This window comes from Labrenzia sp. VG12 (assembly GCF_002237595.1).
Lineage (GTDB): Bacteria > Pseudomonadota > Alphaproteobacteria > Rhizobiales > Stappiaceae > Roseibium.
This window is the reverse complement of the sequence record NZ_CP022529.1, coordinates 3,720,001-4,171,613: the sequence shown is the minus strand read 5'-3', so window position 1 is coordinate 4,171,613 and position 451,613 is coordinate 3,720,001. Positions and strand designations below refer to the sequence as shown.

The 451,613-nt window shown below is 60.5% G+C and carries 439 protein-coding genes, 4 tRNA genes, 3 pseudogenes and 1 riboswitch (2 of these 447 only partly in view); of the genes and pseudogenes, 214 read left to right on the top strand and 232 right to left on the bottom strand.

The genetic code is table 11. The annotated features are described in order from the left end of the window. The 13 genes from acs to CHH27_RS19330 all read right to left on the bottom strand — a co-directional run. Positions 1-897, bottom strand: partial view of an acetate--CoA ligase gene (gene acs / locus CHH27_RS19390; protein ID WP_094073048.1) — the start only. Its footprint begins 1,041 nt before the window's first position; 897 of the gene's 1,938 nt are visible here — the first part of the coding sequence; the start codon lies at positions 895-897; the stop codon falls past the left edge of the window. A 176-nt stretch (positions 898-1,073) separates the two neighbouring features. Continuing rightward, positions 1,074-1,472: a DUF1761 domain-containing protein gene (locus tag CHH27_RS19385; protein WP_094073047.1), complete on the bottom strand. Its 399-nt coding sequence runs from the start codon at positions 1,470-1,472 to the stop codon at positions 1,074-1,076. A gap of 73 nt (positions 1,473-1,545) precedes the next feature. Then, positions 1,546-2,250, bottom strand: a complete 705-nt coding sequence (locus CHH27_RS19380) for a hypothetical protein (protein WP_094073046.1) — start codon at positions 2,248-2,250, stop codon at positions 1,546-1,548. Between the two features lie 19 nt (positions 2,251-2,269). Beyond that, positions 2,270-2,887, bottom strand: coding sequence for an urease accessory protein UreG (ureG, locus tag CHH27_RS19375; protein ID WP_094073045.1), 618 nt, complete (start codon positions 2,885-2,887; stop codon positions 2,270-2,272). Beyond that, positions 2,884-3,627, bottom strand: a complete 744-nt coding sequence (locus CHH27_RS19370; protein ID WP_247646132.1) for an urease accessory protein UreF — start codon at positions 3,625-3,627, stop codon at positions 2,884-2,886. The genes ureG and CHH27_RS19370 overlap by 4 nt, the downstream gene beginning before the upstream one ends. Next, the gene (locus CHH27_RS19365) at positions 3,590-4,084 is read right to left on the bottom strand and encodes an urease accessory protein UreE (protein WP_094073043.1); all 495 of its coding nucleotides are present in this window, start codon (positions 4,082-4,084) and stop codon (positions 3,590-3,592) included. Before CHH27_RS19365 ends, CHH27_RS19370 begins: the two co-directional genes overlap by 38 nt. Then, positions 4,081-4,686 (bottom strand): glutathione S-transferase family protein, encoded by a 606-nt coding sequence (locus CHH27_RS19360; protein WP_094073042.1) that lies wholly within the window; start codon positions 4,684-4,686, stop codon positions 4,081-4,083. The genes CHH27_RS19365 and CHH27_RS19360 overlap by 4 nt, the downstream gene beginning before the upstream one ends. Before the next feature lie 33 nt (positions 4,687-4,719). After that, positions 4,720-6,432 carry an urease subunit alpha gene (ureC, locus tag CHH27_RS19355; RefSeq protein ID WP_094073041.1) on the bottom strand — a complete coding sequence of 571 codons (1,713 nt, stop codon included), beginning with the start codon at positions 6,430-6,432 and terminating at the stop codon, positions 4,720-4,722. A gap of 34 nt (positions 6,433-6,466) precedes the next feature. After that, a complete protein-coding gene (locus CHH27_RS28125) occupies positions 6,467-6,895 on the bottom strand; it encodes a lysozyme inhibitor LprI family protein (protein WP_208988291.1) in 429 nt (142 codons plus the stop codon). Continuing rightward, positions 6,892-7,299, bottom strand: coding sequence for a lysozyme inhibitor LprI family protein (locus tag CHH27_RS19345; protein WP_094073040.1), 408 nt, complete (start codon positions 7,297-7,299; stop codon positions 6,892-6,894). The genes CHH27_RS28125 and CHH27_RS19345 overlap by 4 nt, the downstream gene beginning before the upstream one ends. A 15-nt stretch (positions 7,300-7,314) precedes the next feature. Next, on the bottom strand, positions 7,315-7,620 hold the full coding sequence (locus tag CHH27_RS19340; protein ID WP_094074872.1) for an urease subunit beta: 306 nt from the start codon (positions 7,618-7,620) through the stop codon (positions 7,315-7,317). Positions 7,621-7,639: 19 nt separating this feature from the next. Further along, positions 7,640-7,942 carry an urease subunit gamma gene (locus tag CHH27_RS19335; protein ID WP_094073039.1) on the bottom strand — a complete coding sequence of 101 codons (303 nt, stop codon included), beginning with the start codon at positions 7,940-7,942 and terminating at the stop codon, positions 7,640-7,642. A gap of 19 nt (positions 7,943-7,961) precedes the next feature. After that, positions 7,962-8,816: an urease accessory protein UreD gene (locus CHH27_RS19330; RefSeq protein WP_094073038.1), complete on the bottom strand. Its 855-nt coding sequence runs from the start codon at positions 8,814-8,816 to the stop codon at positions 7,962-7,964. A 435-nt stretch (positions 8,817-9,251) separates the two neighbouring features. Here CHH27_RS19330 and CHH27_RS19325 point away from each other — a divergent pair, with 435 nt between their 5' ends. The 3 genes from CHH27_RS19325 (at position 9,252) to CHH27_RS19315 (ending at position 12,573) form a co-directional block, all read left to right on the top strand. Beyond that, the gene (locus tag CHH27_RS19325; protein WP_208988290.1) at positions 9,252-10,589 is read left to right on the top strand and encodes a D-alanyl-D-alanine carboxypeptidase family protein; all 1,338 of its coding nucleotides are present in this window, start codon (positions 9,252-9,254) and stop codon (positions 10,587-10,589) included. Between the two features lie 253 nt (positions 10,590-10,842). Further along, the gene (locus CHH27_RS19320) at positions 10,843-11,226 is read left to right on the top strand and encodes a hypothetical protein (protein WP_094073037.1); all 384 of its coding nucleotides are present in this window, start codon (positions 10,843-10,845) and stop codon (positions 11,224-11,226) included. A gap of 132 nt (positions 11,227-11,358) precedes the next feature. Then, the gene (locus tag CHH27_RS19315) at positions 11,359-12,573 is read left to right on the top strand and encodes a GTP-binding protein (protein WP_094073036.1); all 1,215 of its coding nucleotides are present in this window, start codon (positions 11,359-11,361) and stop codon (positions 12,571-12,573) included. Positions 12,574-12,657: 84 nt separating this feature from the next. On the opposite strand, the gene tesB is transcribed toward CHH27_RS19315, so the two are convergent. After that, positions 12,658-13,524: an acyl-CoA thioesterase II gene (gene tesB, locus CHH27_RS19310; protein WP_094074870.1), complete on the bottom strand. Its 867-nt coding sequence runs from the start codon at positions 13,522-13,524 to the stop codon at positions 12,658-12,660. A 128-nt stretch (positions 13,525-13,652) separates the two neighbouring features. On the opposite strand from tesB, the gene CHH27_RS19305 reads away from it, so the two are divergent. From CHH27_RS19305 to CHH27_RS19285, 5 genes are read left to right on the top strand one after another with little or no spacing between them, the layout of a single operon-like run. Continuing rightward, positions 13,653-14,891: a ubiquinone biosynthesis hydroxylase gene (locus tag CHH27_RS19305; RefSeq protein ID WP_094073035.1), complete on the top strand. Its 1,239-nt coding sequence runs from the start codon at positions 13,653-13,655 to the stop codon at positions 14,889-14,891. 43 nt (positions 14,892-14,934) lie between these two features. Beyond that, positions 14,935-15,807: an SDR family oxidoreductase gene (locus tag CHH27_RS19300; RefSeq protein WP_247646131.1), complete on the top strand. Its 873-nt coding sequence runs from the start codon at positions 14,935-14,937 to the stop codon at positions 15,805-15,807. Between the two features lie 54 nt (positions 15,808-15,861). Continuing rightward, on the top strand, positions 15,862-16,059 hold the full coding sequence (locus tag CHH27_RS19295) for a twin transmembrane helix small protein (RefSeq protein WP_094073034.1): 198 nt from the start codon (positions 15,862-15,864) through the stop codon (positions 16,057-16,059). A 37-nt stretch (positions 16,060-16,096) separates the two neighbouring features. Beyond that, positions 16,097-16,672: a cob(I)yrinic acid a,c-diamide adenosyltransferase gene (locus tag CHH27_RS19290; RefSeq protein ID WP_094073033.1), complete on the top strand. Its 576-nt coding sequence runs from the start codon at positions 16,097-16,099 to the stop codon at positions 16,670-16,672. A 48-nt stretch (positions 16,673-16,720) separates the two neighbouring features. Beyond that, positions 16,721-17,413 (top strand): rhomboid family intramembrane serine protease, encoded by a 693-nt coding sequence (locus CHH27_RS19285; protein WP_094073032.1) that lies wholly within the window; start codon positions 16,721-16,723, stop codon positions 17,411-17,413. 11 nt (positions 17,414-17,424) lie between these two features. On the opposite strand, the gene CHH27_RS28660 is transcribed toward CHH27_RS19285, so the two are convergent. Both CHH27_RS28660 and CHH27_RS28655 read right to left on the bottom strand, forming a co-directional pair. Next, positions 17,425-17,778 carry an RT0821/Lpp0805 family surface protein gene (locus CHH27_RS28660; protein ID WP_157738996.1) on the bottom strand — a complete coding sequence of 118 codons (354 nt, stop codon included), beginning with the start codon at positions 17,776-17,778 and terminating at the stop codon, positions 17,425-17,427. Between the two features lie 60 nt (positions 17,779-17,838). Then, a complete protein-coding gene (locus CHH27_RS28655; protein ID WP_094073030.1) occupies positions 17,839-18,420 on the bottom strand; it encodes a hypothetical protein in 582 nt (193 codons plus the stop codon). Between the two features lie 254 nt (positions 18,421-18,674). Between CHH27_RS28655 and CHH27_RS19270 the strand changes: the two genes are divergently transcribed. The 9 genes and pseudogenes from CHH27_RS19270 (at position 18,675) to CHH27_RS19230 (ending at position 25,531) form a co-directional block, all read left to right on the top strand. Beyond that, positions 18,675-19,190, top strand: a complete 516-nt coding sequence (locus CHH27_RS19270; RefSeq protein WP_094073029.1) for an RNA polymerase sigma factor — start codon at positions 18,675-18,677, stop codon at positions 19,188-19,190. Further along, positions 19,187-19,885, top strand: coding sequence for a hypothetical protein (locus tag CHH27_RS19265; RefSeq protein ID WP_094073028.1), 699 nt, complete (start codon positions 19,187-19,189; stop codon positions 19,883-19,885). The genes CHH27_RS19270 and CHH27_RS19265 overlap by 4 nt, the downstream gene beginning before the upstream one ends. Positions 19,886-20,193: 308 nt before the next feature. Continuing rightward, positions 20,194-20,943 (top strand): electron transfer flavoprotein subunit beta/FixA family protein, encoded by a 750-nt coding sequence (locus tag CHH27_RS19260; RefSeq protein WP_094073027.1) that lies wholly within the window; start codon positions 20,194-20,196, stop codon positions 20,941-20,943. Positions 20,944-20,965: 22 nt separating this feature from the next. Further along, a pseudogene (locus tag CHH27_RS19255) lies at positions 20,966-21,897 on the top strand (electron transfer flavoprotein subunit alpha/FixB family protein). Positions 21,898-22,034: 137 nt separating this feature from the next. Beyond that, positions 22,035-22,916: a 3-hydroxybutyryl-CoA dehydrogenase gene (locus CHH27_RS19250; protein ID WP_094074868.1), complete on the top strand. Its 882-nt coding sequence runs from the start codon at positions 22,035-22,037 to the stop codon at positions 22,914-22,916. Between the two features lie 11 nt (positions 22,917-22,927). After that, positions 22,928-24,439, top strand: a complete 1,512-nt coding sequence (locus CHH27_RS19245) for a class I adenylate-forming enzyme family protein (protein WP_094073026.1) — start codon at positions 22,928-22,930, stop codon at positions 24,437-24,439. A gap of 66 nt (positions 24,440-24,505) precedes the next feature. Then, positions 24,506-24,709 (top strand): putative motility protein, encoded by a 204-nt coding sequence (locus CHH27_RS19240; protein ID WP_094073025.1) that lies wholly within the window; start codon positions 24,506-24,508, stop codon positions 24,707-24,709. A gap of 314 nt (positions 24,710-25,023) precedes the next feature. Beyond that, positions 25,024-25,284: a hypothetical protein gene (locus CHH27_RS19235; RefSeq protein ID WP_094073024.1), complete on the top strand. Its 261-nt coding sequence runs from the start codon at positions 25,024-25,026 to the stop codon at positions 25,282-25,284. 34 nt (positions 25,285-25,318) lie between these two features. Next, positions 25,319-25,531, top strand: coding sequence for a hypothetical protein (locus CHH27_RS19230; protein WP_094073023.1), 213 nt, complete (start codon positions 25,319-25,321; stop codon positions 25,529-25,531). An 18-nt stretch (positions 25,532-25,549) separates the two neighbouring features. Here the strand turns inward: CHH27_RS19230 and CHH27_RS19225 are convergent, their stop codons facing one another. Then, entirely contained in the window at positions 25,550-26,212 is a 663-nt protein-coding gene (locus CHH27_RS19225; RefSeq protein ID WP_094073022.1) for a TlpA disulfide reductase family protein, read from the bottom strand. 41 nt (positions 26,213-26,253) lie between these two features. Between CHH27_RS19225 and argH the strand changes: the two genes are divergently transcribed. From argH to CHH27_RS19205, 4 genes are all read left to right on the top strand, one after another. Further along, entirely contained in the window at positions 26,254-27,639 is a 1,386-nt protein-coding gene (gene argH / locus CHH27_RS19220; protein ID WP_094073021.1) for an argininosuccinate lyase, read from the top strand. 113 nt (positions 27,640-27,752) lie between these two features. Further along, positions 27,753-27,965, top strand: a complete 213-nt coding sequence (locus tag CHH27_RS19215; protein WP_094073020.1) for a lipoprotein — start codon at positions 27,753-27,755, stop codon at positions 27,963-27,965. 112 nt (positions 27,966-28,077) lie between these two features. After that, positions 28,078-29,352 (top strand): diaminopimelate decarboxylase, encoded by a 1,275-nt coding sequence (gene lysA / locus CHH27_RS19210; RefSeq protein ID WP_094073019.1) that lies wholly within the window; start codon positions 28,078-28,080, stop codon positions 29,350-29,352. A gap of 138 nt (positions 29,353-29,490) precedes the next feature. Then, positions 29,491-32,067 carry a TIGR02302 family protein gene (locus CHH27_RS19205; protein ID WP_094073018.1) on the top strand — a complete coding sequence of 859 codons (2,577 nt, stop codon included), beginning with the start codon at positions 29,491-29,493 and terminating at the stop codon, positions 32,065-32,067. Positions 32,068-32,358: 291 nt separating this feature from the next. Here the strand turns inward: CHH27_RS19205 and CHH27_RS19200 are convergent, their stop codons facing one another. Genes CHH27_RS19200 through CHH27_RS19190 form a run of 3 tightly spaced genes read right to left on the bottom strand, consistent with a single transcriptional unit; the run spans position 32,359 to position 34,258 of the window. After that, the gene (locus CHH27_RS19200; RefSeq protein WP_094073017.1) at positions 32,359-32,754 is read right to left on the bottom strand and encodes a response regulator; all 396 of its coding nucleotides are present in this window, start codon (positions 32,752-32,754) and stop codon (positions 32,359-32,361) included. Between the two features lie 2 nt (positions 32,755-32,756). Further along, a complete protein-coding gene (hpt, locus tag CHH27_RS19195) occupies positions 32,757-33,320 on the bottom strand; it encodes a hypoxanthine phosphoribosyltransferase (RefSeq protein WP_094073016.1) in 564 nt (187 codons plus the stop codon). A 2-nt stretch (positions 33,321-33,322) separates the two neighbouring features. Continuing rightward, complete coding sequence (locus CHH27_RS19190; protein ID WP_094073015.1) at positions 33,323-34,258, bottom strand: zinc-ribbon domain-containing protein; 936 nt, start codon at positions 34,256-34,258, stop codon at positions 33,323-33,325. A gap of 230 nt (positions 34,259-34,488) precedes the next feature. Here CHH27_RS19190 and ftsE point away from each other — a divergent pair, with 230 nt between their 5' ends. The 5 genes from ftsE (at position 34,489) to CHH27_RS19165 (ending at position 38,384) form a co-directional block, all read left to right on the top strand. Further along, positions 34,489-35,148 carry a cell division ATP-binding protein FtsE gene (gene ftsE, locus CHH27_RS19185; protein WP_094073014.1) on the top strand — a complete coding sequence of 220 codons (660 nt, stop codon included), beginning with the start codon at positions 34,489-34,491 and terminating at the stop codon, positions 35,146-35,148. Between the two features lie 8 nt (positions 35,149-35,156). Next, positions 35,157-36,206, top strand: a complete 1,050-nt coding sequence (locus CHH27_RS19180; protein ID WP_094073013.1) for an ABC transporter permease — start codon at positions 35,157-35,159, stop codon at positions 36,204-36,206. A gap of 52 nt (positions 36,207-36,258) precedes the next feature. Next, positions 36,259-36,948: a YdcF family protein gene (locus CHH27_RS19175; RefSeq protein WP_094073012.1), complete on the top strand. Its 690-nt coding sequence runs from the start codon at positions 36,259-36,261 to the stop codon at positions 36,946-36,948. 55 nt (positions 36,949-37,003) lie between these two features. Further along, positions 37,004-37,780 carry a 1-acyl-sn-glycerol-3-phosphate acyltransferase gene (locus CHH27_RS19170; RefSeq protein WP_094073011.1) on the top strand — a complete coding sequence of 259 codons (777 nt, stop codon included), beginning with the start codon at positions 37,004-37,006 and terminating at the stop codon, positions 37,778-37,780. 232 nt (positions 37,781-38,012) lie between these two features. Then, the gene (locus tag CHH27_RS19165) at positions 38,013-38,384 is read left to right on the top strand and encodes a hypothetical protein (RefSeq protein WP_094073010.1); all 372 of its coding nucleotides are present in this window, start codon (positions 38,013-38,015) and stop codon (positions 38,382-38,384) included. Between the two features lie 84 nt (positions 38,385-38,468). Here the strand turns inward: CHH27_RS19165 and CHH27_RS19160 are convergent, their stop codons facing one another. Then, on the bottom strand, positions 38,469-38,999 hold the full coding sequence (locus tag CHH27_RS19160) for a gamma-glutamylcyclotransferase (protein ID WP_094073009.1): 531 nt from the start codon (positions 38,997-38,999) through the stop codon (positions 38,469-38,471). Positions 39,000-39,128: 129 nt separating this feature from the next. On the opposite strand from CHH27_RS19160, the gene CHH27_RS19155 reads away from it, so the two are divergent. Next, positions 39,129-40,178, top strand: a complete 1,050-nt coding sequence (locus tag CHH27_RS19155; protein ID WP_157738995.1) for a DUF2125 domain-containing protein — start codon at positions 39,129-39,131, stop codon at positions 40,176-40,178. 22 nt (positions 40,179-40,200) lie between these two features. Here CHH27_RS19155 and CHH27_RS19150 read toward each other — a convergent pair whose 3' ends face one another. After that, positions 40,201-40,662, bottom strand: coding sequence for a GNAT family N-acetyltransferase (locus tag CHH27_RS19150; protein ID WP_094073007.1), 462 nt, complete (start codon positions 40,660-40,662; stop codon positions 40,201-40,203). 184 nt (positions 40,663-40,846) lie between these two features. Between CHH27_RS19150 and CHH27_RS19145 the strand changes: the two genes are divergently transcribed. The 3 genes from CHH27_RS19145 to CHH27_RS19135 all read left to right on the top strand — a co-directional run bounded on the left by CHH27_RS19145 (position 40,847) and on the right by CHH27_RS19135 (position 43,887). Continuing rightward, the gene (locus tag CHH27_RS19145; protein WP_094073006.1) at positions 40,847-41,761 is read left to right on the top strand and encodes a DMT family transporter; all 915 of its coding nucleotides are present in this window, start codon (positions 40,847-40,849) and stop codon (positions 41,759-41,761) included. Positions 41,762-42,183: 422 nt separating this feature from the next. After that, positions 42,184-43,068 carry a CoA ester lyase gene (locus CHH27_RS19140; RefSeq protein ID WP_094073005.1) on the top strand — a complete coding sequence of 295 codons (885 nt, stop codon included), beginning with the start codon at positions 42,184-42,186 and terminating at the stop codon, positions 43,066-43,068. 135 nt (positions 43,069-43,203) lie between these two features. After that, positions 43,204-43,887, top strand: a complete 684-nt coding sequence (locus CHH27_RS19135; protein ID WP_094073004.1) for a glutathione S-transferase family protein — start codon at positions 43,204-43,206, stop codon at positions 43,885-43,887. A gap of 31 nt (positions 43,888-43,918) precedes the next feature. On the opposite strand, the gene CHH27_RS19130 is transcribed toward CHH27_RS19135, so the two are convergent. Further along, positions 43,919-44,560: an isochorismatase family protein gene (locus CHH27_RS19130; protein WP_094073003.1), complete on the bottom strand. Its 642-nt coding sequence runs from the start codon at positions 44,558-44,560 to the stop codon at positions 43,919-43,921. A 174-nt stretch (positions 44,561-44,734) separates the two neighbouring features. Between CHH27_RS19130 and CHH27_RS19125 the strand changes: the two genes are divergently transcribed. The 8 genes from CHH27_RS19125 to CHH27_RS19090 all read left to right on the top strand — a co-directional run bounded on the left by CHH27_RS19125 (position 44,735) and on the right by CHH27_RS19090 (position 51,835). After that, a complete protein-coding gene (locus CHH27_RS19125; RefSeq protein ID WP_094073002.1) occupies positions 44,735-45,637 on the top strand; it encodes a LysR substrate-binding domain-containing protein in 903 nt (300 codons plus the stop codon). Positions 45,638-45,760: 123 nt separating this feature from the next. Beyond that, positions 45,761-45,967 carry a DUF1737 domain-containing protein gene (locus CHH27_RS19120; RefSeq protein ID WP_094073001.1) on the top strand — a complete coding sequence of 69 codons (207 nt, stop codon included), beginning with the start codon at positions 45,761-45,763 and terminating at the stop codon, positions 45,965-45,967. Between the two features lie 561 nt (positions 45,968-46,528). After that, a complete protein-coding gene (locus tag CHH27_RS19115; protein WP_157738994.1) occupies positions 46,529-48,187 on the top strand; it encodes an ABC transporter substrate-binding protein in 1,659 nt (552 codons plus the stop codon). A 19-nt stretch (positions 48,188-48,206) separates the two neighbouring features. Further along, the gene (locus CHH27_RS19110; protein ID WP_157738993.1) at positions 48,207-49,043 is read left to right on the top strand and encodes a VWA domain-containing protein; all 837 of its coding nucleotides are present in this window, start codon (positions 48,207-48,209) and stop codon (positions 49,041-49,043) included. Continuing rightward, positions 49,024-49,497, top strand: a complete 474-nt coding sequence (locus tag CHH27_RS19105) for an OmpA family protein (RefSeq protein WP_157738992.1) — start codon at positions 49,024-49,026, stop codon at positions 49,495-49,497. The genes CHH27_RS19110 and CHH27_RS19105 overlap by 20 nt, the downstream gene beginning before the upstream one ends. Before the next feature lie 3 nt (positions 49,498-49,500). Further along, positions 49,501-50,136 (top strand): hypothetical protein, encoded by a 636-nt coding sequence (locus CHH27_RS19100; protein ID WP_094072997.1) that lies wholly within the window; start codon positions 49,501-49,503, stop codon positions 50,134-50,136. Further along, positions 50,133-50,744, top strand: coding sequence for a 5-bromo-4-chloroindolyl phosphate hydrolysis family protein (locus CHH27_RS19095; RefSeq protein ID WP_094072996.1), 612 nt, complete (start codon positions 50,133-50,135; stop codon positions 50,742-50,744). Before CHH27_RS19100 ends, CHH27_RS19095 begins: the two co-directional genes overlap by 4 nt. A gap of 2 nt (positions 50,745-50,746) precedes the next feature. Then, positions 50,747-51,835 (top strand): toxic anion resistance protein, encoded by a 1,089-nt coding sequence (locus CHH27_RS19090; RefSeq protein WP_094072995.1) that lies wholly within the window; start codon positions 50,747-50,749, stop codon positions 51,833-51,835. An 83-nt stretch (positions 51,836-51,918) separates the two neighbouring features. Here the strand turns inward: CHH27_RS19090 and bktB are convergent, their stop codons facing one another. The 6 genes from bktB to CHH27_RS19060 form a co-directional block, all read right to left on the bottom strand. Beyond that, on the bottom strand, positions 51,919-53,100 hold the full coding sequence (gene bktB, locus CHH27_RS19085; protein WP_094072994.1) for a beta-ketothiolase BktB: 1,182 nt from the start codon (positions 53,098-53,100) through the stop codon (positions 51,919-51,921). A 129-nt stretch (positions 53,101-53,229) separates the two neighbouring features. Continuing rightward, the gene (locus tag CHH27_RS19080; protein ID WP_094072993.1) at positions 53,230-54,219 is read right to left on the bottom strand and encodes an NADPH:quinone reductase; all 990 of its coding nucleotides are present in this window, start codon (positions 54,217-54,219) and stop codon (positions 53,230-53,232) included. Positions 54,220-54,304: 85 nt separating this feature from the next. Then, positions 54,305-55,282, bottom strand: a complete 978-nt coding sequence (locus CHH27_RS19075; RefSeq protein WP_157738991.1) for an ATP-dependent carboxylate-amine ligase — start codon at positions 55,280-55,282, stop codon at positions 54,305-54,307. A gap of 17 nt (positions 55,283-55,299) precedes the next feature. Next, positions 55,300-55,947 carry an outer membrane lipoprotein carrier protein LolA gene (locus CHH27_RS19070; RefSeq protein ID WP_094072991.1) on the bottom strand — a complete coding sequence of 216 codons (648 nt, stop codon included), beginning with the start codon at positions 55,945-55,947 and terminating at the stop codon, positions 55,300-55,302. A 93-nt stretch (positions 55,948-56,040) separates the two neighbouring features. After that, complete coding sequence (locus CHH27_RS19065) at positions 56,041-58,800, bottom strand: DNA translocase FtsK (RefSeq protein WP_094072990.1); 2,760 nt, start codon at positions 58,798-58,800, stop codon at positions 56,041-56,043. Then, positions 58,797-60,020, bottom strand: coding sequence for an aminotransferase class I/II-fold pyridoxal phosphate-dependent enzyme (locus CHH27_RS19060; RefSeq protein WP_094072989.1), 1,224 nt, complete (start codon positions 60,018-60,020; stop codon positions 58,797-58,799). Before CHH27_RS19060 ends, CHH27_RS19065 begins: the two co-directional genes overlap by 4 nt. A gap of 158 nt (positions 60,021-60,178) precedes the next feature. On the opposite strand from CHH27_RS19060, the gene CHH27_RS19055 reads away from it, so the two are divergent. Both CHH27_RS19055 and CHH27_RS19050 read left to right on the top strand, forming a co-directional pair. Beyond that, the gene (locus tag CHH27_RS19055; RefSeq protein WP_094072988.1) at positions 60,179-60,784 is read left to right on the top strand and encodes a DUF922 domain-containing protein; all 606 of its coding nucleotides are present in this window, start codon (positions 60,179-60,181) and stop codon (positions 60,782-60,784) included. A 65-nt stretch (positions 60,785-60,849) separates the two neighbouring features. After that, positions 60,850-61,503 carry an SGNH/GDSL hydrolase family protein gene (locus CHH27_RS19050; protein ID WP_094072987.1) on the top strand — a complete coding sequence of 218 codons (654 nt, stop codon included), beginning with the start codon at positions 60,850-60,852 and terminating at the stop codon, positions 61,501-61,503. Here CHH27_RS19050 and CHH27_RS19045 read toward each other — a convergent pair whose 3' ends face one another. Beyond that, positions 61,504-62,022 (bottom strand): hypothetical protein, encoded by a 519-nt coding sequence (locus CHH27_RS19045; RefSeq protein ID WP_094072986.1) that lies wholly within the window; start codon positions 62,020-62,022, stop codon positions 61,504-61,506. Positions 62,023-62,033: 11 nt separating this feature from the next. Beyond that, positions 62,034-62,297 (bottom strand): DUF1674 domain-containing protein, encoded by a 264-nt coding sequence (locus tag CHH27_RS19040; protein WP_094072985.1) that lies wholly within the window; start codon positions 62,295-62,297, stop codon positions 62,034-62,036. Between the two features lie 155 nt (positions 62,298-62,452). On the opposite strand from CHH27_RS19040, the gene htpX reads away from it, so the two are divergent. The 5 genes from htpX (at position 62,453) to CHH27_RS19015 (ending at position 70,877) form a co-directional block, all read left to right on the top strand. Then, positions 62,453-63,412, top strand: a complete 960-nt coding sequence (gene htpX, locus CHH27_RS19035; RefSeq protein ID WP_094072984.1) for a zinc metalloprotease HtpX — start codon at positions 62,453-62,455, stop codon at positions 63,410-63,412. 189 nt (positions 63,413-63,601) lie between these two features. Continuing rightward, a complete protein-coding gene (gene rsmB, locus CHH27_RS19030) occupies positions 63,602-64,939 on the top strand; it encodes a 16S rRNA (cytosine(967)-C(5))-methyltransferase RsmB (protein WP_094074867.1) in 1,338 nt (445 codons plus the stop codon). Between the two features lie 211 nt (positions 64,940-65,150). Next, positions 65,151-66,827, top strand: coding sequence for a heparinase II/III family protein (locus CHH27_RS19025; protein WP_094072983.1), 1,677 nt, complete (start codon positions 65,151-65,153; stop codon positions 66,825-66,827). Between the two features lie 95 nt (positions 66,828-66,922). Continuing rightward, on the top strand, positions 66,923-68,539 hold the full coding sequence (gene purH, locus CHH27_RS19020; protein WP_094072982.1) for a bifunctional phosphoribosylaminoimidazolecarboxamide formyltransferase/IMP cyclohydrolase: 1,617 nt from the start codon (positions 66,923-66,925) through the stop codon (positions 68,537-68,539). Positions 68,540-68,765: 226 nt separating this feature from the next. After that, positions 68,766-70,877 (top strand): methyl-accepting chemotaxis protein, encoded by a 2,112-nt coding sequence (locus tag CHH27_RS19015; protein WP_094072981.1) that lies wholly within the window; start codon positions 68,766-68,768, stop codon positions 70,875-70,877. 73 nt (positions 70,878-70,950) lie between these two features. On the opposite strand, the gene CHH27_RS19010 is transcribed toward CHH27_RS19015, so the two are convergent. Beyond that, positions 70,951-71,727 carry a class I SAM-dependent methyltransferase gene (locus CHH27_RS19010; RefSeq protein WP_094072980.1) on the bottom strand — a complete coding sequence of 259 codons (777 nt, stop codon included), beginning with the start codon at positions 71,725-71,727 and terminating at the stop codon, positions 70,951-70,953. A gap of 150 nt (positions 71,728-71,877) precedes the next feature. Between CHH27_RS19010 and gloB the strand changes: the two genes are divergently transcribed. From gloB to CHH27_RS18990, 4 genes are all read left to right on the top strand, one after another. Further along, positions 71,878-72,660, top strand: coding sequence for a hydroxyacylglutathione hydrolase (gene gloB / locus CHH27_RS19005; RefSeq protein WP_094072979.1), 783 nt, complete (start codon positions 71,878-71,880; stop codon positions 72,658-72,660). A 118-nt stretch (positions 72,661-72,778) separates the two neighbouring features. Continuing rightward, on the top strand, positions 72,779-72,994 hold the full coding sequence (locus CHH27_RS19000; RefSeq protein WP_094074866.1) for a hypothetical protein: 216 nt from the start codon (positions 72,779-72,781) through the stop codon (positions 72,992-72,994). A 46-nt stretch (positions 72,995-73,040) separates the two neighbouring features. After that, on the top strand, positions 73,041-73,484 hold the full coding sequence (locus CHH27_RS18995) for a cupin domain-containing protein (protein ID WP_094072978.1): 444 nt from the start codon (positions 73,041-73,043) through the stop codon (positions 73,482-73,484). Then, positions 73,481-73,912, top strand: a complete 432-nt coding sequence (locus CHH27_RS18990; protein WP_094072977.1) for a hypothetical protein — start codon at positions 73,481-73,483, stop codon at positions 73,910-73,912. The genes CHH27_RS18995 and CHH27_RS18990 overlap by 4 nt, the downstream gene beginning before the upstream one ends. Before the next feature lie 27 nt (positions 73,913-73,939). Here the strand turns inward: CHH27_RS18990 and ftsY are convergent, their stop codons facing one another. The 4 genes from ftsY to CHH27_RS18970 all read right to left on the bottom strand — a co-directional run bounded on the left by ftsY (position 73,940) and on the right by CHH27_RS18970 (position 78,765). Then, entirely contained in the window at positions 73,940-75,202 is a 1,263-nt protein-coding gene (gene ftsY / locus CHH27_RS18985; RefSeq protein ID WP_094072976.1) for a signal recognition particle-docking protein FtsY, read from the bottom strand. 169 nt (positions 75,203-75,371) lie between these two features. Next, entirely contained in the window at positions 75,372-76,640 is a 1,269-nt protein-coding gene (gene mtaB / locus CHH27_RS18980) for a tRNA (N(6)-L-threonylcarbamoyladenosine(37)-C(2))-methylthiotransferase MtaB (protein WP_094072975.1), read from the bottom strand. Continuing rightward, a complete protein-coding gene (gene dapF, locus CHH27_RS18975; protein ID WP_094072974.1) occupies positions 76,637-77,548 on the bottom strand; it encodes a diaminopimelate epimerase in 912 nt (303 codons plus the stop codon). The genes mtaB and dapF overlap by 4 nt, the downstream gene beginning before the upstream one ends. A gap of 329 nt (positions 77,549-77,877) precedes the next feature. Next, complete coding sequence (locus tag CHH27_RS18970) at positions 77,878-78,765, bottom strand: neutral zinc metallopeptidase (RefSeq protein ID WP_094074865.1); 888 nt, start codon at positions 78,763-78,765, stop codon at positions 77,878-77,880. A 222-nt stretch (positions 78,766-78,987) separates the two neighbouring features. Between CHH27_RS18970 and CHH27_RS18965 the strand changes: the two genes are divergently transcribed. Further along, complete coding sequence (locus CHH27_RS18965; RefSeq protein ID WP_094072973.1) at positions 78,988-79,473, top strand: hypothetical protein; 486 nt, start codon at positions 78,988-78,990, stop codon at positions 79,471-79,473. A 31-nt stretch (positions 79,474-79,504) separates the two neighbouring features. Here the strand turns inward: CHH27_RS18965 and CHH27_RS18960 are convergent, their stop codons facing one another. Beyond that, entirely contained in the window at positions 79,505-80,044 is a 540-nt protein-coding gene (locus CHH27_RS18960) for a L,D-transpeptidase (RefSeq protein ID WP_247646130.1), read from the bottom strand. Between the two features lie 191 nt (positions 80,045-80,235). On the opposite strand from CHH27_RS18960, the gene CHH27_RS18955 reads away from it, so the two are divergent. Further along, on the top strand, positions 80,236-80,919 hold the full coding sequence (locus CHH27_RS18955; RefSeq protein ID WP_094072971.1) for a response regulator transcription factor: 684 nt from the start codon (positions 80,236-80,238) through the stop codon (positions 80,917-80,919). A gap of 67 nt (positions 80,920-80,986) precedes the next feature. Next, entirely contained in the window at positions 80,987-81,451 is a 465-nt protein-coding gene (locus tag CHH27_RS18950) for a Crp/Fnr family transcriptional regulator (RefSeq protein ID WP_208988286.1), read from the top strand. 177 nt (positions 81,452-81,628) lie between these two features. Here the strand turns inward: CHH27_RS18950 and CHH27_RS18945 are convergent, their stop codons facing one another. The 5 genes from CHH27_RS18945 to CHH27_RS18925 form a co-directional block, all read right to left on the bottom strand. Continuing rightward, positions 81,629-82,501 (bottom strand): sulfite oxidase heme-binding subunit YedZ, encoded by an 873-nt coding sequence (locus CHH27_RS18945; protein WP_094072969.1) that lies wholly within the window; start codon positions 82,499-82,501, stop codon positions 81,629-81,631. Between the two features lie 132 nt (positions 82,502-82,633). Then, a complete protein-coding gene (locus CHH27_RS18940; RefSeq protein WP_094072968.1) occupies positions 82,634-83,353 on the bottom strand; it encodes an ABC transporter substrate-binding protein in 720 nt (239 codons plus the stop codon). Between the two features lie 304 nt (positions 83,354-83,657). After that, positions 83,658-84,263 carry a 3-isopropylmalate dehydratase small subunit gene (leuD, locus tag CHH27_RS18935; RefSeq protein ID WP_094072967.1) on the bottom strand — a complete coding sequence of 202 codons (606 nt, stop codon included), beginning with the start codon at positions 84,261-84,263 and terminating at the stop codon, positions 83,658-83,660. 22 nt (positions 84,264-84,285) lie between these two features. After that, positions 84,286-85,236 (bottom strand): N-acetyl-gamma-glutamyl-phosphate reductase, encoded by a 951-nt coding sequence (gene argC, locus CHH27_RS18930; RefSeq protein WP_094072966.1) that lies wholly within the window; start codon positions 85,234-85,236, stop codon positions 84,286-84,288. Positions 85,237-85,328: 92 nt separating this feature from the next. Beyond that, on the bottom strand, positions 85,329-85,895 hold the full coding sequence (locus CHH27_RS18925; protein WP_094072965.1) for a peroxidase-related enzyme: 567 nt from the start codon (positions 85,893-85,895) through the stop codon (positions 85,329-85,331). 107 nt (positions 85,896-86,002) lie between these two features. Between CHH27_RS18925 and CHH27_RS18920 the strand changes: the two are divergent. Together CHH27_RS18920 and CHH27_RS18915 are read left to right on the top strand one after the other, a co-directional pair. Then, positions 86,003-90,813 (top strand): annotated as a pseudogene (locus tag CHH27_RS18920) (NAD-glutamate dehydrogenase). A gap of 159 nt (positions 90,814-90,972) precedes the next feature. After that, on the top strand, positions 90,973-92,352 hold the full coding sequence (locus tag CHH27_RS18915) for an MFS transporter (protein ID WP_094072964.1): 1,380 nt from the start codon (positions 90,973-90,975) through the stop codon (positions 92,350-92,352). Positions 92,353-92,359: 7 nt separating this feature from the next. Here CHH27_RS18915 and metW read toward each other — a convergent pair whose 3' ends face one another. Beyond that, positions 92,360-92,992 carry a methionine biosynthesis protein MetW gene (gene metW, locus CHH27_RS18910; protein ID WP_094072963.1) on the bottom strand — a complete coding sequence of 211 codons (633 nt, stop codon included), beginning with the start codon at positions 92,990-92,992 and terminating at the stop codon, positions 92,360-92,362. A 1-nt stretch (position 92,993) separates the two neighbouring features. Then, positions 92,994-94,196 carry a homoserine O-acetyltransferase gene (locus tag CHH27_RS18905; RefSeq protein WP_094072962.1) on the bottom strand — a complete coding sequence of 401 codons (1,203 nt, stop codon included), beginning with the start codon at positions 94,194-94,196 and terminating at the stop codon, positions 92,994-92,996. Positions 94,197-94,378: 182 nt separating this feature from the next. On the opposite strand from CHH27_RS18905, the gene CHH27_RS18900 reads away from it, so the two are divergent. From CHH27_RS18900 to CHH27_RS18890, 3 genes are read left to right on the top strand one after another with little or no spacing between them, the layout of a single operon-like run. After that, positions 94,379-95,245: a chorismate mutase gene (locus CHH27_RS18900; protein ID WP_208988285.1), complete on the top strand. Its 867-nt coding sequence runs from the start codon at positions 94,379-94,381 to the stop codon at positions 95,243-95,245. Then, entirely contained in the window at positions 95,242-96,378 is a 1,137-nt protein-coding gene (gene hisC / locus CHH27_RS18895) for a histidinol-phosphate transaminase (RefSeq protein ID WP_094072961.1), read from the top strand. The genes CHH27_RS18900 and hisC overlap by 4 nt, the downstream gene beginning before the upstream one ends. Before the next feature lie 9 nt (positions 96,379-96,387). After that, complete coding sequence (locus tag CHH27_RS18890; RefSeq protein WP_094072960.1) at positions 96,388-97,332, top strand: prephenate/arogenate dehydrogenase family protein; 945 nt, start codon at positions 96,388-96,390, stop codon at positions 97,330-97,332. Positions 97,333-97,406: 74 nt separating this feature from the next. Here CHH27_RS18890 and CHH27_RS18885 read toward each other — a convergent pair whose 3' ends face one another. Continuing rightward, positions 97,407-98,312, bottom strand: coding sequence for a polyprenyl synthetase family protein (locus CHH27_RS18885; RefSeq protein WP_094074864.1), 906 nt, complete (start codon positions 98,310-98,312; stop codon positions 97,407-97,409). Between the two features lie 235 nt (positions 98,313-98,547). Between CHH27_RS18885 and mtgA the strand changes: the two genes are divergently transcribed. The 4 genes from mtgA (at position 98,548) to CHH27_RS18865 (ending at position 100,984) form a co-directional block, all read left to right on the top strand. Beyond that, positions 98,548-99,261, top strand: a complete 714-nt coding sequence (mtgA, locus tag CHH27_RS18880) for a monofunctional biosynthetic peptidoglycan transglycosylase (RefSeq protein ID WP_094072959.1) — start codon at positions 98,548-98,550, stop codon at positions 99,259-99,261. A 10-nt stretch (positions 99,262-99,271) separates the two neighbouring features. Further along, positions 99,272-99,961 (top strand): hypothetical protein, encoded by a 690-nt coding sequence (locus CHH27_RS18875; protein ID WP_094072958.1) that lies wholly within the window; start codon positions 99,272-99,274, stop codon positions 99,959-99,961. 198 nt (positions 99,962-100,159) lie between these two features. Continuing rightward, on the top strand, positions 100,160-100,345 hold the full coding sequence (gene rpmF / locus CHH27_RS18870; protein ID WP_094072957.1) for a 50S ribosomal protein L32: 186 nt from the start codon (positions 100,160-100,162) through the stop codon (positions 100,343-100,345). Positions 100,346-100,561: 216 nt separating this feature from the next. Continuing rightward, positions 100,562-100,984 carry a hypothetical protein gene (locus CHH27_RS18865; protein ID WP_094072956.1) on the top strand — a complete coding sequence of 141 codons (423 nt, stop codon included), beginning with the start codon at positions 100,562-100,564 and terminating at the stop codon, positions 100,982-100,984. A gap of 336 nt (positions 100,985-101,320) precedes the next feature. Here the strand turns inward: CHH27_RS18865 and CHH27_RS18860 are convergent, their stop codons facing one another. Continuing rightward, the gene (locus tag CHH27_RS18860; protein ID WP_094072955.1) at positions 101,321-101,959 is read right to left on the bottom strand and encodes a septation protein A; all 639 of its coding nucleotides are present in this window, start codon (positions 101,957-101,959) and stop codon (positions 101,321-101,323) included. 139 nt (positions 101,960-102,098) lie between these two features. Here CHH27_RS18860 and CHH27_RS18855 point away from each other — a divergent pair, with 139 nt between their 5' ends. Next, on the top strand, positions 102,099-102,839 hold the full coding sequence (locus tag CHH27_RS18855; RefSeq protein ID WP_157738990.1) for a DUF3299 domain-containing protein: 741 nt from the start codon (positions 102,099-102,101) through the stop codon (positions 102,837-102,839). A 48-nt stretch (positions 102,840-102,887) separates the two neighbouring features. Here CHH27_RS18855 and phbB read toward each other — a convergent pair whose 3' ends face one another. Together phbB and CHH27_RS18845 are read right to left on the bottom strand one after the other, a co-directional pair. Then, complete coding sequence (gene phbB / locus CHH27_RS18850; protein WP_094072953.1) at positions 102,888-103,616, bottom strand: acetoacetyl-CoA reductase; 729 nt, start codon at positions 103,614-103,616, stop codon at positions 102,888-102,890. Between the two features lie 118 nt (positions 103,617-103,734). Next, positions 103,735-104,916: an acetyl-CoA C-acetyltransferase gene (locus CHH27_RS18845; protein ID WP_094074863.1), complete on the bottom strand. Its 1,182-nt coding sequence runs from the start codon at positions 104,914-104,916 to the stop codon at positions 103,735-103,737. 320 nt (positions 104,917-105,236) lie between these two features. Between CHH27_RS18845 and phaR the strand changes: the two genes are divergently transcribed. Continuing rightward, the gene (gene phaR, locus CHH27_RS18840; protein WP_094072952.1) at positions 105,237-105,812 is read left to right on the top strand and encodes a polyhydroxyalkanoate synthesis repressor PhaR; all 576 of its coding nucleotides are present in this window, start codon (positions 105,237-105,239) and stop codon (positions 105,810-105,812) included. A gap of 18 nt (positions 105,813-105,830) precedes the next feature. After that, on the top strand, positions 105,831-106,364 hold the full coding sequence (locus CHH27_RS18835) for a GNAT family N-acetyltransferase (RefSeq protein ID WP_094072951.1): 534 nt from the start codon (positions 105,831-105,833) through the stop codon (positions 106,362-106,364). Positions 106,365-106,424: 60 nt separating this feature from the next. Here the strand turns inward: CHH27_RS18835 and CHH27_RS18830 are convergent, their stop codons facing one another. Next, positions 106,425-106,856, bottom strand: coding sequence for a heme-binding protein (locus CHH27_RS18830; protein ID WP_094072950.1), 432 nt, complete (start codon positions 106,854-106,856; stop codon positions 106,425-106,427). Positions 106,857-106,990: 134 nt separating this feature from the next. On the opposite strand from CHH27_RS18830, the gene ggt (CHH27_RS18825) reads away from it, so the two are divergent. After that, positions 106,991-108,586 (top strand): gamma-glutamyltransferase, encoded by a 1,596-nt coding sequence (gene ggt / locus CHH27_RS18825; RefSeq protein WP_094072949.1) that lies wholly within the window; start codon positions 106,991-106,993, stop codon positions 108,584-108,586. Between the two features lie 101 nt (positions 108,587-108,687). Further along, positions 108,688-110,073 carry a multicopper oxidase family protein gene (locus tag CHH27_RS18820; protein ID WP_094072948.1) on the top strand — a complete coding sequence of 462 codons (1,386 nt, stop codon included), beginning with the start codon at positions 108,688-108,690 and terminating at the stop codon, positions 110,071-110,073. Positions 110,074-110,086: 13 nt separating this feature from the next. Here the strand turns inward: CHH27_RS18820 and CHH27_RS18815 are convergent, their stop codons facing one another. Next, the gene (locus CHH27_RS18815) at positions 110,087-110,407 is read right to left on the bottom strand and encodes a hypothetical protein (RefSeq protein WP_094072947.1); all 321 of its coding nucleotides are present in this window, start codon (positions 110,405-110,407) and stop codon (positions 110,087-110,089) included. Positions 110,408-110,703: 296 nt separating this feature from the next. On the opposite strand from CHH27_RS18815, the gene CHH27_RS18810 reads away from it, so the two are divergent. Beyond that, the gene (locus CHH27_RS18810; RefSeq protein WP_094072946.1) at positions 110,704-112,536 is read left to right on the top strand and encodes a hypothetical protein; all 1,833 of its coding nucleotides are present in this window, start codon (positions 110,704-110,706) and stop codon (positions 112,534-112,536) included. Between the two features lie 86 nt (positions 112,537-112,622). Here CHH27_RS18810 and CHH27_RS18805 read toward each other — a convergent pair whose 3' ends face one another. Further along, the gene (locus tag CHH27_RS18805) at positions 112,623-112,895 is read right to left on the bottom strand and encodes a hypothetical protein (RefSeq protein ID WP_094074862.1); all 273 of its coding nucleotides are present in this window, start codon (positions 112,893-112,895) and stop codon (positions 112,623-112,625) included. Positions 112,896-113,321: 426 nt separating this feature from the next. On the opposite strand from CHH27_RS18805, the gene CHH27_RS18800 reads away from it, so the two are divergent. After that, entirely contained in the window at positions 113,322-113,918 is a 597-nt protein-coding gene (locus CHH27_RS18800) for a hypothetical protein (protein WP_094072945.1), read from the top strand. A gap of 49 nt (positions 113,919-113,967) precedes the next feature. On the opposite strand, the gene CHH27_RS18795 is transcribed toward CHH27_RS18800, so the two are convergent. From CHH27_RS18795 to CHH27_RS18780, 4 genes are all read right to left on the bottom strand, one after another. Next, positions 113,968-114,597 (bottom strand): 3'-5' exonuclease, encoded by a 630-nt coding sequence (locus CHH27_RS18795; RefSeq protein WP_094072944.1) that lies wholly within the window; start codon positions 114,595-114,597, stop codon positions 113,968-113,970. A 130-nt stretch (positions 114,598-114,727) separates the two neighbouring features. Next, positions 114,728-115,087, bottom strand: coding sequence for a 50S ribosomal protein L20 (gene rplT, locus CHH27_RS18790; protein ID WP_094072943.1), 360 nt, complete (start codon positions 115,085-115,087; stop codon positions 114,728-114,730). Positions 115,088-115,113: 26 nt separating this feature from the next. Next, positions 115,114-115,311, bottom strand: a complete 198-nt coding sequence (gene rpmI, locus CHH27_RS18785) for a 50S ribosomal protein L35 (protein WP_023002610.1) — start codon at positions 115,309-115,311, stop codon at positions 115,114-115,116. 272 nt (positions 115,312-115,583) lie between these two features. Beyond that, entirely contained in the window at positions 115,584-116,201 is a 618-nt protein-coding gene (locus CHH27_RS18780; protein WP_157738989.1) for an FMN-dependent NADH-azoreductase, read from the bottom strand. Between the two features lie 98 nt (positions 116,202-116,299). Between CHH27_RS18780 and CHH27_RS18775 the strand changes: the two genes are divergently transcribed. Beyond that, on the top strand, positions 116,300-117,196 hold the full coding sequence (locus CHH27_RS18775) for a LysR family transcriptional regulator (protein WP_094072941.1): 897 nt from the start codon (positions 116,300-116,302) through the stop codon (positions 117,194-117,196). Positions 117,197-117,234: 38 nt separating this feature from the next. On the opposite strand, the gene CHH27_RS18770 is transcribed toward CHH27_RS18775, so the two are convergent. The 6 genes from CHH27_RS18770 to CHH27_RS18745 form a co-directional block, all read right to left on the bottom strand. Beyond that, positions 117,235-117,804, bottom strand: coding sequence for an SMI1/KNR4 family protein (locus tag CHH27_RS18770; protein WP_094072940.1), 570 nt, complete (start codon positions 117,802-117,804; stop codon positions 117,235-117,237). A 201-nt stretch (positions 117,805-118,005) separates the two neighbouring features. Next, entirely contained in the window at positions 118,006-118,998 is a 993-nt protein-coding gene (gene acuI / locus CHH27_RS18765) for an acryloyl-CoA reductase (RefSeq protein ID WP_094072939.1), read from the bottom strand. Positions 118,999-119,003: 5 nt separating this feature from the next. Further along, positions 119,004-120,647 (bottom strand): acyl-CoA synthetase, encoded by a 1,644-nt coding sequence (locus tag CHH27_RS18760; protein ID WP_094072938.1) that lies wholly within the window; start codon positions 120,645-120,647, stop codon positions 119,004-119,006. 1 nt (position 120,648) lies between these two features. Then, positions 120,649-121,770 carry a dimethylsulfoniopropionate demethylase gene (locus tag CHH27_RS18755; RefSeq protein WP_094072937.1) on the bottom strand — a complete coding sequence of 374 codons (1,122 nt, stop codon included), beginning with the start codon at positions 121,768-121,770 and terminating at the stop codon, positions 120,649-120,651. 16 nt (positions 121,771-121,786) lie between these two features. Beyond that, a complete protein-coding gene (locus tag CHH27_RS18750; protein ID WP_094072936.1) occupies positions 121,787-122,413 on the bottom strand; it encodes a DUF1326 domain-containing protein in 627 nt (208 codons plus the stop codon). Between the two features lie 10 nt (positions 122,414-122,423). Next, positions 122,424-123,215, bottom strand: coding sequence for a DUF2182 domain-containing protein (locus tag CHH27_RS18745; RefSeq protein WP_094074861.1), 792 nt, complete (start codon positions 123,213-123,215; stop codon positions 122,424-122,426). Positions 123,216-123,369: 154 nt separating this feature from the next. Here CHH27_RS18745 and CHH27_RS18740 point away from each other — a divergent pair, with 154 nt between their 5' ends. After that, positions 123,370-124,101 (top strand): FadR/GntR family transcriptional regulator, encoded by a 732-nt coding sequence (locus CHH27_RS18740; protein ID WP_094072935.1) that lies wholly within the window; start codon positions 123,370-123,372, stop codon positions 124,099-124,101. 62 nt (positions 124,102-124,163) lie between these two features. Here CHH27_RS18740 and CHH27_RS18735 read toward each other — a convergent pair whose 3' ends face one another. The 3 genes from CHH27_RS18735 to CHH27_RS18725 all read right to left on the bottom strand — a co-directional run bounded on the left by CHH27_RS18735 (position 124,164) and on the right by CHH27_RS18725 (position 128,558). Beyond that, positions 124,164-125,378, bottom strand: a complete 1,215-nt coding sequence (locus CHH27_RS18735) for an EAL domain-containing protein (RefSeq protein ID WP_094072934.1) — start codon at positions 125,376-125,378, stop codon at positions 124,164-124,166. After that, entirely contained in the window at positions 125,378-128,185 is a 2,808-nt protein-coding gene (locus CHH27_RS18730) for a PAS domain S-box protein (RefSeq protein ID WP_094072933.1), read from the bottom strand. Before CHH27_RS18730 ends, CHH27_RS18735 begins: the two co-directional genes overlap by 1 nt. A gap of 296 nt (positions 128,186-128,481) precedes the next feature. Then, positions 128,482-128,558 (bottom strand) — tRNA-Arg (locus CHH27_RS18725). A 321-nt stretch (positions 128,559-128,879) separates the two neighbouring features. Here CHH27_RS18725 and CHH27_RS18720 point away from each other — a divergent pair. Both CHH27_RS18720 and CHH27_RS18715 read left to right on the top strand, forming a co-directional pair. Beyond that, positions 128,880-129,698: a hypothetical protein gene (locus CHH27_RS18720; protein WP_094072932.1), complete on the top strand. Its 819-nt coding sequence runs from the start codon at positions 128,880-128,882 to the stop codon at positions 129,696-129,698. A gap of 46 nt (positions 129,699-129,744) precedes the next feature. Continuing rightward, positions 129,745-131,196, top strand: a complete 1,452-nt coding sequence (locus tag CHH27_RS18715; protein ID WP_247646129.1) for a M48 family metalloprotease — start codon at positions 129,745-129,747, stop codon at positions 131,194-131,196. A 207-nt stretch (positions 131,197-131,403) separates the two neighbouring features. On the opposite strand, the gene CHH27_RS18710 is transcribed toward CHH27_RS18715, so the two are convergent. The 5 genes from CHH27_RS18710 to CHH27_RS18690 all read right to left on the bottom strand — a co-directional run bounded on the left by CHH27_RS18710 (position 131,404) and on the right by CHH27_RS18690 (position 137,578). Then, positions 131,404-132,267, bottom strand: coding sequence for an RNA polymerase factor sigma-32 (locus CHH27_RS18710; RefSeq protein WP_094074859.1), 864 nt, complete (start codon positions 132,265-132,267; stop codon positions 131,404-131,406). A gap of 189 nt (positions 132,268-132,456) precedes the next feature. Beyond that, positions 132,457-133,044, bottom strand: coding sequence for a CarD family transcriptional regulator (locus tag CHH27_RS18705; protein WP_094072931.1), 588 nt, complete (start codon positions 133,042-133,044; stop codon positions 132,457-132,459). Positions 133,045-133,500: 456 nt separating this feature from the next. Further along, entirely contained in the window at positions 133,501-133,833 is a 333-nt protein-coding gene (gene fdxA, locus CHH27_RS18700) for a ferredoxin FdxA (RefSeq protein WP_094074858.1), read from the bottom strand. 218 nt (positions 133,834-134,051) lie between these two features. Then, positions 134,052-134,453: an RNA-binding S4 domain-containing protein gene (locus CHH27_RS18695; RefSeq protein WP_371681858.1), complete on the bottom strand. Its 402-nt coding sequence runs from the start codon at positions 134,451-134,453 to the stop codon at positions 134,052-134,054. Then, the gene (locus CHH27_RS18690) at positions 134,453-137,578 is read right to left on the bottom strand and encodes a DEAD/DEAH box helicase (RefSeq protein ID WP_094072929.1); all 3,126 of its coding nucleotides are present in this window, start codon (positions 137,576-137,578) and stop codon (positions 134,453-134,455) included. Before CHH27_RS18690 ends, CHH27_RS18695 begins: the two co-directional genes overlap by 1 nt. A 500-nt stretch (positions 137,579-138,078) precedes the next feature. Here CHH27_RS18690 and CHH27_RS27735 point away from each other — a divergent pair, with 500 nt between their 5' ends. From CHH27_RS27735 to CHH27_RS18675, 4 genes and pseudogenes are all read left to right on the top strand, one after another. After that, on the top strand, positions 138,079-138,390 hold the full coding sequence (locus CHH27_RS27735) for a hypothetical protein (RefSeq protein WP_157738988.1): 312 nt from the start codon (positions 138,079-138,081) through the stop codon (positions 138,388-138,390). Then, positions 138,381-141,820 (top strand): annotated as a pseudogene (gene pyc, locus CHH27_RS18685) (pyruvate carboxylase). The gene CHH27_RS27735 and the pseudogene pyc overlap by 10 nt, the downstream one beginning before the upstream one ends. Positions 141,821-142,012: 192 nt before the next feature. Continuing rightward, positions 142,013-142,609 carry a hypothetical protein gene (locus CHH27_RS18680; RefSeq protein WP_094072928.1) on the top strand — a complete coding sequence of 199 codons (597 nt, stop codon included), beginning with the start codon at positions 142,013-142,015 and terminating at the stop codon, positions 142,607-142,609. A 149-nt stretch (positions 142,610-142,758) separates the two neighbouring features. Then, on the top strand, positions 142,759-144,324 hold the full coding sequence (locus CHH27_RS18675; protein WP_094072927.1) for a DUF1254 domain-containing protein: 1,566 nt from the start codon (positions 142,759-142,761) through the stop codon (positions 144,322-144,324). A 33-nt stretch (positions 144,325-144,357) separates the two neighbouring features. On the opposite strand, the gene CHH27_RS18670 is transcribed toward CHH27_RS18675, so the two are convergent. Both CHH27_RS18670 and CHH27_RS18665 read right to left on the bottom strand, forming a co-directional pair. Continuing rightward, positions 144,358-145,113 carry a glutamine amidotransferase gene (locus CHH27_RS18670; protein WP_094072926.1) on the bottom strand — a complete coding sequence of 252 codons (756 nt, stop codon included), beginning with the start codon at positions 145,111-145,113 and terminating at the stop codon, positions 144,358-144,360. Between the two features lie 92 nt (positions 145,114-145,205). Next, positions 145,206-145,676: a TerB family tellurite resistance protein gene (locus CHH27_RS18665; protein WP_094072925.1), complete on the bottom strand. Its 471-nt coding sequence runs from the start codon at positions 145,674-145,676 to the stop codon at positions 145,206-145,208. 360 nt (positions 145,677-146,036) lie between these two features. Between CHH27_RS18665 and CHH27_RS18660 the strand changes: the two genes are divergently transcribed. The 6 genes from CHH27_RS18660 (at position 146,037) to CHH27_RS18635 (ending at position 154,615) form a co-directional block, all read left to right on the top strand. Next, complete coding sequence (locus CHH27_RS18660) at positions 146,037-147,242, top strand: imelysin family protein (protein WP_094074857.1); 1,206 nt, start codon at positions 146,037-146,039, stop codon at positions 147,240-147,242. Between the two features lie 84 nt (positions 147,243-147,326). Beyond that, complete coding sequence (locus CHH27_RS18655) at positions 147,327-148,856, top strand: di-heme oxidoredictase family protein (RefSeq protein ID WP_094074856.1); 1,530 nt, start codon at positions 147,327-147,329, stop codon at positions 148,854-148,856. Continuing rightward, positions 148,856-149,926: an imelysin family protein gene (locus tag CHH27_RS18650; protein ID WP_094072924.1), complete on the top strand. Its 1,071-nt coding sequence runs from the start codon at positions 148,856-148,858 to the stop codon at positions 149,924-149,926. The genes CHH27_RS18655 and CHH27_RS18650 overlap by 1 nt, the downstream gene beginning before the upstream one ends. Continuing rightward, positions 149,907-151,064, top strand: a complete 1,158-nt coding sequence (locus CHH27_RS18645; protein WP_094072923.1) for a DUF1513 domain-containing protein — start codon at positions 149,907-149,909, stop codon at positions 151,062-151,064. Before CHH27_RS18650 ends, CHH27_RS18645 begins: the two co-directional genes overlap by 20 nt. 126 nt (positions 151,065-151,190) lie before the next feature. Beyond that, positions 151,191-154,085 (top strand): AsmA family protein, encoded by a 2,895-nt coding sequence (locus CHH27_RS18640; RefSeq protein WP_094072922.1) that lies wholly within the window; start codon positions 151,191-151,193, stop codon positions 154,083-154,085. Positions 154,086-154,264: 179 nt separating this feature from the next. Further along, a complete protein-coding gene (locus tag CHH27_RS18635; protein WP_094072921.1) occupies positions 154,265-154,615 on the top strand; it encodes a hypothetical protein in 351 nt (116 codons plus the stop codon). Between the two features lie 114 nt (positions 154,616-154,729). Here the strand turns inward: CHH27_RS18635 and phnN are convergent, their stop codons facing one another. The 9 genes from phnN to phnG form a co-directional block, all read right to left on the bottom strand. After that, positions 154,730-155,308, bottom strand: a complete 579-nt coding sequence (gene phnN, locus CHH27_RS18630; protein ID WP_247646128.1) for a phosphonate metabolism protein/1,5-bisphosphokinase (PRPP-forming) PhnN — start codon at positions 155,306-155,308, stop codon at positions 154,730-154,732. Further along, a complete protein-coding gene (locus tag CHH27_RS18625) occupies positions 155,301-156,446 on the bottom strand; it encodes an alpha-D-ribose 1-methylphosphonate 5-triphosphate diphosphatase (protein ID WP_094072920.1) in 1,146 nt (381 codons plus the stop codon). The genes phnN and CHH27_RS18625 overlap by 8 nt, the downstream gene beginning before the upstream one ends. After that, a complete protein-coding gene (locus CHH27_RS18620) occupies positions 156,443-157,192 on the bottom strand; it encodes a DUF1045 domain-containing protein (RefSeq protein WP_094072919.1) in 750 nt (249 codons plus the stop codon). Before CHH27_RS18620 ends, CHH27_RS18625 begins: the two co-directional genes overlap by 4 nt. A 106-nt stretch (positions 157,193-157,298) precedes the next feature. Next, positions 157,299-158,003: a phosphonate C-P lyase system protein PhnL gene (gene phnL / locus CHH27_RS18615; protein WP_094072918.1), complete on the bottom strand. Its 705-nt coding sequence runs from the start codon at positions 158,001-158,003 to the stop codon at positions 157,299-157,301. Positions 158,004-158,015: 12 nt separating this feature from the next. Next, positions 158,016-158,804: a phosphonate C-P lyase system protein PhnK gene (gene phnK, locus CHH27_RS18610; RefSeq protein WP_094072917.1), complete on the bottom strand. Its 789-nt coding sequence runs from the start codon at positions 158,802-158,804 to the stop codon at positions 158,016-158,018. Next, entirely contained in the window at positions 158,801-159,730 is a 930-nt protein-coding gene (locus CHH27_RS18605; RefSeq protein ID WP_094072916.1) for an alpha-D-ribose 1-methylphosphonate 5-phosphate C-P-lyase PhnJ, read from the bottom strand. Before CHH27_RS18605 ends, phnK begins: the two co-directional genes overlap by 4 nt. Next, positions 159,727-160,866 carry a carbon-phosphorus lyase complex subunit PhnI gene (locus tag CHH27_RS18600; RefSeq protein ID WP_094072915.1) on the bottom strand — a complete coding sequence of 380 codons (1,140 nt, stop codon included), beginning with the start codon at positions 160,864-160,866 and terminating at the stop codon, positions 159,727-159,729. The genes CHH27_RS18605 and CHH27_RS18600 overlap by 4 nt, the downstream gene beginning before the upstream one ends. Before the next feature lie 4 nt (positions 160,867-160,870). After that, positions 160,871-161,515, bottom strand: a complete 645-nt coding sequence (gene phnH, locus CHH27_RS18595; RefSeq protein WP_094072914.1) for a phosphonate C-P lyase system protein PhnH — start codon at positions 161,513-161,515, stop codon at positions 160,871-160,873. Beyond that, on the bottom strand, positions 161,515-162,000 hold the full coding sequence (gene phnG / locus CHH27_RS18590) for a phosphonate C-P lyase system protein PhnG (RefSeq protein ID WP_094072913.1): 486 nt from the start codon (positions 161,998-162,000) through the stop codon (positions 161,515-161,517). Before phnG ends, phnH begins: the two co-directional genes overlap by 1 nt. Positions 162,001-162,136: 136 nt before the next feature. Here phnG and phnF point away from each other — a divergent pair, with 136 nt between their 5' ends. Continuing rightward, positions 162,137-162,871 (top strand): phosphonate metabolism transcriptional regulator PhnF, encoded by a 735-nt coding sequence (gene phnF, locus CHH27_RS18585; RefSeq protein WP_094072912.1) that lies wholly within the window; start codon positions 162,137-162,139, stop codon positions 162,869-162,871. A gap of 248 nt (positions 162,872-163,119) precedes the next feature. On the opposite strand, the gene CHH27_RS18580 is transcribed toward phnF, so the two are convergent. The 4 genes from CHH27_RS18580 to CHH27_RS18565 all read right to left on the bottom strand — a co-directional run bounded on the left by CHH27_RS18580 (position 163,120) and on the right by CHH27_RS18565 (position 169,306). Further along, complete coding sequence (locus CHH27_RS18580) at positions 163,120-164,319, bottom strand: hypothetical protein (protein WP_094072911.1); 1,200 nt, start codon at positions 164,317-164,319, stop codon at positions 163,120-163,122. 2 nt (positions 164,320-164,321) lie between these two features. Then, positions 164,322-166,592 carry a hypothetical protein gene (locus CHH27_RS18575; protein ID WP_094072910.1) on the bottom strand — a complete coding sequence of 757 codons (2,271 nt, stop codon included), beginning with the start codon at positions 166,590-166,592 and terminating at the stop codon, positions 164,322-164,324. A 354-nt stretch (positions 166,593-166,946) separates the two neighbouring features. Beyond that, on the bottom strand, positions 166,947-168,503 hold the full coding sequence (locus CHH27_RS18570) for a hypothetical protein (protein WP_094072909.1): 1,557 nt from the start codon (positions 168,501-168,503) through the stop codon (positions 166,947-166,949). Then, positions 168,500-169,306 (bottom strand): ABC transporter ATP-binding protein, encoded by an 807-nt coding sequence (locus CHH27_RS18565; RefSeq protein ID WP_094072908.1) that lies wholly within the window; start codon positions 169,304-169,306, stop codon positions 168,500-168,502. Before CHH27_RS18565 ends, CHH27_RS18570 begins: the two co-directional genes overlap by 4 nt. Positions 169,307-170,533: 1,227 nt before the next feature. After that, positions 170,534-170,658, top strand: a riboswitch (TPP riboswitch). Positions 170,659-170,747: 89 nt separating this feature from the next. Between CHH27_RS18565 and thiC the strand changes: the two genes are divergently transcribed. Further along, positions 170,748-172,571 (top strand): phosphomethylpyrimidine synthase ThiC, encoded by a 1,824-nt coding sequence (gene thiC, locus CHH27_RS18560; RefSeq protein ID WP_094074854.1) that lies wholly within the window; start codon positions 170,748-170,750, stop codon positions 172,569-172,571. 181 nt (positions 172,572-172,752) lie between these two features. Here thiC and CHH27_RS18555 read toward each other — a convergent pair whose 3' ends face one another. Continuing rightward, the gene (locus tag CHH27_RS18555; RefSeq protein WP_094072907.1) at positions 172,753-173,598 is read right to left on the bottom strand and encodes a hypothetical protein; all 846 of its coding nucleotides are present in this window, start codon (positions 173,596-173,598) and stop codon (positions 172,753-172,755) included. Positions 173,599-173,723: 125 nt separating this feature from the next. Between CHH27_RS18555 and CHH27_RS18550 the strand changes: the two genes are divergently transcribed. Continuing rightward, positions 173,724-174,509: a helix-turn-helix transcriptional regulator gene (locus CHH27_RS18550; RefSeq protein WP_094072906.1), complete on the top strand. Its 786-nt coding sequence runs from the start codon at positions 173,724-173,726 to the stop codon at positions 174,507-174,509. Here the strand turns inward: CHH27_RS18550 and CHH27_RS18545 are convergent. Together CHH27_RS18545 and CHH27_RS18540 are read right to left on the bottom strand one after the other, a co-directional pair. Beyond that, on the bottom strand, positions 174,476-174,853 hold the full coding sequence (locus CHH27_RS18545) for a nuclear transport factor 2 family protein (RefSeq protein ID WP_094072905.1): 378 nt from the start codon (positions 174,851-174,853) through the stop codon (positions 174,476-174,478). The two genes, CHH27_RS18550 and CHH27_RS18545, sit on opposite strands and share 34 nt — an antisense overlap. A gap of 1 nt (position 174,854) precedes the next feature. Further along, complete coding sequence (locus CHH27_RS18540) at positions 174,855-175,811, bottom strand: DMT family transporter (RefSeq protein WP_198338254.1); 957 nt, start codon at positions 175,809-175,811, stop codon at positions 174,855-174,857. 106 nt (positions 175,812-175,917) lie between these two features. Here CHH27_RS18540 and CHH27_RS18535 point away from each other — a divergent pair, with 106 nt between their 5' ends. The 3 genes from CHH27_RS18535 to CHH27_RS18525 all read left to right on the top strand — a co-directional run bounded on the left by CHH27_RS18535 (position 175,918) and on the right by CHH27_RS18525 (position 179,801). Continuing rightward, the gene (locus CHH27_RS18535) at positions 175,918-176,859 is read left to right on the top strand and encodes a LysR family transcriptional regulator (protein ID WP_094072903.1); all 942 of its coding nucleotides are present in this window, start codon (positions 175,918-175,920) and stop codon (positions 176,857-176,859) included. An 84-nt stretch (positions 176,860-176,943) separates the two neighbouring features. Further along, positions 176,944-178,332, top strand: coding sequence for a glutamate decarboxylase (locus tag CHH27_RS18530; protein ID WP_094072902.1), 1,389 nt, complete (start codon positions 176,944-176,946; stop codon positions 178,330-178,332). Positions 178,333-178,337: 5 nt separating this feature from the next. After that, positions 178,338-179,801: an amino acid permease gene (locus tag CHH27_RS18525; protein ID WP_094072901.1), complete on the top strand. Its 1,464-nt coding sequence runs from the start codon at positions 178,338-178,340 to the stop codon at positions 179,799-179,801. 133 nt (positions 179,802-179,934) lie between these two features. Here CHH27_RS18525 and CHH27_RS18520 read toward each other — a convergent pair whose 3' ends face one another. Further along, on the bottom strand, positions 179,935-181,500 hold the full coding sequence (locus tag CHH27_RS18520; protein WP_094072900.1) for a CYTH and CHAD domain-containing protein: 1,566 nt from the start codon (positions 181,498-181,500) through the stop codon (positions 179,935-179,937). 122 nt (positions 181,501-181,622) lie between these two features. After that, on the bottom strand, positions 181,623-182,162 hold the full coding sequence (locus CHH27_RS18515; RefSeq protein WP_208988281.1) for a cupin domain-containing protein: 540 nt from the start codon (positions 182,160-182,162) through the stop codon (positions 181,623-181,625). A gap of 217 nt (positions 182,163-182,379) precedes the next feature. On the opposite strand from CHH27_RS18515, the gene CHH27_RS18510 reads away from it, so the two are divergent. Beyond that, a tRNA-Leu gene (locus CHH27_RS18510) sits at positions 182,380-182,464 on the top strand. A gap of 208 nt (positions 182,465-182,672) precedes the next feature. Here the strand turns inward: CHH27_RS18510 and CHH27_RS18505 are convergent. Further along, positions 182,673-183,350 carry a hypothetical protein gene (locus tag CHH27_RS18505; RefSeq protein WP_094072898.1) on the bottom strand — a complete coding sequence of 226 codons (678 nt, stop codon included), beginning with the start codon at positions 183,348-183,350 and terminating at the stop codon, positions 182,673-182,675. A gap of 202 nt (positions 183,351-183,552) precedes the next feature. Here CHH27_RS18505 and CHH27_RS18500 point away from each other — a divergent pair, with 202 nt between their 5' ends. From CHH27_RS18500 to CHH27_RS18485, 4 genes are read left to right on the top strand one after another with little or no spacing between them, the layout of a single operon-like run. Then, positions 183,553-184,131 carry a YqaA family protein gene (locus tag CHH27_RS18500; RefSeq protein ID WP_094072897.1) on the top strand — a complete coding sequence of 193 codons (579 nt, stop codon included), beginning with the start codon at positions 183,553-183,555 and terminating at the stop codon, positions 184,129-184,131. 14 nt (positions 184,132-184,145) lie between these two features. Further along, complete coding sequence (locus CHH27_RS18495; RefSeq protein ID WP_094072896.1) at positions 184,146-184,670, top strand: disulfide bond formation protein B; 525 nt, start codon at positions 184,146-184,148, stop codon at positions 184,668-184,670. Next, a complete protein-coding gene (locus tag CHH27_RS18490) occupies positions 184,667-184,933 on the top strand; it encodes a hypothetical protein (RefSeq protein ID WP_094072895.1) in 267 nt (88 codons plus the stop codon). The genes CHH27_RS18495 and CHH27_RS18490 overlap by 4 nt, the downstream gene beginning before the upstream one ends. 50 nt (positions 184,934-184,983) lie before the next feature. Further along, on the top strand, positions 184,984-185,418 hold the full coding sequence (locus tag CHH27_RS18485; protein ID WP_094072894.1) for a metallopeptidase family protein: 435 nt from the start codon (positions 184,984-184,986) through the stop codon (positions 185,416-185,418). 41 nt (positions 185,419-185,459) lie between these two features. On the opposite strand, the gene ppa is transcribed toward CHH27_RS18485, so the two are convergent. Beyond that, complete coding sequence (gene ppa / locus CHH27_RS18480; RefSeq protein WP_094072893.1) at positions 185,460-185,999, bottom strand: inorganic diphosphatase; 540 nt, start codon at positions 185,997-185,999, stop codon at positions 185,460-185,462. Positions 186,000-186,135: 136 nt separating this feature from the next. Here ppa and CHH27_RS18475 point away from each other — a divergent pair, with 136 nt between their 5' ends. Next, positions 186,136-186,714 (top strand): hypothetical protein, encoded by a 579-nt coding sequence (locus tag CHH27_RS18475; RefSeq protein WP_208988280.1) that lies wholly within the window; start codon positions 186,136-186,138, stop codon positions 186,712-186,714. A 19-nt stretch (positions 186,715-186,733) separates the two neighbouring features. On the opposite strand, the gene CHH27_RS18470 is transcribed toward CHH27_RS18475, so the two are convergent. Continuing rightward, positions 186,734-187,252, bottom strand: a complete 519-nt coding sequence (locus CHH27_RS18470) for a GNAT family N-acetyltransferase (RefSeq protein WP_094072892.1) — start codon at positions 187,250-187,252, stop codon at positions 186,734-186,736. A gap of 541 nt (positions 187,253-187,793) precedes the next feature. On the opposite strand from CHH27_RS18470, the gene CHH27_RS18460 reads away from it, so the two are divergent. Then, positions 187,794-188,183 (top strand): DUF2794 domain-containing protein, encoded by a 390-nt coding sequence (locus CHH27_RS18460; RefSeq protein WP_094072890.1) that lies wholly within the window; start codon positions 187,794-187,796, stop codon positions 188,181-188,183. A gap of 160 nt (positions 188,184-188,343) precedes the next feature. On the opposite strand, the gene CHH27_RS18455 is transcribed toward CHH27_RS18460, so the two are convergent. The 4 genes from CHH27_RS18455 to CHH27_RS18440 all read right to left on the bottom strand — a co-directional run bounded on the left by CHH27_RS18455 (position 188,344) and on the right by CHH27_RS18440 (position 193,482). Continuing rightward, complete coding sequence (locus CHH27_RS18455; protein WP_094072889.1) at positions 188,344-189,081, bottom strand: Bax inhibitor-1/YccA family protein; 738 nt, start codon at positions 189,079-189,081, stop codon at positions 188,344-188,346. Positions 189,082-189,256: 175 nt separating this feature from the next. Next, positions 189,257-190,030, bottom strand: a complete 774-nt coding sequence (locus CHH27_RS18450; protein ID WP_094072888.1) for a hypothetical protein — start codon at positions 190,028-190,030, stop codon at positions 189,257-189,259. A 165-nt stretch (positions 190,031-190,195) separates the two neighbouring features. Continuing rightward, positions 190,196-192,778, bottom strand: coding sequence for an ABC transporter permease (locus CHH27_RS18445; protein ID WP_198338253.1), 2,583 nt, complete (start codon positions 192,776-192,778; stop codon positions 190,196-190,198). After that, the gene (locus tag CHH27_RS18440) at positions 192,775-193,482 is read right to left on the bottom strand and encodes an ABC transporter ATP-binding protein (protein ID WP_094072887.1); all 708 of its coding nucleotides are present in this window, start codon (positions 193,480-193,482) and stop codon (positions 192,775-192,777) included. The genes CHH27_RS18445 and CHH27_RS18440 overlap by 4 nt, the downstream gene beginning before the upstream one ends. Positions 193,483-193,605: 123 nt before the next feature. Between CHH27_RS18440 and CHH27_RS18435 the strand changes: the two genes are divergently transcribed. From CHH27_RS18435 to thpR, 3 genes are all read left to right on the top strand, one after another. Continuing rightward, complete coding sequence (locus CHH27_RS18435; RefSeq protein ID WP_094072886.1) at positions 193,606-194,232, top strand: arylesterase; 627 nt, start codon at positions 193,606-193,608, stop codon at positions 194,230-194,232. A gap of 69 nt (positions 194,233-194,301) precedes the next feature. Then, positions 194,302-195,354 (top strand): NADP(H)-dependent aldo-keto reductase, encoded by a 1,053-nt coding sequence (locus CHH27_RS18430; RefSeq protein WP_094074851.1) that lies wholly within the window; start codon positions 194,302-194,304, stop codon positions 195,352-195,354. A gap of 196 nt (positions 195,355-195,550) precedes the next feature. Next, positions 195,551-196,087 (top strand): RNA 2',3'-cyclic phosphodiesterase, encoded by a 537-nt coding sequence (gene thpR, locus CHH27_RS18425; RefSeq protein ID WP_094072885.1) that lies wholly within the window; start codon positions 195,551-195,553, stop codon positions 196,085-196,087. A gap of 12 nt (positions 196,088-196,099) precedes the next feature. On the opposite strand, the gene CHH27_RS18420 is transcribed toward thpR, so the two are convergent. Continuing rightward, positions 196,100-196,768, bottom strand: coding sequence for a DUF922 domain-containing protein (locus CHH27_RS18420; RefSeq protein WP_157738987.1), 669 nt, complete (start codon positions 196,766-196,768; stop codon positions 196,100-196,102). 290 nt (positions 196,769-197,058) lie between these two features. Between CHH27_RS18420 and CHH27_RS18415 the strand changes: the two genes are divergently transcribed. Next, a complete protein-coding gene (locus CHH27_RS18415) occupies positions 197,059-199,023 on the top strand; it encodes a methyl-accepting chemotaxis protein (RefSeq protein WP_094072883.1) in 1,965 nt (654 codons plus the stop codon). Between the two features lie 2 nt (positions 199,024-199,025). On the opposite strand, the gene CHH27_RS18410 is transcribed toward CHH27_RS18415, so the two are convergent. After that, the gene (locus CHH27_RS18410; RefSeq protein ID WP_247646127.1) at positions 199,026-200,210 is read right to left on the bottom strand and encodes a glycosyltransferase family 4 protein; all 1,185 of its coding nucleotides are present in this window, start codon (positions 200,208-200,210) and stop codon (positions 199,026-199,028) included. 112 nt (positions 200,211-200,322) lie between these two features. Between CHH27_RS18410 and CHH27_RS18405 the strand changes: the two genes are divergently transcribed. After that, on the top strand, positions 200,323-201,096 hold the full coding sequence (locus CHH27_RS18405) for a carboxylesterase (RefSeq protein ID WP_094072882.1): 774 nt from the start codon (positions 200,323-200,325) through the stop codon (positions 201,094-201,096). 277 nt (positions 201,097-201,373) lie between these two features. Here CHH27_RS18405 and CHH27_RS18400 read toward each other — a convergent pair whose 3' ends face one another. After that, the gene (locus CHH27_RS18400; protein WP_094072881.1) at positions 201,374-202,015 is read right to left on the bottom strand and encodes a DNA-3-methyladenine glycosylase; all 642 of its coding nucleotides are present in this window, start codon (positions 202,013-202,015) and stop codon (positions 201,374-201,376) included. 103 nt (positions 202,016-202,118) lie between these two features. Between CHH27_RS18400 and gluQRS the strand changes: the two genes are divergently transcribed. Further along, complete coding sequence (gene gluQRS / locus CHH27_RS18395) at positions 202,119-203,003, top strand: tRNA glutamyl-Q(34) synthetase GluQRS (protein ID WP_094072880.1); 885 nt, start codon at positions 202,119-202,121, stop codon at positions 203,001-203,003. Between the two features lie 7 nt (positions 203,004-203,010). Here gluQRS and CHH27_RS18390 read toward each other — a convergent pair whose 3' ends face one another. Beyond that, the gene (locus CHH27_RS18390; protein ID WP_094072879.1) at positions 203,011-203,985 is read right to left on the bottom strand and encodes an AEC family transporter; all 975 of its coding nucleotides are present in this window, start codon (positions 203,983-203,985) and stop codon (positions 203,011-203,013) included. A 189-nt stretch (positions 203,986-204,174) separates the two neighbouring features. Between CHH27_RS18390 and CHH27_RS18385 the strand changes: the two genes are divergently transcribed. Further along, positions 204,175-205,314 carry a hybrid sensor histidine kinase/response regulator gene (locus CHH27_RS18385; RefSeq protein ID WP_094072878.1) on the top strand — a complete coding sequence of 380 codons (1,140 nt, stop codon included), beginning with the start codon at positions 204,175-204,177 and terminating at the stop codon, positions 205,312-205,314. A gap of 6 nt (positions 205,315-205,320) precedes the next feature. Here CHH27_RS18385 and CHH27_RS18380 read toward each other — a convergent pair whose 3' ends face one another. After that, the gene (locus CHH27_RS18380; protein ID WP_094072877.1) at positions 205,321-205,998 is read right to left on the bottom strand and encodes a 2-hydroxychromene-2-carboxylate isomerase; all 678 of its coding nucleotides are present in this window, start codon (positions 205,996-205,998) and stop codon (positions 205,321-205,323) included. Positions 205,999-206,075: 77 nt separating this feature from the next. Between CHH27_RS18380 and CHH27_RS18375 the strand changes: the two genes are divergently transcribed. Continuing rightward, complete coding sequence (locus CHH27_RS18375) at positions 206,076-206,933, top strand: phosphatase PAP2 family protein (RefSeq protein ID WP_094072876.1); 858 nt, start codon at positions 206,076-206,078, stop codon at positions 206,931-206,933. A gap of 10 nt (positions 206,934-206,943) precedes the next feature. Here the strand turns inward: CHH27_RS18375 and CHH27_RS18370 are convergent, their stop codons facing one another. Continuing rightward, positions 206,944-207,204: a hypothetical protein gene (locus tag CHH27_RS18370; protein ID WP_094072875.1), complete on the bottom strand. Its 261-nt coding sequence runs from the start codon at positions 207,202-207,204 to the stop codon at positions 206,944-206,946. 92 nt (positions 207,205-207,296) lie between these two features. Continuing rightward, positions 207,297-207,755, bottom strand: a complete 459-nt coding sequence (locus CHH27_RS18365; RefSeq protein ID WP_094072874.1) for a low molecular weight protein-tyrosine-phosphatase — start codon at positions 207,753-207,755, stop codon at positions 207,297-207,299. 122 nt (positions 207,756-207,877) lie between these two features. Here CHH27_RS18365 and CHH27_RS18360 point away from each other — a divergent pair, with 122 nt between their 5' ends. Then, positions 207,878-208,177 carry a 4a-hydroxytetrahydrobiopterin dehydratase gene (locus tag CHH27_RS18360; RefSeq protein WP_094074849.1) on the top strand — a complete coding sequence of 100 codons (300 nt, stop codon included), beginning with the start codon at positions 207,878-207,880 and terminating at the stop codon, positions 208,175-208,177. A gap of 28 nt (positions 208,178-208,205) precedes the next feature. Here the strand turns inward: CHH27_RS18360 and CHH27_RS18355 are convergent, their stop codons facing one another. Then, entirely contained in the window at positions 208,206-208,436 is a 231-nt protein-coding gene (locus tag CHH27_RS18355) for a sulfurtransferase TusA family protein (protein ID WP_208988279.1), read from the bottom strand. Positions 208,437-208,679: 243 nt separating this feature from the next. On the opposite strand from CHH27_RS18355, the gene CHH27_RS18350 reads away from it, so the two are divergent. The 5 genes from CHH27_RS18350 to CHH27_RS18330 all read left to right on the top strand — a co-directional run bounded on the left by CHH27_RS18350 (position 208,680) and on the right by CHH27_RS18330 (position 213,753). Continuing rightward, complete coding sequence (locus CHH27_RS18350; RefSeq protein WP_157738986.1) at positions 208,680-209,480, top strand: ABC transporter substrate-binding protein; 801 nt, start codon at positions 208,680-208,682, stop codon at positions 209,478-209,480. Between the two features lie 44 nt (positions 209,481-209,524). After that, entirely contained in the window at positions 209,525-210,076 is a 552-nt protein-coding gene (locus CHH27_RS18345; RefSeq protein ID WP_094074848.1) for a DUF924 family protein, read from the top strand. 424 nt (positions 210,077-210,500) lie between these two features. Beyond that, a complete protein-coding gene (locus CHH27_RS18340; protein WP_198338252.1) occupies positions 210,501-210,839 on the top strand; it encodes a P-II family nitrogen regulator in 339 nt (112 codons plus the stop codon). 20 nt (positions 210,840-210,859) lie between these two features. Continuing rightward, positions 210,860-212,212, top strand: a complete 1,353-nt coding sequence (locus CHH27_RS18335; protein ID WP_094072870.1) for an ammonium transporter — start codon at positions 210,860-210,862, stop codon at positions 212,210-212,212. A 320-nt stretch (positions 212,213-212,532) separates the two neighbouring features. Next, positions 212,533-213,753, top strand: a complete 1,221-nt coding sequence (locus CHH27_RS18330; RefSeq protein ID WP_094072869.1) for an ammonium transporter — start codon at positions 212,533-212,535, stop codon at positions 213,751-213,753. Between the two features lie 50 nt (positions 213,754-213,803). On the opposite strand, the gene CHH27_RS18325 is transcribed toward CHH27_RS18330, so the two are convergent. The 7 genes from CHH27_RS18325 to CHH27_RS18295 form a co-directional block, all read right to left on the bottom strand. Beyond that, positions 213,804-214,484, bottom strand: a complete 681-nt coding sequence (locus CHH27_RS18325) for an HAD family phosphatase (protein WP_094072868.1) — start codon at positions 214,482-214,484, stop codon at positions 213,804-213,806. Between the two features lie 54 nt (positions 214,485-214,538). Then, entirely contained in the window at positions 214,539-215,366 is an 828-nt protein-coding gene (locus CHH27_RS18320) for a carbohydrate ABC transporter permease (protein WP_094072867.1), read from the bottom strand. A gap of 48 nt (positions 215,367-215,414) precedes the next feature. After that, the gene (locus CHH27_RS18315) at positions 215,415-216,254 is read right to left on the bottom strand and encodes a cation diffusion facilitator family transporter (protein ID WP_371681857.1); all 840 of its coding nucleotides are present in this window, start codon (positions 216,252-216,254) and stop codon (positions 215,415-215,417) included. A 318-nt stretch (positions 216,255-216,572) separates the two neighbouring features. Next, positions 216,573-217,343 carry a thioredoxin family protein gene (locus tag CHH27_RS18310; protein ID WP_247646305.1) on the bottom strand — a complete coding sequence of 257 codons (771 nt, stop codon included), beginning with the start codon at positions 217,341-217,343 and terminating at the stop codon, positions 216,573-216,575. 147 nt (positions 217,344-217,490) lie between these two features. Continuing rightward, positions 217,491-218,114 carry a DsbE family thiol:disulfide interchange protein gene (locus CHH27_RS18305; protein ID WP_094072864.1) on the bottom strand — a complete coding sequence of 208 codons (624 nt, stop codon included), beginning with the start codon at positions 218,112-218,114 and terminating at the stop codon, positions 217,491-217,493. Then, complete coding sequence (gene ccmD / locus CHH27_RS18300) at positions 218,111-218,293, bottom strand: heme exporter protein CcmD (RefSeq protein WP_094072863.1); 183 nt, start codon at positions 218,291-218,293, stop codon at positions 218,111-218,113. Before ccmD ends, CHH27_RS18305 begins: the two co-directional genes overlap by 4 nt. A 4-nt stretch (positions 218,294-218,297) precedes the next feature. Further along, positions 218,298-219,065: a heme ABC transporter permease gene (locus CHH27_RS18295; protein ID WP_094072862.1), complete on the bottom strand. Its 768-nt coding sequence runs from the start codon at positions 219,063-219,065 to the stop codon at positions 218,298-218,300. A 156-nt stretch (positions 219,066-219,221) separates the two neighbouring features. Here CHH27_RS18295 and CHH27_RS18290 point away from each other — a divergent pair, with 156 nt between their 5' ends. Next, a complete protein-coding gene (locus CHH27_RS18290) occupies positions 219,222-219,854 on the top strand; it encodes a LysE family translocator (protein ID WP_094072861.1) in 633 nt (210 codons plus the stop codon). A 34-nt stretch (positions 219,855-219,888) separates the two neighbouring features. On the opposite strand, the gene ccmB is transcribed toward CHH27_RS18290, so the two are convergent. The 13 genes from ccmB to CHH27_RS18225 form a co-directional block, all read right to left on the bottom strand. Next, a complete protein-coding gene (gene ccmB, locus CHH27_RS18285; RefSeq protein ID WP_094072860.1) occupies positions 219,889-220,560 on the bottom strand; it encodes a heme exporter protein CcmB in 672 nt (223 codons plus the stop codon). Further along, complete coding sequence (gene ccmA, locus CHH27_RS18280; RefSeq protein WP_371681856.1) at positions 220,557-221,210, bottom strand: heme ABC exporter ATP-binding protein CcmA; 654 nt, start codon at positions 221,208-221,210, stop codon at positions 220,557-220,559. Before ccmA ends, ccmB begins: the two co-directional genes overlap by 4 nt. 162 nt (positions 221,211-221,372) lie before the next feature. Beyond that, on the bottom strand, positions 221,373-222,155 hold the full coding sequence (locus CHH27_RS18275) for a hypothetical protein (protein ID WP_094072858.1): 783 nt from the start codon (positions 222,153-222,155) through the stop codon (positions 221,373-221,375). Positions 222,156-222,365: 210 nt separating this feature from the next. Further along, positions 222,366-223,247 (bottom strand): hypothetical protein, encoded by an 882-nt coding sequence (locus CHH27_RS18270; protein WP_094072857.1) that lies wholly within the window; start codon positions 223,245-223,247, stop codon positions 222,366-222,368. 48 nt (positions 223,248-223,295) lie between these two features. Then, a complete protein-coding gene (locus CHH27_RS18265; RefSeq protein WP_094072856.1) occupies positions 223,296-224,072 on the bottom strand; it encodes a hypothetical protein in 777 nt (258 codons plus the stop codon). 89 nt (positions 224,073-224,161) lie between these two features. After that, positions 224,162-224,575: a hypothetical protein gene (locus tag CHH27_RS18260; RefSeq protein WP_157738985.1), complete on the bottom strand. Its 414-nt coding sequence runs from the start codon at positions 224,573-224,575 to the stop codon at positions 224,162-224,164. Between the two features lie 171 nt (positions 224,576-224,746). Beyond that, entirely contained in the window at positions 224,747-225,016 is a 270-nt protein-coding gene (locus CHH27_RS18255) for a hypothetical protein (RefSeq protein WP_094072854.1), read from the bottom strand. An 86-nt stretch (positions 225,017-225,102) separates the two neighbouring features. Beyond that, complete coding sequence (locus tag CHH27_RS18250; protein WP_198338250.1) at positions 225,103-226,029, bottom strand: RDD family protein; 927 nt, start codon at positions 226,027-226,029, stop codon at positions 225,103-225,105. Then, positions 226,029-227,027 carry a stage II sporulation protein M gene (locus CHH27_RS18245; protein WP_094072852.1) on the bottom strand — a complete coding sequence of 333 codons (999 nt, stop codon included), beginning with the start codon at positions 227,025-227,027 and terminating at the stop codon, positions 226,029-226,031. The genes CHH27_RS18250 and CHH27_RS18245 overlap by 1 nt, the downstream gene beginning before the upstream one ends. Next, positions 227,027-228,289, bottom strand: a complete 1,263-nt coding sequence (locus CHH27_RS18240) for a DUF58 domain-containing protein (RefSeq protein WP_094072851.1) — start codon at positions 228,287-228,289, stop codon at positions 227,027-227,029. Before CHH27_RS18240 ends, CHH27_RS18245 begins: the two co-directional genes overlap by 1 nt. Positions 228,290-228,321: 32 nt before the next feature. Then, positions 228,322-229,278, bottom strand: a complete 957-nt coding sequence (locus CHH27_RS18235; RefSeq protein ID WP_094072850.1) for a MoxR family ATPase — start codon at positions 229,276-229,278, stop codon at positions 228,322-228,324. Continuing rightward, complete coding sequence (locus CHH27_RS18230) at positions 229,268-230,590, bottom strand: hypothetical protein (RefSeq protein ID WP_094072849.1); 1,323 nt, start codon at positions 230,588-230,590, stop codon at positions 229,268-229,270. Before CHH27_RS18230 ends, CHH27_RS18235 begins: the two co-directional genes overlap by 11 nt. Beyond that, positions 230,587-231,327: a DUF4129 domain-containing protein gene (locus tag CHH27_RS18225; RefSeq protein WP_094072848.1), complete on the bottom strand. Its 741-nt coding sequence runs from the start codon at positions 231,325-231,327 to the stop codon at positions 230,587-230,589. Before CHH27_RS18225 ends, CHH27_RS18230 begins: the two co-directional genes overlap by 4 nt. Before the next feature lie 377 nt (positions 231,328-231,704). On the opposite strand from CHH27_RS18225, the gene acnA reads away from it, so the two are divergent. The 3 genes from acnA to CHH27_RS18210 all read left to right on the top strand — a co-directional run bounded on the left by acnA (position 231,705) and on the right by CHH27_RS18210 (position 235,964). After that, positions 231,705-234,380, top strand: coding sequence for an aconitate hydratase AcnA (gene acnA / locus CHH27_RS18220; RefSeq protein ID WP_094072847.1), 2,676 nt, complete (start codon positions 231,705-231,707; stop codon positions 234,378-234,380). A 116-nt stretch (positions 234,381-234,496) separates the two neighbouring features. After that, positions 234,497-234,886 carry a VOC family protein gene (locus tag CHH27_RS18215; RefSeq protein ID WP_094072846.1) on the top strand — a complete coding sequence of 130 codons (390 nt, stop codon included), beginning with the start codon at positions 234,497-234,499 and terminating at the stop codon, positions 234,884-234,886. Positions 234,887-235,367: 481 nt separating this feature from the next. After that, complete coding sequence (locus CHH27_RS18210; RefSeq protein WP_094072845.1) at positions 235,368-235,964, top strand: hypothetical protein; 597 nt, start codon at positions 235,368-235,370, stop codon at positions 235,962-235,964. Positions 235,965-236,292: 328 nt separating this feature from the next. Here CHH27_RS18210 and CHH27_RS27730 read toward each other — a convergent pair whose 3' ends face one another. Next, positions 236,293-237,795, bottom strand: a complete 1,503-nt coding sequence (locus CHH27_RS27730) for an amidohydrolase family protein (protein ID WP_198338249.1) — start codon at positions 237,793-237,795, stop codon at positions 236,293-236,295. A 100-nt stretch (positions 237,796-237,895) separates the two neighbouring features. On the opposite strand from CHH27_RS27730, the gene CHH27_RS18200 reads away from it, so the two are divergent. After that, positions 237,896-238,903: a helix-turn-helix domain-containing protein gene (locus CHH27_RS18200; RefSeq protein ID WP_094072844.1), complete on the top strand. Its 1,008-nt coding sequence runs from the start codon at positions 237,896-237,898 to the stop codon at positions 238,901-238,903. A gap of 57 nt (positions 238,904-238,960) precedes the next feature. On the opposite strand, the gene queF is transcribed toward CHH27_RS18200, so the two are convergent. The 6 genes from queF to CHH27_RS18170 all read right to left on the bottom strand — a co-directional run bounded on the left by queF (position 238,961) and on the right by CHH27_RS18170 (position 242,327). Then, a complete protein-coding gene (gene queF, locus CHH27_RS18195; RefSeq protein WP_094072843.1) occupies positions 238,961-239,428 on the bottom strand; it encodes a preQ(1) synthase in 468 nt (155 codons plus the stop codon). Between the two features lie 146 nt (positions 239,429-239,574). Beyond that, positions 239,575-240,303, bottom strand: coding sequence for a 7-carboxy-7-deazaguanine synthase QueE (queE, locus tag CHH27_RS18190; RefSeq protein ID WP_094072842.1), 729 nt, complete (start codon positions 240,301-240,303; stop codon positions 239,575-239,577). Next, entirely contained in the window at positions 240,300-240,686 is a 387-nt protein-coding gene (gene queD / locus CHH27_RS18185) for a 6-carboxytetrahydropterin synthase QueD (RefSeq protein ID WP_094072841.1), read from the bottom strand. The genes queE and queD overlap by 4 nt, the downstream gene beginning before the upstream one ends. After that, on the bottom strand, positions 240,679-241,368 hold the full coding sequence (queC, locus tag CHH27_RS18180) for a 7-cyano-7-deazaguanine synthase QueC (protein WP_094072840.1): 690 nt from the start codon (positions 241,366-241,368) through the stop codon (positions 240,679-240,681). Before queC ends, queD begins: the two co-directional genes overlap by 8 nt. A 222-nt stretch (positions 241,369-241,590) precedes the next feature. Then, the gene (locus CHH27_RS18175; protein ID WP_094072839.1) at positions 241,591-242,010 is read right to left on the bottom strand and encodes a cysteine rich repeat-containing protein; all 420 of its coding nucleotides are present in this window, start codon (positions 242,008-242,010) and stop codon (positions 241,591-241,593) included. 17 nt (positions 242,011-242,027) lie between these two features. After that, positions 242,028-242,327: a hypothetical protein gene (locus CHH27_RS18170; protein WP_094072838.1), complete on the bottom strand. Its 300-nt coding sequence runs from the start codon at positions 242,325-242,327 to the stop codon at positions 242,028-242,030. A gap of 215 nt (positions 242,328-242,542) precedes the next feature. On the opposite strand from CHH27_RS18170, the gene CHH27_RS18165 reads away from it, so the two are divergent. Both CHH27_RS18165 and CHH27_RS18160 read left to right on the top strand, forming a co-directional pair. Further along, entirely contained in the window at positions 242,543-243,139 is a 597-nt protein-coding gene (locus CHH27_RS18165; protein ID WP_094072837.1) for a TetR/AcrR family transcriptional regulator, read from the top strand. Further along, positions 243,136-243,780, top strand: a complete 645-nt coding sequence (locus CHH27_RS18160) for a hypothetical protein (RefSeq protein ID WP_094072836.1) — start codon at positions 243,136-243,138, stop codon at positions 243,778-243,780. The genes CHH27_RS18165 and CHH27_RS18160 overlap by 4 nt, the downstream gene beginning before the upstream one ends. A gap of 30 nt (positions 243,781-243,810) precedes the next feature. Here the strand turns inward: CHH27_RS18160 and CHH27_RS18155 are convergent, their stop codons facing one another. The 4 genes from CHH27_RS18155 to ispG are packed head-to-tail and all read right to left on the bottom strand — an operon-like array spanning position 243,811 to position 247,526. Further along, a complete protein-coding gene (locus tag CHH27_RS18155) occupies positions 243,811-244,566 on the bottom strand; it encodes a hypothetical protein (protein ID WP_094072835.1) in 756 nt (251 codons plus the stop codon). Between the two features lie 51 nt (positions 244,567-244,617). After that, positions 244,618-245,355, bottom strand: a complete 738-nt coding sequence (locus tag CHH27_RS18150) for a DUF429 domain-containing protein (RefSeq protein WP_094072834.1) — start codon at positions 245,353-245,355, stop codon at positions 244,618-244,620. After that, complete coding sequence (gene pdxY / locus CHH27_RS18145) at positions 245,348-246,244, bottom strand: pyridoxal kinase (RefSeq protein WP_094072833.1); 897 nt, start codon at positions 246,242-246,244, stop codon at positions 245,348-245,350. Before pdxY ends, CHH27_RS18150 begins: the two co-directional genes overlap by 8 nt. A 22-nt stretch (positions 246,245-246,266) precedes the next feature. Further along, complete coding sequence (gene ispG / locus CHH27_RS18140) at positions 246,267-247,526, bottom strand: flavodoxin-dependent (E)-4-hydroxy-3-methylbut-2-enyl-diphosphate synthase (RefSeq protein WP_094072832.1); 1,260 nt, start codon at positions 247,524-247,526, stop codon at positions 246,267-246,269. A gap of 225 nt (positions 247,527-247,751) precedes the next feature. Here ispG and CHH27_RS18135 point away from each other — a divergent pair, with 225 nt between their 5' ends. The 6 genes from CHH27_RS18135 (at position 247,752) to CHH27_RS18110 (ending at position 253,788) form a co-directional block, all read left to right on the top strand. Continuing rightward, on the top strand, positions 247,752-248,537 hold the full coding sequence (locus CHH27_RS18135; RefSeq protein ID WP_094072831.1) for a hypothetical protein: 786 nt from the start codon (positions 247,752-247,754) through the stop codon (positions 248,535-248,537). 168 nt (positions 248,538-248,705) lie between these two features. Beyond that, a complete protein-coding gene (locus tag CHH27_RS18130) occupies positions 248,706-249,500 on the top strand; it encodes a hypothetical protein (RefSeq protein ID WP_157738983.1) in 795 nt (264 codons plus the stop codon). 41 nt (positions 249,501-249,541) lie between these two features. Further along, complete coding sequence (locus tag CHH27_RS18125; protein ID WP_094072829.1) at positions 249,542-250,429, top strand: 4-hydroxy-3-methylbut-2-en-1-yl diphosphate synthase; 888 nt, start codon at positions 249,542-249,544, stop codon at positions 250,427-250,429. Positions 250,430-250,721: 292 nt separating this feature from the next. Then, entirely contained in the window at positions 250,722-251,504 is a 783-nt protein-coding gene (locus tag CHH27_RS18120; protein WP_094072828.1) for a 3-hydroxybutyrate dehydrogenase, read from the top strand. A gap of 39 nt (positions 251,505-251,543) precedes the next feature. Further along, a complete protein-coding gene (locus tag CHH27_RS18115) occupies positions 251,544-252,557 on the top strand; it encodes a patatin-like phospholipase family protein (protein WP_094072827.1) in 1,014 nt (337 codons plus the stop codon). 406 nt (positions 252,558-252,963) lie between these two features. Beyond that, on the top strand, positions 252,964-253,788 hold the full coding sequence (locus CHH27_RS18110) for a pentapeptide repeat-containing protein (RefSeq protein ID WP_094072826.1): 825 nt from the start codon (positions 252,964-252,966) through the stop codon (positions 253,786-253,788). Between the two features lie 87 nt (positions 253,789-253,875). Here the strand turns inward: CHH27_RS18110 and CHH27_RS18105 are convergent, their stop codons facing one another. After that, positions 253,876-254,679 (bottom strand): MipA/OmpV family protein, encoded by an 804-nt coding sequence (locus tag CHH27_RS18105; RefSeq protein ID WP_094072825.1) that lies wholly within the window; start codon positions 254,677-254,679, stop codon positions 253,876-253,878. A 223-nt stretch (positions 254,680-254,902) separates the two neighbouring features. Between CHH27_RS18105 and CHH27_RS18100 the strand changes: the two genes are divergently transcribed. Continuing rightward, a complete protein-coding gene (locus CHH27_RS18100) occupies positions 254,903-255,199 on the top strand; it encodes a YggT family protein (protein ID WP_094072824.1) in 297 nt (98 codons plus the stop codon). A gap of 289 nt (positions 255,200-255,488) precedes the next feature. Here CHH27_RS18100 and CHH27_RS18095 read toward each other — a convergent pair whose 3' ends face one another. The 5 genes from CHH27_RS18095 to CHH27_RS18075 all read right to left on the bottom strand — a co-directional run bounded on the left by CHH27_RS18095 (position 255,489) and on the right by CHH27_RS18075 (position 259,401). Continuing rightward, positions 255,489-256,376: a hypothetical protein gene (locus tag CHH27_RS18095; RefSeq protein WP_157738982.1), complete on the bottom strand. Its 888-nt coding sequence runs from the start codon at positions 256,374-256,376 to the stop codon at positions 255,489-255,491. 393 nt (positions 256,377-256,769) lie between these two features. Continuing rightward, on the bottom strand, positions 256,770-256,961 hold the full coding sequence (locus CHH27_RS18090; RefSeq protein ID WP_094072822.1) for a Trm112 family protein: 192 nt from the start codon (positions 256,959-256,961) through the stop codon (positions 256,770-256,772). Positions 256,962-256,988: 27 nt separating this feature from the next. Then, positions 256,989-257,666, bottom strand: coding sequence for an LON peptidase substrate-binding domain-containing protein (locus tag CHH27_RS18085; protein WP_094072821.1), 678 nt, complete (start codon positions 257,664-257,666; stop codon positions 256,989-256,991). 83 nt (positions 257,667-257,749) lie between these two features. Beyond that, positions 257,750-258,739: a thioredoxin gene (trxA, locus tag CHH27_RS18080; RefSeq protein WP_094072820.1), complete on the bottom strand. Its 990-nt coding sequence runs from the start codon at positions 258,737-258,739 to the stop codon at positions 257,750-257,752. A gap of 140 nt (positions 258,740-258,879) precedes the next feature. Beyond that, entirely contained in the window at positions 258,880-259,401 is a 522-nt protein-coding gene (locus CHH27_RS18075; protein WP_094072819.1) for a prolyl-tRNA synthetase associated domain-containing protein, read from the bottom strand. A 242-nt stretch (positions 259,402-259,643) separates the two neighbouring features. On the opposite strand from CHH27_RS18075, the gene CHH27_RS18065 reads away from it, so the two are divergent. Then, a tRNA-Gly gene (locus CHH27_RS18065) sits at positions 259,644-259,718 on the top strand. A gap of 323 nt (positions 259,719-260,041) precedes the next feature. On the opposite strand, the gene CHH27_RS18060 is transcribed toward CHH27_RS18065, so the two are convergent. Together CHH27_RS18060 and CHH27_RS18055 are read right to left on the bottom strand one after the other, a co-directional pair. Beyond that, positions 260,042-261,106, bottom strand: a complete 1,065-nt coding sequence (locus tag CHH27_RS18060) for a Gfo/Idh/MocA family protein (RefSeq protein ID WP_094072817.1) — start codon at positions 261,104-261,106, stop codon at positions 260,042-260,044. A 76-nt stretch (positions 261,107-261,182) separates the two neighbouring features. After that, positions 261,183-261,968, bottom strand: a complete 786-nt coding sequence (locus CHH27_RS18055; protein ID WP_094072816.1) for a ThuA domain-containing protein — start codon at positions 261,966-261,968, stop codon at positions 261,183-261,185. 261 nt (positions 261,969-262,229) lie between these two features. On the opposite strand from CHH27_RS18055, the gene CHH27_RS18050 reads away from it, so the two are divergent. The 3 genes from CHH27_RS18050 (at position 262,230) to CHH27_RS18040 (ending at position 263,803) form a co-directional block, all read left to right on the top strand. Next, on the top strand, positions 262,230-262,601 hold the full coding sequence (locus tag CHH27_RS18050) for a hypothetical protein (RefSeq protein WP_157738981.1): 372 nt from the start codon (positions 262,230-262,232) through the stop codon (positions 262,599-262,601). Between the two features lie 43 nt (positions 262,602-262,644). Then, positions 262,645-263,142: a TetR/AcrR family transcriptional regulator gene (locus tag CHH27_RS18045; protein WP_208988277.1), complete on the top strand. Its 498-nt coding sequence runs from the start codon at positions 262,645-262,647 to the stop codon at positions 263,140-263,142. Positions 263,143-263,296: 154 nt separating this feature from the next. Beyond that, a complete protein-coding gene (locus CHH27_RS18040; RefSeq protein WP_157738980.1) occupies positions 263,297-263,803 on the top strand; it encodes a hypothetical protein in 507 nt (168 codons plus the stop codon). Here CHH27_RS18040 and ggt (CHH27_RS18035) read toward each other — a convergent pair. Beyond that, on the bottom strand, positions 263,800-265,545 hold the full coding sequence (ggt, locus tag CHH27_RS18035) for a gamma-glutamyltransferase (RefSeq protein WP_094072813.1): 1,746 nt from the start codon (positions 265,543-265,545) through the stop codon (positions 263,800-263,802). The genes CHH27_RS18040 and ggt (CHH27_RS18035) overlap by 4 nt on opposite strands. A gap of 195 nt (positions 265,546-265,740) precedes the next feature. On the opposite strand from ggt (CHH27_RS18035), the gene CHH27_RS18030 reads away from it, so the two are divergent. Further along, positions 265,741-266,106, top strand: coding sequence for a c-type cytochrome (locus CHH27_RS18030; protein ID WP_157738979.1), 366 nt, complete (start codon positions 265,741-265,743; stop codon positions 266,104-266,106). Between the two features lie 92 nt (positions 266,107-266,198). On the opposite strand, the gene CHH27_RS18025 is transcribed toward CHH27_RS18030, so the two are convergent. Continuing rightward, positions 266,199-267,170: an endonuclease/exonuclease/phosphatase family protein gene (locus CHH27_RS18025; protein ID WP_094072812.1), complete on the bottom strand. Its 972-nt coding sequence runs from the start codon at positions 267,168-267,170 to the stop codon at positions 266,199-266,201. A 123-nt stretch (positions 267,171-267,293) separates the two neighbouring features. On the opposite strand from CHH27_RS18025, the gene CHH27_RS18020 reads away from it, so the two are divergent. After that, entirely contained in the window at positions 267,294-267,689 is a 396-nt protein-coding gene (locus CHH27_RS18020) for a YchJ family protein (protein WP_094072811.1), read from the top strand. 68 nt (positions 267,690-267,757) lie between these two features. Here CHH27_RS18020 and CHH27_RS18015 read toward each other — a convergent pair whose 3' ends face one another. Continuing rightward, positions 267,758-268,525: an SDR family NAD(P)-dependent oxidoreductase gene (locus tag CHH27_RS18015; RefSeq protein WP_094072810.1), complete on the bottom strand. Its 768-nt coding sequence runs from the start codon at positions 268,523-268,525 to the stop codon at positions 267,758-267,760. Between the two features lie 742 nt (positions 268,526-269,267). On the opposite strand from CHH27_RS18015, the gene CHH27_RS18005 reads away from it, so the two are divergent. Continuing rightward, on the top strand, positions 269,268-270,662 hold the full coding sequence (locus CHH27_RS18005; RefSeq protein ID WP_094072808.1) for an oligosaccharide flippase family protein: 1,395 nt from the start codon (positions 269,268-269,270) through the stop codon (positions 270,660-270,662). Next, on the top strand, positions 270,652-271,782 hold the full coding sequence (locus tag CHH27_RS18000; RefSeq protein WP_094072807.1) for a GNAT family N-acetyltransferase: 1,131 nt from the start codon (positions 270,652-270,654) through the stop codon (positions 271,780-271,782). The genes CHH27_RS18005 and CHH27_RS18000 overlap by 11 nt, the downstream gene beginning before the upstream one ends. Positions 271,783-271,786: 4 nt before the next feature. Here the strand turns inward: CHH27_RS18000 and CHH27_RS17995 are convergent, their stop codons facing one another. From CHH27_RS17995 to CHH27_RS27965, 3 genes are all read right to left on the bottom strand, one after another. Continuing rightward, positions 271,787-273,409, bottom strand: a complete 1,623-nt coding sequence (locus CHH27_RS17995; RefSeq protein ID WP_094072806.1) for an AMP-binding protein — start codon at positions 273,407-273,409, stop codon at positions 271,787-271,789. 77 nt (positions 273,410-273,486) lie between these two features. Then, entirely contained in the window at positions 273,487-274,410 is a 924-nt protein-coding gene (gene xerA, locus CHH27_RS17990) for a site-specific tyrosine recombinase/integron integrase (RefSeq protein WP_094072805.1), read from the bottom strand. Positions 274,411-274,432: 22 nt separating this feature from the next. Then, on the bottom strand, positions 274,433-274,576 hold the full coding sequence (locus CHH27_RS27965) for a hypothetical protein (RefSeq protein ID WP_198338247.1): 144 nt from the start codon (positions 274,574-274,576) through the stop codon (positions 274,433-274,435). A 158-nt stretch (positions 274,577-274,734) separates the two neighbouring features. Between CHH27_RS27965 and CHH27_RS17985 the strand changes: the two genes are divergently transcribed. The 3 genes from CHH27_RS17985 to CHH27_RS17975 are packed head-to-tail and all read left to right on the top strand — an operon-like array spanning position 274,735 to position 277,877. Further along, entirely contained in the window at positions 274,735-275,382 is a 648-nt protein-coding gene (locus tag CHH27_RS17985) for a shikimate kinase (protein WP_094072804.1), read from the top strand. A gap of 18 nt (positions 275,383-275,400) precedes the next feature. After that, positions 275,401-276,549: a 3-dehydroquinate synthase gene (aroB, locus tag CHH27_RS17980; RefSeq protein ID WP_371681745.1), complete on the top strand. Its 1,149-nt coding sequence runs from the start codon at positions 275,401-275,403 to the stop codon at positions 276,547-276,549. After that, on the top strand, positions 276,546-277,877 hold the full coding sequence (locus tag CHH27_RS17975; protein ID WP_094072803.1) for an HlyC/CorC family transporter: 1,332 nt from the start codon (positions 276,546-276,548) through the stop codon (positions 277,875-277,877). The genes aroB and CHH27_RS17975 overlap by 4 nt, the downstream gene beginning before the upstream one ends. Positions 277,878-277,890: 13 nt before the next feature. Here CHH27_RS17975 and CHH27_RS17970 read toward each other — a convergent pair whose 3' ends face one another. Next, positions 277,891-278,619, bottom strand: a complete 729-nt coding sequence (locus CHH27_RS17970; protein ID WP_094072802.1) for an ABC transporter substrate-binding protein — start codon at positions 278,617-278,619, stop codon at positions 277,891-277,893. Between the two features lie 129 nt (positions 278,620-278,748). Further along, positions 278,749-279,006: a BolA family transcriptional regulator gene (locus tag CHH27_RS17965; RefSeq protein WP_198338246.1), complete on the bottom strand. Its 258-nt coding sequence runs from the start codon at positions 279,004-279,006 to the stop codon at positions 278,749-278,751. A gap of 178 nt (positions 279,007-279,184) precedes the next feature. Between CHH27_RS17965 and CHH27_RS17960 the strand changes: the two genes are divergently transcribed. From CHH27_RS17960 to CHH27_RS17940, 5 genes are all read left to right on the top strand, one after another. Beyond that, the gene (locus CHH27_RS17960; RefSeq protein ID WP_094072801.1) at positions 279,185-279,775 is read left to right on the top strand and encodes a DnaJ domain-containing protein; all 591 of its coding nucleotides are present in this window, start codon (positions 279,185-279,187) and stop codon (positions 279,773-279,775) included. A gap of 64 nt (positions 279,776-279,839) precedes the next feature. After that, positions 279,840-280,826, top strand: coding sequence for a cobaltochelatase subunit CobS (gene cobS, locus CHH27_RS17955; RefSeq protein WP_094072800.1), 987 nt, complete (start codon positions 279,840-279,842; stop codon positions 280,824-280,826). A gap of 7 nt (positions 280,827-280,833) precedes the next feature. Next, positions 280,834-282,744 carry a cobaltochelatase subunit CobT gene (gene cobT, locus CHH27_RS17950; protein ID WP_094072799.1) on the top strand — a complete coding sequence of 637 codons (1,911 nt, stop codon included), beginning with the start codon at positions 280,834-280,836 and terminating at the stop codon, positions 282,742-282,744. Positions 282,745-282,752: 8 nt separating this feature from the next. Beyond that, positions 282,753-283,796 (top strand): esterase-like activity of phytase family protein, encoded by a 1,044-nt coding sequence (locus tag CHH27_RS17945; RefSeq protein WP_208988276.1) that lies wholly within the window; start codon positions 282,753-282,755, stop codon positions 283,794-283,796. Positions 283,797-283,843: 47 nt separating this feature from the next. Continuing rightward, complete coding sequence (locus CHH27_RS17940) at positions 283,844-284,185, top strand: hypothetical protein (protein ID WP_157738978.1); 342 nt, start codon at positions 283,844-283,846, stop codon at positions 284,183-284,185. A 72-nt stretch (positions 284,186-284,257) separates the two neighbouring features. On the opposite strand, the gene CHH27_RS17935 is transcribed toward CHH27_RS17940, so the two are convergent. Next, entirely contained in the window at positions 284,258-284,944 is a 687-nt protein-coding gene (locus CHH27_RS17935; protein ID WP_094072797.1) for a queuosine precursor transporter, read from the bottom strand. Between the two features lie 18 nt (positions 284,945-284,962). Beyond that, the gene (gene rpmB / locus CHH27_RS17930) at positions 284,963-285,259 is read right to left on the bottom strand and encodes a 50S ribosomal protein L28 (RefSeq protein ID WP_094074841.1); all 297 of its coding nucleotides are present in this window, start codon (positions 285,257-285,259) and stop codon (positions 284,963-284,965) included. Positions 285,260-285,601: 342 nt separating this feature from the next. Between rpmB and CHH27_RS17925 the strand changes: the two genes are divergently transcribed. The 3 genes from CHH27_RS17925 to CHH27_RS17915 all read left to right on the top strand — a co-directional run bounded on the left by CHH27_RS17925 (position 285,602) and on the right by CHH27_RS17915 (position 289,170). Further along, the gene (locus CHH27_RS17925) at positions 285,602-286,435 is read left to right on the top strand and encodes a DUF3108 domain-containing protein (RefSeq protein WP_208988275.1); all 834 of its coding nucleotides are present in this window, start codon (positions 285,602-285,604) and stop codon (positions 286,433-286,435) included. Between the two features lie 205 nt (positions 286,436-286,640). Further along, positions 286,641-287,600 carry an acetyl-CoA carboxylase carboxyltransferase subunit alpha gene (locus CHH27_RS17920; protein WP_094072795.1) on the top strand — a complete coding sequence of 320 codons (960 nt, stop codon included), beginning with the start codon at positions 286,641-286,643 and terminating at the stop codon, positions 287,598-287,600. Positions 287,601-287,919: 319 nt separating this feature from the next. Continuing rightward, the gene (locus tag CHH27_RS17915) at positions 287,920-289,170 is read left to right on the top strand and encodes a murein L,D-transpeptidase family protein (protein WP_208988274.1); all 1,251 of its coding nucleotides are present in this window, start codon (positions 287,920-287,922) and stop codon (positions 289,168-289,170) included. Between the two features lie 544 nt (positions 289,171-289,714). On the opposite strand, the gene CHH27_RS17905 is transcribed toward CHH27_RS17915, so the two are convergent. From CHH27_RS17905 to typA, 3 genes are all read right to left on the bottom strand, one after another. Continuing rightward, positions 289,715-290,767, bottom strand: a complete 1,053-nt coding sequence (locus CHH27_RS17905; RefSeq protein WP_094072793.1) for a MaoC family dehydratase — start codon at positions 290,765-290,767, stop codon at positions 289,715-289,717. Positions 290,768-291,314: 547 nt separating this feature from the next. Beyond that, a complete protein-coding gene (locus tag CHH27_RS17900; protein ID WP_094072792.1) occupies positions 291,315-292,211 on the bottom strand; it encodes a sulfurtransferase in 897 nt (298 codons plus the stop codon). A gap of 478 nt (positions 292,212-292,689) precedes the next feature. After that, a complete protein-coding gene (gene typA / locus CHH27_RS17895) occupies positions 292,690-294,513 on the bottom strand; it encodes a translational GTPase TypA (RefSeq protein ID WP_094072791.1) in 1,824 nt (607 codons plus the stop codon). Between the two features lie 202 nt (positions 294,514-294,715). Between typA and CHH27_RS17890 the strand changes: the two genes are divergently transcribed. Together CHH27_RS17890 and CHH27_RS17885 are read left to right on the top strand one after the other, a co-directional pair. Next, positions 294,716-295,177 carry a MarR family winged helix-turn-helix transcriptional regulator gene (locus tag CHH27_RS17890; RefSeq protein ID WP_094072790.1) on the top strand — a complete coding sequence of 154 codons (462 nt, stop codon included), beginning with the start codon at positions 294,716-294,718 and terminating at the stop codon, positions 295,175-295,177. Further along, positions 295,174-296,385, top strand: a complete 1,212-nt coding sequence (locus CHH27_RS17885; RefSeq protein WP_094072789.1) for a multidrug effflux MFS transporter — start codon at positions 295,174-295,176, stop codon at positions 296,383-296,385. Before CHH27_RS17890 ends, CHH27_RS17885 begins: the two co-directional genes overlap by 4 nt. A 213-nt stretch (positions 296,386-296,598) precedes the next feature. On the opposite strand, the gene CHH27_RS17880 is transcribed toward CHH27_RS17885, so the two are convergent. Then, positions 296,599-298,173, bottom strand: coding sequence for an alkaline phosphatase (locus CHH27_RS17880; RefSeq protein WP_094072788.1), 1,575 nt, complete (start codon positions 298,171-298,173; stop codon positions 296,599-296,601). Positions 298,174-298,364: 191 nt separating this feature from the next. Here CHH27_RS17880 and folP point away from each other — a divergent pair, with 191 nt between their 5' ends. The 4 genes from folP to CHH27_RS17860 all read left to right on the top strand — a co-directional run bounded on the left by folP (position 298,365) and on the right by CHH27_RS17860 (position 302,930). Beyond that, positions 298,365-299,198: a dihydropteroate synthase gene (gene folP / locus CHH27_RS17875; RefSeq protein ID WP_198338245.1), complete on the top strand. Its 834-nt coding sequence runs from the start codon at positions 298,365-298,367 to the stop codon at positions 299,196-299,198. Next, positions 299,199-299,717 carry a 2-amino-4-hydroxy-6-hydroxymethyldihydropteridine diphosphokinase gene (gene folK / locus CHH27_RS17870; protein ID WP_247646126.1) on the top strand — a complete coding sequence of 173 codons (519 nt, stop codon included), beginning with the start codon at positions 299,199-299,201 and terminating at the stop codon, positions 299,715-299,717. 87 nt (positions 299,718-299,804) lie between these two features. Next, positions 299,805-301,217: a sulfatase-like hydrolase/transferase gene (locus tag CHH27_RS17865; RefSeq protein WP_094072787.1), complete on the top strand. Its 1,413-nt coding sequence runs from the start codon at positions 299,805-299,807 to the stop codon at positions 301,215-301,217. A 297-nt stretch (positions 301,218-301,514) separates the two neighbouring features. Beyond that, complete coding sequence (locus CHH27_RS17860) at positions 301,515-302,930, top strand: sulfatase-like hydrolase/transferase (protein ID WP_157738977.1); 1,416 nt, start codon at positions 301,515-301,517, stop codon at positions 302,928-302,930. Here the strand turns inward: CHH27_RS17860 and CHH27_RS17855 are convergent. Together CHH27_RS17855 and CHH27_RS17850 are read right to left on the bottom strand one after the other, a co-directional pair. Then, positions 302,927-303,610, bottom strand: a complete 684-nt coding sequence (locus tag CHH27_RS17855; protein WP_094072785.1) for a hypothetical protein — start codon at positions 303,608-303,610, stop codon at positions 302,927-302,929. The genes CHH27_RS17860 and CHH27_RS17855 overlap by 4 nt on opposite strands. A gap of 11 nt (positions 303,611-303,621) precedes the next feature. Beyond that, on the bottom strand, positions 303,622-304,842 hold the full coding sequence (locus CHH27_RS17850) for an argininosuccinate synthase (protein ID WP_094072784.1): 1,221 nt from the start codon (positions 304,840-304,842) through the stop codon (positions 303,622-303,624). A 244-nt stretch (positions 304,843-305,086) separates the two neighbouring features. Between CHH27_RS17850 and CHH27_RS17845 the strand changes: the two genes are divergently transcribed. From CHH27_RS17845 to CHH27_RS17835, 3 genes are read left to right on the top strand one after another with little or no spacing between them, the layout of a single operon-like run. Next, entirely contained in the window at positions 305,087-305,494 is a 408-nt protein-coding gene (locus tag CHH27_RS17845) for a DUF3302 domain-containing protein (protein WP_094072783.1), read from the top strand. Further along, positions 305,491-306,642 (top strand): HlyD family secretion protein, encoded by a 1,152-nt coding sequence (locus CHH27_RS17840; RefSeq protein WP_094072782.1) that lies wholly within the window; start codon positions 305,491-305,493, stop codon positions 306,640-306,642. Before CHH27_RS17845 ends, CHH27_RS17840 begins: the two co-directional genes overlap by 4 nt. Before the next feature lie 8 nt (positions 306,643-306,650). Beyond that, positions 306,651-308,204, top strand: coding sequence for an efflux transporter outer membrane subunit (locus tag CHH27_RS17835; protein WP_094072781.1), 1,554 nt, complete (start codon positions 306,651-306,653; stop codon positions 308,202-308,204). 320 nt (positions 308,205-308,524) lie between these two features. Here CHH27_RS17835 and CHH27_RS17830 read toward each other — a convergent pair whose 3' ends face one another. Both CHH27_RS17830 and CHH27_RS17825 read right to left on the bottom strand, forming a co-directional pair. Then, a complete protein-coding gene (locus CHH27_RS17830) occupies positions 308,525-309,700 on the bottom strand; it encodes a hypothetical protein (protein ID WP_157738976.1) in 1,176 nt (391 codons plus the stop codon). Between the two features lie 34 nt (positions 309,701-309,734). Continuing rightward, entirely contained in the window at positions 309,735-310,337 is a 603-nt protein-coding gene (locus CHH27_RS17825; protein WP_094072779.1) for a TetR/AcrR family transcriptional regulator, read from the bottom strand. A 181-nt stretch (positions 310,338-310,518) separates the two neighbouring features. On the opposite strand from CHH27_RS17825, the gene CHH27_RS17820 reads away from it, so the two are divergent. The 3 genes from CHH27_RS17820 to CHH27_RS17810 all read left to right on the top strand — a co-directional run bounded on the left by CHH27_RS17820 (position 310,519) and on the right by CHH27_RS17810 (position 315,649). Beyond that, on the top strand, positions 310,519-310,980 hold the full coding sequence (locus tag CHH27_RS17820; protein WP_094072778.1) for a (2Fe-2S)-binding protein: 462 nt from the start codon (positions 310,519-310,521) through the stop codon (positions 310,978-310,980). A 3-nt stretch (positions 310,981-310,983) separates the two neighbouring features. Further along, complete coding sequence (locus CHH27_RS17815) at positions 310,984-313,170, top strand: xanthine dehydrogenase family protein molybdopterin-binding subunit (RefSeq protein ID WP_094072777.1); 2,187 nt, start codon at positions 310,984-310,986, stop codon at positions 313,168-313,170. Positions 313,171-313,507: 337 nt separating this feature from the next. Continuing rightward, positions 313,508-315,649, top strand: coding sequence for a methyl-accepting chemotaxis protein (locus CHH27_RS17810; protein WP_094072776.1), 2,142 nt, complete (start codon positions 313,508-313,510; stop codon positions 315,647-315,649). A gap of 61 nt (positions 315,650-315,710) precedes the next feature. On the opposite strand, the gene rlmN is transcribed toward CHH27_RS17810, so the two are convergent. Both rlmN and CHH27_RS17800 read right to left on the bottom strand, forming a co-directional pair. Further along, positions 315,711-316,934: a 23S rRNA (adenine(2503)-C(2))-methyltransferase RlmN gene (gene rlmN / locus CHH27_RS17805; RefSeq protein WP_094072775.1), complete on the bottom strand. Its 1,224-nt coding sequence runs from the start codon at positions 316,932-316,934 to the stop codon at positions 315,711-315,713. A 248-nt stretch (positions 316,935-317,182) separates the two neighbouring features. Then, entirely contained in the window at positions 317,183-317,692 is a 510-nt protein-coding gene (locus CHH27_RS17800) for an invasion associated locus B family protein (protein WP_094072774.1), read from the bottom strand. Positions 317,693-318,062: 370 nt separating this feature from the next. Here CHH27_RS17800 and CHH27_RS17795 point away from each other — a divergent pair, with 370 nt between their 5' ends. Together CHH27_RS17795 and CHH27_RS17790 are read left to right on the top strand one after the other, a co-directional pair. Next, entirely contained in the window at positions 318,063-318,629 is a 567-nt protein-coding gene (locus CHH27_RS17795; RefSeq protein WP_094072773.1) for a sigma-70 family RNA polymerase sigma factor, read from the top strand. Positions 318,630-318,675: 46 nt separating this feature from the next. Beyond that, positions 318,676-319,338 (top strand): M15 family metallopeptidase, encoded by a 663-nt coding sequence (locus tag CHH27_RS17790; RefSeq protein ID WP_198338244.1) that lies wholly within the window; start codon positions 318,676-318,678, stop codon positions 319,336-319,338. 15 nt (positions 319,339-319,353) lie between these two features. On the opposite strand, the gene CHH27_RS17785 is transcribed toward CHH27_RS17790, so the two are convergent. Together CHH27_RS17785 and CHH27_RS17780 are read right to left on the bottom strand one after the other, a co-directional pair. After that, the gene (locus tag CHH27_RS17785; RefSeq protein WP_094072771.1) at positions 319,354-320,682 is read right to left on the bottom strand and encodes a caspase family protein; all 1,329 of its coding nucleotides are present in this window, start codon (positions 320,680-320,682) and stop codon (positions 319,354-319,356) included. Between the two features lie 81 nt (positions 320,683-320,763). Then, positions 320,764-321,309 carry an RNA methyltransferase gene (locus CHH27_RS17780; RefSeq protein ID WP_094074837.1) on the bottom strand — a complete coding sequence of 182 codons (546 nt, stop codon included), beginning with the start codon at positions 321,307-321,309 and terminating at the stop codon, positions 320,764-320,766. A gap of 162 nt (positions 321,310-321,471) precedes the next feature. Here CHH27_RS17780 and CHH27_RS17775 point away from each other — a divergent pair, with 162 nt between their 5' ends. Beyond that, positions 321,472-322,446, top strand: coding sequence for an NADPH:quinone oxidoreductase family protein (locus tag CHH27_RS17775; RefSeq protein ID WP_094072770.1), 975 nt, complete (start codon positions 321,472-321,474; stop codon positions 322,444-322,446). Between the two features lie 217 nt (positions 322,447-322,663). Here CHH27_RS17775 and xth read toward each other — a convergent pair whose 3' ends face one another. Both xth and CHH27_RS17765 read right to left on the bottom strand, forming a co-directional pair. Continuing rightward, the gene (gene xth / locus CHH27_RS17770) at positions 322,664-323,473 is read right to left on the bottom strand and encodes an exodeoxyribonuclease III (RefSeq protein WP_094072769.1); all 810 of its coding nucleotides are present in this window, start codon (positions 323,471-323,473) and stop codon (positions 322,664-322,666) included. 142 nt (positions 323,474-323,615) lie between these two features. After that, positions 323,616-324,512, bottom strand: coding sequence for an alpha/beta hydrolase (locus CHH27_RS17765; RefSeq protein WP_094072768.1), 897 nt, complete (start codon positions 324,510-324,512; stop codon positions 323,616-323,618). Between the two features lie 271 nt (positions 324,513-324,783). On the opposite strand from CHH27_RS17765, the gene CHH27_RS17760 reads away from it, so the two are divergent. Then, the gene (locus tag CHH27_RS17760) at positions 324,784-325,515 is read left to right on the top strand and encodes a GH25 family lysozyme (RefSeq protein ID WP_094072767.1); all 732 of its coding nucleotides are present in this window, start codon (positions 324,784-324,786) and stop codon (positions 325,513-325,515) included. A gap of 146 nt (positions 325,516-325,661) precedes the next feature. On the opposite strand, the gene CHH27_RS17755 is transcribed toward CHH27_RS17760, so the two are convergent. Next, positions 325,662-326,036 (bottom strand): VOC family protein, encoded by a 375-nt coding sequence (locus CHH27_RS17755; protein WP_094072766.1) that lies wholly within the window; start codon positions 326,034-326,036, stop codon positions 325,662-325,664. 40 nt (positions 326,037-326,076) lie between these two features. Here CHH27_RS17755 and CHH27_RS17750 point away from each other — a divergent pair, with 40 nt between their 5' ends. Continuing rightward, positions 326,077-326,613, top strand: a complete 537-nt coding sequence (locus CHH27_RS17750) for a winged helix-turn-helix transcriptional regulator (RefSeq protein WP_094072765.1) — start codon at positions 326,077-326,079, stop codon at positions 326,611-326,613. A gap of 29 nt (positions 326,614-326,642) precedes the next feature. Here CHH27_RS17750 and CHH27_RS17745 read toward each other — a convergent pair whose 3' ends face one another. Further along, positions 326,643-327,134: a hypothetical protein gene (locus tag CHH27_RS17745; RefSeq protein WP_208988272.1), complete on the bottom strand. Its 492-nt coding sequence runs from the start codon at positions 327,132-327,134 to the stop codon at positions 326,643-326,645. Positions 327,135-327,301: 167 nt separating this feature from the next. Between CHH27_RS17745 and CHH27_RS17740 the strand changes: the two genes are divergently transcribed. Further along, positions 327,302-327,721 carry an SH3 domain-containing protein gene (locus CHH27_RS17740; protein WP_157738975.1) on the top strand — a complete coding sequence of 140 codons (420 nt, stop codon included), beginning with the start codon at positions 327,302-327,304 and terminating at the stop codon, positions 327,719-327,721. A gap of 242 nt (positions 327,722-327,963) precedes the next feature. After that, positions 327,964-328,482: an SH3 domain-containing protein gene (locus tag CHH27_RS17735; protein WP_157738974.1), complete on the top strand. Its 519-nt coding sequence runs from the start codon at positions 327,964-327,966 to the stop codon at positions 328,480-328,482. 15 nt (positions 328,483-328,497) lie between these two features. Here the strand turns inward: CHH27_RS17735 and CHH27_RS17730 are convergent, their stop codons facing one another. After that, positions 328,498-328,980 carry a CAP domain-containing protein gene (locus CHH27_RS17730; RefSeq protein WP_371681740.1) on the bottom strand — a complete coding sequence of 161 codons (483 nt, stop codon included), beginning with the start codon at positions 328,978-328,980 and terminating at the stop codon, positions 328,498-328,500. 236 nt (positions 328,981-329,216) lie between these two features. Further along, positions 329,217-330,512, bottom strand: coding sequence for a crotonyl-CoA carboxylase/reductase (gene ccrA, locus CHH27_RS17725; RefSeq protein WP_094072761.1), 1,296 nt, complete (start codon positions 330,510-330,512; stop codon positions 329,217-329,219). A gap of 280 nt (positions 330,513-330,792) precedes the next feature. Here ccrA and CHH27_RS17720 point away from each other — a divergent pair, with 280 nt between their 5' ends. From CHH27_RS17720 to CHH27_RS17695, 6 genes are all read left to right on the top strand, one after another. Beyond that, the gene (locus CHH27_RS17720) at positions 330,793-332,790 is read left to right on the top strand and encodes a protein meaA (RefSeq protein WP_094072760.1); all 1,998 of its coding nucleotides are present in this window, start codon (positions 330,793-330,795) and stop codon (positions 332,788-332,790) included. Between the two features lie 151 nt (positions 332,791-332,941). Beyond that, on the top strand, positions 332,942-333,319 hold the full coding sequence (locus CHH27_RS17715; protein ID WP_157738973.1) for a hypothetical protein: 378 nt from the start codon (positions 332,942-332,944) through the stop codon (positions 333,317-333,319). 157 nt (positions 333,320-333,476) lie between these two features. After that, entirely contained in the window at positions 333,477-334,472 is a 996-nt protein-coding gene (locus tag CHH27_RS17710) for a sodium-dependent bicarbonate transport family permease (RefSeq protein WP_247646125.1), read from the top strand. Positions 334,473-334,476: 4 nt separating this feature from the next. Beyond that, complete coding sequence (locus tag CHH27_RS17705) at positions 334,477-334,788, top strand: P-II family nitrogen regulator (RefSeq protein WP_094072757.1); 312 nt, start codon at positions 334,477-334,479, stop codon at positions 334,786-334,788. Beyond that, positions 334,772-335,560, top strand: coding sequence for a carbonic anhydrase (locus tag CHH27_RS17700; RefSeq protein WP_371681739.1), 789 nt, complete (start codon positions 334,772-334,774; stop codon positions 335,558-335,560). Before CHH27_RS17705 ends, CHH27_RS17700 begins: the two co-directional genes overlap by 17 nt. Positions 335,561-335,594: 34 nt before the next feature. After that, positions 335,595-336,113, top strand: a complete 519-nt coding sequence (locus CHH27_RS17695) for a DinB family protein (RefSeq protein ID WP_094072756.1) — start codon at positions 335,595-335,597, stop codon at positions 336,111-336,113. A 178-nt stretch (positions 336,114-336,291) separates the two neighbouring features. Here the strand turns inward: CHH27_RS17695 and CHH27_RS17690 are convergent, their stop codons facing one another. The 7 genes from CHH27_RS17690 to CHH27_RS17660 all read right to left on the bottom strand — a co-directional run bounded on the left by CHH27_RS17690 (position 336,292) and on the right by CHH27_RS17660 (position 343,764). After that, complete coding sequence (locus CHH27_RS17690) at positions 336,292-337,374, bottom strand: HD-GYP domain-containing protein (protein WP_094072755.1); 1,083 nt, start codon at positions 337,372-337,374, stop codon at positions 336,292-336,294. 269 nt (positions 337,375-337,643) lie between these two features. Beyond that, positions 337,644-338,645: an HD-GYP domain-containing protein gene (locus tag CHH27_RS17685; RefSeq protein ID WP_157738972.1), complete on the bottom strand. Its 1,002-nt coding sequence runs from the start codon at positions 338,643-338,645 to the stop codon at positions 337,644-337,646. A gap of 309 nt (positions 338,646-338,954) precedes the next feature. Then, positions 338,955-339,824 (bottom strand): glycerophosphodiester phosphodiesterase family protein, encoded by an 870-nt coding sequence (locus CHH27_RS17680; RefSeq protein WP_094072753.1) that lies wholly within the window; start codon positions 339,822-339,824, stop codon positions 338,955-338,957. Between the two features lie 74 nt (positions 339,825-339,898). Beyond that, positions 339,899-341,002 carry an extracellular solute-binding protein gene (locus CHH27_RS17675; protein WP_094072752.1) on the bottom strand — a complete coding sequence of 368 codons (1,104 nt, stop codon included), beginning with the start codon at positions 341,000-341,002 and terminating at the stop codon, positions 339,899-339,901. 34 nt (positions 341,003-341,036) lie between these two features. Continuing rightward, a complete protein-coding gene (locus tag CHH27_RS17670) occupies positions 341,037-341,864 on the bottom strand; it encodes an ABC transporter permease (protein WP_094072751.1) in 828 nt (275 codons plus the stop codon). Next, positions 341,861-342,715: an ABC transporter permease gene (locus tag CHH27_RS17665; RefSeq protein ID WP_094072750.1), complete on the bottom strand. Its 855-nt coding sequence runs from the start codon at positions 342,713-342,715 to the stop codon at positions 341,861-341,863. The genes CHH27_RS17670 and CHH27_RS17665 overlap by 4 nt, the downstream gene beginning before the upstream one ends. Continuing rightward, positions 342,712-343,764: an ABC transporter ATP-binding protein gene (locus tag CHH27_RS17660; protein WP_094072749.1), complete on the bottom strand. Its 1,053-nt coding sequence runs from the start codon at positions 343,762-343,764 to the stop codon at positions 342,712-342,714. The genes CHH27_RS17665 and CHH27_RS17660 overlap by 4 nt, the downstream gene beginning before the upstream one ends. A 171-nt stretch (positions 343,765-343,935) precedes the next feature. Here CHH27_RS17660 and CHH27_RS17655 point away from each other — a divergent pair, with 171 nt between their 5' ends. From CHH27_RS17655 to CHH27_RS17640, 4 genes are all read left to right on the top strand, one after another. Then, the gene (locus tag CHH27_RS17655; RefSeq protein ID WP_157738971.1) at positions 343,936-345,090 is read left to right on the top strand and encodes an ROK family protein; all 1,155 of its coding nucleotides are present in this window, start codon (positions 343,936-343,938) and stop codon (positions 345,088-345,090) included. A 239-nt stretch (positions 345,091-345,329) separates the two neighbouring features. Beyond that, complete coding sequence (locus tag CHH27_RS17650) at positions 345,330-346,217, top strand: ABC transporter six-transmembrane domain-containing protein (RefSeq protein WP_094072747.1); 888 nt, start codon at positions 345,330-345,332, stop codon at positions 346,215-346,217. 16 nt (positions 346,218-346,233) lie between these two features. Beyond that, complete coding sequence (locus CHH27_RS17645; protein ID WP_157738970.1) at positions 346,234-347,367, top strand: efflux RND transporter periplasmic adaptor subunit; 1,134 nt, start codon at positions 346,234-346,236, stop codon at positions 347,365-347,367. Continuing rightward, a complete protein-coding gene (locus tag CHH27_RS17640; RefSeq protein WP_094072745.1) occupies positions 347,364-350,504 on the top strand; it encodes an efflux RND transporter permease subunit in 3,141 nt (1,046 codons plus the stop codon). The genes CHH27_RS17645 and CHH27_RS17640 overlap by 4 nt, the downstream gene beginning before the upstream one ends. A 177-nt stretch (positions 350,505-350,681) precedes the next feature. Here CHH27_RS17640 and CHH27_RS17635 read toward each other — a convergent pair whose 3' ends face one another. The 4 genes from CHH27_RS17635 to CHH27_RS27725 all read right to left on the bottom strand — a co-directional run bounded on the left by CHH27_RS17635 (position 350,682) and on the right by CHH27_RS27725 (position 353,683). Continuing rightward, on the bottom strand, positions 350,682-351,575 hold the full coding sequence (locus CHH27_RS17635; RefSeq protein ID WP_094072744.1) for a DMT family transporter: 894 nt from the start codon (positions 351,573-351,575) through the stop codon (positions 350,682-350,684). Positions 351,576-351,587: 12 nt separating this feature from the next. Beyond that, positions 351,588-352,319: a TenA family protein gene (locus CHH27_RS17630; protein WP_094072743.1), complete on the bottom strand. Its 732-nt coding sequence runs from the start codon at positions 352,317-352,319 to the stop codon at positions 351,588-351,590. 80 nt (positions 352,320-352,399) lie between these two features. Further along, positions 352,400-353,434: an aspartate-semialdehyde dehydrogenase gene (locus tag CHH27_RS17625; protein ID WP_094072742.1), complete on the bottom strand. Its 1,035-nt coding sequence runs from the start codon at positions 353,432-353,434 to the stop codon at positions 352,400-352,402. A 111-nt stretch (positions 353,435-353,545) separates the two neighbouring features. After that, on the bottom strand, positions 353,546-353,683 hold the full coding sequence (locus tag CHH27_RS27725) for a hypothetical protein (RefSeq protein WP_157738969.1): 138 nt from the start codon (positions 353,681-353,683) through the stop codon (positions 353,546-353,548). 351 nt (positions 353,684-354,034) lie between these two features. Between CHH27_RS27725 and CHH27_RS17615 the strand changes: the two genes are divergently transcribed. Further along, entirely contained in the window at positions 354,035-354,532 is a 498-nt protein-coding gene (locus CHH27_RS17615; protein WP_094072740.1) for an arsenate reductase ArsC, read from the top strand. A 48-nt stretch (positions 354,533-354,580) separates the two neighbouring features. Here the strand turns inward: CHH27_RS17615 and CHH27_RS17610 are convergent, their stop codons facing one another. Together CHH27_RS17610 and CHH27_RS17605 are read right to left on the bottom strand one after the other, a co-directional pair. After that, positions 354,581-355,333 carry an aspartate/glutamate racemase family protein gene (locus tag CHH27_RS17610; RefSeq protein ID WP_094072739.1) on the bottom strand — a complete coding sequence of 251 codons (753 nt, stop codon included), beginning with the start codon at positions 355,331-355,333 and terminating at the stop codon, positions 354,581-354,583. A gap of 57 nt (positions 355,334-355,390) precedes the next feature. Further along, positions 355,391-356,476: a pyridoxal-phosphate dependent enzyme gene (locus tag CHH27_RS17605; RefSeq protein WP_094072738.1), complete on the bottom strand. Its 1,086-nt coding sequence runs from the start codon at positions 356,474-356,476 to the stop codon at positions 355,391-355,393. A gap of 153 nt (positions 356,477-356,629) precedes the next feature. Between CHH27_RS17605 and CHH27_RS17600 the strand changes: the two genes are divergently transcribed. Together CHH27_RS17600 and CHH27_RS17595 are read left to right on the top strand one after the other, a co-directional pair. Then, positions 356,630-356,965 carry a helix-turn-helix transcriptional regulator gene (locus CHH27_RS17600; RefSeq protein WP_094072737.1) on the top strand — a complete coding sequence of 112 codons (336 nt, stop codon included), beginning with the start codon at positions 356,630-356,632 and terminating at the stop codon, positions 356,963-356,965. A gap of 18 nt (positions 356,966-356,983) precedes the next feature. Beyond that, positions 356,984-357,493, top strand: a complete 510-nt coding sequence (locus CHH27_RS17595; RefSeq protein ID WP_094072736.1) for an arsenate reductase ArsC — start codon at positions 356,984-356,986, stop codon at positions 357,491-357,493. A 51-nt stretch (positions 357,494-357,544) separates the two neighbouring features. Here CHH27_RS17595 and CHH27_RS17590 read toward each other — a convergent pair whose 3' ends face one another. Beyond that, positions 357,545-358,744, bottom strand: coding sequence for a multidrug effflux MFS transporter (locus CHH27_RS17590; RefSeq protein WP_094074834.1), 1,200 nt, complete (start codon positions 358,742-358,744; stop codon positions 357,545-357,547). 238 nt (positions 358,745-358,982) lie between these two features. On the opposite strand from CHH27_RS17590, the gene CHH27_RS17585 reads away from it, so the two are divergent. Next, positions 358,983-361,202, top strand: a complete 2,220-nt coding sequence (locus CHH27_RS17585; RefSeq protein ID WP_094072735.1) for an esterase-like activity of phytase family protein — start codon at positions 358,983-358,985, stop codon at positions 361,200-361,202. A 185-nt stretch (positions 361,203-361,387) separates the two neighbouring features. Here the strand turns inward: CHH27_RS17585 and CHH27_RS17580 are convergent, their stop codons facing one another. Both CHH27_RS17580 and CHH27_RS17575 read right to left on the bottom strand, forming a co-directional pair. Further along, positions 361,388-361,885: a cytochrome b gene (locus tag CHH27_RS17580; protein WP_094072734.1), complete on the bottom strand. Its 498-nt coding sequence runs from the start codon at positions 361,883-361,885 to the stop codon at positions 361,388-361,390. Continuing rightward, positions 361,885-362,295, bottom strand: a complete 411-nt coding sequence (locus tag CHH27_RS17575; protein ID WP_094072733.1) for an antibiotic biosynthesis monooxygenase — start codon at positions 362,293-362,295, stop codon at positions 361,885-361,887. The genes CHH27_RS17580 and CHH27_RS17575 overlap by 1 nt, the downstream gene beginning before the upstream one ends. Before the next feature lie 67 nt (positions 362,296-362,362). Here CHH27_RS17575 and CHH27_RS17570 point away from each other — a divergent pair, with 67 nt between their 5' ends. After that, positions 362,363-362,803, top strand: a complete 441-nt coding sequence (locus CHH27_RS17570; protein WP_208988271.1) for a MarR family winged helix-turn-helix transcriptional regulator — start codon at positions 362,363-362,365, stop codon at positions 362,801-362,803. A gap of 36 nt (positions 362,804-362,839) precedes the next feature. Here the strand turns inward: CHH27_RS17570 and CHH27_RS17565 are convergent, their stop codons facing one another. Together CHH27_RS17565 and CHH27_RS17560 are read right to left on the bottom strand one after the other, a co-directional pair. Next, positions 362,840-364,291 carry a GntP family permease gene (locus CHH27_RS17565; RefSeq protein ID WP_094072731.1) on the bottom strand — a complete coding sequence of 484 codons (1,452 nt, stop codon included), beginning with the start codon at positions 364,289-364,291 and terminating at the stop codon, positions 362,840-362,842. Next, positions 364,288-365,364 carry a patatin-like phospholipase family protein gene (locus CHH27_RS17560; protein ID WP_094072730.1) on the bottom strand — a complete coding sequence of 359 codons (1,077 nt, stop codon included), beginning with the start codon at positions 365,362-365,364 and terminating at the stop codon, positions 364,288-364,290. Before CHH27_RS17560 ends, CHH27_RS17565 begins: the two co-directional genes overlap by 4 nt. A 232-nt stretch (positions 365,365-365,596) precedes the next feature. On the opposite strand from CHH27_RS17560, the gene CHH27_RS17555 reads away from it, so the two are divergent. Continuing rightward, complete coding sequence (locus CHH27_RS17555) at positions 365,597-366,028, top strand: YqaA family protein (RefSeq protein ID WP_094072729.1); 432 nt, start codon at positions 365,597-365,599, stop codon at positions 366,026-366,028. A 261-nt stretch (positions 366,029-366,289) separates the two neighbouring features. Here the strand turns inward: CHH27_RS17555 and CHH27_RS17550 are convergent, their stop codons facing one another. From CHH27_RS17550 to leuB, 4 genes are all read right to left on the bottom strand, one after another. Next, complete coding sequence (locus CHH27_RS17550) at positions 366,290-366,679, bottom strand: VOC family protein (RefSeq protein ID WP_094072728.1); 390 nt, start codon at positions 366,677-366,679, stop codon at positions 366,290-366,292. 83 nt (positions 366,680-366,762) lie between these two features. After that, positions 366,763-368,937: a methyl-accepting chemotaxis protein gene (locus CHH27_RS17545; RefSeq protein WP_094072727.1), complete on the bottom strand. Its 2,175-nt coding sequence runs from the start codon at positions 368,935-368,937 to the stop codon at positions 366,763-366,765. Between the two features lie 229 nt (positions 368,938-369,166). Continuing rightward, a complete protein-coding gene (locus CHH27_RS17540; RefSeq protein ID WP_094072726.1) occupies positions 369,167-369,586 on the bottom strand; it encodes a hypothetical protein in 420 nt (139 codons plus the stop codon). Positions 369,587-369,769: 183 nt separating this feature from the next. Further along, entirely contained in the window at positions 369,770-370,882 is a 1,113-nt protein-coding gene (gene leuB / locus CHH27_RS17535; protein ID WP_094072725.1) for a 3-isopropylmalate dehydrogenase, read from the bottom strand. A gap of 135 nt (positions 370,883-371,017) precedes the next feature. Between leuB and CHH27_RS17530 the strand changes: the two genes are divergently transcribed. Together CHH27_RS17530 and CHH27_RS17525 are read left to right on the top strand one after the other, a co-directional pair. Then, positions 371,018-372,106 (top strand): AraC family transcriptional regulator, encoded by a 1,089-nt coding sequence (locus CHH27_RS17530; protein ID WP_094072724.1) that lies wholly within the window; start codon positions 371,018-371,020, stop codon positions 372,104-372,106. 79 nt (positions 372,107-372,185) lie between these two features. Beyond that, complete coding sequence (locus CHH27_RS17525) at positions 372,186-373,415, top strand: sterol desaturase family protein (protein ID WP_157738967.1); 1,230 nt, start codon at positions 372,186-372,188, stop codon at positions 373,413-373,415. 99 nt (positions 373,416-373,514) lie between these two features. Here CHH27_RS17525 and CHH27_RS17520 read toward each other — a convergent pair whose 3' ends face one another. The 4 genes from CHH27_RS17520 to CHH27_RS17505 form a co-directional block, all read right to left on the bottom strand. Further along, positions 373,515-374,288: a sulfite exporter TauE/SafE family protein gene (locus CHH27_RS17520; protein ID WP_208988270.1), complete on the bottom strand. Its 774-nt coding sequence runs from the start codon at positions 374,286-374,288 to the stop codon at positions 373,515-373,517. A 1-nt stretch (position 374,289) separates the two neighbouring features. Then, on the bottom strand, positions 374,290-375,084 hold the full coding sequence (locus CHH27_RS17515; protein ID WP_094072721.1) for a helix-turn-helix domain-containing protein: 795 nt from the start codon (positions 375,082-375,084) through the stop codon (positions 374,290-374,292). A 215-nt stretch (positions 375,085-375,299) separates the two neighbouring features. Then, a complete protein-coding gene (locus CHH27_RS17510; protein WP_094072720.1) occupies positions 375,300-377,510 on the bottom strand; it encodes a molybdopterin cofactor-binding domain-containing protein in 2,211 nt (736 codons plus the stop codon). Next, a complete protein-coding gene (locus CHH27_RS17505; RefSeq protein WP_094072719.1) occupies positions 377,510-377,980 on the bottom strand; it encodes a (2Fe-2S)-binding protein in 471 nt (156 codons plus the stop codon). The genes CHH27_RS17510 and CHH27_RS17505 overlap by 1 nt, the downstream gene beginning before the upstream one ends. Positions 377,981-378,205: 225 nt before the next feature. Between CHH27_RS17505 and CHH27_RS17500 the strand changes: the two genes are divergently transcribed. Next, positions 378,206-378,763: a Crp/Fnr family transcriptional regulator gene (locus CHH27_RS17500; RefSeq protein WP_094072718.1), complete on the top strand. Its 558-nt coding sequence runs from the start codon at positions 378,206-378,208 to the stop codon at positions 378,761-378,763. An 82-nt stretch (positions 378,764-378,845) separates the two neighbouring features. Here the strand turns inward: CHH27_RS17500 and CHH27_RS17495 are convergent, their stop codons facing one another. From CHH27_RS17495 to CHH27_RS17465, 7 genes are all read right to left on the bottom strand, one after another. Further along, entirely contained in the window at positions 378,846-380,018 is a 1,173-nt protein-coding gene (locus CHH27_RS17495) for a M20 aminoacylase family protein (RefSeq protein WP_094074833.1), read from the bottom strand. 153 nt (positions 380,019-380,171) lie between these two features. Next, the gene (locus CHH27_RS17490) at positions 380,172-380,831 is read right to left on the bottom strand and encodes a methyltransferase (protein ID WP_094072717.1); all 660 of its coding nucleotides are present in this window, start codon (positions 380,829-380,831) and stop codon (positions 380,172-380,174) included. A 1-nt stretch (position 380,832) separates the two neighbouring features. Further along, a complete protein-coding gene (locus CHH27_RS17485; protein WP_094072716.1) occupies positions 380,833-381,258 on the bottom strand; it encodes an EVE domain-containing protein in 426 nt (141 codons plus the stop codon). Beyond that, a complete protein-coding gene (locus tag CHH27_RS17480) occupies positions 381,259-381,549 on the bottom strand; it encodes a YciI-like protein (RefSeq protein WP_094072715.1) in 291 nt (96 codons plus the stop codon). It abuts the gene before it with no gap. A 184-nt stretch (positions 381,550-381,733) separates the two neighbouring features. Further along, positions 381,734-382,741 carry an NAD(P)H-dependent glycerol-3-phosphate dehydrogenase gene (locus CHH27_RS17475; RefSeq protein ID WP_094072714.1) on the bottom strand — a complete coding sequence of 336 codons (1,008 nt, stop codon included), beginning with the start codon at positions 382,739-382,741 and terminating at the stop codon, positions 381,734-381,736. Next, positions 382,728-383,210, bottom strand: a complete 483-nt coding sequence (locus tag CHH27_RS17470) for an NUDIX domain-containing protein (protein WP_208988269.1) — start codon at positions 383,208-383,210, stop codon at positions 382,728-382,730. The genes CHH27_RS17475 and CHH27_RS17470 overlap by 14 nt, the downstream gene beginning before the upstream one ends. Positions 383,211-383,230: 20 nt before the next feature. Then, positions 383,231-383,734, bottom strand: coding sequence for an NUDIX domain-containing protein (locus tag CHH27_RS17465; protein ID WP_094072712.1), 504 nt, complete (start codon positions 383,732-383,734; stop codon positions 383,231-383,233). Positions 383,735-383,970: 236 nt separating this feature from the next. Between CHH27_RS17465 and CHH27_RS17460 the strand changes: the two genes are divergently transcribed. Then, positions 383,971-384,366, top strand: a complete 396-nt coding sequence (locus tag CHH27_RS17460) for a hypothetical protein (RefSeq protein WP_208988268.1) — start codon at positions 383,971-383,973, stop codon at positions 384,364-384,366. Positions 384,367-384,376: 10 nt separating this feature from the next. Here CHH27_RS17460 and tsaD read toward each other — a convergent pair whose 3' ends face one another. After that, the gene (tsaD, locus tag CHH27_RS17455; protein WP_094074832.1) at positions 384,377-385,447 is read right to left on the bottom strand and encodes a tRNA (adenosine(37)-N6)-threonylcarbamoyltransferase complex transferase subunit TsaD; all 1,071 of its coding nucleotides are present in this window, start codon (positions 385,445-385,447) and stop codon (positions 384,377-384,379) included. A 128-nt stretch (positions 385,448-385,575) separates the two neighbouring features. On the opposite strand from tsaD, the gene hemC reads away from it, so the two are divergent. Beyond that, positions 385,576-386,502, top strand: coding sequence for a hydroxymethylbilane synthase (gene hemC, locus CHH27_RS17450; protein WP_094072710.1), 927 nt, complete (start codon positions 385,576-385,578; stop codon positions 386,500-386,502). A gap of 7 nt (positions 386,503-386,509) precedes the next feature. Further along, complete coding sequence (locus CHH27_RS17445) at positions 386,510-387,226, top strand: uroporphyrinogen-III synthase (RefSeq protein WP_094072709.1); 717 nt, start codon at positions 386,510-386,512, stop codon at positions 387,224-387,226. Here CHH27_RS17445 and CHH27_RS17440 read toward each other — a convergent pair. Together CHH27_RS17440 and CHH27_RS17435 are read right to left on the bottom strand one after the other, a co-directional pair. Beyond that, positions 387,223-387,603, bottom strand: a complete 381-nt coding sequence (locus tag CHH27_RS17440; protein ID WP_157738966.1) for a hypothetical protein — start codon at positions 387,601-387,603, stop codon at positions 387,223-387,225. The two genes, CHH27_RS17445 and CHH27_RS17440, sit on opposite strands and share 4 nt — an antisense overlap. A 42-nt stretch (positions 387,604-387,645) precedes the next feature. Further along, on the bottom strand, positions 387,646-387,939 hold the full coding sequence (locus CHH27_RS17435) for a hypothetical protein (RefSeq protein WP_094072707.1): 294 nt from the start codon (positions 387,937-387,939) through the stop codon (positions 387,646-387,648). On the opposite strand from CHH27_RS17435, the gene CHH27_RS17430 reads away from it, so the two are divergent. From CHH27_RS17430 to CHH27_RS17400, 7 genes are all read left to right on the top strand, one after another. Further along, the gene (locus CHH27_RS17430; protein ID WP_208988267.1) at positions 387,932-389,284 is read left to right on the top strand and encodes a hypothetical protein; all 1,353 of its coding nucleotides are present in this window, start codon (positions 387,932-387,934) and stop codon (positions 389,282-389,284) included. The two genes, CHH27_RS17435 and CHH27_RS17430, sit on opposite strands and share 8 nt — an antisense overlap. 77 nt (positions 389,285-389,361) lie before the next feature. Next, on the top strand, positions 389,362-391,254 hold the full coding sequence (locus tag CHH27_RS17425; protein ID WP_094072706.1) for a heme biosynthesis protein HemY: 1,893 nt from the start codon (positions 389,362-389,364) through the stop codon (positions 391,252-391,254). A gap of 155 nt (positions 391,255-391,409) precedes the next feature. After that, positions 391,410-391,485 (top strand) — tRNA-Thr (locus tag CHH27_RS17420). 196 nt (positions 391,486-391,681) lie between these two features. Then, complete coding sequence (locus tag CHH27_RS17415; protein ID WP_094072705.1) at positions 391,682-392,488, top strand: ABC transporter substrate-binding protein; 807 nt, start codon at positions 391,682-391,684, stop codon at positions 392,486-392,488. Between the two features lie 193 nt (positions 392,489-392,681). After that, entirely contained in the window at positions 392,682-393,488 is an 807-nt protein-coding gene (locus tag CHH27_RS17410) for an ABC transporter substrate-binding protein (protein WP_094072704.1), read from the top strand. A gap of 245 nt (positions 393,489-393,733) precedes the next feature. Continuing rightward, complete coding sequence (locus tag CHH27_RS17405) at positions 393,734-394,555, top strand: response regulator (RefSeq protein WP_208988266.1); 822 nt, start codon at positions 393,734-393,736, stop codon at positions 394,553-394,555. Between the two features lie 186 nt (positions 394,556-394,741). Continuing rightward, positions 394,742-395,566, top strand: coding sequence for a hypothetical protein (locus CHH27_RS17400; protein ID WP_208988265.1), 825 nt, complete (start codon positions 394,742-394,744; stop codon positions 395,564-395,566). A 143-nt stretch (positions 395,567-395,709) separates the two neighbouring features. On the opposite strand, the gene CHH27_RS17395 is transcribed toward CHH27_RS17400, so the two are convergent. The 8 genes from CHH27_RS17395 to CHH27_RS17360 form a co-directional block, all read right to left on the bottom strand. Beyond that, positions 395,710-396,498, bottom strand: coding sequence for a crotonase/enoyl-CoA hydratase family protein (locus CHH27_RS17395; RefSeq protein ID WP_094072702.1), 789 nt, complete (start codon positions 396,496-396,498; stop codon positions 395,710-395,712). Further along, a complete protein-coding gene (locus CHH27_RS17390; RefSeq protein ID WP_094072701.1) occupies positions 396,495-397,355 on the bottom strand; it encodes a hydroxymethylglutaryl-CoA lyase in 861 nt (286 codons plus the stop codon). Before CHH27_RS17390 ends, CHH27_RS17395 begins: the two co-directional genes overlap by 4 nt. 142 nt (positions 397,356-397,497) lie before the next feature. Then, positions 397,498-399,126 carry an acyl-CoA synthetase gene (locus tag CHH27_RS17385; protein WP_198338242.1) on the bottom strand — a complete coding sequence of 543 codons (1,629 nt, stop codon included), beginning with the start codon at positions 399,124-399,126 and terminating at the stop codon, positions 397,498-397,500. Beyond that, a complete protein-coding gene (locus tag CHH27_RS17380; protein ID WP_094072700.1) occupies positions 399,113-401,107 on the bottom strand; it encodes an acetyl/propionyl/methylcrotonyl-CoA carboxylase subunit alpha in 1,995 nt (664 codons plus the stop codon). The genes CHH27_RS17385 and CHH27_RS17380 overlap by 14 nt, the downstream gene beginning before the upstream one ends. After that, positions 401,107-401,622, bottom strand: a complete 516-nt coding sequence (locus CHH27_RS17375; protein ID WP_094072699.1) for an O-acetyl-ADP-ribose deacetylase — start codon at positions 401,620-401,622, stop codon at positions 401,107-401,109. The genes CHH27_RS17380 and CHH27_RS17375 overlap by 1 nt, the downstream gene beginning before the upstream one ends. Beyond that, positions 401,622-402,044 carry an ASCH domain-containing protein gene (locus tag CHH27_RS17370; protein WP_094072698.1) on the bottom strand — a complete coding sequence of 141 codons (423 nt, stop codon included), beginning with the start codon at positions 402,042-402,044 and terminating at the stop codon, positions 401,622-401,624. The genes CHH27_RS17375 and CHH27_RS17370 overlap by 1 nt, the downstream gene beginning before the upstream one ends. 3 nt (positions 402,045-402,047) lie before the next feature. Continuing rightward, positions 402,048-403,655: a carboxyl transferase domain-containing protein gene (locus tag CHH27_RS17365; protein WP_094072697.1), complete on the bottom strand. Its 1,608-nt coding sequence runs from the start codon at positions 403,653-403,655 to the stop codon at positions 402,048-402,050. Continuing rightward, positions 403,652-404,299, bottom strand: a complete 648-nt coding sequence (locus CHH27_RS17360) for a TetR/AcrR family transcriptional regulator (protein ID WP_094072696.1) — start codon at positions 404,297-404,299, stop codon at positions 403,652-403,654. The genes CHH27_RS17365 and CHH27_RS17360 overlap by 4 nt, the downstream gene beginning before the upstream one ends. 183 nt (positions 404,300-404,482) lie before the next feature. Here CHH27_RS17360 and ppk2 point away from each other — a divergent pair, with 183 nt between their 5' ends. The 3 genes from ppk2 to CHH27_RS17345 are packed head-to-tail and all read left to right on the top strand — an operon-like array spanning position 404,483 to position 407,082. After that, positions 404,483-405,391, top strand: a complete 909-nt coding sequence (gene ppk2, locus CHH27_RS17355; protein WP_094072695.1) for a polyphosphate kinase 2 — start codon at positions 404,483-404,485, stop codon at positions 405,389-405,391. Between the two features lie 60 nt (positions 405,392-405,451). Continuing rightward, positions 405,452-406,054: a hypothetical protein gene (locus CHH27_RS17350; RefSeq protein WP_094072694.1), complete on the top strand. Its 603-nt coding sequence runs from the start codon at positions 405,452-405,454 to the stop codon at positions 406,052-406,054. Positions 406,055-406,077: 23 nt separating this feature from the next. After that, positions 406,078-407,082: a Gfo/Idh/MocA family protein gene (locus tag CHH27_RS17345; RefSeq protein WP_094072693.1), complete on the top strand. Its 1,005-nt coding sequence runs from the start codon at positions 406,078-406,080 to the stop codon at positions 407,080-407,082. 17 nt (positions 407,083-407,099) lie between these two features. Here CHH27_RS17345 and CHH27_RS17340 read toward each other — a convergent pair whose 3' ends face one another. After that, a complete protein-coding gene (locus CHH27_RS17340) occupies positions 407,100-407,939 on the bottom strand; it encodes an MBL fold metallo-hydrolase (protein WP_094072692.1) in 840 nt (279 codons plus the stop codon). A gap of 96 nt (positions 407,940-408,035) precedes the next feature. Between CHH27_RS17340 and CHH27_RS17335 the strand changes: the two genes are divergently transcribed. After that, a complete protein-coding gene (locus CHH27_RS17335; RefSeq protein ID WP_094072691.1) occupies positions 408,036-408,950 on the top strand; it encodes a GlxA family transcriptional regulator in 915 nt (304 codons plus the stop codon). A gap of 106 nt (positions 408,951-409,056) precedes the next feature. Here the strand turns inward: CHH27_RS17335 and CHH27_RS17330 are convergent, their stop codons facing one another. Then, entirely contained in the window at positions 409,057-409,494 is a 438-nt protein-coding gene (locus CHH27_RS17330) for a MucR family transcriptional regulator (protein ID WP_094074828.1), read from the bottom strand. 699 nt (positions 409,495-410,193) lie between these two features. Between CHH27_RS17330 and CHH27_RS17325 the strand changes: the two genes are divergently transcribed. Both CHH27_RS17325 and CHH27_RS17320 read left to right on the top strand, forming a co-directional pair. Then, entirely contained in the window at positions 410,194-411,336 is a 1,143-nt protein-coding gene (locus tag CHH27_RS17325; RefSeq protein WP_094072690.1) for a porin, read from the top strand. A gap of 462 nt (positions 411,337-411,798) precedes the next feature. After that, positions 411,799-414,006: an ATP-binding protein gene (locus CHH27_RS17320; RefSeq protein ID WP_094072689.1), complete on the top strand. Its 2,208-nt coding sequence runs from the start codon at positions 411,799-411,801 to the stop codon at positions 414,004-414,006. A gap of 138 nt (positions 414,007-414,144) precedes the next feature. Here the strand turns inward: CHH27_RS17320 and infC are convergent, their stop codons facing one another. After that, positions 414,145-414,684 (bottom strand): translation initiation factor IF-3, encoded by a 540-nt coding sequence (infC, locus tag CHH27_RS17315; RefSeq protein ID WP_094072688.1) that lies wholly within the window; start codon positions 414,682-414,684, stop codon positions 414,145-414,147. Between the two features lie 313 nt (positions 414,685-414,997). On the opposite strand from infC, the gene CHH27_RS17310 reads away from it, so the two are divergent. Continuing rightward, positions 414,998-415,462, top strand: a complete 465-nt coding sequence (locus CHH27_RS17310) for a translation initiation factor IF-3 (protein WP_094072687.1) — start codon at positions 414,998-415,000, stop codon at positions 415,460-415,462. A 23-nt stretch (positions 415,463-415,485) separates the two neighbouring features. On the opposite strand, the gene CHH27_RS17305 is transcribed toward CHH27_RS17310, so the two are convergent. Then, positions 415,486-415,866: a YkvA family protein gene (locus CHH27_RS17305; RefSeq protein ID WP_094072686.1), complete on the bottom strand. Its 381-nt coding sequence runs from the start codon at positions 415,864-415,866 to the stop codon at positions 415,486-415,488. 187 nt (positions 415,867-416,053) lie between these two features. After that, a complete protein-coding gene (locus CHH27_RS17300) occupies positions 416,054-417,742 on the bottom strand; it encodes an acyl-CoA dehydrogenase family protein (protein ID WP_094074827.1) in 1,689 nt (562 codons plus the stop codon). 162 nt (positions 417,743-417,904) lie between these two features. On the opposite strand from CHH27_RS17300, the gene CHH27_RS17295 reads away from it, so the two are divergent. Further along, on the top strand, positions 417,905-418,816 hold the full coding sequence (locus CHH27_RS17295; protein WP_094072685.1) for a YihY/virulence factor BrkB family protein: 912 nt from the start codon (positions 417,905-417,907) through the stop codon (positions 418,814-418,816). A gap of 15 nt (positions 418,817-418,831) precedes the next feature. On the opposite strand, the gene CHH27_RS17290 is transcribed toward CHH27_RS17295, so the two are convergent. After that, on the bottom strand, positions 418,832-419,698 hold the full coding sequence (locus CHH27_RS17290) for a DMT family transporter (RefSeq protein WP_094072684.1): 867 nt from the start codon (positions 419,696-419,698) through the stop codon (positions 418,832-418,834). 117 nt (positions 419,699-419,815) lie between these two features. Here CHH27_RS17290 and CHH27_RS17285 point away from each other — a divergent pair, with 117 nt between their 5' ends. After that, positions 419,816-421,846 carry a methyl-accepting chemotaxis protein gene (locus CHH27_RS17285; RefSeq protein WP_208988263.1) on the top strand — a complete coding sequence of 677 codons (2,031 nt, stop codon included), beginning with the start codon at positions 419,816-419,818 and terminating at the stop codon, positions 421,844-421,846. Positions 421,847-421,996: 150 nt separating this feature from the next. Then, the gene (locus tag CHH27_RS17280; RefSeq protein ID WP_094072682.1) at positions 421,997-423,181 is read left to right on the top strand and encodes an NAD(P)/FAD-dependent oxidoreductase; all 1,185 of its coding nucleotides are present in this window, start codon (positions 421,997-421,999) and stop codon (positions 423,179-423,181) included. Positions 423,182-423,424: 243 nt separating this feature from the next. Here CHH27_RS17280 and CHH27_RS17275 read toward each other — a convergent pair whose 3' ends face one another. From CHH27_RS17275 to secA, 6 genes are all read right to left on the bottom strand, one after another. Further along, the gene (locus CHH27_RS17275) at positions 423,425-424,222 is read right to left on the bottom strand and encodes an alpha/beta fold hydrolase (RefSeq protein ID WP_094072681.1); all 798 of its coding nucleotides are present in this window, start codon (positions 424,220-424,222) and stop codon (positions 423,425-423,427) included. Positions 424,223-424,258: 36 nt separating this feature from the next. Further along, on the bottom strand, positions 424,259-425,461 hold the full coding sequence (locus CHH27_RS17270) for an adenylate/guanylate cyclase domain-containing protein (protein WP_208988262.1): 1,203 nt from the start codon (positions 425,459-425,461) through the stop codon (positions 424,259-424,261). A gap of 68 nt (positions 425,462-425,529) precedes the next feature. Next, positions 425,530-427,035: a glycosyltransferase family 39 protein gene (locus CHH27_RS17265; protein WP_094072679.1), complete on the bottom strand. Its 1,506-nt coding sequence runs from the start codon at positions 427,033-427,035 to the stop codon at positions 425,530-425,532. Positions 427,036-427,054: 19 nt separating this feature from the next. Next, a complete protein-coding gene (locus CHH27_RS17260; protein ID WP_094072678.1) occupies positions 427,055-427,486 on the bottom strand; it encodes a GtrA family protein in 432 nt (143 codons plus the stop codon). Continuing rightward, complete coding sequence (locus CHH27_RS17255) at positions 427,476-428,513, bottom strand: glycosyltransferase family 2 protein (RefSeq protein WP_094074826.1); 1,038 nt, start codon at positions 428,511-428,513, stop codon at positions 427,476-427,478. Before CHH27_RS17255 ends, CHH27_RS17260 begins: the two co-directional genes overlap by 11 nt. A 103-nt stretch (positions 428,514-428,616) precedes the next feature. Next, complete coding sequence (gene secA / locus CHH27_RS17250; RefSeq protein WP_094072677.1) at positions 428,617-431,388, bottom strand: preprotein translocase subunit SecA; 2,772 nt, start codon at positions 431,386-431,388, stop codon at positions 428,617-428,619. Between the two features lie 269 nt (positions 431,389-431,657). Between secA and CHH27_RS17245 the strand changes: the two genes are divergently transcribed. The 4 genes from CHH27_RS17245 to CHH27_RS17230 all read left to right on the top strand — a co-directional run bounded on the left by CHH27_RS17245 (position 431,658) and on the right by CHH27_RS17230 (position 434,706). Then, positions 431,658-432,542, top strand: a complete 885-nt coding sequence (locus tag CHH27_RS17245; protein ID WP_247646124.1) for a peptidylprolyl isomerase — start codon at positions 431,658-431,660, stop codon at positions 432,540-432,542. A 154-nt stretch (positions 432,543-432,696) separates the two neighbouring features. Continuing rightward, the gene (argJ, locus tag CHH27_RS17240) at positions 432,697-433,938 is read left to right on the top strand and encodes a bifunctional glutamate N-acetyltransferase/amino-acid acetyltransferase ArgJ (protein WP_094072675.1); all 1,242 of its coding nucleotides are present in this window, start codon (positions 432,697-432,699) and stop codon (positions 433,936-433,938) included. Positions 433,939-434,036: 98 nt separating this feature from the next. Next, on the top strand, positions 434,037-434,438 hold the full coding sequence (locus CHH27_RS17235) for a (deoxy)nucleoside triphosphate pyrophosphohydrolase (protein ID WP_094072674.1): 402 nt from the start codon (positions 434,037-434,039) through the stop codon (positions 434,436-434,438). 37 nt (positions 434,439-434,475) lie between these two features. Next, positions 434,476-434,706 carry a Flp family type IVb pilin gene (locus CHH27_RS17230; protein WP_247646123.1) on the top strand — a complete coding sequence of 77 codons (231 nt, stop codon included), beginning with the start codon at positions 434,476-434,478 and terminating at the stop codon, positions 434,704-434,706. Positions 434,707-434,727: 21 nt separating this feature from the next. On the opposite strand, the gene CHH27_RS17225 is transcribed toward CHH27_RS17230, so the two are convergent. Then, a complete protein-coding gene (locus tag CHH27_RS17225) occupies positions 434,728-435,615 on the bottom strand; it encodes a methyltransferase domain-containing protein (RefSeq protein WP_247646122.1) in 888 nt (295 codons plus the stop codon). A 154-nt stretch (positions 435,616-435,769) separates the two neighbouring features. On the opposite strand from CHH27_RS17225, the gene CHH27_RS17220 reads away from it, so the two are divergent. From CHH27_RS17220 to CHH27_RS17205, 4 genes are all read left to right on the top strand, one after another. Continuing rightward, positions 435,770-436,552 (top strand): ComF family protein, encoded by a 783-nt coding sequence (locus CHH27_RS17220; RefSeq protein WP_094074824.1) that lies wholly within the window; start codon positions 435,770-435,772, stop codon positions 436,550-436,552. Positions 436,553-436,666: 114 nt separating this feature from the next. Beyond that, positions 436,667-436,924, top strand: coding sequence for a glutaredoxin 3 (grxC, locus tag CHH27_RS17215; protein WP_094072672.1), 258 nt, complete (start codon positions 436,667-436,669; stop codon positions 436,922-436,924). Between the two features lie 46 nt (positions 436,925-436,970). Further along, entirely contained in the window at positions 436,971-437,825 is an 855-nt protein-coding gene (locus CHH27_RS17210; RefSeq protein ID WP_094072671.1) for a carbon-nitrogen hydrolase family protein, read from the top strand. Then, positions 437,822-438,346 (top strand): DUF1178 family protein, encoded by a 525-nt coding sequence (locus CHH27_RS17205; protein WP_094072670.1) that lies wholly within the window; start codon positions 437,822-437,824, stop codon positions 438,344-438,346. Before CHH27_RS17210 ends, CHH27_RS17205 begins: the two co-directional genes overlap by 4 nt. 79 nt (positions 438,347-438,425) lie before the next feature. Here CHH27_RS17205 and CHH27_RS17200 read toward each other — a convergent pair whose 3' ends face one another. The 3 genes from CHH27_RS17200 to ubiG all read right to left on the bottom strand — a co-directional run bounded on the left by CHH27_RS17200 (position 438,426) and on the right by ubiG (position 440,616). Further along, on the bottom strand, positions 438,426-438,947 hold the full coding sequence (locus tag CHH27_RS17200; protein ID WP_094072669.1) for a hypothetical protein: 522 nt from the start codon (positions 438,945-438,947) through the stop codon (positions 438,426-438,428). A 212-nt stretch (positions 438,948-439,159) separates the two neighbouring features. Beyond that, a complete protein-coding gene (locus CHH27_RS17195; RefSeq protein WP_094072668.1) occupies positions 439,160-439,855 on the bottom strand; it encodes an alpha/beta fold hydrolase in 696 nt (231 codons plus the stop codon). Continuing rightward, complete coding sequence (gene ubiG / locus CHH27_RS17190; RefSeq protein ID WP_094072667.1) at positions 439,855-440,616, bottom strand: bifunctional 2-polyprenyl-6-hydroxyphenol methylase/3-demethylubiquinol 3-O-methyltransferase UbiG; 762 nt, start codon at positions 440,614-440,616, stop codon at positions 439,855-439,857. Before ubiG ends, CHH27_RS17195 begins: the two co-directional genes overlap by 1 nt. Before the next feature lie 202 nt (positions 440,617-440,818). Between ubiG and CHH27_RS17185 the strand changes: the two genes are divergently transcribed. The 6 genes from CHH27_RS17185 (at position 440,819) to clpB (ending at position 450,332) form a co-directional block, all read left to right on the top strand. Then, complete coding sequence (locus CHH27_RS17185) at positions 440,819-442,069, top strand: aspartate kinase (protein ID WP_094072666.1); 1,251 nt, start codon at positions 440,819-440,821, stop codon at positions 442,067-442,069. 73 nt (positions 442,070-442,142) lie between these two features. After that, positions 442,143-444,410, top strand: coding sequence for a phosphoenolpyruvate--protein phosphotransferase (gene ptsP / locus CHH27_RS17180; RefSeq protein ID WP_094072665.1), 2,268 nt, complete (start codon positions 442,143-442,145; stop codon positions 444,408-444,410). 54 nt (positions 444,411-444,464) lie between these two features. Then, positions 444,465-445,538: a peptide chain release factor 1 gene (gene prfA, locus CHH27_RS17175; RefSeq protein WP_094072664.1), complete on the top strand. Its 1,074-nt coding sequence runs from the start codon at positions 444,465-444,467 to the stop codon at positions 445,536-445,538. 3 nt (positions 445,539-445,541) lie between these two features. Continuing rightward, entirely contained in the window at positions 445,542-446,408 is an 867-nt protein-coding gene (prmC, locus tag CHH27_RS17170) for a peptide chain release factor N(5)-glutamine methyltransferase (protein ID WP_094072663.1), read from the top strand. 310 nt (positions 446,409-446,718) lie between these two features. Then, on the top strand, positions 446,719-447,498 hold the full coding sequence (locus CHH27_RS17165; RefSeq protein ID WP_371681736.1) for a DUF4167 domain-containing protein: 780 nt from the start codon (positions 446,719-446,721) through the stop codon (positions 447,496-447,498). Between the two features lie 218 nt (positions 447,499-447,716). Next, entirely contained in the window at positions 447,717-450,332 is a 2,616-nt protein-coding gene (clpB, locus tag CHH27_RS17160) for an ATP-dependent chaperone ClpB (protein WP_094072661.1), read from the top strand. Positions 450,333-450,472: 140 nt separating this feature from the next. On the opposite strand, the gene CHH27_RS17155 is transcribed toward clpB, so the two are convergent. Continuing rightward, on the bottom strand, positions 450,473-451,613 hold the 3' portion of the coding sequence (locus CHH27_RS17155; protein WP_094072660.1) for a M23 family metallopeptidase. It continues 833 nt past the right edge of the window; only the last 1,141 of its 1,974 coding nucleotides appear in the window; the start codon falls outside the window, past its right edge — the gene reads right to left on this strand; its stop codon occupies positions 450,473-450,475.

The following is a 451,613-nucleotide window of genomic DNA, read 5'->3' as shown; positions in this document are numbered from 1 at the left end:
ACACCAGTAGATGTCGCCATCATGATAGTCGAAGACATACTGATGGGTCATGGAAGCATAAACGAGGTAACCGCCGGTCGTGTGCAGCACACCCTTCGGCTGACCTGTCGAGCCGGACGTGTAGAGAATGAACAGCGGATCTTCCGCGTTCATTTCCACCGGCTCACAATGGTCGGACACGCGTTCGGCTTCATCGTGATACCAGACGTCTCGGCCGTCCTGCATGCTGATGTCACCGCCGGTGCGCTTGACCACGATGACCGACTTGACCGGCGCCTTTTCGCAGGCCTTGTCGACATTGGCCTTCAGCGGCACCTTGCGGCCGCCGCGCAGACCTTCGTCGGCGGTAACGATACATTCGGACTTGCAGCCTTCAATGCGCTGCGCCAGGCTGTCCGGTGAGAAGCCACCAAAGACGATCGAGTGAATGGCGCCGATGCGGGCGCAGGCCAGCATGGCATAGGCTGCCTCCGGGATCATCGGCAGGTAGAGCGTGACACGGTCCCCCTTCTTCACGCCCTGGGCATGCAGCACGTTGGCGAACTTGTTCACCTCATGGTGCAGTTCCTTGTAGGTGATGATCTTGGATTCGCTCGGATCGTCCCCTTCCCAGATGATTGCCGGCTGGTCGCCGCGTTTTTCCAGGTGCCGGTCAACGCAGTTGGCCGAGACGTTCAGCGTGCCGTCCTCGAACCATTTGATCGAGACGTTGTGGTAGTCGTAGGAGGTGTTCTTCACCTTGGTGTAAGGCTTGATCCAGTCGACGCGCTTGCCGTGCTCGCCCCAGAAGCCATCCGGGTCCTCTACGGAGCGCTGATACATTTCAAGATATTTGGCATTGTCGACATGCGCCCGCGCGGCAACTTCCGCGGGAACGGGAAAAACGGACTCTGTCATATGAAACCTCCCAGAAACAACAATGGGACCGGCGGCAGATAGGGATTGTGCCGCGGCCTGTTTGCCGGGGGCCATTATGCTTACGGGCCCCCTTAGCGTCCAGAACCGAACGTTAGTGCTTTAGTCGCCGATTCCTTGGTCTAATGCGTTCAAATACGTAGAGAATTACGTTTGCGTCAGCTGAGCCAGCCGATCACGATGCCCTGTACCACAAAGACGCCCAGCCAATGGCCACCATCGATGAGCGTCAGCGACCAGGGTTTGCCCTGAAACCGGTGATTGATGATCTGCGTGGTCATGACGACGCCGATCCAGATCATCAGGGCCGAGATGATGCCGGCGCGGATACTGGTTTCGCCGGTGTGGTAGATGATGCCGGCAAAGACGAAAGCCATGACGAGCTGACAGAAAAAGGCAATGCCGAGCGTCACCGGGTCGGGCCTTGTCTGCGCTTCCGTCAGGCTGGCTGCGCGCATCCAGGCCTTGCCGAGCAGACCGTACCAGACGGACCCGAAGACGAAGGAAGCAATGGCTGCTGCCGCCACCGCAACCAGGTTCACACCGTCAAACATCATGGCTCATCCCTCCGCATTTTTGAGGGGGTAAGGTGAGTGGATTTGAGGCAAAGATCAAGAAGAGCTTTTGCCGTCAGGCCTTCAGCCAGACGGCAAGCTGACCGCAATCCTCGAACCCGAGCTGGTGATAGACCGGCAGGAGTTCGTCGTCGGTTTCATAGGTGCAGACCGGCATCTGGGCAAAGGGCTCCAGCAGGTCATGCATGGCGCTGTAGCGCCAGCTTCTGCGGCAGAACAGGTTGGACAGGCCGACAACTTCCTTGCCATCCAGCTTCGGCCCGCGGTTGAAGACCGCCCCGGCCCGGATGGTTTCGTCCTTGGCGACACTGGCAAAATCGATGGCACCGAGGTCGAGCAGCTTCGGTGAGAACACGCTGTGCAGGCTCTCGTTGGAATTCCATCCGGCCAGCCATTTTTTCAGGGCCTCGGGATGCTTGGCCTTGTGCCAGTCGGATTGAAGCGGCGGTTTTTTGGAGGTCTGCGGAGGCCGGAACAGCCAGGTGCCGGAAAACAGCTTCTTGAAGCCCATGGGGCCAAGGTCGAGATTGCCATAGCTGTCCTTGACGGCCGTTTCCTTCGGCAGGGAGGCGAGCGCTGCGTTGAGATCGGCCCCGGGCTTTCCGGAGTAGGTGACGATGTTCGGATAAAGCGGCAGGGATTTCTCCCGCGCGATCCAGAAGCCGCTCAGAAACTCGGTTTTGGCCCCCGCGGCTTTCAGAACCGCATCACACCAAAGCGCGTTGTTATGCGCGCAGGCGTCCTGTTTACCAGCAATCATTGAAGCAACTACTTGAGATCTATCCGTTCAGCCCACCCTTTTGGACGATGAACTCTACCACGGATTCGATGCCCTCGCCCGCTTTCATGTTGGCAAAGACAAATGGTCTTTGCTTGCGCATCTTCGTGGCGTCCCGATCCATGACCTCAAGATCGGCGCCGACATGCGGGGCCAGGTCCGTCTTGTTGATGATCAGAAGGTCGGACCGGGTGATGCCCGGGCCACCCTTGCGCGGGATTTCCTCGCCCGCGGCAACGTCGATCAGATAAAGCGTCAGGTCGGCCAGTTCCGGCGAAAAGGTTGCCGCCAGGTTGTCGCCGCCGGATTCGATCAGGATCAGGTCCAGGTCCGGGATCGATCTGGTGAGGTCTCCCACCGCGGCTAGGTTGATCGAGGCATCCTCGCGGATGGCGGTGTGCGGGCAGCCACCGGTTTCAACGCCCCGAATGCGGTCGCTGCTGAGTGCCTGGGAGCGCATCAGAGCTTCCGCGTCCTCGCTCGTGTAGATGTCATTGGTGATCACCGCGAGCGAATAGCTGTCCCGCATGGCCTTGCACAGGCGATCGGTCAGCGTGGTTTTGCCGGCGCCGACCGGGCCACCGATACCGACGCGCAAGGGGCCGTTTTTGGATGTCATGAACGAAACAACCTCGAATACTGGGTTTCATGGGCCATGGAGGCGATATCGGCCAGGAAGGTCGAACTGCCGAGATCGTCGAGGCTTGCAGCCCTGGTCTCTTCAACAACCTCGAAAATCACGGGCTCCAGCTCTGCAAGGATGGACTGACCCTCGTTCTGGCCGAGCGGCACGGTGCGGATGGCAGCGGAGATCAGATTGGCCGTGAAGGCCTGGAGATAGGCGGTCAGTGCGGCGGCTTCGGGGATAGCATGTGCCGCGCAGGCAAGTCCGACAGCGACCGGATACGGCCAATCCTGATCATCGCATTGAAACATCGAGCGGCACAGGCCGGCCGCCGGCCTGTCGCCCTTTGGTAGCCAGCTGTTGCAGATGGTTGAGACGAAGGCGGTGCCTTGCGCGCTTGTTTCCAGGTGCCGTTCTTTCGAGGGCTGCAGGGCGAGCCCCAGGTCGCGCAAATCCTGCAAGGCGGTTTCGTTGCCTAGATGCGCCGCATGGAGGGTGTCCTTCAGGAGGATCGCATCGCCGCGCGCGCCGCCATGGCGCAAGATATCCTCCAGCCAGGATGTCAGTCCCGCGGCATCGGCAACGCTGCCGTCCTCAACCATCTGTTCCAGACCATGGCTATAGGTGAAGGCACCGACGGGAAAACCCGGCGACAGGAACGTCATCAGCCGATAGAGCGCCGAGAGGGAAGCCTGGTCAGTCATGGCTGTGGGAATGCCCGTGGGATTGATCATGCGAGTGGTCGTGGCCGTGTGTCTGACCGTGTCCATAGGCGCCACCTTCCGGATCGAAGGGAGCGGTCAGGGGTGTCAGCGTGCCGCCAAGCTTGCTGACCATGTCCTCGATCACGTGATCCCGGCGGATCCGAAGTGTGTCGCCCATCAGCTGGGTCGGCAGATGCCGGTTGCCCAGGTGCCAGGCGATCCGGACCAGATGTGCTCCGTCCCGCGCCCCGATCTCCACCAGGTCTTCCGGTTCGGCAAGGACTTCAACGATGCGGCCATCTTCCAGTTCCAGGCCGTCACGATGGTGCAAATGCACGGCGGACGGCTCGTCCAGCAGGAACGTCAGGCCACCTTCACCTGTCAGAACCGCCCGGCGGCGATGGCGGTCTTCCCGGTCAAGAGTGATCCGGTCGGCAGCCGCCGCCTGCCAGGTTCCGGCCCTCAAAATGGTTTCAACCCGGATCATGTGCCCTCGTTCACTCTGGCCATCATGGCCTTGAAAGCGGGCCGGTTCCGCAGACCTTTGAAATAGTCGTAGACCGGGCCCTCCTTGGGCAGGTCGAACTTGGCGGCAACCGCCCAGCCGGAGCAGTGACCGATGATGATATCGGCAATGGTGAAAGTCTCGCCCATGACATAGGGCCCGTCGCCGAGCCGTGCTTCCAGGGTTTCAAGCCCGCGGGCGAATTCGTAGCGGCAGACGTCCTTGACCGCCGGCGCACGCTTGTCTTCCGGGTTGATGAAGGTGTTCTTGGCAGCCGTCCAGAGGGCCCCTTCCAGAACATCGACACCGAACTGGGTGAAACTGTCCTGTTTCGCCCGATCCAGCGTGCCGGCCGGAAAGGTGAAACGTCCGTGCTTGTCCGCAAGATAGGTGCAGATGGCGACGGATTCGGTGATCGCCGTGTCACCCTCCATGAGGATCGGCACCTTGCCGCTCGGGTTGACAGCCCGTGCGGCGTCCGACTGCGGCAAGGCCGGGTCGATGTCATAGGCTTCGCCCAGCTCTTCCAGCAGCCACATCACACGCATGGCGCGGGTGCGCGGAAAGCCGATGATCTTGTACATGTCCTGAACTCCCTGTTTGTCTTTGCGCGGAGCCTAGAACAGGAAGTAGCGCTGCGCCATCGGCAGCACTTCCGCCGGTTCGCAGGTCAGGAGTTCGCCATTGGCGCGGACTTCGTAGGTTTCCGGGTGGACCTCGATCTCCGGCGTGGCGTTGTTCAGGACCATCGATTTCTTGGAGATGCCACCGCGTGTGTTTTTCACCGGCAGCACCAGGCTGGCAAGCCCGGCCTTGTCCTTGACTCCGGTGTCATAGGCGGCCTGGGAGACAAAGGTGACCCGGCTTTCGGTCATGGCCTTGCCGAAAGCGCCGAACATCGGCCGGTAATGGACCGGCTGCGGCGTCGGGATCGAGGCATTGGGATCGCCCATGGGAGCGGCGGCAATCGTGCCGAGTTTCAGCACCATGTCGGGTTTGACGCCGAAAAATTTCGGATCCCAGAGCACCAGGTCGGCCAGTTTGCCCATTTCAACCGAGCCGATATGTTCATCCAGCCCATGGGCAATCGCCGGATTGATGGTGAACTTGGCCATGTAGCGCCTGACGCGCAGATTGTCGTTCTCGCCGGTTTCTTCCGGCAGCCGCCCGCGCTGAACCTTCATCTTGTGGGCGGTCTGCAGGGTGCGGATGACCACTTCGCCGACCCGGCCCATGGCCTGGCTGTCCGAGGCGATGATCGAGAACGCGCCCATGTCATGCAGAATGTCTTCCGCCGCGATCGTCTCCTTGCGGATCCGGCTCTCGGCAAAGGCCACGTCTTCCGGGATCGAATTGTCCAGATGGTGGCAGACCATGAGCATGTCGAGATGCTCTTCCAGCGTGTTGACGGTGTAGGGCCGGGTCGGGTTGGTCGAGGACGGCAGCACGTTCAGTTCGCCGCAGACCTTGATGATGTCGGGCGCATGGCCGCCGCCGGCGCCTTCGGTATGGAAGGCGTGGATGGTGCGGTTCTTGAAAGCTGCCGTGGTGTTCTCGACAAAGCCGCTTTCATTGAGCGTGTCCGTATGGATCATCACCTGGACGTCATATTCGTCGGCAACCGCCAGGCAGGTGTCGATGGCCGCGGGCGTCGTTCCCCAGTCCTCATGCAGTTTCAGGGCGGAAGCGCCTGCGAGGATCTGCTCTTCCAGTGCTGCCGGCAGGGACGCGTTGCCCTTGCCGGCAAAGGCAAGGTTCATCGGGAAACTGTCGGCTGATTGCAGCATGCGCGTGATGTGCCAGGGGCCTGGTGTGCAGGTCGTGGCATTGGTGCCCGTCGCCGGGCCTGTGCCGCCGCCAAGCATGGTGGTGACACCCGACATCAGCGCGTCGTCGATCTGCTGGGGACAGATGAAATGGATATGAACGTCGAGCGCGCCGGCGGTGAGGATCTTGCCCTCGCCCGCGATCGCCTCCGTACCCGGCCCGACAACGATGTCGACATTCGGCTGCACGTCCGGATTGCCGGCCTTGCCGATCCCGGCGATGCGGCCGTCTTTCAGGCCGACATCGGCCTTCACGATGCCCCAGTGGTCGACGATCAGCGCGTTGGTGATCACCGTGTCGACGGCGCCAGCAGAACGCGGTGCCTGGGACTGGCCCATGCCGTCGCGGATGACCTTGCCGCCGCCGAATTTTACCTCTTCGCCATAGGTGGTGAAATCCCGTTCGACCTCGATGATCAGGTCGGTGTCGGCAAGGCGCAGGCGGTCACCTGTTGTGGGGCCAAACATGTCCGCATATGCGGCGCGGGGCATCTTGTAAGCCATTGTGTCTCCAATCGGCGATCAGAAATCTGTCTTGTTAATCTGCGTAATCTTCCAGCGTGGCGGTCAGGTCTTCCGTGCGTTTCATCGTCAGGACGATCTTGCAGTTTCGGTAGAGATCCTGCCCGCGGGTGCCGCCCATGAACGGAAAGGCATAGGCCTTGCAGTCCTTGTCGGCATAATCCGTCCAGGCGGCCTGCGCCTCTTCCAGTGCCTTCGGGCTTCCCTTGAGATGTTCCGGCAGGGCGTTGTCCAGTTCGACGACGCGGGCATGCAGTTTGACGTAAGCGGCTGCCATGCGTGCCTCGGCCTCTTTCAGGGCCTTTTCGGCACAATAGGTGCGCTCGTTGTTGTTGAGTGGATAGCCGCAGTCGATGTTCTCCTGGGCGGACGGTTCTGCCGCCAGAACAAGCAGGCCACCGGTTGCGCAAAGCGCTGCAATTGCCAGGGTCCGGAAACAGGTCAATTGCCGAGGCCCTCCACAAGCTCCTGAAGTTCCTTCACCCGCTGATTGGTGAGGTCGGTCAGGCAGTTGGAATAGAGCATCGGCTCCATCGAGCCGCCCCTGGCAAGAAAGCCATAGGCCTCGCAAGCCTTGTCGCGATAGGGGATCCAGGCGCGCTGGGCCTCGCGCAGCGTGTCGGCGGCGCCTTTCAGGTCGTCCGGCAGGTAGCTGTCGGTGTCGCGCATCTTGGCCATGGCCTTCTTGTAGACCGCGTTCAGCTCCGCATCGGCCGCCTGAAAATCCATGTTGGCGCACTGGTTCATGTCCAGTTGCGTCATGGCGTTGTTGCAATCGGGCGTGTCCTGCGCCTGTGCGCCGGAGAAAGCCAGGACCGCCAGTATCAAACCGGGTAACAGTCGGTACATCTTGATGCTGCCTTTTCAGAGCTTGCCCATGACTTTCTGGTTGAAGCCGAAAACCGTTTCGTCGCCGCGGTAAGGCACCAGGGTGACAATGCGGCTCTGGCCCGGTTCGAAGCGCACGGCTGTGCCGGAGGGTATGTCGAGGCGCATGCCGCGGGCTTTGTCCCGGTCAAAGGAAAGGCCCTCGTTGGTTTCAAAGAAGTGGTAGTGACTGCCGACCTGGATCGGACGGTCGCCGGTATTGGCGACTTCCAGCGTGACCGTTTCCAATCCGGCGTTCAGTTCAATCTCGCCGTCGGCGGGAAACAATTCTCCGGGGATCATGGGTTTCTCCTTTTGCGCCTCAGCGGATTGGTTCATGCACGGTGACGAGCTTGGTGCCGTCCGGAAAGGTCGCTTCGACCTGAACATCGTGGATCATCTCGGCAATACCTTCCATGACCTGATCGCGGGTCAGGACATTGGCACCGGCGGCCATCAGGTCAGCGACGCTGCGGCCGTCGCGGGCGCCTTCGACCACAAAATCGGTGATCAGCGCGATGGCTTCCGGGTGGTTCAGCTTCACGCCACGCTCCAGCCGGCGCCGGGCAACCATGGCTGCCATGGAAATCAGCAACTTGTCCTTCTCGCGGGGCGTCAGGTTCATGAAGAAAGCTCCTTGGTGTTCAGCAGTGCCAGACACGCGGCAGGTCGCTGCCGCGGTATCCGGTCAGAAATCGTGTGAGGGCTGCGCGCAGGATTTGACTGTCCGGGGCAACGAAGCGAGCGGTCAGACAACCGTTCCAGGCACTGGCTGCAGCCTTGAGGCCGCTGTCGGATGCGGTTTCAAGAAGGGACCGGGCCAAAGGCAGCCGGTCCTCGGCATCGATGGCGCAATCCAGAAAACTTGCTAGCGCCAGTCCACCGGATGCTGTCGCCGGTCCGGACAGGATGCCGGACGGGTCGCCGTCAAGGCGGATGTCGTCGGCGAAGATCAGCCTGCCGTCCCGCCGGATGCGCCAGCTGTCCCGGAAAAGAACGGACCGGACCGCCTCCCCCATGGCCTGGCGGCCAAGCACGATCGATTCAACCAGCATCAGCCGCGCGTCCTTCGCCAGATCCGCGCTCAGGCGCCGCTTCAGGCTGGAGGCATCAAAAAGGATCGTTTCCTGGGGCAGCCATTCGAGGAAGGCTCCTTCGCCAAGCGTGAAGTCGCCTGTCACTTCTGCGGAGCCATGCGCGCTGCGATAGGCGCGTTCTGCCGTCTGACTGGTTACAATCGCGTGTGTGTCCCCGTCGGCGTCAAATGTAAGTGACACCCTGTCGCCGCCGGTCAATCCGCCGGCCGTGTTGATCAAAACAGCTGTCGGCGGGGCGTCATAGACTTTCGGAAACCGGATCTTGGCAGCGCCGTGCTGATAAAGGTCCGCAAGCCTGCTCTTGCCGTCAGATTGCTTGAAGCGGACACGCGCAACACCGTTGACGCGTTGCATCGCCGGCGCAGCCGGGCCGGAAACGGATGCTGTGCCAGCATCATACATGACTGGTTTGCCTCCCCGGCACCGACGTTCTCGTTCTCTTGGTTCGTGTTGCCGTCAGGGTGCTCCCGGAAAAGGGTTTGACGCAAGCGGCAAGTTGACCTCGGCAATCTTAGCAAGAGCCGGGCCAAGGCCGAAGGTTCCTGCATTCGTGTGTATCAGCGGGAAAAAGCCTCGATTTTTTCGGAACTTACCGGCACGCTATCTGTGCAGTTGCATAAAAATTATGCAGCTGGCGCATAAATCGGCGCGGGACTGTTTCCAGGAAAGGGTTGCCCTAAGGGACATGTTCCGGTTTTTTAGGGGGAAGTAGTCGCAAGAGCTGTATCTTCTGTTTGTGCATTTCCCTGTCCACGGGATGACATGCGAGGGATCCCTGTGTTTGCAAGCCAGACCGGCCGCCTGACATCCATGATTTTCGCAATATGTGCGTTCGGCTTGCTCGCTTCAGTGGCACCGGCGAAAGCGGATATCGGTGCTTATGTCCTGATCAACGCAAAGTCGGGCGCCATCATCGATCAGAAGAATGCCACCCGGAAATGGTATCCTGCCTCGCTGACCAAGATGATGACCGCCTATGTGACCTTCAAGGCGATCCGGGAGGGCCGGGCGACGCTGAACTCAACGGTGGTGCAGTCCAAGAATTCACTGTCGGAACCACCGAGCAAGATGGGGTTCAAGGTCGGCACCAAATTCACGGTCGATACGGCGCTCAAGATCATCATTATCAAGTCGGCCAATGACGTCGCCGTTGCTCTGGGTGAAGCCATTGCCGGTTCGGAAGGGGCTTTCCTTGCGATGATGAATGCGGAAGCCAAACGGCTGGGCATGACCAACACCCATTTCACCAATCCGCATGGTCTGCCGGACAACCGCATGGTGACGACCGCGCGCGACATGGCGATCCTGGCCATGGCGCTGCGGCGTGATTTCCCCGAGTCCCGTGACTATTACAAACACCCGGGCATCCGGTTCGGCAAGAAGACACTCCGGTCCGCCAACCGTGAGTTTCTGCTGCGTGTTCCAGGCGCCAATGGCATCAAGACCGGCTATATCTGCAATTCCGGTTACAATGTCGCCTCCTCGGTCACGCGCGGTGGCAAGACTCTCATTGCGGTCATCCTGGGTGCGGGCTCCGGGCTGGAACGCACGGCATTTGCGCGGCAGCTGTTTGACCAGGGCTTCAGGAAGCGCGGTGGCCAAAACGTAACCAGCCTGCGTGGAACCTCCGGAAATCCTCCGGCCAATGGCTATTGCCGGCGCAACAGGAGCCCGGGCGCCAAGGCCTATATGGCGCGCTATGACATGGAGACCGAGAAAAAAGGCGGCTTCCTGTTCTTCAAGGCCAACCAGAAAAACAACGCCAAGGTTGATGAGGCCGGTTTCACCCTGGCCAATGGCAAGCCGGACTGGGCCAAGATCCTGGATCGGACCCTGGGCCCGCGCCGGATCGCCTATCGCCCGATCCAGGTGAGCCTGGGCAATCCCACGGGTGCACCGAAGGCCGGTGGCACGGCTGTCGCGGTTGCCGCGCCTGACATTCCGGCCGAGGATGTGCCCCTGCCTACGGCAAACCCGCTGCGCCGGGCGCAGATCGAAATGCGGCAGAAACTGCAGAAAACTGCGGAAGCCAGTGTGGCTGGCGGCATTCCGCAAACGGCGGCAGCCCGTCCCGGTGCCGCGACGGATCCTGCACCGGCCGCGCCCGGTTCGATTTTCCGACAGGGCCTGGATTTCACGGTCCCCGTGCCCGCTCCAAGTCCACGCAAGCAATAAGTCTTAGCGTTTTCATCTTCGGCAAGATCAGGTCCGATCGATTCCGGCACCTGTTCCGTAAGGTTGCAGGTCTTTAAGGACGTCAACATCCGAACCGGGAAAAGGACTCATTAACCGTTTGTTTACGCTACTCCTTAACACTGTCGTAAGCATTTTCATGAAAACCGCCTGGTTGGCATGAAAACGCGGTGACGCCCGCAGCGTCATCTTGGGCATAGGACGTGCCAAACCTTGTAACGCGAGAGATCGCCATATGATTGAACCGAGATCAACCGCCACTATCCGGGCGCTTGCAAGCCTTGCAGAACTTTCCGCCAACCAGTTGGAAGATGGCGTTTCGGTGGAAGAGGTTGTCGCAACCCTTCGAAAGGCTGCAGAGGCAGTCAGGCTCGTGGTCGACACGGACGAAGCGGCCATGTTGGATGCGGACGTTGATCTCGATATCGATATCGAGGTGGACCTGGAAGCTGAAGCCGATTCAGAAGCCGAAGCTGAAGAGACCGACATTGTCCAGGACCTGACACCGATGGATCTGTCGGAGGAAGAAGCCGACAGCAAGATTGTCGCTCTGGACAAGGAACAGGCCAAGGCGGAAGCAGCCGAAGACGCCGAAGAACCAGTCCTGAACGCCGGCTAAGTCCAACTTTCATTTTTTCCAACTTAGCAGGAAGCGTGCTGCCGGATTGCGTCGGCGCGCCAATCTGCCTATGTCTCTGCGAACCACGCAATTGCGCACGAGAGCGGCAGTGGCGGGATCTGGAGCAGAACCATGGCGTCAGCAACATCACCTTCCGAGTCTCCGCAGAGCAAGGGTCCGAAACCTCCCATTCCGCTGTCGGTGCTGACCGGCTTTCTGGGCTCTGGCAAGACCACGCTGCTCAACCGGATCCTGAAGGACCCGGCCATGGCGGACACGGCCGTCATCATCAACGAATTTGGCGAGATCGGCCTCGATCACCTGTTTGTCGATCAGGCCGGCGACGGCATCATCGAACTGGCCTCTGGCTGCCTGTGCTGCACCATCCGCGGTGATCTGGTGACGACGCTTGAGAATCTTCTGCGCCGGCTGGACAGCGGTAAATCGGAAAAACTCAGCCGCGTGATCATCGAGACGACGGGTCTTGCCGACCCCGCCCCGATCCTGCACACGGTGATGCTGCATCCCTACCTGGTGATGCGCTACCGGCTGGACAGCGTGATCACGCTGGTCGATGCGGTGAACGGCCTCTCGACGCTGGAGGAACACGAGGAAGCGCGCAAGCAGGCCGCGGTCGCGGACCGGATCGTTTTCACAAAAACGGACCTTCTCGATGGCGAAGATGCACGGTCGGCATTCGGTGCGTTGCAGGTGCGACTTCACCAGCTCAATCCCGGTGCAAGGCGCCTGGAAGCCCGGTCGAGTGACGCGACGCCGGCAAACCTGTTCAACGCGGGACTTTACGATCCGACCAGCAAGATCCCTGATGTGGCAGCCTGGCTGAATGCGGAAGCCTATGAAGACGGCCATCATCACGGCCACGGTCATGACGGGCATCACCACGGGCATGGCCACCACCATGGGCATCACGATCACGACCATGCACATGACGTGAACCGGCACAGTGATGCCATTCGCGCCTTTACCCTGGCGACCGACCGTCCGGTTCCGGCTTCGGCGCTGGAGATGTTTCTGGATCTGCTGCGTTCCGCACACGGTCCGAAACTGCTGCGCGTGAAGGGCATTGTCCAGCTGGCCGAAGATCCCGAGCGTCCGGTCGTGATCCACGGTGTGCAGCACGTGTTCCACCCGCCGGCAACCCTGGAAGCCTGGCCGGATGACGACCGGCGCACGCGCATGGTGTTCATCACCAAGGACCTGCCCGAAGGCTTCGTGCGCCGGATGTTCGAAGCCTTTTCCGGGGCACTTTTGCCGGATACGCCGGATCATCAGGCGCTCACCGACAATCCGCTGGCGGTGTCGGGCTTCACCAGTCCCCTGCGATGATCTACCGGCCAATCCGCAAGTAATAGCGTCATCCTGAAAGAGGCTCTGTGTATTGAGCTACTATCGCAAAATTGGCAGAAACGCTCACTTCTCCTTGCGCAGGCGGATCAGGCCTTCCTGGGCGGTGGAGGCAATCAGGACGCCGTCCCGTGTGAACAGCGAACCGCGATTCATGCCGCGCGATCCCGAACTTGAGGTGCTGTCGGTGGCGTAAAGCAGCCAGTCATCGGCCCGGAACGGCCGGTGGAACCACATGGCATGATCGAGGCTTGCCGCCTGGATTTTCGGGCTGAACACAGACGTGCCATGCGGAAAAAGAGACGTGTCCAGGAGCGTCATGTCGGAGGCATAGGCCAGAACGCACTGGTGGATGCGCTCGTCATCCGGCAAGGGGCCCGAGGCACGCACCCAGACATATTGCTGCGGCGGCAGAGGTTTCTTGCTGAAATAGTGGGTCATGTCGACCGGACGCATCTCGATGGGCCGTTCACGCTCCCAGTAGCGGCGAATGTTTTCCGGCGCATGGGCGAGGAACTTTTCCTTCAGGTCCTGCTCGCTTGGCAGTTCGTCCGGCGTTGGCACATCGGGCATGTCGCTCTGGTGTTCCAGCCCCTCTTCCCACACCTGGAAGGAGGCCGCCATGGAGAAGATTGCCTCCCCGTGCTGGATGGCCACCACCCGGCGCGTGGTGAAGCTGCCGCCATCCCGGATGCGGTCGACTTCGTAGATGATCGGAACGGACGGATCGCCCGGCCTCAGGAAGTAACCGTGCAGGGAATGCACGTGCCTGTCCTCGACAACGGTCCGGGAGGCGGCAACAAGCGCCTGGCCGATGACCTGGCCACCGAAAACGCGTTGCCAGCCGACCTGGGGGCTGCGACCACGGAACAGGTTGCGCTCCAGCGGTTCCAGGTCGAGAATTTGCAGAAGATTGTCAATGGCCGTGTTCATCGGCGCGATCCCTGTTAGATAGTGGCCGGAGATTGGCCGGATGGTCTGACGGTTGAGCAACTCTTGAACGGGACCTGACGTTAAAGTCAAGATACCCTTGGGGAACCGGGGGCGAGGAGCGGAAGACAATGGCAAAGAAAAAAAGCGCCACGGACATGTTTGATGTTGTGATTGCCGGCGGAGGGTATGTCGGCCTGTCGCTGGCCGTGGCGCTGAAGCAGGGAGATGCCGCTCTCACCTGTGCGGTGGTCGACCCGAAGCCGATGGCGGACCTGCACAAGGATCCGCGCGCTTCGGCCATTGCTGCTGCTGCTTCGCGCATGCTGACACAGCTCGGCATCTGGCCGGCGATCGCTGAAAAGGCGCAGCCGATCAACGAAATGATCGTCACCGACAGCAAGCTGCGTGATGCGGTCCGCCCGGTGTTTCTGACCTTTGGTGGCGAGGCGACCGAGGGCGAGCCTTTCGCCCACATGATGCCCAATGGCGTGATGATGCCGGCGCTCTACGACGCCGCCAGGGCGCTGGGTGTCGAGTTCTTTGCTCCGGGCACCGCGGAAACCTTCCGCAGCCACCCGGACCATGTTGAGCTCTCGCTGGCGGACGGATCCGTCCTGAAGAGCCGGTTGCTGGTGGCCGCCGACGGGGTCCGGTCGCGTTTGCGCGATTTGGCCGGCATCCGGACCGTCAACTGGGACTATGGCCAGTCCGGGATCGTGACCACCGTCAGGCATGAACGGCCGCATAATGGCCGGGCCGAAGAACACTTCCTGCCGGCTGGGCCGTTCGCGATCCTGCCCCTGCCAGAGAACCGCTCTTCCCTGGTCTGGACCGAAAAGACAAGTGATGCGGACCGGCTGGTCCGGTCGGACGATTTTACCTTCGAGCTGGAGCTGGAGCGCCGCTTCGGCCATCACCTCGGTACCCTGGAGCTGGACGGGCCGCGCCGGGCCTATCCGCTCGGCCTGAAACTGGCGCGCGACTTCGTCAAACCGCGTTTTGCACTGATCGGCGATGCCGCCCATGGCATTCACCCGATTGCAGGCCAGGGCCTCAATCTCGGTTTCAAGGATGTCGCCGCTCTGGCCGAAGTTCTGGTCGATGCCCGGCGGTTGGGCCAGGATCTGGGCGGTTTTGACGTCCTGGAACGCTATCAGCGCTGGCGCCGGTTCGACACGTTCCAGATGGGCGTCGTTACCGATGTGCTCAACCGGCTCTTCTCCAACGACAACGACGTCCTGCGGGCCATGCGTGACTTCGGTCTGGGCGTGGTTGACCGCATGCCGTCGTTGAAATCGAAGTTTATCAAGGAAGCGGCCGGTTTCGCCGGACCCGTGCCGAAATTGCTTTCCGGGGAACCAATCTGATACGACTTTGACAGGTTTCCCTGTTTCTCCGGATTCGCCTTGAATGAATGACCCCTCCGAGAGCTTTTCCATGCCGCGTTCGATCCTGATCACGGGGTGTTCGTCTGGCATAGGCGCTTCGGCGGCGCATATCCTGAGGGGGCGGAACTGGCGTGTGTTTCCGGCCGCCCGCAAGCAGGAAGATGTCGATCGACTGTCGGAGATGGGGTTTGAGGCAGTCCGTCTCGACTATGAGGATGCCCGCAGCATCGAGGCTGCGGCCGAGACCGTCCTGAAATGGACCGACGGCAAACTGGACGCGGTTTTCAACAATGGTGCCTATGCGGTTCCCGGCGCGCTGGAAGATATCCCGACGGAGGCGATGCGAGCACTGTTTGAAGCCAATTTCATCGGCTGGCACGACCTGACCCGTCAGCTGGTTCCATCCATGCGTGCCAATGGGGCCGGGCGGATCGTGCAGTGTTCGTCCGTTTTGGGATTTGTTGCGCTGAAATACCGGGGCGCCTATACGGCCTCCAAGTTTGCGCTGGAGGCTTATACCGATACCCTGCGGCAGGAGCTGGCCGGAACCGGTATTCGTGTTTCACTGATTGAACCGGGACCGATCGACACGAATTTTACCGAAAACACCCTGGCCAACTTTGATCGCTGGATCGGCGATGACGGTCTGAAATCCTCTGTGCACCGGGCAACGTATGAAAAACGCCGGGTGCGTATGGAATCCGGGGAGCCGGGACCGTTCAAACTGCCGCCGGAAGCCGTGGTCAAGCGCCTGGTGCATGCGCTCGAAGCCAAACGGCCGAAAGCACGCTATCATGTCACGGTTCCGACGACGGTCATGGCGGTGGCCAAGCGGGTGCTTCCGACAGGCCTTCTGGACCGGCTCTGTATCTGGGCGGCAGACGGCGAGGAATAGACAACGGCCGGGCGAAGGCCATAAGAAGGGCCTTGTCGGCCACTTGAGGTAAAAATGGAAAGCATTATCGACATATTGATCCCGATTGGCATGGCGGCCGTTGCCATCGTGCTTCTGCTCGGAATCTGGAACATGTTTCGCAACGGACCTGCCAACCGGTCACAGATGCTGATGCGCTGGCGCGTCGGATTGCAGTTTCTGGTGGTTGTCCTGGTGATGAGTGGGCTCTACTTCTTCGGGTCCGGCCAGTAACGGCCAACCGGATAGCGCGACACTAAGGGCAGACTGCATGGTTGTACTCAACAAGATCTACACGAAAACGGGCGACGACGGCACGACGGCGCTGGGATCAGGCGAACGCCGGCCGAAGAATGACCTCAGGATCGATGCCTACGGCACCGTCGACGAAACCAATGCTGTCGTTGGTCTGGTGCGCCTGCAGACCCAGGAGGGGGCGCCGGAGGTGGACCGGACCTTGAGCCGGATCCAGAACGACCTGTTTGACCTTGGTGCGGATCTGGCGACGCCGGAAACCGATCAGGATCTGGGCTACGAACCGCTGCGGATCACCGAGGCACAGGTGACCGCGATCGAAGAGGCGATCGACGCCCTGAACGCGGATCTGAGCCCGCTCAGGTCTTTCGTGCTGCCGGGCGGAAGCGCTGCCTCGGCCCATCTTCACCTTGCCCGCACGGTGTCGCGCCGCGCCGAACGCCTGATGGTGGAGCTGGCGGCACGCGAAAAGATCAACCCCTCGGCGGTGCGTTACATGAACCGTCTGTCCGACTATTTTTTCGTGGCCTCGCGCTATCTGAACGACAAGGGTGCGGATGACGTCCTGTGGGTGCCGGGGCAGAACCGCTGAGGCACCCCCGGTTCACCGCAAATCCGTGCAAGTGAGGCGCTCGGCTGCATGTTCCTTCCCCTTCACGACAAGAACCGTCTGGAACATGTTCCGCTTCCCTTCGTGAACCTTGCCCTGATCGCGGTCACGGTTCTGATCTTCCTGCTGTTCCAGCGGGCAGGCGACAGCGAGGCCGTTGGCGCCTCGTCCTATTCCTTCGGGTTGATCCCGGTGGTGTTCTTCGATATCCGCGATCTGGCGCCGCAGCTGCAGGTGCTGCCGGAATGGACGGCATTGATTTCCTATGCCTTCCTGCATGGCAACTTCATGCATCTGATCGGCAACATGCTGTTTTTATGGGTGTTTGGCGACAATGTCGAAGATGCGATGGGGCACTTTCGCTACCTGGTGTTCTATCTGCTCTGCGCCGCAGCAGGTGGTCTTGCCTATGCCGCCATGGACGTCAATTCCACGGTGCCCCTGATCGGGGCCAGCGGCGCGGTTGCCGGTGTGGTGTCAGCCTACCTGATGCTGCATCCGCGCGTGAAAGTCTGGGTTCTGGTTTTGGGGCGCATACCGCTGCGATTGACGGCGTTCTGGCTGCTGGGCGCCTGGATCGTCTATCAGGTTGTCAATGCGGTCATCTCACCCGACAGCCAGGTGGCCTTCATTGCCCATGTCGGCGGTCTTGTGGCCGGTGCCGTTCTGGTCGTCTTTTTCCGACGGCGTGGCGTACCCCTGTTCGACCGGGATCTGGCCTGATCTGCTTGAGCTCAGGCCTCGTTCCAGACAGCGTTTGGCGAACGGCAGGCGACGCCGCTTCGCCTGATCGACTGTCGAGACACCGGCTTGATGATTTCGCTATACGACCGGCAATAAACGCCTTTCGCAGTCTTCCAGGTCCTGTTCGGGGTCACGGATCCGCGTGTACCGCTTGCGGCGTTGCGCCAACTCAAGGTCCTGCCGGACAGAGACGTTTCGAGCGCTTTTTGAAGATTTCTTGCCGCCAGTGACTGGTCGGAATTGACAAGTGCCGTGTCAACGGCCACGGCCACGGCATCCGGATCAGGGGAAAGTGACGAACTGGCCGTGCAGGCCGAAACGGTGCCGGCGCACACGGCGATCATCGCCATCCTTCTTGGGAATTCGCAAAACCGTCCCGCCAAAATCGATCCCGCCTCTTGGATCTATTTCCAACCGTTCTGGATCGCCTCCTGTTCCTGGCCGCGCGAAAGCGGTTCCCCGGAAGGTTCGCTGTCGCCAACGAACCGGCCACCCCCGAATATCCGTTTCAGGAAACCCCCAGATCGGGGCTTTTCTTGGGCAGAGGCGTCAGAATTGCTGCTGGTGCCTTTTGACGAGCGTGTTTCAGTCTGCGGCGAGCTGGAAGTCTCGGCCTGATCCTCGTCGTCATCCCGGTTGTCCCGGCTCGCGTTAGACTGGTTGTTGTCCTGATCGTCCTGATCCCGGTCGTTCCGGTCTCTGTCGTCCCGGTCCCTGTCCCTGTCACGCCGATCGCGGTCGTCTCGATCGTTGTCCCGATCTCCTCTGTCCCGATCTCCTCTGTCCCGATCTCCGCGGCCCCGGTCATCTCGATCCTGCCGGTCGCGACGCTCGCTGCGGTCACCCCGTTCGCTTCTGCCCCCACCACGTTCCGCGCGAGATTGTGCGGCAGCGGACGTCGTGTCTTTCATGTCAATCAAGGGGCTGAAGAAGACAATAGAAAACACCAGCGCCGCTGCCGCAACACCCGAAAGAACGCGTGTCATCGCAGAGAGGCGGTCTTGCAATGTGTTCTGACGGGTGCGATTCATCAAAATCCGGGCTTCCAAGCGGTATTTCGTGTGGTTGCGGAATTCTCTTCGAGATTTCCCGACCTGCGCACACACAACACCTGGGTGTTCTGACTTCTTCCCCAGAATAATCTAAAAAAAGTCGGAAAAAAAAGGTCTGCTTACGTGTTGTCACTCTTGAGAGCGGTTTTGCGGAGAGCTTCTTGCCTGAAGAAACGTTAAAGACGGAGATGATCCGTCTGCTCCCGAAGTTGAGGAGTTTTGCTTTAAGGCTGTGCCGAAACCCGGACCAGGCGGACGATCTGGTCCAGACGACATGCGAGCGCGCAATCCGGTCTCTGGATCAATTCGACCCGGCCACCCGGCTTGACAGCTGGATGTTCCGGATCCTGCAGAACCTCTACTTCAACACGGTTCGCGATACGGCGAACCGGGCAAGACTGTTCGATCTGGCCATGCTGGATTTTGAAGAAAGCTATGACGGAGCCAAGGCGGCAAGCAGCAGTCTGGAACTGCAGCGTGTCCAGGTTTTTATCGGCGAACTGGAAGAAGACAGTCGGGAAGTTCTGCTGAAAATCGCCATCGAGGGCCGAAGCTACAAGGATGTGGCGGCTGAACTCGGGGTTCCGATCGGCACGGTGACAAGCCGGCTGGCGCGCGCCCGCCTGAAGCTCCGCGAATGGCTGGAGACCAATGACAAGGCGCCAAGTGCCGGGCTGCGCAGCATGCCAGGGGGTATGGGATGACATTCGACGAAAGGCGCGAGCAGATCCTGCTCGCCAAGGATATCGGCAAGATCCTGGACTGTGAGGGCACCGTTGAAGAGCGTGCCGTCCTGATCGAGAAGATCGAACAGCAAGATGGCGGCCGGGAACTTCTGGAAAAGATGTCCCGCGACAACACGGTTTTGCAGGAGGCTGTTCCCGCAGCGGTTCCGGACCACTCCATGGACCGTTTCCAGGCACTGATCGACCGGGAATTCGCACGGCGCGAGCAGCCTGTGTCCCGCCCGGGTGTTTCATCCCTCAACACGGTATTTGTTCAAATGGCGGCAGCCCTTGTTCTGATCGCCGGCACCTTCGTGTTCACGTCCTTCTGGATGCAGTCGCGCATGGATGACGCCGTCTCTTCCCTCGCTGCCCACATGGAGACCGAACGTATTCTTCTGGCGCAAACGGTTCAGCAGGCTCTGGAAACCAAGGTCAGCGGCGAACCGGTGTTCATCGGCCAGGAAGGCGACTGGAGCGAAGTCCTGACACCGATCAAGACCTATCGCAGCAAAAGCGGTCACTGGTGCCGACAATATCTGCGCGAAACAACGTTTGGCGGGCTCGATCTGTCCATCAAGGGCACGGCTTGCCGCGAGGAAAACGGAACCTGGACCACCGTTTTCGCCGAACCGGTGTCGGACAAGTTTTCTCCGCAAACACCGGGCATCTAGATTTTCAGAACGGCAACGACGAAAAGCGGGCCGATCGTCTTTCGGCCTGCAATCATCTTTTTCGAGCCGATTTCGGCGCCCTTGTTGCGCCGCCGAACTATCATCTTTGCGACGCATCGTTTTCTAGGCCCGGCAAATTGCCGCCTTAGACCTTTTACCGCAATTGACAGCTGCCGTGTCGGTCAGTACCGTCCCCCGCCATGCGCCACGATTGGCTCAAATCCGCCATTTATGACCTAACGTCATCTGGCGGGTGAGCCCGGTTCAGCGGTGCGGTGAAAGCCGGCCCAGCAAGAGGTTGAGACCAAATGAAAATCCTCGTACCCGTGAAACGGGTCATCGACTATAACGTGAAGGTCCGCGTCAAGGCGGATGGTTCGGGCGTCGATCTTGCCAACGTCAAGATGTCCATGAACCCGTTCGACGAAATCTCCGTCGAAGAGGCCCTGAGACTGAAGGAAGCCGGCAAGGCGACCGAAGTCGTTGTTGTTTCCGTCGGCCCGCAGCAGGCGACCGAAACCCTGCGTACAGGTCTGGCCATGGGCGCCGACCGGGGCATCCTCGTCAAGACGGACGAAACCACAGAGCCGCTTGCCGTTGCCAAGATCCTCAAGGGCATCGTCGAAGCGGAAGAGCCCGGTCTTGTCATTCTGGGCAAGCAGGCCATCGACGACGATTGCAATCAGACCGGCCAGATGCTGGCGGCTCTTCTGGGCTGGAGCCAGGGCACGTTTGCTTCCAAGGTTGATCTGGGCGATGGCACCGTGGATGTCACTCGCGAAGTCGATGGCGGTCTGCAGACCGTCAAGCTGAAACTGCCGGCCATCGTAACCACCGACCTGCGCCTCAACGAGCCGCGCTATGCCTCCCTGCCGAACATCATGAAGGCGAAGAAGAAGCCGATCGATGAGAAGACCCCGGGTGATTATGGCGTCGATGTCACGCCGCGCCTGACGGTTGTGTCGACCGCGGAACCAGCTGCACGCGAAGCCGGTATCAAGGTCGAGTCCATCGGCGAACTGGTCGAAAAACTCAAGAACGAGGCCGGCGTCCTTTAAGGACTGCCCAGGAGGATAGACTATGACAACACTTCTTGTGGCCGAACATGCCGGCGGCGCCCTCAATGATGCCACCGCGAAAGCCCTGACTGCTGCCGCAGCGCTGGGTGCCGACGTTCATGTCCTGGTTGCCGGCAAGGGCGTCCAGGCTGTTGCGGAACAAGCCGCCAAGCTCAGCGGTGCCGCCAAGGTCCTGGTTGCCGAAAGCGATGCCCTGGAACATCAGCTGGCCGAACCGCTGGCTGAACTGATCGTGGGCATGGCCGGCGATTATGACGCGATCGTTGCTCCGGCAACCGCCAACGGCAAGAACACGCTGCCGCGTGTGGCCGCGCTTCTGGACGTGATGCAGATCTCCGACATCACCGCCGTGATCGATGCCGACACGTTCGAGCGTCCGATCTATGCCGGCAATGCCATCCAGACGGTCAAGTCCGGTGATCCGAAGAAGGTGATCACGGTCCGGACCTCGACGTTTGCCGCCGCCGAGGAAGGCGGATCGGCTTCTGTCGAGGCAGTCGCCGGCACAGATGGTGCAGGCCTGTCCGAATTTGTCGGCGAGGAACTCTCCAAGTCTGACCGGCCGGAGCTGACTTCGGCAAAGATCATCATTTCCGGTGGCCGTGCGCTCGGATCTGAAGAGAAGTTCCAGGAAGTCATCATGCCGGTGGCCGATGCACTCGGCGCTGCTGTTGGTGCCTCGCGTGCCGCCGTCGATGCGGGTTATGCCCGAACGACTGGCAGGTGGGCCAAACCGGCAAGGTGGTTGCTCCGGATCTCTACATTGCCTGCGGCATTTCCGGTGCCATCCAGCACCTGGCGGGCATGAAGGACTCCAAGGTGATCGTCGCGATCAACAAGGACGAGGAAGCCCCGATTTTCCAGGTGGCGGACTACGGTCTGGTCGCGGATCTGTTCGAAGTCCTGCCCGATTTGAAGGCTGCCGTCGAGTAACACCTGCGGCAAATTGATCACGGACCCCGGGGTGAATGACAGTTTTCGCTCCGGGGTTCTTGCTGTTCGGCGCAAGACTTGCCAAAAATAGCCGCAACCCGTTTCACCGGGACGTTTCAAAAGATCGGAATTTCAGGATGGCAGTCGAAATCAAGAAAGTCGGCGTGATCGGCTCTGGTCAGATGGGCAGCGGCATTGCGCATGTTTGTGCGCTCGCCGGCTTCGACGTGGGCCTGAGCGACCTTTCCATGGAGCGGATCGAGTCAGGTCTGGCGTCCATCAACGGCAACATGGCGCGCCAGGTGTCCAAATCGCTCATCACCGAGGAAGAGCGGACCGCCGCGCTTGACCGGATCAAACCGGCCGAAGACCTCGACACGTTGCGCGATGCGGATCTGGTGATTGAATCGGCTGTTGAAAACGAGCAGATCAAACGCAAGATCTTCTCGCAGCTGTGTCCGATCCTGAAACCGGAAGCGATCCTTGCCACCAACACGTCGTCGATTTCAATCACGCGTCTGGCTGCAACGACGGACCGTCCGGAACGCTTCATCGGTATTCACTTCATGAACCCGGTTCCGATCATGGACCTGGTCGAGCTCGTGCGCGGCATCGCGACCGAGGACGAAACCTTCGAAGCGTCGAAGGGCTTCTGCGAACGTCTCGGCAAGCAGATTGCCGTTGCCGAGGACTTCCCGGCTTTCATGGTCAATCGCATCTTGCTGCCGATGATCAACGAGGCGATCTACACGCTGTATGAGGGTGTCGGCTCCGTTGAATCCATCGACAAGGCCATGCGCCTGGGTGCCAATCACCCGATGGGTCCGCTGCAGCTTGCCGATTTCATCGGTCTGGATACCTGCCTGTCGATCATGCAGGTGCTCTACGAAGGCCTGGCGGACACCAAATACCGGCCTTGCCCGCTGCTGGTGAAATATGTCGAAGCCGGCTGGCTCGGCCGCAAGACCCAGCGCGGTTTCTACGACTATCGCGGTGAGCACCCGGTGCCGACCCGCTAAGCGGACGGCTGATGAACCTTGCCCGTTATTGCCTGACCAGCGCCGCGCCCGATCCGGGCAAATCGGCGCTGGAAGTGGTTGGGCCGGGCGTCGACCTTCTGGAAACCTGGAAATTTGCCGATCTGACGCGCCAGGTGCTGGCAGTTGCGGCAGGTCTCACGGCATCGGGCCTCGATCAGGGCGACCGGATACTGCTCAGAATTGGCCATTCGAGCGATTTTCCGCTCCTGTTCTTTGGAGCGATAGCGGCCGGCTGTGTTCCAATCCCGACGTCTTCGCAGCTGACGGCGGCCGAAACCGGTCTGCTCCTGGCCGACAGTGGTGCGCGGCTTGTGTTGCATGACGGCAAGACCACGTTGCCGGATGATACGGCGATCACGGCGCTTGGGCCGGACGGGATCCGGGATCTGAAAAGCGCCACGCCGGCAGGGTTTGCCGAAACGGCTCCGGATGATCCGGCATTCCTGATCTATACGTCCGGCACCAGCGGCCGGCCAAAAGGTGTCCTGCATGCTCACAGGGCGGCAGCAGCGCGGCGCCCGATGGATCGTGGCTGGTATGGCATGCAGCGGGACGACCGGTTGCTGCATGCCGGTGCCTTCAACTGGACCTACACGCTGGGTGCCGGTCTGATGGACCCCTGGGCCAACGGCGCCACCAGCGTCGTCTATGACGGACCGCGTGAACCGGATGTCTGGCCGGACCTCCTCACAAGGAGCCGCGCGACGCTGTTTGCCGCCGTGCCAAGCCTCTACCGGCGGATCCTGAAGTATGGCGAGGTGACCCGCAGATCCTTTCCGGATCTGCGCCATGGCCTGACGGCGGGAGAAGCCCTGTCGGTCTCTCTTTACCAGGACTGGAAGACACGGAGCGGACGGGAACTCTACGAGGCGCTCGGCATGAGCGAGATCTCCACCTATCTCTCCAGCAGCCCCGATGTGCCGGTGAAGCCTGGTTCTCCCGGCCGCCCGCAAGCCGGTCGCAAGGTGACACTTCTAAGAGAAACCGACCTGAGGGAACTGGGCGAAACGGTTTCTTTTGCAGAGGTGGAAGAAACCGGTCTGCTTGCTGTTCACCGCGATGAACCCGGCCTGATGCTCGGATACTGGAACAATCCCCAAGAGACGGAAGCGGCCTTCCGGGGGGACTGGTTCCTGACCGGTGACAGGGCCCGCGCGGACGCGGACGGATACTACTGGTATGAAGGCCGTGCCGATGACCTGATGAACGCCTTCGGATACCGGGTGGCACCGGAAGAGGTGGAGCGGGTGCTGGCCGCCGACGGCCAGGTCCAGGAAGTTGCGGTGACCGCAGTTCCGGCTCGCGACGGCGTCAGCCTGATAACCGCCTTTGTGGTGCCGCAGGATCCGGCGTCTTTCGATGAAGGCCGTCTTGCGGAACATGCTGCGCGGCACCTTGCCGAATACAAGCGACCAAAGGTTTACCGGGCCGTGGACAGCTTGCCACGAACCCCATCTGGAAAGGTCAAACGGACCGTTTTGAGGCAGGCCCGTTCGTCCTGACCAATGATTGTTAACGCCCGATTAAGGGCGCGCGGATAGGCTGGCGGGCGAATCGAGGAGTTCCAGATGGACAGCGTCGGCATCGCCAACACATTTGTTGCACAGTCCCAGGCCCAGACGGCCCAGGCGCTGCAATCGAAGATGCTGAAGATGGCGGCCCAACAGGATGCCAATCTGGTTGCCTTGCTGCAGCAGGGTGCTGAAAATCTCCAGTCCACCCAGGCGGCCCCTCCTCCGGGGCTCGGCGCGACGGTCGACGTCACGGCCTGAAACCTGCCAGTCTGAATCCTACCAGTCCGATTTCTTAACAATTCCCGTTTCTCGGTCCGCGCCGGGATCTGCTTTCCCATGCATCGGTTGCAGCCTTGCAGGCAGTGCAGCCGATGCTTGATGATTGCCGGAACGGAATTAATTGAACTGTTTCAATGAATTGTAGCTTAATCGGTAAAATTTTAGGAAAATGCTACTGAGTATCTCAGTAAAGTGGTCATTCTGCCTTCAGGTAAGTCATCGTATTTACTATTCGCTTCAACTATTTAACTCATTATAGAGACGCAAAATCGTATCCAAGGAATGGAATTACGATGCCTGAAGCAATAGGATATGGACCAAGTCAGGCTTTTCAGCCTTCCCTTGCAACGCCGCGGGCCGATCAGCTTGCGCAGCAGGTGAAGACGATCAATGCCAATCAGTCCGAGGCTGTGGCCGAGACGGTGCAGCGCCAGGCTGACTTCAGCTCAAGCCGGGCCGAGCTCTTGAGCCGGCAGGCTGAGCAACTGGAAAACCGTGCAGAAACGCGCAAGCCCGACAACGGCCTCGGTAGTCAGGTCGACATTCGGGTCTGAGTAACCCCATCACCACGCCAAAGGAGTACCGGTTATGGCGAGTGTATCGGACAGCACCTCCTCTTCGGCCGCTTACAGCGCCGCAAGCGTTCGCAATGAATTGGCCACCAATGCCGTTCGGGACCAGAACGAGCAGGAACGCCAGGTTGCCGAGCGTCTTGACGACGCCCAGGCGACGCAGGAGCAGGATCGCCGCGAACAGCGCCAGATCCCCGGTCTCGGCAACGCCGTCGACATCACGGTCTGACGGCAGCCGCCCCGGCGCTCAGGTGCCGGACGGCCGCATGGAACTTTCAATCAGAGATTTGGCCTCGCCGGATGCCCATTCGGCGGGGCCATACATGGTTCCGATCTCGCAGCCCTCGGGTCCGATCAGGATCGTGGTCGGCAAACCCGTGGCGCGCGCAACCTTGCGCAGGTCCTGCAAGAGCTGATTGGTGCTGTCCTGGTAGAAGGACAGATTGCCAACGCCGATTTCCTCCAGGAAGGCCTTTGGTTTGTCCGGGCCACCACGATCCAGGCTGACGGCGACCACCTCGAAATCTTCCCCGCCCATATCCGCCTGCAATTCATCCAGGGCCGGCATCTCCTTGCGGCACGGTGCGCACCAGGTGGCCCACAGGTTCAAGAGAACAGTTTTGTCCCTGAAATCGGCCATGGTTCGCGGATTGCCGTCGTCGCCCAGAAAGGTCAGGTCCTGGAGATCAAGCGGCTGGCTGGCCGGCAGAAATGCGGCGACTTCACCCTTGGCAAAGGGCTTTGCAGCCTTGGCCGACGCGAGTGCGGCCGAACAGCTTTGCGCACCGTCGATATTGCCATTCGGACCAACGATCACGTATAGAGCCGCTACGGCGGCCACTGCACCGGCGAGCCCGGCGGCAAGTAAGCCGCGTCTGGGGGCTTTTGCGGGTTCTGTTGGCTTGGTCATTCGTTCACACCCCGTTCGGGGCGCCTTCTAAGGGACAGGACATGAGCAATCGCATGTGGGGAGGCCGGTTCGCCGAGGGACCGGACGCCATCATGGAGGAGATCAACGCCTCCATCGACTACGACCGGAAGCTATATAGGCAGGACATCGACGGCTCGAAAGCCCATGTGCGCATGCTCGCGGAAAAAGACATTGTGACGCGGGACGATGCCGACAAGATCGTTCAAGGTCTAGACACAATCCTGTCAGAGATCGACGGCGGCACCTTCACCTTCTCCCGGGCGCTGGAAGACATTCACATGAATGTGGAGGCGCGTCTTGCCGAGCTGATCGGCCCGGCCGCCGGCCGGCTGCACACGGCGCGCTCGCGCAATGACCAGGTGGCGACCGATTTCCGCCTCTGGGTGCGTGACACGCTCGACACGCTGGATGCGCAGTTGACGGACCTGATGCAGGTGCTTGCCGAAAAGGCGGAGACCCATGCCTCTGTTGTCATGCCGGGCTTCACTCATCTGCAATCGGCACAGCCGGTGACCTTCGGCCACCATCTGCTCGCCTATGTCGAGATGTTCGCGCGTGACCGTGGCCGGGTGCGCGACGCGCGCAAGCGCATGAACGAATGCCCGCTCGGCGCCGCCGCCCTTGCCGGAACGTCCTTTCCCATCGACCGCAAAATGACCGCCGAAGCGCTTGGTTTCGACCGGCCGTCGGCCAACTCGCTCGATGCCGTGTCGGACCGGGACTTCGTGATCGAGGCGCTGGCGGCTGCCTCCCTGACCGCCATGCACCTGTCCCGCCTCGCCGAAGAAATCGTCATCTGGTGTTCGGCCCAGTTCGGCTTCGTCAAGCTGTCCGACAAGTTCTCGACCGGTTCGTCGATCATGCCGCAGAAAAAGAACCCGGATGCCGCGGAACTTGTCCGCGCGAAATCCGGCCGGATCTACGGCTCTCTGCAGGCGCTGCTGGTGATGATGAAGGGTCTGCCGCTGGCCTATTCCAAGGACATGCAGGAAGACAAGGAACAGGCCTTTGACGGTCTGGCCAGCATTTCCCTGGCGCTCGCCGCGATGACCGGCATGGTGCGGGACCTGGAGCCGGTGGTCAAAGCCATGAAAAAGGCAGCAGGCTCGGGCTATTCCACCGCGACGGATCTGGCTGACTGGCTGGTGCGGGTGCTCGGATTGCCGTTCCGCGACGCGCACCATGTGACCGGCCGGATCGTTGCGCTTGCCGTTGAACGCAACATCGAGCTGCACAAGGTGCCGCTGGAAGACATGCAGGCGGTCGAGCCGAAAATCACCGAAGAAATCTTTTCGGTCCTGTCGGTCGACAAGTCCGTGCGCAGCCGTACCAGCTATGGCGGCACGTCGCCGGTCAATGTGCGCAAACAGGCACGCCGCTGGCTGAAGGACCTGGCAAAGACCTGAGGCAATCGCCTTGGCCCTTGCCGAATGCGCCGTCACATGCGAGGACAATGCGCAGATAATGTAATTGCAGTCCGCCCTGAACCGGGGCGGGCCAACCGGTTCAAAAGGGCAAGATGGCGATGACAACCCGGCTCAAATCCCTGGCTTTGATCGGACTTTGCCTGAGTGTCACCCTTGCGGGCTGTGGCCGGAAGGGCGGGCTGGACGATCCGAGCGCGCCGCCGGCGCAGGAAGGCACTGCAGTGGACCCTGCCGTTGCCGCGCAGGTTGAACCGGCGGCGCCGCAAAACAACAAGTCCTTTCCGTTGGACTTCCTGATCCAGTAACTTCCCGGCGCTCACAGCCAGTTGGCCGCGCCGACACCTTAATACCGATCCGAACCGTTTCGTTTCTTCTGATGAGGAAACGCGGGACGATCCAGCTGCATGGGGGCGTTCCTTGCATCACTTTGACTATCGAGACGGTGCCCTTTTTGCCGAAGACGTGGCGATCGAAGAGATCGCGCGGGCGGTCGGCACCCCGTTCTACTGCTACTCGACGGCCACGCTGACCCGCCATTTCGAGGTGTTCTCCTCCGCCTTCGACGATATCCCGACGCTTGTCTGTTATGCCATGAAGGCCAATTCCAATCAGGCGGTCCTGAAGACGCTCGCCCGGCTGGGTGCCGGCATGGACGTGGTGTCGGAAGGTGAATTGCGCCGGGCGCGTGCCGCCGGCGTGCCAGCCGACAAGATCGTCTTTTCCGGAGTTGGCAAAACTGAAGCTGAACAGGCCAACGCGCTGGAAGAAGACATCCTGTGCTTCAACGTGGAATCCGAGCCGGAACTGAGGCAGCTGTCGCGTGTCGCAAGTGCCATGGGCAAGACTGCCCGCGTCTCGATGCGCATCAATCCGGATGTCGATGCAAAGACCCATGCCAAGATCGCGACCGGCAAGGCTGAAAACAAGTTCGGCATTCCGTGGCAGCGTGCCCGGGAAGTCTATGCCGAGGCCGCGGCGCTGCCGGGCATCAAGGTCACCGGGATCGACATGCATATCGGCTCCCAGATCACGGAACTGGAACCGTTCGACAATGCGTTTTCGCGCCTCGGCGACCTGATCACGGACCTGAGATCCCAGGGACATGCGATCGACCATGTCGATCTGGGCGGTGGACTGGGCATTCCCTATGTCACCGACAACAACCCGCCACCGCACCCGGATGCCTATGCCGAGGTGGTGAAGAAGCATGTGCGCGAGCTGGACTGCAAGGTGATGTTCGAGCCCGGCCGGATGATTGCCGGAAATGCTGGCATCCTGGTGACCGAGGTCATCTATGTGAAAGAAGGCGCAGACAAGAATTTCGTGATTGTCGATGCGGCCATGAACGATCTTATCCGGCCGACGCTCTACGAAGCCTATCATGAGGTTCGTCCGGTCAGGGAACCAGGAACGGAAACGGCGCGAATCAAGGCGGATATCGTCGGTCCGGTCTGCGAAACCGGCGATTTCCTGGCTCAGGACCGGGATATGCCCAAGGTAATGGCCGGTGACATGCTTGCAGTCTATTCGGCCGGCGCTTACGGGGCCGTACAGGCGAGCACCTACAACTCCCGTCTTCTGATCCCGGAAGTGCTGGTAAATGCTGATCAATTCGCGATAGTTCGTCCCAGGACGGATTTTGACGAGCTGATCGCACTCGACCGGATTCCGGACTGGCTCAACGGTTCGTGACACAATCTTCCGGCAATTAGTTGAACCGACAACTTGCCGGATGGCCTCCAATGCCTCACCTTAGTCTGGGTGGGCAGGTCCTGTGGGCTGCAAATCTTCATTGAGCGGCAGTCCCCGGGATGAAAACCGGAGGTGCCATTGAGCCCGACTGACAGCAACCGAGACCCCATTCGGCCACCGTCTCCAGAACCTTACGGCTGGCGAGCCTTCATCAAGGCGCGTCTCGACCGGCTCGTGCGGCAAAGCCGCTGGGCGCTGTTCGTGGAGCGGCTCTGGCGTGCCACCCTGCCGGTCCTTGTGGTTATCGGCCTGTTTGTCGGTCTGTCCTGGCTCGGTCTCTGGCTTGTGCTGCCGGCCTGGGCCGGCCCGCTTGGCCTTGTCCTGTTTGCCGGATTTGCGGTTTATGCGGCGCGTGACCTTCTGCACATCAGATGGCCATCACGCGGTGACGCCCTTGGCCGGGTGGAGCAGTCGTCCGGGTATGCGCACCGTCCTCTGACGGCGCTGGAAGACGACCTGTCCATCGGCACAAACAATACGGAAAGCCAGGCCATCTGGGCCCTGCACCAGCGCCGGACTGCAGAAGCCGTCGCCGCCATTCGCTCCAGGGCGCCGGATCCACAGGCTTTCCGCCGTGATCCGTTTGCCCTTCGGGTTCTCGCGGCCTGCCTGATCGTGATCGGTTTTTCTGTGTCGGGCGGCGACCGTGTTGGCCGGCTCACCTCCGCGTTTCAGAACCCGTTCAAGACCGTTGAACCGCCAACCCGGCTCGATGCCTGGGTCACACCGCCACTCTACACCAGCGAACCGCCCGTCTATCTGACCGGCGAAAGTGCGCAATTGCGGGAGCCGGGTGCACCGGTCTCCGTACCTGAAGGGTCCATTCTGGTGGTCAGAAGCCAGGGGGCACCCAATCTGGCGATGACCTTTGCCGGCGCCGATGACGCCGAACCCAGCCTGATCGAACCGCAGGCATTGCCGGAGGCAACGGATCCCGAGCTTGCCAAGCTGTTGCCGGTCGAACGGCGTCTTGAGCTGGAAACAACCGGTGTTGTTGAACTTCTGAACGGTGAAGACCAGCTGCTCAGCTTTGTTTTTGCCGTGCGCCCGGACGATGCGCCGGACATCCGGTTGACGGACGATCCGGAAGAACAGCTCAGCGGGGCCTTGAAGTTCTCCTATCTCGTCAAGGACGACTACGGGGTCGTGGCCGCAGAGGCGCGGATCACGCCGCTGCCCAATCCGGACCACGGCGACCGTGTGCCCCGCCCTCTGGTGGAGGCGCCGCAATTCCCCCTGTCGCTGCCACCGCGTGCGGGAACGGCCAAGACTGCAGAGACGATCCGCGACCTGACCTCGCATCCCTGGGCGGGCTCTGAAGTCGATCTCACGCTGACTGCCCGCGATCAGGCCGGTCAGGAAGGTCTGTCGCCCGCATACCGGATCACGCTGCCTCAGCGCCGCTTTGGCAAGCCGCTGGCGCGGGCCGTCGTCGAACAGCGCCGCAACCTGGCGCTTGATGCCCAGAACCATGCCCAGGTGATCACGGCGCTGGATGCCCTGATGCTGGCGCCACAGACGTTCAACTTCAAACCGCGCAACTATCTGGGCATGCGGTTTGCCTATGGTGAGCTGATCCGGGCCGAAAGCGATGAAGACCTGAAAGCCATGCTGCCGCTTCTCTGGGATCTGGCGCTTTCCATCGAGGATGGTGATCTGTCGGCAGCGGAGCGGAAGCTGAGGGAAGCGCAGGAAGCCCTGCGCAAGGCGCTGGAAGAAGGCGCAAGCGATGAGGAAATCGCCAAGCTGACCCAGCAGCTGCGCGAGGCCTTGAACGAATATATGCAGGCCCTTGCAGAACAGATGCGGCAGAACCCGCAGGCCATGCAGCCCTTTGACGGCAATCAGCAGACGCTCAACCAGCAGGACCTGAGCGAGATGCTGGACCGGATCGAGGAACTGGCGCGGACCGGTTCCCGCGATGCCGCACGCGAATTGCTGGCCCAGATGCAGCAGATGCTGGAGAACCTGCAGGCCGGACGACCGCAGATGATGCCAAACGGCATGTCCAGCGAGATGATGGAAATGCTCAACCAGCTGGGCGAGATGATCCAGCGCCAGCAGCAGCTGATGGATGACACGCACAGTTTCAACCAGGATCAGCAGCAACAGCGGCGTGGCCAGCAGCAACAGCAGCAGGGCCAGGGGCAGCAACAGCAAATGACCCAGGAGCAGCTGGAACAGATGCTTGAGCAGCTGCAGCAGGGCCAGGGCAACCTGGCGCAACAGCTGCAGGAACTGATGGAGCAGCTGAACCAGAACGGCATGGGCCAGAACCAGGCGCTTGGCGAGGCCGGTGAATCGATGGGCGAGGCCCAGCAGTCACTGGGCGAAGGTCAGGGCCAGCAGGCGCTCGGCCAACAGGGCGATGCGCTGGATGCGCTGCGGCGGGGAGCCCAGGGCCTCACAGAGCAGATGATGGGCCAGGGCGAAGGCATGGGATCACCGCAGGGACCCTCTCCGATGGATGAAGACCCGCTTGGCCGCCCACGGCGCACGGAGGGCCCGGACTTCAACAATCGGGTGCAGATCCCGGACGAGATCGACGTTCAGCGGGCACGGCGCATTCTGGAAGAGCTGCGCCGGCGGTTCTCCGACCCGTCCCGGCCGCAACTGGAGCTCGACTATCTGGAGCGGTTGCTCAAGCGGTATTGAACCCGTTTCAGCAAGCCCGGCAGGTTCAAGACCCCGCTTTTGCGGGGTCTTTCCGTTTATGGGGTGAGGCTGGTCGCCTGTCCTTCGAGACCGGTTTTCAGCGTTTTTCAGGTGACTGGCGTGTTTAGGACAACGCTGGCCCAACGTCCTCATCCAGAAGAAGCACGGAGGCCGTTGCAAAAAGACGGGGGCGTGTTCAATCCGGCTCAGCGCTCAGGATGCGCAAAGAGCACAAATGAAAAACCCCGCCGGAGCGGGGTTGGAACGGATTTGCAGGCAAAGCCGGCGCTGTCATGCGTAGCGGCGTGTCTCCTGGACCGTTTCGCCGGAGATCGCCTGGCGGACCACCTTGCGGATGTCGGCCAGGGAAAACGGCTTGGTGATGACATCATGTACCAGCGAATCGAGACCGTTGGCGCGTTCGCGCTGGTCGGCGAAGCCGGTCATCATCAGGATGGGCATTTGCGGAAAATCGCGCGCTGTGTGAAGAGCAAGCGCAATGCCATCCATGACGGGCATCTTGATATCCGTCAGCAGGAGGTCATAGCCGCCCTTGTCCCTGTTCAGGATCTCGACGGCTTCACCGCCGTCTTCCGCCGCTTCGACGGTGTGCCCGTCCAGCTCCAGGGCGCGCTTTACAAAGCTGCGGACAGCCTCATCATCTTCGGTAAGAAGAATGCGAGCCATGCTCACTCTCCTGTTTTGCCGTCTGCCGCTCCCTCCTCGGGCACGACAACGTATCCAATATAGGGCAGCTGCCTCCAGGCGTGGCCCATATCCATACCATATCCGACGACAAACTTATCAGGACAGGCGAAACCGACATAATCGGCAGATATGGCAGCTTTGCGGCGCTCGGGTTTATCCAGCAAGGCGGCAACCTTGACGGACCGGGCGCCCCGGTTTTTCAGCCGCTCCTTGGCAAAGGACAAGGTGCGGCCGGATTCCAGGATATCATCCACCAAAATAATATCGCGGTCGTTAACGTCACTTTCAACATCGCGCAAAATCCGGATGGTGTCCGAACCTTCGGTGCCAGCGCCGTAGGAGGACAGGTGCATGAACTCCATTTCGGGCTGCAGCCCTGCACGGTGCATGGCGCGTACGAGATCCGCTGCAAAGATGAAGCTGCCCTTCAGGACAGCGACCACCAGAAGGTTCTGGGGCCGGCCTTCGGCAATTTCCTCTGCAAGCGCGCCGACGCGCTGCGAGATGGCGTCTTCATCAAAGAGGGTGTGAATGTGTGCGGTCATGGTCACTCGAGAACTATCTGCCGTTTGCCGCGTTCAACAAAACGGACCTGGATATCGGAAGCATTGGCTGGTGGGTCGGCTAATATCGTCCTGAAGCGGGTCTCGTCCAGTGCATTCAGGGATTTTGTGCGCGGTTCCACGGTCCAGGCATAGACTTCCTGATGGTCTGCACTGCGGATCGACAGGCGAACGGCAGGCACAACGTTCCGTTCTTCCAGCAGATTGCGGATCGACCCCTCGACGACCAGCACCCTCTTGCCGTCTTCCACTTCCGTGAACGTCCGGAGATTGCGGAACTCAAGCCCGCGCAGATTGACGTCAAACCCGATCATCTGAAACAGGCTGGCAAGATCGGGGGACTGCTTGACCACATTGTCCCGCATCCCGACGAAAAACACGCAGACGGTAAGCGCGGCGCCAAAAAGGGCAATGCCGCCGAGGCGGCGGTAATTGCGCCGGAAAAGCCATCTCAGCACAGCACCGATATGGTCTCTTCGAAACTTGTCAGGGTTGACGATGATTTTCGGTCGCTTGGCGCTGGATTCAATGTCGACCGGTCCGTCTTCGTCGTCAGGCGTCTCGTCCTTCAGATCAGCGGCGTACTTGTCTTCATCCTGGCTGGCGCGGGAGGTCGCCGGTTCCGGCTGGAAATCGGCAGGATCCTCGTCGTCCTCCGATGCGTCGCCGGGCTCCGCAGCAGTGTCTTCCTCGGCATCGGCTGCCCAGTCCGCTTCGTCCTTGCCGGGATCATCCGTGCCGGTATCCGCGGCCTTGTCGTCGCTCTCGGCTTCAAAACCGACGTCGCCCTTTTCGTCATCCTCCGGGGAAACGAACCAGCGGTTGCCGCATTTGGCGCATTTCACGCTGCGGCCTTCCGCGCCGACGGCCTCTGCCTTGATTTCGTAGGACGTACCGCAGTCCGGACATTTGATCTTCATGCGCGAAGACCTTTCGTCATGGCATGCTCAAAGTGGCCTGACAGGTCCCCTGGGAGCGAAATTCGGCACGAAACTCTGGACAAGAACCAGCATTTTTCATGTCGGACTTTCGGCCCACCTGGGTCAGGACCTATTAATATCACTCTAATGGACCTTTATATGATTAATGCACCGTTAACGGCGAGGCTATAGAGCGAGACGCGAACCGGTCCATCAACAGGAGTATTTTTGTGATCCGCTTCGAGAATGTCGGATTGAGATATGGCATGGGGCCGGAAATCCTGCGCGACCTCAGTTTCGAGATCGAGCCGCAGTCCTTTCAGTTCCTGACCGGTCCGTCGGGCGCCGGGAAAACCAGCCTGATCCGGCTGCTGTTCATGTCTCTGCAGCCGACGCGCGGATTGATCAAGGTGTTCAATCGTGACCTCAGCGTGATCGGCAAACAGGAGCTGCCCAAGCTCCGTCGCAAGATCGGCGTGGTGTTTCAGGATTTTCGGCTGCTGGATCATCTGACAACCTATGAAAATGTCGCGCTGCCGCTGAGGGTGGTCGGCAAGGATGAATCCGAATATCGCTCCGACGTGATCGACCTTCTGAAATGGGTCGGGCTCGGCGACCGGATGCATGTCCTGCCGCCGGTTCTCTCCGGTGGTGAGAAGCAACGGGCGGCAATTGCGCGCGCGCTGATCACCCGGCCGGAGGTGCTCCTGGCTGACGAGCCGACCGGCAATGTCGACCCGCCTCTCGCTCGTCGCCTGTTGCGCCTGTTCATTGAATTGAACAAACTCGGCACCTCCGTTGTCATCGCGACCCACGACATCGCGCTGCTGGAACAGGTGGACGCCCGCCGCATGGTGCTCGCGGACGGTCGCCTCTCAATTTTCGATTAGGCGGCAGCATGTCCCAGTCAGACGACACCGAAAAAGACACCAGCGGTTCTGTCGAGGTCAAACCGCCGAGACGGGCTGCGCGTCCCAAACGTTCCAAACGACCTGCTCGCAAATCTGCTGCCAAAGCCAAGCCGGACGCGCAGGGCGACGAGGCGAAGCTGCGGCCGGCTGCGGCAATCGTGCCACCGCAATCTGTTGCCGGACGTGCGCTGACGCTTGTGGTCGCCATCATGAGTTTTCTCGCCTGTCTTACGGTCGGCGCCGTTTCCATTGTCTGGGATGCCGCGGATGCCTGGCAAAACGATCTGGTGCGCGAGATCACCATCCAGATCAGGCCGACGGAAGGCGTCGACATGTTGCGCGAGATCGACAAGGCTGTCGCTCTGGCACAGGAATTTCCAGGGATCTCCGCAGTCAGGGCCCTGTCGGACGCCGAAACCAAATCTCTGCTGGAGCCCTGGCTGGGAGACGGCCTGCAACTGGACGGCTTGCCGGTGCCGCGCCTCATCCAGATCACGGTCAGCGACCCGGAACTGCTGAACCTCCAGCAACTCCGGTCCCAGGTCTCGCAAACAGTGACCGGTGCAAGTGTCGACGATCATTCGGTCTGGACCTCGCGCCTGTCCGCCATGGCCGGGGCCGTGGTGGCGGGCGGCTTTGCCATCATGGTCCTGGTTATGGGCTCCATGGTGCTCAGCGTCGTGTTTGCGACCCAGTCCGCCATGGCGGGCAACAAGGATGTTGTATCGGTGCTGCATTTTGTCGGGGCGGAAGACGGGTTCATTGCCCGGGAGTTTCAGCGGCACTTTCTGATGCTCGGGCTGAAAGGCGGATTTTCGGGTGGGATTGCCGCGATCCTGACCTTTGTCACCCTCGACATGCTGACACGGCAAAGTGCAGGCCAGGCCGGGTCCGATCAGCTGTCGGCGCTGTTTGGCGGCATCTCGGTAAGCTTGCCCGGCTATCTGGGTGTTTTTGGCGTCATCTTCCTTGTTGCCATCCTGACGGCGCTGACATCAGGTCTTGCAGTGAAGGCGCATTTGGCGAAAGTGGATTGATTTTCTTGGCAATTGCCGTGAAATTGGCCGAATCACTTATCATAGTCGCGCCATGACACATGCTGACACAGTCATAGATCCCGCTCTGGAGGACGGTGTTCCGGCCTCTCCGGACAGGCTCGGGCATCCGCGCGCACCTGTGCGCAAGAAGCGGTTCGGTCTGCGCATGCTGTTGGTGGCAGTTGTCACGGCACTGATTGCTGGCGGACTTGGCCAGTTTGCACTGTTTGCCCACAAGGTCGCCAACGCCGAGGCCCCGACTACGGCGAATGCGGACGCCATTGTTGTGCTGACAGGCGGGCATGCCCGCGTAAGCGAAGCGGTGCGCCTTCTGGAAGAAGGCCGGGCAAGCCGTCTGTTGATCTCTGGCGTTCATCCGGGCACCACGCGTGAGCAGCTGGCGGCTGTAACCGCGTCAGACCTGCCGCTTGAAAAGGCAAGCGTCGATCTTGACCGGGTTGCGCTGAACACGGCTGGCAACGCCACCGAAACGGCTGCCTGGGTGCGCAAGAACGGCTTTGGTTCGCTGCTCGTGGTGACCAGCGCCTATCATCTTCCCAGGGCCCAGGCGGAACTCTCCGGGGCGCTGCCGAATGTCAACCTGATTGCCTATCCGGTCTTTTCCAAAGACCTCAAGCTGGGCACCTGGTATCAGGAACCCGACACGATGCGGCTTCTCATGCGGGAATATGTGAAGTATATCCTCGCCCGACTTCGCATCGCCGTGCAGGGCGTGGGCTGACACCCGTCAGACCGCGGCCATGCGGTGACACGTTCCCATCGGTTTTCATGGTGCCATGCTTCTTCTGCGCTCTACCCTGTTTCAGGTCCTGTTCTATTTCGTCACCCTGATACTGATGATCCTGTTTTCGCCCGTCATGCTCCTGCCACGGCGCTGGGGCTGGTGGGTGGTGCCGACCTGGTCACGGATCCTGCAGCTGCTGATGCGGGTCTTTGCCGGGATCAAGGTGGAAGTCCGGGGCCGGGAAAACCTGCCGGAGGGCGGGTTCATCGCCGCGATGAAACACCAGTCGGCCTGGGAAACGGTGTCGCTGATCCCGCTCTTCTCCAGCCCGACCTTCATCCTGAAACGCGAATTGCGCTGGATTCCGATCTTTGGCTGGTACACCGCAAAGTTCCGCCAGATCCCGATCAACCGCGGCAAACGGTCCGAAGCGCTGGCTGCCATGATGCAGGCCGCCAAACAGGCAATTGCTGAAAAACGCCAGATCCTGATCTTTCCGGAAGGCACCCGGCGCCCTGCCGGAGCGGAGCCGCAATACAAGTACGGCATCGCGCATCTTTACCGGGACCTGAAATGTCCGGTCGTGCCGATCGCGCATAATGCGGGGCTTTACTGGCCGCGGTCGTCCTGGAAGGTCTATCCCGGCACGGTCATTGTCGAGATTCTGCCGCCGATCGAGCCCGGTCTGCCCTCTGATGTTTTCTACAAGCGAATGGTGACGGACATTGAAACGGCAAGCGACCGGTTGATCGAGGAAGCGCGCCAGGAAAAGCGGCCTTCTCCGGTTCTCGCCCAGGTCGACGCATTGAAACAGGCAAAGGCCGGATAATCCGGACCGGCAATCTATCTGACCTTCAGAATCCAAGTAAACTACAAGTAACGCAAATAACAACTGCCCGTGATCGGATTATTTTTAAGTAAACTCACGATCACAGGCGAGTTATGTCTCTTTTTTCATGAAATCCAGCTCCCATATCCGGTGTGTCACAGCAAGAGACCCGATAAAGCTAACCAGAATTAAAGCGCTTTATTTGGAATAACCTAACACACGGAGCTTAATCATGCGTACTACCAAGAAAATCATCACCACTTTGCTGGCCGCCGGCGTCGTTTCCACCGCTGCTATCGGTTCCGCTTTCGCTGATTTCCCGCGCCAGTCTTATGGTGATCTGAGCGGCAACGAGCCGGTGTCGATCGAACAGATGCGGATTGCCAACCAGAAAGCGCTCAATTCTGCCGGTGGATCCTCTGTCCGGGTCAACAACGCCTCCGCCACTGCAGATTTCCCGCGCCAGGCCTATGGCGACCTGAATGGCAACAACCGCATTCCGGTGCGCGAAATCAGCAAAAGCAAAAGCAGCAGCAATGTTCTGATCCTGCCGTTCCTCGGCGACTGGAACGGTACTGCCAAGGCCGGCTTCCCGCATCAGTAACAACCTGCGCGCCAGCAATGGCACAAGAAGGGGCCGTGCGACCTGCACGGCTCTTCTTCTTTTGTTGGTTCTTCTGCAAGCTGCTCAGCTCTCGGGGATACCCCTGAGCCGGGCCGACAGCCAGGCCAGTCCGTTGTCCTGGATACCCATCTCTTCAAGGTGGGCAGCCGTGTTGATGACATATTCCGGGTTCTCGCCCGACTTTCCGACGGCGCCCCGCACGATTTCCAGCTGACGGTCGAGAGGAAGAGCGCCTGCATATTGCGCATGGCCGTGATCGACCATGTAGACCAGCGCCTCGACCTTCTTGCCATCGTCGAGCTCGATGTTGTGGTGGTGTTCCTTGTAGACCATGGTGGTCTGTTCCCGGGCACGCAGATAGTCCAGCGTCTGTGGCCAGATATTTTCCGCGACCTGATAGGCCATGCCCCGGCAAGCGCCGCCATTGTCGAGCCCGAAGACAAGGCCGGGTCGTTCCTGCGTGCCGCGATGGACCCAGGAATAGACACAAAGCGAGCGGTGGGCGCCTCTGAGCAGAGCCCGCTCCGCACGTCGAAATTCAAATCCGGGGTTCCACATCAAAGAGCCGTAGCCAAAGACCCAAAAATCGCTCATATCGTCCTGTCTAACGTTCGTGCAGATGCGGAGATACCAAGCCGTATCGGTCAATTCAATGCCGCCAGGATCCGAAAACCTTGCTTGAAGGCGGCGTCGTCACTGCGAAACAAAGAGAGAGCCCGTATCGTGTCCAAAACCGAGACCAAGCCGCCCAAACCGTCCCGCCGCGGCTATATCCTGCTGATCACGGCGATCGTGGTGGTCGTTGCGGGCTGGTCGGCTGCCTGGGCTTATGGCCGTTCGATACTGGGCGACCAGATCGACCAGCAGCTCCAGCGCATGGCAACGCAGGGGCTGGATCTTTCATGCGGCAATCTCGAAATCGCCGGCTATCCGTTTCGCTATGAGGTCGCCTGCCGCGACATGCAATCCGAGGACAGGTTTGGCGCCACCGGGGCTCTGGGAGGGCTCAACGCCGTTGCCCTGATCTACAATCCCCGCCACGTGATCTTCGAAGCCACGTCTCCGGCGGCGATGTCGGTGCCCGTGGCCGGCCTGTCCGGGGATGTCACCTGGACGACAGCACGGGCCAGCATGAAGTTTTCAGGTGACGCCCTCGGCGCGCTTGACGCCGTTGTCGATCAGCCCGCGGCCGTGTTCGGTTCGACCCTCTCGGAAGGGGCGTTTGCGGCCGACAAGGCCGAAGTCCATTTGCGGCAGGTTCCGGATGTCGCCGGCATGCTGGAGGGATTTGTGACGGTGGACCGGCTGGCGCTGAAATCCCTGCCCGCATTGCCGCAGTCGCTGATGCTGCGCGGCCACGCCCGGATAGAGGGTGGCATGGCGCTGATGGTAGGCGCCGATCTGGCGTCGTTGGTGCAGGCAAAGGGAGGCGAGCTGCCGATCCGTCTGATGCTGGCCGAAGCGGGGTTTGAAGCGAGCCGCGCCGCCGCCAGCGGCGATCTGGTTCTTGCCGGTGACGGCACCCTGTCGGGCGTGCTTGAGGTTACCATCGGCAATGCAGCTGACCTGCTGCAAAGCCTGAAGCCCGTGTTTCCACCGGAAGATCAGGCTTTTTCGCTGCTTGAAGGGGTGGTCAAGAGCCTGGACACGGCTGCCACCGAAGTGGATGGCGTGCGGACCATCAAGGTCCCGGTAACAATCAACCAGGGTCTGGTGCAGGTTGGGCTCCTGCCCGTCGGCCGGATCCCGCCGCTGTTTCAGGCGGGATCCTGACACGCGGCGCAGTGGTGCCGTCTCAATCGCCGGCAATCCGGTCGATGGGGATGACGTAGCTTTTGCGGTGGTCCGGTTCGGCGATCTTTTCATAAAGCGCGACTGCCGGCGTGTTCTTGCCCGGCACGATCCAGCGCAGGTGCAACCAGCCTCGGCTCTGACCTTCGCTTGCCAGAGTTTCGATCATCTTGCGGCCAATGCCCTTGTTGCGATGGTCCGGGTGCACGTAAATGTCGTCCAGCTGGCCGATTCGAAGGCCGGTGATCAGTTCCGGCAGGTCAAAATAGACCGCAAATCCGATCAGTTCTTCGCCGACAAACGCCCCGATGACTTCGGCAGTTTTGTCTGCGAGGATGCGCTCGGCGTAAAAGTCGTCCGGCCGGCGCGGTGCGCCCCGCTTGAGGGCCTGGGCGTTTTCGGCAATGAGCGGCGCAAGCTTATGGGCATCATCCAGCCCGAGAGCCCTGATTTGCGGTGTCGTCATGAATTCCCCGGAATAAAACTCGAGTAAAGCGAGCCACACAATGTCCCGAAACCGTGCCCGGTTTCAAGGACCTCGATCAATTATCGTCTGCGGCGCTTTTTCCGTCGCAAGGGTCCGGACACGCCCTTTCGCTTTCGGCCGTTCCATGTCATGAGCGATGACGACTTCACATCGGAACAGTGACATGGCGGAAACGGGCAGACTGAAGGCAACGGTAATCGGATTGAGTGCGGTTCTGATGTGGGCAACGCTCGGCCTGTTCGGAGCCGGATCGGGCAATGTTCCGCCGTTTCAGTTGAACACGCTCTGTTTTGGCTTTTCCGGAACGGTCGCACTGATCTGGCTGATTGCCTCCGGAAAAACGAAGCTGCTGCGTCAACCCCTGGGGGTCTGGGCCTTCGGGACCATCGGCCTGTTCGGCTTCCACTTTTTCTATTTCACGGCCATCCGCAACGCGCCGCCGGTCGAGGCGAACCTGATCAACTACACCTGGCCGCTGCTGATCGTGCTGTTTTCAGCCCTGCTGCCCGGCGAGACCCTGAGGCTGCACCACATAGCCGGTACGGTTCTGGGGCTTGCCGGGGCGGTTCTATTGATCACGGGCGGCGAAGGCATCGCGTTTTCCGGCGAGTCGATGCTCGGCTATGCCGCGGCGGTCACGTCCTCCCTGTTCTGGTCCAGCTATTCCGTTTTGTCGCGCAGGCTCGGCGCGGTGCCTACCGAAGCGGTGGCCGGTTTCTGCCTGATGACGGCGCTGTTGTCCGGCCTGTGCCATCTGGCACTGGAGGAAACGGTCTGGCCTGCCGCGCCGCTGGAATGGGCCTCGGTCCTGGCCCTGGCGGCCTTTCCGGTCGGACTTGCCTTTTTCACCTGGGACATCGGTGTCAAACGCGGTGATATCCAGGTGCTCGGGGCTGCTGCGTATTCCGCGCCGCTCCTGTCCACGCTGCTCCTGATCGCCTTCGGCTTCGGGGCCTTAACCTGGTCTGTCGGCATTGCCTGCGTCGCCATCACGGTTGGCGCGGTGATTGCCGCGAAGGACATGATCTTCAAGTCCCGGCAAAAGTCGTCCGAAGCCCCCCAAACGAAAAAAGTGTGACGTAACCGCTCTCAGTTTTCATTGATCTTGTGCCAAATTTTAGGTGTCAGGTTAAGCAATGGAGCAACCGATGCCGGATTGGGTACAGATAACAGGAGAAGATGTGGTGATGATCACATTTGCCTGCTGCTATGTACTTGCCGGGATCGGCATGTATTTAGGCTTCCTGAGAAATAGATCTTCATTAAACAGAACGCGTTCCGATATCCTGTATTTCTTAACACGAAGACTTCAGGCGGGGTCAAAGCCGGCGCCAAGTGCCCGGTGGTTCTTCAAAAGTGCCTGATGTTGTTGGCAGGACTTGCTGACTGAATTTTCAGCCGAACTTTTGTTCACGCGTTCCCCTTTCGGGCAATTTCCCTCACTCATGTGATCCTCTAGGTTAACCGGAATTTCGTTTTCTCAAGCCTTCAGGATCCGCCATGTCGTCGCTGCTCAGACCCCGCCGTTCCGCCCTTTACATGCCCGGTTCCAATCAAAGGGCGCTGGAAAAGGCGAAAACGCTGGATGTGGATTGCCTGCTGCTTGACCTGGAAGACGCCGTTGCCCCGGACGCCAAGGAACTGGCGCGCAACCAGATTGTCGATGCGGTGACCGCAGGAGGATATGGCGACCGCGAAGTGGTGATCCGGATCAACGGACTGGAAACACCGTGGGGTGAAACGGATCTGGAAGCAGCGGTCAAGGCGGATCCCGATGCGATCCTGGTGCCTAAGGTGAATACACCTGCCGACCTGCAATTGATCGCGCACAAGCTTTCGGTTCTGGGTGCTTCGGACAGTCTGCGGCTCTGGGCGATGATGGAAACGCCCGAGGCCATGCTCAATGCCGGTGCAATCGGCGCCTGCGGCAGGGATCCCGCCGTTCGCCTGTCCTGTTTTGTCATGGGAACCAACGATCTTGCCAAGGAAACCCGTGCACGGCTGACACCGGGGCGGGCGGCGATGATGCCCTGGCTGATGACCTGCGTTGCCGCCGCGCGTCTTGGCGGCATCGACATCCTGGACGGCGTTTACAATGCCTTTCAGGACGAAGACGGTTTTGCCGCCGAATGTGCTCAAGGCGCAGACATGGGCATGGACGGCAAGACGCTGATCCACCCGAAACAGATCGGTCCGTGTCACGCGGCCTTCAGCCCATCCGAAGAGGAAGTCGCCTGGGCCAGGCTGATCAACGCCGAGTTCGACAAACCGGAAAACGCTTCCAAGGGTGCAATCCAGGTGGATGGCAAGATGGTGGAACGGCTCCATGCGGACATGGGCAAGCGGGTGATTGCGATCGCTGACGCCATTTCGACCCAAGGCTGAGTGCGCCCAGATTCTCAGTGCTTCGCAGGCCCGTTTGCAGGATCGCAATCGCGGCCTGCAACTCTGTCTATCGATCACGCCATCCAAAGCCGATACGCCTGATTTTCCTTATGAAAGTCAGGCAAGTAACGGTAGATGTGCACCAGATACAAGATCATAGGCCATCGGCTTTGCCCCTATGTTCAACGCGTCGTTATCGCGATGCTGGAGTGCGGCATTCCGTTCGACAGAGTGGATATCGAGTTGCACGACAAGCCAGGCTGGCTGGAAGACGTTTCACCGCTGGGACGGGTTCCTGTGCTTCAGGCTGCTGAAGACACCTGGCTTTTTGAATCCGGTTCGATTGCCGCATTCGTGGACCGGCAGTCCGGCGGCCGGTTGATGCCGGAAGACCCGCTGGCTTATGCGCAGCAGGATGCCTGGATGCGGTTTGCAGATGACATGCTTTCTCGCGTCGCCAGGATGATCTATCTGGACCCGGATGCCCGTTCCTGTGCCGAGTCAGTTCAGGTTCTCGTTCGGCATATGTACGAACTGGAACGCAGGCTGTGGCCGAAACCCTATTTTTCCGGTTCCAGATTCGGTTTGCTCGACGCGGTTCTGGCAAGTCTTTTCCGCTCGTTCCCGGTTCTGGATCGGGTGTCCGAGGTCAAGCTGACGGCAAACCTCTCTGACAGGCAGAGAGGCTGGTGGCATCGCGTCAAGGACCGCCGGTCCGTCAGGGAAGCCGTTCCGGCGGAATTTGATGCGGCTTATGCCGCCTTCATTGCGGCCAAGGACAGTCACGCCGGCAGGATACTGAAACGGCAGGGTCACTGACCGGACCTGTTCAGATCCGGTCAGTCTTTTCTCAGGCAGCCGAAGACGCAAGAGCTTGGGGAACACTGTTGCGCACCTGGCCAACGAGCGTTGCCCAGTCCATGCTGAGCGCTTCATAGACACCCCAGGCCTCGGGCCGTGCATTGTCGCCCAGAATTTCGACCATCAGGCTGGCTCCGTCGGCAATGACAACGCCGCTTTGCACGAGCCTTGCAAGGCCGGTCTCGCGCTTGGTCTGGTTGAATGTGCCGCAGGCGTCGACAGCGACATAGGCTTCATATCCTTCTCTGAGCGCGCGCATGGCCGGAAAAGCCGCGCAGACTTCCAGGGAGACACCGGCGAAGATGAGTTTCTTGCGGCCGGTTGCCTTGATCTTGTCGGCAACACGGGCATCGTCCCACGCATTGACGGTCGTCCGGTCGATAAACTCCTCGCCGGCGAGCGCTTCGGTGAGTTCCGGGAAGGCAGGACCCCAGAGCGAGTCGGCGGAGGTGGTCGTGGCGACGATGGGCAGACCCAGCACTTTGGCAGCCTTGGCCAGGCCGACGATGTTGTGCTTCAGGTCCGCAATCGAGTAGTCGCGAATGCCCGTCATCAGACCGACCTGGTGATCGACCAGTACCAGGGCGGCGTTGTCTTGCGTCAGGGGGGCGGGGTTGATGTGTGAGGTCATTCCTTTGGTCCTTTCATCTGCCGGTCGAACGAGATCGCCAGTCGCTACGGTTCTCGCGCGGCCGATGGTTTGTCGGCTGTTTTCAACCTAAGGACGGAACAGTCTGGAAAGAAGACAACGATGTTGGTAAAGATTGTTCCATTAATGGGACAATAGTCTGGAGATGCGGGTCAAATGGATCTGAACAGTGCCCGGTACTTCGTCCAGGTTGCCGAAAAAGGCGGGTTTTCGGCCGCCTCCAGAGCGCTCGGCATTCCCAAGTCGAAACTCAGCCGCCATGTGCAGCAGCTCGAACGGAGCCTTGGTGTCAAGTTGCTGCTGCGCAGCACCCGGCGTCTGGTCCTGACGGATATCGGCCGGGACTACTTTCACGATGCGAAACAGGCGCTGCAGCACCTGGATGCCGCCGAAGCGTCGGTGCGACACAAGTCGAGCCAGGTTGCCGGTACGGTCAGTTTCAGCTGCTCGGTCGGAATGGCCCAGTTCGGACTGAGGCCGCTGCTCTCGCGCTTTCTGACCGATCATCCCCAGGTCGCCTTGAGGCAGCAGGTGTCCAACCAGCTGGTCGACGTGCTGGGCGCGGGCGTCGATTTTGCAATCCGCGGGCACATGGAGACCTTGCCGGATTCAAGTCTGGTTCAGCGACGTCTGGCCACCGTCGCCTGGCATCTGTTCTGCTCTCCGGGTTTCCTGGAAAAGAATGGTCATCCGGACCGGCCAGAAGACCTTGAGGGTCTCGCCGGTCTGACCATGGGCTGGCAGGCCTCGGGCGGCAAATGGACTTTGCGCGACGGCCAGGGTGCCGCGGCAACGGTCCACTATGGCGAGCGCCTGCGCAGCGAGGACATGGTGTCGCTGAAACAGGCGGCCTCGGACGGGCTGGGGATCGTTGCTCTTCCGGCCTATGTGTGCCGGGAGGAGGTAAGAACAGCCTATCTGGTGCGGGTCCTGCCCGACTGGACAGCCGGAACCCCGCAAATCAGCCTCCTGATGCCCTCCCGGACGGGCGTTCTCCCCCCCGTGCAGCGACTGATCGCCTTTCTGGGCAGGGAACTGCCACCACTTCTGGAGGGCTGAACACGGGTGTTGATGCAGAACGTGTCCGATAAGTCTGGACGGTCCCGGGCTGGACCGGCTACATGCAGGGCCGGGCTGGCGGCGGAAGGCCGTTGGCAACGATCTGACGGAACAGGGACAGACATGAAACTCTATCGCTTCATCACCGGTGTCGACGACAGCGAATTCTGCCACCGGGTGACCCAGGCCCTTAACAAGGGCTGGCAACTGGCCGGTTCCCCCTCCCTCACCTATGACGCCACGCGCGGCGCCACCATTTGCGGCCAAGCTGTCACCAAGGAGGTCGAGGGCGAAGACTACTCCCGGGACATCAAGCTCGGCGATTACTGAGGCAGGCGCCACCGGGGACCTTGACACGGCCTGCGAGGTTGCAACGCCCAACCTGGCAGGTCTTGGTGCTGAGCCAGGCCGTGCCGGCAGCAGTGTCAGTGCGCGAACCGTTCATTGTTCGCGTAAAGGAAGTTGGAAATTTTATTGCGTCGCCAACGTGTACAGCGTCCATCCCGGAAGCAAAGCGCCTTATGAAGTTTGTAAATCCTAGTTCAATCCAATTCGACCGCTTCACTTCTTAATCATACCTAAATACTAAAAGTGACGCAGCGAGACTATATCATTTCAAACATTAATGATCTCAAAAAAGCACTCATTTTTTGAGCTGTGTTTTTATGGAATTTCTTGAAATTTATCTTGTGAATACCCAAGCTTTCGGTAAATAGCATAGATAAATATTGCCGAAGCAAGCGGAAAATTTGTTCGACTGGATGGATGTTTGAAAATGCCGCGGAAACCAATCCGGCCCATCCGTTCGACCCGAAACCGCGTCAGAGGGGAAAAATGGCTCATTTCGTGTTTCTTCGCCAACTGGGTGCAGCTACAGCGCTGGTTGCAGCCATGTCATCTGCGCAGGCCTTTGATGCCGTCGACAGCCCGCCCCTGGCGGGTCTGTCCGACACTGCCATTCGGGACTGTCGTCCCGGGAACGAATTGACCGTACCCCTGATCACCTGGGGTGCCGACATCGTGACGATCCATGCGAACAACAATTCGGCCAGTGCAAGCCGCAGCGGCGCCTTTGGCGATGCCGGCCTGAGCGTCGATCTGGTCCGGCAGGACGACTTTACGGGGCAATTGCGTGGCTACATGGCCTGTGAAAGCCCATTCCTGCGCGCAACGGTCGGTATGGCCAACCTGGCCGTGGAACTCACGAACGCCGACCCCCGCACGCGGATGATTGCGATTTACCAGCATTCCTGGTCTGCGGGCGGCGATGCTCTTGTGGTCGGTTCGGGGATTGAAAAACCGGCGGACCTGAAGGGAAAGCGCGTCGCAGTTCAGCGGTACGGTCCGCATATCGACTACCTGCTGACCATCCTGACGGACGCCGGATTGACCCCTGATGACATCGACATCGTCTGGACAGAGGACCTGACGGGCCTGTCGGCATCGTCGCCGGATACGGCACTTCTGGAAGGTGCCGCTGACGCGGCCATGGTGATCATTCCTGATGCGCTTGCGCTGACCAGCGGCGGTTCCGTCGGTACGGGATCCGAAGGCAGTCTCAAGGGAGCCAAAATCCTGCTTTCGACCAAGACGGCCAACCGGGTGATCGCCGATGCCTATTTTGTTCGTGCGGATTTTCTGGAAGCCGCTCCCGACACGGTGAATGCCTTTGTGGAAGCGCTTATTGCAAGTGAGGCTGAGGTTCGCGAAATCGCCCGCCAGCAGGACAAGCGGTCAACGGATCTGTTTACGGCGGCAGCGGGTATTCTCCTGGACGACGCGAGCGCCGTTGCCGATGCGCAGGCTCTCTGGGCGGATGCAGAAACCGTCGGCGAGAATGGAAACATCCAGTTTTTCCGCGATCCCGCCTATCAGCGCCGCTTCTCGCGCCTGAACGAAAGCATCCAGCCGAAATACATTGCGCTGGGCATGCTTGGCAAAGTCCAGGAAATTGCCGGACCGCCGCAAACCCTGAGTGCAATCGGGGACGCGGCCTCCCAGGCTGCACAGGCACGGTTCGATGAAACCGCCGTGGCCAAGACGGTCACCAAGTTGCAAGCTCAAGGCGGGCTGGATGACGGAACGCTGTTCCAGTTCGAGCTGAACTTCAAACCCAATCAGTCGGACTTCCCAATCGCGCTCTACCGCGAGCCATTCTTGAAGGCGATCGATCTGTCCGCCACCTATGGCGGTGCCCTGATCACGATCGAAGGGCATGCGGATCCTCTTGGCTACCTGAAGAAGCAGAAGGACGGTGCAGATGAACTGGTGCTGTCACGAATTGCCCAGAGTGCGAAGAACCTTTCCTACAATCGCGCAGGCAAGGTGCGTTCCGGCCTGATCGAGCTGGCCGAAACGGAAGGCTTCTACATGGATCCGTCGCAGTTCGCGCTGGTCGGTCACGGGTTTTCAGAACCCAAGACGGGGCTGTGCGAGAACACCCTGCCCTGTGCGCCCAAGACCAAGGAAGAGTGGCTGAGCAACATGCGTGTTGTGCTGCGCATTGTCCAGGTCGAAGCGGAAAGCGATGTTTTCATCGCTCTCGACTAACGGAACGGGAGATAGGAAAATGCTGACTTTGACGCCACGCGCAACCCGCGCGACGTTGGTGACCGCACTTGCGCTCCTGGTCTGGGGATGTAACGACAACAACCAAGCCGCGCAGGGTTCTGGATCGACCGCGCAGGAACAGGAAAACCAGTTGCAGGTCGGCGGCATGACGCTGCGCGACTACGAGAACCGGTTCCCGACCGATCAACCGAAACTTGCGACCCTGATGACGTGGGGCACTCGAGACGGTGAAACGCAACAAGAGGTGTCCACGGACCTGTTGCGCAAGAACTATTATATCGTCTTTGACGGTTCCGGCTCGATGGGCGAGACCGACTGCACAGAACGCACTTCCAAGATGACCGTTGCAAAAACGGCGTTGACGGAATTCGTCAATCTGATCCCGCCGAACGACAACGTCGGCGTTCTGGTGTTCGACAATCACGGTGTTCGGGAATTGGTGCCGCTGGGCGCCGGAAACCGGGAGACGATCGCGGCCGAGATCACGGGCATACAGCCTGGTGGCCGGACGCCGCTCGGACATGCCCTGTTCCAGGCCTCCTATTCCCTCGAGCAGCAGGCCGCACGCCAGCTCGGGTATGGGGAATACAACATCGTGGTTGTCACCGACGGCGCAGCCACGGATGAGAACGAGTTGTCGCGGATCGTGGAGCTGGTCGTCGACAAGACGCCGGTCACCATTCACACGATCGGGTTCTGCATTGGCGAGGGACACATCCTGAACCAGGACGGGCGCATTCTCTACAAGTCCGCCATGAATGCCGCACAGCTGAATGCCGGTCTGGAGAGCGTGCTCGCCGAGACGGAGAGTTTCGATGTCGGTTCCTTCAACTAAGGCGCAACGGCGCGTCGGCCTGAGGTCCTTCCTCGGGATCGTTGTTTTCCTGGCCTTTGCCGGGGTGGTGGCGGTCGACGCCTGGCAGCGTACGGATGCCGTTGACGACGTGATCGTCATCGGCTTCGCACGCGGCATCCAGCCGGGGCCCGGTTTCGCGACCAAGGCGGCGGAGATTGCGCGCCGGCTGCAACTGGATGAGGGCCTGATCGTGGAGTTGGAAGGCCATACGGGCACGATCGGCGATACCGCGGCCAACCAGACACTCGCGCTTGAACGGGCTCAGGCCGTGAAGGCCGAGCTGATCGGTCTGGGTATCGCCGGTGGCCGGGTTGCGGTTTCGGCGGCTGGTGGAACCGAGCCGCTCGAAAAGAGAGATGGCGAAGCCGAACGGGCCTATCAACGGCGGCTCGCCCGCGTCGAGGCCATGTTCAAGGCAGAACGGGGAGGTTAGAAAATGCGTGCAAGCGAAAGCCTCAACTGGCGCCACTGGAACCCGGGCCTGGACAACGACCACTTGACCCTCGAAGAGGTTCTTAGAAGCCTGCCGGCCGCGCCGCCGGATGCCATACCCCGGATTATCCGCCTGATCGAGAACCCGAGCTCCCCCGTCGCACTTCCCGGTGCGATCACGCTGGCACGGCATGACGCGGTCCATGTCCTGTTGGGCCGCGGTTTGACGACACAGGACGAAGCCTTCGTGATCGGGTTCACCATGGGCGCAACGCAAAGACTCCGGACCTGGCAGGAAAAGGTCTTCGAATTCGCCTCCGTTCGGCTGTATCCGCACCCTTATGCCTTCTCCCACGAAGACCTCGTGTCGTGGCGGCTCGGCGTTGCCGAAGGGCGCCAGCAAGGCAAGATCGCGCTGGAAGACTTTCCCTTCGAGCGTGCCGGTCACATGAAACTTGGCGACCTGCGTAAGCTGACCGGTGTCGATACGGTGCGGCTGCGGGCGGTCAACCGGCACATCCAGATGCTGCGCCCGGATGGGCCGGCCACCGGTCGCCTGGACACTGATGTCGGCGGTGTCGACGCGGCCGCGCTGACCAGGCCGGAGGGACGCGACAGTGACTGGAAGAAGATCAAATGAGCGGTCTTTCCCAGAGGCTGGCCTGGCGAGGACCGGTTGCAGGTCTTGCTGGCGGAGCCGTTGTCTTCCTCGCCTATTATGGCGCGGGTTATCCGGTTCCAAAGGCGGTGCTCTTCGGCCTGGGAGCATTTGCCGGTGCGCATCTGGCGTTTGGTGCCGATTTCATAACCGTGCCGGTGTTTCGGCCGCCCGCCGGCTGGGATCTTGAGGATTTTCAGAAACTGATTGCCGATGCGCGCGGCAAGATTGCCCGGATCGAAACGGCCAATCTTCAGATCCCGTCCGAAGGCCCGACCCGGCTCATGACGGAACTCACGCGAAAGGCTGCAGAGATTGTGGATCTCGTGGAAGCCGACCCGGCCAAGGTCCGAGAAGGGCAGAAGTTCCTGTCCGTCTATCTGAAGGGAATCGCGCGGATTTCCGAAAACTATGCCCGGACCCATTCGGCCGCTGAATGCGAAGAACTGGACGGAAAGTTTCTGGACCTTCTCGAGAAGGCCTTGGAAACCTCGACAGAAATGAAACAGATCCTCATTGCCTCCGACCGGCTCGATCTTGATGTCGACATTTCCGTTCTTACCAAACGACTGAATTTTGAAGGACTTTGATCATGGCTGCAACCGACCTCGCCCAAAGGCAGGACCTCAAGACCGAACTGACCGTTTATGGCGCTCTGGCACCCACGGAGAAATCACAGATCGACGAAAAGATCGCGCTGATTGATCGGGAGGACACCCAGAGCATCATGATGTTCGGTTCAACGGCCCAGTCCGGCATGCAGCAGGTCTCCCGGAAGATGCTGGAAGGCGTCAAGAACAAGGACACCGGGCCGGCCGGTGAAGTTCTCAACGAGATGGTTCTGGAGATCCGCGGTTTCGATGTTTCGGAACTGACACGGGAACAGGGCTGGCTGTCCAGGCTGTTTTCCAAGATGACGCCGGTTGCCCGGGCGATCCAGAAATACGAGACCGTGCGGTCCCAGGTGGCGACCATGACCAACAGGCTGGAGGACCACAAGGGAAAACTGTTGCGGGATTCGGAGCTGCTCGACCGGCTCTACAAGGAGGCGGTGAATTGCTACAACGATCTCGGAGCCTTCATCATCGCGGGCGAGGAAGCCCTTCGGCGTTGGAATGACGTGGAGTTGCCAAAGCTCAGGGAAGCTGCGGAGCGGGGCGATGATCTTGCGGCGGAACAGTTTCGCAAGTTCGGCGCTGCCCGTGACATGCTGGAACGCCGGGTGCACGATCTCAAACTGACAAGGCAGGTCACCCTGCAGTCGTTGCCGTCCATCGGAATGATCCAGGACAATGATCAGGGCCTGATCCTGAAGATCGAAAGCACGATCCGAAACACCATTCCGGCCTGGGAAATTCAGCTCGGTCAGGCCGTGACCATTGCGCGGGCTCGGGACGCGGGCAAGACGGTTCGCCAGGCAAATGACCTGACCAACGATCTGCTCAAGGCAAATGCCGAGAATCTGCGTCAGGGCAATGCCGAAATCCGCACCGAGCTGGAGCGGGGCGTCTACGATATTGAAGCGATCAAATCGGCGCACCAGAACCTGATCGGTACCATCGAGGATTCCATCCGGATTGCACAGGAAGGCCGCACGGCGCGCCAGGCCGCGGAAAAGGACCTGGAAAGCTGCGAGAAGGAACTCACCCGCAAGCTGATCGAGGCCAGCCAGACGGTTTAAGCTGCTCTGGCCGGGCGCTCGACCTGTGAGCGCCCGGCCATTTTCGCCCAGTGCCAATCACTCTGGTGAGGCTCTCCGACGGCCTAGGCCGCGTTTTCCACGATCACCGCAATGCCCTGGCCGCCGCCGATGCACATGGTGGCGGCGCCGAGGCTGCCGCCGCTGCGCCGCAATTCGTAGACCAGTTTGGTCATGATGATCGCGCCGGTGGCACCGATCGGGTGGCCAAGCGCGACGGCACCGCCATTCGGATTGACCTTCTCTGCGGGCAGGCCAAGCAGATCGTTGACGGCGCAGGCCTGGGCCGCAAAGGCCTCGTTGGATTCCACCGCATCGAGATCTACTGCGGAAATGCCGGCGCGTTTCATGGCGATCTGCATGGCCGGAACCGGGCCAATGCCCATCACCGCCGGGTCAACGCCTGCCACCCCATAGGAGCGGATGCGCGCCAGCGGCTTCACACCAAGCGCGTCGGCTTTTTCCCTGCTCATCAGGACAAGCGCCGCGGCACCGTCATTGAGGCCTGAGGCGTTGCCGGCAGTAACGCTGCCGTCCTTCTTGAAAACCGGGCGCAGCCTGGCCATGTCGCCGATCTCCGCCTCATGACGAACATGCTGGTCGGTGTCGAAGACCGTCTCCTTGCCTCTCCGGCCGACGCTGATCGGCACGATCTGATCCTTGAAATAGCCGGCCTTGATGGCGGCGCTGGCGCGGCGATGGCTTTCCAGAGCAAAGGCATCCTGGCGTTCGCGCGGGATGTCGTGTTTTTCGGCGATGTTCTCGGCCGTGATGCCCATGTGGCCGATGCCGAACGGGTCGTGGAGAGCGCCGGTCATCATGTCGACGATCTGGGTATCGCCCATTTTCTGGCCGAAACGGGCGCCCGGCAGCGAATAGCCGGCGCGGCTCATGTTTTCAGCGCCCCCTGCCAACGCGACGTCGCCGTCTCCCAGCGTGATCGCCTGGACCGCGGAGACGATGGCCTGCAGACCGCTGCCGCACAGACGGTTCATGGTCAGTGCCGGCGCGTGGTCCGGGACGCCGGCCTGGCGGGAGGCGACACGCGCCAGATACATGTCACGCGGTTCGGTGTGGATGACATTGCCAAAGAACGCCTGATCGATGGAACTTGCTTCGATCCCTGCGCGTTCGATGGCGGCTTTTGCGACCGTCGTGCCCAGGTCGCAGGGCGGGCTGTCCTTCAGCGCGCCGCCGAAACTTCCAACGGCTGTCCGCGCCGCACTTGCAATCACAATCTCAGTCATGGGTCCGATCCTGTTTCCGCCCTGGGGTCAACTCCGTCCTACATAGCCGGTTCCGTATGCGGAAGGCGAGTCGGCCAAATGGAGAGTTTCCGCCGGGGCTGAAAGCTGGGTCCAGCCGCCGGACGAGTGTCAGCACTTGAGAAGCACCGACCCAGCCCGGTTTCCCTCAGCAATCAGGTCATGAGCCTTGGCGCATTCGGTGAGATCCAGCGTTTCGGAAATCCTGAAGTCGAGTGCGCCCTTTTCCAGAAGCCCGGTCAGGCTGCCGATGGCGGTGCTGCGCACGGCTTCGGACAGCAGATAGACAAGCACCAGATCGAGGGTCACGGCCTTGAACATCAGCGGATAGAACGGCAGCACAGGTGTCATGTCCTTGGCCGAGCCATAGGCGGCAATGGTGCCGCGCTCGGCGATGACCCTGGTGTTGGTCTCGACATTCTTGCCGAATTCGACCTCGACGATCCGGTCGACCAGGGCGCCGCGCGTTGCCTCGAGGATCTGATCGGCGAGATTGTCAGAGGTATAGTCGAACACCTCAGCCGCGCCGGCTTCGCGCGCCGCAGCCAGCCCGCTTTCGCCGCGGGCCGTTGCCAGCACGGTGGCTCCGGAGGCGGCAGCCACCTGGATCGCAAGATTGCCCACGGTTCCGGCGCCGCCGCTGATCAGGACGGTCTTGCCGGCGACATCGCCACCGCCAAGCACCGCGTGAACCGCCGTCATGCCCGGGATGCCGAGAATGGCGCCGGTCTCAAAAGAGGTCTGATCCGGCAAGGTGACCGCCTGCACCGACGGCAGGGCGATGTAGTCCGCTGCCGTGCCGAAGGCACGCTGCCATTGCCCGTTCCAGATCCAGACCCGTTCGCCGATCCGGGCTTTCGAAATGCCCTCGCCAACGGCCTCGATGACGCCCGCGCCATCGCTGTGCGGAACGATTTTCGGAAATGGCGGCTTCGTCACCCCCGGACGGCCGCCGGCGCGGGCCCGTATGTCGGACGGGTTGACGCCCGAATTGTGCAGCCTGACCAGGACCTCACCAGGAGCAGGGTTCGGAGTAGGCAGGTCCTCCAGGACCAGAACCTCTGCAGCCGGGCCAAACCGGTCATAGGTGATCGCGCGCATCAGTTTCTCCCAGGAAAATCGTGCAAGTGACTACAGACATGGCGGCTGTTGCGTCTGGAAAACAGTCGGACGGATCCGAACAGGTTCATGTGCCGAATGCGGCTTCAAACAGCGTCTCGTAGACCTGCTTTACCGCAGCCGTTTCTTCCCAGCCCTGGCGATAGAGGTTGCTGAGACCGGGGGCGGCGTTGACCTCCAGCACCACGGCGGTGGTGTCCGGGCGCTGCTCGAACGGAACGATCAGGTCGATGCCGGCATAACGCAGGCCGAGCGTTCTGGTGGCCAGCCGGGCCAGGGCGTGGAGATCAGGTGCGAGACTTGCCGTGATGATCCTGGCCGAACCGCCCGAGGACAGGTTCGAGACCGGCAGCAAGGTCACGGTCTGGCCAGCCTCCGGCACACTCTCCAGCATCAGGGCCTGTTGCGAGAGTTCGAAGTCGATGCGGCCGTCGGACGGATCAATGCTTGGATGTGCATCGACCAGTTCCGCAAGGCTGCTGACGCCGTCGCCGGTGACCTCTGGCGCACGGCGTTCAAAGGCGCATAGCACCTCGCCGTCGAGCACCAGGACCCGAAGGTCCAGGCCTCGGATTTCCTCCTGGACAAGCATGGCCTCGTTGCGCTTGGCCTGAAGATGAAGGGCGTTTTGAAGGTTGTGATAGGTGTCGACCCGCATCACGTCGCGGCCTTCCTGACCTTCATTCGGCTTGACGAAGAGCGGAAATCCGGTTTCCTCGGCGAAGTCGAGCACCTCCTCAGGTGGCCGCTTGCCGCTCCGGATGCTGGCGGCCGGAACAAAGTGGCTGGCCGGAACGGCAATGCCCGCGTCCTTCAAAAACCGGCAGGTATAGGCCTTGTCATTGGCGATCTCGGCCGCGCCATAGGGGTTGAGATCAAACCGCGTGCCCTTGAAGAACCAGCGTTTGCCCGTGGGGCTTTCGACATGACCGGCATGGCCATGCGGGTCACCGGCCGTGACGCGATAGCCTTTGCCGGCGCAGAAGGCCTCAAGCAGCTGAAAAACGACGGAGCGTCCACCGGACGCGGTTTCCTCAGAAGTCACCGGATCGGCCGCGCCGGTCAGTTCTTGTTCTGGCGGGCATTCGCCAGATAGTCGATCTTGAACAGGTCCGGATTGGTCGGGCCGTTGGAGACAACGTTATAGACGGCGACCGAGGTGTCATAACCCTGCTGATCCGTGACGGTCCATTGCTTCAGGGCATAGTCCTTGGCATCGAAAATCAGCGTCAGCGTGCCGGAGTTGAACTTGGTCTTGTCGAAGATCGTGACCGTAACCAGATCCTCCTCGACCAACACGTTGGTGACATTGGTGTCGCGCTGCAGATCGATGGAGTCGGACAGAAGGAAACGCAGGGGCGTCTGCCCCAGCGGCCAGATGTCCTGGGTGTTGAGCTTGCGGTCGCGCACGGAGACGGACTTGCCGTCGGCGACGATGTCGAGCACGGAGGGCTTGTTGTAGTAGAAACGCACCTTGCCCGGGCGGGCCATATAGAACTTGCCGTCAGACTGGCTGCCGTCCGGACCGAACTGGATGAAGTCGCCATGCATGGTCTTCACCGAGTTGAAATAGCTGTTCAGGTCGGTGAGCGTCTTCTGTTCCTGCTCGGTAAGCGCTGCTGCCGGAAGCATTGCAGAGACGGCGAGAACCGCGGCCAGACCGGTTGCCGCAATCGGTTTGAGCAGGCGGTGTGCGAAGCGTTTCAGCATGAGGCAATGTCCTAAATCAGTTCGTGCCGTTTGGCTTTGTTCCTAGGTAGTGATCCTGTGTGGCAAAGCTTTGGCAGGATTTACCCTAACACATCAAAAGTCTTCTTCGACGCCGTTTTGCACGAGAATCTCGCGTTTTCCGGCATGGTTGGCGGCGCTGATCAGGCCTTCCTGTTCCATCCGCTCGATCAGGGAGGCTGCCCGGTTGTAGCCGATCGACAGGCGTCGCTGAACGTAGGAGGTCGAGGCCTTCTTGTCGCGCAGGACAATGGCAACCGCCTTGTCGTAGAGTTCGTTGCCCTCGCCACCGCCGGCCAGACCGCCACCACCGTCATAGGGGCTGTCGCCCCCATCTTCTTCTTCCGTGACGGCTTCCAGATATTGCGGTGTGCCCTGGACCTTCAGATGCTTGACGATGTCCTCGACCTCGTCGTCGGACACGAACGGGCCATGGACACGCTGAATGCGGCCGCCGCCGGCCATGTAGAGCATGTCGCCCATGCCGAGCAGCTGCTCGGCGCCCATTTCGCCGAGGATCGTGCGGCTGTCGATCTTCGAGGTCACCTGGAACGAGATCCGGGTCGGGAAGTTTGCCTTGATGGTACCGGTGATGACGTCGACGGACGGGCGCTGCGTGGCCATGATCAGGTGGATGCCGGCGGCACGTGCCATCTGGGCCAGACGCTGGATCGCGCCTTCAATGTCCTTGCCGGCCACCATCATCAGGTCGGCCATTTCGTCGACGATGACGACGATATAGGGCATTGCCTCGAGCGGCAGTTCCTCTTCCTCGTAGATCGGCTGGCCGGTCTCGCGGTCGAAGCCGGTCTGAACGGTGCGTGTAAAGCTCTCGCCCTTTTCGAGCGCCTGCTTGATGCGGGTGTTGTAGCCGTCGATGTTGCGGACGCCCATCTTGGACATCTTCTTGTAGCGGTCCTCCATCTCGCGGACGGTCCACTTCAAGGCGACAACGGCCTTGTTCGGATCGGTAACGACGGGTGTCAGCAGATGCGGAATGCCGTCATAGATGGAGAGTTCCAGCATCTTCGGGTCGATCATGATCATTTTGCACTGTTCGGGCGTCAGCCGGTAGAGCAGAGACAGGATCATGGTGTTGATCGAAACGGATTTACCCGAACCGGTGGTGCCGGCGACCAGGAGGTGCGGCATGCGCGCCAGATCGGCCACGACGCTCTCGCCATTGATGGTCTTGCCGAGCGCCAGCGCCAGCTTGGACTTGGACTTTTCGAAGTCCTGTGCGGCCAGCAACTCGCGCAGGTAAACGGTCTCCCGCCGCGCATTGGGCAGTTCGATGCCGATGGCGTTCTTGCCCGGAATGACGGCCACGCGGGCCGAGATCGCGCTCATGGAGCGGGCGATGTCATCGGCAAGGCCGATGACGCGGGACGACTTGATGCCCGGGGCCGGTTCCAGTTCATAGAGCGTGACGACCGGACCTGGGCGAACCTCGATGATCTCGCCGCGCACGCCGAAGTCCTCCAGCACTCCTTCCAGGATGCGGGCATTCTGTTCCAGGGCGTCGGCGGACAGGCCCGGAACCTTGCCGCCGGCCTTCGGTTCGGCCAGCAGCCTCAGGGGCGGCAGCTCGTATTCTTCCGGCGCGCCAAGGAAGGACGGCTGGGCTTCTTCCATTGCCCGTTTGCTTTGTTTCGGGCGCGGCGCCGGCGGAATGACCCGGCCCGCCGGTGCAGATTGGGCCGGGGCTTCCGGTTGGGCAGGTGCCTGGTCCGGCGGCGGTGCGATACCGACCGGAACGGCAGGCCGGCCGGAGACCGGACCCTTGTCGATCAGGAGTTCATCGGGCTCGAAGCTCTCGCCGTCCTCGTCGAAGGGCGGTTCGGCATAGGGATCTTCGTCGTCGTCGGGATGCTGGCCGCGCTCGTAGAATTCGTCGAGGCCGTCATCGTCCTCGGGCATCAGACGGCCGGTCAAAACCCGGCGGAAGGCCTTGAGGCGGCTGCCCTGCCGGCTGTCTTCGGGCTCGTAATCCGGTTCCAGCTCGTCGTCGTCCCAGGTTTCCTCGTCCTCCTGGGGCCGGGAGCGTTTGAAACCTGTCAGACGGCGCAGATGAGCGGCGGTCTGGAGACCGACATGCCCCATCTGGCCGACAAACGCACTTGCGAAGAGGGCAAGGCGGGATTCGCCTTCTTCCTCGTCCAGACCCAGATCTTCCTCGATCGACTTGCCGTGACCCTTTGCGGTTGGTGCGGGCTCCGTGCGTGGAGCCGGTGCACCGGCTTTGCCCAGCCAACCGGCAGCGGCCAGCAGGAAGAGAATGGCGGGAACACCAAGTCCGAGACCGCCGACAATGGTGGCTGCGCCACCGGTCATGTTGTCCGTGATGAGCGCCGGGAACCGGTGCACGTAATCACCGAAAAAGCCGCCAAGACCGGTTGGCAGCGGCCAGCTGTCGGGCACCGGCAGTGCGGCAAGCGCCCCGGCGGCAAGGCTCGAGCCGGCCAGCCAGTAGGCCAGGCGTTTGCGGCCGATCCCAAGCTCGTGTCCGGCGAGCAGCCGCCAGCCCCAGAGCACAAGCGGAACCAGGAACACGGCCGTGGCAAGGCCGATGGTCTGCATCAGGATGTCGGAAAGAATGGCGCCCGGTGTGCCGAGCGCGTTGCGCACGGGTTCGTCCGTGGCATGGTTGAGGCTCGGGTCGCTGACCGACCAGGTGGCAAGGCTTGCTGCCAGCATTGCGGCAAACGCTATGATGCCGAGACCGGCTGCCCCGACGAGGTTGCGCCGCAGAAACCGTTTGATCGGGCTCTCGGTGTCGAGCAGATCGACCGAGGCCCTGCGGCCGTTGCCGCGAGTTGCGCTGGCCCGCCTCATTCTGTCTCTCCCATCCAGTTTGCCAAACGTCGAAGGGCGATTTCTGCCTGCTCGAGCGGTGCCGCCAGGCTGATGCGGATATAGCTTTCGCCGGGATTGCTGCCGTCCGACTGGTCGGAGGCGAGGAAACGCCCGGGCAGCACCTTCAGGCCGGCATCGCGCCAAAGCGCCTTTGTGACCGATACCCCGTCGCCCCAGCGGCTGACATCCAGCCAGAGGAAAAACCCGGCTTCGGGCGTAACCGGTCCGAGGATCGGGCCGAGAATGCGTTCTGCGGCCGCGAATTTCTCATTGTAAAGACGCCGGTTCTCGATGACGTGGGCTTCGTCCTGGTAAGCGCGCACGGCGACAGCCTGTGCCGGGAGCGGAACCTGTGGCGCCGCCAGTCCGCGGAATTTTGCCCATCGTTTCAGGAACTCCGGATCGCCGGCGGCAAAGCCGCATCTGAGGCCGGCCAGGTTTGAGCGCTTGGAAAGGGAGTTCAGCACGACAATATTGGCAAAGCCGTCTTTCAGCGGCAGGGCCGCTTCCAGAATACCGGGAGGCGGTGTGTCGCGGTAGATTTCCGAATAGCATTCGTCGGCAAAGATGATGAACCGGTGCTTGCGGGCCAGTTTGATCAGGCGCTGCCAGTAGGCGATGTCGGCGACATAACCTTCCGGGTTGGTGGGCGATGCCACGTAGAAGGCAACGGTGCGGTCGAGCAGGTCATCGCTGAGACTGTCGAGATCGGGCAGGAAGTTGTTGCCCGCAACCGCATCCAGCAGAACGGCTTCGCCGTCTGCCACATGGGCTGCGGCGGCGTAGGTCTGGTAGAACGGGTTGGGCAGGATCACCGCCGGATGGTCCAGTCCCTTGTCCAGCTGGTCACGCGCGGCGATGGCACCGAAGGAAAGACCTTCACGGGACCCGTTGAGCGGGAGGACACCGTGATCTTCGTCGACGGCGCCTCCAAGATCGTATCTCTTGTCCAACCAGGCGGCGATGGCCTGCCGGAACTCCTGCGAGCCGTTGATCGGCGGGTATTTTCTAAATCCGGCCATGTTTTCCATCAGTACTTCGGCTGTAAACGACGGAATGGCATGCTGCGGCTCGCCGATTGTCATGATAATCGGGTCCAGACCTGCGGCCTCTCCTTCCAGGAGTTCGGCAAGGCGCTGAAACGGATTGGAACTCGGCAGAGAAACACCGCGCTGATAAGGCTTTGGGCTGGCAGTCATCTAGGATCCGGCAGTCGTGACGCATAACTTCGCGTTCACCCTATCGCCTGCATGGTAAATCTCTTATTAACCAAGCAGGCGAGGGGTGCTTTTCCTGATTGCAATTTGTGCTCGTGCCGGTCAGCCTGACCCCCATTGAGCGATGATCTGGAGCCGTCATGTGGACTTCCCTTCTTCGTGTTCAGCCTGTTTGGCTGATCGTGACCCTGTCTCTGATCCTGTTCCTGCTACCGCGTGCCGTGCTTGGCGATGTCACGATCAGGAGCCAGACCAATCTTTACGAGATTGGCGGTGGCACGGCGGAAGAGCTGATTAAGGAAATGGCTGAAAAAGGCCCACTCGACGCGCCCGGTGCGACCCGCCACTGGGCGCGCACGAATTGGCGGATATCCTGGCAATACCGATATGCCTATCGTGGCCAGACGTGTGTGATGACCGCAGTCTGGACTGAGCTGGACCTGGAATTCATCTATCCGCTCTGGACCCGGAAAACCGGCGCCTCCGCACACCTCAAATCGTCCTGGGGAGCGATGATGCGCGAACTGGAAGCCCATGAGCAGGGGCATGCGGACATGGCGATCGACATGGTGGAAGAGATTGACAGGACGCTTGAAGCCATGGAGTCCGACATCAGTTGCGAACGGCTCAATGCGGACGCGAGGCGGTTCGGGCAGGCCAAGCTGGCTGAGCTGCGGCAACAGGACATCGACTATGACCGGGAAACGCGCCATGGCGCCACCACCATTCCGCCCCTGCGCGATTAGACAATTGTTTTCATTCAGCTACAGTCCGGAATGGTGCAGATGCTGCACCATCTGGAGGATCACATTTGACTGAGCAGCCATTGACCGTCGTCTGTTTCGGCGATTCCCTGACCTGGGGCTTCAACCCGGCCGACAAGACCCGTTACGGGCATGATGTGCGCTGGACACGGCTGCTGCAAAAGGAACTCGGGCCGGATTTCCACGTGGTCGAGGAAGGCATCAACGGGCGCACCACCGTTTTTGAAGATCCGGTTCGCGGCGACAAGAACGGGCTGCAGCATCTGGCCGGTGTGCGCAAGACCCACATGCCAATCGACATCCTGATCATCATGCTGGGCTCGAACGACCTTCAGGACAGGTTTGGTCTGAGCGCCGACGCGATCGGCCTCGCTATGGGGCGGGTCCTGTTTGCCGCAACGCAGCCGACCGATGATGTCGAAGGCAGGGCGCCGAAGGTCCTCTTGATGTCACCACCGCCGCTGGGCGATTTCACCGGCAAGGAATATGCGGGCGTCTATTCGAATGCGCATGGCGGTGAACAGTCGAAGCGGTTGGCCGGCGTCTATGAGAGACTGGCGAAGGACTATGGCGTGGCGTTTTTCGACACGGGAACCGTGATTTCAGCCAGCCAGGTGGACGCCATTCACTTCGATGCTGAACCGCAGGCGGGTCTGGCAAAGGCGATTGCGCAACAGGTGCGGGCACTCGTTCAGGGCTGATCAGCCGTTCAATCGTTGCAACGCTTTTCTGATGCGAACCTTCACCGAGGCAGCGGTTTCCCTCGACAGCGCTTCACTCAATCTTCGACGCGTCGCCTGGTTTCTGCCCGGAAATCGCTCCGCCAGAACGCAGAGGGCATGCCAGGCCCAGGCACGAACAAAGGGCTTTTCCGACTTGAGGGAAGCCTCGACGAATTCCGATTGGAGCGCTTCGGAGTCATCCGGCAGATCGAGATGCTCCAGATACTGCAGGACATGCAGGCGTGTCTGCCAGTCCCCGGTATCGGCCACTTGAGAAATGTGTTGCTGCGCAAGTTCTTCTGAAGGCGCCACACCCCCACCGTCAAAATGATGTTTCAACAGCCAGGTCGCGCCGCGCTGGCATTCCTCAAGCGCGGCCATTCTTACCATCGAGTTCAGAAACTCAGGATTGCCGGCTTCATCATGAAACAGGCCTGTCAGGGATTTGGTGTCCTTTCCGTCCCATTGGGACAGGAAGCTGAAAAGCGTTTGGGTCATCAGTCAACCGTTCAGAAATCGACCGTCAGCCCCTTGATCTCCCAATCGTCGTAGCGGGTGGGTTCCAGCCCGCCCCGGCCATTGACCTCTTCCGCCATGCCTTTTTGACGCTCATCGATTTCCTTGCGGCGTTCTTCGGCTTCTTTCAGCGCGCGCTGGGCGGCCGGCGGCAGGTCCTCAAACCGCTTTTTCGGCGCGCTTTCCACGTCCGTTTTCAGGGAAGGGGCATCGCTCTGGCTGTAGGCGGCAGTCGGGGTCTTCGGGTCGTCCGTCATGGATCTCGGCTCATTCGGCATGAAAGGTTTGTCACCTATATAGGCTAAACTTGCCAAGAATGGCAGCAATCCCCATCTAGCTGACTGAAACGGGAGGCCAAAGGCGCCTCCGCATAGACAGCAAGATACAGGGACAGAAACGGAAACCGCGAGCGATGAACTACATTCGCACTGCAATGCTCCTGGCGGCCATGACCGCCTTGTTCATGGGGATCGGTTTCATGATCGGCGGACAGTCGGGCATGCTGATTGCCCTGCTCATTGCCGCGGCCATGAACCTGTTCAGCTACTGGAACGCCGACAAGATGGTGTTGCGCATGCATCATGCGCAGGAGGTGGACGAGCGATCGGCACCGGACCTTTACCGGATGATCCGGCAACTGGCGCAGAACGCCGATCTGCCGATGCCCAAGGTCTATATCATCAACAACCCGCAGCCGAACGCCTTTGCGACCGGCCGCAACCCGCAAAATGCGGCCGTTGCGGCAACGACCGGGCTTCTGGACATGCTGACGCCGGAAGAGGTTGCCGGCGTGATGGCCCATGAGCTGGCCCATGTGAAGAACCACGACACCCTGATCATGACGATCACGGCGACGATTGCCGGTGCGATCTCCATGCTGGCGAATTTCGCCTTCTTCTTTGGCGGAAACCGCAACAACCCGCTTGGGATTGTCGGCATGCTGCTGATGATGATCGTTGCGCCCATGGCAGCGATGGTGGTGCAGATGGCGATTTCGCGGACACGCGAATATGCCGCCGACCGCATGGGCGCCCAGATCTGCGGCGAACCCATGTGGCTGGCTTCGGCGCTGGCCAAGATTTCGGGCGGTGTTCAGCGCATCCATAATCCGGACGCGGAAAACAATCCGGCGACCGCGCATATGTTCATCATGAACCCGCTCTCGGGCGAGCGCATGGACAATCTGTTTTCCACGCACCCCAACACCCAGAACCGCATCGACGAGCTGCGCAAGCTGGCCGATGCAGGGCTCGGATCCGGTGGCGGCCGGTCCTTCGGCAGCCGGCAGAGCTCGCCCGCCGGGCCGTGGCAGGGGACAGGACGCACGACGTCGTCCGGCTCGCAGAACCGACCGAAGGGCCCCTGGGGCTGACCTGAGGGCCATCCGGCAAAAACCGCTTTGACCGAAGCCTCTTGAGCTTTAAACTGCACAGATTGCGCCGCAGCCGGAGCCCCGGACTGCGGCGCTTGGTTTTGAGACTGTCCGCACATGTCCGGACACCGACGAGATTGGAATGGCTTCGTGACCAGACGGCCGAACACCAAAAACAAACCCGGCAAGATGCCTTCAGAAGACACACAGGAAAAGCCGGGCTTTGCCGCGCGCAAGGTCGCAGCCGATATTCTCGGTAATGTCGTTCACAAGAAACGCCCTCTGGATGGCGAGCTCGATGTTGCTTCCGGTCACTCTGGTTTTCGGGCCTTGGCCGGCAATGATCGCGCGCTGGTTCGGGCCATTGTCGGGGCAGCCCTGCGGCACCGGGGTGAAATCCTGGAGATCCTGGAGCGTTTGCTCGACCGGCCGATCCCGGAAAAGACAGGCCGGGTGCAGGACATCCTTCATGTCGCCGTCAGCCAGATGCTTTATCTCGACATTCCCGACCGCGCTGCCGTGTCGCTTGCCGTCGACCATGCCGGTCTCGACCGGCGGGCGCGGCCCTACAAGGGCCTGGTCAATGGCGTCTTGCGCCGGCTCGGACGGGAGCGCGACGACATCACAGGGGACCTTGAACCGGATCTCCTGAACACGCCCGACTGGCTGATGGACAGCTGGTCTGAGGCCTATGGCACCGAAACCGCGCGCCAGATGTCTGCCGCACATCAGCAGGAGGCTGCGCTCGACCTGACGGTCAAGACGGACCCGGCCGGCTGGGCAGAAAAGCTCGAGGGTCAGGTCGTTGCCGCGGGCAGTGTCCGGCTCGCCAAAAAGGCGGCCGTCGAGACGCTGGAGGGATTTGAGGACGGCAGCTGGTGGGTTCAGGATGCCGCTGCTGCCTTGCCGGCGCGGCTACTGGGCGACGTTCAGGATCTCAACGTGGCGGATCTTTGCGCCGCGCCTGGTGGCAAGACCGCCCAGCTGGCGGCGGCCGGGGCCGAGGTGACGGCGGTCGATATCTCCAAGGGCCGTCTGAAACGGCTTGAAGAGAACATGACCCGGCTCGGGCTGACAGTTCGGACCGTTGCCTCCGATCTTCGCCAGTTTGAACCCGAAGCGCCGTTTGATGCGGTTTTGCTGGATGCCCCGTGCAGCGCCACCGGCACGATCCGCCGCCATCCGGATGTGCCCTGGATCAAGAAGCCTTATGACATTGAGAAGCTGAGCGAGATCCAGAAGGAGCTGCTGGACCGGGTGGTGGACTGGGTGCGACCGGGTGGCCTGATTGTGTATTGCACCTGTTCGCTTGAAGCCGCCGAGGGCGAGGCTCAGGCCGATGCTTTTATCGGCCGTCTGGGCGACAGGATCGCACCGGTTCCGGTCACTCCGGATGAGGTCGGGGGTCTTGCACACCTTGTTACAAATACCGGGTATCTGCGCTGCCTGCCCTGCCATGAAGCTGATAAAACACGAGAAAACACAGGTCTGGACGGATTTTTCGCCGCCAGATTCCGCCGTCTTTAACGCCGCATAAACCGTTCACTTGCAATGATTCTTTAAATGAAATGCTAACCTTAATGGTTCGTTCTCTCAGATTTTGAACCCGGAGAGTTCCCATAGACGCGTATAAACCATCAGTGTTGGGGATGGTTTGGTGAATATCGCAAGCCTGAGTGAAAGAAGCCGGATCTGGCGTCTTGTGGCCCTGCATGTTTGGCAACGCTCCCTGAAATGGATGCATGGCGGTCCCCTGTTCCGCATGCAGCCGTTTTCTGCTGTGCCCGCGCGTCTGCTGATTGCCCCCCAGGATCTGCGCACGGCCGACGCCACCAACGCGGCCGACATTTACGGGGGGCGGTTCCTGTTTTCAGGTCATCTGGTGGAAACTCAGGGGCGTTCGCCGTTCGAACTGAAGGCCGTTCACGAAGACTGGCAGCGCGAGTTGCACAGCTTTGGCTGGCTGCGTGACCTGAGAGCGTCCGACAGCCAGATCTCCCGCCAGAATGCCAGAGCCCTTGTCGAAGACTGGATCCGCTATTCCGGCCGCTGGCACGATATCGGCTGGGAAGCCTCGGTGGTGACCCGCCGGATCCTGTCCTGGCTCGCCCACTCCCCGTTTATCCTGCAGGATGGCGACCACGAGTTTTACCGTCGCTTCGTCAAGTCGCTGGCCCGGCAGGTGCGCTTCCTGCGCCAGACCATAAACGAGACCGAAGATGGTGTTGAACGGCTTCATGGCGCGCTGGCCATTGCGTCGGCCTGTATTTCCATGGCCGGACAGGGACGTTTCGCCCGCCAGAGTATCCGGCGGCTTGATCAGGAACTTGCCCGCCAGATCCTGCCGGATGGCGGGCATATCTCGAGAAATCCGAGAGCCCTGATCGACATTCTGGCCGATCTTCTGCCCGTCCGGCAGGCCTTCGTCGCCCAGGGGCTGGAAGTTCCGCCCGCCATGCTGCAATCGGTCGACCGGATGATGCCCCTCCTGCGGTTCTTCCGTCACGGCGACGGCGCTCTCGGCCATTTCAATGGTATGGGATCGACGCCAAGCGATCTGGTGGCCACGATCCTGGCCTATGACGACGCCCGCGGCGCGCCGCCGGTCAACGCGCCGCATTCCGGCTACCAGCGTTTGAGCGGCGGGAATTCGGTGGTGCTGATCGATACCGGTGCCGCACCCTCTGTCAATGTGTCCGGCGATGCGCACGCCGGGTGTCTTTCCTTCGAGTTTTCCTCCGGTGCCAACCGGATCGTGGTCAATTGCGGCGTGTCGCCGAAATCGAACGCGCTCTGGCGCAGGGTAAGCCGGTCGACCGCGGCCCATTCGACCGCGGTTGTCGAGGATACGTCGTCCTGCCGGTTCCTGTCTGACCGGCCATTTGGCCATATTCTGGGCGCACCCATCCTGTCCGGGCCGTCCAAGGTGCCCGTTGAGCGGGCCGACGATGCCGCAGGCAGCCAGGTGACCGCATCTCATGACGGTTATGCGGCCGAGTTTCGCGTCACACACCAGCGGGAGTTGCGCCTGGCAGGAGACGGCACGGTTCTGGATGGCGTCGATACGTTCAATGCGGTTGGTGCGGTCGATCCGGAGCATCGCTATGCGTTGCGCTTTCATTTGCATCCCGGATTGCGGGCCTCGCTGATCCGGGGCGGGTCCGCCGTGCTTCTCGTCTGCAGGGACGGCGAAGCCTGGGAATTCGACGCACCGGGCAATGAGGTCACGCTCGAAGAGAGCATCTACCTGTCCGATGTCTTTGGTCACCGCAAGGCGGACCAGATCGTGATCAACGGCTTGCTCCTGGAAACGCCCTCCGTCAGCTGGCAGTTCCGCAAGACGGCAACGGCGAAGCTCAGCCGGCGCGGAACCAGCGATTTCGACGAGGTCGAGGAGCTGCCGCTCGAAGAATAGGCACACCTCTCCCATAGGTGACCTTCCGATTTGCCCGAAAGCGTGCTAGGGCGACGCCAACTCTCCCAAGGCGTCCCCAATCGCGAGGCAACTTCATGGCCATTGTGTCCAAAGCCGTACCCGTTCCCGAACTCGTTCCCGTCAAGCGCGCGCTGCTTTCCGTCTTCGACAAGACCGGTCTGGTGGACTTCGCAAAAGCGCTTGCTGACCGAGGTGTCGAGCTGGTGTCGACCGGCGGGTCCTACAAGGCCCTGAAGGATGCGGGTCTCAAGGTGCTGGACATTTCCGAAGTGACCGGTTTTCCGGAAATCATGGACGGCCGGGTGAAAACCCTGCACCCGAACGTGCATGGCGGGTTGCTGGCCATCCGCGATGATGCCGACCACCAGAGTGCGATGGCGGATCACGGCATCACCGGGATCGATCTCTTCTGCGGCAATCTCTACCCGTTTGAGGAAGTGGTCGCGTCCGGCGCCGATTATGCTACCGGGATCGAGAACATCGACATTGGCGGGCCTGCGATGACCCGGGCAGCGGCCAAGAACCATGCCTATGTCACCGTCGTCACCGACCCGGGTGACTATGACACCGTGATTGCCGAACTGGATGCCAATAACGGCCAGGCACCGATTGCATTGCGCAAGAAACTGGCGCTGAAGGCCTTTGCCCGCACGGCGGCCTATGATGCGGCCGTGTCCAACTGGATGGCGGATCAGCTGGACGAGGCCACGCCGGCGCACCGGTCGGTTGGCGGTGCACTCGCCGAAGTCATGCGCTACGGCGAAAACCCGCATCAGACGGCGGGCTTTTACAAGACCGGGGAGAACCGTCCGGGTGTTGCAACGGCAACGCAACTCCAGGGCAAGACGCTTTCCTATAACAACATCAACGACACGGACGCGGCCTTCGAACTGGTCAGCGAGTTCGACCCGGCCCGCACCAGCGCCGTTGCCATCATCAAACACGCCAATCCTTGCGGTGTTGCCGAAGGGGCCAGCCTCAAGGAAGCCTACGAGCTGGCCCTGCGCTGCGACCCGGTGTCGGCCTTTGGCGGCATCGTGGCACTGAACCAGACGCTGGATGCGGCTGCTGCGGAGGAAATCGTCAAGATCTTCACCGAGGTGATCATTGCCCCGGATGCCGATGAAGCCGCCCGCGAGATCATCGCGGCGAAGAAAAACCTGCGCCTGCTGGTGACCGGTGGTCTTGCCGATGCCCGGGCCAGGGGGCTTTTTGTCAAGTCGGTCGCCGGCGGTCTGCTGGTCCAGTCGCGTGACAATGGTGTCGTCGATGATCTGGATCTGAAGGTTGTCACCAAGCGCGCACCAAGCGAGCAGGAACTGGCGGACCTGAAATTTGCGTTCCGCGTGGCCAAGCACGTCAAGTCCAACGCGATCGTCTACGCCAGGGATGGTGCGACTGTCGGTGTTGGCGCCGGCCAGATGAGCCGGGTGGATTCGGCCCGCATTGCGGCGCGCAAGGCGCTCGACGCAACCGAGGCGGCCGGACTGGCCGAACCGCTCACCAAGGGCTGCGTTGTGGCTTCCGACGCATTCTTCCCGTTTGCAGACGGTCTGCTGTCGGCCGCCGAAGCCGGTGCGACGGCGGTCATCCAGCCGGGCGGTTCCATGCGCGACGATGACGTGATTGCGGCGGCCGACGAAGCCGGCCTTGCCATGGTCATGACCGGGATGCGCCACTTCCGCCACTAAGCGCCTGAACCGGCTCTTGCGAAGGCCCTGGCTCCGACTGGATCCGGGGCCTTGTCGTTTGTGCAGAGCTTAGCAGTCTAATTGATTGCAATTATTGTAAAAACTGCGGAGCGTTCTTCAGAAAAGATTCACCCTTTGAAGACCTTGTTAACGCCCTCCCGTTAGTCTGCTGCAAGCTTCGACAGGTATTCGCCTGTCCATTTCTTGCGATTTTCGGAGAACATCGGTGTTTAAGAGAGCGAAGGTCACTACAAAGCTCATCGGCGCCAGTGCGGCGGCGCTAACCGTAGCCCTTGTGGTCGGTATCAGCTTTATCGGCTGGCAGGCCTCGAGCATCACGGGTGAAGTCGCCCGGACCGAGGCCGAGGCGGTTGCCCGTGAACAGGCCGAATTCGTGCAGCGTGGCCTGGAAAAAGGCCTGAAATCTGCACAGGCCCTGGCCAGCACGCTCAGCGGCATGAAAAAGGGCGGGGTTGCCGACCGTGAGGCCTGGAGCGCGGTGGTCGAGAATCTCGCCCTGACCAACAAGGATCTGTCAGGTGCCTGGGGCGTGATCGTCGACGATCAGCTCGATGGCAAGGACGCCGAGTTCAAGGGCAATGAAAAGTGGGCCGTGAACGGCGCCTGGCAGCCCTATTATTTCCGTAAGGGGGACGGCACCCTCGCCTACCGCTCGATTGAGGAAATCGCGATCGGTGACATGAACGATGCCGGTCAGCTCTGGTTCAACGGCGCGTTCGTACCCGGCAAGGACTATGTGACCGAGCCCTACAGCTGGGAAGCCGATGGCAAGACCGTGACCGGCGTTTCCTTCAGCATACCGATCAAGGATGGCGGCAAGACCATCGGTGTTGCCGGTGGCGACATTCTGCTGACACCGCTCTCTGAAGCCCTGGGTGCGCAAAAACCGCTCGACACCGGTTCCGTTCATCTGATGTCCCAGAACGGCGTCTGGATCGCGCATCCCGACCCGGCAGTGCTTGGCAAGGACTGGGCCGAAGGCCGGTCAGATGCCGACCTGGCCGTTCAGTCCGCCCTGCTGGAAGCTGTCAAAAACGGCAAGCCTTTCGCTTATGACGGCTATTCCAACACCCTTGGCACGGATGTGCACCGTATCGTCATGCCGGTGGAAATCACCGGAACAGACGCCAAGATGGCGGTGGTGGTGAATGTGCCGCTGGCGACGCTGAATGCAGCCTCCTCCCAGATCACGACGCTGATCATCGGCGTTGGCGTGGTGCTCCTTCTGGTGGTGGCGCTTTCGATCTATGTGGTTGGCAACACCATCGTGCGCCGTCCGCTGGAACGTGCCGTCGGCAGCATCCAGGCCCTGATTGACCGGCGGTATGACGAGCCGATCCATGACACGGAGCGGGCCGATGAAATCGGCGAGATCAGCAAGGCGCTGGAAGTTTTCCGCGACAAGGCGCGCCAGGCCGAAGCCCTGACCGCCGAACAGGAAGAGGCGCAGCGCCAGCAGCTGGCCCGCGCGGAGCGTATCAGCGAACTGTCGCAGAATTTCGACCGGCAGATCTCGGAACTGACCCAGATCGTCATGACCCAGGTGGAGGACCTGAACGCGGCGTCCGGCACGTTGACGGCGGGCGCCGACGACACAAGCGACAAGAGCACCGCTGTGGCGGCCGCCTCCGAAGAAGCCTCGTCCAACGTGGAAACGGTTGCCTCGGCCGCTGAAGAGCTGATGGCCTCCGTCGGTGAAATCTCCCGGCAGATGACACAGTCGACCGAGATTGCCTCCCATGCGGTGGATCAGGCCCAGTCGACCAACGCCAAGATCGAGGGGCTTGCGGAAGCGGCCAACCGGATCAGCGAAGTGGTCAAGCTGATCACCGACATTGCCGAACAGACCAACCTTCTGGCGCTGAATGCCACCATCGAGGCAGCACGCGCCGGGGAAGCCGGCAAGGGCTTTGCGGTTGTCGCGGCGGAAGTGAAGGAACTGGCCAACCAGACCGCCAAGGCGACCGAGGAAATCTCGCTGCAGATCCAGTCGGTGCAGACGGAAACCGCCGGTTCGGTCGAGGCGATCAAGGGCATCTCGGAAACCATCGAGAAGATGAACGAGATCTCCTCTTCCATCCAGAGTTCGGTGGAACAGCAGGGTCTTGCGACCGACGAGATCGCCCGCAACATCCAGGAAGCTTCCAACGGCACGCAGGAAGTGGCCCAGAACATCGTCAAGGTGGCGGCCTCGGCCGACGACACCGGCAATGCCGCCCGTCAGGTATCGGCTTCGGCCAACGTGCTTCAGACCGAAGCCAACCGGCTGAAACAGGAAGTCGAGGGTTTCCTCGCCAATGTCCGCCAGGTTGCCTGACACCTTCTGATCGAACGAAACAGAGAACGCGCCGGACATGTTCCGGCGCGTTTTTCTTTGCCGTCGGGATGGTTTAATCCGCTTCCCGTGTCCGGTGCACCGCCCGGACGGGCTTCAGGCCTGAAGCGACACCTTCGGGAATGAAGACCGGGCGCAGCACGCGCAGGCGGCTTTTCTGCCCGCCGGACGGCAGGCTCTGGAAGACGACTTTTTCCGCCTCCATCACCAGGATGCCGCCAAAGAGTGGCCAGATTCGGCGCCCGATGTTTTCCCAGGTCCGGGCGGCCTTCAGAACAGCGCGCTTGCTGGACGGTGGCATGAACAGGGCTTCCCGGTCGTCCAGAACGTTGAACTGACAGCTTTTCAGCAGATCCTTCATCTGCCGGCTGGAATAGGGCCGGCCATAGCCGAAGGGCGACAGCTCGGATCGTGCCCAGAGACCACGCCGGTTGGGAATGACGGTGATCAGGCGCCCACCTGGAGCCAGCACGCGCCAGGCTTCGCGAAGGACTGCCGCCGGGTCCGAACAGTGATCGAGCGCGTGCACCATCATCACCCGGTCGAAATAGGCATCGGGAAAGGGCAGATCCGTGTCTTCCACGAGCGCGCAGGCGCTGTCGCGCTCCCTTGGCCAGGCAACGGCGCCCTGGGGGGCCGGCATGGCCGCGATCGCCCGTTCCGCGCTGTCCATGTAAGGACGCATGAACGGGCCGGCATAGCCGATGCCGAGCAGGCTCTTGCCGGCCATGTCCGGCCACATGTTGCCGATGGGAGCGCCGATCAGACTGCGCAACAGCTGGCCGAGCGGTAAATCGTAAAAGGCGCGCAGATGGACGACGTCGAGATACATTCAGCCTGGCTCGGTGTGGTTCAGGGGCGGTTCCTGATCGCCGCGATTGAACATGGAACCGGCGCCAAGCGCAAGATCTCATGCCTTGCTCTTGAATGTGCGCTTTGCCACTTTACGTTTCAACCAGCCAGTCCTCGAAAGGAGCCCGCCATGGCCTTGCGCGACACAACCGAAATCCATCAGTTCACCTGCCTCGACGACAATTTCGGCGTGCTGGTGCATGATACGGAGACCGGCACAACGATCGGCATCGACGTGCCGCATGCCGTTGCCTATGAACAGGCTCTGGAGCAGACGGGCTGGACGCTCAGCCACATTCTGATCACCCACCATCACTGGGATCATGTTCAGGGCCTGGGCGAGCTCAAGCAGAAAACCGGCGCCACCGTCATCGGACCCGAGCGGTCACGCCAAAAGATTGCCGAGTTGGACCGCACCGTCGAAGACGATGATGATGTCCTGTGCGGCCCCTATGAAATCAAGGCGATTGCAACGCCCGGACACACGCTCGATCAGATCTCCTGGTACATTCCGTCGATTTCCATGGCTCATACAGGCGACACCCTGTTCTCGCTCGGTTGCGGCCGGGTGTTTGAGGGGGACAAGGAGATGATGTGGTCATCGCTGTCGAAGCTGATCCGGAAACTGCCGGACGACACGGTGATCTATTGCGGCCATGAATATACCGAGGCCAATGCCCGATTTGCCCTGACGATCGAACCGGACAATGCCGAGCTGAAAGCCCGTGCGGACGAGGTCATGGCCCTTCGTGCCAGACGGGCACCGACCCTGCCGACCACGATGGCGGTCGAGAAAGCGACCAACCCTTTCCTGCGTGCCGGCGAAGCGTCGGTTGCCGCCGCCCTCGGCATGGAAGGCAGATCCGCGACGGAGATCTTTACCGAGATCCGGACCCGCAAGGATAATGCCTGAGCGATAATCCTTCAGCATTTCCACGTGGGAAATTCACGGATTCTGAAGTGAAAGCCTTAAATCCATCGGGTTTTGCCCCCATATGCACGTGTATCGTGATCATGAAGGGGCAAAATCCATGACACCTGCCAGTTCCGAAGCCCATTTATCCCGCTCTGCGGAGCAACGTGCAAAGGACGTGGTTCACCGTATCGTCAGCCAGGCCGAGGCCATTCCGGTGCATCACGGCGGTGGTCACAAGCTGGATATGCAGGTGCTTTACGAGGAAGTGGTTGCCGCCTTGCGCGAAACCATTGATGATCTGGCTTTCTGTTCCGGGTCCAAGCCGTCCTGATCGGCCGCCCGGGCTTGACTTGTCCAGATTGAAGCCGGGGTAAAGGATGACCGTTTCCCAGGACCTGACGGCAGATCAGGTCGTTTCCCTCCTGAACATGCAGCCGCATCCCGAAGGTGGACACTATGTCGAAACCTTCCGGGATCCCGTCACGGACGAGAGCGGGCGGGCCGCATCGACACTGATCTATTTCCTGCTTCCGGAAGGTGTTCTGTCACGCTGGCACAAGGTGGATGCGGTGGAGACCTGGCACTGGTATGCGGGGGCGCCCCTGGAACTGTCGATAAGTTCCGATAGCGGCCCGAAAGAAGTGCTGACACTTGGCAGCGACCTTCTGGCAGGACAGCGCCCGCAGGGCATTGTGCCGCGCGACGGCTGGCAACAGGCACGTTCGCTCGGTGCCTGGACGCTGGTCGGCTGCACCGTGGCGCCCGGATTTCAGTTCGAAGGGTTTGTCATGGCGGCGGAGGGCTGGGAGCCGGGACAGTGATCAAGCTCCTGTTCCAGAAGCGCATCTTCATCGGCTATGTGGCCAGCGCGCTGGCGGCCAGTTTCACGCTTCATCTCACGCTCAACAGTGTGTCAGGCGGCGGTGGTGGCCTGAGCGTGAACATGGTCGTCTATCTGTTTCTGCTGGTGTTCGTGACGCTCTATACGGTCGTGCCGTCGCTTCTTTTCATTGCCTTTTGCGAAAAGCGGACAATCCGCAGCGCCCCTTCCTACATGCTCTTTTCGGCAATCCTGGCGTTTGCCGGCCTGCCTGTCATCCTGATGAGCATCGACTGGGAAATCTTCAAGACCGCCATGTTCTGCATCCCGGCGGGGCTCGTCTCCGGTCTGGTCTACTGGTATTTCGCCGGGCGCCATGCAGGTGACGATGCAAGGCTGCTCAAGGCCCAGATCGAGGCGTTTGACTGACAAGATGATTTGTACAGCCGGCAGCTTCTAGGCCAAACCTGCAATCGCGCTGGCAAAATCCTTCGCCGAAAACGGCTCCAGATCCTCAACACCCTCACCGACCCCGATGAAATGAACGGGCAGGCCGTGTTTGGCGGCAATCGCCACCAGGATGCCGCCGCGGGCGGTGCCGTCGAGCTTGGTCATGACAAGGCCGGTGACGCCGGCAACCTTGCCGAAGATCTCGACCTGGTTGAGCGCGTTCTGACCCGTTGTGGCGTCCAGGGTCAGGAGAACCGTGTGCGGCGCATCGGGATCGTGTTTCTTGATCACGCGGATGACCTTTTCCAGTTCATCCATCAGCTCGGCCTTGTTCTGCAACCGGCCGGCGGTATCGATCAGAAGAACGTCGACGTCCTGTTCCCTGGCAGCCTTCATGGCGTCGAAGGCAAGGCCGGCGGCATCGGCACCGGTGTCGCGGGCGATGACCTCGGCACCTGTACGCTCGCCCCAGATCTTCAGCTGCTCGACGGCTGCCGCGCGGAACGTGTCACCGGCTGCCAGCATCACCGATTTGCCCTCGGAGCGCAGTTTCTGGCTGAGCTTGCCGATGGTGGTGGTCTTGCCGGTGCCGTTGACGCCGACCATCAGCACCACATGCGGCTTCTTGCCGGTGTCGAGATTGAGCGGATGCGCGACCGGTTCCAGGACCTTTTCGACCTCTTCGGAGAGGATCTCGCGAACTTCCTCCGGCGAGATCTCCTTGTTGTAGCGCCCGTCGGAGAGCCGGTCCGTAATCGCCATGGCCGTGTCGACGCCGAGATCGGCCTGGATCAGGATATCCTCCAGCTCCTCCAGCATGGTGGCATCAAGCTTGCGCTTGGTGAAGATCGAGGTAATGCCTTCGGTCAGGGAGGCAGACGAGCGCGACAGGCCGCTCTTGAGGCGCTGGAACCAGGACTGTTTCGGTTCTTCCGCTGCCGGCTCGGGCTCGATCGGCGGTTCGATCACCGGGTCCGTTTCGGCATCCATGGACACGTCTGTCGGAAGAATGTCTCCGGGCAACGGATCATTGAGTGCAGGGATATCCGGTCCGAGCGGCAGCCCCGCTTCCAGCGGCATTGCCTCGAACGGTTCGTTCAGCGCGGCAACCGGACGGACTTCCATTTCGGTGTCGAGGGTGGGGTCGTCCTTGGCAGGCTCTTCAGCGGGAGCTTCGGGAACTGCTGCCGTATCCGGTTCGACCTGCTCTTCCGGCTTGTCCTTGCCGCCGAACAGCCGTCCCAGAAACCCGCGTTTTTTCTCGCTCATGAACCTGCCTTTAAAATCTGCCCATCATCGTGTCCCGCCGCTGCCGGCGAGACTTCAATTCAAAATCTCATCCTGCAGAAGCGCATGGCGCTGTTCTGGCGGATGGCGGTGTTTCCGGTTGAGGCCTTCGTCGACGCCTGCCACCAACAAGCGACATCGGTAGCGCCCTTCACGCGGCCCTGGAAAGCGCTTCGCCCAACAGATGGCGACCGGTATGGCCGATAATTCTCGTTTCGACAATCTCTCCGGCGCTGCCGCCGGTCAATTCGACCTGCGTGAACTGTTCGGTTCGTCCCAGGCCTTCCTTTTCAATCAACACCGGCCGGATCTTGCCGACTTCCGCCGACAGATGCGCAGCCAGCGCCTCGGCACCCTTGGCGCGAAGCCGGGCGCCACGGTCCTTGACCACGTTGCGCGGCAGTTGCGGCATGCGCGCCGCCGGGGTGCCCGGGCGCGGCGAGAACGGAAAGACATGCAAATGGGTCAGACCGCAATCGTCGACGATCTTCAGCGAGTTCTCGAACATTTCGTCGGTTTCGGTCGGGAAACCGGCAATGATGTCGGCCCCGAAAACCACATCGGGGCGCATGCGCCGGACTTCATCGCAGAAGCGGATCGTGTCGGCTCGCAGGTGCCGACGTTTCATGCGTTTCAGGATCATGTCGTCACCGGCCTGGAGCGACAGGTGGAAATGCGGCATCAGCCGTTCATCCTCGGCAATGACCCGCATCAGGTCGTCATCCGCCTCGATGGAGTCGATCGAGGAAAGACGCAGCCGTTTCAGCTCTGGAACAACTTTCAGGATTTTCGCGGTCAGTGTGCCGAGCTTCGGCGTGCCCGGCAGGTCCGCACCGTAAGAGGTGATGTCGACGCCGGTCAGGACGATCTCGTTGTAGCCGTTGGCGACGAGACGCTTGATCTGGTCGGTGACGACGCCCATCGGAACGGAGCGGGAATTGCCACGGCCATAGGGGATGATGCAGAAGGTGCAGCGGTGGTCGCAGCCGTTCTGGACCTGGACAAAGGCCCTTGCGCGGCCGGTCAGACCGTCAATCAGGTGACCGGCGGTCTCCTCGACACTCATGATGTCGTTGACGCGCACCTTCTCGGTTTCCGAGATGCCGAAGGCCGCGACGTCCGAATAGGACTTGCGCTCCAGCTTTTCGGTGTTGCCGAGCACCAGATCGACTTCCTCCATGGACGAGAAGGTTTCGGTTTCCGTCTGTGCGGCACAGCCGGTCACGATGACGCGCGCATCCGGATTGTCGCGCTTGGCCTTGCGCACGGCCTGGCGGGCCTGACGGACAGCCTCGTTGGTGACGGCACAGGTGTTGATCAGGATGGCGTCCTTGAGGCCGGCAGCCTCCGCCTCGCGCTTCATCACCTCCGACTCGTAGGAATTGAGCCGGCAGCCGAATGTAACGACATCGACGCTCATGACGCTGCCCCGGCCTCACCGGTCTGGTCACCGCTTGCCGTCTTGCGCCAGGAAAGCGTTTCCAGGTCAACCTCGCCCTCGAATTCGACTTCCGTCAGCCCGGTCATCAGCACGTGGCCATCGCTTTCGCGCCATTCGATGCCGATCGGGCCACCGGGCAGATGGATGGTGGTCTTGCGGCCGGTCTTGCCGTCGCGCGCTGCCGCCACGCCAACCGCGCAGGCGGCCGTGCCGCAGGCGAGGGTCAGGCCGACACCGCGTTCCCAGACCTTCACGCGGATCTGGTCCTCGGCAAAGATATGTGCCAGCGAAATATTGGCGCATTCGGGAAAGATCGGGTGGGTTTCCAGCAGCGGACCGATCCGCTCCAGCTCATAGGCTTCGACATCGTCGACCCAGAAGATCGCGTGCGGGTTGCCCATGTTGACGGCGGCCGGCGTGTGCAGGATCGGATCGTCGATCGGGCCGATCTGTAATTCGATGGCGCGCGTGTCGGCAAATTCCTCGGCCAGCGGGATTTCGTCCCAGTTGAGCCGCGGGGTACCCATGTCGACGGTGACCGTGCGCGGGCCTTCAGCGTCAAAGGCATGCAGCAGGCCGGCGCCGGTCTCGATGGTCACAAGCTCCTTGCCGGCCTCTTCCATGAGCAGGCGTCCAATGCAGCGTGTGGCGTTGCCACAGGCATCAACTTCGCCGCCATTCTGGTTGTGGATGCGCATGAAGGCGTCAACGCCGAGGGAAGACCGCTCCACGGTGATCATCTGGTCGAAGCCGATGCCTGTGTCCCGGTCTCCCAGGGCGGCAATCACGTCACGGCCGAGGCGCAGCGGCTTTTCGCGCGCGTCCCAGACCACAAAATCGTTGCCGAGGCCATTCATCTTCAAAAAGGGTCTGGTTTCAGACGCCATACCGGGTGCACTTCTTCGCTTGAGCTTGAGGAAACGGACCGCCAACTTGCGGACAACTGCCCCTATATGGCGGAAATCACCGCAAATTACCAGTGGGGCAAGTGGTCAAGTCAGATATGCGTAAACGTCAAGATTGACCCTTGCTCCGCGTCTCCGTCATTGCAGGGCTTGACCCTGCAAAACGATCATCCGGTATTTGAACGTTCAGCATCGGAATGGATGCCATGGTCGAGCCGTGGCATGACGACGGGGGGCGGGGAACCGACTGTTTTTCAGTTTTTCCGGTCTTGCTGCCGCGGGCATCAAATCGCGAGGACACCGGGCTGGTTTCAAAGCCTGTCCGCATTGAACGTGTCGCAGGCTTGCAGCGTGCCTGCCTCGAAGCCCCGGCGGAACCAGCGGGCGCGTTGGGCAGAAGTGCCGTGGTTGAAGCTTTCGGGCACCACATAGCCCTGCGCCTGACGCTGGAGCGTGTCGTCGCCGATGCGGCTGGCGGCATTGAGAGCCTCTTCGATGTCACCATCTTCGACAAAACCCCGCTGACGTGCCGCATAATGTGCCCAGATGCCGGCGAAACAGTCGGCCTGCAGCTCCACGCGAACAGACAGCGCGTTGCCTTCCGCCTTGCTCAAGGAGCGTTTGGCCTTGTGAAACTCCGGCAGGATGCCGAGCACGTTCTGAATGTGGTGTCCGACCTCATGGGCCAGCACATAGGCCTGGGCAAAATCACCCGGTGCGTTCAGCTGGGCGGCGAGCTGCTGGTAGAAGGAAAGATCGATATAGAGCTTACTGTCGGCGCCGCAATAAAACGGACCTGTGGCGGAACTTGCAAAGCCGCAGGCAGACGACACCGAGCCGGAGAACAACACCAGCGTCGGCTCCGGATAGGTGCCGCCGCCTTCCCTGAAGATATCGCCCCAGGTGTTTTCCGTGTCTGCCAGGATCACCGAGACAAATTCCGCGGTTTCGTCATCGGCGGTGCTGCGCGACTGTCCATCCTGATAGGAGGTCGTTTCGAAACCGCCCTGGCCGCCATCCAGTTGCGCCAGCAGGGTCAACGGATTGATCCCGGTCAGCCAGGCAATGCCGACCACAACAAGAATACCGGTCAGACCTAGTCCACCGCCGGTGCGCACCCGCCGTCTCGATCCAGTGCCTCGGCCACGTGAGCGGCGGTCGTCAATATTGCTGCTGCCGCGGCGGCCTTTCCAACGCATGACGCGCATTCCTTCTTCAGGGGTTTGTCCGGGACCACCAGACAGGATTGCACGGTTTCATGCAATCCGGCGCTGAACTTCCGGCAGGCACGCATGCCGTCTCCCGCGAGAATTGGCGGCACTGATCACGAAAGTTCACGGGAATGTGATCCCCGTTACAGAGCGGGCGGTCTCGCGCGCTTAAACTCCTGGTCGTGGGGCGCATACAAAAGGATTTTGCAGATGCCCGACGTGAATGCACAGCAGGCGCAGCGCCTGATCAATTTCGCGACCCAGAGACTGGGGCGCGTTGAAGGCAATGGCGAGTGCTGGACGCTGGTGAACAACGGCTTTCAGCATGTCGGCTTCGACAAGCCGGCGTCCACCTATGTCTGGGGGCGCGTGGTTGCCAACCTGTCCGATGCCCAGCCCGGCGACGTGTTTCAGTTCCGCCGGTTCGAGGTCACCAGGCGCGTCACCCAGCCTGACGGCAGCTGGGAAGAGCAGACCATCTCGCGCGGTGCCCCGCGGCACACGACGATCCTGGAAAGCCTCAATGGCAACATGGCGACCTTCCTGGAAAGCAACGTCACCGACGACCAGACCGTGAAACGCAACGATTTCGGGGTTCGAACCGCTACCACCACCGATGATGCCGGTGTCAGAACCGCAATCACGGTCAGCGGCAGTTTCATTATCTATCGGCCGCAGGTGGCCGCGACGCCCTAGGACCGGTCACACCCGGCCCATGTGTACCCATTCAGGCGTGGATCACCATTTCTGCGCCTGAGCCGATTGTCGAGAGAATAAGACGCATGTGCTCCGGCGCGACGGCGACGCAGCCCTCCGTCGGCCGGTAGTCTTCCCTCGCGATATGAAAAAAAATCGCGCTGCCCTTGCCCGGAACAGCCGGAGCGATGTTGCAGTCGAGCACCACGACGATGTCGTAGAGCCTGTCCTGCCGCCACATGACTTCATGGCTGGCGGGAAAGGGCAGGTCGATCGGACGGTTGTATCGAGGGTGACCGGGGTCGTCGCACCAGCCTGCTGCGGGGGACAGAGGTTCCAGCGGCAACCGGGTTGCGGGCGGTAACCCACGGTCCGGGCGGTAATAGACATGCAACAGGGCGAAGCGGCCCGCCGGCGTCGCGCCGTCGCCTTCCCGCTTGCGCACGACGATCCCCGATCGGCCGAGTGCACACGGAACCGTGATCTCTCCCAGGCGCAACAGGCCTTTCCTCCGGTCGCGGGTCAGAGCGCGAACTTCCAGCGTCTCTGCGGGTTTTTTTGTGCCGGTCATGCGATCTGTGTCTCTTTTGGCCATCTTCTTCGAAGATCTTGATAAACCAGCTCTAAACCCCGCGTGAAGAAGATTTGACGCGGGGACGCTTGTGCGGTGAGAATTTGACACGCACATAGGGGCAGGAACACGCTTGTGTCCGAAGCACAAGTTGACGTGATCACTTTAGGTATTTGGCGAGGAACGCATAAATGACCGCCCGCACGATCTTGATTGTCGATGACGATAACGAACTCCGCGAAGCTCTGGTCGAGCAGCTCTCTCTTTATGACGAGTTCGAAACGCTCCAGGCGGATTCGGCGACCTCCGGCATTGCCATGGCCAAGGAAGAGCATGTCGACCTGCTGCTGATGGATGTCGGCCTGCCGGATATCGACGGCCGCGAAGCGGTCAAGCTGCTGCGCAAGAGTGGCTTCAAGGCGCCGATCATCATGCTGACCGGGCATGACGGCGACAGCGACACCATCCTCGGCCTCGAGGCCGGTGCCAATGACTACGTCACCAAGCCGTTCAAGTTCGCTGTTCTTCTGGCCCGTGTCCGCGCCCATTTGCGCCAGCACGAACAAAGTGAAGATGCGACCTTCGCCATTGGCCGCTATTCCTTCCGCCCGGCCGCCAAGGTGATGCAGGACGATGCCGGCTCCAAGGTGCGCCTCACCGAAAAGGAAACCTCGATCCTGAAGTTTCTTTATCGGGCCGGTGAAAAACCCGTGACCCGCGATGTGCTGCTGCACGAGGTCTGGGGCTACAATTCCGGCGTTACCACGCACACGCTGGAGACCCATATCTACCGTCTGCGGCAGAAAATCGAGCGGGACCCGTCCAATGCGGAGCTTCTTGTCACAGAAGCCGGTGGATATAAGCTTGTGCCGTAACAGGTAATCAGCGTAAATCTTGGGCATGAGCCTTGCCCAAGATATTGCGATTCTCAAACGAATCCCGATGCTTTCGGACTTTCAGGACGATCAGCTGCGCCTGCTCGCCTTCAGTGCCGAAAGCATGGATTACAGCCGCGGTCAGCGCCTGTTCGATCAGGGCGATCGCGCAGACGGCGGTCTCGTGATCACCGATGGTACGGTCAGCCTGCAGACCAAGGGTGCCGACGGCTTTGAGGAAATCGAGCAGGTCGGTCAGGGAACGCTTCTGGGCGAGACGGCGCTGCTGACGGAAAACAAACGTCCCTGCCGAGCCGAGGCAATCGATGCCGTACGCATCATCCGCATTCGCCGGGCGCTCTTCAAACGCATGATCCAGGAATATCCGGAACTGGCGCAGCGCATGCTGGACCAGCGTGTCAGCCGCTTCCGGTATACGGTTTCTGCCTTGAAGCCCGTCGGCGAAAAGATGGCCGAACTGGAACAGCTCAATGCCGAGCGCCGGGTCAAGGACGACGAGCGGCAGTCCTAGGGGGCTGGCCCCGGGCCTTGGCACAACGTCTTTCAGTTCGATGGCGGATATCCGCACGACGCCAAGCGAAGATCCGGGATCCTGGAGTCAGCGGCAGCTGTCGGCTCGGCAAACAAGAACCGATGATTGTGCTGGCTCCTCGCTTGCGCGGAAGTGTGGCCGGGAAACGAAACTGCGCTAGGCCCGCTTCGGACGCAGTCTGGGCAAGACGAAGCCGGCCGCCTGCTGCAAGAGCGCGACAGTTGCAACACCAAACCCGGTGATCCCGACCCAGACGGCCGGGCGGATGGTGAGCGAGATGTCGAAATTCGCCCAGAAGACCCTGTCCGCCGGAATGCCCGTGGCAAGCGCATACCAGGCATATTCAACGCCTGCGGCGGCCGCGGTGGCGGCGAGGGCGCATCCGGCCAGAACAAGCGGGTTGGCCAGGTTCAGGCCGATCTTTGACGCGAGCCGGTAGACCATCAGCAACAGGAACAGGCCTGCCATCAGCGTCGGTTCGCTGACATCGGATTTCGATTGCAGGAAAAAGTGCACCAGAGCCAGTCCGGCCAGGAGATAGACGAGACTGTGCAGGCGATGCCAGTTTCGGCCGAGTTTGCGGATTGCCGTGTCGAAAGAGGTGGCGCCAAGGACCGCGAAGCCGACCAGCGCCGTGAAGCCGATGGTCAGGTAGACCCTTGCCAGGATTTCAGAAGCGACTTTCGACAGGTTCCACTGCTCTTCGGCCGCATAGAGGCCGAGATGAAGCAGCGCATAGGCAAGCACAGAAAGGCCGAGCATGCGCCGGAGACCGATGAGACGGTTCCACGAGAGGATCCGCCGCAGCGGGGTGATGGCCAGACTGATCATCAGGAACCGAACCGCCCAGGTGCCGCTGGCATGAAGGGCGGCTTCAAAGGGCTCGGCAAGCACCGGCCCGAAGGCCAGGTCGTAGAAGATCCGGGCTCCCGGCACGAGAAGCCCTATGAAAACCACAAGGCGCAACCAGGACAGCTGACCGCGGTGATCGGTCCAGGGGGCGAAACGGAGTGCACTCAACTTTTGCATGTCAGCGGGTTTACCAAACAGCACCTGAAACTTCAGCCAACGAGTTTTCAAGCTTATGTGAGAGCTTAGCGACCGGTACATGCGATCCTGGCCGATCTGGCCTCACGCCGTCTTCAGGGGCCGGTTCGAACGCTAATCCAGGCCGATATATTTTTGCATGATCCCGTTGATCGTTCCATCGGCCTTGAGCTGCCGGATTACGGCATCATATCTCTCGGCAAGCCCTTCAATATCCGGGTAGCTCGAGTTCTTCGAAAAGACGTTGAAATAGGGTTTGGTCTTGATCGGTTTGGGAAGTGGATAGACCTGATCGAGCTGACCGGACTGCTTGAGGTCATACAGCGTGTTGATCGTGTTCAAGGGAACAGCATCAAATCTCCTGGCGAGCAGCTTGCCGATCTGAAGGTCGTTCGTTGCGGCCACATCAAAGTTCAGCCCGGCGTTCAGGAACTCTTCCGTGTAGGAAATGTCGCGCGTGATGCCAATCAGCAAGCCATCGAGATCCGCAAGCGTGTCAAATTTGATCCGGTCCTTGTCTTCCGACCGGATAAACAGGTTCCAGCTGATATCGACATAGGATTCAGTCGGATAGATCAGGTACTGTTCGCGCTCTGCATTTTTCGAGAAGACAAGCAGCATGTCTGCGCGGCCGTTACGGGCTTCCTGCTGAATGCGGGCGTCTGACGTGATGAATTCGACCTGGTAGGAAACACCCAGACGCTCAAAGACGGCATCTATGACCTCGATGTCGATGCCTTTCGGGATCCCATTGTCCTCGAACTTGAAAGGAGCTTGTGGATTGGCGATGACGATCAGATCGCGCTCCTGAGCAGAGGCTCCTGCCGAAAACATCAACGCGGCAAATGCCAATATAGTAATCATGCCAATAAAAGGTGATTTCGCTGTTTTTAAAGCCGAATTCATCTCAGGGTCCTGCAGACTTGTTGAGAGTGAGTGCTATAGGCGCAGCAGGCATCGTCAATGATTATCAAGAATAATAGTTATCAAAGCCCTGATCCAAGCGATTATGAAATGCTTGAGCGGGAGGGGTGTACTTAGGGAAAGTCGATATTCCGAGGTCAAAAACAAAAAAGCATGCCGCCCGTTTGTCCTGGTGGCATGCTTCTCAAGTGGAATGCTCCGCAGAGCGAAGATCTTAGACCCAGGGGCGGTCGTTGCCCATCTGGCCCTCGAACGAGTCGATCTGCTCGGATTTTGCCATGGTCAGGCCGATATCATCGAGGCCGTTGATCAGGCAGTGTTTGCGGAAGTGGTCGATCTTGAAGGCAATGTCACCGCTTTCCAGGCCCTGGATTTCCTGGTTTTCCAGGTCGATCGTGAGCGTGAAGTTGGACCCGCGCTCGGCTGCGTGCAGCAGGGTTTCCAGCTCGTCTTCGGACACCTCGATCGGCAGGATGCCGTTCTTGAAGCAGTTGTTGTAGAAGATGTCGGCAAAGCTGGTGGAGATCACGCAGCGGATGCCGAAATCGAGCAGAGCCCAGGGCGCATGTTCACGGGAAGAGCCGCAGCCGAAATTGTCGCCGGCGATCAGGATCCTGGCGTCGCGATAGGCGGCCTTGTTCAGGATGAAGTCGGCGTTTTCCGAGCCATCGTCATTGGTGCGCATTTCGTGAAACAGCGCCGTGCCGAGGCCGGTGCGCTTGATCGTCTTCAGGAACTGCTTCGGAATGATCATGTCGGTGTCGATGTTGACGATCGGCAACGGGGCCGCGACACCGGTCAGGGTTTCGAATTTTTCCATTTTTCTCTCCCGAAATGGTGGATCAAGCCGCGAGGCTTGTGCTCTGGTCGACACCGAGCATCAGATTGAGGTTCTGAACGGCGGCACCGGAAGCACCCTTGCCCAGATTGTCATAGACACCGATGATCACGGCCTGGGCGCGTGCGTCGTTGGCAAAGACGTGCAGGCGCAGCGTGTTGGTGTCGTTGAGGTCTTGCGGATCGAGGCTGTCGGCGCGTTCCAGGGCTTCCAGGGGAGCCACCTCGACAAAACCGTTGGCAGTCGCCGCGAAATGGTCCGCCAGGGCCGTGTGCAGCTGTTCGCCGGTCGGCACCTTGTCGAGGCCGGCCAGGTTCAGCGGCACGACCGTCAGCATGCCCTTGTAGTAGTTGCCGACGGACGGCGTGAACAGCGGTGCCTGGTCCAGCAGCGCGTATTCGGTCATTTCCGGCAGGTGCTTGTGATTGAAGCCGAGCGCATAGGGCGCGAAAACGTTGGCCGCGTTACCGGCGGCCTCGTAATCGGCGATCATGCCCTTGCCGCCACCGGAATAGCCCGAAACGCCGTTATAGGTGAAATTGAAGCCGGCCGGCAGCAGGCCCGCGGCAATCAGCGGCCGCACGGAGGCAATCAGGCCCTGCGGCCAGCACCCCGGGTTGGCGACCCGCATGGCGGCCGCAATGACATCGCCCTGGTCGGCATCCATTTCGGCAAAGCCGTAGGCCCAGCCGTCCGCTACGCGATGCGCGCTGGACGCATCGATCACGCGGGTCGTGTCGTTCTCGATCAGGGCAACGCTTTCCTTCGCGGCCGCATCGGGCAGGCACAGGATCGCGACATCGGCCTTGTTGAGGAAATCGGCGCGGGCGGCCGGGTCCTTCCGGCTTTCCTCCGGAATGGAGATCAGCTCCAGGTCACGGCGCATGGCGAGGCGCTCGCGGATCTGCAGACCCGTCGTACCGGCTTCACCATCAATAAACACGCGCGCGACCATAGCCCGCTCCTCTCCTCAGTTTGCGAGTGAATTTCGACAGGGTCATACACCCAAACCACGGCGTTGTCACCGCCGGGGCAGGCGTCAAGAGCTCAACGGGCCCTTGAGTGATACTCATCATTCGGGCGCATGTCGGACGCGGCCGCGACCCGGTTGGACATGTTGAAGAACGCTGCTACCGAGGCAATGTCCCAGATGTCCCGGTCGGAAAAGCCCACATCGCGCAGCGCCTGCCGGTCGCTTTCCAGAATTTCCGCCGGCTTTTCCGTCAGCTTGATGGAGAAGTCCAGCATCGCCCTTTGCCGGTCGGTGAGATCCGCCACGCGGTAGTTCATCACCATCAGCTCTCCGAGCACAGGATCACCTGAAAGTTCCCGCACGGCTGCACCGTGGGCCGTCAGGCAGTAAAAACAGCGGTTGACCGCAGATACCGCAACGGCAATCATCTCCCTCTCAAGCTTGCTGAGGCCGCACTCGGCCAGCATGAGGTCGTTATACATGTCGGTGAAGGCACGCAGCTTCGTTTCGTCGAAGGCGTAGGCCTGGAGCACATTGGGCACCAGACCCAGTTTCTCCTCGCACAAGGCGAAATAGGCGCGCGTCTTTTCACTTAATGTTTCATTTGAATCGATTTGCAAGGCCGTGACTTTACTTGACAATTTGCTCCTCCCGTCATGAAACCTTCTATGTCGCCGCAATATGAACTTAAGTCTTAGAACGAGATGGCGACAGAGCCAAACCATACGATCGCCTAAGGGGATGGAAAATGCCGGACAAACACGACGTCGAGAAACTCAAACTCATCGACGCGGTCCAAGCAACCTTGAGCAAGGAAGATCCGGCGCTCGCCGATTTCTCCCGCGCCTTTTATGACCGGGGCGCCGCGGAGGACCTTGTCACTTACACGGCGGAAGACCTGATCGGTTTCGCCCGTGACGCCTGGCAGGATTTCCAGAACCACGATCTCGGCACCCACCGGGTCAGCATCGAAGACCCCTCTTTCAAGTCCCAGAGCAAAAAAACCAAGAGCCTGAGCGTCATTGAGATCGTCAATGACAACATGCCGTTCCTGGTCGATTCGGTGATGGACGAACTCCAGGACAGCAAACTGGAAGTGCATCTGGTTCTGCACCCGATTTTCATCGTCGAACGGGACGACAAGGGCAAGCTGACCTCGTCGGTTGCCCGCAAGAAGCCTGCGAAACGCACCGACCGGCAGGAAAGCCTGATCCATATCCATGTGACGCGGATCGATTCCGAAGAAACCCGCAACGAGTTGAAGGCACGGCTCGACAAGGTCCTGAACGACGTGCGGTCGGTGGTGACCGACTTCAAGCCCATGCAGGAGCGGCTTGCCGAAGCGATCGACACCTACAAGACCACACAGATCCCGGGCTCCAGCGACGAGCTCTGGGAAGCCATTCACTTCCTGGAATGGATGGAAAACGACAACTTCATCTTCCTCGGCATGCGCGAATACACCTTCGAGGGCGGCGTCGAGGAAGGAGAATTGTCCCCGCATAGCGGCACCGGGCTGGGTCTTCTGACCGATCCGGACGTGCGCGTGTTGCGCCGGGGGTCTGAATTCGTGCAGATCACGCCCGAGATCCGTGAATTCCTGAAAAAGCCGGAACCGCTGATCATCGCCAAGGCCAATGTGAAGAGCACCGTCCACCGGCGGGTTCACATGGATTATGTCGGGGCCAAGCTCTATGACGACGACGGCAACATGATCGGCGAGCTGCGCATTGTCGGCCTGTTTGCCTCCACGGCCTATACGGAACCCACCAGCACCATCCCGTTCCTGCGCCGCAAGGTTGCCAGTGTTCTGGCCCGCGCCGGCTACGGGTCGGAGAGCCACTCCGGTCGTGCACTCCGCAATGTTCTGGAAGCCTTTCCGCGCGACGAACTGATCCAGATCGACCGGGACCGGCTCTACCACTTCGCCATTGCCATCCTGCAACTCGACGAACGGCCGCGTATCCGCGTGCTCTCCCGGCCGGACAAGTTCGACCGCTATGTCTCGATCCTGGCGTTCGTGCCGCGCGACCGCTATTCGACCGAAGTCCGCATCAATATCGGCACCTATCTGGCTTCCATATATGAAGGGCGCCTGTCCGCCTGGTACGTGACCTATCCGGAAGGCCCGTTGGCGCGGGTGCATTACATTGTCGGGCGCGACAAGGGAGAAACCCCGCAGCCGGGCCAGGAAGAACTCGAAGCAGCGGTTGCCGACATGGTGCGCACCTGGTCCGACAGTGTGCGCGACGCCTTGAAAAAGGAATTTGCGGCAGCCCAGGCGCGCACGCTTGCCGACCGTTATGCACTGTCCTTTCATGGCGGCTACAAGGAAGTCTACAACGCGCAGTCGGCCCTGTTCGACATCGTCAAGCTCGAAACGCTGTCGGACCGCAACCCGACAACGATCACCTTCCACCGCCCGCAAGGGACGAAGGACAACCGGCTGGCGCTCAAGGTCTATCATCGCGGTTCCCCGATCCCGCTCTCGGCCCGTGTGCCGATGCTGGAGAACATGGGCTTCCGGGTGATCAACGAGCGGACCTACCGCATCACCCCGGCCGATGCGCCGATGTCCTACCTGCATGAAATGACGCTGGAGGCGCGCAGCGGCGAGGACATTGCCTTTACCGACGAGCTGCAGTCACGCCTTGAAAGCATGTTCATGGCGGTCTGGTCCGCAAGGGCGGAAGATGACGGCTATAACCGTCTGGTGCTGACGGCGGATCTTGCCTGGCGCGACATCGCGGTGGTGCGCGCCCTGTCGAAATACCTGCGCCAGGCCGGCATCCGCTTTTCCGAAGACTACATGTGGTCGACGCTGAACAGCTATCCGGCCATCACCGCCAAGCTGGTGGAACTGTTCCATCTGCGCTTCAACCCGGATGTCACCGAGAAGGACAGGGACCTGGGAACGGAGCGCCTGGTCGGTGAACTGACCGCAAACCTGGAAGATGTTGCCAGCCTGGATGACGACCGCATCCTGCGCCGCTTCCAGAACACGATCGAATCCGTGTTGCGCACCAACTTCTACCAGTTGGACGAAAAGGGTCAGCCGAAGCCTGTCTTTGCCTTCAAGATCGACAGCCGTCAGATCGACGAGCTGCCGCAGCCCCGGCCGTTCCGCGAGATCTTTGTCTACAGCCCGCGGGTCGAAGGGGTGCATCTCCGGTTCGGCATGGTCGCCCGCGGGGGCCTGCGCTGGTCCGACCGCCCGCAGGATTTCCGCACCGAAGTGCTCGGCCTTGTGAAGGCGCAGCAGGTCAAGAACGCGGTGATCGTTCCCGTTGGCGCCAAGGGCGGCTTCGTGCCGAAAAACCTGCCGCCGATGAGCGATCGCGATGCCTGGTTCCAGGAAGGCACGGAAAGCTACAAGATCTTCATCAATGCGCTGCTGGACGTCACCGACAATCTGGATGAAGACCAGATCCTGCCGCCGGAACGGGTGCAGCGTTTCGATGTGGATGACCCCTATCTGGTGGTGGCCGCCGACAAGGGCACGGCAACCTTCTCCGACACGGCCAACGGCATCTCCGAAGGCCGCAATTTCTGGCTGGGCGATGCCTTTGCCTCCGGTGGCTCTGCCGGATACGACCACAAGAAGATGGGCATCACCGCGCGCGGGCCTGGGAAGCAGTCAAGCGGCATTTCCGGGAAATGAACCGGGACATTCAGAGCGAACCCTTCACCGCAGCCGGTGTCGGCGACATGTCCGGCGACGTCTTCGGCAACGGCATGCTGCTCTCCAAGGCAACCAAACTGGTGGCGGCTTTCGATCACCGGGACATTTTCATCGACCCGGATCCGGATCCGGCCAAGACCTGGAAAGAGCGCAAGCGTCTGTTCGACATGGGCCGCTCGTCCTGGAAGGATTACAACACCAAGCTGATCTCCAAGGGCGGCGGCGTCTTTTCCAGGCAGCTGAAATCCATTCCGCTGTCTCCGGAAATCCAGAAACTGATCGACCTTCACAAGGCAAGTGCGACGCCGCAGGAAGTGATGACCGCCATTCTGAAGATGGAAGTCGACCTGCTCTGGTTCGGCGGCATCGGCACCTATATCCGGGCAACAACGGAAACCGACGCGGATGCGGGTGACCGCGCCAACGACCCGATCCGCATCACGGCACCGGAGCTGCGCACCAAGGTGATCGGCGAAGGCGCCAATCTGGGCCTGACCCAGCTGGCCCGGATCGAGTTCAACAAGAAGGGCGGGCGCTGCAACTCCGATGCGATCGACAATTCCGCCGGGGTGAATTCCTCGGACATGGAGGTCAATATCAAGATCGCGCTCGGCGCAGCCGTGAAGTCCGGCAAGTTGAACCTGGAACAGCGCAACGAACTGCTGGCCGACATGACGGACGAGGTCGCCGACCTGGTCCTCAGAAACAACTACCTGCAGACACTGGCCATCTCCATGACCGAATTACGCGGGATGGAAGATTTCGGTTACCAGGTGCGCATGATGCGCCAGCTGGAACAGGCCGGCCTGCTCGACCGGGTGGTCGAGGAACTGCCGGACGAGGCGACGCTCGACGAGATGCGCAAGGTGGGGCAGCTTCTGACCCGCGCCGAGCTCGGCGTGCTTCTGGCCTATTCCAAGATCACGCTCTACGATTCCCTTCTGGAAAGCTCGGTTCCGGATGATGACTACCTGGCCCGGGAGCTGTTCCGCTATTTCCCGGACCAGATGGCGACGACCTACCAGGACGAAATCAACGGTCACCGGCTGCGCCGGGAGATCATCGCCACCATGCTGGCCAACTCGATGATCAACCGGGGCGGTGCCACCTTCCTGACGCGGCTGCAGGACCAGACCGGTGCGACGCCGACGGAAATCGCGCAAGGCTTTGTCGCCGTGCGCAACAGTTATGACCTGACGGATCTCAACACCGAGATCGATGCGCTCGACACCAAGATCGACGGCGACCTGCAGCTGGAGCTTTATTCCGAGGTGCAGTCGCTGCTGCTCGGCCGTGTGGTCTGGTTCAAGCGCAACGTGTCCTTCGACAAAGGTTTGTCGGCGGTCGTTGAACGGTTCCGCTCCGGCATTGCCGCCCTGCGTGGCCGGCTGGAGAACCTGCTGCCGGAAGAACCGGCTGCCCAGCTGAATGCGCGCGCCGCCGAATATGAAGAAAAGGGCGTTCCGAAGGCGCTGGCCAAACGCATTGCCTGGCTGATGGCCGAAACGGCCATCCCCGACATCGTGATTGTCTCCGAGCAAACCGGATCGGATCTCGAAACGGCGGCAACGGCCTATTACAAGGTGGCGCATCACTTCCAGATCGGTGCCATGCATGCGCAGGCGAGCGACCTCAACGTCAACGACTATTATGACGGGCTTGCACTGGACCGGGCACGGGCGACCCTGTTCGGGGCGCATCGGGCGCTGGCCATCCAGGCGGTCAAGGAAGGCGGTTTCGAGAGCTGGCTCGAACAGCACGAATTCGAAGTCACGCGCAGACAGCGCGCGGTTGCCGAGATCCTTGATGGCAGCCTGAGCGTCTCCAAATTCTCGGTCGCGGCCAGCCTGCTGACGGAAATCTGCGGCACGGCCTGAGGCGATCCAATTGCGTGACCGGCGGCCAATGAGACAGCCGCCGGTTGCCACCCGAGGCAAGAGCTTCACTACTTCCTCTTCCCGCATCCTGAGCAGGCCAGATATGTTGAACTGCCGGAGATGTCTTTCTGTCGGCGCGCCTCGTGAGGTCCCGACTTTATGACAGACGCCGTTGATGTTTCCTCCAGAACAACAGACCCGCGTGCAGTGCTGTCCTGGGCGCTGTTCGACTGGGCCGCACAGCCGTTTTTCACGCTCGTGACCACCTTTGTATTCGCGCCCTACTTTGCGTCGAACCTGGCAGCAACACCGGCGGAAGGGCAGTCGCTCTGGGGATTCGCGACGGCGGCCGCCGGGCTGGGTATTGCGATCACCGCACCGATCCTCGGCTCCATTGCCGATGCCACCGGTCGCCGGAAGCACTGGATCCTTGCGTTCACCGTACCCTTCGTCATCTGCTGCTGGGCCTTCTGGTTTGCAGCACCCGGCAATCCGGACGGTATCCTCATTGCGCTGGTCGCCTTTGCCGTCGGCACCTTCTGCATCGAGGTCGCGACGGTCTTCAACAACGCCATGATGCCGACGCTGGTGCCGCCAGCCAAGGTCGGGCGCCTTTCCAGCTTTGGCTGGGCCATGGGCTATATCAGCGGGCTTTTGACGCTGGTGATTGCACTTGGCTTTCTGGCGGCTCGGCCCGATACCGGGAAGACGCTTCTGGGTCTCGTGCCGCTGTTCGGGCTTGATCCGGCAACCGGTGAAGGTGACCGGGCCGTCGGGCCTTTTTCGACGCTCTGGTACCTGGTCTTTGTGCTGCCGCTGTTCCTGTTCGTGCCGGACGCGCCGCAGCAGGCAAGGTTCGGCGCTGCCATTCGCTCGGGTCTCAGGAGCCTCAGGGAGAGCCTTGCCCAGGCCCGGGCCAATAGGAACATCTTCCTGTTTCTGCTCGCCAACATGGTGTTCAAGGATGGCCTTGTAGCGCTCTTTGCCTTTGGCGGCATTTATGCGGCAGGCCAGCTGGGCTGGGGCTCGATCGAAATCGGGACATTCGGCATCATTCTGACCATCACCGGCACGCTGGGTCTACTGCTTGGCGGCCCGATGGATGACCGTTTCGGCGCCAAGCCGGTGATCCTGTTTGCCCTGATCGTTCTGATGATCTGCGGTCTCGGCATGATATCCATCGACAAGACCACGGTCTTCTTTGTCATCAAAACGGCGGCCGCGCCCGAAGGTGTTCTGTTCGGATCGCTGCCGGAGAAGATGTTCATCGTTCTGGGAGGCATCATCGGGGCGGTCTCAGGCCCGCTCCAGGCCTCCTGCCGCAGCCTGCTCATTCGCCTCGCGCCACAGGAAAGCATCACCCAGTATTTCGGTCTGCTGGCGCTCTCTGGCAAAGTGACGAGTTTCCTCGCACCGCTGGCAGTGGGCGTGGTGACAGCGATGACAGCCAGTCAGCCCGCCGGTATGTCTGTCATCCTGCTGTTTTTCGGAGTTGGCCTGATCTTGCTGATGCGGGTGCGGGAACGCGGGGCCGAATAGGGCTTTCCTAGCGCTTCAGCAGGAACACCGCCTGTTCGGCAACAATGTTCCAGACCCACCAGGGAGCGTTGACCGGGATCTCGTTGCCCCTGGCGCTGAGCGCGATGGCCTTTTCAACATCCGCGTCCAGTTCGCGGCACAGTTCGACGAAGTCACGCAGCGAGCAGAAGTGGATATTGGGCGTGTCGTACCATTCGTAGGGCAGGTATTTCGTCACCGGCATGCGGCCACGGAAGAGAAGCTGGCCGCGGTTGCGCCAATGGGCGAAGTTCGGGATTGATACCACGACCTTCTTGCCGATGCGCAGCAGCTCGCTCATCACCTTTTTCGGTTCGCGGGTCGCCTGCAGGGTCTGGCTGAGGATGGCCACGTCAAAAGCCTGGTCGGGATAGTCGGACAGATCCGTGTCCGCATCGCCCTGGATGACCGAAAGGCCGCGGGCAACGCAGCGGTTCACCCCCTCCTGGGACAGCTCTATGCCACGGCCGTCCACGTCGCGCTCGCGCGAGAGCAGATCGAGCAATTCGCCGTCGGCGGAGCCGATATCGAGAACGCGGGCTTTTTCCGGAACGAGCGATGCCACGACCTTGTGGTCGCCGCGCACTTCGCCGGGCAGCGTCTGTCTGGGCGCCAGGTTCATCTCAAATCTCCTCGCCCGGGGCCGGAAGTCTGCGCGCATGCGCTGCACCGGTCACGAAGCCCTGGATCGTGTCGAACATTTCCGGGACATCCAGCAGGAAGGAATCGTGCCCCCGGTCGCTTTCGATCTCGACGAAGGAGACGTTGGCGGCCGCCGCATTGAGCGCTCGAACGACCTGACGGCTTTCGGAGGTCGGGAACAGCCAGTCGGAGGTGAAGGACATGACGCAGAACCGGGTTTCGGTGTCCTTGAATGCGTTGGTCAGAGAGCCGCCGAACTCTTCGGCGAGGTCGAAATAGTCCATGGCGCGCGTCACGTAGAGATAGGAGTTGGCGTCGAACCGGTCGACAAAGGTCATGCCCTGGTGCCGCAGATAACTCTCGATCTGGAAATCGGCGTCAAAGCCGAACGTCTTGCTGTCCCGGTCCTGCAGATTGCGGCCGAATTTCTGATGCAGCGACTCGTCGGACATGTAGGTCACGTGGGCCGCCATGCGGGCCACGGCGAGCCCCTTGGTCGGGCGTATGCCTTCCGAGATGTAATTGCCGCCACACCAGTTGGGGTCCGCCATGATCGCCTGACGGCCGACTTCGTGAAAGGCGATGTTTTGTGACGTGTGCCGGGCTGCGGCCGCGATCGGGATCGCGGAAAACACGCGCTCCGGATAGCTCGCGGCCCATTGCAGCACCTGCATGCCGCCCATCGAGCCGCCAACCACGGCAAACAGCGTGTCGATGCCGAGATGGTCGACCAGGCGGGCCTGGGCGCGAACCATGTCGCGGATGGTGATCACGGGAAGGTCCAGGCCGTAGGCCTTGCCCGTTTCAGGGTTGATCGTTGCCGGGCCGGTGGTGCCGAGACAGCCGCCCAGCACATTGGCGCAGATCACGAAATAATGGTTGGTGTCGATCGGCTTGCCGGGGCCGACCATCAGGCTCCACCAGCCGGGCTTGCCGGTTACCGGGTTGGTGGAGGCCACATACTGATCACCCGTCAGGGCGTGGCAGACGACCACCGCATTGGACTTGTCCGCATTGAGCGTGCCGTAGGTTTCGTAGGCGATCTGCCAGGGGGCAAGCCGAACACCGGAATCAAGCTCAAGTGGCTGTTCGGCCGAAAACCGGGCAAGCTTGCTGGACGGCGAAACGGCTTCGCCTGCTTTTTGATCTTCCGGTGTTGCGGGACGGGATGTGTCTGCGGACATGGCTCTTTATGTATGTGTTCGTCCCCGCTAGGGAAGGTTTTGATTTCCTTCCTGCGGCGCGGAGACCGGAAGGGCGACCTAGCCGTGGCCTGCGGCCTGAGTCAACGTTTTCTTTTGCCTTTGTGGCGCCAGCCGCCTATGACTATGCGCCGCTGACTGACTAAGAAAATCGGAATTTCCTCATGTCGCAACTGCCCGACGGCGGTCTGTCTCTGGAGGACCTGCGAACCCAGGTCGATGAGATCGACGAGCGCATTCACACGGCCCTGATGGAGCGCGCCCGCGCCGAAGCCGGCATACAGGCTGCCCGCAAGGCCGCCGGTGGTGGCGCCCTGCTGTTTCACCCCGAGCGCGATGCTGATCTGATGCGCCAGATGGTCGAGCGGCACCGCGGAGACCTGCCGCTGGCCACGGTGGAGCATTTGTGGCGGGATCTCATCTGCGCCTGCACCAATCTGGAAGCGGCGACTGCCGTTCATCTTGATGGTAGCGCCGAATTGATCGAGATGCTGGACCTTGCCCGCTTTTATTTCGGCTTCTCGGTGGATCTTGTCCCGGCGGCAGATGCGGCGGACGTTGTCGGCGCGGTGGCTGCGTCGGAAGACGACCTTGGCCTCGTGGCCCTGACGGACCGGGCGGAGCTGCCCTGGTGGCGCGGCCTCAGCCAGGCCGGCGCCCTTGTGCGGGCCCGTTTGCCCTTCGTGGTTCTGGACGAACGCCCCGCGGATTTGCCCGCTCTTGTCCTGGCCAAGGCGGACAGCATGATCGACAACGCCGACATTGCGGTTTATGACGCCCGCTGGTCAGACATTCTGCCCGGCCGGCTGATGGACCAGGGCATCGAGGTGCTCAGTTTCTTCCGGTCGGCAAGCGGTGTTGATGCGCTGCTGGCGATTTCGGGTGAGTTGAATGAAGAGGATGTCCGCAAGGCCTGTGCCGACGCCGGCGCAGAACCGGATGTCCTGAAACCTGTTGGGGGGTATGCGGCGCCCATCGACGGTGACCCTGAAGTGAGTTTTGCTGCAGAGGACGAGGAGCCTCAGGAATGAACGAGATGAGCACAGTGACTGAAGCCGACGGCACCCAGAAATCCCGTCCGCAGCCGAAAGCAGGCGTTCTTGACATTGCGCCTTATGTTCCGGGCAAGTCGAAAGGCTCGCACGGCAAGACCGTTCACAAGCTTTCCTCCAATGAAACCCCGATGGGCACCAGCGCAGCTGCCAGGGCGGCGATCGAGACCGTCGCGCAGAACCTGGAACTTTATCCCGACGGCGGTGCGACGGAACTCAGGGACGCGATTGGCGAGGTCTATGGCCTCAATCCGGACCGGATCATCTGCGGTGCCGGGTCTGACGAGGTGCTGTCGCTGCTGGCCTATGGCTATCTGGCGCCGGGCGACGAGGCGATCTATTCCCAGCACGGTTTTGTTGTCTATGACATCGCCATCCGGGCAGCCGGGGCAACCCCCGTTGTTGCACCGGAAAAAGACCTGAAGACGGATGTGGACGCCATTCTGGAGCGCGTCACCGACCGGACCAAGATGGTGTTCATCGCCAACCCGAACAATCCGACCGGCACCTATCTGCCGTTCGAGGAGGTCAAGCGCCTGCAGGAGAACCTGCCGGCCCATGTGCTCCTGGTGCTGGACGCCGCTTACGCGGAATATGTGCGCAAGAACGACTATGAAAGCGGTCTGGAACTGGCAGCAACGTCCGACAATGTCATCATGACCCGGACTTTCTCCAAGATTTACGGCCTTGCCAACCTGCGTGTCGGCTGGGGCTTCGGTCCGGCGCATGTGATTGATGCGCTCAACCGGATCCGTGGCCCGTTCAACATGAACGGCATGGCGATCGCCGCCGGGATCGCAGCCGTGCGCGACCGCGATTTTGTCACGAAGTCCATCGAGCACAACGAGACCTGGCTGCCCTTCGTCACCGAAGAGCTTGAGAAGCTCGGTCTGACAGTGACCCCGAGCGTCGGCAATTTCGTTCTGGTGCATTTCCCGGATGAAGACGGCAAGCGGGCGAAGGACGCCGACGCCTACCTGCTGGAGCGCGGTTGCGTCCTGCGCATGGTCGGCAATTACGGCCTGCCCAATTCCATTCGCATGACCATCGGTTCGGAAGACGCCAACCGGACGGTCATCGCACACCTGAAAGACTTTCTGGGACAGAATTAAACAACCCACATGACTGCCGCCCCCCTTTTTGAGCGCATGGCGCTGATCGGCATCGGCCTGATCGGCTCCTCCCTCGCGCAGGTCGCGCGCCAGCGCGGCCTGGTCAAGGACATCGCGATTTCCACCCGCTCGCCCGCGACCCTGCAACGGGCCGAGGAGCTGGGGCTTGGCGATGTCTATGAGCTGGATGCGGCACGAGCCGTCGAAGGGGCTGATCTGGTCATCCTGTGTGTGCCGGTCGGCGCCAATGAATCGGTGGCCAAATGGATCGCACCGGCGCTCAAGCCGGGCGCCATCCTGACCGATGTCGGCTCCACCAAGGGATCGGTGGTCGATCAGGTCTCCCCCTTCGTGCCGGAGGGCGTTCATTTCATTCCCGGGCACCCGATTGCAGGCACGGAACAGTCCGGACCGGATGCAGGCTTTCCGACGCTGTTCGACGACCGCTGGTGCATTCTGACGCCGCCGGAGGGGACAGACGGTAAGGCGGTCGACAGGCTGAGTGCCTTCTGGCGCGCCTGCGGCTCCGACGTCGATACGATGGACCCAAAGCACCATGACCTTGTGCTGGCCATCGTGTCTCACCTGCCGCACCTGATCGCCTACAACATTGTCGGCACGGCGGATGATCTCGAGGCGGTCACCAAGTCTGAGGTGATCAAGTACTCAGCGTCCGGTTTCCGCGACTTCACCCGTCTGGCAGCCTCCGACCCGACCATGTGGCGCGACGTCTGCCTGAACAACAAGGATGCGATCCTGGAGATGCTGGCGCGTTTCTCGGAGGATCTCTCCGCCTTGCAGCGGGCCATTCGCTGGGGGGACGGGCAGATGCTGTTCGACCTCTTCACGCGCACGCGCGGTATCCGGCGCTCGATTATCGAGGCCGGCCAGGAAACCGACGCGCCCGATTTCGGTCGTCACGGCGCCGGCAATCCGGATGGTCCGGCGGAATAGACCGGGAAGTGCTCCGGAGAGGTGCGCATTCGCGCTCCTCAGGATGAAGCCGTGCTGGTAGCGAAGCAGATGCCTCAGCTCGTCCGGCTGACGATGAACCCGGCCAAAGCGGCCAGGGTTTCCGCGCGGTGGCCATAGGGTGCCAGCAGGCGTTCGGCTTCCTGCTGCAGGCGGACAAGTTCCGCTCGTGTCTTCGTCACACCCCAGAGACCTACCAGCGTTGCCTTGCCGGCCTCCGCGTCCTTGCCGGTCGCCTTGCCCATGGTTTCCGCGCTGGCTTCCACATCCAGCAGATCGTCTGCCAGCTGAAAGGCAAGGCCGATGACTTCGCCAAAACGGGTCAGCCGGTCGATGTCGGTGTCCGAGGCGTCTGCGAGGCGTGCGCCGGCGCGGCAGGCAAAACGCAGCAATGCGCCGGTCTTCATGGCCTGTAGCTGACGGATTTCGGCTTCCGTCCGGTCGCGGTGCTCCGACTCCAGGTCGAGCATCTGTCCACCGGCCATGCCGCCAAGTCCGGCCGCGCGGGACAGCTCGCGCGACAGCGTCAGGCGGATCCCCGGATCCTTGTGCACCGCTTCGTCGGTAATCACGTCGAAGGCAAGGGTCAGCAGCGCATCGCCGGCCAGGATGGCGGTGGCGTCGTCGTAGGCCTTGTGCACGGTCGGCTGGCCGCGGCGCAGGTCATCATCGTCCATCGCCGGCAGGTCGTCATGCACAAGCGAATAGCAATGGATCAGTTCCAGGGCACAGGCGGCTTTCAGGACGCCGTCATCGACGCGGCCGAACAGTTTCGCTGTTTCAAAGACCAGCACCGGTCGCAAGCGTTTGCCGCCATTGAGGGCGCCGTGGCGCATTGCTGCCAGCAGCCGGTCGGGGCGGGCTGTCTCGCCGGGAAGGACGCGCGTGTCGAGCACGTCCTCCAGTGCGGCCTCGATGTAACGGCCACGTTGTGCCAGGTGCTGCTTCAGGTCGAATGTCATTCCGTCGTCCACCACGAATTGCCCGTGGCTTCCCTGTCCCGAAAAAGGCTCGCCGTCAAGCCGTTGAGGCGGAAAGTCTCATCTCTACCCCTGTTCCAACCGGGCTGGACGGATGTCGTGTCGCCCTTTATTGCCTTTGTCTGGTACATGCAGAAGATGTAGAGGCGTTCAGGACGCCGCTGACGGATGTGGGCGCTTCCCGCGGGAAGCAGTGTTGAGACGGTGCGGAGCCTGAATGGCCAGAAAGACAAGTTCTTCGAACCCGGCAGGTGGACCTTTCCGTTTTCTGCGCAAATGGCTGATGCGGCTCTTCCTTCTGCTTCTGATCGCGCCCCCCTTGCTGACCGTTGTCTATTCGGTTGTGCCGCCGGTGAGCACGTTGATGATCGGCCGCTACGTCCAGTTTCTGTGGGTTGACCGGCAATGGGTGCCGCTGGAAGAGATCTCACCCAATCTGGTGAAATCCGTGATCACCTCCGAAGACAGCGGCTTTTGCACAAATGACGGTGTCGAATGGGGGGCGCTGCAGGACCAGGTCGAGGCGCTCAGCGAAGGCGAGCGGCCGCGCGGCGCCAGCACCATTACCATGCAGACCGCCAAGAACCTGTTCCTGTGGGGGGACCGGTCCTACATCCGCAAGGGTCTGGAATTGCCGCTGGCCCTAATGCTGGATGCGATCCTGACCAAAAAACGTGTTCTTGAGATCTATCTCAACGTTGCCGAATGGGGCGAGGGCATTTTCGGGGCCGAAGCTGCCGCGCAAGCCTGGTTTGGCAAGCCGGCCAGCGAGCTGACGCGGACCGAGGCGGCCCGGCTTGCGACCGCCCTGCCCAATCCGCTTGGCCGCAATCCGGCAAAACCGAGCAATGGGCATCGGCGCCTGGCGGCAACAAACCTGGCTCGGGTGACGGGCGCGGGCCAGATTTTCGGCTGTGTTCTGGGGAAATAGGGCTGTTGCAATGACGGATCATCCGAAAATTCTTTTGCCGACATATGCAGCCAACGATCTCGGCACGTTTTGCTATGAGTTTGCAACTTTCTTGTCTGAGCTGGAAAAACGAGGGGTTGTTATGGCCGAAATGCCTGAAGAACTTCAGGTTATCGGTTGTTTCAATACAGCCTGCGGAGGTCTGCGCTTCAATGGTGCGCGCACAAGCTTGCGCAATCTTGTTGTCTGTGAAGGTTTCGAGATGACCAAAACCTTTTTGACACATGCGGCTAGAGGGGCGGATCTGGTGCGGTTCAGCAACAGCACATTTGGCAATCCGTTTCTGGCAGAACTGGAATGGTTGGACGCAGTCGGGCAAAAAGCAGCGAAGCTTCTAGATGATTACGCCGTCAAATTGCACCTGCTAGAAGGCGTGGACCAAATCTACGTCAGGCTGGCTGGTTTCGAACCTCACGATAAGATCTACTTTCTTCAAAATCTTCCTGCCGAGATCTGCAAGAGCTTGTCCAAGTTTGACAAGGCTACGGATGGAAAGCTCGACCGGGAGCGAGCGTTGATCTACGCCTATCTGATGTCCTCAGGCAAGGTGGAATTCATTCCAAAGGAAGACATGAACAAGCGGTTGGACGCGGTTTCTCAAACCTTCCGCGGAAAGCAGCGGACAAGCTTTTTTTCCAAGTTGACCCGTACGTTAAACTAGGTTTGCGCCCTTGCTTGAATGACCAAATGGAGAGCCGACAGTTAAGGCGCCTGCGCGACTGACAAAAATTTTGTCTTTGGGGTGGCAAAATGCTCACATTGCCTGTATAACGCCGCGCATTCCAACACGTTGCGTGACGCCACGCCCCGGGCTGACCCGGTCCGGGCCGCGCTGTTATGGACCACGGAGAAAAGAAAAATGGCCGTTCCAAAGAGAAAAACCTCGCGCTCCAAGCGCGGTTTTCGCCGTTCCGCGGACGCCCTCAAGCAGCCGACTTACGTCGAGGACAAGGATTCGGGCGAACTGCGTCGTCCGCATCACGTTGATCTGAAGACCGGCATGTACCGGGGCCGTCAGATCCTTACCGCAAAGGACGAAGCGTAACACTCTTCTGCCTTCACCTGTTGAAGGCGGGTTGGTTTATGACTTCGATCCCGATCGGTGGATCGCCGCATGGCAAAACAAGATTGAGGCTGACCTTGTTCCGACAGGTCGGCCTTTTTCTTTGTCTTGTCGCCGGGGTGCCTTGAAACTGCTTTCAAGATCGTGTCAGCTCGCCGCCATCCGCCCGAACCGGGCCTATCCTGCCGGGAGCCACCCATGCGCCTTTTCTCCGCCGTTCCGTTCACGCTGTTTTCGCTGCTGATCTACAATGCGCTGGCCTTCACGGCAGGGGCAGGCGATGCGGGCTTCTGGGCTCAGCCGATCATCACCATCGCGATGGTCTCCGGAGCGACCTTCCAGTTGCTCACCAGTGACGTCCTGATCACCGTCGGCCTGTTTTTCCTGTTCATCGAAATCTTGAAGGCGACCCGCATCGGCACCACGGCGCTTCTGGATCACATGTTTTCCGTTCTGGTGTTCGTGGCGTACCTGGTGGAATTCCTGGTGCTGCCGCAAGCGGCCACGTCGCTGTTCTTCATCCTGATGGCGATCTCGCTGATTGACGTGATTGCCGGGTTCTCGATCTCGATCACGGGTGCCCGCCGGGATGTTTCCTTCGGCCATGGCGAGATGCATTGAGGCTGGGGATTGCCCTCACCTTTGTCATCCCGGTTTGGCGGTGCCGAGACCGGGATCCAGTAAACATCTGATCTGGAACTGGAACCGGCCAGCGCGGCCCATAAAGCAACTTCCGCCCGGGAGTACAGAATCCCTGCCGTCGCTGGGGCGACAACTGGCGCGCAGCCTTGCTGCACTTGTCAGGAATGTCGGAGCGGAATCCTGTTTCGGTTTGCGATCCCCGGCACAGCGCAGCGTAGACCCGCGAGTTCCGGGCAGAAGCAGGTTGCTCACGCACGGCCGATGATGAGGCTTCCCGCCTTCGCGGGCATGACAGCCTGGGAAACCGGGAAGCGCTCAGGCCTCGCCTTCTTCCACGATGGCGTGTTTCTGGATCAGGGGCAGCTGGGTCAGGGTAAAGACCAGGGTGATCGGCATGATGCCGAACACCTTGAAGCTGACCCAGAAATCGGTTGAGAAGCTGCGCCAGACGATCTCGTTGATGATGGCCAGAACGAAGAAGAAGACGCCCCAGCGGAACGTCAGCTTGCGCCAGCCTTCGTCAGTCAGCTTGAAGGCGCTGTCAAAGACGTAACCGAGCAGCGCCTTGCCGAACAGGAGCCCGCCGAGTAGGACCGAACCGAACAGGCAATTGACGATGGTCGGCTTCAGCTTGATGAAAAGCTCGTCATGCAGCCACAGGGTCAGGGCGCCGAAGACCAGAACCACGACACCGGAAACAAGCGGCATGATCGGCAGACGCCTGGTCAGCCAGAGCGAGACGACCAGTGAAACCGTGATGGCGACCATGAAGGCGGCCGTTGCGAGGAAGATCGGCTCACCGATTGCCTGCAAGACCGGAAACGCCTCTGCAATCTGTTCGCCCCGGGAATTGAACAGGAAGAAGACCCCGAGCGGTCCCAGTTCCAACGCCAGCTTCAACAGCGGCGACAGTTCCTTGCGGGTCGGATCGTTCGGGGCGTGTTCGAATTCCATGTGTGTGACTGCTCCGCGTTTTGTTACCGGGAGATAGGGGCAGGAAGGCGCATGGGTCAAGGGGCAGGGCTGCTCAATGTCTGCAAAGATGGTAAACCTTGCGCTATGGGGCCCTTGAAACTGGCCAGGAGACCAATCCGTGACACGCTGTCTTGTTTGTTTGCTGATGCTGCTGCTGTCCGCGTCTGCGGCATCGGCCGCAACGGCGGTGGAATGGGCAGATCTCAAGGATCCGGCATCCGCTTCCTTCGACGATCCGTTTGCAGCGCTCAGTGTGTATGAGCTGCGGTCTCTCGGAACAGTCCTGCGGCTACGGCTTAAGCTTGAAGAGAAAGATGTCTCGTCCGAGGCGCGGGCCGGGATCGAACAGCGTTTGCGGTCCGAGGAGGCCAGGCTCGTTGCAGCTGGTGTCGATGTCGACGGGCTGTTGTCGAAACGTCTGGAAATTGCCAGGAAAAGGACGGCAGCGGCGCTGGCGGGCAACCCTGCCGTCGCCGGTCGCGAAGTTGCCATCACCGGCTACGTGATCCCGGTGGTTGGGCCGCATGGCCGAGCGACAACCGGGTATCTCGTGCCCGGGGCAGGCATGTGCAGTCATATGCCGGCACCGGATCCCAACCAGATGATCCGGTATTCTCTCAAGACAGACTGGGAGGCGGATTACATTTATGAACCCGTGCAGCTGATCGGCACTCTGTCGCTGGAGACGACCAGCCAGGAAATAACCTTGCTGGATGGCCAGGTCGACATGCTGGCCTCGTTCCAGATGGATGTCACGGAGGCGCGCAGCCTTGACCGGGGTACCCGGCCGGAGCCAAGGAACCGTCTCTTCAATCTCTTCAGGGGGCGGCAAGCTGACGACGCTGCGCCCGGTCAGTAAAAAAGGCGCCCCGGGGAGCGCCTTTTCATAGCTCAATTGCGCTGATGATCAGCCATTGGCGAGATACTGGCCGCCATTGATGGTCATGACCGCACCGGTCATGAAGCCGGCTGCGTCAGAGGCGAGATAAACCACCGTCTGGGCGATTTCTTCCGGATGACCGAGGCGACCGACCGGAATGTTGGAAACGATCGACTCCAGCACCTTTTCCGGCATGGCGGCAACCATGTCGGTGTTGATGTAGCCCGGGCAGACGCAGTTGACCGTGATGCCCTTGAAGGCGTTCTCCTGCGCGAGCGCCTTGGTGAAGCCGATTACGCCAGCCTTGGCTGCGGAGTAGTTGGTCTGACCCATCTGACCCTTCTGGCCATTGATGGACGAGATGTTGATGATCCGGCCAGACCCGCGTCCGCGCATGCCGTTGATGACCGGCTTGGTCATGGTGAACATGCTGTCGAGGTTGGTGGACATCACCGCCCGCCACTGGTCGAAGTCCATCTTGTGGAACATGCCGTCGCGGGTGATGCCGGCATTGTTGACCAGCACTTCCACCGGACCCAATTCACTTTCCACCTGGGCAATGCCCGCAGCGCAGGCGTCAGGATCGGAAACGTCCCACTTGTAGACGTGGATGCCGGTCTCGGCCTTGAAGGCTTCCGCCTTTTCGGTGTTGCCGGCATAAGTGGCCGCCACTGTGTAGCCAGCGTCCTTCAGGCCCCGCGAAATTGCTTCGCCGATACCGCGCGTGCCACCCGTGACCAATGCGACCTTGCTCATTCCCCTTCCTCCTGACTTCCGGTTTCGGGCCCTTCGGGCCTCGAGGTTTTTGAACGTTCGATTCGTTCAGTCTTCATGGCCGGTGTGAGCCGGCCATGATCTCGCTGTGTTGGGGCGCTTAGCGCTCCAGGCACATGGCGACGCCCATGCCGCCGCCGATGCAGAGCGTTGCGAGGCCTTTCTTGGCATCGCGGCGCTTCATTTCATGCAGCAGGGTGCAGAGAATGCGGGCGCCGGACGCACCGATCGGGTGACCGATCGCGATGGCGCCACCATTGACGTTGACGATCTCCGGATCCCAGCCCATGTCCTTGTTGACGGCGCAGGCCTGTGCGGCAAAGGCTTCGTTGGCCTCGACCAGATCCAGATCGGAGGCCGACCAGCCGGCCTTTTCCAGCGCCTTGCGGGACGCCGGGATCGGACCGGAGCCCATGATCGCGGGGTCGACACCCGCCGTTGCCCAGGAGGCAATGCGCGCCAGCGGGGTCAGGCCGCGTTTCTCGGCTTCGGCTGCGCTCATCACCACGAGGGCGGCGGCGCCGTCATTGATGCCGGACGCGTTGGCCGCGGTGACGGACCCTTCCTTGGTAAAGGCCGGGCGCAGCTTGGCAACGCTTTCAAGAGTGGCGCCGTGGCGGATATACTCGTCGTCCTCGACGACGCGCTCGGACTTGCGTTCCTTGACGGTCACCGGGGTGATTTCGTCCTTGAACTTGCCGGCCTTCTGGGCCGCTTCCGCCTTGTTCTGGGAGGCAACGGCAAACTCGTCCTGCTGCTCGCGGTTGATCTGCCATTTCTCGGCTACGTTCTCGGCGGTCTGGCCCATGTGGTAGCCGTTGAAGGCGTCCCAGAGGCCGTCCTTGATCATGGTGTCGATCATCTTGTAGTCGCCCATCTTGTAGCCGTTGCGCATGTGGGCGGCATGGGTGGAGAGCGACATGTTTTCCTGTCCGCCGGCCATCATCACGGTGGCGTCGCCCGCCTGGATCTGCTGCGCTGCAATAGCAACGGTGCGCAAGCCCGAGCCGCAGACCTGGTTGAGGGTCCATGCCGTGGCGCTGTCGGGAATGCCTGCCTTGATGGCGGCCTGGCGGGCGGGGTTCTGGCCCTGGGCGGCCGTCAGAACCTGACCGAAGACCACCTCATCCACGTCCGCCGCATCGACACCGGCCTGCTCAAGAGCTGCTTTCATGACGATGGCGCCTAGATCATGGGCCGGCATGTTGGCAAAAGAACCATTGAAAGACCCGACCGGCGTGCGGGTCGCGCTGACAATGACGATATCGGTGGAAGCGCTCATCATACTCTCCAGGACTTGAGGTCGATCGACCTTAGTAGACTGGTGCCGCAGGGGCACCTTTGATCCCAATTGATGCAAGGACTAGAAACTGCACCAGCAGGTCGTGTCAACCGTATCAGCCCTTATCAGCGACCTGTTTTCGCATTTGCGGCATTATCCTTTCGTCACTGCACATAAAAAGGGTGGCACGATCCGATACGATTGGCTTAGTCTCATAGTCGGAGGAGATGACAAGTCTGCGAAGGCCTTGTCGTCAAATGGGAAACCAGAGCGGGAGGACGTCCCGTTCATGCCCGAAGGCAAACAGGCGGAATTCACGGATGGCCAAAACCAGCGAGCCGACAATCATCAAGAAATACGCCAACCGGCGGCTCTACAACACGGGCACCAGCACCTATGTCACGCTTGAGGACCTTGCGGTGATGGTGAAGGGGGAGGAAGACTTCGTCGTCTACGACGCCAAGAGCGGTGAGGACATCACCCGCTCCGTCCTGACCCAGATCATTTTTGAACAGGAAGGCAAGGGGCAGAACCTGCTGCCAGTCACCTTTCTGCGCCAGCTGATCCGGTTTTACGGTGACAGCATGCAGGGTCTGGTGCCGAGCTTCCTGGAATATTCCATGACCTCGCTGACCCAGGAGCAGGAAAAGCTGCGCTCGCAAATGAGCGAAGCCTTCGGCGCCACGGCGTTTGAAGCCATAGAGGACCAGGTCAAGCGCAACACCGAAATGTTCGAGCGCGCCATGAAGATGTTCATGCCGTTCCCGACCGGTGAGGGCGGCGTCACGCCCGCGGCGGCCAAGGAAGACAAGGCCGAACCGTCGGATCTGGACAATATGAAGAAGCAGCTCGAAGAGATGCAGAAGAAGATCAACCAGCTGAGCGACAAATCCTGACCGCAGGATCCGCAGCAATTGAGCAAGACGGACACTGACCGACCGGCACCGAAAGGGCCGGTCGTTTGTCTTGAAACTGTCTCTGAGGCTGCTGCCGTCATCGAGGTCTGGTTTCGGGACGAATGGTCGGCCTGGTATGGGCCCGGCGGTCAGGGCGATGCCGGGCGCGATCTGGCAAGATGCCTTCACACCGAATTTCGCCTGCCGCGCTGCCTCGTGGCGCTGAACACCGACGAGTTGCCGGTCGGAACCGTTTCCCTGCGCGATTCTTCCCCGGGTTCGGATCGTTATCCGGGTGCCTGGCTGACTGCGCTGCTGGTGCCCGGGCCGTTTCGGCTGGCCGGCATCGGAACGTCTCTCGTTGCAGCTGCAGAAGCGGAAGCTGCGCGCCTGGGCTTTTCGGAAATACTCTCCTCGACAGCCACCGCGCAGTCGTTGTTTCTGCACCGGAACTGGCAACGGATCGACACGTTCCGATATCCATCCGGAGAACTGGACGTTTTCCGGAAGGCGTTGACGCCTGCACTTGCCAACAACTCGGCCTCGTCCTGAAGAGGACCTGTTGGTCCTCTTCAGGATGGAGGTGGTGCATGAGATTGCGACTGTTCTGCCTCAGCCGCAGTCCGCGACCAGATCCACGGCTTCAATCCCGGCAACGGCGCAGGCCTCGTCATTGTCGGAGGTGTCGCCGGTGATGCCGACAGCGCCGAGGGTCTCTCCGTTTTCATCCTTGATCAGGACGCCGCCGGGAACGGGAACAATGGCACCGCCGGAGACACCGTTCAACGCGTTGACGAAATGCGGACGGCTTTCGGCATTGGCATTGAGCCAGCGGGTGCCGGTGCCGACGGCCAGCGCGCCAACCGCCTTGCCGGTGGCGATCTGCGGCCGCATGATCGACGAGCCGTCCTGCCGTTTCAGAAGCACGGTATGTCCGCCGGCATCGAGGACGGCAACGGTCAGCGGCTTCAACTTCAGGTCGGCGGCCTTTTCCAGTGCGGCGGAAGTGATGGTCTCTGCCGTTGAAAGAGTGAGTTTGCGCATTTCGCCGGTTCTCCTTAAGGTGCTGGCCGTTATCCGGTTTTGCTAGCAGACCAGGCTTTGGCCGCATAGGTGAAAAAGCTGCGAAGCTTCTTCGGCAAAATCGAAAAAGTACTCATTGGGGCAGGAGACATTCAGTGAAGCGCGATTTTCAGGCACCGGGACGGTCGCCGGTTTTTGCACGCGAGGCGGCAGCAGCGACATCCCATCCCCTGGCCACCAGCGCGGCACTGGAAGTTCTGCAGGCCGGCGGAAACGCCGTCGACGCCGCCATTGCTGCGGTTGCCGTTCAATGTGTTGTCGAGCCGCACATGACAGGGATTGGCGGAGACTGTTTCGCCATCGTGATGGAACCGGACGGTCGTCTGACCGGGTTCAACGGCTCCGGCGGTGCACCGCGTGCAGCGACATCGGAAAAACTGGCGCAGCTGGGTGTGAAGGAACTCACCGACACGTCGCCGCATGCGGTTACCGTTCCAGGCGCAGTCCGTGCCTGGGAGACGCTGCACAAGGCGCATGGTTCGGCCGCGTTCAAGTCGCTGTTCAAACGCGCGATCGGCTATGCCCGGGACGGCTTCCCGGTTGCGCCGCGTGTTGCCCGCGACTGGGCCAACAACGAAGCCAAGCTTCGATCGGACCCGGTCTCGGCCGCTCGGTATCTCATCAACGGCGAAGCTCCTGCGGCCGGCACGATCCTGAAATACCCCCATCTGGCAGAGACACTGGAAAAAATCGCGGCAGGCGGCGCCGACGCGTTCTATTCCGGCGCGGTGGCCGCGGATATCGTTGCGGCCCTTCAGGCGCGGGGCGGCTTGATGACGGAAGACGACCTGGCCGCCTGTCACACCACGGCCGTGTCGCCGGTCATGCGGGACTACAAGGGTCATACGATCGCGGAACTGCCACCAAACGGCCAGGGGGTCATTGCGCTCCTCATTCTCGGCATTCTGGAAAGGTTCGACCTGGAAACGCTGGATCCGCTCGGACCTGAGCGGTTCCATCTGGAAATGGAGGCGGCGCGTCTTGCCTATGCGGTCCGTGACCGCTTCGTCACCGATCCCGGCCACATGGATGTCTGCCACACACGGTTGATCGGGTCGGACTATATCGACCAGCTGGCGGCCCAGGTCTCCAGGGAAAAGCGGATGGGCTCTCTGCCGCAAAGTGCGCTCGCGCCGCAAACCGACACGGTCTATCTGTCGGTTGTCGACAAGGACGGTCTGGCGGTCTCGTTCATCAATTCGCTCTTCAGCGACTTTGGCAGCGGTATCGTTGCGCCTGAAAGCGGTGTGCTGCTGCATTGCCGCGGCAAGTCGTTCCGCGTGGAGCCAGGGCATGCCGCCTCGATCGATGGCGGCAAGCGACCCATGCACACGATCATCCCGGCGATGGGCCTGAAAGACGGAGCGCCCTGGCTTACCTTCGGTGTGATGGGCGGGCATTACCAGGCCTGCGGTCACGCCCATTTGCTGACCAGCATCATCGACTACGGCATGGATGTTCAGGCGGCGATCGATTTTCCGCGCATGTTCTTCGATCTCGACACACATGTCCTTCAGGCGGAAAGGCTTGTGCCGCCCTCGACCCTGGACGGGCTGCGCGCGCTCGGGCATGAGGTTGTTTCCGCGCCCGGAGCGATTGGCGGCTCGCAGGCGATCATGATCGACAAGGCGCGGCATCTTTTGACGGCTGGATCGGATCCGCGCAAGGACGGCCATGCGGCGGGCTATTGAACCGGGCAAGGTCTGACCGCGTCAAAATGGTCCTTGAGATCGGGTGCGCCCGGGTGTTCACTGCCCCCGGACGCGCCAACCGAATTCTTTAAGGACATGACATGACCAGACTTTCGCGCCGGGACCTGCTGCTGGGCGGCACGGGCGTGTTGGGCGCATTCACTTTGGGCGGCCTTGTTTCAGCCAAGGCGCAGGCCGCAGACCATTCCCTCACCATCGCCAGTCTTGATCACGGCATCCTGCCGGAAACGGTGACCCAGGGCATGATGAGTTTCGCAGCCGACGGGCCGCCGCCGGTGCTGCGCCTGAAAAGAGGCCAGAAAACTTCGATCGATGTCAGTAACGCGCTGAACGAGGCATCCGTGGTGCATTGGCACGGGCTCCGGATCGCCAACGCAATGGACGGTGTGCCCTATCTGACCCAGCACCCGATCGAGACCGGTCAGTCGTTCCGCTACGAGTTCACACCGCCGGATGCCGGCACCTTCTGGTATCACCCCCATTGCAACACGCTGGAGCAGATGTCCCGTGGCCTGACCGGGATGATGATCGTTGAAGAGGATGAGGATCCGGGATTTGACGAGGATCTGCCGCTCAACATCCGCGACTTCCGTCTGGGTGGAGACGGACAGTTCATCGCGTTCTACAAGGCTCGCAATGCGGCCCGTGGCGGCACGCTCGGCACAGTCTCCACGGTCAACTGGAAAGTCGCGCCAACCTTTGACCTTGCCGCCGGCAGTCTTGTCAGGCTGCGCCTGGCGGTGACCGACATCACGCGGGTCGGAACCTATGAGATCACCGGTGGAGAGGCGCAGGTGATTGCGATTGATTCAAACCCTTTGCCTCGGCCGGTACCGGCAAAGGACCTGATCCTGTCTCCCGGACAGCGTGCCGACATCGCCCTTCGTGTTCCGGACAGAGAAGAAGAACCGGTGACGCTCAGGCTGAAACGTCGCAATGGCGACCGCGACCTGGCAACTTTCCGGCCGAGGGGGCAAAGTCTTCGCCGGGAGTTACGGGAACTCAAGCCGCTGCAGCCGAATCCCGTGCCCGAGGCCGATCTGGCAAATGCGGAAGTGATGGAGTTCGTGTTCGGCTGGTCACCGGAGGGGGATGCGCCGCAGCCGAGCATTTGCGGCACGCTCGGCTATACGTTCTGGTCGATCAACCGCAAGGCCTGGCCGGGCGATCTGCCGGGACCGTTCGATCCGCTGGCAACGCTGAAACTGGGCAAATCCTACATCCTGCGGCTTCGAAACGAGTCGCCCAACGCGCACCCGATCCACCTGCACGGTGTTTCCTTCCGCCTGTTGCAATCAAACAAGCGCAAACTACCGCCGCTGGTGACGGATACTGCCTTGCTTCTGGAAGAGGAAACGCTGGATGTGGCGCTGGTTGCCGACAATCCGGGCGACTGGGCGTTCCATTGCCACGTGATCGAACATCAGAAAACCGGACTGACCGGTTTCCTGAGGATCGAAGCTTAAGGGGAAGGCGTTCTCAAGCGGACAGCATGACCGTGTAGGACCGCTCGTCGCTGTCACCGGCAGCAGAGCGGTACTGCGCATGATGCTGCATGCGTTCCAGATCGGTTTCCAGCGGCAACTGGCGGCTGGCAAGGAGCTGGGTCGCGTATTCGGCATGGGCCCCCGCAGACAGATCGCGCTGCAGTTCGGCGGCCGCGATATGGGCTGGCATCAGGTCATGATCGGAAAAGCTGCTTGCTGCGCCGGCAAAAAGGTCCGGATTGGGAACGTATTCGGCAACCGGCTTCTGGCGGATGCGCAGGGCAGGAACGGCGGAAACGGGGTTTACTCGCATTGTCTTCAATCTCCGTGGCGGGCCAGTCCGTGGCCAATCTGGTCGGAGGTCCGGGGAGTCCGGATCTGTTTTTCAATATAGGACTTCCCGCAACGAAAAAATGTGACGCGCGTCACACTTTGGCGGGTCACGGGCCCGCTAGCGGAATACAGTTCTATTCCTTGTAGATACCATCAAGGATTTGATCCTGTTGTTTAACGCAATTTCTACGAGTGCAGGGTTTGATGGGCAGGACACATTCTGGGCGCTCGCTTGCCGCGAGTTCGCTGTTGCGGTCAGACCAATCTGGAGTCTGAATGACGGAGAAATTCGACAAACCGGAGCTTTATCGGAAGCTCGGAATCCCCGTCCGCGAATATGAGGGTGATACCGGGTTCAGCCCTGAAAAGGCGTTTACTGCGCTCAAGGACTATTTCGAAACGCTGGACTATGACGACCTCTTCCAGAACAACTGGGGAAGGGGCGCAGATGAAACTGTGCTTTCGCTGTTCGACTGGACCAAACTCGGGGCGATGGAACTCGTCGAACTTGCCCCGACAGTGCACGAAGCGATTGTCTATTTGCGACAAGCAACACGCGCCGGCCCCTATGAGGAAAAAGACACCAGACTGTTCGAGGAGCGCAAGCGGCGAATAGAGTTTTGGTCTGATGTTGCGATTGACAGCCTGCCGGTGCCAGCCTGCGCGCGCTTTCATCACGAGCTTTACCAAGACATTTTCGCGCCTGAAAACTTCCACTGCGTTCTGAAATGCGTCGGCATTGGGTTGAGACATTTTGTGTCAGAGCCTGAAGCCTTCGATCTTGTTCGCCATTTTATTGAAAACTTCGTCAGGATTTCTGCGGGATGCGATCAAAACCGGACTTATTGGTACGGTCGGGATGTTTCTCGCTACCTGAAAGATCTGTACGCTCAGCAGGTGCCGGGGATCTGGCCCCTTTTGCGCGATTTCTGGTGCGGTATGGCAATGCTCAGCGATGAGCGAGAATTTCTGAAAGTGTGGGAGCTTTGCGCGCAAGAACCCGACCGGTATGCGATCGGTGAAGCTGCACTTTCGAAACTCATAAATTCCGACAAACCGCTCAAAATAGACATCACAATTGCTGATTTCTATCTGCAGACGTGCTCGGACAGGGTTGAGGTCGAGGCGCTGCATGCGCTTACGATTCACGTAAATGACCAGGTCAGACGGCGCGGTTTCTTTTGGCTGACGGAGTTGTTCAGGGATCGGCCGTCAACATTTGAAGCTGTGATGGAAACCGCAAGGCGGGATCCGGATGCCAAGCGACGTCAATATGCCTTTCGGCTGGCGTTTTTTCATTACTTCGACTCTCCCGATCATGTCGCCCGACTTGTCGAAGTTGCCTGGTCTGACAAAGAGAACCTGGCGTTCAACAAGAGTGTCCTCGTCGGAGAAGACAATGGAAGCATCTTGCCGTCTTTTGAGATGGGACGGATCTTGGGCATCGCTTCCAGGGGAACCCCCATTCGCCGTGCAAGGATGTTTCAAAAAGCCTGCTGGAAGGCAGGGGTCGATCCCGGCGTGAAAATCGTCGAAAGCCCGCGTCGGGCCCTGATGGAAGCGATAGACAACATGTTGGACAGCAGTCTGTCCAAAAAAACCATTCGCCGAATATCGTACAAGATGATGAGTGCCGGTGAGCGAAAATTTTTGAATGAAGTGCCGCACTATCAGGCATTCAGCAAAGACCATCAGGACCGATTGAAGGGCGTGTCGCGGAGAAACGCGGAAGCGATCGAGGCCTGGCTGGAAATCGCATGGGAAGATGCACTGCTGCGCTTCGGCTATGGCAAAATGGCATCGAACATGACCGAAATAGCCTTTAAGCACCTTCTGCCGGATGACAGATCCGAGCCAGCGGAGCGGCTCAGGGCCCATTTTGAGCTGTCCCGCACGCTTTCCAACCGTGTTTTTGATGTTGTTCACGGCAACGCGGCGCTCGAAAATCGCCAGCAAAGCAACAGTTCCTTCTATTCCGAAATTGCCGAGCGCGCCTTTTTCCTGTTGCAGGAAGGACGAGCAGAGACCGTCGAAGCCGCCATTAGGTGCGGGATAGAAGATGCGGTGGACGCTGATAGCAAGCGTAAGTTCCAGCCGCGTTTGCCGTAATTGCAATTTTCACCCTGGCAAAAAGAACCCGGGGCAGAGCCCCGGGCCAGTGGTATCCAGTGGTACATCTGGAAACTTGAAAATCTTCAGCGCTCGGTCTTGAGCAGATGGCCCGTGGCCCGGCGGCGCGGAAGGGCAGCAACGGCGCGGTAGCTGTTGGCGCCGTTCAAAGTGTCGCTCGGCAAGGGTGCGCCAGCCTGGATGTCGTAGTCGCGGGTCGCGATCAGATGCGCCAGGAAAACGGAATTCGGGCGATAGCGGGTGCTGAATGCCTCCTGGTCGCGTTCCAGAGCGGGGCGTTCCGGCACCGGCAGATGCGCGGCAAAGCTGGCCTGGCGTTCGGTTTCCGTCTCTCCCACAGAGGGACGTTTCCGCCTCACATTGGCACGACCTGCCGAACTGACCGGGTTCACTCGCACGTATTTCCGCCTCATTGTTTCAAAATGGCACGCTTGTTGGCGCCTTTCCTGAAACCTCGCAATCACCATGCCAATATAGGTATGCGTTAACCTTTTGTCCGCAGAAATCCTCGATTTCGTGGTCACAAAAGTTAACAGGTTGGTGCGAAGCCGGACAATTTCAGTGGGAAACGGGGATAAGTGTTGAAACCTGGAGCGGGGTTTTGTCGCGAATTGTTCCAGTACCTTTGCAAATCCGGGAATGCGTTCCGCATCGTTGCAAATTGGTGAAATCCACCATCAAAGCGCCACGCTTCAGTCACGTGGAGACCGGAATCAGACTTTACCGGTTCGCTCTTGTCCCTTCAAAGTCGACCGGAGACCAGAATGCGCCCGACTGCCATTGCCCTTTGTCTTGCCCTGACCGTGGTTGCGGCGGAAACGCGCGCCGAACCGGTTGTACCAGCCAGCTTGCAGGGAGAGTGGACCACCGATTGTCTGCCGATCGGAAGGGCGGGCAGGCACGGCATGATCACCCGACTTGTGGTGGACGGCAGCGGGCAGATGTCGGCCTGGAGCCAGGTCTTTGCCAGCAATGCCTGCCGTGAGCCGACAGTGCAGGCACAGTACCGGTCTCAACTTCTGGAGCTGCAGGAAGACCCGGAAGCCCTGCGAATAACGCACAGGATCGAGTCGATCCTTCTCAAGACAAACAGGGACGAGGTCACCGCGGTCTATAATGATCCTGAAACGGCTGCAGGATGCGGTCTGACAGGGTGGCAAACCCATATCGCCCGGCCGGTGGATGGCCGGAGTTGTTCGGTCTTTGATTTGCCCGAGGCCGGAGAGACCTTGCTGGATCGCGTATGGGTCGACGGAAACGGTGTCGCTTTCGGCGCCTATCCGCTCAAATGGTCCGTCAGGACCGAGGACGATCTTGCGAAGGTGCCAAGCGCCGTCCGTTTCTATCGAACCGGGTACTAGGGTCCTGACCCTGGAGGTACAAGGCTCTTCGGCAGACTTGAACCTGTTATCAGCTCTTCGGCTGCACCGGCAGCTGGAAATCGGCCGCTTGAAGTTTGCCGTTGCGCAAAAGGAACTGAAGGGACAGGGCAACGGACATGGCATCGTCGAGCGCATCATGATGGCGCCTGCCGTTGCCCTTGATGCCGAAATAGTCGGCCAATTGTCCACTGGAAGTCTTCTGGAGGTCCTCCAGGGGTACGCCCGCATTGAATGCAAGGGCGATGGCGTTTCCGAACCGAGTGGCCGCAAGAGCCGGCTTGAGGCCGGCGAGGTAACAGCTGATACCGTAGAGATAGAGTTCGTCCTTGCCCCAGGACCAGAGGGTTCCCTCGCCGGCAAAATGTTCGAAGCGGGTCAACGCCTCGGCACGTGACACGCTCTCGCGGTCCATGGCCGCCTGTTCGATCCCCGTCAGCTGGGTGAAAAACGGGTCCAGCGCGACCTTGTTGCCAAATCTGTCCGTGGAGGCGATCAGGACCTGGAACTCGTCCTGGATTTCGAACCCCGTCTCCAGTGACAGCTTGACAGCGCCGATCTGGGCTACCGCGGGATCTGGGTCAAACGGACCACCCCAAAGGCGTGTGATGGCGCCAGGCGCTGTCAAAAACTCGCAATCGAAGATGATGGCATGCGTCATTGAGAGACCCCGGTTCCGGTGATGCTTGGCGCTCGCCCCCTGTCTAGCAGGAAAGGCACGGGCGGCGGACTGAAACGCAAAAAAAACGCGGCCCGAAGACCGCGTTTTCAAGACAATTGTTCAAACCGGCTCAGGCAGCCAGTGCGCCCTGCGCCTTGTCGACCAGAGCCTTGAAGGCGTCCGGCTGATTGATGGCGAGGTCGGACAGAACCTTGCGGTCGACTTCGATACCGGCCTTGTTGAGGCCGTTGATGAAGTTGCCGTAGGTCATGCCGTGCTGGCGGGTCGCCGCATTGATGCGCTGGATCCAGAGCGAACGGAAGTTGCGCTTCTTGGCCTTGCGGTCGCGGTAAGCGTACTGAGCTGCCTTTTCGACAGCCTGCTTGGCGACGCGGATGGTGTTCTTGCGGCGGCCGTAATAACCTTTTGCGGCCTTCAGAACTTTCTTGTGACGAGCGTGGGCGGTTACGCCCCGTTTGACGCGTGACATTTAGGTGATCTCCTTCGGGGCTGGCGTTAGGCGTAAGGCAGGAACTGCTTCACGATCTTTGCATCCTGGTCGCTCAGCGTGGTGGTGCCACGGGCGTTGCGGATGAACTTGTTCGTGCGCTTGATCATGCCATGACGCTTGCCGGCCTGCGCGGTTTTCACCTTGCCGGTCGCAGTCACTTTGAAGCGCTTTTTGGCGCCGGACTTCGTCTTCAGCTTGGGCATTTTGCATCCTTTCCTTGGTGCGTCCGCGATAAAGCAGCCGCTTCTTTCTTGGTGCATTCAGAGCCGACACGGCATGCCCTCGGTTGTCGCAAATGGTCCGCATCAGGATGCAAAAGACCAGTCCACGACGAGCCGGACGACTCTGGACCGGGCGCTTATATGGGAGGTTTCCGCCAAATGCAACCGGAATCGGGGCCTCAGTGAGCGGTATCTGCCGAGGTACCTTATCCCGATTAGCAATTGTGACGGTGCTGCGCCTGGGAACCGCCGGGCTAGGCTGCTTGTCTTGCTTCGCCCTTGGCCGCTTCCAGCCTGTCGGCGAACACCTCGGGGCCGGCTGTTGCCGTTCCCTGGACATGGACGAACTCAATCGTCTGGACACCCAGAAACGTGAACAGGAATTTCAGGTAGGGTTCCAGAAAATTCGCCGCGGCAAACGGTTCTTCCGTCAGATAACCTTCTGACCCATAGGCACAGACAATGACGGCCCGCCGGGCTTTGACCAGTCCTCTAAACCCTGTTTCATCCATGGAGAACGTATGACCGATGCGCATGATCTGGTCGATCCAGGCTTTCAGGGCCGCAGGAATGGAGCAATTATAGATCGGGACGGCTAGGAGCAGCGTGTCGGAGCCTTGGATTTCTCCGATCAGCTCATCCGACAGGGCGGTGGCGGATCTCAGCTCTTCGGTTAAAGCGTCTTGTGGTGCATAGAAACCGTCGATGGTTTCTTGAGCTATGAACGGTATGGACCCGTCCGCAACGTTGCGTGTGATGACTTCGCAGCCTGGGTGTTTCCGCCGGAATTCGGCTTCAAAGACATCAGCTACAGCAGCCGAATGAGAGCCGTCCTGCCGGGAACTTGAATTGATGCGGAGCAACTGAGTCATGACCATGCCTCCTTGTTGAATGGCATGTCCGGTCTAGTTTCCTGCGATGGGTGAAAAAATAGGTCGAATTACACCTCACTCGTGCGTATCGTGCACGAATGGAGCTCTCAACACTTAAAACCGCCTTGCTGGTCCGGGATCTCGGCAGCTTTGCCGCAGTTGCCCGGCTATTGGACCTGGATGCATCCAGCGTCTCCCGGGTGATCGCCCAGCTGGAACAGGATGTCGGCTTTCGTCTGTTTCAACGCAGCACAAGGAGCCTGGCTCCCACCGGCGAGGGCGAGCTCTATCTCAACCGGATCGCGCCGCTTGTCGAGGAGCTGGATGCCGCGGGGGACGAAGCCCGTTCGACCAGCGTTTCGCCGCGCGGAACCTTGCGTGTGACGGCCAGCATCTCCTTCGTGCAGGAATGTCTGATGCCGGTTCTGCCTGCGTTTCGGGACAGGTACCCCGAGATCGACCTCGAGATCCTGGCCTCCGATGCCAACCTGGACCTGCGGGCCGATGGCATCGACCTGGCGGTGCGGTTCGGGCAGATGCCGAAGGGGGACTGGATTGTCAGCAAGCTGATGGCGACCAGCTACCGTGTTGTGGCCTCCCCGGCCTATCTGGAAAAGACGGGCCGGCCGGAACATCCCGACGAGCTGTCGGAGCGGGAGTGCATCCGCTTTGCCATCCCTGGCTTCAAAACCTACTGGCAATTCCGGGAGAGGGAAAACGAGGACGCGTTCAGCGTGCCGGTCGGCGGTGCGACGGTGATCTCGAATGCCCTGTCCATCCGCTCGGCGGCGCGGTCCGGAATGGGCGTTGCGCTTCTGCCGATCATGCTGGTGCAGCGTGACCTGGACAACGGTACGCTGGTCGACCTTTTCCCCGATCATGCCTGTGCGGCTTCTTCCTTCGAGACCGCGGCCTGGCTGCTTTACCCGAGCCGTTCCTACCTGCCGCAGAAGGTCCGGGTGATGATTGATTTTCTTAAGGAAAAGTACGGGTGACCTTCAATGCCCCGGTCCCGATCTGCTCCTGGGAAGGCTCAATCCCACAAGCCGCTGTCTTTCTTCAGCTGTTCCAGCCTGGCCGCAAAATCCGGGTCGCTCTCAACCGTGTCCTGCAGGAGTTCCCTTTTGGAAATCATCCTTGAAACGAAGTCGGAAAACGATCCTGCCAGGCGAACGAGAGTGCCTCGAGGCCCCTCAACCGGCGCATAGTCCACGCTGTCGTGCAAATAGACCAGAACCTCGCCGGTTGCGAACTTGAGGAGAAAGACGTCGCCAGTCCCGCTCATCGCAAATGCCAGATAGGCTTTCGTGAGATGGCTGAAATCCGCAAGGTCGTAATACCCGGCAAGATCCCAGTTTCGCTCCAGCCTTGACGCCTCCGGTCCCCGGTACAGAGCAAAAAACTCCGAAATGGAGTATGTGTCCTCCTTCTCCTTATTCGCCGGAACGCAGGTCTTTTCAAAGTCACCGCCGTTGAATTTGAGCAGGTAGTCTCTGTAGTCCCCGGGAAGCTTCGAAGGCAGTGTTTTTTCGAAGCGCTCAATGTCTTCCGCTTCAATCGGTCCATAGGGATTGGGATCCGTGACCCGGTTTTCGTGGTTCATGATCTGGTTCCAGGCGATGAGAAGGGACAGACCTTGTAGGCGCTGCTGGGCGATAGCCTTGCCGGTGGCCTAGCGTGCGACGTCATACCATGCCGCAAACGCGTGCGGGAATGGGCTTTTGTTTCTGCAGCCCATTCCCGGCATGATTTGCAGCTGAAATCAGCCCGCTTCGGTTACCTGAAAGTCTTCAGACTTTCCTCACTAGGCGTTCACATCAACCACAACGCGGCCCTTGACCTGACCTTTCAGGATATCCGCACCGAGCTGCGGCAGATCTTCAAGTGTAGCCGGCTGGATCATGGCTTCCAGCTTGTCCATCGGCAGGTCCCTTGCCAGCCGCTCCCAGGCTTTCAGGCGGGCGTCATAGGGCTTCATCACGCTGTCAATGCCGAGCAGGTTGACGCCGCGCAAAAGAAACGGAATGACGGTGGCCGGCAGGGCCGCGCCGCCGGCCAGACCGACTGCTGCAACCGACGCGCCATATTTCATCTGGCCGAGAATGCGCGCCAGCATGGCGCCGCCGACAGCGTCGACACATCCGGCCCAGGTTTCGCTTTCCAGCGGGCGCTTGACGGTTTCGGCAACGTCGTCACGGGGCACGATGCGGCTGGCGCCGAGCGACTTCAGATAGTCCCAGGTGCTTTCCCGGCCGGTGACGGCGGCGACTTCGTAGCCCAGATTGGCGAGGATGGCGGTCGCGACCGAGCCGACGCCGCCGGCTGCGCCGGTGACCAGCACAGGGCCGTCAGCCGGTTTCATGCCGTGCTCTTCCAGCGCCATGATGGCCAACATCGCCGTGAAACCGGCCGTGCCGACTGCCATGGCGTTGCGGGTGGAAATGCCTTCGGGCAGCGGCACCAGCCATTCGCCCTTGACCCGGGCTTTCTGGGAATAGCCGCCCCACCAGGCTTCGCCGACGCGCCAGCCGGTCAGCACCACCTTGTCGCCGGGCTTGTACCAGTCGTCGGAGCTTTCATCGACCGTGCCGGCAAAGTCGATCCCCGGCACATGCGGATAATTGCGCACGAGACCGCCACCGGGGCCGACACACAGCCCGTCCTTGTAGTTCAGGGTCGAATATTCGACCGCAACAGTGACATCGGCTTCCGGCAGACGGCTTTCCTCGATTTCCTCGATGCCCGCATGGGTCTTGCCGTCTTCGTCCTTGTTCACAATCAGTGCTTTGAAAGTCATGTGCCTCAATCCTGTTTTTGGGTGGTCTCGCTCATGGTCCTGGCCTCCTGGCGCAGGACATATTTCTGGATCTTGCCGGTTGCCGTCTTGGGCAGCTCGGTCAGGACGATTTTCTTGGGCCGCTTGAAGCCGGCCATGTTCTCCTTGCAGAAGGCGATCAGGCTGTCTTCGGACTCGGCGCTGCCTTCCTTGAGCTCCACAAACGCGCAGGGCACCTCGCCCCATTTTTCGTCCGGCAGCGCGACAACGGCGGCCAGAACCACATCCGGGTGCCGATGCAATATGCCCTCGACCTCGACGGAAGAGATGTTCTCACCGCCGGATATGATCACGTCCTTCAGCCGATCGCGGATCTGGATGTAGCCGTTCGGATGGCGCACGGCCGCATCGCCGGACTTGAACGCACCGCCGGCAAAGGCCTCGGCCGTTGCTTCAGGATTCTTGTAATAGCCCTTCATGACGGTGTTGCCCCGAATGATGATCTCGCCCTGGGTCTGGCCATCCATCGGTACGGGCGCACCGCTGTCACGGTCGACAACGTCGATCCTTTCGGTCATCGGAAAACCGACCCCTTGCCAGGATTGCCGCTCGGCCTGCTCGTCGGGGGAAAGATCAGCCCAGTCGTCCTGCCAAATACACTGGGCAACATGGCCATAGGTTTCGGTTAGGCCGTAGACCTGCATCACCTCAAAGCCAAGTTTCTTGACGCCGGCGAGAACGGTCGCCGGCGGCGGAGCGCCTGCGGTCATGACCCTGACGGTGTGGCCAACATGGCAACGCTGGTCTTCCGGTGTGTTGATCAGCATGGACAGGACGATCGGTGCGCCGCCAAGATGGGTGATGTCGTGTTCGGCGATGAGCTTGAAAACCGCTTCTCCCGTGATCTGCCGGATCAGCACGATGGTGCCGGCCATCAGCGTCATGGTCCAGGCGTGGCACCAGCCGTTGCAGTGAAACATGGGCACGGAATAGAGATAGACCGGATGGCGCGGCAGCTCCCACGCGACCGGCGTGCCCATCGCCATCAGATAGGCGCCACGATGGTGATAGACGACGCCCTTGGGCCGTCCCGAGGTGCCGGAAGTGTAGTTCAGCGCCAGGGCCGCCCATTCATCTTCCGGGCCGGTCCAGGCAAACTCCGGATCACCCGCGCCGACCAGGTTCTCATAGGTTTCCGACCCAATCCGCTCGCCGCCCGGCCCATCCGGATCAACGATGTCGACAACCGGCAGAGTCTTGCCGTTCAGCGCAAAGGCCTTCTGGATCACCGCAGAAAAGGCCGTGTCGGCGATGACCAGGCGTGCATCGCCGTGATCCAGGATATAGGCGATGGTTTCCGGTTCCAGGCGGGTGTTGATCGTGTTGAGCACAGCACCGGTGAGCGGTACCGCGTAATGCAGTTCTAAAAGCTCCGGGGTGTTGGCGGCCATGACGGAGACCGTATCGCCAGGGCCGATGCCCAGTCGCCGCAGGCTGGATGCCACGCGGCGCACCCGGGTCTGCACCTCCCTCCAGGTGGACCGGCGCTCATTATAGATCAGCGCCGTCCGGTCCGGGAAGATCGCAGCGGTCCGCTCCAGAAAGGATAGCGGTGTCAGCGGCACATGATTGGCAGGGGCCTTGTCGAAGGCATCGTAGTGCTGCTTCATGTCATGCCCCCTGATTGGAAAACGGCGTCTCCCACACGGTCGCTGCCCGCATGCCATGAGGCGTATCGACCTGGACCTTGGTGCCGTCGTCCCAATGTGTCATGCGCACCATGCCGATGGCCACATTGGTGCGAAAATCCGGTGAATAGGCCGCCGAGCTGACGGTCCCGACCTGCCGGCCACCGGCAATGATCGGCCAGAGCTCGTCACAAGGTGGCACCGGTTCGCCGTCAATGGCAATGCTGCGGATCTGCCGCACCGGGCCTTCCACCGCAACGCGCAGGAGCGCATCGCGGCCGACGCAGCCGATGGCGTCCTTGGTCTGGCAGAACCTGCCGAGGCCACATTCATGCGGCGTGTTGTTGCGGGTCATGTCGTTGCCGTAGGACAGGAGCTGCCCCTCGATGCGTTCGATCAGGTTCGGACAGCCCGCGCGCACGTTGAGGTCTTCGCCCGCGGCCATGAAGGCATCCCAGATCGGTTCGCCGAGACGGGAATCCTCGACATAGAGCTCAAAACCGCCCTGCTTGGAATAGCCGGAGCGCGCCAGAACCAGCCTGTGGCCCTCGAACTCGACATGGTCATAGTGAAAGAAGCGGATCGTGCGGATTCGTTCGCCGAAGAGCCGGGCGACCAGATCCTCGGCCTTCGGTCCCTGGATCGCGAGTGGTGACACGTCCGGTTCGTCGACATCGACTTCCAGCCGGAAGGCATGGGCAAGGCCCTTGATCCAGAACAGGAGATCGCTGTCGGCGACGGACACCCAGAACTTGTCCTCGGCAAGCTTGGTTGTCACCGGATCATTGAGCATGCCACCGGTTTCGTCGACCATGGGTGTGTAGTAACAGCGCCCCTCGGTCATGCCGGACAGGTCCCGGGGGGTGAGCATCTGGGCCAGGCGCGCTGCGTCGGGCCCCCACAGTTCCACCTGCCGTTCGCAGGCAACATCCCAGATCTGAACGTCTTTTTTCAGATGGTGATAATCCGCCTCGACGGTTTCGAAGACGGTTGGCAGCAGCATGTGGTTATAGACCGTATAACCCTTGACGCCAGCTGCCTGGACACGCCGGGCAAAGGGGGTCTTGCGCGTGCGGCGGGAAATGGAAAGTGCGGGGACCTGCATGTTGCCCTCCCTGACCTTATGCGGCCTGTTCGGCGGCGGGGCCGGACCAGTCGATCTGACAGATTTCCGCGCTGCGACCGTCAAAGTCCCAGACGCGGCCATAGGCACGGACGCGGCCCTGGGTGGCGGTGGCAACGGTGATGTCCGATCCCATCCAGTATTCGGTGTTGGTCACCACGATGTCCTCGTCCGGATTGGCGCCTCGAACGGGCTCCACTTCGCCCTTGATGGCCTTGCCGACGATCAGGCGGCGCTTCTTGCCTTCGTTTTCATAAGAAACCGGGGCGCGCTCTGCGCCCAGGAATTCGCTGACCAGAACCCGGAACAGCCCCGTCGTGCCCTTTGCCTGACCGGAGAAAATCTTGATCAGGCCGTCATAGGCCGCCTCGCTGGCGCGTTCATCGATATAGGCGGCCGCTTTCCAGTTGCCGCGGGCCATCAGACCCGGGATTTCCAGCACCAGGCCGACATTGAGGCCGGACAGGTCTTCGCCCTCGTAGTGGCCTTCATCGATGCGAACACCAGCCCAAGCCTGGCAATAGCCTTCGGTGGGTGCGTGTTTGCCGAGCGACACGACGCAGGGGCAAAAGACCGTGCAATTGCAGTTGAGGATCAGTTCCCCACGAATGGCCCATCCGGACATTGTTTTCTCCCTAGTTGATTGAGTTTGTCAGCGGCAGGAGCAGAGCGACCGCTCCCGTCAGAATGAGAAAGACCCCGAGCGGTGCCGTGATCCGCGTGCCGATAGCCGGCAGTTTTTCGAGGGTCATCAGCACCATGGCGAGGCCCATGAATGCGAGATTCATGGTGCCGGCGATGAAGGCCAGCAGCATCAGGGCCCAGCAGCAACCGAGACAGATGGCCCCGAGCCGGAGGCCGAGCATTGCACCGCCCCTGGCACCGGGTTGCCAGTGGCTGAAGAAGAAGGTCATCGGGCTCTGGCAGGCGTTGAGGCAGGCTTCCTTCAGCGTGCTGAACTGATAAGCGCCGGCCAGAAGCAACAGCCCGCCATTGAGGGGCGCGGAGACTGACTGACCGAGGTCGGTGATGAGGCCGAGCTCTGCCAGCCGGGTCTGGAGAAGGGCCGCAACAACAGAAAACCCGAGCCAGACCAGCATGTACCCGCCCAGCAAGGCCGCGAGCGGCGCTGCACCTGCACCTGCGGTCCGGCTCAATTGGGCGAAGGTACGAAAGGCGGGAAAGGCGGTCGGGGCCATCATGGCGAGCGCCATCAGCGCCCACATGACAAGGGCCGACCGGAAACCGGCATCGGCGGCAGTCGTGCGGCAGAGCGAGATCAGATAGGCAAGCCCGTCCACCTGCAAGGAGGCCGGAACCTCCCGGACCTGCATCGCAAACAGCGCCGCCCAGGCGGCCAGAACGCAGCCATAGAAGGCAAGCCACAGGCTTCTGTGGCCGGCAAACAGCCGCGTCATGGTCTCCATCCGATCCTCCCGATCATGTTTGGCCTTACGCTGCGCGTCAAAGATGCAAAAGTCAAACATTTAATTGTCAGACATTTAAACATTTTCAATTGACCCCTGCCTGGCGCCTCATTAGGTTTGCCTCTCGTTGACTGGGGCAGGACCGGAGAAAATCTTGGCGATTGAATTCAACACGATTCAAAAAGAGGGGCTGTCGGTCCAGATCGCCAATGCCATCCGGGATGCCATTCTCGAAGGCCGGCTTGCCAGCGAAGAAAGACTGCCAAGCGAGGCAGAGCTTTCCGAGCGGTTCGGTGTCTCCCGATCGACCGTGCGCGAGGCGCTGAAAAGACTGGCCGCGCAAAACCTTATTCGCAGCGAACGCGGGTCGTCCGGCGGCGCTTTTGTCAACCGCCTCACCTGGGACGAGGCCCAGGACAACCTGGTGACGACGACGCGTCTTCTGATCGGGATGAACAACATTCCGCTGGAAGATGCCATCGAGGCGCGGTTCGCCCTGGAGACATCCGCCCTGCCGCTTGCAGTCGAAAACAGGTCCGACCAGCATCTGGCGGCAATGGCGCAGGAGATCGCGCGCCAGCGGGACAAACTGACCAGCGATGAAGAGTTCTGTGCCTCGGATGTTGCCTTTCACTCGGCGATCGCATCGGCGACCGGTAATCCTCTGCTGAGTTTTCAGCTGGCGGCCGCTTTCGAGGCCATGCAGCCGCTGATGAACATGCTTGTCTACCGCCTGCGCGACCGCGAGCGAATTGCCGACCTGCATGAATCGCTGGCATCGGCGCTGAAAGCCGGCGACAGCAGCAAGGCCGCTGACCAGCTGGATGCGCTTGCCGCCTATACCAAGGACCTGGCAGCGCAACGGCGCAAGCCACGAGACGGGTAAGCGGCCTGCAGTTCGCTGCGCCGGAACAGGTCAAGACAATCCGGAGGGACGCTGAGTTCGCGTCAACCGCCTGCGGCAGCCGCAACGCCGGTTGTGTCCTGATCGTGGGCCCGCAGCCAGTCCAGCAACTGCGGTTTCGCCATGGGTTTGGCAAAATGGTAGCCTTGAGCAAGGACAAAGCCGAGGCGCAGCAGCTCCTGGGCTGTTGCTTCATCCTCAACACCTTCTGCGACCGGCAGCATGCCGGTCTTGCGGGCCAGCAGGCAGCTGATTTCGCACACCGCACGGCACTTGTCGCTGGTCAGAAGTTCCTTGACGAAACGCTGGTCGACCTTGAGTTCGGTGAAAGGGACCTGGACGATTTGTTCCAAGGACGAGTATCCGGTCCCGAAATCGTCAATGGAAACACCAAAGCCGGCCATGCGCAGCCGGGTCAGAATATCGATGGCCTGCCCGAGATTTGAAGATGCTGCGGTTTCCGTCAGTTCCAGGATCAGTCTGTGATTTTCAAGGCCGATGCCGCGCACGATATTCTGGATCATGTCCGGGAGGGCAATTTCGTCCAGGGAGGTTGCCGACACGTTCACTGAAACCTTGAGGTTGGGACAGAGGCCGGATAAGGCAATCAGGTCGTAACAGGCAGTCTTGAGAACAAATTCCGTCAGGGCGCTCATGACGGCTGGAGATTGCTCTGCCAACGGAATGAACACGGCAGGTGAAACCGCTCCACACTCCGGATGCTGCCAGCGCAACAGGGCCTCCAGACCAGCGACGGAACGGTTCTCCAGGCGCAGCTGCGGCTGGTAGGCGACAAAAAACTCGTTCTTTTGCAGGCCCTCCAGAACATCATCGCCCTGCAGGTCACAGCATGCCTCGGCCTGGGCAGCGGATCTTTGCCTGGTAGACATGATTGTTGCGTCTGCCGCATCCAGAACATCTTCGATGGCCGACAGTGCGATCGGCTTCTGGAGAACATCGAGAACCGTGAGATTGCTGGCCCGCGCACCCTCGCGTGCGGCGTTCAGGATTGCCGGATCCTGACCGCTCATGAGCACGAGCAGGGCTTTGGTGCCGGTCTTGGCAAGAAATCGGATGCACTCGATCCCGTTGACGTCCGGCATGAACAGGTCGAGAAAAATCAGGTCGGTTTCCGCTGAGAAATTCTCGGCAAACTCGGCGGCATTGGTCACCATGGTCACATGGTGACCCTGGTCTTCCACCGCTTCCTGGACAAAGGAGGCAAAGTCCTCCTCGTCGTCATAGACCAGAACCCTCATTAGGGCCGCCTTTCGTCAAGTGTCTGCCGGATCGCGCGTGCCAGCGTCTGACGGTCATACGGTTTGATCAGCAACTCGGTTTCGTCGGTCCCGTTCTTTGTCAGGATTTCTCCAGGAAAACCGGACGCCAGCAGACAGCCGATGCCAGGGCGCATGGACCGGACCTTCTGCAGCAACTCGATGCCGTTCATTGGGCCTGGCATGACGACATCAGAGAAGACGAGATCAATTGTAGGTTGTTTCTGGACGATCTCAAGTGCGTCGACCGGCGTGGAACTGGTGGATACACGATACCCCAGGTCTTCAAGCGTGCCTTGGGCATAACTGGCCAGTTCGGCTTCATCATCGACCACCAGAATGTGTTCCGACCCCCGTGGGACAATTTCATCAGGCTTGGGCTGGGACGACGGGGTGCGACCACCTTCAAACAGCGGAATGAAGATGCGAAACACAGTGCCAACGCCGAGCTCGGAATAGACCTTGATTTCTCCGCGGGAGCGCCGGGCAAACCCGTAGACCATTGCCAATCCGAGGCCGGTACCCCGGCCTTGCGGTTTCGTGGTGAAAAACGGTTCGAAAATCCTGGCTCTGATTTCCTCCGGGATGCCAGGCCCATTGTCGGAGACGGAGATAACGCCGTAGGATCCCGCCGGAATTCTGGCGAGATCAGGTGGGGCATCCTTGTCGATCTGCGTCTTTTCCAGCCTGATCTCAAGTTTGCCCGACTTGTGCATGGCATCGCGGGCGTTCACGGCCAGGTTGATGATCACGTCCTGCAGGTCGCCGGCATCGACATGGGCGATCAACGGTGCGAGGCTCGGTTTGACATGAAGATCGATGCCCTTGGTCAAGGAGCCCCTGAGAAGAGCCTCGACATCTTCAATGGCCCGGTTGAGGTCGCAGGAGATGTTGTCTGAATAAAAATCCTTCTGCCGTGAGAACGACAGAAGCTGTTGCGTGATCTTGGCAGCCCGCTCGGCAGCCTGATGCGACTTGTCGAAATAGGCGTAGAGCTTCGAATCCGGCTCCGCCCTTCTCAATCCCAGCTCCAGATTGCCCAGGATGATACCGAGAATGTTGTTGAAGTCATGGGCGATGCCGCCGGTAAGCTGGCCGATCGCTTCGAGTTTCTGTGCGCGCTGAAGCTGGTTCTCCAGCTTTTCCTGTTCGCTCAGATCCGTGAGCGAGCCGATGAACTGGGTGCCGCCGGGCAGGTCGATGCGTCCGATGCCAAGCGTCAGGGGAAAGAGACTGCCGTCTTTCCGTCGCCCCATCACCCGCCGTGCCTTGCCGATGATATAGGCCTTGCCCTCTTCCAGATAGCGTTTCAGGTAGTGATCGTGGTGATCCGCATGGTCTTTGGGCATCAGCAGTTTCACGTTCTGCCCGATCACCTCGTCAGTGTCATACTGAAACATGCGTTCGGCTTCACGATTGAATTCCAGGATCTTGCCGCTTGCGTCGATCATCACCATGCCCACAAGCGTGTTGTTGAGCGCGGCGCGGATGCGCATCTCAGCTTCCTGCAAGCGTTCGTTTGCCTTGACGGCATCGGTGATATTGCGGCCCGTGCCTCGATAGCCGAGAAAACGGCCGTCGTTGTCATAGGCAGGAACGCCGGAAATGGAGATGGCCTGTTCGATGCCATCACTGTCGTAAAGGCGGTAGGTGAAGTCCTTGAACGGTTCCTGCCTGGCAATGCGCGCGTCGAGCTTTCGCCATTTCGCTGAGGTAACGTCCTCGGTTGCCACCTCGTTGCGCGTCTTGCCAAGCACATCCTTCTTGTCAATGCCCGAAAGGTGCCGGTGGTTGCCGGCGAGCAGGGTCATGCGGTTCTGGGGGTCGGTTTCCCAGATCCAGTCCGACGCGGTCTGCGTGTAGTCCCTGAACTTCTGTTCGTTCTCCTGAAGGGTTTGTTCTTTTTCCTTGAGTGTCGAGATGTCGGTTCGAATTCCGAGTGTTCCACCTCCTGGAAGGCGTCGTTCTGAAACGAGGAGCCATCTGCCATCCGCCAGTTGCTGCTCGAAGGGCTGGTCCGGGGTGGTCTCGTGATGCGCCAGGCGATCCTTCAGCCAGTCCGCCTCGCCCCCGGCAGAAATGGCATATTCGCCCGAGTGCAGGCCATCAACCAGCATGTCCTTGAAGTTTCGTCCGAGCCTGATCGTGGTGCCGCCGGGGTCATAGAACTCCTGGTAGCGCTTGTTGAAGAAGACGAGCCGGTCCTCCGTATCGAAAACGGCAAGGCCTTCCGTCATGACGTTGGTCACGTCGTCAAGCAATGTCTGCAACCTTCTGGCTTCCGTTTCCTTGTCTCGCTTGTCCTTCAATTCCTCCATCTGATGCACGAGCAGGCGGGCAAGCGCCATCAGGCTGTCGCGTTCCTGCTGCGAGACAGATCTCGGTTCCGTTGCCGCCACGGACAACGTGCCGATGTTGAAGCCATCCCGGGTGATCAGTGGCGCACCGAGATAGAACCGGAGTTGAGGTGCACCAGTTACATGCGGGTTGTCTCGAAAGCGCTCGTCTTCAAGAGCATTCGAAACGCAAAGCGGTGCGCTGTCCCTGATGGCGTGTTCGCAAAAAGAGCCTTTCAGCGGAACTGAGTTGCTGGCCATCCCGACGTGCGACAGGAGGTTTTTCCGATCTGAACCGATCAGGCAGACGAATGCGATCCTTGCCTGGAAAAGATCCGCGACCACCTGGACCGCATCGGTGAAGATGGGGGGTGTTTCGTCTTCCAGGAACCGAAAACTATCGACGGCTTTCAGTCGATTCTCTTCGTGAGATTTCTCGCTTGATCTCATCATTGTAATTAATCTCAATTACAAAACTGGAATATTTATTGACTCGCTCAGCTCATCTGAATACTGGCGAGAGAGTGCTATTAAATACTTAAAAGTGAAGTCTGGAAGCGAACGTAACTCTACGTATCAATGGGCATTGTTCCTTGTCGGGCGGGCGTGTCGCGGTGCACTGGCCGTCAGGTCAAGGAGTTTGCAGCCCCGACAGGCTGAAGGGATGCCGTCGGGAACGAGCCCTTGCACGGCAATTCGGGCAAGTGGTGCGGATGAGGCGATCGCCGCAAAAGAACAACTGAAATATATGGTGACCCCGACAGGATTCGAACCTGTGACCCTCAGATTAGGAATCTGATGCTCTATCCTGCTGAGCTACGGGGCCGTAAGGCAAGCCGATTAGCATGATTTGGCGGCGATGGCGAGACCCTGTGTCGCTTCGGTGCCGCCTGATCGCTGGTCCCGCATCTGAACAGCGTTTTGGGGTGCACTGTCTTGGGCTTGCCTTATTCCATGCTTAGCAAGGAACAATCGTCGTGACCGCTGTTCGGGACTTGTCACCGCCATCCCGGTGAGCGCCCGGACCAGGGGTGATCCGTTGAATTGGCTAAGGGGTGGGCCAGTGCCGCCAGGGCTGGGAAAAATCAGTTTTACCATTCGGGCGTGGCTGCGTCCGGACCCAATCTGTCTGGCAAGAGTGTCATCCTTGGTGAAGGTGATGGTCGCACTTGGTTTCGGGGTCTTGCTTGCGCCCGGCAAGGCAGTTGCCGGTCAGGAGTTCGAAGTCTGTAACATACAACTAGACTCTGCCATCCCGGTGCGTCCGGCGGAGGATGAAGCGTTATTTGAAGCAGAGGATGGCACCTCGTACCTGCCCAGTGATCTGAGGGTTCCTGCAGGTGTCGGGACTGGACAGGCCGGCGTGGTGATCGCGACCGATACGGCTGTTCTGGCGGTGCCGATCACTTCGCAGGACCGCTGGGGAAGGATACCGTCCTGGATCTTGCTGCAGCGGGCCGGGCGTCTGGTTCTCTGGCAAACCCTGCAACTTGAGCAGGGCAACGCCTTCTTTGCACCGGTTCACGCCGTAGCGGCGTGTGCCGAGGCTTTGCGCCATGCCGAGGGCCAGGCGCGTCGGGATCGTACCGGCCTCTGGCGCGAAGGCGGTGTTCGCCTGACCTATCGGACGGAGAAGCCCGGGGCGTTTGCGGAAGCTGCAGGGCGCTATGTGATTGCGCGTGGGCGCGTTGTTTCCCTTGGAAAAACTCGCAGTACCCGCTATCTGAATTTCGGAAGATATTGGAAAACAGATGTGACGGGCACCTTGCGGGCCTCGGACGAGGATGACTTCAACGCAGCGCTTGCTCGCACGGGGTGGCACCTGGACGGGCTGGCTGGCCGCGTCGTCGAGTTGCGCGGTGTCGTCGAGATGAAGGACGGGCCGCATATTGCGCTTCGAAATCCGGAGCAACTGGTGGTGCTGGAAGACAAAAGGGCAGGACGTGAGCGCCAAGGCAACAACTGATACCCGGCAGTGTGCGCGAAACGGTGCGCGCCAGGGAGCGGCCCCGGTGTCGATTGGCGGCCGGTTGCGTCTGCTTGCCGTCGCGGGCGCAACCCTTCTGATTGCCTCTTGCCAGCTTCTGGGAGACGGGCCGAGTGTCGGAACAGTCTCGCCGGGCACCTTGCGACCGAACCTCGCGGCCGATATCGGCGAGCGCGAGCACCCGCGGGTCGTTGCCACCTATGGCGGGGTTTACAAGGATCCGGGTGCGGAACGGGCCGTTGCCAGCGTTGTCGGCCGACTCGTGGCAGCGTCCGAAGATCCGTCCCAGAGCTACAAGATCACGATCCTGAATTCGCCGGCCATCAACGCCTTTGCGCTTCCGGGCGGCTATCTTTATGTCACCCGCGGCTTGCTGGCGCTCGCCAATGACACGTCGGAAGTGGCGGCGGTTCTTGCGCATGAAATGGCCCATGTCACGGCGAACCATGCAATCAAGCGGCAGCAGCGCGCAGAGGCCAAACAACTGGCAAACCGGATCCTGACCGACGTGGTGCAGGATTCGGAAGAGGCGCGAAAGGCGATCATCTCTTCGCAATTGTCCTTTGCCCGTTTCAGCCAGGTCCAGGAACTGGAAGCCGATGATATCGGCGTGAAGACCCTGGCAAGAGCCGGTTACGATCCTTACGCGGCTGCACGTTTCCTGCGTTCCATGGCGGCTTTCGCCCGCTACCAGTCGGCAGACAAATCCGGGTCCTCGGCGCCGGATTTCCTGTCCTCGCACCCATCAACACCGGAGCGGCTGCAGATAGCGATCCGCGCGGCCCGCCAGATCGGGGCACCGGGTATCGGCGAACGCGACCGGGATCGGTATCTCAGCCAGATCAACGGCATGCTCTTCGGCGACGATCCGCTGGAAGGTTTCGTGCGCGGCCGGTCCTTCCTGCACAAGGCGCTTGGCATCAGTTACACCGTGCCAACCGGCTACATCTTGGAAAATACCCCGGAGGCCGTTCTGGCCAGCAATGGCGATGGCACGGCGATCCGCTTCGACGGTGCGGATGTCAGCGGCTATTCCAGTCTGCGCGATTACATGAACTCCGGCTGGATCAATGGCCTGTTGCCGGAAAGCGTGCGGGAAACCACGATCAACGGCCTGCCCGCGGTGACCGGGGCTGCGATCACGCAGGGCTGGTCCTTCCGCATTGCGGTCGTGCGCATCGGCCGCACGGGCTATCGCTTCATTTTCGCCAGCCGATCGCCGAGCGATCGGTTCGACCGGGATTTTCAGGCAACGGTCAACAGTTTCAAGCAACTGTCGCCCACGGAACGCGCGCGCCTGAGGTCGCTCCGGATCAAGGTCGTCCAGTCCAGACCGGGCGACACGGCGCGCAAGCTGGCCGTCGGCATGAGCGGCGTGGAGCCGTCCCGCCGGCTGGAGTTCTTCACGATCTTGAACGACCTGAGTGCGGACAAGCCCATTCCGGCCGGAACGGCCATCAAGCTGGTCGTGGACTAGCGCCGACGACATTGAACCCGCAGACCGTCACGCCTGTGTTCCCTGTTGAAGCGGAGCACAGGGCTGGTTTCTGTCAGGATCCGAACGTATTGCCGAACCTGAAACCAAAACGCCCTGCCTGGAACCAACGGTGTTGCAACGTGGGGTGAACCTGGCCAAAAAAAGGGAGCCTAGAGGCTCCCCGTGTCAGTGGCAGCTTGGATAGGGTCAGGCGCTGTAGACGGCCTTGTCGGGCTGGGCCGCCAGAAGCGCGGATTTCAGTTTTTCCATCGCGCGGCTTTCGATCTGGCGGACGCGCTCCTTCGAGATGCCGAGTTTCAGTCCGAGGGATTCAAGCGTTGCACCTTCTTCGGACAAACGGCGTTCGCGGACGATTTTGAGTTCGCGTTCACTGAGCACCTCAAGCGCTGAGGTGAGCCAGCGGCGGCGTCGTTCGGTGTCGATATTGCCGGTGACGATCTCGTCGGGGAGCGGTGCGTCAGAGACCAGGAAATCCTGGCGATCCGCACTGGAGCCTTCGCTGTCGGTCATCGGTGCGTTGAGCGACGTGTCTGGACCGGAGAGGCGCGCATTCATCAGGGCAACATCAGACTGCTTGACGCCGATCGCGTCGGCGATTTTCTGATGCAGCTCGCTGTCGGTGAGCGGTGTCTGGTTGCCGGAGAGCTTTGCGCGAAGACGGCGAAGATTGAAGAAAAGAGCCTTTTGTGACGAGGATGTGCCGCCGCGAACAATGGACCAGTTGCGCAGGATGTAGTCCTGGATCGAGGCACGGATCCACCAGGTGGCATAGGTCGAGAAGCGCACTTCCCGTTCCGGTTCGAAGCGGGCAGCGGCTTCCAGGAGCCCGACATGACCTTCCTGGATGAGGTCACCCAGGTTCAGTCCGAAATTGCGAAAGCGCGAGGCAACGGCAATCACCAGACGCATGTGCGAAAGCGACAGTTTCTCAAGTGCTTTCTCGTCCCGGTCGTTCCGCCATCGCAGCGCAAGGTCCAGTTCTTCTTCACGCGTGAGATAGGGCGCCTTCATGGCCGCCCGCACAAGTTGACGTTTTTCGCTCATGGACATGATCGCCACTCCGATGTGTTATCGGGGTTACTACGTACGTGAGTTCAGGTTAGATCACTTGTGCCTGCCGCAGGGGCATATTTTTTGCACTTTCCCGTGAACGGTGCGCGAGCCGCACTGTCGAAAAGAAAAAGGGCCCGGAAATTTCCGAGCCCTTGTCCTGAGAATGTAGAAAATTCCGCTCTTTAATCAGGCGGCTTCTTCTTCTTCCTTGTCGTCGTCCTCAGCGGCTGCCTCAGCGGCGGCTTTCATGCGGCTGGGGGACTTTGCCAGGTTCTGTTCGATCTGCTTGATCGCCTCGGTTTCCGAGCACTTGTTGACAGCGGCAATTTCGCGAGCCATGCGGTCAAGGGCAGCTTCATAAAGCTGGCGTTCGGAATAGGACTGTTCCGGCTGGCTCTCGGACCGGTAAAGGTCACGAACCACTTCGGAAATCGCAATCAGGTCGCCGGAATTGATCTTGGCTTCATATTCCTGGGCGCGGCGGCTCCACATGGTGCGCTTCACGCGCGGGCGACCGCGTACGGTCTCGAGAGCCTTCTTGACGGCCGCCGGGTCGCCAAGCTTGCGCATGCCCACGGAAGCGATTTTCGCGACCGGGACACGAAGGGTCATCTTGTCCTGTTCAAAAACGATAACGAGCAACTCCAAAGAGTGACCTGCAACGTTCTGCTCTTCAATGGCGGTAATCTGGCCGACGCCATGTGCCGGATAAACGATGTACTCGCCGGTTTTGAATCCCTGGCGCTGCGCGGTCTTTTTGGTGTTTGTTGCCATACTCGTATTCTCTCCTGCGCAGTTATCGGCCTCATTCGGGCCGGAGTCGGACCGCGGCGCGGTCCTCTGTTCTTATGCGACACGAAGCCCGCCGTGCGATCCATAGTGGAACGCCTGTTGATATGCGGCGTGTCAGGGCTGGTCAGTCGTCGATTTCCACTTTAGAACCTTGATCAGTCATAAAAGCTGCCGGAAGCTTGCTCCGTCCGGTTGGTCAGGCCCGGGACAGGATTTTGCAAACTCCGTTTTGGGGGTTTTTCTCGTGGTTGGCGACTAGTCCTAATATGTAACATACTTTTGTGGAAAATTAAAGCGTTACGCTTTGCAGGTGCGCAAACAGCACACTTAACCTAGCGGAAGCTGTCCGCCAGGCTGCTGAAATTATTCGCAAAAACACCGCCTGTTGCCTTGGGTGCGCGACTTGTCGCGGTGCAACAAATATGTGTTGAGGCCGAATCAGGCCGGCGGATTAGGCGAAAAATACTGTTCGAACTTGTTTTCCTTGCCGTCGAACTCTTCCGCGGTCGGCAACGGATCTTTTTTCTCCGTGATGTTCGGCCATTTTTCAGAGTATTCGGCGTTGATCTCGATCCATTTTTCCAGACCCGGCTCCGTATCGGGGAGGATCGCCTCTGCCGGGCATTCCGGTTCGCAGACGCCGCAGTCGATGCATTCGTCCGGATTGATCACCAGGAAATTCTCGCCCTCATAGAAACAATCGACCGGGCAGACTTCAACACAGTCGGTGTATTTGCACTTGATGCAATTGTCTGTGACGACGTAGGTCATCTCAATCCTCATTCGGCTCCGGGGCGGTTTAACTGGATCGCGCCGTTAAACTCAGGTCCGGTCATCAGTTTCGGGCCGCTCTTGTCGAGGGCAGGTATATCGTCTCGTTTTGCAGTTGGGTATCGTTTTTGTTCCCTTGGCGCAAGCGCACGGGATGACGCAGACCGCCGTTAGAAGAGAAAGTTTTTCTGTTTTTGCCGCCGGCAGCGGAACGGACGTCAGTCTTCGCCTCGCAGAGCGTCCAGTTTGCGCCGGTCGCGCTTGGTCGGGCGACCGGCACCGGCCTCGCGTTGTCCGGGCGGGGGAGGTGGTGGCGCTTCCCTGGGAGGCGGTGGCGGCGAGAGGTCTTCGTAGAGTTTGCGGGCCTCTTCATAGGGGCCGCGGCGTGTGCCAAGTGCCAAAATCTTCAGGACAAGAACGCGCCTGTCCAGAGCGACGGTCAGGACATCGCCTGTGCGGATGGTCTTGCTGGCAGAGGAAATCTTGTCCCGGTTGACCCGGACATGACCTGATGTCGCCAGTTTCTGGGCAAGCGACCGGGATTTTGTGACCCTGGCGTACCAGAGCCACTTGTCGATGCGCAGGCTGCCGGTGGCAGCATCTGAGTCCGGTGCCGGAATTACTTCTTGTCCTTGCTGCTCAGGTCCGCTTTCAGCGCCATCAACGCGGCAAAAGGCGAATTGGGATCGATCGGCTTGTCCCGTTGCGGTTTTCCGTCACGGCGATTGCCACCGTCGAAGCCCTTGCCGCCCTGGGCGCCGCGATTGCGGTTCGGTCCGCCCTTGCCGCCTTTGCCATGGCGCTTGTCGTCGCGATTGCCCTTCGGCCCCTGGCCCTTGCGGTTGTCGCCGCGGCGCTGATCGGAGCGAACGCGTGGCCGGCGGTCATGACGGCCCGGGCGCCAGATTTCGATGGTCACCGTTTCCAGTTCACCCTCTGCGGCTGCTTCGGAACTGTCGGCGACGGCTTCTCCAGCGTCAGCGGAGACTGCTGCGGGAGCATCGCTCGCTTCTGCGTCGGAACCGGTCCCGGCAGCGGCCGCGTCTTCAGCAACCGGTGCGGCCGGTGCTTCCTCGGCCGGGGTCTCAGCTTCGGTGGCCTCGGCAACCGGTGCATCTGTGGTTGCCGCTTCATCAGCAGCCTCGGATACCGCTGCTTCCGGAGCGTCCGGTGCTGCCGCTTCCGTTGCTTCTTCGCTTGCAGGGGCTTCGGTTTCCGCGGCAGCTTCGGGTGCCGTGGTTTCTTCGGCAGCAGGCTTGGCGACGACCGGGCGCTGGACTTCCTTTGTCTCGACGCGGTAGCCGAGTGACTTCAGCACAGCGGAGAAATCCTCGCCGGCGCAGCCGAGCAGGGAGGTCATGGCGACGGTCACCGTAAAGCCGCCACCTGTCTCGATGGCTCCTTCCGGCGGGCTGACCTCGGCGTCGAGCGGCTTCCAGGCGATCAGCGGCCGGATCAGATCGGCGAGGCGCTCCAGGATGTCGACACGTACGGCGCGAGGGCCGCAGACGCGGAAGCCGACAACCTTGTAAAGCGCCTTGTCGATGCTTTCGTCGACCGGGATGGACGTGCGGCCGGATGCGGAGAGTTGAGGCAGCTCCGCCATGCCGTTCATGTCCAGTGCGCCGTGTTTCAGAGCCCAGAGCTGCGCCAGAAGCTGGCTCGGAGCAGGTTTTAGCAGCGCCGGGACAAACACGGTATAGGCGCCGAAGCGGACCCCGTGCTTGCGAAGGGACGCGCGCATGTCCTGATCCAGCTGGCGGATTTCATCGGCAGCGTCCTGGCGTTCCAGAATGCCGAGGCCTTCCACGATGCGGAAGGCGATGCCGCGTGCCAGACCTTCCAGACCTTCGCCGGTTTTCAGGTCGACCAGCGGCTTCAGCAATGTGTCGATCTGGGCCCTGACCCAGAGGTCCATGCGGTTTTGAACCGTTTCGCGTGCCGGGCCGGTCAGATGTTCGTCTGCCAGAAGCAATGCCGTCGGTGCCAGCACGTCCTCGCCGGCGACCAACTTGGCGACAGGTTCCCCGCGCCAGCGAATGGTGCCATCGGCGGTGAGTACAAAGTCGGCGTTCTCCGACTTGCCGAACTTTTCCGCGCGGGATTCGATTTCGCTCGTCAGCGCTTTCTGGGCTGCGGCCCGAACCGTTTTTCCGTCCGGTCCTTCGGCCGCCGCGTCAGGGGCAAACCGGAAGCCAAGCAGATTCCCGATGTGCTGACCTTCAACGAGCACATCGCCGCTCGATGTAATTTCCGCTTCCAGCATTGCGTTCTCTCTCAAACGTCGCATCAATACACTTGTACGCCGGTCCACGAAGCGCTGCGTTAAACGCTCGTGAAGGGCGTCGGATAGTTTGTCTTCAATGTCGCGCGTCTCCCCCTGCCAGTGGGCCGGATCGGCCAGCCAGTCGGGGCGATTGGCGACATATGTCCACGTCCGGATATGGGCAATCCGGTTCGCGAGTGTGTCGATATCACCATCCGTGCGGTCTGCGAAGGCCAATTGACGGGTGTACCAGTCATCGGCAATGGCGCCGTCCTGCATCAGATGGGTGTAAATGGTGTTCAACAGCTCGGCATGGTTCGCGGGCGCGATCTTACGATAGTCCGGGATCTGGCACACGTCCCATAACAATTCGATCGATTTTTCACCCTTTGCCATTCCGGATATTGCGGGATCGCGCAACAAATGTTCAAGTGCGGTGATGTCATCGCCGGTAGGTGCCCTAGCGAGACCTTCTTCTGCCGGGACCGCGTCGAGGCTGCGGCGCAATGCATTCGCGGATGAAAAATCCAGCGCACTGTTGCGCCATTGCAGCACTTTCAGGCTGTCGAACCGGTGACTTTCGATCTGTTCGATCAGCTCATCGTCCAGCGGATCGACCCTTCCGGTGACACCGAACGTGCCGTCTTTCGTGTGGCGGCCGGCCCGGCCCGCGATCTGGGCCATCTCGGACGGGGTCAGCTGGCGGTACTGATAACCGTCATATTTGCGGTTGCCGGCAAAGGCGATGTGGTGAACATCGAGGTTCAATCCCATGCCGATTGCATCGGTCGCCACGAGGTGGTCGACATCGCCGTTCTGGAACAGTTCCACCTGCGCGTTCCGGGTGCGCGGGCTCAAGGAACCGAGCACCACGGCGGCGCCGCCGCGCTGCCGGCGGATCAGCTCCGCGATCGAATAGACCTCGTCCGAGGAGAACGCCACGATCGCCGAGCGCGAGGGCAGGCGCGACACCTTTTTCGAGCCGGCATATTCAAGGACCGACATGCGCGGGCGGGTGACCACATTGAGGCCGGGCAGCAGCTTCTCCAGAAGGGGGCGCGCTGTGGCCGCTCCCAGGAGCAGCGTTTCGGATCGGCCGCGCAAATTGAGAATACGGTCGGTGAAGACGTGACCCCGGTCGAGATTGCCCGCCAGCTGGACCTCGTCGATGGCGACAAATTCGGTGTTGAGGTCGAGCGGCATGGCTTCGACGGTGGAGACCCAGAAGCGCGGTTTTTCCGGGATGATCTTCTCTTCACCGGTGATCAGTGCCACGGCTTCGGGTCCGGCCCGATCCGCGACCCGTCCATAAACCTCTCGGGCGAGCAGGCGCAGGGGCAGGCCGATCAGCCCGGATGGCTGGGCCAGCATGCGTTCGATCGCAAGGTGGGTCTTGCCGGTGTTCGTGGGGCCAAGCACGGCCGTCACTGTGCGAGACCGGGCAGACGGCGGCAGCGGCAGATTTTGGAGACGGGGCATGAAAGTGCTTGTGATCGGCTTTCTTAAAGGCAAGTGCCCTGGGACTGGCACCTATATATGGTGCCGCGTGTCTAGCACAGGCAAGGCGGGCATGTCGTTACTCTTTTGGCCAAAAGGTCAGCTTTTCCCGGCTGGAAATTAGTTGTGGAGAACGACTCTGGAACAAACCGAAACCGAATCGCTGACTCTTGGTGATTCAGGATTTGTTCCCTACCAGATGTGGTTTGCCGGGTACTTGACGCTACGAAATCCTGAATCCCGACAAAGGTTTGAGTCGTGTTTGCTGTTGTCGGGTGATTTGCCCGGAATCACTGTCAATAGATAATTTTCGGTAAACAGCTTTCTGCCCGTTCAAAAGCGCCTCCTTTACCTTGGGACACAGGGTGAACGAATCTCGGACGAATCGGCGACTCGAAGCCGTTCGGATTTTGTTCTCACAAGATCTAGTGGGTGATGCGCGCCACATTCATAGGCGAGCCAGATGGAACGGGCGCAATCTGGTGCGTGGCGCCGGAAGCTGTCCCGAATTGATCCATTTTGCCGCGAAATCATCATTCTGCCCCTTGAGTGCGGGCTTTGACGGCAAAATTGCTGCGCCGCAAATTTATCTGAATGCGACACGAATTCAGGGTTTAAATCAATTTGGCGTTGGATTTCCTACAGTTATCAGCGCAGGCGCAAAAATATTTTCCAAGTTAAAAAAAGGACATATCTTCTGCCCCTTTTCAAGAGCGTCCGACCAAAGTAGAAATCTTGCCGAAACCGGCAAGACTGTTTGTCGAAAATTAGGGGGAATGGGCGTTTGGCGATAACAAAAATTCTCGTTGCGAACCGATCGGAAATTGCGATCCGGGTTTTCCGGGCCGCCAATGAACTTGGCCTGAAAACTGTCGCGATCTATGCGGAACAGGACAAGCTGGCGCTGCACCGCTTCAAGGCGGATGAAGCGTATCAGGTCGGCAAGGGCCTTGGCCCGATCGAAGCCTATCTTTCCATTGACGAGATCATTCGTGTTGCCAAACACGCTGGCGCTGACGCCATTCACCCTGGCTATGGCCTTCTGTCGGAAAGCCCGGAATTCGTCGATGCTTGCGAAGCCGCCGGCATCACCTTCATCGGCCCGAAATCGGACACGATGCGCCGTCTCGGCAACAAGGTCGCGGCGCGTAATCTCGCCATCGAGGCGGGCGTTCCGGTCATGCCGGCAACGGACCCGCTGCCCGATGACATTGAAGAGATCAAGACACAGGCGCTTCAAATCGGCTATCCGGTGATGTTGAAGGCGTCCTGGGGGGCGGTGGCCGCGGCATGCGCGTCATCCCGGACGAAGCGACACTGGAAAAGGAAGTCCTGGCGGCAAAGCGCGAAGCCAAGGCGGCGTTCGGCAAGGACGAGATCTATCTGGAGAAGCTGGTCCAGCGGGCGCGCCACGTAGAAGTGCAGATCCTGGGCGATGGTGACAACGTCGTCCATCTTTATGAGCGCGACTGCTCGATCCAGCGCCGTCACCAGAAAGTCGTCGAACGGGCACCGGCTCCCTATCTCGACGAGGCCAAACGGACCGAACTGTGTGACTACGGTCTGAAAATCGGCCAGGCGGTGAACTATCGCGGCGCCGGCACCGTTGAATTCCTGATGGATGCGGACACCGGCGCGATCTATTTCATCGAGGTCAATCCGCGGGTGCAGGTCGAGCACACGGTGACCGAGGAAGTGACCGGCATCGATATCGTCCAGGCACAGATCAAGATCTGCGAAGGGGCCAAGATCGGCACGCCGGAAAGTGGCGTGCCGGCACAGGGCGCGATCCGCCTGAATGGCCACGCCCTTCAGTGCCGCATCACCACCGAAGATCCGGAGCAGAACTTCATTCCGGATTATGGCCGCATCACCGCTTATCGCGGCGCGACCGGCTTCGGCATCCGTCTCGACGGCGGCACGGCCTATTCCGGTGCCGTGATCACGCGTTTCTATGACCCGCTCCTGGAAAAGGTGACGGCCTGGGCACCGACGGCGGAAGATGCGCGCAAGCGCATGGACCGTGCCCTGCGCGAATTCCGGATCCGCGGCGTCGCCACCAACCTGGTGTTCCTGGAAAACATCATTGGCCATGAGGACTTCAAGGCCAATGCCTATACCACCCGTTTCATCGACGAGACGCCGGCCCTGTTCGAGCAGACCAAGCGCCAGGACCGGGCCACCAAGCTCCTGACTTACATCGCCGACGTTTCGGTGAATGGTCATCCGGAAACGAAGTCGCGTGAGCGGCCGCCGAAAGACGTGGCCGCACCGGTCATTCCGGATTTCGGTGACGACAAGCCTGGCGGTACGCGGCAACTGCTTGATCAGCTCGGTCCGAAAGGCTTTGCCGACTGGATGAAGGCGGAAAAGCGGGCGCTGATCACCGACACGACCATGCGTGACGGACACCAGTCTCTCCTGGCGACCCGCATGCGCAGCCACGACATCGTCAACATCGCGGATGCTTACGCGGCCGGTCTGCCGAGCCTGTTCTCGCTGGAATGCTGGGGCGGCGCGACGTTCGATGTGTCCATGCGCTTTTTGACCGAAAGTCCGTGGGAGCGCCTCCAACAGATCCGTGAAAAGGCGCCCAACATCCTGCTGCAGATGCTGCTGCGCGGCTCCAATGGCGTTGGCTACACCAATTATCCGGACAACGTGGTCAAGTTCTTCGTCGCCCAGGCCGCGGAGAACGGGGTTGATCTCTTCCGTGTGTTCGACTGCCTCAACTGGGTGGAGAACATGCGCGTTTCCATGGACGCGGTCCAGGAAGCCAACAAGCTCTGTGAAGGCGTGCTCTGCTACACCGGCGACATGCTGGACAGCGCGCGGCCGAAATACGACCTGAAATATTATGTCGGGCTGGCCAGGGAGCTGGAAGCGGCCGGTGCACATATCCTTGGCATCAAGGACATGGCCGGTCTCCTGAAGCCGGAAGCGGCCCGGGTTCTGATCCGGACCCTGAAGGAGGAAGTCGGTCTGCCGATCCACTTCCACACCCATGACACGTCCGGCATTGCCGCAGCCACGGTGCTGGCCGCCGTTGAGGCTGGCGCCGATGCGGTTGATGCGGCCATGGATGCCCTTTCCGGCCTGACTTCTCAGCCCTGCCTCGGTTCCATCGTGGAAGCCCTGCGCGGCAGCGTCCGGGATACTGGCCTTGATGCCAAGACGATCCGCCAGATTTCCTTCTACTGGGAAGCGGTTCGGGCACAATACCGCGCGTTTGAAAGCGACCTGCGCTTCGGCGCGTCCGAGGTCTATCTGCACGAAATGCCGGGCGGACAGTTCACCAACCTGAAGGAACAGGCCCGTTCGCTCGGTCTGGAAACGCGCTGGCATGAGGTTGCCCAGGCCTACGCCGATGCCAACCAGATGTTCGGGGACATCGTCAAGGTGACGCCGTCGTCCAAGGTGGTCGGCGACATGGCGCTGATGATGGTCAGCCAGGGCCTCACGGTCCAGGATGTCGAGGATCCGGCCAAGGACGTGGCCTTCCCGGACAGTGTCGTGAAGATGCTGCACGGTGACCTGGGCCAGTCGCCCGGCGGTTGGCCGCAAGCGCTGCAGAAAAAGGTTCTGAAGGGCGAAGAGCCGATCGTGGTGCGCCCCGGCTCGCTCCTGGCCGAAGCCGATCTTGACGCCGAGCGGGCTGCAGCGGCCGAGAAAACCGGGCACGAGATCGACGACGCGGAACTCGCCTCCTACCTGATGTACCCCAAGGTCTTCACCGACTTCGACAAGGCCTTCCAGCAATATGGCCCGACGTCGGTTCTGCCGACACCGGTCTATTTCTACGGTCTGGAAGCGGGCGACGAAGTCTTCGTCGATCTCGAGCCGGGCAAGACGCTGGTGGTGCGCTGCCAGGCCATTGGTGAAACGGATGAAAAGGGCGAGAAGAAGGTGTTCTTCGAGCTCAACGGCCAGCCGCGCAACGTCAAGGTTCCGGATCGCGCCCATGGCGCCACCGGCGCTGCCGCCATGCGCAAGGCGGAAGACGGCAATGCCGCCCATGTCGGCGCACCGATGCCGGGCGTGATTTCCACGGTCGCCGTGGCGTCCGGTCAGGAGGTCAAGGCAGGCGACGTGCTGGTCTCCATTGAAGCCATGAAAATGGAGACCGCGCTTCACGCAGAGCGGGACGGCACGGTCAAGGAAGTGCTGGTAACCCCGGGTGCCCAGATCGACGCCAAGGACCTGCTGGTCGTCTTCGACAGCTGATCGAGCAAAGGTGAGCGGGCCGCACGTTTCTGCGACCCGCTCGCTACCTGTATGAGTTTTAACACCAAATTCATGCGGTTCACGAGAGCTCATATTCCGACACCGGGCATGTGATTTGAACCGGTTCTCCCTGTGGCGGGAAGCTGCAGAAGCCAGGTCTTGCAAGAGACGTCAGCTTTGAGGAGAAAACCCATGAAATTGAATCTTGCGTGTCTGGGCGGCGCCCTAGCCGTCTTGCTTCTTCCGCTCCCCGCTCATGCTGCCTGTGACGTCAAAGTGCCCGGCTACGAGTTGACCGGTGACCAGGCGCAATCCGTCTATGATTGTCTGAAGGCCGATTTGCAGTCCGGTTATCAGAAAGGGGCCAAGCGCTGGATCCCGGAGGACTTCGTCAGGGATTATCCCGGATGGACAGCCGCCAGCGCCTTTCCGGCAGCGCCTGGGTTTCATGGTGGCCGGTTCCTGGTCACCTATGTGAATTCCGTCGGTGCGGAGGAATACCTGAAATACAAGCCCGAAAACGTTCAGATCCCGGCCGGAACAAGGATCGCCAAGGAATCCTTTGCTGTCGATGATGACGGCAAGGTCGCGACGGGGCCGCTTTTCCTGATGGAAAAAGTGGCGGCCGGAACATCACCGGAAACCGATGACTGGTTCTACATGATGGTCTCGCCCGGCGGCGTGCCCCAGGCCGTCGATGTCATCACCGCCTGCAGCGAATGCCACCAGGGAAATTTCGGCGAACAGGGTGGTCTCGGCTATCCGGCCGAAGAGGCCCGGATCAGGTAATCCTGACCTGATAAAGGGCAGACTGTTCGCCGGATCGCGTTCACCAAATCCGAGGTATGTTGGACCCATCGGTTGATCTCCCGGGAGAGACGACCAGATACTCCTGTCGGAGGGCGCTGGATTGTGCGCCGGCATACCGGGAGGATTTCATGAAACGGTTTGGACTATCGCTTGCAGCCTGTCTCCTTTTCCAGGGAGGTATTGCCCAGGCCTCCGACAAGCTGGTCGAGCTGCCCGGCTACAACACGCCCATTCCGCAGGACATTCTGACCCCGGACGAGGTTGAGACGCGGTTCGGTACGCTGAAGTTCGTTGACGGGCGGCCGACACCGGAAACCAGCGCGCTGATGTATGACACGCTCGATTTCATGCGCGGCGTCGAAGTGTTCCTGAATTTCATCCCGGCGACCTCCATCGAGGGCATTCGCCGGGGCATGGACAAGATCGGTGTCAACCAGGCGCACAAGGTTGCCGTGTTCGAGGAGCTGATGGATTCCAATCCGCTCTTTCTGACCGGCAACACGGATACGGTCTACGCCTCCTCCATTCTCGACCTCGGACGGGATGGCCCCACCGTGATCGAAGTGCCAAAGGGCCAGGGCCCGACCACTGTGAACGACGCCTATTTCCGGTTTGTCACCGACATGGGTGTTCCGGGACCGGACAAGGGCGAAGGTGGCAAATATCTGATCCTGCCGCCCGATTATGACGGCGACCTCGACCCGCCGGTGGGCGGATACGAGGCCGAGGTGGAGGGCGAAACCTATTTTGTTTCGAAATCAACCAGCTACATCAACTGGTTCATCGCGCGCGGCTTTCTGGTGGACGGCAAGACCGATACGGCCGTTGCTGCCTACAGGGACGGTTTGAAGATCTATCCGCTGAAGGACAAGGCGTCACCGCCGCAGATGGAATTCGTCAACGCCTCCAAGAAGGTCTTCAATACGATCCATGCCAACACGTTCGAATTCTACAACGAGCTGAACACGGTGCTGCAGAAGGAACCGATATCGACCTTTGATCCGGAGTTGCGCGGTCTTGCGGCAGCGATCGGCATCCAGAAGGGCAAGGACTTTGCCCCTGACGAACGCATGACGCAGCTCCTGACCGAAGCAGTTGCCATCGGCAATGCGACGGCGCGGACGATCTGGCTCAAGCCGCGTGACAAGGCTGCCTATCTTTACGAAAACAGCGGCTGGTTCACGGCCTTTATCGGTGGCAGCTGGGAGTGGTTGCGTGACGAGGGCAAGGGCGGTCGCTATCTCGATGCCCGGACCATGTTCTTCTATATGGCGACGGTCAACACGCCCGCGATGGTGCTCAAGATCCCCGGAAAGGGCTCTCAATATGCGCTGACCGTCACCGACAGTTCGGGCGCATTCCTCGATGGGTCAAAAAGCTATTCCCTGACCATTCCGGCCAATGCGCCGGCCAAGGACTTCTGGTCGGTGGTCGTCTACGATCCTCAGACACGATCGGAACTGCAGACCAGCCAGCCGTTCCCGAGCAAGAACAACAAGCGAGACAAGCTTGTCGAAAACGAGGATGGATCGGTGACGCTGCATTTCGGTCCGGAAGCGCCGGCCGGCAAGGAAGACAACTGGGTGCAGACGGTGGCCGGCAAGGGTTGGTTTGCGATCCTGCGCCTTTATGGCCCCGAAGAGGCCTGGTTCGAAAAGACCTGGCGTCCGGGCGAGATCGAACCGGCGGGCTGAACAGATCCAAGGCGCGGCGGAGTGTCTGAAAGCCTATTCCGCCGCCTTGAGAAGGCTGTGCTCGACGGGTGCGGCTGCGGTGCCGATCCACAGATCCAGAAAGCGGTCGAGCCATTTCCTGACGGCCGGGTCATAGACAAACCGTCCTGCGAAATGGTCCCGGCGCTGCTGGGCGCCTGGCAGTTCCATGCGCGGAGCACCCTTGGTGGTCCACTTGACCATCATCTGGTGCGTGAGTTCCGGGTGAAACTGGATGCCGTAGGCCGCCGGGCCATGCCGGATGGCCTGGTTCGGATAAGTCGGGCTGGTCGCCAGAAGTTCTGACCCCTTGGGCAGATCAAAGCCTTCGCGGTGCCACTGATAGACCTTGTTCGGCCAGTCCATCAGGGCGTCTCCGGTCTCAGTCGGGCGCAGCGGATAATAGCCGATCTCGACCAGGCCATCGCCGTGGCCGCTGACGGTGCCGCCGAGTGTCTTGACCATCATCTGGGCGCCGAGGCAGATGCCCAGAAAGGGCTTTTGTTCCCTTAGCGGCACGTTGATCCAGTCGATTTCCTTCTGAACAAACGCGTCCGGGTCATTGGCGCTCATCGGGCCGCCGAAAATAACGGCGCCAGCATGCCGCGCCATGGTCTCGGGCAGACTGTCCCCGAAACGGGGCTTGCGAATGTCGAGGGCGAAGCCACGCTTGACAAGTTCCTGGCCGACCCGGCCGGGAGAGGAATGCTCCTGATGGAGAATGACCAGGATTTTGGGACGATTTTTGACTGGATCGGGCTGAAAAAGCATGTGCTTAGTATGGGGGACCGGCGCGCAGAAATCGAGTCCTGTCGAGGGGCAATTTGCACATTCGCGCGGCGCTCATGCCTTGATCTCGCGCATCAGGCCTCGTCTTCGGGCGCCGTCTGGGCCACCTTGTGGCGCAGTGTCATCCGGTCGCGTGTCGAGACGCCGAGCAGTTCGGCCACACGCCAGATGGTGTTGTCCTCGAATTCGTGCACATGGCCGTCGGCATAGACGATTTCCCACATCATCTCGACGATTGCGAGCCGCTCTTCTTCTTCCGTTGTGCGCTTGAGCACCGAGGTGAAGCCATAAAGGTCCACGGCTTCCTCGTCGCGCTGCTTGGCGGCCGCGATCAGTTCCGTGGTTTCCTTGTCGCTGAGCTCATAGTGCTTCTGCAGGATCTCCCGCAACTTGGAGCTTTCCGACTCTTCGATGACGCCGTCGATATCGATCAGGTGAAACAGTAGTGCGGCTGCGGCCAGGCGCTTGTCGTCCTCGGCGAAGGTCTTTTCTCCGCTGTCACCGAAGGTCAGTTCCCGAACAAAGCTTTTCAGCGCATTGAGCATGTCTTCCGTTCCCGTTTGTCGGCCCCCCTGAAGGCCATTTCTTATTGCTATACCATTCCTTCTTTAGCATCAAAGAGTTGATGTCGACTTTAAGACCCTGAGATGGTGTGTAAAATCGGTATTTTCGAGTCAACTTTTTGGAATCGTTCTAAACTATTGATTTTTTTGACATTTATATCTTGACTTTTACCCTCATGAAATGGTTACACCGATCCATTCCCAGTGCAACCGCACTTCCCGTATTTCAGAAAACGCCAGCCGTTGCCGATCAATGGCGGGCTTTCCCAGGTTAGGAACGGACTCGTGAAATCTCTCAAATTTGGCCTCCTGGCCGCGACAGCCCTTTTTGTTTCACCGGCGATGGCCGCGACCCCGTCCGATGTCCTGTCGACCTATAGTGACATCGCCCAGGCCAAGTTCGCGGACTCCCTGGCAACTGCCAAGAGCCTGAAGGCAGCCGTCGACAAGCTGGTTGCCGAGCCGACGGAAGCCAACCTGGAAGCGGCCCGGGCAGCCTGGATCGAGGCGCGCAACCCGTATCAGCAGACCGAAGCCTACCGGTTCGGCAACGCCATCGTCGACGACTGGGAAGGCAAGGTGAATGCCTGGCCGCTCGATGAAGGCCTGATCGACTATGTCGATGCCTCCTACGGCGACGAGTCGGAAGAAAACGACTTTTATGCCGCCAACGTCATCGCCAATCCGACGCTGAAGGTCGGCGGCGAAACCATCGACGCCACCGAAATCACCGCAGAACTGCTGGCCGACACGCTGCAGGAAGCCGGCGAAGTGGAAGCCAACGTGGCGACCGGCTATCACGCCATTGAATTCCTGCTCTGGGGCCAGGACCTGAACGGCACCGATGCCGGTGCAGGCAGCCGTCCGGCGACCGACTTCGACACCGCCAACTGCACCGGCGGCAATTGCGAACGCCGCATCCAGTATCTGCAGGCGGCAACCGATCTTCTGATCTCCGACCTGCAGGAAATGGCCGCTGCCTGGGCACCGGGTGGCGCGGCACGCGAAGAACTCGGCGGCAAGGGCGATGCCGGCGGCCTCGCCACGATCCTGACCGGCATGGGGTCACTGTCCTATGGCGAGCTGGCGGGCGAGCGCATGAAGCTCGGCCTGATGCTGCATGATCCGGAAGAAGAGCATGACTGCTTCTCCGACAACACGCACATGTCTCACTACAATGACGTCGTGGGCATCCGGAATGTCTATTTCGGCGAATACAAGAGCCCGCTCGGCAATGATGTTGCCGGCGCATCGCTCGCCGACATGGTTGCCGAAAAGGACCCGGCACTGGCCGAAGAAATGAAGGCCAAGCTCGACGCTACCCTGGCGGCTTTCGACGTCATGAAGGCGCGCGCCGAAGGCGGTGAGGCCTATGACCAGATGCTCGGTGAAGGCAATGCAGAAGGCAATGCCGTCGTGCAGGCCGCGGTCGATGCCCTTGTTGACCAGACCGCGTCGATCGAGCGTGTCGTGAAGGTGCTCGAGCTGGACGAGATCGCCTTTGAGGGGTCCGACAGCCTCGACAATCCGGGCGCCGTCTTCGAATAAGCAAACATGTCCCGGTGGGTGGCGAGGACCGCCCACCGGGGTCTTCCGCGAATTGGGGCTCGCGGCAAAATCAGGATGCGATCCATGAAACCGGTTCCCGGTTCCGGCGCTGTGTTGGGCGCCTTTTTGTGTATGTGGCTGGCCGCAGAGCCGGCGTTTTCCGCAGACCCGCTCCCGCACCGGAACGACCTGTCGGCCCAGGACCGGGCAAAAGTCTCCAAAGTGCTGTCCTTCCCCACGGATTTTCAAAGGGCGGAACCCTTCGAGTTGATGCAGGGCGGTGCCGGCACGTCGCAAAGCAGACCCAACCGCGATGCGCTTTCCCATGCCAATGCAAATCTGACCTTCGAGGAACAGCATCTGTTCAAGGTCGGCAATGGCCTTTTCAAGAAACTCTGGGCATCTTCGCCCTCTTCCACCCAGGCGTCAGACGGGCTCGGTCCGCTCTACAATGCCCGCTCCTGCCAGGGTTGCCATTTGAAGGATGGTCGTGGCCGGCCACCGCGCGAGGGCGACGAGGCCGTGTCGCTGTTCCTGCGCCTGTCCATTCCGCCGCAAACGGAAGACCAGCGCCAGGCGCTCACGCAAAAAGACATCCTGTCCGTGCCCGAACCCACCTATGGCGGCCAGTTCCAGGCGTTTGCCGTCCCGGGTCTTGCGGGTGAAGGGCGGTTCGATATCGAAACGGAAGAGATCGTGGTGCCGTTGAATGGTGGGGAGACGGCGATCCTGCAGCGCCCGGTCTACAATATCCGGGATCTCGGGTTTGGTGACATGCATCCAGAGACGCTGGTGTCGCCCCGGGTGGCGCCGCCCATGAGTGGCCTCGGCCTCATCCAGGCAATCCATCCGGGAGACATTGAGGCATTGGCCGATCCGGAGGATCTGGATGGCGACGGCATCTCCGGCAAGGTCAGCCGGGTGCGCGATCCTCAGACGGATGATCTGACGATCGGGCGTTTCGGCTGGAAAGCCAGCAATCCGACCATCCGGGCGCAGACCGCCGGCGCCTTTTCCGGCGACATCGGCATTTCAACGCCGGACAAGCCCGACAATTATGGCGATTGCACCGAAGCGCAGACCGCCTGCCGGGAATTGCCCCATGGCGAACAGGCCAAGCTCGGGCCCACCGAAGCCCCGGATCCGGTCATGGAACTGGTGACCTTTTATTCCGAGAACCTTGCGGTTCCGGCCCGGCGTGACGTGGAGGACCCGGAGGTTCTCAGGGGCAAACAGGCGTTTTACGAAGCCGGCTGCACGTCCTGCCACCAGCCGAAATTCGTCACCAGCCGTGATGCAAACAATCCGGCACACCGGTTTCAGCTGATCTGGCCCTACTCGGATTTCCTGCTGCACGATATGGGCGAAGGGCTCGAGGATGGTCGCCCGGTTGGCGACGCGTCGGGCCGGGAGTGGCGGACGCCACCGCTTTGGGGTATTGGCTTGACGGAGACGGTCAACAATCACACCCGCTTCCTGCATGACGGCCGGGCGCGCAACCTGCTTGAAGCGGTGTTGTGGCACGGAGGCGAAGCCCAACAGGCGCGCGATGCAGTCGTGGCGCTCTCGCCTGCGGATCGCCAGTCTCTTCTTCGGTTTTTGGAGTCTCTTTGATGCGGTCTCTACTTCTCGCCCTGGCAATCTCCCTGCCGGCCTTGCCCGCCGGGGCTGCTGACCTGAACACGCCGCTTCAGGCCGTTATTTCCGGTTACATCGGGCCCGCAACTCAGGATTTTGCCACCGCTGCAGCCAAGTTGCCTGGCGCAGTTGAAACTGTTTGCGCTGACAACAGCGAGGCCAATCAGCAGGCCTTGACGGCAGCATTTTCCGAAACCGTCGACCGGTTTGCCCGGATCCATTTTCTTCGTTTTGGTCCTTTGCTGGAGGACGACCGCCTCAACCGGCTGTCCTTCCTGCCGGATCCGCGCGGCATTGCGCAGCGTCAGATCCGGAAGGTCTACGCGGCAAAAGACGAGAGCGTGCTTGACGTTCAAAGTCTCAGGGAAAAAAGTGTCGCGCTTCAAAGCCTGACCGCCTTTGAACTGATTGCCTTCGACAAGTCGGCAAATCTTGTTCTCGGCAGCGATGAAAAAAACCGGGATTTCACCTGCCGGTATGCGCTGGCGATCGCCCGGAACGCAGCGGCCATTTCGGGGGAGGTCGCCGCTGACTGGGCCGACCCGGACGGATACCGCACGCTGCTTCTGACGGGCGGGGCCGACAACCCGCGCTTCCAGTCTTCCAAGGAAGCCTTTGAAACCGTCTACAACGCCTTCACCACGGCGCTGACCATCGTCAAGGACCAGGATCTTTTGCCGGCCCTTGGCACCAGTGCCGAAAAGGCAAAACCGCGACGTTTTCCCTATTCACGGTCTGGCAACGCGGTCACGTATCTGACCGCGGAACTGGATGGTGTTCGGGACGCGATTTTCAGCATGCCGCTCAAAGACATGATGTCGGCGGATGACCAGTGGACTCTTGATACGCTTGGCTTTGAATTCAAGAATGCGGACGGCTATCTGGCAAAGCTTCAACCGCCTCTGCGGACCACGTTTGGCGAAAACGGCAGCTACAACATGGCGTCCGCTCTTGTGATCAATGTCGGATCGATCCAGGACCTGTTGCAGGGCATTGCCGGGGCTCTGGACCTGTCAGGAGGGTTCAATGCCCTGGACGGGGACTAGGGCGCGGCGCCTGTCGCGGCGCGGTTTTCTGGCCGCGCTTGGCAGCCTGGCTGCTGCACCGGCCTTTTCCCGCTCGACGCTTGCCACCAGTCTTCTGGGACGTGATGCTGCCGACGACGTTCCCCTGTTGGTGAGCGCCTTCCGACAGGCGGATGGCGCCTATGGTGTCGGCATCTTTGATGACCTGGGGCAGATCCTCGCAAAGGTCTCTCTGCCTGGTCGCGGTCACGGCGTTGCGGTTTCGCCGGATCGGCAATGCCTTGTCGCTTTCGCCCGTCGCCCTGGCACTTTCGCGGTCGTCATACGACCGTTTCAGGAGCAGGAACCGCGTGTGCTGACGGCGGAAGCGGGTCGGCACTTCTTTGGCCATGGCTGTTTTTCGGCCGATGGCCGGCTGCTTTATGCCGTTGAAAACGACTTTGACAACGCACGCGGCGTCCTCGGCGTTTACGACATGAGCGGCAGGGACATGCGCCGTCTGGGCGAACTGGACACCGGTGGCATCGGGCCGCACGAATTGCTGCTTTCCCCGGATGGCGAGACGCTGATCGTTGCCAATGGCGGTATTGAAACCCACCCGGACAAGGACCGCGAAAAGCTCAACCTTGAGACAATGTCTCCGTCTGTCGTCTTTCTCGACCGCGAGACAGGCGACATTCTGGCCGAACACCGTCTCGAGAAAGACCTGCATCAACTCTCCTTGCGCCACATGGCGCTTGACGCGGAAGGACGTGCCTGGGTCGGCGGGCAATTCGAAGGACCGGAGACTGAGACGCCGCCTCTGGTCGGCCTGTTCTCGCGCGACAGATCGCCGGTCCTGACGGAAATTCCGATCAAAACGGCTGCGGAATTGCAGAATTACATTGGCTCCGTTACGGCCAATCGGGCCGGCGACGTCATCGCCACCTCTGCACCGCGGGGCGGGCGGACGCTGTTCTGGAACGCTGCGACCGGGGACTATCTCGGCAGCCAAAGCATCGCAGACGGTTGCGGCGTCGCACCGATCGACCAGGGCAGTTTCCTCGTTTCCGACGGCAATGGCGCGCTGTCGCTGGTAACGGACCCGCAGGACCCGGCGGAAATCCTGGCGCGGCCTCCCGGAATTTCCTGGGACAACCACATGTTCGCACTTTCCTGAAGCGCGCTTTCCGCTGCAAAACAGGCAGGTTCCGTTTTTGGCCAAATTCGGCGGGCACTCTGTGTCGCGACGTTCCGCCTCAATTGGTCTACATTGGGGCCGATTCGCCATGGGGAGACCGGAATAATGCGTCGGCTTTTGATCGGATTGGGCAGCTTGCTGTTCATGCTGGTGACCATCGTCCTGGTGGTGCCGCTGTTCCTGCCCAAGGACGAAATCAAGCGTCAGGTGGTTCAACAGGTGGATCAGCGCCTCGGATGGCGACTGCGTCTTGATGGCCCCGTGTCGCTGTCGCTCTTTCCAGCCTTCTCGCTGACTGCCGACAAGGTTGGTGTTGCGGGCGAAGCGGGCGCCGACGGCATCGAGTTCGCCAAGGCCGAACGGATCGAATTCGGCCTGGGCTGGGGCGGGCTGATTTCCGGCAATATCAATGTGACGGGCATCGCGCTGGAGCAGCCGAACATCTATCTGGAAGTCGGGCCAAATGGCACCACAAGCTGGGAGCCGCGCCGGGATTTGCCGGGTGACAATGCGCCGGCCTCGGCGGAGGCCGCCGCGCCGGCCTCGGCGGAGGCCGCCGCGCCGGCCTCCTCCGCAACAGACCCTGCAGCGGGCGAAGAAACGTCCTCTGCACCCTCTCAAGGATACTTGAAGAGCATTGGTGTCGACCGGCTTCAGATCTCCGGCGGTACGGTCACCTGGAAGGACCAGTCCGCCGATCAGCCCATCCGGATCAGTGATCTTGACCTGACCCTGAATGCACCGGACCTTGCGGGCGAGGTGGCGCTGGAAAGCCGGTTCGTTCTGCAGGACATCCCGCTCGGTGTCTCCGGAACCCTGTCCAATCCGCTTGGCATGGTGGCTGGCGAACAGGTGCCCGTTTCCCTGACCCTTTCCAGTGGCGAGAACAGCCTGAAAATCGACGGCAGTGGCGGTATCAAACCGGCTCGGGCGGATTTGGCCCTGGAAGCTGCCGGACCCTCCCTGAAAGCCCTGGCTGCCCTGGCCGGCCAGGACATCGAAACGGATCCGGGGGCCTTCAAGCTGGATGCCAAGGTGGCAGGCAACGAAGCCGCCGTGTCCGTTGCGGACCTGCATGTGTTGCTTGGCCAGTTGTCGCTCGGTGGGGCCATGGACGCGGACCTCGCCGGACTGGTGCCGGAGATTTCCGGTCGCGTGGTGTTGAAAGACGGCTCGATTGCCGATCTTCTGCAGCTTTCTGGCCAGAACCTGCCCGCAAGCGGAAAACTCAGCGCCGATCTCGCCTTTGAAACGGTCGGCCTGACGGGTGAGGAGCTGGTTGCGGGGCTCGACATCAACGGGACCGTGCGCGTCGCGGAAGGTGAAATCGGCGGCCTGGGTCTTGCCTCCGCCGTTGGCGGCGACCCGGAAGCCGACCGGCTGACCAATCTTGCCATGCAGGTCGAGCTGGAAGGGCTGGAAAACCCGATTTCCCTCAGCGGTGCGCTCTCCTGGCGCGGTGAGGCTTTCAGCCTGACAGGCGAGGCAGCCACGGCGCAGCTGCTTGCGGGCAATGCGGCACCGGTTTCCGTAACCGTGAAAAGCAACCGGCTCAGCGCCGGGTTCAACGGGCAGGCATCGAGAACAGGTGCGGTTGACGGTGCTGTCAATCTGGAAACGGCCGATCTGCGTGGTCTGATGGCCTGGATGGGGCAACCGCTCGGTGCAGGTGGCGGCCTGAAACGCTTCAAGGCATCCGGTATTTTTGGCGTGAAGGGCGAGACGCTGTCTTTTGAAGAAACGCGCTTCACCCTGGATGACACCTCCGGAGAGGCGAATGGCCGGATTGTGCTGGCCGGCAAACCGTCGGTAACCGCACGGCTCGATCTGCGCGAACTGGTGCTTGATCCGTATCTCGGGAGCGCGTCGAAAGCTTCGGGGGGTGGCTCCCAGGGAACGGGTTCTGGCGGTGCCAGCGGTGGTCAGCGGACAAACAGTCAGGGCTGGAGCACAGCGCCGATCGACTTTTCCGGCCTGAAAGCCATTGATGCCGATTTCAAGCTGACCACGCGTGAAATCCGCTGGGACAAGATCAAGATCGACCAGAGTGCGTTGTCGACAACGATCAAGAACGGCGTGCTGACGGCCAATCTGGAAAATCTGGCGCTCTATGGTGGCAAGGGCTCCGGCATGGTGACGCTGAACGGCGCCGCGGCAACGCCGGAACTCTCGGCCAAATTCTCGATGAACGACCTCAACGCCTATCCGGTCCTGCGTGATGCTGCGGATTTTGGCTGGATCGAAGGCAAGGCGACCATCAATCTGGATGTCACGTCGAGGGGAGGCAGCGAACAGGCCCTGGTGCAGGGTCTGAACGGCACGGCCAGCTACAATTTCGCCGACGGCGCCATTCGCGGCATCAATATTCCGAAGATGGTGCGAGGCCTATCGATCGAGACCCTGCTTGGCTGGCAGACCAATCCATCGGCCAAGACCGACTTCAGCTCGCTCGGTGCAAGCTTTCAGATCCAGAACGGCATCGCCACGACCAATGACCTCTCTCTGATCGGTCCGCTGATCCGCATGACCGGCAAGGGCACCACCGACATGCCTGCGCAACGGCTGTCCTGGCGGGTTGAGCCGAAGATCGTGCCGACGCTTGAAGGTCAGGCACCCCAGCCGCGCCGCAAGGGCGAGGACAAGAAGCTGGCCGGGCTCGGTGTGCCGATCGTGATCGAAGGCAACTGGAACGATCCCCGCATCTATCCCGACATCAAGGGCATCCTGGAAAATCCGGAAGCGGCCTACAAACAACTGGAAAAGACCGGCGGCGAGCTGATCTCGATCCTGAAGGGCGACAAGGCGCCTTCGCAGGAACTGGTGGATCAGGCCAACAAGGTCATCGAGCGGGCGACCGGCGGCCGCACCCAGATCGACGTCGAAAAGGTCATCGAGGGCAAGGTCGACGACGAAGAGGTTCTGAAGGCGGTCGAGGAAGGTTTCGGCCTGCCGCAAGGGCTTCTCGGCAATGTGTTCGGGAACAAGAAGAAGAAGAACTGACAGGATCATGGCCGTATCAGCCAGGGTGTTGTCCACCGGCTAAGCGGCTGTTTTTCAGGTAGTATTTCCTTTTCAAGGAATCTGGACGTGTAAAGGTAGCCGCTGACTCTTCAGGTTCATTGCGCTTTTGAGGCGGCTTGCTACGCTTGAAGGGTCGAGGCGAATCTTGCGAGGCAAGCATGTCCCGGTCCAACGAAGCGCAGTGCGGCCGTCTGATGCGGACCGCCTGCATGAATGTCATAGGGTTCTGGCAATTGCTGCAGGAACCGGATGTTCACGAGCTCGACCCTGTCAAGCGCATGCAGTACAGGGCCTATGTGGTTGGATGCGCCCTTCACCTTGCCGATCTGGTGGTTCAACACGAAGAGGCCATGGCCGATCTTTACCCGCAGGACTGGGAGCCGGACCTGACGGGCAGCGCCCGGGATTTTCGCGAAATGGCCTATGCCTTTGACGGCGACTACCAGGACGAGCTCGACGAGCAGGCGCTCACTTTCAGCCAGAACGTGCTCTGCGTTTTCGTGCAGTAACGAGGTTGGAATTAGAGCAAATCGCGTTTAACCGGTCTCGGTTTTCGCTGTCTGAAATCAAAGATTTCAACGCAAAAACCGAGGATCATTGGATCTCATGAAACGCGACGTTCTCTAGAGCTCTAGCGCGGCCATCATTCGCTCGACCGCTTCTTCCACCGTGCCGGTGTTTTCGATCCGGACGAGATTGGCAACGTTGTCGGGTTCCAGATCGGCGCGTTCCAGCCGTCTTTGAATGTCTTCCCGGCTTTCCCGGCCGCGGGCGGCCAGGCGCCCGGCGAGAACCTCGACCGGGGCCGTGATCAGCAGCGTGATGGCGGTCCGGTACTTGCCGTCGGCCTGTTTCAGGACGCGGCGGGAGCCGTTGGCGATGACGGTCTCTCCGGAGCGGATGGCATCGTCATAAGTCTTCGGGATGACATAGCCGAGACCGTGTGCCTCCCAAGAAAGCGCGACGCCGCCTTCGGCGACCAGCCGGTCGAAGGCCTCCCGGCTGAGCGTGTCATGGTCTTCCGCATTGGCATCGGCGACCCTTGTGATGGCCCGGCGGGCAAAGGAGACATCCTTGCGCCCGGCAAGGCGCGCCTTGAGCGCGTCCATCAGCGTATCCTTGCCGGCCCCGCTCGGGCCGACAACCAGAACCATGCGTCCGGGGCCGAGTTTTTCAGCCGTTTTGAGGGCTGCGTCAGGCAACGCGCTTGCCTTCCCGCCAGACGCCCCGCACCACCGGAATGGCACCGACCATCTTGACCTGGATCAGATCAGCCCTGCGGCCCGGCGTGATCATGCCGCGATCGGTGAGACCAATGGCGTTGGCCGGTGTCGACGTGACGGTTGCCACCGCCTTGGGCAGGCTGATCGCCTCGATTTCTTCGGCCAGCTGGAAGGCGGCCTGAAGCAGCGAGATCGGGACATAGTCGGAGGAGAGCACGTCAAGCACGCCGGCTTCGGCGAGTTCCCTGGCCGAGATGTTGCCGGAATGCGATCCGCCGCGCACCACGTTGGGCGCGCCCATCAGCACGGCCATGCCGGCCTCATGAGAGGCCCTGGCCGCTTCCAGCGTGGTCGGGAATTCGGCGATCTTGGTGTTCAGACCGACCGCTTCCTCCACGTGAGCCACCGTGGCATCGTCATGGCTGGCAATGGCAATGCCGCGCTCTCCGGCAATTTCGGAGAGCTTCTTGCGGTTTGCCGGGGCGATGCCGCTGGCGCGTTGCTGGCGCTTCTGGATGAACTCTTCCATCTGGGCGTCGGTGAAGCCCTTCTTGCCCTGGTAATAGATCTTGTAGGCGTCCAGCGACACGAACTGGCGCTGACCGGGCGTGTGATCCATCAGCGAGATCAGGCGGATGCTGTCGTCGTCCTCGAACACCTTGAAGGCATCCAGCACGTCCGGGGCGGAGACTTCGCAGCGCAGATGGATGAAGTGATCGGCACGCAGGCGGTTTTCGCGCTGGCCGGTATCAATGGCGTCGGCCAGGGCGCGCATGTCCGGATAGCGCAGGTCCGCGTCCTCGTCCATGCCGACCCGCAGGGCATCGAACACCGTGGTGATGCCGGAGCAGGCAATCTGGGCGTCATGGGCCTGAACGGCTGATACCGCGTTCCAGCGCACTTTCGGGCGCGGGGCATAATGGGTTTCCAGATGGTCGGTATGCAGCTCAACAAGCCCGGGCAGAAGGTAATCGCCTTCGCAGTCATGACCTTCGGTTTCCGTCGGAGACCCGACCTCGGAAATCAACCCGGCTTCATCGACCGTCAGGGACCCGTCCAGAACGTCATCGGCCAGAATGAGGCGGGCGTTCTTGAAGGTTTTGGGATGCGTGCTCATGCAGTCTCCTTGCGGGTTTGGCCTTCGATCTCGGTGAGCGCGTTTTCCGGCGACGTGTCGCCGTGCAGCTGGAAGATCGAATGGACCTGGAAAGGAGCGCCGCGCTCCTGCTCGGTATAAAGTCCGACCTGCGCGCAGGTGCGCGGCTGGCCGGTGACCTCTGAAAAATGCGTTTTTGCGGCCGAAGCCAGAAGGCCGGCTTCCGTGTCGTTCTCCAGCTTGTTGGAGAGCGTCATGTGGAAGCGGAATTCGTCAAAGATGTAGGGATAACCCCAGGAGGTCATGTAGCTATCCAGCTTCGGCGACAGGCCGCTCTTGCGGCGCCGTTCCAGGTCCGCTTCGCTGAGCGGTGCCCGGAAAGGCTCGAACCGGCGGACGCAGAGCGCGGCGAAGGCGGAAAGCGCTGCTTCCGGCTGGTCCGGTGTCAGGGCCAGAAATCGGCCAAGCGGATTGACGCTGAGGCTCTTGATCTCAAACGGGGCAATGTCGGCGGCAAAGGCCTGGCAGGCGGCCACGAGATCCGCTTCGCTCTTGCCGTTTTTCAGCGAGAACGGCGCCTTGAGCGTGCCGTGGAACCCGTAGCGGCGCGGATCCGTGGTCAGGGCTTCAAAGCGGCCGGCATCCAGGCCGTCAATGGCCGGTTGTCTAAGGGTGTTGCCGGTAAAAGGGTCCCGCCCGAGCCAGTGATTGCCGAGCTGCATGAGGGGATCGCCTGCGTCGGCGGCAAAATAGATCGCGTAGCGCATGGTCAGAATCGCAATATCAAAAGAGGCCGGAGTGATGGCCTATAGGCGGGTGGTGACTGTTCTGTGACAGTTTCCACCCGCCCGCAAGCATTTCCTTCTGTCGGGCTCAGGCGGCCGCGTCGGCGGCGAAGCCCGAGACGTCGATGATCCGGTCGGCGATCTGCTCGCGCACATCCTGGTCGTGGAGAATGCCGACCATGGCAACGCCCTTGGCCTTCTTCTCTTCCACCAGGCGCACCACGACGGCCCGGTTGGCCGCATCCAGAGAGGCGGTCGGCTCGTCCAGGAGCAGGATCGGGTAGTGAGCAATGAAGCCGCGGGCGATGTTGACGCGCTGCTGCTCGCCGCCGGAGAAGGTGGCCGGCGGCAGGGTCCAGAGCCGCTCGGGCACATTCAGCCGGGCGAGAAGCGCCCGCGCCGTGTCGACCCCTTCGGCTTCGCTCGCGCCCTGCGCGATCAGCGGCTCGGCGACGACATCTTCGGCGGAGACACGCGGAATGGTGCGCAGGAACTGGCTGACATAACCAATCGTGTCTTCGCGCAGCTTGAGCACCTTGCGCGGTTCGGCGCCGGCCACATTGACGATCTCGTCGGTGACCGTGACCAGGATCTGGCCCTGGTCGCAGCGGTAATTGCCGTAGATCATTTTCAGGATCGAGCTCTTGCCGACCCCGGACGGGCCGCCAAGCACCACGCATTCGCCGGCATTGACGGAGAATTCGACCTGATTGACCACGGGAATGACGGCGCCGCCCTGCAGATGCATGGTGAAGGTCTTGCCGACATTGTTGAGATAAAGGCGTACGGGCATATCTGGCATCCTTTACACCTGGAGAATGGAGGAAACGAGCAGCTGGGTATAGGGCTCGCGCGGATCGTCGAGCACCTGGTCCGTCAGGCCGCTTTCAATGACATTGCCGTGGCGCATGACCATGATCCGGTGCGACAGCAGCCGGGCAACGGCGAGGTCGTGGGTGACGATCACCACGGAGAGGCCGAGATCGGCCACCAGCCGGCGCAGCAGATCCAGAAGACGGGCCTGGACCGAAACATCAAGACCGCCGGTCGGTTCGTCCATGAACACCAGCCGCGGCCGGGTCACCAGATTTCGGGCGATCTGCAGGCGCTGGCGCATGCCGCCGGAAAAGGACCGCGGATCGTCGTCGATGCGGTCGCTCTCGATTTCCACCCGGCCCAGCCAGTCATCGGCGGTGGAGCGGATGTTGCCATAGTGGCGGTCGCCGATGGCCATCAGCCGCTCGCCGACATTGGCGCCGGCGGAGACGTTCATGCGCAGGCCGTCGGCCGCGTTCTGGTGCACGAAGCCCCAGTCGGTGCGCATCAAAAGGCGGCGTTCGGCCTCGGTCAGCTGATAGAGGTTGCGCATGGCACCGTCGCGCATGCGGTACTCGATGGCGCCGGTGGTCGGTGCGAGGCGGGTCGACAGGCAGTTGAGCAGCGTGGTCTTGCCGGAGCCGCTCTCGCCGACAATGGCCAGCACTTCGCCAGGCCAGAGGTCGAAGGAGACGTCGAGGCAACCGACCCGGTCGCCATAATAGCGGGTCACATTGTGGACCTGCAGCAGCGGGTCCTGATCTTGGATGGCGGTCATCGGGCGGCCTCCCCGGCCTTGGTGTCGTCGAATTGGTGGGCTGCCTGGCTGGCGGCCATCGGGCCGACATGGCCCGCCGCGCGCCGTTCCTCGCAATGGTCGCTGTCGGAACAGACGAACATGCGCCCGCCCTTGTCATCGAGGATGACCTCGTCGAGATAGACATTTTCCGCGCCGCACAGGCCGCAGGGCTTGTCGAATGTCTGCACCTCGAACGGGTAGTCCTCGAAGTCGAGGCTCTTCACCTTGGTATAGGGCGGAATGGCGTAGATGCGTTTCTCGCGGCCGGCGCCGTAAAGCTGCAGGGCGGCCATTTCGTCGATCTTCGGGTTGTCGAATTTCGGCGTCGGCGAAGGGTCCATCACGTAGCGGTCGTTGACCTTGACCGGATAGGCATAGGTCGTGGCGATATGACCGTTCTTGGCGATGTCCTCATAGAGCTTCACATGCATCAGGCCATAATCTTCCAGCGCATGCATCTTGCGGGTTTCCGTCTCGCGCGGCTCCAGGAAGCGGAGCGGCTCGGGGATCGGCACCTGGAACACCAGAACCTGGTCTTCGGTCAGGGTCTTTTCCGGGATGCGGTGGCGGGTCTGGATGACGGTGGCTTCCGCGGTCTCGTAGGTGGTGCGGATGCCGGCGGTCTTTTCGAAGAAACCGCGCAGGGACACCGCGTTGGTGGTGTCGTCGGAGCCCTGGTCGATCATCTTCAGGCAGTCGTTCTGCCCGAGGATCGCGGCGGTCACCTGCACCCCGCCCGTGCCCCAGCCATAGGGCATCGGCATTTCGCGCGAGGCGAACGGCACCTGGTAGCCCGGGATGGCGATGCCCTTCAGGATCGCCCGGCGGATCATGCGTTTGGTCTGTTCGTCCAGATAGGCGAAATTATATTCGCCCTGGTCGTAGATCTGAGCCGTGTCGTTCATTCTGCGGCCTCCTGGGCGCTCACGCCCTCTTCTTCCGTGTCGGCGTCTTCCTGGCGGCGTTTTTCGAACCACTCGGCGCGCATCTGGCGCACAAGGCCGAGTTCGGCCTGGAAATCGACGTAATGCGGCAGCTTCAGGTGTTCGACGAAGCCGGTTGCCTGGATGTTGTCGGAATGGGACAGGACAAATTCGACATCCTGCGCCGGGGCGACCTGTTCCTCGCCGAGTTCTTCCCAGCGAAGCGAGCGGTCCACCATGGCCATGGACATGGCCTTCCGCTCCACCTGGCCGAAGACCAGGCCATAGCCGCGTGTGAAGGTCGGCGCGGCCTTGGCAGAGCCCTTGAACTGGTTGATCATCTGGCACTCGGTCACCTTGATGGTGCCAAGCGTGACGGCAAAGCCGAGCTCTTCTGCAAAAAACTCCACCTCGACCTCGCCAAAGCGGATCTCGCCGGCAAAGGGGTGCGTGCGGCCATAGCCGCGCTGGGTGGAATAGGCGAGCGCCAGCAGGAAGCCCTCGTCGCCGCGGGCCAGATTCTGCAGGCGCAGGTCCCGGTCGGCGGGGAAGGACAGCGGCTCGCGGGTCAGATCGCCGATGGGCGTGTCTTCATCGGTGACCGGGTCCGGCTCCATCAGGCCTTCATCGCCCAGAAGATCGGTGACGCGGGGCATCGCCGTTTCGTGTGGCTCGGCGGTTTCCACTTCTTCAGGGGTGCTGCCGTCATCCTCGGCGGCAAGGGCAAAATCGAGCAGGCGGTGGCTGTAGTCGAAGGTCGGGCCGAGCACCTGGCCACCTGGAAGATCCTTGTAGGTGGCCGAGACCCGGCGCTCGACCAGCATGGCGCCGGTGTCGACGGGCTGGCTGTAACCGAAGCGCGGCAGCGTGGTGCGATAGGCACGCATCAGGAAGGCGGCCTCGATCAGGTCGCCCCTGGCCTGCTTGATGGCCAGCGCGGCAAGGCCTTCGTCATAGAGCGAGCCTTCGCCCATGACGCGGGCCACGGAATGGCTCAGCTGCTCGGCGATCTGGTCAAGCGTCAGCGCGGGAACGGAGGTGTCGCCCCGGCGGCGCTTGGCGGTGAGCTTGTGGGCGTTGCGGATGGCTTTTTCGCCACCCTTGACGGCAACATACATGGGCTCAGCCCTCCTGCAGTGTGATGCGGGTGGAACGGGGCAGGGCGGCAAGCTTGTCGCCGCCGGCGAAGATGAGGTCGATGCCGCGCGGGAACTGGCGGTTGTTGGCAATCACCTGGTCCCAGAAGACCGGCGGCACCGGGCCCGACTTGAAGAGGATCGTGTCCTTGATGCCCGGGCCTTCGAACATCACCATCGGTCCGTCCTCGAACGACTGTCCGGTCAGGATCACCGTGGTCGAGCGGTCCGGATATTCCGCCGAGCCCTGGTTGAAGCTCGCCAGCGGGATCATGGTGACCGGGGCCGAGACCAGCGCGAAGGCCGCCTCGACCGGCTCGCTGACAATCGGCGCGCCGGTGTGAAAGCGCAGGAACTGCTTGACGGCGTCCGAAGCCATCAGCGGCTTGTCGAGCCAGACCGGCGTGTCATAGTCGAACAGCGTCAGCGCGATGGTGGCGGCCAGCGGTGTCAGAGGCGCGGGCGGCGTCAGGCGGCCGGTATCGAGCGCGTGCTGCGTGCCCGGACGGGCCATGGCGTTCATGATGGTGCGGAAGGCGCCCTGGGCGTCATGCACCGGATCGGCAAAACCGGCGGCCAGCGGCGTCGCGGCCGAAGCGCTCTCTGCCAAAGTCCCATTTGCAGATGTCATCAATTGTCTCCCCGCACCATGGTGAAGAAGTTGACCTTGGTGGCCTCGGTTTCCTCGCGCACCGTGTCCTTGTCGGCGCTTTGCGCCTCGGCAAGCGGCGTGATGATCTCCGCCTCGATGCTGGCCTTCATGTCGTCGCGCTGCCACAGCGCGTCGATGACGGCCGACTGCAGGGCTTTCTGCTTGTTGCGGCCGAGGCTGTAGGAACTGCCGGTCTCGCCGGTGCCAAGGCGGACAACGCAGCGGGTGACCGTGACTTCGCCGAGGTTGAACGGGCTGCCGGTGCCGCCCATGCGGCCGCGGACCATCACCAGGCCGGTTTCCGGCTGGCGCACCAGTTCGAAGGACGGCGGGGTCAGGGTGTCATAGCGTTCGGCAACGGCTTCCGGCGTTGCGGCTGCCAGCGTTGCCATCAGGGACTGCCGGGCGCCGGTCGCGCCGGGCGCCAGGCTGGCGGTGAGGTCGGGAGTGGTGGTGTCTGTCATGAAGCGCGCCTTTTGGGTTGGGCGGTCCTTGCGGGTGTGAACTTGAAAATTCGAGGCTTGTCTAAACTTGATTTGTCTATTTGTCTAGACAAATAATCAGGTTGACTCTTTGGTACCGAAATTTGATGACGGGCGCATGACGACGCACACAACTCTTGACCGCAGCGCGGGCATTGCCGTCTGGCGGCAGATCATGGAAACGCTGAAGGCGGAAATCGTCAGCGGCGCCTTTGAAAAAGGCAGCCGTTTGCCGCCTGAATCCGAGTTGGCCGCCCGCTTCGGCGTCAACCGGCACACGGTGCGCAGGGCGATTGCCGCCCTGACCGCCGAGGGCATCCTGCGCGCCGACCAGGGCCGCGGCACCTTTGTGGCCTCCGCCCCCTTGAGCTACCCGATCGGGCCGCGCACGCGGTTTTCGGAAATCGTCTCCGGCCAGAACCGGGCCCCGGACGGCCGCATCATCGGCTCGGCCCTGGAAGAGGCCGACGCGCTTCTGGCCAACCAGCTGTCCGTGCCGCTCGGCACCATGTTGATCCGGGTGGAGTCGTTACGGGTCGCCGACGGCATCCCGATGATCGTTGCCACCAGCTGGTTCGTTCGGGAGCGGGTGCCGAATTTCGTCGCTGATTATGCCGACAGCGGCTCCATCACCGAGGCCCTGAAACGCGCCGGCATCTCAGACTACAGCCGCAAGGAAACCCGCATCACCGCCGAACTGGTCGAGGCCAGGGACGCCCAGCAACTCGGGATAGCTTTGGGCCAGCCCGTGATGGTGGTGGAGAGCATCAATCTGGATGGGGAGGGCCAGCCGCTGCAATATACGCGCGGGCGGGTGGCGGCGGACCGGATGCAGTTGGTGGTGGATGGGTGATGGGTGCAATGACTCGAATGGTTCCGGGAGGGTACTGTCGGCTGCTAGGAGTTTGCTCACCTAAGCGGACATTCGCTCGGACAATTTCAGCATTAGCCTTCGGCCCCTCGCAGCCACTCGATGATCAAGCAACGAACTGTTGCTGCGCGCCCAAGTCGATCATTTCAGAGGAGCGCCGAAGTTCCAATAACGGACTTCTTCGAGATGCTGCAAAGTACCTCGGATCCGTCCAATGGATTTTATTGTGATTAGGATCTGGAATTCCTGAGGACCTGAGCTGCGTTCATTGCCATCTTAGACGGACGAGAAAGGATTACCGCCGCCGATACGCCCCTAATCGCCTCCAATCCCGCTTTCAACTCGTCATGCTGCTCTGTTTGGGCACAGTCATCCCACACGAAGCATACGATGTTGTCATAGTCCGACGTATTACTCAGATAAAGACTTGCATCTGCGGCGATCTCCTCGGTGATCTCCGCACACGCAGCTCGTCCTGTCCTGCGCATGAACTTGACCTCAATAATTGTTCGCAAGCTTGGCACGCAAAGATCGGCACGCGGGTTTTTGTGACCAATCGATGGAAGATTTTCTTCATCTTCTAGGTCGGGAAGCACAGGTGCAAGAATTGCCCAAAGAAGGTTTTGGACATGGTATTCGTTTTCAATTTCCCACCGTGCAATTGCGGACTTTGATGTTCTTGGTTTGCTCTCGAAGGTCCAGAGTCGCATCGAACGTGAAATGCTCTGTAGAAGCTGCACTAGGTTTTCCCGAGTCATCGCGCCAATTGTGATTTGTCCAAGACGGGCCAGCACATAGTCGAAAGCTGTCAACCGCACCGCATCGCGCTCGGGGCCGCAATGGTGCTGCTGCAAGGAAGATGAAAGAGCCCAACCTTCCTGCAAATCTTCCGTTGTCGGTTCAATAAGCCCTTTTGCCGCAAGCGCGACCACTAAATCTTTAGGGTGGATCTCGATGCCGAGTTCACCCAAACAAACTCTTCCCGCGCGGATCAGACCTAGCTGCCAATCGTCGTTCGAAACTTCCTTCGATGAAAGTTCGAGTAAGTTGGTCAACCATTGTTGCGTGTCAGAATCGTCAAATGTGGCAGTACCGAGAGCAACGCCCAGTAGGGCAGGACCGTCTACCTCAAAGCGAGGCGGCCTCCCTGCGACAAAAAATTTTCGTCCCTGAAGATGAGCAATTTCTTCGCCGAAAATATTGCGCTCTGTGTCTGAAAGAAGGCCGCTTGAGGCGCCGTAACCGAGTGCAGCCACATGCTCCGGGTTTCGAGCTTGAATGGGCAAGGCAACAACTTCATTTATTCGTCTGCGAAGCTCTCCTTCGTCCGAAATAAACCAACTGATAAAGGCCGCGACATGGCAAGGTAAGCCCTTCTGATGCGCGATTTTAGCTTCAAGAGAAACGCGTATGTCGAACAGATCTACCATGGCTACAGAAACCACAATGTTTTGCCGATCTGACCGAACCTTACAGCTTCTGCATCCCACCCACTGACGCTGCTTAGGCCTGACAGTCGTTCAGCAATTAGGTCAGAATAGCGAATTGTGATTGGAAACGGTTCCGGCGCAAGCATGCGCCACGAGTGCCCCGCGAATTCGAAGGCCTGACGTGCGAGATATGTCATGTCCTTGAAAGTGGAAAGGCGATGCAATTTGAGTAGGCAAGGTCGCGGCATGCCGTCACTAGCCTGTTTCAATTCCGAAGCCCCTGAAAAGACGACAAGAGATTCTCTGTCGCCTAACTTGATATGCAGACCTCGTGACGGACCAAGTACACCCTTTTTCGGATCTCGGTATCCGATACCCTTCTGCTTGTTGTCGAAAATCAGGTAAGGATGACTTTGTGCAATATGGATGAACGCGAAAGTCACGTTATCTAAATTTAAGTCTTTCACAGTCTGCTCAACTGCTTCTGCTTCTGTATCTTTGAGTGGCTTGAACACATGGAAGACAAGCCTGACCTTGTCCGTACTCCGCCAATTGTCTTGCTTTCGAACCGTGGTTATCGCACGTTTCAGGGTTGCATAGAGAGCGTCTGAATACTCTTCGAACGGTACGACGGCAGTGCGATCGGTCAGAAGATAGCTTCCGTCACTTGAGAAAACTGTCGTAATACCGACGAACCTTTTCCGTGCGCCGATGCGACTTGCAGAAACCGAATGCGAACCAAGACCGATCACAAGTTCATGGGCTACGGTTTGCGGTGAGGCCAAAAGCCACGGGGTGCCGCCAAGTTTAGCGTACGTAGCAAGGCTCAAATGATTTAAGGAGAAAACGAGTTTACCGTTGGGTTGTCCCATCGTTTCAAGAAGTACGCTCTGCACGGGAACGTCTCGCTTTAAAAATGTCGATTTTGTCGCGAAATATGGGTTGCTCCCGTCATCCAAGGATTTGAACTCTTCTTCAACTTGAACAAGAGCAAGATCCCATTTGAAGCCCTCATCACTTGCCTTTGACAAGGCGCGATGGCTTGCAGCTTGATAGTCATCGGTCGAAGAGCTGCGAGCCGTGAAGAATTCCAGATTGGGGCGCTCCAACTGAAATCGACGCAGAAAGCCATCACCGTATCGAGGAATCTTGTTGCCACTTACCGCGTCAGGCATCCCGTCAAGAAACTTTGCGACAAAGCGATCAACTTGTCCCTCATAATGCGCTTGGCAAATGACAGCTATATTGAGCTGTTTGGGGCTAAACGTCCTTTGATCATATGGCCCGTTTTTCTTAATTCCACGTTCTGCCCAATCATCTTTTCGCGAGCCGCTGGGATCAAAAACGAGAAACGGCTTCGGTATAGTTTCGGTGCTCGGAAAACCGGCTGCTGCCGAAGATAACGTCTCGCCAATTGTTACCTTTGCGCCCGGGACTGCTTCGAGATCCTTCTTCCTCAAAAAATCGAGGGCCCTTTCAATCTGTTCCTTCCGTTTCGGACCTGAATGAAATTCTGCTTCGAGCGCCTCCGCTTGCGCGAGGACCTGTTCTGCGTCCCTGCCGAGGATTTGTCTGACGCAACTGTTCAGTGTCTCTCGGCGTCCTTCTAGAAACGCATCCCTTGCGGCAACCGTTTCAAACCCTTCGGCATGATCTTCGAGCACAAGGTCATCGCCCCGAACCTCCCTCACTTTTCCGATTAGTCGCCGTCTCGTCATCAGACGTGTATCGTAGGGCTGCACTTCGATCTGGACATATCTGCCTTCTAGAGAAACCCCTTTCGAGAGCAAGTCGGCGCATGTTCCTAGAACGAGGTTTTTCGATCTCGCTTCGCAGACAACGCCGAGAATTCTGTTCTTGGTATAGATCGGCCTTGTGTCGAAACGAAGCCCCGTTCGTTTTTGTATCCAAGACGGCAAGGCTGAGTGGCCAATCATTCCCCGCGACGCATCGCCGAGCACACTCACAGGTCTATCAGATAGGATTTGCCTTTGTCCGCTAAACAAGCGCAGCAGTGCTGACGAGAATAGGGAAGGTAGCATCAGCCTGTCTTTTGCCAGGTCAATCTCTTCGCGTAAATTACCTAGTGGTTCGCGGTCGTCCCTGATCGGGATATCGATGATTGTATCCTGATCGCGCCTGAATACATGGGTGCGCGAGAATTCCTGGCGAAGTTCACGAAGATGCTCGTCATCGTAAGGTTGCCGTCCGATCAACGCTGTTGTGTCCCCGCCCACTGACAGCGGTGCAAAGTTGATGCTGTAGTGCGCCATTTGTAGTCTTAGTCTCTCTACACTGTCGCCAAATTAGCCAATATAGTTTATGTGCCTCACTTTGATTGCAATGAGTGTCGAGTGCAATTTGTTTCTACAACCGAAGCTCAAATACCTAAGAAAGTCAGAGGGCTATACACGCAAATGAGTTGCGTGCTTTGTTGACCAATGTTTCGAGTTTGAGTGCAATTCATAGTTACAAGTCGCACTTTAAGAGTTAGACAGTCCCTTCCGACACCAAACAGGTCATTCATTCAAGCTGCAACGAATGACAGCTTTGCGGGTAGCGCCGAGATCCTGCGAACGACCGACCTGGGAACACAAAGCAGCCCTTTATCTAGAACGCACCCCGCCCTACTGCGCGGTCCCCTTCGGCCTCACCCCCCAAGCCACCCCCAGCACAATCCCGAGCAACACCAACGGTACCACAGCCAACACACTCCCCGCCGCGACGAGCGCCGTTGCACCTGCGCAGGAGATCGACGCGCCGGCTTCGGCGAAGGTGGAGGCCTTGGAGGCGACCTGGCGGCGGCGGAAATTGGTGCGGCTGGCCTGGGCGCGGAACCAGAGCTGGATCAGGATCGCGCAACTGGCTGCGATCAGGGCGCCCAGGAAGGTGATCAGCGCGCCCCAGATCGACAGGGTGGCGAGGGCCAGCGTGATGGGCAGCAGGACGGCGACAATGAGCGCCTGTGCGGCCAGAACTTTTGCGGCGAGGCGTGTGAAAGCCGAGAGGGGGGCCGTGGCGATCAGGTCGGGGGCGTCCTCGCCGGAGATCGTCAGCCAGGCGAGGCCGCCGGCGAGCTGGCCGGTGGCCATCACGATCACCGGCGCGACCAGGACGGAAATCTCGGTATTGGCGCCGAAACTCACCCAGAGCATCACGGCGGGCGGGACCAGATAAAGCACCTGCATCAGCGTCTGCGACACCAGCCAGGGATCGCGGGCAATCAGCTTCAGTTCCTTGGTGACCAGCGCGCCGAGCGCCGAGTGGCCCTGGAACGGGCGGTGTGTGGCGCGGCTCTGCCGGGTGGTCTCGGCGACGCCGAGCGCCTTCACCACGATGCGGCGGAACTGGACGGCGCCGCACCAGGCGCCGATGGCAAAAAACACAAAGGAGCCTGCGAGCATCAGGGCAACAACACTTGTCTTTCCGGCGACGGCCCGCGCGGGGAACCACCAGAGCGAGCTGGCGGAGGGCACCGTCGCGCGCAGGAAATCAGCCTCGAAGAGGGCAAAGCGCGACATGGAGCCGAAGGAGAGGATCGCGACCACCTGCAAGCCGATCAGGAAGGTCGCGCCGACAACCGCCGCCAGGATCTGCGCCAGCAGCCGCGTGCGCTTCGGCCCGACCGTTTGAAAAAGGGCCAGCGTCATCAGGATGCCCGCACCGGTCGCCGTCATTGAGGCGGCGAGAATGACCAGATAGCCCGACAGCCAGTGGGCCCCGCCAAGGGCGGCTGCCACATTCAAAAAAGGCGAGATTACCAGCGCGGACATCACCCAGCTGGTGAGCGCCATCATGGCGATGCGAACCAGAAAGAGATCCCGCGACGGCGCGGGCGAGGACAGGATCAGGTCGAGATCGTCGCGGGCGTAAAAGGCGCGCGTCACCGACTCGATCGCCTGGGACAGCATCATGGTGAAGCTGAGCAGGACGGAGACCGAAATCACCGCCAGCGCGGTCTGGTCGAGCTGAAAACCACCGGCAAACTGGGGCGCGAGCACGGCATAGGCGATGAGATGCAGGACCGCGTAGAAGAGGCCCATGCCGATGAGGGTGCGTTTCAAGCCGGTCTTGCGCCAGCCGGAAAAGATCCAGGCCCAGTCGCGCCAGGCAAGGCGCAATTCATGCCGGGAAAAGCGGATCAGCGCCGAAAACGCCAGCGGGGAAGCCAAAGCGCGGCTCATGCCACCTTCTCGTCGGGGAGTTGAGAGGGGTCCGTGAAGGTGTCGCTTTGACCGTCGCTTTGAGCGCCGCCGACGATGTCGAGGAAGATATCCTCCAGGGAATGGCCCTCGGCGCTGGCGCGGGACCGCAGCTCCGCCAGCGTGCCTTCGGCGACCAGCTGGCCGCGGGCGATGATGCCGATCCGGTCGGCCATGCGCTCGGCGACTTCTAGAATATGGGTTGTCATGATGACGGTGACGCCTTTGGCGACCAGATTGCTAAGCACCTGCTTCACTTGCCGGGCCGAGCCCGCATCAAGCCCTGTGAGCGGTTCATCGAGAATGATCAGGCGCGGTTCATGGATCAACGCGCCTGCCAGCGCCACTTTCTGGCGCATGCCCTTGGAAAAGCCGCCGCAGCGCTCACCCGCATGGGGGCCGAGCCCGAAGGCCTCGAGCAGGCTGTCGGCCTTGGCCTGCGCGAAATCAGCGTCCATGTTCCAGAGGCCGGCGACGAATTCCAGATATTCCAGCGGCGTCAGCTTGTCATAGACCATCGGCTCGTCCGGCACCCAGGCCAGGATCTTCTTGGCCGCAATCGGGTCCTTGAAGGCATCGATGCCGCAGATCCGGACCGTGCCGGCATCGGCTTCCAGCAGGCCGGACACCATCCGCAGCGTCGTTGTCTTGCCCGCGCCGTTCGGGCCGAGCAGGGCATAGAATTCGCCTGCCTTGACCTTCAGCGACAGGTCGTTGACGGCAGGGTCGCTGAAGCGCTTGTGAAGATTGAATATCTCGAGGGCTGCAGGGCTGGCGGTCGGCATCAGGCACTCGTTTGAACGTGGTTTTGGGGAGGATACGGCGGGGACCTTTCGGTCCGGTAAAACCGGAGGAAGGGGTTTTTGGCCGGGCGTTTGGAAGATCGAAGGCAGACGCCCGGAACCCCCACCCCTAACCCCTCCCCACAAGGGGAGGGGGAACCGGCTGTGCCGTTCTGCCGGAGAGGTGCCTGGTCTCGCGTTCCGACCTGTATCGTTTTTCGCCCGTTTGCCACTAGCGTCTCCCTCCCCCTTGTGGGGAGGGATCAAGGGTGGGGGGCTGAGGCCTTGCCGCAGTCTCCGACACCGAATGTGCCCACCACGTTCTGGGTTCCTGCCCCTCTCCCCCCTTGTGGGGGAGATGTCCGTGAAACGGACAGAGGGGGGGAAGCGGTCGCCACTCATTCAGATAGTCCGAATGAAATTGATCAGATGATACCCCCCTCTGTCTCCTGGCGGAGACATCTCCCCCGCAAGGGGGAGAGGGGTGCAAGGACCTGAGCCGGTACACCGAAGCGAAGGCAGGCGTGCAGATCCGGAATGACGTGATGAGGGCTTGTTGGCGGTATGACGGGCAGGAGCGGATCAATCTCCGTGTCACCCCGGGCAAGCGCAGCGCAGACCCGGGGCCCACTCGCAGGGCTGCTTGCGGAATCCGGTGGCTGTTTTGCGGTCGTGCTGAAAGGACCCACTCTCTGCAAACGAGTAGGCCCCGGGTCTTGCTTCGCGCGCCCGGGGTGACAGGCGTGTTTGTTCGCACGAGGCCGCCATTTGCCGAGACCCTGCCACCGTCATTCCGGACGGTCTGCAGCGCAGCTGCATGGCCAGATCCGGAACCCAGCGATTACTCCGCGCCCTGGGCGCGTCTTTATCGAGCGACTCAGTCATTTGATTGTTTTTGTGCTCGCTGCCGCTCGCGCTGATGCGCTGGGTTCCGGATCAGCGCGCAGCTGTGCTGCACTTGTCCGGAATGACGTGGTGAGGGTGTGCTGGCGGTGTGACGGATGGGTGCGGCCCTTACCTTCCGTGTCACCCCGGGCAAGCAGAGCGCAGACCCGGGGCCCACTCGCAGGGCTGCTTGCGGAGGCCGGTGTCTGCTTTGCGGTCGTGCTGAAAGGACCCACTCTCTGCAAACGAGCAGGACCCGGGACTTGCTTTATTCGCCCGGGGTGACAGCAGTGAGTTTTTCACGCGTCACCATATTGACAAAGGCAAGTGGATGAATGTCGATAGCGGCGTTACCCGGGGTGTCCCGACAAGGGGCTGAGAGTCTGCTGGGCCGTTTTGAATGGCAGCGCAGTGACCCGTTGAACCTGATCCAGTTCATACTGGCGTAGGGACGGTGCGAGCGCTGCGACGGACGGTGCCCGGAAACGGGCCGTTCCGGCGTTTCTCCATCATTCCGGCTGCGAACTGGGTCTCCAAGCAAGATGATTGGAGCCTCAAGATGACCACTGCCGCCAAGACCCCCAAACCGGATGTCACGCAAGGCGCGCTGCCCGCCTCGACCAAGGTTTACAAACCCGGTCTGATCTATCCGCAGCTGCGCGTGCCGATGCGCGAGATTGCCGTTCATCCGACGGCCGGCGAGCCGCCGGTAACGGTCTATGATGCGTCGGGCCCCTATACCGATCCGGCGCAATTGATCGACATTTCAAAGGGGTTGCCGCGCCTTCGCGCAGACTGGATCGCCGGGCGCGGCGACACCGAAGCCTATCCGGGCCGCACCGTTCAGCCGGAAGACAACGGCTTTGCCACAGGCGACCGGCTGACGCCGGCCTTTCCCGACCTGCCAATGCCGCGCCGGGCCTGCGCCGGCAAGGCGGTCACCCAGATCGCCTATGCCCGCGCCGGGATCATCACGCCGGAAATGGAGTTCGTCGCGATCCGGGAAAATCTCGGGCGCGCGGCTTTGAAGGCGCAATCAGCGCGGGACGGCGAAAGCTTCGGTGCGGCGATCCCGGACTTTGTGACGCCGGAATTCGTTCGCGAGGAAATCGCCCGCGGCCGGGCAATCCTGCCGGCAAACATCAACCATCCGGAAGCCGAGCCGATGATCATCGGCCGCAATTTCCTGGTGAAGATCAACGCCAATATCGGCAATTCCGCCGTCACGTCGTCGATGGCCGAGGAGGTCGAGAAGATGGTCTGGGCGACCCGCTGGGGCGCGGACACCGTCATGGATCTGTCGACCGGCCGCAACATCCACAACATCCGGGACTGGATCCTGCGCAACGCGCCCGTGCCGATCGGCACCGTGCCGCTTTACCAGGCGCTGGAAAAGGTCGGCGGCGTTGCCGAGGAGCTGACCTGGGAGGTATTTCGCGACACGCTGGTCGAGCAGGCCGAACAGGGCGTCGATTATTTCACGATCCACGCAGGCGTCCGCCTCTCCCATATTCCGCTCACCGTCGATCGTGTCACCGGCATCGTCTCGCGTGGCGGCTCGATCATGGCCAAGTGGTGCCTGCATCATCACAAGGAGTCGTTCCTCTACGAGCATTTCGAGGAGATCTGCGATATTGCCCGGGCCTATGACGTTGCCTTTTCGCTTGGTGACGGTCTGCGTCCCGGCTCGATTGCCGATGCCAATGATGCCGCGCAATTCGCCGAGCTGCAGACCCTCGGAGAGCTGACGCAGATCGCCTGGGCGAAGGACTGTCAGGTGATGGTCGAAGGGCCCGGTCATGTGCCGATGCACAAGATCAGGGAGAATATGGACCGGCAGATCGAGGCCTGCGGCGAAGCGCCGTTCTATACGCTTGGGCCGCTGACGACCGATATCGCGCCAGGTTATGATCACATCACATCGGGCATCGGCGCCGCGATGATCGGCTGGTACGGCACGGCCATGCTCTGTTATGTTACGCCCAAGGAGCATCTTGGTCTTCCGGACCGCGACGACGTGAAAACCGGAGTCATCACCTACAAGATCGCCGCCCATGCCGCGGATCTCGCCAAGGGCCATCCGGCGGCGAAGATCCGCGACGATGCCCTGTCGCGGGCCCGGTTCGAATTTCGCTGGGAGGACCAGTTCAACCTGTCGCTGGATCCCGAAACTGCCCGTGCCTTCCACGACGAGACCTTGCCGAAAGAGGCTCACAAGGTGGCCCATTTCTGCTCCATGTGCGGGCCGAAATTCTGCTCCATGCGGATCTCGCACGATATCCGCGACGCCGCCCGCCAGGAAGGCGCGCGCCAGGAAGGGATGGAGGCAATGGCTGCCAGATACCGGAACGGCGGCGACCTCTATATGCCAAAGGGCGGGTAACGCGATCTGAGCGGACGACCCGCGCGGAGGTGAGGGACAGGAGCGGACGTTCCCCATCACATCCAGCGGCCAGTGCCCTGAAACGCACAGCCTCCAGAGCTCACCTGAGCGCTGGAGGCTGTGTTTTGCCGGCTGCTCCTGCCTTTGCAAATGCAGCCGGTGAGGGCTGTGTGGGCCGCGCCTAGTCCAGCGTCACCGCCTCGATCCGGCCTTCCAGCATATGCGGCAGGTAGAGCACGCCGTTCGCGGCGCCGATGTCGGCAAGGCCGGCGGGTTCTGCTAGGATTTCCGTGGCAGAACCGTCTTCGGAGATCTCAAATGCCTTGCCGTTGATCCAGTCGTTGAGAACAAGCTTGCCGTTCAGGCGGACAATGCCGTCGATGTTGCCGATGTTGCTGGCGACAACCGAGATAGCCTTTGTCTCCGCGTCGATGCTGAGCAGGCTGCCCGGGGCTTCGGTGGTGAAATCCTGCTGAAGGCCCTTGCCCCAGCTGCCGACCAGCAGGCGGCCATCGTCCCAGAAAAGTCCATTCGGATGGGCAAGTTCCGGCGTTTCGAGCCATTTTTCAAAACGACCATCCGCATAGCGCCAGATCGTGTGGGTCATCATGTCGGAGACAAAGACCGCCTGGCCATTGGTGGCAACGTCATTGAGGAAGACGGCCCCTGCGGCAGGGAGCGAGGCAACAAGCTCGCCGCTGGCCGCATCAACGATGCGCAGGTGGGTGAGATCGGCGGCGAAGATCTGGCCATCCATCAGGGCAAGGCCCTTGGGGGCATCCATGCCGGTGGCCCAGGCAGCGTCGATCACCTTGCCGTCGGTGGAGAGAAGCGCCAGGTGCCCGTTGCCGTCGACGGCATTCGGCGCGCCCTGCATGACGCTGACGACCAGCCGGTCATTGCTAGCGTCGAAAAGAACGGATTCGGGCATGTCGAAGCCTTCGGTGGACCAGAGCGACCCCGCTTCGGCGGAGAGGGGGAAGAGCGCAAGACAACCGGCGGTGACAAGGGGTTTCAGGATCTGCATGAGAGGACCTTTCTTGAGAAGTGTCGATGGGTCTCGAATGCAGAAATCGAACTTGTTTGGCAATTTCAGAAAATATGGTATCAAAAAACGATACGAGTTGACGATCTGAAGGATCAAACAAGCAGATGCGCGGCGATACGTTCAAAATCCTGCAGGGCGTTCTGAAAGCCCGCGGCATGACCTATGCGGATCTGGCCCTGCGCATGGAAGTCTCCGAGCCGACCGTGAAACGGATCTTTGCCGGCCATGACTGCAAGCTGAGCCGGCTTCTGGAGATTTGCGACATCCTGGAGGTGCCGCTTGCCGATGTGCTGCACCGGGCGGAACGCACATCTGAAGAAACCAGCCTGTTGCCGGTGGCGACCGAAGCCCGGCTCGCGGCGGATCCGTCGCTGTTCTTTCTGTTCATCCTGCTGCGCGAACCGATCCCGCAGCAGGATATCGAGGACCGGTTTCAACTGACGCCGGAGGACATGTTCCGCCTCGGCCGGGCGCTGGAGGCGCTCGGGCTGGCGGAGGTGCATCCGGGCAACCGCATCCGCATCACCTGGACGGCGCCGGTCCGTTTCCGGCCCGACGGGCCGTTGATCCCGCTTCTGAAAGAAATCAACACGCGGTTCCTGGGCCAGGTGATCGAGGCGCGGGGCGGCAATCAGGGGGCGTTTTTCACCGTCTCCCGCCGCATGCTGCCCGACACCGGCGCCTTTATCTTGCGGGAAATCGAGAGCCTGAAGGAAACCATCGCGGAACTCGCCCGGCAGGACCAGATGGTTTCGCACGACGACGACCTGACCACCTTCAAACTGACGGGTGCCTTTGCACCGGTCAGCTTTCCCGACATCCTGACCATCGCGCCGCCCGTCGGCTCTTCGCGGTCTCAGAGCGGTGAGACGTCGACAAAGACACGGTAATCCGCAATCCGACTGCCTGTCAGGGCCAGCACGGTTGCGAAGGGCACCGACAGGCTGCTGGTGTCCTGGCGGGTATAGTGCACCTCACCGGAACAGATCACCGTGTTGCCGTCTGACCAGATACCCGAAATCGTGTGCTGCATCGCCGAGATGGTTCCGAAGAACGCGGCGTTGGCATCGATTACCGCCTGCCGGCCCTGGAGTGTTTCAAAATTGCCGAGCCGGAACCGAACATCGTCTGTCACGAGACTGCCGACGCCTTCGGCATCGAGGTCGTCCACGGCCGTATAAAGCCCGGCAATCAGGTCGCGATAGGGGGTGGTGGTTTCTGTCGTGATCTGCATGTCAAATCTCCTTGTTTGACGGTTGGGGGCGTTTGAAGAGGCGGGGGAAACGCGGGGCGCTGGCATTGGAAAGCGCGACGCCCAGAAAGAGCAGCAGCACCGAAAGCGCAAAGACCGGTCCGACTGGCTCCTGGAAGAAGATCGCCCCGGCGGCGATGCCGGTGAGGGTGACGACATAACCGACCTGGCTGAAGCCGACACCGTCGGTGCGCCTAAGAAGCTCAAAGGTCAGGACGTAGCCAAGTGCAGTGGCGGCGCAGACAAGCAGAATGGCGGGGCCGATCCAGATCTGGGCTTGAAACTGCGGGAGGCCGCCGCCCCAGACCAGCGCTACGGGCAGAAACAGGACGGCCTGGGACAGCAGGGTCCCACCGGCCAGAACCAGTGGGTTGGCACCTTGCGGCATTGCCCGCTCCCGGTAGACATTGGTGAGCGCGAGGAGGACGGGGACGAGCCCGGCCGCAAGCAGCCACGGGAGGCCTGCCTCCATCGACCGGTTGCCGTCTGCCATTGCCAGTGTCACCGCGGCGAGCCCGACCAGAATGCCCGTCAGCCGGTGCAGCGGCAGCAGTTCGCGCCTTATCAGTGAAGCGAAGCAGAAGGTCAGCAGCGGAGAGAGGGTCACCAGGGCCGAGAAAAGACCGGCGGACACCTGCTGAAGGGCAACATAGCTCAGGATCTGCGGGGCGGAGACGCCGAGCAGGCCGTTGATGAGGCAATAGAGCGCGACGGGTCTGCCCAGGAGGGCCCGAAAATCGTGCCTGGATTTGATCGCCAGGCCGATGCAGAGCCCGAGACCGGCGCCCAGAACCTGTCCTTCGAAGAGCATCAGGGGCGTCAGACCGGTCAGAACGATGGCTTTTGCCAGAACAAAATTGCCGCCAACGAGAACGCCCAGAAACAGGGTCAGCGGCAAGACCGCGCCGCTCTTTGGCTGGTGTGATATCAGCTGTGCCATGAAACGCTCCGGTTTGGGGTCCATGGCAATTTATTGTTGTTCTACTTTTTCACTATATGGCGATTGATTGACTTTAAGTTGATCTCAAAGCAACAATGAAACGATCATGGAGAGCATTCCCGATTTTGCCGTGTTTGTTGCGGTCGTTGAAAAGCGCAGTTTCTCGCGGGCAGCGGAGCATCTGGGCCTGACCAAATCGGCGGTCAGCCGGCGCATCACCCAACTTGAGGCAAGATTGGGCGTTCAGCTGCTTCAGCGCAGCACACGCAAGCTGGTGCTGACGGATGCCGGTTCTCGCTATTTCGCCCATGCCAGCGAAGCCGTGCATCATGTCCGGTCGGCGGAACGGGAAGCGGGGCTTTTTGGCAGCGAGGCGGTCGGGGAGATCCGCGTTCTGGCACCGATGGCGTTCGGCAGCCGGCATCTGGCGCCCCATCTGCCGGCCTTTCTTCGGGCGCATCCGAAGCTCAGCGTCGACCTGACGCTCGATGACCGGTTTCTGGCGGCGATCGATGACCGCTATGACCTTGCGCTCAGAGCGGGTGACTTGCCGGATTCCAGCCAGATTGCCCGCAAGCTGACCCCCTTGCGCAGCGTGATCTGTGCGTCGCCGGACTATGTCTCCCGGCATGGTGCGCCCGACGTGCCGGCGGAGTTGCACGGGCACAATTGTGTCTTCTTTTCCTATTCCGACAACATGGATGTTTGGGAGTTCCGGTCACCGCTCGGCCCGGAAAGCATCCCTGTCACCGGCAATCTGAAGATCAATAACAGTGAGGCGCTGTGCGCGGCTGTCCTGGCGGGGGGCGGCATCGGGCGCCTGCCGAGTTTTGTTGCGCATTCGTTGCTGGATGAAGGCCGGCTGTTGCGGCTTTTGCCGGCATTCGAGATGCCGTCCAAGGCGCTCAACATCCAGTTTCCCAGCCGCCAGCTGATCCCGCGCGCCGCACGCGTTCTGATCGACTATCTGGCCGATCTTTATGACCCCGACCTGCCCTATTGGGACAGGGATGTGGGGGTAGGTGCGGCGGCCGACAGGCGCTCGTAAGGGTTTTATCTGAGCTTGAAGCTGTTGGGCACGGTGCCTAAGCTAAGTCATCGCAGGTTGCCCGTGAGCCTTAGGAGACATCCCTTGCCCCTTTATCAAGCCTCGTCAAATCGCCGCAACGAAGTCTTTGATCTTTATACCCGAGATCTTTCGGAACAGGCCCTGCCGAAATACCGGATGCCAGAGAACTCCTCGCTTGCCGACACGGTCTACAACCTGATCCATGACGAACTGCTCCTGGACGGCAATTCGCGCCAGAATCTGGCAACCTTCTGCACCACCTATGCTTCGCCTCAGGTTCAGCAGCTGATGCAGGACTGCGTCGACAAGAACATGATCGACAAGGACGAATATCCGCAGACGGCGGAGATCGAGAACCGCTGTGTTCACATTCTGGCCGATCTCTGGAACGCTCCGGATTCCGTCGTCACACAAGGCTGTTCCACGACCGGATCATCGGAAGCGGCGATGCTGGGCGGTCTGGCGCTGAAGTGGAAATGGCGCAAGAAGCGCGAGGCCGAAGGCAAACCTGCCGACAAACCCAACCTGATCTGCGGACCCGTCCAGATCTGCTGGCACAAGTTTGCCCGCTATTTCGATATCGAGTTGCGCGAGCTGCCGATCCTGGACGGTGAACTGGGCATGCGCCCGGACCAGATCGCCGCCGCAGTCGATGAAAACACCATCGGGGTCGTTGCCACGTTGGGGGTGACCTTTACCTGCGTTTATGAGCCCGTCGAGCAGATTTCGGCGGTACTTGACCAGATCCAGGCGGAGCGCGGTCTCGACATTCCGCTGCATATCGATGCGGCCTCCGGCGGTTTCATCGCACCCTTCCTGCACAAGGACGTCGTCTGGGATTTCCGCCTGCCGCGGGTCAAGTCGATCAACGCCTCTGGCCACAAATACGGGCTGGCGCCGCTGGGTGTGGGCTGGGTGGTTTGGCGCGAAAAGGAAGACCTGCCAGAGGAACTGATCTTCAATGTGGATTATCTCGGCGGCCAGGTGCCCACTTTCGCGCTCAATTTCTCACGGCCGGCCGGGGAAATCATCGCGCAGTACTACCAGTTCCTGAGGCTGGGCAAGCAGGGCTATACGGATGTGCAGGGAGCTTGTGCAAATGCGGCCCAGTACCTGGCCGATGAGCTGGAGAAAACCGGCCATTTCGACATTCTCTACAATGGCGACGGCGGCCTGCCGGCGGCCTGTTACTCGCTGAAGGACAGCGCCAACAAGGCCTATACGCTTTATGACATTTCGGAGCGCATGCGTATGCGGGGCTGGCAGATTGCCTCCTATCCGTTGCCGCATAACCGGCGCGACCTGGTGGTGCAGCGTGTTCTCGTGCGCCACGGCATGGGCAAGGACCTGATGGCCCTGCTCGTGGACGACATGAAACGCACCATCGAATTCCTGGACCGCAATCCGTTGTCGAACGCGGAAGCCGGCCCGACCTTTCACCACGGCAGGTAAACGAGATGACAGAGACCACACAGGCGGCTGGCACATCAGCCGCCAAGGGCCGCATTTCCGTTCTGGGCCTTGCGATGATGACGGTGGCCGCTGTCGTCAGCCTGCGCGGCCTGCCGCTCATGGCCGACGAGGGCACGACGTTGCTCTTTTACATCGGCTTTGCCTCACTGATCTTTCTGGTCCCGGCAGCGCTGGTTGCGGCCGAGCTCGGCGGCATGTTCGCCCAGTCCACCGGCGGCGTCTATGACTGGGTCAAGGCGCCGTTCGGCGCTCGGGCTGGCTTTGTCGCGATCTGGCTGCAATGGATCCAGAACGTTGTCTGGTATCCGACCGTGCTCGCCTTCGCAGCGGCGTCGCTCGCCTATGTCATCGGCAAGCCGTCGCTGGCCGATGACGGCATCTATACGGGCTCCGTCATCATCGGCGCCTATTGGTTTGCGACCGCAATTGCCCTCACCGGCACGAGTGCAGCGGCGCGGTTTACCTCGGTCGGCTTCGTGCTCGGCACGGTGGTGCCGGGCCTCCTGATCATTGCGCTTGGCGCCGCCTGGATCGCGGAAGGCAACGCGATTGCCTTCCTGCCGCAGGCCGCCGAAAGCGCGCAGGCCCATATCCGTCTCTTCCCGCATATCACCGGCCTGTCCTCGATTGCCTTTCTGGGCGGGATCGTACTTCTGTTTGCCGGGGTGGAAGTCCACGCCGTTCATGCAAATGAGCTGAAGGACCCGCATCGCGATTTCCCGAAAGCCATTCTTCTGTCCGTCGCGATCATCGTGGTCCTGTTCCTGCTGGGCTCCCTGGCGCTGGCCGCCATCGTGCCGGCCGACAAGATCGCGCTGGATCAGGGGCCGATGCAGGCGTTCAGTATCGCGCTGTCCGGCTTCAACCTGGGCTGGCTGGTGCCGATCCTGGCGCTTCTGATTGCCCTCGGGGCGCTGGCAGGCGTGATGTCCTGGATTACCGGGCCGAGCCGGGGATTGCTGCGCACCGCCCGGGACGGCGAGCTCCCGCCTTTCCTGGCCAGGACCAACAAGAACGGCATTCAGGTGGTCATTCTGGTGGTTCAGGGCTGCATCGTCACGGTGCTGGCGTCGCTCTATTTCTTTCTCAAGAACGTCTCGGTGGCGTTCTTCCTGCTCTCGGCCATGACGATCACGCTGTATCTGGTCATGTACATGATGATGTACGCGGCGGCCGTGCGTCTCAGGATCACGCATCCAGACATGCCACGGTCCTACAAGGTTCCGGGCGGCATGACCGGTTTGCTGGCGGTTGCGGGGATCGGCTTTGCCGGTGTGGCCTTTGCCTTCGTGACGTCGTTCTTCCCGCCGAGCCAGCTGCCGGTCGGCAGCCCGGCCACCTATGTCGGCGTGGTGGCGGCCGGGTTCGTCGTCTTCACGGGATTGCCCATCCTGATCCACTCGCTGAAACGACCCTCCTGGGTGAAGGTGGAGGATGAGGGGAACTAAACCTGGCTTGGGTGCCTGAGTCAGAGCCTAAGCACGTTATTTCAGGCGGTCTGCAGTGGTGCTGAACTTGCCTGGAATGACCAGCCTTGGTTTCGCGGTCTGAGAGGACAGGCTGTCCCTGCCACCTTTCTCGTCAGGTCCAGAATTTTGGAGTTGCCCTGGTGGCGTCCCAATAATCCTTGGCGTGAAGCCACTTGGCCTGGCACTGAGCCTCATGCCAGCCGATGACGAAGCCGATGGCCTGCGTGGCTTCCATCGACTTCTCTTCCAGTGCTTTGCATTTTTCCGGCAGGCTTTCGGCCATGGCGACGTCGTTGAGATAGCCGAAAATGTCCTGAAGCTTCTTCATGCGTTTCAGGAACGGTTTCACCGTGTCGGAAGGATAAAGGCTGCCGAAAAACTCGATGCCGTAGCGCATCTTCTTCATGGCCTTGCGCATGTCGTGGCGCTCTTCGATGCTCAGCTCTTCCAGGCGTTTTCCGTAACCCAGCACCTTTTTCCATTGTTTCGCCAGAGCCCTGCTTGCATGGGCCTCAATGGGCTGCGCCAACAGGGTGGTCTGGTCGAAATTTTCCGGGTCGAGCCAACCGCGTCCTTCCGTATAGGCAGCCAGGTCCAGCAGGAACTGATTGACTTCGGCGGATTTCAGGTGGTCCGTCAGCGTGGTGCGAATGTCCTTGTCGCGTGACGCGTTCAGGTCCGCCAGTAGGGCATCGAAGGAGAGGCTTGGCGGTGCCTTGTCGACCAGTGGTGCAACGATTTCATCCACCAGCACATCGAGATCGCGCAGCGCGCCGGCTTCGCCCGCAATGGTGCGGGCCATCTGGTCCAGCGGCGCAAAGGTCGCCGGGTTCAATACCCGCCTGAACAGGCGGAACGCGCTGCGCAGACGGCGCAATCCGACACGCAACTGGTGCGGTCCTTCCGGGTCTTCGGAGGCCAGCACTGCAAGCCGGTTTTCCGAGATCTGGGTCAGACAGGAGCGCAGCACGTCCCGGAAGGCGAGTTCCGTGCTGATGCCGGCGCTGAAGCTGATCTTGTCGGCGAAAAAGGGCTTGTGTTCCTCGACTTCCTGGCCTTCCGCGAAGCGATAGCCGCGCTCGGCCTTGCTGTAGGGGGAAAACCGGAACGGAATGTCGTCAAGCAGCGCCTTGGCCGCTTCGAAGAGCGCAAGGCTCGGGCCGGACTTCAGTTCCATTTCCAGTTCGACCAGTGGCTGGGAACCGGCGCCGGCCAGGATGTTGCCCGTGTCGAAGGCGAGCTCGATATGCGTGCCATCGGCTTCACGGGTCAGTTGGCGCGTGGTGCGTTTCATCACCGTTTCGAAACACTCCGAAAGCGGTGCCTCGCCGATGATCTCGGTGAGCTTTTCCCGGACGGTCGGATCTTCAATCACGGAAAAGTCGAGCGCCCGTCCGCTGACCGGATGTTCCGCTTCGATCGGTGACGACAGGCCGCCCATCACCCCGGTGCCAAGCTTGGCGGTCTGGAGCCAGCTTCGGCCAGACTTGCGCACCCGCAGCGAGACTTTTGCCTTGCGCAGGGCCTGGTCGGGCGTGTCGAAATAGATCGATTGCAGGGTCTTGGTCACCGCCCGGCCGGCGGTAAATCCCTTGATGCTGCCCGCGCGTTTGATTGCGTCCTGGGCCGACGCTTCCAGTTCGAGCTTGAGCTCGATTTCTCTGCCAGATTTGCTCATGAAACTTATCTAGACAAGCCAATCCGGCTTGTCCAGAAAAAGCGCACAATTTGCGCTTTTGTTTCCAGGCTAAGCAGATCCGGTCAGCCGATACCTGGATCGGCTGATCCGGAGAAGCGGGATTAGCGCAGCCCGCCCGGCATGGCGCCTTTCAGTCGCTCGATAATGCGCGACTGGTAATGCAGGTACCACGGCACCGGCTTCTGGTTGAAGGCGAGCTTGCGGATATAGGTCGGGACCTCCCAGACGGCGGTTGTTCCAGCCGGAAAGAAAAGGAACGTCCCGGGAGTGCCCACATAAACGTTGCCGTTCTCGTCGGTAATGGTCACTTCACCTTCCAGGAACATGACCGACTCGTCCCAGCCATATTGCCACTGGAACTTGCCTGCTGTGCAAGACCAATGGGTCGCGTCACCCCAGCCGAATTTGTGGCCCGCCAGCTGCTTGCCTTTGGCTTCGGGGTTGCCTTCCAGAATCCATGCCGGACGAATTGGCGCTGGTTCGAGCTGGTCTTTGTCAATCATGTCGTTCACAAAACGCAGTTTGAGATGGGTACCGGTTGGCGATGCGGATTTGGTGTGCATTTCTTGTTCTTTGGTGTTTGCCATATGTTTACGATTCTCTCCGAACTCCGCTTGCTCTCCTCGTGCCACTTCAGTCATTGCAATGCGCTTAAAATCGGCGACACGACCGAAAGGTACCGACAAAAATCCGCAGATTTTGAGGCGTAGGGTTAACAAACTCCCTCAAGTCTTAGGATATGGGAAGCAATCAGTTGGCGCCAACCCCGCCAGCGGCGCTCAACTTCCGTCAAACACCATCCTCTAACCGCTTGCATCGCACCGGACCCCATGATAGGCACGCTCTCCGGTGTCAGTTGCCCCTCTGGCGGAACTGGTAGACGCGCGGGATTCAAAATCCCGTTCCTTCGGGAGTGCCGGTTCGATTCCGGCGGGGGGCACCATTTTTCTTGCGCTACCGGCCTTTGGCCTACTTGAGCGCGGTTCTAGTTCGCTCCGCTCACCTGCAGCATTGTTGTTACGCTACCGTCTTACGCCTGCTTGAGCGCTGTTTCGGTTCGCGGCAAGCTACTCTCCCCCGCATTGTTGCGTTGCGACCGGCTATCGCCTGAATTACGCGCAGGCGCCCAAGTCTTGCTCACCATACGTCGATCAGTTGAACGTCACCGTGTCGAAGGCCAGCGATGCGCTGGTGTCGTAGATGTCCTCGACCTTCTTGATCCGGCCCTGGCGTGGGTGGCCGACGGCAATGCCGATGATGCCGTGCGGGCTGCCCGGTTTTGCCACGGCGACCAGCCGGACCAGCAGCTGGTCGCCTTCTGCATTGACGAAATTTCCGACAACTTCGGCCGCCGGAAGTCCGCCGACCGTGACCTGGCGCCGGAGGTTCACGCGTGTGGTCCGGTTTTCTCCGAGTTTCTTCAGAAGGTCGATGGCGAAATAGTCGCCGATCTCGAGACGTTTTTGCGGGTCATCCGTCTTCATCGTGAAGGGGATGATCTGAAGGGAGGAAAAAATGCGCTTTTGTGGGTCGTCGGTCGCGAAATAGATCTTGATTGGGCCACCGCCCGCCGGCTTGGCCTGCGCGAGGATCTGCTGGCCGTCGCGGCGAGGGGCTGCCAGGGTGAACGGGGCCGGAACAGCGATCCCTTGTTTGCCTGCGAACTCGCCGTCTACCTTGTAGAGCGTCGATAGCGTGATGCCGCGTGCTTCGAACGGGGTCAGGTTGACCGATCCCTCAATTTGCACCTGCTGGGCGGTGACCGCCTGAAGCGCCAACAGCGTGAAGGCGCAGACCGTCGCCGCGGCCAGCCTGAGGATGCTTTTCATGGTGTCCTCCCGAGCGTCGTTGTCTGCCTTATCCTAGCAGATGGCGCGGTGATTGCCGCTTCAGCGCTCATGGTCTCGCCGGTCCGGACCGGCAAAACATTCAGATCGCTGTCGTTCAGCGAAAAGCGGTCGCTTCACTTTCACGACAGGCAGGCGATTTCCTCAGGTGACATTTTGCAGCGCAGCGGCTAAGGGAAGCGGCATGTTGAGACGCCTTTACGACTGGACCCTGTCCCTTGCCGCCGGCCCCCGCGCACCTGCCGCGCTGGGAACCGTTTCCTTTGTCGAAAGCTCGGTCTTCCCGATCCCGCCGGACATCCTGTTGATCCCGATGGTGATCGCAAGGCGCGAGAAAGCCTGGTGGTATGCGCTGCTTTGCACGCTGACGTCGGTCGCCGGGGGCATTGCCGGCTATCTGATCGGCATGTTCCTGTTCGAGCAGATTGCGGTGCCGGTGCTGACCTTCTATGGCAAGATGGCCTTTGTCGACGAGTTCAAGGTGATCTTCCACGAGTGGGGCTGGTGGTTCGTCTTCATTGCCGGCCTCACGCCGTTTCCCTACAAGGTGATCACCATTGCTTCCGGAGCGCTCGGGCTCAGCCTGCCGGTCTTCATCATGGCCAGCATCGTGTCGCGCGGCATTCGCTTCTGCGTGGTCGCCGGCCTGCTCTATTTCTTTGGTCCGCCGATCAGGGATTTCATCGAAAAACGCCTTGGCCTCATGTTCACCCTATTCGTGGTGTTGCTGGTCGGCGGGTTTGTGGCCTTGAAATATATCTGACGGATGAGGGTGTGATGGCACGGGAACAGCTGGCGAAATCGGCAACAGGTTTGCTTCTGCTGGGCGGGTTGATCGTGATTGCGACGGCCTGGGGCTTTCAGCTGATCGGGGGCTATGTGCCGTGCAAGCTGTGCCTGGAACAGCGCATTCCCTATTACGCCGGCCTTCCCCTGACGGCGCTGGCTCTCTTTTTGATGATGCGCGGGCGAACCGGTCTGGCCGGGCTGGTTCTCCTGGCGGTTGCGGTCATCTTCGCCTATGGCGCGGGGCTCGGTATTTACCAGGCCGGCGCAGAATGGGCGTTCTGGGCTGGTCCGAATGACTGCGGCGGCGGCAGCGCGGCACCGACCTCGGCCTCCAACATGCTGCAGGCGCTGCAGTCGACCCGGGTGGTCAGCTGCACGGAAGCCAGCTGGCGCATGTTCGGTCTGTCCTTTGCGGGCTGGAATGCGGTGGCCTCTGCCGGTCTTGCCGGCCTAGCATTGGTGGCGGCATTTTTGTTGAAACGGCCTGCCAACCCGGTCACTGTAGACGCATGAGCAGTTCAGACAAGCAGCCCGTCCATCCGAAGGAAAAACAGCGCCAGGACGCGTTGCATGCGCTCGACCGGGTCGAGGCGGAGAGCGAGACCATCGTCGGCTCGACCTTCGTGCGCATGGCCGACCGGGCCAAGAACCACATGGCGGCGGCCGACAAGGACGAGGACGACCGGATCGAGGTCTGGGGCACCCGGATCGGCCGCGGTCTTGGGGTCTGTTTTGCCATCGGGCTGGTGATTTATCTTGCCATCACCTACCTGTAGGCCGTATTCCGGGGCCGATTTCCCGAAGACACGCGAAAAAAGGTAGCAAGATGGCATCCGTCCGGCCGGTCAGCCGCAGTGGCTGGACCGAACGCAAAGCACCCGAACTGGCAGATTTCGAAGCCATGGCCAGTGAGGTCCTGGCCGGTCTTCCGGACGACCTGCTGCTGCGTTGCGGCCATCTTCAGATCAGCCTGGCAGATTATGCCCCGGACGACGTTCTGGATGCGCTTGCCATCGAGGATCCGCATGACCTGCTTGGCCTGTTTGAAGGCCAGGGCCTGGCCGAGGGCGGAGACGCGCAGTTCACCGGGCAGATGCCAAACCGGATCTGGCTGTTTCGCCGCCCGATCCTCGACTACTGGGCCGCGATGGATGAAACGCTGGGAGACGTGGTCGCCCATGTGCTGATCCATGAGATCGGCCATCATTTCGGCCTCTCCGACCAGGACATGGAACGCATAGAGGCCGCGGTCGACAGGTAGTCAGCCGCAGCCTCTCAAAATGGTTCGTCGGATAGACTGCCTTATTCGGCAGCTTCCTTCTGGGCCCGATCGATGGATTCAACGATCAGTTTGCGGGCAGCATCCGCACCCTCAACACCGGTGATCTTGACCCACTTGCCCGGCTCCAGATCCTTGTAGTGTTCGAAGAAGTGCTTCACCTGGGCAATCGTGATTTCCGGCAGGTCGGTGATGTCGTGGATGTTGTCGTAGCGCTTGGAGAGCTTGTGCGACGGCACGGCGATGATCTTCTCGTCCTGGCCGGATTCGTCTTCCATCAGCACCACGCCGATCGGGCGGCAGTTCATGATGGCGCCCGGAACGATCGGACGCTGGTTGACCACAACCACGTCGATCGGATCGCCGTCGCCGCACAGCGTGTGCGGCACGAAACCGTAATTGCCCGGATAGCGCATCGGGGTGTAGAGGAAGCGGTCGACATACATCGCACCGGCGTCCTTATCCATCTCGTACTTGATCGGCTCGCCGCCGACAGATACCTCGATGATGACGTTGATGTCTTCCGGCGGGTTCTTGCCAATCGGCACTGCGTCGATACGCATCTGAGAAAACTCCTGTTAAACGTTGCTGCGTCTATCGCAATCCCGCCGGTGAAGTTCAAGCCCTTAATTTTTGCATTGCACCTAATTGATTAACGTGCGTTGCTTGCAAACACGCTGTGAAGGGGGAGAAGCGGTCATGAAGGCTCTTTGGTTCAGATTGAGCGGGGCGGTCTGTTTCGGCATCGCCTTGCTGGCTTGCGGGGCCACGGCCAACGCGTCCGGGTTCGACAGCACCTACACGAAAATCCAGCTGCAAAACTGCACGCAGGTCGAAACCGCTTCGGATGAAGGCACGTTCGGCGGGGCCTGGACCTGCCCGGGGTATCAGGGGCAGGCCGTCTATGTTGCCGAGGGCGATCTGCGCATGTTTGTCTCCTTCGGTCCCTTTGCCGCGGATGAACCGGCGGCAAGCCAGACCCTGCCCAATTTCAATACCGTCAACGAAACCCTTGAATGGCGTTTGAGACACGGAGACGCCTTCGCAACCATCCTGCGCTGGTTTCCAAGTCTTGACGACGGCAGTTCAACCGGCAGCGTTCTGATCGTGACCCAGCTGAGACCCGGCGGCGGCACCTGCCAGATCGCGATGGTCGACGCACAGGCCAACAAAAACGCCAACGCCATGGCACGCCGGGCTGCCGACACGCTGGCCGGCCAGTTCGATTGCACGCAACAACCGCAAATCCTCGGCAACCCGGGCATTCTGCAATGGTGAGATTTTCTTTACCGGCGCGTCAGCTGCTGGCAGGTGGCCAGGCGTAGATCGAGAGTTCAAGCCGCCGGCCGCCGATCCGATACCAGGACTTTGCTGCCAGACGCCCGCCAACCGCCTTGTAGAAGGCGCGGGCAGGCTGATTGTCGCTCAGCACCTGGATGGCAAGTCCGGGCATGTTTCTGGCGGCAAGCGTTTCGCGGACATGATCAAACAGGGTGCGGCCAAATCCGAGGCCCTGATATTCCGGCTTGAGATAGAGCTCGTAGATCTCTCCATCCATGCCGGTGTCTCGCAGGCGGCAGGGGCCATAGGTGGCGTAGCCGGCCGGTACGTTCGCGATGCTGAGAACCTTGATGTCGACACCGCGCGCCAGGGCGCCGCGCCACCAGCTGCTGCCCCTGCGGGAGACCATCTTCTGCAGGTCAACGCCGTGCAGCACACCCCGATAGGCGCCAAGCCAGGCTTCGGAGTGAATGCCGGCAAGGGCGTCGCAATCTGCGGTCCGGGCCGCTCGGAGATCGATCAGGTCCGTAGTCATTCTGTCAAAAAGGATACATCAAGTCCCCGAATGGAAAAGGGCCAATTCCACGGGTGCAGGTCAAAAATGACGTTTGGTTTTGAAGGGCCTGCCAGAAATGCGGATGGGCAGGAGCACCAAATGAAAAGGGCCGGCGCATCGCCGGCCCTTCAGTTGCCCTGATGTTTGACTCATTAAATCTGGTCGACCTGTCAACGCCTCGGGGGGCTGGGGGGCTAATGCATTCCGCGGCCTCAACCGGTCGTACCCATCAGGGTATGATCCTAATATGGGTGGCCAAAATGGCTGGCCAAGGGCTGGAATGCGGCAAAATCAAGGAAATTTGGGCATTCTTTCTGGGCAAAGTGCCGTAGCGTCCGTTTTTCGCGTTTTCCTCCGGAAATCCCTACGCAAAACTGACAGGATTTGGTCATCAAAGCCCCATTCTTTGCCTGCAGACTTGCCATGGACCCCAAAGCCAACGCAAGATGACAGTCAGGTGACAGGGGCGTCCCGGACGATTCCCGGTCATCGCGACACCGCAAACGAAACTGGAGGCGGAATGAGCGAAGCCGATGACAGCGCGTTTCAGCGCGGCGCGGGCATAAGCCCGGCGCCGCACATCCAACCGGCTCCCCCTCCCAAACCCGTCGTTGCCTTCAACCGGCGCGAACTCGACACCATCTTGCGTCTTTATGGCCGCATGGTTGCCGACGGTGAATGGCGCGACTATGCCATTGACCTTTTGAAAGACAGGGCCGTTTTTTCAGTCTTCCGCCGCTCGTCCGAAATGCCGCTCTACCGGATCGAGAAGGATCCGAAACTGGCGCGGCGCCAGGGAGCCTTTTCGGTGGTTGCCACCGGCGGCATGATCCTGAAACGCGGCCATGACCTTGGCCAGGTGCTGCGTGTCCTGGAAAAGAAGAAACACCTGCGCGTCGTGGAAGTGTAAGCGGCGGCCCGCCTGATCCGTGAAAATCTGTTTCTGTGACGGTCTATCGGTGCGCCCTGGACGTCTGATTGTTTTCCAGAAACAAGGGTATGGTTGAGCGGCCGGTCACAAAAAAAGCCCGGCGCAAGCCGGGCTTTTCCGTTTGGTCTTGTGCCTGCGCTTATTCGCGGTTGCCGAACAACGACAGCAGCATCAGGAACAGGTTGATGAAGTCGAGGTAGAGACGCAGGGCGCCCATCACGGACTTCTTGGTAGCGACTTCGCTGTTGTCGCCTTCGTAGTACATTTCCTTGATCTGCTGCGTGTCGTAGGCAGTCAGGCCTGCGAAGACGAGCACGCCGATCACCGAAACGGCGAACTGCAGAGCGGAAGACGCCAGGAATATGTTCACGATGGAGGCGATGATGATGCCGATCAGGCCCATCAACAGGAATGATCCCCAACCAGACAGGTCTTTCTTCGTGGTGTAGCCGAACAGGCTCAGCGAGCCGAAGGCAGCAGCGGTGATGAAGAACACGCGTGCGATGGAGCCACCTGTATACACCATGAAAATCGGCGCAAGCGATACGCCCATCACGGCCGCATACACCAGGAACATCGTTCTGGCGGTGCTGGCGCTCATGGACTGGATCCGCGCGGACAGCCACAGGACCATTCCGAGCGGTGCAAAAAGCAGAACGAAATACAGCGGTCCGCTAAACAGGGTCTGAGCCACGGCCGGGTTGCTCACTGCCACCATGTAGGTGCCCAATGCCAGGAATCCGGTCAGCGCGAGGCCGAGGGTCATGTAGTTGTAAACGCCCAGCATATAGCTGCGCAGGCCCTCATCGATGCCGGCCTCGGCGCGAGCGCCGGCCGCCGAATAAGCGCCTTGTGATTGACGGTCAAAGGTCGACATGGTCGTGGTGATCCCCTTTTTTAAACCACACATGTTGCACGTGATTTCACCCGCAACACAACTCCCTCAACATATGGGAAAATACGGTATCAAGCTCAAGACGAGAATCCTGAAAAATTCGTAATCTTTGAGCCTGACACCGCATTTTACGCCAAGATGCTTAAGATTGCCGCGATTATTTCATCGCTTTCAGGCGCGAGGCAATCTGGCGGTCGCAGGTGCCGGCCGGATTGCGCACGATTTCCTCGGACGCAAAATCCAGGATTTCCCGCTCCTGGTCGCGCATCTGCGCATCGGTAACGCCCGGTTTGAACCACTGCAGAACCGCGTAGTCGCCGCCCGCATCGGTGAAGAAAGCGACTGGCTTGCCGTCTTCGATGACGCCCATGCGACCGACACGGACCTGTTCGACGGTCACGTTGCGACGCTCGCCATCAATCGTGATGCGGTTTCTCTGGACATTCAGCTTCTTGAGTTTGGAGCCGTCCGTGCCGACCCAGTTGCCGAAGAAACGCTTGCCCTTGCCTTCCACGGACAGGCAGGAATTTGCGAAATTCGGGATCGACAGGCGCTCGGCGGTAACTTCGATCGGATCTTCGCCCTTCGGAGCCAGCGTGTATTTCATCGAGTTGTCGCCCGTGCGGTAAACGCGGATTCCGACCGGCGTGTAACCACTGTCGTTCATCGTCCGGGTGAAGAAATCGAACTGGTTGGCGTCATTGGTGCCGGCGCGGCGGTAGAGCCAGCGCTTCGGCAGACCGTTTTCGAACACCAGCCAGTCGCTGACGACAAGCCCGCGCGGGCCGTCCGGGGTGTTGAGCTGCCACACGCCGGTGTGGAACGGACTTTCTGCAGTTGCAGCAGGTGCAAAAGAGAAAATGGCTGCTGCTGCAATGGCTGCGGCCTTTGCAAAGTTCTTCAGATAAGAACCTTGTTTGAATGCGAACATGGTCTATGCCCCTCTAGAAATCTTGCCCGGACCCGAACCGGATAACCAAGATTATTTGAGTGTGCAAGTTGCGTGGGGCTGAAGTTTGACGGAAACTGCTTTTCCGATATGAATTTTTCCTGACAGGCCATGTCGAGATGACATGACTTGTCAGGAATATTTCGCTTAGAGGTTCCGTAATACTGGTGCGGGTTTTTCTCCAAGGATCCGCCAGGTGCCGATCAGGCCGAAGCCCACGGTCAGAACCAGGGCGATAACGGCCGCACCGGTCGCAGTGACCGGCATCAGCACAAATGTGCCGTCCATGATCTGGGTGATCACGTACCAGGCCGCCACGCCGCCCGCCATCAGGGCAAACAGCGCCGTCGCCAGTCCGAGGATTGCATATTCAAGACCGTAGGCAACGATCAGCCGGGTCCGGGTCGCCCCCAGCGTCTTGAGAATGACAGCGTCGTAAATCCGGCTGCGGTGACCTGCGGCGAGGGCACCAGCCAGAACCAGCACGCTGGCGATCAGCGTGATCGAGCTGGCTCCCCGAATGGCCCAGGCCAGTTGCGCAACCAGATCGTTGACCTGGGTAATGGCGTCCTTGACGCGAACCGCCGTGACCGTGGGATGGGCATTGGAGACTGTCTTCAGGAGGGCGAGTTCGGTTTCAGCCGGAACGTCCTCTTCCCAGCCGAGTGTCATCAGGTGTGCGTGCGGGGCGCCGGCAAAGGTGTTCGGCGAGAACACCATGACGAAGTTGATGGCCAGCGACTGCCACTCGATGTCGCGCAGGTTGGCAATTTCCGCGGAAATCTCGCGCCCGAGCACGTTGACGGTGATCGTATCCCCGATTTTCAGCCCGAGATCCGTGGCCGCTTCCGCGTCAAAGGAAACAAGCGGCACACCGGTGTAATCTTCCGGCCACCAGGCCCCCTCAACGACCTTGGAGTTTTCCGGCAGTCTGCTGTCATAGGTGATGCCGCGATCGCCGCGAAGGACCCAGTCCGAGCCCTCCTGGGCCGGTACGAAGTCTTCCGAGGCAATGCCGTTCAGGCTGACGATCCGGCCGCGCAGCATCGGCACGCTCTGGATCTTGGCCTCCGGGGCTTCCGCGATCAGGCGGTCTTCAAACGCGTCGCGCTCATGGCTTTGAATGTCGACAAAGAAGAAACTCGGGGCCTGGTCGGCTATGGTTGCCGTCAATTCCCGGCGCAAGTTACCGTCAATCAGTGCCAGCGCGACCAGCAGCGACAGGCCGAGGCCGAGCGACAGCACAACAGACGGGGTCAGCGCGCCGGGCCGGTGGATATTGGCAATGGCCAGCCGAAGTTCCGTCGAGCGCACCGTCGGCAGGCGCCGGGCCACGAACATGATCACCCTTGCGACCAGCACGAGCAGCACGAACGCACCTGCGGAAGCGGCGATATAGACGCCGGCCATGCGGGTGTCATGGGCCAGCAGCATGGCGATCGATGCCAGTACACCAACGGTGACCGCGGTTGCGAACAGGTAGCGTTTGCGCGGCAGTTTGGCGCCACCGGTGACAATATCGCGGAAGAGCGCGGTTGGCGGCACGTCATGGGCCCGGCCGAGCGGCCAGAGTGCAAAGGCAAGGGCCGTCAGAACCCCGTAGACGAGGCCAAGGGCCAGTTCGCCGGGATAGATGCTGGCAGCGAGTTTTACGGGAAGCACGCCGGCAAGCGCGGCCCCGGCGGCAAAGGGGATCAGGGCGCCGATCGCGAGGCCGATGGCAATGCCGATCAGGGCCAGGACCAGCATCTGCACCAGATAGACCCGGAACACGAAGTCGCCCGTCGCGCCCATGCATTTGAAACTGGCGATCACCTCGCGTTTGGTTTCCAGAAAGGCGCGGATGGCGTTGGCAACGCCAACACCGCCGACCACCAGCGCGGTCAGGCCAACGAGGGTGAGGAACTGGGCAAACCGGTCGATGCTGCGCTGAAGCCCGGGCGAGGCATTGGCCCGCGAGCGCACCCGCCAACCGGCGTCCGGCTGCGCCGAGCGGGCTTCCTCGACAACGCCTTGCAGGGCTTCAAGGGTCGGGGCCGGGTCCAGACGGACCCTGTAGTGCCAGCGGACCAGGCTGCCCGGCTGCACCAGGTCTGTTGCCGGCAGCGCCGCCTCGGAAACCATCAGCCTTGGCCCGAAATCCATGCCGCCGGCCAGCTTGTCCGGTTCGGCCGCAATCGTGTCGCTGAGGCGCAGGGTGCTGCGGCCGAGTGATATGGTGTCGCCGACTTTCAGATCGAGCCGAGCGAGAAGCGCGGGATCGGCAACCGCGCCCCAGACGCCATCCTGTTCACCAAGGGCGTCTGTCAGCGCCTGGCCGCTGGTCAGATCGAGCGATCCGTAAAGCGGATAGGCACCGTCAACGGCCTTCAGTTCCACCAGGGCCTGGTCGCTGCCATCGGGCAGACGCGCCATCGCGCGCATGGTGCCGACCTTGGAGACGTTGCCGAGATCCTGAAGGTAAGCCTGTTCCTCGGGAGTTGCTTCGCGATGAATGAGGCGGAAAGACAGGTCACCGCCGAGGATCGCCTGACCTTCACGAGAGATCCCCTCCGTCAGCGAACGCGAGACCGAGGTGACACCGGCAATGGCGGCAACGCCAAGCGCGATACAGGCAATGAAGATGTAGAAGCCCTTCAGGCCGCCGCGTAATTCCCGAAAGGCGAAACGCGCCGCAAGGCCGAAGCTTTTTTGTCCGGTGGCACTCTCGCCGGCCACAAAGCCGCTCATGCCGGCACCTCTTGCGGTGCTGCTGCGTGCGCCTCTTCGATTTCACCGGACCGCACCCGGATCATGCGGTCGCATTTAGCCGCCAGGTTTGGATCATGCGTGACCAGCACCAGCGTCGTGCCGCGGGATTTTTGCGCGGAAAACATCAGGTCGACGATCTGGCTTCCCGTGGAATCGTCAAGATTGCCCGTGGGTTCGTCCGCAATCAGGATTTCAGGCTCCACCACCAGCGCCCTTGCCACGGCAACACGCTGCTGCTCGCCGCCCGACAGCTGGGCAGGATAGTGGGAGAGGCGGTGACCGAGGCCGACGGCTTCCAGTTCCGCCCGGGCCTTGTCGAAGGCCGCAGGATCGCCGGCAAGTTCCAGAGGCACGGCAACATTTTCCAGCGCGGTCATGTTGGGCACGAGATGGAAAGACTGGAAGATGATGCCGACATTGCGGCCCCGGAAGCGCGCCAGCTGGTCTTCCGACAGCGGTCCGAGTTCCGATCCGGCCACGTTGACCGAGCCTTCATCGGCCCGCTCCAGCCCGGCCATGACCATCAGCAAGGTCGACTTGCCCGAGCCAGACGGTCCGACAAGACCAACGGAGGTTCCCTTTTCGATGTCCAGGTCGATGCCCTTGAGGATATGGACACGGCCCGCTCCCTCGCCGAGTGTCAGTTGCACATTTTTGAGGGTGATTGCGGGCGAATTTGTCATTATCAGGCCTTTACAACGGGCGCATGATCGTCTTCCTGACAGATGCATGCCCTCGACAATTGAACGCTCTGCGACCATATGGGCCTGTTGTGTCGCATCTTCCAGTCCTGAAAGAGAGTTCGCATGAACCGGTTAATTGCCTGTCTTGCTTTTCTTCTGATCACACTGACCGGTCTGTCGGCCAAGGCCGATGACTTCAAGCTTGTGGTCTTGGGCGACAGTCTTGTTGCCGGCTACCAGTTGCCGGCGGGCGACGGCTTTCCGGAGAAGCTGCAAAAGGCGCTGACCGGGAAAGGCCATTCTGTCGAAGTGGTCAATGCCGGCGTCTCGGGCGACACCTCCTCAGGCGGGCTCTCACGGCTCGACTGGTCGGTCGGCGAGGACGCCGATGCCGTGATCGTCGAACTCGGCGCCAATGATGCACTGCGGGGCCTGTCGCCGGAAACCACACGCAAGAACATCGAGGAAATCACCAGCCGGCTGCGGGCAAAGGGGGTGGAGGTGCTGCTGGCCGGCATGCTGGCGCCGCGCAATCTCGGTCCGGAATATGCGGAGGCTTTCGACCCGATTTACGCAGATGTGGCCAAGGCCCACGATGCATTGCTCTATCCGTTTTTTCTGGAAGGCGTGGCGCTGAACCCTGATCTCAATCTGGCTGACGGCATGCATCCCAATTCGAAGGGCGTCGACGTCATCGTCGACAACATCCTGCCGCAGGTCGAGGCCCTTCTGGCCAAGGCCCAGTCTTAACTGTCTTTCGAGCGCCGGAAGCTCAGGGCTTTCCGGTTGCTTTCAATACAAAACTTGAAGGATTTCCTGATGGAACAGCGTCGGCTTGGCCGCACGGATATAGAGGTAAGCGCTCTTTGCCTCGGAACCATGACCTTTGGCGAACAGAATTCGGAAGTCGAAGGCCATGCCCAGATGGACTACGCCCTGGAAAAGGGCATCAATTTCTTCGACGCCGCCGAGCTCTACCCGATCCCGCCGAAGAAGGAGACACAGGGGCGGACCGAGCGCATCATCGGTTCGTGGTTCAAGAAGACCGGCCATCGCGACAAGATCGTCATGGCGACCAAGGTGGTCGGCCGCACCGACATGGACTGGTTCCGCGACACTGGTGAAAAGGGACAGCTGACCCGCGCGCAGATCGAGTTTGCCGTCGACCGCAGCCTGAAGAACCTCGAGACGGACTATATCGATCTCTACCAGATCCACTGGCCGGACCGGAACGTCTCCGGGTTCGGTTCCAACCCGACCCGGTGGCTCGATGTGGATCCGGCCGAGAGCGAGAACAGCATCCAGTCGACGCTGGAAATCCTTGGCGACATCGTCAAGTCCGGCAAGGTGCGCCATATCGGCCTCTCCAATGAAAGTTCCTGGGGCACGATGCGTTATGTGACGGCCTCCGAACTCTATGACGTGCCGCGCGTGGTCTCGATCCAGAACGCCTATTCCCTCGTCAACCGCACCTTCGAGACCGGCCTGGCGGAAGTTGCACGCCGTGAAGATGTCGGTCTTCTGGCCTATTCCGCGCTGGCGCAGGGCTACCTGACCGGCAAGTACCGGGACGGGGCCCTGCCACATGGCGCGCGCAAGACGCTGTTCAATCGTCTGCAACGCTATGAGCATCCGCGCACTCTTGCGGCAGTTGACGCCTATCTCGATCTGGCAAAGGAGGCTGGTCTGGATCCGTCCCAGATGGCACTGGCCTTTGCCATGTCGCGATCCTTCATGACGTCGGTCATCCTCGGGGCAACACGCATGGATCAGCTGGAAACCGACATCGCGGCTGCCGATCTCAACCTCAGCAGTGATGTTCTGGAAAAGATCGACGCGCTGCATCAGGAGTTTGGGAATCCGGCCCCCTGATCGGCCTGTGTCAAAGGGCCGGTTTTCAACAGAATCAAACTGACCGCGATGTGCCGGACCTGAGGAAATCAGGTCCGGCATTCTTGTAAGCGGTCTGTGAATTTCATTTATAAAACAGAAATTTAGAAATTTGTCTTGCGCATTTCATGAAGTTGATTCCTGATGGGATTCATCAGCGACAGCGGAGGGAACACCCATGCCGCGCCTTTTTACAGGTCTCGAGATTCCGTCAGAGACGGGCCTCATGCTTTCTATGCTCCGGGGAGGCCTTCGGGGCGCCCGCTGGATCGATCCGGAAAACTATCACCTGACCCTGCGTTTCATCGGCGACATCGATGACCGCACAGCTGACGAAGTGGTTGCCGCACTGGACAGGATCCGGCGTGATCCCATCGAAATCCGGTTGACCGGTCTCGGGTCCTTCGGCAATGGCAAACCGCATGCCGTCTGGGCAAGGGTCGAACCAAGTGCGGAACTGGCCGAGCTTCAGGCCGAACAGGAGCGGATCCTGCAGCGGCTGCATCTGCCGGCGGAGCGGCGCAAGTACATTCCCCATGTCACGATTGCGCGCTGCAAGACCTCAACCAACGAGGACGTTGCCAAGTGGTTGAGCGAGCGCGGCAACTTCCAGGCGCCACCCTTTGTTGCCGGCCGTTTCGTCCTGTTCTCGGCCAAGGCCAGTGTCGGCGGCGGACCTTACCTGGTGGAAGAGGCCTATCCGCTGGCCGCCTGAGCGCGGCGGTTCTCAGTCGGCGACGAAAAACAGCAGCCGGCCATTCCGGGCGACGCCCTGACGTGGCGCGTTGCGGCGGGTGTTGCTGGCACGCTGCTGGTCCCGTTGGCGGCGGGCCAGCTCAAAGAAGCGGTGGTAGGTCAGTCGCCGGAGCTCCCGGCGGTCGAAGGCCAGGTGCCGTGCCTTGCAGGCCTTCTTTTCCGCGTTGAGCAGTTTCCGGATCTTCCAGCCCATGCCGCCACAGCTGCGCGGGCGAAGCGACAGAACCGCGCGTTCCAGGCGCTTGGCGCACCCCAGATAGATTTTCCGATGCACCAGTTCATGCCGGCGGGTGAAGCCACGCAGGCTGCGCCATGCGCTGAGCGTTCTTCGGTCGAACACGGTTTCCTGCCGTGCCTTGGGCAGGGTCATGGTGAAATCGATCTTGAGTTTGAACCGGACTGCCCGGCAGTGGTTTTTCTTCTGCTCGGTCTTGAAGGTATAGGTGTAGCGTGGGCGGATATTGGCGATGGCGGGTCCATAATCGCCCCGAAACGGCCTGCGGCGCATATAGGCAGCCACTTCCATCGCCGATTTACCGCTGACCAGGTAACTTCTTTCCCGAAGTTCAGAACGTATTTCAGCGCGAGCACCACCCTCCGATCCGAGGATCGGGCCAAGCATGACGATAATACACGTCAACCGGGGCCACATCGTCGGTGTCCGAATGCGATGGTTTGTCAGACGACCAGTCTAACACGACGGTGAAAGTCACCAAAGGCAAGGTGGCGTCAAAATACTTTAGCTGGCTAATAAAAGTGCAGAGATTCACGCTTTAGTTGCAAGAATCGATAGAAGTAATCTTTGATTTTATAAACTTTCCCGGTGTGAATTCAATTTCCGTAAAGGAATATTAATCGCTTTTGCCTTTTCTAAGCTGACTGTGCAGCTCCTGACTCGAGCAAAACTCAAAGAAGCAAACGAGTACACAAATGAGATTTCTTGCCGATTTGCCCATCGCAATTCGCGTCGGCGGCCTTTCCGCGATCGCCGTGGCCGCCATCGGTGTCCTACTGGGCACGGCGTTTTACAGCCAGCATGTCGTTTCGACCGAAATCGACAATCTGGCTGAGTACTCACAGATGGATTACAAGGTCTCGCAGGTTCAGGCGCATGCGCAGAACATGCGGCGCAGTCAGAAGGATTTCCTTCTGACCAAGGATTTGGCCTTCGTTGACGAATACAATGCCGAGTTCGAAAAGGCCCAATCCAATCTCAATGATGTGGAAGCCAAGCCGCAATCCGCGCCCATCAAGGACAACATCGCCAGCCTGCGGACGGTCCTGGATGAACACGAGGCAAAGTTCAGGGCCTTGACCACCGATCTGACGGAAATGGGGCTCGATGAAAAAAGCGGTCTTCAGGGCGACTTGCGAGCCGCTGTCCACAACGTTGAAGAAAAGCTGAAAGCTGCAAACCTCGACGCGTTGACGGTCAAGATGCTGATGATGCGCCGCCATGAGAAGGACTTCATGCTGCGCGGCGACGCAAAATATATCGGCCGGATTGACGATCGTCGCAGCGAGTTTGCCGAGATGCTGCCCGGCAGCGGCCTTTCAGACGCGGAACAGGCGGAGATCAGCGCCCTGCTCGACAGCTATCAGGCAGCCTTCAAGAGCTATACCGCCAAGGCGCAGCTCATCGAGACGGAACTTGCAGAGATCACCGAAGTCTACGCCAGGATCGAGCCGGACTGGTACGCCATGTCCGAGGCGGCCTATCTCGGCAAGCAGGCCGCCAGCGAGGCGCTGGATGCAGCGGAAGCATCATCCCAGACCACCTATCTTGTCGTCTCCGGTATCGCGCTCGTCCTTGCCATCGGCTTAGGCTGGTTGATCGGGCGCAGCATTACCGGTCCGGTGAAATCGCTGACCGAAACCATGCGGTCCCTGGCGGATGGCACGATCGACCTTGAAGTTGCCTTCACCGACCGCAAAAGCGAGATCGGCAGCATGGCACGAGCCGTTGAAGTGTTCCGGACCAACGCGGCGCGCACGCGTGAGCTGGAGGAGCAACAACGTGATCAGACCCAGCGCATGGAAGAGGAAAAGCGTGAGTTGATGGAACGGCTGGCCGGCCAGTTCGATGCGTCCGTGGGTGCCATCGTCCAGCGGGTTGCCGATACGGCGTCCAATCTCGACCAGAGCGCGCAGACCATGTCCCGGGTCTCCTCCAACACCAATGAACGGGCCGAAAATGCCGCCAACGCTTCGTCGCAGACCACCGAGAATGTCAGTGTGGTTGCTTCTGCAGCGGAGGAAATGACGGCTTCGATCAGTGAAATCAATCAGCAGGTGATCCGGGCGTCCGAAGCGTCCCGTAGCGCGGCCCAGGATGTCGCCCAGACGGCCGGGCAGATGGAAACGCTGGCCAGCATGGCAGACAAGATCGGTGAAGTGGTGTCGATGATTTCCGATATCGCCGAACAGACCAACCTGCTGGCGCTCAACGCCACGATTGAATCGGCACGCGCCGGGGAAGCCGGCAAGGGCTTTGCCGTCGTCGCCAGCGAGGTCAAGGCGCTGGCCAATGAAACGGCCAAGGCAACGGAGAATATCTCCGAGCTGGTGACGGAAATTCAGGGCGAGACCAAGACGGCCGTCGGCTCGATCGGCAAGATCGGCGACGTCATCCGGGACCTGGAGCATTCTTCGGCGGCCATCGCGTCAGCCATGGAAGAACAGGGCGCGACGACGCAAAGTGTTGCCGAAAACGTCGCCCAGGCAGCGAACGGAACGCGCGACGTTTCCGACAGTATCCAGGTGGTGAAGGAAGCGTCCGAAGAAGCCAGCGAAGCCACGCGGCAGGTTCAGACGAGCATCGACGACCTCACCGAACAGTCCGGCCTGTTACGGGATGAAGTCGGCCGGTTCCTGGAACAGATCCGGGCAGCCTGACCTCAGACTGCGCCCGTTTCGAGCAATCCCGCATAAACGTCGAGCGTCCGGTCGGTCATGGTCTCGACGGTGAATTTCTGGCGGACATGGGCAAGCGCCCTGTCCGTCAGTTTTTGTTTTTGTGAGCCGTCCAGCTGAAGCGCATGCCGGATGGCCGTAGCCAGGGCCGCAGGGTCGGACGGTGGAACGCGCCAGCCGGTCCGCTCTTCCTCTGCCACCTGAGGCGGTGCCAGAACGGTTTCCGGGACGGCGCCCAGATCCGACACGATGACGGGAACCGACGCCGCCTGGGCTTCCACCGCGGCGCGGCCGAAGGCTTCCGGTTCGGTCGAGGCGACAACGGCGATGTCTGCCAGGGACATCGCCGCCGGTACGTCGGCGCAATGCCCGACCAGTCGCACCCGGTCCTGCAGGTCGTTGTCCGCAATCAGTTTCTTGAGCTCCGCGACATAGCCGTCGCGCCCCTGGGCATCGCCAGCCAGCACTGCGATCGGACCATGGAGCTCGGCGTCCATCAGGTGCGCCATCGCCTCGATCAACACCTTCTGGCCTTTCCAGGCGGTCAGCCGCGCCATGTTGATGATGATCGGATGGCCGGACGGAATGCCCCACTGATCCTTGAGGGCCTGCCGGCGCAAGGCGCTGACATTGGCCGGGTCCAGGCCCTTCAGATCCGAGCCGCGCTGGATCACCGTGATCCGATCCCGGGCAAAGGGATGTCGCTCCGTGATCAGTTCGGCAATGAAATGAGAATTGGCAATCACGGTATCCCCTCGCGCCATCACCGAGTTGTACCAGCTTTTGAGAGCGTTCGATTGATTGTAGGTGCCGTGATAGGTGGTCACGAAAGGTATGTCGGTGCGTCGTGAGGCCCAGAGTGCGGACCAGGCAGGCGCCCGGCTTCGGGCATGGATCACGTTCACGTTCCGCGACCGGATCAGATCGGCAAGGCGAGCCGCGTTTTTCCAGAGTGTCAGCGGGTTTTTCGATTTGACCGGCAGCTCGATGTGCTCCGCGCCGGAGGCGGTCAGTTCCGCCACCATCTGTCCACCCTGGCTGGCAACGAGTGCCCTTCCGCCGGCTTTCACGACGGCCTGGGCCACATCGAGCGTGGTCCGCTCCGCGCCGCCGGAATTCAAATCCGGGATCACTTGCAGGATCGTGGTCTCAGCGGGCAGGTGCGGCAAGTCGGATCTCCGGAAAGCTTTTCAAGTCGTTATGTCTGTGTCAAAGGCTTGGGCCGAGCGGCCGAACTGGTTTTGGGCCAAGCTGAAATCGAATTAAGTTGAGAGCCATAATATGGGGACGCCCGAACCGCAATTCATCAGCATCGGAAAAAACGCCGATGCCCGCGAGATCGCGGTGCAGAAGTCGGCGGGCAAGACCCCCGGCCTGATGTGGCTGTCGGGTTTCAAGTCCGACATGAGCGGCAGCAAGGCCGTGGCACTGGCGGATTTTGCCGAGGGCCGCGGCCAGGAGGTGGTCCGGTTCGACTATTCCGGACACGGTGCCTCCGGCGGTGAATTCGAAGAAGCCTGTGTGTCCGACTGGCTGGAAGAAGCCGAGACGGTGTTCGACCGCTATTGCACGGGTGACACGGTGCTGGTCGGGTCGTCCATGGGGGGCTGGATCGCGTTGCTTCTGGCCTTGAGCCGAAAGGAAACGCACAGGATCAGGGGGCTTGTCCTGATTGCTCCGGCGGTGGACTTCACCGAAGAGCTGATGTGGAAGCAGCGGTTCAACGACGAGATCCGTACGGCAATCCTGACAGAGGGCCGCTGGGCCCAGCCATCCGCCTATGAGGACGGTCCCTACGTGATCACCCGAAAGCTGATCGAGGACGGGCGCAGGCATCTTCTTTTCGGGAAACCGCTACATCTCGGTTGTCCGGTGACGATCCTGCAAGGGGCAAAAGATCCGGACGTGCCCGCACACCACGCCCAACGGCTTGTGGAAGCCCTGCCGCAGGATGACGTGACCTTCACGCTTGTGCCCGACGGCGACCATCGCCTGTCCAGGCCTCAGGATATCGAGCTGTTGCTGCGTGCGGTTGCGGAAATGTCGAAGTTCTAGGGTCAGGACCCATTCATTTGAGTGAAATGGTAGGGATGAATTTGTTCGGATACGAGGCGCAAAGCTGCAGGAAACCGTCCGGTTTCCAAAGTTTTGCAACGACGTTGCCGGGCAAATTCACCCTATCGCGGAGGGGCGCAAAAACGGCTTTGATCTGCTGCGTCAAACCGCGTGGACCGGGCAAGAAGCCCGCTTTTCGCGCTTTTCCTTGCAGCTCATCGCCGTTTACTGCGCCATTTCGATCAAATTAATGAGTCCTGACCCTAGCGTCCTGACCCTAGACCGGCATCGTTTCCCGGCCCTGTTTTTTCACCCGGTACCAGGCCCAGAACAGACGCGCCGCGATGGCGCGGTTGGGAGCCCAGGCGGATGCGATGGCGTCGAGTTCCTTCGGTGTCGGTCTTTCAGCCAGGCCAAGCGCATCGTGAACCGCGATCTGCAGCGCCAGGTCCCCACTTGGGAAAATGTCCGGATGTCCGGCGCAGAACAGCAGGAAAATATCCGCCGTCCAGCGGCCGATTCCCTTGATCTCGCAAAGGCGCGCATGGGCTTCATCCGCCGGCGCTTGCGCCAGGCCGCCGAGATCGAGCCCGTCGCCGCAGGCAAGGGATACGGCGCGCAGCGTGCGTATTTTCGGTTTGGAGAGGCCCGCACCTGCCAGGTCCTCATCGGAAAACGTGCCCAGCCGATCGGCTGTCAGCGGTGTCACGAGCGCCGTCAGGCGCTTGAAGATGGCAGCTGCGCTTGCTGTTGAAACCTGTTGTCCGGTGATGATCTGCGTCAGGCCTTCAAAATCTGCCGCCCGCCGGCGCAGGGGAATATCACCTGCAATGTCCGCAATCCCGGCAAGGCGGCTGTCGGTGCTGATCAGGGCTTCGAGCCCCTCCAGAATGTCTTGGTCTGTCGTGATCGGTTTCATCGGGATAACAGGATTGCTTGCACGCTCTTGCGCGGTGAGGCGGGAATGATAGGTAGGACCTGAAGGATCCAAACCATTCCGTCAACCCGGCATCACCTGTTCCATGAAACTCCCTGTCTTCCGCTTTGCCCCGTCGCCCAACGGCCATCTTCATCTGGGTCATGCCCTGTCAGCGCTTTTGAACGCGCGGGCAGCCGTCGCTCTGAGTGGCCGGTTTCTGGTGCGCGTGGAAGACATCGACCAGACCCGCTGCACACCGGAGCTTGAGCGGGACATGTTCGAGGACCTGGCCTGGCTCGGCCTGCCGCTCAATGAACCTGTGCTGCGGCAGTCGGAGGCCTTTCCGCACTACAGGGCCGCGTTGGAGCGGCTCCAGGACATGGGGCTGGTCTACCCGGCCTATCTGACCCGGGCGGAAATCAAGCGTTTTGTCGCAAGCCGGGAAGCCGCCGGCGAAAGCTGGCCGCGCGATCCGGATGGCGCTCCGCTTTACCCTGGGGACACCACCGTTCTCTCAAGCGAGGAAATTGCCGCGCGTGCTGCCAGCGATGCACCGTTTGCGCTGCGGCTCGACATGAAGGCCGCGCTTGCCAGGGTCGACAGTCCGCTTTTCTGGCAGGAAGCGGGCGCCGAAGGCGAGGCCCTGTTCAATCCGCCGTCGAAGGTGGAGGTCAACGCGGCTGCCTGGGGGGACGTGGTGCTGGCGCGCAAGGAAACACCGACCAGTTACCACCTTGCGGTGGTTGTCGACGACGCGCGGCAAGGGATCACCGATGTCCTGCGCGGTCGCGACCTTTATGAAGCGACAAGCGTTCATCGTGTCCTGCAACAGTTGCTCGGCCTGCCTCAGCCCGTCTATCGGCATCACCGGCTGGTTCTGGCCGAAGATGGTCGGAAACTTTCAAAGTCGAACCAGGACACCAGCCTGCGCGCCTTGCGTGCTGCGGGTCTTACCCATGCGGAGCTGCGCAAGCGCATCGGGCTTTGAGCGCCTATCAGCCCAGGGCGGCACCGAACCATTGATCCAGGAACCAGATCCAGAGGCTGGTGGTGACAATTGCGATCAGAGTGGTAACGGTGATCGCATTGGCGGACATGGCATGGCCGGTGCCGTAACGATTGGCGAAAATATAGGCGTTGACGCCGGTTGGGCAGCTCGCGGTCAGGGTTGCGACCGCGGTCCAGAGCGGAGGCAGCTGGAAGACGAACGCCCCGAACACAAACACCGTTGCCGGCATGATGACGATCTTGATCAGGCTGAGCAGCAGACCGGGCACGACGTTGCCGCGCATGCCATATTGCACCAGGCTCATGCCGAGCGAGAGCAGTGCCAGGGGAAGCGCCGTTGCGGCAATCCGGTCCAGGACCATCGTGCCGATATCGGGCAGGTCGAGGCCGGTCATGCGCCAGAGGAAGGCGATGGCGATCGTGATCACCAGCGGGTTCCGGAGCACCGTGCGCAGGGCGCCGAGAGCCATCTGCGTGACCGGAGGGGTTTCCGAGCCGCTGTCAATTGCCGCCGCCCGTTCCATGATGATCGCCATGCCGACCGTCATGATGGCCAGATGGATCGAGATGATCAGCAGCAGGGGCACCAGTCCGTCATCGCCGTAAACAGCGGCGATGAGCGGCAGGCCGACCATGATGGTGTTGGCGAATGTGGCCGATATGCCGCCGATGGCGCCGGCACGGGCATCTCGTGCAAAGCCCTTGCGGATGATGACGGACCCGAGGGCAAAGGCGATGCCGACGCCCAGGAAATAGGTAGCCCAGAGCGCAAGAGGCAAGCCCGACGACAGGTCGGCGCCGATCAGCGTCCGGAAGATCAGGATCGGGATGGCGACCACATAGACAAACTGGCCGAGGGCCTCGCTGGCCGTGTCTTTCAGGACGTGAAACTTTGCAAGCGCGTATCCGATGCCGATCAGGACAAAAACGGGCGCGACGATCGTGAAGGTTTGCGCAAGCATGAAAGTGTCGGTTTCGAAGGTTTGTGATGGTCGCGGCGAGAAGCCAGTCCGGGAGGCGCCGCGATGCCGGTCAGGCCACATGGACAGCGGCCCATTGTCAGGGTAAGCACGGTGTTGATCAACTTGGCTTTTTCAAACCCGCCTGGCAAGCCCTGTTGACGGCAATCGCATGTGAAGGGACCCGGCCGCATGGCGGATCACGACGAGGAGGCCATCAAGCTTGCATTGTTGGCCCATGACCTGAGAACGCCGCTTGCGGCCATGCGGTTGACGGCGGACCTGATCGGCAATGGCCCGCTGAACGAAGCACAATCGCAACAACTGGCCATTCTGACCCGGTCCATTGACGCCTTGACCGACATGACCGGCGAGCTTGTGAAGGAAGCAAGGTCGGGCAGCGAAGAGCCCTCAGCTGGAGGCTCGGCGGCGGACATCCTGATCGAGGTGACCGGTCTGTTCCAGCTTGCGGCGGAAGCCAAGGGGCTCTTTCTTGAAACCTCTGTCGATGATGGAGCGCTTGCCTTTCAGATACACAATGCGGCCAGTTTCAGGCGGGTCGTCACAACGCTTCTGGACAATGCCATCAAATACACGTCCGCCGGCGGCGTTTCGGTGCGGCTGGAACCTTGCGGGTGCGAGGCGGTTGACGGCGCACCAGCAGAGTTGGATCGGGTCAAGGTGATCGTGACCGACAGTGGTCCGGGTATCGACCCGGAAGAAGCGGCCCGTCTCTTCAGACCGTTTGTGCGCGGCCGGCAGGGCCGTGCAACAGGAGAGGGCAGCGGCCTCGGGCTCTGGGGAACGGAGCTGCTCGTTCGCCAGTTGCAGGGGCGGATCACACTGGATCGCGCCGACGAAGGCGGCAGCCGTTTTGTTGTGGAACTGCCCGCGAATGCCGACACTGGCGCGGTCACAGACAAGACTGCTCCGGGGACCGGTGGCGGTCTGGGGCAATCCGCGCTTCAGGGGCTGCACGTGCTTGTGGTCGACGACAATGAAACCAACTGCAGGCTTCTCGCCGCACTGCTGGAATCTTTCGGTGTAACCGCCGATGTTGCCGGATCCGGCTCCCAGGCCATCGCCCTGGTGGAAAAGGCTGACTACGACGCCGTTCTTCTGGACCTGCATATGCCGGACATGAGCGGCGTTGACACTGCGGAGCGACTTGGAGCGCTGCCAAAGGGCAAGGCCCTGCCGCTGATCGCCGTGACAGCCGCTCTGGAATCAGCCGGAGACGCCAGCCTGCGCGCAGCCGGTTTTCAGGAGACGCTGACAAAGCCGCTGTCTCCCACCGCGCTTTACGATGCCCTGTCGAAGGTGCGTGACTGAACGCAATCAGCCTCTGGTCAGCTGTTTGGCGGCCGTTTCCAGGGCCTGCTCCAGCCGATCGTCTCCCCAAAAGAGCTCACCGTTTTCCAGAACGAAGCTTGGAGCGCCGAAAATGCCGCGGTCTTCCGCATCGGCGACCGTGGCCCGCAAACCGATCTTGGTTTCCGTGGTGTGTGCAGCTTCCAGAACGGCTTTGGCGGGTGCGCCAGCCTCCAGCAGCAGCTCCGCCATCAGGGCCTCGTCGGAAATATCCAGTCCCTGTGCAAATTCGGCGGCATAAACGGCACGCGTGAACGGCCCGATCCAGGGTTGATCCCGGCCGCAATGCGCAATGCGGGCGGCCAGGAGGCTCTGCTGCGGGAACGGGGAAGGCAGCGTATAGGGGAGGCCGTAGGCTTCGCACATGCGCTCCATGTCGCGCTGCATGTAGATGCCCTTTGCGGGATAAAGATTGAAGGGGGAAGTCGACCATCCACTCTTCTTGAAAATCGGACCGAGCAGGAACGGGCGCCAGAGGATCGTGACATCATGGTCGGCGGCAAGGGTCTGGATGCGCATCGCCGAGAGATAGCTGTAGGTGGATGCAAATTCGTACCAGAATTCAAGCGTCGGTCGGTCCTGCTTCGGCAATGAAACAACGTTCGTGCCGGAGGGATTTGCGGGCCGCAACTGTTTTGGCGCCATCTGTAACTCCGAGATCCGTGCCGTCAGGTCGGCAGGAGGGGATTGGATCGGTTATCCGGATGCGCTAAAGAGCTGCCATGAATCCGAACCGTTCCGCCGACCATAATCCGAAGTCCCTGCGTCGTAAAACAGTCGACTGGTGCCGGCAGCATCCGTTGGTCGCGGTCAGTGTGGCCGTCATCATCGTCTCGCTGTTCTTCCTGGCCTTTCCCCGAGTGGATCTCTGGGCGAGTGCGTTCTTCTATTACGGCGAGGCCGGATTTGCCGCGGAGAATGTCGATTTCCTGCGGGAGGTCCGGCATCTGGGCCCATTCCTGGTCCGGGTCACGGCCATCAGCTGCGTGGCGATCCTGTTGCTGAAATTTCTGGTGCCAGGCCGGTCACCCCTGCTTCCGCTCCGCATGCCGCTCTTTCTGCTCTCAACGCTCATTCTGGGGCCGGGCGTTCTCGTCAATCTGGTCCTGAAAGACAATTGGGGCCGGCCGCGTCCGCGTTCGGTGGAGGAATTCAACGGTGATCTGCCGTTCCAGCCGGTCTGGAAAATCACGGATTACTGCGACAAGAACTGTTCCTTCACCTCAGGCGAAGCGTCTGCCGCCATGTGGCTGGTTGCCCTTGTCTTCCTGGTGCCGGCAACCTGGCGCAAGGCGGCGCTGGCCTTCGTCCTGCCGCTGGGTCTGATCCTGTCGGTCAACAGGGTGGCGTTTGGCGGGCACTTCCTGTCAGACACGCTGCTGTCCTGGGGGCTGACCCTTCTTGTCATTCTTGTCGCTTATCGTCTTCTCTATGTGAACACCCCGCCCCTTGTGAGCGACCGGCAGCTGGATGAGTGGTTCACCAAGCGCGGGCGGGCGGTGCAACGGTTTGTCCAGCGCTTTCTCGTTCGCGGTCGGCGCTGGATGCGGGGTGCCTTGAAGACATTCTCGGAAAGCTGAGCAACGACAGCTATTTCTTTCGCGGCCGTGTTCGTTTCAAGATCCGGGCGAAGCGAAGGGGCGACCTGTCCTCGACCCAGGTGATGGCCGAGTTGAGATGTTCTGTCTTGCGGCGGCGGCTGCGCAGCATGCGCGCGGCGCTGCGGCTGGTCCCGATGATGACGATCATGCCGAGCGCCAGCAACGGCACGCCGGTCGGAATGGGCAGCCAGACTGTTGCCAGCCCGGCAAGGATCAGGACTGCCGCAAGGGACCACCACAGAAGTTTCATGGTTCACGCCAAGGGATAAGGTCGGGACGACCACCAATACAGCAGTCAGTGATACGGAATTATGACTGCTGACAGGCAATCACAAGCCTGGGTTAACCGCTTCTTTCCAGATCGGTCAGCAAGTCCTGACAGCCTTTCCGGACCAGGCCGAACACGTGATCGAAGCCCTCGGGGCCGCCGTAATAGGGGTCCGGTACGTCCGCAGCCGGATCGGCCAGCAGAAGCCTCAATTGCGCCTTTGCACCGGTGTCTCGGGCTTTCAGGGTCGTCAGATTGTCGCGATCCATGGCAATGATGGTGTCAAAGGCCTGAAAGTCGTCCGGGTAAACTTGCCGGGCGCGTTGGGTGCTCAGGTCGATTCCGTGGCGCGCGGCGACCTCGATGGAGCGCGGGTCCGGCGGATTGCCGCTATGCCAGGCACCGGTCCCGGCGGAATCGATCAGGTAACGATCCGATGCCCCGGCCTCGTCGACCAGTGAGCGAAAGATGCCTTCGGCAAGGGGCGAGCGGCAGATATTGCCAAGGCAGACAAACAGAACGGCGTGGGGCAATTTTATTTCCTGAACGAGAACCAGGTTGCACCGTGGCGCGTTCGGGCGACAGATGCAATCATCGCCTTTGAACTGGCAAGAGCTTGCGCTAGATGAAGAGGGAGGACTGGCAGGAGGATCAGATGGCAGAGCGACTGAAACCGGAAGACCGGGCGGCGGGATTGGCGGCGCTGCCCACCTGGCATCTGTGTGATGGGCGAGAGGCCATCTCGAAGTCCTTCAAGCTGCGCAATTTCCAAGAGGCGTTTGCCTTCATGACGCAGGTCGCACTGGTCGCGGAAAAAATGAACCATCATCCGGAATGGTTCAATGTCTATCGCTCCGTGGATATCACGCTCGCGACCCATGATGTCGGCGGACTGAGCCGGCTGGACCTGGATCTGGCGGCGGAAATTGACCGGATTGCGGGCGCCTACGCCTGATTTTCTGACCGGTCATCAGCAGCGTTGACTACGCGCCTTTGGCAAGTACGAACCGATGGCCGCCGTCCAGGCGTTCGGCCTCCAGAAGTTCGTGGCCGTTTTCACTGCAGAAATGCGGAATATCGATTTCTGCCATCGGGTCCGTGGTCAGCACCGTCAGCCTGTCACCCGCGTTCAGGCGGGTCAGTGCCTTGCGGGTTTTCAGGACCGGCAAGGGGCATTTCAGGCCTTTCAGATCAAGCTGCGTTGCCGATGACACCAATCAGTCTCCATTGATATTTGGGCGTATTATCCGCAACATAGTCAAATTGAGCCCGATGGACAGTGGTTCATACAAGTTTAGGAGTTGAAATCTAGGTTGTGTTGTCAAGTCAGCGCAGCTGGGCCGATCATGTGACTTCTCGCAGACGCATTGCCGGTCTGGAAAGACCCCGACTTGAAGGCGTCAACGCGAGGCACGGTGCAAACAGGGGCAAATATGAGAGCAGGATTTTGGAACGTCGTGAGCACTGCGTTCATCGTTCTTTGCCTTTTGAACCCGTCGGCGAATGCCGAACCAGAGGAAATCACTCTGGTCACCCAGAGTTTTGCGCCGTTGCAGTGGGACAATGAGGGCGCGCCCGACGGCTACGTGACCGCCTTTCTCCTTGCTGCGGCAGAACGGGTCAATCAAACCGTTCCGGTCACGATTTCAGGCTACGAGTTTCTGCCCTGGAAACGGGCGATGCTGACCGCTGAAACGGTCCCGAACGTTATGTTTTTTTCCCTGTCGCGCACGCCCGAGCGGGAAGACAAGTTTTACTGGCTCGGCGAAGTCTCTCCTTACGGTCAATACTTCTATCAATTGTCTTCCGAGCCGGAGATCGCCGTCGACAGCATTGAGGAGCTGCGCGATCTGGACATAAAGATCGGGGTGCAGGATGGCAGCAATCTGCATGCCTATCTCAACAAGATCGGATTTGAGGGTTCTTCGAATGTCGTTCCGATAACGGATTACCACCAAGGTATCGAGATGCTTTTTCTCGGCCGCATCGACCTGTTGCCCTTGACCGGGTTCCTGGCCGAGGCGAGTGCTTGCAAACAGGGATATGACGGCAGGCAGCTGAAACAGGTGGTTTTTGTCGAGGCTCTGGCCAAGCCGCTTTGGGCAGTGTTCAGCAAGGGCACGGATCAAGAGCTGGTCGCGGCGTTTCAGGGTGCCATGGAAGACTTGAGGGCTGAAGGTTTCCTGGACGCCCAGATCCAGGAACATCAGGCCAATTGGCAGACACTTGCCTGCGGCGCCTTGACAGCGGGCAAATGACACACGACGTCAAAGCTCCTGGCAATGAAATTGGATCAGCTCGCATGAACGGCACGGCAATCACTCCCCTGGATGTCCTCGATTTCTGGTGGCAGGCAGGCGCTTCGAAATGGTTCGCCAAGGACGACAAGTTTGATGCACGCTGCAAGAAGACGTTTCTGGAGGCCATAGAGGCTGCCGCCTCCGGCGCGCTTGACCACTGGCTTGGCACCGCTGACGGGGCGTTGGCGCTGCTTCTGCTGCTCGATCAGATGCCGCGCAATGTCTATAGAGGGACGCCGAATGCGTTCATGGCGGATGGCAAGGCTGTCGAGGTTGCTGAAAAGGCGCTCGAGAAAGGCTTCGACAAGGCCTATCCGAAAGACGTCAGGGGCTTTTTCTACCTGCCATTCGAACATTCGGAAAACATGGCGCATCAGGAGCGGAGTGTGGATCTGTGCCGCCAGCTTGGCGACAGGGAGCTTTATCACTATGCGCTGATCCACATGGATGTGATCCGCCGCTTCGGCCGCTTTCCGCATCGCAACAGTTTCCTCGGCAGGCAGTCCACGCCGGAGGAAGAAGCCTATATGGAAAGCGGCGGCTTTTCGGCCTGACGCGCGGTTTCCCGGTCCCACCTGAGGGCGCGATGCGCCTGTCCAAAGGCTCGCTGCCTCGTTTTTGTGCGTACAAGTTCAGAGACTCTATTTTGCCTATTTTTTGACCAGAGACATATTGAGAGGTCAAAAAATAGGCAGAAAACCTGCCTGAAATCCGGTCAGGGCTGGTTCATCATTTCTTTGCTTTTTTGTTTTGTTGCGGTGCAAAACCGCGGGTTTCCGCCATCCATTCTCCCGAAAATCCAAGTTGGCACGGTCTTTGATTAGTAGAGGCCGACACCGGCCCGGACCCACAAGCGTGGGCAAGCCAAAGACCTGAGACGCTCCTTCCAGAGGGGGACACAAGCAGGCGCGCACTCCGGGGTGGTCGGCCAGCTTCTTCGACGGGAAGGGGCATCAAGCAAGGGGAATGGAACGAGCAATGAAAATAGTGATGGCCATCATCAAGCCGTTCAAGCTCGACGAAGTGCGGGATGCTTTGACCGGCATCGGCATTCAGGGTCTGACGGTGACGGAAGTGAAGGGCTATGGGCGCCAGAAGGGGCACACCGAGATCTACCGCGGCACCGAATATGCCGTCAGCTTCCTGCCGAAGCTGAAGATCGAAGTCGCTGTGGACGCTGCCTCCGTCGACAAGGTTGTCGAAGTGATTTCGGGTGCCGCCAAGACCGGCCAGATCGGAGACGGCAAGATCTTTGTCCACTCGATCGACCAGGTCGTGCGCATTCGCACCGGCGAAGCCGACGCCGAAGCTCTCTGATTTAGGTAAGGAAACGTATCATGAAAAAACTTGTCGCAATGGGCGCGACGTCGCTTGCCCTGCTGAGCCTTTCGGCTCTGCCGGTGCTGGCGCAGGATGCCGAGGCCGCTCCGGCCGTTTCTCCCGAAGTTGCTTACATCTTCAACACGCTGCTGTTCCTGATCGGCGGGTTCCTGGTGATGTGGATGGCGGCTGGTTTCGCCATGCTGGAAGCCGGACTTGTCCGTTCCAAGAACGTGTCGATGCAATGCCTGAAGAACATCTCGCTTTACTCGATCGCGGGTCTGATGTTCTGGATCACCGGTTACAACCTGATGTATTCCGGCGTTGACGGCGGCTTCATGGGGTCCTTTGGTCCTTATTCCTTCGACGCTGTCGGCGGCGATGCGCTCGACACCGGCTACTCCACGGCCTCCGACTGGTTCTTCCAGATGGTGTTCTGTGCGACCACCGCGTCCATCGTGTCGGGTACCCTGGCCGAGCGTATCAAGCTGTGGCCGTTCCTGATCTTCACCGTGGTTCTCACGGGTATTCTCTATCCGATCACCGGTTCCTGGGAATGGGGCGGCGGCTGGCTCAACGGCGAATTCGTCACCGGCATTGGCGGCGCTGAATTCTCCGACTTCGCGGGTTCCACGCTGGTGCACTCCGTCGGCGGCTGGGCAGCCCTGACCGGTGCGATCATCCTCGGTGCGCGTAAAGGCAAATACGGTGCAGACGGTTCCGTGCATCCGTTCCCGGGGTCTTCCATGCCGCTGGCAACGCTGGGTACCTTCATCCTGTGGCTCGGCTGGTTCGGCTTCAATGGTGCGTCCCAGCTTGCCATGGGCTCCATCGGTGACGTCTCCGACATCTCGCGCATCTTTGCCAACACAAACCTTGCCGCTGCTGCCGGTGTGGTGGTTGCCGTCCTGCTGACCCAGGTTCTCTACAAGAAGGTCGACGTGACCATGGCCCTGAACGGCGCGCTGGCCGGCCTGGTGGCCATCACGGCCGAGCCGCTGCAGCCGAGCGTCTGGGCTTCCGTCTTCATCGGCGGTGTCGGTGGCGCCATCGTGGTCTTCGCCGTGCCGATGCTCGACAAGTTCAAGATCGACGACGTTGTCGGTGCCATCCCGGTCCACCTGCTGGCAGGTATCTGGGGCACGCTGATCGTGCCGCTGACCAACTCCGATGCTTCCTACGTGTCGCAGCTGATCGGCATCATCTCCATCGGCCTGTTCACGACGGTCACCAGCGCAGTTGTCTGGTACGCCCTGAAAGCTTCCGTGGGCATCCGGGTCTCCGACGAGGAAGAGGCTCTCGGTCTCGACAAGGTCGAGGTCGGCGTCGAAGCCTACCCGGAATTCGGAACCGGTTCCCAGCGTCTCTGATCGGAGACGCGGACAAAAATCTCCCAGGCGGTCTATTGGCTCAGACCGCAAACTTGGAAAGCCCGGGGGCAACCCCGGGCTCTTTTTTGTGTCCGCCACAGAAGTTTGTCTCCTGTCGTGGGATTGCACAAAAAACAGACAATTGAACAAGGTCTAACCGTTCGACTGGGTCGAAATGCAGTCCCTCTTGGCGAATTCGCCCAACAAAACGGCGATTTTCTGCGCTTTTCTTGATCAGTTGCCCAATTGGCATGCTGTTTGAATGCATTGGCTCCCGAAACGCATAAACAAAGGGCAGTTTGCCCAACTGGGGGTCAGATATGAATGAAACAGGAGTGGGCGGGGACGTCTTTTTTGTCCTCGTCGGGGCCATTCTCGTGTTCGCCATGCATGGCGGCTTTGCTTTTCTTGAAGTCGGTACCGTTCGTCAAAAGAACCAGGTCAACGCGCTGGTGAAGATCCTGGTGGATTTCGCCCTGTCGACCGTTGCCTATTTCTTCGTTGGCTACGCGGTCGCCTATGGAACCACCTTCCTGGTGAATGCCGCAACCCTGTCCGGTGGCGGTCAAGGTTTTGAGCTTCAGGGACTGACGCTGGTCAAGTTCTTCTTCCTGACCACCTTTGCTGCAGCCATTCCGGCCATCATCTCCGGTGGAATTGCCGAGCGGATGAAATTCTGGCCGCAATGCCTGGCCACGGTCGCGCTGGTCGGGATTGTTTACCCACTGTTTGAAGGTCTGATCTGGAACGGCAATTTCGGCTTCCAGGGCTGGCTTGAAAGCACTTTCGGCGCAGGTTTCCATGATTTTGCCGGCTCTGTCGTGGTGCACGCGGTTGGCGGCTGGATCGCACTCGCAGCCGTGCTGCTTCTGGGGGCACGTCGTGGCCGCTATGATCGAAATGGCCGTCCGATCGGCATTCCGCCTTCGTCTCTGCCCTGGCTGGCGCTCGGTTCCTGGATGCTGTGTGTCGGCTGGTTCGGCTTCAACGTCATGACAGCAGCCTCGCTGGAAAGCGTCTCCGGCCTCGTGGCCATCAACTCGCTCATGGCCATGGTTGGCGGCATTCTGGTGGCGCTTGTCGTCGGCAGGAACGACCCCGGCTTTGTTCACAACGGTGCCCTGGCCGGTCTGGTGGCCGTCTGTGCAGGCTCCGATGTCATGCACCCGGTCGGCAGTCTGCTGGTCGGTGGTGTTGCCGGAGCGATCTTCGTGATCGGCTTCGAGATCTGCCAGAACAAGTTGAAGATCGACGATGTTCTCGGTGTCTGGCCGTTGCACGGCATCTGCGGCGCCTGGGGAGCGATTGCCGCCGGTTTCTTCGGTCTGGAAGCCCTCGGTGGCATGGGGGGCGTTTCACCGGTCTCGCAGATCATCGGTACGGTGATCGGCGTCGGCTATGCACTGGGAGCCGGCTTTGTTGTCTATGGTGTTCTGAAGGCCGTCATGGGCCTGCGCCTGTCCGCGGAAGAAGAGCGCCAGGGCGCGGATCTTTCGATCCACAAGATCAGCGCCAATCCGGAACACGATCTGGGGCGCTAAGCACTTTGGAAAGCTGAACGGGCGGCTCCAGGGCCGCCCGTTTTGTGCGGTCAGGCGGCCGTGAGGTCGCGGAGCAATTCAGAAAGATTGCCGTGGCTGCCGACAACCCGATGGGCGCCTGCGGCATGGAGCTGTTCCGCATGGCCGTCGTGGCTGTGGCCGCCACCGACGAAACCCCAGACGGTCATTCCCGCTGCCAGACCGGCTTTCACGCCATTGGCGCTGTCCTCGATGACGAGGGTCGCTGCCGGGTCCACCCTGAGTTTGTTTGCGGCGAAGAGGAACAGGTCCGGGGCCGGTTTGCCGTTCGTGACCTGTTCACCGGAATAGATATGCGGGTCGAAAAACCCAAACAGGCCCGTATGCTTGAGCTTGTGGATCAGGCGGTGCAACCGGGAGGAAGAGGCAACGGCGCGCGGACCGTCATGCGCTTCCAGCAGCTGCTTGATGCCGCTGATTTCCGACAGTTCCCGGTCGATGCGTTCCAGCGTCGCTGCATCGAGATCCGGCCCGAAACTCTCCGGTAGAGGCCCTTTTCCGAGAACCCGGTAATCCGCATCGAGGGCTGCCCAGAAATCATCGCTGCCAAGGCCCTGGAAACGGTCCATGTATTCGTCCAGCTCGTAGGTGAGTCCGATCCGTGCCAGATGTTCGCGTTCCACATCGACATAGATCTTTTCCGAATCGACCAGAACGCCGTCGCAATCAAACAGGATCGCTTCAAATGCCATGCTTGTCTGTCTTTCCAAGGGGTTGAGGCCGCCCGTTTCCGGGGTAGGCGCAGTTTAGTGTGAGCCGTCAAACAGACCTTTAACGACTTGTCTTTGAAACAAGATGACAAGAAGTGCGGGGGGCAGCATGGCGATGACGGCGAGCATCAGGCCGCGCAGGCTGGAATTGCCGAAAAACTGCATGCCGCGAACGAGCGTGTAGGTGCTTTCTTCCGTCGTCACGATGACCGGCCACAGATACTGGTTCCAGCCATTGACGAACAGGACGAGGAACAGGGCCGCCGCAGTCGGGCCGGAGAGTGGCAGCAGGATGTCCTTCAGGAATTTGAACGGGCCGGCACCGTCCAGTCTTGCCGATTCCAGCAGCGTGTCCGGCACTGTCAGGAGAAACTGGCGAAAGAACAGCGTGCCGAGCCCCGAGGCCACCAGCGGCATGATCAGACCTGACCGGCTGTTGACCAGCCCAAGCTGTGCCACGACCTCATATGTCGGCAGAAAACGGGATTCCAGCGGCAGCATCAGTGTCAACAGCAGAACCGCGAAGATCGCGCTGGCAAAGCGCACACGAAAATAGATCAGCGCATAGGCGGCCAGCAGCGAAAGCAGCACCTTCAGTGCTGCAAAACCGGTGCCGAGGAGAAACGAGTTCCAGAGCATTGCCAGCACGGTCACGTCACCGGAAAACCCGGCACTGCTGGTGAGAAACCCCGAATAGTTCTCCAGTGCGCCGGTGCCCGGATCCAGCCGGGGAAAGGGTCGCGCACCGGGAAGATGGGTGGTTGCCGCCACCAGCATCCAGACGGGCACCACCATGAACAGCGCGCCGCAGATCAGGATCAGGTGATCCGCCAGCTGGGCCTGCCATCGCTGCCAGGAGGGCATCAGTTAGCTGCCTGGTGGTTTGCTGTTTGACGGTTCGGCATGGGTTTCCTAGAGCACGACAATTCCGGAATGCTTGGCCTTGTGTTCGGGTTCCACATGAATGGTGATGCGCGCGCCGGGCACATCTTCGGCAATGGCTTCCTCGATCCGGTCACAGATGTCGTGGGCCTCTTCGACCGGCATGGTGCCCGGAACCACGAGGTGAAAATCGACGAAGGTCGACCGGCCGGCGATGCGGGTGCGAAGATCATGGGCTTCGAGTGCACCCTCGCCGTGTTCGGATATCAGGACGCGGATCTTTTCAAGGACCTCGCCGGAGGCGGCTTCATCCATCAGGCCGCCGACAGATTCCTTGACCAGCCCCCAGCCGGACCAGAGAACGGTCAGGCCGACGAGCACCGCCAGCGCCGGATCAAGCACCTTCCAGCCGGTCAGCATCACCAGCACCACACCAAGCAGGACGCCAACGGAGCTGACGACATCCGTCAAGAGGTGCTTGCCATCGGCGACGAGAGCCGGCGACCTGGCCTTCCGGCCGCTGATCATCAGATAGCGGGCCCAGCCGGCGTTGATCAGGGCAGCGACCACGTTCATGGCGATGCCTTCGGACGAATAGACCGGGCTTTCGCCTTGCGTGAAGCCGATCCAAGCCTCCCGGAAGATCGAGAGAGCCGCGAGCACGATCATCACGCCAACGAGAACGGCGGCGAAATACTCGACCTTGTCATGTCCATAGGGGTGATTGCTGTCCGCAGGCTTGGCAGCAAACCAGACAGCCGCAAGCGCGGCGGTCGAGGAGGCAATGTTGACCGTGGTTTCCAGTGCGTCCGAATAAAGCGCCACGGATCCCGTCAGCAGATAGGCACCCGTTTTCAGGGCCAGTACCACAAGGCCGACGATAATGCTGAAAAAGGCAATTTGCAGCTTGCGGCGCAGGTCCATGCCAGTCCCCCGAGGATCTGCTTTCCGGCCGAACCGGCGAAAAGCGGCGAACGCGATCGGCCCAAGGCAATCCGGCCGCCCTGTCCTTTTATGGGCGGCTCGCCGCCTTTTGGCCGAGCCGCGCAAGGGGTAGCAGTTTTTGCGGGGACCGCAAGCCGTTACGGGGCCTTGGCCTCAGAAATATCGGGAGGAATTGTGTTTCGGTCACACCTTGCGCGGTCTGGGCTTTTCCGGCCAGAGGGAACCAATCTGGCCGGTAGGGCATCAGAAGCCGCTCTGCCAATCCATCACGGCCGCACCGACAATCATGCCCGGCCCGTCCGGGTCTTCGATCTGGACCAGGATCGCACAGCGGGCGTCGCCTTTCAGCATCAGCTTCGATTTCGGCATGCGGAAGGTTTCCGCGCCGCCGGACCACATGCCCATGGGCTGCATTTGCTGGACCACGTTGACATAGCGGATCTTGCGACCGGCATTCTCGCCGCGGCCGATGTCGACCAGCGCCTCTTCCTTGATGCGCAGGAAATAGACGGTTGCCATCTTGGCACCTTGGGGCAGGTCGCCGTCCACTGTTGCCTGAACCACCATGTCGGAGATCTTCAGACTGACCTTGGCCGTGAACGGATCGGTGCGGGCAAGCGCCGCACGCACATCGGTTTCCCGGCTGCCGACGACATGTTCCTCACCGTTGATGACCATTTGCGGCGTGTAGACGGAGCGGTCACCGCGGCGGTTGGCATAGGCACGCTGGCGTTGCGAGAAAACCGGGCTGGCAAGCGTGTCCTTCCATCCGAGATAGTCCCAGTAATCGACGGGCATGAGCACGGTCAGAACGTCTTTTTCCTGCTCGACCAGCCGCTCGGCAAGCTGGTCGGCAGGTGGACAGGACGAACAGCCCTGGCTGGTAAACAGCTCGACGACCTTTTCAGGCTGCGCGCCCGCAGCACCCGACGTGGTAGCGGCAGCGACTATTCCGGCGATGACGACAAGTCCGGTTCGGAAAGCGCGCGACGCTTTCCGGGACAATATTCCCACCATTTGGCTCAATCCCTCGTTTGATTGCCCTTAAAATATGCAATGGGGCAGTCAATCGCGAGTCACGAGCCGGTGACTTTTTCGATTTATCGGCAATTTCGCGGAATTGTGAGAATTGCAGGCAATTGAGTGAGCCGGCGGTGGTCTTCAGCCGCCAGCCATCACTTTCCTGAGTTCCGGCAGGAAGGTTTCCTGATAGGTGGACGGGCTGAGCGGTCCGATGAACTTGTAGCGGATCATGCCTTTCTCATCGACAATGAAGGTTTCCGGAACGCCGTAAACACCCCATTCGATCGCTGTCCGGCCGATCGTGTCCGCGCCGATACGGTCATAGGGATTGCCCAGGCTGCCGAGAAACCGGTGCGCGTTTTCCGGCTTGTCCTTGTAGTTGATGCCGACCAGTTCGATGCCGTCGACCTTGGCCAGTTCCTCCAGCAACGGGTGTTCCTGGCGGCAGGGCACGCACCAGGAGGCAAAAACATTCACGACCGATATCTTCCCGACAAGGTCCGAGCTGGCAAAGCCGGGCATTTGCCTGCCGTTCTCGACAAGACCATCCACCGGAGGCAAAACAAACTCCGGGGCCGGCTTGTTGATCAGCGCAGACGGAATTTTCTGCGGGTCTCCTCCCAGGGTCAGCTGGAACAGGAAAAGGGCGGCCAGTGCTGCGAACACGATAAGCGGCAGCAGGACCAGAACGGGGAAACCGCGTTTCGGCGGTGTTTCTGCGGCGTCCGTGGAGGGCCCGGCATCAGCATCGGGGGAGGTCATGTTGCCAGATCACCCTTTTCTTCTTCCCGCGGACGGCTGACGCCCTGCTCGGCAAGTTCCTTCAAGGCCTTTTCCTGCAGGGCCTTGTCGATGCGCACCCACGCGATCAGACCAAGTACCGTCAGGGCGCACAGTCCATAGGACGCGATGATGAAACCGGCGTGCGGTCCAAGATCCATGGGGTTACTCCGCAGGCTGGGCGGCAGCGGTTGCCGTGCCGGGTTGAGCGGCGCTTGCCGCGTGCTGGCGCAGCCGGCGCACCCGCCGCCTCAGGATTTCATTGCGCATGGCCATCAGGTGCAGCACGAAAAACAGCAACGTGAAGGCAATGGCCATGATCAGAAGCGGCCAGAGAATGTCCGGGTGAATGGTCGGGCCGTCCATGCGGACGACGCTGGCAGGCTGGTGCAGCGTGTTCCACCAGTCGACCGAAAACTTGATGATCGGAAGGTTCAGCGCACCGACAAGGGTCAAGACGGCTGCCGCCTTTCCTGCCTTGATCTGGTCGTCCATGGTGCGCCACAGCGTCATCAGGCCCAGATACATGATCAGCAGCACCAGCACGGAGGTCAGGCGCGCATCCCAGACCCAGTAGGTGCCCCACATGGGTTTGCCCCAGAGCGAGCCGGTCACCAGCGCCATGAAGGTAAAGGCAGCGCCGATCGGTGCAGCGCATTTTGCCGAGACGTCGGCGAGCGGATGTTTCCAGACCAGAGTGCCGAGAGATGCGATCGCCATGACCGAGTAGCACATCATGGCCAGCCAGGCCGACGGTACGTGGATATACATGATCCGGACGGTGTCGCCTTGCTGATAGTCTTCCGGCGCCACGAAAAAGCCGAGGTAAAGACCGGCCGCGAACGAGAGGACGCACAAGCCGATCAGCCAGGGCAGAACCACCTGCACCAGCCTCAAGAAGCGCGTCGGATTTGCATAATCCCAGATTGCCATGGAACCGTTCTAATCTAGAGCTGCGTCCGCTTCAATGGACCAGAGTGACACAGCAGCGCATTGCTTTTGGTCAATTGGCCTTGAAGCGCTTTGCGCTTGAAATGGCAGAGGAAACTGATAAACGGAGATTCCGGCTCCAATCTCAAGGATTTAACCATGCCGGACCTTTCCACGCTTATCTTGTTCGCCCTTGCCTCGTTTGTGCTTACGGCCACGCCGGGCCCGGACATGCTGCTCATCGCTTCCAGAAGCATCACCCAGGGGCGATCCGCGGGTTTTCAGACCTATCTTGGAATTGTGTTGGGAACGTATTGTCATGCCCTTGCAGCTGCGCTCGGGCTGTCACAGCTCCTTGCAACTGTTCCGGCGGCATATGAGGCGGTTCGATGGGCGGGATGTTTCTACTTGCTCTATCTGGCCCTCAAGTCCCTGCGTGCCGCGCCACTCATAGGCACCCGGGAGACATGCCCGACCCGGCTTTCGGGCCGACGGATCGTTTTCGACGGCCTTGCCACAAACCTGCTCAATCCCAAGATGGCTTTGTTCGTGATTGCGCTGTTTCCACAGTTTGTGACGCCGGCCTCGGGGGGCATCACGTTCCAGATGCTGGTGCTGGCCTCCGTGTTGAACGGGATCGGGCTTCTGGTCAATGGAGCGGTTGTCCTTCTCGGGGGACATTTTCGCGTCCATCTCGGGCGGGTCTCACGGCTGCGCAAGCTGCCGAACTACCTTCTGGCAGGCGTGTTTGCCTTGCTGGCGATCCGCATTGCGACCGGCGACAGGCAGTAGCTGGAAAGGGAACGGGCGGCTTTCAGCAGGTCTCTCAATCGGCGGAAAAACGCAGCGCTGTCGCAGACGCCAACGGGCCAATCACGGCGGCGACGAGGCTGAGGGCGCACAGGATCAGGAACGGTGTCAGGAAGGGAACCGGGTCATGCAGCGCGGCGTCAGTCGCGCTGACGCCGAAAATCAGGACCGGAATGGCCAGCGGCACGACCAGCACCGCCAGAAGCAGGCCACCGCGCCGCAGGGACACGGTCAGGGAGGCGCCGATTGCCCCGATCAGGGTGAGGGCAGGCGTTCCGACCAGCAGCGTCAGCGTGACGGCGCCCATGGCCACCGGGTCGAGATTGAGGAAAATGCCCAGAAGCGGGGCCGCGATGACCAAAGGCAGGCCGGTCGCCACCCAGTGGGCGAGGCACTTGACCAGAACCAGCAGTTCCAGCGGCCGTCCGGCCATCAGCATCAGGTCGAGCGTGCCGTCTTCCCTGTCCGCCTGGAACAGGCGATCCAGCCCCAGCAGCGTCGCCAGCAATGCGCCGATCCACAGGATGGCGGGGCCGATGCGCGCCAGAAGATTGAGATCCGGGCCGACGCCAAACGGGATAACGGTCACAACGGCCAGGAAAAACAGGACGCCGACCAGTGCGCTGCCGCCGATGCGAACGGAAAGGCGCAGGTCGCGCTGAAACAGGGCGAAGCTCCAGGACGTCATGCCAGGATCTCCCCGGCAGAATCGAGTGCGGGTTCAGCCGCCTGGAGATGCAGTTCCCGGGTTCGGGAAAGCGCCAGTTCCGTGTGGGTTGCCGTTACAATCATGCCGCCATCGTCCAGATGCTGGTTCATGAGTTTCAAAAGGCCCGCTTCGGACGCCTTGTCGAGCGCGGAGGTCGGTTCGTCCATCAGCCAGACCGGCCGTGCCGTGACCAGCAGCCGCGCAAGGGCCAATCGCCTCGTCTGGCCGGCCGAGAGATAGCCCGCAGGCAGGCGGGCAGTGTGACCGATGGTCAGCAGTTTCAGGGCCTGTTCCGGCGGAATCGAGGTGCCTTGAAACCCGACCGCCTGAACCGGGCTGGTGAAACTCTTCCAGAAATCGAGGTTCTCCAGGACGCTGAGGGCGGCCTTGACCGCATTCTGATGGCCGAAATAATGCGCGTGCTCTTCCGCCGGCCGATCATCCTCACCGCCTTCGATCCGCAAGGTACCACCGGCGAGGGGCACCAGGCCGGCAAGGGTGCGCAGCAGAGACGATTTGCCGATGCCGTTGGCGCCGGTGACCACCAGCGCCGTGCCGCTTTCCAGCGTGAATGAGAGATCCTGGAACACGCGGCGGCCGCCACGGTCGATGGTCAGGTTTTCGGCGATGAGTTTCAGCGGACTGCTCCGGGAGACAAGGGACTGTTCTTGTTAGGGTCAGGTCCCTTGATGACGCAAGAAAAAATCCCCGCCTTAATCTTGGTCAAGACTCAAGGCGGGGATCGTGTTTTCAGAGCGGGGTCAGCCCCAGTTCGGCTTCGCCGGTCCGGATCAGTCGAAGACGGAGGCGATCTGGTCGACGCTGACGCCTTCCTTGATTTCACGCAGGCGGGCGTAGAGCAGGGAAACCAGGATACTTAGGAAACCGGCGCCCAGGGTCGAGATGACAACCATCAGCAGCACCGCGAAGATCATTCCGACAGTACCGGCCAGGGCGATCAGTCCGACCACGAACATGGCGATGATCTGAAGGATCATGACGATCAGGAACGCGAGAATGATCGCACCCACGATCGGCCAGCGATATTCCTTGGTCAGCCTTGCACTGCGGCCCATGCCGCCGAAACCGACACGCTCAATGACGATGGCCGGTGCAAGCACGGAGAATACCGCATAGACCCAAAGGCCCGGCACGATCAGCAGCATGAAGCCGATCACAAGCAGGACCGTGACGACAAGTGTCAATATGGCGAGCGGGAAGGCCGCGCTGAGTGCGGGACCGATGTAACGCCCGATCTGGATCGGACGGGACAGTTTTGCGTCATAGGCAAGCTGGACAAGCAGGGCCGTGGTGATGGCGTAAACCACCATGTTGATGACAAATGTCACAGCCGTCCCGATACCCGCGCCGGGATTGCTGAAATCGGGCTCCTGGACACCCAGCGCCACGTCGAATCCGGTCAGCAGTCCGGAGATTAGAAATCCGATCAAGGTCGGGACAAAGGCGATCAGAACGATCTGCAGGATGTGTCCGAAGAGGATCGAAAAGCTTTCGCCGATGATCGAACCAACTCCGAGCGGGGCCTTTGGCTGGGCCGTGGTCGCATCCGTCATTCGATTACTCCGTTTGGTATAGAAAATTTGAAAAGAGGTTTTTGAAGTTCAGTTTAGAGGTCGCCGGAACGGCGCTTTCTTGTTTTTTGCGGCTACACCATAAGTCTAATAGGTGTGTGGCTCAAGCAGTGCATTGTTGTTTCTTGCAGGTTCCTGCAATGTGCTGAAGTGACTTTCAGTCGGTTATAAATATGTAACGTCGCGCATTGTTCAGTCGAACACTTCGGCGACGCGATCAACGCCGATACCCTCTTTGATTTCGCGCAGGCGGATGTAGAGGATCGACACGATGATGCCGACAAGGCTCGTGCCGATGGCATCCGCGACCGCGAACAGGACGACAGCTGCCGACAGGCCCGCAATGCTCTCAACGAGACCGGTCAAGGCGGCTGTGGCCAGAACGACCAGGGCGGAGCAGATCCAGACCGGTGCAATCACAGCGACGATTGGCCAGCGATAGCCTTTGGTGAGAGCGACGCTGCGGCTGAGGCCCTGAAAGCCCGCCCCTTCCACAACAACGGCGGCAGGCATGACGCTCCAGGCGGCGTAGGCCCAGATGACGGCAATCAGGAAAAGCCCGATGAACACAAAGCCAATGATGCCAAACAAGACGGAACCGGGGATGAACAGCGCCAACAGGCCGCCAAGCATCACCATCAACGTCTGGGCGAGGATCAAGAGGCTGATCGGGAAAACACTTTTCAACGCCGGCACGAGGTCCCGGCTGATGCGGACCGGCCTGTTGAACTTCACATCATGAACAGGCCGAACCAGCAATGCGGTGACCACCGCATAAACCAGGATATCGACAAGGGCCGAGAGAAGTATTGGCCCGCTTGCAGTGCCAGAGGCCACGTCTTCAAACCCGATCGTGTATCTGATGCCAACCAGGGAGCCGGACAGAAGCACGCCCAGCAGGCTTGGCCAGAAGCTGAGGACAAGCACGATCGGCAACTTCCGGAACAGCATGGCAAAACAGTCGGCAATCAGCCTGCCGATGCCAAGAGGGACCTTGGGGCCGGGCTTCTGACCGTCCTGAGTGTCATCGAGCCGGTTGAGATAATACTGCCTGATGGATGAGTTATCCGGCATGACGGGTCAGGCCTCTTGTTCCTGATGAGCGCTTGGGGGGGCGAGAGGTCAGTCAAAAACTGACGCGATCTCGTCAACGCCAACGCCTTCCTTGATTTCACGCAGGCGGGCATACAGCAGCGAAACAAAGACGCTGAGGAGACTGGTTCCAACTGCGGCGATGGTCGAGAACAGGATAACCGACACAATCAGGTTGCCCTGATATCCCAGCGTCTCGACGATGAAAAAGGCCAGGACGAAGATCAGGGCCATGCAGATGAAGATGGGAACAAGCGCGCCCAGTATCGGCCAGCGGTATTCTTTGGTGAGTTCCGCGCTGCGGCCAAGGCCGCCATAGCCCAGTCGTTCGATCACGACTGCCGGTTCCATGACAGAGAACACGGCATAGACCCACAATCCGGGGATCAGAAGGGCAATGGCAGCCAGCCCCACCATGACGCTGACCGCAAACCCGAGGATGACGATGGGGACGATGGCTCCCAGTGCCGGTCCGATATAGCGGGCAATTCTTATCGGCCGCCCAAGTTTTGCGTCATAGGCCAGCTGAACGAGAAAGGCGGTGGTGATGGAATAGACCACCATGTCCACGAGCGATGTCAGCAGTTCCAGACCGGGCGAGCCGGAGCCGTCGGCTGCCACTTCCTCAAGCCCTATTACGACTTCAAATCCGACCAGATATCCGGACAGCAGGACGCCAAGCAGGTTTGGAACGAAGGCGATCAGGACAATCGGGACAAAGTAGCGGAACAGGATCGAGAAGCTTTCCGCGATCAGCGGTCCGATGCCCAGTGGCTGCCTTGGTTGGTCTAGTGCGCTGTCCGACATTCGCATCACTCCGTTTGGTTGCCAATCGCTGCTTTACGTCTTTCCCGGGCCTGCCATGGGGCTTGTTTTCGCGCCCGTCATTTCGACATTCAGTCAAAAACGGCAGCGACCTGATCCAGGCCGATACCTTCCTTGATTTCTCTCAGGCGGGCATAGATGAGTGTCACCATGATCGCCAGGAGGCTGGTCCCCGACGTCGACAGGAGCGCGAACAGAAGCGCTCCGATCAGTGGGCTGGTCATCATGGTCAGGAGTGCGATGAGGGCTCCGACGACCAGATAGAGGATCAGGATGAAGATGCTGGTCAACACTATCGTGCCGACGATCGGCCAGCGGTAGTTCCGCGTCAGTTCCATGCTCCGGAAGAAGGCCCGCAAGCCGGCCCTCTCGAAAAGGATGACAGGCGCACAAACCGACAGGGTGGCGCAGATCCAGAAAATGAAGCCCAGATGAAACGGCAGGCCGACAACCAGCAGATAGGGGGTGGCTGCGGACAGCAACATCAAAAGAAACTGCGAGGCGAACAGGATCAGGAAGACTGAAACGCTCAGGACCAGAATCGGAAAAAGGGCCCGAAACGCGGGACGGATGTATTGCCTCACCCTGATCCTATGGCCAAGCTGTTCGTTGTAGGTGAGCTGGACCAGAATTGCCGTGGTCAGGGCATAGACGCATTACAGAAGAAACCCCATGAACAGTGACGTGAAGATCGTGCCTGGACCAAGGGGTTCCGGGTTTTGCTTGGCAAGACCAAGTGCCAGCGCGGGCAGCACCTGGCCCAGGATCATCGGCACCAGACCGATCAGACAAATCATGACGAAGTGGCGAAAGAAGATCGCGAATGTGTCCGTGATCAAGCCTCCGACACCGAGCGACTGTCGTGGCCGGTTGTCCGTTACGGGGGGAGAGGTCTTGATCTCGGCAGTGGAGTTTTCGTCGTTCAAGGGTGGTTTCCGAAATGAGTTGAAATGTGTGCATTTAGAAAGGGAGGCAGGGGCGAAAGGAATATAACACTTTCAGCGCCTCTGGCTCAGACGTTCACGTCTTTGTCCTCGTTGGCATAGTGCTTGTTCTCGCGCCGGTCGCCGAAAAGCTGGCGCTGTTCCAGGTGTTCGCGCTGGGCGTTGTAGAAGGCCTGCAGGAAACGAAGCCGATCTGCAGGCTGAACAGGATCCGCGTAGCCGATCTTCTTGCGGATCTTTTCGACAATTGCCTCGATGGTCGCCTGCCTCTGCTTCGCAGATGCCGACCCGGCCGGCGTGTTCTGGCCGCGCAGCAGGGTTTCGAGCGTCTGCAGTTCATAGGCGCCGTAGTGGTCGAGCTGGTGCGCCAGGAAGGTGATCTTCTTGCGCCCTTCAATCGGCAGCGGTGCCTCGCTTGCCAGATCCTTGAGCAGCACGGGCACCGGAAGATGGATCACATGGGTGCCAGCCATCATGTCGCCAAGGCGGCGCCGGTACCGGTTGAAGAGCGGGATCATCAGCGCCATCATTACCCAGGCGAAAGACGCTAGCGATTCCAGTGGCGTGGCCGCGTTCAGGGTCAGCAGCAAGGTTCCGGGCAGAAAGATTTCGGCTTCTTTCATCAGATTGCGCAGCACCAGTGCATGGGCTGTCAGCGGACCGCCATCATGGGAGACGACCTTGATCTTCATCAGGCGCTTGCCAAGCGTCTGGCCGTTCCAGGCCAGTTCCGCGCAGATGTAGTAGGGCACCCGGATCAGGAAAAACAGCAGGGCGCCAACCGCCATCAGGGTCTGCGGGCTGGTGAGATTGACGACCAGCAGAAGCACCACAAGGCAGACAGCTGCGATGGTGGTGATGATGATATCCGTGAGCTGGGCCGCAAAGCGCACACCGAGGCCGGCGATGGGCAGGTTCAGCGCCACCCCTTCCGGAGGCATCAGCGTGTCGGGAGACGGCCGGGCCCGTCGTCGTTCTTTCCAGCGGCGCAGCATCAGGTCCGCTCCCGTCCGGTAAGCGTGAACCAGGCCAGCCAGAGTGCGCCAATGCCCCAGCCAACCACGAGCCGGGTGCCGGTGTCGTTGATCAGCTGTCGGGCAAAGCCCTCCAGCAATGCGGCAACAAGCAGCATGAGCGCTGCGACCAGGGCCAGCTTGACCGCGTCCCGCCCGGCAAGGCGCAGCGCTTCTGCACGCGTTCGCTCGCCTGGAAACAGCAGCGCCGTGCCCAGCTGCAGCCCGCCGCCGCAGGCAATGCAGATGGCCGACAGTTCGGTAACGCCATGAACGGACAGCCAGCCGGTAATGTCGAGGCCGAGCCCGCGATCCACATGGACTGCGACAAAGGCACCGAGCATCAGGCCATTATAGAAGGTCAGCAGGATTGCCGGTGCGCAGGCAAAGACACCGAGGCCGAAGACGAAGATCGCGATGCGGGTATTGTGCGAGAACAGATAGGTGGCAAAGGCACCAAGACCGCTTGAGCCGGTGTCGTGGCCGTAGATCGAATCGAGCATCGAGTCTGTCGTGGCGTCCGGGCCGCGGCCCCCTGCCAGTTCCTCGGGCATGAAAACATAGAACCAGTCGTTGTTTTCAAAATAGAGCAGGTAACCGGAGAGCGCGCCCAGTCCAAGACAGAGAAAGCCGAGCAGGATGAAGAGCCAGGAACGCCGCATCGCCTGCGGCGCGCTCTTGGTGAAAAACCGTTCGATCAGGCCGCCAAGGCGTTGCTGGGGCGCGTAGACGCAGAGATAGGCGCGGGCCGTCAGCGCTTCGAGATAGCCGAGCAGCGCCTTGTCGAGCGAGATTTCGCGGGCAATGGCCAACGACGTGGTGGCCTGGCGGTAAAGCGCCGCAAGGTCGCGGGTCTCGGCAAATTCCATGTGCTGCAAGCCGCGGCTTTCGGCGGCCAGAACCAGTTGCTCCAGGCGTTGCCAGTCGGCTTCGCGTTCCTTCCGGAACCGGGCGGAACGGATCAGATCATCGCCATTCATCAGATCAGCTCCCGTGCTTTGATCTCGAGATAGGCCGAAATGAGCCGCGAGGTGATGGCATCGGGCTTGGCGTCGACGATGGTGACACCCATGCGGCTGAGCCGTTCGAACACCATCCGGCGTTCGTTGATGGCCTGGTTGGCGGCAACCAGCGCCGCGGCGCCGTCAATATCGTCCGGCGCGGTCTCGACCAGTTTTTCCAGGTCCGGATCGCGGATTGCAACAAAGATCAGGAGATGCCGTTTTGCCAGGATGCCGATGTTCTCGACCAGCAGCTCCGCGGATGTGGTATCGACGAAATCGGTGAAGATGATGATCAGGCTGCGCTTGGGCGTGCGGGCGTTGAGTTCAGTCAGCGCCAGCGTATGGTTGGTCTCGCGGCTGACATAGTCGAGTTCGGCCGTCCAGCTTCTCAGGCGGGCAAAGGCGGTGCGGCCGGGTGCGGGTGCGGAAAAGGTGGACGGGCGGACGTCATAGGAATAGTGACCCACCAGATCGCCGCCGATGGAGGCCGCCCAGGCCGTGGCGAGCGCGGCGGTCACCGCATGATCGATCTTGGGCAGACCGCCGATTTCCTCGCGCATCAGATAGCCATTGTCGAGCGCGACAATGACATGATGGTTGCGTTCCGCCCGCAGTTCCTTGGCAACCAGCGAGCGGCGGCGGGCCGATCGTTTCCAGTCGATTGTCTTGATGTCCATGCCCGGCACGAAGTCGCGCAGCTGCTGGAATTCGGACCCTTCGCCGATTGCCCTGTTTTCCTTCACGCCGTAGAGCGTCGACATGACCGTGGTCGTGATCTGGCCGGACTGAACCAGGCGGATATTGGGCACCACCCGGATCTCGGCACCGAGCTTGAGGCGTGGCACGAACTCGAGCAGCTTCAGCCGGGAGCTCCAGCACAGCCACAGATGCTCGAACCGCCAGACACCGCGGCGCACGGCCCGGCACTCGATCACCGCGGCGGCAGCGTCTTCTCCGAGTGGCACAAAGGCAAACTCGCGCGCGCCAGAGAGGCCGTCCGGCCAGTCGAGTTTGGCTCTCAGGTCGTCCGGAACCCGTTGCAGGTCGAACCGGACCTTGGCCGTCTCTCCGACGAAGATCTCGGCCGGAGCGTCGATCTCGATCGCCCGCGGCCGGCGCAGCGACAGCACATAGTCGGCCATCACCACCAGCGCCAGCACGAACCAGGGCAGCCAGGTCAGTTCCCGGGCAGCACCGCCGGAGCCGACTGCAAGCACCGACAGAGCCAGCGCAGTCATTCCGAGGGTGAGCAATCTTTTCGATGGCCGGATCAGCGGGGGGCCTCAATCTGGTTGAGAATGTTTTCCAGCACCTGTTCCGGACTGCGGCCTTCGATCTCGGCCGCCGGGCCAAGCACGATCCTGTGGCGCAGTGCCGGAATGAACAGGCGTTTGACGTCATCGGGAATGGCAAAGTCGCGACCGTTCAGCGCCGCCGTTGCCCGTGCTGCGCTGGCCAGTGCGTCGGCTGCGCGGGTCGAGGCGCCAAAGGCGATTTCCGAGCTTTCCCGGGTTGCCCGGATCAGGCGCAGGATATAGGCGAGGATGTCGTCCTTCAGGATGATGCTGTCGACCAGGCTGCGGGTCTCGGCCAGCGCTGCGGCATCCAGAACCTTGGCCAGGGCTTCCGTTTCCAGTCCGGCTTCAAGAGGTTCGGCCGCGTGCTGGCGCAGGATCGCCATTTCGATTTCCTCGGGCGGAAAGTCGATCACCAGCTTGAACAGGAAGCGGTCGAGCTGGGCTTCGGGAAGTGGATAGGTTCCCTGCTGCTCGATCGGGTTCTGGGTGGCAATGACGATGAATTCGCTGCCGAGCGTGTGGTCGGTGCCGTCGATGCTGACTTTACGCTCGCTCATGGCCTGGAGAAGCGCCGCCTGGGTTTTTGGCGGTGCGCGGTTGATCTCGTCGGCGAGCAGGACTTGCGAAAAGACCGGGCCCTTTGTCAGCACGAAGGCGTTGGTTCTGAAATCGAAGATCGACGTGCCGAGCACGTCGCCCGGCATCAGGTCGGGTGTGAACTGGATGCGGCCGAAATCAAGATCCATTGCGGCGGCAAAACTGCGCGCAAGCAGGGTTTTTGCAGTCCCCGGAGGACCTTCAAGGAGGACGTGGCCACGGGCAAAAAGTGCGACCAGCATAAGGTCGATGACCTCGTCCTGGCCGAGCACCGTGCGGCCGATCTCGGACCGGAGGGCGTCCGTGCGTTCGCGCAGGGCGTCAAGCGTCATGGGTGATTTGCTCCAAAACCTGTTCCAGTTGGTCGATGTGATGAATGGCTTCTGCGGCCGTCAGGCGCGCCGGCAGCTGATGGATGGCGTCCAGCACGCCTCTCAGGCGTGGGGCGAGCGCCGGATGCCGGCGTTCGGTGTAATTCAGGAAAGCGGCTTCGCCGGCATAGTGGCGCGCATGGGACGGTCCGAACAGCGCTGAGGCCGTCGCCGCCAGGCGTGCCGTTGCATATTCGCGTGCAAGCGCGCCGTCCTGGCCCGAGAGGCGCAGCAACCTGGCCCTGGCCTGGACGGCAATATCCTTGCCGGCACCAAGTGCAGTCGATTCCGGCCGCACGGCTCCGTACCGGGCAGAGGCCCGCCACAGGAAGAGTGCAAGAACAAGCGCCGCGCCAAACCAGAGTGCGAGGAAGGGCGGGCCGAAAAAACGGGCCAGGTCGTCCCAGGTCCGCTCCCGCTCGGGCTCGACATAAGGATCGCGCAGCCAGACGTCGCGGCTGTAATCGATCACGATGTTGCCGGTCTCGGCTTCCGCGCGCATCAGGTCCAGAGCGATCAGCGCATTGTCGCCGAGGCGCAGACCGTGATTGTTCAGGAGGTCGGGATCGGACAGCACCATGACACGGTCGTCCGACGATCCCTCGGCGGCAGCGAGCGTGCAGCTTGCCAGCAGCATGGCGTCCTGCCGCCCGATGATCGGCGTGCAGGCATCGCTTTTGAACATCTGGGCATCATAGAGGCGGGCGGTCAGGCCCTCGCCGTCATGAGACCGATAGCTGAAATCGGTGAACGGCGTTCGGGAGGAGACCAGCGACGCCTGACGGTCTCCGGTCAGATTGCGCAGGGTTCTGGCAGTCCGGTCAGCCTCGATATTGAGGATCGGGTGGGCAATCCCGGTCAACCGCATGCCCGTGCGCCATTTGGGCAGGATCACCAGCGCCGGGACCCGTTGGGCCTTCCGCCTGATGATCGGGGTTGCCAGGTCATATTCGTCTTGCTGGAGCAGCAGTTCCTGCTGCGTCGTCGGGCTGACACGGTCCTTGTCGAGTTCCGAATCATAGAGCGGCAGGACCAGCAGGCCGACGGATGTCTCGTCGATCAGCCAGCCGCCCGTGAAATTCTGCGCGCTGACGTCATTGGCAGCCAGCCAGATCTGCAAGCCGTCATGGCCGCTGGGTGAACGGCGCAGGGATTGTTGCTGCTGCGAAAAGACATACCAGAGGGCGCCGAGCATGACGACCGCGATCGCGCCGATGATCAGTGTTTCAAGGCGCGGGCCGGTCTGCTCCGGGGGGGAGGATGTGTTGCTCATGATGCACCTGTCCCCAGCAACGGTCGGCAGCCGTCGACATGGCTGCGGAATTCTTCTTCCGAGACGTCTCGGCCGCCAAACTGGACCCGCTCGCTCGCCAGGACCAGCTCCCGCAGCCGGTCGAGATGGCTTTGGGTCGAGGGCAGGTGGCGCAGGGCGTCGCGCGCTGTCCAGCTGCGCTGCATCAGGATGCCATTGGCGCTGACAGTTGTCGAAAGCGCCTTGCGCATCAGCTGGATCAGCGCCAGCCTGCGGTCGCTCGTGCGCAGAATATCCTCAAGCGAACCCGTTCGGGTCGCCCAGGCGGGAGCGTCCGGCTGGCCCTTGGGCCGGTTCCGGGAGATGTTGCCGGATTCCCGTTTCAGCGACACGGAGATGTTGCCGCCGAAGCGCAGGAACAGGTAGAAAATTGCACCCAGCACGAGCGCCATGACCAGGCCGATGGTCCAGCGAACCGAATTGACCTCTCCGCCCCTGGATTGGTTCCCCCGGTCGGACGCCTCGCCGTTTTCCCCGGTCTCCTTGTCCGGTTGCTGATCGGTCTTCAGCTCCGGTGCAGGCGCTGTCGGGTCAAAATACCCGACATCCGTCCCGATGCGGCGGAAGCGCAGAGATTTCAGATACTCCTCGCCGGAAGGCCCGATTTCGAGCGGTGTCCTTACGGCCTCCTGCGCTGATGAATTCTGCAGGGGGATAATCAGAAACAATAAAACAAAATACAGCGGAATAAGACGCATGCCGCTTTCATACCGGCAAGGTTCGTGAGGTGCAATAGACAGATGCTGACAGTCCGGCCGCTTCGGGAGGCGAAGGCTTCAGATTTGAACAGGACTGCTTTTGCGAGGGTCGGCACGGCCTGGCGCAGAGCGTCGTTTCGGGATTGCCGGAGCCCGTTGCCGGTTTGGTAAGGACGCTCTCTGCTGGTGGTCGGAGCCATTTTTTTGTATAGGGGCGAAGGAGGGTGTTGCTCGCGCAGGGCGCGGCCCCTATCTCCGCATAAGCCCGGCAAGGGCAATTAAGGCGCTGCAACAGACGGCGCCACCCAGAGATTTCTGACCGGCAGCCAGACAGATGCGGCCCGGCTGCCCGAGACCCCATAAGGAGTTGGCTCGTCGTGACCCAGTCCCTCGACAGTTTCAAGTGCAAGAAAACGCTCACCGCCGGTGGCAAGACCTACACCTATTTCTCGATCCCCGAAGCGGAAAAGAACGGTCTGGAAGGTGTGTCCAGACTGCCGTTTTCGCTGAAAGTGGTTCTTGAAAACCTGCTGCGTTTCGAAGACGGCCGCTCTGTCACCAAGGATGACATCGTCGCCTGCGCCGAGTGGCTGACGACGAGAAAGTCCACGCAGGAGATTTCCTATCGTCCGGCCCGCGTTCTGATGCAGGATTTCACGGGCGTTCCCGCTGTTGTTGACCTGGCCGCCATGCGCGATGCAGCCGTGAAATTGGGCGGCGATCCGGAAAAGGTCAATCCGCAGGTTCCCGTCGATCTGGTGATCGACCATTCGGTGATGGTCGACTATTTCGGCACCAAGGATGCGTTCAAGAAAAACGTCGAACTGGAATATGAGCGCAACCAGGAACGCTATGAATTCCTGCGCTGGGGCCAGTCCGCGTTCAATAACTTCCGCGCCGTTCCCCCCGGGACCGGTATCTGCCACCAGGTGAACCTGGAATATCTCGCCCAGACCGTCTGGACGAAGGAAGACAATGGCGAAACCATCGCCTATCCGGACACGCTGGTCGGCACCGACAGCCACACGACGATGGTCAACGGCCTGGCGGTTCTGGGCTGGGGTGTCGGCGGTATCGAGGCAGAGGCCGCGATGCTCGGCCAGCCGATCTCCATGCTGATCCCGGAAGTGATCGGCTTCAAGCTCACCGGCAAGCTCAACGAAGGCATCACCGCGACCGACCTTGTCTTGCGCGTCGTGGAAATGCTGCGCCAGAAGGGCGTGGTTGGCAAGTTCGTTGAATTCTACGGCCCCGGCCTCGACAACCTGTCGCTCGAGGACGCCGCCACCATCGCCAACATGGCGCCGGAATATGGCGCGACCTGCGGCTTCTTCCCGGTCGACAGGGAAACCCTGAAATACCTGGAAGCCACCGGACGCGACAAGGACCGCGTTGCGCTGGTTGAGGAGTATTCCAAGGCCCAGGGCATGTTCCGCTCAGGCGGCGAAGAACCGGAATTCACCGATACACTGGAACTCGACATCTCCACCGTCGTGCCCTCCGTCTCCGGTCCGAAGCGCCCGCAGGACCGCATCAATCTGGCCGACGCCGCGACCGGCTTCGCCAAGACCATGGCGGAAGAATTCAAGAAAGCGGACGAATTGTCGAAGCGGGTCGCCGTTGACGGCAAGGATCACGATCTCGGCAATGGCGACGTGGTGATTGCCGCCATCACCTCCTGCACCAACACCTCCAACCCGTCGGTTCTGATCGGGGCGGGCCTGGTGGCGCGCAATGCGCTGAAGAAAGGCCTCAACGTCAAACCCTGGGTGAAGACGTCGCTGGCGCCGGGATCCCAGGTGGTGACGGACTATCTGGAAAAGGCCGGGCTTCAGGATGATCTCGATGCGCTCGGCTTCGATCTGGCCGGCTATGGCTGCACCACCTGTATCGGTAATTCCGGCCCGCTCGATCCGGCGATTTCCGCTGCCATCAACGACAATGACCTGATTGCGTGTTCGGTCCTGTCAGGTAACCGCAACTTCGAAGGCCGGGTCAACCCGGATGTGCGCGCCAACTATCTGGCCTCGCCGCCGCTGGTGGTCGCCTATGCAATCGCCGGAAGCCTGAATGTCAACATCACCGAGGACCCGCTCGGCGAAGACCAGGACGGCAATCCGGTCTATCTGAAGGACATCTGGCCGACGACGGAAGAAATCACGGACCTGATCCGTGCCTCGATCAACGAGGACATGTTCCGTTCGCGCTATTCGGATGTCTTCAAGGGCGATGCCCACTGGCAGGCGATCAAGGTCGAAGGCGGCCTGACCTATACCTGGCCGTTCTCCTCCACCTATGTGCAGAACCCGCCCTATTTCGAGGGCATGACCATGGAGCCGAAACCGCTTCAGGACATCGAGGGCGCTGCCGTGATGGGGCTGTTCCTGGACAGCATCACCACCGACCACATTTCCCCGGCCGGGGCGATAAAGCTGGACAGCCCAGCGGGCAAGTACCTTCAGGAGCATCAGGTGGCTCAGAAGGACTTCAATTCCTATGGCTCGCGCCGGGGCAACCATGAAGTCATGATGCGCGGTACCTTCGCCAATATCCGTATCAAGAACCAGATGGTGCCGGGTGTCGAAGGCGGCGTCACCATGAAGGACGGCAAGAAGGAATGGATCTACGACGCCTGCATGGACTACAAGGAAGCCGGTGTTCCGCTGGTGATCTTTGCCGGCAAGGAATACGGCACCGGTTCGTCGCGTGACTGGGCCGCCAAGGGCACCAATCTCCTGGGCGTCCGCGCCGTGATTGCCCAGTCCTTCGAGCGTATCCACCGCTCCAACCTTGTTGGCATGGGCGTCATCCCGCTGACCTTCAAGGACGGCGAGAGCTGGCAGTCGCACGGCATCAAGGGAACGGAACGCGTCACCATCAAGGGCATCGCCGACATCCAGCCGCGGCAGATGATGAATGTGGACGTCACCTACGAGGATGGTTCAACCAAGACCATCGAGTGCCTGTGCCGCGTCGATACCGAGGACGAGCTGGAATACATCAAGGCTGGCGGCATCCTGCACTACGTGCTCCGGAACCTGGTGACGAGCTGAGGTCTCTGATCCCTCGCAATGCAACGATTGAACGGGCCCTTCGGGGCCCGTTTGTTATTTGCAGTCGGTGCAAAAAATTGGCAGGCTCGACTGGAGGGTTTTCCGGAGGATTGCTCATGTCTGAAACCCAGTTACCTCAATTGTCCCACATCGCCCCTGTCTTCCGGGCCATCGACCTTGCCGCGTCGGTTGCCTATTACCGGGACAGGCTCCTGTTCGAGATCCGTTTCGAGTGGAAGGACAGCGAGGCCGAGCCAGTGCGCTATGCCATTCTCGGCCGGGACGGGATCGAGCTGCATCTGACGGCAAGCCCCGAGGCGCACCCGTCGGTGGCTTATTGTTTCGTCGTCGATGTGGCTGCCTATTACGCCGAGGTGAAGGGCGCCGGCGCCAACATCACCGAAGAGATTGCCGACCAGCCCTGGGAGATGCGGGAATTCGAGACAAAAGACCCGGACGGCAACGTGCTGATTTTCGGTGAGCATCTGAGCCGCCTTGAGGGGTAGTTCTTCCCCTTGGTGTCATCCCGGACGCAGCGCAGCGGAGATCCGGGATCCACTCGTTTCCAGAGCGGTTTTGAAAGGCTCGGCGATGGCTTCGGCCGTTTTGCTCAAGCTCTGTAGACGTGATGTGTTGAGAGGTAGATTGGATCCCGGCTCGGGGGCTTGGATGACTCCTTGGGTCTGGGCAGCTGCAGTGCCTTGCGCGCAGGCACAGCCCTTTCAAGAAACAGTTGAGCTCGCTTCCGCTCGCGCTGACGCGCCGGGTTCCGGATCGGCGTGCAGCTGCGCTGCACTTGTCCGGAATGACGGAGGAAGGGGGTGAGCTTGAGCGAGAACCGGCAGTGCCAGACGAGGCTGCGGCAGCGAGGGTCGAGACTGATTGGCATCCGGGCAATGGCCCCTGCGGAAAGATCAATTGCCTCGCACCGGAAAACGGTGTTCCATGTATGCGTTCCAATGAAAGTCTTTGCCATGCGGGGATTTGATGAAATCGATTTTGATGTCTCTCGGTCTGCTCGCCGTTACCTCCGAGGCCGCACTGGCCGATCCATGCCGGGACCGGTTCACGGAGCTCTATCTTCAGCTGGATCAGGGCGTGCCGACAAAGGCGGCCGTGACCACTGCGTTCAAGGGAGCGCCGGAAAGCAAAAACGACTTTCTCTATCTTGGTCAGGACCACTACATGACCGTGCCGACCTCGCCGGCAGGACCCTGGGTTCTGGGATACGGCAACGCGCTCTACCAGTCGGCGGATGAAGGCAAGACCTGGGACAAGATCCGGGAGATGGAGACCGGCCAGAACGCGGACAAGGCCCGCGCCGACAAGGAGACCAACGCTGAAACCATCCGCAATGCCGCCTGCAGTGCAGAGGACCTGGACGGAGAACCGGTCGAAGTCGTTGCCGCCGACATCACCGTCAGCCAGGGCATGGTCACGGAAAACCGCTATACCTACTGGGTCCGCAAGAGCGATAATTTCATCGTCAAGGCGGTCTATGACACCAAGGCGCCGAATTTCGAGATGGTGACCACCCAGGAGATCGAGAAGGCTCCGGGACTGACCTTGCCGGCGCCGGAATAAAGGGCCGCTCGCCACGAGCAATCCGGGCAGGAATAGCAAAGCTTCGCCCCGATCAGCTCAGAAGGGAGTATTTGTCCAGCCAGCGTCGACGGCCACCTCAGAGGTTATCCTGCATGCAGCGCAGCGGACGCGCAGGTCCCACCCGTTCCCAGGGCGGGTATTCTTGTAATGGGACCCTCGAAACGGCCATCGCGCCAATGCCGAGGGCGCGAGGCGGAACGGTGGTTTAGGTCCTGGCTCGGGGGCCGGGATGACATTTCGGGGCAGGCAATGGCCTTGTCTTCAAAGAAAGCGTTCCCCCCAATGTTGGCTGTGCTCGCGCCCATTCTCAGTTGTTCGTTGCCAGACTGTCCCGCGCCAGGACTTCGCCACCGAGAACGACCAGCTCGATGGTGTCATAGGCTTCAACAGTTTCGAGCGGGTTTTGCCGGAGCAGTAGAAGGTCGGCTGCCTTGCCCGGTTCGATGCTGCCGAGCCGGTCATCCAGGTGGAAGGCGCGGGCATTGTCGAGGGTGAGTGCCCGAAACAGGGTTTGAAGCGGAATGCCGGCCCGGCGCCAGGCCTTCATTTCCCAGTACCCGGCAAGTCCCGGAGGCGCGGCAAAACCGAAACCACCGACGGCGGTATCCGTGCCGAAAAGCAGATTGGCGCCTTCCTTTGCCATCCCTCCAATCAATCGTTCATAGCGGGTGTTGAAATCGCTCTGCAGGTCGCGGAAGGGCCTGCCTGGCGCACTCTTTTTGAGAAGCGGGCCAAACACTGTTTCAAAATCTTGCCGTTGCGGGGCCGCAGCAGAAGCGAGATAGGCGCGATAGCGTTCCGGCACCACCTTGGTCCAGGCCGGGTCGGCCAGGAGCTCCGGCGTGAACAGGGACCTGGTGTTGCCGATTGTTGTGAAGGTTGGTTGAAGGCCGAGCGGACTTCTGGCCACCGCCCGGGCAATCTGTTCATAGGCCGGTTTCGGCTCCGATGCGTCGAAACGCTGCCCGGGCCATTCCCACATGCCGTGAGCCAGAATGTCGATGCCGGTTTCCAGCGCGAACCTGTGCCCGGCCGGGGAGGTTGCATGCAGGATCACAGGCAGGTCGTGAGCGTGGGCGGCGGTCACGAGGTCGCGCATGATCTCCCGGCTGGGCAAGGCAAAATCCGGTTTCGGCTTGCGGGGCCACCACAGGGCTTCCTCGTAATAGGCCTTGACGCAGATGCCTCCGGTTTCCGTAATCCGGCGAACAGCATCCTCGGGCGTATGCCCGGCAACAGGACCGGTGCCCGCCGCGTAATGGTCAGCGAAGTAACCGGGATAGGCAGTTTCCAGGGGGCCTTCGACTTCCAGTGACAAGAAGCCGTCTTGCAGCACCGCACCCTTTGAACAGTGAAACAGCCGCGGATGCGGGGCAACCGACGTGAACCGGTCATTGCTTGCGAAGTCCGCGTTGAGTTCAATGACCGTCGTGAAGCCGTGATAAAGAAAGCTTCGTGGTTGCTGGGCAAAGAAGTCGGCCTGAAGCGCTTCATACGTCTCGGTGTAGCGGCGTTTGAGCCCGGTGGCGTGATAGAGATGCACGTGGCTGTCGATCAGGCCGGGGATCAGGTAACGGCCAGCGGCGTCGACAATGACATCGGCCGCCGGTGCGTGGCCCTGGCCAAGCCCGGCAATCCTGTCGTTTTCGATCAGTACCCAGGCGTTTGTCAGCGGCGCGTCGCGCTCTGCAGAGATCAGCGTCACGCCTTCGATCAGTGTCGAGGCGGCCCGGGCAGCGGGTTGAGACAGGCTCAGGCACAGGGCAAGTGCGGCGGACACCTGCAGGAATGATCTGGAAACTTGCAGCAATTGGATAACCTCCGATATTGGAGGCGCAAGCCTTGCTGCCATTCGGGCAGCCGCGCGACCGGAAACGGGTTTCAGGACCTGAAAGGATCCAGACAACGCGATGACGCTGTTCTACATTTCAGCCGTGCTGTCGTTGCTGCTTGCCGGTTTTGTCCTGACCCTGAAGCAAAGCCGTGCCGCGCATGTCTGTTTTGCCGGAGCGCTGATCGTGATGGCGGCACTGAACGGCCTGACGGCTGGTTTCGAGCCGGATGGGCCTGCCACTGTCAGCCTTCTGAAAGTCTTCTTGGCTGCCACCCTGCCGGTGCTGCTTTTCTTGCATATCAAGGCATTGACCCGGTCTTCGGCCGCCTTCCGTCGTCTTGATGGCGTTCATGCCCTGGGCCCGCTTGCAATTCTCCTGGTGAGCGAAGTGCCCGGTGCCGGGCTGCAGGCCTTTCGCGACATTCTCCTGTTTGGTCTCTGGGGTGCGTATGCACTGCTGGCGGTCCGCGAGGCCGTTCTTGTCGGGCAGGCTGGGGAACGGAAACCGGCAATGCGGCTCTGGGTTTGGCTGCTGTCCGTCTGGATGGCCGGGGTTGCGGTCATCGATCTCGCACTTGCCCTCCTGGCAGATCCGGCAAGCAGTCGGGAGTTCCGTCTTCTGTTTCTGGTCGCTGGCGGGCTGCTTCTGGCGACGGTCGCCACCATGCTCTTCGCGGTGCTGCACCGATCAGACCTGCTTGGCTGGATCACCGACCGTCCGCCGAAGCGCGTCGCCCGGTCAGAGAACCTGATCGAGGTCCTGGAAAGGGGCATGCGTCAAAGCCGGGCGTTTCTCGATCCGAACCTGACGCTGGCACGTTTCGCCCGTCAGATGAGCCAACCGCAGCGGGCGGTCGCAGACGAGATCAATGACCGGCGCGGAAGAAATTTCAGGGCGTGGCTCAACGGGTTCCGCATCGAGGAGGCCAGGCGATTGATGCAAGACGACCCTTTGCGCTCGATTACGGAGGTGTTTCTGGATGCGGGCTTTCAGGCCAAGTCGACCTTCAATGCCGCCTTCAAGGCGGAAACGGGTCTGAGCCCAAGCGCATGGCGGGCGACACTGACGAAGTCGGATGGGTGATGAAACGCAGGCAAAAAGCGGCATCTGCCGCTCTTTGACGATGCTGCTGGCCAGATCTCACCCACGTCCGCGATAAGGCGCGACGCCCTGTTCCGGGATCCAGACACCTTCCGGGGCCGGGCCGGTCTGGTAGAAGACATCGATCGGGATGCCGCCGCGCGGGTACCAGTAACCGCCGATCCGGAGCCATTGCGGGTCAAGCAGGTCGACCAGGCGCTTGCCGATGGACACCGTGCAGTCCTCGTGAAAGGCGCCGTGATTTCGGAACGCGCCGAGGAAGAGTTTCAGCGACTTGCTCTCCACCAGGAAGTCCCGCGGCACATAGTCGATCACCAGATGGGCAAAATCCGGCGCGCCGGTGATCGGGCAGAGCGAGGTGAATTCCGGGGCGACGAAGCGGACCATGTAGCCGGTGCCGGCCTGCGGGTTCGGCACCTTTTCCAGGACCGCCTTGTCCGGATCGTCCGGCAGCTCCGTGGAGGCGCCGAGCTGCGTCAGGTTTTCATAGATGCTCTTGTCGGACATCTGTCTGTTTCCTTGTTTCCGACCTCAGCCTGAGGAGGACCGTGAGGTCCGTCTCGACAGAGGGGCGCTTGTTCTGAGTTTGCCGCCGATCCTTCGAGACGCCGCTGGCGCGGCTCCTCAGGATGAGGCTGGCGAGGTTCGAGACGTTAAACGCCTCTGAGATTGCCCCAGATCATCGTGTGCAGCTGCGGCAGCACGGTGGCGGCGTACCATTTGTCGGTGGTGACCCTGTCGACCAGCCAGCGCATGCGGTCCATGATACCGGCCATGTCGATTGTGCTGTCGGTCTCGTGCGCCTCGGACGGGGTGTGATTGCCCGGCTGCAGGTAGCAGCTCAGCTCCGGATAGCGTTCCGAGACATCGCGGGCAAAGGCATAGTCCGCCTCGTCGAAGACCACGACCTTCAGCACTGTCTGGGTGTCGGAACCGGCCGCTTCGACGCATTCGGCAAGCTTCTGCCAGTCGGTTGCCATGCCGGACGACGGTGGTTTCGGGCTGAGGGTCAGGACGTCCAGCCTGTCGAACCACTCCCTCGCCAGGCTGCCCTGGGTTTCAAGCGCAAAGCGGTAGCCTTCGCGACGGCCGAATTCGATCAGCGGTCCGAGCGGCTGGATGGCTGGGTTGCCACCCGACAGCGACACCATCAGCGGCTTGCCGCCCGACAGGATCTCCACCTGCATCAGAATGGCCTGCGGCGACATCGGCACCCATTCGTCCCGATAGGCGCTGTCGACGGCATGAAGCGTGTCACACCAGGCGCAGCGGTAGTCGCAGCCGCCGGTGCGCACAAAGACGGTCGGTTGACCGATCAGGGCGCCTTCCCCCTGGATGGTCGGTCCGAAGATCTCGTTGACGCGGATCAGGTCCTGGGTCATGGCCGTGCCTCCACCGGGAGATAGACAAGTGGACGGTATTCCGCGCAGGTCTTCGGCGTTTCCTTGACGCGGACGGCTGCGGTTTCCGGCCAGGCCGCCTTGCACCAGTCGAACAGGTGTTTGGCGATGCGCTCGGCGGTGACGCAATCATCGCCGAGCACGTCGTTCAGGTGCCGGTGATCGAGCGTGTCGTCGATATAGGTCTTGAGCAGCTTCAGCTCGTTGTAGTCACGGACAAAGCCGATAGCGTCGAGTTCCTCGGCGGCCAGTTCAACCTCAACCACGTAGTTGTGGCCATGGAAGCGGGCGCAAGGGTGGTCGTCGCCAAGACCCTTCAGCTGGTGGCTGGCGGAGAAGTGGAACTCCTTGGTGATCCTATACATTGCAGGCCACCTTCCAGAAATCCGCGTCCGCATAGACGGTCGGATCGATACCGCCGGCAAGGTGAAACGCCTCGCGCCGTTCCACGCAGGTGCCGCAGCGGCCGCAGTGCTCCGCGCCGCCCTTGTAGCAAGACCAGGTCTTGCGATAGTCGACAGCAAGGGCAAGGCCCTCGCGGGCGATCTCCGCCTTGGAGACGTTGACATAAGGCGTGAAGAGCCTGATCTCGCCAAGACCGTCCAGCGCGTGCCGCTGCATGGTCTCGAAGCTCTCGGTAAAGGCCGGGCGGCAGTCCGGATAGATGAAATGATCGCCGCCATGAACCGCGGTCGCGACCGCCTCGGCCCCGCGCGAGGAGGCGATGCCATAGGCAATGGTCAGCATGATCGCGTTGCGGTTCGGCACCACCGTGACCTTCATGGTGTCTTCGGCGTAGTGGCCATCGGGCACGTCCAGATCATCGGTCAGCGCCGAGCCGGTCAGCTGGCGGCCGATATTGGCAATGTCGATCAGGATGAATTCGGTGTTGAGCTCTTCGGCGCAGGCCCTGGCAAAATCCAGTTCCTTCTTGTGGCGCTGGCCATAATCAAAGGAGATCAGGCCGATCAGCTCGTGGTCCTGCGCAATCCTGTGCGCAAGGGTGACGGAATCCATTCCGCCGGAACAGATGACAAGTGTTTTCAACGTTGGTCCCTTGTTTTCGCTGTTGAACGCCCGTTGCGACGCTCGTCACCGGGTAGGCTGCGACCGGTGGTTCCCGTGAAGGAACGGCGCGCCTTTTAGCAGGTTCTGACGAAAAGGAAAGGGAAGAGGTGAAAATGGCCGCAGCGCTGCGGCCATTGGCCGGATGTTGAAACCGGTCGCGCGCAGCCAAAGGGCAGGCCGCACGCAGCTTGCGTGGTTCGCTCAGTCGTTCAGGCCGAACTGGTCGGAGAAGGAACTGACAACCGGCTGGCACTCCGCCGAAACCTTGTCGGCATTGGCCTTGAGGCAGGACAGGATACGGCCGCCACCGAACTCGACGCCGGAACAATTGGCTTCGATGTCCGCGGCGCAGAGCGCAACCGCGTTGCCGACATTGGCGAACAGGAAGTCGAGGGCATCCGCCAGGTCGACAATGGAGGCCGCGCACTCGTCACTGATCTTGTCTTCATGGGCATACATGCAGGACAGCATGCGGCCATGGCCCGGCGTGACTTCATCGCAATAGGTCGTGATTTCGGTCTCGCAGGCTTCCAGGACACCCTTGACCGGTCCCTGTGCCACCGCCGGAGCACCCAAAAGCAAGACGCTGGCGGCCAGGGCCAGCATACGGAGGTTTCTCATGAGGTTCTCCAACAGGTTCAGGGATTTACAACAACATAGACGGTGACGCCGTTTTCAACGACGGGCCGGTAATAGACCCCGCCACAATTGTAATAGGCGTTGTAGGGCGCGCATCCGGCGATCGATGTGCGTCGGGCGACGCGCCGTGTGGTGCGCCGGGCGGTTCGCCGCGCCGTGTTGCGGGTCGGGTTCTGAGCCTTGGCAGGCGCTATGCCGGCAAAAACGGGTGTGCCGGCGGCAAAGCCGGTGAAATCAACAGGTGCGGAATAGGCAATCGCAAAGCCGATCGCAGCCGCCAACATGTACCTGGTACGCATGATGAAAATGTCCTCTCGCTGGAGAAATGCGGCGCAAGGTCGCCGCCGGGACGGGGCACGAAGCATCCTATCTTACGTTGGGGGGCCTTATCGAGTCGTGTGAAATCCGTATGGCACTTTTTCGAGAGCCAGTGCGAGACGGTTCTCCGGGCGCCTTGACATTTCTCTTCGAGTGTATAGAAATAATTTCTATTCAGTCGTAGAGAAACTAGGTCATGGCACGCCCAAAAAGCTACAATGTCGATGAGGTGGTCGAACGTGTCGTTCACGCGTTCTGGCAACATGGCTATCAGGCACTCGGGCTGCGCGAGCTGGAACGCCTCACCGGTCTCAACCAGTTTGCTATCCGAACCGAGTTTGGCGGCAAGGAAGGTCTCTATCTGAAAGCGCTCGATTATTATTCGGACCAGGCCATCCGGCATGCCATGACGCCCATGCAGACCGGTGGCTTGCCGGAACTCGTGGGATTTCTGCGATCTCTGGTCACGGACGGCTCGATGACGTCCAGCCCGCATGGCTGCCTCGTCGTGAACACCGGGATTGAGAACGCACGCGTGGGCAGCGCGCGGCTGGAGGGAGCGGTCAAACGCTATTGGGCCGCTCTGGAAAGCTCTTTTACCACCTGCCTGGAACGGGCAATTGCCGACAAGTCGCTTCCGGCCGACACGGATCCGGAGGCGACCGCGAAGGCGCTGGTATCCGCCGTCATGGGCGTTCACGCCCAAAACCGTCTGGCCGGGAAAAACGATGCCGGCAAGCCGCTGGTCGACTTGCTGTGCGCGCAACTGACCCGCAGAGAGATCAGGACATGAAACAGGTAGCGGGACTTGAACCGGTCGAGGGGGTCGACGGCCTCTGGTCCATACGAGAAGGCAACCTACGCTGTGTCGCGATCGCTTTGCCCGATGGGGGAGCGGCGCTTTACAGTCCTGTCCGCAAGGCCAGCGGCACGGCATCGGCTCTCGCCCCTGTCCGGTTCCTGCTGGCGCCGAACCATTATCACAACATGGGTTTGAGCGAACATGTTGCCGCCTTTCCGGAGGCGGATTGTGTTTGTTCGCAAGGCGCAAGGCCGCGTCTTAAAAAAGTCACCGGGTTTGCCTTCTCTGACCTGGACAGGCTTGCCGAAGCGCTTCCCAGCCACGCCAGCCTCCTTGAACCGGACGGTCTCAAGACGGGTGAAGTCTGGGTTTGCCTGCGCACAAAGGACGCGGTCATCTGGATCGTGACCGATGCCTTTTGCGGTATGCAGGAAAAGAGCGATACCAAACCGAAGGTCGGTTTTCTGAAGCCGTTCCCGACATATGGGCTGCGCGACAAGGCCGTGTTTTCGGCCTGGGTTCAAAACCGCCTCGATCTCGAAACTCCAACCGTGATCGTGCCGTGCCACGGCGGGATTGTTCGAGGCAAGGACCTGAAGCAGGACATCTGCGCCTTGCTGAAGACGCTTTAGCAAATTGGTAAGGCGGGAAAAGACCGCGAGCTAAAGCTGAAGGTGTATGTGATCGTCATGCCGGGCCGCCCGGCAGCCCTGAAAACGGATCTTGGAGGACGCGAGCCCGAGCCGCGCCTTCAGGTGCGGTTCAAGCAGGATCTTGCCGGTCCGGGGATCGGCGGCAAGGAAGGCAAGAGCGAACCGGGTCCTGTTCGGCTCGATCGCAAAGTCAGGCCACAGGGGCTGCAGGGCGGCCAGATCCCATCTGAGGCTCAGGCGTTTCGGCGGGCAAGTGCTCGGACCGTCTTCAAAGGCAAAATAGCCGATCGGCGAACGCGTGGCACCGCGCCGGTACCCTGACGCATCCCGGTAATAAAACGCCAGATCCACCTTCCCGCCGTCATCATGGGAGAGATGCGGGATCAGGGGAAAGCCGTCCAGGAACGGAAAATTGCCATCCAGAACAAGCGTTTGTGTGCCCGGATAAGCTTTTTCGGTCGCATGGGCGAGGTCTTCCAGCAGCGCCTTGACTTCAGGTGACACATAATTGCGGTTGAGGGCGCAGTAGATCCACGACTGTACTTTCAGCGGACCGTCCGTAAAGCAGGGCAACGCAACCCGGTTGCTGACAACCGGCGCAATCCAGATCGCGGACAGGCTGAGGAGTGCGTAAGCCGTCAGAAACACCAGCACACGGCGTTTGAAAAAGAGTGCGGCAATCAGGGCAAGGCCACCCAATTGCGAGGCCAGCGTCAAAACCCCGAACAGGAGACAAAAGACCATCCATTTCAGGGCCGGGCGCATGGCGTAGATTTTCCCTGTCTTCGTCTGATTGGCAGATGCTTCACGGCAACCCTAAGCCCAAATTGCCATTCTGAGGCCCCGGTCGTCGCGTCGGAAATCTTTCGGGAAAGGCTCCGCCTGTCCATTTATGATGCGTTCGGCAATCAGGCTGTTCGCTGCCGCATCCAGGAGATCGTCCCGGCCGCATCCGCGCGGAGGCTTCTGGTCGAGGAAATCTTGCGGCATTCCCTTGGAAACCAGCAGGTCCCTGCGCTGATCGAGGCCTGCGGGGTTAGCGCGGCTCTTCACCTTTTTCGGCAGACTCATCTCGGCTTCGCCGTTCAGGCGCCAGAAGGCAAGTTCCGGGTGCACCTCATGAACGCGCTCTTCCAGTTCGGGCGTCATCAACGTGTCGATCTCCCGCATCTTCGGAAACAGATAAAAACACTGTTTCGAGACCTTCTTTGGCGGCTCGGAGGTCTTCATGGCGGTGTCGCAAGCCTGAAGGTAGTCGGTTTCATAGACCGCCGGTCGGGCGGGCACGGTGAAGACGGATGACTGGCGCTCTCCGAGATGCTTGCGCGCCGCCTTTTCCGGTCCCCGGCCACCGGGGCCGAGAGTGTCCGGCAGGCCGATTGGCATATCAACCGCGATGACCTTGATCTGAGGGACGAAGCTGACAATGTCGGCGAAGGCCGGAAAGAGGTGCAGGTGCAAACCGGTCGGGTCGGCGAGATTACGCAAGACCGCAACCCAGCCGGCCTTGCAGCCGTCAACACCCGCAATCCAGTCTGTGCTTTTCTCAGGCACGGACCTTGGTTTCCAGGACGCGGCGGGATGTGACCAGCGCCATCGCTTTCACCACCGATTGCTGTTCTTCGGCAAAGAGCAGCTCGTCGGCGCCTTTCTTGACGCTGCGCGCGACCAGTTCAAAGACGGATGCCGACGCCCGCTTCAGGGCCTCTTCGTCGTCGAAACCGGCCAGCAGATTGCTCAGGAACAGGCCAGCCATGAGGTCGCCGGTGCCGTGTGGGGGACTGGCAATTGCGGCGTGTTCGGCGGCGATTGCCGTGCGTGGCGCGGCCAGCAGATTGGCAATTGCGTTGCGGCGCAGCGCCGGTGACGACGTCACGAGCACGCGCTCGTTGCCAAGTGTTCTTGCGGCGGCGAGCGCCTGCATTTCATTGGTGACCTCGCGCCCGCTCAGCCAGCCAAGTTCAAACGCATTGGGAGTGACAATGTCCGCAAGCGGAACGAGCTCGTCCCGGACGGCCTGGGCGGTTGCCTTGGGCACGTATAGGGATCCCGCGTCACCCTGCAGGTCGCCAAGGACCGGATCGCACAGATAAGGCGCGTCCGGATTGGCGGCTTTCACTGCCTTGACCAGGTCTGCAATCGGTCCGGCCTGGTCCGGACTGCCCAGGTAGCCGGACAGAACGGCGCCGATTTCAGCAAGCTTCGGCGACGCTGCCAGATCTGCCGTGAGGCTTTTGAAATCTTCCAGCGCCGGCACGATCCGGGTGCCCTTGCCCTGACCGGGGTGCCACGGCAGCAGAATGGTCGGCAGGAACCAGACATCGTGACCGATCCGTTCCAGGGCGAAGGTCAGGCCGCGGCCGCTGATGCCGCCGCGGACAACCTGTGAGGTGATCACCAGGATCGGCTTTCTCTGAGGCTCGGCAAGGCCCGGCTGCATCATCTTTTTGGGACTTTCTGTCTGGTCAGGCGGCGTCAGACGAAGACTTGGGACCGGAGCCGTAGCGTCTCTCGATATAGTCCAGCACCATCTGCTTGAACTCGTCGGCAATGCCCGGCCCACGCAAGGTGGTGGCTTTTTCTCCGTCGATGAAAACCGGGGCGGAGGGAGTTTCGCCGGTGCCGGGCAGCGAGATACCGATATCGGCATGCTTGGACTCGCCCGGACCGTTGACGATACAGCCCATCACCGCAACGTTGAGGCTTTCAACGCCCGGATACTGCTCACGCCATTTCGGCATGGATTCGCGGATATGGCCCTGAATGTCCTGGGCAAGCTCCTGGAACGTTGTCGACGTGGTCCGGCCGCATCCGGGACAAGCGGCCACAACGGGCACGAAGGCGCGAAAACCCATGACCTGAAGCAGTTCCTGGGCGACCTGCACTTCGCGGGTGCGATCTCCACCCGGTTCCGGGGTCAACGACACGCGGATCGTGTCACCGATCCCCTGCTGCAGCAGGATGCCCATGGAGGCTGCGGAAGAGACGATGCCCTTGGTGCCCATGCCGGCTTCGGTCAGGCCCAGGTGCAATGCGTAGTCACAGCGCCGGGCAAGGTCTGCATAGACGGCAATCAGGTCCTGGACCTGACTGACCTTGGCCGAGAGAATGATCTTGTCGCGCCCCATGCCAAGGTCTTCGGCACGCTGAGCCGACAGAAGCCCGGACTGGATGATGGCCTCGCGCATCACGGCGGCGGCCGAAACAGGGGCGTCGCTTTCCGCGTTCTCGTCCATCAGCCTGGTCAGGAGTTCCTGGTCAAGCGAGCCCCAGTTGACGCCGATGCGGACCGGTTTGTCGTGTTTCAGGGCAATGTCGATGATCTGGGAGAACTGGGTGTCCCGCTTTGCCTTGAAGCCGACATTGCCCGGGTTGATCCGATATTTGTCGAGCGCCGCGGCGCAATCCGGATAGTCCTGCAGCAGCTTGTGGCCGATATAGTGAAAGTCGCCGACCAGCGGCACATCGATGCCGATCCGCTCCAGCCGCTCCTTGATGCGGGGCACTTGCTCGGCCGCTTCTGCACGGTCAACCGTGATGCGCACGACTTCCGAACCGGCACGCGCAAGTGCCGCCACCTGGGCGACAGTTGCATCAGCATCGGCGGTGTCCGTATTGGTCATGGACTGGACGACGATCGGGGCGTCGCCGCCGACCGTGACGTTGCCGACCTTCACGCCTACCGATGTGCGGCGGGGCAGGGGACTTGCGAAATCATCAATCATGATGGGCACCAGGGTGTCTTGAAACTGTTGAACCGATAGATGTGCGATCCCGGTCCTGTTTTCCAGCGCATGATTAGGGGCTGCGGCAAAAAAGGGCAATGGCCGGTCGGTTTTTCAGGTTGATTTGCGTGATTTGCTGTCAATCGTTGCAGGCAGGACCACCAACCTTTAAGAGCGGTTTCATAGAAACGGGCAAGCCCGTGATCACGTATCTGGGGCTTAGACATGTTCAAACGGCTTTTGACCGATTCCTTTTCGCTGGTGTTTCAGAATCTGGACATGGTGTTCAAGGTGTGCGGCACCTGGGTCGGCATCCAGATCATGCTGTCGTTTGTGGTCATACTGACTGTCGGTCCCATCGACGAGGCCACCGACCCAGCGTCGATTCCGGCCGGTGCGGTCCTGCTGCTGCTGCTCAACGTGACCGTTGCCATATTGGCGGCCGCCTCGATTGCGGTCGCCTGGCATCGGTTTGCCATGCTCGGTGAACGACCAGCCACTGTGTTCGTCCGTTTCGGCGCGCTGGAAGCACGATTTCTCTGGAAAATGATCCTGCTGGTGTTGATCGCGATCGGGGTTTCGATCCCGGTGGCCGTTGTTTTTTCGCTACTCGGTGGAGCCTTTCCGCTCGGCGTGTCGATGAGTGCCACATTCGCCGTTCTGCTGTTTCTGATCATGCCGCATCTCATGCGCCTGAACCTGGTGCTGCCGGCGGCGGCGCTGGAACGCCCGATTGGATTTTTGGAAGCGCACCGGCTGGGGCAAGGGCTCGGGTGGCGTATGCTCTGGGCCGTCATTGTCCTGTCCTTGCCGTTCTGGCTGGGCGGGGCCCTGATCGACCATGTGCTGTCGCTGACCGGAACCGGATTGCCGCTGATCTTCGTTCAGATAAAGGTCATGATCCTCAACGTGCTGCTGCAGATCCTGGTCACGGTGCTCAGTATATCCGTGATTACGGCGGGGTATCGCGCAGCGACAGAACAAGCGATGACACAGGCCTTTGAAGACTGACCATGGTAATGCATGCGCTATACAGTTCATGACATGGAATTTTCAGGTAACTTCAGTAGACATTCGTCAGGGCGGGAAGTTTTCTTGCGCTGAATGGTCAAACACGTAGATAAAACGCACTCCGACGGGCAGCGGAATATTGCAACCTTATCTATGAGTTCGTTCGCCATGTTCATGCATCTTGTAAAATCTTCCATTTCACTCGTATTCGACAATCTTGGTGCCGTATTCAAAGTGGTCAGCGCGTGGTTTCTGGTCCAGCTGGCCGTGGCACTCGCCTTTGTCGTCGTTCTGGCGCTGTTTGCCGGAAATCCGGCCGGGTCGCCGTTTCTCCTGACCGCAACTGCGATGTCGGTCGTCGGTGCTCTGGTCGGCCTGGTCGCGGCATCTTCGATTGCGGTTGCCTGGCACCGCTTCGGGCTGCTGGGCGAACAGCCGCCTGCGGTCAATCTGCGTTTCGGGGGGCTGGAACTGCGATTTGCCTTGAAGTCGCTTGTGATCACGATCGGTTTCGGTGTGGCTTACGCGATTGCCGGTGGCATCGGCATGGTGACCGGCTCTACCGTGATCATGTCGGTTCTTGTGCTGGCAGTTGCCATCGTGCTCATTCCGATCGTGTTTCGCGTCAGCCTCGTGCTGCCGGCAACGGCGGTCGAAGAGACGCTTGGCTTCAAGGAAGCCTATGAGGCGGGCAAGGGATTGGGCTGGTGGATGGTCCTGGCAACGCTCGCCCTGGCTCTGCCATTTGCGATTGCCACCGGTATTCTCCAGTTCGCGCTCGGTCTATTGGACGGTGCCCTGCCGCTGGTCATCGTGATGGCCAAGGCCGCGGCCATCAACCTGCTGATGCAGATGATCATGACCGTTCTGGCACTGTCCGTCCTGACCAACGGCTACAAGCTGGCCAAGGAAGGTGACCGGTCGCAGCCGGATGTTGCAGGCAGCGCTGGCGCACCGGCCTAAATTCGGTATCCTGCCCCGGTATCAAACCACTGGGGCAGGATATGTTTCTCACCGTTCTGGAGCGGTCACTTTCCCTGGCGCAGCACAATATCGGCACGCTGTTCAAAACCGGCTGGGCCTACATCCTGCTGCTGGCCGCGCTGAATTTTGCCATCGGTGCCTCGCTGATGCCCGAGACCGGGTTTACAACCGTCTCCTACATGACCGAACCTGTTGCCGCGGCCGACGAGGGTGCGCTCAGGGCGCTGGCCGGGCTGGCTAATCTGCTGGTCGGGTTTTCCATCGCCATTGCCTATGTGCGCCGTATCCTGATCGGCGCGCAGGATTTTCCGATCGCGTTTGGCGGGCGAACCGTGCGGGTGATCGTCTACCAGATCGTGCTCGGCCTGATCGGCATGCTGTCGCTGATCCCGCTCTTCCTCCTGTCGGCGCTTCTTGCCGCGCTGACCGCAGGTTTCGGCCTGCTGCTCCTGTTCCTGGCGCCTTTCATCGCGTTGATGGTGGTTCAGAAATTTTCCGTTGTGCTGCCGGCGGCAGCCGTCGACGACCCGCTCAGCCTCAGGGAAAGCTGGCGTGCGACTGCGGGCCTTGGCTGGTCGATGGCCTTTGCCGCCCTGGTGATGAGCCTTCTGGCCGGCGCCCTGGTCGGTCTCTGGGCGCTGGTTCTCTGGATGAGTGACGGTCTGCTGCCGGCCAATCTTGTCTGGCAGCAGGTCCGTTCGGCGATTTTCCCCATGGGCATGATGCTGATCCTTGTCTGGGCCTTTGCCAGTCTGCATGCGACCTTCTACGGCCTGATCCGGGAGCGCTTTGCCGAGAAGCTCGGGCTGAAACACGAGGATCTCGAACAGGTCGAGCGGACCCAGAGTGCGGCAAGGTCCAAGGCGCATAAGGCTCTGGCCGGCGTGCGGCGCATGAACCGGCGCTGAGTTTCCGTGAGGTTCCGGGGGCTAACCGAAAGAGACCGCCACCCGAAATTCATGATCCTGAGGAGGGCCGGAAGGCCCGTTTTGAAGGAGGGGCGACTTGCACCGGAATAGGCCGCCGATCCTTCGAGACGCGCATGGCGCGCGCTCCTCAGGATGACGTTATGAGTGTAGCAATTGTCGTCAGGAAATAGGGGCTCCTGACCAGGGGCCATCACTTTTCGCCACTTCGATGTTGCAGTGCGGCGATAAGTGGTGAAATCTGTGCCGGATTTTTTCTTCGGGAGTTTCCTTCATGTTTGCCAACAAGACCGCCCTCGTCACCGGATCCACCTCTGGCATCGGTCTGGGCTGTGCCCGCGCGTTTGCCGCGAAGGGCGCCAATGTCGTCATCAACGGGCTCGGCGATGCGGATGAAATCGAGAAGACCCGGGCCGCGATCGAAGCGGACTTCGGCGTCCAGTGCCGGTATTCACCCGCCAACATGCTGAACGGTGACGAAATCGCCGGAATGGTCGCTTCTGCGGAACAGGAATTCGGCTCTGTCGACATCCTGGTCAACAATGCCGGGATCCAGTTCGTGTCGCCGGTGGACGAGTTCCCGGTGGAGAAATGGGATGCGATCATCGCCATCAACCTGACCTCCGCGTTCCATGCCATTCGCGCTGCCCTGCCGGGCATGAAGAAAAAGGGCTGGGGCAGGGTCATCAACACGGCGTCTGCGCACGCGCTGGTGGCGTCGCCTTACAAATCCGCCTATGTGGCGGCCAAGCACGGCATTGCCGGCCTGACCAAGACAGTCGCACTGGAAGTGGCACAACAGGGCATCACCGTGAATGCGATCTGCCCGGGCTATGTCTGGACGCCGCTGGTCGAAGCGCAGATCCCGGACACGATGAAGGCACGCAACCTGACCGAAGAGCAGGTCAAGAACGATGTCATGCTGGCGGCGCAGCCGACCAAGCAATTCGTGACCATCGAGCAGGTGGCCGATTACGCGGTCTTCCTGTGCTCCGATTCGGCTGCGTCGATCACGGGATCGATTCTGCCCATCGATGGCGGCTGGACCGCGCACTAAAGAGCCTGCACGACACGAAACCCGGAAGAAGGGGCAGCCATGGCCGCGCCCAAGAAGATCAATCTTGCCTTGCAAGGCGGCGGCGCCCATGGCGCCTTTACCTGGGGCGTGCTGGACTGGTTCCTGGAGGACAGCCGCTTCCAGATCGACGCGATTACAGGGACGTCCGCCGGGGCCATGAACGCCGTGGTGCTGGCAAGCGGCCTGGAAGCGGGCGGGGAAGAGGGTGCCCGCGAGCGCCTGGAAGCCTTCTGGAGCGAAGTAAGCCGGGAAGCTCAGGCCAGCCCCATTCAGCGCACGCCTTTGGACAAGTTCCTGGGCGAATGGAGCCTTGACCATTCGCCGAGCTACCTGTTTTTCGACGTGGTTTCCCGCTTTGCCTCGCCGTATGAATTCAATCCGCTCAACGCCAACCCGCTCCGGGATGTGGTGGAACGGATCGTCGACTTCGACAAGGTGCATTGCTGTGCGGGCGTGAAGCTCTTCATCGCCGCCACCAATGTCTTCACCGGCAAGATCAGGGTGTTCCGGGAAAAGGAGGTCACGCTTGACGCGGTGATGGCGTCCGCGTGTCTGCCGCAACTGTTCCAGGCCGTGGAGATCGACGGCGAACCCTATTGGGATGGCGGCTATATGGGCAATCCGCCGCTCTATCCGCTCTTTTACGAGACCGACACACCCGATGTCGTGCTCATCCAGATCAATCCGACCGAGCGGCGCCAGGTGCCAAGGACGGCCCGGGAGATCGTCAACCGTCTGAACGAGATCACCTTCAATTCGACGCTTCTGCGCGAACTGCGCGCCATCGATTTTGTCACGAGGCTCATCGAGGACGGCAAATTGTCGGACGAGGAATATGTGAAGGTTCACATGCACCGGATCGCGGCGGAAGAACTGAAACCGCTGCAGGCATCGTCGAAACTGAATGCGGAATGGGACTTCCTGACCCATTTGAGAGATCTTGGCCGCGAGACCGCGAAAGACTGGCTCGACCGGCATTTTGACGATGTCGGCAAGCGCTCGACGTTCGATCTGCGTGCGGAGATCACCTGAGGAGACCGGTGTCAGCCACCGGCGCGGCTTTTGTCTTGTTAGCGTTCCGTTAACCCTGTTTGCAGTTGGCGTTGCAAATTGCAATGCAGGGCTGGTGAAGAAAGTCTGAACAAAGTCAGCATCTTGTGCTTCTTCAGGTGCAAGGGCCCAGATATGGGCTGCCTGGGGTGAAAAACCAATTGGCAAGGCTTTTGCGTTCTAACAATCACGCTGATTGTCAGGTAGTGCGTCGTCAGCGCTTGATGTGGTTGGAAGAAACGGGCACCTGCGACCCCGTCCGTTTCTTCCCGCCCTCTTGCACAAATCTCCCAACATTTTTGCATTTTTAAGTTTTCTGTCATGGCAGGATCCTTAAACTGCCGTTTTGGCAACCTATGTCTTGTTGAGACAGTCAAAAGGACAAGTGATGAGCGACACGGTGATGCGGGTTCTGGCCGGCTGCTTCGGCACATTGATCATGTTGGCGACGCCGGCCCTGGCCGGCAGCGATGCGGAACGCATGGCTGCGATCAAGGAAAAGGGCGGCTGCCCGCGTTGCGACCTCCGGCTGGCGGAACTGCGTTTCCTGACCGTGGAAGACGCCGATTTCGGCAGGGCCAACCTGCGCGAAACCGATCTGAAGGAGGCGGTGCTGACGAACGCGAATTTCAAGAGCGCCGATTTCCGAAGGGCCGAGGCGGAGCGCGCGGATTTTGCCGGCAGTGATTTTGAAGACGCCAGCATGCGCTCCGTTGATCTGGAAAAGGCCAATCTCAGCGAAGCCAATTTCCAGGATGCGGACCTGCGCGATGCGGACATGAATGCCAGCCTTGCCCCTGGTGCCAATTTCAATGGCGCAGACATGCGCAATGTCATCCTGATCCGTTCGGTCGCCACCGGCGCCTCCTTTGACAGGACCAAGCTGGACGATGCCAATCTGGAACGTGTCGATCTCACCGATGCCAGCTTCAAGAGGGCGCGGCTCCGGGATGCCAAGCTCGACCGGATCAAGGCGCACAATGCCGATTTCTCCGGAGCGGACATGTCCGGCGTCCGGTTTGTCAGTTCCGACCTCAGCGGTGCCAACCTGACAGATGTGGATTTTGACGGCGCGCTCTTGCGCCGGACACGGCTGGTCGGCGCCGACCTGACCGGCGCCTACAATCTGGACCCGGAACGGATCCTCGGAGCCTGCGGTGACGAGACCACGAAACTGCCGCGCGGGATTACCCTGATCCCGTGTTCCAACTAGGGTCTCGCAACCGGTAACATGACCGCAAATGCAAAAGGAGGCCGTCGGCCTCCTTTTTCGTTATGTGCAGCAGGGCTCGCCTTGCGCTTATTTGAAGACGTCAAAGGCAAACCGGTAGGACACGCCAAGACCAATGCTGAACTGGTCCTTGCTGCCGGCATCGGCGATCGGGCTGTCGGCTGCTTCTCCGATCAGACGGTCATAGCCGCCCTGGATGTGCAGGCGGACGTCGTCGTTGAAGTCGTAGCTGGCACGGGCGGCAAGGCCGACGCTCTTGAAGCCGCCGCTCGGATCATACCGGGTCAGCCGGCCGCCACTGTTGGCTGCCTCGGAGGCCGAGACACCAAAATACGTGTCCATGTAGTCATCCGTGGCGAAATCGGCACGCGGGCCGAAACTGACTTCCCATTTTTCCGCCGGGTAGACGATGCCGTCGAGGCCAAGCTGGCCAACCTGGCCGCTATGTCCGTTGATGCCCTGGCGCAATTCTGCAAAAGCGCGGAAATGTTCGGTGCGGAAACCGCCGCCAAGACCCAGTTCAAGAGCCCAGTCGACGGTCCGGGTGCCGGTCAGGTCCGCCGAATCGCTGGCCTTGCGTTCGCCGATGAAATTGAAGGACGGGTAGAAGAAGACGCCCGACTTGCGGCGGCCATCGACGACCTGTCCAAGGCCGGGGAGATAGAACCGGCCGACGGAAACAATCGGGAACGGGTAGACCAGATAGGAGTCCGCTGCCTCGTAGCGCGGTTTGGCAATCGCGCCAACGCCAAGATCGATCACGTACTGACGGTTGGCATCCTGTGCGGAGACTTCTCCGCTTTGAGCCAGGGCGGCTCCGGACACGGCGCTCAGGGCAAGGGCCAGCGAGGCGCGCGACAGAAACTTGAACATGTATCCCACCCAGAAGGAAAAAACTTTGGCGGGAAGATAGCACGGGTGGCGCTTACTCAAACCCTAAGGATTTCGGGTTTTGCCGGACTGTTGCATTTTGGCACCGCAGCGCTCAAGCGAGCCCACCTGGCCCGCAGAGTTGGATTTCCGGTGTTGCCGCCTTGCGGCGTGGCTGTCAGGAAGCTACATGAAAGGCAACTGAAGCTTCGAAGTGGGACGGCACATGAGCGCATTAGTCGGATCTTTGTTGGATGTTATAGGCCTTGCCCTGTACCTCTATTCTCTGGTGATCATCGCCAGCGCCATTTTTTCCTGGCTGTTCGCCTTCAATATCGTCAATTCGAGCAATCAGTTCATCAACACGATCGGTCGTGTGCTCTACAATCTCACCGAGCCCGCCCTGCGGCCGATCCGCCGCTTCATGCCGGATCTCGGAGGGATCGACATTTCCCCTGTCATCCTGCTGCTGATCATCTGGTTCCTGCAGAGCTTCATCGCGCGGCTCAGCTACGGGATGTAAGAACCGGGTTTCCCGGAAGCTGTCCCGCGTCTTTGGATATTCTGGAAGAGCAAGCCCCCTTGGTCCGAGCACGATCCTCGGGGGCATTGGTCATGGAAAAGAGCCTGAAAACCGCGCCCTGGCGATTTGTCGCGTCCAGTGATCCAGCGGATTCTATTCGTCTGGCTTGTGTTTTTTTTCGGCCGTTCAGATCGCTGTGATCAGCCTCCAGAACCCGACCGGCGCGGCTGCCAGATCGGATGGCAGTGACGCGGACCGGAGTTGGCGACCAACTTATCTGGCCGGATCATCAGGAACGATTGTGCTTCGCAATCTTGGTCACCGGAACTTGGGTGCTGCATTTCTGGCATAGAAATGTTCCCTTGAACTGGCGCAGTCTGTGTTCGTTTTCCGGATCTTTGTGTGCCTTCACGAGCTGAAGCGCCCGCCCCGCCGGGGTGTCAGTCCCGACCTCTTCGCACGGCAGAACAAGTCCATCAGCACGGTCGGGAGCGCCGCCCTGGTAGTCCCGTAACACCAGATCCTCAGAGGCCGTGATCGTGTCACTCTCGCCTGGGCCGACCGGCGAGGCATAATACGCCATGCGCTGCCCGAACATCAGGTACTCATACTGCCAGCGGCAGTTGCCGCACGCGAAGCCGCCCTCATCCCCGCTTTCCAGCAGTTGCGCAAGTTCGTGATCCCCAAATGCGGCAACGGTTCCCGCCAAGAAGTACCGTCGCTCAGCAGGCGACTCCGCGTTTGCATAGGCTTTCCCGCAAAGGTCAGCAATTTCGACCTGAGCTTCGATGAAAGCGTCACCGATCCGAGCGATTGTCTTGAGGTCTACCTCGTTAACCGGGCTGCGTGACAGTATGTCCGTGTATCGATCCAGTTCTGCCTGCCGTTTTTCACGCGACAGGGTCAGTTCGCTGGTCGTTGCGGCAGACTGGCCCGTCACGGGTTCAACGACGTCAAGCCCCTCTTGAAGTGGCCCGGAGCTCAGCTCAAATAACACGTTGCCTACCGATTTCAGTGCATTTTCCGGAAATTCGGGATCGGCCAGATCTTTCTTCGCATGTTCCAGCAATGACCGGTAAGGATCGAGCTTGCGGTCCCAGGCTTCGAGGTCCGACGGCAATCCCTGCAGTACACCTGGCGCATCGCTGCGGCCATGACCTGCGGCTTGAAAGGCCACGATTGAAACATGTCCCAGGAAACAGGCAATGCTTGCAACTGCTTCCGGTGCAGGAGGGCGTTTGGCCAATTGAAGAAGGTGGGGCACCGATGCGTAGGTCGCGCCGTAGCAGGTGTCCTGGTGACACAGGCAATCCCAGAAAAGCGAGCTGGCCGTTTCCTCGTCCCAATCCTGTGACAGCGCATGAAGGCGTTCCGGTATGTCCCTGTCTCGGTGGGCGTCGTCCAGTTTGCGCCACAAGGGATCGGAAAGAGGTAACAAAAACATTCTGGAACCGTACAGCTGGTTGCAGCCTGCGTTTAGGCGAAAACGAGCTGTCGGTCCAGACGTCCGAGCCGTTCATCGGGGGTGAGATCAGCCGCCGGGATGCAAGCCGAAGTGCTCGAGGGTCGCTCAGTCTTCCAGCTTGCGCGCCTCGTCGGCGAGCATGATCGGGATGCCGTTGCGGATCGGATAGGCGAGTTTGGCGGTCCGGGAAATAAGTTCCTTCGCCTCGGCATCATATTCCAGGGTTGTCTTGCTTACCGGGCAGACCAGCAGCTCCAGCAGCTTGCGGTCAACGGCGCGTTCGGTCTGTTCTGTCATGTCAGTCTCTCGGTAGGGTCCCGGCAATCACTGCAGGGTGGTGCCGCCGTCATTCTGGGAGCGGGCCAGGTCCATCTCGGTGATCGCGATCAGGGTCTCGGCCCGTGTCTTGAGGTCGCGTGCCTCCAGAAGCGCCTGCTTTTCCTGGGGGCCATAGGGACACATCATGCAGAGTGCGTTGACCAGCACCTCGGTCTCTGCCTCCGTCACGCTTTCCCAATCGGCTTCCAGATTGTTGGCGTCAAGATATTCCCGCAAGGTCCTCAACAGGCCGTTTCGATCGACGTCGTCTTCGCCCTCGCCGCATTTCAGGTCGTCAGCAAAGGGCGCGAAGTCGCACTCGACCTCGCGAAAGCTCGCATAGACCTTGCGTTCCTTGCCGAGGCTGAAGCGGGTAATGCCCTGAAGCGAGATCAGGTAGCGGCCGTCGCCGGTTTCCTGGAAGGAGGTGAGGCGGCCGACGCAACCGACGCTGGCCAGCGCCGGCCTGTCAGCGTCGTCCGACGGCTGGTCGGTCAATGGTTGAACCATCCCGATCAGTCTGTTGCCGGCGAGCGCTGCGTCGATCATGTCGATGTAGCGCTGCTCGAAGATGTTCAGGGGAAGCTGGGTCCTGGGCAGCAACAGGGCGCCGGACAGCGGAAACACGGGCAGGACCGGCGGCAGATCCGCGATGGTCTCGTAAATGGCATTTCCCGCCTGCATTTCAGTGCCTTCGTTCTTGTCGTTGTTGCAGCATGCCTGCGTTGGCTTGTCTCAGTCCTTAAGTGTGTCAGCGGCGACGATCGTCAAGAAAACAGAACGGCAGAGAGTTTGCGGCGGCCATAGGCACTGGCCGGATCCTTGAAACCCCAGGCTTCAAAAAACTGCAGGAGCTGCTTGCGTGCACCGTCCTCATTCCAGTCCCGGTCGCGGCGGACGATCTCGATCAGCTGGTCAACGGCACCATTCTTGTCGCCCTTGCCGTTGAGGCCGAGGGCAAGATCAAAGCGGGCCTGCAAATCGAGCGGGTCCTTGGCGATCCGGTCCTGCAGGTCGGCAAGGTCGCCGAGAGCCGCGGCCTGTTCGGCAAGGTCAAGCGCGGCAAGGGCCGCCGTGTAAGCGTCTTCGGATCTTTTTTCTTCCGGGACGAGGTCCAGCGCCTGACGGGCGCGTTCGGTTTCGCCGGCGCCGAGGTAACACTGTGCAAGGCCTGCAATCGCCGCGACATTGTCCGGCTCCATCTGCATCACGGCACCATAAAGCTGTGCCGCCTGGCCGAAATCCTTTTCCGCGAGCAGCGCCTCTGCCTGTTCCAGATAGGCTTCGGACGGGTTGGCAGGGGCGGGGCCGCCGAGCTTTTCAATGAACGCCTTGACCTCGCTTTCAGGCTGAGCGCCCATGAAGCCGTCGACGGGCTGACCGTCCTTGAAGGCGACGACGGCCGGGATCGACTGGATGCCCATCTGACCGGCAATTTCCGGATGCTCGTCAATGTTCATCTTGGCCAGTTTGACCGACCCGCCGGCCGCGTTGACGGCGGCTTCGATCACAGGGGTCAACTGCTTGCACGGTCCGCACCAGGGTGCCCAGAAATCGACGATCACCGGCTGGTGGCGGGAGGCTTCCAGAACGTCGGCCATGAAGCTCTGGGTGGTGACGTCAAACACCAGGTCGCCGCCGCCTGTGGGCGCTCCGCCATCGCCATTGCCACCGCCCTGGCCGCCGTAACCGCCGCCCATGCTGGCACCAAATCCGCCCCCAACCTGGCCACCGATACTGTAGTTGCCGTTGCTCATGTGCCCGCCTCAATGTTTCCGGCCGGCAATTGCTGATGCCCGGCTCTCAAGTGAATGTCGTCAAAAGGGTTGTGTTGGCCCTAACATGGCGCCAACACCGTCGAATTACAAACGCCTCGAAGCTGAATTCCAGCAAGATCTCAGAGCGCGGCGGCCTTGGCTTCCTCACTGACCGCCAGAACCTTCGGATCATGACCACAGGCTCTTGCGAATTTGAGCAGGTCGTCAGCCGAAATCGCGGTCGTGGCATCGTTTTTCAGCGGATGATAGTTGAGCACCTCGTGCTGCATCATCGCTGCGTCAAATACCGGAATGACACGATTTTCCTCGCGATCATTGATCAGTGAGAACGGCGTGACCGAACCCGGCTCGACCCCAAGCACCTCCATCAAGAGGTCCGCATTGCCGAAGGACACCCGACCCTGTGCGCCGATGATCTGATGAACCTTCTTCAGATCGATTTCCGCGTCATGCAGGGCGACGATCAGGAATAGGCGGCCCTTCTTGTCCTTTACAAAGAGGTTTTTCGTATGCCCACCGGGGATCCGGTCATGCAGGTCACCGGATTCGGCGACCGTGAAGACGGGCTGGTGGTCCACTGTGCTGACCTCGATGCCGAGATCCTTGAAAAACGCCATGAGGTCGTCGCGTGCTGCCGGCATGATTTTTTTCCGAAAAATTTGTGCTGGCGCGCTCAATACCGCGATTTGGGCCTCGCTCACAAGAGGTGATGTGCTGAAAAAGCGGCAGAAAACTGCGGATTTACGGCTTTGTTTGCACAAAAAGTCCACAGAAAGACAGCTAAAAAAAATTCTTCAATTTCGGTGTTGCAATCCGTCTCCGCATAGTTCATATACTGCGCCACCGAGGCCGGGGCGGTCACCGCCCAGGACACGGTCACTATGCGGGTGTAGCTCAGGGGTAGAGCACAACCTTGCCAAGGTTGGGGTCGTGGGTTCGAATCCCATCGCCCGCTCCAGTTCGGCCGAATGGCCCGAAAAACCAGCTTTCGAAAGAAAGCTGGTTTTTTTGTTTTGTGGCGCTTTACGGAAACTGTTGCTCTGCAGCGCGCTGACCCTGCGTTATTTCAAGATTCTTCTAAAAATTGATATAAACCCACTATGCAACCTGAACGAAGTGTCAGGGGCTCCGGAGTAATCTCATCAGGCATTATGCGGAGGGGCGCTTGATAGACTGCGTGCCCGACCGTGTTCTTGCTTTGCCTCAAGTACCAAACTTGCTGCAGCGGGGCCCTGGCTCCGCTGCAGTTTCGCTGTGGTGGCGAGGCCGGGGCAGCCGCGATCAGGCCTTGAGAAACCTGCCGTCTTCCAGATGGGAACGTTCGGCAAGGTCAAGTGCGACCTGGAGCCTGGCGCCATGCTCAAAATCCGGTTCGGCCGGGGCGCCATCGCGAATGGCGGCAACAAACCTTTCATAAACCGTCGGCACAGGTGGCACCGCGAGCTCGGTCCAGTTGGCCTCTTTCAGATCCGCGTCGCGGCAAATCCTCAGCGTTTCGACATTTTTTTCAAATCGCACTTCCAGTCCGCCCTTGTCGCCATAGAGCCTGAGGCGCAGGTCGTTGAGGTGACCGGACGCGAAGCGGGTGGCGGTGACGGTGCCGAGAGCGCCGTTTTCAAGTTCCGCCTGCAGCGTGAAACTGTCATTGGCGTCGAGCACATAGTCACCGATCCGGCCGCCTTCCGCCTTGTCGAAAGTCTTCAGGCGGCAGGACAGGTCCGCGACCGGGCTGCCGGCGGCAAAGGTGGCAAAATCCAGAATGTGGATGCCGACATCGCCGAGCACGCCCTTGGAGCCGTGCGCCGTTGATAGGCGCCAGAGCCACTGGTCTTGCGTTTTCCAGTCGCCCCAGGCCGGCTGGGTCAGCCAGCTCTGCAGATAGGAGGCCTCAAAATGTCGAAGCGCACCAATGGCGCCGTCGGCAACCAGTTCGGCGGCCTTCTGCAGCACGGCGACATTGCGGTAACTAAGATTGACCATGCCGACGAGGCCTTTCCCGGCGGCAAGATCGGCCATTTCTCTGGCGTCGTCGGCATTGGTTGCCAGCGGTTTCTCGCACAGAACGTGTTTCCCGGCAGTCAACAGCGCCAGTGTCGTCGGGTGGTGGGCCGCATCCGGCGTGACATTGGCCACAGCGTCAAAAGCCCCCCACGAGATGGCCTCGTCCAGGGTCTCGAAACGCTCCGGGATGTCAAAATCGGCACAGAACTGCGCCAGTACATCCGCGCGCCGGTCAACGCCTGCCACCAGACGGACATTCGGGATTTTCTGAAAGGCGGCGGCATGGGTGCGTGCCATGTTGCCGGTTCCAAGGATCAGGATGCGGAGCGGTGTTGATGTGGTCATCGGAAGGCCTCCCTGGACATGTTTTGAACGAGTGGGCCGACGTCTTCCGGTCGGCCCTTTTTCACAAGTGCTGCGATCAGCGGAAGCCTTCTTCGCCCTCGGCGTGGAGCTTCGGTCCGCGTTCCTCGATTTTTTCCGGTGCCGCATCAACAGGCACATTCGGCGCCGCATTCGGATCGGCAAGCCTGGCCATCGGATTGAACGCCCATTTGACGCCGTTCTTCAGAACCTGCTGCACATGGGCATTGTGATAGGTCGGGTAGGTTTCGTGCCCCGGCCGGAAGTAGAAGATGCTGCCCGCGCCCCGCTTGTAGGTCAGTCCGGAGCGGAACACTTCACCACCCTGGAACCAGCTGATGAAGACGGTTTCAAGCGGCTCGGGCACGCCGAAGGGTTCGCCATACATTTCCTCCATCTCAAGCTCGAAACTGTCCGGAAGCCCGTTTGTGATCGGGTGATTGCGGCTGGTGACCCAAAGCCGCTCGCGCTCGCCGGCTTCGCGCCAGTTGAGGTTGCAAGGGCCGCCCATCAGGCGTTTGAACGGCTTGGCAAAGTGCGCGGAATGCAGGAACAGCATGCCCATGCCGGACCAGACGGCATCGCAGACACGCTCGACCACGTCGTCGGCAACGTCTCCATGGGCGGCGTGGCCCCACCAGAGCAGAACGTCGGTCTCGGCCAGCCGTTCCGCCGTCAGCCCATGGTCGGGCTCCTGAAGGGTCGCGGTGGTGGCGTTGATTTCCGGATCCTGGTTCAAAGCATCGGCAATACAGGTATGCATACCAGCCGGATAGGTGTCAGCGACGGCCTTGTTGTGCTGTTCATGGACGTTTTCGCCCCAAACCACGGCGTTGATCGGCATCTCAGCCTCTCCTTGAAAGTGGTGTTGGCAGATAGTGATGTGACGCGCTTGAGTAAAAGAGTTCAAAGCGCTTTGAGTAGCGCTATCACTGGCTTTTTGAGCTGTCAAACGAACAATCGCCTGAAGCAAAAGAAAGGCGCTATTCGACAGGATGTCCGACTTGCTCGTCCCGTCAATCGAACCGTGACCGCACGCCGCATTGAAGCTACAGGGCAGCTGTTTTACAAACCGTACTATATGGTATGGTTTGGGGGTGGGTTGATGAATATCCTGTTCCTGAGTGCGGCGGTTCTGTCCCTGGCAGTGTGCCTCATCCACACTTTCGCAGGCGGGCGCGCGATTGCCGTTCCCTTGCTGAAGGCCTCAGACCTCAAGCCTGTGCCGAAATATGTCGCCTATTACTGCTGGCACATTGTCACGATCGTGCTGGGCATGATTGCGGTGATGTTCCTTTTCGCCGGGCTGCGACCATCCAGCCTCGATCTTGGCTGGGTGGCGACGGCCCTTGTTGCTTCCTTTTGTCTTCTGGGGCTTGTGGTGCCGCCGCTGAAGAAGCAGAAATACAGTCACATGCCCCAGGGATGGCTGTTTCTGCCGATCATGCTTCTGGGGCTCATTGGCGGAGTGGTGTGAGCTGAAAAAACGCTTTGGCAAAACGGACTGGCTGGACCTTGGATTGTCCCAGTTGGCCGGCGAGGGGCTAGCCGGCCTGACGGTGGAAGCCCTGTGCGTGCGCGCTGAGCGCACGCGGGGGTCGTTCTATCATCATTTCAAGGACCATGATGCCTTTGTCGCGGCGCTGATGCAGGCGTGGAAACAGCGGCATACGCTGGATGTCGCCGAGGCGACGATGGCCGAAGAGCCGGACGCAAGAACAGCAAAGCTTTCCAGCATGGCCAACCGTCTCGATCACGACCTGGAGCGGGCCGTGCGCCAGTTCGCGCAATCAAACAGGGTGGCGGCAGGTGTGGTGCGTGAGGTGGACGAGCTGCGCACCGGATTTGTCGCCGATCTTTATGAGGCGCGGGGACATGAGCCGGATCTGGCCCGGGACATCGCCCGGATCGAATATGCAGCCTATATCGGCAGCCAGATTGTCTGGCCGGAAATGACGGCGGAAGAGCGCATGGCACTGGATCGCCGGTTTGCCTCACTGGTGACACTGCTGGACTGAGCCGATTCCGCTCCGCATCTGGCACGGCTGGCGAGAGGCAGCCGGTTTAGATACGGATCGGGTGAAACACCCCGTTTTGCCCTAACCAAGTTTCAAGATGTTGTTGTTATCAAGCGGCCAGCTACCTTTGGTTTTTCTAGTGATTGAGTTTGCCATGGCCGTCCTTCGACAACCCATCACCGCCGTTGTCATTACCTTCTGGTTCTTCTTCTGGGTGCTGAACGCACTCGACAAGTTCTTTGCGCGCCAGGATCTCGGTGTTGTGCGCTGGTGGGGCAATCACCGCGTCGAAAAGTTCACGATGTATTTTGAAAAGCTGATGTGGAGCCCGGAGTATATCAAGGCGACGCTGATCTTTGCGGGTATCGTCGAATTTGCTGCCGCAGGCTTTTTCGTCGTGGCAGGTCTTCGTCTTGTCCAGGGCAAACCCGGTGTCGCCTACCGGACGGATCTGGCGATCACGGCTTCGATCGTCGTCTTTCTCGGCTTCATCATCTTCGACGTGATCGTTGGTGATCGGGCGGAGCTGCTGGAGCACTCCACCTATATCGGGGTGCTGCTGGTTTCCTTCCTGGCGGTGGCTGCCGAGAGCTTCTTCCAGCATCTCAGAGATCTCGACAGCACCAGTGGTCTCAAGAAGGGCCCGGCCGGGGAGCCTTAATATCCAGCGGTCAGTGCACCGGGCCGGCGCGGATCGGAGGCACCTGCCAACAGCCCGTCCACCTTCATGATGGATTGGGTCGAGCCCATGGCATTCTTGACCGCGATCTTGTGGCCGCGTTGCTCCAGCAGTCGGATCGTGTCCGGCGACAGGCCTTCCTCGATGCGGATTTCATCCGGCAGCCACTGATTGTGAATACGCGGTGCGGCCGTCGCCTCGGCAATATTCATGTCGTGGTCGATCACGTTCAGAATGATCTGCAAGGTGGTCGTGATGATACGGCTGCCGCCCGGCGAGCCGGTGGCGAGATAGAGATCGCCATCCTTGAAAACCAGCGTCGGGCTCATGGACGAGAGCGGCCGCTTGTTGCCTTCCACCGCGTTTGCCGTGCCGCCGACCAGGCCATAGGCATTCGGTACACCGGGCTTGGCGGAAAAGTCGTCGAGCTCGTTGTTGAGCAGAACCCCGGTACCGTCGGCGGTCAGTCCGACACCGTAGGAAAAGTTCAGCGTGTAGGTGTTGGAAACCGCATTGCCGTCCTTATCGACCACCGAAAAATGCGTCGTTTCATTGCTTTCATAAGGATATGGGTCGCCCGGTTTAACGTCGACGGACGGCGTGGCCGCATCCATGCGGATGGTCTTGACCAGTTCGGCAGCATAATCGCGCGCCGTCAGGCCCTTGACGGGGATCTCGACAAAATCCGGATCGCCCAGGAATTTCGACCGGTCCGCATAGGCGCGGCGCATGGCTTCCGCCATGACATGGATGCTGTCGGCGGAGTTGAGGCCATATTCTTCAAGGGGAAAGGTTTCCAGCATGTTCAGGATCTGGACAATGTGAACGCCACCCGAAGACGGCGGCGGCATCGAGGCAATGTCGTAACCCCGGTAGCTGCCGGCGACCGGCTCGCGCCAGACCGGTGCATAGCCGGCAAGATCCTCGACAGTCATGCCGCCGCCGGCGTCCTGGACCTTTTGAGCGATCTTGTCCGCCGTCTCGCCCTTGTAGAAGCCGTCGGCGCCCTTTTCGGCAATAAGCCGCAGCGTTACGGCCAGGTCTTTTTGGGCCAGGGTTTCTCCCGGAAGATATGGCAGGCCACCGGTCTTGTAGAAGGTTGCCCGGGATGCCGGGTCCTTCAAAAGACGTTTGGAGGCGGATGTCAGGGAGGCGGAGAGGTCAGGCGTTACCTGGATACCGTATTCGGCAAGCGCTATTGCAGGCGCTACAAGATCGGCCCAGCTCAGATTGCCGCTGCCATGTTTTTCAAAAGCCTCGGCGAAACCGGCAACAGTGCCGGGAACACCGACCGCCAGCCCGGAGAACCGGGACTTCTGATTGTCCGGCTCGCCATCGTCCCCCAGGAACATATCCTTGAACGCGGCCGCAGGAGCCTTTTCGCGGTAGTCGAGCGCCTTGGTCTCGCCGCTGTCGGCGAGGTGGATCATCATGAAACCGCCGCCGCCGAGATTGCCCGCGCGAGGCAAGGTGACGGCGAGCGCAAATCCGGTGGCAATGGCGGCATCAACGGCATTGCCGCCCTTTTTCAGGATGTCGACACCGACCCCGGTTGCCACGGCTTCCTGGCTGGCGACCATGCCGTGCCGGGCGGCCACCGGCTGGAACCGGTCCTTGAGGGAATAGATCGGTGCGTCCTGGGCCGAGGCTGGAAGCGCTGTCCCGATGGCCAATGCCGCGGCGAATGACACGGCGGCAAAGGCGGATCTCAGATGATGTTTCATTTTTCCCTCCGAAAGTGCAGCTGACAGGAATTTGTCAGTCCATGTCCTGAAGTTCAATAGGGTTGCAAAAATCGATTTCACTACCTGAGATCCGGGACTTGATTCAACGCAATGACGCTTCTTCGTCTTGATTGCAGGCTTCGTTCAAAGGAAGCTACTTGCCTTCCAAGGAAACTGCGGCGTCAAGGAGCACTCATGACCCATGCCGGAACAAACCTGAAAACCTGGTCGCGTCAGTCATCAACAGCCTTGATTGCCGGTACTGCTTTCCTCTCGGTGATCGCGTTGAGTGGTGCAACGACGGCGGAAGCCGCGGACCCTGCCACCGGCAAGGCGCTGGCCCTGCAATGGTGCTCGTCCTGCCACCTGGTTGCCGAAGACCAGTCGACCGCGTCCAGCGTCTCTCTTCCGAGTTTTTACGATATCGCGAAAGACCCGGACTGGTCACAGGAACAGCTGGCAACCTTTCTGGCCAATCCGCATCCCAAGATGCCGGACATGAATCTCGGCAACACCGAAATCGCCAACCTCTCCGCTTATATCAGCTCTCTTGCTGAGTAAGCCGCGTTCACATTTCACCTTATCCCGTGAACGCGCGTCAGCGCTGTCTCCCAGGACGGGCCCTGCGGCCCGCCACTTGGTCGAAAAATACTCTAGTCGTCAAACTCGGCCAGCATGGCCGCGTGATACGAGCCGGCGAAGTCCTCTCCCCTGTTGTCGAAGACCTCGTCCAGGAGGTCATAATTGAACACCTTCACATGGGTGGTCCGTCCGGCCATGGCAGGGCTGGCCAGAATGTGGTCGAGTGCCTGACCCTTGCCCCGGTGGATAACCGTCTTGCGCCTCTCCGGAGGCAGGGCGGCGTCGAGCTGGTAAAGGCGGCGCCTTTCGAGCTGCGGTGAACCGGTGTCGTCCGGGTCGGCGCGCAAAAGCCGGATGGTACCTGTTTCGCTGGTGGCGTTAAAATCACCGGCGAGCACGATCAGGGCACCTTCGTCCCTGTCGAAGATGTCTTCGACCGCAAGCCGCAGCTCGAGGGCCTGGGCGGTCTGCTTGAGAACGGAGAGGTGATACCCCTCAGCCCAGGCCGAGATGGATGTCCAGCTTCGATCCGGGTTCTTGCCCCCCCGGATCATGGCGGCAATCGGGGCCCGCAAATGCACGCCGAACAGATGCAGAGGCCGAGCACCGCCGATATCGATTTGCGTTTTCAGAACAGGCCTGTCGAAGGCAATTGTCTCGGGTGTCTCGTAGGGCGGGTTTGCCGATTTCGGTTGCCAGCGGGCGGGATGGGCATGAGCCTGATAAAGGCTTTCCGTTTGGGTGATCGGGTAGCGCGACAGGATCACGAGGTTGTGCCGGTCGCCCGGTCCCTTGCCGGACGGCCGATGGCTGGTGGCCCTGTGGAACGTTTCGTAAGGCGTGTCTTTCAGGAGCAGATCAAGTGCCTGGAACTGCCGCGCGGCAACACCCTTCAATTTCTGCGCATTGACCTCCTGCAGGCAAAGGATATCTGCCTCCAGCTCCAGGATCTTCGGCCGGAGCGCCTCGAGCCTGGGCTGCAACTCCTCCGGGTCATGCCGGTCGTTGCCGAAGGATTCCATGTTGAACGTGGCGATTTTCATGCCTGGAGGCCCGGATGCGGATGTGTCTGTCCGGACCATAGCGAGGCGCGGCATCAAGTGGTAGAGAGCAGCCTGATCTCGAGCGCTGCTCGTTCCTGTTGGATCATGTGTTGAGGAAAGACAATGGCCGGTGAAGCTTGTCCCTGTGGTGGCGGGGAATTCCTTCAGTGCTGCGAGCCCTATCTGTCAGGCCGGCTGGTGCCAGGGACGGCTGAAGCGCTCATGCGGTCACGCTATTCCGCCTATGTGCGGGAGGACATTGCCTATCTGAAGACGACGCTCTGGCCGAAGTACCAGCGGTCTTTCGACGGTCCCGCAACCGCGCGCTGGGCCGCGGACAGCCACTGGACCGGTCTGTCGGTGCTGGCCGTCAGCAAGGGCGGAGAGGCCGACCGCGAAGGCACGCTGCTGTTCGAGGCCAGATATCTTGCCGCCGGCAAACTGGTCACGCACCGGGAATTGAGCCTGTTTCGCAAGAAATCCGGCCGTTGGTATTACGTCGAAGCGGTGCCGGAGTAACCTGCTTCGAAGGGCGCTGAACCGTCCCGCAGACCAAGCGGGACGGCGGGCGGTTTGAGCCTTCAAGGTCAGTTCCGGCCGGCCATGACACCGCCATCGACATCCCAGATCGCACCGGTGACCCAATCGGCATTGTCCGACAGCAGGAAATCGATGGTAGCGGCCACGTCATCCGGCGTTCCGATGCGGCCGATCGGGTGGAATGCGTTGAAGCCTTCCTTCAATGTGGAGGCGATCTGGTCCTCCGGGATGAACGCGCCATAGATCGGCGTTTCGACCACGGCAGGCGCGACCGCATTGACGCGAATGCCCTTGTTGCCCAGTTCCATGGCGAGATGCTGGGTCAGGGCATGCAGGCCTGCCTTTGCCATGGAATAGGCTGACGAGGGTGTCGCCTTGACCGCTTGGTGCGCCCACATGGAGCCGAGGTTGACGATCGCGCCTGTGCCGGTTTTTTCCATGTTGCGCGCCACTGCCTGGGTAACAAGAAACGTGCCGCGATTATAGGCGTGATAGAGATCGAAGTCCTCGGCCGTGTGTTCCAGGAAGGCCTTCGGGCTGAAGGCGCCGGCCGCGTTGACCAGGTAGCAGATCTGTTGCTCCAGTCCGTCAATCTTTCGAACGAGGTCCGCGACCTGCTCCGGATCGGTGATGTCCGTTTGCCAGGTGTCGACGAAAACGCCATGGCGTTGCTCCAGATCGGCTTTCGCGTTCGCCAGCTTGGCTTCGCTGCGCCCGGTCAGGATCAGGGGAATGCCTCTGGCCGCGAGGCGATCGGCCGTTGCCAGGGCCATGCCCGAGGTTCCACCCAAAAGGAAGGCGGTCTTGTCTGTCATGCGTTTCACTCCAGTAGTTATCTATCAGTAGGTAGATTGCGATGGCTGACATATCGAGACATCGATTGATGAAGTCAAGAGCCATCTATCGATTGATAGATAAATTGATAAGATACCCTCTTCTCTCCGGCCGTCGCGCCGGGCCAGCTCAGTTGACGAGGCGGTCGGTCATCTGCCTGAGGGACCCAGGTGCAGGGACTGGGCCGACAAGAACCCTAAACAACGCTCAAGCGGATTTCTTCTTCATCCAGCGCAGCACGAGGCGGGCCCTGCCGGGAAGAGCCGAACAGACGGAATGTGATTGTGGCGGAGGGAAAGCCTGTTAGGGCATCTTCAAAAAAATGTCCGGTCCCTGCAAATGGCGGCGGGAGCAGGGACCGGACCAAACTGCGGACGGAAGGGGAGGCGACCCTCTTCATCCGCAAAAAAACGGCAACCGTTCAATCAGGTCAAAAAACTCAAAACATCATATGTTCTCTATTTGTTCTTATTTGTCCCAGATTCGCGGCTGGTGTCAAGGGCTGGTTGGTCAAGCAGACCAAAGCTGACTGTAAAGCCCTGTATGCCTGACGCGACTTCCTGGCGGGGCACCGACACATGCCCCATTCACACATCTGTGAAACAGAAGCTGGCGCGAGCCGTTGATTGCCATAGAATATTAAGTCCCTCATGTCACAAATACGGAATAAAGTTCACAAGGGACCCATCAGTGCGATTTTCCGGTAATTCCTGGACTAAGCGCTTGCAGGACGCCGCCTTGCCCTGGGGGCTCGGCAGAGGGGCGGCTCAAGTCACCGATTTCCTGCGTGGAAACGGTGGTGATGGCCAGGCGGCCGGGCGTATGGCCGTGTCGACTTTCACGGTCCGGGTCGCAGGCGCGGCGCTGGCCTATCTGTCGCAAATCGTGCTTGCCCGGCTCCTGGGGGCCCATGACTATGGCATCTATTCCGTTGCCTGGACCTTTGTCATCGTCCTGGGCGTGATGGCCTGTGGCGGCTTTTCCTCTTCGGCCAACCGGTTCATTCCGCAATATCGCCAGGCCGGTGACGAAGACGGTCTGCGCGGTTTCCTGCGCACCGGTGGACAGGTGGCGTTTTTCATCGGGGCGGCAGCCGCCGCGATCGGCATCGGTCTTGTCTATCTGCTGCGTGACGTGATTGATGCGTCCTATGTCCTGCCCTTGATGATCATCCTGCTGGCCTTGCCGTTTTTTGCCTTCGGTCTCGTTCAGGACGGGGTTGCGCGGAGCTATGACTGGACCTTCCTGGCCATGTTGCCGACCTATATCTGGCGACCGCTTGCGATCCTGTTCCTGCTTGTGGTTGCCGTTCTGTTGGCAGGGCTTCAGGCAGATGCGCTGACGGCTGCCATGGGTGCTGTTGCGGCGACTGTTCTGGTCGCTGGCTATCAGTACTTTCATCTGCGCAAGCGGCTTCTACCCAAACTGCCTTCGGGGCCTCGGCGCGTCGAACTGAAGACCTGGCTGATCATCTCCATGCCCATGCTGATGGTCGACGGGTTCCTGCAGCTGATCACGAGCGCCGACGTCATCATGGTCAGTTTTTTCCAGGACCCCGATGAAGTCGCGGTCTATTTCGCGGCGTCCCGCACGCTTGCCCTGGTGCACTTTGTCTATTTTGCCGTTCGGGCCGCATCGGCGCATCGTTTTTCAAGTTACACCCACAACCGGGATCAGGCCGGACTTGTGGCCTATGTCGCCCGGGCAACCCACTGGACCTTCTGGCCGTCACTGCTTGCCGGAGCCGGTCTGCTCCTGATTGCGCCCTTGCTGCTGCGGTTGTTCGGCAGCGGCTTCGAAGCAGGCTATCCGCTGATCGCCCTGTTGATGATCGGCGTCCTGGCACGTGCCTCCGTCGGGCCCGCCGACGCGCTCCTGACCATGACCGGCCATCAGAACAGCTGTGCCGGGATTTATGCCGGAACCTTTGTGCTCAATGTTGTTTTCAATCTGATCCTGATCCCGCCTTTTGGTCTGGCTGGGGCTGCGATCGGAACAAGCCTCGCCATTCTTTTTGAAGCGACCGCTCTTGCAACCGCGGCAAAACGCAAGCTCAATATCACAACCTTTGTTCTGCCCTTGTTATTCTCCGCCAGAAAGCAGCCTGTTGACCGCTGACCCCCGTATTTCCGAAACACATGAGATCGTCCGTTTCGATCCCTTGAACGCGGACATTCCGGAAAAGGAGTGGCGGAGGCTCGGCCGCAAGGCGCTCGATCCGAACCCTTTTTTTGGTCCGGACTTCCTGCGGCCGTTTCTGGAGCATATGGGGCAGAAGGGTGTCCGGCTGTTGGTGCTGCGCGACAGGAAGAGCGCGCATTGGCTGGTGGCTGCGCCAGTTGGCAGAAGGCGACAAGGTCTTGTGCTGCGCGCCAACACCACCTGGGCAACGGAATACTCGCCGCTTGGAACACCGCTTGTCCATCCGCAGGCCACCGACATTACCTTGCGCGGTTTTCTGGCGGCGGGCGCAGAGCCGGGCGGCCTGTTCGCGATACCCTATCTGCCGCTACAATCTGAAACCGCAGCTAAACTGAAAAGCGCTTCCTTCCGGAGTTCAGTCGTTTTTGCCCGCGCAGCACGTGCAGGTCACGGTGCCGGGGCGACAGGTGAGGCCCAGCTGGCAGCAGCCGACAGCGGAAAGCGCCGCAAGGAAATGCGGCGCCTTCTGCGGCGGCTTGGCGAGCATGGAGAAGTCCGGTTTGTCAGTCTGAACGGCCAGGAGGCACTCCAGGGTTTCGAAGCATTCCTTCATCTGGAGGCCGCCGGTTGGAAGGGGCGGGCAGGCACCGCCTTGCTCAGCCTTCCTGAAACGGCAGCCTTCGCTCGACTTGCGATCGAACAGAGAGCGGCGATTGATGGTGTCCGTATCGATCAACTCTGGGCGGGAGACAGATTGATTGCCGCGCTCGTTCTGTTCAGGGATGGCGGCAGCGTGTTTTCCTGGAAAATCGCCTTTGACGAGGATTTTGCACGCTATTCGCCCGGGGCTCAGATCGCGTTGCAGGCACTCAGGACCAACCTCGCGTCAGACAATTTCAACGGCGCCGATTCCTTGGCGATCCCCGGCCACGCGATGATCGAGCCGCTCTGGCGCGGGCGGCTGAACACAGGAACGCTGCTTCATGCCGAAGGCCTGCTGGGTGTCCTGAAGCGGCCGCTTTGCACGGCGGATGCAAAACTGGAACAAACCGTCCGGCGGGCGGCCCGCGCCCTCAAGCGGCGTCTTGCAAGCTAGGGCGTCAGGCCACCTCGCGTTCTCGAAGCTTGCGCCGGATGATCTTGCCTGTCGTGGTCATCGGCAGGCTGTCGACGAACTCGATCTCCCTCGGATATTCATGGGCCGACAGGCGCTCACGCACAAATGTCCTGATCGCGTTCTCAAGCTCCTCACCCGTCTGCTGGTCGGCTTTCAGGACGATGAAGGCCTTGACGATTTCGGTGCGCAGAGGATCCGGTTTGCCGATTACCGCAGCCAGGGAAACCGCTGGGTGTTTCAACAGGCAGTCCTCGATCTCGCCGGGTCCGATCCGGTAGCTGGCTGAGGTAATGATGTCATCGTCCCGGCCGATGAAATGAACATAACCGTCTTCGTCCATCAGGCCCTGATCACCGGTGACCATCCAGTCGCCGACGAACTTGTCCCGGGTCGCCTGGGGCTTGTTCCAGTATTCCAGGAACATCACCGGGTCGGGCCGGCGGATGGCAATCTGGCCGAGCGTTTCCGGTGGCAACGGATTGCCCGCATCATCGATGATCGCCACATCGTGGCCGGGGATTGCCTTGCCGATGGCGCCCGAGCGGGAGATGCCCAGATCTGCCGCCGAACCGAGCACGGCGTTGCATTCGGTCTGACCGTAGAACTCGTTGACTGCAAAACCGAATTCTTCGCGGAACCAGTCGTATGTTTCCTTGCCGAGGGCTTCACCGGCGGAGCCTACGCTGCGCCAGGAGAGATCGAAACGAGTGCCGGGTGCCTCGACCGAGCGCAGCATCTTCAGCGCGGTCGGAGGAATGAAAGCATTCCGGATGCCCTCTTTTTCAAGGAGGTGAAAGGCTGCTTCCGGATCGAATTTCCTGACGGCCTGGCTGATAACCGGCACCCCAAGCGCCAGGGCGGGAAAGAGGGCGTTCAACAACCCGCCGGCCCAGGCCCAGTCAGCAGGGGTCCAGAGAAGATCGCCCTCCTGCCCCAGGAAATTCTGCGACAGTTCGATCCCCGGCATATGGCCGAGCAGCACACGGTGGCCATGCAGCACACCCTTGGGCTGACCGGTCGTACCGGACGTGTAGATCATCAGGGCCGGATCGTCAGGCGTTGTCGCCAGGGTATCGAACCGGTCGGACGCCGCGGCAAGAAGCGCGTCGAAGGCAAGAACGTCGGTGTCCGGGCCGCTGACGGAGATCACCAGTTCAAGATCCGGCAGGCCATCGCGTATGTCAGCCAGCTTCGACAGGCCGTCCCTGTCCGTCACAAGAGCCCTGGCGCCTGAATCGCCAAGACGGTAATGCAGGGCGTCCAGCCCGAACAGAGCGGCAAGCGGCACGGCAATGGCGCCGATCTTGTAGGCTGCCAGATGCGCAATCGCGGTTTCCGGGGTCTGCGGCAGCAGCAACGCCACCCGGTCTCCCCGGTTCACGCCATGGGCCACAAGGGCATTGGCGAGACGGTTGGCGGCACGGTTCAGCTCGAGATGGGACCAGTCATGTCGGGTGCCGTCTTCGCGTACCTGTCGGATGGCCAGGCGGTCGGGATCCCGGATCGCCCAGAGATCGCTGACGGCGGCCGCCATATTGTAGGTTTCAGGCCTTGGCCAATGGAATTGGGAGGTCAGCGTGTCAAAGTTGCTGGCGCGTTGCAGCATGAAGAGGCGTCCGGTGCTGTAAAATTAGGCAGCGGAGTGTAGGTCGATGATTGCTGCAGTGCAATAGATCTTGAGAATTACTTGCGCGCCAGCGGATGAGCGCTCTCCACAAGTTCTCGCAAACGCTCGTCGAGCACGTGGGTGTAGATCTGTGTCGTGGAGATGTCCGCATGGCCCAACAGTTGCTGGACAACACGCAGATCCGCGCCGTTTTGCAGGAGATGAGAAGCAAAAGCGTGGCGCAGCACATGCGGGGAGACCTTGCCGGCATCCAGCCCTGCCGCGATGGCCAGGTCCTTCAGGTCACGGCCGAAATGCTGGCGGGTCAGGTGGCCGCTGCCGCCGTGCGAGGGAAACAGCCAGGGGCTGTTTTCATAGGCACCTTCCGCGCTGCGCAAGGCTACGAAATCCTTCATGGCCGCTTGCGCCGGTGGTGACAGCGGCACGAGCCGTTCCTTGCCACCTTTGCCACGGATCTCGATCAGGCGGGCGTCGCGCTGGGCCGCGGACACCGGCAACGCCACCAGTTCCGAAACGCGCAGGCCGGTCGCGTAGAGCACCTCGATCAGCGTGTACATTCGATGTGCGCGCAGGCGCGCAGCGGTGCTCTTGTGCGTTGTTGCGGTCGCGGCTCTTGCCGTTTCAATCAGCCGGTCGACGTCCTCGAGCGAAAGCACCTTGGGCAGGCCGGCACGTTTTTTGGGTGCGGACAGTGTCCGGGTCGGGTCATCCTCGCGGCTGCCTTCGGAATAGAGAAACTTGTAGAACTGTTTCAGCGCCGAAAGCCTGCGGGCCTGCGAGGTCTCGGCGAAGCCGCGCCGGTTCAGGTCACCGAGATAGGCGGAAAGATCATCGGTATGCGCATCGGCCAGTTTTTTCCGGCCCAGAAAATCCGAAAAGTCTTCCAGGTCACGACGATATCCGGCAAGTGTGTTTTCGGCCGCGCCGCGTTCAGCAGCGAGCATTTCCAGGAAGTTTTCCAGATCGAACCCGGTGGCCATGCCGTCGTGAATCCGGTCGGGTCTACCGGCCGAACCCTTCTTTTTTCACGCGTATTTCGATTTCCCGTTCCCGCGGGTCGACGAAGGTCGCCAGCGCATAGACCGCACCGTAACCGAGCGCGCCCAGCAGCAGGAGCACAAACAGCAGGCGGGTCAGGGTTGGCACGTGCGAACTCTCCAGGAGCGAATCGGATAGCGGATTGTTTCAACAGGGCCGGGCCGACGCAAGACCAGGGTCTTGGCTGAATTGGGTTTCGGTCCGGGCAGTTGTTGGGTCCGAGACTTCACCCGTGTCTTTTTTGCCGAATATGCTAAAACGCCGCCATGACAAAAAACGATAACTTGCGGAGCCCGGAGAAGGGCTCCGCCGGAAAAAACGCAAAATCCGTTGACCTTGCCGAACTGGTTCACGCGCTCGGCGGCCGGTCCATCGTTCTGGTCGGTATCATGGGCTGCGGAAAATCGACGGTGGGCAAGCGTCTGGCGCAGCGGCTGGGTCTTGATTTCGTCGACGCCGATACCGAAATCGAGCGCGCGGCCAACATGACGGTCGCCGAGATTTTCGCGGAACACGGCGAACCCTATTTTCGCAGCGGCGAGGAGCGGGTGATTGCCCGCCTGCTGCGCGAAGGGCCACAGGTCCTGGCGACGGGGGGCGGAGCTTTCATGAGCGAGGCAACCCGGTCGGAGATCGGGGCCCACGGTCTGTCGATCTGGCTCAAGGTCGATTTCGACACCGTGATGGCCCGGGTGCGCCGCCGCTCGACGCGGCCGCTGCTGCAGAACCCGGACCCGGAAGGCACCATGCGCAAGCTGATGGCCGACCGGGAGCCGGTCTATGGCAAGGCGGCGCTCACGGTGGTCTCGAAGGATGTGCCGCACGAGGCAGTGGTCGACCAGATCGTTGTCACCCTGGCGGACTATTTGTTTGACAGCGAGGATACGACAGCCTCGCAGACATCAGTCACTTGATTTGAATGGCTTGACGGTATGGCAGATACGGTAATGGCCCGCGCCCTGATGGGGCGGGATGACAATCGGGTCCGGGTGGACCTGGATACCCGCAGTTACGATATCCGCATCGGACGCGGAGTGATCGAGAGCGCCGGCGCGGAGATTGCAGCAGTCCTCCCAGGGGCTCGGCTTGCCGTGGTGGTCGACGAGACCGTTGCCGGTCTGCATCTAATCGCCTTTGCCGAGAGCCTCAAGGCGGCCGGCCTCGTTCACACAGTCATCACGGTGCCGGCTGGCGAGAGCACCAAATGTTTCAGCCAGTTCGAACGCCTGTGTGATGAAGTCCTGGCCGCGCGTCTTGAACGGGGCGACGCGGTCGTCGCTCTCGGTGGCGGTGTCGTCGGTGACCTGACCGGCTACGTGGCGGCTTCTGTTCGGCGCGGCATGGCCTTTGTCCAGGTGCCGACCAGCCTGCTGGCGCAGGTGGACAGTTCGGTCGGCGGCAAAACCGGGATCAATTCCCGGCACGGCAAGAACCTTATCGGAGCATTTCATCAGCCGGCGCTGGTGCTGGCCGATACGGCCGTGCTCGACACCCTGTCACCGCGCGAATTCCGGGCCGGGTATGCGGAAGTCGCCAAATACGGCCTGCTCGGTGACGCTGATTTCTTTGCCTGGCTTGAGGAAAACTGGCAGGCGGTCTTTGCCGGTGGTCCGGAGCGGGACGAAGCCGTGGCACGTTCGTGCCAGGCCAAGGCGGATGTGGTTGCTGCGGATGAACTGGAGAGCGGCCGCCGGGCGCTGCTTAATCTCGGCCATACTTTCGGTCATGCGCTTGAATCGGCCGTTTCCTATGAGACCGAACGGCTGGTTCACGGTGAGGGCGTTTCCATCGGCATGATGCTGGCGCACGAGTTTTCCGAGCGGCTCGGCCTGATCGATGCCGACACGGTGGCGCGTGTGCACAAGCACCTGACGGACGTTGGGCTGCCGGTGACGGTTCAGGCCATTCCGGGGCAGTTGCCGCCAGTGGATACCTTCATGGATATCATTGCGCAGGACAAGAAAGTCAGCCGCGGCGCCCTAACTTTCATTCTGACACGAGGTATCGGCGAGGCATTTGTCGAAAAAGGTGTCGATCCTGCAGTTGTCTCGGAGTTCCTGAAGGAGAAACTTGACGCATGACGGACACGGCTCTCTGGCTGGCGATTGCCGCCATCTTTGTGCTTCTGTTTCTGTCCGGCTTCTTTTCCGGGTCCGAAACCGCTCTGACCGCGGCATCGCGCGCGCGCATTCACCAGCTGGAGAAAACGGGTGATTGGCGCGCCCGGGTCGTAAGTGCGCTGATTGCCAACCGGGAACGCCTCATCGGGGCCCTGCTGCTTGGCAACAACCTGGTCAACATTCTGGCTTCAGCCCTTGCAACCACGGTGTTCCTGACGCTGTTCGGCGAGGCAGGTGTTGCGATCGCAACCCTTGTCATGACCGCGCTTGTTCTGGTCTTTGCCGAAGTGCTGCCGAAGACCTGGGCGATTTCCAATCCGGAGCGTTTCGCTGTCACCGTTTCGCCGATCGTACGTGTCGTCGTGGCCGTGTTCGGTCCGGTGGTTGTCGGTGTCGAATGGATCGTGCGCGCGATCCTAAAACTGGTCGGCGTCACTGTTGGAGACGATGCCTCGATCCTGTCCGCCCATGAAGAGTTGCGCGGCGCGGTTGACCTGCAGCACATCGAGGGCGGCCTGGAAAAGGGCGAACGCGACCGGCTGGGCGGTCTTCTGGATCTGGCGGAGCTGGAAGTTTCAGACGTCATGGTTCACCGGACCAACATGGTGGCCCTCAACGCGGATGACGATCCGGACAACCTGGTGAATGCCGCGCTTGCGTCTCCCTACACCCGTCTGCCGCTCTGGCGCGGCGAAAGCGACAATTTCATTGGCGTGCTGCATGCCAAGGACCTGTTGCGCGCTTTGAACGCAGCCCGTGGGGACGCGACCAAGATCAACGTCCTGGATATCGCCGCCCCGGCCTGGTTCGTTCCCGATACGACAAGCCTGCAGGACCAGCTCAATGCGTTCCTGCGTCACAAGTCCCACTTTGCCCTTGTTGTCGACGAATATGGTGAGGTGATGGGTCTGGTCACGCTGGAAGACATACTTGAGGAAATCGTCGGCGAGATTGCCGACGAGCATGATGTCGAGCTCGAAGGCCTCCGGCCGCAGGCGGATGGCTCCGTGATTGTCGATGGGTCCGTGCCGATCCGGGACCTCAATCGCGCAGCAGACTGGAGCCTGCCGGATGATGAGGCGACCACAATCGCCGGGCTTGTCATCCACGAAGCGCGCATGATTCCGGATGAACGCCAGATCTTCACCTTCCACGGCTTCCGCTTCACGGTGCTGCGGCGGGAAAAGAACCGGATCACAAGGCTCAGGATCATGCCGCTAGGAGCGGGCAAGGTGCCAGCGGCCCCGCAACCGACCATGACGGCGGTGTCCGGGGCGCAGGCAACCTGACCCGATCTCCCGGTCAGCGCGTGTATTTCTCGATGATGGACTGTATGTCTCCGCTGGCCTTTATTTCCTCCAGCTTTTGCGCGAAGGCGGCTGCCTGGTCGCTGCGGGCTTTTGGAAAGGCAATGTAGCGGGGCACCACGGCCAGTGGCGTGTCGGCGAATCTGAAACGGTCTGACAGGCCAAGCCGTTTGGCAAGGAAGGCGAGCGTGTCGCGGTCGCCGACAATCATGTGCAGGCGGCCGGCCGCCAGTTTGCGTACATTGGTCTCGTTGTCGGTGGCCTCCTCCTTCTTCAGGTAGTCGGCCCGGTCAAATTCCTCTTCGTAGGCATATCCGCGAACCGTGCCGATCAGATAGCCTTTGAGTTCCTTCAGGGACGAAAACTCGATCACACTGTCCCTGGGCAACATGAAAGTCGTGATGCCTTCCCGAAACGGGCCGACCATGTTGAACTTTTCGAACCGTTCTTTTGTACCAACGAACTGGAAACCGAGGTCGACTTCATTTTGTTCAACGCTTTGCACGACCCGTTTCCAGGGCAGTTGAACAAAAAGGACCTGTTCTCCCATGCCGTCGATGACCCGTTGAACGATCTCCGTGTCGATGCCGACATGTTTTCCGCCCGCCGGAAAATTGTAGGGCGGAAAGTCCGTTTCCGAGCTGGCAAGCCAGGTTTCACCCGACGCTGAAATCGGCGTTAGAAGGAGCGCCAACAACGCTGAAAGAAAAACTGGAAAAGACATCAGAGCTCTCCTTGCGTAAGCAAGGCTCTCTTATCTTTCTTCAGAAATCTTCAATGAATTTCAATTGCAGTTTTTCGACTTAATGAAGTGTTTAAGGTGATCCGATGACGGGCGCTCGGAACTGGTCGCCTAGCGTTTCACCTCGATGGCAAGTGCGTGCACGCTTGCCTTCAGTTCTTCGGTGAGAGTGTCATTGATGGCCCTGTGCTGTGCGACCCGGTTCATGCCTTCAAAGGCAGGCGCGGCGATCTGAACCCTGAAATGGGTCTCGCCGCCTTCGCGCCAGCCGCCGTGCCCGCGATGGTTCTCGGACTCGTCAATGACATTGAGAAAAGTGGGGTCGAAAGCCGCCGTGAGCTTGTCGGTGATGGTCTGTTTCATGCTCATGAATCTAACGTGTGGCCTTGCTTTTGAAAGTTCAAGTCTAGGCGCGGCTTGCGCTGGCTGGTAATGTCGCTGGCTGACCGTTTTCCGGGGCCGGAAGCTGGAAATTAGCTTTGGATACCCGGACATTGCAACCAAGCGCGGCTTGCCCGCGCCTCAAGGGACTTCGATAGTCTGCCGCATGAAACTGGATTCAAAAATTTTCGACGGTATCCGGGTCAAGCCGGACAAGGAACGCGCCGAAGAAGGACGGCATCCCGTCTGCGATCATCCGGGATGCAAACGGCCGGGCATGCACCGTGCACCGAAGGGGCGCGACCGGGAAGGCCAGTATTTCCATTTCTGTGTCGATCACGTTCGCGAATACAACAAGTCCTACAACTATTTCACCGGCATGGGCGACGATGACGTGCGTTCCTACCAGAAGGACAGCCTGACCGGCCACCGGCCGACCTGGAAGATGGGTGTCAACAAGCAGGCTGCCGACGGTCCGGACGGCTACGATCCGCGCTCGGGGATGCGTGCAAATGCGCAACGGCGCGCCGAACAGGCACGCCGGCCGCGGCAAAGAAAGCTACTAACGCTTGAAAAACGGTCCCTGGATGTGCTCAATCTGCCCTACACAGCCCGTGGCGCGGAAATCAAAGCGCGCTATAAGGAGCTGGTAAAGCTTAACCATCCGGATGCCAATGGCGGTGACAGGTCTTCCGAAGACCGCCTGCGGGAGATCATTCAGGCCTATAACGTCCTGAAAAAAGCCGGTTTCCTTTAAGCCTGCAGGTCTTGCCGGCTTTCCCCATTTGACCCTTCCCGTGTCACGGGACAGCGGAGGACTGATGACTGAGACGACGACTGCGGCCATGGCCATGCCGGATACTGAAGTTTCTGTAGAAGAGGTTTTCGGGTTCAAGTCCGACCTCAAGGTGCCGGCATTCTCCGCGCCGTCCGAGCATGTGCCCGAGCGTGATGAGGATTACCTGTTCGACCGGGCAACCACCCTGGCGATCCTGGCCGGCTTTGCCCACAACCGCCGGGTGATGGTCACCGGCTATCACGGCACGGGCAAATCGACGCATATCGAGCAGGTTGCCGCGCGTCTCAACTGGCCGTGTATCCGCGTCAACCTGGACAGTCACATCTCCCGCATCGACCTGGTCGGCAAGGACGCGATCGTGATCCGCGACGGCCAGCAGGTCACCGAGTTCAAGGACGGCATCCTGCCCTGGGCCTACCAGCACAATGTGGCGCTGGTGTTCGATGAATATGACGCCGGCCGCCCGGATGTGATGTTCGTGATCCAGCGGATCCTGGAATCCTCCGGCCGCCTGACCCTGCTGGACCAGAGCCGCGTCATTCGTCCGCACGCCGCCTTCCGTCTGTTTGCCACCGCCAACACGGTCGGCCTCGGCGACACATCCGGCCTTTATCACGGCACCCAGCAGATCAACCAGGCCCAGATGGACCGCTGGTCGATCGTGACGACGCTGAACTATCTGCCGCATGACAACGAGGTCGATATCGTGCTGTCGAAGGCCAAGCACTTCCAGACCGACGAAGGCCGCAACACCGTCTCCAAGATGGTGCGTCTTGCCGACATGACCCGGAACGCTTTCATCAATGGTGACCTGTCGACGGTGATGAGCCCGCGGACCGTGATCACCTGGGCTGAAAACGCGGACATCTTCGGAGATGTCGGCTTTGCCTTCCGTCTGACCTTCCTCAACAAGTGTGACGACATGGAACAGTCGCTTGTGGCCGAGTTCTATCAGCGCTGCTTCGGCGAAGATCTGCCGGAATCCTCCGTCAACGTTGTCATGAGCTGAGGTCAAGATGGCGCCGCGGCCAGGCAGCAATTCCCTTCCGGGCAACAAGCCCGCTCCAAGCACCGAGCCGTTCAAACAGTCGGTGAGCGGCACCATGCGGGCGATTTCCGGCGAGCCGGAACTGGAAGTCATCTTTTCCGGCGACCGGCCCGGCATTTCCGGGACCTCGGCCCGTTTGCCCGAGCCACCGCGCAAGGTAAGCGCGCGCGATATCGCGGTCACGCGCGGCATGTCCGACAGTATGGCGCTGCGCATTGCCTGCCACGACAAGGCCGTGCACGCGAAGAACCTGCCGCAGGGCGCGGAAGCCAGGGCGATCTTCGAGGCCGTGGAACAGGCGCGCTGTGAGGCTGTCGGGGCGCGGCGCATGCAGGGCGTTGCCGAAAACCTCTCCGTGATGCTTGACGACCGGTTCCGCAAGTCCGGTGCACCGGACATTTCCAGCCGGGAAGAGGCGCCGCTGCAGGACGCCCTGTCGCTGATGGTGCGTGAGCGCCTGACCGGCGCCCGTCCACCGGAAAGCGCGGAAAAGCTCGTCGACATGTGGCGCGGCTGGATCGAGGACAAGGCCGGTGCCGATCTCGATCGCCTGGAAGCGGAGGTCGAGGACCAGAACAGCTTTGCCTCGCGACTGCGCGACGTCCTGAAGTCGCTCGACATGGCCGATGAACTCGGTGATCACGATGAGGACATGGATCCGGACCAGAACGAGGACGACGGCAACAACGACGAAGCCGAAACCGGCGACGACAGCGAAGAGGACAGCGGCGAGCAGGAAGCTTCTCCGCAGGAAATGGAACTGTCTGGCGAGGAGCAGGACAGCGGCGATACGGAAGCCGCCGAAGCCGACATGGAAGACTTCGCCGAACAGGACATGGCGGAGGACACCGAAGAGCCCGGCGAGAGCGATCGTCCGGACAGTTCGCTGTCCAACCGGCCGGAATCCGACTACCGGATCTTCACCTATCAGTTCGACGAGACGGTCACCGCCGAAGAACTCTGCGACACGGCCGAACTGGACCGCCTGCGGGGCTTTCTGGACAAGCAGCTGACCCATCTTCAGGGCGCCGTCGCCCGTCTCGCCAACCGCCTGCAGAGAAAGCTGATGGCGCAGCAGAACCGCGCCTGGGATTTCGACCTGGAAGAAGGTCTGCTCGACACGGCGCGTCTCACCCGCGCAGTGACGGACCCGATGTCACCGCTGGCCTTCAAACAGGAGCGGGACACCAATTTCCGCGACACGGTCGTGACGCTGCTTCTGGACAATTCCGGCTCCATGCGTGGCCGGCCGATCACGGTTGCAGCCACCTGTGCCGACATCCTGGCGCGCACACTGGAGCGGTGCGGCGTCAAGGTCGAGATCCTCGGCTTCACCACCAAGGCCTGGAAGGGTGGTCAGTCGCGCGAGAGCTGGATCGGCGCCGGCAAGCCACCGACCCCGGGCCGCCTCAACGACCTGCGCCACATCATCTACAAGTCCGCCGATGCGCCCTGGCGGCGTGCGAGGCGCAATCTTGGCCTGATGATGCGCGAAGGTCTGCTCAAGGAAAACATCGACGGTGAAGCGCTGATCTGGGCGCATGAACGATTGCTGGCGCGCCCGGAACAGCGCCGGATCCTGATGATGATCTCCGATGGTGCGCCGGTCGACGACACGACGCTGTCAGTCAATCCGGGCAACTATCTGGAGCGTCACCTGCGCTACGTGATCGAGGACATCGAAACAAGGTCACCGGTGGAGCTGATTGCCATCGGCATAGGCCATGACGTGACCCGCTACTATCGGCGCGCGGTGACCATTGTCGATGCCGAAGAGCTCGCAGGGGCCATGACCGACCAGCTCGCCGATCTGTTTGACGACGAAGTCGTTGATCCGTTTGCCGGCCGCGGCGGGCGTCGCCGGGCCGGCCGGCGGTAGAAGCGGGAATGAGCATGGCAGAGGGGCGGCATCGGAGCGGTCTGGTCAGGCTTGCCGGATGTGTCATCGCTGCCGTGCTGTCCATGCCGCTGCCATCCGCCTTCGCGCAGGATCTTCTGTCAGAAGGCGAGCCGGTCAAGTCCCGTACAAAACCGATCGAAACGTTCCATATCGGGCGTGACGATACCCGTTTCGGCAAGCTGACTTTCCTGGGTGGCCTGGAGGTGCTGGCGTCTGATCGCAAGATCGGCGGTCTCTCCGGGCTGATCAGTCTGGACGGTGGCAACCGGTTTCTGGCGGTGACCGACAATGGTCACTGGGTGACCGGCAAGGTCGAGCAGGAAGCAGACGGTACACCGCTCGATCTGAAGGACATTCGCTTCGCCCCGTTGCTGGGCGCGGACGGCAAAACCCTGACGGCCCGCTGGGGACACGACACGGAGGCGCTGACCCTGGATGGGTCAGGCCTATATGTGACGGCGGAAACCCGCAATGCGGTCTATCACTATCCCTGGCCGCTTTCGACGGGGCGGGAAAAGATGATTGGCGAAGTGGCCCTGCCGGAGAGTGCCCGCAAGTTGCCGCGCAATGCGGGGCTTGAGTCCCTTGCCGCGGCGCCGGAAGGCAGCCCACATCACGGCAACCTGATCGCGATCGCCGAATCCGCGCAGAGCGGCCTGCATGACCTGACCGGCTATATCATCGGGCCGTCCGGTTCCAAGCGTTTCACCTTGCAGCGCCAGGACCGTTTCGACGCGACGGACGCCGCCTTCCTGCCCAATGGCGACCTGATTGTCATGGAGCGGCGCTTCAGCCTGCGGGACCTGATCGGGCTGCGCCTGCGCCGGATCGCGGCGGAAGACCTCAAGGCCGATGCGGTGATCGAGGGCGAGCTTTTGCTGGAAGCGGATTTCAATACCCAGATCGACAACATGGAAGCGCTTGCCATTCACCAGACGGAAGCTGGCGACACGATCCTGACGCTCGTTTCCGATGACAATCGCTCGATCCTGCAGCGGACGCTGTTCTTGCGGTTCCGGTTGGAGGAATGATCCTCGGGAAGCCTGCAAACAGCGGCCAAAAGACAAACGGGTAAAAGATGCTGCGCCAGCTTTGTCACTTTCGGGAATTGCCCTACGGCGTTTGCGGCAGTCTCCACGACGCAATGCAGGGCGAAGCCTATCCCGAAAGGGAAAAGGTGGTTTCCTATCTTGATGCAGGCGTGGATTGCGTCATGGCGCCCGGCCTCGTGTGCGATGTGATTTCGGGTGAAGTCATCGGGCCGCTTGCAATGAAGACAGACGGGGTCTGGATCTGGGGAAGTGACTTGAGCGTCTACGTTGCCAGGTACAATATCGCCCCGCCCACAGAATTTCTGGACCTTGTCAGGTCATGGAGCGGAGCGCCCTTTGACGTCAATCTTGACGCGATTTCTGTCTGACAACATCGCATAGCGCACGCTGAAGGGATGACGTGCAAGTTCTCAAGACCCCGGGATCAAAAGTCTGTTGCCTCACGCCGCCCGGCTGTCCGGGTTTGCCTGGAAAAGGCCGAGCACGATCCGGTAGGGCGCCAGCAGAGCTACCGCAACCAGCATCTTCACCAGGAAGTCGCCGACGGCGAGCGAGATCCACAGAAGCACCTGCGGGTCCTCGGCAATGCCGAGGAAGGGAACCGGGAAAGCGAGCGAGCCGTCTTCCATGCCGAACAGGCTGTCGATAAAGGCGAAGCTTGCGGAAAACGCGATGCCGAAGAACAGCAGCGTATCGATGACGGAGCCGATCAGCGACGACGTGATCGGGGCCTTCCACCAGGTCTGGCGGCGCAGACGGTCGAAAATGGTCACGTCGAGCAACTGGGCGACCAGAAAGGCCGTGCCGGAGGCGATCAGGATGCGCGGCGTCGTAAAGGCCTCGTTGAAGGTCCAGAAGATCATCGGCACGATGATCGCAATCACGAAACCGGTGATGACGACTTTGCGGGCGGCGCCTGCGCCGAAGCGGCGGTTGGTCAGGTCGGTCACCAGGAAGGCGATCGGATAGGTGAAGGCGCCCCAGGTCAGCGTGTCGGCGAGATTGACACCGCCGACGACGTGCTGGACCGGGAACTGGACCAGGAAATTGGAGGCCGCAACGACAATCGCCATCGCGAGGACCGCGATGGCGAAGCTGGCCACGGAGAAACTCCGGGTATCCGTCATGTCTTTACCCTTTGAGGGTTAAGCGGCAGCGGCTTCCGCCTGCTTGCGCTTGATGCTGACCTTGATCTTGCGGGCAGCGTCGGACAGCTGAGCGTCGCTGGCTTTCATCAGGTAGGCGTCCAGGCCACCGCGGTGCTCGACGGAGCGCAGCGCATGGGCGCTGACTTTCAGCTTGAAGGTTTCGCCCAGCGTGTCGCTGATCAGCGACACGTTGCACAGGTTCGGCAGGAACCGGCGGCGGGACTTGTTGTTAGCGTGAGAGACGTTGTTGCCCGTCATCACATCTTTGCCGGAGAGTTCGCAACGGCGTGCCATGATATCACCTTTTGTTTTCGTGGCTGGGCCGTTACATGGAACCCAGCAAGTCCAAACCGGAACCGGCGCGGACCTGAGGCCCGGCGACATCGTCTCCGGCATTTCTCGGAAAAAGTTGCCCCGCTATAATGGCAGCGCGCGCCAACGTCAAGACATCTCCGACGCTTTGGCGCGATTCTGTGTTTTAATTCGCAGAACTGACGATCGTTAACCAGTGGGTTACCATAATTTAGAATGATTGATGTCGTTCGGAGGCAGGGATTCATGATAAGGTTTGCGCCACGGACACTGTGAGCGCGGGGGCGCAATTCGCTGCCTTTTTGGCAGTCCGGAGGTTTTGAAGTGTTTGGTTTGACGTCTCTCGGGCGGCTGATCGCCCTGCCAATGCTTGCCGGGGCCATGCTGGTCACGCCAGCTGAAGCCAAGAAAAGCAGCGTCGGCGGCTTGTACAGTATTTCCATCGCCGGCTTCAAGGTCGGGCGGGGAACCCTGTCTCTGGTCATGCAGGGCAATGCCTATTCCGCCAAGGTCAGCCTTGAGCCTGCCGGGATCGGAACGCTGTTTTCAACCGGCAAGGGCGGCGCCGAGGCGTCTGGCTGGCTGGTCGGGTCGCGGGTCGTGCCGTCGAAATACCGGATGGCCTCGCATGCTGCCAATCTCGATTTCTACGTCAATCTGAACCAGGGCTCGGGCAATATCCGCTCCATGGAAGTGGCTCCGAAGTTCAAGCCCAACAAGGAACGCATCAAGGTCACCAATCGCCACCGGCGCAACGCGATCGATCCGCTCAGCGCGGCGCTGATGCCTGTAGGCCGGGCGAGAGACAGTCTCGGACCCAAGGCCTGTTCGCGCAAATTGCCCGTTTTCGATGGCTGGACGCGGTTTGACATCAAGTTGAGCTACCAGGGAACCAAGGAAGTTTCCGGGCACGGCTATGACGGTCCGGTTGTCGTCTGCAAGGCGCAGTGGGTTCCGGTCGCCGGTCACCGTCCTTCCAAGGAATCGGTCAAATACATGGCGCGGGCCAACATGGAAGTCTGGATCGCGCCGATGGGCCGGGACAATGTCCTGATCCCCTACCGGATCTCGATCGACACCAAGAATGGCCGGCTGGTGGTGGAGGCCTCCAAGCTGAACATCCGCGGAGCGGGAAGCGACAGGGCGTCGGCAGACTGACGTCCAGACCTCTCCAAAACGCCCTGCAATCCGAATTTCCGGCCGGTTCCGGCAGCCGAGGCGCACGCGAAGGCTTGCACCCCCTTGCGTCTCTTGTTACAGCCCTCCAAGTATGCATCCAGGCAAACTGATGCCTTCAGGATAGAATTCTCCGGATGACCGGCCCAGGCGGGCCGGATCCGGTTTGTTTCAGGTAAGCGAGTACATGCACAGCTATTTGGACTTCGAAAAGCCCGTCGCGGATATTGAAGGCAAGATCCAGGAACTGCGGGCACTGGCCGCGGAAGACGGAGAAGCCGTTAATGTGGACAGCGAAATCGACCGGCTGAAGGCAAAATCCTCGCAGACCCTGCAGGACCTCTATACCAAGCTGACGCCCTGGCAGAAGACCCTGGTGGCCCGCCATCCGGACCGTCCGCATGCCGTTGCCTATATTTCCGGTCTGATCGAGGATTTCACGCCGCTGGCCGGTGATCGCAAATTTGCCGAAGACCATGCCCTGATCGCAGGTATCGGCCGTTTCCGCGGTCAGTCGGTCGCCGTGCTTGCCCAGGAAAAGGGCCACGACACGGAAACCCGCCTGAAACACAATTTCGGCATGGTCCGGCCGGAAGGCTACCGCAAGGCGGTGCGGATCATGGAAATGGCGGAACGCTTCGGCCTGCCGCTGATCAGCTTTGTCGATACCTCGGGGGCCTATCCGGGCCGCGGTGCAGAAGAGCGCGGGCAGTCCGAGGCCATCGCCCGGTCAACCGATGCAGGTCTTGGCCTTGGGGTGCCCTCCGTTTCCGTCGTGATCGGCGAGGGCGGTTCCGGCGGTGCGATTGCCATCGCGACCGCCAACAAGGTTCTGATGATGGAGCATGCCATCTATTCCGTCATCTCGCCGGAAGGCGCCGCCTCGATCCTGTGGCGCGACAGCGCCAAGGCGCAGGATGCGGCGACCGCGCTGAAGATCACGGCCCAGGACCTGAAACAGCTTGGTGTGATCGACGGTATTGTTGATGAGCCGATCGGCGGTGCGCACCGGGCCCGCGAAATCGTGATCGACAATGCGGGCAAGGAAATCGAGAAGGCGCTGTCCGAGCTGTCGGGCCTGACGCCGGATGAAATCCGCAAGCAGCGCCGCGAGAAGTTCATCTCCATCGGCCGCACCCTGAGCTGATGCCAGGGAGCTGATATCCGAAAAAATCCCGATTTCGCCGGAAATTCGGTCGAAGGGCTGCCCGTATGGCGGCCCTTTTGCCATTGTGTGGCCAGATTTTGCCGTCATTCAGGCCAAGATGGGACGATCAGGCGGTCCGGGGCGGACTTTTTTGTTCTTATCACTGGATTGTGGGTCGCAGGAGCATTCCGGCTTCAGTAACTTATCGTCAACCATCCTTGCCTAGCCTTTGCGCGGGGGCGAAGACGCAGAAAACGGGATTTGGCTGTCCGGTTCGGTTCGGCAGCGCACCGGTTTTCGATCAGTTCGGGATAGTACAATGGTCTTTGGGCGCCTTTTGAATACGCCATCAGGTCTGAAAAAGGCTTTGCAGAGCCGGCGCGGACGCCATGTCGCCAAGCTGGGGGCCGCCATTATCATGGCCGGCGTGCTGGCAGGTTGCCAGGGTGACGAATTCGTCGCCGGACCGAACAAGGCCAAGCTTCCCGTGAGCGCTTCGCTCAAGCGCAAGATGTCCGACATGAACATGAGCGCGACATCGCCGATCATGATCCGGATCTTCAAGGAAGAATCGCAGCTGGAAGTCTGGAAGCAGGACCGGAGCGGCAAATTCAAACTGCTGGAAGATTTCGAGATCTGCAAATGGTCCGGCAAGCTGGGTCCGAAATTCAAGGAAGGCGACCGTCAGGCGCCGGAGGGATTCTACGAGATCACCCCTGCGCTGATGAACCCGAATTCCAGCTATCACCTGGCGTTCAACCTCGGCTATCCGAACAGGTATGACCGGTCGCATGGCCGCACCGGATCACATCTGATGGTCCATGGCGCGTGTTCCTCGCGTGGCTGTTATGCCATGACCGACGAGCAGGTTCAGGACATCTACGCGCTGGCACGCGACAGCTTCAAGGGCGGTCAACGCTCGTTCCAGGTCCAGGCCTTCCCGTTCAAGATGACGCCGGAGAACATGGCCCGTCACCGGGACAGCGAGCATTTGGACTTCTGGAAAATGCTGAAGACCGGCTATGACCATTTCGAGGTGGCCAAGGTGCCGCCGAAGATTGCCGTCTGCGAAAAGAAATATGTCTTCGATGCCACGACCCTGGTCGACGGCGTGCCGTTCCGGGCAAGTGCCAAGTGCCCGGACTACCAGGTAAGCCCGCGCATTGCATCTGCCGTCGCTTCGAAGCAGAAGAAAGACAACGCGAAATACCAGCAGCTGGCCGCGCGCTTCGACGCCCGCGAAGAACGACAGAAGCGCTGGGAAGAACGCTCCAACCGCCTTGCCGAAGCACTCGGTGGCGGCGAGGACGATACGGCTCCTGCCCCGGAAACCGCAACCGCTGCAGCGCCTGCGGATGTCCCGGCCACCCAGACGGCGACGGCCAGCGAGCCGCAGCGGCGCCCGGGTGCGGCCGTTGAAAGCGCATTTGTCGCGCCGGAACAGTCGCGCGGCGGCTCCGTCGGCGGGTTCTTCAAGCGCTGGGTGCCGTTCGGCCCGAAAACGTCGGATGAAGGTGCGGGCGTTGGCCCGATCGCCACCGAAGTGGTGCCGGCGGCAAAACCGAACTAGAGCACGTCCCGGTTAGATTGGCTCACTCTGTTTGAGGTCTGGCGAGACGATCTGCGCGGAGGGGCGTGAAGTCCATAGCGGGGCTATGGGCAAGCGTCTCGACAAAGCAGGTGTCCGCCAGACACAAACCCGGAGGGCCGGGCCGGTTTGGCCCAATGCCTGCGGAAATTGCCTCGACCGTGCGGCCAGCACGCTCTTCGTCAACGTCCTTGACCTTGAACCAAACCAGCCTCGGCAGAGTGTGCCAATCTAACCGGGACGTGCTCCAGGTCTGAATTCCGAAGGCTATCTCTTGGAGTGTCACCCCGGACAAGCGTAGCGCCGATCCGGGGGCTACTCGCAGGGCCGCTTGTCCAGGCCGCAGAGCTTTAACTGGCGGCTTGAGCGCGCTTTTTCCAAGTCTCTGCAAACGAGTGGGCCCCGGGTCTTGCTTCGCGCGCCCGGGGTGCCACCAGTTCCTGCAGTGAGGTCGGTGCTCCTGCCGAGTGGCGTGTCTTGCAGCAGATCGGTCAAGGACATGCCAGGGCCACTGGCCCGGCATCCCTTATTTCGGCATCAAGGCCCAATAGTCGAAGTCGAGCAGGACTTCCGGCAGGTAGTTGCCTTCGTGGTCGATGCCTGGGAAATCGTCGCAGGGCCGGTCTTTTGTCGCGACCAGGCGCAGGCGCAGGGCGCCGACATCCGACCGGCCTTCGATGTCGGACTTGTCCAGCACTTCCGACCAGGCATAGACCGTATCGCCCGCGGCGAGCGGGGCGACATGGCGGCCGGCATTGATGCCGGCAATGTGGAAGGCATTGCCCAGCCCGTTGAAGGACAGGGCCCGGGCGATGGAAATGACATGTCCGCCATAGACCAGCCGGTGGCCGAAGCGGTTATGGGCTTCCGTGTGATGATTGAAATGGACCTTGGCCGTGTTCTGGTAGAGCCGGGTCGCCATCTGGTGTTCGGCTTCCTCCACGGTCATGCCGTCGACATGGTCGATTTTCTCGCCGATCTCGTAATCGTCGAACCGGTAGTCGGACCCGGCGAGGTCATTGTCCCAGTTGGCAGCGTCGAGCAGCGGCACGGCGGTGCCGAGAGACTGCGGGTCGAGCGCTGCCGGCAGTTCGGGCACCACCGGTTCAGGTGGTGCATTGGCAATCACCCGCTTGTTGATCATCACCCAGCGCACATAATCAAGCACTTCCGTGCCGTTTTGCGTGTAGCCGGTGGAGCGTACATAAACGACACCGGTGCGGCCGTTGGAGTTTTCCTTCTTGCCGATGACTTCCGACACCGTGGAGATCGTGTCACCCGGGTAGACCGGCGCCAGGAACCGGCCACCGGCATAGCCCAGATTGGCGACGGCATTCAGCGAGATGTCCGGCACGGTCTTGCCGAAGACGATGTGGAACGTCAGCAGATCGTCGACCGGAGCATGGGCATATCCCAGGGACCGGGCGAAGGCATCTGAGGACTGGACCGCGAAGCGGGAACCGTAAAGCGCGGTATAGAGCGCCTGGTCGCCGCTGGTAACCGTGCGCGGAGTGGCATGCCGGATCACCTGGCCGACTTCAAAGTCCTCGAAAAAATTGCCGCGATTGGTCTTGCTCACCGATGCCTCCCAAGTCTGGTTTTTCCGAATTAAGCCTATCGCAGTGCACACAGGCAAGTCAGACGTTTAGCCGATGGGCCATGCGCCGACCTGGATGCTCCGAGGATTGCATAAAAACTGCTTGCAGGGTGCTCAATATCTGCCGTCTCCCGACTGACAGTTCCAACATCAGTTCAGTCGGCGCGGCGCAGTTCATGGTGAGCGGTTCATGAGAAACTTGAGACGATTTTACAGGTCCGTAAGACGGTTCCTTGGTCCGATGTATATGGGGCTGCTGTTTGGCAGCTGTGTCGGCCTGATCGCATCCGTTTCAATTCTGACGCGATGCAATGACGATATTGGAACCGGCCGAAGCCAGGTTTCGGTGGATGATCCGGCGCCATTTTGTGCGGGGAGGCGCACTGATGCCGGGCAGAAGGCGCAGTCTCGCCCCTGATGGTGTTTCGAACGAACTTTCGCAGCTTGATGGGGTTCGGTGTCTGACGGTCAAACGGAAAAAGCCCGGGACGATGCCCGGGCTTCTTTTCGATTTCCGCTCAGATCAGGATCAATTCACCGCCGGCGTGTTGGCCATTTCGTTGCCGGACTGGGAGTATTCGACCATTGATCCGGCATAAAGCTTGGCGTCAGGAACACCGGCGAGCTCGGAGACCGCAAACCAGTGGCTGGCGGCCCAGTGGCCGGTGTTGCAGAAGGAAACGGTCGGTTTGCCCGCGTCAAGCTTCAGCGACGCCTTGAGTGCCGCAGTATCGATGTTGGTCGAGATCTTCGGGGACTTCTCCGCGAAGAAAGCGGTATAGGCATAGTTGATCGCGCCCGGCAGCGTGCCCGGACGGGCGGCGGCTTCATGCGCTTCCTTGCCGCTGAAGAATTCCGAAGGACGGGCGTCCACAAGCAGGGCTTCTGCCTCGCCTGCAACCACGGCCGCCACATCGGCGGTCGTTGCCAGCCAGGTCGTGTCCAGGGTCAGGTCGAGCTCGCTCGGAAAGGCGGATTCCGTGGCGGTGCTGATCGGCAGGCCCGCGGCCTTCCAGGCGGTCAGGCCGCCATTCAGGATCGACAGATCTTCAAAGCCGGTGGACTTCAATGTCCAGTAAACCCGGGCCGCGGAACCGAAATCGGTGTCGGTCTTGCCTTCCGACAGGATGACGATCGGGAGATCCTGTTCAAGGCCGAGCTCTTCCAGCTCGGCTTCCAGTTTCTCGATGTCGAAGAGCGCGCCGGGATTGCTGTCCGGGCCGCGGAACATGCGATAGGGGGCGTAGAGCGCGCCTTCCGCGTGGCCATCGTCATACCCGGCGTTGCGGATATCGAGCAGGATCGGCATCTCGCTGTCGAGTGCGGCAGAAAGAGTGTCTGCATCCACCAGCGGGCCGAACGTATCGGCGGCAGCGGTGGTGGCAAGGCCGGTGGCCATGGCGATGGCGAGAGCGAAGCGTTTCATCGTGTCAGCTTTCCTGCTTGGGCGATTGCAAAAGAACGCAATTCGCCCGTCACGGTCTTGAGCTGAATTTTAGTTTGTTTACGCGGCGACAACAGGGATGGGGTTTCAAAGATGGCGGGTGGTTTGACAAATTGATCCAAGCAACGGGCGGTTCTTGGCAGGAGATTGCTATGGGTTGGGAAAGAAAGTCCCGGCTTCGGGCAAAAAGACGTGACCTGTGTCCGTCATTCCGGACAAGTGCAGCGAAGCTGTACGCTGATCCGGAATCCAGCGTGTCAGTGCGAGCGAACGCGAGCACAAACCTTCATGTTTCTGTAGTTTTAAAGAAGGCGCGCTTGTAGCGCGAAGTATACGCTGGGTTCCGGATCTGGCCACGCAGCTTCGCTGCAGACCGTCCGGAATGACGGCCAAGTCCTACAGCAAACAAAAAGCCCGGGGCGAGCCCGGGCTTCTGGTTCTTGCAGATAAGCCTTGAGGCTTATGCAGATTCCTTGTTGGCCGCGCGTTCGGCGCGCTTGCGGGCATGCGGGTCCAGTTCCGCCTTGCGCAGGCGGATGGAGCTTGGGGTCACTTCCACCAATTCGTCATCGGCGATGTAGGACAGGGCTGCTTCCAGCGTCAGCTTCTTCGGCGTGGTCAGCTTGACCGCATCGTCCTTGCCGGCGGAGCGGATGTTGGTCAGCTGCTTGCCTTTCAGAACGTTGACTTCCAGGTCGTTGCCGCGCGTGTGCTCACCCACGATCATGCCCGGATAGACCTTGGTGCCCGGCTCGATCATCATCGGGCCACGGTCTTCCAGGTTGAAGAGGGCATAGGCAACCGCTTCGCCGGTGCCGTTGGACAGGAGCACGCCGGTGTGACGGCCCTGGATCGGGCCCTTGTAGGGCTCGTAGCCGTGGAACAGACGGTTGAAGATCGCCGTGCCGCGTGTGTCGGACATCAGTTCGGCCTGGTAGCCGATCAGGCCGCGGGTCGGGGCATGGAACACCAGCCGGGTGCGGTCGCCGCCGGACGGTTTCATCTCCAGGAGATCGGCCTTGCGCTCCTGCAGCTTCTGCACGACCACGCCGGAATGTTCCTCGTCGACGTCGATGATGACTTCCTCGACCGGCTCCAGGCGGTTGCCGGCCTCGTCATACTGGTAGACGACGCGCGGACGGCCGACGCCAAGTTCAAAACCTTCGCGGCGCATGTTTTCGATCAGGATCGCCAGCAGCAATTCGCCGCGGCCGGCGACGACAAAGGCGTCCGGCTCGTCGGTTTCTTCCACCTTCAGGGCAACGTTGCCCTCGGCTTCCTTCATCAGGCGCTCGCGGATGACGCGGGACTGGACCTTGGAGCCCTCGGTGCCGGCCAGCGGGCTGTCATTGACGCGGAAGGTCATGGACAGGGTCGGCGGATCGATCGGCTGGGCCTGAAGCGGCTCGTTGACGGCCGGCGAACAGAGCGTGTCGGCGACAGTTGCCTTGGTCAGGCCGGCAATCGCAACGATGTCACCGGATTCGCCGGATTCGATCGGCTGGCGCTCCAGGCCGCGGAAGGCGAGGATCTTGGACACACGGCCGTTTTCAACCACATCGCCATTCCGGTTCAGAGCCTTCAGCGGCATGTTGGGCAGGGCGGTGCCGGAGACAACGCGGCCGGTCAGGATGCGGCCCAGGAAGGGGTCGGATTCGATGGTGGTGGCCAGCATCTTGAATTCGCCCGGCTCGGCCTCCGGCGCGGCAACCTTGTCGAGCACCATGTCGAACAGCGGGTCCATGTTGTCCTGCGGTCCGTCCGGCTCCTGCGCCATCCATTCCTGCTTGGCGGAGCCATAAAGCACCGGGAAGTCCAGCTGATCTTCATTGGCATCGAGCGCGGCGAAGAGGTCGAAGACTTCGTCGAGCACTTCGTCGGCGCGTTGCTCCGGCTTGTCGATCTTGTTGATGGCCACGATCGGCTTCAGGCCGAGTTTCAGCGCCTTGCCGAGCACGAATTTGGTCTGCGGCATCGGGCCTTCGGCAGCGTCGACAAGCAGGATCACGCCGTCGACCATGTGCAGGATGCGTTCGACCTCGCCGCCGAAATCGGCGTGACCCGGGGTGTCGACGATGTTGATGCGGGTGTCTTTCCAGACCAGGCTCGTGACTTTTGCCAGGATGGTAATGCCGCGCTCACGCTCAATGTCGTTGGAGTCCATCATGCGCTCTTCGGTGCGCTGATTGTCCCGGAAGGCGCCGGACTGTTTCAAAAGAACGTCAATGAGGGTGGTTTTGCCATGGTCAACGTGCGCGATAATGGCAATATTACGAAGGTTCATGAGTGGCTCCAAAAGACAGAACGGGCCCTTTTGGACCCGGACATGTCTGGATGTTGATTGGCTCAGGATCGGCAAACCAGCCGATTTTGGCGCCTTTATACGTGGCGCGGGGGAATTGTGCAATGCAGTGTCATTTCGGCGGATTGACAGTACCGCCCCGCTTCACTATTTCGTAAGGTAACCTTACTAAAAAGGGGCGGTGATGGGCTTACCTTCTCCGAATGTCGGTGTCACCATGCTGGTCGTGGATCTGGCGCGGTTGCTCCGGCGGCGTTTGGACGCGGAACTGACACGGGTCGATACCGGTCTGACCGCTGGCGAAGCGCGTACGTTGTTTTATGTCTGGCGCAATCCGGGGGAACGGCAGGCCATGCTGGCCGACCGGATGTATGTCGAGCCGATGACCCTGGTAGGTTATCTGGACACCCTGGAAAAGGCCGGCCTGATCCGGCGTTGTCCGGATCCCAAAGACAAGCGCGCCAAGCTGATCGAATTGTTACCCAAGGCCGATCCGTTGCTGGAACGGATCAATGCAGCGCTGCAGTCGGTGCGTGCCAAGGCCCTTGAGGATGTTGCGCCGAAAGACCGGAAAACACTGGAAGCGCTCCTGCAGACCATGAAGGACAGCCTGCTGCAGGAGGATTCCAAAGGGAACCATAAATGACAGCCACCAGCTCGACCATGAGCGCCAGACGTACATCTCTGCTTGGGGCCGGGCTTGTTGCCATCGGCCCCATTTCGATGGCGCTCTACACACCGGCCATGCCGGCACTGGTCGAGGCATTCGGCACCAGCGACAGCGCGGTCAAACTGACCCTGACAGCCTATTTCGTAGGCTTTGCCCTCACGCAGCTTGTGTGTGGGCCACTGACAGATGCGTTTGGCCGCAAACCTGTGACACTGGGATTTCTGGCGCTCTATCTCGTCTCGAGCGTCCTGGCGACATTTGCGCCGACAGTGGAATTCATGGTGTTTTCCCGGGCGCTTCAGGGTGTCGGGGCCGCCGTCGGTATTGCCGTTGCCCGGGCCATCGTGCGCGACCAGTTTACCGGTCAGGAGTCCGCTCGCATCATGAACACCGTTGCCATGATGCTGGCGTTGGGGCCTGCTGTCTCGCCGACCATCGGCGGGTTCGTGCTGGAATTGTTCGGCTGGCAGGAAGTGTTTTGGTGCATGGTCCTCTATGGCGCGCTCCTGATGGCCGCGGTCGGTTTTTTCCAGGTGGAAACCAACCCGAATCCGGGTACCCATCACCTGCAGCCGAAGCAGCTTGCGGTGAACTATCTGACGTTGCTCAAGGACCCTCGGTTTCTGGCACCCAGCCTGCTGATCGGCTTCGGTCTCGGCAATCTCTATGCACTGGCCACCGTACTGCCCTTCGTATTGATCTATGAGGTCGGATTGTCGCCGTCCGAATTCGGGCTGACCATGATCATCCAGTCCGGGTCCTTCATTGCCGGCACGGTTCTGACTGGACGGCTTTTGCGGGTGGTGGAGGCACGTCGGCTTGTGCCTTACGGCATGGCGCTCTGGGTGGTGGCTTCGGCACTGATGTGCGGGCTGACACTGACCCTGCAACCGACCATCGTGACGGTTATGGGGCCCGTCGCGCTGTTCGTGTTCGGACTTGCACTGGTCCTGCCCGCCAGTTTCACCGAGTCCATGGCACCGTTTCCGCATATTGCCGGTGCTGCTTCGTCGCTGGTCGGGTTCCTGCAGTTCGGTGGCGGCATTGTCGCAAGCCTGATCGTCGCGGCCCTACACGACCCGGTCCTTGGCCTTGCGGTCGTTCTGCCGGCAATGCCGATCGCCGGGATCTTCCTCAATCAGTTTTTCAAGGGCCAGGCTGTTCAGACCGCAGCTGCGGAGTAGCCGCAACGCCACCCCTCTCCAACGTCATCCCGGCCAAGCGCAGCGCGAGCCGGGACCGGGGAGGCACTGCGCAAGGCTCGTCGGACCCGGCGAAGCCCTGAGCTCCCCGATCCCGGATCTCCGCTTTGCTGCGTCCAGGATGACGATGGAGAGGATTTGGGCAGGAGATATCAAACGGGCCGGCTTCCCGGCCCGCCATTGCATTTTCTGTGATCAGCCCCGGCGCACCGGATCAAGTGTCACCTTGTGCAGTTCCTGGTCGTCCCGATCCATCAGGCGAACTGTCAGCTGTTCGCTGGTGCCGTCAATGTCGACAAGGCCGAAGAACTGCAATCCCATGGAGGGCGGCAGGTTCACACCCTGGCCCTCGGCCGGTGCCTTCACGTATCTGACTTCCGGGCCGAAGGTCATGTCCAGATCGTTCGGACCGAAGGTGCCGGCATGAATCGGGCCTGAGACGAATTCCCAGAACGGCTTGAAGTCCTGGAACTGGGCCTTGTCCGGATTGTAGTAATGGGCGGCGGTGTAATGCACATCCGCGGTCAGCCAGACGATGTTGTCGATGTCGGCCGTCTTGATGAAACGCAGAAGGTCGGCGAATTCCAGTTCGCGGCCCTTCGGCGCGCCATGGTCGCCATTGGCAACCGCTTCAGCGCCAGCCTGTTCCTTCCAGTTGTCCCAGACAATCAGGCCGAGCGGCATGTCGCTGGCGATGACTTTCCAGGTTGCCCGGGACGCCACGAGTTCGCGCTTCAGCCAGGCAAGCTGTTCTGCGCCCAGAATGCGGGAGCCTGGTGTCATCTCATCTTCCATCGACGCCCCGTTCGGGCCGCGATAGGAGCGCAGATCCAGAAAGAACACGTCCAGCAGCGGACCATAGGCGATCTTGCGGTAAACGCGGCCGGGTTCCGCCGGCGTATAGCGGATCGGCGTCAATTCATGGAACGCACGGCCGGCGCGGGCGGCCAGGAGATGCACGTTCTTTTCCGTGTAACGGTCGTCGGAGACGAGGTCCTTGGCGTCCGACCAGTTGTTGACGACTTCATGGTCGTCCCACTGGAAGAAAGTCGGCACTTCGGCGTTGAAGGCGCGCAGATTGTCGTCGAGCAGATTGTATTTCCACTGACCGCGGAATTCGTTCAGCGTTTCGGCGACCTTGGTCTTTTCCTCGATCAGGACGTTCTTCCAGACGCTGCCGTCCATCAGGTCGACGGTCTCCTTCATCGGGCCATCGGCATAGACGGTGTCGCCGGAATGGATGAAGAAGTCCGGCTGGTGTTTGGCCATCGTGGCGTAGGTTTTCATGCCGCCCCGGTCGCTGTCGATGCCCCAGCCCTGCCCGGCGGTGTCGCCGGACCAGGCGAAGCGGACATTGCGGCGGGACGCCGGGGCGGTGCGGAAGCGGCCGGTCATCGGCTCGGAAACCGCGTTGACGTCGTTGAGATCGGCGAAGGCGACACGGTAGAAGATGTCCTGGTCGGACGGCAGGTCTTCCAGCAGGCGCTTGGCGGTGAAATCGCTGTCCGGGAGCGCATTGATGGGCGCGAGGCGGCGCGGGGTCTCGAAAGACCCGGTCGTGTCGACTTCAACCAGCATCCTGGCCGGGCGATCCGTGCGGGCCCAGATCACGCCGGAATTGGCATCAACGTCACCCGACTGCAGGCCATGGGTGATTTCGGGCCGCGTTGCGGCACGCGACAGGCTCGGCATAGCGAGCGGGGAAGCAAGAGCAACGCCGGTTGCCACCGACGACTTCAAAAAACTGCGGCGAGAAAAACGGGAAGACATGCTGAAATACTCCTGGCTGGGGCCTTCAGGCGCAAGACCTTGGCAGCTGCAACAGGTGCTGCTGCGCCATGACAAGGGCATGTCCGTTCCAAGACCGTTGTCCGAAATTTTCATGACGGTGCCGCTTCCGCGCCTTGACCCGCCGTGTTCGACGCGCCAAACCGGGGATCTGTTGACAGAAGGACACCTTGATGCCGACCCGCACATCCTATGCCCTGCCGCATATCGACGGCACCGGTGAGCGCCCGCATGTGATGGGTGTCCTCAACGTGACGCCGGATTCCTTTTCCGACGGCGGCAGGAACGTTGTTGTTGAAACAGCGCTCGCCCATGCGCGGCAGATGATCGCCGAGGGAGCCGATATTCTGGATGTCGGCGGCGAAAGTACGCGGCCCGGTTCTGACCCGGTTCCGTTGGACGTGGAGTGGGCGCGGCTGGAACCGGTCCTGGACGAGGTCATCGCCATGGGAACGCCCGTGTCCATCGACACATACAAGGCCGAAATCGCGCGCCGGGCCTGCGCCGCCGGTGCCGTGATCGTCAACGACGTCTGGGGTCTGCAGAAAGATCCGGCCATGGCCGAGACGGTGGCCGAGGCCGGCGTTCACGTCGTGATGATGCACAACCGCGAAGCGGCGGATTCGGCCATCGATATCTTGGCCGACATCGACCGGTTCTTCGAAGTGTCAATGCAGCTGGCTGACCGGGCGGGCATTTCGAAAGACAAACAGATCCTCGATCCGGGTTTTGGCTTCGGCAAGACCATCGATCAGAATTTTGTCATTCTGAACCGCCTCGAGGACCTGAAGAAACACGGTCTACCGCTGCTCGCCGGAGCCTCACGCAAACGCATGATCGGAGCTGTTCTCGATGTTGAGGTGGAAGACCGCCTTTTCGGCTCCGTGGCCGTGCATCTGACAGCGATGATGAAAGGGGCGGCCATCGTCCGGGCTCACGACGTGCGTCCGCATGTCGACTGCGCGCGTATGCTGGAGGCGACACGCCTGGAACGGAACCCGATCTGAATGACCATCGAAAACCACATGTCCGCAGCGCCGACCCGTTGTGCCCTCGGGCTGGGCTCGAATTTGGGCGATCCAACCGCCAATCTTGACGACGCTGTGCGCCGCCTGGAAGCTACGTCCGGCATTACCCTCGTTGCCCGTTCTTCCAACTACCGGACGCCTCCATGGGGGCCGGTGCCGCAGGACGATTTTGTCAATATTTGCGTGGTGATCGATACGACCTTGAGCCCGCAGGATCTTCTGAAGCGCTGCCTTGAGATCGAAAACAAGCTTGGCAGGGTGCGTGACGTTCGCTGGGGCCCGAGGGTGATTGACGTCGACGTGTTGATCTATGGCATGGAGACCGTTGCGGAACCCGATCTTGAAGTGCCGCATCCGCGCATGGGCGAGCGCGCCTTTGTGCTGATCCCGCTGGCTGAAATCTGGCCGGACGCGCCTCTGGCGGACGGTCGAACGGCAGCAGCGGCACTGGCCACCTGCCCGGACCAGGACGGGGTCGTGAAACTGCCTGAGAGCTGAAGCCGCCCCGGCCGCTGCAACGGCCTTCGAACGGTAATTTAAGACTTTTCACCGAAGATCCCGACGGTTCTGAGCCGGGTTCTTGGTATGTCGTTTCTGGAAAAGCTCTACAGCGGTTTGAAAAACAGACGGTTCTTTACCAGGGACACGCTGATGTTCGCGTTTCTGGCGGTGCTGGTGCCGAATGCGATCTATATTTTCCTGAGCCTGTTTTATTGTCCGTTTCGCACCCTCTTTGTGCTGTTGCTGTCCTTTGTGTGCCTGATCGGCCTTTATGTGCATCGCGCGTTGTTTTTTGTATTGCTCCTGGCCGTGATGACAGTGGATGCGTTGGTGCTGATCTCGAATTTCTTCCAGATGCCATTGCCGATGCTGTTCGATTCCCTTCGCTATGCGGGCAACCTGAGCATCCAGAATTCAACGATCTACCTGGCCGCCATCGGTATCCTGCTTGTGTCTTTTGCGCTGACTTACTGGGTCGTGAGCAACGCCAAGCGGAACAAGGCGGCGGTCAATATCCTGCCGTTTTTTGTGGTTCTCGCCGTCTATGCCGGCGTCGACTATTGGGCAAATGCCGAGCCCCAGGAAGCTGCTCTGGCCAAAAGCCGGATGTCGGAAACCTATGTTCCGATCGACGATGCCGCCAGCCTGCACAGCGATGTCGATTCTTTCCTGAGCCGGAGCGGTGCGCGCAATGTGCTGATCGTCATGGTCGAGGGCCTCGGCGCATTCGCCGACCCGGCCTTGCGCGACACTGTCTGGGGCCCCCTGCTGGGAGCGGACGTCGCTGCAAGTTACGATGTCGAAGGCGGCAGCACGATCTACTTTGGCTCCACGACTTCAGGCGAGGTCCGGGAGCTGTGTCATCTGAAGGCCGACTATCGCGATTTTCGGGACAGGGTCAGCAGCGACTGCCTGCCGGCCCGCGCGCTGAAGGCAGGCTACAGAACGGCCGCGTTTCATGCCTTCACCGGAACGTTTTTCGAACGTTTCGACTGGTATCCCAAGATCGGATTTCAGGACCTCAATTTCCTGGAAAACAAGGTTGGTCTTGCCGAAGACCGTAGCTGGCCGCATTGCGGCGTCGCCTTCCGCGGCTATTGCGACACGGATGTCGCGGGCGTTGTAAAGGATTACCTGATCAAAGGCGACGGTGACCGGAAATTCGCTTATTGGTTGACTTTGAATTCGCACAAGCCGGTCCAGCCCGGGGAGGTTCCCGCACGGCTTGGCTGTGACGATGGCGGCGTCTTCAACGATGTCGAGCTCTGCCGCATGGCGGAGCAGTGGCTGCAGATCTCCCATCTGGTGAAGGACATCGCGCTGGATCCTGATCTGGTGGAAACGGACATCGTGCTGGTGGGGGACCATCACCCGCCGCTGTTCACCCGCAGTGCTCGCAAGCTGTTTAAACCGGGCAAAGTTGCCTGGCTGCATCTGTCGCCGAAGGCGGCGGCAGAACACAGCACCCTGGCCGCTTCCTACGGGGCGCACCGCTAAAGGGCTGTCTCCGGTGCGCCGGACACCTGTTCCCGTTTTCTCATCATGAATGTTTGTCACGTCTGCCGGTCGCCGTCTGATGGCGGCCGCACGTGTTTTCAGGACCTTGTCTCACGAACGTGACGGCCAATCCTGCTGACAGGGGCGTGGCCGCTATGGCGGCCCGCTTCCTCAGGTGGCGGATAGCGTGAGATCATGCAATCAGCGATACAATTTTATCGCGAGATTCACCAATACTAAACTTTTGGTTGCTAGATCGGGGGAGGTGATTGCAAATTCATATTTTAGGTGACCAGTATGCAACTTTTTCGCGATTTCGCAAGTGCATTGAAGCAAAGAAACTGGATTTCCAAGGAGACTGTATTATTTGCGATTCTTCCCCTGCTGTTTTCAAATATAATATACATCTTTATGTATTTCTTCTTTAGTCCGGTAAGGACGATTTCAATCGTTTTGCTCTCAATAGCCGTTGTTTCTGGGCTTCTTCTGAGAAGAGGGGTTTTCTTTTTCGTGCTTCTTTTTGTTTTCATATTCGACGCTCTTATCTTTGTCTCCTTGTACTTTCAGATGCCTTTGGCCATGTTGCTGGACTCGCTGCGCTATGCCGGCAATCTGAGCGTGATGCAATCGCTGCTCTATCTCGGGGTGGGAATGGCCCTGGCCTGTTCCTTCTGGATGACCTTTCAAACCGTTCGCAAGCTGAGCAGGTGTCGCCACAAAATCAGGTTGGCGCCCTTTGCTATCGTGCTGCTGGGTTTTGTTGCCGTCGACTGGTGGATCAACCTGACGCCGCAGAAATCAATGGGTTTTGCCGCTCAGTTTACAGAACGCTTTGTTCCGGTCGACGACGCAGCCAGCATACACTCGGAACTGGCCAGCCGTCTGGACCAACCGCGTCAACCGAACGTCCTGGTCGTCATGGTCGAGGGTCTTGGTGCCTTCCAGTCTGACAGGAAACAAGAACTTGTTTGGGAACCGCTCCTCTCGGAACAGGTGAAACAGGCGTACGAGATCAAGAGCGGGACCACCCGGTATTTCGGGTCGACCACGTCCGGCGAGGCGCGTGAGCTTTGCAATCTGAAAGCCGACTACCGCGACTTTCGCGATCGAAAGGGCGCTGATTGCCTGCCTGGCCAGGCGCTTGAAGCGGGTTACAGAACCGCAGCGTTTCACGCCTTTACCCAAACGTTCTTCGAGCGTGTGGACTGGTTTCCCAAAATCGGGTTTCAGGAGCTCTATTTTCTGGAAAACAATGCAGGCCTTCCGCCTGGCGACGCACGTCGTCACTGCGGACTGACCTTTCGCGGCCTGTGCGACGGCGATGTGGCAGAGGCGGTTAAAGCCTATCTTGCAGAAGACGGTGGGGAGCCGAAATTCGTATATTGGCTCACGCTCAACTCCCACAAGCCGGTTCAGCCGGGAGAGGTGCCGGCGCGCTTGTCCTGCGAGGATGGCGGGGTGTTCGAGGATCGCGAATTGTGTCTCATGAGCGAACAGTGGCTGAATGTGTCTCACCTAGTGCGGGACATGGCGTTAAGCGACAGCATTGGGGACACGGAAATCCTGTTGGTCGGTGATCATCACCCGCCCCTGTTCACGCGCAGCGGCCGCGAACAGTTCCAGCCCGACAAGGTGGCCTGGCTTCACCTCTCGCCGAAACGAAGCTCAAAGACATTGACCGCTTCCATGTCCGCTGCCGCACCGGACTTCTAGAGCGCAGCGAAGCGTTCCATGTGATAGCGGGCAATGTCTGGCGTCTGACGATGCTCGCCGCCGAAAGGGCAGGCCCGGCGCGCCAGGCAGCCGGACCAGCAGTCGAGATCCCGGCTTTTCGACAGATGGTCCCGGCATTTCGGCACGTCATATCCGGTTTCCACGGACAGAGCCCCGGCCGGGCAGGCGTTGATGCAGGGTTTGTCCTGGCAGGTCTCACAGGGACCGGAAGCGCCGGTGCCCTGCTCGGACTTCAAATGCTCACCGGAAAGAAAGGCGGCCCGAAAGCCCGCCCAGGGGCCGAATTCATGATGCGCGAGAACACCCATGGGACTTTGGGAAAAGCCGCCGCATCTTTTCGCCCATTGCTGGAACGGGTGATAGGGCGGGCCGTCAAACGGAAAAACAACACCCAGGCCTTCGGCAGCCGCGATCTCCGTCAGGGCACGCCGCGTGTAGCGGTCGAGCGGATCAGCGCCGCCATCAGCGGCTTCGGGGCTTGTCGAAAGTTTCGGCCAGACGGAGGGGCCGGTGCTGCCGATCAGGAGGAGCGACTGGGCAGGTGTGCCGTTTGTCTGCGGTGGCAGGACGATGTCATCCGACGCATTGAAACCGCCGAGGCACAAAAAACCGGCGGCCGCGAGCCATTCTGTCAACGCTGCAGCCGCCGGTCCGTTCATGGTCAGGTCTCTCAGCCGATCCGGTCGCGTTTGGCCAGCGTGCGCAGGCGCAGGGCGTTCAGTTTGATGAAGCCGGCGGCATCCTTCTGGTCGTAGGCGCCCTGGTCGTCCTCGAAGGTGACCAGCTCTTCGGAGTAGAGCGAATAGGGGGAGGCGCGGCCGACCAGGATGACATTGCCCTTGTAGAGCTTCAGCTTGACGGTGCCGGTGACGTGTTCCTGGCTCTTGTCGATCAGGGCCTGCAGCATCTCGCGCTCCGGCGAGAACCAGAAGCCGTTATAGATCAGTTCCGAGTAGCGCGGCATCAACTCGTCTTTCAAGTGCGAGGCGCCACGGTCGAGCGTGATCGATTCCATCGCCCGGTGGGCGGTCAAGAGGATGGTGCCGCCCGGGGTCTCGTAGATGCCGCGGCTCTTCATACCGACAAAGCGGTTCTCAACCATGTCGAGACGGCCGATGCCGTTGTCGCGGCCATAATCGTTGAGCTTGGCAAAGAGGGTCGCCGGCGACATCTTCTCGCCGTTAAGGGAGACGGCATCGCCTTTTTCAAAACCGATCTCGATTTCGGTGACGACATCCGGTGCCTCGGTCGGGTCGACCGTGCGCTGGAAGACGTAGTTTGGAGCTTCTTCCGCCGGATCTTCGAGCACTTTGCCTTCCGAAGAGGAGTGCAACATGTTGGCGTCGACGGAGAACGGGGCTTCGCCGCGCTTGTCCTTCGGCACCGGGATCTGGTGCTTTTCGGCAAAGTCGAGCAGATCGGTGCGCGACTTGAAGCTCCAATCCCGCCACGGTGCGATCACCTTGATATCCGGGTTGAGCGCATAGGCGGAGAGTTCGAAGCGCACCTGGTCGTTGCCCTTGCCGGTTGCGCCATGGGCAATGGCGTCGGCCCCGGTTTCCTCGGCAATCTCGATCAGGCGCTTGGAAATCAGCGGACGGGCAATGGATGTGCCGAGCAGGTAGACGCCTTCATAAACGGCGTTGGCGCGGAACATCGGAAAGACGAAGTCGCGGATGAATTCCTCGCGCAGATCGTCGATGTAGATTTCCTTGATGCCGAGCATCTCGGCCTTCTTGCGCGCCGGTTCCAGCTCTTCGCCCTGGCCGAGATCGGCGGTGAAGGTCACCACTTCGCAGCCAAGTTCCGTCTGCAGCCATTTCAGGATGATCGATGTGTCGAGGCCGCCGGAATAGGCCAGCACGACTTTCTTGATGTCACCATACGCCATTTAGGGAAGGTCCAGTTCGTTGTTCTTGGGGCGCGTGCCCGCGCGGTTGGAAAATTTGCGGCAATTTAGCCGGTTCTTTGCGCCGCGCAAGCCCTTCGGGCGGCTCAAATGGTCGCTGGTTGCGTTGCACGCCAGCGACAGTTCACAGCCTGTGTGGTCTTGAGATCCCGCTTGCAATTGACCGCGAGGCAGCGGAGGGTATTAACAAGATGTAAAAGAACAACTTGTTGGTGCTGGATGCGCTATGGGCCTGATCGATTTCGAGCTGGACAAATACGACTACCTGACCTTCGTGATCCTGCTGGCGGTCGTGATCGCCTTTTTTTACGCCATGATCACATTGGGCGGTCTGCCGGGCAAGCTTGCGGAAAAGCGTAATCACCCGCATGCGGAATCAGTGAAACTCGGCGGCTGGATCGGGCTCTTCACCGTCTTTCCCTGGATCCACGCCCTGATCTGGGCCTACCACGATTCCATGACGGTCGATGTGCGCAAGCTGCCGAAGGTTGCCGTGGCGGGAGACGCGGCGGCGGAAAAGGGCTCGTCAGAGGTGACCAACAGCTTGGAAGAAGAAGAGGTGCCCGCGACCCTGTCTGAGGTTGAAGCGGATGATCTGCCACCCGCCAGGCCTGAGGGCGGGGCGACCACATGACCATCGCGCTTCTGATCCTGGCGGCCTATGCGCTGTTCGCGTGGCTGGTTTTCTACAAGTTTCAATGGCTGAAATTCAACATCGCCTGGGGCGTGGTCACGTTCTGGGTGGGCTTCCACGTGCTCTTTCTGCTCGTTGTTTTCCTGCGCTTCTTCACCCCCTACACGATTGACGGTCACGTGATCCGGCAGACGATCCAGATAGCACCGCGCCTGCCGCACCCGACAGTTCTGAAAGAAGTGTTTGTCGCGCAGAACCAGAAGGTCAAGAAGGGCGACAAGCTCTACCAGTTCGAAAAAACGCTGTATGAAGCCCAGCTCCTGGAAGCGCAGGCAAACCTGGCAAGTGCGCAGCAAAATGCGCTGATCCTTCAGGAAGACATCGAAGTGGCGCGGGATGCCCTGTTGCAGGCCGAGGCCAACGAGCAATATGCGTCCGAGCAGGTCAAGCGCTATACGGATCTGGTGCCGCGTGGTGGTGCAAAACAGGAAACGCTCGACAAATGGTCGGCGCAGCTGGCAGCAGCCCAGGCCCAGGTCGCGGAGGGTGAAGCTAATTTGAAAAAGGCGCAGCTTGCCGCCGATGCGCAATATGACGGGGTCAACGCCCAGGTTGCCGCTGCGCAGGCGCAGGTCGACCAGGCACAATACTATGTCGATCAGACCACGATCTACGCCCCCGAAGACGGAGTGATCATCTCGCAGCAGGCGCGACCGGGCCTCGTGGTTGGCGGGTTCCGGGTCGGTTCGATCGCCGCCTTCGTGGCGGACGCCGATCCCTACTTTCTGGCGACCTTCTATCAGGAACACCTGAAATTCGTGGAGCCGGGCATGCCGGTGGAAGTCGCGCTCGATATCTATCCGGGCCAGATCTTCACCGGCAAGGTGACCTCGATCTGGGACGGCACCGGCCAGGGGCAGATCATTCCGCGGGGTCGGGTGCCGGAATTCATCTTCATGAGCCCGCAGGGGCGTTTCGCGGTGGAAATCCATCTCGATGACGATCCGGCGCTGAAGCGCTATCCGGCCGGCGCCCATGGTGCCGCGGCGATCTACACCGGTGGCGGCGGCGACTGGGTGGCCGTGCTGCGGCGGGTCAACATGCGGCTCTATACCTGGGTCAATTTCATCGTGCCGTTCGACGTGTGAGTGTGGGGATGGGGCTTTTTCAGAAAACGGCAAGATGGGCAATTCTTGGCAGCGCGCTGCTTGTCGGTGGCTGCATGGTGGGGCCGGATTTCGAGCGGCCGGATGCGCCTGTGCTCGACAGCTGGAGCAAGGGCGCCAACCTTCCCGTTGACAGCCGCACCGGCTTCACCAGTCGCAGCGCGCATTCCGTGCCGTGGTGGCATGTCTTCAGGGATGACACGCTCAACAGCCTGATAGCTGAGGCCTACCGCCAGAATGTCGGTCTGCAGGCGGCCGGTGTCCGGGTCTATCAGGCAAGGGCGCAGCTCGGCATCGCGCGGGGCGAGCTCTTCCCGCAGGTGCAGGAAATCAACGGCAGCTCCAAAAGCATCCGCTTCAGTGCCAAGGATCCGTTTGTCCGCGACCTGGAACGGATCGGTCTCGTCAACGATCACATCACCCGGGTCGATGTCGGCTTCGATGCCGGCTGGGAAATCGATATCTGGGGCAAGATCCGCAGGGATGTCCAGTCGGCGGACGCCAATCTGAAAGCCAGCATTGCCTCCTACGACGATGCGCTGGTGACATTGACCGGCGACATTGCCGCAACCTATATCACCGTGCGTGAATTGCAGCAGCTGATTGCCGCGGCGCGTCGCAATGCGGCCCTGCAGAAGAAGTCGCTCGACATCACACGGTTGCGGCTGGAAAACGGTGCGGCGACCAAGCTCGACGTCAACGAGGCGACGGTCCTCTACAACAACACGCTGTCCAGCATTCCAGGCTATGAAGCCGAACTCGCCCAGGCCTTGAACGCACTCAGCCTGCTTGTGAGCGAAGCGCCTGGCAGCATGAAATCGCGGATCGGTTCAAAGGCAAGATTTCCGCGCGTGCCGGCCGAAGTTGCCATCGGTGTGCCGGCAGACATGCTGCGCCGCCGGCCGGACATTCGCTACGCGGAATATGTGGCGGCAGCCCAGTCAGCCCAGATCGGCGTTGCCAAGGCGGATCTCTTTCCGGCCTTCACCATCTCCGGCGCGATCGGCGTCCGGGCAGATGATTTTTCCAATCTCTTCAACAACGGCACCACGGCGGGGTTCATCAATCCTGGCTTTTCCTGGAATTTCCTGAATTACGGCCGTATCCAGAACAATGTCCGGGTGCAGGACGCCAAGTTCCAGGAAACCCTGCTCAACTATGAAAACACGGTGCTGTCCGCCTATTCGGAAGTGGAAAATGCGCTGACGGGTTTTCTGCGCTCCAAGCAGCAGGCGGTCTATCTGCGTCGCAGCGTCCGGGCGGCGCGCGAAGCGGTCGGCGAGGTCGATGCCCAATATGAGGACGGCACGGCCTCCTATAACCGGGTGGTCGACGCCCAGAAGAGCCTGCTGGTCGCCGAAGAGCGGCTGATCGCGGCGGAAGCGAATGTGCTCACCAACCTGATCGCGGTCTACAAGGGGCTCGGCGGGGGCTGGGTGCCGGAAAACGTCAAGGGCCTGATCTCGGACAAGACCCGCGAGCAGATGGCGGAGCGGACACGTTGGGGCCAGTTGCTGGAAAAGCCGGTTGCCGAAAAGGGGTGATGCGGCGGCACAGCAAGCCTTCTGTGCGGACAACACGCGTTACTCCCCTCCGATTTTGTCATCCCGGACGCAGCGCAGCGGAGATCCGGGATCCAGTACGCTGCAGCGGCGGGAGACAATCAATGAATCTGGCGGTTACTGGGTCCCCGCCTTCGCGGGGATGACAAGAAAGAGGCGGTGCGGGTGGCAGTGTTTCACTGCCGCACGGCCGGTGTTCCGGACCCCAAGTTCGCATCATCCAGTCAGCCTGGAAGAAATCGTCAATCCTGGCTCACCTGGAGCGTTCTTTTTTGTGACATACGGTGTCGGGAGTTCACCGTTCAAACTTGATTGGCTATTCTGATCGCACCGAGGAACCTTTGAAATGCAGCCTCGGATATGGGGCTTCCCCATCCTTTTGCATCATTATGAAGTGTCGCCAGTGGCGCAACCGTGGGCGCCGGAATGGCTCGGGTTTCCAGGAAGGAAAGACAGGCGGACAGACACTGGTCTGGCTGATCGGTGCAATCGCCATACATGTCGACAAGACCGACTTCGACGCAAAGGTCCGCGAGGTGTTGAAAGTCGGTGAGGTCATTGTCGGAATGTCGTTCAACCAGCGCGGTGGGCAGTGGATCACCTCTGCCGGTCACTTCGAGGACGGCACCTGCGCTTTCCCATTCAGGCAAGTTCGCGCTGGTCAGAACTCTGAGAAGATGGGTGATCAGTTGCTGCGCAGCCGGATCGTTGATGTCCCGTTCCTTGCAAAAGGCATGGAGGCAGAGAGCCGCATAGGCCTGTTTCCGGCGGCGGTCCAGCATTGCAATTTTTGTGTCGTTCGCCTTGGCCTGTTCATTGGGAGAGGTCTTCCGGGCAAGATCTCTCAGATTCCGATTGTCAGTCTGAACAATCGGAGTGGGGATCGCGCCAATTTCCAGATTGAGGGCAAAGTCTCGCCAGGCGTTGACCGTGTTGGCGAGGTCGGGAGCCGACTTGCAGGCAGCTTCCTGTTTCTCCGTTCGACCGGAAAAACGGTGGTGAGTTATGTACAAATCGATGGGGACAAGAAAATCGGCAACGTATTCCGTTGTCGGGCCATCAGGATCCATGCAATCAGGATTCAAGCGGCGTGCCGCAAGAAAGTGGGAAACGACGTGTTCCCTGCCGTTTTCATCCTGCGAGGTCTTTTCCAAGAGGGTCACCCGGGACAAGTCTTGCCAACGGTGAAAGCGCTTGTTGCCATCTACAATCAGAGTGAGGCCTTCGCGGGTGAGTTCCAGGTGACCTTCCGCAGGGATGCCACGCAGCAGGCGAAAGCCGAAACAGTAGATTACGGCGCCGACCAGCAAGTAGAACATGAAGCCTATCTTGACGCCGTTTACCAGGTGAAGCAGCCCGACACCAATCGTGAAGAGGAAAATAGTCGGCAGGCCAAATGCATGAAGCCGTTCCTTGATCGGATCCGGTGCGAGGAGGAGAGTATCGGACTGTGGTGTGCTCAATGCAGGAATGCTCAATGGATGGTCTGGGATGCGGGAGGAAGCTTCAGTTTCAGACCGTTTCTTTGACCCCATAGCGCGCCAGGAACATGTCGACGCTTTCCTCGATGATGTTGGAAACTTCTTCCCGCTCCGGCACCCGGCCGATATGGATGTTCGGGAAGAAGGCGCGGGACTTGATCAGGCCGAGGAACTGCGCGGCAGCGACTTCCGGATTGTCTGTTCTGAGCTTGCCTTCCCTGGTGGCCCGCTCGACATATTCGGTAAAAACAACCAGCTTGGTCATGCGCTGGTTCATGTCCTCGGCAAGCTCCGGGTCGCGGATGGTCTCGCTCATGATCATGCGGGCAAGGCTCATGAAACAGGGATTGATCATCAGTTCGCCTTCCGCCCAGCCGAGGCGGATCAGGGCGTCGCGGATCGGCAGGTCCGGGTCGTAGGGGAGTTCCAGGGCGGAATTGATCTGGTCGGCCAGGCACTGGTTGATCGCCTTGAACAGCACTTCCTTGCTGTCGAAGTGATTGTAGACCGTGCGCTTGGACACCTGGGCCCGTTCGGAAATCCGGTCCATGCTGGCGCCCGCGTAGCCCTTTTCCTGGAATTCAGCGATGGCCGCCTCAACAATCTGCTTTTTTTTCTGGTCGGATACGGACATGTCTTTCCCGGTTCTCTGCGAAATTGCCTTTCTCTCAGGTATCTGAGCCCCCGCTCTTTCATCCCAAAAAACGCGCCCTATGTAAACTAGGGCGTTTACAGACGCGCAGCCAGTGATTAAACTGCACTGTGTAGTTTACTTCCTTTAGCCAGATAAGGCCAGCCAAAGGAGCCGCCTCCTCATGTCTGTTACCCTCAAAATCAATGGGGAAACGCGTACGCTTGACGCCGACCCCGAAAGCCCGCTGCTGTGGGCCCTGCGCGATGAGCTGGGCCTGACCGGCACCAAGTTCGGTTGCGGCATTGCAGCCTGCGGTGCCTGCACCGTCCATTGGGACGGTGTGCCGATCCGCTCCTGCCAGACCTTCGTCGGCGACCTGGAAGGGGCCGAGATCACAACCATTGAAGGCATCAACGACAAGGCGGCCAAGGCCGTCCAGGCCGCCTGGAACGAACTCGACGTTCCGCAATGCGGCTATTGCCAGTCCGGCCAGATCATGGCCGCGACCGCGCTTCTGGCCGAAACGCCGAAGCCGACCGATGAAGACATCGACGCAGCCATGGACGGCAATGTCTGCCGCTGCGCCACTTATGCCCGTATCCGCAAGGCGATCCATGTCGCCGCCGACAAGATGGAGGGCTGATCCATGCTGCATCTTCTGAAACAGCCGCTTGAAGCCGCCAAGCCGTCTCGCCGGTCTTTCCTGAAACTGTCCGCCGGTGCAATCGGTGGCCTTGTCATCGGCATGAACCTGCCGCGGTCCGTCGCCGAAGCCGCTGAAGGCGAATTCGCGCAACCCTTCGTGCATATCCGGCCAGACAACACGGTCGTTGTCCTGTCCAAGCACCTGGACAAGGGGCAGGGTACGGCAACCGGTCTGTCCACACTGGTCGCGGACGAACTTGATGCCTCCTGGGAGCAGGTCTCCGTCGAGTTTGCGCCGTCCAACCCGCAGGTCTATGCCAATACGTTGTTCGGCGTTCAGGGCACCGGCGGTTCCACCGCCATGCCGAATTCCTTCATGCAGTACCGTCAGGCCGGTGCCGCTGCCAAGGCGATGCTCGTCGCAGCAGCTGCCAAGGACTGGGGCGTTCCGGCCGCTGAAATCACCGTGTCGCAGGGCGTTGTCTCGCATCCGTCCGGCAAGTCGGCGACATTCGGTGAACTCGCCGGTCTGGCTGCCAAGGAAGACGTGCCGGCCGAACCGGCGCTCAAGACGCCCGATCAGTGGGTCTATATCGGCAAGTCGTTCCCGCGTCTTGACGTGAAGAACAAGACCGTCGGTTCGCCAAACACCTATACGATGGACTTCCAGCGCGATGATCTGCTCGTGGCAACGGTCGCCCGGTCTCCGCGTTTCGGCGGCATGGTGAAGTCGTTTGACGCCACCGAAGCGCTGGCTGTGCCGGGCGTGGTCAACGTTCTGCAGATCCCGAACGGGATTGCGGTGATTGCCGAATCCACCTGGCCGGCCATCAAGGCGCGCGAGCTTCTCGAGATCGAGTGGGACGACAGCGCGGCCGAGACCCGGTCGAGCGATGCCATGTTCACTGAGCTGAAAGACATGACCACCAAGCCGGGTGTGAAAGTCCGCGAGGATGGCGACGTCGATGCCGCGCTGAAAGCGTCGGCGAAGGTTATCGAGATGGATTATGACTTCCCGTTCCTGGCCCATGGTGCCATGGAACCGCTGGATGTTGCACTTCACTATGATGGCGAAACCGCGGAACTCTGGCTCGGGTCTCAGATCCAGACCATCGACCACAATGTCGCTGCCACCATCCTGGGCGTTCCCTTCGAGAAGGTGAAGATCAACACGCTTTGGGCCGGTGGCTCCTTCGGCCGCCGGGCGCAAGCCGATGCCCATCCGGTTGCAGAAGCCTGCCTGCTGGTCAAGGCCATGCAGGCGGCGGGCATGGATCTGAACCCGGTGAAGATCGTCTGGACCCGCGAAGACGACATGGCGGGCGGCTACTACCGGCCGATGTCTGCGCACAAGGTCAAGGTCGGTTTGGACGATGCCGGCAATGTCACCGCGGTCAAGTACAACATGGCCGCCAAGTCGATCGTCAAGGGCACGCCCTTCGAAGCGATGCTGATGAAGGACGGCGTCGATCACAACATGACCGAGGGCGCGCATGACACGACCTATGCGTTTCCGCTGATGAACATGGACCAGGCCTTCCAGGAGACCCAGGTGCCGGTTCTGTGGTGGCGCTCCGTGGGGCACACTCACACGGCCTATGTCATGGAAACGGTGATGGACCGCATTGCCCGTGAAACCGGCAAGGATCCGGTTGCCCTGCGCCTGGAACTTCTGAAGGACGACCCGCGCAAGGCCAATGTCCTGAAGCTGGCGGCTGAAAAAGCCGGTTGGGACACACCGCCTGTGGAGGGCCGTCATCGCGGTGTCGCCGTTCACAAATCCTTCGGCTCCTACGTTGCGGAAGTTGCTGAGATATCTCTGCGCGACGACGGCACCGTCAAGGTCGAGAAGGTCGTGGCTGCCGTCGATTGCGGCACACCGATCAACCCGGACAATATCCGGGCCCAGGTGGAGGGTGGTATCGGCTACGGTCTCGGCGCCATCCTGCGCAACCAGGTGACGCTCGCCGACGGCTTTGTCGAAGAGACCAACTTCGACACCTACGAGTCGCTCAGGATCTCCGACATGCCGGAGGTCGAGGTACACATCGTCGCCTCAAACGAAGCACCTACCGGCATCGGTGAGCCCGGCACGCCGCCGATCGGCCCGGCCGTCGCCAACGCCATTGCGGCCGCCAAGGACGAATGGGTGACCTCACTTCCGCTCGCCAAAAACGGTCTGGTCTGACCTGAGCGGACATAATCAACGAGAGGCCGCCTCCGGGCGGCCTCAACTTTTTTAAAGTCTCCATCGGGTTTTGTGCCAATTGGTCGTCGGCAGGAAAGACTTCGCCTATAGGTACTTTTTCCACGAAGCAAAGCCAGGGATAGAATTTTGCAATTATTGATGTGCTGAATTTTATGATTCCAGTGCATTTTTTCAGAAATTCTCTACCTAGGGTAATTATAAAAAATCTGATCAATTGCCTATTTTTGATTTTATGAAGTAAATCAATTGGAATTAACTCTCCAGCAATTGAATGGCACGACGCTTGTGAAAAGAGATATCAATTCGCGAGCGGACCATGGCCTTCCAGATAACCAAACTCAGCTTTCGCCTGCCGGCAATCATCGCAGGATGTTCCGTTGTGGCCGCTCTTGCCGTTGGCGGACTTGCCTACTGGGTGAGCTCGGCCGACATGGAGGAACAGGCTGAGCTTCGCCTTGAGGCGCTTGCGCAGACCCGAGCCCAGGACCTGTCACATTATCTAGAGTCCATAGTTCAGGACCTGAAGGTTACTGCGGCAAGCCCCTTCGTCGCGGCCGCCCTGAAAGACTTCAACGCCGCCTGGGAGGCGCAGGACGGAAAGGCGCAATCTGTTCTGCAGAGCGCCTATATTCACGACAATCCGCATCCGCTTGGCAAAAAAGATGCGCTGATGAGCGCTGGCGACGGCGTCTATGACCAGGCACATGCCAAATACCATCCCTGGTTCCGCACAATGCTGAAAACGCGGGGCTATTACGATATTTTCCTGTTCGCCGAAGACGGGTCGCTGATCTACACGGTCTTCAAGGAACTCGATTACGCGACCAACCTTGTCAGCGGCAAGTACAAGGATACGGACCTGGGCAATGCCTTCCGGGCGGCCAACTCCGGTGCCTCGGGTAGCATTCACTTCTTTGACTTCAAACCCTACGCACCAAGTGCGGATGCGCCGGCCAGTTTCATTTCCACGCCGGTGATGGAGGACGGCAAGAAGATTGGCGTCCTGGTGTTCCAGATGCCGATCGACAACATCAACAGCATCATGGCATCCACGAGCGGGCTGGGGGAAAGTGGCGAAGCGATCGTGCTGGGTGCCGACAAACTGTTCCGCAACGATTCGGCCAAGACACCGGACAAAAACGACATTCTCCAGGCGAGCCTGGACGCGGAGATTGTCGACCGGGCCCTGGCGGGCCAGGTCGCGGTTGGTGACCTGGACAATTTCCGGGATGGCGACTTCCTGGCGGCGGCGGTGCCGTTGGAGTTTCAGGGGGCCAATCTTGCAGTGGTTGCGACCGAGGCGCATGAAGAAATCCTCGCGCCGGTCGCAGCCCTTCGCAACAACATCGCTCTTATCTGCCTTGCGATCTTCGCCGTCATGACCGGTGTTGGCTGGATGGCGGCACGGTCAATCGTCACGCCGATCCGCAATCTGGTGCAAAGCGCGGTCAAGCTGGCCGGTGGAGATGTCAGCGTGGAATTCGCCGAGGCCGAACGCAAGGATGAAGTCGGCGAAATTGCAGCGGCGATTGCCGGATTCCGGGATGGTGTTGCAGAGCAGGCCCGTCTTGAAGAAATCCGCCTGCAGGAAGAGCAGCAACGGACCGAGCGCCAGCATCGTGTCGAAACGCTCATTCAGAGTTTCCGCGAACAGTCGTCCGACATGCTGGGGGCGGTCGATGCGGCGATGAGCGATATGCAGTCGACGGCCTCGTCGATGATGGTTACCGCCGGCGACGCCTCCCAGGAGGTCAACAGTGCGGCCTCGGCCACGGAACAGGCTTCGGGCAATGTGCAGCTGGTCGCAGCGGCAACCGAAGAACTGTCGTCGTCGATTTCCGAAATCGGTCAGCGCGTGGAAGAAACGACGCGCGTCATTGCGGACGCCACCAACCAGACCCATGCCAGCACCAAAAAGATGGAGATGCTGTCTTCCGGATCGGCGCGGATTGGTGAGGTCATTGGCCTGATCCAGGCGATTGCCGAACAGACCAACCTTCTGGCGCTGAACGCCACGATCGAAGCGGCTCGGGCCGGCGAGGCCGGCAAGGGCTTTGCGGTCGTCGCTGCGGAGGTCAAGGAACTGGCAACCCAGACCTCCAAGGCGACCGAGGAGATTTCCTCTCAGATCTCCGAGATCCAGGTTGCGACCGAGCAGGCGGTTGCCGCGATCGAAGGCATTGCCGCCGTCATGGAAAAGGCCAACGAGAACACCGCGTCGATTGCAGCTGCGGTGCAGCAGCAGGATGCGGCAACCGGCGAAATCAGCCGCAGTGCGTCGGAAGCATCGTCCGGGACAAAGTCAGCCAGCGACAACATGTCGAATGTCAGCTCCGCGGTGGAATCAACCGCGCATTCGGCAGAAACGGTCGACCGGGCAACTCAGGAAGCTGCGGAAAAACTCAGAGCGCTGAACACGTCCGTAAGCGACTTCCTCAGCAATGTTGCCGCAGCCTGAGAAGCGCAACAAAAAAAGCGGCGCCCCGGGCGCCGCTTTCTTTTTTAGATCCCGACATTTTTCAGGAGGCGGCAAGGGCCTCACGATCCTTCTTGCGCATGCGCTCCGAGGCCGATTTGAGCTGACCGCAGGCGGCGAAAATATCGCGGCCGCGCGGCGTGCGGATCGGTGAGGCATAGCCGGCTCGATTGACGATGTCGGCGAATTCCTCGATGCGTTCCCAGTCCGAACACTCATATTCCGACCCCGGCCAGGGATTGAACGGAATCAGGTTGATCTTGGCCGGAATGCCCTTCAGCAAACGGACCAGTTCAAGCGCATCCTTGTTGCTGTCATTGACGCCTTTCAGCATCACGTATTCGAAGGTAATGCGCTTGGCGTTGGACAGTCCCGGATACTTCCGACAGGCGTCCAAGAGCGCTTCCAGGTTCCACTTCTTGTTGATCGGCACCAGGACGTCGCGCAGCTCGTCGTTGACGGCGTGCAGCGAGATGGCCAGCATGCAGCCGATTTCATCACCCGTGCGGAAGATTTCCGGCACGACGCCGGAAGTCGACAGGGTGATGCGGCGCTTGGAAAGCGACAGGCCGTCGCCATCCGAGGCAATCAGCAGCGCCTTCTTGACGTTGTCGAAATTGTAGAGCGGTTCGCCCATGCCCATCATGACGATGTTGGAAACCAGCCGGCCCTCGGACGGCACAATGGCGCCCTGCGGGGTCGAGGCGTCCGGGAAATCGCCAAGCCTGTCGCGCGCCATCAGAATCTGGGAAAGGATTTCCTCTGCCGTCAGGTTGCGGACCAGCTTCTGCGTGCCGGTGTGGCAGAAGGTGCAGGTCAACGTGCAGCCGACCTGGGAAGAGACACACAATGTGCCGCGGCCCTCTTCCGGAATATAGACGGTTTCCACTTCCACCGGCCGACCGGCGCCCCGCGGCGGAAAGCGGAACAGCCATTTGCGCGTGCCGTCGACTGAGATCTGTTCGTCAACAATTTCAGGACGGACGATCGTAAAGTTGTCGTCCAGTTTCTGCCGCAGATCCTTGGCGATGTTGGTCATCTGCGCAAAGTCCGAGACGCCGCGCACATAGAGCCAGTGCCACAGCTGCGAGGCGCGCATGCGCCACTGTTTCTGGGCAACCCCGATCGTGCCGAGCGCTTCACCCAGTTCCTCGCGCGAGAGGCCGATCAGGGTCGGCTTGTCCTCGTTCGGCGCCAGGGCGCTTGCTGCGGCTGTAACCGTCGGCGCGTTCGGATTGTCCCGCGCAATGTCGAGCGTAACCGTCATGTCGTGATCCGTTGTCTGTCCGGCGCGACTATGGGCGTCATTGATGTCGGAACGCGGCGGCCGGCTCCCTGACCTGCAGGGAAGAATTCAAGCGCTCCCAAAACCACAAACAGCGGGAAAAATCAAGTTTCCGCTACGCAGGGGAGCCATGCATCTGCCAACGAGAAAAGCCCGGAAAAGCCTTTGCGGGCTTTTCCGGGGTCAATCTGTTGCGGCCCTCTGGAGACCGGCAGCCTGAAAACCGCGGGTCAGCGGCAGGCGCCGGCCGCCGTATTGATCGCGGCGGTCACGCCGGAGAGCGAGAATTTGTAGGTGGTCCGGGTCCCACGGCTGGACTCGCCGTTGACTGTCATTTCGCGGCCGGCCTTCATCGCAGCGACCAGCTGCGCTTCAGTTGCGGCATTCTCGACCCAGGCACCATCGTTGTTGGTGAACAGGTTGAAGCCCTTGCCGTCGACATCCACCGTCACCGTGGACTTGTCCTTGAAGGGATAACCGACCAGCAGGCTGGGTTCGGAACTGACGCCTTCAGCCGGACGTGAGGTCACGAAGAAGAAGACATCGCCATGATTGCGGTCGCCCGGAAGCATGGTGGTCGGCTTCGTCAGCGCGTAACACACTTTGCCGCTGCCGCCCGTCAACGCATAGGCCGCCCAATCCTTGTGCTGCTTCAGAAGCGTCGGGGTTTGTGCGAAAGCCGCTGCACTCGAAACGGCTAGACCTGCAAGGGCCAGAACCAGCGATTTTGCCTTCATCATCTCCACACCGTTTGCACTAGAGTTTCCGTCAAATTTAATTCAATTGCCGTCTGACATATAAACCTTGCTTTAATGATAACTTAAAGCGGGTTACGAAAGGGTTGAAGCCCATCAGCCGGTCTTTTTGTTTTTCGACGTTCATTTGCCTAATGGCTGTTGCGGCTAAAGGCGGCAACAGTGTGGCAAGTGGTGTCGAGCCCTCTTCCGAAACGCTGTGAACCTGCTAAAGATGGAGGACGACCTTCGTGGCGCAACGGGGAGGCGGTCGAGACAAGTGTCTACCACTTTCGAAGTGGTCGACTTTTTTGTTTCAAGGTGCTTCCTCTTGAATTAGGTGCGGTCCGAAGATCTTCAGGGAGTTGAGTGGCCTTTGGCGCAAGCGCAGTATTTTTCGGAACTGATCGTTAAGGTGGCCCAGTCCAGAGACAAGGCCGCCTTTGTCGAATTGTTCGATCACTTTGCGCCGCGTCTCAAAGGCTACTTGATGAAACAGGGCGCAGATGACGCTCTGGCCGAGGAAATTGCGCAGGATGTGATGGTCACACTGTGGCGCAAGGCGGAACTGTTCGATCCGAAAAAATCCTCAGCGAGTACATGGCTTTACCGGATCGCCCGGAACCGGCGCATCGACCGTCTGCGCCGGCAGAAAACGGCGGAGCTCGACCCCGAAGAACCGGCGTTGCAGCCGACACCGCTGCCGGATGTTTCAGATGAAATGGATGCAAGGCTCCGCGAGGAGCGCGTCCGTGCGGCCTTGTCGCAGCTGCCGGAAGAGCAGCGGGAGGTGGTCAGGCTGGCCTTTTTCATCGGGCAGTCGCACAGCGAGATTGCCGATGATACCGGTTTGCCGCTCGGTACGGTCAAATCACGCATCCGCCTGGCCTTCGGTCGCCTGCGCCAGCTGATCGAGGCCGATGAGGCCGTCGATGTGGATTAGGCGGGCTCTTTGTTCGCTAGTCTTCCTTTGCGGGAGCAGCCTCCCCTTGCTGGCCGACCAGCTTCCAGACGGTTTCGTTTATTTGCGGGACGTCGTTCCTGATATTCAGCAGGACATTCGCTACGCCACGCGCAACAACTTCATGCGTCAGCGATTGCCTGGCTACCGGGCCGGCGAGTGCGTGCTGACCGAGCCTGCGGCAAAAGCACTCGGCAAGGTTCAGAATGCGGCTGTCGCCGCCGGATATTCCCTCGTTGTGTTTGACTGTTACCGGCCGCAAAGCGCGGTTGATGCGATGGTTGCCTGGGTGCGCCGGGGGCGGGGCACCGATCCGGACTATTTCCCGAACGTGTCGCGCTCAGACCTGGTCCGACAAGGCTATATCGGTGCCAAGAGCAGTCACGCCCGCGGGTCCACGGTCGATGTCGGACTGGATGTTCTGGAGGTGCATGGCGGGCCGGAACCCGAGGTGTGCAGTCGTCGGGACGGTTTGACGGCGGATTTCGGAACGCCGTTTGACTGTTTCGATCCAGCCAGCCGGACGGCGTCAAGCGCTGTATCCGCCAAGGCTCAATCCTATCGGCGGGCACTGGTCGACCTGATGCGCAAAGGCGGGTTCAAGAACTATGCCGGTGAATGGTGGCATTTCACCTTGCGCAATGAGCCGTTTCCGAACCAGTCGTTCGATTTTGACATCCGGCGACGTTGATCGGACTTGCGGTCGTTAATCCGCAAATACCGGCACAAATTCGGAGAGCGCGGTGTCGGTGTATTTGCTTCCGGGAAACACGGAACCGATCTCAAGCTCCAGCCAGGTGGCTTCGACCGGTGTGCCAAAGGAAAACCGGTTCGCATTCATCGCATCCGGCAGGGACAGGATCTGGCTGCTGCCGTCCGAGAGTTTCAGCCGCGCGGTCTGCACGCGCGCGTTCTTGCGGTAGATGTCCCGGTTCTTGGCATAGCCGTTGACGATCTCGAAGCCGGACAGAAGTCTTGGCCGATCGAAGGCAATCAGCACCTTCTGGCCCGCACCGTTGCCGGCAACACCTTCCACCCAGGCCGTGGAAGGGTTGCCGTCGTAAAGGTTGGCTGTTCCGTAACGGTTGCCATATTGCGGGTCGAGCATGGAACTGGCGCAGAACATAAGGTTGCTGCCGGTTCGGTAAGTCGATCGGCACAGGTCCTCGCGATAGGACGGTATCGCCTGATGTCGAGGCTCGGTCCGGGAAACGGAGATTTCCGCCTGAGGCGCCGGGACGGCGGGCGGCGCCTGCGTCGTCGGCCGGGGGGCGTTGCCGATCTTGCCGCCAAAATAGAATTCGCCGATCAGCGCTTCGTTCAGCCAGGGCAGCTGGCGCTCGCCCGTGGTCGTGTAGACGCTTTCGCGCACGCGGCCCATCAGGTGTCGAACCTCCAGGTCCGGCGTGTCGATGTAGCGGGCCAGGGCCTCGGTGAAGGGGCTGTTCTGTCCGCTGCCATCCAGGGCGACATCACCGGGCGAGGTTGCAAAGGCGATCATCATGCCGGCGGCATTGGCCTCCAGGCGCGCGAGGCCGTTGGCCGCGCCTCTGGACAGGGATCTCGGCAGCGGGTTGTTGCGGCAGGCATCGAAGAACACCAGCTTCAACCGGGCACCGGACGCTTCCATGATTTCCAGGAGATCGTTTGCCTTGAGTGCCTGGGCAGGCAGGTCGGTGGAGGCCTCGATTTCCGCATCGACGGGCAACAACCAGTTCTGACCGTTCACCTGAACGCCGTGACCGGCATAAAAAACCAGCGCGACATCCGCATTCTGGGCCCTGCGTCCGAAGGTTTTCAGCCCGTCCCAGAAATCGGCCCGGTCCCCATCGACGATGCGAACCACATCAAAACCCAGGCCGGTGAGCTTTCCCGCGATCAGGTTGGCGTCATTGGCCGGATTGCGCAGCGACGGCATCGATTGGTAGGCCCCATTGCCGATCACCAGCGCTACCTTGCTGGCGGCCTTTGCCGGTCCGATGAGCGCCATGGCCAGCAAAAGCATTCCGAAAAGGGTCTTGAACGGTCCTGTCATCTGGTGCCTCCCACAGCGCCTTGAAGAAAACCGGTCGTGACAGGAGATTGCAAGTTGTAATTGGTGGCAGCCAGCAAGGCGTCAGGTGCCGGGAACCTTTCGGCCCGTGCGCATGACCGGGCCGCCGCTGACATGTTTCGGCCGCTCGATCTTCGGCCCGCCGGCGGTGATCGAACGTTCGGCGTAGCGGCCGAGTGCGCGGTGGCGGTCGTACATGACGATGGCGCCGGCCATGGCGACATTGATGCAGAACTTGGTCGGGATCTTCACGACATGGTCGCAGCGCGCCAGCATTTCCGGCGATAGCGAGCCGCGTTCCGGTCCGAGCACATAGGCCGCCTGCAGCGGATGGCCAAAACTCGGCAGATCGATCGATTCGTCCGTCAGTTCGATACCGACCAGCTGGCATCCCCTGGGCAGGTCCATCGTGTCGACACTGTCCCAGGTAAAGACGGGCAGATGTCCCGGGCTCTTGGACGTGTCGGAGGGCGGTGCCTTGCGGATCTTCTGGTCAGCATCCACCGTGAAGAAGAAATTGGCCCCAAAGGCATGGGCCGACCGCATCAGCGTGCCGAGATTCATTCGTTTCGAGAGGCCTTCGGCCCCGACCGCAAAATAACCGCGCATGGACATTCCGTTGTTTCGATGACACCGGGTCATAACCGAATTTGCACCGGGCTGAAAGTTTCACCGGTTATCCGGAAAGCCAATTCCGGCCGATTGCCGAAGTTGCTAACGTCGGCCGGACGTTCAGCTGCCGGCCTCTGCGCCGCTCCAAATGAGGTTGCCGTGAAAGCCTGTCTTTGCAAATCCTTCGGTCCGCCCTCCAGCCTCGTCATCGAGGAGATCGCCGACCCGGTTGCCGAACCGGGCAAAATCGTTGTCCGGGTGAAGGCCTGTGCGCTCAATTTCTTCGACACGCTGATCATTGAAAACAAGTACCAGTACAAGCCAGAGATGCCGTTCTCGCCGAGTGCCGAGTTTTCCGGCATCGTCGAAGCGGTCGGTGACGGCGTTACGGAGTTTGCCGCCGGCGACCGGGTCATGGGGTATGTCGGCTGGGGTGCCGCCCGGGAAAAGATTGTTGTCGAGGCCAGGGACATCGTGCAGATACCGGACAGTGTTGCCTTTGAAACCGCGGCCGGCCTGGCGGTGACCTATGGCACCACGCTGCATGCCTACCGGGATCGGGGGGATCTGAAAGCCGGTGAGACCGTCGCCGTTCTCGGCGCGTCCGGCGGTGTTGGTCAGGCTGCGGTCGAGATTGCCTCGATCATGGGGGCAAAGGTCATTGCCTGCGCCTCGTCAGAGGAAAAACTCGCCTTTGCCCGATCTCTCGGTGCCGATCTGACGCTGAATTACTCCAAAGAGCCCCTGAAGGAAGGCCTGAAGGCACTGACAGACGGCAGGGGTGTGGACGTTGTCTATGATCCGGTTGGCGGAGACCTCGCCGAACAGGCCGTCCGGGCGACGGCCTGGGGCGGCCGTTTCCTGGTCATCGGCTTTGCCGCCGGTCAGATCCCGAAGATCCCGCTCAACATCGTCATGCTGAAAGGCTGTGACCTGCGTGGTGTCTTCTGGGGGGCGGCGGTCACCCGAGACCCCGAGGCCAACAAGGAGAACATGAAGCAGCTTCTGGCCTGGGTTGAGGAAGGCAGGCTGAAGCCACATGTTCACGGGGTCTATCCTCTAGAGGACATTGCAACGGCGCTGGAGGAAATCGCGGCCAGGAAAGTGCGCGGCAAGGTGATCGTGACGCCTTGAGGCCGCATTGACGAAAGCTCAAGGCAGAGATCCTGGCCGATCCTTCGAGACGGGCCGTTCGCCCTTCTCAGGAGGGCGCAGAGTTTTCAGCTGGCTCTGATGGAGCGCAACAAACCAGGCGTCATCCTGAGGAAGCGCGCAGCGCTGCCTCGAAGGTTTGGCCACCTGCGCCGACACTTGTTTCGAACAGGCCGCACATTCCCAGCGGCCTTCGTCGTCAGACGGCAAATTCCGCGATCACTGGCGCATGATCCGAGGGTTTTTCCCAGCCACGCGCATCGCGCAATACGCTGGTCGATTTTACATGCGGGGCGAGAGGTTCCGACACCCAGACATGGTCGAGCCGGCGGCCCTTGTCGGCCTTCGACCAGTCCTTCGCCCGATAGCTCCACCAGGTGTAGAGTTTTTCCTCCAGCGGTGTGAACTGGCGCATGGCGTCCAGCCAGCCGCCGGTTTCGCGCACCTTTTCGAACAGCTCGGTTTCCACCGGCGTGTGCGACACCACTTTCAGAAGCTGCTTGTGCGACCAGACGTCGTGCTCATAGGGCGCCACGTTGAGATCGCCGACCAGAACGGCCGGTCTGGCGGTTTCCTCTCCCTGCAACCAGTCCTGCATCTCGGCCATAAAATCCAGCTTGTGGCCGAATTTCGGGTTGATCTCCCGATTGGGTTCGTCGCCGCCGGCTGGGACATAGAAATTGTGCAGGCGCAGGCTGCTGCCATTGAACGGCACATCGACAGCAACGTGGCGGCTGTCGCCGATATCGCAGAAGTCACGTTTTTCAATGTTGCTGAGCGGCAGGCGGGAGACGGTGGCCACACCGTGGTAGCCCTTCTGGCCATTGATTGCCATGTGCTCGTAGCCGGCCTTGCGAAAGGCGTTTTCCGGGAAGTTGGCATCCGGGCACTTGGTCTCCTGCAGGCAGATCACGTCCGGTGCGATCTCGTCGATCAGCTGTTCCACAATCGGCATGCGCAGGCGCACGGAATTGATGTTCCAGGTGACGAGTTTAAGCCGGTCGGTCATGAGGAATTTGCCAAGGGTCGTTGCAGATCCGCCAAGTCATAAGGATTCGAGGCTCAAGTGCAATCGGTTTCAGCCCACGGCCGATCAATCCTTTGCAGGGCGGAGCCGAAGACTGCCCTGACCATTGACCCCGCGAGCGAGATCAACCGGTTTGATGCAGAAACGCATCGATTTCCCGGAAAGCATCGGAGGTCTCCGGGAGGTCCGGCCACATGGGCCAGACATGCCACATGCCTGGATAAATGCTCAGGCTGGAGGAGACCCCTGCGGCTTTCAGAGCAAGGTGCATGCGTTCCGAATCGCTCAGCCACAATTCGTGATCGCCTGCGAGCAGCAGGACCGGCGCGATGCCGTGCAGATCTGCGAAGAGCGGAGAGATAACGGGATCCTTCAGGTCGGTTTTGCCGCGAAAGTGCTTTTGCCAGTCGCGCAGAACCTCCGGCGACAGCAACGGGTCCTTGCCGGCAAGCGCCTCGACACTGTCGCCGGACAGGCTGGTGTCAAAGGCTCCGGACAGGGAGACGATGGCACGTGGCTGAGGAGCATTCTGTTGCCCCAGGTCCACCGAGGCCGCCATGGCGACGGCAGCGCCGCTGCTGTCGCCGGCAAAGATGATCTGTTCCGCCTTGTAGCCGCCGACCGCCAGCAGGGCCTCGTAAACAGTGACAAAGTCATCCCGCGGAGCGGTGAAGGGATGTTCCGGAAGCAGGCGATATCCAACGAGCAGCACGTTCCGTTTCAGAGCGGCCGCGAGCTCGGATGCGAAGGCACGATGGGTCAGCAGGGACCCGGTGACCAACCCGCCGCCGTGTGCATAGAGAACGAGGTCCTCTGAAGCAGTCTCTTCCGGGGACAGCCACAGGCATGGAACGTCGCCGATCCGGTCTTCCCTGGCTTGGCACCCTGGCGCGAGGTCGATACTTCTGGCTGCCTCGTCCCATTCAGCGCGTTCCTGGTGCAACGAGCGTTCAGGATCCGGAACCTCTCGAACCAGACTTGCACGCTCGGCCAGGCTTTTGGCGCTGATGTCTCGGTCCATCTGCTTGTTCACAATCCGTGATCCCTTGCGTCTCGCGGCGAGGTTTCGGCGAACGGCCACACCTGCCCTGAAGCAGCTTTCCCCTAACCATATTGCTGTGGTCAATGCCGCAATTGTCTTCGAACTGCCGCAATCCGGCCTTAGTCCGGGCGATGGGAAAAAGCGGATACGTGTTTTTGCGGAGAAATCGTCAAAACGTCTACACTCCGTTAGGAATTCCCACGCATTTTGGGCGCGAGCGGAAAGTCTTTTTTAACCTATCGAGGTCGCTGTGTCGGAACTGGTCAGGCAATTTTGCGCGCTGTTTGGATTTATTTTTCTAAGCTCTTGCGCGGCTTATGATTTTCCGGATCCGACACCGGAAGATTACGCCGTTCACGGCATCGATATCTCCCGCTGGCAGGGGGACATCGACTGGAATGCGGTCAAGAATGGTGGCGTGGCGTTTGCCTGGATCAAGGCAACAGAGGGTGGTGACCATGTCGATCCGCGCTTTGTCGACAACTGGATTGGCGCGCGCAAGGCCGGCGTGCCGCGCGGCGCCTATCATTTCTACTATTTCTGCCGTCCGGTGGAGGAACAGATTTCCTGGGTGAAGGAGATTGTTCCGGTTGATCCGCAGGCGATCCCGCTGGTGCTGGACATGGAGTGGAATGCGCACTCCAAGACCTGTCAGAAACGCCCGGGGCGCACGCAGATCCTGCGTGACATGAAGATCTTCCTCGATGAGATGGAACGTCACTACGGCAAACGCCCGGTGATCTACTCGTCTGTTGATTTCCACCGTGACCGTCTGGTAGGCGCCTTGAAGGGTGAACAGTTCTGGCTGCGCTCCGTCGCAGATTATCCCAACAACATTTATGACCAGCGGGACGACTGGGTCTTCTGGCAGTATACGGCCGAAGGCCGGGTGCCCGGCGTGCGCGGTGATGTCGACCGAAACGTCTTTTTCGGCACCAAATCTCAATACCGCGCCTGGTTGCGCGGTGAGCTGAAGCGCTAGCGGCGGCGTCTTCTGACAGATGCAATAGCAAAGACGTGTGAGGCATCCCTCACACGTCTGGAATCGATTGTCGTGTCGTCGATCTGGGGCATTCCAGCCGGCACCAAGCGGGCGATTTCTTGCGGTGCCTCAGGTCCGGCTGGTCGTTACTGTTGTGTCAGGTCCTGCGCCAGCATGAGCGCATTGCCGTCCGGATCGTAGAATGTGGCGGTGCTGACCATGCCTTCGACGGTTTCGGTTTCACCGTCGAATTTGACATTTTCCCTTTCCAGCGCGGCTCGGGCCGAGGCGATGTCCGCGACGCCGAATACCGGTACCATGTTGCCCGGTGCGGGTTCCGCCTGCTCTCCCAACCCCAGTGTGACACCTTCGGTCTTGGTCTGCATTTCGCTCCAGCCGGCCTCATCGATATGCACGAGCAGCTGAAAGCCCAGGTTCTTTTCATACCATTGCGCACTGGCATGGCGGTCGCGCACCGATAGCGCGAGAGTGATGGTGTTTTCCAAAGAAACGACTGACATGACACTTTCCTCTGTAGCAAAAGTATAGTAGCTATATTTCATGGATATGCCGCTGCTTGTCAAGCTCACATCGAAAGCCTGGTCGCTGAAAATTCTGGCCCTGTTGCATTCCGGGGTTCCGGGTCGGCAGGCGCCCCTGCTTGCGGCAACCACGGCGTCGCGCAGCGCCTTTGCCGCCAGTCTGGAGCATCTCATCCAGCTGGGTCTGCTTGAGAGAAATCCCGGTCACGGTCATCCGCTCCGTCCGGAATTCCGACTGACAGAGCAAGGCAAGGTCGCCGCCGCCATGGCGCACCGTATCCTGGAAGCAGCTCCTGGCGAGGACGGGTTCGGTATCCTGAAAAGGAGCTGGTCCGTGCCCATCCTGGCATTGACCGAGGCGCCCAGCCGGTTTTCCGCCATCCGGTCCGGTTTGGGGGGCATAACCGACCGGGCGCTTTCCAAATCTCTGGGCATGCTGGAAGAGCGGGACTGGCTCAGGCGTGAGATCGACCTGTCTCAGCGTACGCCGTTTCCGACCTATCAGGCCGTGAATGCGGGCCAGATCGTCAATCGGGCCATCGGATTGAGGTCCTAGCGGTCCGATCTGCTTTCTGTGGCTGAAGCCTATTGGACCAGGATCTGATGCGCCACATCCTTGCCGTTGCTCACCGTCACTTGCGTGAAGCCGATCATTTTGCAGAAATCCAGGAAATTCAGTTCCTGAGGCTGATTGGAGCGGGCAAAGAGCTCTGTTGACCGCGCCATGGAGGTCAGCGAAGCAAGCAGAGCCCGGAGACGGTAGAGCGTGTCATACTGGCCGTCACCGGTGGCAACGATGATCAGTTTCTCCAGGTCTCCACCCTTGGCAAACAGATGATAGCCGACAATGCGGTTGCGTTTGTCGTGCTGGGCCGCAAGGCCGATGACAAAGGCGGCGCGCGACCTTTTGCCGGCGTCCGGTGCCAGGCCGAGTTCCGAAACGTAGACTTCTCGCGTCTGCGGCTCGGGGTAGTAGTAGCCGGCGTGGGCGTCGAATGCGCTGGCTGGACCAGGTCCAAACGACAGCGACAACACGGTGATCGCGATCAGAGTGGTAAATAGCTGAAACTGTTTCATGATGACGTGCCCCCGGCTTTCATCTTCCTCAATCGGGCGAAGAACGCAAGCCGGGCACGTCCCGATCGGGCGCAGATCGGGCCGAATTCCGATGGTCGCGCTATATTTTCGCCATGATGTCTACCCACATGGGGAAGGTCTGGGCACAGATTTTCGGAGATTTGAACATGCTCACCCGCTTCTCGCTGGGCTTGATTGCGCTGGCCGCGACCGCACTGCCGACGGTGGCCCAGGCGGCTGGACCGGCAATTGCCTACACGACCGCAAACCTCAACATGCGCACCGGGCCTGGCACGAACTATCCCGTGATTACAACGGTGCCACGCGGCGGCGGGGTGACGGTTTTCGGCTGCACGGCCAATTTCGCCTGGTGCGATGCCGCCTTTGCCAATGCCAAGGGCTGGGTGTCGGGCAAATATCTCAGCTATGGTGGCAACGGTATCTATTACGGCCGACCGATTCCCAATGCCGGGGTTCATGTCGGCGTGCAGCGCTATTACCGCAACTACCCGATCTATGGCCGGCCGCCAGTGGTGGTTCAGCCGGTACGGCCCTATCCGCGCGGACCATACTACCGGCGCTACTGACGGTACGGCGCCTGAGGCTTGTTCCCGCAGACAGAAGGCCGTTGAACGGGCCCGTTCCTGCGACTTCGTTCAGGGGTTTGGAAGGTCGCCGTTCGGACCAGACCTGATACGACGCAAGCTGGGCGCAAGCCGCAGCCGGCATGATCCGAAACCGATTGGCCCAGACCGGGCCGAACCATTCTATTGCCAGGACATGTTCTCCTCCGGGAATGCTCCAGGCCCAGAATTTCGGAGTTCTGATCATGCGCATCCGCTTGTCGCTGGCAGCGATCGCCATCGCCGTGGCAACGTTGACCGTGGTGGCTCAGGCCGAGGGGCCGGTGATCGCCAAAACGACCGCCGACCTGAACATGCGGGCTGGGCCTGGGACGGGCCACCGGGTCATCCTGACTGTCCCGCGCGGCGGGCGTGTGACCGTCAATGGCTGCACGGCGAGCTACAGCTGGTGTGATGCGACCTTTGGCAAGGTGACCGGCTGGGTGTCCAGCGACTACCTGATTTCTGCCGATCAAGGCCGGTTTCAGGGCCAGCCGATTGCTGCGGCGGCAAGAAGCCTTGGTGTGCCAGTCACTCAAAAGAGCCGGCCTGCGTCCAAGGCCGGTACGGTCCATAAAGGCGGTCCCGTCTACAAGGGGGATCCGGTCCCGGTGGTCAGTCAGGCACCCGGACAGGTTTTACCCTATGATCCGGCCATGTATCCCTTTGCGACCCCACCGTGTCCGCGTTATCCGGACCGGTATTTCGAACACCAGGTCTGCTAGCTTGTTTCACGGCTCTTATTGAGCCGGTTTCGGAGCTGCCAGGACGAGCGACCAGAACACCTTGTGCTTGGCTGACGGTGAATAGGCGGTGGCAATACCGAGCCGGGTCGCGTCTTTGGTCAGAAGAACGTCGTTGTGTTTTGGCGATTCCCGCCAGCCTGAAAAGGCTTCGGCAAAGGTGCGATAGCCGGCACTGACATTTTCGGCTGCCGCTGTTTTGGGCTCGCCGATCGAGATCATTCGGGTGGCAAGCTGCTGGTCGGGCGCCAGCGAAGCGCGTACCGACCCTTCGGCGGCCATCGCCTGGGCCTGCGAGGCCGCGATCATGATGAGCTTTGAATCCGGGGACACCGGCGACAGGCCGTTATTGACCCTGTATTGCGAGATCATCTGGGCGGCTGTGGCCGCATCGACCTTGCCATCGGCCCGTGCCAGGTCCTGGTAGAAGGGGGGCGTCTGCAGGCGGTCGCCCATGCACGCGGTAAGCAACAGTGTCAAAGCTCCTGCAAGCGCGAGTTTGAGGGACAAGAACCCTGTTCGATGATCAACCAAGTTGCCGACTTTCCGTTTTGCTGGGGCCTGATTCGAAAGCCCTCAATAGGTCATGAAACCATAACGAAGCGGAAATGGGGCAAGCATCCCTCTCGCCAAACAAAAAACCAGCCCGTCGAAACGGGCTGGCCAGGCTGCATGAGGCTCTAACAGGCTGCTCTGCCTGAGCCTTTCGGGGAGCTTTAGCGCTTGCCGGCGTCAATCACGTCCTCAAGCGTTCTGAGGCCGGTTGTCGGGGCACAGACCAGAACGGACATGTTGCCGGGCGCGTGTTCATTCTTCCACATCTTAGTATGGGCCTTGGGGATCTGATCCCAGGGGAAGACCTCTGACATGTAGGGATCGATGCGCCGCTCGATCATCAGCTTGTTGGCTGCCGCCGCCTGCTTCAGATGCGCGAAGTGCGAGCCCTGCAGGCGCTTCTGGTGCATCCACATGTAGCGAACGTCGAAGGTGCAGTTGAAGCCCGACGTGCCGGCGCAGATGACGACCATGCCGCCCTTCTTGCAGACGAAGGTTGAGATCGGGAAGGTCGCCTCGCCCGGATGCTCAAAGACGATGTCGACATTGTTGCCCTTGCCGGTGAACTCCCAGATCGCCTTGCCGAACTTGCGGGCTTCCGCGAACCATTCGGCATATTCCGGCGAACCGACCGTCGGCAGCTGGCCCCAGCACTTGAAGTCCTTGCGGTTGATCACGCCCTTGGCGCCGAGATCCATGACGAACTGGCGTTTGTCTTCATCGGAAATCACGCCGATGGCATTGGCGCCGGCGGCCGTGATCAGCTGGATGGCATAGGACCCGAGACCACCGGAGGCGCCCCAGACCAGGACATTCTGGCCGGGTTTCAGCTCATGCGGATGGTGGCCGAAGAGCATGCGGTAGGCGGTTGCCAGTGTCAGTGTGTAACAGGCGCTTTCCTCCCAGGTCAGGTGCTTGGGCCGCGGCATCAGCTGCTGGGCCTGGGCGCGGGTGAATTGGGCAAAGGAGCCGTCCGGCGTTTCATAGCCCCAGATGCGCTGGGTGTTGGAATACATCGGATCGCCGCCGTTGCACTCCTCGTCGTCGCCGTCATCCTGGTTACAGTGGATGACAACCTCGTCGCCCACTTTCCAGCGCTTGACCTTGTCGCCGACGGCCCAGACGATCCCGGACGCATCCGACCCGGCGATGTGGTAGGCGGCGCCGTGGCCGTCAAACGGGCTGATCGGCTCACCAAGTCCGGCCCAGATGCCGTTGTAGTTCACGCCGGCGGCCATCACCAGAACCAGGACCTCGTGGCTGTCGAGCTCCCAGGTCGGCACGACCTCCAGCTGCATGGCATCTTCCGGGGCGCCATGGCGCTCGCGGCGGATGGCCCAGGCATACATGTTCTTCGGAACGTGACCCAGCGGCGGAATTTCGCCGATTTCGTAAAGGTCTTTCACCGGAGCATCCTCGCGCGTCTGGTTGTCGTTGGCTTCGGCGGCTGCTGTCATTCTCCCCTCCCAGGGCTGGCCTTAGAATTTCGCATTTGCACAATGCATGATCGGGTCGAAACCCGGTTTTGCGCAACTATTGTTCAAAAATGCTGCGTCGATCTATACGACTATTGCTTAACTTGCGTTTTGATGCCAAGCATATTTTGCATTGCGAGAAAAACTTTCGCAGGCGCGCAATATCCGGCAGACTGTGCCTGAACGGGAGAAACGGGCAGATAAAGGTCTTGTCGGGGCGACAAAAAATCAGGCAGCAGAATGCCTTAGGAGGAGAAGTGGCATGAGCACAGGGCAAGAGAAAAAACAGGACCGCGACCGCCCCTGGATTTTCCGCACCTATGCGGGGCATTCGACCGCCGCCGAATCGAACAAGCTTTACCGTAGCAATCTTGCCAAGGGTCAGACCGGCTTGTCCGTTGCCTTCGATCTGCCAACCCAGACCGGATACGATCCGGACGACTTGCTGGCGCGCGGCGAAGTCGGCAAGGTCGGTGTGCCGGTGGCCCATCTGGGCGACATGCGCACCCTGTTCCAGGACATCCCCCTGGAACGCATGAACACCTCCATGACGATCAACGCCACGGCGCCCTGGCTTCTGTCGCTTTATATTGCCGCCGCGGACGAGCAGGGTGCGGACCGCAATCTCCTGGCGGGCACGACCCAGAACGATATCATCAAGGAATACCTGTCCCGCGGCACCTATGTGTTCCCGCCGGCGCCGTCGCTGAAGCTGACCACGGATGTGATCGCCTGGACCTATTCCAACATGCCCAAATGGAATCCGATGAATGTCTGCTCCTACCATTTGCAGGAAGCGGGCGCGACACCGGTTCAGGAGCTCTCTTTTGCTCTTGCAACGGCAGTCGCCATTCTGGATTCCATGAAGGCCAGCGGTGCCATTCCCGAGGAGGATTTTCCAAAGGCCGTCGGCCGGATTTCCTTTTTTGTGAATGCGGGCATGCGCTTCATCACCGAGATGTGCAAGATGCGCGCCTTCACCGAGCTCTGGGACGAGATCTGCCGGGAACGCTACGGTGTCGAGGATGAGCGGTATCGCCGCTTCCGCTACGGGGTTCAGGTGAATTCCCTCGGCCTGACCGAGCAGCAGCCGGAAAACAATGTCTATCGCATCCTGATCGAGATGCTGGCCGTTGTGCTGTCGAAGAATGCCCGGGCCCGGGCCGTGCAGCTGCCGGCCTGGAATGAGGCGCTGGGGCTGCCGAGGCCGTTCGACCAGCAATGGTCCTTGAGGATGCAGCAGATCGTCGCCTACGAGACCGATCTTCTGGAATATGCCGATATCTTTGATGGTTCGGAAGAAATCACCCGCAAGGTCGAAGCCCTGAAGGCCGAAGCGCGCGAAGAGCTGGCGCGCATCGACGCGATGGGCGGCGCGGTGGCCGCCGTCGATTCCAGTTACATGAAGCGCAAGCTGGTGGAGGCCAATTCCGCTCGCCTTGCGGCCATCGAAGGTGGTGATCAGGCCGTGGTCGGGGTCAACAAGTGGACCGAAAGCGAACCCTCGCCGCTCTCGGGAGGCGAAGACGGTGCAATCCTCACCGTTCCGGAGCATGTGGAAGCTGAAGCTGTCGAGAAAATCGCCGCCTGGCGCGATGCACGGGACGCCTCGGCCGTCGAGACGGCGCTTGCCGAACTGAAATCTGCGGCCCAGGAAGGCCGCAACATCATGGAACCTTCCATTGCCGCGGCCAAGGCAGGTGTGACCACCGGCGAATGGGGCCGCGCCTTGCGCGAAGTCTTTGGCGAGTACCGGGCCCCGACCGGTGTCGGGCAGAGCGTGAGTGACGATGCCGGCGATCTGGCGGCCGTCCGCGGCGATGTCGAAGCTGTGTCTGCGAAACTGGGACGGCGTTTGAAATTCCTGGTCGGCAAGCCGGGCCTTGACGGTCATTCCAACGGCGCGGAGCAGATTGCCGTCCGGGCCCGCGACTGCGGTATGGAAGTGGTCTATGAGGGCATCCGCCTGACGCCGTCGCAGATCGTCAACGCTGCGGTCGAGGAAGATGTGCACGTGATCGGTCTGTCCATCCTCTCCGGGTCACATCTGGCCCTGGTTCGCGATGTCATGGAGAGGCTCAGGGCGGCGGGGGCGGATGATATTCCCGTTGTTGTCGGTGGCATCATACCGGAAGAAGACGAGCGCCAGCTCAAGGCTATGGGTGTTGCTGCTGTCTATACGCCAAAGGATTTCCAGCTCACGGACATCATGACGGACGTTGTCCGGATCGTTGGCAGTGAAGCGGAAAAGGCGGCCTAGACGGTTCCAGATACTGATTCCTGCGCCTGCCCATCGGTTGTCTCCGGAAAAACAATTGCTTAACGTTACGTAAAGCTTTGTTAACTCTTTGTTGAGAGATTCGGTGGGTTCCGCCAGAAGGCGGTTCTCTCTGAATGGCCAGGAGGCCGAAATGGCGACGATTGAACGGCCGGTTCCGGCCCAGGTCGTGGCGCATGCGACAGAGTATCCCGCGGACCGGGACGGTGACGGCACCGGCTACGACCGCAGAAAAAAGCGTGACACCGCAGAGCGCCATGAAACAGATACCGGAGTGTCCGATGACAATCCGGCAGTTCTTGTTGATGCTCATCACTCTGAAAATCACACACTGGACGGCGTAGCCGCCTATCGGGCAGCGGCCTTGCAGGCGCTTGAACCCGGCATTGACCACGGGCCGGTTCATCCATTGCCGGGACCCGTTGACCGATTGCCGGCGGACAACATCCGCCATGCCTATGAAGATCACGCAGAAGGCGAGACGCCGCACGAGGTCAACGTTGCGACCTGATCTCTGTGTCTTGCTCTAACCAAAGGCGCTAGACAGGTCGATTTTCATTGCAGTTCCGCGACGTCCTTGGTAACACCCGCCGCGAATACGTAATCATACGTATTTGCTGGATTTGATGACGCGCCGGTTGTCGGCGGTGCAAAGGGGTGAGCGGGCATTGGCAGAAACGATCTTGGCCTTGGCGGCACAGAACCTGTTGTCGCCGATCATCCTCTTCTTTGCGCTTGGTCTTCTGGCGGCGCTGGTGCGCTCCGATCTGTCTGTGCCGGAAGCGGCCGCCAAGGCCCTGTCGATCTACCTGCTGTTTGCCATCGGCTTCAAGGGTGGCGTCAGTGTCAGTGAGCACGGGGTCGATGCCAATCTGCTCCTGAGCATGCTGGCCGGTCTTGTCCTGTCCTTCGCAATTCCGTTCGCAGCCTTTGGTCTGCTGCGGGTGATGACGGCCCTCAGTGTCACCGATGCGGCGGCGGTTGCGGGTCACTACGGCTCGATCTCGATCGTGACCTTCGTGGCTGCGACCTCGGTTCTGCAGAGCCAGGGCATTGCCAGCGAAGGCTACATGGTTGCCGTGGCGGCCATCATGGAAGCGCCTGCCATCCTGTCTGCCCTCTGGCTGGTGGCCCGCTTTGCCAAACCCGTCGACGGATCAGACCGGGCCCAGGACACCAAAGGGCTGTGGCGGGAAATTCTTCTGAACGGCTCGATCGTGCTTCTTGTCGGCTCCTTTGTCATCGGGTTCATGACCGGACCGAAAGGCCTGACCGAGATCGAAAGTTTCATCGTCGCCCCGTTCAAGGGTGTTCTCTGCCTCTTTCTGCTCGATATGGGCCTTGTGGCCGGTCGCGGTCTGCGCGCAAGCGCGCACCAGCTTCGGCCTGGCCTGATCGCGTTCGGCATGCTGATGCCTGTGATCGGTTCTCTTGCGGGCCTGACGGCAGCAACGCTCATCGGGCTGTCGGCAGGCGGCACAGTGCTGTTGATGACGTTGAGCGCGTCGGCTTCCTACATTGCAGTTCCCGCAGCGATGCGCGTGGCCTTGCCGGAAGCCAATCCCTCGATTTATCTGACCATGTCATTGGGGATCACCTTTCCCTTCAACCTGACAATTGGTATTCCCCTCTATCTCAGCATCGCCCAGGCAATCGGAGGATAAGCGCATGGAGATGAAGGACGCCAAACGGGTCGAGATCACCATCGAAGCACCTCTGGAAACCCGGTTGACGGATGCGCTGGAAGAAGCCGGGGTCACAGGTTACACGATCCTGCCGGTGATGGGCGGCAGCGGCCGGTCCGGGCGCTGGAGCCGGGAGGGGCAGGTGTCCCGTGCGGGTGGCATGGTCCAGATCATCTGCATCATCCGGCCCGACCGGCTGACAACATTGCTCGAAGCAGCGTTCGCTGTTGTGGAACGGCATATCGGGGTTATTTCCGTGACAGATTGTACCGTATTGCGTGCGGAGCGCTTCTAATCGGATTGCCTCACCCAATCCGGCTAGTCGCCTCGGTCAATTTGCTTTCTCCAAATCAAGTGATATGAACCTCCCGGAAAATGACCGTATCCCGGCGATGCGGTTTCGGATGGGAGGCATGTCTTTGAGATTTCCAGCACAGCTGATGGAAGGCTACGGCCACTATCTGAACAGGGGATTTGTCCGCTACAAGGAAACACATGAGCGGCTTGCTGTTTATGGCCAGAAGCCCGAGGTGATGGTGATCTCGTGTTGCGACAGCCGTGTCACGCCGGAAGGCATTTTCCATGTCGGCCCTGGCGAACTTTTTGTGGTGCGCAATGTCGCCAACCTTGTTCCACCCTATGAAGACACCGACGGTCAGCATGGCACGAGCGCGGCAATCGAATTTGCGGTGAATAGCCTTAAAGTCAAGCACATCATCGTGATGGGGCATGGTCAATGTGGCGGCGTAAAGGCCTTTCGCGAACACGCCAATGATCCCATGGCGACAGGGCAATTCATTGGCCGCTGGATCAAGTTGCTTGAACCAGCGGCTATTGCGATGGCCTGCATGCCGGTGGACAAGGCTGACGACCCGCAATTGGCAATGGAATATGCTGGCGTGCGTCAATCCCTGAAAAATCTCATGACGTTTCCCTTTATAGCGAAAGCCGTTCAGCAAGGCGGACTGGAACTGCACGGATCCTGGTTTGACATCGGGTCCGGCGAACTGAGGATCATGGATCCTGAGAGTGAGCGGTTTGAAACGGCCATCCCTGAGGCTGTTTAAAAGGATTGTCGGCACCGTTCAAAGGAAAGTCTGCATGCAGATAGATCCGGCGCTGTACCAGCGCCTGGCCCGGTACAACGCCTGGATGACGGGCAAGGCCTATGAGGCCGCCGGCCAATTGAGTGATGCGGAGCGGAAGGAGGATCGCAGGGCTTTCTTCCGGTCGATCCACTCGACACTCAATCACATTCTTTTCGCAGACAGGGTCTGGATGAGCCGGTTTGCCGAGACGCACTATGCGGTCAAGGGCATGGGCATCGATCTCTTCGAAGACTTTGCCGAACTTGAGGCGGCACATCTGTCGATGTGCAGTGACATTTCGGCCTTTGCCGAGCAGCTCACCTCGGACTGGCTGGCGGAGACCATGGACTGGACTCGTTCAACGGACATGGTGATACGCCGGAGGCCGCGATGGGTGCTGGTGACGCATATGTTCAATCACCAGACCCATCACCGCGGCCAGGTGTCGACGCTTCTGACCCAGGCCGGTCAGGACATCGGTGTCACCGACCTGCCGTTCATGCCGGACCTGATTGAAAGCTACGGCGGTTAGCGCAATGGCGCTTTCGGAGAAGAGCCAGCGCCAGCTTGATGTTTTGTCACGCCGAAGCCGGGCTTCCGGGCGCATGACCTGAGGCGCGCTGCAAATCGAAAAGATGCCCGCTGGTCGCGGTTTGTCGACTGAAGCCGGATCACGAGCCTGGTTTGGCACTGAATGATTGCGTGGTGGATCAGGTTGCCGTGCGTTTCAGCTGGCCGAGTTCGGTGCTGAGAACGGCGTCCCTGAAGGTTCTCAGAAGCCGGTCGTCAAGCTTGCCCTTCATGTCCAACATGATTGCAAAGGCCTGCCTGGGGCTCATGGCGTCCTTGTAGGCGCGTTTCTCGGTCAGGGCGGAGTAGATGTCACAGATGGTCGTGATCCGGACAAGCTCGGAAATCTCATTGCCCATCAAACCGTCCGGATAGCCGCTGCCATCCAGAAATTCATGATGCGAGACCGCAATGTCGTAAGCGCCAGCGGGAACTTCGGTGCTGTCTTTCAGGATTTCCCTGCTGAAGACCGGATGTTTGTTGATCAATTGCCGTTCGGCATCGGACAGCTTGCCGGGTTTGTCGAGGATCGACAGCGGGATCTTGACCTTGCCGAGGTCATGCACAAGGCCTCCGAGACCGAGCAGTGACTGCTCTTCCTTTGACAGGCCGAGCAGCTGCGCGAAATTGGTGGCGTGGCCCGTGACCATCAGCGTGTGGCAGAACGTGTGGCTGTGATGCAGTTCGACGGCCGAAAGCCAGGCGTTGAGGCCTTCCGCCTCGATTGCATTGGCAATGTGATTGGCGCTTGTTTCGAGCTTCGCGAACGGCAGAGGGGCATTTGTCAGCGCAGCAGACGACATTTGCGCATAGGCCGAACAGGCGGATGTCACGGTTTCCGCCATGCGCGGCGAGCAACGGCCCATCAGCTTCGGGCGCGCATAGTCGCCCAGCAGCTTGCGGAGTTTGAGCAGGACCGAACCGAGGTGCTCGTTCCGGTCAAGGACATCCTGGCAGCCGAGTTCGCGGGCCTGCATGACTTGCTGACGGTTTTTCAGGTCGGCAAAGCCGATCAATGGATAGGGGGTTCTTTCGCGCAGGTTCTTGATGTGCTGTACGTCGGCGGCCGTTGCACCCAGGAAGTCGGCAATGATGATTGTCTTGCCGGGCAGCTGAGGCGTCAGCTTGGAAATGACGACAAGTTTTGCCGGGTAAGTCGAAGAAATACCAAAAAAATTCCGGGATGCCTTTTTTGCATCGGCAATCGTGAGGACGATCTGCATCGCGTCAAATGACCTTGTCTGACGTAACTGGCGTCAGGAGAACCTAAGGTCATTTAATAAAAAAACATTTATTGTGAGGGCGTTAGACTGTGAAAATTCTGCAAATATAGTGAGTTTAATTCGTACTTTTTACAATGTAGTCATGTGAAATTTTCGAAACGGCGCTAGCGCTCGCGTGACGTCAGCAGGCTTTTGCAAGCATGGCTTGTCAGTTGTGTTGTCGGGCGATCAAAAGCGAAGTTCGCAGACACTATGCCTTTTGGCATGACTCATACCGCCCTGCGGCGGATGCGGCCGAAATCCGATCTCGAGATCAACTTGCTGAACTTGCGCAGAAGTCCTGCATCCAGCTTGCCTCCCATGTCTGCCATGATGGCAAGAGCACGTTGTGGCGGCACGGCGTCCTTGTAGGACCGCTTTTCGGTCAGCGCGGAGTAGATGTCGACAATCGTGAGCAGCCGGACCCTTTCGGAGATCTCGTCGCCGCTGAGACCGTCCGGATAGCCGGAGCCGTCGATGAATTCATGGTGCCAGAGCGCCATGTCGACCACGGGCTTCGGCATTTCCGATCGAGATTCCAGAATTTCCTTGCTGTAGATCGGATGTTTGTTGACCAGCTCACGTTCCTTGGCAGTCAACTTGCCCGGTTTGTCCAGGATCGAGAGCGGGATCTTCACCTTGCCGAGGTCATGAACCAGACCGCCAAGGCCCATGAGATACTGTTCCTGCTGGCTCATGCCGAGCGCCTTTGCAAAGGTCAGGGCATGACCGGCGACCATCATCGTGTGACAGTAGGTGTGGCTGTGGTGGCTCTGCACGGCTGTCAGCCAGCTGTCGAGGCCCTCCGCGTCAAGGGTTGCGGCCATGTCCTTGGCGCTGCCGGCCAGCTTTTTGACGGGCAGGGGCGCGCCGGAAAGAGCTGCCATCGACAAGTGGCTCAATGCAGCGGATGTGCTCTTGACGGTGCGGACGGTTTTTTCCGGCAGGCCTGCCGGCAGGTTCGGCCTGGAATAGTCCCCCAGAAGTTCTCGCAGTTTCAGAAGCAGGTTTGAGAACCTGTCCTCCCGGTCGATCAGGTGAAAGACGCCGAGTTCGCGTGCCTGCAGGACCTGCTGACGGCTGCGGATTGTGACGAGGCCGATCGAGGCATCGTTGCGTTTCTTGGTGCAGGGTTTCAGGGCATGAAGCTGCTTGGGTGACAGATTGTGGAAATCGATGAGCAGCAGGGTGTTGTCGTCGTGCGTCTCAGGGTCGAACTTCGAGATGGGCACGTGCTTGACAGGATAGTACCTGGCGAGTTTTGCAAACTGCCTTGGAAAATCTTTCCAATTTGCGGAAACCGCGAGGATTTGTGCCATGCAAAAAGAACTGTCTTCACATCAAGTATCAGGGTGAAAACCTTGAAGTTAATTCGTAAAAAAAGACTTAGTAAAAACTACTAGGCGGGCATTTGTGACTGGCATGCCGTCTAAAAGTGTTTCCGAAAATTTCACGCAAAAACAGAGTCTTCCGCGGGCCCGAAGACAATCCGGCAACGCCCGCAGTCAGTCGGAACCGCGGACATTGGCCATTTTCAATTGTCAGGATGCGATTTTTTCAAGGCTTGCACCGAAGGCCTTCAGGGCGTCCGGGCGGTCGGTTTGCAGCAATCGTGCCCCGTGTTCCAGCAACCGGCCCCAACCCCGAGCCGGATTGGAGAGAGAATCGCTGTCCGTCACGTCGGCGGACGGCACCGCGTCGAGCGTGTTCAGAAAGATGTCCGTTCCGGATGCACGAGCAGCCAGGGCGTAGGCTTCAAAGCTGGAAAAGCTGTCGAACAGGCCCTCTACCAGCGGTGTTGGCCGCTGACGAAGAAGCCCGAGATAAGCACCCAGGGTCTCCGCAGTCACCTGGATAACCGGTTTGACAAGCACGCCGGTTTGCTGCTCGAGGTCATCAACCCGTTGCAGGTCGTTTTCGTTTGCGACGAGGGTTTTCAGATTGATGTGTGAGCGCCACGGGTGCGTGCGGACAAAATCGGCGACCTGCTCCAGGTCGCGCAGATGCTTGACGTCGACATCCACGTAGATCTTGCCTTCGGTTGCATCGAGAAGGTCACCCAGAAGGGCCGGATGCGACGATGTCAGGAGCGCCTGAGAACCTCCGGCACCGTCTTTCAGGACGAGGCTGGTGATGTCGGCTGCCGGAAGTCTGGAAACGGTTCCCGGCTGGCCGGTCATGCGGTCCAGGGTGTCATCATGCAGGCAGACAAGTGCGCCGTCGGCCGTTGCCTGGACATCAATCTCGACAAATTCATAGCCACAGCGGATCGCCAGATCGACGGAGGCGATAGAGTTTTCAGGTGCACCGTGCCAGGCGCCGCGATGGGCAACGACGGCCAGAGCCCAGGAGGGATCTGCCAGAAATTCCTTCAGAGGCGGCCGTGCACCGGAGGCGGATTGAAGAGGCATTGCTGTTCTTCTTTTTGGTCAATGGGAGGGAGGACAGTCCCGCGCGGACGCGAGACTGTAGTTTGTGGGGCAGCTTAACGCTCAAGGATCACGTTTTCGATGAAACTTTCTTCGACCGCCTTGCGGAACGGTTGAGCCGCCCAGGCCTGACGGCTCTTGCGCTGTTCGTTCGGCACAAGGGCGTGGCTGTCATCTGCCTTGGCGTGCATCGGCGCGGTGCCGAAGTCGCGGTTGAACATGGTCTGGGTGTCCGCGGAGGTCAGCCAGTTGACGAACACCGCTGCTGCTGCCGGATGCGGTGCGTTTTTCGGAATGGCCACGCCGTTGCCGCCGCCGTTCATGCCCATTTCTGGAATGTAGAACTTGATCTCGGACCGGACTTCGCCCCGTTTCTGCAGACCGGCCAGGTGATCTTCCCAGGCAGGGACCATCCAAAGTTCGCCGTCGCTGACACGGATGATGCTGTCGGCGTTGGACGCGGTAACGACATAGGTCTCGGCATTGTCCTTGAAGAAGTCGAAACCTTCGCCGACCTTGGCAAGCTTTTCGTCCGTCACTTCACCATCAGAGAAATCGACCCCGGTCAGCGTGCGCAAGGTGTTCTGGTAAAAGGAGGGGCCGGAGCCGCCTTTTTCATAGTTGAAACCGAATTTCTCCGGATTGGCGGTCCAGAAGGCGGCAAACTGGTCCGGTGTCTGTGGCAGCTGGTCGGCGGAGACCTTGGCCGGATCATAGGCGATGCCGGTCTGGTTGCCCCAGAAGGCAAGCACGAAACCGGCGCCGTCAATGCCGACGAGCTCCGAGACCCGGCCATCGTCTTCCGGCAGCATGCCAAGTGGCTGGAACGTGGCGCTCAGGTCAACGGTTTCAAAGTCGTTGTAGCCCCAAGCGAAGACGTCGATGTCGCCGGCGTCGCGATTGCGTTCGGCGATGAGCTTCTCGGCGTTGCCGGCGGCAGTGCCTTCCGGAATGGTGACCTTGATGCCGTATTCGTCTTCGAAGGCCTTGACCGCCCGGCGCAGGTCATCCTGCAGATACCAGACGTACCAGGTCAGTTCACCTTCGGCCTTGGCCTGGGTGACGATGTCGTCCCAGCTCATGTCGGCCAGGTCGGCGGCAGCGGCTACGTTCAGCCCAAGAGCAAGGGCGGTGGTGGAGAGAATGAGGGTCTTCAGCATGTCGGTTGATCTCCGTTCAGTCGGGATATCCTCGTCAGCCCTTGCCTGAACTCAGAGCCGGATTGGCCGATTTCAGAAGCCGCTCCAGGATGAGCATCAGGATAACGTTGGGGACGACGAGAATGAGGGACAACACCGCTGCATTGGGACGGACATAATCCTGTCCGAGCGTGCCGTAGAGCAGTGTCGGAATGGTGGTGAAGTCGGGCGAACCGACGATGAAGGCGATGGCAAATTCCTCGATCGACTGGATGAAAACGATCAGGAGCGAGGCGAAGATGCCGGGTTTGAGTGCCGGCAGATAAGCCACCTGCCAGCGGGCCCAGGTGCTGGCGCCAAGGTCGCGGGCAGCATCGATATGGTCGGTGCGCACCTGCTCGAAACTCACCGTCATGATGCGGATTGCATAGGGCATGAAGACAATGGCATGAGCGAACAGGATCGCCCCGAAGCGCCAGGTGTTCAGGCCGAGCTGATAGAGCAGCGAGGTGAAGAAGATCGATGTGACGAAGGGCGGCACGATCAGGGGCAATAGCGCCAAGAGCTTGCAGACCTCACGGCCGGGAAAGCGGATCCGCCCAAGCGCGAAAGCGGTCGGGGTGGCCAGCACAAGCGCGGCAAGGGCTGCCGACGGTGCGAGGATGTAGGAATTCACAAGCGCGGTCTTGAGCGAGGAATTCTCCCACATGTGCTGCCAGCGATAGAAGGACATTGCCGGCGGGACCAGCTTGTCGGCGGTCCAGGGCTCGGACGGATCCACCAGGGACCAGAGCACCGCCATGGTGAAGGGCACGATCAGCCAGAGCGCCGTCAGGCTGAGCAACAGCGCAAGAAGAACCTTGTTCAGGCGTTGCCGGGTCATGCGATCCTCCCGCGCAGGGTGATGCGGGTGACCAGGGCGAGCAGGGCGGAGCCGGCAATCGCGATCAGCATCAGCGTCACACCGACAACGGCGGCATCGTTCCAGCGCCCGCCATCCTTGAAAAACACCATCAGTTGGGAGAGCGACTGGCGATTGGTGGGGCCGGCAATCACCTGAAAGCTGAAATCGGCCAGCGCACCGATGAAGATGATGATCAGTGCCGCCTGCATGGCGGAGACGGTGAGCGGGGCAATCACCTTGCGAAACCGGTCGAAACTGCCGGCCCCAAGATCCCTTGCCGCGTTCAGGACATCATCTGAAATGCTTTGCACGGCGCCGGTCAGGAGCAGGAGCGCGAAGGGCATGTTCTTCCAGGTTTGCAGGATAAGGACGCCAATGGCGTTGCGGTCGTTCTGCAGCCGGCGCGGTTCCTCCCAAAGGCCGATGCCCTGCATCAGCTGGTTGAGAATGCCGTGATAGGCGATGACATTGATGAACAGGAAGGCCGCGACAAGGCCGTGCACCAGAAGCGGCGCCTTCAGCATGGCGCCGATAGCGAGCGAGCCTGGAAAGGGTTTGCGCAGCCAGATGGCCAGGGGATAGGCCAGCATGACAGAGAAGATCGCGCTCAGAACACCGATATAGATCGAATAGACGACTGCCCGGCTGTAGACCTTGCGGTCCAGCATCCGATCCCAGAATTCCAGTGAAAAGCCGCTTTCGCCGGCAAGATTGTAGTAGCCGAAAGACTGGGCGGCCGCGATGTAGACCGCGACCCCGATCAGGGCAAGGATCAGTCCGAGGCCGGGCGTGAGCAGGGTAAGAACAAGCAGCCAGCGTTTCAGGGTCATGCCACGGCCTCCAGCAGCACGATCTGTTCCGGCTGCAGTGAAAAGGACACCGTGTCGCCCTCTCGAATGCCGGGCCGGTTGGTCTGGATGCGGATATCCGTCCCGTTCATGTCCAGATGGAGGTCGGTGAAATGCCCCTGAAAGGCCCGGTGGGTGACGCGTGCGGTCAGACGGTTTGCGCCGCCTGCTTCCAGGTCGGCGTGCTCCGGCCGCCAACAGATCTTGACCTTTCGGCCTTCCGGCAGGTCGGCCTTCTTCGTGACGAGCGGTCCGAGTGACGTTGCCAGTTCCACGGCGCCGTTGCCGTCTCTCCCGGTCACGCATGCCTCAAGCACGTTGGCGCTGCCAATGAAATCGGCGACAAAGCTTGTCTTTGGCGCGCCGTAGAGCGTTTCGGGCGTGTCGGCCTGTTCGATGACACCGCCGTTCATGACAAAAACCCGGTCGGACATGGCAAGCGCTTCCGCCTGGTCGTGGGTCACGTAGATCGCCGTCAGGCCGAAGTCGCGCTGAATGCGCCGGATCTCGATGCGTACCTGGTCACGCAGCTTTGCATCGAGATTGGAGAGCGGCTCGTCAAAAAGGATCACGCTGGGGCGCATGACCAGGGCCCGGCCGAGCGCGACACGCTGCTGCTGGCCGCCGGACAGCTGGTTGGGCAGTTTCTCCAGGTGCAGCGACAGGTCCAGCGCGCTGATGACGGCGTCGAGCCGTGTCTTGCGTTCCGGGCCGGCAACCCGTTTCTGGCGCAGGCCGAATTCCAGGTTTTCCAGAACGCTCAGATGCGGGAACAGCGCATAGGACTGGAAACAGAGCGCCGTGTCGCGTTTTTCAGGTGGTGTCCGGGTGACGTCTTGGCCAGCGAGATGAATTTCGCCATGGGTCGCTGTCAGGAACCCGGAAATCATCTTCAGGAGGGTTGTCTTGCCACAGCCCGACGGGCCGAGCAGCGTGACGAATTCACCCGAAGCGACTTCGAATGACACGTTCCGGACAGCAACAAAGCCGCCGAATTCCATTTTCAGATTGCGCGCACTGATCCCGCCCATGGCCGGTTCGCTCCTCCCGATTGCTTACCTGTCAAAGTTTATCACTCGTCATGAGTATTATTCTTTTTATTACTCATTAAAAGTAATAATTTTATGACAGGGATTGGCGTGCCCGGAGGCGGGCGGTAGGATGGCGTCGTGATTCTCGTTTGAAATTAAGGATTTCTGTCCGTGACGGTGCCAGTTGGGACCCCGCAAAATTCAGAAAAATCGACTCTTTTTCCGATCGGTCCAAGCAGCGCCGCTATCCTGGAAGCTGTTCGCGTCAATGGTGTTGTTGCCCGTTCGGATCTGCCCGCACCGACCGGACTGTCTCAGCAATCCGTGCACCGATTGACCGAAGAACTGCTTGAAAGCGGCCTTCTGGAACGGCGCGATCCGGTGATCCAGGGGCGGGGCAAACCAAGCCCTCGTCTCGCGGTCAATCCTGCCGGCGCATACGCGTTTGGCGTTTCGGTGGACACCAACACGGTGGAAACGGTCTGGGTGGATCTGACCGGCAATATCCTGAGCGAGGGCAGGGTTGACGTGAACCCGAACGACCCGGAAGCCGTCATAAAGGCGGCCCTGGACCTGTCGAAACGCAGCGCGAAGAAACTGGGACTGGACCCGAACAGGCTCGCCGGTTGCGGGATATCGACCCAGGGGTTTCGCAACACGCAGGACAATATCTTCACCACGCCCCCCCTTCTGGAAAACTGGTCCGGATTTGCCATAGAAAAACGGTTCTCCGAGGCTTTCGGCTGCCCGGCCTATGCAGAGAACAACGGCACGCTGGGGGCCATTGCCGAACTCTGGAGCGGCGCGGGCAGGGACTATCCAACCTTCGTCTATCTGTCGTTCAACTTCGGCCTTGGCGGCGGCGTGGTGCTGGATGGCCGTCCGTTCTACGGGTTCAACCGCAATGCCGGTGAGTTGACGGATATCTATCTCGTTGAAGAGAAACCAAACCGTCCGGCCCTGCAGTACCTGATCAGGGATCTCCAGGAGAATGGTCTCGACGTTCCGAATATCGACATTCTCAGATCCAGTTTCGACCCGGCCTGGCCCGGTGTGGAGGCCTGGGTTCTCCGGGTCGCGCCGGCACTGAACCAGCTGGTGCGGGCGGTCACGGCGGTTCTCGATCCGGCTGCCATCGTCTTTGGCGGAGAGGCGCCGAGCGCGTTGCGAGACATGCTGATCGCGGCAACGTCCCAACGGGTTCCCGATCGCTACGGCCGTAAAATCCCGGGCCCGGCGCTGGTGCAGAGCCAGATACCTGCCCAGCCAAGTGCCGTGGGGGCGGGGATCCAGGCGCTTCGGCGCCGGGTGCTCAATCAGGCCTGAGCTCGCGCCCGGCACGTGCCGGTGCATGTTACCCGGCAATGTGGACCCCGTTTCCGCCGGCCCATTTCCTTCAACAGTGCGGACATCAACTGCCATCTTGGCAAACTGTCATTTGCTGACTATATCAAGAGCGAACGTTCGTTCACTATTTGGGAAGTTTACCTCTTTCATGGGCGCGCAGCGGATTTGGGCTCGCCCAAGGGGACTGCGGGGGCCATCGAGGCAGAAGGCAGACAGACATGCAGGCGAGTATCGACCTGGGTTACATCGTGAAGCAGTTCACCGGTAGGATCGCCATTACCTGCGCCATCGTGCTGCTGGAAAACGTGCTGATCGCGCTCGTGCCCCTGTTCGTCGGTCTGACAATCGACGGACTGCTGGCTGGCCGGTTGCAGGAACTTGGCTGGATGGCTGCAATTCTTGTGGCACTTGGCGTGTTTGCGGTCGGACGCAGGATCTATGACACAAGGGCCTATGGTTTCATCCGACTTCATCTCGGTGCCGAGTTGCATCGACGATATCCCACCCTGCAGGTGTCCAAACGCAGCGCGCGCCTCGACATGTCGCGGGAGCTGGTCGATTTTCTGGAAGAAGATGTGCCGGGTCTGATCACGGCGGTCGTCCAGATTGTCGTCAGCCTGGTTCTGCTGACCTATTTCGACGTGCATCTCGGTCTGTCATCCGTGCTTGTCGTGCTGGGTATGCTGCTGCTTTATGCCTGCTTTCATCGCAGCTTCTATCGATTCAACGCCCGTTTGAACGAGCAGAAGGAGCGGCAGGTCGATGTCCTGACCAGGGGCGGACGGCTTGGTGTCTTTCAGCATCTGCGCGCGCTGCGTCAGCACGAAGTGTCGATCTCGGATATGGAGGCGATCCTTTACGGCAGCATTTTCCTGCTGCAGATCGGTTTCATCGCGTTCAACCTTTATTGCGGCGCCGGGATCGACGGCATCACAGCCGGACAGATTTTCGCCATTGCAACCTATTCCTGGGAATATGTGGAAGCGGCGCTGATGCTGCCGATTGCCCTGCAGGGCTGGTCGCGGCTCAGCGAAATCAGCCGCCGCATCAATGCGGTCGACGCCCACGGGCCAAGTTCGCGGCAAGTCCTGTCCAACCAGATCTGATCGACCGGAGACACCCATGATAAGAGCGATGTGGATCGCGCTTGCCGTGCTGCTGCTGGTGGCCGCCAGCGGCTACATCCTGACCCTCGAAGATGTTGCGGATGTCGAGGAAGGCGAAAAGGCGCCCGCTTTGCGTCCCGTCACCTATGTCGCCGTTGAGGTCGGTGATCAGGCTGGAACCGTGTCGGTTTTTGCCGAGGTAACACCGCGCTGGCAGGTGGATCTCAAATCCAGAGTGGCCGGTGTTGTCGGCGCGGTAGCGCCGGCTGCCCTGGGCGGTGCGCGGGTCGAAAAGGGCACCGAATTGCTGGTGCTGGAGAACGCTCCTTATGTGGCCAACCTGGAGGAAGCGCGTTTCAGTCTGAAAAAAGCGGAGCTGGAGCTGCTCCAGGCAGAAAAGAAACGGGACATTGCGCTGAAAGACTGGCGCTCGGTCCGCCCTGGCGTCGAACCGCCGGACCTTGCCGTTCACAGACCCGAAGTCAGGGTGGCCGAACTTGCCGTGGCGGCTGCCAGGGCGCGCGTCGGCGCGGCGGAATACGACCTTGAATCCGCACATATTCGCGCGCCCTTCGATGCAATCATCACCAGGCGCTTGGTCAGTCCCGGACAGTCGGTGAATGAAGGTGACGTCCTGTTTGCGCTTCTCGATGACAGGATCCTCGACATTCGCGTCTCGCTGACGGCAGAGCAATGGGCATTGCTGGACCGGTCACGGGCGGAAACCGATTCACAGGTCTTCAGCGAAAACAACCGGTTTCTCGGAGCGGCCCAGGTGAAGAGAGGTGGGGGCTTTCTCGATCCCAAGTCGCGCCGCTACCAGGTGTTTCTGGAAGTGGACAAGGCGGAAAACCTGGCCATCCTGCCTGGCCAGTTTGTCAGTGTGAGGTTGCCCGGCAAGGCGGTGGCGCGCAGTCTGCGCATCCCGGAAAGCGCTCTCAGCCAGAACGGCTTTGTCTGGTATCTGGACAAGGCGGATCGCCTGCAGCGCTTTGCGGCGCAGGCTTTGTTCCGAAATGGCGAAGAGGTCGTCGTGCCTGCACCGGCATCGGTCTTGGAAGGGGAAAGCTTGCGTGTCGTGCCTTTACCGATGAGCGCCTACCTGCCCGGCCAACGCGTCGCACCCGTTGAAAAGGAAAACGGCGCATGACCTGGCTGACCAACTGGTTCATTCGCAATCCCGTTGCCGCCAACCTCCTGATGGCATTCATTCTGGTGGTCGGGATTTCGTCCGTGCTGACCGTGCGCATCGAAGGCTTTCCGAAGATCCCCGCGGACACCGTCAGCGTCACCACGGCCTTGCCGAATGCCTATACCGCCCAGGTGGACGAGCAGGTCACGCGCAAGATCGAAAAGGCGCTGGAAGGTTTGAACGGTGTGAAGGCGATCCGCTCTTCGTCGACACCCGGCGCGTCGATTGTCGAGGTTCAGAAGAACAACGGCTACAGGCTTCAAAAACTGCTCGATGATGTCCGGCTGAAGGTCGATGGCATTTACGATCTGCCCAAGGATGCCCGCAGGCCGGTGATCGAAACCAACAATTTCGATGTGCCGGCTCTCTATATCCAGGTTTATGGCGACACGGACCTGAAATCGCTGCAGAAAATTGCCCGGGACCTGCGCGCGGATCTCCTGGCGAGCGAAGAGATTTCAAGGGTCAACAACTGGGGTTTGCAGGATCAGGAAATCTCCGTTGAGTTTGTGCCGGGAACCCTGGAAAGGCTGGACCTGACGATTGCCGATGTCATGGACCGGATCGGCAAGGCGTCGCTCTATTTTCAGGGCGGAACGCTTCGAACGGAAGGCGGGTACATCTCCCTCAGGGCAGACAGCCAGGCCTACTCCCTCAGGGATTTCCAGGAGATTCCAATCGTTCAGTGGCCGGACGGCACCACGACACTCCTGGGCGATATTGCCAGGATCAGAGACGGTTTTGCGGAAACGGATATCGAGACCCGTTTCAACAGCCGGCCGTCGGTCGGCATGGAAGTCCTGATTGGACGGAAAGACAATCTGCTCAGGGTCTCCGATGCCGCAGAAGAGATCGTCGCGAAGGTCGAGCAGTCTCTGCCCGATGGCGTCCAGGTCGCGCTTTGGGGCAATTCCCGCGACTACATTTCAGACAGGCTGGAGCTGCTCGGCAACAGTGCGGTGCAGGGCCTGGTCCTTGTCGCCTTGATGCTGGCGCTGTTCCTGAATGTGAAGCTGGCCTTCTGGGTGGCAATGGGCATTCCGATCTCGCTGGCCGGCGCCTTTGCGGTCGCGACAACCGGCTGGGTCGACTATTCCCTGAACGACATCACCACATTCGGCTTCATCATCGTGCTCGGGATCCTGGTCGACGACGCGGTGGTTGTCGGCGAGAGTGTGCATGAGCAGCGGCGGCGCATCGAGGACCCGATCCGCGGCACGGAAGTCGGTGTCGAAAAGGTTTCCGTGGCAACGGTCTTCGGCGTGTTGACCACGGTGGCTGCCTTTTTCCCGATGCTTCTGATCGACAGTCCGCTCGGCAAGGTCCTCGCCGGCTTTGCCGGAGTGGTCATCCTGGCGCTGCTGTTTTCGCTATTGGAGAGCAAGTTCATCCTGCCCGCCCATCTGGCACATCTTTCAATGTCGCCACCGGAGCAACGGAGCTTGGCCTCGCGGAGCTGGGCGAAGGTGCAGTCCTTTGCGCGCGGGGGGCTGATGGCGTTTCGCGATCGCCTGTATGCGCCGGTGCTGACCTGGTCGTTGCGCAACAGGTATGCGGTTCTGATCCTGTTTGTCGCCGTGGCAACGCTCGTTTTCGGGCTGATGCAGGCGGGCAAGATCAAGTCGGTGTTCTTTCCCAATGTGCCGGGTCAGGTGATTTCGGTCTCCCTGACCATGGACCAGCGCGCGCCCCTTTCCCTGACGCAGAAGAATGTCGCGGTCATAGAACAGGCGGCCCTGGATCTGGCGGACGACCCGGACCTTGTGAACGCCTCGGGAGAGGGGCCGGTTGCCCATCTCTTTGCATTTGTTACCGGCACCACTTCCGCCGAGCTTTACATGGAGCTGACGCCTTCGGCAGAGCGCCCCGACCAAAGCACGCTGGACATTCTGGAAAACTGGCGGGCGCGCATCGGGCCGCTTGAAGGTGTTTCCGAAGTGAACTTCTCCGGCTTTGAGGATTTTGGCGGCGGGTTCCAGATCCGGCTGATTGCCAAGGACCGTGCACTTCTGGAAGCGGCCAGCCGGGAGCTTCGGCTACATCTGGCCACCTTCAAGGGTGTTGCCAACGTGCGTGATACCTTCCTGACCGGGCAGCCGGAGCTGCGCCTGACGCTGAAACCGGAAGCCCGCTCGCTCGGGTTCACGTCCGAGCGCCTGGCAAGCCAGATCGGATATGCGTTTGGTGGCGGCGAAGCACAGCGGATTCAAAGGGGAGCGTCGGAAGTCCGGGTGGTCGTGCGCAATGCCCTGGCGGCGCGCGACCGGATCGAGGATCTGATGGCGTTGAGGCTGCAGGCAGAGGGTGGTGACTGGATCCCGCTTTCCGCTATCGCCGAAATTGAGGCGCGCTACGTGTCGGAAAAGATTGAACGCCGCAATGGCGCGTTGATTGCCACCGTTCTTGCCGACGTCAACCGGGAGATCGTTGCGCCGGAGGAGATCGGGCAGGCGGTCCTGAACGATTTCGCCAAAGGGCTGGAAACCCGGTATCCCGGCCTTTCCGTCGATGAGGGCGGGGAACTGGAGCAGGTCGGCGAGATGAGGGGCGGGTTTCTGCGCGCCATCCTGATTGCCTGTCTGCTCATCTATATCCTGATGGCCGTGCCGCTCAAATCCTATTTCAAGCCCCTGATCATCATGTCCGTCGTGCCGTTTGGATTTGTCGGCGCGGTGCTCGGGCATGTGATCATGGACCTGCCGTTTTCGCTTCTGTCCTTTTTCGGCGTCCTGGCGCTGATCGGGGTGGTGGTCAACGATTCGCTCGTCATGATGACCTTCTATCTCCAGTCCCGCGAGGCCGGCATGGAAGAGCGGGACGCCATCCGGCGCTGCGGCATTGACCGGTTCCAGGCGATCTTCCTGACCACGGCGACCACGGTCGTCGGGCTGCTGCCCCTGATGAGCGAGACCTCCGAACAGGCGCGGTACCTGATCCCGGCCGCGGTGTCGCTCGCCTTCGGCGAGATTTTTGCAACCTTGATCACGCTGATCCTGGTCCCGGTGTTGCTGGCAATCGCCGGAGATCTCCGAAGCCTGATCTTTGCTCGCAAGGCGCCTGCGGCTGCTGGAGACACCGCGGTTGTGCGATTTTGAACGCCCGCTGTTCCCTTCGCCGGAACCGTGACTGCAGTCACGGGCAGACCTCGCGTCAAGCGCAATGATTAATCCCACGGAGCGGTTTTCGGAGGGCAACCCCATGCAGCCTGCAGACGCGTGATCTCCTGATTTGTGCCGGACGGCTCCGGGGCGGCGGTCTTTTTCGTTGTGTGTTCAGCTCACGAACAGCAGCGCGCTGCCGGCGACGACAAGTGCTGCCCCGGCCCAGGCGCCAAGCGCCGGCATTTCCCTGGTGCGCCACCACATCATGGGCAGCATGACAACCGGTGTCGTGGCAGACAGGGTTGCGATAATGCCGACTTCTCCGCCTGACAGAGCGAACAGGATCAGGGTCATGCCAAGACCCATGCCGAGCAGGCCGGACAGGGCAATGATGCCGGTGATGGGCAGCGTCAGACGCCCGGCCGGCTTGACCCAGGAAAAGGGCAGCCGGGTCAGCGCGAGAAGCCCGAGCGCGGCCACGCCGACGCGAATGCTGGACGCCGCGACCGGATCGGCGCCGCTTTCCATGATCGGACGGGCGATCAGCGAGCCGACAGACTGGGAGAGCGCCGCGGCCAGTCCGATCAGAACACCAACCCAGATCGGGCCGCGAATGCTTTCCCACTTGTGCAGCTGAGACTTGCGCTTGCCGAAACGGATGGCCAGCAGAACGCCCAGAAACGTCAGCAGGATGCCGAAAATCTGGGTCGCGTTGAGATGTTCACCAAGGACCATCCAGCCGAGGATCGCCGACATGGGGGCATTTAGGGAAAACAGCATGGCGGTCCGGCGGGGGCCCATGCGGTTCAGCGTCAGGAACAGGGCCGTGTCACCCAGAAAGATGCCGATGAAACCGGACAGGACCAGCGGCACGAGATGATCGCCGGCAATGGAGCTCCAACCGGTGGTCAGGGCGACCCAGACGGACAGCATCAGCGCCACGAGGACCATGCGCGTGCAATTGAACGCAATTGCGCCCAGGTGCTGGGCCGGACCGGCGGACAGCAGACCCGTCAGGGCCCAGAGCGTTGCCGCCCCAAGGGCGGCGGCCTCATAGAGGAACATGGCTGCGATCCGTTAGGGGTTATCCGGAAGATCCGGGACCTGGCCCGTCCAGGCTGTTTCAAAAAAGGCGGCTTCCAGAACGCTCATGCGGCGGAAGAGATCGGCAAGATGCTGCTGGTGCTCTGCGGACAGGCCCGGACCGAGCCGATCCAGCTCTGACCTGATCCAGTCGACAAACGCCTGAAAGCCGGCAACGGCGTGGAGGTCGATCCATTCGGCTAGGTAGAAGGTCGCCGGGCGTTGTTTTTGCGCTTCCCGGAGGCCCCAGGTCAGGTAACACCATTCCGCGCAGAGCAGGCACGTGAGCCCGTCTTCATAGGAGCCCTTGCCGGCAGACGTCAAAAGCAGATCGGAAAAGGCCCGGGTCACGGGTCCCTGGGCTGCGGTCTCGTAGTTTTCCGGCAGGACACCGAGCGCCTTAAAGGAGCGCAGAAAATAGTCGTTTTCCTCAGATGTCAGCAGCGCCAGAAAACCGGCGAGCCGGGATTTGGACCGCATGCCGGGCGCTTTTGCCACCAGGTATCCAAGTGTGGAGGCCAGATCGGTGACAAAAGTGTAGTCCTCGATCAGATAGCGCGCATAGGCGGCTTCCGGCATGGTGTCATCGCCGATGGCTGCCGTGAAAGGATGCGTGCAGGCACTGGTCCAGTAAGGTTCCGCGCGGGCGGCAAGCCAGTCGGTAAAGCGTGCCTCGGGCGCAGTGGCCAGAAAGTCCTGAAAGGACCCGTTGAACGTGTCGGACATGGCGTGGCCATGCTCCCCTGGATTGTCAAAGAAAAACAGGCGCCGGATGGCGCCTGTTTTCCTCGATATCAAAAGTCTGCTCAGGCCGCAGCTTTTTTCGGCGAGATCAGGCCGCGGTTCACCAGAACCTCGGCGATCTGCACGGTGTTGAGCGCGGCGCCCTTGCGCAGGTTGTCGGATACCACCCACATGTTGAGGCCGTTCTCGACCGTAGCGTCCTCGCGGATACGCGAAATATAGGTCGCGTCCTCGCCTGCGCTTTCATAAGGCGTGATGTAACCGCCGTCTTCCTGCTTGTCGATGACGAGGCAGCCCGGCGCCTCACGCAGGATGTTGCGGGCTTCGTCCGCGGTGATCTCGTTTTCGAATTCGATGTTGACCGCTTCGGAATGGCCGATGAAGACGGGCACGCGCACGGCGGTGCAGGTCACCTTGATGGCCGGGTCGAGCATCTTCTTGGTCTCGGCCAGAACCTTCCATTCTTCCTTGGTGTAGCCGTCTTCCATGAAGGCATCGATATGCGGGATCACGTTGAAGGCGATGCGCTTCGTGAATTTTTCCGGTTCGATCGGATCGTTCACGAAAACCGCACGGGTCTGGTTGAACAGCTCTTCCATCGCGTCCTTGCCGCCACCTGAGACGGACTGGTAGGTGGCAACGACGATGCGCTTGATCTTGGCGTGGTCATGCAGCGGCTTCAGCGCCACGACCAGCTGTGCGGTGGAGCAGTTCGGATTGGCAATGATGTTCTTCTTGGTGAAGCCGGTGATGGCATCGGCATTCACTTCCGGCACGATCAGCGGCACATCCGCGTCGTAGCGCCAGGCGGAAGAGTTGTCGATGACAACGCAGCCCTGTGCGCCGATGCGCGGAGACCATTCCTTGGAAATGGTGCCGCCGGCGGACATCAGGCAGATATCCGTGTCGGAGAAGTCATAGTTCTCCATGGCCTGTACCTTCAGCGTCTTGTCGCCAAAGGAAACCTCGGTGCCCTGCGAGCGACGCGAGGCAAGGGCGACGACTTCGTCCGCCGGAAAGCCGCGCTCGGCGAGAATGTCGAGCATCTCGCGGCCGACATTGCCGGTGGCGCCTGCAATTGCGATCTTGAAACCCATCTTAGCTTAGTCCTTGTCCGTCTCCCCGCTGCGCCGGCTGCCCTGGTTCTGGATGGGCGTCGCCGGCTCCCGGCGCCTCCCATCCCCGGGGAGGCGGGATGAGCGGCACCGTCAAGCGGTGGTCTTGGTGGTCTTCGGTGTGCGTTTCAGTGCGGTTGCGGCATCGGTCCGGGTCTCGCCGCGCATGAAGGTAGCGCTGGCAAGGGCCAGGGACATCATATCCAGAATGTCGGCTTTCAGCCGGGTCATTGGGGGCTCGCAAACGTCAAAACTTGAGACGGCGGTGTTTTTGCCCGGAATATCGCTTGAGTCAACAAGGAAAACGATGGAATTGCGCGATTGGTATTCAACTTGTTGCTTGAAAGTGACGCATGGCTGTTTGTGCGGCCTGCTCATGAAGGGCGCGGCGATCGACCCGGCAGGATATCCGGCCGTGAATCTCGGCATCTTTCCCTCCAGGTTGCAGAAAGGACACTTTCAAAATGGCCGGTGAGAGTAAAGAGGGCTTTTGAGCAGCGCCTGCCGGCTTTCGTTGTTGACGTTGCGTCAATATGAGCGCTTCATGATCGGAGCAGCACCTTGAAGGACGGAGCTGAAGCCATGAACGACGACACTTACAACATTCTCTTTTTATGCACCCGCAACGCGGCACGGTCGGTCATGGCCGAAGCCATCGTCAATCGCCAGGGGCACGGGCGATTTCGGGCCTTTTCGGCCGGAACCAACCCGGCGAGGGAAGTGCGTCCGGAAGTCGTTCGCTTGTTGCAGCGCATGGACTGCAATGCCGAGGCGGCCTATGCGAAAAGTCTGACGGAACTGGTCGGCTCGAACATGCCGGAGCTCGATTTCATGATCACGATCTGTGATCAGGACAGGGAAAAGACCTGCCCTGTCTGGCCCGGGCATCCGACAACGGCCCTGTGGCCCCTGCCTGATCCGGGTGCGCAAGTGGCAAACGGGTCCGCATCGGATACGGATTACGCGGAGACCTTCAGGTGCCTCAGCGAGGGGCTCGCCTCTTTCATGAGCCTGCCCAAGGACCAGCTTGACCGGATGTCTCTGCGCAACAGCCTGGACACGTTTCATCGCATGCACTGACCTACCGGGTCCTTGCACCTCAGAATTAGTGGAGAGTGAGCGGGGCGGCTAGTCGTTGAACAGCCTGCCGGGCCCGAGCCCCCTGGTTTCAAGGCCGGCAAGTTTCATCATATGCCAGGCAAGGGCCAGATTGGAGCTGATCACCGGTTTGCCCAACTGATGTTCGCAAGCCTCGATCACCTTGAACGTGCGCAAATTGGTGCAGGAGGCAAAGACGGCTTCAACCTCCGGATCCTCACCGATCGTGCACACGGCGTCCTGAACCGACTGATGAGCAATCCGGGCGACGACGGCTTCTTCGGCCTGGCCGAAGGAGCCGATCCTGACGGGATCGAAACCGTTGTCTTGCAGCAAGGTGCACACTGCTTCCGACACGCTCTCGACATAGGGAGACACAACGCCGATTTTCGAAACGTCCAGATGATCGAGCGCCGCAACGACGGCGCTCGCCGGGTTGGTGACGGCCGCAGCCGAATGGGCTTTGCGGACCGCTGAGGCAACCGCATCGGAGCCAATCACGGTGGCGCCGGACGTGCAGGCATAGCCGATGACGTCCATCGATCCGGTTTCCGGCAAGAGGGCTGCCGCTCCGGTCAGGCCGTCTTTCATGCGCATCAGGGTTTCCGGCGTGACATCCGGCGCGGTCCGGATCCGGGTGTGATAGAGCGCAAGGTCCTCCCGGTCGAAAAGGGGCCGAAACTCGCCTTCAATGGTTTCATCCGCGGACAAGACGATCAGGCCCAGCCGCTTTGTTGCCGTGTCCTCGTCGTCCGTTGTGAAAGGCAGTTGCGTCGATTGCATGCTGGTTCCAGGTCTGTCGCTGTCAGGTGCGCGTCATCGGCTGTGGTTCTTGCCGGCTCAGCCGTCTTCCGGTCCCTCTGATAGGTAACACAGGACCCGCGATTGAGCGTTCAGGTTCAGGGCTGCTGCGAGCGGTCCCCTTGCGTGATGCAGGGCGGCGAGGCCGGCTGCCCCGGAGGGCGTGCTGGCCAGCCCGTTCCGGGTCAGCCATTCGGTGGTGTCCGCGGCCTCGTCATCGGAAATCGTCACAAAGGCATCGGCCTCGCGCGCGAGATATTTCAAGGCCAGATGGGACGGTTCCTTGCAGTCGAGGCGGCCCATGATGGAAACCGGACCTGGCGCAACGACCGGCCTGCCGGCCTCGACACTGGCCTTCAGGGCCGGTGCGTCATCGGGTTCCACCACGACGATCTGTACGTTGTCGCCCCAGGTCAGCCGTGCACTGACCGCGCAGGCCGCGGCCAGTCCGCCGACACCGGCCTGCAGAAATACATGGGTCGGCGGCGCCGGGATCTGATCGGCAATCTCGAGGCCCATGATCAGATAACCTTCCATGACATCGCGCCCGGCCTCCGTCATGCCCGGCCAGGTGCTGTCGGGTATCTGGATCCAGCCGTTTTCCAACGCCTGTTTTTCAGCTTCCAGCATGCTGTCTTCATACGTGGCGCCGGCCCTGATCACCTTGGCGCCGCGCAGCTGAAGGCGGACGACAAATGCTTCCGGAACCGTTTCTGCAACAAAGACAACGGCCTTTGCCCCGACCGCCGGGGCGCCGGCGGCCAGTGACAGGCCATGATTGCCGGCGCTGGCGCAGACAAAGGTCGTGCCTTCCAGTGCAGTTTCATAGGAACTTGCGCTGCCGTCCTTGAGCTTTTGCCCGGCCCGCTTGGCAATCGCATAGGCAGCGCCGAGCGCCTTGAAGCTGCCAAGCCCCATGCGGCCGCGTTCGTCCTTGACATGAAGGGCTCCGATGCCACAGGCCGATGCGAGTTCCGGCAGATCGAGCAGGGGCGTCGGCCTCTTGTCCAGGCTGCGCTCAAGAAAGGTCTCGGCCATCTCCGGATGTTCGGAAACGGTCCCGTCCGCCAGCTCTGCTTCTGCCGGAAGTCCCTTGCCGCGCCATGGATTGGTGATTGATTGCATGCGGTCCGACCCTTTCACGTTGGCAGGTCAGCAGTCTCGACGATCAATTTCAAGTCTTCTGCCTTCATATGACGGTTTCTGACAAGAGAAAGTGCATGCCGTAGCGGAAGAGCAGGCTTGCTATTTCCCTAAAATATCAATATATCATGATTTATGGATATAAATTCTGCCTTAAGCGCTTTTGGTGCGCTCAGTCAAAAGACCCGGCTGGAAGTCTTCCGGCTCCTGATCAATGCGGGCCCGGAAGGCATGAGTGCGGGCGACATTGGCGAGGCGCTGGGCGTCCGCCAAAACACCATGTCGGCAAACCTCTCGGTGTTGTTGCAGGCCGGCTTGGTTCGCAATGAACGTGAGGGTCGGTCGATCCGCTATTTCGCGGATCTGGACGGAACGCAGGACTTGCTGACGTTCCTGGTGGCGGACTGCTGTGGCGGCCATCCGGAGTTATGTGCCCAGGCCTTGGAAGCAATCACCTGCCGTAAACTGTAAATTACAGGAGAGACCGCCATGTCGGACGGTGTTTACAACGTACTTTTCCTCTGCACCGGCAATTCTGCTCGGTCCATCATGGCGGAAGCCATTCTCAACCGGGACGGGCAGGGGCGTTTCAGGGCCTTCTCGGCTGGCTCTCATCCGGCTGGTAGCGTGAAGCCAGAAGCTCTTGAACTTCTGAAGAAGCTCAACTTCAAGACTGAAGATTTTCGGTCCAAGGATTGGGCCGAATTCGCTGAGCCGGGCGCGCCGGAAATGGATTTCGTCTTCACTGTCTGCGACAACGCGGCAAAGGAAGCCTGCCCGGTTTGGCCGGGGCAGCCGATGTCCGCCCATTGGGGGCTGCCTGATCCGGCTGCGGTTGAAGGCAACGAGACAGAACGTCGGCTTGCTTACAGCGATGCCTTCCGCATGCTCAACAACCGCATCTCGGTTTTTGTTAATTTGCCAATGTCGTCACTGGACAGACTGTCCTTGCAGAAGAAACTGGACGAAATCGGCAAGGCGGGCGAAGAGGTCGCATGAAGAAAAAGCCGCCTGCTTGACGCAGGCGGCTTCAGCGGACAAGACGGCAGTTCAGGCGGCGGTCCGTCCCTGAGGTTGCGGGCGCAGGGTCACCAGTGCAATCGCGAGGGCGATCAGCGCACAGGCGGCCACAGCACCTGTCAAAGGCAGCGCCGTCCGGTCGAAAAACGGGCTGCAGATCAGGATCATCACGCCGCCGGCCACCATCTGAAAGGTGCCACCCAGCGAAGAGGCCATGCCGGCATGTTCGCCATGGTCTTCCAGGGCCATGACCATCACAGGTGCGATCACCTGGCCGAGACAGCTGTTGCCGATGAAGAACAGCGCCATCAGCACCGGCAGGTCGTCGATGCCGCTCCAGACCAACAGCGTCAGCAGCGATGTCGACGCCGCAAAGCCGATCACCGCCAGAAGGGCAACACGCGCCATGCCGAAGCGCTGGCCGAGCATTGCCGCGAATTGCGATGAGGCGAAGAAACCGACCGCGTTCAGGGCGAAGACTAGACTGAAACCCTTATGACTCAGGCCATAATGGGTCATGTAGACCAGCGGCGCCGCGGCAATGAACACGAAGAAACTTGCCAGGGAAAAGCCGCCGATCAGAGTCAGGCCCATGAACTTGGCGTCCTTCAGCAGGTAAACGGCGCTGCGGATCATTGCCGTCGGGTCGATCTTTGCGCGCTGGTCCTTCGGCAGGGTTTCCGGCAACAGGAGGGCCATCTGCGTCACGGCGGCCAGGGCAATGATGCCAAGCGCGATAAAGATCAGACGCCAGCTGCCGAATTCGATGATCAGACTGCCGGTCAAGGGGGCCAGCATCGGTGAGACGCTGAAGACAAGCATGATCAGAGCCATCAGCCGTGTTGCTTCCGTTCCCGTGTACAGGTCACGTACCACCGCACGCACGATCACCATTGGGGCGGCCGCACCAAGCGCCTGGACGAAACGCCCGATCGTTAGGGCTGAGACATCAGCTGCGGTGGCGCAGAGGAACGAGCCCAGGATGAAGATGGCAAGACCCAGAAACACCGGCGGTTTGCGGCCATACCGGTCTGCAAGCGGACCATAGATCAGCTGGGCGAAGCCGAAGGCGATGAAATAGACCGTAAAGGTCATGAACACGGCGGCATCTGTTGTCTCAAGGCTGTCGACGATTTCGCCGACGGCCGGCAGGTAGAGGTCTATCGCAAATGGGCCGACAGCGGCCAACAGCCCCAGCACGACGGCGGAGCGCACGTATCCGATCTGCATAAGATTTTCCAATAAAAAGGCGCCAGGGGGCGCAGAAAGGGAGGTCTGGAGAATGGAAAAAGAGCCGGCCACGTCCAGAAGGAAACAAGTGGCAATTTGGGTGCCGGCTTTCAAGAGGTGTGGCAAAAAAAAGTCCGGCGGCATGTCATGAAAGCTTCATGCAAGTGTCACCGATATTGTAAGGACGACCACTAGCTTGCCGCCACCTTCAACCCAACTATTCGTGGGAGCTAGTGTCATGGCGAACCTTCGCGGGCGTTTTTTGAAAGGCGTCAGCCTTGCCGTTCTGTTCGGTCTCGGGACCGTCTCGGCAGCACAGGCCGACTATTTCGAGCGCATCAACACCTACCCGGTCTACAAGACCCTGCCGGCAGGTGCCGACAAGGCAACGGAAACAGTTGCCGAGATCATTTACGCTTCGAAGGATGGCCGGACGCTGGCGTTCACCGACAGCCCGGGTGATGCCATTGTTTTCGTCAACGCGGCGAACCCGTTGAATATCCAGCCGAAGGCCCGTGTGGCGCTTGGCGGTGAGCCGACCTCCGTTGCCGTCGGTGAGGCGGCTGCCTATGCCGGTGTCAACACCAGTGAAGACTACGTCAATGCGTCCGGCCACCTGGCCGTGATCGCGCTTGCCGACATGGGCATTACGGCAACGTGTGACGCCAAGGGTCAGCCGGACAGCGTTGCGGTCTCCCCGGACGGCAAGTTCGTTGCCATTGCAATTGAAAACGAACGTGACGAAGACCTCAATGACGGCGTGATCCCGCAGATGCCGGCCGGTCACCTGGCTATCTTCGATCTGGATGAAAATGGTGTTCCGACCAACTGTGATGCGGTTCGCATTGTCGATCTGACCGGTCTTGCCGACGTTGCCTCGACCGATCCGGAGCCGGAATTCGTTTCCATCAACTCCCGGAACCAGGCTGTCGTGACGCTGCAGGAAAACAACCATCTTGCCATTGTCGACCTGGCCTCGGGCGACGTTGTTGCCAGCTTCTCCGCCGGAGCAGCTTCCGCTGAGAACATCCCCGTCAAGAAGGCACGCATGAGCGATGCCTCCGGAAGCACTGTGGATGTCCGCCGCGAACCGGATGCCGTTGCCTGGATCGACGACGAGCGTTTTGTCACTGCCAACGAAGGCGACTATGAGGGCGGGTCCCGTGGCTTCACCATCTGGAACACCAAGGGTGACGTCCTGTTCGACAGCGGCAACCAGATGGAACATCTGGGAATGGCACACGGTCACTACCCGGCCAAACGCGCCCACAAGAAGGGCACCGAGCCGGAAGGCGTCGCCGTCGGGGAATTCGGTGGTGAAACGCTGATCTTCGTCAATTCCGAGCGCGGCAACTTTGTCGCCGTTTACAAGGATACCGGCGCTGAGCCGGAATTCGTTCAGTTCCTGCCGACCCATGTCGGTCCGGAAGGCCTGCTGGCGATCCCGGGCCGGGATCTCTTTGTTGTCGCGAACGAAGTCGATAGCGCGGAAGACGGTGTGCGCTCGCACCTCTCGCTCTACCAGTTCGGCGCAGACGCTCCCGCCTATCCGTCGATCACCTCTGCGACGGACCCGGAGAAGAACGCCCCGATCGGCTGGGGGGCGCTGTCGGCGCTCGCTGCCGATCCGACTGACGCAAACAAGCTCTATGCCGTCAGCGACAGCTTCTATGATGATGCACGCATCTACACGCTGGACATCGCTTCAAAGCCGGCCCAGATCACGTCCTACGTCACGGTCACCGGTTTCGACCAGGCCAAGCTTGACCTGGAAGGCATCTCGGTTGCCAAGGACGGCGGCTTCTGGCTGGCCTCCGAGGGCCGTCTCGACCGCGAGCTGCAGCATCTGCTGCTGAAGGTTGCTGCCGACGGGGCCGTGGAAGAGCAAATCACGCTGCCGCAGAGCCTGATCGATCAGTCCAAGCGCTTCTCCTTCGAAGGTGTCGCCGAATTCGAGATGAATGGCCAGACACTTGTCGCCGTCGCCGTTCAGCGCGAATGGAAAGACGATCCGAAAGGTCACACCAAGATCGCCATCTATAACCCGGCGGACAAATCCTGGGGCTTTGTTCACTATCCGCTTGATGCGCCGAAAAGCGCCGCCGGCGGTTGGGTTGGTCTGTCCGAGATCGTGTCCCTGGGCAACGGACAATTTGCCATCCTGGAACGCGACAATAAGGGCGGTGAAGACGCGGCCATCAAGCAGATCACGGTGGTGTCGCTGGACGGCGTTACCCCGGCTGCCCATGGTGAAGAACTTCCGGTTCTGGAAAAGCGCTTCGCAATGGACATCCTGCCGGCCATGTCGAAGGGCAAGGGCTGGGTGATGGACAAGCCGGAAGGCCTTGCCATCACCGCCGACGGCCGTCTGATCCTGGTGACCGACAATGATGGTGTTGACGATGCGCCGGGTGAAACCCAGCTGATCGACCTTGGACCGGCAACCCGCCTGAACTAAAGCGTGTCGCGTTTAACGAGATCCAACGGTCCCTGGTTTTGCGCTGAAATCTTTGATTTCAGGCAGCGAGCACCGAGCCCGGTTAAACGCGATTTGCTCTGAGCGTCATCCACTCAGGTCTCCCAAGACCCGACCGAAGGCCCGGCAGCTCATGGCTGTCGGGCCTTTTTTTGACCTCGCCAGCGCTAGTTCGCCCCGGGCCGGGCCTGGTGCAGTGTGTGCCACCCTGCCGCCAGGACGTGCAGGCCCACCAGAAGCACCAGTCCCAGAGCGGCCGCGTGATGCAGGCGTCGTGGAGGCAATGGTTCAAAGGCGGACAGGCCAGGCAGAGTGCTTTCGACAATGGCGGGCATGCTGCCAGACAGCGCGACCATGCCGATACCGCTTGCCAGCAGAACCAGAGGTGCCAGGCGCAGCAGGCCATGTACCCACCTTGAGAACCGAACCTGCACACGTGATCGGATCGAAAAGACCGGAGGCGGCGGGCCGTCTTTCAACCAGATGACGACACGCAGGGCTGTCAGGAGACCGGCTGTCATCCCAAGGGCTATGTGGAGCCGGAGCAGCGACAAGGCAAAGGCGTCCGGCTGTGTCAGGCCATAACCCGAAGCCAGGGCGCCGACTGCCGTGGCGGCGATTATCCAGTGCAGGACCCGGGTGAAAGCGGAAGGCGAGGAAACCATCACTCCGGGCCTTCATCCGTTCTGATCACCTGGTAAAGCGCAGCGTGAAATACCGTTCCACGCATGTCGCTGCCCAGGTCGCTCTTGCGCATTGCGACGATTGCGGCCTGAAAGTCCTGCGGGCTTTGCCATTGCGCCACATTGACCAGCTGGAACTTCGCGTCCGGTGACAGTGAGCGGTGCAGACGCGTGGAGATGTAACCCGGCTGGTCTTTCAAGAAGTCACGAGCCTGTTCCCAGAACCGGATCGTCTCCTCGATCTGATTTTCCGAGACCTCGAAGGCGTTGATCAGGGTGACGGGCTGACGGGTTTTTGTGTCCTCGGCCATGGTTGGGGTTCCGGTCGCGGTTGTCAGAATGGTCAGGGCGGCAAGCAGGTTCAGAATTCTGCGTTTGATCATCATGGGCATCTCGATCTCCTTTATATAGCAAGCTATATTAATTTATATAGTGTGCTATCTAGTATATATGCAAGGCATGAGCTTCGAAAAAAATGCCTCTGCCGGTTATCTCGCCAACCATATGGCCCGCCTGTTTGCCGCGGGTCTGCAGCGCCGGATCAAGCCGCTTGGACTGGCGCCGGGTCAGTTTGCGGCCTTGCTGGCGCTTTGGGAAAAGGAAGGCCGGACACAGAAGGAGCTTGTTCAGCTGCTTGATATCGAGCAGGCAACGCTCGCGAATACGCTGGCGCGCATGGAGCGCGACGGGCTGATCCACCGCCGGGCGTCGGAAGAGGATGGCCGGGTGCAGGAGATCTTTCTAACGGATCGGGCGCGGTCGCTCGAAGCGCCGGCCAAGGACGCGGCGCTGGCAACCAATGCGGAGGCGCTCGAAGGCTTTTCCGATTCGGAACGAGACCAGTTCCTGGCGTTCATGCGGCGGGCGGTTGCCGGTCTGCAAAAGAATCAGGACCGGTGATCAGGGGGTAATCCACCACCTGGCCTGGTCGTCTTGTCAGAAACCGCCAAACAGGCTTGCCAGTATAATGATCGCCACCAGCGCGATGAACGGCACTAAGACGGCAGTGACGAAGATATCGAAGTAACTGTCCTTGTGGGTGAGCTGGGCAATGCCGAGCACCGTGATCACCGCACCATTGTGGGGCAGGGCGTCGAGCGCACCGGAAGCGACAGACGTGACCCGGTGCATGGCCTCCAGCGAAGTTCCGGTTGAATTGGCAAGGGCGACGAAGGTGCTGCCGAGCGCGTCAAGGGCAATGCTCATACCGCCCGAGGCAGACCCGGTCAGTGCGGAGAGCGTCGTCACCGACAGGGCAACGGACACCAGCGGATTGCCGTCGCTGACGGCGAGCAGGCCGTCCGTGACCTGGGTAAAGGCAGGCAGCGCCGCAATCACTCCGCCGAAGCCGACAAGGCTGGCCGTGTTGAAGATCGGCAGAACGGCGGCATCCGCGCCCTTGTTGAGGGTCTCTCGGATATCCGGAAAGCGCCGATAATTGCTGAAGATGAGAAACAGGATTGATGCGGTCAGGGCAACAACAATCGCCCAGACACCGCGCACGGCTTCAATGGAGGTGGAGCCGAAGAGCGGTTCCGCCAGATAGGCAGTTTCCAGGCGGGGAACGACAAATTCCACAAACAGGAAATTCACGGCCACCACGATCACGATGGGGGTGATTGCCAGCCAGAAGGACGGCAGGGTCCGAACCTGCTCGCTCGGCTCGATCTCGATGACATCGAACCCCTCGTTCTGGGCCTGGGCCCGCATGACGGTGTCCGGTTCCGGCATGGCATCATCATGCTGGCCATAGCCTTCTCCGGTGGCCATGGCGGAAGTGGCCCGCCGGTTGAGCCAGACCATGCCCAGGCCAAACATGATCAGGGCAGCGATGATGCCGAGGCCGGGGGCTGCAAAGGCTGTTGTGCCGAAATAGGGCATCGGGATTGCGTTCTGGATGGCAGGTGTCCCCGGCAACGCAGACATGGTGAAGGTAAAGGCGCCGAGCGCGATCGCGCCTGGAATAAAGCGCTTCGGAACACCTGCATCCCGGAACAGCGCTGCTGCGATCGGGAAGATGGCAAAGGCCACCACGAAGAGGGATACACCGCCATAGGTCAGGACGGCACAACAGATGACGACGGCCAGGATGGCATTGGCGGTGCCGAGCTTGCCGATGACCCAGCGGGCGATGGCTTCAGCCGCACCGCTGTCGTCCATCAGCTTGCCGAAGATCGCGCCCAGGAAAAACAGCGGGAAGAAGGCGAGGATGAAATCCGCCGTGTTGATCATGAAGACCTGGGTGAAGGCGGCCAGGGGAGACAGCCCTCCGGACAGAAGAACCGCAAGGACGGCCATGACCGGGGCCAGCAGCAAGAGCGTGATGCCTCGGAAGGCGAAGAACATCAAAAGCCCGAGGGGCAGCAAGATACCGAGCAAATCGATCATGACGTTTTGACATTCCTGTCGGTGCCCGGTTCGAGATGGGCAGGTTGAAGGCTTTCTTCGAAAAGGTCCCTAGGTCGCCAGCTTGATTCCCTGCCGATCTTGTCGCCGTTTTCCGACAGCCAGTTGTCTGCTGTCTGCCGACCGAGTGCATGCAGCTTCTCAAGGAAGGGGCGTTCGGCATTCAGCTTGCTGGAGGCGCCATACTGGGCGAGTTCGCTTTCCGAGCCGATCATGTGCAGATGCGCGTCGCGATAGGCGGCCCGGTCGAGACCTTCATGGTGGATCACTTCCCACAGAAAGCCGACCGAGCGGAGTTCCTTGATCAGGCTGCCGTTGAAGGTGATTTCGTTGAGCCGGTTCTCGATTTCCGCCGGCGTTGTCGGCACGCCGGGCCTTTCAAACGGATTGATCTGCACCAGGATGATGTCGCGGGCATCGGTCTCGTCGATCAGGGGAAACAGGGGCGGGTTGCCCATATAGCCGCCGTCCCAATAGGCCTCACCGTCGATTTCAACGGCCTTGAACAGGGTCGGCAGGCAGGCCGATGCCATCACGGCGTCGCAGGTGATGTCCGGTTGCCGGAAGATCTTCGGCCGTCCGGTCCGCACATTGGTGGCGCCGAGAAAGAGCCGGGCAGCACCCGACTGGTTGATGATGTCGAAGTCGAAGCAGTCGGAGACGATCTCGCGCAGCGGATTGATGTCCATCGGATTGAACTGATAGGGCGACAGGACGCGGCCAAAGATCTGCGATGCAAAATAGGACGGGGAGTAATCCAGGGTCCAGCGGCCGAGAAGCCTGTCCATCAGACTGCGGCGGATGGGGCTGTACCGGGACGAATCGCTGACGGCGTGCCAGTAGTCTGACAAGAGCTCCCTTGCCCGGCCCGGGCCGCCTTCACACAGGCCCTGCGTCAATGCAACGGCGTTCATGGCGCCGGCACTGGTGCCGGAGATGCCCTCGATGTCCAGCCAGTCCTCTTCCAGCAGCCGGTCGAGCACGCCCCAGGTGAAAGCGCCGTGGGATCCGCCACCTTGCAAGGCGATATCAACCTGTACGGATTTTCGGGTCATGACAATCCATCCCTGAAGTCCGGCTGGTCAGCCCCTTCAGAACCGGGCGCTGCACTCATCTCAGGTTGAAACAGTAGCCTTAACGCTAATCAGGTTAAACTGCGATTGTGTGACGCAACATGAACCATGCATGCATTTGACCGCTTCCCATGAGAAACGAATGAAACTAAGAGCAGGCCCATGAGTGCGGTGCCGACGTCAGAGGCGCTGCCAACCAGTTGAAAGCGGTTTCATGACAGGCAGCCTGGCCGGGCTTTTCGGACTTTCCTTTCTCGCGGCAACTCTTTTTCCGGCAGGATCGGAGCTGGGGCTTTCCGCGATGATCGTGGCAGGAACGGATCCGGTCCTCCTGCTTGTGGCCGTTGCCAGTCTCGGCAATACGCTCGGCTCCCTGGTGAACTGGGGCCTTGGGCGCGGTGCAGCGTCCTTTTCGGACGCGCGCTGGTTTCCGGTAACACCTGAGAAACTGGACAAGGCAACCGCCTGGTATCACCGTTACGGTCGCTGGAGCCTGCTCATGAGCTGGGCGCCTGTGATCGGCGATCCGCTGACGCTTGCGGCCGGGGTTCTGAGGGAGCCGCTCTGGAGTTTCACGCTGCTCGTCGCGATTGCCAAGACGGCGCGATATGTCGTCATCGCCCTGCTGACCCTGCAGATAATCTAGGCCGTTTGCCGCCTGCTTCTTCCGTGGCTTCACCACCTGCGCAAACCTCATCCTGAGGAAGCGCGGCAGCGCTGTCTCGAAGGACAGGCCACCTGCGCAGGTGTAAACGGCGGATCCTTCGAGACGGGCCTGGCGGTCCTCCGCAGGATGAGGCTGAAAATGTGGTGAGGATGGTGAGCGGGGACAAGGCAACCGGGTGCGACGGACGGTTTGGCGTGTGCGTGGGCCTCTTCGGACCAGGCGACAGAAGACCGGTCCGTCTCAAAAGTGCTGGATCAGATCCCACTTGTTGCCGAACGGGTCCTGAAAGACGGCGACCTTGCCATAGGCTTCCGTGCGCGGTTCCTCGAGAAACGTAACGCCCTTTGCCAGCATCGCCTCGTGGTCCCGGTCGAAATCGTCCGTCGACAGAAACAGGAAGACGCGCCCGCCGGCCTGATGGCCGATGCTTGCCTGCTGGGTGTCGCCTTCTGCCTGTGCCAGAAGCAGCCGGGTTTCCGAACTGCCTTTCGGGGCAACAAGGACCCAGCGCTTTGTTGCAGACAGGGTCGTATCCTCGATCAGGTCAAAACCGAGCTTTTCGACATAAAAGGAAATGCCTGCGTCGTAGTCGGGTACCACAAGTGTGAGGGCGCTGATGAGCTGTTTCATGAGGTGTCCTGCAACCGTTTTGGCTGCTTATAGACGGCCGCGCGGTCTCTGTCGCGCGGCGATGTTGTCCAGGACATTTCCGGTCAGGCCGCCTCGGAAACATTCCCCTCTCTCTGCTGTTGCCAGATCTGGGCCGACAGGAAGTCGTCGACTGCCTGGCTGAGCGTTGCGCTGACGTCCGAGAGATCCCGGGACAGCTGGTCGATGTCACCGGAGCTGCTGCGTGTCTGGTCGATCGACCCCTGCAGTCCGGCGACATTGCCGGCCGCCTGGGTGCTGCCATCGGCAGCCATCGACATGGCCTTGCTGATCTCGCCTGTTGCCGCGCCCTGTTCCTCGACCGCCGAGGCAATGGCCGTGGTCATTTCCTGAACGCTGTCCATGCGGGTGCCGATGGCGCGGATTGCTTCAACGGCCCGATGGGTCGAGGTCTGAACGGCGGCGACCTGGGCGGAGATCTCGTCGGTCGCCTTTGCCGTTTGCGTCGACAGTTCCTTGACTTCGGATGCCACCACGGCAAAGCCCTTGCCGGCCTCGCCGGCGCGCGCAGCCTCAATGGTCGCATTCAAGGCCAGCAGATTGGTCTGTTCGGCAATGTCGCGGATCATGGAAATCACCGCACCGATCTTTTCCGCCGATCCGGCCAGCGCTGTCACGTCACGGTCAGTTGCCTGGGCGGCGTCCGCCGCTTCCAGGGTGGTCGACAGCGCCTTGTCGGTGTGCTGGTTGATCTCCTCGATCGATATCCTCAGTTGCTCGGCGGCAACCGCGGAAGCCTGCACGCTTTCGTCTGACAGGCGTGAAGCCGACAGAGCGCTTTCAGCATCCACCGACGCGGTGCCGGCGGTTTCGACCAGTGTCTGTGAGGTTGTGTTCATGACCGAGCTGAGGGACGTCAGCTGTTCCTGGATGGTGGAAATCCGGGTCTTGAAGGTTTCAACGAGCTGATCGGTTTGGCGACGCCTGTCGTCTTCTTCGGCGCGCCGGGCCACCGCTTCTTCCTGATGAGCTTTGACTTCAAGCGCATTGTCACGAAAGACGGCCATGGCACGTTTCATGTCGCCAATCTCGTCCGCCCGGTCCGTGCCATCAATCTGCGTGTCCAGACGGTCGTCGATCAGGTCCCGGATGTTGCGTATGAGCTGGCCGAGCGGGCGCGTGATGGTCAGCGCAAGGCTGTATCCGCCGGCCATGGCAAAGATGAACAAGGCTAGGCCGGTGCCAATCATCCAGACTTTCAGGCTTGTCAGGGGCGCCATGGCTTCCGATTCCGATTGCATGGCAAAGACAGCCCAGGAGGTCCCGAGGAAATCGAGCGGTATGCCGGCCTGGGTGAAGCTGCTGTCGCGATGGCTGGAGCCGGTAAAGAGGGCGGGTGAACCACCGAGAACGGTTTCGGTCGCCGGGTGTTCAACCCGTGTGGCGAGGATGTCGTTGATCTCGGAAAACCTGGAATCGTTACGCAGCAGTTTGTCGTTGCCGACGATGATGGTCTCGCCGGTTGCGCCAAGACCTGCCGAACGGCTCATGATCGTGTTGATCCGGTCGATCGGCATCTGAAAAACCAGCACACCGATCGGTGAACCATCTTCCTCGATGCGTTTGGCAATGAAACTTGCCGGGGCGCCGTGGCTTGGCGCGTAGGCTTCGAAATCGAAGAAATGATTGCTGCGCGTGCCGCCCCTGGCTGCTGCCCGAAAAGCCTTGCCCAGATCCGTGTCGGCCCAGGGGCCGTCACCGCTGAAATTGGTCGCAAAATCCTCTTCCTTGAAGACCGTGTAAACCAGGTCGCCTTCAAGGTTGAACAGGAAGATGTCGTAGTAACCACGCTCGGTCAGAAACGAGCGGAACCAGGGATGAAAACGGGCATGAACCGCATCGTAGTCTGTGCCGGTGTCTGCGGCGTCAAGAAGGTGCTTCTGTCCCAGCGGGTTGGGGTTATCCGAGATATAGGCGGTTTTCAGCCTTGCCGTTCGATCACCTTCGATCGCCTCGAAGGCTTCCGAAAAGGCCTGCGTGGCCTGCAAGGTGAATGGTAAGTCGCCGACGAGCAGGAGATCTGCCTCGATGGCCGCGAGATAGTCCGACAACTCGGTGACGCGGCTCTGGGCGATGGCTTGCAGACGCGTTTCCGTCAGCTGACGGATTTCCTTGGCGGCGGAGAAATAACTGCTCAGACCGATCCCGGCGCCGACACTCAGCGCAACTCCCAATATGGCAACCGGAATCTTGTAACGAATGGAAAGACTATTCCACATGGAACCCTCCAGATTTCAATCTAGGGTTCATGAATGAAGTTAATGCATGTTTAAATCAGAAGTTGAGGTGACTAAAAATTATGCAATTTTTCTGATTTGAAAAAGGAAAAATTGACATGGGATTTTCAATCGCTGCGTCAATTTAAAGTAAAATCCGTGACTTGCAGAAAACGATATCATCGAAAACTTAGCGTTAGATAAAAATACACACTGTTTTTATTGTCATTGGTCATTGTGCGCGCCGATAGACCGAGATGTTCTTGAAGCTCGCAACATCTACCAGATGTACGGTCTGCGTCACCGTCAGGGTTCGGCCATCTTCGGACAGTTCCCGTTCCGCCTTCATGATGGTCAGGCCGCCGCGGCGGGCTTCCGAGACGAGGTTCCTGTCGCCCTGAAACACCAGCCGCATGGCATCGACAAGGCCGCTTTTGCCGAGCTTGACTTCGGGCCCGTCGGGGACCGCCTCGAAGGTGTCGTTGGTGACTTCGCCGTCCGCAGCCACCTGGTTCATGGTGAAGATGGCCATGCCGAAATTGTCTTCGATCTTCAGCGTTGCACTTTTCGGCGGCTCACCCTGTTCGAAGTCGCTGTCTTCGGTGTCAAGGATCCAGGTGCCGAGAAAGGGCGCGAGTTTGTCTTCGTTCATGGTATCAATTGGGTCCGAATTGAAAGGCCGCCAACGGGATACCCTCCGGATCAAGGGCAGTTCAACCGAAATCGACCGGTCAGCGAAAAGTTGACCGCAAAAGGCCAAGCGCCCCTCCGCTCGATGGAGCGAAGGGGCGCTTGTGGTTCAAACTTGAAGGGGGCGGAAACCGCCAGCCCGAATTCAGGCGCTGAGAGCGTCAAGCTCGGCAACAATGGCATCGCCCATTTCGGACGTCGTCACGGTTGCCTGGCCTTCAGCGGCGATGTCTTTCGTGCGCAGGCCCTTGTCGAGGGCGTTGGCAATTGCCTTGTCCAGCTTGTCGGCGGCCTCGACTTCCTCGAAGGAGTAGCGCAGGGCCATGCCGAAGCTGGCGATCATGGCGATCGGGTTGGCGGCGCCTGTGCCGGCAATGTCAGGTGCCGAGCCGTGCACCGGCTCGTAAAGCGCCTTGCGCTTGCCGGTCACGCCGTCCGGGGCGCCGAGGGAGGCGGAGGGCAGCATGCCAAGCGAACCGGTCAGCATGGCGGCCACGTCCGACAGCATGTCGCCGAACAGGTTGTCCGTAACGATGACGTCGAACTGTTTCGGCCAGCGCACGAGCTGCATGCCACCGGCATCGGCGAGCATGTGTTCCAGCTGAACGTCTTCATAGCCGTTCTTGTGGGTCTGGGTGACGACCTCGTTCCAGAGCACGCCGGATTTCATGACGTTGCGCTTTTCCATCGAGGTTACCTTGTTGCCGCGGGTGCGGGCAAGTTCGAAGGCGACGCCGGAAATGCGTTCGATCTCGTAAGTGTCGTAAACCTGCGTATCGACACCGCGCTTCTGGCCGTTGCCCAGGTCGATGATTTCCTTCGGCTCACCGAAATAGACGCCGCCGGTGAGCTCGCGCACGATCAGGATGTCGAGGCCTTCGATGATGTCCTTCTTCAGGGACGAGGCATCGGCTAGCGCCGGGTAGCAGATGGCCGGACGCAGGTTGGCAAAAAGCTGCATGTCCTTGCGCAGGCGCAGAAGACCTGCTTCGGGGCGGACTTCATAAGGAACGTCGTCCCATTTCGGACCGCCAACGGCGCCGAAAATGACCGCGTCGGCCGCCATGGCCTTGGCCATGTCTTCTTCGGAAATGGACTGGCCGTGGGCGTCATAGGCAGAGCCGCCCACGAGGCCTTCGTCCGTTTCAAAGGCCATGCCGCCCTTTTCATTGAACCAGGCGATGACCTTTTTCACTTCCAGCATGATTTCCGGGCCGATGCCGTCGCCCGGCAGCAGCAGAAGATTTTGAGAAGCCATGGACGCTCCATCCCGCATTTGTTTTAAACCGATGCGTTGGGTTAGCGCGTCGGCCCCCGTCTTTCAAGGCAAGCCAGTTGCGAAGAACTCAATGAAGACCTACGCAAAGGTCAAGAACGGCACGAAAGGTGGGGCATGTCGCTGGCCATTGAGTTTGCATTGCGCGGGGGTGCCGCCGGGATCTGCCTGCTGCTCGGCGTCCTGTGGCTGGCAGAAGGGCGCAGTCTGACAGCCCGGCTGGGTGCGGCCTTCACGCTGATCACCTGTTGCTACATTCTTGCGTCCTCACCGAGCTCGCTGGACCTGTTCGGTTCCTTTCAGCTGGTGCTGGGCGTGATCGCCTCCTTTGGGTCCGTTGCCTTCTGGCTGTTCGCGCGTGCTCTCTTCAGGGACAGGTTTCGTCTGAGGCTGCCGGACGCGGTGCCGGCAGCCATCATCGCGCTCTGCCTCACCGTCAAGATCCCGAGGGATGGCGGGTTTCTCGATGATGCCGCGGCCGTCATTCACGGCGCGACCATCTATGCGATGCTGTTTCACGTGGTCTTCCTGGCTCTTCGGGGCTGGCAGGGGGACCTCGTTCCGGGGCGGCGCGCCTTCCGGCTCGCCGTCGCGACACTGATCCCGCTGATCTCCGTGATCACGACAACAGCGGAAATCGCCAATCGCTGGACCGAGCTGCCGCCCCTTCTGATAGACCTGCATCCGGTGGTGCTGTTTTCCGTCACCTTCGGATTTGCGGTCTGGGGTCTGCGCGTCAACAGGGAGCTGTTTCCGGCCGAAGGCAGTCTCAAGTCCGCGCCGCCCTCGCAACCTGTCGTCCGGGAAAAAGCAGGGCAGCTCAGCGCACCTGACCGGATCGAACTGGATAAGGTACTGGACCATATGGAGCGCGGCGGGTATCGCGAGGAGGGCCTCACGGTCGGCAAGCTCGGAACCGGGCTCGATATTCCCGAACACCGGTTGAGGGTTCTGATCAATCAGGGGCTCGGCTATCGGAACTTCACGGCCTTTTTGAACAGCTACCGTCTGCGTGAGGCGGAGACTATTCTTGGCGATCCGAACCAGGCCCGGGGCCAGATCGTGCAGATCGCGCTGGAGCTTGGCTATGGTTCTGTCGGCCCCTTCAATCGTGCCTTCAAGGCCGAAACGGGCATGACACCGACCGAGTACCGGGCCGCCAGGCTCGCCGATCTTGAAAAAAGAGCGCCGAAACCGAAAAAATAGCGCTGCTTTTGCAAGTGGCGCGCGCTGCAGCGGCGTCTTGCGGACAAGTGCTCCATCGATCCTCTTGATGGAGACAAACATGCATCCGCTCAACGACATTTTTGTGCAATCTGCAGCGATCTTTCTTGAGCTCGCGACCAGCGAGTTCATGCGTTACATCCTCGCCGCTGCCGGGCTGCATTTGCTGCTCAGTACGCTGTTGAAACCGCTGGTGCGGCGGCGCAAGATCCGACCCGCCTGGCCGCCGAAAGGGCAGGTCCGGCGGGAAATCCTTGCCTCCATCCGATCCGTTCTTGTCTTTTCAATGCTCAGTCTCGGCGCAGTCTGGGCGGTCAAGGCCGGCTGGACGCAGGTTTACCGCGAGGCGGACGCCCATGGCTGGTTCTATTTCGGCATTTCGGTGTTGGTGCTGATTGTCGGCCATGACACATGGTTCTACTGGGTGCATCGGCTGCTGCACGACAAGCGGCTCTATCAGGGCTGGCACCATCTGCATCACCGCAGCTTCAACCCGACACCGTTCACCGCCTTCGCCTTCAACACGGGCGAGGCCTTTCTGCACGGGCTCTTTACGCCGCTCCTGATCCTGGTGCTGCCGGTGTCCTATCTCGCGCTGTTCGTCTTTTCGGTGCACATGATCGTGCGCAACACGGTCGGCCATTGCGGGGTTGAGCTGTTTCCGGCAACACGCGGCGGCAGACCGCTTCTTGGCTGGCTGACCACCGTCACCCACCATGACCTGCACCATGCTTCCCCGGGCTGGAACTACGGTCTCTATTTCACGTTCTGGGACCGTCTGATGAAGACGGAACATCCGGATTACCTGAAACACTTTTCAGCGGCCGTACGGGCAGAGCCCATGAAGCGCGCAAAGCCGGTGGCGCTGTCGATCGCAATTGCTGCTTCCGTCTTCTGCGCGGCCGTGCTCTCCGGATCCGGTCGTGCGGAGGCGACTGAAACCGCCGCCCTGGAGACGATCTCCGGGCGTTGGGTGACGGAAGGTTATGGCGCCGTGGTGCGGCTGCAACCTTGCGACAAGGCGCCGATGGAACTCTGCGGCCGGCTTGATTGGATCTGGGATCCGGCATCAGGCTCTTACCTTGGCATGGAGATGTTGTCTGGGTTTCGGTTGCAGGGCGCGGAATGGCGGGATGGCGAAATCACCATCCCGGGAAAAAACCAGGTCTTCCGCAGCACCATCAAGGTGCTTGACCACAACACGCTGAAGGTCCGGGGCTGTGCACTGGTTGTCTGCCGCAAGCAGACCTGGCGGCGTCTTGAGAGCCTGCCGCATATCGGGCTCAGGTGAGGTCGCCAGCGAAACTTTTGAATCTTGGTCATGCCTTGGATTGCAGCGACAGGCCTGCAATGACGAAGGTGGAGGGGATGTCGTACGCGCGTAGCGTGGCTACCCGCCCAGCCAGCCGCGCGCGGCCTGCCAGAGGAGATTCAGGGCGAGGGCCGTCATGACCCATTTGAAGCCGGTCTTGAAGGTTGCCTCGTTCATCTTGCCGAGCAACCGGCTGCCGGCCAACGTGCCAAGGAAGCCGCTGGCGATCATCAGGACGATCAGTCCGGCCCAGGGCGCAAAGGCGAACCCTAGCAGGCCGAAGGCGATGATCTTGAAGACATGCATGGTCAGCGCGGTGATTGCCTGGTTGGCAACAAACTGGCGCCGTTCCAGTCCGAGGGTCGACAGAACCGCACCGCCAATCGGTCCGGATGCGCCGAAAAACATGGAGAGAAACGTGGAGAGAAAACCCGCCACAGCCATGGCGCGCTTCCGGGCTTTGGCGAGTTTCGGCGGTTTGCCCCAGACGACCCAGAGCACAAACAGGCCGATCCCGGTCCTTAAGACCTCGGAGGGCAGTTCAATCGCGATGGAACCGCCGAGCGCCGCACCCAAAACGGCGCCGGCTGAAAACCAGAGCGCAATCAGCCAGTCGACATGCCTCAGCTGCACCAGCGCGCGGCCGGCATTGGAGCCGATCTGGACAACGCCATGAACCGGGACGAGGGCATTCGCAGGCATCACGGTGGCCATGACCGCGATCATGGCGATGCCGCCGCCAAGGCCGAGGGCGGCTGTCAGCGCCGAGGCAAAGAAGCTGACCACAACAAGCAGCAGGCTGGCGGCGACATGAAGCTCGGCCGGAAACAGCGAGAGACCCAGTTCGCTCACGTCACGACCATCTTTTCTTGGCGTAGTTGATGGCCTCGCGCACATCCAGCTTGCGGGTGGAATTGCCGCTGCGAATATAGAGCACGGAGGCCTTGTTCTCCTCCATGTAGACGGCGCGCGGCGCCGGGCGGATGATGATCATGGCAACATCCTTGCCGTCGACCTTGGCGAACACCGTGTGGAGATAGGGGCACAGGTCACCGCCAAGGGATCTGGAAACGATGTCGTTGACCGTGCGTTCGAAGGCGTCGAGGTCGGGGCTCTTCAAGGTGGAGAGGTCCTTGTCCAGACCCAGGGGGCGGCCGGCATCGTCGACCCCGATCAGCAGGTTGCCGCCGTCACCGTTGAAAAAGCCGGCAAGCGTCTTGGCAATCACCTTTTCAAGGCCGCGGTTGATCCGGTTTTCCTGAACATCCCAGCGCAGCGACGACTTGAACTCGACCCGGTCGGTTTCACCCCTTTTCAAGAGTTCAGGGATGAGTGCGGTCTGTTCTTCCCGCAGGGACTGATAGGCCTGCGAGGTGCGCAGGTAGTTGCGGGAGAAGACGCCGAAGGCCAGACCGACAACGGCTCCTACCAGACTGTAGGCGAGCGCATCATCGAAGTGGCGCGGCAACAGCAGCAGCCAGAGCCGCGCGGAAAGAACTTCCGGCAAGGTTGGCGCGGTTTCAGAGAAATCCGTCAACTCCCACCAGAACACCACAAGGTACAAGGGATGGATGACAAGAACACCGACGATTGCGCCAACCAGGACATAGGTCAGCAGAAAGGGAAGCTTGAAAGGAGACAAGGACATTCAGTGAGCCTTGGAAGACGCTCGAAAGACGCTCAGCTCGTACCCGAATTTTGCAGGCAAGTAAATCAGGGCCGCACGTCTGGAAAAGGCGCGGTCGAAATGCGATAGGGGAGCCGCGGTTTTTTTGCCGCCGGCTCACCAGGTTCTTGCTCAGTCAGAACTGCCCTTGTAGGCGACTGATATGTCCGATACCCACAGGTCTGCCCGGAGTGTTTTTAGCCATCAGCCGCGAACGCCAGCTCGTCGAAATTGACGGGCAGCTTCAGTGCCCGATAACCGGTTGCGTCGCGCACGGCGTTTGCAAGGGCCGGAACGGTCGCGATCATAGGTGCCTGACCGGCGCCGGCCGGCGCCCTTGCACTGTCGCCGATAAGTGCAATTTCAAACTCGGGGACATGCTCTATCGTCGGTGTCGGATAGTCGCCGAAGCGGCGCGCCGACAGGCCGCCCCCCTGTATGGGAGCGGCTTCCATCAGCAACTGACCGATTGCCATCATTGCACAGCCTTCGACCTGCGCCCTGATCTGGTCCGGACTTATGGCAAGTCCGACATCCATGACAAATGTGCACCGCTCAACACGGATCATAGGCCGATTGCGATCAACGAAAACATCAAAGGCGGCGGCGACATAGCTGTGTTCCTGATAGATGCCGCAGGAAAACCCCCGTCCAAACCCTTCCGTTCTCGGCACAGTCTGGTTTTCGCACATCGATTTGAGTTCTGTGAGACAGGCTTTGAGGCGCGCCTTGTCCGGACCGAGATTTTCCAACCGAATCTCGACCGGATGCAGCTTGAGTGCTCTGGCGAGTTCATCCATGGCGCATTCGATGGCAAAGTTGTTGGGTCCGCCGCCGAGTGAGCGCCATTCACCAACATGAAACGGCAGTTCCACATCGCTCATCTCGATCCGCTGGCGTACCGCCCTGTAGGGCGGCTTGAGATTTCGGGCCGCGCCGAAATCATGCATGACCATGCGCATGCCGGAGAGAAGCGGTTCGGATGCCATCAGTTCGGTGAGAAGAACATGGCCACTCACACAGGCGTGCCGCCAGTCGGTAATCCGGCCATTCCCGCCAGCGCGAATCTGCAAGCGATGCGACGAGGGCGGCCTTGTCCGGTCCGCCAGGAACTCGTCTTCGCGGGACCACGTAACCTTGACCGGGCGCTGTACGTGTTGCGCCAGCAACACGGCTTCGCGCACCACATCGTAAAGCACACGCCCACCAAACCCGCCTCCGACGCGCATTGGATGGATCGTGACCCGGTCTACCGGCCAGCCAAGATCGGCCGCCGCCTTTTTCCGGTTGACGAACTGGTCCTGAGTTCCGGTCCAGACATCGACAACCTCACGCCCGTCGCGCCGGCTGAATTCCGCAACCGCCGTGCGCGGCTCCTGTGCCGCGTGATGCAACACGGGTTGGTCAAAGCGCATGTCGACTGTCCAATCAGCAGACAGATCCATATCGTCGTCGGTGATCGCGTGCTCAAGGTTTCCTTTGGCGAGAGCTGCGTCGACATCGATCAAGGCCGCTATGTCTGCAGTGGAATAGGGATCAGGCTGATTCCAGGTCACTTGAACAAGGTCCATGGCCTGGTTCAGCGCGCCGGGTGTTTCGGCGACCACACCGACCAGGCCGCGCGATCTGTCGACAACTACCTGGATAACGCCCGGAAGGTCCTGTGCGCCATTCCGGGCAACATCCAGGATGCGGGCATCCGGCGAGGGCGCTTGAACGGCACGTCCGAATGCCATGTTCGGCCGCCGGATGTCGCCGGCAAAGACCGGGGCGCCGATGACGATCTCTTCGGCCTGTACCTGAAGCGCGACCCGGCCGATTTGCCGCTTTTCTCGTTCAGGGGCGAACGCGTAAGAGGTGGCCGGCGGCAATTTGTCGGTCGAAAGGATGAGATCAACCCCTTCAAGCGCGTCCGCATAGGAAATGAAAGCACCGCTTCTTTCGTGAAACCCCCCGTTCGCGTCGTCAAGCCGATTGGGGTTCGTCCCGGCGACGGCCGCAGCTCTGCGCCGGAGTTCTTCGCGCAACTGCGCCGCGGCATCGGCAAGCGGGCGTGCATGCAGGGCAATCGCCTGGCTGCCAGTCGTGAAGCGCATATGCGGAACGTCACTGGTTGAGGGGAACTCAACTTCCACATTGCCGCTGTCGACATTGAGCTCTTCCGCCACGATCTGGGCGAGGCCGAGAGACGAACCTTGCCCCATTTCATGAACCGGGCTCAGCATCGAAACCTGTCCATCGGCGCCGATCTTGAGCCAGGCCGCTTCCTGGAAGTCGGGCGTCGCGAGCGAGGGCAAAACCGGGAAGTACCGGCGCCCTGCCAGATAGGTGAGCGTGAGGCCGGCTGCGGCAGCGGCACCACCTTTAAGCAGCCCTCGACGCGTTATCCGCCGTTTTGCTTTTGACATCACGACTTGCCTCGCATTTCACTGGCGGCGCGATGAATTGCCTTGAAAATGCGGGCCTGTGTGCCGCAGCGACACAAATTGGAACGCATTCGCTCTACGACCGATTGCTTGTCCGGTTCCGGGTTTTCTTCCAGAAGCGCGACGGCCTGCATGATCTGTCCGGCCTGGCAGTAACCGCATTGGGCGACTCTTTCGTCAAGCCAGGCGCGTTGGACCGGGTGAAGCCCGCCACCCACCCCCTCGAGGCCTTCCAAGGTTCGGATATGTGCCGGAAAGGCGTCCGAAACCTGCATCTGACAGCTTCGCTTCGCTTTGCCATCGACATGAACCACACAGGCTCCGCAATCTCCGTGCCCACAGCCAAATTTTGCGCCGACAAGACCCAGGAGTTCGCGCAATGTTGAAAGCAGTGTTTCACCCTGCCAGGTTTCCGGGATGTCGTGCAGGGAACCATTCACGTTGAGCTTCATACATCTGCCTTTCTTCTCAGCGCTCCGGGCGGTGGCGGCGCACAAGGTGAACCTCACACGAAAGGCACCCGGCACGTTGTGCAGGTTGGACGCGCTGTTTGGTGATCTAAGGAAAAACCGGCAGGCCGGGTGTCGCCCGGTCGTTGGCAACTTGAGATCTAGCACCTATGTGAGAACTGCTTAGCACAATCGCCAAACGCTCGAATTATCATAGGATAAGAACCAATGAGCTTCCGGGAAACGCTGCTGTCTGCAGGTGTCGACATGAGCCCTGTCGAGGAATTTGTTGAAAGAAAACGGTTCAATACTTCGGAAAGCGTCATTAAGCAGGGCGAATTCAACAAGAATATTTACAAGATCACGTCCGGCTTGATCAAATTGGTATATGTTACGCGTAGCGGTTCCAGCTATACGAAGTCGTTCCTTGAAGTAGGGGCGATTTTCGCTTCCATGACAAGTACGCTCGCCGGTGAACCAGCCCGGTTTTCAGCTGTCTGTCTGACAGATGTCGAGGTCGAACAGCTGCCGGCCCACAAGTTCAGGGAACTCACGGACAGCGATCCGGCAATGCTCAGGTTCTCCAATCAAATGTTCCGCCGCCTCGCGCTTCGGAATGAGGAACGCGAATACGATTTCCTCTGCCTCAGCGCCGCAGAACGATACGAAAAGTTCCTGCGTGGCTCTCCCGGGCTTGCAAGGCAGCTCACGCAAATTGAGATTGCAGCCTATCTGGGTATCACGCCTGTATCGCTCAGCAGGATACGCGCAGGTCGAGCCGGGTGAACTGTCGGCTCACCCGGCAGGCTTGACGGCGGACTTGGCAGGTCGCCTGGCCCCTGATCGATTAACCCTACCTATGGCTCTCTCAGGCAGCTGCAGGCAGGGCCGTTTCGACCAGCTTGACCCAATAGGAACAGCCGACCGGGATCAGCTCGTCGTTGAAGTCATATTCAGGATGGTGGAGGCCGGCGCTGTTGCCGTTGCCGGCAAAGATGAAGGCGCCCGGGCGCTCTTCCAGCATGTAGGAGAAGTCCTCGCCGCCCATCATCGGGTCGATGTTGCGGTTGACCTTGCCGACACCGGCGATGCCCTCTGCAATCTCCGCGGCAAAATCGGTCTGTTCGTCGTGGTTGGCCGTGACCGGATAGCCGCGGCGGAACTCAAGCACCGCCTTGGCACCGAACGTGTCGGCAACCGAGGAGACAATGGTCTCCATGCGGGCCTGCGCGAGGTCGCGCATTTCCGGGCTCAGGGTGCGGACCGTGCCGCGCAGGAGCACTTCCTGCGGAATGACGTTGAACGCGTTGCCGGCCTGGAACACGGTCACGGAGACGACGACCGAGTCGAGCGGATTGGCATTGCGGCTGGCAATGGTCTGCAGGGCGGACACCATCTGGGTGCCGACGACAATCGGATCGATGGTTTCATGCGGTTTGGCCGCATGGCCGCCCCTGCCGGTGATCTCGATGCGGAATTCGTCGGTGGCAGCCATGATCGGGCCCTTGCGGATGGCAAATTCGCCAACCGGCATGCCCGGGAAATTGTGCATGCCATAGACTTCCTCGATCGGCCAGCGGGTCATCAGACCGTCGTCGATCATGGCCTTGGCGCCGGCCCCGCCTTCTTCGGCCGGCTGGAAGATCACCACCACCGTGCCGTCGAAGTTACGGGTCTCGGAGAGGTATTTGGCAGCGCCCAGCAGCATGGCGGTGTGACCGTCATGGCCGCAGGCATGCATCTTGCCCGGGATCTTGGAGGCGTAGTCCTTGCCGGTCGCTTCCTCGATCGGCAGGGCATCCATGTCGGCGCGCAGGCCGATGGTCTTGCCGGCACCGCCGTTGCGGCCCTTGATTACGCCGACCACACCGGTCTTGCCGATGCCGGTCGCAATCTCGTCAACGCCAAAGCTTTGCAGCAGCTCGGAGACCTTTTCCGCCGTACGCACCGTCTCGTAAAGAACTTCCGGGTTTTCGTGAATGTCGCGACGCCACGCGGTGATCTCGTCGGCCAGATCTGCAAGGCGATTAACGATGGGCATGAAGGACTCCTGAAGATACGAAACGAAGGCGGGATAGGCATTCAAGCGGCTAACCTATCGCAAGCGGCAAAAAGGGGAAGTGGGGCTGAAGAAAAAAGTGATCACATTCCCACAACGGCATCAGTCTGTTTCTCTCTGACGGGTGCGGGCGCATTATTTTTCCGTCAGCCGAAACACTCCGGTGCGTTTGATCTCGTTGTCTTCCAGCGCGCCGACCACCGGGACTGTGTAAACCGCCAGTTCTTGAAGACGGTCTTTCGGCAGGTAGGAGCGCCCGGGATCGCCGACCAGCACCTCCATGCCGGCCTTCAGCAATCGATCCAGGAACGGGAGTACCTGACCGGCCATGGCCCGGTCGTAGAAGACATCGCCGCATATCACCACGTCGGCCTGCGGTACGGCGGCCTCTGTGATGTCGGCTGTTTCGATCGTCAGGGTAACCCCGTTCTCCGCCGCATTGAGCCTGGTTGCCACAAGGGCAAACGGGTCGATGTCCACGGCATGGCAGGTGCTTGCGCCCGCCAGCATGGCGGCAATGCCGACGAGACCGGAGCCGCAGGCAAAATCAACGACGCGTTTGCCCCTGACCAGGTCCGGTGTGTCGAGAATGTAGCGGGCCAGGCCCTGGCCGCCCGCCCAGGCAAAGGCCCAGAAGGGGGGCGGCAGGCCCAGTTCGCCAAGCTCTTCTTCCGTCTTCTGCCACAGGTCCATGGCTTCGTCGGCAAGGTGGAGGCGGATTTCCTCGGCATGCGGGACGGGCTTGACCCGGGTTTCTCTCCTGATGAAGGCAACCGGATCCTCAATCGCGGGCATCTCAGGCGGGTTCTTTCAGCCCGCCCATTTCGCAGACAACCTTCCATTCCTCTTCGGTGACCGGCTGGACCGACAGACGCATGGAGGTGACCAGCGACATCTTTTCAAGGCGCGGTTCCGCCTTGACCTGGGCGAGGGTCACGGGACTGGGCATGTCGCGCACGGCCTTGAAGTCCACGCATTCCCAGCGCGGATCGTCGGTGGTGGTGTCCGGATGGATCTCGCTGCAGACCTCGACGATGCCGACCACTTCCTTGCCGATGTTGGAATGGTAGAAGAACGCCTTGTCGCCGATTTCCATGGCCCGCATGTTGTTGCGCGCCTGGTAATTGCGGATGCCGTCCCACTGTTCGCCTTCGTCGCCCTTGGCCTTCTGCTGCTCCCAGGACCATTTGTCCGGTTCGGATTTGATCAGCCAGTACTGCACTTACGAGATCTCCGGATTCTTGATGGCCCAGTTCCAGGGGCGGATTTCGACACTCTCGAAGAGATCCGCTTTCGCATATGGATCTTCCTGGGAAATGGCGAGGATCTCGTCGCGGTTGGCCGCTTCGATCACCACGAGAGAGCCGGTCATGTTGCCGTCATCATCAAGGAACGGACCGGCGGCCTTGAGGCTGTCGCCCAGGCCTTTCAGAAAGTCGATATGGGCCGCGCGGTTGTCGAGGCGCGTCTGCAATGCACCGGGCTTGTCGGTGCAGATCAGGGCATAGAGCATGAAATGGTTCCCGGGTTAACGATTCTGCGTCGAACCTAGGGCCGGGAAGAGGCAAACTCAATGGGGAACTGAAAGCCCAGGCCGTCCAGCCGCTCTCTCTCTGCCGTGGAGGGAACTCGGGTGACGGAAAACCGGTTTTGCGCCTGGAGGGTATCGGGAGATATCAAGCGGAGTCGCAGCCGCTTCAAAGTCCTTCCGTCTCGGATTTCAACGGCCGTGCCATCAGCGTGTTGAGGGCATCGTCGATGCTGAGATCCTCGTCGATCATCTGGGCAACGGTCTCGCAGATCGGCACATCCACTTCGTATTTGCGCGCCAGTTTGACTGCAACGCGGGCAGAATAAGCGCCTTCGGCAAGTTTGCCGCCGGCCGAAATCAGTTCCGAGGCCTTGAAGCCTTCGCCCAGCCGGAGACCGAACGAAAAATTGCGGGACTGGCTGGACGAGCAGGTCAGGATCAGATCCCCGAGGCCGGAGAGACCAGTCAGGGTTTCGCCTTGGGCCCCCATGGCCGTGCCCAGCCGGGTGAGTTCGGCAAAGCCGCGCGCAGTCAGGGCCGCCTGGGCACTGGCGCCAAGCTTGCGGCCGACAACGGCACCACAGGCAATTGCCAGAACGTTCTTCAGCGAACCGCCGATCTGGGCGCCGAGAATGTCGATGGAGGCATAAGGCCTGAAACAGGGCGACTGCAGCGCTTCGCAGAGGCTGAGGGCCGTCTTGGCCGAGTTCGCGGCCACGGTAACGGCGGTCGGCAGGCCGCGCGCCACATCGTCGGCGAAGCTCGGGCCGGAAAGAATGCCCGGCTCAACGCCTGGCAGTTCCTCACCCAGAACCTTGGACAGGAGCAGGCCGGAGGATTGTTCGATGCCCTTTGCACACAGGACAAGGGGCCCGCGCACCTTTTCCGTCTTCTTCAACGCGCCCAGCATGGCACGTGTGGTTTGGGCCGGTGTCACCAGCAGAAGGGCATCGGCATCGGCAACCTCATCGAGCGAGCTCGTCGCCGACAAGTCCTCGTCAAAGGTGATGCCGGGCAGATAACGCGGGTTCTGGCGTCTTGCGCGGATTTCAGAGACGGTGCCGGGGTCCCGCGCCCAGAGCCGGACGTCCCGGCCTGCGCGCGCAGCCGTCAGGGCCAGCGCCGTGCCCCAGGCGCCGCCACCAATGACGCCGACCGTCTTAATGGCCCCCATTGATCTGCCCTTCCATGCGCGTCCGTAGTGTTTCAAGTGGCGCTCCAAAACCTTCAAAAAAGAGGGTCTCGGCAGGTGCATCCTTGGCGAACAGGTCAACCCAGAACAGGCGGAACCTGATCGGTGGACCGCCCGAGCTTGGTGAGGTTTCGAAATGTTCCCATTCTGTCGCAGGCTTTTTCCGGATCCGGCCGTGAAAATGCCGCTGTCGATGCACGCCGTCGAGACAATGGAGAACATTTTCGAAGATACGATCCTGATCGGCGAACGATTCGAGCGCGATATCCAATGAAAGTCCGGTCTCCTCGGCAAATTCGCGCCGGGCAGCGATCAGGTAGCTTTCGCCAGCGTCGAGCGTGCCGCCGGGAACCTGCAGCCCGACGTCCGGAAAATCCGGCTCGTCAAAAACGAGCAGGTCTGATCCGCAGGTAAGATAGACGTAGGCCTTGTGGTGGATCTGCAAAGTCAAGTCCTTGACATCAAACGGGTTCAGGCGGCTTTTCTCTGGTTTGGCAGTTTGCCGCGCAGCGTTTCCAAGGGCTCACCGAAGGCGGCAAAGAAGTTTTCCTGGTCCTCGGCTTCAGGGCCAAAGAGGTCAATCCAGAAGAAGCGGAACCGAATCGGATCACCGCCATTGCTCGGATGCATCTCGAAATGTTCCCAGCTGTCCCTGGGCCGGTTCTGCAGGCAGACATGGTAGTTGCGCCGGATGTGGCGTCCCTTCAGCGGTCTGCCTGACGGTGCCTTGAACTGGCCTGTGGCAGGCATCGTCTCGAAGGGGAGGTCCTGGCTGGAGAACTGTTCGAAGGCGACGTCCAGATCAAGCCCGGTCTCTTCGGCAAATTCTCTCATCGCGCCGTGCAGGAAGCTTTCGCCCGGATCCACCGTGCCGCCTGGAACCTGCAATCCAAGCCAGGGCGTGTCCGGCTCGTCGAACACGAGGAGGTCGGTCCCGCAGGTCAGGTAGACATAGGCCTTGTGATAGACGCGCATCTTAAAAAACAGTCCTCGTTGCTGCCCTGCCGCTTCGTAGCAGGCTGGGCGGTGCGGAAAAAGGGCAAGCGTGTGAATTTGCTCGCATAATTCTTCGGGGACAGGGCAAGAGTTATCTTTCAGATTAGAAAAATTATCGTAAAACAATAATTATTTGTTGATTAATCGGTTGAGTTTCCCTAGATACGCGGCGTCCGCCCGGACCGGCGGAGGATTGACCACTTTGGAGCGTTCCTTTGAAAACAGCTTTCTCGAACCCGATGTTTCTTGCCCCTTTTGCGATTCTCTTCGGACTGACGGCCTGCGGGCAAACCGGCTCGAATTACCGGCCGATCGTCGATGGTCCACTCGGCTATGCCTATGAAAACGATCTCGCCCAGTGCAAACAGCTGGCCGAGCAGCGCGGGCTCTTCAATGACGAGACCAAGATGGCCGCGCTTGCCGGTGCCGCCATTGGCGGTGTTCTTGGCGCCGTCGAAGCCGAGGACAATACGGCGCCGGGCGGTGCGGTGGTTGGTGCACTGGCAGGGGGTGCCATCGGTGCTGGCGGAGGCGCGGTCAAGGCCCATGGCGAACGCAAGCAGATTGTCATGAACTGCATGGCCGGGCGTGGCCACCGCGTGGTCGGCTAACGCGTCCCGGTCAGACCTTCGCGCCTTTCTTGCCCGCGCCGAGCACGCCGGCATTGGCCGCATCCAGTGGCCAGCGCGGGCGCGGCGCAAGCGCCATGTCGTCGACCGGCCCCTGCTGCAGGCGCTCGATGCCGGCCCAGGCAATCATCGCGGCATTGTCGGTACACAGGTTGAGAGGCGGGGCGACGAACCGTGCTCCGGCTTCATCAGCGGCTGCCAGCAGGCTGCTGCGGATTTCCTGGTTTGCGGCAACGCCACCGGCTACCACGATCACCGGCTCGGCCTCCGGGTGACGGGTGCTGAAGAGCTCCAGGGCGGATTTGGTGCGGGCCGCCAGGACATCGGAAACGGCCCGCTGGAAGGCGGCGCACAGATCCGCGATCGTCTGGTCGTCCACGGGCTCCAGCTTCTTGGCCTGGGTCCGAAGGGCCGTTTTCAGACCGGCAAAGGACATGTCGAGGCCGGGCCGATCAAGCAGCGGCCGCGGCAGTCTGAACCGGGTGACGTCGCCACTCACCGCCATCTTTTCAACATGGGGGCCGCCCGGATAGGGCAGGCCAAGCAGCTTGGCCGTCTTGTCGAAGGCTTCGCCAATGGCGTCATCAATGGTGGTGCCGAGCCGTTCATAGTCGCCGACGCCGCGTACCAGCAGGAACTGGCTGTGGCCGCCGGAGACCAGCAGCAGCAGGAACGGGAAGTCCAGATCGTCGGTCAGGCGGGCCGTCAGGGCATGGCCTTCCAGGTGATTGACCCCGACAAGGGGTTTGTCGGCGGCCATGGCAATTGCCTTGGCGGTCATGAAGCCGACAATCACGCCGCCAATGAGACCAGGGCCTGCGGTGGCCGCGACCGCGTCGATGTCGTCCCAGTCACACCCGGCCTCGTTCATGGCCTCCGCAACGATCCGATCGAGAATCTCGATATGGGCGCGGGCAGCGATTTCCGGAACGACACCGCCGAACTCCGTGTGCTCGTCGATCTGCGAACGGATGGTGCTGGACAGGATTGTCCGGTCCCCAGGACCTCGCACGACGGCCGCCGCGGTTTCATCGCAACTCGTCTCAATTCCCAGGACCGTCAGTTTGGTCGCATTGTCTTTCGAATTGACTGAAGTCATTGGTATCGGTGCGGTGGCCTGTGATAGGACAGGTATCAAAGAACAAACATATGTCCGGCGTCCTGCCGGGCGTAGCATCTGGACGGTAAACCTTGCAATCAAATCCTTTGCGCATCGGCACCCGGGGCAGCGCGCTGGCGCTGGCACAGGCTCATGAAACCCGAGATCGGCTGATGGCCGCCCACGCGCTTTCCGAAGACGCGTTCGAGATCGTTGTCATCAAGACCTCCGGCGACCAGATCCAGGACCGGCCGCTGTCCGAGGTCGGCGGCAAGGGGCTCTTCACCAAGGAAATCGAGGAGGCGCTGCTCGACAAGCGCATCGATATTGCCGTGCATTCCTCCAAGGACATGCCGACTGTCCTGCCAGAGGGGCTGGCCTTGACGGCGTTTCTGCCACGCGAAGACGTGCGGGATGCCTTCCTGTCTCCCAAGGCGAAAACGCTGACCGATCTGCCCCAAGGTGCGGTGGTCGGGTCCAGTTCGCTGCGCCGTCAGGCGATGATCAAGCGGCTGCGTCCAGACATCGAGGTGGTCATGTATCGCGGCAACCTGCAGACTCGGCTGCGCAAGCTGTCTGAAGGCGCCGTCGATGCAACCTTGCTGGCCGCCGCGGGCCTCAGGCGTCTTGGTCTTGAAGCGGAGATCACCAGCCTTCTGGAAATCGAAACGTTCCTGCCGGCCGTTGGGCAGGGCGCGATCTGCATCGAGAGCCGCGAAGGTGACGATGCGACGCTGGCGCTGCTGGCTGCCATTCACGACAGGTCGACCCAGGTCCGGCTCGACGCGGAGCGGGCGTTTCTGGCCGTGCTCGACGGATCCTGCCGGACGCCGATCGGCGGCCTGGCAACGGTGGATGGCGGCACCTTGACCCTGAAGGGCGTTGTCCTGAAGCCGGACGGCTCGGAAGCACATGAATCGTCCGCAAGCGGTCCTGTCGAGGAGGCTGCCCGGATTGGCCGGTCGGTTGGCGAAGACCTGAAAACCCGGATGGGTCCGGGCTTTCTGGCGGAGGGCTGACCCGAAGATGCGGCTGCTGGTCACCCGGCCTGAACCGGATTGCAGACGCACGGCGGAGCGATTGCGGGCGCTGGGACATGTTGCCGACGAGGCACCGTTGCTGCGGCAAATCGACATTGCTCCGGCTGAACTCGATCTCGAAAATGTTGCAGCTCTTGCCATATCAAGCCGGCGCTCGGTCGCCGTCTTGACAGGGCATCCTCAAATTGGCGCCCTGTGCGATCTGCCGGTGTTTGCAGTTGGCGAGGCCACGACGGACGCTGCCCGTGATGCCGGGTTCGGCACTGTTCTGTCGGCCCGGGGAGATGTCGCAGCGCTCGCGCGGTTGATTCTCGACAGGATGGAGGATCTTGGCGGCGGCAGGGTCCTTTATCCGGCGGCCGCCGACCGGGCCGGAGATCTTGAAGGTCTGCTGGAAGCAGGAAATGTCTCCTGCCGGACTGTTGCCATTTACCGGATGGATCCGGTGCCGGGCCTGCCGGACCCGGTTCTGAAGGCGCTGAAAGCGGCCGCATATGACGGCATTCTGATCTATTCGAAACGTACGGCAGAAGCCTTAGCCAGGTTGCTTCGGGGGCACCGGCTTGACCACATTTTGCCCAAGTTGACGGTCTACGCCCTGTCGCAACGGGCAGGTGCACCGCTTTCAAACGGAATGCGTGTGAAAGTGTCGGCCGCGCCAAATGAAAACGCGCTGCTGGATCTGGCGTTAACACAGTGTTAACCAGATCCGGGGGAGTCGTTCTTTTGCAGCGCGCAAAAGACTTTGCCGCAGCGGTACCGCTTCGCAAAGAGGTGTGTATAGTGAAGGTCTTGGAACCGGTAGGGTTCAGGAGGAGATGAGATGGCGACGGACAAGAAATCTTCGGGCGGGACATCTTCCTCGGGGGGAAGCGGCGCTGGATCTTCCGATAAATCCGGCAGCAGCTCGACGACTTCCAGCAGTTCGTCCAAGCGCCCGGTCACCATCGATCTGACCGCCGAAAAGGTTGGCGACAAACCGGGAACTGCCGGTTCGCCTTCCAGCACGTCCGCAGGCAGCGCCAAGCCTGGTGGCCCCAGCGCAGACAGCAAGCCCGCCTCGAGCAGTGCAGGCACCACGTCTAGCAGCCGGTCCGGAACATCACCGACAGGATCGACCGGCTACAGCTCAACCCGGCCGGGCGGGACAACGGGCACATCGCCTTCAGGCACGGGTTCCACGTCTGCCGCGTCCGCTGCCGGCAAGTCTGCGGATACGAAAAGCACGACGACCTCGTCTTCGAGCAAACCGTCTTCCGCGGGGAACACGACAAGTTCCTCGTCCAGCCGGCCGAGCTCGTCTTCCAGCAGTAGCTCGAGCACTTCGAGTGCCTCGCGCTCCTCCGGATCGACCTCCTTTTCCAGCCCGCCAGCCGCCGAAGAGCGCGGAGGCGTCGGTGCCTTCGGTGTGCTCATTGCAGCCGTGATTGGCGGAATTCTGGTGCTTGGGGGCGGTTTCGGTCTGTATCAGGCCGGGCTGGTCAAGCTCAATCCGGAGCAGAACCAGCAACTGGCGAGCGCGCTGAGCGCAGCTGAAAGCAAGATTGCCGATCTGGAGGCCAAACTCGGTGACGTCACCGCGAGCGTTTCCAGCCAGGATGTCGGCAGTGCCGTGTCGGCGCTGGAAGGCAAGGTGACGGAGCTGGAAGGCAAGCTCTCCGAGGCAGCCTCTGCCGCATCCTCCGATCTCGCCCCGGCCGTCGAGGCGCTGAAACAGGACATGGCAGGTCTGCGCAGTGATCTGTCATCCGTGTCCGGCAACAGTGGTGACGGCACGCCCGTTGACCTGAAGCCGCTCGAAGAGCGGATTGCCGCTCTTGAAACCTCCTCCCAGTCGCAGGCGCCTGTCGACCTGTCGCCGCTGGAGAAAAAGCTGACCGAACTGGAAACGAGCACCACGTCTGCGTCTTCTGAAGCGGACAAGCTGTCCGGTTCGGTGACCGGTCTTGAGACCCAGCTGAGTGATCTGAAAACGTCTCTGAGCGATGTCGAAACCCGGCTGTCAAACACCGAAGCAACGGCGAAAGCCGCCCAAACGGCGGTGTCCACCTCAGACGTGTCGCTAAAGACCCTGGCAGACAGCCAGGCCCGCGCCACCGAGACACTGTCCAGCCTGTCTGCGGACATCAAGTCCGTCGGTGCCGCCAACACGGCCGCGCTGGAAAGCGTCCGCGCCGAGCTGGATGCCATCTCCAAGAGACTGGCAGCGGTCGAGGCCACGATGGGCGATGCAACGGCCCGCGAGGTTGCGGCCCGGGCGCTGTCCGTCTCCGCGCTCAAGTCCGCGGTTGATTCCGGCCGTCCCTATGAAACCGAACTGGCCGCGGTGAAGGCCGGACTGCCGTCCGACATCGACCTGGCGGCGCTCGAAGCCCACGCCAAGACAGGCGTCGAACCGGTCTCCGTTCTGATCGCACAGTTTCCGCCGGTTGCGCGCAAGGTCTACCAGACCTTTTCCGAGCCGGACCGCTCCGGCGATGTCCTGGACAGCCTTCTGACCAGTGCACAGTCGCTGATCACCGTGCGCCGGTCTGGCAGCGGCAGTGGCGACGGGCCCAACGCAGCATTGCAGCGCATGGAAAATGCGGTGAAATCCGGCGATCTTGCGTCCGCCCTGGCGGCCTACAAGGAACTGCCGGAAGCCGGACAGGCGGCTGCCAGCGACTGGGCTGCCCGTGCCGAAGCCCGCGTTGAAGTGGACAGTCTGACGGACAAGGCTTCGCAGGAAGTGCTGAACGCGCTGGCGAACAAAGACAGTTGAGTGTCCGCCGGAAGACTTTCCAACGGACAAGGAAATCAAGCGCCGGAATTGTCCGGCCGTCGCAGGGAGCGAACTGAATGATCCGCGTTCTGTTCTTTTTCGGCCTCTTGTTTCTCGCCGCCATGGGCTTTGCCTGGATGGCGGATCTGCCGGGGACGATCCAGATCTCCTGGCCGGTCTATGAAAACGGCGAGCAGGTCGGCACGGATATCTGGGAGCAATCGCCCGCGATTGTCGCCGTGGTGGTTGCTGTGCTGCTGGCCATCTTCCTGGCCGTGGTCTGGGCGATCCGGGTCGTTCTCAAGTCACCGCAGATTGCCAGCCGCTTTTTTCGCCGCCGGCGCAAGGACAAGGGCTACAACGCCCTGTCGCTTGGTCTAATCGCGCTCGGCACGGGCAATGCCAAGCTGGCACGCCGCTATGCGGTTGATGCGGACCGCCTGCTGGAAGACGAACCTGCCGCCCGGCTGTTGCTGGCGCAGACCGCACAGCTTGCCGGCCGGGACGACGAAGCCCGGCAGCGGTTTGAAGCGATGCTGGAGGATCCGGCGACCAAGGCGCTCGGACTGCATGGTCTGTTTGTTGAAGCGGAGCGGCACAAGGAACCCGTGGCCGCACGCCACTATGCGGAAGAAGCGGCAAAGACAGCGCCCGGACTGGAGTGGGCAGGCAAGGCGGTGCTCGGCTACCAGGCTGTTGCACATCACTGGGACGAGGCGCTGAAAACGCTGGAACGCAACTACGCCGCCAAGCTTCTGGACAAGAAGTCCTACCGCCGCCAGCGCGCGGTCATCCTGACGGCGCTGGCGCAGAAACTCGAGGACGGCGAGCCGGAGCGTGCCTTCTCGCTGGCCAAGGAAGCGCATGGACTTGCGCTCGATCTGGTGCCTGCATCGGTTGTCACGTCTCGGCTTGCGACCCGCCGTGGCGACATCCGCAAGGCGTCCAAGGTGCTGGAGGCGACATGGCGGCTTAATCCCCATCCGGATCTCGCCGAGACCTATGCGCATGTTCGCACCGGCGATGCCGCCGTCGACCGGTTGAAGCGGGTCAAGGCGCTGTCGGCACAGCGGGCCAACACCGCCGAGGGGGCGATTGCGATCGCCCGGGCCGCCATCGAGGCGCGGGAGTTTGACGAGGCACGCAAGCAGCTGAAAAAGGTGTTGCAGTCCGAACCCACCCGGCAGGCCTTTGTGCTGATGGCCGAACTTGAAGAAGCCGAACATGGCGACAAGGGTCGGATGCGGGACTGGCTCGCCCGCGCCGTGACGGCCCCGATGGACAAGGTCTGGATGGCGGATGGTGTCATCTCTGCCGACTGGCAGGCCGTGTCGCCCGTGACCGGCCGTATTGACGCCTTTCAGTGGGTGACGCCGGAAAGTCTTGCCGACAGCGAAGGCGCTGTGCTGGAAGACAGCCTGTTTGATGCTCCGGCCTTGCCGGCCAGCAGTCCGGCCCCCGCGACGCCGACTGTTGCCGCCGGTGCGACAGCCGAGCCAGTTGAGGACGTCGCCGAGGCTGTCGTTCTGGAGGCTGAGCCGGTAGACACCGTCAAGGCATCTGCAAATGAAACTTCGCCAAAAGCGCCGACCGGCAAGCAGGGCTATGAAGGCACGACGGATGACGTCAAATACAGCCCGTCGCTGTCGAATCTGCCGGATTCCGCAAGCGCGGCCGCGGAGGCGACTGTGACGGCTTCCTCGGAAAAAACAGGTGAAAAAGACGCGCCAAAGACCGGCCCTGCAGCCGATCCGAAACCGGACAGCACGGCAGAGACGGTTGGTGACAGCGAGACGTCTGCAAAGTCCGAGGAACGTGCCAGGGACGAAAGGGATGGAAAAACCGCCGGCAAGGACGACATGAACCGGCCGATCGAATTTCCGCTGTCGCGCATGCCGGACGATCCCGGGCCGGACGAGGAAGACGACGACAAGGCCACCAAAACGCCAAGGCCACGGTTTTTCAACTGACGGTCTGTGGTGCTATCGTGAGTCGCAAGAACTTCGGTCGGGAAACCGGCAATCGGCGCTTGCATCTGACGTCAAGCTCCGGTAATTAGCGGCGCACTCGGGCCTTGCTCGAGTCGCCGCGCAGATTGCGCGATGTCCGGTCCGTTCCGGAACAAGCCGCTGTAGCTCAGATGGTAGAGCACGTCATTCGTAATGATGGGGTCGGGGGTTCGAGTCCCTTCAGCGGCACCACCTTTTCTTGCGCTATCGGCCTTCGGCCTACTTGAGCGCGGTTCTGGTTCGCTCGTCTCACCTGCCCCTATCTTCCACGCTACGGAATTCCGCGCAGCTGTCGAGAGCTGAGGCGAGAACAGGCGCTTGAACAGGAACCCGGCGAAATCTTGTGAATGCTTCTTGAATGCCGATCTGACGCAGGGCAAGCTTGGACATGATTTTCAGATCCGCGCTCCGGCTCCAATCGCTGTTCATCCTGCTTTCCTGGCTTGTCGTTGTCGCATGCAAAGGGCAGGCCTTTGCCGCGGGTGAGATCCGCCTTCATCTCAGTTACCTGCCACACAGGCTGACGGAAGATGCCAGCCGGCAATACGCGCTTCTGGTTGAGGAACTGCTTGCTGGAGCAGATATCAGCGTCGACCGGCAACTGGCGCCGCTCAAACGCACCACGGCACTGTTCAAGGCCGATCCGGGGTCCTGCGTGTTTCCGGCGAATGTTGTTGCGCTCAATATGGGGGACAGGGCGTCAGAAGTTGTCGCGCTGGAGACCGTGGACATCGTTTCGGTGCGCCTCTACACCGCGCGTCAAAACAATGTCGGGGCAACGCTCGAGGACTTTGCACCCGAACGGGTCGGTTATATCCGGGGCTCAGGTGCGCTTCATCTCCTGGGACCGAACGCGGAGCGGTTTCGGGCAATCAATTCGGAAGAACAACTGATTTCCATGCTCGAACTTGGGCGCCTGGATGCCTTTCTGGGGCACCATCCGGACACGGCCCTGGCTCTGGACGATCTCGGAAAACCCGGCGCGCTTCACGCAACTGCACTGCCGTTCAAGAACCTTGAATTTCGGGTTTCGTTTGTCTGTCACGACAATGAGACCGGTGAGCGCTTCCTGAAGTCCATCAATCCGCGGATCCGAGAGCTGCGCCGCAGTGGCCGCCTGGAGCAAATCCTGGGTCCGCACGCAGACCTGTTCGAACCGGGGCCATCGGACGAAAACGGGCCTTTGATCAAGTAGGTCTCGGCGAATTGGCCGAAACTCCGCGTTTTACCGCAATCTCAACTGGACAAATCCGGAAGCTGACGTTACGGCGGCCAAAAACGAATGTCCGGTGTGCGACCAGGACAAAGAAGAAGTCCTGGGGCGCCTAGTTGCAAGCTGCCATTGAAGACAACTTGCAAGACACCGCTGCGAAAGGCAGACTTGGAACATGATCTTTGGCTTGGGCAAAGCGGGCTTCGGGCTCTTCTTGTCTTTTGTCTGGCTTGCCTGCCTGGCAACTGTTTCGACTGCACGTGCCGCAGACGAGGTCACGCTCTACCTCAATCAGCTGCCGCACCGGCTGGTCCCTGGCAGCGGCCGGCAATATGACGGCTTCCTCAAGGAACTGATGCAGGACATCGCCTTCGAGGTGTCGCCGAAGCCGGGCCCGCTGGTGCGGTCCAAGACGCGTTTCCTGAAGGATCCCTCCTCCTGTCTTTTCCCGACCAATATCAGGGCCCTGCGAATAGGCAGCAGAGCCGACACGTTGTTGCCCTCCGAGCAGGTCGACGTGGTTTCGCTGCGGCTTTACACGCGTATTGAAAGGCCGGGGGAGGTGGAAATCGGCGATTTTGCGCCGGAACGCGTTGGTTATATACGAGGGTCCGGGGCGGTCCAGCCCCTGGGGCCCAATGCAGACAGGTTTCTCGCAATCGATTCAGAACAACAACTGATCCGGATGCTTGAACTCAATCGCATCGATGCGTTTCTCGGCCACCACCCGGACACGGCGCTTGCGCTCGACGAGCTGAACAAACCGGATGCACTCCATGTCAGTCCGTTGCCGGTCAAGAACCTGCGCTTCAAGGTGACTTTCATCTGTCACGACACAGAGGCGGGCAGGACGTTCATAGAGGCTGTCAATCCGCTCATCCTGAAGATGCGCCTGGATGGCCGGCTGAGGGCCATTCTCGGTCCGCACGCCGAGTTCGGCTTGTCGGAGAGTGTGCAGGAAGACCGTCCGTTAACGGAGTAAGGTCTGAAGCGGAAAATTGGAAAAATTGACCGATTAGTCGGATTTCGAGCTAGTAGATTTTACTAAAACGATGCGGTTTGGTTGTTATTTCTTTCATGGTTGGTGTAATAATGTTCACGATCTTAGGTTGAAATTTGTATTACAAGTCGCGGTAACCAAAAATACACAATTGTTTAGCTATTCTGCTTGTCAATTTAGACAAGCCTCACAGCCTTGAGCGCGTGGTACCCAAGAGGTAAGAGACCTTGCTGCATAAAATGATCCGCGTTCTCGTCGCAGACGACAGCGCCATCGCGCGCGAAGTTGTCAACGAAGGCATCAAACCGCATCGGAACACCCGCTACATCGAAGTCGACAATGTTGACAATGGCCAGTCTGCGCTGGAGCTCCTGAAGCGCAAACAGGTTGATATCGCTTTTATCGATATCAACATGCCCGGGCTCAACGGTCCGGAAGTGGTTGCTGCCATGCGCGACACGAAATCGATCGACTGTCTCACGGTGGCCATGTCGAGCGATCTGGATGCACGGGCGGAGAATGTTTTCAAGCAGTTCGGCGCCTATCACTTCCTGCGCAAGCCGTTCAGGCAGGAAGACGTTTCCGAAGTTATCGCCACCTACATGACCATGACGACGACCTATCCGATCCTGATCGTCGACGACAGTGCGACCATGCGCAAGCTGACCCGGAAAATTCTGGAGAACAGCCGGTTCGATTTCGAGATTTCCGAAGCGGACAGCGCACAATCCGCCTTGCGCGCGCTGGCCTCCGGCAAGTTCAAACTGGTGCTGACCGATTTCCATATGCCGGGTATTGATGGCATCGAGCTGGCGGGTTCCATCCGGGACCTGTCCAGCAAGATCGGCATTTACATGATGTCGACCAACGAAACCTCCTATCTGGAGCGCTCAGCGGCCTTTGTCGGGATTTCAGGGTTCTTGAAAAAGCCCTTCAATGCAGACGACATTGACACGGTCATGCACGAGTTCCTGGAACTGGATACGCCGAAGTTCGGGAAGGTTCGTGACATGTTCAGCTTCATGGAACGCGAACGCAAAGCGTCCTGACCGGGCATCGATTGTTTCCAAATTGACCTAAAGTGTTCCGGCTGCAGTTTGCGGCTTGGTTACATTGATTTTGGATAGTTTGAACGTTTGCTTGATTTGAGCAGGCCCAGTTGATTCAATAGAAGAATCAGGAAATCTCCCTTTAGTTCGTATCGGTTTTACCTGTTTGAACGCATGGAGAGCGGTGTGGGCAAAACAGCTAAACTTGAATTTGTTCGTCGGGTGTTGCCGCTCTGTCTGAGCGTTCTCGGCATTGTCGGCGGATATTTTTTCATGTCCGTGCTGAGCAGCTTGCTCTGTCTGGTTGCGGCGGGGGGTATCTATGCGGCCTTGCCACGGCCGAAAGCACCGTCAGGGGCCGTCAAGCCGGTCTGCGAGCCTTCGGTCGTCACGCTTGACGCCATTGGCATGGTTCTCGGCATCGTGTTCTTTTCCATCGCGCTGATCGGCATGAGCGCCTGGGGCGGAGCGGCTGCCCTTGCGGCCCTGATCTGTCTCGGCCCGGCATCACTTTCGCTGGTGCTGTTCACTGTTGCCGTTCGCCAGGAAACCTCCTGGGTCCGTTTCCTGAGCAACGGCTTCGAATTTACCCAGTTCGGTCTCAAGGTCCGGGTGATGTATGAGGATCTGAAGACCATCGACGTCCGGCAATGGGAAGCTTCGGGCTGGGTGGCCTGGTTTCAGTCGACAATCGGCTCCAGCGGGCCACGGTCGGCCGTTCTTCTGAATGGTGCTCAAAGCACCAAGACGCTGGTGTTCAAGCGCAGCGACGGGGCCAAGTTCACAATCTCGTCCGAACTCGTCCCCGATCTGCAGCGGGTTCTGATCAATATCGACCGGGCCGGGGTCGAGCTGCCGGACGTGATCAGCGATTATCAGCGCAAGAAGATCCGCCAGCGCCGCGAGCGCATGTATGGCGGACCGGAGCGGGAACCTCCGGTTTCGGAAGAAAAGCAGGTGGCGCGCATTGCCGCACTGATCGAGCATGCAAGGCGCAGTGCGGGGCAGTAAGCCCCGGTGACCTGTGCGACCGGATCGCGCTTTTCCAGGGCTTTCTTAAACTCCACAGCTTTTGCGGATGACGCCGGCGCAATGCGGTGCCTCCTCAAGAGGGTGACTGGCTTTTCCGCTACCGCCGCACCGTTGGGGTATCGCTACTTCACCACCCAGTCCGGTTTGCGCTTCTCGAAGAAGGCCGAGATGCCCTCTCGGGCTTCCGGCGTCTCCCAGGTGTCGGCGAGACGGCGGATGGTGTCGTCGATGACCGCATCGGTGATCGGTGTGCCGAGACTGCGGGCAAGCGCCTTGGAGGCGGCGACCGCCGCCGGCGCTGCGCCGAGATAGGGTTTGATTTCCGCCTCGATCGCGCCATCGAGCTCATGTTCGCTGACCACCTTCGCGGCAAGATCCAGATCCCTGGCTTCGTCTGCTCCGAAGATCCGCGCCGACATGAAGACGCGGCGCGCCTTGCCTTCTCCCATCCGGGCCAGAACGTAAGGGCTGATGGTTGCGGGGATAAGGCCAAGTCGGACTTCTGTCAGGCCGAATTTGGCGCTGTCGACCGCGACCACGGTGTCACAGACACTCATCATGCCAATGCCGCCACCAAAGGCTTGTCCCTGAACGCGGCCGATCAACGGTTTGGGCAACTCGTTCAGGGCTTTCAGCATCATGGCGAGCTTGCGGGCCTCTGCCATGCGTGTTTCGCGGCCGGCCTCGAACTGTTCGCGCATCCAGCCGAGATCGCCTCCGGCGCAGAAGCTGGCGCCGGCCCCCGTCAGAACAACCACGCGCACTGCATCGTCGGCGCCAAGTTGCGCGGCAGCCCGGGTAAGCTCGTCGATCATCTGCGCTGAAAGGGAATTGTGTTTGTCCGGCCTGTTGAGCGTCAGCGTGGCCACGCCGCGCGGGTCGGTTGCAAGAGTCAGGGTTTCAAAGCTCATGCGTCCACGCTCCTCAAGGTCTTCGCGAATTCGGCGACTTCAGACAGGAGATCCCGCTTGAGGCCGGTTTCGAAACCTTTCTCGACAAGCAGGTCAACGACAGCCTCGGTTGCCACATTGCCTTTGGCGCCTGGCGCATAGGGGCACCCTCCCAGACCGCCAATGGCGCTGTCGAAGGTTCGAACGCCTTTTTCCAGACTGACGGAAATGTTGTCCAGGGCCCGGCCCTTGGTGTCGTGATAGTGGCCGGCAAGCTTGTCCGCCGGGACCACCTCCAGCACGGCATCCAGCATACGGGCAATTGTGTCCGGAGTGCCGGCTCCGATCGTGTCCCCGAGCGAAATCTCGTAACAGCCCAGTTCGAACAGAAGGCCAGCCACCTCGGCCACTTTCTCCGGTGGCGTCGGGCCGTCATAGGGACAGTCGGTGACACAGGACACATATCCGCGCACGGGCATGTCGTCCTGCTGGGCCTTCTCCAGAAGCGGTTTGAACCGTTCGATGCTTTCCGCCACGGAGCAGTTGATGTTCTTCTTCGAAAACCCTTCGGAGGCAGAGCCAAAGATCGCGACTTCGTCAACGGAGGCCCGGCGTGCCGCCGTATAGCCCTTCACGTTGGGCGTCAGGGCCGTGTAGACCACCGCCGGGTGCCGATAGATCCCTTCCATCACCTCTAGAGCGTCGGCCATCTGGGGCACCCATTTGGGGCTGACGAAGCTGGTCACCTCGATCTTGCGAAAACCGCAGGCGGACAGGCGGTCGACGAGCTCGATCTTCTGCGCGGTCGGCACAAACAGTTTTTCGTTCTGCAGGCCGTCGCGGGGACCCATTTCAAAAAGGGTGACAAAATCGGACATGTTGTTCTGCTCTGAGTTCTCGTGAGGCAAGTTGTGCTTGCGGTGATTTGTCTTCCCGGTCCGGTCCAGGGCGACCAGTCGAGTACTGGCATTTGCTGTGCCCCCTCCTTCGCGGGGATGACAAAGGGGCGGCCTGCACCTGCTATTCCCCTTCCGCCCTGGCGCGGAGTTCTCGCCGGATCACCTTACCGGTGGTGGTGAGTGGCAGGGCGTCGACAAATTCGACTTCGCGCGGATATTCGTGCGCTGCAAGGCGTGTCTTGACGAAAGACGCGATCTCCTTGGCAAGGTCCTCGCTGCCTTCGAGCCCGCTTTTCAGGACAATATAGGCCTTGACGATTTCGGTGCGCTGTTCATCCGGTTTGCCGACGACACCAGCCATGGCAACGGCCGGATGACGGATCAGGCAATCCTCGATTTCCCCAGGTCCGATGCGATAGCCGGACGACGTGATGACATCGTCGTCCCGGCCGACAAACCGGATCCAGCCGTCCGCATCCTTCATGCCGGTGTCGCCGGTCAACAGCCAGTCGCCGGCAAACTTCTTCTGCGTCGCCTCCATGTTGTTCCAGTAATTCAGGAACATCACCGGATCGGGCCGTTTCACGGCGATATTGCCGAGTGTGTCTGCAGGCAGTTCCTCTCCGGCGTCATTGACAACGCTGACGTTGTGACCTGGCACGGGTCGTCCCATGATGCCCGGGCGGGCGTCCATCAAGCCAGCGCAACTGGAGACAATCATGTTGCACTCGGTCTGGCCGTAGAATTCGTTGATCGTCAGGCCGAAGGTTTTCCGGCCCCAGTCGATCAGTTCGGCGCCGAGGGTTTCTCCACCTGAAGCAACGGATCGCAGGTCCAGCTGCCAACGGGATTCGGGTGCGTCCAGCTGGCGCATCATCTTCAGCGCGGTCGGCGGCAGGAACGTGTTGCGGATCTTCTGATCCTGCAAAAACTGGAAGGCGGCTTCGGCCGTGAATTTCCTGAACCGGCAGGCAACCACCGGAACGCCCAGATAGAGCGCGGGCATGAGCACATCAAGCAGACCGCCGATCCAGGCCCAGTCGGCCGGTGTCCAGATACGGTCGCCGGGCTGGCCCAGGAAATCATGGCTCATCTCAACACCGGGCAGGTGGCCGAGCAGCACCCGATGGCCGTGCAGCGCTCCCTTGGGCTGACCGGTCGTGCCGGACGTGTAGATGATAATGGCGGGATCGTTCGGGGCCGTGTCGAAGGCGCGGAAAGTGTCTTCATGCCCTGCCATGTGGCTTGCCAGATCCTGGGCGGCACCATCTTCGCCATCGACGCAGAAGACTGTCGAGAGATCCGGCAGCCTGTCCCTCAAGGAGGCCAGTTTGGCGGCGCCTGCAAGATCGGTGATCACGACCTTGGCGCCGGAATCTTTCAGCCGGTACTCGAGTGCCTCCTCGCCGAACAGCGTGAACAGCGGGATCGTTACCGCGCCGAGTTTCAGAGCTGCAATATGCGCATAGGCGGTTTCTGGGCGCTGCGGCAGCAGCACGCCGATGCGGTCGCCGGGCAATACGCCCCGGCTCGTCAGAAGATTGGCGAGCTGGCTGGAAAGGCGGCCGAGGTCCGCGTAGCTGTAGCGTGCGGTGTCGCCGTCTTCGTCGACAAACACCAGCGCTTCGCGCTCCGGTTCCCGCTCCGCCCAGTCGTCGCAGATGGCAACGCCGATGTTGAAGCGTTCGGGAATGTCCCAGGAGAACCTGGAGACAAGTGCGTCGTAGCTCGTTGCCTCAGGCAGCAGCATCGCTTTCCTCCGCCATTGCCAGCAGGATGGTGCCATCGGTGACCTGCTCGCCCTCAGCGACGAGAACTTCGCCGATGGTGCCGTCGCGCGGAGCTTTCAGCGTGTGCTCCATTTTCATGGCTTCCAGGATGACCAGCGGCTGGTCCTTGGTGACGGTGTCACCAGCCCTGGCGGAGAGCACCTTGACGAGCCCTGGCATGGGCGCGACCAGCTGGTCGCCGGCACCACCGGCTTCTTCATCCGTGCTGAGCGCATCCGGCAGTGCAACCGGGAAGGCGTGGCCGTCGAGAAAGACGGTGAGGCCTTTCCGTCCTGCGGTGACGACAGCACGGGCGCGGTGGCCGGCACATTCATAAGTGATCGCACCGGCCGAGACGTCGATCAGCGTGTAGTCCCGCGCGCCGTCTTCCAGATGGACGGTGAACCGCCGGTTGCCACGGGCATGGACTTCGACATCGCGCCGCTCGCCACCGATCTCCAGGAGAGCAAACTGGCGTGATGCGCTCCAGATGCGCCAGCCGCCAAGTGTCTCGAACGGATCGGCACCCGGCGCCGGCTTCGTGAGGCCTAGCGCGGTCAAGGCGGCAAGGGAAACGGCATCTTCCGGCATGGCCGGTTCTTCGATCAGGCTGTCCAGGTCCCGGTCGATCAAACCTGTGTCGACATCGCCCTTCGCAAAACCTTCATGGCGGCACAGCGCAGCCAGGAACCCGGCATTGGTGACACAGCCTGCAACCTCCGTTGCCTCCAGGCTGGCCAGCAGCTTGCCGAGGGCGGCCTCGCGGGTCGGGCCGTGGACAATCACCTTCGCGATCATCGGGTCGTAGTAAGGCGTGATCTCGTCACCGGAGCGTACGCCGCTATCGACCCTTGCGCTGGTTTCCGGCAGGGCGAGGTGCTCTAGCGTGCCGATGGCCGGCAGGAAGCCCTTGGGCGCGTCTTCCGCGTAGAGCCGGGCCTCGAAGGCCCAGCCGCTGAAGGACAGCTCGTCCTGGGTCTTTGGCAAGGGTTCACCGGATGCCACGCGCAACTGCCATTCGACCAGGTCCTCGCCTGTGATCATCTCGGTGACCGGATGTTCCACCTGAAGGCGGGTGTTCATCTCCATGAAATAGAACCGGTCGGAGCGCAGCCCTTCGGAAACATCGGCGATGAATTCGATCGTGCCGGCGCCGGAATAGTCAATCGCCTTGGCCGCCTTGACGGCGGCGTCGCCCATGGCTGTGCGCATTTCTTCCGGCATATCGGGCGCAGGGGCTTCCTCGATCACCTTCTGGTGGCGGCGCTGCAGGGAACAGTCCCGTTCAAACAGATGCACCGCGTTGCCGTGGCTATCGCCAAAAACCTGGATCTCGATGTGGCGCGGCTTGGTGAGATACTTCTCGATCAGGACCCGGCCGTCGCCGAAACTGGCTTCGCCTTCGCGTTGTGCCCCCTGAAGTGCATCGGCAAAATCCTTTGGATCGTCGACACGGCGCATGCCCTTGCCACCGCCACCGGCGCGGGCCTTGATCAGAACCGGGTAACCGATCTTGTCGGCTTCAGCTTTCAGGAAGTCAGGGTCCTGGTTGTCGCCGTGGTAACCGGGCACGACGGGAACGCCGGCCTCGACCATCAGCGCCTTGGCGGCATCCTTCAAACCCATGGCGCGGATCGACTTGGCGCTCGGGCCGATAAAGGTTATGCCGGCCTGTTCCAGCGCATCGACGAAATCGGGGTTTTCCGACAGGAACCCATAACCCGGATGCACGGCCTCGGCGCCGCTCTTGCGGCAAACCTCGATGATCGTGTCGATTTTCAGATAACTCTCGGCAACCGGGGCCGGGCCGATGCGAAAGGCTTCGTCGGCCATGGCGACATGCTTGGCGCCGGCATCGGCATCCGAATAGACGGCGACGGTCTTGATGCCGAGATCCCGGGCGGTGGCCATGACCCGGCAGGCGATCTCGCCGCGGTTGGCAATGAGGATTTTCTTGAACATCAGTTGTCCGCCCTCCCGAGCGCGTTTTTCAGATGGTCGTGGCTTGCCGTGTCAAAGGCAACCAGAGTGACGGTTTCGATATCCGGCAGATCGCCGAGCGTGTGCCGGACCGTCGAAACGGCAATTTCCGCTGCCTGGTCGGCCGGATAGCCATAAATGCCGGTCGAGATGGCCGGAAAGGCCACGGTCTTGCAGCTGTTTTCCGATGCCAGGCGCAGGCTGTTTTCGTAGCAGCTGGTCAGAAGATCCCGCTCTCCCTCGCTGCCGCCGCGCCAGACCGGTCCGACGGTATGGATGATGAACCTGGCTGGCAGTCGATAGCCTTTGGTAATCTTGGCTTGACCGGTTTTGCACCCGCCCAGCAGCCTGCACTCATGAACAAGTTCCGGACCGGCCGCGCGATGGATTGCACCATCGACCCCGCCGCCGCCGAGCAGCGAGGAATTGGCGGCGTTGACAATGGCATCAACGTCGAGCCGGGTGATGTCGCCTATATTTGTTTCGATCCGGCTCATCAGCTGGCCTCCACATTCAGGTGTTCAATGACCCTGAAGCGTTCGCAGACAAGTTCCATTTCCGGATCAAAGCCGCCATTGCGCTCGAAAAAGGCCTGATGATCCCGTTGCCAGCCGGCAAGGTCCTCGTTTTCACCCTCCGCCAGTGCGAAGACCTCCGTCACATCGCAATAGCGCGTGATTGTGACCTCCAGTGTCTCGATGACCAGGGCCGGCGACCCGTCCCAGTTGAGGGCAATGTCCCGTCTGCCAACAACGGGCATGGCTTCGCCGCCTTCCTGGAAATCTCTCAGAGCGCCGCAGGTGGCCGTTTTCCTGCCGGACCGGACAAGTGCGATCAGCTGAGCGCTCAGCTCCGGACCGTCACCGAACTTGAAGGTCTCGGCCCCTGGGTATTTCTGTTTGAGCTCGTCGATCGACATGGTTCACATCCGGAACAGGCCGAAGCGGGTGTCCTCGATCGGCGCGTTCAGCGCGGCCGAGAGCGACAGGCCGAGAATGTCACGGGTCTTGCGCGGATCGACGATGCCGTCATCCCAGAGGCGGGCGGTGGCGTAAAGCGGATGGCCCTGCGCCTCGAACTGGTCGATGATCGGCTTCTTGAAGGCCTGTTCTTCATCCGTCGACCAGGAGCCGCCCTTGCGTTCGATACCGTCGCGGCGGACGGTGGCAAGAACACCGGCGGCCTGTTCGCCGCCCATCACGGAGATGCGTGAATTCGGCCAGGTCCACAGGAAACGCGGCGAATAGGCCCGGCCGCACATGCCGTAATTGCCGGCACCGAACGATCCGCCGACCAGCATGGTGATCTTGGGAACGGACGTGGTGGCGACTGCTGTCACCAGCTTGGCACCGTCCTTGGCAATGCCGCCGCTTTCATATTTGCGTCCGACCATGAAGCCGGTGATGTTCTGAAGGAAGACCAGCGGCACCTTGCGCTGGGAGCAGAGCTCGACGAAATGAGCACCCTTCACCGCACTTTCTGAAAAGAGAACGCCATTGTTGGCGATGATGCCGACCGGCATGCCGTGGATATGGGCAAAACCGCAGACCAGGGTCGTGCCGTACCGGGCCTTGAACTCATCGAACCGGGAGCCATCGACCGTGCGGGCGATGACCTCGCGGATGTCATAAGGGGTTTTCAGGTCTGCTGGCACAACCCCGAGGATTTCCTCCGGATCGTAGAGCGGGTCTTCCGGGCTCTGCAGGGCAACGGAAGAGATCTTGCTGCGATTGAGGCTGGCAATGGCGCGGCGGGCGAGCGCTAGCGCATGGGCATCGTCGCGGGCCAGGTGATCGGCCACGCCGGACAGCCTTGTGTGGACGTCGCCGCCCCCCAGATCCTCGGCAGTGACTTCTTCGCCGGTGGCAGCCTTTACCAAGGGGGGACCCGCCAGGAAGATGGTGCCCTGGTTCTTGACGATGATCGTTTCGTCGGACATGGCCGGCACATAGGCGCCCCCGGCCGTGCAGGAGCCCATGACGACGGCGATCTGGGCAATGCCCTTGGCCGACATGTTGGCCTGATTGTAGAAGATGCGGCCGAAATGATCCCTGTCCGGGAAGACCTCGTCCTGGTTGGGCAGGTTGGCGCCGCCTGAATCCACCAGATAGATGCAGGGCAGGTTGTTTTCCTGCGCAATCTCCTGGGCACGCAGGTGTTTCTTGACCGACATCGGATAATAGGTGCCGCCCTTGACGGTGGCGTCATTGGCCAGGATCATCACCTCCTGGCCCTCGACCCGGCCAATGCCGGCAATCATGCCGGCCGCCGGGGCAGCGCCCTCGTACATGTCGTGCGCGGCCAGCATGCCGACTTCCAGAAACGGAGAGCCCGGATCCAGCAGCCGCGAGACGCGTTCACGCGGCAGGATCTTGCCCCGGGAGACGTGGCGCTGGCGGGCGTTTTCGCCGCCACCGTCAAGCGCGGTCTGCGCGGCCGCCTTGACCTGATCCATGGCAGCTTCATGCGCGGCCCTGTTGGCGGCGAATTGTTCGGATTTGGGCGAAAGGCTCGATTTCAGGATGCTCATGTCATCCGGTCTCCCGTCAAGGGTGGTGTGGCGCCAGGCGCAACGGCCTTGCGCGCCAGCTCAAGATAAATGTCTTCGATGTCGTGCTTGGCGAGGCGGCCGCCTTCGCGGTACCAGTTGGGGATGCCGGTCAGCATGGCGATGATGGCGCGCGTTGCGACCTTCGGCTCGGTGACCGCATAGCGGCCACGGGCTGCGCCGTCCTGCAGGATACCGGTCAGGATCGCCTCGTAGCGACGCCTTTCAGCCTCGACCAGATCGAAATTGTCCGGTTCCAGGTTGCGCAGCTCCATATAGGAGATGAAGACCTCGTCCGTCTTTTCCAGGTGATAACGGATGTGGAAGCGCACGAACCGCTCCAGCGGGTCCATCTTTTCCGGAAAGTCGGCGCTGTCCCAGGCCTGAAGCAGGTCGGCCATGTGGGACAGCATCAGGTCCTTCAGGATGTCCTGTTTGGTCGGGAAGTGATTGTAGAGCGCGCCGGGACGAACGCCGACATCGGCAGCGATTTCCCGCATGGAAACGGCTGCATAGCCAGATGCGGCAAAGCGTTTCAACGCTGCCTTGCGCACACGTGCGGCCGTCTCCAGCCCTTTCGGGCGGGATGCTCCGCGTGGCTGCGCCTTGGCTGCATTGCTGATCATCTGGCTCCTCCGTGATCAGTAAAGTAAATGAACGATCATTCATTTACAAGTGTCTTTTTCAAGAATGGAGGGGTCAGATCAAAGAATGGCTTGCGGAGACGGGGCAGTGTCAAAAAACTTACATGGATAATCTGTTCACAGTCGTGCGAGCGTTTCGCCAGAATTTTTCAAGGGGACCGATTGATGACCGAAGAGAGCGCAAAGAGCTGGGTTGAGGCCGAATGGGCGGACAGCCTGGATGAAGAACTGGAAATGGAGATCGATGACAATCTGATCGCCAAGGACCTGGCCTTCATTTCGGAAAAGAAACACAAGTCGCCGCTCGACCGGAACACCTACTTTCATGAATTGCTGCGTCTGCAGGCCGAACTGGTGAAACTGCAGGACTGGGTCCAGCACACGGGCGAGAAGATCGTCATTGTCTTTGAAGGTCGCGATGCGGCCGGCAAGGGCGGTGTCATCAAGCGCATCACCCAGCGTCTCAATCCGCGCGTTGCCCGGGTGGTCGCGCTGCCGGCCCCGACAGACCGTGAAAAGACCCAGTGGTACTTCCAGCGTTACGTGCCGCATCTGCCGGCCGCCGGTGAAATGGTCCTGTTCGACCGCTCCTGGTACAACCGGTCAGGTGTTGAGCGTGTGATGGGGTTCGCATCCGAGGATCAGGTCGATCAGTTTTTCAATGACGTTCCGGAATTCGAGCGCATGATTGTGCGCTCCGGCGTGCGCCTGATCAAATACTGGTTCTCGATCACGGATGAGGAACAGCAGCTGCGCTTCCTGATGCGTATCCACGATCCCTTGAAGCAGTGGAAACTGTCGCCGATGGATCTGGAATCGCGCGTGCGCTGGGAAGATTACACCAAGGCAAAGGAAGAGACCTTCGAGCGCACCAACATTCCCGAGGCGCCCTGGTTCATCGTGGAGGGCAATGACAAGAAACAGGCGCGCCTGAACTGCATCTCGCATCTTCTGTCGATGATCCCGTATGAAGAAGTGCCACATGACCCGATCTCCCTGCCGGAACGGGTCTATAATCAGGATTATGAGCGCAAGGTTCTGCCCGAACATCTCTATGTTCCGCAGAAATTCTGATTTGAATGGGCCGGCTCGGGGCGTGATAGCGCCGGGCCGCGCCTGACGGGAAGAGATGCCATGATGCGACGGCCCCTTGTCTGGCTGGCGGTTACCGTTCTTGCGATTCTCGTTGCCGGCTTTTTTGCCGGCGCCAAGATCACGAGCGACTTCTTTGCCAATTCCATGCCGACAACCCGGTTCCAGGTCGCCGACGACCGGCTGTATGTCCGTGGTGAAATCAACGCCCTTTCACTCGATCAGTTCAACGAAGTGATCAGCGCCTTTCCATGGGTGAAAGTGCTGGTGCTGGACGGTATCTCCGGATCGAGCGACGACGAGACCAATGTGAAGCTCGGTTACCGGGTCCGGGAGCTCGGACTGGCAACTCATGTGCCGGCGGGCGCCGAGATCTATTCCGGCGGCGTGGATCTTTTCCTGGCTGGCGTTGAACGGACCATCGGGGAGGGGGCTGTGCTCGGGGTGCATTCCTGGTCGGACGGCATCCATGACGGCGCGCACTATCCGAAGGACAGCCCGGAGCACGAGGAGGCGCGGAAATACACCGAGGACATGCTTGGCGACGATCGTTTCTACTGGTTCACATTGTCAGCGGCGCCCGCAGACGGCATACATGTCATGAGCGACAAGGAGGTCCGGGAATACGGGCTTCTAACCGATTAAATTGCGTGTGAAACGGAGAGAAAATGGCGGACAGGATCAGATGGGGCATCGTTTCGACGGCAAGGATCGGGCTGACAAAGGTTATCCCGGGCATACAACGTTCCGAAACCGGTGTCGCCGCCGCAATTGCCTCAAGAGGGCTTGAAAAGGCCAGGGCGGCCGCAGGTGAGCTCGGCATTGAAAAGGCCTATGGCTCCTATGAAGAGCTCCTGGCCGACCCGGACATCGACGCCATCTACAATCCGCTGCCCAACCATATGCATGTGCCGGTAACGGTCCAGGCGGTCGAGGCGGGCAAACATGTCCTGTGCGAGAAGCCGATTGCACTCAATGCAAGAGAGGCCGAGCAGCTTCTGAAACTGCCGAAAGACAGGTTGGTTGCGGAAGGTTTCATGGTGCGGGCGCATCCGCAATGGATCAGGGCGCGGGATCTCGTGCGCTCGGGAGCCCTGGGAGAGCTGAAGGCAATCCAGGGCTTTTTCAGCTATTACAACGACGATCCGGGCAATATCCGCAACAAGGCCGATATCGGTGGTGGCGCCCTGATGGATATCGGCTGCTACACCATGCTGGCCGGTCGTTTTTTCTACGATGCCGAGCCTGAGCGTGTTGTGTCGCTGATCGACCGGGACCCCGAGTTCGGCACCGACCGGATGACCAGTGCGTTGATGGATTTCGGCGCGAACCGGCACCTGTCCTTTACGGTTTCCACCCAATTGACGCCTTATCAGCGTCTGCAGCTGGTCGGCACGAAGAAGCGCCTGGAAATCGTCATTCCCTTCAACGCGCCACAGGGAGAAGCTCTTCAGATCCGGCTGGATGACGGTTCGCTGCTGGGGGATGCGTCCATGACATCCGAGCTTATCGCGCCCTGTGACCAGTATGCCGAGCTGGCTGACGTCTTCGGACGGGCCGTTTCCGGTGCAGAGCCGCTGCCTTATGGTGCACAGGACGCCGTCCAGAACATGAAGGTCCTGGACGCGATCTTTGCCTCGGCGGAGACGGGTGGCTGGGTCAGCATCAGCTGAGAACCAGAACCTTTCGATCAGGCAGCGGTATAGTCGTAGCCGCTGCCGCTTCGCTCCAGATGGCCAAAGCCAGTTGACGTCAGATGCGTCGCTGCGAATGGAATTTTGTTCGAGGCGAACCTGTCGAAGAGGGTCTTGCGTGTCTCGGCGGCCTTTGCCGGGTCGCCGTCCAGAGCGTAGTGGATGTCGGGATTTCCAAACTGCAACGCCTCTGAAACGACGGCATCTGCAATCAGCATGAGCTCACGGGTCCCTGCAGACAGATGCACCACCTGGTGACCGGGTGTGTGCCCGGCGGCCGGCAGCAGAGTGATGCCGCCGCCAAGGTCTGCTTCACCTTCATGCAACTTGATCTGACCCTTGAGCGGAGTGCCAAGCGCCTGAATCAGCTCGATCAGGGGGCGCTGGTCTTCCGGGACGGATTGCGGAAGCGCTGCATCCGTCCAGAAAACCCATTCGGCCGCCTGCATGTGAATTGTCGCGTTTGGAAAAAGACTGCGGCCACCGGCAACAAGCCCGCCAATGTGGTCGGCATGCATATGGGTCACAATAATGTCGGTGACTGCCGCGCGTTCTTCCATCCTGTCATCAAGCTGCCAGCCGAGGTTGCCGGTGTCAGCAAAACGCTCTTTCAGCCAGCTGCCGGACCCTGCATCGACCAGCACCTTTCGTGCCTCTGCCTCTATCAGCCAGGTGTTGGCGCCAAAACGCGCCGTCGGCAGAACATGTCTGTGTTCTTGGGGGGAAAGATTGGAAAAGTAGGCGCCGGGCACATCGAGGAAACCGTCAGACAGTGTGGTGACTGTCAGGTTTCCCAGGCGGGTTTGGGTCGGGGACGGCTGAGAAGGAACGAGCATCTTGATATCACTCCGTTTTCTGTTGCCTGGAAGTTAGGCTCGATCGCTAGCTGTCGGGATTGGCGCGTTTGACAAAAAATGTGCTAAATCAGCCAAATGATAACTCGCTTGCCCGTAGCCATTCTTGCCTATCCGGGATCCTTGGACTCAGCTGTGCTTGGTCTGCAGGACATTATTGGGCATGCAAACGGGATCTCTGACACCGTCCTGGATCTTGCCGTTCTAAACACGTTTCAACCGCATCCAGAACGGTATGCGGCATTGATACTGCCACCGTCGGCAGGGCCGGTTTTTGCAGAGGAAGTGCCGCAGATTTCGGATTTTCTGGTGGGGCAGCACCGAACGGGGGCCGTCGTCTGTTCTGCCTGCACGGGGTTGGCCTTCATAGCGGAGGCCGATCTGACAGGCGGGAGGCTGGTGACGACCCATTGGGGGCTCGCGCAGCACCTTCGTGCAGCCTACCCCGGCCTGCAGCTGGACACCGATCAGCTCCTGATCGAATACTCTGATCTCGTTACGGCTGGGGGACTGATGGCCTGGGTCGACCTGGCGCTCGCCCTGATTGAGCGTTTTCAGGGGCATGATGTTGCCCTGGAAACGGCGCGCCATTTCATTGTCGAATTCAAGCGGCGTGATCAGCGCCGGTTTCACCGCTTCCTGCCGGAGCTGCGCCACGGCGACCAGGCCGTTCTGAAAGCCCAGCATCATCTGGAAGCCCGGTACCGTGATCCGCTCACGGTCAGGGATATGGCCGAAGTGAGCGGGCTGCCGGGGCGCAGCTTTCAGCGGCGTTTCAAGACCGCCACCGGCTTGTCACCTCAAGCCTATCTGCAGGAACTCAGGATCGAACGGGCAAGAGTGTTGCTGATCGAGACCAAAACCAGTGTCTCGGAGATTTGTTATGCGGTTGGTTACAACGATCCACCGTCCTTCATTCGCCTGTTTGGCCGCCTGGCCGGCTTGACGCCACGGGCCTTTCGAGAGCAGTTCAGGCGAAAGAACGCGCGTTAGCCGACGGCCTTTCAAAGAAGAGCAGACAGTTTCAACCGGCAGCGCGATTGTTTTGTTCCGACCGCTATTCCATCGGTGTTTCGGATTTATCCAGACCAGTTCACTTTCAATTCCGGATCTGCTCACCTGCATCCCGTTTGTGCCCCAGTTTCGCCTTTCTGGCCATTTCCGCGCGCCTCTTGGAGTATTTGGGGGCGACCATCGGATAGGTCGCTGACAGGCTCCACTTCTCGCGATATTCGCGGGGCGTGAGGTTGTACTTGGTCTTGAGGTGGCGGGTCAGAAACTTGAACGGTTTGCCGTCTTCCAGGCAGTAGATGAACTCCGGCGTGACCGACTTTTCGACTGGGACCGCTGGAACAGGCTGCCCGTTTGACGCCTGTGATCCGGCCGCTTGCTCCAGAGCGCCGTGAACGTTGCGGATCAGTTCGGTCAGATCCTCAGTCGGAACCGTGTTGTTGGTGACATAAGTGGAGACGATATCCGCCGTCAGCGTGACAAGGCTCGAAGCCTCGACGCTATTGCCATTGTCTTGCTCCAGCATGGAAGCTCCCTGTCCCGCGGTAAACATCCTGACCGGAACGGCGGACGCGGTCCCGGAAAAACTTCCCTAATAGATCTGTATGACGACTTCTCATTTCAAGTACTGTCCAAATTTTTTTAAAATAAATTTGTAACAAAGATCTTTTTGTGGCGAGTTTGCGACGGAGTGAGTCATTGGCCTGTAAAATGGAAGAAAAACGAAAATTGCTGCGTCGCAGCGAGAAAAACTAGCTATAAATGACAATCCTGAACAACAAAAACGCGAAAATTTCGCTCGGAAATACAAATGCTGAGGCTCATTTTTCGGGTTTGCAAAATTAAACTGATCAGTTTAACTCCATCGAAAAAACGGAAGATCAGTTTTTGGATCTAAATATTCTTAAGTAAAACACCTGGTGCAAAAACGGTGGCATATGGGGTTGCGGTGCCGGATGTTCAAGAGGGTGCGCCAAAATGTGAAAAAGGATAAAAATCCTATGCAATTCATAGTGTTGTAAAAATATGACTCCCGGATTCAATATGCTGAATTTTCGTTTTTTGAGTTGCGTTCTGTCGATTCGATCGGCTTTTTAAGGGCGTCGCCGCCGAGATGGACTATGTATATTCCAGTAGGCGGAAGTTAAAATGCGCGCTTTGCGGAACACGTTTAAGTATTCGTGTCTCCTCCCTCCCCGGCGCAAAATCGAAATTGGAGAAGCAAATGAACTTCAAGAGCTTGATGCTCGGCGCTGCGGCCATCGCCACAGCCTCCACCGCCCAGGCAGCGGACCTTCCCGTTGCTCCGGAGCCGGTCGACTATGTCCGTGTCTGCGATGCCTATGGTGCACGTTTCTACTACATCCCGGGCACCGAAACCTGCCTCCGCGTCGGCGGCCGTGTTCGTACCCAGTTTGTCGTAAACAATGTTCTGGACGACGCCAACTCGCCGTGGCGCAACCGTGACAGCGACGGCTACTCCTGGCTGGCTCGTGGTTACCTGTACCTCGACGCTCGCACAGCAACCGAGTTCGGCACGCTGCGCAGCTACGTCTCCATCTACGGGTCTTCGACCAACGGTGACAATTCTTCCTTCACCCTCGACAATGCCTATATCCAGTGGGGTGGTCTGACCGCAGGTCGTCTGACCTCGAACTTCGACATCTTCACCGGTCAGGCGTTCATCGGTGTGGTTGATCGCGACTGGTCCGACGTCACCGTGAACCAGATCGCCTATACCGCAGCCTTCGGCAACGGTTTCTCCGCAACCATCGCTCTGGAAGACCGTTCGGAGCGTGAATACGGCAACTACGGCGGCACTCGTATGCCGGACGTCGTCGCCGCACTCGGCGTTTCCCAGGGTTGGGGTAGCGCACAGCTGTCCGGTGCCCTGCACCAGGTTTATCCGGATGCGGCTGCCAACGGCACCAATACCGGTAATGGCGAGGATGATCTCGGCTGGGCCATCGGCGGTGGCGTGAGCGTCAACCTGCCGTTCGCGAACTCCGGTTCGAACATCTTCTTCCAGGGCTTCTACGCTGACGGCGCTCTTGCCTACGTCACAACCTACGACGGCGTTGCGGACTACAATGGCAACGACACGTCTACCGGTTATTCCCTTTCGGCTGGTGCTTACATCCAGGCAACCAGCACGATCGGTCTTGCGCTTGACGGTTCCTATGCCGACATTGATGCTGCAAGCGGCCTGAACGACGTTACCCGTTACGCGATCGACGGCTCGGTTCAGTGGGAGCCGGTGTCCGGCTTCCTGCTTGGTGCCGATGTCGGTTACGCCAACGTTGATGTCGACACCCAGGGTGACACGGACGAACTCCTCTTCGGTGTTCGTATGCAGCGCACATTCTGATCAGACGACAGTTCGCCTGACTGAAGACCTCCAACCTCCAGTCAGTCATGCGGCCCGGCAGGCTCCAATCTGCCGGGCCGTCCCCTTTTCCGGGTCGGTGATGTCGGTCAGGCCCGAATGAACGTGATAGGAGCAGCAAGGTCGCGACAACTTGTCCTTGGCGGTCAGGTGTTTGCTCCCCTGTCCTTGGGCCTGGAGTTGATTCGACTTCGGTGCATGTCAGTTTCTGCAGTTGTTTGAAGCAGTTTTTCGATTTTCTATCGTCAAAAATATCGATGTTCGGAGATGTATATTTTGCATTAATTGCAAACTGCGTATCTTTTTTGCTGCGGATGAAGAACGGGGTAGTGAAGATTTGCAGTTCGCGCTGTTTCATTGTGTCATCAGTGTGCCTGTGCAGGGGGAGATTGATACGACCCCTGGGGTGCTACGGTCTTCCCGAGGGCCACAGGAGGCGTCCCGATGACCGAAGAAACTGTCAGTGCCGCGTCCGTCGCAGATATTCCGAGAACAGATTCGGAACGCCTCATAAAGGCTTACGGCATCCTGTTTGTCGGCGGCATCCTGCTGCTTTCCGCGGTGGGGGCCGGGTTCGGAATACTTCAGGCCAAGCAGATATCCGATCGGTTGACGCGTGAGGCGATCGGGCAGGCGGAACTGCTCCACAAGGGTTTGCAGCATCAACTCGAAGAAGCTCAGCAACATGTGGATGGCATGCGGTTCGTGATGGAGACCCTGCTATCACGAAAGGAGCTGAGCAGCGGCGGCAGCACGAGTGAAACGCTGGAAAGTCTCGGACTTGGCAGTCCTGCCGGGGCCCCCTGGGATATCCTGCCGCCTGAGCTCAGATCCAAAACGGGGACGCTCTATGTTCGCAAGAGCGCTGCAGGTTACCGGCGGGAGCTGGACGACATGCTGACGGCGCTGCCGCTGATGTGGAATGCGCACAAGAAGTTCCCCAACCTGCAGTGGAGCTATTACTACGATGCGGCGGGCGAATTCAGCGTTCTCTACCCGGGGCTCGATTTCAGGGCGCTGAGCGGAGCAACCGGTAAAACCACGATGGACGAGATCCTCGACGTGGTGTTTGCGGCAGGTGGGACCTACCCGGTGAATTTGGTTGGTCCGGAGCAGAATCCCGGCCGTCGGCTTGCCTGGACGCCGCCATATCCAGATGCCGCAGCAGCAGGGTTGATGGTGTCGCTGGTGGCACCGGTCTACCATTTGGACGACTTTGTCGGCGTCTTTGGTTCGGACCTGACGCTGGCCGTTCTGAACGAGCAGCTGAAGGTCGACGATACCGCCATTGCCAGGTTCTGGGTTCTGGCAGAAGGCGGTCAGGTGATCGCCGCCTCAAGGCCACCGCAGGAGATGTCCAGCCGAATCCTGAATTTGTCCGAAGTGCTCGATCCCTTGCAGGTTGAAACCGTTTTCTCCATCAGTCCCAATGAATTGCAGCGGTCCGACCATGGTGTCTGGAAGACATTCGATCTGCAGGGGACACCCTGGCGGATGTTGCTTTACATCGCCAAGGAAGATCTCCGGTCTTCCGTTTTTGAGCTGATGACGCCGTATCTCGCCATGATGAGCCTATGCGTCGCGTCGCTGATCGGGCTTGTGGTCCTCCAGCACCGCCGCTTCACGCTGCCTGCCTTGCAGCTGGCCCGTCATGTCGAAAATCTGCCGCACAAGGTGCGGATCCAGAGCCCCGTAGTGCCGCGTCACTGGAAGAGCTTGTTCGGGCGTGCAAATACCACGGAACTTGAGCGCCGTGAGGCCATTCACAAGCTCCAGGATGTGAATGCGGATCTGGAAGGCCGTGTGGCCGAGCGCGCCCGGGAACTCACGCAGGCCAACGCGGAATTATCCCGGACCGTGGCGGAGCTGAAGGAGGCACAGAGCCAGCTGGTCAAATCGGAAAAGCTTGCCGGTCTGGGCTCCCTGGTCGCGGGTGTTGCCCATGAGCTGAACACGCCGATCGGCAATGCCGTCATGATGGCGAGCACTCTTGTTGACAGGAGCCGGGACTTCAGGAGGGCGGTCGACCAGCCATTGGAGCCGGAAATTCTTCTGGAATTTGCCGAAGTGGTCGACAATGGCAACCAGCTGATCTTGCGCAATCTGAGCAAGGCCGACGAACTGGTTGCCAGCTTCAAGCAGGTTGCAGTTGACCAGACAAGCTACAAGCGCCGCGTCTTCAGTTTCTCCGAAATCGTCAAGGAAATCGGTGTGACCCTCGGGCCGTCTCTTGAAAAGGCGCATGTCATTGTCGAAACGACGATCAAAGCCGATGCGGAGATGGACAGTTATCCCGGACCGGTCGGGCAGGTGCTGCTCAATCTCTACAACAATGCACTTGTCCATGCCTTCCCGCCGGAGGCGTCGGGTGTCATCAAGGTCCATTCGGTCACGGACGGAAGCCATCTGACGCTCACCGTTGCCGACAATGGCATGGGGATTCCTGACGAGACCATCGGCAAGATTTTCGACCCGTTCTTCACGACCAAGCTTGGTATGGGTGGATCAGGGCTCGGCCTGCATATCGTCTATAATCTCGTCACCGAACTGCTCGGTGGAAAAATCGACGTGGAGAGCAAGGTTGGCGAGGGGACGACATTCAAGATCGTTCTGCCTCTCGTTGCCCCGAAACGGCCGATGGAGGACGTTTGAGCGCTTTTTGCTTATTGGAGCTTCCGGGAGAAGTCACCTGGCTGCTCGGACGTGATCTGTAAAGCTGTCCCAGCCGAATTGGACAAAACAAAAAACCCCGCCGAGGCGGGGTTTTCGAATTCCTGAGATGCGGGCCGGTTACTTGATCGGCGCAAGCACCATCACCATCTGCCGACCTTCCAGTTTCGGAGCGGATTCGACCTTGGCGATCTCGTTGGTTTCTTCGCGGACCTTGTTGAGCAGGTTCATGCCCAGGTCCTGGTGCGCCATTTCACGCCCCCTGAAGCGGAGTGTGACCTTCACCTTGTCTCCGTCATTGAAGAAACGCAGCATGTTTTTCATCTTCACCTCATAGTCATGGGTGTCGATGTTCGGACGCATCTTGATCTCCTTGATCTCGACGGTCTTCTGCTTCTTGCGGGCTTCTGCGGCTTTCTTCTGGGCCTGGTACTTGTACCGGCCATAGTCCAGGATCTTGCAGACGGGCGGGTTTGCGTTGGGCTGGATTTCAACTAGATCCAGGCCTGCATCCAGGGCGATATCCATCGCCTCCTCGGTCGGCACGACACCACGGTTGGCGCCTTCATGATCAATCAACTGGACTTCGCGAACGCGAATTTCTTGGTTGGTGCGCGGGCCTTCCTTCGTGGGAGGCGGGGCGCGGAACGGACGGCGAATGGTCGCAATCTCCTCTATCGTTTCAACGTGGCGTCAGGATTTGGCTCGATACCTACACGAAAAGCCTCGGAACAACTGCACCAAGGGGACTGAACGTGCTTGGCTTGACGCCATCCCCTAAGCTCCTGCGAAACCGGCAAAAAGTCAACCGAAAACAACGGTTTTCTTGGGGCCTTCGCGGATTTTCGGCAGCGGTCCGTTCCCTGGCGGAATTCAATCTGTCTGCCGACCGGTCTTGTCCCGGCTGTTGCATTTGCTTCCGTGCGGGCTCAAGTAAGGAGGCAGACTATCGAGATCAAGAAGGACAGGCGGCTTGGACGGCGGAAAATTTGTTTATCAGCTCCTCAAGGTGGTGACCGGGTTCATTCTTGCCGTACTGGCTTGCGGGCTGTTCCTTGTGTGGGGCTTTTTCCGTGCCGGTCCGCCGGACACCGATCCTGTTGGCTTCGCGGCGACCGTCGGTGCCGGGCTTGTAACCGCCAGCGTTGTCGGTGCAACCGCCCTGGTTCCGGCAGGGCTGCTCATAGCGGTTGCCGAAACTGCCCGGCTCAAGGGCATTGTGTTTCACATGGCGGCCGCGGGCCTGATCGCCTTTGCGGTCTGGACCCTGGGAAGCGAGGCCGATGCCGAGACGCTCCGTCCGGGCAGCGGGGTGGCGCTGGCTGCCGGGTTTGTCGCCGGTGCGGTTTACTGGCTGATCGCCGGCCGGACATCCGGTTGCTGGCACGGCCTGCAGCGGCGCGACACGAAGCCGGCCGATCAAGAACGAGTCGACTGAAATCCAACTTTAGATAGTGCAGTTCAGAGATCGCCGTCCTTGAGTGCCTCGCGCGCGGCATCGTAGTGATCGTCGCGCATATGGCTGCGGATCATGGCGATTGCAGCCATCAGCACGGTGGCATCATCGCCAAAACCGATGCCGAGGATAAAATCCGGGATCGTATCGACCGGTAGAACAAAATAGGCTAGCGCCGCGAGAAGCGTGGCCCGCACCTTTGCCGGTGTTGACGGGTCAAGCGCGCAATAATAGCCGGCGATGACGTCTTCCATGAACGGGACCTGGCGCGCCGCCTTTCTTGCGGTCGCCATGAGCTTTTGCCGGACGGTGACCTTCTGGTCTTCTTCCGGTCCCAGGATTTCGGGGTCGAAACCAAGGTCCTCAAATGAAAACGAAGATGTCATGAGTCGCGTCTTTCGTGATCCTGCATGACATACAATCTGGGGGCAGAACGCCGCCAGTTCAACCGCAGTCACCCCAGCAGAGAGGTCTGCGCCGGTTCGCACGGTGTCAGGAACCGCAGAACCGGCGTTGCCTTTTCACGTGTTGAATGACGCAGGGAGGCTGCAAAGGCAGCCTCCTCATTTGCGCTTATGAATTGCCTCTGGTTTCCAGGAGACGGCGGGCGATGACCTGTGCCTGAATCTCGGCAGCCCCTTCGAAAATGTTCAGGATCCGGGCATCGCACAGGACGCGGGAGATCGCGTATTCCAGCGCGAAGCCGTTGCCGCCGTGGATCTGCAAGGCATTGTCGGCGGCTGCCCAGGCAACGCGCGCGCCAAGCAGCTTGGCCATGCCGGCTTCCAGGTCGCAGCGTTTGCCGCTGTCCTTCTGCCAGGAGGAGAAGTAGGTCAGCTGACGCGCGATCATCAGTTCGACCGTCATCAGGGCAAGCTTGTCCGAAACACGCGGGAAGTGGATGAGAGCCTTGCCGAACTGGATGCGCTCCTCTGCATATTTCAGACCGAGGTCCAGCGCGGACTGGGCCACACCGAGTGCCCGGGCCGCGGTCTGGATACGAGCGCCCTCGAATGTCTGCATCAGCTGCTTGAAGCCTTCGCCCTCGACCTGTCCAAGCAGGTTTTCGCCCTTCACCTCAAACCCGTCGAAGGCGATTTCGTATTCCTTCATGCCGCGGTAGCCGAGCACTTCAATTTCGCCACCGCTCATGCCTTCCGCCGGGAACGGATCTTCATCCGTGCCCCGGGGCTTTTCGGCGATGAACATGGACAGGCCCTTGTAACCGGGCTCGTCCGGGTTGGTCCGGGCCAGCAGCGTCATGATGTCGGCGCGCACCGGATGGGTGATCCAGGTCTTGTTGCCGGAAATCTTCCAGGTGTCCCCGTCCTTCACCGCGCGGGTTTTCAGCGAAGCCAGGTCGGAGCCGGTATTGGGCTCGGTGAAGACGGCCGTCGGCAGGATCTCGCCGGACGCGATTTTCGGCAGCCAGTGCTGTTTCTGCTCTTCCGTGCCGCCGCACAGGATCAGTTCCGCGGCAATCTCGGAGCGCGTGCCAAGCGAACCGACACCGATATAGGCCCGGGAAAGCTCCTCGGACACCACGCACATGGCTTCCTTGCCGAGGCCGAGCCCGCCATAGTCCTCGGGAATGGTGAGGCCGAAGACGCCGAGTTCGGACATCTGGCCGATGACGTCGAGCGGAATATAGTCGTTGTTCAGGTGCCATTCATGGGCATGAGGCACGACGGTGCCTTCGGCAAACCGCCGCATTTCGTTGCGGATCTGCTCCATGGTCTCGTCGAGGCCCGGATCGCCGAAGGTGGAATGACCGGCCTGGTCGCGGATCAGCTGCGTGATTTCCCTGCGGATGTCGGGGGTGTTGCCGGTATCGATCAGGGCCACGATCTCGGGCGTATGAAGGTCCTGGACCTCCTGAAAGGACAGTCCGAGATCGGCAAGGCGGACAAATTCACCCTGGTTCATCGGAATGCCGCCGAAAATCTGGGCCAGGTATTCGGCAAACCCCAGCTGGACAATCCGGTCCTCCAGCGTGCCGTAACGGCCTTCTTCCGTGAGCCTGAGAGCATAAGCGTTCAGCTGGCGCAGCGATTCGACATAGGTTGCCAGCCAGGCAAGGCCGTGGGTTGCCCGCTGCTCTTCCTCCATCCGGGTGGCCGAGATCCTGCCGTCCGCGGTGACCAACGCTCGGACGCGCTGCGCTGCGAGATCCAGCAGCCGGTCGAGCGTTTCGACGGCGGCCTCGGTGCGCTCGTGAAGGTTTTGCTGGTTCTCTGCCGCCGGAAGAGCTGCGGTGGACATGGCGATCTCCGTTTTCATTTGTTGCGCCCGGGGGCATTTTCTTGAAGCTATGTTGCGTTGCACACCGGCATTTGTCGAGGGCGAATTTATAGACCTTTTGGAGGATGGGGTTTTTTGCCCCCGGACTTGACGGATCGGCCGCCTCAGGGCCACATCAAGCCCATGCGCGTCCGACAAACAGTCCTGGTAATCTATGCCGTCCTGAAGGACGCCATCGGCCATTTCGCCCGCGACGACGGTTTCGCAATGGCCAGCCATGTGGCCTTGTCCGGCCTGTTGGCGGTGTTCCCGCTGCTGATCTTCATTGCGTCGCTGGCAGCCTTTTTCGGCATGACCGGTGCGGCCGACACCGTCTCCGATCTTCTTTTCGATGCCTGGCCCGAAAGCGTTGCGTCGCCGGTGGTCAACGAAATCCACGATGTGCTGACCGTCCGGCGCGGCGATCTTCTGACCTTCGGTGCGGTTGCCGCGCTCTGGTTTGCGTCGAACGGGGTCGAAGCGCTGCGCACGGCGCTCAACCGGGCCTATCGGCAGACAGAACAACGTTCGATCATCCTGCTCAGATTGCAGTCGCTCGGGCTGGTCCTGCTGGGGGCGGCCATCTTGCTGTCCTACACGTTTCTGGTGGTTCTGGCGCCGCTCGCCCTGGAAACCCTCCAGGCCTATGTGCCCCAGGTCGAATCGTTTCTGCTGTCGATCAACGTGGCCCGCTTCACCCTCGCCGGGTCTCTTCTGATCATCGGCCTGTTCGTCACGCACTGGCTGTTGCCTGCAGGCAAACGGTCATTTCGCGACCTGTGGCCGGGTGTGCTGGCGACGCTTGTCATGTGGATCATCGCGGGCAGCGCCTTCGGTGCCTATCTGGCGAGCTTTGCCAACTATGTTTCCACCTATGGCAGCCTTGCCGGGATCATGACCGCGCTGATCTTTCTCTATATCTGCGCGCTGGTGTTCATCCTGGGCGGAGAACTGAATGCCGCGATCTTGCGGCAAAGGCGGTACTGGCAGCGCCAGAAAGACCGCCGAAAGGAGCCTGTGACGGTTCCGGCCGACGCGACCCCTCCCAGCTTCTGACGTCTGAAGGCAGTCTTAAGCCGCCTTGCGAATGGTCAGGACGGCGCCGATCACCAGAACCATGCCGCCGATCTGGACGGGGGACAGGATTTCGCCAAAAAGGAAATAGCTTTCCACCGCCGTTGCCACCGGCACCAGGTAGAACAGGCTCGCCACCTTTGAGACCGCGCCCTCCCGGATCAGCAACATCAGCAGCAGGATGGCGCCGACCGACAGCACCAGCACCAGCCAGGCCATGGCGAAGATCAGCTCTCCCGACCAGGTGATCTGCCAGCTTTCCGCAAGGCTGAACGGCACCGTGACGACCAGTGCTCCCACATATTGCCAGACCGTGGCCGCCAGCAGATCCGTCTGCTGTACAAAACGCTTCTGATAGACGGTGCCGAAACTGATGGCAGCCACCGCAACGAAGACGATGCCCACCGTGGCAGCTGTAATGCCCGAACCGCCGAGGTCGAATTTCGGTCCGAGCACCAATGCAAGGCCCGCTGCGCCAATGGCCATGGAGAGCCAGTGTTTCCTCGAAATCGTCTCGTTCAGGAGCCCGACCGCCATCAGGGCCGTCAGCACAGGCTGCAGACCGACAATGATGGAGGAAAGACCAGCCGGCATACCTTGCTTGATCGCCCAGAACACGCCGCCAAGATAAATCCCGTGCACCAGCATGCCCGTGACGATGCAATGAAACACCGCCATTGGCGTTTTCGGCCAGGACTTTGCGAGCAACAGCGCGAGCAGAATCAGGATCGGCAAAACAGCGACAAAACGCACCGTCAAAAAGACCATGGGCTCAATGTAAGGCGCCCCCAGCTTGGAGCCGACAAAGCCGGTCGACCACAAAAGGACAAAAATTGCCGGAGCAAGTCTCGCAAGAGAAATCAAGTGTGACCTCAAGGGCTAAGGAGAAATCTGTCGTAACGGAAGAAGAGTGCCTGATTGGCCGAGTTGCGCGGATGTTAACTGTAAATTGGCAATTTTATCCAATTCTTGATCGCCAACGTGAGTGTTAAGGGACATACGCCGGTGGCCTTCGGATCGCAATCTCCATTTCACATCTTTGCCAACCTGTCTGTCAAAGTCAGAATTCTCGCTCTCAGCCTGTTTACAATCGTCGGACTATTGGCGATTGGAGGCGTCTTCTTCTGGAGCCAGGGCGAACTCAATTCGGCTTTCGCGCGCATGAGCGGCAGTTCCTCACTGGCCGAGCAGGTCGGAGCGCTGTCGGAAGCCGGCGGCAAGCTGCGCACTTTGGAAGAGCATTATGTCAGCGCCCCATCCGCCAGCACCTTCAACGGGTTTTCCGTTGAACTGGAAAGCGCGAATGCAATTCTGGACAGGATCGAAACCAATCCGGCGGCGGCTGCCTACGCGACCGAGATTTCCGATGTCCGTGACACCTTGAACGGCACGATGGGCGCCTTTGAAATGCTGGATGCGGTTCAGCAAAAGATTGGCTACGACACAACGCAGGGTCATCTCGCCGGGCTTAATCAGTTTGCCGGTGCGGTCAAGGATCGCCTCGCAGAAGAGATGAAATTTGGTGGGGGCCCCGATTTCGAAAAGCTGGCCCGGGCGATCCTCGCCGTGCAGCTTGCGGAAAAGGAATTCACGCTCAACAATACTTCAGCAGCGAAAGAAGTGTTCGATGCGCAGTTTGCAGCCTTCGAAAAACTGCTCAAGAAGGTCTATATCTCAGACGCAATCAAGAAAGAACTTGCCGATAACATGGCCAAGTACAAGGCCACGTTTGACGAATACACGATTGCAAAGGCGGACAAGGCGAAGCAGGAACAGCTTTTGGATGACTTGTTCAACCTGGTACCGCCGCATATCGCCTCGCTAAATGAAGCCGCAAGCAGCATGCAGAAGGCAGCTTCGGCCCAGCTTGAAACGGCCCGGTCCATTGCGGCCTATGCCATTGGCGGTACCATCCTTGTTCTGTTGATCCTGTTGCCGGCCATTGCAATCCTGATCGGCCAGTCCGTTGCCCGGCCTCTGGCACGCCTTCAGGCAGCCATGGAAGCACTGGCTGGCGGTCAGACGGACCTCGATCTGCCGGAAATGGCAGGCAACACCGAACTGGCTTCCATGAGCCGAACCGTGCAGGTGTTCCGCGACAACGCGGTCGAACGCGCGGAACTGGCTCATGCGCAGGATCAGGAAAACCGGCAGCGCGAAGAGCGCGTTGCGCGTCTCGACGGATTGATCGGCCGCTTCGAAGGCACGGTGTCCGAAGCGCTCGACAGCCTGGACCGCGCCAATGGCGAGTTGCGCCAGACGTCGCAATCGATGGAGCAGTCTGCCGATGACGTTGCCAACCAGTCCGGCGAAGCGGCCGGGGCGGTGCGGACGGCTGCGGAAAACGTGACCTCTGCGGCACATTCCGCCGAAGAACTGGCGGCGTCCATTGCAGAGATTGCAGGTCAGGCCAACAAGTCGACCGAGGTTGCCCAGCAGGCGGTGATGAGTGCCTCCTCGACGGTGGCGACCATGCAGGAACTGTCCAGTGCCGCCGACCGGATCGGCGAAGTCATGGGTCTGATCCGCGACATTGCCAACCAGACCAATCTCCTGGCGCTCAACGCGACCATCGAGGCCGCCCGCGCCGGCGAAGCCGGCAAGGGATTTGCGGTTGTTGCTGCCGAGGTGAAGCAGCTGGCGGACCAGACGTCCAAGGCCACCGAGGATATCGCCACCCAGATCGAGGCCATCCAGGGCTCGTCGGGACAGGCAGTTCAGGCGATCGAGGACGTCAACAAGATCATCTCCGACATGGAAGGGCTTGCCTCGGCCGTTGCCTCTGCCGTGCAGCAGCAGGATGAGGCCGTCCAGGTGATTTCCGAAAACGTCTCCAGCGCGTCTACCCGGTCCGAAGAAGGGGTCTCCCGAATGGAGACTGTCGGCTCGGCTGCCGAATTGGCCCGTTCCAACGGTGCCGAAGTCGAGCATCTGGCTGAATCGCTGGGCGAGCAGGGAGCTCTGATCCGCCAGGAAGTGGCTGAATTCCTGCAAGGCGTGCGCAGCGCCTGAGCCCGTCTCGACCCTGAAAAACACACAGGATCAAAAAAACGCCGCGTTGGTCAAACGCGGCGTTTCGCCCGTCTGGCGGACGGCTTTTCTTCGTGCTAGCCATTCTTTTCTGAACAGGCCCCGAGCCAAGCGGGAAGAAGGCGGAACGGAATGCAAGAAGATATCGTCATCATCGGTGCGGGACAGGCCGGTGCGCAGGTTGCCCAGTCCTTGCGGCAGGGCGGGTTCGAAGGCCCGCTGCGCCTGATCGGTGATGAACCTCACCCGCCTTATCAACGCCCGCCGCTGTCCAAGAAATTCCTGGCCGGTGAAATCGGGGCAGAAGGGCTCTGGCTGCGCCCGCCGGCTTTCTTCACGACCAACAAGATCGACCACATTCCGAACACCAAGGTGGTTGAGATCGACCGCGGAGCCAAACGACTGAAACTGGAAAACGGCGATACGCTGCCCTACGGCAAGCTGGTGCTGGCGACCGGCACCAATGCCCGCTTCCTGAAACTGGACGGTGCCGACAAGAAGGGCGTTGTCACCCTGCGCTCGATCGCGGATGTTGACGTGATCCGGGATCTCCTTTCGGCAAGCCGCCGGATCGCGATTATCGGTGCGGGGTATATCGGCCTGGAAGTGGCCGCGGTGGCCAAGTCGCTCGGCAAGGAAGTCAGTGTCATCGAGGCCCAGGACCGGCCCATGAAGCGGGTCGTGAGTGAGGCCGTCTCGGAGTATTTCGCAAGGCTGCACCAGAAAAACGGCATCGACCTGAAGCTGAACACCGGTATCGAGGCCATCGAGGGTGGTGATGCCGTCACGGGCGTCAAGCTGTCGAATGGCGAGACGGTACCGGCGGAACTGGTGCTGGTGGCCGTTGGAGCCGAACCAAATGACAGGCTTGCGGAAGAAGCCGGACTGGAAACCGACAACGGCATTCTGGTCGATGGCTGTGGCCAGACCAGCGATCCGGACATCTTTGCCGCCGGGGACTGCACGCGGTTCTATTCCAACCGCTACCAGCGGTCCGTTCGCATGGAGAGCGTGCAAAACGCCATCGACCAGGCCAAGATCGTGGCCCAGGCCCTGCTTGGGAATGAAGTCGACTACGATCCGCTGCCCTGGTTTTGGTCGGACCAGTATGACATCAAGCTGCAGATTGCCGGTCTCTCCGAAGGTTATGACGACACCAAGGTCATCGGCTCGACCGAGAACAGCAAGTTCTACGTTGCCTATCTGAAGGAAACGCAGCTGATTGCCGTCGACAGCATCAACTCGCCCCGCTCGCACATGATGGCACGCCGCGTGATTGGCGAACCCTGGCGCGACGACCTGTTGCCGGAGGCGTGAGGCGGGACCGCTGTCGGCTATAGACCGTGACCCAATGAGGCCCTCATCCTTCGAGACGGACCTTTCGGTCCTCCTCGAAGGATGAAGTTGAAATTGTGAGATGCAGCAGATCTCTGGCACACCTCGCAGCCTTATGATGCGCTGGAGCAAACCGCGTTTAATCAGGCCCGGTTTCGCTGCCTGAATTCAGGGATTTCAACGTAGTTGCCGAAGAACGTTGCATCTTGTTCAGCGCGGCGCGCTCTAGGACGTGCTCGCGTTCTGCAGGATCAGCCGCGTTGTTTCCTTCGGGATTTCCAGGTGCACCATGTGACCGACACGTTCAAAGATGTGGGTCGCGACGGTGCCGGGGAGCTTGTGGGCCTGACGGGTCGGCAGCACGCGGTCCTGAGTTCCCCACAAGACCTTGATCGGCATCTGCAAGGCTGCCAGTTCGTCGCGCGGAAGGGTCTTTTGCACCGTGCCGTCGATGATTTCGTCGGCGATGGTTTCGAGCGTCGCAACGGCTCCCGGCCGGGCCCGGCTCTCGGCCGCGGTCCTGGCGAGAAATTTCGGCAGCTTGAATTCCCAGCCGAAAAACTGTTCCAGCAGCACTTCCATCAGGTCCGGGTCGGTTGCTGCCGCATAGCGGCGCAGCAGCCGGTGATTGATTTCCGGGCCAAACCCGCCAGGCGCCAGCAGTGTCATGCTGGCCACAAGGTCCGGATTGCGCAGGGCAATCAGGGCCGCAACGGCGCCGCCCATCGAATGGCCCACGAGATGGACCCGTTGAAGGTCAAGCGCTTCGAGGGACTGGCCGACGGCCTTCGCAGAGACACCGGCATGACCGATCCGCGGCCAGTCCAGCGCCTCGCCATGACCGGGCAGGTCAAAGGCCAGCGAGCGCTTTTTGGGTGCCAGAGCGGTCTGGATATTGAGCCAGGTCTGCCGGTCGCCGCCAAATCCATGCAGCAGGACAACCGGTGTGCCGTCCTCCTCGCCGCTTGCAGGCTGGTCGCGAAAAGGCAGGTTTTTCGGCGCATTGGGGCTTAAGTCTGTCATGTGGTCTGCTTTTTGTCAGGAAAAGAACGAGCGGTCTCAGGACCGGAGAGGAGTTGGTGCATTCAGCGCAAAGAGCGGCTGAGGATCGGTAAAGCCGCTGAGTTCAAACGAACCGACCGGTTGTGCGCGTTGGCCGGCGAGGCGGGCTATGTCCTCCGTCATGAGAACATCTGTTCCGACGGTCTTGGTCAGGCTCTCGATCCGCGCAGCGGCATGCACCGTCTGGCCGATCACGGAAAAGGTGAGGCGGTGGGCGACACCGATATTGCCGAACATCACCGATCCGACGGACAGGGCAATTCCGGCTTTCAGGGGATGCGCAAGAGACGGGTCGGCGTTCAGCGCCTTCAGCCGCTCGCGGCTGTCATCGGCCGTTGCAAGTGCAGTTCGGATGGCGGTTTCAAGGCCCTGCGCGCCGATCGGAAACACGCCGAGCACCGCATCGCCGATAAAATCCAGGACTTCACCACCCTGGTCCAGAACCGCGCCGGCCGTCGCTTCGAAATAGGTGTTCAGATAACTCAGATAGGCGTCCGGTCCAAGCAGCTCCGCAATGGCAGTGGAACTGCGCATGTCGGAGAAATAGATCACGGCATCGATGGTCTGGCCGTCTCCGTGGCGGATCTGGCCGTTCAGGACCTTGTTGCCGGCAATCTTTCCCAGATAGGTCTCCGCAATGGTCTTGCTGATCTGGCCTTCAATCGTTGCCCGGGCAGCCAGGGCGAGGCGTTTTTGAATATACTGGATGGCGGTCAGCGCGTCGTCGGAGAAACCGTCCTTGTCCCTGGTGGCCCAGCTGACAACGATGCCGGTGCTGGCAAACTCGCTGGGTATGGCCGGGATCTCGAACGAGGTGGGCATCACCATGTAATCGGTGTAGCCGGTGTCCGACAGACGTTGCAGAAGTGGAAATTCCAGAGGCGCGTTGGCATTGGTCAGCCGCCGGCGCAAAAGTGGCTCTCCGCTGATAAGAACGGCACGCACGGGGCTTTGCAGCCAGTCCTCGGTCTCTTCCTCGGTATGGGTGATCTGTTCGTGCTGAACGGCGTTTCCGCTTTCCCAGAACGCAAGTTCGGCTTCAATGAGGGGATGGAGCGTCGACCAGGCGAGCATGGCCCTGTCGACGGGAACGTTGCACTGGCGCAGACGCACGCACATTTCACCGAACATCGTGGCCATGTCGGGCGTGCCAAGTGCCTGTCCGATCATCCAGTCTTCGATGCCGTCGATTTCAGCCATACTGATCATGGCGCAAAGGTAGAGGGCTTTTGTCTCTCTTTCCAGACGGTCGATGGCCGCTGTCGCCGTTATTTTTGAGCCTGTGTAGCGACTTCACCCGGCTGCACGATCATCCAGTTGACCCTGACATCGGGAATGCTGCCGGACGCTGCCGACGGGAACGTTCTGGAACCATCCCGCACAGCCTCGGGATAGAAGGCAAGCAATTCGTTGAGCGGCTTGTCGCGGTCCCCGCGCCACACAATCATGAGGCCTTTTTTCTGCACATCGTCGAGATCGATCCAAGGGCTCAGCTCCAGGCTGTGCAGGTAGAACATGGACGGCCGGCTGGGCGCGAACAGGGTGACATTTGCGGCAGACCACATGTCGCCGGCCACATAGGCAAGCTCGGTTCCCGTTTCCGCCTTCCAGATCCGGGAAAGTTCCTGCGCAACCTCCCGGCCCGGATAGTGAATGCGTGTCTGTTTGGTCTTCCAGTGAGGCTCCAGCACGGCCTGACCGAAGAGAATGCCCAGAAACACGGCCTGTATCGCTATGGCCGCAGCCAGGGCGCGGCGTGGGTAAGACCACAGGTTTGGCAACCCCAGATACCGGACTGCGAGCATCCCCGACAGGACGAACATCGGTGTGCCCCACATATGTTCGAACTCGTTCCCACTGACAGCGGATGCCAGCAGCACAACGGTTAGGGGAACAAAGGCAAACCAGAGCAGGAATCGGTCCTGCGGCGGGTGAAGGGCGGCGGCCGACTGCGCCCGTCTGACCCGCAGGTCCTTCAGGGTGGTCCAGCCAAGTCCTGCCAAAACAACAAGAAACAGGCCGGCATGGTTGCCGATCTGGGCGCCCAGGAAGTTCAGCGGATTGAATATGTGGCCAACAATACCCGCGGCCGGCTTGCTGCGACTGGCCGCGTATTGAAGCGTCAGGAAATCCGTATCAAGGAGCCACTTGAGATGCGGCACGAGCAGGAGGATGCAGGTCAGCGTGCACAGCCAGGGGCCAAGGCTGAGCAGATGGCGCCGGGCGTCCGGAAACAGCAGGGTATAGAGGCCGATTGTGCCGACCAGAAGCAGGACGAAGTATTTCGTGTAGAACCCGAAAGCGGCCAATGCTCCGAGAACAATCCAGTCGATCGCGCGGCCGTTGGTCAGTGCCCGGTGAAAGAACAGCATCATGCCGGCCCAGACCGGTACTTGCAGGATGTTGGGATTGAACTCCGGCATGGGCAGGGTGAAATAGAAGGTCACGCTGGTCAGGACCAGAGACCAGAATGCCTGCCAGTCAGTCAATCCGAGCCGCCTGGCAAGCCGCCAGATAAAGAAATAGCCCGTTGCAGCGCACAGGGCGCTCAGCCAGTAGGCGCCAAAGGTTCCACCGCCGGTCAGGCGGTAGGTAAGCTCCAGCAGCCAGGCCTGCATGGGCGGGTGCTTGGTGTAACCAAGCTGGAGCTCCCGACCCCAGGCGAAGCCCTCCACCACGTCGAGCGGCGGTGTTGGAAAGGTGAGTGTTGGAACAAGGGCATAAAGCAGGCACGCCAGGGCGCTGTAGAGGAGGGCTGCGCGGGATGCGGTCATGCGGTCACTCGCGGGATGATCAGGTTTCTGCGGGGCGATGGGAAAAAGCCCAAAGCCGGGCTCCGAGGAAGGACAGGGCCGGAACAATTGCGATCGAGAACAGCAATCCGGCGAGATCCGGCCAGGGTGTCAATTGCAGCCACAGCGCCAGCACAAATGAATTCAGCGCAAACCCGGACAGGGCGATCACGAGAAATCGCGTCATGCTTTTCCAGGCTTTGCCTTCCTGGCGCAGGTGGGCAAAGCTCCAGAAATAGTGCCCGGTGAAAGACACGCCGAAGGCGACCAGGAAACCGCAGATGTTGGCTGGAAACGCCGTCAGGACACCGGTCTCGAGCAGACTGGCGGCGACCAGGGCATGCGTCAGGGTTGCCAGCACACCGACCACGGCGAATTTGCCCACTGCGGCTGTCTCGGTCTTAAGCGTCTGACGACGGCGCTTATTCGGCATCGTTCTTCTCGTCCGCCAAACGCGTCGGTCGTGAGGTTGGTGCGCCTTCGATGACGTCCTGCACAATGAAGACGGGCCGCTGCTTGGCCTCGTTGAAGAGGCGGGCAATGTACTCACCGATCATGCCAATCGACAGCAGCTGGACACCGGAGAAAAACAACAGGGCAACCATCAACGAGGCATAGCCTGGAACATCGATCCCGTGCGCAAACACGCGAAGCGTCAGATAAAGCGCATAGGCAAAGGCACCGAGAGAGACCAGAGCGCCGCCATAGAACCAGACCCGAAGCGGTAGTGTGGTGAAGCCGGTCAACCCGTCCAGGGCAAAGTTCCAGAGCTTCCAGTAGTTGAACTTGCCGGTTCCCGCCTTGCGAGGCGGCCGTTCGTAGGGCAGGGCCATTGCCGGAAACCCGACCCAGGCAAAGAGCCCCTTCATGAAGCGGTTTCGCTCCGGCAGCTGCAACAGCGCGTCGATCACGACCCGGTCAATCAGGCGGAAATCGCCGGCGTTCGCCGGCATGTCGATATTGGCGAGCCGGTTGAACAGGCGGTAGAACATGCCAGCCGTCGATCGCTTCATGACGGTGTCGGACGACCGGTCGACCCTCAGCCCGTAAACGACATCGTAGCCGGCACGCCAGCCGTCAAGCATCTGCAGGATCAGCTCCGGAGGGTCCTGAAGGTCCGCATCGATGATGATGGCGATGTCGCCCCTGGCGGCTTCGAGGCCTGCGGACAGTGCCGCTTCCTTGCCGAAGTTGCGCGACAGGCCCAGGAGACGGCCGGGAAGTCCGTTCTTGAATTCGCTGGACAGGATATTGGCGGTGTCATCCCGGCTGCCGTCATCGACAAAGACATATTCGTAAGCGTGACCCGTGGCCTCGAGCACAGGCCGGGTCGCCTCAAGGAAATGACCGATGACCTCCGCCTCGTTATAGGCCGGAACGATCAGGCTGATCAGCGGGTCATCGGGGCGCCGGTCGCCCCTGCGGGAAATATAGATATTGGAGGCGGCAGCTTCTTGCATATAGAGCTCGGTGAATTTGGATCGGCGCAACCTGCCGGATAATCACAAAAAAGGCCAGCCCGATCATCCGGGCCGGCCGATTTCTGGTGTCTGGAGCCTATGCTCAGACGAGCGCGCCGTGGCAATGCTTGAATTTCTTGCCAGAGCCGCAAGGGCAAGCTTCGTTGCGGCCGACCTTGCCCCAGGTGGACGGGTTGTCGGGATCGCGGGCACCCAGGCCAGCAGCCTGCGCATCGGCCAACGCCATTTCATCTTCCCCGGTCAGTGGGTTGATGTGATGGGGGTGCATTTCCGGCTGTTCCGGCATTTGCGGCGGCTGTTCGGTCACGATCTCGATGCGCAGCAGCTGGGCCGTGGTCATCTGGCGCAACTGGGCGAGCATGGATTCAAACAGCGTGAAAGCCTCGGTCTTGTATTCCTGCAGCGGATCGCGCTGGGCGTAACCGCGGAAGGCAACCACCGAACGCAGGTGATCGAGATTGGCCAGGTGCTCGCGCCACAGGTTGTCGAGGGTCTGCAGCAGCAGCATTTTTTCGACATAGCGCATCGCTTCGGGACCGTATTTGGCAACCTTCTGTGCCATGGCCTCGTCGGCCGCCTTGCGCAGACGGTCCTTGACCTCTTCGTCCGCGATCCCTTCCTCGTCGGCCCAGTCCTTCACCGGCAGGTCGAGATTGAGGTATTTCTGCACTTCCTCCTGAAGGCCTTCTGTGTCCCATTGCTCGGGATAGGCCTTTTCGGGGATGTGATTGGCAACCAGATCGTCGACCACGTCGTGACGCATGTCGGTGACGGCGTCCTGGATGGCGTCGCTGTCCATCAGTTCGATACGCTGTTCGAAGACCACCTTGCGCTGGTCGTTCATGACATCGTCGAATTTCAGGAGGTTCTTGCGGATGTCGAAGTTGCGGGCCTCGACCTTCTGCTGCGCCTTTTCCAAAGCCTTGTTGATCCACGGGTGGATAATGGCTTCGCCTTCTTCCAGTCCGAGTTTCTGCAGCATGGAATCCATGCGCTCGGAGCCGAAGATGCGCATCAGGTCATCCTGCAGCGACAGGAAGAACTTGGAGTGGCCGGGGTCACCCTGACGGCCGGAACGGCCGCGGAGCTGGTTGTCGATGCGGCGGCTTTCGTGGCGCTCGGTGCCAATGACGTAAAGACCGCCGGCCTCCAGCGCCTTCTGCTTCATTTCTTCCACTTCGGCGCGGATCGCAGCTTCCTTCGCGCTGCGGTCCTCGCCTTCGGGCATGTCGCCGAGCTCCATCGCAATCTGCATGTCGGCATTGCCGCCAAGCTGGATGTCGGTGCCGCGGCCGGCCATGTTGGTGGCGATGGTGACGGCGCCCGGCAGGCCGGCCTGGGCAACAATGAAGGCTTCCTGTTCGTGGTAGCGGGCGTTCAGAACCGCGAACACCTTGGACTTGGCGCCGTCCTTCTTCTGGGCGGCCGCAAAAGCCGCCGGGTCGGACAGGTCGATCTGCTTGTAACCGTGCTTCTTCTTCAGCAGCTCGGCGAGAATTTCCGATTTCTCGATCGAGGTCGTGCCGACCAGAACCGGCTGGCCCCGGTCCTTGCAGTCGTCGATCAGCTTGCTGATGGCGTCGAATTTTTCCTCAAAGGTCCGGTAGACCTCATCGTCGTCGTCGACACGTTTGACCGGAAGGTTGGTCGGGATCTCGACCACTTCCAGCTTGTAGATGTCGGCGAATTCGTCTGCTTCCGTCGACGCTGTACCGGTCATGCCGGCCAGCTTGTCATACATGCGGAAATAATTCTGGAACGTGATCGACGCCAGGGTCTGGTTTTCCGGCTGAATGCGGACCTTTTCGCGGGCCTCGAGGGCCTGGTGCAGACCTTCGGAGAACCGGCGGCCCGGCATCATGCGGCCGGTGAACTCGTCGATGATCACCACTTCGTCATTGCGGACGATGTAGTCCTTGTCCCGCTGGAACAGTTTGTGCGCTTTCAGCGCCTGCTGCAGGTGGTGCACGATCGAGACGTTTTCGACGTCGTAAAGCGAATCGCCCTTCAGCAGCTCGGCTTCGCTGAGCAGGCCTTCGAGTTTTTCATTGCCGGCCTCGGTAAAGGTGGCCGAGCGCTGCTTCTCGTCGAGTTCGTAGTCTTCTTCGGTCAGCTGCGGAATGAAGGCGTCGACGGTGTTGTAGAACTCGGACCTGTCTTCCAGCGGACCGGAAATGATCAGCGGGGTTCGGGCTTCGTCAACCAGGATGGAATCGACCTCATCGACGATGGCAAAGGCATGTTCGCGCTGAACCATCGAGGCACGGTCATGCTTCATGTTGTCGCGGAGGTAGTCGAAGCCGAATTCGTTGTTGGTGCCGTAGGTGACATCTGCGGCATAGGCTTCGCGGCGTTCCTCGTCGGACAGGCCGTGCGTGATGCAGCCGACGGTCAGGCCCAGAAACTTGTAGACCTGTCCCATCCATTCGCTGTCGCGCTGGGCCAGGTAGTCGTTGACGGTGACGACGTGGACGCCGCGGCCAGTCAGGGCGTTGAGATAGACAGGGGCCGTTGCGACCAGCGTCTTGCCCTCACCGGTGCGCATTTCCGAAATCTGTCCGGAATTCAGAACCATGCCGCCGATCAGCTGGACGTCATAGTGGCGCTGTCCAAGGGCGCGCCGGGCGGCTTCGCGAACGGTGGCAAAGGCCGGGACCAGAAGGTCGTCCAGTTTTGCACCGTTCTTGAGTTGCGCCCGGAATTCATCGGTCCGGGCGCGAAGCGCCTCGTCCGAGAGGGTCTGGACTTCCGGTTCAAGGGCGTTGATCTGATCAACCACTGCCCGAAATGACTTTACCTTCCGGTCGTTTGCCGAACCGAAAATCTTACGTGCTAATGCGCCAAGGCCAGCCATGTGGCGGTCCTTCCCTAACAGGCGGCGCCAACTGGCATTCCGGCGCCTGCCCATGAAATCGTCTCAATTGCTGTCCACGTTGCCGCCAAGCGCAACGCGTTGGCCGGCGAATGCGGCCAAAAAGATGCCCTCCCGGCCCGCAAGCCAGGACGCTCGACAGATAAGAGGGGGCTGTATGCTTGTCAACGCCGCAGGAATGCGCAAAGTAGCCACGCCCTCGAAGATCGGGGGCCAGAAAGATTACAGTTCCGATAGGTAAAGGACTTCTCATGTTCCGAATTTCGATGCGCAGGCCGGTTCAGGCGCTTGCCGTTTCACTCCTGGCCGTGTCGCTCGGATCCGCTTCGCTGTCTGCCCAGGAACCAGACGATGTGGTCGCAAAGGTCGGTGACGCGGAAATCACGGAAGCCGACATGGCGTTTGCGGCCCAGGATCTTGGCCAGGAATTGCAGCGTTTTCCGCCGGCCCAGTGGCGCAAGCTGCTGCTTGACGTCATGATTGACATGGAGCTGATGGCGCAGGCAGCACGCGACGAAGGCCTGGACAAGGATCCCGATTTCCAGAAGCAGCTGGAATTCCTGCAGCTGCGCGCCCTGCGCAACGCGTATCTCGGCGAAAAAATCAACGGTGATATCTCCGACGATGCTGTCAAGGCAGCCTATGACAAGGAATTCGCGGACTATGAGGGGCCGGAAGAGCTCAACGCGCGTCACATTCTGGTGAAGGAAAAAGCGGAAGCTGACGACATCATCAAGGAACTTGACGGCGGTGCCGATTTCGCCGAGCTCGCCCGGGAAAAATCAACGGGTCCGTCCGGCCCGAACGGTGGCAGCCTCGGCTATTTCACCAAGGGCCAGATGGTCAAGCCGTTCGAAGACGCTGTTCTTGCTCTGGAGCCCGGCACCTATACCAAGGAGCCGGTTGAAACCCAGTTCGGCTGGCACGTCATCAAGCTGGAAGACAAGCGCCGCCAGGACAAGCCGGCATTTGAAGATGTTGCGCAAGGGTTGCGTCAGCAGTTGATGCGCGAAGCTTATGATGCGCGCATGGCCGAACTGAAGAACGAAGTCAGCATCGAAATCCTGGATGAAGCCCTGAAAGCTGCAGAAGACAATGGCGCTGCTGCCGCAGCTGACGGCGACAAGACGGAATAATCCGGTTCCGGATCGATAATAAAGACCCCGGCAGCTCCGTGCTGCCGGGGTTTTTGTCATGTGATTTGTTGCGCCAGGCGATCTCAAAAGGCTTGCGCTGATCATGCGCTGTGGCTAGGGACAAACACACACCATTCTGACCGGGACTGCATCGATGTCGACGACCGTTTCACCGCTCGCCCCCACTTCCTATCCCGAGATGCCCGACATCAGCGGCGTGGCATTTGCGACCGCCTCTGCCGGTATCAAGTATCAGGGCCGGACGGATGTGCTGCTGGCGACTGTTGCCGAGGGCACGGCCGTTGCCGGGGTGTTCACGAAATCCAAGTGCTCGTCGGCGCCGGTGGATTGGTGCAAGGCCCGGATCGGTGCAGGCAGGGCCCGGGCTCTTCTGGTCAACTCCGGCAATGCCAATGCCTTTACAGGAAAAAAAGGCATGGCGGCTGTTGAATTGTCCGCAGACATTGTTTCCGGGGCCCTGGGCTGTTCCGGTGACGAGATTTTTCTTGCCTCAACCGGCGTGATCGGTGAGCCGCTGCCGGCGGAAAAGTTTTCAGATGTCGTCGAAGAGCTGAAGGCTGGTCAGGGCAGCGCGTCCTGGCTGGATGCCGCCAAGGCCATCATGACCACCGATACCTATCCGAAAGTCGCTACCGCGGCGGTAGAACTCGATGGTGTGACGGTCACGATCAACGGCATAGCCAAAGGCGCCGGCATGATCGCGCCTGACATGGCGACGATGCTGTCATTTGTTTTCACCGATGCACCAATTGCTCCCGATGTCCTGCAGGCTCTGTTGAGCGGTGAGGTCGATGGCAGTTTCAACGCAATCACCGTCGATAGCGATACCTCCACGTCCGACACGGTTCTCCTGTTCGCAACAGGCGCGGCCTCCGAAAACGGTGTCGAGGCCGTTGCATCGCTTGAAGACCCGCGTGTGGGTGTCCTGCGTGCGGCCCTGAGCGACGTCATGGTCGATCTCGCGCACCAGATCGTCCGCGACGGCGAAGGCGCACGCAAGTTTGTCGAAGTCCGGGTCGAAGGGGCTGACAACAATGCCTCAGCCAAAAGAATTGCGCTTTCAATCGCAAATTCGCCTTTGGTCAAGACGGCCATTGCCGGCGAAGACGCAAACTGGGGGCGTGTCGTCATGGCTGTCGGCAAGGCCGGAGAACCCGCGGATCGCGACCGGCTTGCCATCTGGTTCGGCGATGTGCGCGTGGCGGTGGTGGGCGAGCGTGACCCCGCCTACAGCGAAGAGGCTGCCTCTGCCGTCATGAAGCAGGAAGACATCGTTATCCGCGTCGAGCTTGGACTTGGATCGGGGCAGGCGTCGGTGTGGACCTGTGACCTCACCAAGGAATATGTCGCCATCAATGGCGATTACCGGAGCTAGGCGACGGTTGACGTGCCGCCCTTCGCAGTTCTGACGGTGCAACCGCAGTCAAGATTAATGCGGCGTTACCCTGCCGCCTCAAAGCTGGACATCTCATCATGACCAAGATCGTTCTCGTCGCGGCCTGCGCCCTTGTCGACGTGGATGGCCGTATCCTCCTGGCCCAGCGACCGGAGGGAAAATCGATGGCCGGATTGTGGGAATTCCCCGGGGGAAAAGTTGAAGATGGTGAACGTCCGGAAGAAACCCTGATCCGCGAACTTCACGAAGAGCTTGGGATTGAGGTTAACGAAGCGTGTCTGGCACCACTTACATTTGCCAGCCACTCTTATGAAGATTTTCACCTACTTATGCCACTTTTCATCTGCCGCCGTTGGGGCGGTGTTCCGCAGGGGCAGGAACGGCAGGCGTTGAAGTGGGTGCGTGCCAACCGGTTGAGGGACTATCCGATGCCGGCAGCTGACGAACCGTTAATTCCACATTTGTTGGACGCTGTTTGACAAAGTAATTCACGCCTGCAGGCAAGGAGCGAATGAATTGAAAAACGGGCCGATCAGTTTCAGACCTGCCAAGCTCCTTCTGCAGCGCTTCCTGCGTGACGAAAGCGGCGCAACCGCCATGGAATACACCATGATCGTCGCCGTTCTCAGCATCATAACCATTGGCGCCTTCACGGCGATCGGCGAAACCATGCGAGACGATGTTTTCGGCGCGGTTGTGAGCACACTTGACGCGGTTCTGGCGACGTCCGGCGGTGACGGCAGTTAACCGCGCGAGCCACTAGTTCAATCAGGCCTTTTGCTCGGGAACACCGAGCACGTCGGCAAGCCGTGTCTTGGCGCTGCCGGGGCGCAGCGGTTTCTGCTGGCTTTCGTGTGGGGCCCAGCCCGACAGCGTCACGAAGGAAAATGTCGCCCGGATGCGACCATCTGCGTCGGCATGATTTTCCGCATAAAGCTCGGCGGCACGCAGCAGAACCTGCCGCGGCAGCGGCCTGCGGCTTCGATCCTTCAGAATGTTGGTCGCGCCCATGGCCTTCAGGTCGGCCAGAAGCGCAAACATGGTGTCGTAGCGGACCGTGACCGTGTCGAGATCCGTGACGGGAAGTGCAAATCCGGCCCTTTGCAGCAGGCTTCCGAGGTCTCGCGTATCGGCAAAAGGCAGCACGCGCGCTGCTGCGCCACCGCAACAATCGAGTTCCGCCCTTGTCAGGCTGTCGCGGAGTTCACTCAGTGTTCCTGCGCCGGGCAAGGTTGCCAGCAACAGACCGTCAGGCTTCAAGGCACGCCGGATCTGAACCAGCGTGCCCGGCAGGTCATTAACGAATTGAAGCGTCAGCGCAGAGACGATCAGATCGATGGACTGGTCCCTGAAAGGCAGCAACGCATCATCGGCGATCAAATCGGGAGGTGTCAGCGCTGGGTCTGCCAGGAACAGATCCGCCCTCAAGACTCTCTCCGCTTTGCCGCTGCCCGCGATGGCGTCTGCAACCCGGCCCGTGTGCCCGCCAAGGTCAACTGCCACATCGAAATGTCGGCTGATCAGCAGCAACCTGTCCTTCAGGTCGTCGGTGACGGCTTCCAGGAGGAAGTCCGCGCCTTGTTTGGCGCCGAAAAGCGCGCGTTTCCGGCGATGCCGCAAGAGAGGGCGGTCGAACAGATCTGGCTGCGTGGTCACGAGGTCACCGGCTGATTTCCATAACTCTCCGGTCACATATGGTATCCGCTCCCTCACGTCAAAGCGGGTGCTTGAAGTGACTTGCATTAAAACTGGCGCAACGTCCTCTTTACAGCTTATGGTGGTGGTCTGGTGCAGAACGCTGGAGCAAGGGATGGTTATCTGCGGCGAAAGACTGCTTGATGTGTCGAAGTATGCCGGCAGCCTGTTGCTGGATGGTTTGTTGCCCCGCCGCTGTCTTTGCTGCGATGCGCGGGTGGCCTTTGAGGCGGGGCTGTGTGCGCCGTGCTGGCGCGCGATGCCGTTTCTGGAACGGCCCTGGTGCCAGCGGCTGGGAACACCCTTTTCCTACGATGTCGGTGAAGGCGCGTGGAGCCCGCGGGCCATCGCAGAACCGCCCCTGTTCGACCGTCTGCGCGCCGTCGCCCATTATGACGGCCCCGCCCGCCAGCTGGTCCTGTCGCTGAAGTTTTCCCGGCGCCGCGAACTGGCGGCACCGATGGCGGCCTGGATGATGCGGTCCGGAGGAGAATTGCTCGACGCTGAGTGCCTGCTCCTGCCGGTACCACTGCACTGGACACGCCTGGTGTCGCGGCGGTTCAACCAGGCGGCGGACCTCGCGCGCGAAATCGCCGGGCAAAGCGGGGCCGGATATGAGCCAGTGCTGCTCAAGCGGCGAAAGCGAACCCGTCAGCAGGTCGGTTTGACTGCGAAGGATCGGCTCAGGAATGTCAGGGCAGCATTCGTGGTTGATCGGACCCGTCTTGAGACCCTGGCTGGGCGGCGTGTCGTGCTCGTGGACGACGTTCTGACCACCGGCTCCACGGTCACGGCCTGCAGCCGGTGTCTTCTTTCCGCCGGCGCAGCATCTGTCGACGTGCTCACATTCGCCCTGGTGGATCCAAACGCTTCGGACGACATTGCCGTTCACGGTTAGTTTTTCGGGATGACTCTTGAGTTTCTGCGCCGCGCCCGCATATAACGCCGGGATTTTCAGACGCGCGAGACGCCTTTTTTTGAGGGCGGTGCGGCAACAAAAGGGTATGATGTGATGGCTGATGTGGTGATCTATACACGCCAGATGTGCGGCTTTTGCACGGCGGCCAAGCGCCTTCTGGACAAAAAAGGTGTTGCTTACCAGGAACACGACGCGACCTTCAGCCCGGAGCTGCGCAGGGAAATGACACAAAAGGCCAACGGCCGCGCAACGTTTCCGCAGATCTTTGTGGGCACGACCCATGTCGGCGGCTGTGACGATCTGCACGATCTGGAGCGGGCCGGCAAGCTGGACGCTCTGCTCGCCGCCTGATTAAGTGGTGGCCTCACTGAAACCAGATACGGGAGACAACCGGCCAATGGCGACCTTCACAGCAGCCTGTGTTCAGCTTCGCAGCGGCAAGACCATCGCGAAAAACGCCGAGGTGGCCGAGGGGCTGATCCGTTCGGCGGCTAAGGATGGTGCGCGCTACGTACAGACGCCTGAAATGTCGAATGTGCTGGTGAAGAGCCGGGAAGACCTGCTTGAGCGGATTACAGACGCCGACGCCGACCCGTTCCTGAAGATGGCCAAATGTCTTGCTGCAGAGCTCGGCATTCATCTCCATCTCGGGTCGCTGGCGGTTCTTGCCGGAGGCGGAAAAGTCGCGAACCGGGCCTTTCTGCTTGGGCCTGACGGTGCGGTCGAAGCCACCTACGACAAGATCCACATGTTCGACGTCGATCTGCCCAATGGCGAAAGCTGGCGGGAGTCGGCGACCTATGAGCCGGGCAGGGAAAGCGTCATTGCGGATCTTCCCTTTGCCAAGATCGGCATGGCGGTCTGCTACGATATCCGCTTCCCGGCGATCTTCCGGACACAGGCGCGGCAGGGCGCCGAAGTGCTGACAGGGCCTGCGGCCTTCACGCGCCAGACTGGCGAAGCGCATTGGCATGTGTTACAGCGCGCCCGCGCCATCGAAAACGGCGCTTACGTCATTTCCGCCGCCCAGGGCGGTCATCACGAGGACGGCCGGGAAACCTACGGCCACAGTCTTGTCGTGGACCCCTGGGGCAAGGTGATTGCGGAACTCGACGGAGACGAGCCGGGATATGTGCTCGCGGAAATTGAGACCGATGCTGTTGCCAAGGCACGCGGACGGATCCCGGCGATCGCCAATGAACGGGACTTCGTCTGCCAGGTTGCTGGCGGCCTGAAGGAGATACCGGCGTGATCAAATACACGCTTGTCTGTGACGATGCCCACTCGTTTGAAGGCTGGTTCCGGAATTCAGATGATTTCGACAAGCAGTGCAGCCGCAGTCTGGTCGCCTGCCCGGTCTGCGGCTCGACCGAGATTCGCAAGGGCCTGATGGCACCTGCGGTTTCGACGGCACGCGGCAAGGAAGCGCTTGTCAGTGCAGCCCGCAGTGAAATGCAGGCACAGGAAACGGCTCCGGAGCCGGCGGTGCCGGCAGCCTCTGCTCCCGCCCCGGCCCTGCAGCCATCCGCGTTGTTGCCGAAGGACATTCAGCAGAAGGAAATTGTCGAGGCCCTGCGCCTGGTGCGGTCCCGCATCATCGAGAATTCCGAAAATGTCGGCACCAACTTCGCTTCCGAAGCCCGCAAGATCCACAATGGCGAGGCGGAAGAGCGCAGCATTTACGGTGAAACAACGCCCAAGGACGCGGAAGCCCTGATGGAAGAGGGGATTTCGGTCTTTCCGCTGCCGGATCTGCCAGACGAAAAAAACTGACAAGCCAACCGGCCCTTGCGCCTCAGCGCAAAGGCGATTGCAGTCTGGCCAAGCAGTCGGCTTGGCCGTGATCAGAAGTTCAGGACTTGGCAGCTGCCGTCTTGCGCCGCGTTGGTGTCCGGGCGGGCTTCCCTTCGCTCAGGCTTTCTTCAGCAGCCTTGGTCAGTTCGCTGACATTTTCCATGGCCGTTTCATTCAGCTCTTCAACGGCTGCGGCGTTTTCGGAAAAACTGTCGCGAAAAAGCGCGGCCTGTTTTTCGAAATGCTCCTGATACTGGGTCGCCATCCGGGAATAGAAATCCTGCAGCGTCGCCATCGTCTCTTCCGGCGCGGTGCATTTCGTCAGGGACTTGGCGCATTCGAAGTCTTCGTGCAGGCGACCGCTGACAAAGTCCATATGGTCGCTGAAGGCTTTCTCGGCATGGGTCCACATGGTCTGACCCATCTTCTGGAAGCTGGCAACAGTCTTGGCTTCCATCAGGTCCTCGCGCTCGGCAAAGGCCCAGTTCGAGAAGGATGGCATGGGCCAGTCACCCATCTTCGACCATTCCGTCATCATGGAGCTGAAATCAAAGGCACCGGTGCTGTTTTTCGTAGGCATGAAACATCCTCCGCAGTTTGCGTGATATGCCGCAGACGCCCGGTGTTTTCGCATGCCGGTGCGCTGCTTCCGACCTCGCGAACCCGCTCGCGTAAGGTCCGGCTCCTGCCCCCCTAGGTCCGTCAACTTTAGCCCAGCAACAGGGCCTATCTTTGATCCGGATCAAAAGCGAGTTACGAATTGTTCAGAATCTGAAAAGATCGGGTGCGTTCCTACGCCTGATTGAGAAAATCCCGCAGCACCCTGGTCACCCTGTCCGGTTCCTCCAACGGGGAAAGGTGACCGCTGCCCTCGACGATCACCAGTTCGCTGCCAGGAATATGGGCGTGGATTTCCTCGGAGACGGGCACCGGCGTCAGTCTGTCGCCTTCGCCGACCACAACCAGGGTCGGGCAGCGGATGTCGCCCAGTGAGGGACGGGAATCGATGCGGTTGATAAGAGCGGTCTGTTGCCGGATGAAGGCTTCCGGACCTGTGTCATTGGCCATATCGACCACGATGGCCCTCAGGCCTTCGTCCTCTTCACGCTGCTCGTGCACAAATCCCGGATAGAGCAGGTGAGGGACCTTTTTGAAGCCGCGTTTCCGGGTCATCTCGATCAGGAACCGGCGCCGTTCGGACTGTTCCTCGCGATCCGCGCGCGCGTTTGTGTTCATCAGAGCCAGTTTTGAGACACGCTCCGGCGCCTTGCGCATGATTTCCATTGCAACGTAACCGCCCATGGACAGCGCGATCAGGGAAAACCGCTCGGGCGCTTCCGCAAGTATGCTCTCCGCAATCGCCGCGATGCTGTCATGTTCGCGGTGGTTCGCCACCATGATTGGCCGGTCTGCGAAGGCGACGATCTGTTTGGAAAACAGCGTCTCGGTGCAGAGCAGGCCGGGGATGAACAGGATCGGGTCGCCCATCAGTCACCCTTCGGGCGTTCAGCCAGCATCATGTAGTTGACATCCATGTCGCGTGACTGCGCCCAGCTGTCGGTGAGCGGATTGTAGCTGACGCCCGAGCGGTCGATCACCTTGAGCCCGGCCGCCTGCAATGGACCTTCGATCTCTGCCGGGCGCACCAGCTTGTCATAGGTATGGGTGCCCTGGGGCAGCCAGCGCAGCACATATTCCGCGCCGACAATCGCCAGCGCATAGGCTTTCAGCGTGCGGTTGATGGTTGCAACGAACATCAGCCCGCCCGGACGGACCATCCGGCTGGTCGCGTCGAGAAACAGCGGCACGTCCGCGACATGCTCGACCACTTCCATGTTGAGCACGACGTCGAAATTCTCCCCGGCTTCTGCCAGGGCTTCCGCCGTCTCAGCGCGGTAGTCGATGTTCAGACCGGAGCTCTGCATGTGCAGTCTGGCGATTTCGATGTTGGTTTCCGACGGATCGGCTCCGACCACCTCTGCGCCAAGGCGGGCCATCGGCTCGCTGAGCAAGCCGCCACCGCAGCCAATGTCCAGAAACCGCAGTCCCTTGAAGGCATCGGCTGCCTTCGGATCACGGCCGAACTGGCGGCAGACTTCCTGCTTGATGTAGCTCAGCCGGACGGGATTGAACTTGTGCAGAGGCTTGAACTTGCCGGTCGGGTCCCACCATTCCGCAGCCATGGCGGAAAACCGGGCGACCTCCTCGCTGTCGATCGTTCCGCTGGTCGCTTCTGCCTTGCCGGTCATTGCTCGGTCCTTTCCACTGGCCGAAGGCATCGTGTCTTCAGCCCCATTTCATTCTTTAGCTGTCGTTCAGCGTCTTTGACCTTTTGTCAAGTGATCGCCGACGAAGCGCTGTTGCAGCATAGGGACGCAGCCTGTATGCATGTGCGCCGATCCATAAGGCGCGGCAGACGCGTCAACACACCTAATGAAGTTTACGAGTGGTATGGCCCGACTGGTTTTAAAATTTGGCGGAACTTCGGTTGCCGATCTTGATCGCATCCGCAATGTTGCCCGCCATGTCAAACGGGAAGTGGATGCCGGACACCAGGTTGCCGTGGTTGTTTCGGCCATGGCCGGACAGACCAACAAGCTGGTCGAGTTCTGCCGGGAAGCCTCGCCCCTGCACGATGCCCGCGAATATGACGCGGTTGTCGCCTCCGGCGAACAGGTGACCTCCGGCCTTCTGGCAATCGTGTTGCAGGACATGGGTGTCAATGCCCGCTCCTGGCAGGGCTGGCAGATCCCGATCAAGACCGACGAGCAGCACGGCGCGGCGCGCATCAGCGAGATCGACGGCAGTTTCTTGAGCGAACGGCTGGAGCAGGGCCAGGTGGCCGTTGTGGCCGGGTTCCAGGGCGTGGCGCCGGACAACCGCATTGCCACGCTCGGCCGCGGCGGGTCGGACACCAGCGCCGTGGCCATTGCCGCGGCTATCAAGGCGGACCGTTGTGATATCTATACCGATGTCGACGGTGTCTACACGACCGATCCGCGCATCGTCCCGAAAGCGCAGCGCCTGGAGCGTGTGTCTTTTGAGGAAATGCTCGAGATGGCGTCCCTCGGCGCGAAGGTGCTGCAGGTGCGGTCTGTCGAAATGGCCATGGTTCATGGCGTCAGAACATTCGTGCGCTCCAGTTTCGATGATCCTGAAGCAGCGCAGGTCGGCTCGAACGACCATCCGATTGGAACTCTTATTTGCGACGAGGATGAACTCGTGGAACAGCAGGTTGTCACCGGCATCGCCTATGCCAAGGACGAAGCCCAGATCTCTCTCCGTGACGTGGCCGACAAGCCGGGCGTTGCCGAGTCGGTGTTCGGACCGCTGGCCGACGCCCATATCAACGTGGACATGATCGTTCAGAACATCTCGCCGGACGGCAAGACGACGGACATGACCTTCACCGTTCCGGAAAGCGATTATCAGCGCGCCATCAAGGTGCTTGAAGACAATCGCGACGAGATCGGCTTCCAGAAGCTGGAAGGGGCAACCGATGTCGTGAAAGTCTCGGTCATCGGCATCGGCATGCGGTCTCACGCCGGCATCGCCGCGCAGTGTTTCCGGGGTCTTGCCTCCAAGGGCATCAACATCCGCGCGATCACGACATCGGAAATCAAAATCTCCGTTCTGATCGATTCCGCCTATGCAGAACTTGCAGTGCGGACTCTCCATTCGCTATACGGGTTGGACGGATAGTCACATCCGGCAGGCAGGCTCCGGCGGGGACCGGGGCCCAAGTCTGACTGAAGCGGGATCAATCGGGGGCGCAATGCGCAGCAACCTGGCCGGACCGCGCCTCCTGCTCCGCCGGCTTCGCGAAGTCATGGCAGAGCCGATCACGGCGCAAGAGCGACTCGACAAGATCGTTGTACTGATCGCGTCGAATGTGGTTGCCGAGGTCTGTTCGGTTTATATTCTGCGTGCCGACGGCGTTCTGGAGCTCTATGCCACCGAGGGTCTGAACCGGGCCGCGGTTCACAATGCCTCGCTGCGCGTCGGCCAGGGCCTGGTCGGCCTGATTGCCGCAGAAGCGCGTCCGCTCAATCTTCCCAATGCCAGCGCCCATCCCGGCTTTGCCTATCTGCCGGAAACGGGCGAAGAAGCCTATAACTCCTTTCTCGGCGTGCCGATCCTGCGTGCCGGCCGGACGCTCGGTGTTCTTGTGGTGCAGAACCAGTCGCACCGGACCTATCTGGAAGACGAGGTCGAGGCCCTTCAGACAACAGCTATGGTGATTGCCGAAATGGTCGCTGCCGGCGAACTCGAGGCGATTGCGCAAAAGGACACCGGTCTCGATCTGTCGCGCCCGATCACCGCCTCCGGTGCTGGCCTTTCCGAAGGTGTCGGGCTGGGTCACGTGGTTCTCCATGAGCCGCGTGTGGTTGTCACCAATCTGATTGCCGAAGACGGGGACAAGGAAAAGGGCCGGCTGGACGGCGCCATCAACAGGTTGCGCCTGTCGATCGATGACCTTCTGGCCAGCGGTGAAATTGCGGCCACCGGCGAGCACCGAGAGGTGCTCGAAGCCTATCGCATGTTTGCCTATGATCGCGGCTGGATCCGAAAGATCGAGGAAGCGATCAAGAACGGTCTGACCGCAGAGGCGGCCGTTGAGAAGGTCCAGAGTGATACCCGCGCGCGCATGCTGCGTCAGACCGACCCCTATCTGCGCGAGCGCCTGCACGATCTCGACGATCTTGCCCATCGGCTGATTCGTGAGCTGATGGGCCGTGAACACGGTCCGGGCATGGACGAACTGCCCCAGGACGCGATCATCGTCGGCCGGAACATGGGGGCGGCGGAACTCCTGGATTATGGCCGGGACCGGATTCGCGGCCTCGTGCTGGAAGAGGGCGGACCGACCAGCCACGTGACCATCGTGGCCCGCGCGCTTGGCATCCCGACCGTCGGTCTTGTCGACGATATCGTCAGCCTGGCGGATGGCGGTGATGCCATCATCGTCGATGGCGACAGCGGCGAGGTGCATCTGCGCCCGGCGGCCGACCTGGAAAATGCCTATGCGGAGAAGGTTCGTTTTCGCGCCCGCCGGCAGGCACAGTACCGGCGCCTGCGCAACAAGCCGTCTGTCACCAAGGACGGTGTCGAATTTTCCCTGCAGATGAATGCGGGCCTTCTGGTCGATCTGCCGCATCTGGAAGAAGCGGGCGCAGCCGGTGTCGGTCTGTTCCGCACCGAATTGCAATTCATGGTCGCCTCCAGCTTTCCGCGCATGCGTGAGCAACAGGCGCAATACAGCCAGGTTCTGGATGCGGCTGCCGGCCGCCCGGTCACCTTCCGCTCGCTCGATATCGGCGGCGACAAGGTGCTGCCCTATCTCCGCTCCATCCAGGAAGAAAACCCCGCAATGGGCTGGCGGGCGCTGCGTCTCGGTCTCGACCGGCCGGGGCTGTTGCGCACCCAGATCCGGGCATTGCTGCATGCCGCGGCGGGCCGCGACCTGAAGCTGATGTTCCCGATGGTGGCGGTGGTTGATGAGTTTCTTCAGGCCAAGGCGCTGGTCGACAAGGAAATCAAGCATCTGCGCCGGCACGGCCATGCGACGCCGGAAAATGTCCGCCTCGGCGTGATGATCGAAGTGCCGTCCCTGCTGTTTCAGCTGGACGAGCTGATGACCTACGTCGATTTCGTCTCCGTTGGCTCCAACGACCTGTTCCAGTTTTTCTGTGCGGTCGACCGGGGGAATACGCGCGTTGCCGAGCGTTTCGATACGCTGGGTGTCGGGTTCCTCAGGGCCTTGAAATCCATCGTCGATGCCGCAAATAAGGCCCATGTTCCGGTGACGCTGTGCGGTGAGCTGGCCGGTCGGCCGCTGGAAGCCATGGCGCTGATCGGTCTCGGCTATCGGGATCTGTCGATGTCGCCTGCATCGCTCGGGCCGGTCAAGGCGATGTTGCGTACGCTTGACGCGGGTCGGCTGTCCGCCAGGCTGCTGCCTAGGCTTGAGCCGGGACACGATGACAGCGACATCCGTGAGGTCTTGAAGCGGTTTGCCGCCGAGACCGATGTTGCTCTTTAGCGCAAACGGGCGTAACCCACCCATAAATCGGGAATTTTAGGAGAATCAGCGCGTATGCTGGCGCGTCACAAACTCGACACCCTGCTGGACCGGTTCGCCGAAATCGAACACCTGATGTCCTCCGGTCCGGATCCCGCGGTTTACGTGAAACTGTCGCGGGAATATTCCGGTCTTGAACCGCTTGTCGGCAAGATCCGGGCCCTGATCAAGGCAGAGGCGGATCTTGAAGGCGCTGAAGCGCTGCTGTCGGACCCGGAAACCGACGCGGACATGCGCGAGCTGGCCGAGCTGGAGCGCGATGAGCTGGCCGAACAGGTGGAGCAGCTGACGCAGGACGTCCGCCTGGGACTTCTACCGAAGGACGAAGCCGATACCAATGATGCCATTCTGGAAGTCCGGGCCGGAACAGGTGGCGATGAGGCTGCACTGTTTGCCGGCGACCTCTTCCGAATGTATCAGCGCTATGCCGAATTGCAGGGCTGGAAGGTGGAGATCCTGTCGGCCAGCGAAGGGGAGGTTGGCGGTTACAAGGAAATCATCGCCTCCGTCACCGGCGAAAACGTCTTTGCCCGTCTGAAATTCGAATCGGGTGTGCACCGCGTTCAGCGTGTGCCCGCAACGGAATCCGGCGGCCGTATTCACACGTCCGCCGCCACCGTGGCTGTGCTGCCCCAGGCCGAAGATGTCGATATCGATGTTCAGGACAGCGATCTCAGGATCGATACCTTTCGGGCGTCGGGAGCAGGCGGCCAGCACGTCAACACGACCGACTCGGCCGTCCGTATCACCCACATTCCAACCGGGATCGTGGTCGCGGTTCAGGATGAGCGTTCGCAGCACAAGAACAAGGCGCGGGCAATGCAGTTGCTGCGTGCCCGGATCTATGATGAAGAGCGCGAGCGGGCCGCCAGCGAGCGCACGGAAGCGCGGCGTCTGCAGGTCGGGTCCGGCGATCGTTCGGAACGGATCCGGACCTACAATTTTCCGCAAGGCCGCGTCACCGATCACCGCATCGGGCTGACGCTCTACAAGCTGGAGCAGATTGTTGCCGGCGAGGCGCTTGGCGAAGTCATCGATGCGCTGATCATGGATCACCAGGCCGGTCTGCTCGCCTCCGAAGAGGCCTGATCCATGGAAATCGGCCGGCTTTACAGGTCTGTGCGCAACCGGTTTCGCGAAGCCGGGCTGGAGACGCCGGATCTGGATGCCAGGCTTCTGGTCAGCGCAGCTCTTGATCTGCCTGTGTCCGCTCTTCTGCTCCAGGAGCACGAGCGTTCTGACGAGGCCTCTGTCGAACTTGCCAATTCCCATGCAGAAAAACGTCTTGCCGGCATGCCGGTCGGGCGCATTCTGGGCGAGCGCGAGTTTTACGGGCGCCGCTTTCTTCTCAATGCTGCCACGCTGGAGCCGCGGCCGGACACCGAAACGCTGATCGATGCGGTGCTTGCGCGTTGCGACCCGAAATCCGCACCGGTTCTGTGCGACATCGGTACCGGTACGGGAGCGATCGCGGTGACCCTGCTGGCCGAATTGCCGCTAAGCAGGATGGTCGCGGTTGATCTGGCTCCGGACGCCCTTCGCTGTGCCCTCCTGAATGCGGAGCAGCATCACGTCACCAATCGTCTGTTGCCTGTCTGTGCCGACTACACGAGCGCGCTGAGGCCAGCGGCGGGGAATGCTGAGTGGGCAGGGTTCGACTGGGTTGTCAGCAACCCGCCCTATATCCGCACAGCCGTGCTTCAGGATCTGAGTCGCGAGGTGGTTCAGCACGATCCGGAACTGGCCCTGGATGGTGGCGAAGACGGGCTTGAGGCCTACAGGATCATTGTTGCAGATGCGGCACACCTCTTGCGCAAAGAGGGGCGAATTGCGCTGGAAATCGGCTTTGATCAGGCCGCTGATTTGAAAAACCAGCTGCGTCATCATGGCTTTGGAGCAATTGAAATCATTAGGGATCTGTCGGGAAACGATCGGGTCGTGCTGGCGCAGAAGTTATAATTTCGCCGTTTTGATCCAAAGACGAAAAAGCACTTGGAAATCGCTGCGGAAACGGGTAGGTTGCCCTTGCCGAGACCGGAGATGTGATCAGCGTTCAGCGGGGCATGCGCATCCGGCAGTGTGGGGACGGGCGCAGTTTGGGCGCTTTGGAAACCACTGCATATCGGACTATCCGGTATTTACGGACTGTCGAAGAAATGACAAACGCGTTGGCCTGTGGCCTTTAACGCGCTGCGTATGTTTTCAATGACAGCCGCTAACAAGCATTGTTGGTGTCGGTGGCTATTTCGTATCGGTTTATGCAATTCCGATGTTGGGTCGGCGTAATGCTGACCGCCGTTCCGCAAGAGAAAACGGCAGGATGAGACCAGGAAATCAGAGCAATAAGCGTATGCGCGGACGGGGCCGCAAGGGTCCGAATCCGTTAACCCGGACTTACGAATCCAACGGTCCTGATGTGAAAATCCGCGGCACGGCGATGCATATCGCGGAGAAGTATCAGCAGCTGGCCCGTGATGCGCAGGCATCCGGCGACCGGGTGATGTCTGAAAACTACAATCAGCATGCAGAGCACTATCTGCGCATTGTCGCCGCTGCCCAACCGCAGCAACAGCCCAATGTGCAAGCGCCGGCGCGCAACGAGGCCGAAGACAGCAACGAGGTTGCGGCAGCCAACGGCAACGGGCACGCCAACGGTGCGGACCGCGCCCAGCCGGAAGCTGCGTCCAGCGACGGTGACGTTGTCGACGCAGACAGCCCGCAGCCGTTCATCGAGGACATGCCGGTCATCGACCAGGAAGGCAAGGTCAACGGCGCTGGTCAGAAGGCGGAAGCCGGAGACGAGCAGGCTGACGACAAACCGCGCCGCCGGACCCGTACGCCGCGGGCACGGACGCCGCGTCGGGCGGCCGAAGCGGACAGTGCCGGAGATGACGCGGCAGCCGGTTCAACGGCAAGCGGTGCTGAAGGAGCTGAAAGCCCGACAGCAGAGGCAGAAGACCAGCCGAAACCGCGCCGGCGTACGACCCGGCCACGCCGGACCAAGGCCGCTGAAGACGCGCCTGTAGAAGTTGCACCGGCGACTGAATAATCAGTCCGGCGAAAGATTGAGATGATAAACGGCGTCCTTCGGGGCGCCGTTTTTGTTTGGCTCTGCAAAAAGTACTTCAGGGGGCTTTTTGTGATGAATTTGCAACACTATATGAAGGGGGCAGCGCTCAAAGAGGCTGCACGGACGCTCTCAACAGGGGTCCGTATCCCAGATCGCTCCCCATGCTTCGGGTGGTGCGGGCGAGTAGGAGGTAACTCATGAATTTTGAAAAATATACCGAGCGTGCACGCGGATTCGTGCAATCCGCTCAGACCTTTGCGCTGGGGCGCGGCCATCAGCAATTTGCCCCCGAACACATCCTGAAAGTGCTTCTGGATGATCCGGAAGGCATGGCCAGCGGCCTGATCGACCGGGCGGGCGGCCAGGCGAAGGCCCTCAAGGGGGATCTTGAAGGGCTTCTCGACAAGATGCCCAAGGTCTCCGGTGGAACCGGCCAGCTCTATATGGGGCAGGCAACGGCACGCCTGTTCGAACAGGCTGAGAAAATCGCGGACAAGGCCGGCGACAGTTTTGTCACGGTCGAACGGCTGTTGCTGGCGCTGGCGATGGACACGGACAGTGAAGCCGGCAAGCTGATGAAGCGTCACGGCGTGACGGCGAATGCGCTCAATGAAGCGATCAACCAGCTGCGCCAGGGCCGTACCGCCGACAGTGCCACGGCTGAAAACCAGTATGAAGCTCTGAAGAAATATGCGCGGGACCTGACGCAGGTTGCCCGCGAGGGCAAACTGGACCCAGTAATCGGCCGCGATGAGGAAATCCGGCGGACGATCCAGGTGTTGTCGCGCCGGACCAAGAACAACCCGGTTCTGATCGGCGAGCCCGGCGTCGGCAAGACAGCCATCGCGGAAGGGCTGGCGCTGAGGATCGTCAACGGCGACGTGCCGGAATCGCTCAAGGACAAGCAGCTTCTGGCGCTTGACATGGGCGCGCTGATTGCCGGCGCCAAATACCGCGGCGAGTTCGAGGAGCGCCTGAAAGGCGTGCTCAGTGAGGTTGAAGCGGCCGCCGGCAGCATCATCCTGTTCATCGACGAAATGCACACGCTGGTCGGCGCCGGCAAGGCGGATGGCGCCATGGACGCCTCCAACCTGCTCAAACCGGCTCTGGCCCGGGGTGAGTTGCACTGCGTCGGTGCAACCACTCTGGACGAATATCGCAAGCATGTCGAAAAGGACGCCGCGCTCGCCCGTCGGTTCCAGCCGGTCTTCGTGACCGAGCCCACGGTGGAAGACACCGTTTCGATCCTGCGTGGCATCAAGGAGAAGTACGAGCTTCACCATGGCGTGCGGATCACCGACAGTGCGATCGTCTCGGCAGCGTCCCTGTCGAACCGCTATATCACCGACCGGTTCCTGCCGGACAAGGCCATCGATCTGGTCGACGAGGCCGCCAGCCGCCTGCGCATGCAGGTGGACAGCAAGCCGGAGGAGCTCGACGAACTGGACCGGCGGATCATTCAGCTGAAGATCGAGCGCGAGGCCCTGAAGGTGGAAAATGACGAAGCCTCCAAGGATCGGCTCACCAAGCTTGAGAAGGAACTGACGGATCTGGAAGAGCAGTCCCAGGCACTGACCAACCGCTGGCTCGGCGAAAAGGAAAAGCTGAACCTTGAACAGAAGATCAAGGAGCAGCTGGACCAGGCCCGCATCGATCTGGAAATCGCGCAGAGGCGCGGCGACCTGGCCAAGGCCGGCGAGCTCGCCTATGGCGTGATCCCGGATCTGGAAAGAAAGCTGGAAGAGGCTGAAGCCACGGAAGAGGCCGACGCCATGGTCGATGAAGCGGTGACCCCGTCCCATATCGCCCAGGTGGTCTCCAAATGGACCGGCATTCCGGTGGACAAGATGCTGGAAGGCGAGCGGGAGAAACTGCTCAGGATGGAAGACGTTCTGGCGGGCCGTGTGGTCGGTCAGGCCGAGGCCATTCACGCGGTGTCGACCGCGGTGCGCCGGGCGCGTGCCGGCCTTCAGGATCCGAACCGGCCGATCGGCTCGTTCATGTTCCTGGGGCCGACCGGTGTCGGCAAGACGGAACTCACCAAGGCGCTGGCGGCGTTCCTGTTCGATGATGACAGCGCGATGGTGCGTATCGATATGTCGGAATACATGGAGAAGCACTCCGTGTCCCGGCTGATCGGCGCGCCTCCGGGCTATGTCGGGTACGAAGAGGGGGGTGCTCTCACCGAAGCCGTGCGCAGGCGACCCTATCAGGTCGTGCTGTTCGACGAGATCGAGAAGGCGCATGGCGATGTCTTCAACGTGCTCTTGCAGGTGCTCGATGACGGCCGCCTGACCGATGGTCAGGGCCGGACGGTCGACTTCCGCAACACGCTGATCATCATGACTTCCAATCTCGGGGCCGAGTACCTGGTCAACCAGCCGGAAGGCCAGGATAGCGATGTGGTCCGGGACGAGGTGATGGGGTCCGTGCGCGGGCATTTCCGACCGGAGTTCCTGAACCGGCTTGACGAGATCGTGCTGTTCCATCGTCTGCAGCGCTCGCAGATGGCCGATATCGTCAAGATCCAGCTGGAGCGGCTGCGCAAGCTGCTTACCGATCGCAAGATCACGCTGGAACTGGACAATGGCGCGCTCGGCTGGCTGGCGCAGAAGGGGTATGACCCGGCCTATGGTGCACGCCCGCTGAAGCGGGTGATCCAGAAGGACCTCCAGGACCCGCTGGCGGAGAAACTTCTGGCGGGCGAGATTCTCGATGGCCAGACCGTTCATGTCTCCGCCGGGGGCGACCGGCTTCTGTTTCAGGAGGATGCAGCAGAAAGTGCTGCCCTGCAGAGCCAGTCGCTTCACTAGGACCTGCGGTCCTCAGGTGGACGCGGAAGTATCGTGTTGCAGTCTGAGATTTCGGCAGACGCCGGCCTGATCAAGACAAAAGCCCGCGGAATTCCGGTTCCGCGGGCTTTTCATATGTCGCTGCAGGTCGCACGTTTGGATCAGTTGACCGCTGCGACCCGCGACGGTTTGCGCGCCCGGTCGAGCAAGGTATCGACCCGGTAGCGTTCTGTTTCAAAGGCGGTGCGCATCTCGCCATCCAGCGTGCGCCCCTTCGGCAGCTTGATGCGCATCGGATCCATGTAGCGGCCATTGACCAGCACTTCATAGTGAAGGTGCGGGCCGGTCGACAGGCCGGTCGAACCGACATAGCCGATGATCTGGCCCTGGGTTACCCGGACACCTTCCTGCACGCCCTTGGCAAAGCCGGTCATGTGATTGTAGGTGGTGGTGTAGCCGTTGGTGTGGCGCAGCTCGATGCGGCGGCCATAGCCGGAACTCCAGCCCGCCTTGATGACCGTGCCGTTGCCGGCAGCCATGATTGGCGTGCCGCGCGGTGCGGACCAGTCCACGCCCCGGTGCATCTTTGTATATTTGTGGATCGGGTGCCGGCGCATGCCGAAGCCCGAGCGGAACTTGCCGCCGTTGAGCGGCTTGCGGATCAGGAACTTTTTCGCGCTCTGGCCGGACTCGTCATAAAAGTCGGTGACGCCGTCGTCCGGGGTGCGGAACCGGTAGAATTCCCGTGTCGTGTTGCCGGTGTTGAGCGCGGCATAGAGGATTTTCGGCGCGCTGCTACCGTCGCCTTCGGTGAAGAACAGCTCGATCGCGTCGCCGGGCTGGACGCGGGCATTGAAATCGACATCGAAGGAGAACATGCGCACCAGATCATTGATGATCTCTTCCGGCATGTCCTGCTCAAGCGCGGTCTGGTAGAGACTGTCATAGATTGCCGGGGTCGGTCCGCCATAGGAGACCCGGTCAGCCTCCTCAAAGGCATCCGCCAGGAAGGTGCTCGGTTCCTGCGCCGTGATGTAGTCGCCGCTGTCGGAGCGGGCTACGGTTGCCTGGTGTTCGGTGTTTTCATAGATGCTGACGCGTTCGGGGCGCATCCGCTCCAGGTTTTCCGGCGACGGGGCATAGGCGATCCGCAGGCGCTGTCCCTCGGTGAGTTCGCCGAGGCCGAACAGGCTGTCAAATGCGGAGGTAATGGCCCTGGCTTCCTCTTCGGTCGCATCGTGGTCCATCAGGATGTCGGACAGGTTCGTACCGCTTGTCACCGGAACGATGCTCTCGTCCATC

Excerpts from the sequence above, each read along its gene's own strand:
- CHH27_RS17185 (WP_094072666.1), top strand. The coding sequence starts at position 440,819 with ATGGCCCGACTGGTTTTAAAATTTGGCGGAACTTCGGTTGCCGATCTT.
- CHH27_RS18460 (WP_094072890.1), top strand. The coding sequence starts at position 187,794 with ATGAGCGAAGCCGATGACAGCGCGTTTCAGCGCGGCGCGGGCATAAGC.
- CHH27_RS18710 (WP_094074859.1), bottom strand. The coding sequence starts at position 132,267 with ATGTCCATGAGCGAAAAACGTCAACTTGTGCGGGCGGCCATGAAGGCG.
- CHH27_RS18440 (WP_094072887.1), bottom strand. The coding sequence starts at position 193,482 with ATGACAAATTCGCCCGCAATCACCCTCAAAAATGTGCAACTGACACTC.
- CHH27_RS18670 (WP_094072926.1), bottom strand. The coding sequence starts at position 145,113 with ATGCTTTTTCAGCCCGATCCAGTCAAAAATCGTCCCAAAATCCTGGTC.
- CHH27_RS17500 (WP_094072718.1), top strand. The coding sequence starts at position 378,206 with ATGAGCTTCCGGGAAACGCTGCTGTCTGCAGGTGTCGACATGAGCCCT.
- CHH27_RS17305 (WP_094072686.1), bottom strand. The coding sequence starts at position 415,866 with ATGACATCTTCGTTTTCATTTGAGGACCTTGGTTTCGACCCCGAAATC.
- CHH27_RS18090 (WP_094072822.1), bottom strand. The coding sequence starts at position 256,961 with ATGACAGAACAGACCGAACGCGCCGTTGACCGCAAGCTGCTGGAGCTG.
- CHH27_RS18705 (WP_094072931.1), bottom strand. The coding sequence starts at position 133,044 with ATGGCAACAAACACCAAAAAGACCGCGCAGCGCCAGGGATTCAAAACC.
- CHH27_RS17465 (WP_094072712.1), bottom strand. The coding sequence starts at position 383,734 with ATGCGCGTCTATCACAAGGCCTATGTCTACCTGACCTGCGGGACCGAC.
- thpR (WP_094072885.1), top strand. The coding sequence starts at position 195,551 with ATGCCGCGCCTTTTTACAGGTCTCGAGATTCCGTCAGAGACGGGCCTC.
- CHH27_RS17445 (WP_094072709.1), top strand. The coding sequence starts at position 386,510 with ATGCGGCTGCTGGTCACCCGGCCTGAACCGGATTGCAGACGCACGGCG.
- CHH27_RS19360 (WP_094073042.1), bottom strand. The coding sequence starts at position 4,686 with ATGTACAAGATCATCGGCTTTCCGCGCACCCGCGCCATGCGTGTGATG.
- CHH27_RS18620 (WP_094072919.1), bottom strand. The coding sequence starts at position 157,192 with ATGCGCTACGCGATCTATTTTGCCGCCGACGCAGGCGATCCCCTCATG.
- CHH27_RS17235 (WP_094072674.1), top strand. The coding sequence starts at position 434,037 with ATGACCAAGATCGTTCTCGTCGCGGCCTGCGCCCTTGTCGACGTGGAT.
- ccmB (WP_094072860.1), bottom strand. The coding sequence starts at position 220,560 with ATGACGTCCTGGAGCTTCGCCCTGTTTCAGCGCGACCTGCGCCTTTCC.
- CHH27_RS18025 (WP_094072812.1), bottom strand. The coding sequence starts at position 267,170 with ATGAAAATCGCCACGTTCAACATGGAATCCTTCGGCAACGACCGGCAT.
- CHH27_RS18775 (WP_094072941.1), top strand. The coding sequence starts at position 116,300 with ATGGAGCTCTCAACACTTAAAACCGCCTTGCTGGTCCGGGATCTCGGC.
- CHH27_RS18815 (WP_094072947.1), bottom strand. The coding sequence starts at position 110,407 with ATGCGAGTAAACCCCGTTTCCGCCGTTCCTGCCCTGCGCATCCGCCAG.
- CHH27_RS17245 (WP_247646124.1), top strand. The coding sequence starts at position 431,658 with ATGTTCCGAATTTCGATGCGCAGGCCGGTTCAGGCGCTTGCCGTTTCA.
- CHH27_RS17525 (WP_157738967.1), top strand. The coding sequence starts at position 372,186 with ATGCATCCGCTCAACGACATTTTTGTGCAATCTGCAGCGATCTTTCTT.
- CHH27_RS18680 (WP_094072928.1), top strand. The coding sequence starts at position 142,013 with ATGAAATTGAATCTTGCGTGTCTGGGCGGCGCCCTAGCCGTCTTGCTT.
- cobT (WP_094072799.1), top strand. The coding sequence starts at position 280,834 with ATGGCGCCGCGGCCAGGCAGCAATTCCCTTCCGGGCAACAAGCCCGCT.
- CHH27_RS19080 (WP_094072993.1), bottom strand. The coding sequence starts at position 54,219 with ATGCGCGCGATCACCTATGACCGGTTTGGCCCGGCTGCAGAGGTTCTG.
- CHH27_RS18690 (WP_094072929.1), bottom strand. The coding sequence starts at position 137,578 with ATGCCCCGTCTCCAAAATCTGCCGCTGCCGCCGTCTGCCCGGTCTCGC.
- CHH27_RS19110 (WP_157738993.1), top strand. The coding sequence starts at position 48,207 with ATGCTGACTTTGACGCCACGCGCAACCCGCGCGACGTTGGTGACCGCA.
- CHH27_RS17275 (WP_094072681.1), bottom strand. The coding sequence starts at position 424,222 with ATGACAGACTTAAGCCCCAATGCGCCGAAAAACCTGCCTTTTCGCGAC.
- CHH27_RS17865 (WP_094072787.1), top strand. The coding sequence starts at position 299,805 with ATGTCGTTTCTGGAAAAGCTCTACAGCGGTTTGAAAAACAGACGGTTC.
- CHH27_RS17370 (WP_094072698.1), bottom strand. The coding sequence starts at position 402,044 with ATGTCGATCGACGAGCTCAAACAGAAATACCCAGGGGCCGAGACCTTC.
- CHH27_RS17615 (WP_094072740.1), top strand. The coding sequence starts at position 354,035 with ATGAACGACGACACTTACAACATTCTCTTTTTATGCACCCGCAACGCG.
- thiC (WP_094074854.1), top strand. The coding sequence starts at position 170,748 with ATGACCACTGCCGCCAAGACCCCCAAACCGGATGTCACGCAAGGCGCG.
- CHH27_RS18450 (WP_094072888.1), bottom strand. The coding sequence starts at position 190,030 with ATGTTCGCATTCAAACAAGGTTCTTATCTGAAGAACTTTGCAAAGGCC.
- CHH27_RS17480 (WP_094072715.1), bottom strand. The coding sequence starts at position 381,549 with ATGCTCTATGCCCTGATCTGCACCGACAAGCCCGGTGCATTGCAGACG.
- CHH27_RS18665 (WP_094072925.1), bottom strand. The coding sequence starts at position 145,676 with ATGCTCAATGCGCTGAAAAGCTTTGTTCGGGAACTGACCTTCGGTGAC.
- CHH27_RS18605 (WP_094072916.1), bottom strand. The coding sequence starts at position 159,730 with ATGAACGACACGGCTCAGATCTACGACCAGGGCGAATATAATTTCGCC.
- CHH27_RS18865 (WP_094072956.1), top strand. The coding sequence starts at position 100,562 with ATGCGCCTTTTCTCCGCCGTTCCGTTCACGCTGTTTTCGCTGCTGATC.
- CHH27_RS17395 (WP_094072702.1), bottom strand. The coding sequence starts at position 396,498 with ATGAGCTTTGAAACCCTGACTCTTGCAACCGACCCGCGCGGCGTGGCC.
- rpmF (WP_094072957.1), top strand. The coding sequence starts at position 100,160 with ATGGCCGTTCCAAAGAGAAAAACCTCGCGCTCCAAGCGCGGTTTTCGC.
- CHH27_RS18320 (WP_094072867.1), bottom strand. The coding sequence starts at position 215,366 with ATGCCCTCCTGGCAGCGATGGCAGGCCCAGCTGGCGGATCACCTGATC.
- CHH27_RS18130 (WP_157738983.1), top strand. The coding sequence starts at position 248,706 with ATGTTCATGCATCTTGTAAAATCTTCCATTTCACTCGTATTCGACAAT.
- CHH27_RS19115 (WP_157738994.1), top strand. The coding sequence starts at position 46,529 with ATGTCATCTGCGCAGGCCTTTGATGCCGTCGACAGCCCGCCCCTGGCG.
- CHH27_RS18155 (WP_094072835.1), bottom strand. The coding sequence starts at position 244,566 with ATGCGCCCGGCCCTGAAATGGATGGTCTTTTGTCTCCTGTTCGGGGTT.
- CHH27_RS19125 (WP_094073002.1), top strand. The coding sequence starts at position 44,735 with ATGGATCTGAACAGTGCCCGGTACTTCGTCCAGGTTGCCGAAAAAGGC.
- CHH27_RS18275 (WP_094072858.1), bottom strand. The coding sequence starts at position 222,155 with ATGACGGATGCGACCACGGCCCAGCCAAAGGCCCCGCTCGGAGTTGGT.
- CHH27_RS19290 (WP_094073033.1), top strand. The coding sequence starts at position 16,097 with ATGGTTGTACTCAACAAGATCTACACGAAAACGGGCGACGACGGCACG.
- CHH27_RS18525 (WP_094072901.1), top strand. The coding sequence starts at position 178,338 with ATGACAGAGACCACACAGGCGGCTGGCACATCAGCCGCCAAGGGCCGC.
- ggt (WP_094072813.1), bottom strand. The coding sequence starts at position 265,545 with ATGAAACATCATCTGAGATCCGCCTTTGCCGCCGTGTCATTCGCCGCG.
- CHH27_RS18760 (WP_094072938.1), bottom strand. The coding sequence starts at position 120,647 with ATGAAGCAGCACTACGATGCCTTCGACAAGGCCCCTGCCAATCATGTG.
- CHH27_RS18945 (WP_094072969.1), bottom strand. The coding sequence starts at position 82,501 with ATGCAAAAGTTGAGTGCACTCCGTTTCGCCCCCTGGACCGATCACCGC.
- CHH27_RS17195 (WP_094072668.1), bottom strand. The coding sequence starts at position 439,855 with ATGGGCGACCCGATCCTGTTCATCCCCGGCCTGCTCTGCACCGAGACG.
- CHH27_RS17630 (WP_094072743.1), bottom strand. The coding sequence starts at position 352,319 with ATGTCCGACACGTTCAACGGGTCCTTTCAGGACTTTCTGGCCACTGCG.
- CHH27_RS18650 (WP_094072924.1), top strand. The coding sequence starts at position 148,856 with ATGCGGTCTCTACTTCTCGCCCTGGCAATCTCCCTGCCGGCCTTGCCC.
- CHH27_RS18745 (WP_094074861.1), bottom strand. The coding sequence starts at position 123,215 with ATGGAGACCATGACGCGGCTGTTTGCCGGCCACAGAAGCCTGTGGCTT.
- CHH27_RS17415 (WP_094072705.1), top strand. The coding sequence starts at position 391,682 with ATGATTTTCAGATCCGCGCTCCGGCTCCAATCGCTGTTCATCCTGCTT.
- trxA (WP_094072820.1), bottom strand. The coding sequence starts at position 258,739 with ATGAGCAACGGCAACTACAGTATCGGTGGCCAGGTTGGGGGCGGATTT.
- CHH27_RS18405 (WP_094072882.1), top strand. The coding sequence starts at position 200,323 with ATGGGGACGCCCGAACCGCAATTCATCAGCATCGGAAAAAACGCCGAT.
- CHH27_RS17365 (WP_094072697.1), bottom strand. The coding sequence starts at position 403,655 with ATGAGCATCCTGAAATCGAGCCTTTCGCCCAAATCCGAACAATTCGCC.
- queE (WP_094072842.1), bottom strand. The coding sequence starts at position 240,303 with ATGACCCAGGACCTGATCCGCGTCAACGAGATCTTCGGACCGACCATC.
- CHH27_RS18810 (WP_094072946.1), top strand. The coding sequence starts at position 110,704 with ATGACGGAGAAATTCGACAAACCGGAGCTTTATCGGAAGCTCGGAATC.
- argH (WP_094073021.1), top strand. The coding sequence starts at position 26,254 with ATGAGCAATCGCATGTGGGGAGGCCGGTTCGCCGAGGGACCGGACGCC.
- CHH27_RS18995 (WP_094072978.1), top strand. The coding sequence starts at position 73,041 with ATGACCGTTTCCCAGGACCTGACGGCAGATCAGGTCGTTTCCCTCCTG.
- CHH27_RS19330 (WP_094073038.1), bottom strand. The coding sequence starts at position 8,816 with ATGTATGATGCTGGCACAGCATCCGTTTCCGGCCCGGCTGCGCCGGCG.
- CHH27_RS18260 (WP_157738985.1), bottom strand. The coding sequence starts at position 224,575 with ATGTTGCTGTCCGCAGCCACCCCCTATCTGCTGGTTGTCGGCCTGCCG.
- CHH27_RS17425 (WP_094072706.1), top strand. The coding sequence starts at position 389,362 with ATGATCCGCGTTCTGTTCTTTTTCGGCCTCTTGTTTCTCGCCGCCATG.
- CHH27_RS17200 (WP_094072669.1), bottom strand. The coding sequence starts at position 438,947 with ATGCCTACGAAAAACAGCACCGGTGCCTTTGATTTCAGCTCCATGATG.
- CHH27_RS19200 (WP_094073017.1), bottom strand. The coding sequence starts at position 32,754 with ATGGCTCGCATTCTTCTTACCGAAGATGATGAGGCTGTCCGCAGCTTT.
- CHH27_RS18110 (WP_094072826.1), top strand. The coding sequence starts at position 252,964 with ATGAGCGACACGGTGATGCGGGTTCTGGCCGGCTGCTTCGGCACATTG.
- CHH27_RS17360 (WP_094072696.1), bottom strand. The coding sequence starts at position 404,299 with ATGATCAGCAATGCAGCCAAGGCGCAGCCACGCGGAGCATCCCGCCCG.
- CHH27_RS18215 (WP_094072846.1), top strand. The coding sequence starts at position 234,497 with ATGTCTGAAACCCAGTTACCTCAATTGTCCCACATCGCCCCTGTCTTC.
- CHH27_RS17660 (WP_094072749.1), bottom strand. The coding sequence starts at position 343,764 with ATGGGCGGGATCAGTGCGCGCAATCTGAAAATGGAATTCGGCGGCTTT.
- leuD (WP_094072967.1), bottom strand. The coding sequence starts at position 84,263 with ATGGAAAAATTCGAAACCCTGACCGGTGTCGCGGCCCCGTTGCCGATC.
- CHH27_RS17350 (WP_094072694.1), top strand. The coding sequence starts at position 405,452 with ATGATGCGACGGCCCCTTGTCTGGCTGGCGGTTACCGTTCTTGCGATT.
- CHH27_RS17945 (WP_208988276.1), top strand. The coding sequence starts at position 282,753 with ATGAGCATGGCAGAGGGGCGGCATCGGAGCGGTCTGGTCAGGCTTGCC.
- CHH27_RS18875 (WP_094072958.1), top strand. The coding sequence starts at position 99,272 with ATGACGGATCATCCGAAAATTCTTTTGCCGACATATGCAGCCAACGAT.
- CHH27_RS17810 (WP_094072776.1), top strand. The coding sequence starts at position 313,508 with ATGGCCTTCCAGATAACCAAACTCAGCTTTCGCCTGCCGGCAATCATC.
- secA (WP_094072677.1), bottom strand. The coding sequence starts at position 431,388 with ATGGCTGGCCTTGGCGCATTAGCACGTAAGATTTTCGGTTCGGCAAAC.
- CHH27_RS19000 (WP_094074866.1), top strand. The coding sequence starts at position 72,779 with ATGACACCTGCCAGTTCCGAAGCCCATTTATCCCGCTCTGCGGAGCAA.
- CHH27_RS28655 (WP_094073030.1), bottom strand. The coding sequence starts at position 18,420 with ATGACACGCGTTCTTTCGGGTGTTGCGGCAGCGGCGCTGGTGTTTTCT.
- CHH27_RS17545 (WP_094072727.1), bottom strand. The coding sequence starts at position 368,937 with ATGTGGAATAGTCTTTCCATTCGTTACAAGATTCCGGTTGCCATATTG.
- CHH27_RS17640 (WP_094072745.1), top strand. The coding sequence starts at position 347,364 with ATGACCTGGCTGACCAACTGGTTCATTCGCAATCCCGTTGCCGCCAAC.
- CHH27_RS18730 (WP_094072933.1), bottom strand. The coding sequence starts at position 128,185 with ATGATGAGATCAAGCGAGAAATCTCACGAAGAGAATCGACTGAAAGCC.
- CHH27_RS19170 (WP_094073011.1), top strand. The coding sequence starts at position 37,004 with ATGCTTCTTCTGCGCTCTACCCTGTTTCAGGTCCTGTTCTATTTCGTC.
- CHH27_RS17610 (WP_094072739.1), bottom strand. The coding sequence starts at position 355,333 with ATGCAATCGACGCAACTGCCTTTCACAACGGACGACGAGGACACGGCA.
- CHH27_RS17860 (WP_157738977.1), top strand. The coding sequence starts at position 301,515 with ATGCAACTTTTTCGCGATTTCGCAAGTGCATTGAAGCAAAGAAACTGG.
- CHH27_RS27725 (WP_157738969.1), bottom strand. The coding sequence starts at position 353,683 with ATGACCCGGCTGAAAGCCGACATTCTGGATATGATGTCCCTGGCCCTT.
- CHH27_RS18470 (WP_094072892.1), bottom strand. The coding sequence starts at position 187,252 with ATGACTACGGACCTGATCGATCTCCGAGCGGCCCGGACCGCAGATTGC.
- CHH27_RS19265 (WP_094073028.1), top strand. The coding sequence starts at position 19,187 with ATGACATTCGACGAAAGGCGCGAGCAGATCCTGCTCGCCAAGGATATC.
- ubiG (WP_094072667.1), bottom strand. The coding sequence starts at position 440,616 with ATGACCGGCAAGGCAGAAGCGACCAGCGGAACGATCGACAGCGAGGAG.
- CHH27_RS17825 (WP_094072779.1), bottom strand. The coding sequence starts at position 310,337 with ATGTCCGTATCCGACCAGAAAAAAAAGCAGATTGTTGAGGCGGCCATC.
- CHH27_RS17670 (WP_094072751.1), bottom strand. The coding sequence starts at position 341,864 with ATGACCCGGCAACGCCTGAACAAGGTTCTTCTTGCGCTGTTGCTCAGC.
- CHH27_RS18040 (WP_157738980.1), top strand. The coding sequence starts at position 263,297 with ATGGCCGTCCTTCGACAACCCATCACCGCCGTTGTCATTACCTTCTGG.
- argC (WP_094072966.1), bottom strand. The coding sequence starts at position 85,236 with ATGGTCGCGCGCGTGTTTATTGATGGTGAAGCCGGTACGACGGGTCTG.
- CHH27_RS18085 (WP_094072821.1), bottom strand. The coding sequence starts at position 257,666 with ATGCAGGCGGGAAATGCCATTTACGAGACCATCGCGGATCTGCCGCCG.
- CHH27_RS19150 (WP_094073007.1), bottom strand. The coding sequence starts at position 40,662 with ATGACGACACCGCAAATCAGGGCTCTCGGGCTGGATGATGCCCATAAG.
- CHH27_RS17585 (WP_094072735.1), top strand. The coding sequence starts at position 358,983 with ATGGCGAACCTTCGCGGGCGTTTTTTGAAAGGCGTCAGCCTTGCCGTT.
- typA (WP_094072791.1), bottom strand. The coding sequence starts at position 294,513 with ATGAACCTTCGTAATATTGCCATTATCGCGCACGTTGACCATGGCAAA.
- CHH27_RS17515 (WP_094072721.1), bottom strand. The coding sequence starts at position 375,084 with ATGTCCTTGTCTCCTTTCAAGCTTCCCTTTCTGCTGACCTATGTCCTG.
- ccmD (WP_094072863.1), bottom strand. The coding sequence starts at position 218,293 with ATGGATCTTGGACCGCACGCCGGTTTCATCATCGCGTCCTATGGACTG.
- CHH27_RS17835 (WP_094072781.1), top strand. The coding sequence starts at position 306,651 with ATGGGGCTTTTTCAGAAAACGGCAAGATGGGCAATTCTTGGCAGCGCG.
- CHH27_RS18055 (WP_094072816.1), bottom strand. The coding sequence starts at position 261,968 with ATGCCGATCAACGCCGTGGTTTGGGGCGAAAACGTCCATGAACAGCAC.
- folP (WP_198338245.1), top strand. The coding sequence starts at position 298,365 with ATGCCGACCCGCACATCCTATGCCCTGCCGCATATCGACGGCACCGGT.
- phnL (WP_094072918.1), bottom strand. The coding sequence starts at position 158,003 with ATGCCCGTACGCCTTTATCTCAACAATGTCGGCAAGACCTTCACCATG.
- CHH27_RS19245 (WP_094073026.1), top strand. The coding sequence starts at position 22,928 with ATGAACCTTGCCCGTTATTGCCTGACCAGCGCCGCGCCCGATCCGGGC.
- CHH27_RS17705 (WP_094072757.1), top strand. The coding sequence starts at position 334,477 with ATGGAGATGAAGGACGCCAAACGGGTCGAGATCACCATCGAAGCACCT.
- CHH27_RS18375 (WP_094072876.1), top strand. The coding sequence starts at position 206,076 with ATGAATCCGAACCGTTCCGCCGACCATAATCCGAAGTCCCTGCGTCGT.
- prmC (WP_094072663.1), top strand. The coding sequence starts at position 445,542 with ATGGAAATCGGCCGGCTTTACAGGTCTGTGCGCAACCGGTTTCGCGAA.
- ispG (WP_094072832.1), bottom strand. The coding sequence starts at position 247,526 with ATGATTGATGATTTCGCAAGTCCCCTGCCCCGCCGCACATCGGTAGGC.
- CHH27_RS17475 (WP_094072714.1), bottom strand. The coding sequence starts at position 382,741 with ATGGGGGCCATTAAGACGGTCGGCGTCATTGGTGGCGGCGCCTGGGGC.
- CHH27_RS18940 (WP_094072968.1), bottom strand. The coding sequence starts at position 83,353 with ATGTTTTCGGCAGGAGCCTCTGCTCAGGAGCGCGATCTGATCGTCATC.
- CHH27_RS17820 (WP_094072778.1), top strand. The coding sequence starts at position 310,519 with ATGTCTGTTACCCTCAAAATCAATGGGGAAACGCGTACGCTTGACGCC.
- xth (WP_094072769.1), bottom strand. The coding sequence starts at position 323,473 with ATGACCGACCGGCTTAAACTCGTCACCTGGAACATCAATTCCGTGCGC.
- CHH27_RS17330 (WP_094074828.1), bottom strand. The coding sequence starts at position 409,494 with ATGCTGGAGCAAGACAATGGCAATAGCGTCGAGGCTTCGAGCCTTGTC.
- CHH27_RS19315 (WP_094073036.1), top strand. The coding sequence starts at position 11,359 with ATGGCGTCAGCAACATCACCTTCCGAGTCTCCGCAGAGCAAGGGTCCG.
- queD (WP_094072841.1), bottom strand. The coding sequence starts at position 240,686 with ATGTATAGGATCACCAAGGAGTTCCACTTCTCCGCCAGCCACCAGCTG.
- ureC (WP_094073041.1), bottom strand. The coding sequence starts at position 6,432 with ATGGCTTACAAGATGCCCCGCGCCGCATATGCGGACATGTTTGGCCCC.
- leuB (WP_094072725.1), bottom strand. The coding sequence starts at position 370,882 with ATGGCTTCTCAAAATCTTCTGCTGCTGCCGGGCGACGGCATCGGCCCG.
- hisC (WP_094072961.1), top strand. The coding sequence starts at position 95,242 with ATGAACGAGATGAGCACAGTGACTGAAGCCGACGGCACCCAGAAATCC.
- CHH27_RS17385 (WP_198338242.1), bottom strand. The coding sequence starts at position 399,126 with ATGCTGCTGCCTGAGGCAACGAGCTACGACGCACTTGTCTCCAGGTTC.
- CHH27_RS19230 (WP_094073023.1), top strand. The coding sequence starts at position 25,319 with ATGGCGAGTGTATCGGACAGCACCTCCTCTTCGGCCGCTTACAGCGCC.
- CHH27_RS18385 (WP_094072878.1), top strand. The coding sequence starts at position 204,175 with ATGGCGGATCACGACGAGGAGGCCATCAAGCTTGCATTGTTGGCCCAT.
- CHH27_RS18970 (WP_094074865.1), bottom strand. The coding sequence starts at position 78,765 with ATGCGTTGGAAAGGCCGCCGCGGCAGCAGCAATATTGACGACCGCCGC.
- CHH27_RS17935 (WP_094072797.1), bottom strand. The coding sequence starts at position 284,944 with ATGACGGATACCCGGAGTTTCTCCGTGGCCAGCTTCGCCATCGCGGTC.
- CHH27_RS18545 (WP_094072905.1), bottom strand. The coding sequence starts at position 174,853 with ATGCAGATCACGACAGAAACCACCACCCCCTATCGCGACCTGATTGCC.
- CHH27_RS19130 (WP_094073003.1), bottom strand. The coding sequence starts at position 44,560 with ATGACCTCACACATCAACCCCGCCCCCCTGACGCAAGACAACGCCGCC.
- CHH27_RS17165 (WP_371681736.1), top strand. The coding sequence starts at position 446,719 with ATGTTGGGTCGGCGTAATGCTGACCGCCGTTCCGCAAGAGAAAACGGC.
- phnG (WP_094072913.1), bottom strand. The coding sequence starts at position 162,000 with ATGACAGACACCACCACTCCCGACCTCACCGCCAGCCTGGCGCCCGGC.
- CHH27_RS17815 (WP_094072777.1), top strand. The coding sequence starts at position 310,984 with ATGCTGCATCTTCTGAAACAGCCGCTTGAAGCCGCCAAGCCGTCTCGC.
- CHH27_RS18580 (WP_094072911.1), bottom strand. The coding sequence starts at position 164,319 with ATGGTAGATCTGTTCGACATACGCGTTTCTCTTGAAGCTAAAATCGCG.
- rlmN (WP_094072775.1), bottom strand. The coding sequence starts at position 316,934 with ATGACGGTTACGCTCGACATTGCGCGGGACAATCCGAACGCGCCGACG.
- CHH27_RS18885 (WP_094074864.1), bottom strand. The coding sequence starts at position 98,312 with ATGACATTCGACCTGAAGCAGCACCTGGCACAACGTGGCCGTTACATC.
- CHH27_RS18520 (WP_094072900.1), bottom strand. The coding sequence starts at position 181,500 with ATGAGCAAATCTGGCAGAGAAATCGAGCTCAAGCTCGAACTGGAAGCG.
- CHH27_RS19180 (WP_094073013.1), top strand. The coding sequence starts at position 35,157 with ATGTCCCAGTCAGACGACACCGAAAAAGACACCAGCGGTTCTGTCGAG.
- CHH27_RS17665 (WP_094072750.1), bottom strand. The coding sequence starts at position 342,715 with ATGACCCTGAAACGCTGGCTGCTTGTTCTTACCCTGCTCACGCCCGGC.
- CHH27_RS18105 (WP_094072825.1), bottom strand. The coding sequence starts at position 254,679 with ATGTTCAAGTTTCTGTCGCGCGCCTCGCTGGCCCTTGCCCTGAGCGCC.
- CHH27_RS18235 (WP_094072850.1), bottom strand. The coding sequence starts at position 229,278 with ATGACGCTTGACGCCCTGCGCGAACGCACGGACGCCCTCCGGTCCGAG.
- CHH27_RS17265 (WP_094072679.1), bottom strand. The coding sequence starts at position 427,035 with ATGACCGCATCCCGCGCAGCCCTCCTCTACAGCGCCCTGGCGTGCCTG.
- CHH27_RS17855 (WP_094072785.1), bottom strand. The coding sequence starts at position 303,610 with ATGAACGGACCGGCGGCTGCAGCGTTGACAGAATGGCTCGCGGCCGCC.
- pdxY (WP_094072833.1), bottom strand. The coding sequence starts at position 246,244 with ATGATGCAGCCGGGCCTTGCCGAGCCTCAGAGAAAGCCGATCCTGGTG.
- CHH27_RS19090 (WP_094072995.1), top strand. The coding sequence starts at position 50,747 with ATGGCTGCAACCGACCTCGCCCAAAGGCAGGACCTCAAGACCGAACTG.
- CHH27_RS18800 (WP_094072945.1), top strand. The coding sequence starts at position 113,322 with ATGCGCCCGACTGCCATTGCCCTTTGTCTTGCCCTGACCGTGGTTGCG.
- CHH27_RS17785 (WP_094072771.1), bottom strand. The coding sequence starts at position 320,682 with ATGACAGGACCGTTCAAGACCCTTTTCGGAATGCTTTTGCTGGCCATG.
- folK (WP_247646126.1), top strand. The coding sequence starts at position 299,199 with ATGACCATCGAAAACCACATGTCCGCAGCGCCGACCCGTTGTGCCCTC.
- bktB (WP_094072994.1), bottom strand. The coding sequence starts at position 53,100 with ATGACTGAGATTGTGATTGCAAGTGCGGCGCGGACAGCCGTTGGAAGT.
- CHH27_RS19270 (WP_094073029.1), top strand. The coding sequence starts at position 18,675 with ATGATCCGTCTGCTCCCGAAGTTGAGGAGTTTTGCTTTAAGGCTGTGC.
- CHH27_RS17540 (WP_094072726.1), bottom strand. The coding sequence starts at position 369,586 with ATGAACGAAGACAAACTCGCGCCCTTTCTCGGCACCTGGATCCTTGAC.
- CHH27_RS17690 (WP_094072755.1), bottom strand. The coding sequence starts at position 337,374 with ATGCAGATCGTCCTCACGATTGCCGATGCAAAAAAGGCATCCCGGAAT.
- CHH27_RS18960 (WP_247646130.1), bottom strand. The coding sequence starts at position 80,044 with ATGACCGGCACAAAAAAACCCGCAGAGACGCTGGAAGTTCGCGCTCTG.
- CHH27_RS17340 (WP_094072692.1), bottom strand. The coding sequence starts at position 407,939 with ATGCTCGTTCCTTCTCAGCCGTCCCCGACCCAAACCCGCCTGGGAAAC.
- ureG (WP_094073045.1), bottom strand. The coding sequence starts at position 2,887 with ATGACATCCAAAAACGGCCCCTTGCGCGTCGGTATCGGTGGCCCGGTC.
- CHH27_RS17605 (WP_094072738.1), bottom strand. The coding sequence starts at position 356,476 with ATGCAATCAATCACCAATCCATGGCGCGGCAAGGGACTTCCGGCAGAA.
- CHH27_RS18060 (WP_094072817.1), bottom strand. The coding sequence starts at position 261,106 with ATGACCACATCAACACCGCTCCGCATCCTGATCCTTGGAACCGGCAAC.
- CHH27_RS19065 (WP_094072990.1), bottom strand. The coding sequence starts at position 58,800 with ATGAGGCGGGCCAGCGCAACTCGCGGCAACGGCCGCAGGGCCTCGGTC.
- CHH27_RS17270 (WP_208988262.1), bottom strand. The coding sequence starts at position 425,461 with ATGGCTGAAATCGACGGCATCGAAGACTGGATGATCGGACAGGCACTT.
- CHH27_RS18535 (WP_094072903.1), top strand. The coding sequence starts at position 175,918 with ATGGAGAGCATTCCCGATTTTGCCGTGTTTGTTGCGGTCGTTGAAAAG.
- CHH27_RS18030 (WP_157738979.1), top strand. The coding sequence starts at position 265,741 with ATGACCCATGCCGGAACAAACCTGAAAACCTGGTCGCGTCAGTCATCA.
- CHH27_RS18175 (WP_094072839.1), bottom strand. The coding sequence starts at position 242,010 with ATGAGAAACCTCCGTATGCTGGCCCTGGCCGCCAGCGTCTTGCTTTTG.
- CHH27_RS17260 (WP_094072678.1), bottom strand. The coding sequence starts at position 427,486 with ATGCCGAATAAGCGCCGTCGTCAGACGCTTAAGACCGAGACAGCCGCA.
- CHH27_RS18500 (WP_094072897.1), top strand. The coding sequence starts at position 183,553 with ATGTTGAGACGCCTTTACGACTGGACCCTGTCCCTTGCCGCCGGCCCC.
- CHH27_RS18270 (WP_094072857.1), bottom strand. The coding sequence starts at position 223,247 with ATGCCGGATAACTCATCCATCAGGCAGTATTATCTCAACCGGCTCGAT.
- CHH27_RS17635 (WP_094072744.1), bottom strand. The coding sequence starts at position 351,575 with ATGTTCCTCTATGAGGCCGCCGCCCTTGGGGCGGCAACGCTCTGGGCC.
- CHH27_RS18445 (WP_198338253.1), bottom strand. The coding sequence starts at position 192,778 with ATGAGCGGCTTTGTGGCCGGCGAGAGTGCCACCGGACAAAAAAGCTTC.
- CHH27_RS18515 (WP_208988281.1), bottom strand. The coding sequence starts at position 182,162 with ATGACTGAAGTGGCACGAGGAGAGCAAGCGGAGTTCGGAGAGAATCGT.
- phnF (WP_094072912.1), top strand. The coding sequence starts at position 162,137 with ATGACGACGCACACAACTCTTGACCGCAGCGCGGGCATTGCCGTCTGG.
- CHH27_RS18830 (WP_094072950.1), bottom strand. The coding sequence starts at position 106,856 with ATGCGCAAACTCACTCTTTCAACGGCAGAGACCATCACTTCCGCCGCA.
- CHH27_RS17505 (WP_094072719.1), bottom strand. The coding sequence starts at position 377,980 with ATGAAGCTCAACGTGAATGGTTCCCTGCACGACATCCCGGAAACCTGG.
- CHH27_RS19040 (WP_094072985.1), bottom strand. The coding sequence starts at position 62,297 with ATGACGGACGACCCGAAGACCCCGACTGCCGCCTACAGCCAGAGCGAT.
- CHH27_RS18135 (WP_094072831.1), top strand. The coding sequence starts at position 247,752 with ATGTTCAAACGGCTTTTGACCGATTCCTTTTCGCTGGTGTTTCAGAAT.
- CHH27_RS19120 (WP_094073001.1), top strand. The coding sequence starts at position 45,761 with ATGAAACTCTATCGCTTCATCACCGGTGTCGACGACAGCGAATTCTGC.
- CHH27_RS17410 (WP_094072704.1), top strand. The coding sequence starts at position 392,682 with ATGATCTTTGGCTTGGGCAAAGCGGGCTTCGGGCTCTTCTTGTCTTTT.
- CHH27_RS18555 (WP_094072907.1), bottom strand. The coding sequence starts at position 173,598 with ATGCAGATCCTGAAACCCCTTGTCACCGCCGGTTGTCTTGCGCTCTTC.
- CHH27_RS17600 (WP_094072737.1), top strand. The coding sequence starts at position 356,630 with ATGGATATAAATTCTGCCTTAAGCGCTTTTGGTGCGCTCAGTCAAAAG.
- CHH27_RS18415 (WP_094072883.1), top strand. The coding sequence starts at position 197,059 with ATGAGATTTCTTGCCGATTTGCCCATCGCAATTCGCGTCGGCGGCCTT.
- CHH27_RS18325 (WP_094072868.1), bottom strand. The coding sequence starts at position 214,484 with ATGGCATTTGAAGCGATCCTGTTTGATTGCGACGGCGTTCTGGTCGAT.
- CHH27_RS19305 (WP_094073035.1), top strand. The coding sequence starts at position 13,653 with ATGGCAAAGAAAAAAAGCGCCACGGACATGTTTGATGTTGTGATTGCC.
- CHH27_RS19160 (WP_094073009.1), bottom strand. The coding sequence starts at position 38,999 with ATGAGCGATTTTTGGGTCTTTGGCTACGGCTCTTTGATGTGGAACCCC.
- acuI (WP_094072939.1), bottom strand. The coding sequence starts at position 118,998 with ATGACTTTCAAAGCACTGATTGTGAACAAGGACGAAGACGGCAAGACC.
- CHH27_RS18240 (WP_094072851.1), bottom strand. The coding sequence starts at position 228,289 with ATGACTGCGCTGGCTCTGTCGGTGCTTGCAGTCGGCTCCGGCGGTGCT.
- CHH27_RS17560 (WP_094072730.1), bottom strand. The coding sequence starts at position 365,364 with ATGACCCGAAAATCCGTACAGGTTGATATCGCCTTGCAAGGTGGCGGA.
- CHH27_RS19175 (WP_094073012.1), top strand. The coding sequence starts at position 36,259 with ATGACACATGCTGACACAGTCATAGATCCCGCTCTGGAGGACGGTGTT.
- CHH27_RS18900 (WP_208988285.1), top strand. The coding sequence starts at position 94,379 with ATGTCGCAACTGCCCGACGGCGGTCTGTCTCTGGAGGACCTGCGAACC.
- CHH27_RS18820 (WP_094072948.1), top strand. The coding sequence starts at position 108,688 with ATGACCAGACTTTCGCGCCGGGACCTGCTGCTGGGCGGCACGGGCGTG.
- CHH27_RS18550 (WP_094072906.1), top strand. The coding sequence starts at position 173,724 with ATGCGCGGCGATACGTTCAAAATCCTGCAGGGCGTTCTGAAAGCCCGC.
- CHH27_RS19340 (WP_094074872.1), bottom strand. The coding sequence starts at position 7,620 with ATGATCCCCGGAGAATTGTTTCCCGCCGACGGCGAGATTGAACTGAAC.
- CHH27_RS19105 (WP_157738992.1), top strand. The coding sequence starts at position 49,024 with ATGTCGGTTCCTTCAACTAAGGCGCAACGGCGCGTCGGCCTGAGGTCC.
- phnK (WP_094072917.1), bottom strand. The coding sequence starts at position 158,804 with ATGACCGCCATCCAAGATCAGGACCCGCTGCTGCAGGTCCACAATGTG.
- cobS (WP_094072800.1), top strand. The coding sequence starts at position 279,840 with ATGACTGAGACGACGACTGCGGCCATGGCCATGCCGGATACTGAAGTT.
- CHH27_RS18915 (WP_094072964.1), top strand. The coding sequence starts at position 90,973 with ATGACAGACGCCGTTGATGTTTCCTCCAGAACAACAGACCCGCGTGCA.
- metW (WP_094072963.1), bottom strand. The coding sequence starts at position 92,992 with ATGAACCTGGCGCCCAGACAGACGCTGCCCGGCGAAGTGCGCGGCGAC.
- CHH27_RS18750 (WP_094072936.1), bottom strand. The coding sequence starts at position 122,413 with ATGTCCGGATGGGCCATTCGTGGGGAACTGATCCTCAACTGCAATTGC.
- CHH27_RS18340 (WP_198338252.1), top strand. The coding sequence starts at position 210,501 with ATGAAAATAGTGATGGCCATCATCAAGCCGTTCAAGCTCGACGAAGTG.
- CHH27_RS17375 (WP_094072699.1), bottom strand. The coding sequence starts at position 401,622 with ATGAGCCGGATCGAAACAAATATAGGCGACATCACCCGGCTCGACGTT.
- CHH27_RS17325 (WP_094072690.1), top strand. The coding sequence starts at position 410,194 with ATGAACTTCAAGAGCTTGATGCTCGGCGCTGCGGCCATCGCCACAGCC.
- CHH27_RS19145 (WP_094073006.1), top strand. The coding sequence starts at position 40,847 with ATGGCGGAAACGGGCAGACTGAAGGCAACGGTAATCGGATTGAGTGCG.
- gloB (WP_094072979.1), top strand. The coding sequence starts at position 71,878 with ATGGCCTTGCGCGACACAACCGAAATCCATCAGTTCACCTGCCTCGAC.
- purH (WP_094072982.1), top strand. The coding sequence starts at position 66,923 with ATGGCCATTGTGTCCAAAGCCGTACCCGTTCCCGAACTCGTTCCCGTC.
- CHH27_RS18245 (WP_094072852.1), bottom strand. The coding sequence starts at position 227,027 with ATGAATGGCGATGATCTGATCCGTTCCGCCCGGTTCCGGAAGGAACGC.
- CHH27_RS17900 (WP_094072792.1), bottom strand. The coding sequence starts at position 292,211 with ATGAAACGCTTCGCTCTCGCCATCGCCATGGCCACCGGCCTTGCCACC.
- CHH27_RS18845 (WP_094074863.1), bottom strand. The coding sequence starts at position 104,916 with ATGAGCGCTTCCACCGATATCGTCATTGTCAGCGCGACCCGCACGCCG.
- CHH27_RS18390 (WP_094072879.1), bottom strand. The coding sequence starts at position 203,985 with ATGCTTGCGCAAACCTTCACGATCGTCGCGCCCGTTTTTGTCCTGATC.
- CHH27_RS17495 (WP_094074833.1), bottom strand. The coding sequence starts at position 380,018 with ATGCCCATCGTTAATCGCCTTGCAGATCTGGCCGACGAGATCACCGCG.
- grxC (WP_094072672.1), top strand. The coding sequence starts at position 436,667 with ATGGCTGATGTGGTGATCTATACACGCCAGATGTGCGGCTTTTGCACG.
- CHH27_RS19295 (WP_094073034.1), top strand. The coding sequence starts at position 15,862 with ATGGAAAGCATTATCGACATATTGATCCCGATTGGCATGGCGGCCGTT.
- CHH27_RS17575 (WP_094072733.1), bottom strand. The coding sequence starts at position 362,295 with ATGCCCATGATGATCAAACGCAGAATTCTGAACCTGCTTGCCGCCCTG.
- CHH27_RS19165 (WP_094073010.1), top strand. The coding sequence starts at position 38,013 with ATGCGTACTACCAAGAAAATCATCACCACTTTGCTGGCCGCCGGCGTC.
- CHH27_RS18330 (WP_094072869.1), top strand. The coding sequence starts at position 212,533 with ATGAATGAAACAGGAGTGGGCGGGGACGTCTTTTTTGTCCTCGTCGGG.
- CHH27_RS18860 (WP_094072955.1), bottom strand. The coding sequence starts at position 101,959 with ATGGAATTCGAACACGCCCCGAACGATCCGACCCGCAAGGAACTGTCG.
- CHH27_RS18165 (WP_094072837.1), top strand. The coding sequence starts at position 242,543 with ATGGCACGCCCAAAAAGCTACAATGTCGATGAGGTGGTCGAACGTGTC.
- CHH27_RS17210 (WP_094072671.1), top strand. The coding sequence starts at position 436,971 with ATGGCGACCTTCACAGCAGCCTGTGTTCAGCTTCGCAGCGGCAAGACC.
- CHH27_RS18675 (WP_094072927.1), top strand. The coding sequence starts at position 142,759 with ATGAAACGGTTTGGACTATCGCTTGCAGCCTGTCTCCTTTTCCAGGGA.
- CHH27_RS18295 (WP_094072862.1), bottom strand. The coding sequence starts at position 219,065 with ATGGCAATCTGGGATTATGCAAATCCGACGCGCTTCTTGAGGCTGGTG.
- CHH27_RS17960 (WP_094072801.1), top strand. The coding sequence starts at position 279,185 with ATGAAACTGGATTCAAAAATTTTCGACGGTATCCGGGTCAAGCCGGAC.
- CHH27_RS18660 (WP_094074857.1), top strand. The coding sequence starts at position 146,037 with ATGGCCGCGACCCCGTCCGATGTCCTGTCGACCTATAGTGACATCGCC.
- CHH27_RS19100 (WP_094072997.1), top strand. The coding sequence starts at position 49,501 with ATGCGTGCAAGCGAAAGCCTCAACTGGCGCCACTGGAACCCGGGCCTG.
- CHH27_RS18290 (WP_094072861.1), top strand. The coding sequence starts at position 219,222 with ATGCCGGACCTTTCCACGCTTATCTTGTTCGCCCTTGCCTCGTTTGTG.
- ppa (WP_094072893.1), bottom strand. The coding sequence starts at position 185,999 with ATGCGTATCGACGCAGTGCCGATTGGCAAGAACCCGCCGGAAGACATC.
- CHH27_RS17915 (WP_208988274.1), top strand. The coding sequence starts at position 287,920 with ATGGTCTTTGGGCGCCTTTTGAATACGCCATCAGGTCTGAAAAAGGCT.
- rsmB (WP_094074867.1), top strand. The coding sequence starts at position 63,602 with ATGCCTTCAGAAGACACACAGGAAAAGCCGGGCTTTGCCGCGCGCAAG.
- CHH27_RS17490 (WP_094072717.1), bottom strand. The coding sequence starts at position 380,831 with ATGCCCGCGATTGAGGATCCGGTTGCCTTCATCAGGAGAGAAACCCGG.
- clpB (WP_094072661.1), top strand. The coding sequence starts at position 447,717 with ATGAATTTTGAAAAATATACCGAGCGTGCACGCGGATTCGTGCAATCC.
- ppk2 (WP_094072695.1), top strand. The coding sequence starts at position 404,483 with ATGACCGAAGAGAGCGCAAAGAGCTGGGTTGAGGCCGAATGGGCGGAC.
- CHH27_RS19045 (WP_094072986.1), bottom strand. The coding sequence starts at position 62,022 with ATGACCCAAACGCTTTTCAGCTTCCTGTCCCAATGGGACGGAAAGGAC.
- CHH27_RS18380 (WP_094072877.1), bottom strand. The coding sequence starts at position 205,998 with ATGGCGCCAAAACAGTTGCGGCCCGCAAATCCCTCCGGCACGAACGTT.
- CHH27_RS18565 (WP_094072908.1), bottom strand. The coding sequence starts at position 169,306 with ATGCCGACCGCCAGCCCTGCAGCCCTCGAGATATTCAATCTTCACAAG.
- CHH27_RS18495 (WP_094072896.1), top strand. The coding sequence starts at position 184,146 with ATGGCACGGGAACAGCTGGCGAAATCGGCAACAGGTTTGCTTCTGCTG.
- dapF (WP_094072974.1), bottom strand. The coding sequence starts at position 77,548 with ATGGCGTCTGAAACCAGACCCTTTTTGAAGATGAATGGCCTCGGCAAC.
- CHH27_RS17680 (WP_094072753.1), bottom strand. The coding sequence starts at position 339,824 with ATGCCTCTTCAATCCGCCTCCGGTGCACGGCCGCCTCTGAAGGAATTT.
- CHH27_RS18475 (WP_208988280.1), top strand. The coding sequence starts at position 186,136 with ATGAAGGCTCTTTGGTTCAGATTGAGCGGGGCGGTCTGTTTCGGCATC.
- CHH27_RS17840 (WP_094072782.1), top strand. The coding sequence starts at position 305,491 with ATGACCATCGCGCTTCTGATCCTGGCGGCCTATGCGCTGTTCGCGTGG.
- CHH27_RS19025 (WP_094072983.1), top strand. The coding sequence starts at position 65,151 with ATGCATGGCGGTCCCCTGTTCCGCATGCAGCCGTTTTCTGCTGTGCCC.
- ccrA (WP_094072761.1), bottom strand. The coding sequence starts at position 330,512 with ATGACAGCAGCCGCCGAAGCCAACGACAACCAGACGCGCGAGGATGCT.
- CHH27_RS19235 (WP_094073024.1), top strand. The coding sequence starts at position 25,024 with ATGCCTGAAGCAATAGGATATGGACCAAGTCAGGCTTTTCAGCCTTCC.
- CHH27_RS17745 (WP_208988272.1), bottom strand. The coding sequence starts at position 327,134 with ATGAAACAGTTTCAGCTATTTACCACTCTGATCGCGATCACCGTGTTG.
- CHH27_RS17295 (WP_094072685.1), top strand. The coding sequence starts at position 417,905 with ATGCGCGTCCGACAAACAGTCCTGGTAATCTATGCCGTCCTGAAGGAC.
- CHH27_RS18430 (WP_094074851.1), top strand. The coding sequence starts at position 194,302 with ATGGAACAGCGTCGGCTTGGCCGCACGGATATAGAGGTAAGCGCTCTT.
- mtgA (WP_094072959.1), top strand. The coding sequence starts at position 98,548 with ATGGCCAGAAAGACAAGTTCTTCGAACCCGGCAGGTGGACCTTTCCGT.
- CHH27_RS28660 (WP_157738996.1), bottom strand. The coding sequence starts at position 17,778 with ATGATCGCCGTGTGCGCCGGCACCGTTTCGGCCTGCACGGCCAGTTCG.
- CHH27_RS18485 (WP_094072894.1), top strand. The coding sequence starts at position 184,984 with ATGGCATCCGTCCGGCCGGTCAGCCGCAGTGGCTGGACCGAACGCAAA.
- CHH27_RS17345 (WP_094072693.1), top strand. The coding sequence starts at position 406,078 with ATGGCGGACAGGATCAGATGGGGCATCGTTTCGACGGCAAGGATCGGG.
- CHH27_RS17335 (WP_094072691.1), top strand. The coding sequence starts at position 408,036 with ATGATAACTCGCTTGCCCGTAGCCATTCTTGCCTATCCGGGATCCTTG.
- CHH27_RS17850 (WP_094072784.1), bottom strand. The coding sequence starts at position 304,842 with ATGGCGTATGGTGACATCAAGAAAGTCGTGCTGGCCTATTCCGGCGGC.
- CHH27_RS18345 (WP_094074848.1), top strand. The coding sequence starts at position 209,525 with ATGAACGGCACGGCAATCACTCCCCTGGATGTCCTCGATTTCTGGTGG.
- CHH27_RS18225 (WP_094072848.1), bottom strand. The coding sequence starts at position 231,327 with ATGCGTCTTATTCCGCTGTATTTTGTTTTATTGTTTCTGATTATCCCC.
- CHH27_RS18890 (WP_094072960.1), top strand. The coding sequence starts at position 96,388 with ATGACTGCCGCCCCCCTTTTTGAGCGCATGGCGCTGATCGGCATCGGC.
- CHH27_RS17675 (WP_094072752.1), bottom strand. The coding sequence starts at position 341,002 with ATGCTGAAGACCCTCATTCTCTCCACCACCGCCCTTGCTCTTGGGCTG.
- CHH27_RS17530 (WP_094072724.1), top strand. The coding sequence starts at position 371,018 with ATGTCGCTGGCCATTGAGTTTGCATTGCGCGGGGGTGCCGCCGGGATC.
- CHH27_RS17320 (WP_094072689.1), top strand. The coding sequence starts at position 411,799 with ATGACCGAAGAAACTGTCAGTGCCGCGTCCGTCGCAGATATTCCGAGA.
- CHH27_RS18780 (WP_157738989.1), bottom strand. The coding sequence starts at position 116,201 with ATGACTCAGTTGCTCCGCATCAATTCAAGTTCCCGGCAGGACGGCTCT.
- CHH27_RS17280 (WP_094072682.1), top strand. The coding sequence starts at position 421,997 with ATGCAAGAAGATATCGTCATCATCGGTGCGGGACAGGCCGGTGCGCAG.
- CHH27_RS17740 (WP_157738975.1), top strand. The coding sequence starts at position 327,302 with ATGCTCACCCGCTTCTCGCTGGGCTTGATTGCGCTGGCCGCGACCGCA.
- CHH27_RS18770 (WP_094072940.1), bottom strand. The coding sequence starts at position 117,804 with ATGAACCACGAAAACCGGGTCACGGATCCCAATCCCTATGGACCGATT.
- CHH27_RS18655 (WP_094074856.1), top strand. The coding sequence starts at position 147,327 with ATGAAACCGGTTCCCGGTTCCGGCGCTGTGTTGGGCGCCTTTTTGTGT.
- CHH27_RS17995 (WP_094072806.1), bottom strand. The coding sequence starts at position 273,409 with ATGCTGCAACGCGCCAGCAACTTTGACACGCTGACCTCCCAATTCCAT.
- CHH27_RS18075 (WP_094072819.1), bottom strand. The coding sequence starts at position 259,401 with ATGCCGGCAGCACGCGACGACCTCATGGCGTTTTTCAAGGATCTCGGC.
- CHH27_RS18645 (WP_094072923.1), top strand. The coding sequence starts at position 149,907 with ATGCCCTGGACGGGGACTAGGGCGCGGCGCCTGTCGCGGCGCGGTTTT.
- CHH27_RS18635 (WP_094072921.1), top strand. The coding sequence starts at position 154,265 with ATGTCCCGGTCCAACGAAGCGCAGTGCGGCCGTCTGATGCGGACCGCC.
- CHH27_RS19335 (WP_094073039.1), bottom strand. The coding sequence starts at position 7,942 with ATGAACCTGACGCCCCGCGAGAAGGACAAGTTGCTGATTTCCATGGCA.
- CHH27_RS17890 (WP_094072790.1), top strand. The coding sequence starts at position 294,716 with ATGGGCTTACCTTCTCCGAATGTCGGTGTCACCATGCTGGTCGTGGAT.
- CHH27_RS18735 (WP_094072934.1), bottom strand. The coding sequence starts at position 125,378 with ATGAGGGTTCTGGTCTATGACGACGAGGAGGACTTTGCCTCCTTTGTC.
- CHH27_RS18100 (WP_094072824.1), top strand. The coding sequence starts at position 254,903 with ATGAGCGCATTAGTCGGATCTTTGTTGGATGTTATAGGCCTTGCCCTG.
- CHH27_RS19370 (WP_247646132.1), bottom strand. The coding sequence starts at position 3,627 with ATGATCAATCCCACGGGCATTCCCACAGCCATGACTGACCAGGCTTCC.
- CHH27_RS18965 (WP_094072973.1), top strand. The coding sequence starts at position 78,988 with ATGCCCGACGTGAATGCACAGCAGGCGCAGCGCCTGATCAATTTCGCG.
- CHH27_RS17565 (WP_094072731.1), bottom strand. The coding sequence starts at position 364,291 with ATGATCGATTTGCTCGGTATCTTGCTGCCCCTCGGGCTTTTGATGTTC.
- CHH27_RS17715 (WP_157738973.1), top strand. The coding sequence starts at position 332,942 with ATGGCGACGATTGAACGGCCGGTTCCGGCCCAGGTCGTGGCGCATGCG.
- CHH27_RS19385 (WP_094073047.1), bottom strand. The coding sequence starts at position 1,472 with ATGATGTTTGACGGTGTGAACCTGGTTGCGGTGGCGGCAGCAGCCATT.
- CHH27_RS17885 (WP_094072789.1), top strand. The coding sequence starts at position 295,174 with ATGACAGCCACCAGCTCGACCATGAGCGCCAGACGTACATCTCTGCTT.
- CHH27_RS17390 (WP_094072701.1), bottom strand. The coding sequence starts at position 397,355 with ATGTCCGATTTTGTCACCCTTTTTGAAATGGGTCCCCGCGACGGCCTG.
- CHH27_RS17975 (WP_094072803.1), top strand. The coding sequence starts at position 276,546 with ATGACGGACACGGCTCTCTGGCTGGCGATTGCCGCCATCTTTGTGCTT.
- CHH27_RS18120 (WP_094072828.1), top strand. The coding sequence starts at position 250,722 with ATGTTTGCCAACAAGACCGCCCTCGTCACCGGATCCACCTCTGGCATC.
- CHH27_RS19010 (WP_094072980.1), bottom strand. The coding sequence starts at position 71,727 with ATGTATCTCGACGTCGTCCATCTGCGCGCCTTTTACGATTTACCGCTC.
- xerA (WP_094072805.1), bottom strand. The coding sequence starts at position 274,410 with ATGGCCACCGGGTTCGATCTGGAAAACTTCCTGGAAATGCTCGCTGCT.
- phaR (WP_094072952.1), top strand. The coding sequence starts at position 105,237 with ATGGCCAAAACCAGCGAGCCGACAATCATCAAGAAATACGCCAACCGG.
- CHH27_RS18230 (WP_094072849.1), bottom strand. The coding sequence starts at position 230,590 with ATGAGCAACACATCCTCCCCCCCGGAGCAGACCGGCCCGCGCCTTGAA.
- CHH27_RS19135 (WP_094073004.1), top strand. The coding sequence starts at position 43,204 with ATGTGCACCAGATACAAGATCATAGGCCATCGGCTTTGCCCCTATGTT.
- CHH27_RS18370 (WP_094072875.1), bottom strand. The coding sequence starts at position 207,204 with ATGAAACTTCTGTGGTGGTCCCTTGCGGCAGTCCTGATCCTTGCCGGG.
- CHH27_RS17985 (WP_094072804.1), top strand. The coding sequence starts at position 274,735 with ATGACAAAAAACGATAACTTGCGGAGCCCGGAGAAGGGCTCCGCCGGA.
- rpmB (WP_094074841.1), bottom strand. The coding sequence starts at position 285,259 with ATGGCACGCCGTTGCGAACTCTCCGGCAAAGATGTGATGACGGGCAAC.
- CHH27_RS17550 (WP_094072728.1), bottom strand. The coding sequence starts at position 366,679 with ATGAAACAGCTCATCAGCGCCCTCACACTTGTGGTACCCGACTACGAC.
- CHH27_RS17735 (WP_157738974.1), top strand. The coding sequence starts at position 327,964 with ATGCGCATCCGCTTGTCGCTGGCAGCGATCGCCATCGCCGTGGCAACG.
- CHH27_RS19190 (WP_094073015.1), bottom strand. The coding sequence starts at position 34,258 with ATGAAGATCAAATGTCCGGACTGCGGTACGTCCTACGAAATCAAGGCA.
- CHH27_RS17510 (WP_094072720.1), bottom strand. The coding sequence starts at position 377,510 with ATGTCAAAAGCAAAACGGCGGATAACGCGTCGAGGGCTGCTTAAAGGT.
- aroB (WP_371681745.1), top strand. The coding sequence starts at position 275,401 with ATGGCAGATACGGTAATGGCCCGCGCCCTGATGGGGCGGGATGACAAT.
- ftsY (WP_094072976.1), bottom strand. The coding sequence starts at position 75,202 with ATGAGCGAGAAAAAACGCGGGTTTCTGGGACGGCTGTTCGGCGGCAAG.
- CHH27_RS19300 (WP_247646131.1), top strand. The coding sequence starts at position 14,935 with ATGAATGACCCCTCCGAGAGCTTTTCCATGCCGCGTTCGATCCTGATC.
- CHH27_RS19380 (WP_094073046.1), bottom strand. The coding sequence starts at position 2,250 with ATGATTGCTGGTAAACAGGACGCCTGCGCGCATAACAACGCGCTTTGG.
- CHH27_RS19250 (WP_094074868.1), top strand. The coding sequence starts at position 22,035 with ATGGCAGTCGAAATCAAGAAAGTCGGCGTGATCGGCTCTGGTCAGATG.
- tesB (WP_094074870.1), bottom strand. The coding sequence starts at position 13,524 with ATGAACACGGCCATTGACAATCTTCTGCAAATTCTCGACCTGGAACCG.
- CHH27_RS19365 (WP_094073043.1), bottom strand. The coding sequence starts at position 4,084 with ATGATCCGGGTTGAAACCATTTTGAGGGCCGGAACCTGGCAGGCGGCG.
- CHH27_RS18795 (WP_094072944.1), bottom strand. The coding sequence starts at position 114,597 with ATGACGCATGCCATCATCTTCGATTGCGAGTTTTTGACAGCGCCTGGC.
- CHH27_RS18160 (WP_094072836.1), top strand. The coding sequence starts at position 243,136 with ATGAAACAGGTAGCGGGACTTGAACCGGTCGAGGGGGTCGACGGCCTC.
- CHH27_RS18015 (WP_094072810.1), bottom strand. The coding sequence starts at position 268,525 with ATGACAGACAAGACCGCCTTCCTTTTGGGTGGAACCTCGGGCATGGCC.
- CHH27_RS18170 (WP_094072838.1), bottom strand. The coding sequence starts at position 242,327 with ATGCGTACCAGGTACATGTTGGCGGCTGCGATCGGCTTTGCGATTGCC.
- CHH27_RS18950 (WP_208988286.1), top strand. The coding sequence starts at position 80,987 with ATGCTTTCGGACTTTCAGGACGATCAGCTGCGCCTGCTCGCCTTCAGT.
- CHH27_RS17880 (WP_094072788.1), bottom strand. The coding sequence starts at position 298,173 with ATGTCTTCCCGTTTTTCTCGCCGCAGTTTTTTGAAGTCGTCGGTGGCA.
- CHH27_RS17750 (WP_094072765.1), top strand. The coding sequence starts at position 326,077 with ATGGATATGCCGCTGCTTGTCAAGCTCACATCGAAAGCCTGGTCGCTG.
- CHH27_RS18200 (WP_094072844.1), top strand. The coding sequence starts at position 237,896 with ATGACGCTGTTCTACATTTCAGCCGTGCTGTCGTTGCTGCTTGCCGGT.
- CHH27_RS18250 (WP_198338250.1), bottom strand. The coding sequence starts at position 226,029 with ATGCTGCGCCGCTGGAAAGAACGACGACGGGCCCGGCCGTCTCCCGAC.
- gluQRS (WP_094072880.1), top strand. The coding sequence starts at position 202,119 with ATGAAACTCCCTGTCTTCCGCTTTGCCCCGTCGCCCAACGGCCATCTT.
- CHH27_RS19225 (WP_094073022.1), bottom strand. The coding sequence starts at position 26,212 with ATGACCAAGCCAACAGAACCCGCAAAAGCCCCCAGACGCGGCTTACTT.
- CHH27_RS19345 (WP_094073040.1), bottom strand. The coding sequence starts at position 7,299 with ATGTACCGACTGTTACCCGGTTTGATACTGGCGGTCCTGGCTTTCTCC.
- CHH27_RS18490 (WP_094072895.1), top strand. The coding sequence starts at position 184,667 with ATGAGCAGTTCAGACAAGCAGCCCGTCCATCCGAAGGAAAAACAGCGC.
- argJ (WP_094072675.1), top strand. The coding sequence starts at position 432,697 with ATGTCGACGACCGTTTCACCGCTCGCCCCCACTTCCTATCCCGAGATG.
- phbB (WP_094072953.1), bottom strand. The coding sequence starts at position 103,616 with ATGAGCAAGGTCGCATTGGTCACGGGTGGCACGCGCGGTATCGGCGAA.
- CHH27_RS18335 (WP_094072870.1), top strand. The coding sequence starts at position 210,860 with ATGAAAAAACTTGTCGCAATGGGCGCGACGTCGCTTGCCCTGCTGAGC.
- CHH27_RS17695 (WP_094072756.1), top strand. The coding sequence starts at position 335,595 with ATGCAGATAGATCCGGCGCTGTACCAGCGCCTGGCCCGGTACAACGCC.
- queF (WP_094072843.1), bottom strand. The coding sequence starts at position 239,428 with ATGTCCGACAAGAGCATCTATGAAAACCTGACGCAGCTCGGCGCCTCC.
- CHH27_RS17780 (WP_094074837.1), bottom strand. The coding sequence starts at position 321,309 with ATGCGCGGTTATTTTGCGGTCGGGGCCGAAGGCCTCTCGAAACGAATG.
- CHH27_RS17255 (WP_094074826.1), bottom strand. The coding sequence starts at position 428,513 with ATGCAAGAAGCTGCCGCCTCCAATATCTATATTTCCCGCAGGGGCGAC.
- CHH27_RS17765 (WP_094072768.1), bottom strand. The coding sequence starts at position 324,512 with ATGGACCGAGACATCAGCGCCAAAAGCCTGGCCGAGCGTGCAAGTCTG.
- CHH27_RS18905 (WP_094072962.1), bottom strand. The coding sequence starts at position 94,196 with ATGTCCGCAGACACATCCCGTCCCGCAACACCGGAAGATCAAAAAGCA.
- CHH27_RS19070 (WP_094072991.1), bottom strand. The coding sequence starts at position 55,947 with ATGCTGAAACGCTTCGCACACCGCCTGCTCAAACCGATTGCGGCAACC.
- CHH27_RS18625 (WP_094072920.1), bottom strand. The coding sequence starts at position 156,446 with ATGAGCACGCATCCCAAAACCTTCAAGAACGCCCGCCTCATTCTGGCC.
- CHH27_RS19055 (WP_094072988.1), top strand. The coding sequence starts at position 60,179 with ATGTGGACTTCCCTTCTTCGTGTTCAGCCTGTTTGGCTGATCGTGACC.
- CHH27_RS18600 (WP_094072915.1), bottom strand. The coding sequence starts at position 160,866 with ATGTATGTTGCCGTCAAGGGTGGCGAAAAAGCCATCCGCAACGCCCAC.
- hpt (WP_094073016.1), bottom strand. The coding sequence starts at position 33,320 with ATGACCGCACACATTCACACCCTCTTTGATGAAGACGCCATCTCGCAG.
- phnH (WP_094072914.1), bottom strand. The coding sequence starts at position 161,515 with ATGACATCTGCAAATGGGACTTTGGCAGAGAGCGCTTCGGCCGCGACG.
- CHH27_RS17645 (WP_157738970.1), top strand. The coding sequence starts at position 346,234 with ATGATAAGAGCGATGTGGATCGCGCTTGCCGTGCTGCTGCTGGTGGCC.
- CHH27_RS18020 (WP_094072811.1), top strand. The coding sequence starts at position 267,294 with ATGGCCGGTGAAGCTTGTCCCTGTGGTGGCGGGGAATTCCTTCAGTGC.
- CHH27_RS18400 (WP_094072881.1), bottom strand. The coding sequence starts at position 202,015 with ATGAAACCGATCACGACAGACCAAGACATTCTGGAGGGGCTCGAAGCC.
- CHH27_RS18570 (WP_094072909.1), bottom strand. The coding sequence starts at position 168,503 with ATGAGCCGCGCTTTGGCTTCCCCGCTGGCGTTTTCGGCGCTGATCCGC.
- CHH27_RS17220 (WP_094074824.1), top strand. The coding sequence starts at position 435,770 with ATGGTTATCTGCGGCGAAAGACTGCTTGATGTGTCGAAGTATGCCGGC.
- CHH27_RS19320 (WP_094073037.1), top strand. The coding sequence starts at position 10,843 with ATGATTGAACCGAGATCAACCGCCACTATCCGGGCGCTTGCAAGCCTT.
- CHH27_RS18540 (WP_198338254.1), bottom strand. The coding sequence starts at position 175,811 with ATGGCACAGCTGATATCACACCAGCCAAAGAGCGGCGCGGTCTTGCCG.
- CHH27_RS19285 (WP_094073032.1), top strand. The coding sequence starts at position 16,721 with ATGTTCCTTCCCCTTCACGACAAGAACCGTCTGGAACATGTTCCGCTT.
- CHH27_RS17845 (WP_094072783.1), top strand. The coding sequence starts at position 305,087 with ATGGGCCTGATCGATTTCGAGCTGGACAAATACGACTACCTGACCTTC.
- mtaB (WP_094072975.1), bottom strand. The coding sequence starts at position 76,640 with ATGAGCGTCGATGTCGTTACATTCGGCTGCCGGCTCAATTCCTACGAG.
- CHH27_RS18435 (WP_094072886.1), top strand. The coding sequence starts at position 193,606 with ATGAACCGGTTAATTGCCTGTCTTGCTTTTCTTCTGATCACACTGACC.
- CHH27_RS17970 (WP_094072802.1), bottom strand. The coding sequence starts at position 278,619 with ATGTCTTTTCCAGTTTTTCTTTCAGCGTTGTTGGCGCTCCTTCTAACG.
- CHH27_RS18210 (WP_094072845.1), top strand. The coding sequence starts at position 235,368 with ATGAAATCGATTTTGATGTCTCTCGGTCTGCTCGCCGTTACCTCCGAG.
- CHH27_RS17300 (WP_094074827.1), bottom strand. The coding sequence starts at position 417,742 with ATGTCCACCGCAGCTCTTCCGGCGGCAGAGAACCAGCAAAACCTTCAC.
- ptsP (WP_094072665.1), top strand. The coding sequence starts at position 442,143 with ATGCGCAGCAACCTGGCCGGACCGCGCCTCCTGCTCCGCCGGCTTCGC.
- CHH27_RS19240 (WP_094073025.1), top strand. The coding sequence starts at position 24,506 with ATGGACAGCGTCGGCATCGCCAACACATTTGTTGCACAGTCCCAGGCC.
- CHH27_RS18360 (WP_094074849.1), top strand. The coding sequence starts at position 207,878 with ATGGCAGAGCGACTGAAACCGGAAGACCGGGCGGCGGGATTGGCGGCG.
- CHH27_RS19260 (WP_094073027.1), top strand. The coding sequence starts at position 20,194 with ATGAAAATCCTCGTACCCGTGAAACGGGTCATCGACTATAACGTGAAG.
- prfA (WP_094072664.1), top strand. The coding sequence starts at position 444,465 with ATGCTGGCGCGTCACAAACTCGACACCCTGCTGGACCGGTTCGCCGAA.
- CHH27_RS19215 (WP_094073020.1), top strand. The coding sequence starts at position 27,753 with ATGGCGATGACAACCCGGCTCAAATCCCTGGCTTTGATCGGACTTTGC.
- CHH27_RS18755 (WP_094072937.1), bottom strand. The coding sequence starts at position 121,770 with ATGCAGGTCCCCGCACTTTCCATTTCCCGCCGCACGCGCAAGACCCCC.
- CHH27_RS19095 (WP_094072996.1), top strand. The coding sequence starts at position 50,133 with ATGAGCGGTCTTTCCCAGAGGCTGGCCTGGCGAGGACCGGTTGCAGGT.
- CHH27_RS17755 (WP_094072766.1), bottom strand. The coding sequence starts at position 326,036 with ATGTCAGTCGTTTCTTTGGAAAACACCATCACTCTCGCGCTATCGGTG.
- CHH27_RS17555 (WP_094072729.1), top strand. The coding sequence starts at position 365,597 with ATGACAGGCAGCCTGGCCGGGCTTTTCGGACTTTCCTTTCTCGCGGCA.
- CHH27_RS17590 (WP_094074834.1), bottom strand. The coding sequence starts at position 358,744 with ATGCAGATCGGATACGTGCGCTCCGCCGTCGTGCTGGGGCTGTTGGCC.
- CHH27_RS17800 (WP_094072774.1), bottom strand. The coding sequence starts at position 317,692 with ATGATGAAGGCAAAATCGCTGGTTCTGGCCCTTGCAGGTCTAGCCGTT.
- CHH27_RS18505 (WP_094072898.1), bottom strand. The coding sequence starts at position 183,350 with ATGAAAAGCATCCTCAGGCTGGCCGCGGCGACGGTCTGCGCCTTCACG.
- CHH27_RS17940 (WP_157738978.1), top strand. The coding sequence starts at position 283,844 with ATGCTGCGCCAGCTTTGTCACTTTCGGGAATTGCCCTACGGCGTTTGC.
- CHH27_RS18050 (WP_157738981.1), top strand. The coding sequence starts at position 262,230 with ATGAATATCCTGTTCCTGAGTGCGGCGGTTCTGTCCCTGGCAGTGTGC.
- CHH27_RS18955 (WP_094072971.1), top strand. The coding sequence starts at position 80,236 with ATGACCGCCCGCACGATCTTGATTGTCGATGACGATAACGAACTCCGC.
- CHH27_RS17380 (WP_094072700.1), bottom strand. The coding sequence starts at position 401,107 with ATGTTCAAGAAAATCCTCATTGCCAACCGCGGCGAGATCGCCTGCCGG.
- CHH27_RS17625 (WP_094072742.1), bottom strand. The coding sequence starts at position 353,434 with ATGGGTTTCAAGATCGCAATTGCAGGCGCCACCGGCAATGTCGGCCGC.
- CHH27_RS18125 (WP_094072829.1), top strand. The coding sequence starts at position 249,542 with ATGTTTCTCACCGTTCTGGAGCGGTCACTTTCCCTGGCGCAGCACAAT.
- CHH27_RS17595 (WP_094072736.1), top strand. The coding sequence starts at position 356,984 with ATGTCGGACGGTGTTTACAACGTACTTTTCCTCTGCACCGGCAATTCT.
- CHH27_RS17965 (WP_198338246.1), bottom strand. The coding sequence starts at position 279,006 with ATGAGCATGAAACAGACCATCACCGACAAGCTCACGGCGGCTTTCGAC.
- fdxA (WP_094074858.1), bottom strand. The coding sequence starts at position 133,833 with ATGACCTACGTCGTCACAGACAATTGCATCAAGTGCAAATACACCGAC.
- CHH27_RS17720 (WP_094072760.1), top strand. The coding sequence starts at position 330,793 with ATGAGCACAGGGCAAGAGAAAAAACAGGACCGCGACCGCCCCTGGATT.
- CHH27_RS18455 (WP_094072889.1), bottom strand. The coding sequence starts at position 189,081 with ATGTCGACCTTTGACCGTCAATCACAAGGCGCTTATTCGGCGGCCGGC.
- CHH27_RS18115 (WP_094072827.1), top strand. The coding sequence starts at position 251,544 with ATGGCCGCGCCCAAGAAGATCAATCTTGCCTTGCAAGGCGGCGGCGCC.
- CHH27_RS19140 (WP_094073005.1), top strand. The coding sequence starts at position 42,184 with ATGTCGTCGCTGCTCAGACCCCGCCGTTCCGCCCTTTACATGCCCGGT.
- CHH27_RS17580 (WP_094072734.1), bottom strand. The coding sequence starts at position 361,885 with ATGGTTTCCTCGCCTTCCGCTTTCACCCGGGTCCTGCACTGGATAATC.
- CHH27_RS18305 (WP_094072864.1), bottom strand. The coding sequence starts at position 218,114 with ATGACCTCCCCCGATGCTGATGCCGGGCCCTCCACGGACGCCGCAGAA.
- CHH27_RS18265 (WP_094072856.1), bottom strand. The coding sequence starts at position 224,072 with ATGTCGGACAGCGCACTAGACCAACCAAGGCAGCCACTGGGCATCGGA.
- CHH27_RS19060 (WP_094072989.1), bottom strand. The coding sequence starts at position 60,020 with ATGACTGCCAGCCCAAAGCCTTATCAGCGCGGTGTTTCTCTGCCGAGT.
- CHH27_RS17650 (WP_094072747.1), top strand. The coding sequence starts at position 345,330 with ATGCAGGCGAGTATCGACCTGGGTTACATCGTGAAGCAGTTCACCGGT.
- CHH27_RS17920 (WP_094072795.1), top strand. The coding sequence starts at position 286,641 with ATGCACAGCTATTTGGACTTCGAAAAGCCCGTCGCGGATATTGAAGGC.
- CHH27_RS17570 (WP_208988271.1), top strand. The coding sequence starts at position 362,363 with ATGAGCTTCGAAAAAAATGCCTCTGCCGGTTATCTCGCCAACCATATG.
- rpmI (WP_023002610.1), bottom strand. The coding sequence starts at position 115,311 with ATGCCCAAGCTGAAGACGAAGTCCGGCGCCAAAAAGCGCTTCAAAGTG.
- rplT (WP_094072943.1), bottom strand. The coding sequence starts at position 115,087 with ATGTCACGCGTCAAACGGGGCGTAACCGCCCACGCTCGTCACAAGAAA.
- CHH27_RS18575 (WP_094072910.1), bottom strand. The coding sequence starts at position 166,592 with ATGGCGCACTACAGCATCAACTTTGCACCGCTGTCAGTGGGCGGGGAC.
- CHH27_RS18640 (WP_094072922.1), top strand. The coding sequence starts at position 151,191 with ATGCGTCGGCTTTTGATCGGATTGGGCAGCTTGCTGTTCATGCTGGTG.
- htpX (WP_094072984.1), top strand. The coding sequence starts at position 62,453 with ATGAACTACATTCGCACTGCAATGCTCCTGGCGGCCATGACCGCCTTG.
- CHH27_RS17435 (WP_094072707.1), bottom strand. The coding sequence starts at position 387,939 with ATGAGCACACCGAAGGCACCGACGCCTCCGCGCTCTTCGGCGGCTGGC.